The 461,373-nt window shown below is 61.1% G+C and carries 351 protein-coding genes, 2 tRNA genes, 1 other RNA gene, 5 pseudogenes, 1 riboswitch and 1 other annotated feature (2 of these 361 running past the window's edge); of the genes and pseudogenes, 171 read left to right on the top strand and 188 right to left on the bottom strand.

Features of this window, described 5'->3' with window-relative positions; translation table 11 throughout:
* Together A4R35_RS22130 and infC are read right to left on the bottom strand one after the other, a co-directional pair.
* Positions 1-391, bottom strand: the beginning of a protein-coding gene (locus A4R35_RS22130) for a S41 family peptidase (RefSeq protein ID WP_112433325.1). It extends 1,016 nt beyond the left edge of the window; only the first 391 of its 1,407 coding nucleotides appear in the window; the start codon lies at positions 389-391; the stop codon falls past the left edge of the window.
* A 577-nt stretch (positions 392-968) separates the two neighbouring features.
* The gene (infC, locus tag A4R35_RS22125; RefSeq protein ID WP_112433323.1) at positions 969-1,658 is read right to left on the bottom strand and encodes a translation initiation factor IF-3; all 690 of its coding nucleotides are present in this window, start codon (positions 1,656-1,658) and stop codon (positions 969-971) included.
* 745 nt (positions 1,659-2,403) lie between these two features.
* On the opposite strand from infC, the gene A4R35_RS22120 reads away from it, so the two are divergent.
* Positions 2,404-2,712 (top strand): hypothetical protein, encoded by a 309-nt coding sequence (locus A4R35_RS22120; RefSeq protein WP_112433321.1) that lies wholly within the window; start codon positions 2,404-2,406, stop codon positions 2,710-2,712.
* 249 nt (positions 2,713-2,961) lie between these two features.
* Here A4R35_RS22120 and A4R35_RS22115 read toward each other — a convergent pair whose 3' ends face one another.
* Positions 2,962-4,968: a bifunctional homocysteine S-methyltransferase/methylenetetrahydrofolate reductase gene (locus tag A4R35_RS22115; RefSeq protein ID WP_112433319.1), complete on the bottom strand. Its 2,007-nt coding sequence runs from the start codon at positions 4,966-4,968 to the stop codon at positions 2,962-2,964.
* A gap of 275 nt (positions 4,969-5,243) precedes the next feature.
* Here A4R35_RS22115 and A4R35_RS22110 point away from each other — a divergent pair, with 275 nt between their 5' ends.
* A complete protein-coding gene (locus A4R35_RS22110; RefSeq protein WP_112433317.1) occupies positions 5,244-6,293 on the top strand; it encodes a phosphoribulokinase in 1,050 nt (349 codons plus the stop codon).
* 231 nt (positions 6,294-6,524) lie between these two features.
* On the opposite strand, the gene A4R35_RS22105 is transcribed toward A4R35_RS22110, so the two are convergent.
* A complete protein-coding gene (locus A4R35_RS22105; RefSeq protein ID WP_151727866.1) occupies positions 6,525-6,956 on the bottom strand; it encodes an Hsp20/alpha crystallin family protein in 432 nt (143 codons plus the stop codon).
* Between the two features lie 379 nt (positions 6,957-7,335).
* Here A4R35_RS22105 and tyrS point away from each other — a divergent pair, with 379 nt between their 5' ends.
* On the top strand, positions 7,336-8,589 hold the full coding sequence (tyrS, locus tag A4R35_RS22100; protein WP_223258447.1) for a tyrosine--tRNA ligase: 1,254 nt from the start codon (positions 7,336-7,338) through the stop codon (positions 8,587-8,589).
* A gap of 101 nt (positions 8,590-8,690) precedes the next feature.
* Positions 8,691-9,563 carry an S-methyl-5'-thioadenosine phosphorylase gene (mtnP, locus tag A4R35_RS22095; protein WP_112433311.1) on the top strand — a complete coding sequence of 291 codons (873 nt, stop codon included), beginning with the start codon at positions 8,691-8,693 and terminating at the stop codon, positions 9,561-9,563.
* Positions 9,564-9,704: 141 nt separating this feature from the next.
* Here the strand turns inward: mtnP and A4R35_RS22090 are convergent, their stop codons facing one another.
* Entirely contained in the window at positions 9,705-11,171 is a 1,467-nt protein-coding gene (locus A4R35_RS22090; protein ID WP_112433309.1) for an extracellular solute-binding protein, read from the bottom strand.
* Between the two features lie 19 nt (positions 11,172-11,190).
* On the bottom strand, positions 11,191-13,524 hold the full coding sequence (locus tag A4R35_RS22085) for a TIR domain-containing protein (protein WP_189362179.1): 2,334 nt from the start codon (positions 13,522-13,524) through the stop codon (positions 11,191-11,193).
* 303 nt (positions 13,525-13,827) lie between these two features.
* On the opposite strand from A4R35_RS22085, the gene ffs reads away from it, so the two are divergent.
* The 7 genes from ffs to A4R35_RS22050 all read left to right on the top strand — a co-directional run bounded on the left by ffs (position 13,828) and on the right by A4R35_RS22050 (position 20,554).
* Positions 13,828-13,927, top strand: an RNA gene (gene ffs / locus A4R35_RS25460) — signal recognition particle sRNA small type.
* A gap of 322 nt (positions 13,928-14,249) precedes the next feature.
* Complete coding sequence (gene dnaX, locus A4R35_RS22075; protein ID WP_112433305.1) at positions 14,250-16,463, top strand: DNA polymerase III subunit gamma/tau; 2,214 nt, start codon at positions 14,250-14,252, stop codon at positions 16,461-16,463.
* Positions 16,464-16,476: 13 nt separating this feature from the next.
* On the top strand, positions 16,477-16,773 hold the full coding sequence (locus tag A4R35_RS22070; RefSeq protein WP_112433303.1) for a YbaB/EbfC family nucleoid-associated protein: 297 nt from the start codon (positions 16,477-16,479) through the stop codon (positions 16,771-16,773).
* 3 nt (positions 16,774-16,776) lie between these two features.
* Positions 16,777-17,403, top strand: a complete 627-nt coding sequence (gene recR / locus A4R35_RS22065; protein WP_112433301.1) for a recombination mediator RecR — start codon at positions 16,777-16,779, stop codon at positions 17,401-17,403.
* A gap of 345 nt (positions 17,404-17,748) precedes the next feature.
* A complete protein-coding gene (recA, locus tag A4R35_RS22060) occupies positions 17,749-18,861 on the top strand; it encodes a recombinase RecA (protein WP_228026383.1) in 1,113 nt (370 codons plus the stop codon).
* A 536-nt stretch (positions 18,862-19,397) separates the two neighbouring features.
* Positions 19,398-20,159 (top strand): glucose 1-dehydrogenase, encoded by a 762-nt coding sequence (locus A4R35_RS22055; protein WP_112433297.1) that lies wholly within the window; start codon positions 19,398-19,400, stop codon positions 20,157-20,159.
* Positions 20,156-20,554, top strand: a complete 399-nt coding sequence (locus A4R35_RS22050) for a hypothetical protein (RefSeq protein ID WP_112433295.1) — start codon at positions 20,156-20,158, stop codon at positions 20,552-20,554. The genes A4R35_RS22055 and A4R35_RS22050 overlap by 4 nt, the downstream gene beginning before the upstream one ends.
* Positions 20,555-20,739: 185 nt before the next feature.
* On the opposite strand, the gene A4R35_RS24440 is transcribed toward A4R35_RS22050, so the two are convergent.
* The 7 genes from A4R35_RS24440 to A4R35_RS22020 form a co-directional block, all read right to left on the bottom strand.
* Positions 20,740-20,913: a hypothetical protein gene (locus tag A4R35_RS24440; RefSeq protein ID WP_189362175.1), complete on the bottom strand. Its 174-nt coding sequence runs from the start codon at positions 20,911-20,913 to the stop codon at positions 20,740-20,742.
* Between the two features lie 107 nt (positions 20,914-21,020).
* The gene (locus tag A4R35_RS22045; protein ID WP_112433293.1) at positions 21,021-22,052 is read right to left on the bottom strand and encodes a zinc-binding dehydrogenase; all 1,032 of its coding nucleotides are present in this window, start codon (positions 22,050-22,052) and stop codon (positions 21,021-21,023) included.
* Between the two features lie 419 nt (positions 22,053-22,471).
* Positions 22,472-23,302 carry a sulfite exporter TauE/SafE family protein gene (locus tag A4R35_RS22040; RefSeq protein WP_112433291.1) on the bottom strand — a complete coding sequence of 277 codons (831 nt, stop codon included), beginning with the start codon at positions 23,300-23,302 and terminating at the stop codon, positions 22,472-22,474.
* A 175-nt stretch (positions 23,303-23,477) separates the two neighbouring features.
* Positions 23,478-23,918: a hypothetical protein gene (locus tag A4R35_RS22035; protein WP_112433289.1), complete on the bottom strand. Its 441-nt coding sequence runs from the start codon at positions 23,916-23,918 to the stop codon at positions 23,478-23,480.
* Between the two features lie 190 nt (positions 23,919-24,108).
* Positions 24,109-25,293 carry a sulfate adenylyltransferase gene (gene sat, locus A4R35_RS22030; RefSeq protein ID WP_112433287.1) on the bottom strand — a complete coding sequence of 395 codons (1,185 nt, stop codon included), beginning with the start codon at positions 25,291-25,293 and terminating at the stop codon, positions 24,109-24,111.
* A gap of 174 nt (positions 25,294-25,467) precedes the next feature.
* Positions 25,468-26,064 (bottom strand): adenylyl-sulfate kinase, encoded by a 597-nt coding sequence (gene cysC / locus A4R35_RS22025; protein ID WP_112433285.1) that lies wholly within the window; start codon positions 26,062-26,064, stop codon positions 25,468-25,470.
* A 129-nt stretch (positions 26,065-26,193) separates the two neighbouring features.
* On the bottom strand, positions 26,194-27,192 hold the full coding sequence (locus A4R35_RS22020; protein ID WP_112433283.1) for an aryl-sulfate sulfotransferase: 999 nt from the start codon (positions 27,190-27,192) through the stop codon (positions 26,194-26,196).
* A gap of 486 nt (positions 27,193-27,678) precedes the next feature.
* On the opposite strand from A4R35_RS22020, the gene A4R35_RS22015 reads away from it, so the two are divergent.
* Entirely contained in the window at positions 27,679-27,924 is a 246-nt protein-coding gene (locus A4R35_RS22015) for a hypothetical protein (RefSeq protein WP_112433281.1), read from the top strand.
* A gap of 609 nt (positions 27,925-28,533) precedes the next feature.
* Positions 28,534-28,755: a hypothetical protein gene (locus tag A4R35_RS22010; RefSeq protein ID WP_112433279.1), complete on the top strand. Its 222-nt coding sequence runs from the start codon at positions 28,534-28,536 to the stop codon at positions 28,753-28,755.
* 321 nt (positions 28,756-29,076) lie between these two features.
* Here A4R35_RS22010 and A4R35_RS22005 read toward each other — a convergent pair whose 3' ends face one another.
* The 4 genes from A4R35_RS22005 to nifS form a co-directional block, all read right to left on the bottom strand.
* Positions 29,077-29,922, bottom strand: a complete 846-nt coding sequence (locus A4R35_RS22005; RefSeq protein ID WP_223258446.1) for a 2-oxoacid:ferredoxin oxidoreductase subunit beta — start codon at positions 29,920-29,922, stop codon at positions 29,077-29,079.
* A 2-nt stretch (positions 29,923-29,924) separates the two neighbouring features.
* Positions 29,925-31,703, bottom strand: coding sequence for a 2-oxoacid:acceptor oxidoreductase subunit alpha (locus A4R35_RS22000; RefSeq protein ID WP_112433275.1), 1,779 nt, complete (start codon positions 31,701-31,703; stop codon positions 29,925-29,927).
* 1,576 nt (positions 31,704-33,279) lie between these two features.
* Complete coding sequence (locus A4R35_RS21995; RefSeq protein ID WP_112433273.1) at positions 33,280-34,452, bottom strand: aminotransferase class I/II-fold pyridoxal phosphate-dependent enzyme; 1,173 nt, start codon at positions 34,450-34,452, stop codon at positions 33,280-33,282.
* Positions 34,453-34,808: 356 nt separating this feature from the next.
* Positions 34,809-35,963 (bottom strand): cysteine desulfurase NifS, encoded by a 1,155-nt coding sequence (gene nifS / locus A4R35_RS21990; protein ID WP_112433271.1) that lies wholly within the window; start codon positions 35,961-35,963, stop codon positions 34,809-34,811.
* Between the two features lie 276 nt (positions 35,964-36,239).
* Here nifS and A4R35_RS21985 point away from each other — a divergent pair, with 276 nt between their 5' ends.
* Positions 36,240-36,833 carry a GNAT family N-acetyltransferase gene (locus A4R35_RS21985; RefSeq protein ID WP_112433269.1) on the top strand — a complete coding sequence of 198 codons (594 nt, stop codon included), beginning with the start codon at positions 36,240-36,242 and terminating at the stop codon, positions 36,831-36,833.
* A gap of 132 nt (positions 36,834-36,965) precedes the next feature.
* Here the strand turns inward: A4R35_RS21985 and A4R35_RS21980 are convergent, their stop codons facing one another.
* A complete protein-coding gene (locus A4R35_RS21980; RefSeq protein WP_146747302.1) occupies positions 36,966-37,742 on the bottom strand; it encodes a hypothetical protein in 777 nt (258 codons plus the stop codon).
* Positions 37,714-38,637, bottom strand: a complete 924-nt coding sequence (gene larE / locus A4R35_RS21975; protein ID WP_112433265.1) for an ATP-dependent sacrificial sulfur transferase LarE — start codon at positions 38,635-38,637, stop codon at positions 37,714-37,716. The genes A4R35_RS21980 and larE overlap by 29 nt, the downstream gene beginning before the upstream one ends.
* Positions 38,638-38,812: 175 nt before the next feature.
* On the opposite strand from larE, the gene mocA reads away from it, so the two are divergent.
* From mocA to A4R35_RS21960, 3 genes are all read left to right on the top strand, one after another.
* Complete coding sequence (gene mocA, locus A4R35_RS21970) at positions 38,813-39,526, top strand: molybdenum cofactor cytidylyltransferase (protein ID WP_112433263.1); 714 nt, start codon at positions 38,813-38,815, stop codon at positions 39,524-39,526.
* A gap of 54 nt (positions 39,527-39,580) precedes the next feature.
* Positions 39,581-40,000 carry a tetratricopeptide repeat protein gene (locus A4R35_RS21965; protein WP_112433261.1) on the top strand — a complete coding sequence of 140 codons (420 nt, stop codon included), beginning with the start codon at positions 39,581-39,583 and terminating at the stop codon, positions 39,998-40,000.
* Between the two features lie 263 nt (positions 40,001-40,263).
* Positions 40,264-41,304, top strand: a complete 1,041-nt coding sequence (locus A4R35_RS21960) for an SIS domain-containing protein (protein WP_112433259.1) — start codon at positions 40,264-40,266, stop codon at positions 41,302-41,304.
* A 104-nt stretch (positions 41,305-41,408) separates the two neighbouring features.
* Here A4R35_RS21960 and nagA read toward each other — a convergent pair whose 3' ends face one another.
* From nagA to A4R35_RS21940, 4 genes are all read right to left on the bottom strand, one after another.
* On the bottom strand, positions 41,409-42,605 hold the full coding sequence (nagA, locus tag A4R35_RS21955; RefSeq protein WP_112433257.1) for an N-acetylglucosamine-6-phosphate deacetylase: 1,197 nt from the start codon (positions 42,603-42,605) through the stop codon (positions 41,409-41,411).
* 561 nt (positions 42,606-43,166) lie between these two features.
* Positions 43,167-44,411 carry an NAD(P)/FAD-dependent oxidoreductase gene (locus A4R35_RS21950; RefSeq protein WP_112433255.1) on the bottom strand — a complete coding sequence of 415 codons (1,245 nt, stop codon included), beginning with the start codon at positions 44,409-44,411 and terminating at the stop codon, positions 43,167-43,169.
* A 382-nt stretch (positions 44,412-44,793) separates the two neighbouring features.
* On the bottom strand, positions 44,794-46,716 hold the full coding sequence (locus A4R35_RS21945) for an ABC transporter ATP-binding protein (protein WP_112433253.1): 1,923 nt from the start codon (positions 46,714-46,716) through the stop codon (positions 44,794-44,796).
* Entirely contained in the window at positions 46,713-48,641 is a 1,929-nt protein-coding gene (locus tag A4R35_RS21940; protein ID WP_112433251.1) for an ABC transporter ATP-binding protein, read from the bottom strand. The genes A4R35_RS21945 and A4R35_RS21940 overlap by 4 nt, the downstream gene beginning before the upstream one ends.
* Before the next feature lie 329 nt (positions 48,642-48,970).
* Here A4R35_RS21940 and A4R35_RS21935 point away from each other — a divergent pair, with 329 nt between their 5' ends.
* Complete coding sequence (locus A4R35_RS21935; RefSeq protein ID WP_112433249.1) at positions 48,971-49,984, top strand: helix-turn-helix transcriptional regulator; 1,014 nt, start codon at positions 48,971-48,973, stop codon at positions 49,982-49,984.
* 60 nt (positions 49,985-50,044) lie between these two features.
* On the opposite strand, the gene A4R35_RS21930 is transcribed toward A4R35_RS21935, so the two are convergent.
* Positions 50,045-50,677 (bottom strand): RNA polymerase sigma factor, encoded by a 633-nt coding sequence (locus A4R35_RS21930; RefSeq protein WP_112433247.1) that lies wholly within the window; start codon positions 50,675-50,677, stop codon positions 50,045-50,047.
* A 207-nt stretch (positions 50,678-50,884) separates the two neighbouring features.
* Positions 50,885-51,226, bottom strand: coding sequence for a hypothetical protein (locus A4R35_RS21925; RefSeq protein WP_112433245.1), 342 nt, complete (start codon positions 51,224-51,226; stop codon positions 50,885-50,887).
* A 380-nt stretch (positions 51,227-51,606) separates the two neighbouring features.
* On the opposite strand from A4R35_RS21925, the gene A4R35_RS21920 reads away from it, so the two are divergent.
* Entirely contained in the window at positions 51,607-53,367 is a 1,761-nt protein-coding gene (locus tag A4R35_RS21920) for a bifunctional lysylphosphatidylglycerol flippase/synthetase MprF (RefSeq protein ID WP_112433243.1), read from the top strand.
* Positions 53,368-53,552: 185 nt separating this feature from the next.
* Here A4R35_RS21920 and A4R35_RS21915 read toward each other — a convergent pair whose 3' ends face one another.
* Positions 53,553-54,464 (bottom strand): cytochrome c oxidase assembly protein, encoded by a 912-nt coding sequence (locus A4R35_RS21915; RefSeq protein ID WP_112433241.1) that lies wholly within the window; start codon positions 54,462-54,464, stop codon positions 53,553-53,555.
* A 214-nt stretch (positions 54,465-54,678) separates the two neighbouring features.
* Here A4R35_RS21915 and thiL point away from each other — a divergent pair, with 214 nt between their 5' ends.
* Positions 54,679-55,722 (top strand): thiamine-phosphate kinase, encoded by a 1,044-nt coding sequence (gene thiL / locus A4R35_RS21910; RefSeq protein WP_112433239.1) that lies wholly within the window; start codon positions 54,679-54,681, stop codon positions 55,720-55,722.
* Here the strand turns inward: thiL and thiE are convergent.
* From thiE to A4R35_RS21860, 11 genes are all read right to left on the bottom strand, one after another.
* A complete protein-coding gene (gene thiE, locus A4R35_RS21905; protein WP_112433237.1) occupies positions 55,719-56,417 on the bottom strand; it encodes a thiamine phosphate synthase in 699 nt (232 codons plus the stop codon). The two genes, thiL and thiE, sit on opposite strands and share 4 nt — an antisense overlap.
* Positions 56,417-57,256, bottom strand: a complete 840-nt coding sequence (thiM, locus tag A4R35_RS21900; protein ID WP_112433235.1) for a hydroxyethylthiazole kinase — start codon at positions 57,254-57,256, stop codon at positions 56,417-56,419. Before thiM ends, thiE begins: the two co-directional genes overlap by 1 nt.
* Positions 57,253-58,074: a bifunctional hydroxymethylpyrimidine kinase/phosphomethylpyrimidine kinase gene (gene thiD, locus A4R35_RS21895; protein WP_112433233.1), complete on the bottom strand. Its 822-nt coding sequence runs from the start codon at positions 58,072-58,074 to the stop codon at positions 57,253-57,255. The genes thiM and thiD overlap by 4 nt, the downstream gene beginning before the upstream one ends.
* Before the next feature lie 69 nt (positions 58,075-58,143).
* On the bottom strand, positions 58,144-58,848 hold the full coding sequence (tenA, locus tag A4R35_RS21890; RefSeq protein WP_112433231.1) for a thiaminase II: 705 nt from the start codon (positions 58,846-58,848) through the stop codon (positions 58,144-58,146).
* Between the two features lie 121 nt (positions 58,849-58,969).
* Positions 58,970-59,087: riboswitch (TPP riboswitch) on the bottom strand.
* 262 nt (positions 59,088-59,349) lie between these two features.
* Positions 59,350-59,694: a phospholipase gene (locus A4R35_RS21885; protein WP_112433229.1), complete on the bottom strand. Its 345-nt coding sequence runs from the start codon at positions 59,692-59,694 to the stop codon at positions 59,350-59,352.
* A 221-nt stretch (positions 59,695-59,915) separates the two neighbouring features.
* Positions 59,916-61,277, bottom strand: coding sequence for a DUF4331 domain-containing protein (locus A4R35_RS21880; protein ID WP_112433227.1), 1,362 nt, complete (start codon positions 61,275-61,277; stop codon positions 59,916-59,918).
* Positions 61,278-61,317: 40 nt separating this feature from the next.
* Positions 61,318-61,626, bottom strand: coding sequence for a twin-arginine translocation signal domain-containing protein (locus A4R35_RS21875; RefSeq protein ID WP_189362173.1), 309 nt, complete (start codon positions 61,624-61,626; stop codon positions 61,318-61,320).
* A gap of 361 nt (positions 61,627-61,987) precedes the next feature.
* Positions 61,988-62,143, bottom strand: a complete 156-nt coding sequence (locus A4R35_RS24435) for a hypothetical protein (protein ID WP_189362171.1) — start codon at positions 62,141-62,143, stop codon at positions 61,988-61,990.
* A 60-nt stretch (positions 62,144-62,203) separates the two neighbouring features.
* Positions 62,204-62,593 (bottom strand): TetR-like C-terminal domain-containing protein, encoded by a 390-nt coding sequence (locus tag A4R35_RS21870; RefSeq protein ID WP_189362169.1) that lies wholly within the window; start codon positions 62,591-62,593, stop codon positions 62,204-62,206.
* Positions 62,594-63,055: 462 nt separating this feature from the next.
* Positions 63,056-65,593 carry a DNA gyrase/topoisomerase IV subunit A gene (locus A4R35_RS21865; RefSeq protein ID WP_112433221.1) on the bottom strand — a complete coding sequence of 846 codons (2,538 nt, stop codon included), beginning with the start codon at positions 65,591-65,593 and terminating at the stop codon, positions 63,056-63,058.
* A gap of 57 nt (positions 65,594-65,650) precedes the next feature.
* Positions 65,651-67,705, bottom strand: coding sequence for a DNA gyrase/topoisomerase IV subunit B (locus tag A4R35_RS21860; protein ID WP_223258445.1), 2,055 nt, complete (start codon positions 67,703-67,705; stop codon positions 65,651-65,653).
* Between the two features lie 479 nt (positions 67,706-68,184).
* Here A4R35_RS21860 and A4R35_RS21855 point away from each other — a divergent pair, with 479 nt between their 5' ends.
* From A4R35_RS21855 to A4R35_RS21845, 3 genes are all read left to right on the top strand, one after another.
* Complete coding sequence (locus A4R35_RS21855; protein ID WP_112433217.1) at positions 68,185-69,555, top strand: helix-turn-helix domain-containing protein; 1,371 nt, start codon at positions 68,185-68,187, stop codon at positions 69,553-69,555.
* A gap of 368 nt (positions 69,556-69,923) precedes the next feature.
* On the top strand, positions 69,924-70,679 hold the full coding sequence (locus A4R35_RS21850) for a zinc ribbon domain-containing protein (protein WP_112433215.1): 756 nt from the start codon (positions 69,924-69,926) through the stop codon (positions 70,677-70,679).
* Positions 70,680-70,845: 166 nt separating this feature from the next.
* The gene (locus tag A4R35_RS21845) at positions 70,846-71,892 is read left to right on the top strand and encodes a YihY/virulence factor BrkB family protein (protein WP_112433213.1); all 1,047 of its coding nucleotides are present in this window, start codon (positions 70,846-70,848) and stop codon (positions 71,890-71,892) included.
* Here the strand turns inward: A4R35_RS21845 and A4R35_RS21840 are convergent.
* The 4 genes from A4R35_RS21840 to A4R35_RS21825 form a co-directional block, all read right to left on the bottom strand.
* Positions 71,858-72,172, bottom strand: coding sequence for a DUF3307 domain-containing protein (locus A4R35_RS21840; RefSeq protein ID WP_112433211.1), 315 nt, complete (start codon positions 72,170-72,172; stop codon positions 71,858-71,860). The two genes, A4R35_RS21845 and A4R35_RS21840, sit on opposite strands and share 35 nt — an antisense overlap.
* 114 nt (positions 72,173-72,286) lie before the next feature.
* The gene (locus tag A4R35_RS21835) at positions 72,287-73,954 is read right to left on the bottom strand and encodes an O-antigen ligase family protein (protein ID WP_112433209.1); all 1,668 of its coding nucleotides are present in this window, start codon (positions 73,952-73,954) and stop codon (positions 72,287-72,289) included.
* 580 nt (positions 73,955-74,534) lie between these two features.
* Positions 74,535-75,407, bottom strand: a complete 873-nt coding sequence (locus A4R35_RS21830) for an FTR1 family iron permease (protein WP_112433207.1) — start codon at positions 75,405-75,407, stop codon at positions 74,535-74,537.
* A 291-nt stretch (positions 75,408-75,698) separates the two neighbouring features.
* Positions 75,699-76,403 (bottom strand): metal-dependent transcriptional regulator, encoded by a 705-nt coding sequence (locus A4R35_RS21825; protein ID WP_189362168.1) that lies wholly within the window; start codon positions 76,401-76,403, stop codon positions 75,699-75,701.
* A 605-nt stretch (positions 76,404-77,008) separates the two neighbouring features.
* Here A4R35_RS21825 and A4R35_RS21820 point away from each other — a divergent pair.
* From A4R35_RS21820 to aroF, 10 genes are all read left to right on the top strand, one after another.
* Entirely contained in the window at positions 77,009-77,746 is a 738-nt protein-coding gene (locus tag A4R35_RS21820; protein WP_112433203.1) for a histidine phosphatase family protein, read from the top strand.
* Positions 77,747-78,353: 607 nt separating this feature from the next.
* A complete protein-coding gene (gene trpS, locus A4R35_RS21815) occupies positions 78,354-79,397 on the top strand; it encodes a tryptophan--tRNA ligase (protein ID WP_112433200.1) in 1,044 nt (347 codons plus the stop codon).
* A 77-nt stretch (positions 79,398-79,474) separates the two neighbouring features.
* A complete protein-coding gene (trpE, locus tag A4R35_RS21810) occupies positions 79,475-81,055 on the top strand; it encodes an anthranilate synthase component I (RefSeq protein ID WP_112433198.1) in 1,581 nt (526 codons plus the stop codon).
* Between the two features lie 90 nt (positions 81,056-81,145).
* On the top strand, positions 81,146-81,709 hold the full coding sequence (locus A4R35_RS21805) for an anthranilate synthase component II (RefSeq protein WP_112433197.1): 564 nt from the start codon (positions 81,146-81,148) through the stop codon (positions 81,707-81,709).
* Positions 81,710-81,868: 159 nt separating this feature from the next.
* Positions 81,869-82,924: an anthranilate phosphoribosyltransferase gene (trpD, locus tag A4R35_RS21800; RefSeq protein ID WP_112433194.1), complete on the top strand. Its 1,056-nt coding sequence runs from the start codon at positions 81,869-81,871 to the stop codon at positions 82,922-82,924.
* Between the two features lie 64 nt (positions 82,925-82,988).
* Positions 82,989-84,455 carry an indole-3-glycerol phosphate synthase TrpC gene (trpC, locus tag A4R35_RS21795; RefSeq protein ID WP_112433192.1) on the top strand — a complete coding sequence of 489 codons (1,467 nt, stop codon included), beginning with the start codon at positions 82,989-82,991 and terminating at the stop codon, positions 84,453-84,455.
* 69 nt (positions 84,456-84,524) lie between these two features.
* Entirely contained in the window at positions 84,525-85,787 is a 1,263-nt protein-coding gene (trpB, locus tag A4R35_RS21790; protein WP_112433190.1) for a tryptophan synthase subunit beta, read from the top strand.
* A 23-nt stretch (positions 85,788-85,810) separates the two neighbouring features.
* Entirely contained in the window at positions 85,811-86,689 is an 879-nt protein-coding gene (gene trpA / locus A4R35_RS21785; RefSeq protein ID WP_112433188.1) for a tryptophan synthase subunit alpha, read from the top strand.
* A gap of 143 nt (positions 86,690-86,832) precedes the next feature.
* A complete protein-coding gene (gene aroH / locus A4R35_RS21780; protein WP_112433186.1) occupies positions 86,833-87,210 on the top strand; it encodes a chorismate mutase in 378 nt (125 codons plus the stop codon).
* A gap of 564 nt (positions 87,211-87,774) precedes the next feature.
* A complete protein-coding gene (aroF, locus tag A4R35_RS21775) occupies positions 87,775-88,851 on the top strand; it encodes a 3-deoxy-7-phosphoheptulonate synthase (protein WP_112433184.1) in 1,077 nt (358 codons plus the stop codon).
* A gap of 220 nt (positions 88,852-89,071) precedes the next feature.
* Here aroF and A4R35_RS21770 read toward each other — a convergent pair whose 3' ends face one another.
* Together A4R35_RS21770 and A4R35_RS21765 are read right to left on the bottom strand one after the other, a co-directional pair.
* Complete coding sequence (locus tag A4R35_RS21770) at positions 89,072-90,970, bottom strand: alpha/beta hydrolase (RefSeq protein ID WP_112433182.1); 1,899 nt, start codon at positions 90,968-90,970, stop codon at positions 89,072-89,074.
* 114 nt (positions 90,971-91,084) lie between these two features.
* A complete protein-coding gene (locus A4R35_RS21765) occupies positions 91,085-91,606 on the bottom strand; it encodes a zinc ribbon domain-containing protein (protein ID WP_112433181.1) in 522 nt (173 codons plus the stop codon).
* 694 nt (positions 91,607-92,300) lie between these two features.
* On the opposite strand from A4R35_RS21765, the gene A4R35_RS21760 reads away from it, so the two are divergent.
* The 6 genes from A4R35_RS21760 to A4R35_RS21735 all read left to right on the top strand — a co-directional run bounded on the left by A4R35_RS21760 (position 92,301) and on the right by A4R35_RS21735 (position 99,029).
* Positions 92,301-93,164: an AAA family ATPase gene (locus A4R35_RS21760; protein WP_112433179.1), complete on the top strand. Its 864-nt coding sequence runs from the start codon at positions 92,301-92,303 to the stop codon at positions 93,162-93,164.
* 12 nt (positions 93,165-93,176) lie between these two features.
* The gene (locus A4R35_RS21755) at positions 93,177-94,625 is read left to right on the top strand and encodes a vWA domain-containing protein (RefSeq protein ID WP_223258442.1); all 1,449 of its coding nucleotides are present in this window, start codon (positions 93,177-93,179) and stop codon (positions 94,623-94,625) included.
* A gap of 108 nt (positions 94,626-94,733) precedes the next feature.
* Positions 94,734-95,051: an XdhC family protein gene (locus tag A4R35_RS21750; RefSeq protein ID WP_052889841.1), complete on the top strand. Its 318-nt coding sequence runs from the start codon at positions 94,734-94,736 to the stop codon at positions 95,049-95,051.
* 73 nt (positions 95,052-95,124) lie between these two features.
* Positions 95,125-95,892 (top strand): XdhC family protein, encoded by a 768-nt coding sequence (locus A4R35_RS21745; protein WP_112433177.1) that lies wholly within the window; start codon positions 95,125-95,127, stop codon positions 95,890-95,892.
* 139 nt (positions 95,893-96,031) lie between these two features.
* Positions 96,032-97,300, top strand: a complete 1,269-nt coding sequence (locus A4R35_RS21740) for an LCP family protein (RefSeq protein ID WP_112433175.1) — start codon at positions 96,032-96,034, stop codon at positions 97,298-97,300.
* 271 nt (positions 97,301-97,571) lie between these two features.
* Entirely contained in the window at positions 97,572-99,029 is a 1,458-nt protein-coding gene (locus tag A4R35_RS21735) for an FHA domain-containing serine/threonine-protein kinase (protein ID WP_112433173.1), read from the top strand.
* Positions 99,030-99,116: 87 nt separating this feature from the next.
* Here A4R35_RS21735 and A4R35_RS21730 read toward each other — a convergent pair whose 3' ends face one another.
* Together A4R35_RS21730 and murJ are read right to left on the bottom strand one after the other, a co-directional pair.
* Positions 99,117-100,205 (bottom strand): homoserine dehydrogenase, encoded by a 1,089-nt coding sequence (locus A4R35_RS21730; protein ID WP_112433171.1) that lies wholly within the window; start codon positions 100,203-100,205, stop codon positions 99,117-99,119.
* Between the two features lie 207 nt (positions 100,206-100,412).
* Positions 100,413-102,749: a murein biosynthesis integral membrane protein MurJ gene (gene murJ, locus A4R35_RS21725; RefSeq protein ID WP_112433169.1), complete on the bottom strand. Its 2,337-nt coding sequence runs from the start codon at positions 102,747-102,749 to the stop codon at positions 100,413-100,415.
* Between the two features lie 401 nt (positions 102,750-103,150).
* On the opposite strand from murJ, the gene A4R35_RS21720 reads away from it, so the two are divergent.
* Complete coding sequence (locus tag A4R35_RS21720; protein WP_112433167.1) at positions 103,151-104,425, top strand: mannose-1-phosphate guanylyltransferase; 1,275 nt, start codon at positions 103,151-103,153, stop codon at positions 104,423-104,425.
* Positions 104,426-104,519: 94 nt separating this feature from the next.
* On the opposite strand, the gene A4R35_RS21715 is transcribed toward A4R35_RS21720, so the two are convergent.
* Positions 104,520-104,903, bottom strand: coding sequence for a hypothetical protein (locus tag A4R35_RS21715; protein ID WP_146747301.1), 384 nt, complete (start codon positions 104,901-104,903; stop codon positions 104,520-104,522).
* 338 nt (positions 104,904-105,241) lie between these two features.
* Between A4R35_RS21715 and ggt the strand changes: the two genes are divergently transcribed.
* Together ggt and pepF are read left to right on the top strand one after the other, a co-directional pair.
* Positions 105,242-106,909, top strand: coding sequence for a gamma-glutamyltransferase (ggt, locus tag A4R35_RS21710; RefSeq protein WP_112433163.1), 1,668 nt, complete (start codon positions 105,242-105,244; stop codon positions 106,907-106,909).
* 469 nt (positions 106,910-107,378) lie between these two features.
* Positions 107,379-109,178, top strand: a complete 1,800-nt coding sequence (gene pepF / locus A4R35_RS21705; RefSeq protein WP_112433161.1) for an oligoendopeptidase F — start codon at positions 107,379-107,381, stop codon at positions 109,176-109,178.
* 121 nt (positions 109,179-109,299) lie between these two features.
* Here pepF and A4R35_RS21700 read toward each other — a convergent pair whose 3' ends face one another.
* Positions 109,300-110,364, bottom strand: coding sequence for an alpha/beta fold hydrolase (locus A4R35_RS21700; protein WP_112433159.1), 1,065 nt, complete (start codon positions 110,362-110,364; stop codon positions 109,300-109,302).
* A gap of 427 nt (positions 110,365-110,791) precedes the next feature.
* Here A4R35_RS21700 and A4R35_RS21695 point away from each other — a divergent pair, with 427 nt between their 5' ends.
* On the top strand, positions 110,792-111,571 hold the full coding sequence (locus A4R35_RS21695) for a hypothetical protein (RefSeq protein WP_112433157.1): 780 nt from the start codon (positions 110,792-110,794) through the stop codon (positions 111,569-111,571).
* Between the two features lie 136 nt (positions 111,572-111,707).
* Here the strand turns inward: A4R35_RS21695 and A4R35_RS21690 are convergent, their stop codons facing one another.
* The 3 genes from A4R35_RS21690 to A4R35_RS21680 form a co-directional block, all read right to left on the bottom strand.
* Entirely contained in the window at positions 111,708-112,532 is an 825-nt protein-coding gene (locus A4R35_RS21690) for an endonuclease III domain-containing protein (RefSeq protein WP_223258441.1), read from the bottom strand.
* A gap of 120 nt (positions 112,533-112,652) precedes the next feature.
* The gene (trxB, locus tag A4R35_RS21685; protein WP_112433155.1) at positions 112,653-113,630 is read right to left on the bottom strand and encodes a thioredoxin-disulfide reductase; all 978 of its coding nucleotides are present in this window, start codon (positions 113,628-113,630) and stop codon (positions 112,653-112,655) included.
* 167 nt (positions 113,631-113,797) lie between these two features.
* Positions 113,798-115,768 (bottom strand): glycoside hydrolase family 15 protein, encoded by a 1,971-nt coding sequence (locus A4R35_RS21680; protein WP_112433153.1) that lies wholly within the window; start codon positions 115,766-115,768, stop codon positions 113,798-113,800.
* A 588-nt stretch (positions 115,769-116,356) separates the two neighbouring features.
* Between A4R35_RS21680 and A4R35_RS21675 the strand changes: the two genes are divergently transcribed.
* Complete coding sequence (locus A4R35_RS21675; RefSeq protein WP_112433151.1) at positions 116,357-116,698, top strand: hypothetical protein; 342 nt, start codon at positions 116,357-116,359, stop codon at positions 116,696-116,698.
* 219 nt (positions 116,699-116,917) lie between these two features.
* Positions 116,918-118,105 (top strand): DUF1786 domain-containing protein, encoded by a 1,188-nt coding sequence (locus A4R35_RS21670; RefSeq protein WP_112433149.1) that lies wholly within the window; start codon positions 116,918-116,920, stop codon positions 118,103-118,105.
* 117 nt (positions 118,106-118,222) lie between these two features.
* Here the strand turns inward: A4R35_RS21670 and A4R35_RS21665 are convergent, their stop codons facing one another.
* Both A4R35_RS21665 and A4R35_RS21660 read right to left on the bottom strand, forming a co-directional pair.
* A complete protein-coding gene (locus tag A4R35_RS21665) occupies positions 118,223-118,792 on the bottom strand; it encodes a helix-turn-helix domain-containing protein (RefSeq protein ID WP_189362166.1) in 570 nt (189 codons plus the stop codon).
* A 413-nt stretch (positions 118,793-119,205) separates the two neighbouring features.
* On the bottom strand, positions 119,206-119,529 hold the full coding sequence (locus A4R35_RS21660; protein WP_112433145.1) for an SCP2 sterol-binding domain-containing protein: 324 nt from the start codon (positions 119,527-119,529) through the stop codon (positions 119,206-119,208).
* 465 nt (positions 119,530-119,994) lie between these two features.
* Between A4R35_RS21660 and A4R35_RS21655 the strand changes: the two genes are divergently transcribed.
* A complete protein-coding gene (locus A4R35_RS21655) occupies positions 119,995-120,504 on the top strand; it encodes a 6-pyruvoyl trahydropterin synthase family protein (protein ID WP_112433143.1) in 510 nt (169 codons plus the stop codon).
* 18 nt (positions 120,505-120,522) lie between these two features.
* Here A4R35_RS21655 and A4R35_RS21650 read toward each other — a convergent pair whose 3' ends face one another.
* Positions 120,523-121,623, bottom strand: a complete 1,101-nt coding sequence (locus A4R35_RS21650; protein WP_112433141.1) for a patatin-like phospholipase family protein — start codon at positions 121,621-121,623, stop codon at positions 120,523-120,525.
* A gap of 464 nt (positions 121,624-122,087) precedes the next feature.
* Here A4R35_RS21650 and A4R35_RS21645 point away from each other — a divergent pair, with 464 nt between their 5' ends.
* From A4R35_RS21645 to A4R35_RS21635, 3 genes are all read left to right on the top strand, one after another.
* Positions 122,088-122,672, top strand: coding sequence for a hypothetical protein (locus A4R35_RS21645; RefSeq protein WP_112433139.1), 585 nt, complete (start codon positions 122,088-122,090; stop codon positions 122,670-122,672).
* A 41-nt stretch (positions 122,673-122,713) separates the two neighbouring features.
* Positions 122,714-123,736, top strand: coding sequence for a hypothetical protein (locus tag A4R35_RS21640; RefSeq protein WP_112433137.1), 1,023 nt, complete (start codon positions 122,714-122,716; stop codon positions 123,734-123,736).
* Positions 123,737-123,877: 141 nt separating this feature from the next.
* The gene (locus A4R35_RS21635; protein WP_112433135.1) at positions 123,878-124,861 is read left to right on the top strand and encodes an NAD-dependent epimerase/dehydratase family protein; all 984 of its coding nucleotides are present in this window, start codon (positions 123,878-123,880) and stop codon (positions 124,859-124,861) included.
* Between the two features lie 129 nt (positions 124,862-124,990).
* On the opposite strand, the gene A4R35_RS21630 is transcribed toward A4R35_RS21635, so the two are convergent.
* Entirely contained in the window at positions 124,991-126,094 is a 1,104-nt protein-coding gene (locus tag A4R35_RS21630) for an aminopeptidase (RefSeq protein ID WP_112433133.1), read from the bottom strand.
* Positions 126,095-126,354: 260 nt separating this feature from the next.
* Here A4R35_RS21630 and A4R35_RS21625 point away from each other — a divergent pair, with 260 nt between their 5' ends.
* Positions 126,355-126,681: a hypothetical protein gene (locus A4R35_RS21625; RefSeq protein ID WP_112433131.1), complete on the top strand. Its 327-nt coding sequence runs from the start codon at positions 126,355-126,357 to the stop codon at positions 126,679-126,681.
* 136 nt (positions 126,682-126,817) lie between these two features.
* Here the strand turns inward: A4R35_RS21625 and A4R35_RS21620 are convergent, their stop codons facing one another.
* The 5 genes and pseudogenes from A4R35_RS21620 to A4R35_RS25430 all read right to left on the bottom strand — a co-directional run.
* Complete coding sequence (locus A4R35_RS21620) at positions 126,818-127,702, bottom strand: class I SAM-dependent methyltransferase (protein WP_112433129.1); 885 nt, start codon at positions 127,700-127,702, stop codon at positions 126,818-126,820.
* Between the two features lie 30 nt (positions 127,703-127,732).
* Complete coding sequence (locus tag A4R35_RS21615) at positions 127,733-128,620, bottom strand: class I SAM-dependent methyltransferase (RefSeq protein WP_189362164.1); 888 nt, start codon at positions 128,618-128,620, stop codon at positions 127,733-127,735.
* 98 nt (positions 128,621-128,718) lie between these two features.
* Positions 128,719-129,105 carry a cupin domain-containing protein gene (locus A4R35_RS21610; RefSeq protein WP_112433125.1) on the bottom strand — a complete coding sequence of 129 codons (387 nt, stop codon included), beginning with the start codon at positions 129,103-129,105 and terminating at the stop codon, positions 128,719-128,721.
* A 24-nt stretch (positions 129,106-129,129) separates the two neighbouring features.
* On the bottom strand, positions 129,130-130,005 hold the full coding sequence (locus A4R35_RS24850; protein ID WP_223258527.1) for a hypothetical protein: 876 nt from the start codon (positions 130,003-130,005) through the stop codon (positions 129,130-129,132).
* A gap of 450 nt (positions 130,006-130,455) precedes the next feature.
* A pseudogene (locus tag A4R35_RS25430) lies at positions 130,456-131,316 on the bottom strand (AfsR/SARP family transcriptional regulator); the annotation flags it as partial.
* Positions 131,317-131,909: 593 nt separating this feature from the next.
* On the opposite strand from A4R35_RS25430, the gene A4R35_RS21600 reads away from it, so the two are divergent.
* Positions 131,910-133,169 (top strand): tetratricopeptide repeat protein, encoded by a 1,260-nt coding sequence (locus tag A4R35_RS21600; protein ID WP_112433121.1) that lies wholly within the window; start codon positions 131,910-131,912, stop codon positions 133,167-133,169.
* Between the two features lie 140 nt (positions 133,170-133,309).
* Here the strand turns inward: A4R35_RS21600 and A4R35_RS21595 are convergent, their stop codons facing one another.
* From A4R35_RS21595 to A4R35_RS21585, 3 genes are all read right to left on the bottom strand, one after another.
* Positions 133,310-134,179: an FAD binding domain-containing protein gene (locus A4R35_RS21595; protein ID WP_112433119.1), complete on the bottom strand. Its 870-nt coding sequence runs from the start codon at positions 134,177-134,179 to the stop codon at positions 133,310-133,312.
* A gap of 168 nt (positions 134,180-134,347) precedes the next feature.
* A complete protein-coding gene (locus A4R35_RS21590) occupies positions 134,348-136,702 on the bottom strand; it encodes a xanthine dehydrogenase family protein molybdopterin-binding subunit (protein ID WP_112433116.1) in 2,355 nt (784 codons plus the stop codon).
* Positions 136,703-137,041: 339 nt separating this feature from the next.
* On the bottom strand, positions 137,042-137,548 hold the full coding sequence (locus A4R35_RS21585; RefSeq protein WP_112433114.1) for a (2Fe-2S)-binding protein: 507 nt from the start codon (positions 137,546-137,548) through the stop codon (positions 137,042-137,044).
* Between the two features lie 678 nt (positions 137,549-138,226).
* On the opposite strand from A4R35_RS21585, the gene A4R35_RS21580 reads away from it, so the two are divergent.
* The 9 genes from A4R35_RS21580 to A4R35_RS21540 all read left to right on the top strand — a co-directional run bounded on the left by A4R35_RS21580 (position 138,227) and on the right by A4R35_RS21540 (position 152,109).
* Entirely contained in the window at positions 138,227-139,624 is a 1,398-nt protein-coding gene (locus tag A4R35_RS21580) for a nicotinate phosphoribosyltransferase (protein ID WP_112433112.1), read from the top strand.
* Positions 139,625-139,792: 168 nt separating this feature from the next.
* Positions 139,793-140,671: a hypothetical protein gene (locus A4R35_RS21575; protein WP_112433110.1), complete on the top strand. Its 879-nt coding sequence runs from the start codon at positions 139,793-139,795 to the stop codon at positions 140,669-140,671.
* A gap of 156 nt (positions 140,672-140,827) precedes the next feature.
* Positions 140,828-142,096, top strand: a complete 1,269-nt coding sequence (locus A4R35_RS21570) for a family 16 glycoside hydrolase (RefSeq protein ID WP_112433108.1) — start codon at positions 140,828-140,830, stop codon at positions 142,094-142,096.
* A gap of 177 nt (positions 142,097-142,273) precedes the next feature.
* Complete coding sequence (locus A4R35_RS21565; protein ID WP_146747300.1) at positions 142,274-143,839, top strand: MiaB/RimO family radical SAM methylthiotransferase; 1,566 nt, start codon at positions 142,274-142,276, stop codon at positions 143,837-143,839.
* Between the two features lie 63 nt (positions 143,840-143,902).
* Positions 143,903-144,718, top strand: a complete 816-nt coding sequence (locus A4R35_RS21560; RefSeq protein ID WP_112433106.1) for a tetratricopeptide repeat protein — start codon at positions 143,903-143,905, stop codon at positions 144,716-144,718.
* Between the two features lie 362 nt (positions 144,719-145,080).
* Positions 145,081-146,784: a helix-turn-helix domain-containing protein gene (locus A4R35_RS21555; RefSeq protein ID WP_112433104.1), complete on the top strand. Its 1,704-nt coding sequence runs from the start codon at positions 145,081-145,083 to the stop codon at positions 146,782-146,784.
* A gap of 445 nt (positions 146,785-147,229) precedes the next feature.
* The gene (locus A4R35_RS21550; RefSeq protein ID WP_112433102.1) at positions 147,230-148,003 is read left to right on the top strand and encodes a metallophosphoesterase family protein; all 774 of its coding nucleotides are present in this window, start codon (positions 147,230-147,232) and stop codon (positions 148,001-148,003) included.
* A 105-nt stretch (positions 148,004-148,108) separates the two neighbouring features.
* Positions 148,109-149,728 carry a serine/threonine-protein kinase gene (locus tag A4R35_RS21545; protein WP_189362161.1) on the top strand — a complete coding sequence of 540 codons (1,620 nt, stop codon included), beginning with the start codon at positions 148,109-148,111 and terminating at the stop codon, positions 149,726-149,728.
* A gap of 530 nt (positions 149,729-150,258) precedes the next feature.
* Positions 150,259-152,109, top strand: a complete 1,851-nt coding sequence (locus tag A4R35_RS21540) for a serine/threonine-protein kinase (RefSeq protein WP_112433098.1) — start codon at positions 150,259-150,261, stop codon at positions 152,107-152,109.
* Here A4R35_RS21540 and A4R35_RS21535 read toward each other — a convergent pair.
* From A4R35_RS21535 to A4R35_RS21500, 7 genes are all read right to left on the bottom strand, one after another.
* Positions 152,063-153,202, bottom strand: a complete 1,140-nt coding sequence (locus A4R35_RS21535; protein WP_112433096.1) for an L-threonylcarbamoyladenylate synthase — start codon at positions 153,200-153,202, stop codon at positions 152,063-152,065. The genes A4R35_RS21540 and A4R35_RS21535 overlap by 47 nt on opposite strands.
* A gap of 199 nt (positions 153,203-153,401) precedes the next feature.
* Positions 153,402-153,920: an NUDIX hydrolase gene (locus A4R35_RS21530; RefSeq protein WP_112433094.1), complete on the bottom strand. Its 519-nt coding sequence runs from the start codon at positions 153,918-153,920 to the stop codon at positions 153,402-153,404.
* 328 nt (positions 153,921-154,248) lie between these two features.
* Positions 154,249-156,210, bottom strand: a complete 1,962-nt coding sequence (locus A4R35_RS21520; protein ID WP_112433090.1) for an FHA domain-containing protein — start codon at positions 156,208-156,210, stop codon at positions 154,249-154,251.
* Positions 156,167-156,664, bottom strand: coding sequence for a protein kinase (locus A4R35_RS21515; RefSeq protein ID WP_189362159.1), 498 nt, complete (start codon positions 156,662-156,664; stop codon positions 156,167-156,169). The genes A4R35_RS21520 and A4R35_RS21515 overlap by 44 nt, the downstream gene beginning before the upstream one ends.
* A 218-nt stretch (positions 156,665-156,882) precedes the next feature.
* Positions 156,883-157,779: a DedA family protein gene (locus tag A4R35_RS21510; RefSeq protein ID WP_112433086.1), complete on the bottom strand. Its 897-nt coding sequence runs from the start codon at positions 157,777-157,779 to the stop codon at positions 156,883-156,885.
* A 90-nt stretch (positions 157,780-157,869) separates the two neighbouring features.
* A complete protein-coding gene (locus A4R35_RS21505; protein ID WP_189362157.1) occupies positions 157,870-159,612 on the bottom strand; it encodes a putative hexosyltransferase in 1,743 nt (580 codons plus the stop codon).
* A 105-nt stretch (positions 159,613-159,717) separates the two neighbouring features.
* Complete coding sequence (locus tag A4R35_RS21500; RefSeq protein ID WP_112433082.1) at positions 159,718-160,893, bottom strand: mannosyltransferase family protein; 1,176 nt, start codon at positions 160,891-160,893, stop codon at positions 159,718-159,720.
* A 986-nt stretch (positions 160,894-161,879) separates the two neighbouring features.
* Between A4R35_RS21500 and A4R35_RS21495 the strand changes: the two genes are divergently transcribed.
* From A4R35_RS21495 to A4R35_RS21445, 10 genes are all read left to right on the top strand, one after another.
* Positions 161,880-163,514, top strand: a complete 1,635-nt coding sequence (locus tag A4R35_RS21495; RefSeq protein WP_112433080.1) for a Na/Pi cotransporter family protein — start codon at positions 161,880-161,882, stop codon at positions 163,512-163,514.
* A 427-nt stretch (positions 163,515-163,941) separates the two neighbouring features.
* On the top strand, positions 163,942-164,931 hold the full coding sequence (gene cmr1 / locus A4R35_RS21490; protein WP_112433078.1) for a type III-B CRISPR module RAMP protein Cmr1: 990 nt from the start codon (positions 163,942-163,944) through the stop codon (positions 164,929-164,931).
* The gene (cas10, locus tag A4R35_RS21485) at positions 164,928-167,000 is read left to right on the top strand and encodes a type III-B CRISPR-associated protein Cas10/Cmr2 (RefSeq protein WP_112433076.1); all 2,073 of its coding nucleotides are present in this window, start codon (positions 164,928-164,930) and stop codon (positions 166,998-167,000) included. Before cmr1 ends, cas10 begins: the two co-directional genes overlap by 4 nt.
* Positions 166,984-168,171: a type III-B CRISPR module-associated Cmr3 family protein gene (locus A4R35_RS21480; RefSeq protein ID WP_112433074.1), complete on the top strand. Its 1,188-nt coding sequence runs from the start codon at positions 166,984-166,986 to the stop codon at positions 168,169-168,171. The genes cas10 and A4R35_RS21480 overlap by 17 nt, the downstream gene beginning before the upstream one ends.
* 1 nt (position 168,172) lies before the next feature.
* On the top strand, positions 168,173-169,138 hold the full coding sequence (gene cmr4, locus A4R35_RS21475; RefSeq protein WP_112433071.1) for a type III-B CRISPR module RAMP protein Cmr4: 966 nt from the start codon (positions 168,173-168,175) through the stop codon (positions 169,136-169,138).
* Between the two features lie 52 nt (positions 169,139-169,190).
* The gene (gene cmr5 / locus A4R35_RS21470) at positions 169,191-169,688 is read left to right on the top strand and encodes a type III-B CRISPR module-associated protein Cmr5 (RefSeq protein ID WP_112433069.1); all 498 of its coding nucleotides are present in this window, start codon (positions 169,191-169,193) and stop codon (positions 169,686-169,688) included.
* Between the two features lie 689 nt (positions 169,689-170,377).
* Positions 170,378-171,202 (top strand): type III-B CRISPR module RAMP protein Cmr6, encoded by an 825-nt coding sequence (cmr6, locus tag A4R35_RS21460; RefSeq protein ID WP_112433065.1) that lies wholly within the window; start codon positions 170,378-170,380, stop codon positions 171,200-171,202.
* Positions 171,199-172,224: a CRISPR system precrRNA processing endoribonuclease RAMP protein Cas6 gene (gene cas6, locus A4R35_RS21455; protein ID WP_112433063.1), complete on the top strand. Its 1,026-nt coding sequence runs from the start codon at positions 171,199-171,201 to the stop codon at positions 172,222-172,224. Before cmr6 ends, cas6 begins: the two co-directional genes overlap by 4 nt.
* A gap of 359 nt (positions 172,225-172,583) precedes the next feature.
* Complete coding sequence (locus A4R35_RS21450) at positions 172,584-174,338, top strand: aldehyde dehydrogenase family protein (protein WP_112433061.1); 1,755 nt, start codon at positions 172,584-172,586, stop codon at positions 174,336-174,338.
* A 336-nt stretch (positions 174,339-174,674) separates the two neighbouring features.
* Complete coding sequence (locus A4R35_RS21445) at positions 174,675-175,124, top strand: nuclear transport factor 2 family protein (protein ID WP_112433059.1); 450 nt, start codon at positions 174,675-174,677, stop codon at positions 175,122-175,124.
* A 176-nt stretch (positions 175,125-175,300) separates the two neighbouring features.
* Here the strand turns inward: A4R35_RS21445 and A4R35_RS21440 are convergent, their stop codons facing one another.
* Entirely contained in the window at positions 175,301-176,680 is a 1,380-nt protein-coding gene (locus A4R35_RS21440; RefSeq protein WP_189362155.1) for an outer membrane protein assembly factor BamB family protein, read from the bottom strand.
* A 688-nt stretch (positions 176,681-177,368) separates the two neighbouring features.
* Here A4R35_RS21440 and acs point away from each other — a divergent pair.
* A complete protein-coding gene (acs, locus tag A4R35_RS21435; RefSeq protein ID WP_112433055.1) occupies positions 177,369-179,309 on the top strand; it encodes an acetate--CoA ligase in 1,941 nt (646 codons plus the stop codon).
* Positions 179,310-179,427: 118 nt separating this feature from the next.
* Here acs and A4R35_RS21430 read toward each other — a convergent pair whose 3' ends face one another.
* Together A4R35_RS21430 and A4R35_RS21425 are read right to left on the bottom strand one after the other, a co-directional pair.
* On the bottom strand, positions 179,428-180,369 hold the full coding sequence (locus A4R35_RS21430; RefSeq protein WP_112434379.1) for a U32 family peptidase: 942 nt from the start codon (positions 180,367-180,369) through the stop codon (positions 179,428-179,430).
* A 106-nt stretch (positions 180,370-180,475) separates the two neighbouring features.
* Positions 180,476-182,017 (bottom strand): carboxylesterase/lipase family protein, encoded by a 1,542-nt coding sequence (locus A4R35_RS21425; protein WP_112433053.1) that lies wholly within the window; start codon positions 182,015-182,017, stop codon positions 180,476-180,478.
* A 379-nt stretch (positions 182,018-182,396) separates the two neighbouring features.
* Between A4R35_RS21425 and A4R35_RS21420 the strand changes: the two genes are divergently transcribed.
* The 5 genes and pseudogenes from A4R35_RS21420 (at position 182,397) to A4R35_RS25455 (ending at position 187,483) form a co-directional block, all read left to right on the top strand.
* Entirely contained in the window at positions 182,397-183,356 is a 960-nt protein-coding gene (locus tag A4R35_RS21420) for an MBL fold metallo-hydrolase (RefSeq protein WP_112433052.1), read from the top strand.
* 239 nt (positions 183,357-183,595) lie between these two features.
* Entirely contained in the window at positions 183,596-184,381 is a 786-nt protein-coding gene (locus A4R35_RS21415; protein WP_112433050.1) for an SDR family NAD(P)-dependent oxidoreductase, read from the top strand.
* Positions 184,382-184,790: 409 nt separating this feature from the next.
* Positions 184,791-185,204 (top strand): annotated as a pseudogene (locus A4R35_RS25425) (DUF1634 domain-containing protein); the annotation flags it as partial.
* An 87-nt stretch (positions 185,205-185,291) separates the two neighbouring features.
* Entirely contained in the window at positions 185,292-186,116 is an 825-nt protein-coding gene (locus A4R35_RS25420) for a sulfite exporter TauE/SafE family protein (RefSeq protein ID WP_399358762.1), read from the top strand.
* A 287-nt stretch (positions 186,117-186,403) separates the two neighbouring features.
* The gene (locus A4R35_RS25455) at positions 186,404-187,483 is read left to right on the top strand and encodes a DMT family transporter (protein ID WP_262982349.1); all 1,080 of its coding nucleotides are present in this window, start codon (positions 186,404-186,406) and stop codon (positions 187,481-187,483) included.
* Here A4R35_RS25455 and A4R35_RS21400 read toward each other — a convergent pair.
* Both A4R35_RS21400 and A4R35_RS21395 read right to left on the bottom strand, forming a co-directional pair.
* Entirely contained in the window at positions 187,480-188,298 is an 819-nt protein-coding gene (locus A4R35_RS21400) for a coiled-coil domain-containing protein (protein WP_112433046.1), read from the bottom strand. The two genes, A4R35_RS25455 and A4R35_RS21400, sit on opposite strands and share 4 nt — an antisense overlap.
* Positions 188,299-188,564: 266 nt before the next feature.
* Positions 188,565-189,344, bottom strand: coding sequence for a DeoR/GlpR family DNA-binding transcription regulator (locus A4R35_RS21395; protein ID WP_112433044.1), 780 nt, complete (start codon positions 189,342-189,344; stop codon positions 188,565-188,567).
* Positions 189,345-189,719: 375 nt separating this feature from the next.
* Between A4R35_RS21395 and A4R35_RS21390 the strand changes: the two genes are divergently transcribed.
* A complete protein-coding gene (locus A4R35_RS21390) occupies positions 189,720-189,968 on the top strand; it encodes a hypothetical protein (protein ID WP_112433042.1) in 249 nt (82 codons plus the stop codon).
* A gap of 205 nt (positions 189,969-190,173) precedes the next feature.
* Here A4R35_RS21390 and A4R35_RS21385 read toward each other — a convergent pair whose 3' ends face one another.
* Positions 190,174-192,561, bottom strand: coding sequence for a heavy metal translocating P-type ATPase (locus tag A4R35_RS21385; protein ID WP_189362153.1), 2,388 nt, complete (start codon positions 192,559-192,561; stop codon positions 190,174-190,176).
* A gap of 199 nt (positions 192,562-192,760) precedes the next feature.
* Between A4R35_RS21385 and A4R35_RS21380 the strand changes: the two genes are divergently transcribed.
* The 7 genes from A4R35_RS21380 (at position 192,761) to A4R35_RS21350 (ending at position 199,906) form a co-directional block, all read left to right on the top strand.
* Positions 192,761-193,453 carry a hypothetical protein gene (locus A4R35_RS21380; RefSeq protein WP_112433038.1) on the top strand — a complete coding sequence of 231 codons (693 nt, stop codon included), beginning with the start codon at positions 192,761-192,763 and terminating at the stop codon, positions 193,451-193,453.
* Between the two features lie 360 nt (positions 193,454-193,813).
* A complete protein-coding gene (locus A4R35_RS21375) occupies positions 193,814-194,599 on the top strand; it encodes an electron transfer flavoprotein subunit beta/FixA family protein (RefSeq protein WP_112433036.1) in 786 nt (261 codons plus the stop codon).
* 14 nt (positions 194,600-194,613) lie between these two features.
* Positions 194,614-195,588: an electron transfer flavoprotein subunit alpha/FixB family protein gene (locus A4R35_RS21370; RefSeq protein WP_112433034.1), complete on the top strand. Its 975-nt coding sequence runs from the start codon at positions 194,614-194,616 to the stop codon at positions 195,586-195,588.
* A 145-nt stretch (positions 195,589-195,733) separates the two neighbouring features.
* Positions 195,734-197,875, top strand: a complete 2,142-nt coding sequence (locus A4R35_RS21365; protein WP_112433032.1) for a (Fe-S)-binding protein — start codon at positions 195,734-195,736, stop codon at positions 197,873-197,875.
* Positions 197,876-198,335: 460 nt separating this feature from the next.
* A complete protein-coding gene (locus tag A4R35_RS21360; protein WP_112433030.1) occupies positions 198,336-198,521 on the top strand; it encodes a hypothetical protein in 186 nt (61 codons plus the stop codon).
* Positions 198,522-198,524: 3 nt separating this feature from the next.
* Complete coding sequence (locus tag A4R35_RS21355) at positions 198,525-199,013, top strand: Hsp20/alpha crystallin family protein (RefSeq protein ID WP_112433028.1); 489 nt, start codon at positions 198,525-198,527, stop codon at positions 199,011-199,013.
* Between the two features lie 353 nt (positions 199,014-199,366).
* Positions 199,367-199,906: a DoxX family protein gene (locus A4R35_RS21350; protein ID WP_112433026.1), complete on the top strand. Its 540-nt coding sequence runs from the start codon at positions 199,367-199,369 to the stop codon at positions 199,904-199,906.
* A 224-nt stretch (positions 199,907-200,130) separates the two neighbouring features.
* Here A4R35_RS21350 and A4R35_RS21345 read toward each other — a convergent pair whose 3' ends face one another.
* The 3 genes and pseudogenes from A4R35_RS21345 to mutS all read right to left on the bottom strand — a co-directional run bounded on the left by A4R35_RS21345 (position 200,131) and on the right by mutS (position 206,298).
* Positions 200,131-201,606, bottom strand: a complete 1,476-nt coding sequence (locus A4R35_RS21345) for an MFS transporter (protein WP_112433024.1) — start codon at positions 201,604-201,606, stop codon at positions 200,131-200,133.
* A gap of 555 nt (positions 201,607-202,161) precedes the next feature.
* Positions 202,162-203,315: pseudogene (locus A4R35_RS21340) on the bottom strand (acyl-CoA dehydrogenase family protein).
* A gap of 166 nt (positions 203,316-203,481) precedes the next feature.
* Positions 203,482-206,298, bottom strand: a complete 2,817-nt coding sequence (mutS, locus tag A4R35_RS21335; RefSeq protein WP_112433022.1) for a DNA mismatch repair protein MutS — start codon at positions 206,296-206,298, stop codon at positions 203,482-203,484.
* 323 nt (positions 206,299-206,621) lie between these two features.
* On the opposite strand from mutS, the gene A4R35_RS21330 reads away from it, so the two are divergent.
* Entirely contained in the window at positions 206,622-206,999 is a 378-nt protein-coding gene (locus A4R35_RS21330; protein ID WP_112433020.1) for a lipopolysaccharide assembly protein LapA domain-containing protein, read from the top strand.
* A gap of 280 nt (positions 207,000-207,279) precedes the next feature.
* On the opposite strand, the gene A4R35_RS21325 is transcribed toward A4R35_RS21330, so the two are convergent.
* Together A4R35_RS21325 and A4R35_RS21320 are read right to left on the bottom strand one after the other, a co-directional pair.
* Entirely contained in the window at positions 207,280-208,710 is a 1,431-nt protein-coding gene (locus A4R35_RS21325; RefSeq protein WP_112433018.1) for a prolipoprotein diacylglyceryl transferase, read from the bottom strand.
* A 54-nt stretch (positions 208,711-208,764) separates the two neighbouring features.
* Positions 208,765-209,430: a hypothetical protein gene (locus A4R35_RS21320; RefSeq protein ID WP_146747299.1), complete on the bottom strand. Its 666-nt coding sequence runs from the start codon at positions 209,428-209,430 to the stop codon at positions 208,765-208,767.
* A gap of 206 nt (positions 209,431-209,636) precedes the next feature.
* Here A4R35_RS21320 and A4R35_RS21315 point away from each other — a divergent pair, with 206 nt between their 5' ends.
* On the top strand, positions 209,637-211,394 hold the full coding sequence (locus A4R35_RS21315; RefSeq protein ID WP_189362151.1) for a hypothetical protein: 1,758 nt from the start codon (positions 209,637-209,639) through the stop codon (positions 211,392-211,394).
* Positions 211,395-211,552: 158 nt separating this feature from the next.
* Here A4R35_RS21315 and A4R35_RS21310 read toward each other — a convergent pair whose 3' ends face one another.
* From A4R35_RS21310 to nusA, 10 genes are all read right to left on the bottom strand, one after another.
* Positions 211,553-212,920, bottom strand: coding sequence for an FtsW/RodA/SpoVE family cell cycle protein (locus A4R35_RS21310; RefSeq protein WP_112433011.1), 1,368 nt, complete (start codon positions 212,918-212,920; stop codon positions 211,553-211,555).
* Positions 212,921-213,122: 202 nt separating this feature from the next.
* Positions 213,123-213,569, bottom strand: coding sequence for an FHA domain-containing protein (locus tag A4R35_RS21305; RefSeq protein ID WP_112433009.1), 447 nt, complete (start codon positions 213,567-213,569; stop codon positions 213,123-213,125).
* Between the two features lie 12 nt (positions 213,570-213,581).
* Positions 213,582-214,436: an FhaA domain-containing protein gene (locus tag A4R35_RS21300; protein ID WP_112433007.1), complete on the bottom strand. Its 855-nt coding sequence runs from the start codon at positions 214,434-214,436 to the stop codon at positions 213,582-213,584.
* A 17-nt stretch (positions 214,437-214,453) separates the two neighbouring features.
* A complete protein-coding gene (locus A4R35_RS21295) occupies positions 214,454-215,392 on the bottom strand; it encodes a bifunctional riboflavin kinase/FAD synthetase (protein WP_112433005.1) in 939 nt (312 codons plus the stop codon).
* A gap of 143 nt (positions 215,393-215,535) precedes the next feature.
* A complete protein-coding gene (gene truB / locus A4R35_RS21290; protein ID WP_112433003.1) occupies positions 215,536-216,492 on the bottom strand; it encodes a tRNA pseudouridine(55) synthase TruB in 957 nt (318 codons plus the stop codon).
* Positions 216,459-217,517: a DHH family phosphoesterase gene (locus A4R35_RS21285; protein ID WP_112433001.1), complete on the bottom strand. Its 1,059-nt coding sequence runs from the start codon at positions 217,515-217,517 to the stop codon at positions 216,459-216,461. The genes truB and A4R35_RS21285 overlap by 34 nt, the downstream gene beginning before the upstream one ends.
* Positions 217,514-217,954 (bottom strand): 30S ribosome-binding factor RbfA, encoded by a 441-nt coding sequence (rbfA, locus tag A4R35_RS21280; RefSeq protein ID WP_112432999.1) that lies wholly within the window; start codon positions 217,952-217,954, stop codon positions 217,514-217,516. Before rbfA ends, A4R35_RS21285 begins: the two co-directional genes overlap by 4 nt.
* A 21-nt stretch (positions 217,955-217,975) precedes the next feature.
* A complete protein-coding gene (infB, locus tag A4R35_RS21275; RefSeq protein ID WP_112432997.1) occupies positions 217,976-220,396 on the bottom strand; it encodes a translation initiation factor IF-2 in 2,421 nt (806 codons plus the stop codon).
* Positions 220,397-220,986: 590 nt separating this feature from the next.
* The gene (rnpM, locus tag A4R35_RS21270) at positions 220,987-221,343 is read right to left on the bottom strand and encodes an RNase P modulator RnpM (RefSeq protein ID WP_112432995.1); all 357 of its coding nucleotides are present in this window, start codon (positions 221,341-221,343) and stop codon (positions 220,987-220,989) included.
* 354 nt (positions 221,344-221,697) lie between these two features.
* Positions 221,698-222,858, bottom strand: coding sequence for a transcription termination factor NusA (nusA, locus tag A4R35_RS21265; RefSeq protein ID WP_112432993.1), 1,161 nt, complete (start codon positions 222,856-222,858; stop codon positions 221,698-221,700).
* 510 nt (positions 222,859-223,368) lie between these two features.
* On the opposite strand from nusA, the gene A4R35_RS21260 reads away from it, so the two are divergent.
* Positions 223,369-224,313, top strand: coding sequence for a cysteine hydrolase family protein (locus A4R35_RS21260; protein WP_112432991.1), 945 nt, complete (start codon positions 223,369-223,371; stop codon positions 224,311-224,313).
* Between the two features lie 182 nt (positions 224,314-224,495).
* On the opposite strand, the gene A4R35_RS21255 is transcribed toward A4R35_RS21260, so the two are convergent.
* Positions 224,496-225,173 carry an MEDS domain-containing protein gene (locus tag A4R35_RS21255; RefSeq protein WP_189362149.1) on the bottom strand — a complete coding sequence of 226 codons (678 nt, stop codon included), beginning with the start codon at positions 225,171-225,173 and terminating at the stop codon, positions 224,496-224,498.
* Positions 225,174-225,614: 441 nt separating this feature from the next.
* Here A4R35_RS21255 and A4R35_RS21250 point away from each other — a divergent pair, with 441 nt between their 5' ends.
* From A4R35_RS21250 to A4R35_RS21235, 4 genes are all read left to right on the top strand, one after another.
* Positions 225,615-225,908, top strand: a complete 294-nt coding sequence (locus A4R35_RS21250) for a hypothetical protein (protein WP_112432987.1) — start codon at positions 225,615-225,617, stop codon at positions 225,906-225,908.
* A gap of 713 nt (positions 225,909-226,621) precedes the next feature.
* Positions 226,622-227,740: an alpha/beta hydrolase family protein gene (locus tag A4R35_RS21245; RefSeq protein WP_112432985.1), complete on the top strand. Its 1,119-nt coding sequence runs from the start codon at positions 226,622-226,624 to the stop codon at positions 227,738-227,740.
* A 27-nt stretch (positions 227,741-227,767) separates the two neighbouring features.
* A complete protein-coding gene (locus A4R35_RS21240) occupies positions 227,768-228,079 on the top strand; it encodes a hypothetical protein (protein ID WP_112432983.1) in 312 nt (103 codons plus the stop codon).
* A 250-nt stretch (positions 228,080-228,329) separates the two neighbouring features.
* Positions 228,330-229,028 (top strand): HAD family hydrolase, encoded by a 699-nt coding sequence (locus A4R35_RS21235; RefSeq protein ID WP_189362147.1) that lies wholly within the window; start codon positions 228,330-228,332, stop codon positions 229,026-229,028.
* A 50-nt stretch (positions 229,029-229,078) separates the two neighbouring features.
* On the opposite strand, the gene A4R35_RS21230 is transcribed toward A4R35_RS21235, so the two are convergent.
* From A4R35_RS21230 to A4R35_RS21215, 4 genes are all read right to left on the bottom strand, one after another.
* The gene (locus A4R35_RS21230; protein WP_112432978.1) at positions 229,079-230,518 is read right to left on the bottom strand and encodes a DUF2087 domain-containing protein; all 1,440 of its coding nucleotides are present in this window, start codon (positions 230,516-230,518) and stop codon (positions 229,079-229,081) included.
* Between the two features lie 167 nt (positions 230,519-230,685).
* The gene (locus tag A4R35_RS21225) at positions 230,686-231,516 is read right to left on the bottom strand and encodes a phosphosulfolactate synthase (RefSeq protein WP_112432976.1); all 831 of its coding nucleotides are present in this window, start codon (positions 231,514-231,516) and stop codon (positions 230,686-230,688) included.
* Positions 231,517-231,645: 129 nt separating this feature from the next.
* On the bottom strand, positions 231,646-233,034 hold the full coding sequence (locus A4R35_RS21220; RefSeq protein ID WP_112432974.1) for an MmgE/PrpD family protein: 1,389 nt from the start codon (positions 233,032-233,034) through the stop codon (positions 231,646-231,648).
* Between the two features lie 71 nt (positions 233,035-233,105).
* A complete protein-coding gene (locus A4R35_RS21215) occupies positions 233,106-233,984 on the bottom strand; it encodes an IclR family transcriptional regulator (RefSeq protein ID WP_189362145.1) in 879 nt (292 codons plus the stop codon).
* A 201-nt stretch (positions 233,985-234,185) separates the two neighbouring features.
* Here A4R35_RS21215 and A4R35_RS21210 point away from each other — a divergent pair, with 201 nt between their 5' ends.
* From A4R35_RS21210 to A4R35_RS21190, 4 genes are all read left to right on the top strand, one after another.
* Entirely contained in the window at positions 234,186-235,025 is an 840-nt protein-coding gene (locus tag A4R35_RS21210) for a hypothetical protein (RefSeq protein ID WP_112432970.1), read from the top strand.
* A gap of 216 nt (positions 235,026-235,241) precedes the next feature.
* Positions 235,242-235,988 carry an ABC transporter ATP-binding protein gene (locus A4R35_RS21200; RefSeq protein ID WP_112432966.1) on the top strand — a complete coding sequence of 249 codons (747 nt, stop codon included), beginning with the start codon at positions 235,242-235,244 and terminating at the stop codon, positions 235,986-235,988.
* 121 nt (positions 235,989-236,109) lie between these two features.
* Entirely contained in the window at positions 236,110-237,072 is a 963-nt protein-coding gene (locus tag A4R35_RS21195) for a ribokinase (RefSeq protein ID WP_112432964.1), read from the top strand.
* Between the two features lie 290 nt (positions 237,073-237,362).
* Positions 237,363-239,042 (top strand): glycoside hydrolase family 10 protein, encoded by a 1,680-nt coding sequence (locus tag A4R35_RS21190; protein WP_112432962.1) that lies wholly within the window; start codon positions 237,363-237,365, stop codon positions 239,040-239,042.
* A 188-nt stretch (positions 239,043-239,230) separates the two neighbouring features.
* Here A4R35_RS21190 and A4R35_RS21185 read toward each other — a convergent pair whose 3' ends face one another.
* The 7 genes from A4R35_RS21185 to A4R35_RS24825 form a co-directional block, all read right to left on the bottom strand.
* A complete protein-coding gene (locus A4R35_RS21185; RefSeq protein ID WP_112432960.1) occupies positions 239,231-241,414 on the bottom strand; it encodes an alkaline phosphatase family protein in 2,184 nt (727 codons plus the stop codon).
* A 653-nt stretch (positions 241,415-242,067) separates the two neighbouring features.
* The gene (locus A4R35_RS21180) at positions 242,068-242,541 is read right to left on the bottom strand and encodes a nuclear transport factor 2 family protein (RefSeq protein ID WP_189362143.1); all 474 of its coding nucleotides are present in this window, start codon (positions 242,539-242,541) and stop codon (positions 242,068-242,070) included.
* Between the two features lie 1,012 nt (positions 242,542-243,553).
* Positions 243,554-245,341 (bottom strand): substrate-binding and vWA domain-containing protein, encoded by a 1,788-nt coding sequence (locus tag A4R35_RS21170; protein WP_112432953.1) that lies wholly within the window; start codon positions 245,339-245,341, stop codon positions 243,554-243,556.
* 149 nt (positions 245,342-245,490) lie between these two features.
* On the bottom strand, positions 245,491-246,666 hold the full coding sequence (locus tag A4R35_RS21165) for a substrate-binding domain-containing protein (RefSeq protein ID WP_223258438.1): 1,176 nt from the start codon (positions 246,664-246,666) through the stop codon (positions 245,491-245,493).
* Positions 246,605-247,909: a serine/threonine-protein kinase gene (locus tag A4R35_RS21155; RefSeq protein WP_262982346.1), complete on the bottom strand. Its 1,305-nt coding sequence runs from the start codon at positions 247,907-247,909 to the stop codon at positions 246,605-246,607. Before A4R35_RS21155 ends, A4R35_RS21165 begins: the two co-directional genes overlap by 62 nt.
* Before the next feature lie 447 nt (positions 247,910-248,356).
* A complete protein-coding gene (locus tag A4R35_RS24830) occupies positions 248,357-248,821 on the bottom strand; it encodes a helicase-related protein (protein WP_146747297.1) in 465 nt (154 codons plus the stop codon).
* Complete coding sequence (locus A4R35_RS24825) at positions 248,802-249,476, bottom strand: DEAD/DEAH box helicase family protein (protein ID WP_112432945.1); 675 nt, start codon at positions 249,474-249,476, stop codon at positions 248,802-248,804. Before A4R35_RS24825 ends, A4R35_RS24830 begins: the two co-directional genes overlap by 20 nt.
* Before the next feature lie 545 nt (positions 249,477-250,021).
* Between A4R35_RS24825 and A4R35_RS21135 the strand changes: the two genes are divergently transcribed.
* Together A4R35_RS21135 and yedA are read left to right on the top strand one after the other, a co-directional pair.
* Entirely contained in the window at positions 250,022-251,419 is a 1,398-nt protein-coding gene (locus tag A4R35_RS21135; protein ID WP_112432943.1) for an FAD-binding oxidoreductase, read from the top strand.
* Positions 251,420-251,875: 456 nt separating this feature from the next.
* Positions 251,876-252,901 carry a drug/metabolite exporter YedA gene (yedA, locus tag A4R35_RS21130; RefSeq protein WP_223258437.1) on the top strand — a complete coding sequence of 342 codons (1,026 nt, stop codon included), beginning with the start codon at positions 251,876-251,878 and terminating at the stop codon, positions 252,899-252,901.
* A 172-nt stretch (positions 252,902-253,073) separates the two neighbouring features.
* On the opposite strand, the gene A4R35_RS21125 is transcribed toward yedA, so the two are convergent.
* From A4R35_RS21125 to A4R35_RS21105, 5 genes are all read right to left on the bottom strand, one after another.
* Complete coding sequence (locus tag A4R35_RS21125) at positions 253,074-254,042, bottom strand: aldo/keto reductase (RefSeq protein WP_112432939.1); 969 nt, start codon at positions 254,040-254,042, stop codon at positions 253,074-253,076.
* Between the two features lie 375 nt (positions 254,043-254,417).
* Entirely contained in the window at positions 254,418-255,413 is a 996-nt protein-coding gene (locus A4R35_RS21120) for a helix-turn-helix domain-containing protein (RefSeq protein WP_112432937.1), read from the bottom strand.
* Positions 255,414-255,852: 439 nt separating this feature from the next.
* The gene (locus tag A4R35_RS21115) at positions 255,853-257,682 is read right to left on the bottom strand and encodes an SHOCT-like domain-containing protein (protein WP_112432935.1); all 1,830 of its coding nucleotides are present in this window, start codon (positions 257,680-257,682) and stop codon (positions 255,853-255,855) included.
* 183 nt (positions 257,683-257,865) lie between these two features.
* Positions 257,866-258,249 (bottom strand): SHOCT-like domain-containing protein, encoded by a 384-nt coding sequence (locus A4R35_RS21110; RefSeq protein ID WP_112432933.1) that lies wholly within the window; start codon positions 258,247-258,249, stop codon positions 257,866-257,868.
* Positions 258,233-258,619 carry a DUF2089 domain-containing protein gene (locus tag A4R35_RS21105; protein WP_112432931.1) on the bottom strand — a complete coding sequence of 129 codons (387 nt, stop codon included), beginning with the start codon at positions 258,617-258,619 and terminating at the stop codon, positions 258,233-258,235. The genes A4R35_RS21110 and A4R35_RS21105 overlap by 17 nt, the downstream gene beginning before the upstream one ends.
* Positions 258,620-259,095: 476 nt before the next feature.
* Here A4R35_RS21105 and A4R35_RS21100 point away from each other — a divergent pair, with 476 nt between their 5' ends.
* The gene (locus A4R35_RS21100) at positions 259,096-260,898 is read left to right on the top strand and encodes a glycosyltransferase family 39 protein (RefSeq protein WP_112432929.1); all 1,803 of its coding nucleotides are present in this window, start codon (positions 259,096-259,098) and stop codon (positions 260,896-260,898) included.
* Positions 260,899-261,025: 127 nt separating this feature from the next.
* The gene (gene sufB / locus A4R35_RS21095) at positions 261,026-262,432 is read left to right on the top strand and encodes a Fe-S cluster assembly protein SufB (protein WP_112432927.1); all 1,407 of its coding nucleotides are present in this window, start codon (positions 261,026-261,028) and stop codon (positions 262,430-262,432) included.
* Positions 262,433-262,615: 183 nt separating this feature from the next.
* Here sufB and A4R35_RS21090 read toward each other — a convergent pair whose 3' ends face one another.
* The 3 genes from A4R35_RS21090 to A4R35_RS21080 form a co-directional block, all read right to left on the bottom strand.
* On the bottom strand, positions 262,616-263,170 hold the full coding sequence (locus tag A4R35_RS21090) for a TetR/AcrR family transcriptional regulator (protein ID WP_189362139.1): 555 nt from the start codon (positions 263,168-263,170) through the stop codon (positions 262,616-262,618).
* Between the two features lie 343 nt (positions 263,171-263,513).
* On the bottom strand, positions 263,514-263,894 hold the full coding sequence (locus A4R35_RS21085) for a hypothetical protein (protein WP_112432923.1): 381 nt from the start codon (positions 263,892-263,894) through the stop codon (positions 263,514-263,516).
* A gap of 242 nt (positions 263,895-264,136) precedes the next feature.
* Positions 264,137-264,838: a B3/B4 domain-containing protein gene (locus A4R35_RS21080; protein ID WP_112432921.1), complete on the bottom strand. Its 702-nt coding sequence runs from the start codon at positions 264,836-264,838 to the stop codon at positions 264,137-264,139.
* A gap of 257 nt (positions 264,839-265,095) precedes the next feature.
* Here A4R35_RS21080 and A4R35_RS21075 point away from each other — a divergent pair, with 257 nt between their 5' ends.
* Positions 265,096-265,362, top strand: a complete 267-nt coding sequence (locus A4R35_RS21075) for a hypothetical protein (protein ID WP_112432919.1) — start codon at positions 265,096-265,098, stop codon at positions 265,360-265,362.
* A gap of 435 nt (positions 265,363-265,797) precedes the next feature.
* Positions 265,798-267,711, top strand: coding sequence for a protein kinase domain-containing protein (locus A4R35_RS21065; protein WP_112432915.1), 1,914 nt, complete (start codon positions 265,798-265,800; stop codon positions 267,709-267,711).
* Positions 267,712-267,779: 68 nt separating this feature from the next.
* Here A4R35_RS21065 and A4R35_RS21060 read toward each other — a convergent pair whose 3' ends face one another.
* The 4 genes from A4R35_RS21060 to A4R35_RS21045 all read right to left on the bottom strand — a co-directional run bounded on the left by A4R35_RS21060 (position 267,780) and on the right by A4R35_RS21045 (position 272,153).
* On the bottom strand, positions 267,780-268,427 hold the full coding sequence (locus A4R35_RS21060; protein ID WP_112432913.1) for an NAD(P)-dependent oxidoreductase: 648 nt from the start codon (positions 268,425-268,427) through the stop codon (positions 267,780-267,782).
* 126 nt (positions 268,428-268,553) lie between these two features.
* Positions 268,554-269,045, bottom strand: a complete 492-nt coding sequence (locus A4R35_RS21055; protein ID WP_223258436.1) for an Rrf2 family transcriptional regulator — start codon at positions 269,043-269,045, stop codon at positions 268,554-268,556.
* A 223-nt stretch (positions 269,046-269,268) separates the two neighbouring features.
* Entirely contained in the window at positions 269,269-270,405 is a 1,137-nt protein-coding gene (locus A4R35_RS21050; RefSeq protein WP_112432911.1) for a citrate synthase, read from the bottom strand.
* A 341-nt stretch (positions 270,406-270,746) separates the two neighbouring features.
* Positions 270,747-272,153 (bottom strand): acyltransferase family protein, encoded by a 1,407-nt coding sequence (locus A4R35_RS21045; protein ID WP_189362137.1) that lies wholly within the window; start codon positions 272,151-272,153, stop codon positions 270,747-270,749.
* Positions 272,154-272,433: 280 nt separating this feature from the next.
* On the opposite strand from A4R35_RS21045, the gene A4R35_RS21040 reads away from it, so the two are divergent.
* On the top strand, positions 272,434-273,837 hold the full coding sequence (locus A4R35_RS21040) for a cobyrinate a,c-diamide synthase (protein WP_112432907.1): 1,404 nt from the start codon (positions 272,434-272,436) through the stop codon (positions 273,835-273,837).
* A 79-nt stretch (positions 273,838-273,916) separates the two neighbouring features.
* On the opposite strand, the gene A4R35_RS21035 is transcribed toward A4R35_RS21040, so the two are convergent.
* From A4R35_RS21035 to A4R35_RS20995, 9 genes and pseudogenes are all read right to left on the bottom strand, one after another.
* On the bottom strand, positions 273,917-274,891 hold the full coding sequence (locus A4R35_RS21035) for a D-ribose ABC transporter substrate-binding protein (protein WP_112432905.1): 975 nt from the start codon (positions 274,889-274,891) through the stop codon (positions 273,917-273,919).
* A 319-nt stretch (positions 274,892-275,210) separates the two neighbouring features.
* Positions 275,211-276,282, bottom strand: a pseudogene (locus A4R35_RS21030) (ABC transporter permease).
* A 12-nt stretch (positions 276,283-276,294) separates the two neighbouring features.
* A complete protein-coding gene (locus A4R35_RS21025) occupies positions 276,295-277,968 on the bottom strand; it encodes a sugar ABC transporter ATP-binding protein (RefSeq protein WP_112432903.1) in 1,674 nt (557 codons plus the stop codon).
* Positions 277,965-278,753, bottom strand: a complete 789-nt coding sequence (locus A4R35_RS21020) for a DUF2291 family protein (protein ID WP_146747296.1) — start codon at positions 278,751-278,753, stop codon at positions 277,965-277,967. Before A4R35_RS21020 ends, A4R35_RS21025 begins: the two co-directional genes overlap by 4 nt.
* Before the next feature lie 34 nt (positions 278,754-278,787).
* Positions 278,788-279,801 (bottom strand): sugar-binding transcriptional regulator, encoded by a 1,014-nt coding sequence (locus A4R35_RS21015; RefSeq protein WP_112432899.1) that lies wholly within the window; start codon positions 279,799-279,801, stop codon positions 278,788-278,790.
* Positions 279,802-279,816: 15 nt separating this feature from the next.
* The gene (locus tag A4R35_RS21010) at positions 279,817-281,337 is read right to left on the bottom strand and encodes an FGGY family carbohydrate kinase (RefSeq protein WP_112432897.1); all 1,521 of its coding nucleotides are present in this window, start codon (positions 281,335-281,337) and stop codon (positions 279,817-279,819) included.
* Positions 281,334-282,281 (bottom strand): transketolase family protein, encoded by a 948-nt coding sequence (locus tag A4R35_RS21005; protein WP_112432895.1) that lies wholly within the window; start codon positions 282,279-282,281, stop codon positions 281,334-281,336. The genes A4R35_RS21010 and A4R35_RS21005 overlap by 4 nt, the downstream gene beginning before the upstream one ends.
* Positions 282,278-283,120 (bottom strand): transketolase, encoded by an 843-nt coding sequence (locus A4R35_RS21000; protein WP_112432892.1) that lies wholly within the window; start codon positions 283,118-283,120, stop codon positions 282,278-282,280. Before A4R35_RS21000 ends, A4R35_RS21005 begins: the two co-directional genes overlap by 4 nt.
* A 2-nt stretch (positions 283,121-283,122) precedes the next feature.
* Positions 283,123-284,118: a sugar phosphate isomerase/epimerase family protein gene (locus A4R35_RS20995; RefSeq protein WP_112432890.1), complete on the bottom strand. Its 996-nt coding sequence runs from the start codon at positions 284,116-284,118 to the stop codon at positions 283,123-283,125.
* 283 nt (positions 284,119-284,401) lie between these two features.
* Here A4R35_RS20995 and A4R35_RS20990 point away from each other — a divergent pair, with 283 nt between their 5' ends.
* Both A4R35_RS20990 and A4R35_RS20985 read left to right on the top strand, forming a co-directional pair.
* Positions 284,402-285,028: a sigma-70 family RNA polymerase sigma factor gene (locus tag A4R35_RS20990; RefSeq protein WP_112432888.1), complete on the top strand. Its 627-nt coding sequence runs from the start codon at positions 284,402-284,404 to the stop codon at positions 285,026-285,028.
* Between the two features lie 128 nt (positions 285,029-285,156).
* Positions 285,157-285,984, top strand: a complete 828-nt coding sequence (locus A4R35_RS20985) for a zf-HC2 domain-containing protein (RefSeq protein ID WP_112432887.1) — start codon at positions 285,157-285,159, stop codon at positions 285,982-285,984.
* Between the two features lie 15 nt (positions 285,985-285,999).
* Here A4R35_RS20985 and A4R35_RS20980 read toward each other — a convergent pair whose 3' ends face one another.
* Together A4R35_RS20980 and A4R35_RS20975 are read right to left on the bottom strand one after the other, a co-directional pair.
* Positions 286,000-286,674 carry a TlpA family protein disulfide reductase gene (locus A4R35_RS20980; protein WP_189362135.1) on the bottom strand — a complete coding sequence of 225 codons (675 nt, stop codon included), beginning with the start codon at positions 286,672-286,674 and terminating at the stop codon, positions 286,000-286,002.
* 142 nt (positions 286,675-286,816) lie between these two features.
* Positions 286,817-287,032 (bottom strand): helix-turn-helix domain-containing protein, encoded by a 216-nt coding sequence (locus tag A4R35_RS20975; protein ID WP_069805420.1) that lies wholly within the window; start codon positions 287,030-287,032, stop codon positions 286,817-286,819.
* A 130-nt stretch (positions 287,033-287,162) separates the two neighbouring features.
* Between A4R35_RS20975 and A4R35_RS20970 the strand changes: the two genes are divergently transcribed.
* From A4R35_RS20970 to A4R35_RS20960, 3 genes are all read left to right on the top strand, one after another.
* Positions 287,163-287,417 carry a hypothetical protein gene (locus tag A4R35_RS20970; RefSeq protein WP_112432883.1) on the top strand — a complete coding sequence of 85 codons (255 nt, stop codon included), beginning with the start codon at positions 287,163-287,165 and terminating at the stop codon, positions 287,415-287,417.
* Positions 287,418-287,435: 18 nt separating this feature from the next.
* Positions 287,436-288,275, top strand: coding sequence for a hypothetical protein (locus A4R35_RS20965; RefSeq protein ID WP_146747295.1), 840 nt, complete (start codon positions 287,436-287,438; stop codon positions 288,273-288,275).
* Positions 288,276-288,477: 202 nt separating this feature from the next.
* A complete protein-coding gene (locus tag A4R35_RS20960) occupies positions 288,478-289,260 on the top strand; it encodes a hypothetical protein (RefSeq protein ID WP_112432879.1) in 783 nt (260 codons plus the stop codon).
* A 204-nt stretch (positions 289,261-289,464) separates the two neighbouring features.
* Here the strand turns inward: A4R35_RS20960 and A4R35_RS20955 are convergent, their stop codons facing one another.
* Entirely contained in the window at positions 289,465-290,733 is a 1,269-nt protein-coding gene (locus A4R35_RS20955) for a S1C family serine protease (protein ID WP_112432877.1), read from the bottom strand.
* 436 nt (positions 290,734-291,169) lie between these two features.
* Between A4R35_RS20955 and A4R35_RS20950 the strand changes: the two genes are divergently transcribed.
* The gene (locus A4R35_RS20950; RefSeq protein ID WP_112432875.1) at positions 291,170-292,204 is read left to right on the top strand and encodes a tetratricopeptide repeat protein; all 1,035 of its coding nucleotides are present in this window, start codon (positions 291,170-291,172) and stop codon (positions 292,202-292,204) included.
* A gap of 117 nt (positions 292,205-292,321) precedes the next feature.
* Here A4R35_RS20950 and A4R35_RS20945 read toward each other — a convergent pair whose 3' ends face one another.
* Positions 292,322-293,803 carry an HD domain-containing protein gene (locus A4R35_RS20945; RefSeq protein ID WP_112432873.1) on the bottom strand — a complete coding sequence of 494 codons (1,482 nt, stop codon included), beginning with the start codon at positions 293,801-293,803 and terminating at the stop codon, positions 292,322-292,324.
* A 371-nt stretch (positions 293,804-294,174) separates the two neighbouring features.
* On the opposite strand from A4R35_RS20945, the gene A4R35_RS20940 reads away from it, so the two are divergent.
* A complete protein-coding gene (locus A4R35_RS20940) occupies positions 294,175-295,074 on the top strand; it encodes a Cof-type HAD-IIB family hydrolase (RefSeq protein WP_189362133.1) in 900 nt (299 codons plus the stop codon).
* Here the strand turns inward: A4R35_RS20940 and A4R35_RS20935 are convergent.
* The 4 genes from A4R35_RS20935 to rpmE form a co-directional block, all read right to left on the bottom strand.
* Positions 295,011-295,742 (bottom strand): protein-tyrosine phosphatase family protein, encoded by a 732-nt coding sequence (locus tag A4R35_RS20935; protein WP_112432869.1) that lies wholly within the window; start codon positions 295,740-295,742, stop codon positions 295,011-295,013. The genes A4R35_RS20940 and A4R35_RS20935 overlap by 64 nt on opposite strands.
* A 167-nt stretch (positions 295,743-295,909) precedes the next feature.
* Positions 295,910-296,893: a DUF1385 domain-containing protein gene (locus tag A4R35_RS20930; protein WP_223258433.1), complete on the bottom strand. Its 984-nt coding sequence runs from the start codon at positions 296,891-296,893 to the stop codon at positions 295,910-295,912.
* Positions 296,890-298,224 carry an MGDG synthase family glycosyltransferase gene (locus A4R35_RS20925; protein ID WP_112432865.1) on the bottom strand — a complete coding sequence of 445 codons (1,335 nt, stop codon included), beginning with the start codon at positions 298,222-298,224 and terminating at the stop codon, positions 296,890-296,892. The genes A4R35_RS20930 and A4R35_RS20925 overlap by 4 nt, the downstream gene beginning before the upstream one ends.
* A gap of 281 nt (positions 298,225-298,505) precedes the next feature.
* A complete protein-coding gene (rpmE, locus tag A4R35_RS20920; RefSeq protein ID WP_052889984.1) occupies positions 298,506-298,727 on the bottom strand; it encodes a 50S ribosomal protein L31 in 222 nt (73 codons plus the stop codon).
* 455 nt (positions 298,728-299,182) lie between these two features.
* Here rpmE and purB point away from each other — a divergent pair, with 455 nt between their 5' ends.
* The 3 genes from purB to fni all read left to right on the top strand — a co-directional run bounded on the left by purB (position 299,183) and on the right by fni (position 303,416).
* Positions 299,183-300,496, top strand: coding sequence for an adenylosuccinate lyase (purB, locus tag A4R35_RS20915; RefSeq protein ID WP_112432863.1), 1,314 nt, complete (start codon positions 299,183-299,185; stop codon positions 300,494-300,496).
* A gap of 71 nt (positions 300,497-300,567) precedes the next feature.
* On the top strand, positions 300,568-302,223 hold the full coding sequence (locus A4R35_RS20910; protein ID WP_146747294.1) for a hypothetical protein: 1,656 nt from the start codon (positions 300,568-300,570) through the stop codon (positions 302,221-302,223).
* On the top strand, positions 302,220-303,416 hold the full coding sequence (fni, locus tag A4R35_RS20905; protein WP_112432859.1) for a type 2 isopentenyl-diphosphate Delta-isomerase: 1,197 nt from the start codon (positions 302,220-302,222) through the stop codon (positions 303,414-303,416). Before A4R35_RS20910 ends, fni begins: the two co-directional genes overlap by 4 nt.
* Positions 303,417-303,501: 85 nt before the next feature.
* On the opposite strand, the gene A4R35_RS20900 is transcribed toward fni, so the two are convergent.
* Positions 303,502-304,197 carry a molybdenum cofactor guanylyltransferase gene (locus A4R35_RS20900; protein WP_112432857.1) on the bottom strand — a complete coding sequence of 232 codons (696 nt, stop codon included), beginning with the start codon at positions 304,195-304,197 and terminating at the stop codon, positions 303,502-303,504.
* A 205-nt stretch (positions 304,198-304,402) separates the two neighbouring features.
* Positions 304,403-304,873 (bottom strand): hypothetical protein, encoded by a 471-nt coding sequence (locus A4R35_RS20895; protein ID WP_112432855.1) that lies wholly within the window; start codon positions 304,871-304,873, stop codon positions 304,403-304,405.
* 290 nt (positions 304,874-305,163) lie between these two features.
* Between A4R35_RS20895 and A4R35_RS20890 the strand changes: the two genes are divergently transcribed.
* Positions 305,164-306,234, top strand: a complete 1,071-nt coding sequence (locus A4R35_RS20890; RefSeq protein WP_112432853.1) for a DUF1611 domain-containing protein — start codon at positions 305,164-305,166, stop codon at positions 306,232-306,234.
* Positions 306,235-306,295: 61 nt separating this feature from the next.
* Here the strand turns inward: A4R35_RS20890 and A4R35_RS20885 are convergent, their stop codons facing one another.
* On the bottom strand, positions 306,296-308,755 hold the full coding sequence (locus A4R35_RS20885) for an endonuclease MutS2 (RefSeq protein ID WP_112432851.1): 2,460 nt from the start codon (positions 308,753-308,755) through the stop codon (positions 306,296-306,298).
* Positions 308,756-309,327: 572 nt separating this feature from the next.
* Between A4R35_RS20885 and A4R35_RS20880 the strand changes: the two genes are divergently transcribed.
* Both A4R35_RS20880 and A4R35_RS25115 read left to right on the top strand, forming a co-directional pair.
* Complete coding sequence (locus A4R35_RS20880) at positions 309,328-309,828, top strand: hypothetical protein (RefSeq protein WP_112432849.1); 501 nt, start codon at positions 309,328-309,330, stop codon at positions 309,826-309,828.
* 102 nt (positions 309,829-309,930) lie between these two features.
* A pseudogene (locus A4R35_RS25115) lies at positions 309,931-310,005 on the top strand (zinc ribbon domain-containing protein); the annotation flags it as partial.
* Between the two features lie 559 nt (positions 310,006-310,564).
* On the opposite strand, the gene lepB reads toward A4R35_RS25115, so the two are convergent.
* Entirely contained in the window at positions 310,565-311,416 is an 852-nt protein-coding gene (gene lepB, locus A4R35_RS25110) for a signal peptidase I (protein WP_112432847.1), read from the bottom strand.
* Between the two features lie 254 nt (positions 311,417-311,670).
* On the bottom strand, positions 311,671-312,354 hold the full coding sequence (locus A4R35_RS20870) for a hypothetical protein (protein ID WP_112432845.1): 684 nt from the start codon (positions 312,352-312,354) through the stop codon (positions 311,671-311,673).
* Between the two features lie 485 nt (positions 312,355-312,839).
* Between A4R35_RS20870 and uvrA the strand changes: the two genes are divergently transcribed.
* Positions 312,840-316,076 (top strand): excinuclease ABC subunit UvrA, encoded by a 3,237-nt coding sequence (gene uvrA, locus A4R35_RS20865; RefSeq protein WP_223258431.1) that lies wholly within the window; start codon positions 312,840-312,842, stop codon positions 316,074-316,076.
* A 129-nt stretch (positions 316,077-316,205) separates the two neighbouring features.
* On the opposite strand, the gene A4R35_RS20860 is transcribed toward uvrA, so the two are convergent.
* The 4 genes from A4R35_RS20860 to A4R35_RS20845 form a co-directional block, all read right to left on the bottom strand.
* Positions 316,206-317,183 carry an SMP-30/gluconolactonase/LRE family protein gene (locus A4R35_RS20860; RefSeq protein ID WP_112432843.1) on the bottom strand — a complete coding sequence of 326 codons (978 nt, stop codon included), beginning with the start codon at positions 317,181-317,183 and terminating at the stop codon, positions 316,206-316,208.
* 315 nt (positions 317,184-317,498) lie between these two features.
* Positions 317,499-317,801, bottom strand: coding sequence for a hypothetical protein (locus tag A4R35_RS20855; RefSeq protein ID WP_112432841.1), 303 nt, complete (start codon positions 317,799-317,801; stop codon positions 317,499-317,501).
* A 125-nt stretch (positions 317,802-317,926) separates the two neighbouring features.
* Positions 317,927-319,462, bottom strand: a complete 1,536-nt coding sequence (locus A4R35_RS20850; RefSeq protein WP_146747293.1) for a hypothetical protein — start codon at positions 319,460-319,462, stop codon at positions 317,927-317,929.
* Positions 319,443-320,210, bottom strand: a complete 768-nt coding sequence (locus A4R35_RS20845; RefSeq protein WP_112432837.1) for an ABC transporter ATP-binding protein — start codon at positions 320,208-320,210, stop codon at positions 319,443-319,445. Before A4R35_RS20845 ends, A4R35_RS20850 begins: the two co-directional genes overlap by 20 nt.
* Positions 320,211-320,664: 454 nt before the next feature.
* Here A4R35_RS20845 and A4R35_RS20840 point away from each other — a divergent pair, with 454 nt between their 5' ends.
* Positions 320,665-322,179, top strand: a complete 1,515-nt coding sequence (locus tag A4R35_RS20840) for a helix-turn-helix domain-containing protein (RefSeq protein ID WP_112432835.1) — start codon at positions 320,665-320,667, stop codon at positions 322,177-322,179.
* A 95-nt stretch (positions 322,180-322,274) separates the two neighbouring features.
* Here the strand turns inward: A4R35_RS20840 and A4R35_RS20835 are convergent, their stop codons facing one another.
* The 12 genes from A4R35_RS20835 to A4R35_RS20785 all read right to left on the bottom strand — a co-directional run bounded on the left by A4R35_RS20835 (position 322,275) and on the right by A4R35_RS20785 (position 334,072).
* Positions 322,275-322,541, bottom strand: a complete 267-nt coding sequence (locus A4R35_RS20835) for a hypothetical protein (RefSeq protein WP_112432833.1) — start codon at positions 322,539-322,541, stop codon at positions 322,275-322,277.
* 1 nt (position 322,542) lies between these two features.
* On the bottom strand, positions 322,543-322,734 hold the full coding sequence (locus A4R35_RS20830) for a hypothetical protein (RefSeq protein ID WP_112432831.1): 192 nt from the start codon (positions 322,732-322,734) through the stop codon (positions 322,543-322,545).
* Between the two features lie 839 nt (positions 322,735-323,573).
* Entirely contained in the window at positions 323,574-324,140 is a 567-nt protein-coding gene (locus A4R35_RS20825; RefSeq protein WP_189362131.1) for a peroxiredoxin family protein, read from the bottom strand.
* Between the two features lie 31 nt (positions 324,141-324,171).
* Positions 324,172-325,905 carry a hypothetical protein gene (locus A4R35_RS20820; protein ID WP_112432827.1) on the bottom strand — a complete coding sequence of 578 codons (1,734 nt, stop codon included), beginning with the start codon at positions 325,903-325,905 and terminating at the stop codon, positions 324,172-324,174.
* Positions 325,905-326,678, bottom strand: coding sequence for an ABC transporter ATP-binding protein (locus A4R35_RS20815; protein ID WP_189362128.1), 774 nt, complete (start codon positions 326,676-326,678; stop codon positions 325,905-325,907). Before A4R35_RS20815 ends, A4R35_RS20820 begins: the two co-directional genes overlap by 1 nt.
* A gap of 25 nt (positions 326,679-326,703) precedes the next feature.
* Positions 326,704-327,048 carry a hypothetical protein gene (locus tag A4R35_RS23975; protein ID WP_146747292.1) on the bottom strand — a complete coding sequence of 115 codons (345 nt, stop codon included), beginning with the start codon at positions 327,046-327,048 and terminating at the stop codon, positions 326,704-326,706.
* Positions 327,041-327,595: a MauE/DoxX family redox-associated membrane protein gene (locus A4R35_RS20810; protein WP_112432823.1), complete on the bottom strand. Its 555-nt coding sequence runs from the start codon at positions 327,593-327,595 to the stop codon at positions 327,041-327,043. Before A4R35_RS20810 ends, A4R35_RS23975 begins: the two co-directional genes overlap by 8 nt.
* Before the next feature lie 157 nt (positions 327,596-327,752).
* On the bottom strand, positions 327,753-328,559 hold the full coding sequence (locus tag A4R35_RS20805) for a hypothetical protein (protein ID WP_146747291.1): 807 nt from the start codon (positions 328,557-328,559) through the stop codon (positions 327,753-327,755).
* A gap of 419 nt (positions 328,560-328,978) precedes the next feature.
* Positions 328,979-330,406 carry a glycosyltransferase family 4 protein gene (locus tag A4R35_RS20800; RefSeq protein ID WP_189362126.1) on the bottom strand — a complete coding sequence of 476 codons (1,428 nt, stop codon included), beginning with the start codon at positions 330,404-330,406 and terminating at the stop codon, positions 328,979-328,981.
* Positions 330,407-330,714: 308 nt separating this feature from the next.
* Positions 330,715-331,584 carry a peptide chain release factor N(5)-glutamine methyltransferase gene (gene prmC, locus A4R35_RS20795; RefSeq protein ID WP_112432817.1) on the bottom strand — a complete coding sequence of 290 codons (870 nt, stop codon included), beginning with the start codon at positions 331,582-331,584 and terminating at the stop codon, positions 330,715-330,717.
* Between the two features lie 68 nt (positions 331,585-331,652).
* Complete coding sequence (locus A4R35_RS20790) at positions 331,653-332,054, bottom strand: DUF2203 domain-containing protein (protein WP_112432815.1); 402 nt, start codon at positions 332,052-332,054, stop codon at positions 331,653-331,655.
* Between the two features lie 74 nt (positions 332,055-332,128).
* Complete coding sequence (locus tag A4R35_RS20785; RefSeq protein ID WP_112432813.1) at positions 332,129-334,072, bottom strand: hypothetical protein; 1,944 nt, start codon at positions 334,070-334,072, stop codon at positions 332,129-332,131.
* Between the two features lie 460 nt (positions 334,073-334,532).
* Here A4R35_RS20785 and A4R35_RS20780 point away from each other — a divergent pair, with 460 nt between their 5' ends.
* Complete coding sequence (locus A4R35_RS20780; RefSeq protein ID WP_112432811.1) at positions 334,533-335,150, top strand: sulfite oxidase-like oxidoreductase; 618 nt, start codon at positions 334,533-334,535, stop codon at positions 335,148-335,150.
* 118 nt (positions 335,151-335,268) lie between these two features.
* On the opposite strand, the gene A4R35_RS20775 is transcribed toward A4R35_RS20780, so the two are convergent.
* The 6 genes from A4R35_RS20775 to A4R35_RS20750 form a co-directional block, all read right to left on the bottom strand.
* On the bottom strand, positions 335,269-336,078 hold the full coding sequence (locus tag A4R35_RS20775; protein ID WP_112432809.1) for a hypothetical protein: 810 nt from the start codon (positions 336,076-336,078) through the stop codon (positions 335,269-335,271).
* A gap of 252 nt (positions 336,079-336,330) precedes the next feature.
* Entirely contained in the window at positions 336,331-337,794 is a 1,464-nt protein-coding gene (locus A4R35_RS20770; protein ID WP_112432807.1) for a SpoVR family protein, read from the bottom strand.
* A gap of 25 nt (positions 337,795-337,819) precedes the next feature.
* Positions 337,820-338,968, bottom strand: a complete 1,149-nt coding sequence (gene yhbH, locus A4R35_RS20765) for a sporulation protein YhbH (RefSeq protein WP_112432805.1) — start codon at positions 338,966-338,968, stop codon at positions 337,820-337,822.
* 320 nt (positions 338,969-339,288) lie between these two features.
* Complete coding sequence (locus A4R35_RS20760) at positions 339,289-341,184, bottom strand: PrkA family serine protein kinase (RefSeq protein WP_112432803.1); 1,896 nt, start codon at positions 341,182-341,184, stop codon at positions 339,289-339,291.
* A gap of 946 nt (positions 341,185-342,130) precedes the next feature.
* The gene (locus tag A4R35_RS20755) at positions 342,131-343,549 is read right to left on the bottom strand and encodes a sensor histidine kinase (RefSeq protein ID WP_112432801.1); all 1,419 of its coding nucleotides are present in this window, start codon (positions 343,547-343,549) and stop codon (positions 342,131-342,133) included.
* Between the two features lie 245 nt (positions 343,550-343,794).
* Positions 343,795-344,667, bottom strand: coding sequence for an SAM hydrolase/SAM-dependent halogenase family protein (locus A4R35_RS20750; RefSeq protein ID WP_112432799.1), 873 nt, complete (start codon positions 344,665-344,667; stop codon positions 343,795-343,797).
* Between the two features lie 421 nt (positions 344,668-345,088).
* Between A4R35_RS20750 and A4R35_RS20745 the strand changes: the two genes are divergently transcribed.
* The 5 genes from A4R35_RS20745 to A4R35_RS20725 all read left to right on the top strand — a co-directional run bounded on the left by A4R35_RS20745 (position 345,089) and on the right by A4R35_RS20725 (position 350,857).
* Positions 345,089-347,434 (top strand): hypothetical protein, encoded by a 2,346-nt coding sequence (locus A4R35_RS20745; protein ID WP_112432797.1) that lies wholly within the window; start codon positions 345,089-345,091, stop codon positions 347,432-347,434.
* A gap of 317 nt (positions 347,435-347,751) precedes the next feature.
* On the top strand, positions 347,752-348,339 hold the full coding sequence (locus A4R35_RS20740; protein WP_112432795.1) for a hypothetical protein: 588 nt from the start codon (positions 347,752-347,754) through the stop codon (positions 348,337-348,339).
* Positions 348,340-348,602: 263 nt separating this feature from the next.
* On the top strand, positions 348,603-348,911 hold the full coding sequence (locus A4R35_RS20735; RefSeq protein ID WP_112432793.1) for an ATP-dependent Clp protease adaptor ClpS: 309 nt from the start codon (positions 348,603-348,605) through the stop codon (positions 348,909-348,911).
* A 360-nt stretch (positions 348,912-349,271) separates the two neighbouring features.
* Positions 349,272-349,823, top strand: coding sequence for a universal stress protein (locus tag A4R35_RS20730; protein WP_112432791.1), 552 nt, complete (start codon positions 349,272-349,274; stop codon positions 349,821-349,823).
* Between the two features lie 428 nt (positions 349,824-350,251).
* Positions 350,252-350,857 carry a GAF domain-containing protein gene (locus A4R35_RS20725; RefSeq protein WP_112432789.1) on the top strand — a complete coding sequence of 202 codons (606 nt, stop codon included), beginning with the start codon at positions 350,252-350,254 and terminating at the stop codon, positions 350,855-350,857.
* 124 nt (positions 350,858-350,981) lie between these two features.
* Here A4R35_RS20725 and A4R35_RS20720 read toward each other — a convergent pair whose 3' ends face one another.
* Positions 350,982-352,157: a DUF711 family protein gene (locus A4R35_RS20720; RefSeq protein WP_112432787.1), complete on the bottom strand. Its 1,176-nt coding sequence runs from the start codon at positions 352,155-352,157 to the stop codon at positions 350,982-350,984.
* 195 nt (positions 352,158-352,352) lie between these two features.
* On the opposite strand from A4R35_RS20720, the gene A4R35_RS20715 reads away from it, so the two are divergent.
* The 7 genes from A4R35_RS20715 to serS all read left to right on the top strand — a co-directional run bounded on the left by A4R35_RS20715 (position 352,353) and on the right by serS (position 364,138).
* Positions 352,353-355,490: an AAA domain-containing protein gene (locus A4R35_RS20715; RefSeq protein ID WP_112432785.1), complete on the top strand. Its 3,138-nt coding sequence runs from the start codon at positions 352,353-352,355 to the stop codon at positions 355,488-355,490.
* Between the two features lie 14 nt (positions 355,491-355,504).
* Positions 355,505-356,524: a ribokinase gene (locus A4R35_RS20710; protein WP_112432783.1), complete on the top strand. Its 1,020-nt coding sequence runs from the start codon at positions 355,505-355,507 to the stop codon at positions 356,522-356,524.
* Positions 356,525-356,658: 134 nt separating this feature from the next.
* A complete protein-coding gene (locus A4R35_RS20705; RefSeq protein WP_112432780.1) occupies positions 356,659-356,970 on the top strand; it encodes an iron-sulfur cluster assembly protein in 312 nt (103 codons plus the stop codon).
* Between the two features lie 693 nt (positions 356,971-357,663).
* The gene (locus A4R35_RS23970; RefSeq protein ID WP_146747289.1) at positions 357,664-358,800 is read left to right on the top strand and encodes a LamG domain-containing protein; all 1,137 of its coding nucleotides are present in this window, start codon (positions 357,664-357,666) and stop codon (positions 358,798-358,800) included.
* 237 nt (positions 358,801-359,037) lie between these two features.
* Entirely contained in the window at positions 359,038-360,789 is a 1,752-nt protein-coding gene (locus tag A4R35_RS20695; RefSeq protein ID WP_112432776.1) for a hypothetical protein, read from the top strand.
* A gap of 311 nt (positions 360,790-361,100) precedes the next feature.
* Positions 361,101-362,183 carry a hypothetical protein gene (locus A4R35_RS20690; RefSeq protein ID WP_146747288.1) on the top strand — a complete coding sequence of 361 codons (1,083 nt, stop codon included), beginning with the start codon at positions 361,101-361,103 and terminating at the stop codon, positions 362,181-362,183.
* A 187-nt stretch (positions 362,184-362,370) separates the two neighbouring features.
* Positions 362,371-362,635, top strand: a binding site (T-box leader).
* Positions 362,636-362,857: 222 nt separating this feature from the next.
* Positions 362,858-364,138 carry a serine--tRNA ligase gene (gene serS, locus A4R35_RS20685; RefSeq protein ID WP_112432772.1) on the top strand — a complete coding sequence of 427 codons (1,281 nt, stop codon included), beginning with the start codon at positions 362,858-362,860 and terminating at the stop codon, positions 364,136-364,138.
* A 55-nt stretch (positions 364,139-364,193) separates the two neighbouring features.
* On the opposite strand, the gene A4R35_RS20680 is transcribed toward serS, so the two are convergent.
* Positions 364,194-364,715 carry a metallophosphoesterase family protein gene (locus A4R35_RS20680; RefSeq protein WP_112432770.1) on the bottom strand — a complete coding sequence of 174 codons (522 nt, stop codon included), beginning with the start codon at positions 364,713-364,715 and terminating at the stop codon, positions 364,194-364,196.
* 201 nt (positions 364,716-364,916) lie between these two features.
* On the opposite strand from A4R35_RS20680, the gene A4R35_RS20675 reads away from it, so the two are divergent.
* Positions 364,917-365,627 (top strand): metallophosphoesterase family protein, encoded by a 711-nt coding sequence (locus A4R35_RS20675; RefSeq protein WP_112432768.1) that lies wholly within the window; start codon positions 364,917-364,919, stop codon positions 365,625-365,627.
* 132 nt (positions 365,628-365,759) lie between these two features.
* Here A4R35_RS20675 and A4R35_RS20670 read toward each other — a convergent pair whose 3' ends face one another.
* The 6 genes from A4R35_RS20670 to A4R35_RS20640 all read right to left on the bottom strand — a co-directional run bounded on the left by A4R35_RS20670 (position 365,760) and on the right by A4R35_RS20640 (position 372,126).
* Positions 365,760-365,963 (bottom strand): hypothetical protein, encoded by a 204-nt coding sequence (locus tag A4R35_RS20670; RefSeq protein ID WP_112432766.1) that lies wholly within the window; start codon positions 365,961-365,963, stop codon positions 365,760-365,762.
* Between the two features lie 691 nt (positions 365,964-366,654).
* Positions 366,655-367,917: an ABC transporter substrate-binding protein gene (locus tag A4R35_RS20660; RefSeq protein ID WP_112432762.1), complete on the bottom strand. Its 1,263-nt coding sequence runs from the start codon at positions 367,915-367,917 to the stop codon at positions 366,655-366,657.
* Positions 367,918-368,112: 195 nt separating this feature from the next.
* Complete coding sequence (locus A4R35_RS20655) at positions 368,113-369,366, bottom strand: branched-chain amino acid ABC transporter permease (RefSeq protein WP_112432760.1); 1,254 nt, start codon at positions 369,364-369,366, stop codon at positions 368,113-368,115.
* On the bottom strand, positions 369,363-370,262 hold the full coding sequence (locus tag A4R35_RS20650; protein WP_112432758.1) for a branched-chain amino acid ABC transporter permease: 900 nt from the start codon (positions 370,260-370,262) through the stop codon (positions 369,363-369,365). The genes A4R35_RS20655 and A4R35_RS20650 overlap by 4 nt, the downstream gene beginning before the upstream one ends.
* 194 nt (positions 370,263-370,456) lie before the next feature.
* The gene (locus tag A4R35_RS20645) at positions 370,457-371,329 is read right to left on the bottom strand and encodes an ABC transporter ATP-binding protein (RefSeq protein WP_112432756.1); all 873 of its coding nucleotides are present in this window, start codon (positions 371,327-371,329) and stop codon (positions 370,457-370,459) included.
* A complete protein-coding gene (locus tag A4R35_RS20640) occupies positions 371,326-372,126 on the bottom strand; it encodes an ABC transporter ATP-binding protein (RefSeq protein WP_112432754.1) in 801 nt (266 codons plus the stop codon). The genes A4R35_RS20645 and A4R35_RS20640 overlap by 4 nt, the downstream gene beginning before the upstream one ends.
* A gap of 372 nt (positions 372,127-372,498) precedes the next feature.
* On the opposite strand from A4R35_RS20640, the gene A4R35_RS20635 reads away from it, so the two are divergent.
* The 11 genes from A4R35_RS20635 (at position 372,499) to A4R35_RS20585 (ending at position 389,355) form a co-directional block, all read left to right on the top strand.
* Entirely contained in the window at positions 372,499-374,640 is a 2,142-nt protein-coding gene (locus tag A4R35_RS20635; RefSeq protein WP_112432752.1) for a PucR family transcriptional regulator, read from the top strand.
* Positions 374,641-375,062: 422 nt separating this feature from the next.
* Complete coding sequence (locus tag A4R35_RS20630) at positions 375,063-376,229, top strand: acyl-CoA dehydrogenase family protein (protein WP_112432750.1); 1,167 nt, start codon at positions 375,063-375,065, stop codon at positions 376,227-376,229.
* 200 nt (positions 376,230-376,429) lie between these two features.
* On the top strand, positions 376,430-376,678 hold the full coding sequence (locus A4R35_RS20625) for a hypothetical protein (RefSeq protein ID WP_112432748.1): 249 nt from the start codon (positions 376,430-376,432) through the stop codon (positions 376,676-376,678).
* 374 nt (positions 376,679-377,052) lie between these two features.
* Positions 377,053-378,516 (top strand): MFS transporter, encoded by a 1,464-nt coding sequence (locus A4R35_RS20620; RefSeq protein WP_112432746.1) that lies wholly within the window; start codon positions 377,053-377,055, stop codon positions 378,514-378,516.
* A 340-nt stretch (positions 378,517-378,856) separates the two neighbouring features.
* Positions 378,857-379,978, top strand: a complete 1,122-nt coding sequence (locus A4R35_RS20615) for a serine/threonine protein kinase (protein ID WP_112432744.1) — start codon at positions 378,857-378,859, stop codon at positions 379,976-379,978.
* A 197-nt stretch (positions 379,979-380,175) separates the two neighbouring features.
* On the top strand, positions 380,176-381,612 hold the full coding sequence (gene lpdA / locus A4R35_RS20610; RefSeq protein WP_112432742.1) for a dihydrolipoyl dehydrogenase: 1,437 nt from the start codon (positions 380,176-380,178) through the stop codon (positions 381,610-381,612).
* A gap of 427 nt (positions 381,613-382,039) precedes the next feature.
* Positions 382,040-383,407, top strand: coding sequence for a hypothetical protein (locus A4R35_RS20605; protein WP_146747286.1), 1,368 nt, complete (start codon positions 382,040-382,042; stop codon positions 383,405-383,407).
* A gap of 73 nt (positions 383,408-383,480) precedes the next feature.
* Positions 383,481-384,788 (top strand): gamma-glutamyl-gamma-aminobutyrate hydrolase family protein, encoded by a 1,308-nt coding sequence (locus tag A4R35_RS20600; protein WP_112432738.1) that lies wholly within the window; start codon positions 383,481-383,483, stop codon positions 384,786-384,788.
* A gap of 86 nt (positions 384,789-384,874) precedes the next feature.
* The gene (locus A4R35_RS20595) at positions 384,875-386,413 is read left to right on the top strand and encodes a hypothetical protein (RefSeq protein WP_112432736.1); all 1,539 of its coding nucleotides are present in this window, start codon (positions 384,875-384,877) and stop codon (positions 386,411-386,413) included.
* Positions 386,406-387,533: a hypothetical protein gene (locus A4R35_RS20590; RefSeq protein ID WP_112432734.1), complete on the top strand. Its 1,128-nt coding sequence runs from the start codon at positions 386,406-386,408 to the stop codon at positions 387,531-387,533. Before A4R35_RS20595 ends, A4R35_RS20590 begins: the two co-directional genes overlap by 8 nt.
* Before the next feature lie 253 nt (positions 387,534-387,786).
* Positions 387,787-389,355 carry an APC family permease gene (locus A4R35_RS20585; RefSeq protein WP_112432732.1) on the top strand — a complete coding sequence of 523 codons (1,569 nt, stop codon included), beginning with the start codon at positions 387,787-387,789 and terminating at the stop codon, positions 389,353-389,355.
* 79 nt (positions 389,356-389,434) lie between these two features.
* Here the strand turns inward: A4R35_RS20585 and A4R35_RS20580 are convergent, their stop codons facing one another.
* From A4R35_RS20580 to A4R35_RS20560, 5 genes are all read right to left on the bottom strand, one after another.
* A complete protein-coding gene (locus A4R35_RS20580) occupies positions 389,435-390,562 on the bottom strand; it encodes an ABC transporter permease (protein WP_223258430.1) in 1,128 nt (375 codons plus the stop codon).
* A gap of 20 nt (positions 390,563-390,582) precedes the next feature.
* On the bottom strand, positions 390,583-391,542 hold the full coding sequence (locus A4R35_RS20575; RefSeq protein WP_112432728.1) for an ABC transporter permease: 960 nt from the start codon (positions 391,540-391,542) through the stop codon (positions 390,583-390,585).
* A 311-nt stretch (positions 391,543-391,853) separates the two neighbouring features.
* Positions 391,854-393,557 carry a peptide ABC transporter substrate-binding protein gene (locus tag A4R35_RS20570; RefSeq protein WP_112432726.1) on the bottom strand — a complete coding sequence of 568 codons (1,704 nt, stop codon included), beginning with the start codon at positions 393,555-393,557 and terminating at the stop codon, positions 391,854-391,856.
* 667 nt (positions 393,558-394,224) lie between these two features.
* Complete coding sequence (locus A4R35_RS20565; RefSeq protein ID WP_112432724.1) at positions 394,225-395,376, bottom strand: ScyD/ScyE family protein; 1,152 nt, start codon at positions 395,374-395,376, stop codon at positions 394,225-394,227.
* 175 nt (positions 395,377-395,551) lie between these two features.
* Complete coding sequence (locus A4R35_RS20560; RefSeq protein WP_189362124.1) at positions 395,552-396,076, bottom strand: NUDIX domain-containing protein; 525 nt, start codon at positions 396,074-396,076, stop codon at positions 395,552-395,554.
* Positions 396,077-396,486: 410 nt separating this feature from the next.
* Here A4R35_RS20560 and A4R35_RS20555 point away from each other — a divergent pair, with 410 nt between their 5' ends.
* Positions 396,487-397,500, top strand: a complete 1,014-nt coding sequence (locus A4R35_RS20555) for a dipeptide epimerase (RefSeq protein WP_112432720.1) — start codon at positions 396,487-396,489, stop codon at positions 397,498-397,500.
* A gap of 307 nt (positions 397,501-397,807) precedes the next feature.
* Here the strand turns inward: A4R35_RS20555 and rpsU are convergent, their stop codons facing one another.
* Positions 397,808-397,996, bottom strand: a complete 189-nt coding sequence (gene rpsU, locus A4R35_RS20550) for a 30S ribosomal protein S21 (RefSeq protein WP_052890055.1) — start codon at positions 397,994-397,996, stop codon at positions 397,808-397,810.
* A 341-nt stretch (positions 397,997-398,337) separates the two neighbouring features.
* On the opposite strand from rpsU, the gene A4R35_RS20545 reads away from it, so the two are divergent.
* The 5 genes from A4R35_RS20545 (at position 398,338) to A4R35_RS20525 (ending at position 402,887) form a co-directional block, all read left to right on the top strand.
* Positions 398,338-398,955 (top strand): HD domain-containing protein, encoded by a 618-nt coding sequence (locus A4R35_RS20545; RefSeq protein ID WP_112432718.1) that lies wholly within the window; start codon positions 398,338-398,340, stop codon positions 398,953-398,955.
* Between the two features lie 60 nt (positions 398,956-399,015).
* A complete protein-coding gene (locus tag A4R35_RS20540) occupies positions 399,016-399,432 on the top strand; it encodes a hypothetical protein (protein WP_112432716.1) in 417 nt (138 codons plus the stop codon).
* Between the two features lie 123 nt (positions 399,433-399,555).
* On the top strand, positions 399,556-400,119 hold the full coding sequence (gene cas4, locus A4R35_RS20535) for a CRISPR-associated protein Cas4 (protein WP_112432714.1): 564 nt from the start codon (positions 399,556-399,558) through the stop codon (positions 400,117-400,119).
* A 215-nt stretch (positions 400,120-400,334) separates the two neighbouring features.
* Entirely contained in the window at positions 400,335-401,606 is a 1,272-nt protein-coding gene (locus A4R35_RS20530) for an ornithine cyclodeaminase (RefSeq protein ID WP_189362122.1), read from the top strand.
* Between the two features lie 405 nt (positions 401,607-402,011).
* Positions 402,012-402,887 (top strand): DMT family transporter, encoded by an 876-nt coding sequence (locus tag A4R35_RS20525; RefSeq protein ID WP_189362120.1) that lies wholly within the window; start codon positions 402,012-402,014, stop codon positions 402,885-402,887.
* Positions 402,888-402,956: 69 nt separating this feature from the next.
* Here A4R35_RS20525 and A4R35_RS20520 read toward each other — a convergent pair whose 3' ends face one another.
* Positions 402,957-403,985 (bottom strand): RpnC/YadD family protein, encoded by a 1,029-nt coding sequence (locus tag A4R35_RS20520; protein ID WP_112432710.1) that lies wholly within the window; start codon positions 403,983-403,985, stop codon positions 402,957-402,959.
* An 823-nt stretch (positions 403,986-404,808) separates the two neighbouring features.
* Here A4R35_RS20520 and thrS point away from each other — a divergent pair.
* The 3 genes from thrS (at position 404,809) to A4R35_RS20505 (ending at position 407,981) form a co-directional block, all read left to right on the top strand.
* On the top strand, positions 404,809-406,608 hold the full coding sequence (gene thrS / locus A4R35_RS20515) for a threonine--tRNA ligase (RefSeq protein WP_112432706.1): 1,800 nt from the start codon (positions 404,809-404,811) through the stop codon (positions 406,606-406,608).
* 147 nt (positions 406,609-406,755) lie between these two features.
* Complete coding sequence (locus A4R35_RS20510) at positions 406,756-407,433, top strand: nucleoside/nucleotide kinase family protein (protein WP_112432704.1); 678 nt, start codon at positions 406,756-406,758, stop codon at positions 407,431-407,433.
* On the top strand, positions 407,430-407,981 hold the full coding sequence (locus tag A4R35_RS20505) for a GrpB family protein (protein WP_112432702.1): 552 nt from the start codon (positions 407,430-407,432) through the stop codon (positions 407,979-407,981). The genes A4R35_RS20510 and A4R35_RS20505 overlap by 4 nt, the downstream gene beginning before the upstream one ends.
* A 90-nt stretch (positions 407,982-408,071) precedes the next feature.
* Here A4R35_RS20505 and aceB read toward each other — a convergent pair whose 3' ends face one another.
* The 3 genes from aceB to secA form a co-directional block, all read right to left on the bottom strand.
* Positions 408,072-409,670: a malate synthase A gene (gene aceB / locus A4R35_RS20500; protein WP_112432699.1), complete on the bottom strand. Its 1,599-nt coding sequence runs from the start codon at positions 409,668-409,670 to the stop codon at positions 408,072-408,074.
* A 183-nt stretch (positions 409,671-409,853) separates the two neighbouring features.
* Positions 409,854-411,167, bottom strand: a complete 1,314-nt coding sequence (gene aceA / locus A4R35_RS20495) for an isocitrate lyase (RefSeq protein ID WP_112434371.1) — start codon at positions 411,165-411,167, stop codon at positions 409,854-409,856.
* A gap of 264 nt (positions 411,168-411,431) precedes the next feature.
* On the bottom strand, positions 411,432-414,869 hold the full coding sequence (secA, locus tag A4R35_RS20490; protein WP_112432697.1) for a preprotein translocase subunit SecA: 3,438 nt from the start codon (positions 414,867-414,869) through the stop codon (positions 411,432-411,434).
* A gap of 1,087 nt (positions 414,870-415,956) precedes the next feature.
* On the opposite strand from secA, the gene A4R35_RS20480 reads away from it, so the two are divergent.
* The 3 genes from A4R35_RS20480 (at position 415,957) to A4R35_RS20470 (ending at position 419,875) form a co-directional block, all read left to right on the top strand.
* Positions 415,957-417,606 (top strand): L-lactate permease, encoded by a 1,650-nt coding sequence (locus A4R35_RS20480; RefSeq protein WP_112432692.1) that lies wholly within the window; start codon positions 415,957-415,959, stop codon positions 417,604-417,606.
* A 592-nt stretch (positions 417,607-418,198) separates the two neighbouring features.
* On the top strand, positions 418,199-419,125 hold the full coding sequence (locus A4R35_RS20475; protein ID WP_146747285.1) for a hypothetical protein: 927 nt from the start codon (positions 418,199-418,201) through the stop codon (positions 419,123-419,125).
* A gap of 123 nt (positions 419,126-419,248) precedes the next feature.
* Complete coding sequence (locus tag A4R35_RS20470) at positions 419,249-419,875, top strand: hypothetical protein (RefSeq protein WP_146747284.1); 627 nt, start codon at positions 419,249-419,251, stop codon at positions 419,873-419,875.
* A 71-nt stretch (positions 419,876-419,946) separates the two neighbouring features.
* On the opposite strand, the gene A4R35_RS20465 is transcribed toward A4R35_RS20470, so the two are convergent.
* A complete protein-coding gene (locus tag A4R35_RS20465) occupies positions 419,947-420,456 on the bottom strand; it encodes a ClbS/DfsB family four-helix bundle protein (protein WP_112432686.1) in 510 nt (169 codons plus the stop codon).
* A gap of 185 nt (positions 420,457-420,641) precedes the next feature.
* Between A4R35_RS20465 and A4R35_RS20460 the strand changes: the two genes are divergently transcribed.
* Entirely contained in the window at positions 420,642-421,616 is a 975-nt protein-coding gene (locus tag A4R35_RS20460; RefSeq protein ID WP_112432684.1) for a helix-turn-helix transcriptional regulator, read from the top strand.
* 24 nt (positions 421,617-421,640) lie between these two features.
* Here the strand turns inward: A4R35_RS20460 and A4R35_RS20455 are convergent, their stop codons facing one another.
* Positions 421,641-424,163: a sensor histidine kinase gene (locus A4R35_RS20455; protein WP_112432682.1), complete on the bottom strand. Its 2,523-nt coding sequence runs from the start codon at positions 424,161-424,163 to the stop codon at positions 421,641-421,643.
* 683 nt (positions 424,164-424,846) lie between these two features.
* Here A4R35_RS20455 and A4R35_RS20450 point away from each other — a divergent pair.
* From A4R35_RS20450 to A4R35_RS20425, 6 genes are all read left to right on the top strand, one after another.
* Entirely contained in the window at positions 424,847-425,590 is a 744-nt protein-coding gene (locus A4R35_RS20450; RefSeq protein WP_112432680.1) for a GntR family transcriptional regulator, read from the top strand.
* A 120-nt stretch (positions 425,591-425,710) separates the two neighbouring features.
* Complete coding sequence (locus A4R35_RS20445) at positions 425,711-427,741, top strand: nitrilase-related carbon-nitrogen hydrolase (RefSeq protein ID WP_112432678.1); 2,031 nt, start codon at positions 425,711-425,713, stop codon at positions 427,739-427,741.
* Positions 427,742-427,940: 199 nt separating this feature from the next.
* On the top strand, positions 427,941-428,546 hold the full coding sequence (locus tag A4R35_RS20440) for a LutC/YkgG family protein (protein ID WP_189362118.1): 606 nt from the start codon (positions 427,941-427,943) through the stop codon (positions 428,544-428,546).
* A complete protein-coding gene (locus A4R35_RS20435) occupies positions 428,536-430,860 on the top strand; it encodes an LUD domain-containing protein (RefSeq protein WP_223258428.1) in 2,325 nt (774 codons plus the stop codon). Before A4R35_RS20440 ends, A4R35_RS20435 begins: the two co-directional genes overlap by 11 nt.
* 271 nt (positions 430,861-431,131) lie before the next feature.
* Complete coding sequence (locus A4R35_RS20430) at positions 431,132-431,572, top strand: HIT family protein (protein WP_112432674.1); 441 nt, start codon at positions 431,132-431,134, stop codon at positions 431,570-431,572.
* Between the two features lie 455 nt (positions 431,573-432,027).
* On the top strand, positions 432,028-435,102 hold the full coding sequence (locus A4R35_RS20425) for a GAF domain-containing sensor histidine kinase (RefSeq protein ID WP_189362116.1): 3,075 nt from the start codon (positions 432,028-432,030) through the stop codon (positions 435,100-435,102).
* A 265-nt stretch (positions 435,103-435,367) separates the two neighbouring features.
* Here A4R35_RS20425 and A4R35_RS24425 read toward each other — a convergent pair whose 3' ends face one another.
* The 4 genes from A4R35_RS24425 to A4R35_RS20410 all read right to left on the bottom strand — a co-directional run bounded on the left by A4R35_RS24425 (position 435,368) and on the right by A4R35_RS20410 (position 444,954).
* Positions 435,368-435,538, bottom strand: coding sequence for a hypothetical protein (locus tag A4R35_RS24425; RefSeq protein WP_189362114.1), 171 nt, complete (start codon positions 435,536-435,538; stop codon positions 435,368-435,370).
* 863 nt (positions 435,539-436,401) lie between these two features.
* Positions 436,402-440,088: an AAA family ATPase gene (locus A4R35_RS20420; protein ID WP_112432670.1), complete on the bottom strand. Its 3,687-nt coding sequence runs from the start codon at positions 440,086-440,088 to the stop codon at positions 436,402-436,404.
* 313 nt (positions 440,089-440,401) lie between these two features.
* Positions 440,402-443,251 (bottom strand): DUF4012 domain-containing protein, encoded by a 2,850-nt coding sequence (locus tag A4R35_RS20415; RefSeq protein WP_112432668.1) that lies wholly within the window; start codon positions 443,249-443,251, stop codon positions 440,402-440,404.
* Positions 443,252-443,502: 251 nt separating this feature from the next.
* A complete protein-coding gene (locus tag A4R35_RS20410; RefSeq protein ID WP_112432665.1) occupies positions 443,503-444,954 on the bottom strand; it encodes a DNA polymerase Y family protein in 1,452 nt (483 codons plus the stop codon).
* Positions 444,955-445,299: 345 nt separating this feature from the next.
* Between A4R35_RS20410 and mscL the strand changes: the two genes are divergently transcribed.
* Both mscL and A4R35_RS20395 read left to right on the top strand, forming a co-directional pair.
* Complete coding sequence (mscL, locus tag A4R35_RS20400) at positions 445,300-445,776, top strand: large conductance mechanosensitive channel protein MscL (RefSeq protein ID WP_223258427.1); 477 nt, start codon at positions 445,300-445,302, stop codon at positions 445,774-445,776.
* A gap of 402 nt (positions 445,777-446,178) precedes the next feature.
* Positions 446,179-446,718 carry an adenine phosphoribosyltransferase gene (locus tag A4R35_RS20395; protein WP_052890092.1) on the top strand — a complete coding sequence of 180 codons (540 nt, stop codon included), beginning with the start codon at positions 446,179-446,181 and terminating at the stop codon, positions 446,716-446,718.
* Positions 446,719-447,013: 295 nt separating this feature from the next.
* On the opposite strand, the gene A4R35_RS20390 is transcribed toward A4R35_RS20395, so the two are convergent.
* Positions 447,014-447,325: a GlsB/YeaQ/YmgE family stress response membrane protein gene (locus tag A4R35_RS20390; protein WP_223258426.1), complete on the bottom strand. Its 312-nt coding sequence runs from the start codon at positions 447,323-447,325 to the stop codon at positions 447,014-447,016.
* Positions 447,326-447,558: 233 nt separating this feature from the next.
* Between A4R35_RS20390 and A4R35_RS20385 the strand changes: the two genes are divergently transcribed.
* The 4 genes from A4R35_RS20385 to A4R35_RS24420 all read left to right on the top strand — a co-directional run bounded on the left by A4R35_RS20385 (position 447,559) and on the right by A4R35_RS24420 (position 453,718).
* Positions 447,559-448,929, top strand: a complete 1,371-nt coding sequence (locus A4R35_RS20385; RefSeq protein ID WP_112432661.1) for an MFS transporter — start codon at positions 447,559-447,561, stop codon at positions 448,927-448,929.
* Positions 448,930-449,286: 357 nt separating this feature from the next.
* Positions 449,287-451,740, top strand: a complete 2,454-nt coding sequence (locus A4R35_RS20380; protein ID WP_112432659.1) for a DUF4129 domain-containing transglutaminase family protein — start codon at positions 449,287-449,289, stop codon at positions 451,738-451,740.
* 158 nt (positions 451,741-451,898) lie between these two features.
* Positions 451,899-452,942: a hypothetical protein gene (locus A4R35_RS20375; RefSeq protein ID WP_146747283.1), complete on the top strand. Its 1,044-nt coding sequence runs from the start codon at positions 451,899-451,901 to the stop codon at positions 452,940-452,942.
* Between the two features lie 53 nt (positions 452,943-452,995).
* The gene (locus A4R35_RS24420; RefSeq protein WP_189362110.1) at positions 452,996-453,718 is read left to right on the top strand and encodes a hypothetical protein; all 723 of its coding nucleotides are present in this window, start codon (positions 452,996-452,998) and stop codon (positions 453,716-453,718) included.
* 196 nt (positions 453,719-453,914) lie between these two features.
* Here the strand turns inward: A4R35_RS24420 and A4R35_RS20365 are convergent.
* The 3 genes from A4R35_RS20365 to A4R35_RS20355 form a co-directional block, all read right to left on the bottom strand.
* Positions 453,915-454,003: transfer RNA gene (locus A4R35_RS20365), tRNA-Ser, on the bottom strand.
* A gap of 129 nt (positions 454,004-454,132) precedes the next feature.
* Positions 454,133-454,223 (bottom strand) — tRNA-Ser (locus A4R35_RS20360).
* A 336-nt stretch (positions 454,224-454,559) separates the two neighbouring features.
* A complete protein-coding gene (locus A4R35_RS20355) occupies positions 454,560-454,877 on the bottom strand; it encodes a hypothetical protein (RefSeq protein WP_112432655.1) in 318 nt (105 codons plus the stop codon).
* 746 nt (positions 454,878-455,623) lie between these two features.
* Here A4R35_RS20355 and A4R35_RS20350 point away from each other — a divergent pair.
* Together A4R35_RS20350 and A4R35_RS20340 are read left to right on the top strand one after the other, a co-directional pair.
* Positions 455,624-456,493 carry a FliA/WhiG family RNA polymerase sigma factor gene (locus tag A4R35_RS20350; protein ID WP_112432653.1) on the top strand — a complete coding sequence of 290 codons (870 nt, stop codon included), beginning with the start codon at positions 455,624-455,626 and terminating at the stop codon, positions 456,491-456,493.
* Positions 456,494-457,154: 661 nt separating this feature from the next.
* Positions 457,155-457,379 carry a carbon storage regulator gene (locus tag A4R35_RS20340; RefSeq protein WP_112432649.1) on the top strand — a complete coding sequence of 75 codons (225 nt, stop codon included), beginning with the start codon at positions 457,155-457,157 and terminating at the stop codon, positions 457,377-457,379.
* 199 nt (positions 457,380-457,578) lie between these two features.
* On the opposite strand, the gene A4R35_RS20335 is transcribed toward A4R35_RS20340, so the two are convergent.
* On the bottom strand, positions 457,579-458,733 hold the full coding sequence (locus tag A4R35_RS20335; RefSeq protein WP_112432647.1) for an inositol-3-phosphate synthase: 1,155 nt from the start codon (positions 458,731-458,733) through the stop codon (positions 457,579-457,581).
* Between the two features lie 1,210 nt (positions 458,734-459,943).
* Entirely contained in the window at positions 459,944-460,138 is a 195-nt protein-coding gene (locus A4R35_RS24805; protein ID WP_112432644.1) for a hypothetical protein, read from the bottom strand.
* A gap of 349 nt (positions 460,139-460,487) precedes the next feature.
* Between A4R35_RS24805 and A4R35_RS20320 the strand changes: the two genes are divergently transcribed.
* Together A4R35_RS20320 and A4R35_RS20315 are read left to right on the top strand one after the other, a co-directional pair.
* Positions 460,488-461,147 (top strand): hypothetical protein, encoded by a 660-nt coding sequence (locus A4R35_RS20320; protein WP_146747282.1) that lies wholly within the window; start codon positions 460,488-460,490, stop codon positions 461,145-461,147.
* 103 nt (positions 461,148-461,250) lie between these two features.
* On the top strand, positions 461,251-461,373 hold the beginning of the coding sequence (locus tag A4R35_RS20315) for an RNA-guided endonuclease InsQ/TnpB family protein (protein WP_189362107.1). The gene runs 1,092 nt beyond the window's last position; only the first 123 of its 1,215 coding nucleotides appear in the window; the start codon lies at positions 461,251-461,253; its stop codon lies off the right edge, out of view.

Below are 461,373 nucleotides of genomic sequence, written 5' to 3'. Positions count from 1 at the left end.
CCTGAATGGCGCTGTAGGCCATCTTCTGATAGTTGATCGCCTTGCGATCAACATATTTCTGATCAACTAACGTCCAGGCCTGTTGGAACAACTGGGCATATTTTTGCGACTGGCTACTGGCGGGGAAGGAGCCAGAAGAGAAAAACTGGTGGCTGAACCAGCCGGCGATGAAAGCCAGGATGAGCAGCGCAGTCACTGTGACGGCACGGCGGACAGCAATGCGGCAACCAGGGGGCGCGGGCTGATCAGCTGGAGCACTTGGAGCGTCGAGTGGAGGTGAGGCAGCAGCTTGCGGATCGGAGCCGGAGTCGGAGATGCTCTCGGTTGAAAACGAACTCCAACTGTGCCGCTCACCGTCTTCATACCAGCGCGGGTCATAATAGTTGCTCACCAGATTCCTCCCAAGAATGCGTCTCTAGCTAGCTAGCAACCGACCGACTTCGACAGTCAGAAAGAAACAGACAGCAGGCAGAGGCAAGCACAGGGCAGGCAAGGCAAGCCAGGCCAGGCGGGGCAACTCCGGCGGGATCACCAGGTCAGTCCTTCTCGTATGGTAGTCGCCTTGCCAGGAAAAGTCAACCGCTCATGCGAATGAGGAAGAAAAAGGACGTAGTTGCTGAGAACTACGTCCTTTTGCCTGCAGTGGTAGCTATTCCAATATTCTACAACAGGAGAAGGGTATCCGCTCCTGATAGCCCAGGAAGGCGACAGTACCGCTTTCCAACACTGTCCTGTGTAGGACAGGTCCAAACCAAACGGCGGTCGGTTCGCTTCCTCCAGAGCAGTTTCGCTGTCAGAAGCTAGAAGGACCAACTCCTGACAGCCAGCATTCCCCTGTCCCTGTCCACAGGCGTGACTACCTGGGAAGCTCCTGGTGCCCGTAGCCCTCTCCTCTCTCTTTCTCTGGGCATGTTTGCTGGCAGAGGAGGTTCAGGAGGAGTTTTTACCCCACAGGGCTACGCTTGTCACTATTGCTGACGATCAGTGGCGTCCCCCACCTCTTGGCTCCCAGCAGCAGGAGCGGATGGGGAGGTTGGTGCCTGACTGCCAGCCACGGCGCCTGCCGTGGCCACCTGGCGTTTACCGGAGGGGGTAGGTGCCTGCTTCTTTGGCGGTTCCCACCCCGGCGCGCGCGAGACAATCATCGACATCACCCGGCCCTCCATTACAGGCGGGCGCTCGATGACAGCCGTCCCCTTCAGGGTCTCGGCGATGTTATCCAGCAGCCTACGGCCAATCTCTGGGTGGCGCAAGTCCGGTCCGCGGAACTGGACGCTGACCCGCACCTTATCGCCATCAGCTAAGAACTCCTGAATCTTGCGAGTTTTGACACCGATATCGTGTTCATCGGTACGAGGGCGCAGGCGAATCTCCTTCAGGGTAATCGTCTTCTGATGCTTGCGCGCCTCGCTCTCCTTCTTGGCCTGCTCGTACTTGTACCGTCCATAGTCCATCAACTTGCAGACCGGTGGTACAGCATTGGGCTGCACTTCGACTAAATCCAGATCCCTCTCACGGGCGATCTCAAGAGCGCGGGGCGTCGGCATCACGCCGATCATCTCGCCATTCTCATCAATGAGGCGTACTTCTCGTGCCCGAATGCGCTCGTTGACCCGTGTTTCGCGCGTCCGGTCATTCCCCCGAGGATCTCTGTTAATAGGCCAAACCTCCCTTTTCCTTTCCTGACTTGTGACAACCTGCTTACCTGTTTATCCCAGGACCGGTGTCTATCCCTGGATAGACGGATTAAGTGTAGCATAAGGGGTGGGAGAAGTCAATTGATTTTGCGCACGTATGCCGCCCCCGCGAGGCTTCCTGGCGCCTTCCTCTCTTCTGTGCTTCAGCGCTACCCACGACATGCCTTTAGCCCCGTCCCGTCCCCTTGCACCGCCTGTAACTTCTCACCAGCCAGCATGCTGCGACAGACTGACCCTTTTGTATGTTATACTTATTGAGGTAATGCGTTTGTTCGCCCTATCCTCTATGTGTTCAGCAGACGCAGAAGATCTCTAACTGCGTCCTTCTATGCGCATTGTCTGTGCTTCAGATGCTGCTTCCGCGTCGCTCTCCGCAACCTGCGGCAGCGGAAACTGCAAAGGAGGACCATTATGAGCGGTTGCCTGGCAGCTGTCTCCATCTTCCCCGCCCCCACTCTGGCACCTCCAGCGCTAGCGCCCAGAAGCAGCCGGCTAGCCCGGCAGCTGCGCCTGTCGCTCTCACAGGCCGCCTGCAGGCTTACCTGTAGACGCCTGGGCCAGCTTCTTCCACCGTTCTCACTCTCGGTACAGGTTCATTAGCGTCTACTGTCTACAGCGACCACCCCCGGGTGCTGCCCGCAGTGGCGCTGGCTCTCAGGGTCCCTTGTGCATGGCAGGCACACGACCCCCTAAAAGAGGCAAGCCCATGCGAACGCTCTACACTGGTCACATCACCATCGGAAGACGCACCGTCCACTCATTTATCTACGCGGAGACGCTCTACGAGGCCGAAGAGCAACTGGCCGATATCCTGCAGCGCTATATCAGAGATCGCTATCGGCTGGCGGCCTCCCTCGTCCTGCCCCGGATCAACGTGGTTTCGCGCCCTTACGGCTGGCATCTGCCTGGCGGGCAATTCCTCCCCGGAACAAGCAGCCAGTATTTCCAGCGCTACCCGGCCCAGCCACGTCCCGATGGCCTTGTCTATGAGAGTGAGGCCGCCAGCGCTCCGTGAGCACGGCGAGGCGAACGCGCGAGACCAGCGGGGCCATCCCAGGCGCCAGGCCCAATCGTCTTCCTCTTCCGATCTGCCGCGTACCCGACCGGCCCGCACCTGAGTGAGCGGCTCTCGCTGCCGCCGTGCTCTTTCCCTTGTGCAGTCGCCCTACGGCTGCGGCTGCTGCGGCGCCTGCCCCCACCTGGCTAGCGCTCTGCCATGCCATACTCTTCTGTATATGGAAGAGGTGGACAACAGAGAATAAACTCAGGCATTGGCAGGCGCTTCGCGTAGCAAGCGGGTGAGGCGTCCAACAATATCGTAGCGTCGATAGGAAGGGAGCAGATAGACTCCCTGGACGAGGTCGCGCGCTTCCATCAGCAGCTCCTGAGCCAGTCGCAAGCCCTCCTCCGTGCCCTGATCGCCCGCCGCACGCATACGCTCGCGCACCCGCTCGGGAATAGTGACGCCGGCTACCTCATTGTGGAGAAATTCGGCATGGCGCCAGCTATGGAGGGGAATGCAACCAAGAATCACGGGCACCGGCGGCTTGCCAACTCGCTTGAGGAAGCGCTCTAAGGGGGCCAGTTCATAGATCGGCTGGGTCATGATAAAGTGGGCCCCGGCCTCCAGCTTGCGATAGTATTTCTCGATCTCGCGCTCGGCCTCCTCTTCGCTGACATTGAGGTTCAGGGCGGCCCCTATATGGAAAGAGGCTTTGGCGCCAATGGAGCCACCTGCCGCATCATGACCCTCATTCATCCCGCGCAGAATACGGATGAGTCCAACCGAATCGACATCCCAGACACCGGTGGTGTTGGGATAGTCGCCAACGCGCAGGGGATCGCCTGTCAAGGCGAGAATATTGCGCAGTCCCAGGGCGTGGGCCCCCAAGAGCTCGGCCTGAAGCGCCATCAGGTTGCGGTCACGGGTTGTAAAGTGGATGATGGTCTCCATGCCCAGATGATCCTGGATCAGGCGGGCCAGAGCGATGCAGCTCATGCGCACGCGGGCCAGCGGGCTATCGGCGATGTTGATGCAGTCGACGCCATCGCGCTGGAGCTGGGCGGCCCCAGCCAGAATCTTGGAGGGGTTGAGGCCCATCGGAGGATCTAATTCAACGCTGATGACAAATTCGCCAGCCTCTAGCTTCTGCTGCAGGCGTGTCTTGCTCCCCTCTTGGGGGAGAATCACTTCTTCCTCGGGCAGCGTGCCAATCGCCGGACGGCGCCCGCCGCGCCCCGGCAGCACCGCCGAAGCTGTGCGGCTGCCTTCCTGCCCCTGGGCGGAGGCCGACAGCCCATTCTGCTGCCCGGCCTCGTCCTTCTGGCCCACGGCGCCAGTCCCACGCCCATAGTGGGCGTCGAGCGCCTTGCGCATGGCTTCGATGTGGCGCGGCGTGGTGCCACAGCAGCCGCCGATGAGGCGTACCCCGGCCTGGGCGAAGCGCAGGGCATAGTCGGCAAAGTAGTCGGGTGTCGAGACATAGAAGAAGCGGTTACCGAGGCGCGTCGGCAGACCGGCATTGGGCTGAGCCGAAAAGAGCGGGGGACGCTTTCCCTGCTGGGCGGCGGCTTGAATCTCCTCGTCGAGGGCGCCAATCATCCCTTGCAGGGCCTCCAGAGTCATGGCCGGCCCAACACAGCAGTTGGCCCCCATGACATCAACCCCCAGCTCGTACAACTCTCGCGCCACACTGGCCGCCGATTGACCGGAGAGCGTGCGCCCATCTTCGTAGAAGCTGACTTGAGCCACGATCGGTAGCCCACCGACCTCCTGAGCCGCCAGAATGGCCTGGCGCAGCTCGGCCAGGCTGGTAAAGGTCTCTAAAATCAGCAGCTCGGCCCCCCCTTCCTGCAGCGCCTCGATTTGCTCTCGAAAGGCCGCCCGCACTTCGCTGAGCCGCCCACTCTCGGGCGCCTGAAGCGGCTGGCCGCTCGGTCCGACTGCGCCCGCGATAAAGACCGGCAGACCGACAATTTCGCGGGCCTCTATCGCTCGCCGCACACCCTGAAAATTGATCTCGCGAACCCGATCCTCCAGGTTATAGGCAGCCAGACGCAGACGATTGGCGCCAAAGGTGTTCGTCTCGATAATCTGGGCTCCGGCGCTGATGTACTCGCGATGGATACCCTGAATCAATTCCGGACGCGTTACGTTGAGCAGATCGAAACATTGCTCGTAGGGAATGCCACGCGCGTAGAGCAGGGTTCCCATCGCTCCGTCACACAGCAGCGGACCCTGCCGCAATCGCTCCAACAATACGTGTTCCATAATAACAGACCACTCCACCGGCAATACTGACAATTGAGTTCGCTTCGTTGTCCTTCTATTGTACTCCCTCTCTGGCCTCTTCTTCCAGAGCGATGCGCCTGGGAAGGGCAGGCTGGCCGCGAGATAGGCGAGATATGCTATACTTTTAACCAGCGAACCCTTGGGAAAGGTTCGCTTCCGGCGAGGTGGAACGGATGGTGTTCAGAGCACGCAGATGCCAGGCAGCAGTACCCCGACTCGTCTTGCCTGCTTGTCTGCTAATCAGTGGCTAACTCATGGAGAGACAGAAGACAGCTCACAAGCCTCTCATTGTCGCGGTCTGCGGGGATAGCGGCTCAGGGAAGAGCACTCTGACCGATGGAATGGTCCAGCTCTTTGGCCAGGATTCCGTGACGCATATTTGCCTCGATGACTATCACACCCTGGATCGCGCGGCACGCATGCGCGCCGGCATCACCGCCCTTCATCCGTGCGCTAATAATTTTCCGCTGATGACAGAGCATTTGCAACGCCTGGCGCGCGGTGAGACGATCCTGAAGCCGGTCTACGATCACCGCACAGGCACCTTTGGCCCGCCCGAGGAGGTGAAGCCAGCGGAGATTATTTTCGTCCACGGCCTCCATGCGCTCTTTACGCCCGAGCTGCGCCGCCTCGCTCATGTGCGTATTTATCTCGACCCCGAGGCCGCCCTGCAGCAGCAGTGGAAGATTATGCGCGATAGCACCTCTCGCGGCTACACCGTCGAGCAGGTGCGGGAGCAGATTGCGCTGCGCCGCCGCGATAGTCGCCTCTATATCCAGCCGCAAAAGCGCTTTGCCGATATCATTGTTCGTTTCTACCGTGGAAGCCTGTACTACCGTACGCGCGATCTGGCCCATCTCGATGTGCGCCTGATCGAGGCGAAGCATGCCCCCAAGATCGATCTCTCAGATGTGCTGGAGGCTTCCCACAATGGACGTAAGCCCGCCTTGCGCCTGGTGGAGGAGGTCTACGATGGGGTGCTGCGCGATGTCCTGGAGATCGACGGCGACATCAGCCACCAGAAGGCCTGTGAGCTGGAAAATTGTATCTGGGCCCATATGCAGGAGATCAACCACCTGCGACCAGAGCGCCTGAGTATGCTCGGGCGCTTCTACGTGGGAAACGTGCTGCGCCAGAGCGACCCGCTGGCGCTGACACAGCTCATTATTCTTTATCATATTATTCATGCACGAAATCGCCTGCGGCAGAACACTGAGGAAGAGGAAGTGAGCAGGCGGGAATCCCCCGCCTCGAGGGAGCCTGTGGAAGGCCGCGGTGGCCGCGAACGCGAGCCGGAGCAATGATCATAGCTCAGGCCAGGCGGGATTGATACTCGCCAGCTGCACCTGCCCCTGCAGTCTGGAGCATATCAGGAGCGGCACGGCCAGGCCAGGGCCGATCTGGCCGGCTGGCCAGACCACAAGGCTGGCCCGCTCCTTTGAATGCTCTTATCCCCAGGTGAAACTCGCAGCATGGCCGGGGACGGAGCTAGCGGGCGAGCCAGCCTCGCAATGTCGCTGCTTCCTTCGCCCCGCTTAGCGGGTGTTGACTTTGACAGTGCGCGTGCGGGCCTGCTCGGCCTTGGGCAGGCGCAGGGTCAGGATGCCGTTCTGATAATGGGCCTCGGCTCGATCGGGATTGATCGGCGCAGGCAGCGTGAATGATTGCTGATACTGCCCCTCGCCGAAGTTGCGCCAGTGGACCGTCGCATTCTCAGGCGCTACTGGCTTTGTCTCCCACTTGACAGAGATTGTGTCTTGCTGCGCGGTGATCTCCACTTCCTCCGGCTTGACACCCGGCATGGGGATCTGCAGGATGAAGTCATCTTTTGTCTCGTAGAGGTTCGAGGCAACACCCCGGCTCAAGAGGTTGCGTGGCGAAATGAAGCTCTCCTCAAAGAGGCGATCCATCGCTTCGCGCAGCGAAATCATCTCCTGGAAGGGGTTGTAACGAGTCAGATCTGGCATAGGACTACCAACACCTCCTTCATTAACTCTTTCTTCTCGCATTAACTCTGCTGTCTTACCGGCTAACAAACAGGTCACACAAGGCTTCTGTCTCCGAGAACTTGCGGCCTCTCTCGCTCACATCATCTTCGTCCGTCGCTGCTGACAGTCCCATTCCTTCGGTCGTCAGGCTGGGCCTGTCTCTCGCCTTAGAGTATAGCGTGCCTTGTATTAGAGCAACGTTTGCAATCTATAAGAATTCTATTAGAAAAGTTGATAATGATCCTATCAAGCTCAACCTCTCGACGCCACCCGCGCTTTCTGTTACAATGCAGGCAATACGCAAGCCATCTCATCTCACCAAATCAGTCAGAAGAGGAAGGGTGCAGAAGACGTGACGGTGAAGCACTCACCAGAGCCAGCTGAGATCGAGCGGGTGCTGAAGCGCGGAGTGGTGCTGGTGGAGAAAGAGGAAGAGCTACGGCGCCTGCTGCTGGAAGGCAACCGCGGGGAGCCACTGCGGGTCAAGCTTGGCGTTGATCCCAGCCACTATGAGTTGACCATCGGTCATGCGGTGGTCTTCCGCAAGTTACGCCAGTTTCAGCGCCTGGGCCACAAGGCCGTGGTGGTGATCGGCGATTGGACAGCCCGCCTGGGCGATCCGAGCGGACGTGAGAACGCGCGTAAGCCTCTGAGCGCCGAGCAGGTCAAGGCCAATGCCGCGACCTATCTCGACCAGTTCTACCGCATCGTCGATCGTGAGCAGACCGAGGTACGCTGGCAGAGCGAATGGTTCGATCAGTTCACCCTGGCCGATGTCATGCGCCTGCTCAGCTACAAGACGGTGGCGCAGATGCTGGCCCGCGACGATTTTGCCAAGCGTTTCCACAGCGGCATCGAGATCTATCTGTCAGAATTGATGTATCCGCTCTTGCAGGGCTACGATTCAGTGGCGCTGCGCGCCGACGTGGAGATCGGCGGCACCGATCAGACCTTTAATTTGCTGGTGGGGCGTGAGCTGCAGCCAATCTTTGGCCAGCCGCCGCAGCAGATTCTGACGGTGCAACTGATCGTGGGGCTGGATGGCCAGCTGAAGATGGGCAAATCGCTGAATAACTATATTGCCCTGACGGCCCCACCCAACGATATGTACGGCAAGCTGATGTCGCTGCCCGATCACGCGATGAGGAGCTACTTTGAGACGCTGACCGACGTCCCCGATGAGGAGCTGGAAGAGATGAGCCGCAAGATGGCCGAGGGGACACTTAACCCAATGGTGGTCAAGCGCCGCATGGCTCGTGAAATCGTGAGCGAGTTCCACGGTCCCGAGGCCGCTCAGGCAGCGGAGGAAGCTTTTATTCGCCAGTTCTCCCAGCGACAGCTACCGGAGGAGATGCCTCTCTATCCGCTGACAGAGCCGGTCAATATTGTCACCCTCTTGGTGGAGGCCAGGCTCGTTCCCAGCCGCAATGAGGCCCGTCGCCTGATTCAGCAGGGAGGCGTGAGCTTCTTCCCCCACGGCGCTACCAGCGAGGTCCAAAAGATCGAGACGCCCGATTTCATGGTGCCTCCCAGTGAGGGCGCCGTACTCAAAGTCGGCAAGCTGCGCTATCTGCGCATTACTTCGCCTTCTTCTTCTTCAGTTCAGTCCTGAGAACGCTCGAAGGAGGTGGGCCTCCCAGCGCTGCCCGGGCTGCGCCGCGAGGTCCACACCCGACTTGATGATTTCTGCCAGCAAGGAGGAATGCGATCGCTATGCCACAGGCAACCATTGGGGTGATTGGCGGCAGTGGGCTGTACCGCATGGAGGGGATGACTGATCTGGAGGAGGTGGCGGTAGAGACACCCTTTGGCGCCCCCAGCGATGTGATTACTATCGGCAAGCTGGAAGGGGTGCCAGTGGCCTTCCTGCCGCGCCACGGGCGGGGTCACCGCCTCAGCCCTACCGAGATTCCGGTCCGCGCCAATATCTGGGCCTTGAAGAGCCTGGGTGTGCAATGGGTGATCTCGGTGAGCGCAGTCGGCAGCTTGCGCGAGCACATTGCCCCCCGTGATCTGGTCGTTCCCGACCAGCTCTTCGATCGCACGAAGAGCCGTGTGAACTCCTTCTTCGAGGGCGGCCTGGTGGTTCATTGCACCTTCGCTGAGCCGTTCTGTCCCACCCTGAGCCGGCTCCTGCTGGAGACAGCCCGCGAACTCGGCGATGTGCGCGTACACGAGGGCGGGACCTATGTCTGTATCGAGGGACCGCTCTTCTCAACGAAGGCGGAGTCTCTGGCTTACCGCAGCTGGGGCATGGACATTATCGGCATGACAGCCCTGCCCGAGGCGAAGCTGGCCCGCGAGGCGGAGCTGTGCTATGCGACCCTGGCCTGTGTGACCGACTACGATTGCTGGCATGAGAGTGAAGAGTCGGTCTCGGTGGAGCTGGTGGTGCAGAATTTGAACGCCAATGTGACGAATGCTCAGCGCATTTTGCGCCGCCTGGTCAGCAAGATCCCTGCCGACCGCAGCACGGTGAGCTGCGATTGCTCCCAGGCGCTGGCTTCGGCCATCATTACCGACCGCGCCGTTATTCCCGAGGCAGTCCGCGAGAAGTATCGCCTGCTGATCGAGAAGTATCTGTAGTCAGCCAGTGGCTGCGTTTGTTCGGAGCGCTCGCCTGTCTGATTGCTTTGCTCGCTGTCCGGCAGTCTGGCGCAAGCTCATGCCCTGGCAGCGCAGGCCGCGCTCCGTCTTACTCCCGACCTTCCGCTGATGCGCGAAACCCTAGCCAAGCACGGCATGAAGCTCTCTCTCTAGCAGGGTAATGGCTTCGACAGGACTGTGCTCGCCCCGCAAGGCGCTGTAGACTGCCGCTTGCACAGCTCTGGAAAATTGCGCGTACTGCGTCAGGCGCGGACGTAACTGTCCGCGCTCTTCAATCATTTCCCGCAGGCCACTGTAGAAGGGCAGGTTGGCTTGCAGCTCAGGATCGTCATAAATCGCCTTCAGGACTGGCAGGTAGTTCTGACTGCCGGCGAGGGCTTTCTGGGCGGAATCACACAGGAGCCAGCGAGCAAAGGTCAGGGCGGCTGCTCGCTCTCGTGGAGGGGCGTGAGCATTGATAGCAACCTGCCAGCCGCCGATACAGGGGCGGGTTGCTCCTGGCAGAGGATAGACAGCTACCTGGTGGGCATGAACCTGCGATCCTAGCCCACGGACATCGAGCTGGTTGTAGGCATAGGGCCAGTTGCGCATGAAGGCCGCAATCCCTTGATTGAAGTGGGCGATCGTCAACGGCTCATCCAGCCCCTGTATGTCTCCAGTACTCTCCAGGGCCTGCAGCGGGGTAATCGCACCCGGACCCTGGACCCAGGAAACCATCTCGCCTAAGGCTTGCTCCAATTGATCTCGATAGCGCTCAACGACCACCCGATAGGCTGGCCGCTTGTCTTGCTGGCCATCGTCCTCAGCGACCAGCTGAGCGCCGTAGCCTGAAAAGACTTCCAGCGCATTGCAGAGCAGCCCTTCATAGGGAGCGTTCTGCCAAAGATAACCCCAGCCTGGGAGAACAGCTGTGACAGAGTGTTTGGCTTGCGCCTCGCGTGCCATCGCGCTGAGCTGTCTCCAGGATGAGGGCGGCAGGCTCTCGCCCGCAGCATAGGGGATATCGCTGCGGCAGAAGAGGAGGCCCACATCGCTATGGAGAGGCAAGGCCCAGAGCCGCCCTTCGCTGGTAGGATAGCTGGCAGCGGTAAGAGCCGTCTGCAGGTACTGCTCGCTATCGCTCTGGCAAAGCAGCTCATCTAGAGAAACGAGCCAGTGCTGCTCTGCAAATTCGGCAGTATAGATGATATCGAGGGAGAAGACCTGTGGGGTCTCTCGACCCGCTTTGAGCTGCTGACGCAGCCACTGGTGATAGTCGTCGGTGCTGCTTCCTTGAGCCGCTAAGGTGACCTGCACGCCGAAGCCTAACGCATTGAAGGTATCTACCAGCGTTTTAAAGATCCCTTTCGGGTCCGGTTCGGCGTACCAGAAGATCTGCGTGGGTGAGGAGGAGCCGACTACGCTCGTCGGCGAGCAGAGGGCGACCTGCGAGACGCAGGTGCCCATGATTGACCGAGAAACGTTGCTGGAGATGCACGAGGAGAGCAGGGACCACGTCCCCCCGGCTAGCGCGGCCAAAAGCTGGCGCCGGCTCCAGCCTCGCTCTAGCCCGGCGCCCAGACCCGACAGCGGAGGCAATTGCCTCATAGCTTAGCTCCTGCGAGAATTAGCGATAGCTCCCACTGATGAGCATTTCCTGTTCGGTATAGGGGCCGGACTGGGCGGGAGACGGTCCAGGGACAATTTTGAGGACGAGCACCGCTTTATCGATGGGATAGCCGTCGGGACCAAAAGCGATCTGACCACTGATTCCCTGCACTGGCAACGCCGGGCTGATGCTCTTCAGCCCTTGCAGAAGCGCGCTCTCCGACCCTTCCCTCTGGAAGGCGGTGAAGACCACAGTGAGCGCATCATAGGACAGAATCACTTCGCTCTCCTCGCGACTTTTGCCATAGGTGATTGGTCCTTCGCTCTGTCCCGGCGGGCTAAATTCGTTGAGATAGTCTGCAAAGAAGGCCGGCGGCTGTTTGCCAGGTAGAAAGTAACTATATTCATCGGGGTAGGCAAAGCTTAGAAAATGTAGCCCGACCAGGGCCGCGCGATCTCTGGACGAAAGGAGATCCACATAATGATAGAGGATGTCTGTCCCCAGGACGACTAGATGAGAATAGCGCTGAGCGGCAAGGGCTTTCTGCAAAATGACAGCGCTGGGGGCCGCCCCAATAAAGACAAGAGCATCGTTCGTCGGCGTGATGAACTTTAGGCTATCTTGTATCCCCCCGGCAGAGTCGCCTGTGTAAGCCTGGGAAGGATAGACTTGCTGCCGACGATTGGTGAGACTCTGCAGATCATGAGCCAGGGCCTGGGCAGAGGGCAGATTTTCATCATAGATGACATCAGGATTACGTGCTCCAATATGCTGCATATAGGCCACGAGGGCGGCGGCTTCGCCCTGGAGCGAGGGCACAACGCTGAAAAAGTTAGGGAGCAGGCCGCTCAGATCCGTCGGGACCGAAGCAACAATGGGAACCGGCATACTCGACAGCAGCTTCAGCAGGTCGCTGCTCATACCTTCCTGCACCACATCATCCCCCGCCAGCCCGAATGGCCAGCCAATCAACGCCAGAGCATGCAGTCCTTTCACCTGGAGGCACTTCTGAGCCAGTCTGGCAGCTTCCAGAGCCGTCTCTGCGCTATAGCCACTATTCTCGATGAGAAGGACCAGCTTCATCCGTGACCCCTGACCTCTGTTATACTCCTTTTGATAGACGAACGCCCCCTGCAGAATAGCTCGACTTTGAAGCGCATCCTGCTGCGCGTAGAGACCCCCTTGATGCGAGAAATGAACTCCTACCAGGAGGGAGAGATGCGGCTGAGAGAGGTAGAGCAGGTCCTCACTATAGATACCAGCTTCGGCATCCGTGGGATCAGTTCTACGAGCCAGCAGAAAGTAGGTCCGCGCCTGGCTGATACGGCCTGCTCTGAGTAGAGCCGCCGCCTGCAGCTTGGCGCTGATTGTCAGACCATTGCCCTGGTCGAAGATCGATTGGCCGACACTGATCCCGACACAATCGCCATCCACCAGCTCGGTAGTCAGCCCTACTGCGCCAGGCATACTTGCCTGGCTGCAGACTGCCATCGCCGCAGCAGTGTTGCCCGTGCGGATCTCTGTTGCCGGACGAGAGGTAGGCAGAGCCAGATAGCCAATAGAGACGCAGAGAACGCAGAAGAAGAGAGCGAGTAGAGTCACGACCTTCCAGCTGGCGAACTGCCTCCGACGGTCCCTTCCCTCCACAGGAAGGACTGGCTGCATCTCTGTCGCCGCCCCAGATCTGCCTCCTGTGACCTTCCTCTGTTCCTGCCGCAAGACAGGCACCTGTGCCGATTTTTCTGCAAGGGCAACACCCACTGCCCCATCCTGGAGCTCCTGGCGCACTGGCCAGCGCTTGATGAGCTCCCTGATCTCCTCGCAGATCTGCGTTAACTCCCTATCAAGCTGAGACCTACCCATTTGGACCAACGCCTTCCCAGAGCGTGGCAAGAGCTGGCGACCTTTGAACAGCGGCTTGTCTTCAAGAGAAACGTTGCTGGTCCGAATGGGGATAAATGCCCAGTCGTTCGGCGGCAGGCGCTCCTCGATCAGCTGCAGTTCAAGCTGATGATGTTGTAGAAAGTCGGGACCGACCAAGACAATGACGAGGTTCGCCTCCCTGATGCGCCGCCGCAACCCGTCTTCTCGGTCTTGGCCAGGCCGCACATCTTTAGTGAGATCGCTCACGCTGACCCCGATCGCAGAGAGGTGCGTGTTCAACCGGCTGGCTAACGTGCGATCTTCCTGAGCATAGCAGAGGACAGAGCGAATTGCAAAGGCAGAGGTAGACGACCCGGAGGATAAGCTTCCCTGATCTCCCATAGTAGGACCTCCGCAGCCTCGCAGCGGCAGGCTGGCCCGGCGGTGGGTCAGCGCGGACGAGACATCCTTGATTCCAATACTTTTCATTGTACAAGAATATCGCCTTATTTTCAATAGAGTCATGGTGAATCTTACGCTGCAACATCAGCCAACTCGCGCCTGGACTGGACAGCAAGCAGGCCAACACAGCCACAGGGCAACCAGCGCGCAAAGGGAGAAGCGTCTCACGAGCGGCAAGAGTTACGCCTCCCAAGTCGTGACGTGACCCACCATCAATCTTGACAAGACACCTGGGACAGGTGTACAATAAGCCCTGGTCCGCGAAGGCAGATCCTGTCAGAGAGAACGAGCGGAACAGACCGGTTTTCTCCCCGCCCTGTCGCTCGGCGCAATTGGGTCCTGCGCGGCAGATGTCTGTGAACCCCGCCAGGTCCGTGAGGAAGCAACGGTAAATGGACCTCTCTGGGCGTCGCAGGGTTGCCTGATTGCGCTGAGCGGCAGGGCCGGGCGAAAGCCGGTTTTCTGTCTGTCTCGCGTTTCCGTCTGCCTCACACGTGCATCCGTTCTGCTCTTCGCCCGACGGCACAGCATCTACCGCGCCGCGGCCTGCTGTCCCTGTCGGTGCGACGCGGCACGGCGCGCAGGCCCACCCGGCTAGTTCTTTGCTTCGATCTGGATCAGCGCCAGCACTACCAGGCCCAAGTAGCCAGGTCAAACCCGTTCTTGATGGAATTTGTGAAAAGTATGCCCAGAGCGGCAGATTAAGCAGACAGGCGGTTGCAGAGGGGACGATCCGCGCGAGGATACTGAGTATGAGTTCACAGGCGCTTTATCGCAAGTGGCGTTCCCAGACCTTTGAGCAGATGGTTGGCCAGGAGGCCGTTGTTGAGACGCTGAAACACGCCCTCAGCAGCGGCAAGCTGGCCCACGCCTACCTGTTCACCGGGCCCCGCGGCACTGGCAAAACAACCACCGCCCGCCTGCTCGCGAAAACCATCAATTGCCAGCACCCCCGCAACGGCGAGCCCTGCAATGAGTGCCAGCAGTGCCGCGAGATTACCGCTGGAACCTCCTTCGACGTGATTGAGATCGATGCCGCCTCAAATCGCGGTATTGATAACATCCGCGAGCTGCGCGAGAAGGTCATGGTGCGCCCCACCTCCGGCAGGTACAAGGTCTATGTCCTCGATGAGGCTCATATGCTGACGACCGAGGCATTCAATGCCCTGCTGAAGACGCTGGAAGAGCCGCCAGAGCACGCGATTTTCGTCCTGGCAACCACCGATATGCATAAGATGCCGGCCACGGTAATCTCGCGCTGCCAGTGCTTCTATTTCAAGCGCTTCACGACTCGCCAAATTGTGGACCACCTGCACTACATCGCCAGCCAGGAGGGGGTAACGCTGGAGAAGGGAGCTGCTGAGCTGATCGCCCGTGCCGCCGCCGGCGGGATGCGCGATGCCCTCAGCCTGCTGGATCAGGCGATCGCTTACTCGGGAGAGCGGGTCAGTCTGGCTCAGGTTCAGGCGATGCTGGGCGTGGCCGACCCGCAGGCTATCGAGAAGCTGGTACAGGCTGTGGCGGCAGGGGAGAGCGCAACGGGCCTGCACCTGATCCATCAGCTGGCCGAGGATGGGGCCGACCTGCGCCAGGTCAATGCCCAGCTGGTAGAGTACTGGCGCGCTCTCATGCTGGCTCGCGCCGGCGCCTCCTTACCTGAGATTCTCGATCGTAGCGATGAGGAGATCCGCCAGATCCAGGAGCTGGCGCGCCATTTCTCGCTGGAGGAATTGACAGGCTTTGCCCGCATCTGCGCCCAGAATGAGCTGCTTCAGAAGGGCCTGGGAACACCTCAGCTGGCTCTGGAACTGGCTTTTCTGGAGTGCCTGGAGCTGCGCCGCCGGGCCCAGGCAGGTGAGGCCCTGCTGCCAGCCACCGGCCCCTCCTGGCAAAGTACGACCTCTTCCGCCACCTCTCCCGCTGCTCGCCCGGCCCCACCGCCTCCCGCTTCAGGACGCAGCGAGGAGGAACGCGGCGAGGCCAGCCCCTTGCGGCCTTTCCTACCGCCCCTACGCCCGGCGCCGACCAGCGGAGGACGCTCCCGCTCCGAGGCTGGCCCGTCTACTCCACCTGCTCCCGGCACTATAGGAACAGCCACCCCAGCGGGAGCGGCAACGTCCGTCTCCCCCCCAGCCTCAGCCACCACTGCCAGCCGCCCAGGCTCTGGCGCCCGTCCGCCTTCTGGTTCTTCCTCAGCCGCAGCCTCCACCAGCGGCGGAACGCTGACGCTGCAGCAGGTGCAACAGGCCTGGGAAACGATTCGGCGCCGCGTGAGTCAGAAAAATCACAAAGCCGCCTCCTGTCTCCAGGACTTCCACGTGGTGGATGTCGAGCAGCATGGGGGCCCGCCCGTGGTAGTCATCCAGGCGGAGCATCAACCGCACTTTGATTTTCTGAACCAGGGCAATCGTCATAAGCCGGTAGAGCAGGCCCTGGAGCTGCAATTTGGCATCAAATGTCTGGTGCGTCTCTTGCCTCCAGGCCAGCCCAGCGGCGCGTCCCTCTTTGGACGAGCCGCACTGCGCCGCGATCCCTCGACCTCCGCCATCGCCAGCCCTGGCCCAGGCAGCACCCTACCGGCGGAGGCCGCCGAAACTGAAACCGAGGAGCCTCTACCCCCGGCCAGCGGCCCTGAGGCTCCTGCCCCCTCCCCCCTTGCCAGAAATGGCATAGTGACAGAAAATGATAGCGGTGGCAGGCCCGAGGCTGAGGAACTGTCTGTTGAGCAGAAGGGGCCAGCGGCCCAGCAATCCGAGCCTCCTGCTTCCAGCTGGTCTTCAGCCAGTGCCGAGAACCAACCTCAGCACGCCGCCCCAGCGACCAGCAAGCCTCGGCCCCAGAGCAATGGCTCTGCGCCACCGCCAGCTGTATTGCGTGAGAAGGCAAGCAGCGATCCGCGAGTGCAGGAGGTCATCAAAACCTTCAACGCAGAGATCGTCGACATTGATCTTGAAAAAAGCGAGTGAGGAGCTTCTTCTTATGAACATGCGAGAGATCATGAAGGCTCAGCAGCGCCTTCAGAAATTGCAGGAGGAACTGGAGCAGAGTCAGTTTAGCGGGAGTGCAGGAGGCGGCGCAGTGACAATCACTATGAAGGGCAACTACGAGATTACCGCCATCAAGATCGATCCCGAGGCGGTCAATCCTGAAGACATCGGTGAGCTGGAAACGATGCTGCTGGCAGCAGCCAAGGACGCTTTCAGCAAAGTGGCCGAGGCCCAACAGAAGATGCTCACCACGATCACAGGCGGCCTCAAGATTCCAGGGTTGTTCTAGGCTATGAGCGAGCTGGCTCCCCCTGTTGCGGCCCTCATCGAAGAGTTCTCGAAGCTACCGGGCATCGGCATCAAGACCGCGCAGCGTCTGACCTTTTATGTGCTGCGCAGCCCCGCCGATCAGGCGCGCCGCCTGGCCGAGGCCATTTTGCGTGTCAAGGAGAGCATCATCTACTGCTCGCGCTGTTTCAATATCACGGAGCACGATCCATGCAGCATCTGCCAGGACCCCCAGCGCGATCGCCAGCTGGTCTGCGTGGTCGAAGAGCCACTGGATGTGCTGGCTCTGGAACGCACCGGGGCCTACAAAGGCCTCTACCATGTGCTGCATGGCGCGCTCTCTCCCCTGGAAGGTATCGGGCCTGACAATCTGCGTATCAAAGAGTTGCTCGAACGCGTCAGACACGAGGAGATTCACGAGATCGTGCTGGCCACTAACCCCAACTTCGAAGGCGAGTACACGGCTAATTACCTTGTCTCTCGCCTCAGAGAGCTGAAGCCAGAGCTGGCCCCGCGCCAATTGAAGATCACAAGCCTGGCCCGTGGCCTGCCCATCGGCGGCGACCTGGAATACGCCGATGAGGGTACCCTGCGCCGCTCAATTGAGGGACGCCTCGATCTCGGCGCCTGAAGCACATTAACACCTTCCGTTCCGCTCGCTTGTTGACTTTCTTTGACAGATGTTCTACACTCATGCTGACCTTGCTCCTCCCAGCTCGCCAGAACCTGGAACCAGCCAGAGCCAGTAGACGAAGCCAGGGACCAGTGAATGAGCACCCGAGCAACGCAGCAAGAGAGATTGCTCAGATCGCCGAGGGCAGGAAGCCGCCTCTTCCGCTTTCTGACCCTCACGAGGGAAGATATTCTGTGAGAGCGAGAACAGCAGGAGGTCATCCGATGCTGCCCGCGATTACCTCTCACATGGCAGGGGCATCGGTCCGCTGTGGTTGGATATAGCACGAAAGGTGGCACTATGATGACCAGGAAAGAGAAGATAAATATCGCTTCGGGCACGAATAGTAGCGCCCCGGCCAGTGAGCGGGAGCGCGCGCTTGAACAGGCTGTCCAGCAGATCGAGCGCCGCTTTGGGAAAGGGGCCATCATGCGCCTGGGCGAGGCGGCGAACGCTCAGGTGGAGGCGATCCCCACGGGGTCCATCGCCCTCGACCTGGCGATCGGTGTGGGCGGCGTGCCTCGCGGTCGCATTACGGAGATCTACGGCCCGGAGTCCTCGGGGAAAACGACGCTCTGTTTGCACATCATCGCCAACGCTCAGCGCGCCGGCGGCTATGCGGCTTTTATCGATGCGGAGCATTCGCTCGACCCCGCCTACGCCGCTCGCTGTGGGGTGGATATCGCTAATCTGTTGATCTCCCAGCCGGATTCGGGCGAGCAGGCCCTGGAGATTCTCGATGCCCTGGTACGCAGTGGGGCCGTAGACGTGGTGGTGGTGGATTCAGTGGCGGCTCTGACCCCCCGCGCCGAGATCGAGGGCGAGATGGGCGATTCTCATGTCGGCCTCCAGGCCCGCCTGATGAGCCAGGCCATGCGCAAGCTGACGTCGGCAATTACGAATTCAAACGCCGCGATCATCTTTACGAACCAGCTGCGCGAGAAGGTGGGGGTGATGTTCGGCAACCCAGAAACAACTTCCGGTGGCCGCGCGCTGAAATTCTATGCCTCGGTCCGCCTGGATATCCGCTCAACGGATACCATCAAGGTGGGCCAGGAGGTGGTCGGGCGCCGTACACGCGTGCGCGTGGTGAAGAATAAGGTGGCTCCTCCCTTTAAGGTGGCTGAATTCGATATTATGTATAGCGAGGGTATTTCTCGCGAGGGCGGCCTGCTCGACCTGGGCCTGGAGATGGGCCTGGTGAAAAAGAGCGGCGCCTGGTTCACTGTGGGCGATATCCGCCTCGGTCAGGGTCGCGAGAATGCGAAGGAGTTCCTTCGCCAGAATACGGATGTGGCCCAGGCTCTGGAGGAGCAGATTCGCAGTAATATGCTGTCGTTCCGCGGCGGCGAGGCCGAGCCGCTGGAGGATGGCCACGCCGATGAGCCTCCCACGGAGGCGCTGGAGGAGCTGTGAGCCTCTCCCAGCAAGGCGCAAGGCAGGCATGAGGAAGGGAAGAGAAGGAGAGGAGAGGAGAGGAGAGGAGAGGAGCAGCTTGATCGGCCAGCTGGCCTGACTCACTTGCTCTCTGCGCTGACCCAGAGCGGCGGGCGCGGGCGGCGAAAGAAGGTCGGGCCGTCCGCGCTTTGCTGTTCCTGACAGACTGCACGCCCGGCTATCGCCCGTCCTCTACTTTCTGCGTCGGTCGATAGTGTGCTTCCCTGACTGGTCCGCTCCGCTCAACTGGCCCTGCTCTCTCTGACTGAAAAGAAGGTCGGGCCGTCCGCGCTTTGCTGTTCCTGACAGACTGCACGCCCGGCTATCGCCCGTCCTCTACTTTCTGCGTCGGTCGATAGTGTGCTTCCCTGACTGGTCCGCTCCGCTCAACTGGCCCTGCTCTCTCTGACTGACTGGCTGGCTCGCTTCCTGCCGACAGCCCCCGTCTGGCTGCAACCAAGCAGATGGACAAGCCAGCAGGTCAGCACGAAGTTCTCACGACGAGGAGGCTCTCTATGGGACAGGTTCGCTTCGACTTCAGCGGTGAGGTGGCGCTGATTACCGGCGGATCTCGTGGCCTCGGCCTGGAGATCGCCGAGGCCTTTGGCCAGGCCGGCGCAACAGTGATCATAACGGCTCGCCGCGAGCAGTGGCTCGCGGAGGCAGAGCGCCACTTGAAGGAACAGGGGATCACGGTCTCCGCCCAGCTCTGCAACGTAGCTGAGGCCGAGGCAGTCGAGGCTCTGGTCCGCCAAAGTCTGGCCCTCTATGGGAAGATCGATGTGCTGGTCAACAACGCCGGCCAAACCTGGGGCGCGCCCGCCGAAGAGATGCCCCTGGAGCGCTGGCGCCAGGTGCTGGAGACTAATGTGACAGGGACGTTCCTGATGTCTCAGGCGGTTGGGCGCCATATGCTGGAGCGCCACAAAGGTTCAATCATTAATGTGGCTTCGATCGCCGGTCTGAGTGGCGAGCAGCTGCGGACAGTAGGCTATAACGCCAGCAAGGCCGCGGTGATCAATCTGACACGCTCGCTGGCGGTGGAGTGGAGCGGACGCGGAGTGCGCGTCAACGCAGTGGCCCCCGGTATGTTTCGCACACGCATGACGGAGGCGGTGCTGGAGCAAGCCGAGAGCTATATCGCGAGCACAACCCCAATGGGCCGTATTGGACGCCCGGGCGAGCTGGCTCCGGTAGTGCTCTTCCTGGCTTCCGAGGCGGCGAGTTATATCACCGGTCAGGTGCTGGCCGTGGATGGAGGGCGCAGCGCTCAGTGAGCGAGGAGCTGATTCTCCCAACGCTGCGCTGGCTGCCGGAAGCAAATCGCTGGCAGCCTTTCCGCGGCCTTCAGCCTTGCGACTGGCCACCCGAGGTGGAGCCTCAGCACCTCCCTCGCCCGACCTACACAGTCGGAACTCGCGTCTATTTCGAGTACGTCGGTCCCCGTCCCTGGGAGGGAATCATTCAACTGATCGAGCTGCCAGGCGGTCGCTACCAGCCTTGGGAGGATGTCTACGAGCTGATCGCCCGCCGCTACTATCGGCCCGAGGCAATCGTCTATCTGATCCAGGCCCGCGGCCATCTACGCCTGGTACGAGCCCCCCGCGTTGTCGGCCTTTCAACAGGGAGCGAGCTGCGTCCTTTGCTGGAACATGGCTATGAGGAGTTTTGAGCAAGACAAGAGCAGCCTGCCGCTGGCCTCAAGAGGCCTTGCTCTTCCCCCTCAGCCTGAGCCGCAGCGGGCAGTCAGTCTTTTCTTCTTCTGGCTGCCCGCTCGCTGTCTCGGCGGACAGGCATCCCTCGCAGGCTTTTGCAGGCTCTTGAGTAACCTGCGGCCTGGCCGGCGAGGAGATAGCTTCAGCTCTCGTGCTCGCCCAGTAATCGGCGCACGATGAGGAAGGTGATCAGGGCACTGATGACCGTGACCGCCAGGACCAGGATGAGGGTCAGTCGCTGGTCCTGCTGCTCCTCCTCTGGCTGATCGACGATTTCGATGGGACGGCTGCTCGTCTCACCGGTTGTCTGTGTCATGACACTGCTCCCTTCTGCTCTGCTTGCTTACCTTCTCCTGGGGCAGGTGAGAATCTCATCTACCTCCTTACTTCCCCCGCTCGCGCTGGTCGCCCTCGTGCTCCTCCTCAGTCGTTAGGCAGAATGATGAGCTTGCCAAACTGCTGGCGCTCCTCCATGAGGCGCTGGGCCTCGGCGATGGCGCTCAGGGGATAGGTCCCATGAACGACTGGTTTGAGCTGTCCTCGCGCCACCAGCTTGAGCACTTCGGCCAGGTCGTGGCGTGTGCCTCCATAGGAGCCAATGAGAGCAATCTCTTTGATGAAAAGCAACCAGACATTCGTCTCGGCCACATCGCCGCTGGTCGAGCCGCAGGTCACCAGGCGCCCTTTGCGGGCGAGGCAGGCAATAGATTGCCCCCAGGTATCCTTGCCGATGTGATCAACGACAACATCGACGCCCCGCTTATTGGTCAGGCGTCGGACCTCCTGTACCAGGTCAGTCGTCCGATAATTGATGACCTCGTCGGCTCCTAATGCGCGCGCCCGCTCTAGCTTTTCGTCAGAGCCAGCGGTGGCGATGACCCGCGCCCCGCAAAGCTTGGCGATCTGAATAGCTGCGCTGCCAACACCACTGCCAGCGGCCTGGACGAGCACATCCTGGCCCGGCAGGAGCGGGGCCCGGATGGTGAGCATATGCCAGGCGGTGATGGTTGAAAGGGCCACCGCCGCTGCCGAGACGAAGTCGAGACCCTCCGGCAAGGGAACGACGCTGGAGGCGGGCACACGCACATACTCGGCAAAGCCCCCTTGACTGGCCAGACCAATGATGTCGCCACTGAGACAGAGCACTTCCTCACCCGAGCGACAATACTCGCAGCGGCCACAGAAGAGGTACGGCGCCACTGCCACCCGCTGACCTATGCTTAGCCCACTGACGGCGTCCCCCAGGGCATCAATCTCGCCAGCGATCTCTGAACCACAAATATGCGGCATGGGGGCTACCCGGGTCCTCCCACGGCGCGAATGCAGGTCAAGATGATTTACCCCACAGGCACGAACTTTGACAATGACGTCCTGGGGACCAGGCACCGGGTAGGGTACCTCTTCGATTTGTAAGACCTCCAGGCCACCGGTTTGGTGAAAGACTGCGGCTTTCATGCTGCCTCCCGTTGGCAAGAGTGGGATATCTGCTACGTATGCAAGCTATGATGTATTGTACCTCATTCTCTTGCTTTCGCCCAGATTGTGCGCATCTGGTAATGCCCGCCTTGCCAATCTCAGCGGCAGCGCTCAGTCGCCAGCCTGGATGAAGACCCGTAGCAAGCCCGTCTGTTTGTCAGGTCCAGCCGTGGTCAGCAGGGTCGATGAGTGAGGGGGAGACTGCCCTCCAGGAGAAGACGCTCAGTCAGGAAAGACGCCGGCACAGACAGGCCAGCATCAAGGGAGGCGCTGTTGCTCCTCCGGCCTCATGACCTCGCCTAAAGCGAGGCCGGAGAGCAAGCACGCCTCCCTCCCTTCTCTGGGTCCTGTACGTTATGTCTGCGACAGGGTAGGGTCGTTGTTCGTTCTGTCCGCCTTTAGATCAGTTTCAAACCTGAGACCGCCAGAACGACGGCCAGCACTGGGTTGAGCACTTGATCGGGGATGAATTTACTGAGCTTGCTGCCAATGTAGACGCCGGGCAGCGAGCCAAGCAGGAGCAGGCCGACGATCTCCCAGTTGATGGAACCGGAGCTGAGATAGCCAACCATACCGGCTAGCAAGAGGAGAAAGGCCTGGAAGATGTCGGTGCCAACGAGCTTCTTTGGTCCCAATTCGGGATAGAGGAAGGCCAGAGTCACGATAATCAGGGTCCCGCTGCCGACAGAGGTGAGACCTACCAGGAAGCCGACAAAGGCCCCAGCCAGAATCAGCAGCAGCCGCCGGTACCAGGACGGATTCCCTTCCTTCCCTTCACCTGGATTGTCACTCTCACCCGTTTCCAGGGCCGCCTTCTTGCGCTTACTCGCCAACTTCTCAGCATAGCGCAAGAGATAGGGCCGCGCCAGCAAAAGGATGGCTACCAGCACTAGAGTGTAACCAATGGCATGGAGCAGAATGGTATTAATCAGATGACCATAGTGGGCGCGAACGTATTGTACAAGAAAGACACTTACGAGAATAGCAGGCACGCTTCCACAGGCAAGCCAGAGCGCGGCACGGAAGTTGATCTGACGCTGACGCGCATGGATGATGGTGCCAAAGCCCTTGGTGATGGCCGAGTAGGTCACGTCCGAGGTCACAGCCCATAACGGGGGAACACGGAAGAGCAGGATCATGATGGGGGCTAGTAGTGAGCCTCCTCCCATGCCGGTGAGGCCAATGAGAAAACCGACCATCAGCCCTGCAAGCGATATGCGAAAATCCATCAATATACCTCCCACACAGGTAACTCAACCAACGCTCGATACCCCGGCTACCTGAGACTATGCCGGCTGGCGACCCTGCCCTGATAGGCAGGCAGACAGGCAAGCTGCTTCCCCTCAGCAAGATCCAGCGCCTGGCGCTCCAGGGACCTCTTGTAGGGTTGTCGCTTTGTCCCCTCTACCGATCAACCTGGCGGCAGGCCGAGCGGCCCTCCAGCCTCTCCTCGCGAGAGATCAGTAAGGGCATCGCCAGAGGAAGCAGCGAGAGAAGAGCGAGCAGCAGCAACGCCTGCTGGCCTCCTGGTTGCGCCAGCGGGGCCCGGCCTCGCCGCTGGCGCTGAGCCACAATCAGGAGAGCATAGACCAGCAGCGCCAGTTCATTCAGAGCCACCCCCAGAAAAAAGCTTCCGCTGCCCAAGGCCACATCGTGGGAAAGAGTCGGACGCAGCTCCGTCGCTCGCCCGAGGAACCAGAGGCCAGCCACAGCGTAGCCGCCGCTGGCCAGCGCCAGCTCAGCCAGAATCAGGCGAGGGCCATGAATGGCGATCTCCAGCGTCAGAAAGCGCCGCAGCGATGGCAACTTGCTGGGTGCATCCGTGTCAGATCTCGCTGCTAACATCTCTTTTCTCCATCTTCTTGTACCTGAGCGCATCCCTGGGCGATCACTTCGCCCAGGTAGCGACCTGATGGCCCAGCGACCGGTCAGATAGCGATCGACGCGATGCCCGCCCCACTCTCGCCTGATCACCCCGGGTTCAGGCCGCTCCAGACCAGCGAGGCAAGCGGGAAGCACGGCGCCAACCTGCGCCCTAGCGGCTTGCACTTTCCCCGTTGCGCTCGCGCATAGCCTCGATCAGAATGCGCGCCACTTCGGGGCGCGTGAATTCGTGCGGCGGCATCTCGCCAGCGCGCAGCATCTGGCGCACTTTGGTGCCGCTGAGAATGACATGCTGGCTACTGTCATGGGGACAGGTCTTTGTCGAGGCCATGCCCTCACAGGCACGGCAATAGAAGGTATGGTCGAAGAACAGCGGCGTGATTCCGAGCAGCTTTGCATCAAATTCGGCAAAGATGTAGTGGGCGTCATAGGTTCCATAGTAATTGCCGACGCCGGCATGATCACGCCCCACAATGAAATGAGAACAGCCGTAGTTCTTGCGCAAGATTGCGTGAAAGACCGCCTCGCGTGGACCAGCGTAGCGCATGGCTGCAGGTAGCACTCCGAGAATCACACGGTCGGCAGGATAATAGTGCTCTAGCAGCACTTCATAGCAGCGCATGCGCACAGTGGCGGGAATGTCATCATCTTTGGTGACGCCGACCAGGGGGTGCAGATAGAGGCCATCGACGATTTCGAGGGCACATTTCTGAATATATTCATGGGCCCGATGGACGGGATTGCGCGTCTGGAAACCGACCACGCGTCGCCAACCACGCTCCTGGAAGAGGCGTCGCGCCTGCTGCGGAGTGTAGCGATAGGCGGCGAAGGTCTGCTCTGGCAAGGTCAGGACACGCACGCGTCCTCCAAGGAGAACGTCGCCCTGCTGGTAGAGAGCTTTGACACCGGGATGCGCCTCGTCGTCGGTGCGGTAGACGCGCCGCGCCTCGTGCTGCTTGTCATAGCGATACTTTTCTTCGAGGGTCAGGACAGCCTGCGGTACACCCCGTCCGTCAACGAGTGCCACCTGGCTCCCTTCTTTGAGTGTGGCCGCCCGTTCCTGATCAGTAGCCAGGGTAATGGGAATGGTCCAGGGGAGGCCGTTGCTGAGATGCATCTCCTCGACGACGCTCTCGTAGTCGGCCCGCGTCATGAAACCACGCAGGGGGCTGTAGGCTCCTACAGCAAGCATCTCCAGGTCTGCCAGCTCGCGTACCCCCACCGGTACCTGCGGTAACTGGCGCACGCGCTCGCTCAGCTCCTGACCCTCACGCTCGTCCACAAGGTTTACGACCAACCTGCCCCCATGAGGGGCAATCAATCCATCCTCTGACATCTGCTGTCTCTCTTCTGCTCCTTGTTCTCTAGTTGTACTTTCTTAGCCCAGATCGACGCTCTCCTCTCTACCTGCCAGCCCGGCCCGGCGTTCATCGCTCCTGACGCGCTTCCTCCAGCGGGGCAGGCCGGGCCAGTCGCGGGGCGCTGCGCTGCGCCGCTTTCTGACTGAGGGTCAGGAGGCCAGGCTCTCGCCAGAGCGCCCCGCCGGCACTGCCTCCTCGACAAACTCTGACTCCAGATAGCCCAGCTCGACCAGGCGAGCAAAGATGCGCGCCACGCTCTCCTCCAGCGTTTCGCGGTCCGTTTCGATGACTAGCTCGGGCTGCTCCGGCTCCTCATAGGGGTCGTCCACCCCGGTGAAGTTTTTGATCTTGCCCTCGTCGACGAGGCGATAGAGACCCTTGACGTCGCGCGCACGACAGACCTCCAGCGGACACTTGACATAGATTTCCACAAAGCGCCCGATCTCACGCCGCGCCCACTCGCGCGCCTCGCGATAGGGCGAAATGGCCGCTGAAATACAGATCACGCCGTTACGCGTCAACAGCTTGCAGACAAAGGCAATGCGCTTAATGTTGGTATCGCGATCCTCGCGACTGAAGCCCAGGCCCTTGCTCAGATGGGTGCGTACCTCATCGCCATCCAGGACCTCGACTTTGCGCCCTCGCGCCCGTAAGCGCTGCTCGACCGCACGGGCCAGGGTGCTCTTGCCAGCCCCAGAGAGACCGGTAAACCAGAGTGTAAAGCCGCTATCGCCGTTCCTTTCCATCAGATTCTGCTCTCTCCTTCTTTTCCTTTCTTCTTCTTCTTGCTTTCTATAAACAGATGCCTGCGTTTGCGAAGCAGGAAGACAGACTATTGCTATCACCAGAGCAGGGTGCGGCACCAGCACAGGGCCTCACGATTGGGTCCTGATTCCCGTGAGCGATGGTTGAGACTCGTGTGCGACCTCTTGCAGTATCAGGGCCTCGTAGAGGCGCCACTCAGGATCGAATTGGATCGTGGTCAGCTCGGCGGTACCGCTGCTGCCCGCACGCAGGACCACCCGCGAGGTTTTCCCATCGACCAGCACCCAGGTTTGCGAGCGCGGTTCATAGCTGCAGTCCTGCAGCCAGTCGGTGCCAGCCTCGACCACAGACTCGATGGTAGCCCTGCCACCCGGATGGGTGAGCCGAGCCAGCAGCGCCCGCCCGCCAACGGTATCGGCCACGGTGAAGTGCTCGTCATCGAGGATGCGCACAGAGTGAGGATGATCCAGCCCTTCCAGCACTGGCTGCCATTCGCCGCTCTGGCGATCGATGGCAATCACCATCCCTTGATGGAAGAGCGAGGCCAGCACGGCCCCTGTGGGATGCTCGGCAACGGCGTTGACATGGGTCGTCTGACTGAGCGTGCCGTACTTCTCCTGACGATGGTCACGCGTTTTGTCAAGCTGCCGCAGGATTCCAGTTGGGGTATGGGTGAAGCCATGATCGGTGGCCCACCATTGCCAGAGGACCTCACCCCGGCGGCTGACCTCCACCACCAGGTCAAGACCCGTGCTGGCAAGCAAATAGCCGCGCGCGCTGCGAGAGATGGAATGCAGCGCATTGAAGAGGGGCAGCGAGATCACGTCACGGCGTAGCTCGCGCAGCTGCGGATCAACCTCATGGATGCTGGTGGCGGTGGTCACCAGGATGCCCTCGTCGGAGGGAACCATGCCCGCCGCCATACTGAGCGGTAACGTGCGCTCAATGCTTCCATCGACAACCAGACAGAGGAGTCCGCCCAGGTCCTCGTTGGGCTTCTGCAAGCTGCCCCGCACTGTCAATGGACAGGTGAGCTGCTGGCCGGTATCGGCCCAATGCTTTTTGAGAGTCGAATGCTTGGTTGAGATACAGCTGACGAGAAGGTTCATCTTGATGCTTCTCCACCTTTCTGGCCCTGCTCAGCCGAGTCTCTCGCGGGCATGGACCACAGTGAATATGATGTCATGACGACCGGTCATAACAAATCTGGGTTGGGCTGTCTGCAGTCAGCGCCTCCGACGTGGGCACAGAGGGGACCGAACCAACGCCTGGCCAGGCCCGGCTCGGTCCGGTCCCCTCTGGCACCATCGCCGCACGCACGCTTTGTTCTTCCGCTTCCACCTTTTACGCTGCCCGCTTTGTTGATTTTGTCAATCAACAATGTCGAGTACATCCGTTGTTACTATACTACTGTAGAGGATCGCACCTTGTCAACCCTGGGGCCGCTAGAGCAGAGCGGGCCAGGCAAGCAAGGCCCAGCCCTTGACGCAGAGCCAGTCACGCGCTATCATCGGAGAGGCTACCAGACAGGTATGAGGAAAGTATCAACAGACCATCAAAAGATTGCAAAAGATCGGTAGGCGTAGGGACGGAATATGTTGAACAGGCTACGGGGTCGCAATCTCGCCCATCCCGGTTGCTTAGTGGGAACAACCCTCGGGCTAACGATCGGTCTGATTCTCGCGGCGGTGTTGGCGACCAGCTTTAACGTGAATATCAATCTGGATCTGGTGATCTGGTTCGGCCTGACGGTCGTCCTGGGGGGAGTGGGCTGGATTATCGGCGATCGCCTTTCTTCGCGCTTCCCAGCTCTTGAAGAAGAGCAGCCACCGCAGACCTGACCAGGTCTCTGGCAGTCCCTTAGTTGCTCATCCGTGCTCATCCGCTTGGCTCCTGCCCGCATCGCGAAGCGAGGAACTACCGCCGGTCAATCGTCATCCAGGCCCAGGCTCTGCTATGGTGGTGGGCAAGAAGACCGCAGATCAGTCGCCTACCTGCCAGCAGGCGATCGGGCTGGTGCAAGGCTAGCAAGGAGACTGGCGTCAGACGACATTTTGTGGTATAGTTGTTTCTAACTACAAGGATCCCTCGGCTCCACTGCGCACACCAGACAGTGGACCGTCTTCCTTGCCAGCAAGCTGAGCAAAGCCGCTCCAGCGCTCGGGCAATGACGCACAGTGCGTATCGTCGTTGACCGGCTCCGTATCACTGTGGTACCGATTGATCACTGTGGTATTCCTGGTACCGTGGTGGCCTCCGCGGCGGCTCCTCTGATGCCTACCCTGGCGGCTTCCCCGGCTCCATTCGCCACATGCTGTTGACCACCGATACGGGTCGTCCCTTTTGTTTCAGTTCAGCCATCTACTGCTTCTTGTCAATCTTTCCCCTTCATGCAAGGAACGATGCGTAGCAGTGACGTGTCTGCCCGACACGGTCCAGGAGGACAAGCGATGCCAAAGAATGAGTTCCATCAGCCCGTTTCTGTGGATTCTGCCCCCAGGGGCAGCCGCTGTGAATGGTGTGGTGAGCCGGCGGAGCGGCAGCTCACAGCCATTGGCGGCCTCTACCACAACGATGGCGGCCTCTTCTGCCGCCCCTGCGGCGAGAAGTTTATCCAGGCAGTGCTTAACTCGCTGCAGTTTCCCGGCCAGTTGGGTCTGGGCGCACGCTAGCGAACGAGCCGTTCAGACCATCTCAAGCGCCCCCAGCCTGCTCACCCACCAACTGCATCCCAGCCAGCAGTTCGCAGGCCGGGAAGAGGACCTCTTCACAGGGTCTTTGTTATCTTCTTGCTCCCCCTTTCCAGGAGTCCACCAACAAAGAGGACGCGCGCGGCAGGAATCGAGCCGGCGCGCGTCCTCGTGCCATCTTTATCTGCTCGTCTTCTCGCCCGTTGGGGCAGGCAGGGGCAATGTAATACCCGGGCCGCCGGTCCCCAAGAGACCTTACCTCGTCAATCCTCTCGGCGTTGGCAACGCAGCTGGAAGAGGGGACTAGGCATAGCGCTGAATGTATTCGTCGATGCGGAACTCGCGAGGCTCAACGACCTCACGGGTCACGCGCTCCATTGTTGGCCGCTCCTCGCGGTAAAAGAGGCCGATATACTGCTTCTCGCTGTCGAGAGCATACTCCAGGGCCTTGAGCCGGCTGCTCGGGTCATGATCCTCTGGCAGCGGCGTTACCGCGGCATCCCAGGCATCGAAGGTATTGTAGAAGGTTGGGCAGGGACTGAGCACATGCACAAAGGAGAAGCCCCGATGCAGAGTAGCCTGCTCGATCAGGGCCGCCAGCTCTTTGGGGCGAGCGGAGTAGCCGCGGGCCACAAAGCTCACGTTCAGCGAGAGAGCGGTCGCGACCGGATTGAATTGCGAGGCCAGCAGGCCATAGGGCGAGGACTTCGTCTTGTGGCCATGCGGCGAGGTAGGCGAGGTCTGTCCCTTGGTCAGGCCATAGGTCTCGTTATCCATGACGATGGCCGTAATATCGATATTGCGCAGAGCGGCGTGCACCAGGTGGCCCACACCGATGCTGAAGAAGTCGCCATCGCCTCCCACGGCGATCACCGTCAGGTCAGGGCGGGCCATCTTCAGGCCCTGGGCGACCGGGAGAGCGCGCCCATGCACGCTATGGAAGCCGAAAGTGCGAATAAAGTGGGGGAAGCGGCTGGAGCAGCCAATACCCGAGACAACCACCGTCTGATCGACGGGCAGCTTGAGGGCGGCCATGCTGCGCAGCGTCGCGTTGAGTACGCCAAAATCGCCGCAACCCGGACACCAGGTCGGCTTGACCTCGCTCTTGTAGTCCTTGAGCGTGAGCGTTGGAGTGGTTGACTGAACCACGGCTAACAAACCTCCTCAATGGCCCGCAGGATCTCGCCCGCGGTGAAGGGAATGCCCCCGAATTTATTGACACGAATCGGCTGCAGGCCATACCTGGCCCCGAGCAGGTTGGCCAGCTGGCCCGAGTAATTGCACTCGGGAACGATGATCGTCTTGACGGAGCTGATGAAATTGCGAAGAGCACGATCGGGCAGCGGCGAGAGAATGCGCAGGTGCAGTGAGGCTACCTTGTAGCCTTTGGCCCGTGCGCGATCAACCGCCTCTTGAATAGCTCCCTCTGTCGAACCCCAGCCGATCAGTCCGATCTCGGCGTTGCTGTCCCCATACGGCTCCGGCTGTGGCAGCTCCTGGGCCGCCGTCTCCAGCTTGCGAAAGCGCTTCTGCATCATGGCCGTGTGGTCTTCCGGCTCGTAGTCTGGATGGCCATGCTCGTTGTGCTCCAGGCCGGTGGCGGAGTAAGGAAGGGCGCCAGGTCCGGGGATAGTCATGGGAGAAATGCCACTGGCTGTATAGGCGTAGCGCGCGAAGCTGGCCGCCAGGGCTGTCGCCGCCTCGTGCTTGCTCCCGTTGCTGCTGGCCCCATTGGCGCCGTTGCTGCCCACCTTGCCATACTCAAGGCGCCCCTCAATGGTGAAGGGCTGAAAGACGCTGCGGTCGACGCTCTCAACGCGAGCCGTCAGCGACTGGTCGGTGAGAAAGATGACTGGCATCTGGTAACGGTCGGCCATGTTGAAGGCCAAACCCATCAGGCTGTAGCAGTCGGCGACATTGGCCGGCGCCACGATCAGGCGCGGCGTATCGCCGTGGCCACCATAGAGGGCAAAGCTGAGGTCAGCCTGCTCCATCTTGGTGGGCATGCCCGTGCTTGGACCAGCACGCTGGGCATCGACAATGACCGCTGGTAGCTCGGCCATCGAGGCCAGCCCGATCAGCTCGGTCATCAGGGAGAAGCCCGGGCCGGAGGTCGCCGTCATGGCCCGCACACCGCCGAAGGAGGCACCCAAAACCGCCGCCAGGGCGGCCATCTCATCTTCCGCCTGCAAGAAGGTCCCTCCTACCTGCGGCAGCTCCTTGGCCATCGCCTCCATGATGTCGCTGGCCGGCGTAATCGGATAGCCCGCGAAGAAGCCACAGCCTGCCGCCAGGGCGCCCGCTACAACCGCCTGGTTGCCATTGAGCACCACGCGATCGGCCTTTTCTACAGGGCTAAGCTGGTAGGGATCTCGCTTTTCGATCTTCTCACGTACATAGCGGTAGGCGATGTCTAGCGCCAGGCGGTTCTTCTCCATCAAGACGGGATTGGCCTTGCGGGATTTGGAGAGGCGGGACTCGACTACCTGGAGCAGGGCCTCCAGAGGTGGCCCGAAGAGGCCAGCTATGGCCCCCAGCATGACCATGTTCTTGGTCTGAAAAAGCTGCACTTCCTTGCGCGCTAGCTCGTTGAAGGGCACGGCATAGGTGATGAAGTCGTCGCTCTCGGGCGTGAAATCACCAGGATCGTAGACCAGGACCCCCCCCCGGCGCAGGTCGCGAATATTGCGGTCGTAAGCCTCTTTGTTGAGGCAGATCAGGACGTCCGCATAGTCTCCCATCGATTTCACGGGGCGATCGCTGATGCGCACCTGGAACATACAGGGACCGCCCAGGATCTCCGCCGGGAAGGTGCGGAAGGTGAAGACATGATACCCCCAGCGCGCGGAGGCGAGCGCCAGGATGTCACCACCCGAGATGGTCCCTTCGCCCGACTCGCCACCAATCCGAATCGTCACTTCATTCTCCATTGAATGCCCCCTCTAAAAATTCAACCGCGCCCTGTGCACAGAAATGGCGCGGCCCTTAAAAAGCGCTCCCGGGATTCCACAGAGTGCCCGCGACTAACAGCGGTCGCTCTCTGCTCTTGTTCCGGTCTGCGTCTGCTCGACTGCCTTGCACTCAAAACAGGGTGCTTTGCCGATGGCACGGCTCCTGTGTTCACGATGCTGCTGCTGACTGCAGAATCCGCCAATACGCTCGGCTCGTCGTTGACTGGCCTGCCCCCTCCTCTCTCCTCTCAGGAACAGGAACGGGAAGCCAGCCAGGTGCTGTGCTCTACACTTCCGATATTATAGCACAATGTGGACCGTACGATGTATCGATCTATCGCCATGCTGAACCAAATGTCGCGGGACTTCGTTGACTCTTCTGGCCTCTCCCTCTTCCCAGCGAATCGCGAGTGTGTTACAATAGTGGTCGCAAGGGCCCATAGCTCAGCGGTTAGAGCAGCCGGCTCATAAGTGCGCCGCTGTGCTCTACCTGTCTCTGCTGCGTAGTGCAGCACCACTGGGACCGTTGTGGTTAAAGCCTGGTCTGACCTGATCCCGAAAGGGTTAGGGGACAGTAGCATGACCAGAAAAGTGCGGCTCGGGGGAAACTGCTTACCCCGCTCCGTGCAGCGAGGCCGTATATGGTGAGGAGGAACTTCCGAACCCGAGATGTGCCCGCTCAACCACCCGTGCGATGGCAGGATTGCGCACGTTGCCCGATTTGACGACCGTGGTTATGAGGGTCGTCAATGGTCCCATCGGGCTGGCGGCTGGTAGCTCAGCACATCATAAGGGCACCTACGTACGGACCGAGGCAGGTAGGGAACTGCGGGATCACCTTCCAGGATACGGGTCGCCTCTCCGGTACTAACCCTGCCACCGGCATCGCCCGTGTCCTCTGGTGACGGAGTGCCCATAGTACTCAAACGATCGGGGTAATGCCCGATACACGGGGAAGGGGCACAGGGCGCTGCTTCCAGCCCTCTGGCTCGACAGCGCCTGGAGAGCCGTGTGCGTCGAAAGGCGCACGCACGGTTCGGGAAGAGATGACTTCGCTCAGCATCTGTGCCTTCCGGCAATCAGCGCTTGCTCGCCTGGTCGCTTCCAGGCTAGGCATAGGCTGGGCAGTCGTCGGCTTCACCCGGTTGGTCCCTGGTTCGAATCCAGGTGGGCCCACCTTCACCCTTGCTCGCTTACTTCCTTGGTTCGCCCGGCAGCCGGTTGCCATCCCATTGTCAGCCAGCTGCTCTCTCCCTCTACTCCTGGCTAACCCTCCCCGCTCAGATCGTGAGAAGGGCCTCGCTCTGTGATCGGCCCCCCTCCCTTGTTGCGCGCTCTCTCTCAGATCCTGACCTTTCTCTCTTCGTTCCAGCATGGAGGAGGCAGTGCACGGCCAAGAGCGGGCCAAGGTCACGAGAGGGAGGAGAGAGAGGCAACTGCAGACCACAGAAGCAGGGAGAGGGTGAGCAAGCCGGAAGGGCGGGCAGGCCCGGCCCCCGGGGCCCGATACAAAAGACAAGCAAAAAAGAGGGGAGTGGTCCGGGCGACCGCTCCCCTACTGGTGACGCTTCAGGAAGCGCTCGATACGCCGCAGGGCTTCCTCCAGTTGCTCATAAGAGGTGCAATAAGCACAGCGCACATAACCGGCACCGCAGGCACCAAACGAGCTACCGGGCACGACAGCCACGCGCTCTTCCAGCAGCAACTTTTCGGCAAACTCCTCATCGCTCATGCCAGTCTGGGTCACACAGGGGAAGGCATAGAAGGCCCCTCGCGGTTCGCAGGTCGGCAGGCCAATGCGGTTGAGCCCATCAACAAACAGCCGCCGCCGCCGCGCATACTCGGCATGCATAGCGCATACGTCTTCCTCGCCGTGCCGCAGGGCCTCCAGAGCTGCGACCTGGGCAACAGTGCCAGCGCACATAATGGCGTATTGATGCACTTTCAGCATGGCCTCTAGCAGGGTGGCCGGAGCCGCTACGTAGCCGACGCGCCAGCCCGTCATCGCATAGGCTTTGGAAAAGCCGTCAAGCAGAATGGTACGCTCGCGCATGCCCGGCAGCGCCGCCATGCAGACATGCTCAGTCTCGTAGACCAGGCGACTGTAGACTTCATCGACCACCAGGTACAGATCATGCTCCAGGGCCAGACGCGCGATCCCTTCCAGCTCGGCCCGCGGAATGACGGCCCCCGTCGGATTGTTAGGGTTGCCAAGGAGAATGACTTTGGTGCGCGGCGTGATCAGGGGCGCGATCTCCGCAGCGCGTACAGCAAAGTTGTAGCGCGCATAGGTCGGAACCGGTACAACCACGCCGCCGGCAAAGAGAATATCAGCTTCGTAGGCAACATAGCCGGGGTCCAGCGAGATCACTTCATCGCCCGGATCAACTAAGGCGCGCATCGCCAGATCGACCCCTTCGCTGACGCCGACGGTGACCAGGATCTCTTTCTGCGGATCATACAGCAGGCCATAGCGACGCTGCAGCATTGCAGCGATCTCTTCGCGCAATTCGAGGATTCCATAGTTCGACGTGTAGTGCGTCTCTCCACGTCTGAGGGCTTCGATGCCCGCCTGGCGAATATGCTCCGGCGTCACAAAATCAGGCTCGCCTACTCCAAGCGAGATGACGTCCGGCATGCTGTTGATGATGTCGAAGAATTTGCGAATGCCGGAGGGTTTGACGGCCCGCACTCGCTGTGAGAGCGCTTCGCGTTTGAGTGTGTCCATAATCAGCTGCCTATCCCTTCTTGTGCACACATGGAGGCCAGGAGCGGCAAGCAACGCCCGCGGTTGCCTGTCCTTTCCCTGCCAGGATCATCTGCCAGGCGGATGATCCCGCAGGTGTCTTCCTTAGTTAGTATCCTGTTGCCTCTGCTGTTTCCACTGTAGCACAAACGGGCCGAGGAGACAACGCCTGGCCGCAGAACCTGCCCCAGATAGTCACAGGTCAGCAGGCCTGGCATACCCCCGAGACTGGCGCGCTCATCAATGGCCAGGCTGATCCTTCCCGCTGTCCGCCCTCTGCTCTGTTCTTGTCTTGGACGAGCCACCTGAGCCAGCGGCCCGGCCCGGCCCGCCCACACTCAGCTGGCCAGACTGCGCAGCTTCTCAACGATGCCCGGCAGGACAGTGAGGACGGTGTCGACGTCTTCTTCGCTGTTGTCTTTGCCGAGGGTCAGGCGCAGACTACCGCGCGCCCACTCGGGCGGCAGGCCGAGCGCGACGAGGACATGCGAGGGTTCAACCGAGCCAGAGGTGCAGGCTGAGCCGGTCGAGGCGGCAATGTTGAGCAGATCAAGGTTGAGCAGGATCGATTCACCCTCGACCCCCTCAAAGCAGAAGCTGGCGTTGTTGGCCAGGCGTCGCGTTGGATGGCCGGTCAGACGGCTGCGCGGGACACGGCTCAGGATACCTTCGATCAGGCGATCACGCATGGTCCGCAGCCGCGGTTGAACCTGCTCCAGCTCCTCGTAGGCCAGGCGCAGGGCCGTGGCCGCTCCTACAATGCCGGCCACGTTCTCGGTTCCAGCTCGCCGACCGCGTTCCTGCGAGCCTCCTTGCAGCTGCGGCAGGAGTCGGACCCCCTGGCGCACGTAGAGAATGCCAACGCCCTTCGGCCCATAGAATTTGTGAGCCGAGAGGGAGAGCAGATCGGCGTTGAGCGCCTTGACGTCGAGTGGTAAGGCCCCACCCGCCTGGACAGCATCAATGTGGAAGGGAACCTTGCGCTGCCGACAGATGCGCCCAATCTCTTCAACTGGCTCAATGGTCCCAATCTCATTGTTGGCATACATGACGGAGACGAGGACGGTCTCAGCAGTGATGGCTCGCTCAACGGCCTCGGGGTCCACCAGCCCGTGCTCGTCCACCGGTAGATAGGTGACGTTGAAGCCGAAACGCTCCAGATAGTGACAGGTGTGCAGGACGGCATGATGCTCGATGGACGAGGTGATGATGTGCTGGCCTTTGTTGCGCGCGGCCAGAGCGACACCCTTGATGGCCAGGTTGTCGCTCTCGGAGCCACAGCCGGTAAACACGATTTCGGTGGGCCGGCAGTTGAGTATGGCGGCAATCTCTTCACGCGCCCTGTCAATGGCTTGCATGGCCCGCCGCCCCAGGGTGTAGATACTGCTGGCATTGCCATAGTCGCTGGTGAGATAGGGCAACATGGCCTCCAGCACCCGCGGATCAAGGGCAGTCGTGGCCGCATGGTCAAGATAAATGAGTCGCTCTGGCATGGCTATGCTCTTAACATCAAATTACTACTTTTCCTGGACTTCTTCCTCTACTACTGTCTAGATATTTAAAGTTAACAGTTGTTCTCCAGTCGTTCGCGCCCTGCGACGGAAGAACGCTTGTTTGACGGCTGCCTTCATTGTATCATAGAATGAGCTCCGCTTCCTGCCTCGCTGCACTTCGGGAGCCTCTCGTTTCATTTTCCATAACTATAGCATGCCAAATACGGTTCTCTTTCTTTTTATACATAGTCCAGCGTAAAAGAAAGGAATACTCCAATGGGGGAAGAACTTTTCCTTAGCCTGATGCCCGATTTTGAAGAGCTGAAGGGTCAGCGTGTCATCGTAAGATCATATCGTGAGGAGGACGCTCCTGCCCTCTTTGAGGCCATCCAGGAGTCGCGCGCCCACCTGCGCCCCTGGATGCCCTGGGCTGATCAGCATCAGCGCCTCGAGGAGACGCGCGATTGGATCAACCGCCAGCGCGCTGCCTGGCTGATGCGCGAATCTTACAGCTGTGCGGTGCTGAGCCGGGCCGATCAGCGCTTCGTAGGTGGCATCGGCCTGCATCCCCACGATTGGCAGGCGCGGGTCTTCGAGATCGGCTACTGGCTGCGCGCCACGGCTACTGGTCGAGGGTATATCACAGAAGCCACACAACTGCTGACCAGCTTTGCCTTGAGGCAGCTCGGAGCCAACCGCATTTTCATCCGCTGTGACGAGCGCAACGAACGCAGCGCCGCCATTCCACGCCGTCTCGGCTTTGTCTTTGAGGGTTGCCTGCGTAACGAGGCCCGGGCTCCCGATGGCAAGCTGCGCAATACGCTGGTCTTTGCGCTGACGCCTGCGGACCACTGGCAGGCCGATCAGTAGATCAGAAGGAGAGGGGCCAACGGCACAGCACAGCAGTGCGCGCCACCCTCGCTGCGCTGCCGGCCTCTCTCCTTCAGGGCCCCTCAGCAGAGCTGAGAAATGCCGCGCGAGATTATTGCCTGCCGCCTGCCTCTAGAGACCGCCCCAGTTGTAGACAACGTCGGGTTGCACGTGCGGACTGTTATAGGCCAGGGTGATGAGTTCATGAGCCTGTAGCTGGAGGCTGCGGAAGTCGCCTTGATAGGGCTTGCCATCGACGTAGACACTCCAGCCGCTGGTCTGGTCAAGCTGGCTGGGGAAGCCGTTGCCCAGTCCGGCAAACTGGTTTTTCCAGATATCGAAGAACTGGCCCAGGGTGAAGCGGGCGTTCTGCGGCGCCTCAATATGGATAACACCAGTCGTGTCGTGGGTATGGAGCCAGTAGATGCAGTCGCTGGCAATGCCGGTGTTGGCAGGAATCTGCACGGCTTGACCGTTGATGTAGATCGAGAGATGGGCGTGATAGTGCACTGCCACCTGCTCGCTGGCATCACAGTAGACCTGATCAACTGGCGGATAGGCCGCGTCGACGATCGGGTGGTTCTGGCTCTGAGCCTGGCTTTGCTGGCCTTGAGCCTGACCCTGAGACCCGGCACGAATCAGGAAGTAGCCCCCTCCTCCCAGCAACAGGAGAAAGAGGACGACAACGCCGCTGGATATGAGCAACGTACGGAGTCTGGCCCGCTGCTGCGCCCGTTCGCGCTGCTGCTGTGCTCGCCGTCTGCGCTCCTCTCGTGCTTGCTTGATCGATACTTCCTGCTTCCGCTCTCCCACCTGCGGCCCTCCCTGTCGGTTGCTCTGGCCAGCCCCCGCGGTCCCCGCAGTGCGCCTTACAATACCGCTAGTCTGCTGAGCCTTCCTTCTGCTCATGGTTGCTCTCCTGATGACCCTCCATCGCCGGCCTCTTCTTCCTGAAGAAGCCCTCGTTCATACTGCCGCTGCGGAAGCCGAGGAGATCGAGGGTGACATAGAGATAGCCGAGACGGCGCAGGCCCTCCGTGACCTGGCGGCTCGTCTCCTCTTCGATCAGGCGAGGCATGTCCTGCCGCTCGACCTCGATGCGAGCTACGGCCCCATGATGGCGCACACGGACCTGACGCAAACCCAGCTCACGCAGGAGCTTCTCCGCCTGATAGACCCTTTGTAATGTCTCGAGGTCGATGCGTGTCCCATAGGGGATGCGCGAAGAAAAGCAGGCTAGCGCCGGTTTATCCCAGACAGGCAGACCCAGCCAGCGCGCCAGGGTCCTGATCTCGCTTTTGTGCAGCTCCGCCTCCAACAAGGGACCTCGCACGCCAAACTCGCGGGCTGCGCGCTGCCCTGGACGGAAATCACCCTCATCGTCTTTGTTGACCCCATAGGCTACATAGCGTAGGCCATGCCGCCGGGCCAGAGCCGTCAGGTGGGTGAACAGCTCCGTTTTACAAAAATAGCAGCGATTGGGCTGATTCGCCAGATAGCGCTCATCTTCAAGCTCATGAGTCTCGACGGTCAGCACACGAATGCCCAGCTCGCGTGCCAGCTGCAGCGCGGCTTCGCCCTCCTCGGGCGCATAGGCAGGTGAGAGCGCCAACGCTCCAAGCGCCCGCTCGCCAAGTTCGTCGTGGGCCACCTTCAAGAGCAGGGTACTATCGACGCCGCCAGAGTAGGCCACTAGAACCGACTGCATCTCTCTCAGGATGGCCTGCAGGCGCCGGTACTTCTCCAGTGTCGCGGCCTCAAGCGCCGTGACACGCTCATCCTTCGCCGAGGGAGTTGTGAGCATAAAACTGCTATCTTGCCTTTCTTGATCTCCCACCCAGAGGGGAACGCCGGAGCTGGCCGTCCTCCTGTCAATTGCGACGGGGTCAGCCGCGTTCCTCGCCGAGCTGATGATGCTATACTATAGAGCAGTATTGTATTGAAGATCTCGGCTGCGCGCGGTCAAGTGCTATTATAGCATGGCCGACAAGCCTGAGACGAACGCCAGACACAGCGAGGAAGCCATCGTGAGCGAAGAGCCAGTATGCGCCGCCATTCTCCTGGCCGCGGGCACCTCTAGCCGTATGGGTGGGGGCCGACATAAGTTGCTCTTGCCCCTGGCCGGGCGCCCGCTGCTGCAGCACAGCGTGGAGGCCGTTTTGCGGTCGCAGGCCCGCCCCCTGGTGATCGTTCTGGGTCACCGCGCTGAGGAGGTGCGCGCGGCCCTGGGCGCCTACGCCGCCGATCCAGCGGTCGAGCTGGTCATCAACCCTGACTATGCTCAGGGCATGAGCACCTCGCTGCGCTGCGGCCTCCAGACCCTGCTGGCCCGCGCTGCTCGCTTAGGCCAGCCGCCACCCGCTGCTGCCCTGATCTTTCTAGGCGATCAGCCTTTCATCCCGCCTCACCTGATCGATCGGCTGATCGCCGCCTGGCGCAGCTCTGGCCGACGGATCGTGGCCCCCAGCTATGAGGGACGACGCGGGAATCCTGTGCTCTTCGCCTCAGATCTCTTCCCAGAGCTGGAGCGTGTCACCGGGGATGAGGGTGGACGCCGCGTGATTGAGCGCCACCGCGCGGAGATAGCGCTCGTCGAGGTGGAGGAAGCACTGGCTTCCCATGATGTTGACACATGGGAAGCCTATCAGACGGCCCTGCGCGCTCAGTCAGATGAGAGCGACCCTCAGCAATAAGCGATGAGGGGTCGTGGCCAGCTCACCTAGTGCCTGTGAGTGAGGAGGTAGTAGATGTCTAAGAAGCCTGAAGAGCACTCACAGTCTCAGGCTTCAGCACACGAGCAGGCAGCTTTCTGGTTGAACTATGCGCGCGAGCTGTGGGGAGCGATTCGCTATCCCGAGGCGCTCGCCGCCGTCGAGCGGGCCTTAGCCCTGGCGCCCGAAGATCCCGCTGCCTGGTATCTGCGCGGAGCCTGTCTTTGCCTGCTGGCGCGCCATGAGGAGGCTTTGGAGTCCTTTGAGGAGGCCCTGCGTCGGGATAGACAGTATGTTCCCGCCTGGGACGGCAAGGCCTGGGCTTTAGGGATACTCGGACGTCGCGCCGAGGCCCTGGCTGCCGTTGAAGAGGCGTTACGCCTCGATCCCCACTATCTGCAAGCCCATCTACGTAAGGCACGCCTGCAGGCCACTGCTGAAGTTGATGCTGACTGAGCGAACGGAGTGGGGAGAGCACCGTGCCTGGATGCGGTTGATCTCGCCCGGATGAGGGTCGGGCCGTAAGAGAGTGGGCAAGCAGCCAACAACGTGGTAGGATAGTGGCGTGGTGGCTGATGGCCGGGCTAAGCCACGCCCGCCTGCGCCCTGTGCGAGTCAGCCAAGGAGGCTGAGCCACCGCTACGCCTGCTGCTGATAGACCAGACGGCCTGACGCAGCAAGTTGGCTACCCGACCACGAGCGAACGGAGAAGTGTCTGCATGTCCTCATCATTGCTTGAGCAAGAGATCCGCAGCCAGCCCGAGGTCCTCGCTCGCCTGCTCGAACGGGAGCGCCCCCACGTAGAGGAGATTGTCACCTCCCTGCCACCGTTCACCCATGTGCTGATCGCCGCTCGGGGATCATCGGACCACGCCGCACTCTACGCGAAATACGTCTGGGCGGCCCTGGCCGGCCATACCATCGCGCTGGCCACGCCCTCGCTTTATACTCTCTATGGCCGGCCCCCCCGCCTGGATGGGGCTCTTGTCGTTGGCATTTCGCAGTCAGGTCAGTCACCCGATATTGTCGCTGTGCTCGAAGAGGGCCGCCGCCAGGGCCGTCCGACGCTGGCCATCACTAACGACGCCGGCTCTCCCTTGGCGCGGGCCGCCGACCATGTGGTCGCCCTGCACGCTGGAGCTGAGCGCAGCGTCGCCGCTACCAAGACCTATACCGCACAGCTAACAGTTCTCGCCCTCTTCGCCGCCGCCTGGAGTCCTGAGTCAGCCAGCCATCTGACGGCCTTAGAGGCCCTGCCCTCCGCCGTTGACCAGGTGCTGGCCCAATCTACAGACATTGCCCGTCTGGCCGAGCGCTATCGCTATATGGATCGCTGTGTGGTGATCGGGCGCGGCTTCAACTATGCCACGGCCTTTGAGCTGACGCTCAAGCTCAAGGAGCTGACCTACGTAATGGCCAATGCCTATTCTTCAGCGGACTTCCGTCACGGCCCCATCGCCACGGTCGACGCCGGCCTGCCAGCTATCCTGATTATGCCGCGCGATGCGACCTACGGCGATATGCGTGAGCTGGCCGAGGAGCTGCAGCGCCGCGGCGCAGAGCTACTGGTGATCTCGGAGGAGGCCGAGGCCCTGGCTCTGGCCCGCACACCTCTACCTCTGGTGAGCGGCCTCCCGGACTGGCTGAGTCCTGTGACGGCCATCCTCCCCGGCCAGATGCTGGCCCTCCATCTGGCGCTGACCCGCGGCTACAATCCTGATGTGCCGCGCGGCCTCCAGAAGGTCACGCTGACGCTCTAAGCCAGCGCTCCCCACCCTGGCATCTGTCTTTCCGTCTGCTTGCTTTAACTGATAAGACAAAGCAATGCCCCGGCGCTTGTCCGGGGCATCCTTTGTCTTGCCATTTATTCTAGCAGGCGAGCCAGTCGCTCACGCCAGGAGGCACTGACGAAGGCCAGCCGCCCCCGACAAAGGACCGCCTGCAGCGCGAGTGTCCGATCGAAGATGAGAAGGTCAGCGTCGTAGCCAGGCTGGAGCCGGCCCTTGCGCTCGCCGACGCCGGCAGCCAGGGCAGGATTGTAGGCCAGCATACGGGCAGCATCGCGCAAGGAGAAACCGAGCATCTGCACGACGTTGCGTAAGGCCTGCTCCATCGTCAACACGCTCCCCGTGATCGTGCCATCCGGCAGGCGCGCCGCGCCATCGATGACGGTAGCCCGCTGGCCCCCAAACTCAAAGGAGCGCTCCGGGCTGCCCGCGCCACAGAGGGCATCAGTAATGACCACGGTGCGCTCAGGCCCCAGGGCTTTGACCAGCGCCTTCATGGCCGCTGGATGAACATGCACCCCATCGGCGATCAACTCGCCGCGTACATGTCCCGCTTCGACCAGGGCTCCCAGCGGTCCCGGCTCCCGATGATGGAGAGGACGCATGGCGTTAAAGCAGTGCGTGACGTGGCTCACCCCCAGAGCAAAGGCCCGCCGCGCCTGCTCGTACGAAGCATCAGAATGCCCCAGGCTGACAGTGACTCCCGCCTCCAGGAAGCGGCGGATCATGGCCTCAGCGCCGGGCAGCTCGGGCGCCAGGGTCACCAGCCGGAGATGGCCGCGGGTCAGTTCCAGAATGCGCTCGGCCTCCGCCTCACTGGGCTGGCGCAGCCACTCGGGCAGGTGCGCCCCCCTGCGCGCAATATTCAGATAGGGACCCTCCAGATGGATGCCCAGCGGCTCAGCCAACGGCTCCCGACTGGCCTCACAGCGCTCAATGGCCTCTACCGCTGCCCTCAGCTGCTCTTCTGGCAAGGTATATGGGACCCCAATGACCCCAATAAGAAAGGCCGTGGTCCCGCTACCAGGCGCCCAACGGGCATAGGCACAGATCTCGCTGGCGTCCTCCGTACTGAGATTGAAACCACCTCCACCATGAGTATGCACATCAATGAAGCCCGGCAGCAGGATGGCATCCTCAGCCTCGATGACTAAGCCCGGCTGCTCTCCTCCGCTCGCCGGCTCAATACGCCCATCCGCAACAGTAATACTGCTGTCAGACAACTCGGCCAGTGCATCGACGAGATGCGCTCCTTGAAAGGTGAATCTGCCCAAATACGTACTCCTTCACTGGTTCAGTGATTTGACAGCTGGTATCTCACACTGTGGAGTATTCCCAGGAGAAGAGAACTTTTCTACCTGCGACCACAGTATTATATAAAACGCGGCCACGCCTGTAACAAAAGGCATGTATACGCGCTTGTACGCTCATGCCACCTATCGCCTCATCGCTCGACGGCAACTTGCGGCCAGGTGGCTATGTGATCTATACAACTATTCATTTGTACCTCTAGGCACAAGAGTACCAGGAGATGAGCAACTTGGCAAGCCCATTCACCTGCTCTGGCTTCTGAAGAGAGCGCAGAGCGCACGTTACGCATTACGGCGATGCGGGAGGCAAGAGATCGAGGGAAACCAGAGGCTGGCGTCTCGCGAGTAAAAGCTCATGCAGGGCAAAGAGATCAGATGGAGGCGACGGCTCAGGAAATCGGGCAGGCGAGGCGTCTGGCTCATCACTGCCATTGGAGAGACAACACGTGCCCGCCCGCCCGACGTCCTCACGTCAGTGAGGAATGCGCTCCTCTGCGGAGGCGAGAAGAGGCATACCGCGCTGCATTAGCGGCTCACCGCGGAAGCCACCTGTTCGCCGGCGCGCTCGCCCAGCACCATACCGGGGAGCATGCCCAGAGCCCCCAGCCCCTCGACAGCCAGAGCAGGAGCCACCGCCCCCACAGGATGCAACTCGGGGACCATCTGCGGTGTGACCTCGAGGTCCACGGCCCAGGTGTAGGCCGGTTCCTGCTCTGCCAGCTCGGGCAGCCAGTGATAGGTCAGCTCTTTGAGCCGGCAATGGTAATGGGCGTCATTGCGCGTGACCCCGGCGCGACCGTAGCGACCACCAGTCACCGTGAGCCGTCCCTCGCCCGCCCTGAAGTCCGCGTAAGTGTAGGGCAGGGCATCCCCAAAGACGGGGAAATCGGGTGGCAGCTCGGCGCGGAAGGCCAGCGCATACAGGCGTGCATTGGGGCGAGCGCCCGGGCCTACGGCCAGGATCAGCCCTCGCGTCAGTAGCGTGTGGCCGTTGGCCAGATGCAGGCGCCAGCCACTTGCCCCGCCAGGCAGAGGTATCTCCTCGTAGGAGATCACCGGAGCGTTGCCGCGCAGTTCAACACCCGCACGACGGGCGCGTCGCGCCAGGTGCGCCAGCAGGGTCAGCGGGTGTACGCGCGCTTCATCCGGCAGCCAGAGGGCCGCATAGACAGTGCGCACATTGAGTCGGCCTCCGGTAGCCTCTGCCACCTGGGCTGGGGTCCACAGCTCCGCGCGCAGCCCCATGCGCAGCCGCAGATGGACCTCACGTGCCAGGTTGCGCGCCCCGCTGATGGTCTCGGCCAGGCTTAGCGAGCCAGTTAGATGCAGGGAGAGCAGCGAATCGGGGAGAGCCGCCTCCCTGACCAGCGAGAAGAGAACTTCGGTGGTGGCAGGCCAGAGGGCAAGCGCTGGATGCCCTGCAGGCAGGGTCGTCAGGTCGGCATTAATGCCAACGCTTAAGATGCCGGCATTGCGCCCACTCGTACCACATCCAATGAGCGCATTGCGCTCCAACACCAGGACACGCGCCCCCGTACGGCGGGCGCTCAGAGCCGCGCTTAAGCCAGCAACGCCGGCCCCAATCACTACAACATCCAGCGGTTGGGCGGGAGGGCCTTCATCAGCGATGTCCGGAAGGTGCAATTCCGCTCGGACAACAGGATCAAGGTCATCCCACCAGGGGATAACAGATCGAGGAACAGGAGTGGTTGGCGGGACTACAGTCGTGCGTCGATCAGGATCGGCTTCAGTCTGCGTTTCAACTCGCATAAAGCTCCTTTTCACAAGGGCAGTAGCGCGGCAGGACGTGACGAGATGCGCATCACCGTCCTCCCAAGGGCGTGGCAGCCCAAGCGAGAGAACGACGGCGGCACGCTACAGCATGCCCTCTGGGGAGCAATGCGTCAGGAGCAACCAGGCTCATCCCGCAAGGGAGCCGGCTAGCGGAGGAGAAAAGCCGCGCGGCTCCTGGGCGATGGCGGTCCTGCACATCCCGGGCAGGCCACGCTACCACCTGACAACCATCCTATCTATGATTGATGATAAGAAGCTCTCCCCCGCTCTGTCAAGCCGAGATGAGCAGCACAGCTCCCGGCTCAGACCTTCTTTACTCGTTACACAGCTTTCACCCGCCTTATCTATCTATCTCGCTTTAGGAAACAACCCATTCCTGCAGCCGATCTGGCTCGTCTTGCCCGGCGGATTCGCTCGCCTCACTGCCTGTGGCCTCGCGAAAGCCCATTGCATAGAGCCTGGCATAGACCCCGTTACGGGCCAGTAATTCTTCGTGCCTGCCCTGTTCGACCACCTGGCCTTGCTGGAGCACGACGATCAGGTCAGCGTTCTTGATCGTTGAGAGGCGATGAGCGATCACAATGGCCGTACGCCCCTGCAGCAGGCGCTGGAGTCCTTGTTGCACGATCAGCTCGGTCACAGTATCGATATTGGCAGTGGCTTCGTCGAGAATCAGAATGCGCGGATCAGCCAGCAGCGCCCGCGCGAAAGAGATCAGCTGCCGCTGACCCATGCTCAGGTTGCGCCCACGCTCGCGAATCGGCGTCTCGTAGCCCTGGGGAAGACGTTCGACCAGGTCGTGCAGGCCCACGGCCCGCGCCGCCGCTATGACCTCTTCATCACTGGCCTCCAACCGACCGTAGCGGATGTTCTCCTTGACTGTCCCCGTAAAGAGAAAGGGGTCCTGCGGTACAACCCCGATCTGCTGGCGTAGCGAGCGCTGGGTGACGTCGCGCACATCATAGCCATCGATCAGGACAGCTCCCCCCTGGACATCGTAGAAGCGGGTGACCAGGCCCGCGATGGTCGTCTTGCCGGCTCCCGTCGGCCCGACAATGGCCACGGTCTGCCCAGGCTTGATGTGCAGGTTCAGCCCGCGCAGCACTGTGTAGCGGGGCGTGTAACCAAAGGTGACGTTGCGAAATTCAATCTCGCCCCGAATCGGCGGCAGTTCAGCGGCTCCCGGCCTGTCTTTGATCTCCACCGGGATGGAGAGGATCTGATAAATGCGCTCGGCAGCCACAGCAGCACGCTGGAGCTGGGTGTACTGCATACTTAGCTCCCGAATGGGATCAAAGAAACGGTTAATGTACAGGGTAAAGGCCACGAGCACGCCGACCTGCAGAGTGCCACGCGCGACCTCCATGCCGCCGTAAACCACTACCAGGGCAATGGCGATGGCCGCTACAACCTCGACCAGCGGGAGCACCAGCGAGGAAATACGGTTCGCTTCCAGGTTGGTATCGCGATTGTAGGCATTGAGCTCGTCGAATTCGCTGCGGTTGCGTCCTTCTCGTGCCAGGCTCTGAATCACGCGCATGCCTGAGATATTCTCTTGCAGCGTGGCATTGACGAGCGAGATGGCCGCTCGCGTGCGCCGGAAGGAGCGCTCGGCGTGACGCGACCAGAAGGCCGCGATGATAAACATGACCGGCAGTACGGCGAAGGAGAGCAGGGCCAGCCAGGCGTTCATGGCAATCATTGCCCCAATAATGCCTACGAGGGCCACCAGCGAGCCTAGAATGGAGAGCAGTCCCGAGCTGAGCATGCTCTCCAGCACGTCAATGTCGCTCTGCAGGCGGGACATGACGCGCCCGATCTGGGTACGGTCGTAAAAGCTCAGCGAAAGCTGCTGTAGATGGTTGAACATGTCAGAGCTGAGCAGATAGAGCACTTGCTGCCCCGCCCAGGACATGGTCCAGATCTGCCAGTATTGGGCCTGCCACATCACAACGTTGACCAGCAGGAGCAGCAGACAGATCAGGGCCAGACCCCCCAGGTCGGCACGGGTGATGAAGTTGTCAATAGCTACCCCAATTAGATAGGGATTGGCGAGATTGGTCGCGGTGTAGATGAGCATCAACAGGACGCTCAGGGCGGTCAGGCCCTTGTAGCGGGCGAGGTAGACACCAAAGAGGCGAATGGAGCGCCAGTCAAAGCGGCGCGTCTCGCTTTCATCGGCACTGGCCAGCGTATTCTCTTCCCACAAGAGGCGCCGCCGCTGCTCTAAATAAGAGCGACTGCGCTGGTGTCTCTCGGCTTTCTGCCGCTGATCCGTCATCTCTTCCCTCCTCTCTGTTGACAACAGCCTTCCTTCTCCGTCTCGACCTGAGAGTCCCTTTTCGCTTCGGCTTGATTCGCTCTCTGTTCCTGATCGATGCGCTGATGCCGGTATCGTTCCTCAAATTCTTCTTGCTCACGTAGCTGCAGGTCGTAGAGACGGCGGTAGAGGCCGTTGCGCGCCAGGAGGCTTTCGTGCGTGCCGCGTTCGACAATGCGACCGCGATCAAGGATGAGAATCTGATGGGCATGCTTGATGGTGCGCAGGCGCGAGGCCACGACGAATGTCGTGCGTCCACGCATGACCGCCTCCAGAGCCTGCTGAATCAGATATTCGGTCTCCATGTCGACGCTGGAGGTTGAGTCGTCCAGGATAAGGATGCGCGGATTGAGGAGCAGGGTGCGCGCGATGGCGATGCGTTGCTTCTGCCCTCCCGAGAGGGTCACACCGCGCTCGCCCACCCAGGTATCGTAGCCATTGGGCAAGCGGCAGATGAAGTCATGGATGCGGGCGATTTTGGCTGCGGCAATGATCTGCTCCTCGCTGACCTCCTCGACGCCATAGGCAATGTTTTCGCGCAGTGTGGCATTGAAGAGAAAGACGTCTTGTAGGACCAGCCCTACTGAGCGCCGCAGCGAGGCGAGCGCGATTTCGCGCACGTCGTGGCCATCGATAGTAATGCGCCCCGCGCTGACATCATAGAAGCGCGGAAGCAGGTGTAACAGGGTGCTCTTGCCAGCCCCAGTGGCTCCGAGGATGGCAATGACCTCTCCTGGCCTGGCTTCGATCGAAATATCGTGTAGCACCTCCTGCCCGCCCGCATAGGCAAAGGAGACATGTTCGTAACGCACATGGCCATGCACCTCTCGCAGCTCACGCGCTCCAGGAGCATCGGTAATGGCGGGAGAGGTGTCGAGAATCTCGAAGATGCGCGCTGCAGAAGAGATGCCCCGCATGAACCAGGTCACCATAAAGCCCAGGGTGCGCGTCGGCGTGCCCAGCACGAGTACATACTGCGTCACGGCGACCAGCGTGCCCAGGCTCAGCTGACGCCCGATCACGGCTACTCCCCCTACCCAGACGAGCAGTACTGTGATCAGGTTGAGAACGAGGACCATCAAGGGCTGATTCCAGGCCGAGAGGCGCATGGCCTCCAGATTCAGCTCGCGCAGCTTGCGATTCTGTCGGTCGTATTTCTCGACTTCGAAAGGCTCGCGCGCAAAGGATTTGACAACGCGCATGCCGCTCAAGCTCTCCTGCATAATGGTGCCAAGTACCCCGTTCTCTTGCTGGACCTTCTCCCAGAGCGGGCGCAGTCGCTTGCCCACCTGCACGGCAAGCAGCATCAAGAGAGGCACACTGATGAGCGTAATGAGAGCAAGAAAGATGTCGAGCTGGAGCAGGATAATGGCAACAGCGCCAAAGGTGACAATCGCGACTAGGGCGCGCAGTAACCCCAAGGGAATAAAGTTGCGCACCCCTTCAATGTCAACGGTCAGACGCGACATGAGCTGTCCCGTCTCGGCGTCGTCGTGGAAGGAGAAGTCGAGTCGCTGCAGATGATCATAGACCTGGTTGCGCAGGTCATAGGCGACATGATAGGAAACGGCTTGCGAGAGATAGCTCTGGCCATAGGAAAAGAGGCCACGCAGCGCACTGATGAGCAGGATGGCACCCGCAGCTAGCAAGAGGCTGTGAAACTGCCCCCCACGAATGCCCACGTCGATGACCCAGGCCAGTAACCAGGGGACGACGAGGGCCGCGATAGTGGCCAGGACCATCGAGATGACTGCCCCCAATGAGGCTAGCCAGTAGGGTCGCAGGAGACTGATGATCCGTTTACAGATGCGCCAGTTGCTTCTCCACCACCCAATATCGATAGAAAAGAATGTTTTAGGCATCGATTCGGCGACGATCGCAGACATGAGAAGTGTTCCTTTCCGGCAGGCATTGACAGCAACAGGCGAGGATTTCTCTCGGACAGACCCGACAAGGGGCTGCTCCGTCTATCGGGAGACTTGGGTGTTCCTCCAGGAACAGTCTAGGCACCTATAGCTGACAGCAAGGTGTCAGTCTTTCACTCAATCGGGAGGCAGGCTGCGAAATTCGCTGCGCCAGGGGAGAAGCCTGGCCATCTCAGCGCTCGCCTATAGGCCCGGAAGAAAAGAGCAGATAGTGTGTAGAGCGGCACAATTGCGCAGCGTGTTCCGTAGTATCCCTTGTCTTTTCAGTAGGATCGTTCCATACTAGAAGTATGCAGAAGATAGAGCGCTTGCTGGCGATTACTCTGCTCCTGCAAACACGCGGGAAGATGACGGCTCAACGTCTGGCGAGCATTCTGGGAGTCTCAGCACGCACCATCTATCGTGACATCGATGCCCTTTCGCTTGCTCATGTCCCCATTGCGATGGATTACGGCCCGGGCGGCGGCTACTATCTTGCAGATCACTACCACTTCGATGCGACCGTCTTTACACGCGAGGAAGCGGTCTCGCTGGTGCTCGGCGTGGATATGGCCGGCAATTATAGCCTCTTTGCCGACGACGATGGTCTGCACCGGGCACTCTTTAAGCTGGAGGCCGCACTGCCGGAGGAGTACCGCGCCGATATCCAGGCAGCGCGCGAGCATATCTTGTTCGATACCACGGCCTGGGAGGACGATGGGACAACAGGCGCGTTTTTGGAACGTATTCGTCACGCTGTGCTGACGGGGCACCGCCTCGACCTGCTTTATCCCTGGACAACCCGCCAGGCCATGCCCGCTCTGCGCTGGCTACGGGTTGATCCCTACGGCCTGGTCTATAAAGGTCTGACTTCGCGCCAGGTGCGCACCGGGGTCTGGTACCTGGTAGCCTTCTGCCATGCGAGTCAGCAGGTTGAGACTTTCCGCGTTGGCTATATTCAGGATCTGCGTGTTCGCCAGGAGCGGATTCAGCCACCACCGAATTTTGATTTGCAAATCTATTGGAAGGAGACACGGCACCATCTAGCCGAACAGGAGCAGCCGCTGACGGCGACCTTGCGCGTCAAGGCCGCGGCGCGCCATCGCTTGCGTGGCAACTATACGGTGCTGCGGGAAGAGGCAGATGGCAGTGTGCTGATACGTGTGCAACAGGAGTCGCTGCAGGAGGCTGTCGCCTATGTGCTCTCGCTTGGCAGCGAGGCCGTGGTGCTGAGTCCGGCGCGTCTGCGTGCGGCGGTGCTAACCACAGCAGAGCGTATCGCTGCGCTCTATCGTGAGGAGGTGAAGGACGCTTCGAATTTCTAGAGCGGCTGGGTGGGCTGACGTCCTGCCCTCCTGCCTGGCAGGCCGCTTCCTTCTGGCCTGTCAGGAGGGGGTCCCGGCTCGCACCTGTCCGGTGAGGGAAGCGCGCAAGAGAGGCTTGGAGCGCTGGAAATAGGTTTTGGCGGTGGCTTCGGGCATGCTGAGCGCCTGCCCGATCTCGGCAAAGCTCAACTGGGCTGTGTAACGCAGCAGCACAACAGCCCGAAAACGGGGCGGCAGGCTGTCAATGGCTTCCAGGAGCAGTCGCTGGAGATCATGGCGTTCAGCCAACTCATCGGGTAGGGGACGTCCGTCCGCAATGCTCTCAACGGCGACAGGTAGCTCTTCTCCTTCCTCTCCCCCACCCTCCAGCTCGGAGAAGGTTACTGCTCGCTTCCTTCTCAGCTCGTCAAGACAGCGGTTGCGCGCGACTTGAAAGAGCCAGGGTTTGAGAGGGACGCTCAAATGGAGGCCGGGCAGCGAGAGGTAGAGCTGGAGCAAGACTTGCTGTAAAATATCACAGGCCTGATCGTAGTCACCTAGAAAGTGGCAAATGAAGCTGAAGAGCGGACCGCTGTAGCGCTGGACAAGCGCTTCAAAGGCGCTCTCGTCTCCCTCCAGGGCACGCTGGGCAAGATGTCCATCGCTTCCACGCTTTCCTCGCCAGGGGCTTTCCTGTTGCTGATCTATTTGCATACACCGTTGCCTCGCTTTCGTTCTTCCTGCTAAACAGGGTAGCGTCTTCTGCCGGGGATGACAAGCGCAGCAGCGGCAGATAAGCTCCGCTGTAGGCTTTTCTAAGCAGAAACTAACCTTTGCCAGCTCAGCTTATCGACGCAGGCCGCGTCTGTCGGGCCAGGCCCTTCTCGCTACCCTCGATCCGATCAGCAGCTCTGGTCACGGCTAGCAACGCTCGCGCTTCTCTCTCGCCTGCCCATCACGGCGCTCCGGTGCCAGTTCGGTGAGTAGAGAGGCCAGCTCGGGTAAGCGCGGCTCGTCGAGGGCAATATCAGCCCCCGCCGGATAGGCCTTTAAGACGGCGAGCAGTACGAGGGCTAGAGCCTCATTGTCCAGACGCAACTGCTGCGCTTCGCTCGCGTCGCTGTCTCCATCGCGGTAGCGGAGATAGCCCAGCCGCTGCTCGTAGCGTTCAAGCCGATCGAGCAGATGGATCAGACTCCACTGCAGGGTCAGGCCGTCCCGCTTCGCCGCCTGAACCAGCTTGTTGAGGAGTGAGAAGTTCATATTCCCTCCTTTCTATTCACTTCTTTGGCCGCTTCCTTCATGATAATCCTTCTTTTATGCAGTATATTCTTAATCAGCATCTGATGCAAGCAATCAGCCAGCTCCACTGCAGGCCGATCCGCCCGGGAAGAGCTTTCCAGGCGGGCCGACCCTCCAGAACTCCTAGCCATCGCAACTTTTCTACCTGTTTCTACGTCTAACTCTAGCAGAAAGAGAAGAAGAACCTGAAAGGAGTGAGCCGACTCTCCTGGGAAAAGATATCTCCAGGCGCCTTTCAGGTAGCTTATCGCTGGACCGCATGGAAGCGGCCTGCATTGTTTCTTTGACAGAACAGGCAACTTGATCGCTCAGTATAGAAGGGAAGTTGAAGAAGAAATTCCATGCTAGGGGTTGTTTTTTCTCGCAGCGTTGCTGCACATCAACAGCTTCGCCGCCTGAGCCGCCTGGGGATCGTCGTGGTGATCGGTCTGGTGGGATTGGTGGATATGCTTTCTCTGTTTATGCCTGCCCTGGCAGCCTGGGATATCCTCCCCAATGCCTGGCTAGGCGCGCTGGCTGTCTCTCACCCGCACGCCCATCCTTTGACCGCGGTGGTAGGCTTCTTTCTGCTGATGCTCTCTTATGGTTTGGCGCGCGGTAAGCGCCAGGCCTGGCTGATGACCTTGCTCTTGTTAGTGCTCTCAGCCCTATTGCTCTACCATCCCAGGGCCGGTTTGCCGCTCCCTTCTCTCCTCGTTCTGACGTTGGCTGCCCTGCTGGGCTGCTGCTCTCCCCTCTTCCAGGCTCGCAGTGACCCTCCTTCGATCTTTCGCGGCTATGTGGTGCTGGCCCTGGGCCTGGGCATCGTCTTTTTCTACACGCTTGGCGGCTTCTTAACGCTCTACAGCGATTTCGAGCCATTGATCGACCGCTGGGGTCTGGAGACGGTCCTTTTGGGACTGTTGAGCCGGGCCCATCTCCATTTTCCACGTGGGACCCCGGCTTTTCTTTTTGCACGTGCGCTCCCGCTACTGTGTATGAGTGCCGTGGGTTATGGGATGTGGCAGATTTTTCGCCCGGTGGCGGCGGCTTTGCTCTCGCAGACCGAGGAACGCCAGCGCGTTGAGGAACTGGTCCGCCTCTACGGTCAGAATTCGATTTCTTATCACTTGCTGGTCGGTGAAAAGTCTTTTTTCTTCGCGGATTCGGGTCGGTCAGTGATCGGTTTTGTGCTCCAGGGGACGACGGCGGTGGTGGCCGGTGATCCCGTAGGACCAGAGGCCGAGCTGCCGGGACTGATCCGCCAGTTTCTGGCTTTCTGCGAGCTTCAGGATTGGACTCCGGTCTTCTGGCAGGTGCGTGCCGAGCTGGCTCCTTATTATCGCGCCGCTGGTCTGCATCTGCTGAAGATTGGTGAGGATGCCATCGTTGAGCTGCCTTCCTTTTCGCTCCAGGGTAGTGCAATGGCGAATCTGCGGACGAGCGCCCGTCGTGCTGAGAAGGCCGGGCTAACAGTGGTTTTCTACGAGGGGCGTGTGACCTCCTCTGAGCATGTGACGCAAATGGCTCGTATCTCCCGCGAGTGGCTCCAGCAAAAGGGCGGCACAGAAATGGGCTTCAGTATGAGCCGTTTCCATCCGTTCGAGACATCTCCTCAGCTCTATGCGCTGGCCATCGATCAAGAGCAAACAGTCCACGCCTTTGTCTCGTTTGTCCCGATCTACGGGCGCCGTGGCTGGGCCTTGGATTTGATGCGTCGCTCATCTCAAGCGGTTCCTGGTACGATGGAGCTGCTGCTGACCCGCTCACTCTTTTTCCTGAAGGAGCAGGGGGCAGAGGTGGTAAGCCTGGGGCTGGCTCCCTTAAGCAATTGCAATCAGGAGGAGGATGAGACGCTGCTGGCGGCGAGCATCAGTTTTCTGACGGGCCGCCTCTCCGGCCTGACAGGTGGCCCTTCACTCCTGGCCTTTAAGAAGAAGTTTCAGCCGCGCTGGGAAAGTCGTTATCTGGTCTATCCGGAGACGCTGAGCCTGCCCAAGGTTGGCCTGGCGCTCTACCGCGTCCACCAGCATGATGGTTCGCTGGTGCTGGCTCTTCTGCGTTCGCTACGCCCACGGCTGCGCCCGCAAGGGGTGCCAGCGCTGAAACGTGGTAGCGCCTGAGTGCCCCCTTTCACTTTCGTCCGCCTCCTTTCAGGCGACCGACTCTGGAAGAAACAGCCAAAGGGCCGCGGAGCGCTTAGCCATCTGAGGCTGGTTGAGGACAGGCTCCGATCTTCGTCAGTCAGTCTGTCTGTCGGTCTGTCTGCCCTCAACCAGTCGGTTGCCAGAGAGCATGCTTTTCGCAGTCACTCCGAGCGCGGTGAGCCGGGAGAAGGCGCTGTTTGCCGGTCTTCTGACAATGCTCGCTGTTGCTCTTCTGCCTCCAGCGCCTGCTGAAGCTGCTGATCGCGCACCCTGGCTTTCTCTTCAAGCACAGCCAGCCAGCGAAAGAAGAGAGGCGTCATGACGAGCAGGTCCACAAGGCCTGGCACAAGTAACATGGCCCCAGCGGCCTCCTGATCGCTGAGTGGAGCAATAAGCGGATGCGGCTGCTGGGCGTAGATAGGGTAGAAGAGGGTCCCCGAGAAGACAAGCAGGAAGGCAAAGATGTCAATCGGTTGCCCATCGAGAAAGGCGTAGAGCATCTGGGCCGGGTAGCTGAGGCGCAGCTTTTCATCTGTGGGGCCGAGCAATGGCCACCAGTTGAGTAAGGCCAGCGGCAGCAGGATCACCAGGGCGAGATCATAGAGGAACGCTTGCTCGCTGATCGCGAGGTAAAGCGGCGGCAGATGCCAGAGGAGGAAGAGGCCGTTGTAGAGTATGGAGGCCGGCAAGGGGCGGGTCAGCCAGCGAAGGAGTGCAGGCCCGTTGACCCTGGCCTGATCCTCGCTCACCTGGAGCCGCTTGGCCAGGGCAGTCGGCAGGGCGAGCAGGAGCAGGGGGGCGCAGATAGTGCTCAGGACAATCACCTGGAGCATGTGCATGAGAAAGAGCTGACTACGCGCCAGATGATCAATGGGGGTCACCAGGACCGCGAGCATGGCGCCAATGGCCCCGAGGAAGGCTAGCAGGCGCCAGCGTGCCTGACCGGGGCGCTCCCCCGCCTGGGGCTGCCGCAGCTCTCGCCAGAGGGGCGGCAGATAGCTCAGGCAGAGAAGCAGCGCCGCAATGATTGCAGGAATGTGGACCTGCCCGAGAAGGCTGATGATCGTTTGCATGGGCTGTTTCTCCGTGCGGTAAGACTGGAAGATAGCATACGCTGTTCTCTACCAGAGACTATAGCGCACCCTGGCTAGAGGGAGCGCCCGCGCGTTTTCTCTTCCTTGCTGCGGCCCGGCTGCCCGGCGGGCCTGCGCTGTCCTCGTTTGGAGAACAAGGAAGGAGCGACAGACAAGTGATAGACAGAGAGAAGCCTGGAGGTACTGCCAAGCGATGTCTGCAGGGACCTGGAGCGAATTTGAGTTAATTGCCCGTCTGACAGCCGGCTTGCCCTCGCGCGAGGAGGTTGTGGTTGGCATTGGAGATGACTGCGCCGTCCTCGATACTGGCGGTCCACGGCTCTTGCTGCTGACCTGTGACAGCCAGGTCGAAGGGGTGCATTTTACGCTGCACACCTCCTCGCCACAGGAGATCGGGCGGAAGGCGTTGGCCATCAACCTCAGTGATATTGCGGCGATGGGTGGTGAGCCGCGCTACGCCCTGGTCTCCCTGCATATTCCGCGTCGGTGCCCGCTGGAGGTCCTGGAAGGAATCTACAGCGGCCTGCGCCAGGAAGCGGCCGCCGCTCAGACGTTGATCATTGGCGGCAACGTCAGCGGCACTGGAGCCGCGGAGACACTGGCAATCGATATCACCTTACTTGGAGAGAGCGAGCGTGGGCGGGTGCTGACGCGTGCTGGCGCTCGCGTTGGCGATACCATTTTCGTGACCGGTTATCCAGGTGACTCGGCGGCTGGTCTACATTCACTGCTCTATCCAGACCATCCTTATCCTCCGACGGCCTGCGAGCGGCTGCGCGCCGTCCATCGCGTGCCACGACCTCGCCTGGCCGAGGGACGCCTGTTGAGCCAGCTCGGCCCGCAGATTGTGACGGCCCTCATCGATGTGAGCGATGGCCTGAGCGGCGACCTGGGCCATATCTGTGAGCGCAGCGGCGTGGGAGCTAGCATCGAGGTGGCTCGTTTGCCCCTCTCCACGGAGCTGCAAGCTCTGGCCGCGACCCTGGGGCGCGATCCGCTGGCCTGGGCGCTGCACGGTGGCGAGGATTATGAGCTGCTCTTTACGGTCGCTCCGGGCTACGAAGAGCGCGTACAAGCGCGTTTCGCCGCGGCAGGGGCGGCTCCCATCACCCCCATTGGCCAGATTACGGAGGCCGCTCGCGGCCTCCGTCTGCGCTGGCCAGATGGACGCGAGGAGCCGCTATCAGTACAGAGCTGGGATCATTTCACGACGCCCGGCCAGGCCAGGCCTACCTAGGTCGCTTCCCCGGTCAGACCAGCCGCGGCCCGCGCCACCCTGACCTGCTCGGCAATAGCTTGCGCTGCCGCGGTGATGTCCTCGGCAGCGACAACGGAGGTGATGACGGCGACACCACAGGCGCCCGCCGCAATCACCTCCGGCGTGTTGGCCGCCGTAATCCCGCCAATCGCCACCAGCGGCACTTGATAGCGGGCACTGATAGCTTGCAGGAGCGCGGGACCGGTGGCCGGGCCGGCATCGGCCTTGCCGCGCGTCGGATAGATCGGGCCGACTCCCAGGTAGTCCGCCCCGGCGGCTACCGCCTGCTCGGCCTCTGCGAGGTTACCTGCCGAAACGCCGAGGATGCGCCCGGGACCTAGCAGCTTGCGAGCCAGCGCCACGGGCATGTCGTCCTGCCCTACGTGAGCGCCGTCGGCCTCGATCGCCAGCGCCACATCAACACGGTCGTTGACAATCAGCAAGGCACCGTGATGACGGGTCAGCTCGCGCAGCGCCAGGCCCTCCTCAACCAGGGTGCGCGTTGTCGCCTGCTTATCGCGCAGTTGGATAATGGTGGCCCCGCCAGCTAAGGCCGCCGCGGCCATGGTCTGCATATCGCGCCCCCGCGACCACTCGCGGTCGGTGAGGACATGCAACGCCAGACGCGGAATCAACTCCTCGCGCTTCCAGCCACAGGGCAATAGCTCCACCATCAGGCGATCACTCTCACTTTCTGTCCACGACGAATGGTCTCCTCGTCAAGAGCGGCGATGGCATCGATCAGATGGGAGCGGAAGGTGCCGGGGCCCGCCGCCTTCTGGGCAGCCAGCTCGCCGGCCAGGCCGAGGGTAACAAGAGCAGCGATGCTGGCCTTCCAGGCATCCGGCTCCACGGCGAGGAAGGCCGCCACCAGAGTAGTAGCCATACAGCCGCTGCCGGTAATGCTGGCCAGCAAGGGATGACCGTTCTCGACGTAGGCCAGGCGCCGACCATCGCTGATGACGTCGCGCGCTCCAGTGATCGTTACACAGCAGCCGAACTGGCGCGCCGCCCGCTGGGCGACGCTTTCCCGCTCCTCGGACAACGAGATCGACTCGACGCCGCGCGTTTCGCCCTCCACACCCAGTAAGGCCCCGATCTCGGAGGCGTTGCCGCGCAGAGCCATGATGTGCAGCTCTCGCAGCAGGCGGAGAGCGCTTTCGGTGCGCAGGCGTGTGGCCCCGGCGCCGACGGGATCGAGGACAATGGGGATCTGCCGCTCATTCGCTTGTCGGCCAGCCAGGAGCATGGCCTCGATCTGCTCAGGCACAAGGGTTCCGATGTTGAGCACCAGGGCGCTGGCGAGGCGGACCATCTCTTCCACTTCTTCGCGCGCATGGGCCATGACGGGCAAGGCCCCGATGGCGAGTGTTACGTTGGCGGTGTCGTTCATCACCACCATGTTGGTGATATGATGCACCAGGGGCTTGCGGGCGCGAATGATCCCCACCAGGGATGCCAGCCCTTCTAGCTTTCCCAGGCCAGTATTGTTGTCTTCTTGCTGCTGATTCATCGTGTCTGTGCCTCTTTGCTCTGCCTCCATTGCCAGAAGTGCTCGGTGGGTCCGTGACCGTGACCGAGACCTGGGGCATGCCGGATAGCTTCGGTCACATAGCGCTTGGCCTCAGCTACTGCCTCGGCAACAGAGAGCCCGTGCGCCAGGAAGGCGGCAATGGCAGCCGAGAAGGTGCAGCCGGTGCCGTGGGTATGACGGGTCTCAATGCGCTCGGCGCGCAATTCACTGAAGCCGGTTCCATCAAAGTAGACATCGATCGGGGCATCCAGACGGTGCCCGCCTTTGACAACGACGTGGCGCGCTCCGCGATCGTGGATAGCCCGGGCCGCCTCACGCATCTCCTCCAGCGTCTCGATATGCCGTCCGGTCAGCATCTCAGCCTCCGGCAGATTGGGCGTTACCACCTCCGCCAGAGGTAGCAAGACACCGCGCAGGGCCGCAACCGCCTCGGGCCGCAGCAGCGGGTCTCCACTTTTGGCAGCCATCACTGGATCAACAACCAGTCGCAGTTTCCAGCGAGCGACGCTGCGGGCGACTGCTTCAATAATGGGGGCAGTAGCGAGCATGCCAGTCTTGGCAGCATCGGCTCCGATGTCTTCGAGCACCGCGTCGATCTGGGCCTCAACTAGCTCCGGTGGCAGTTCGAAAGCGGCCCGCACCCCCAGGGTGTTCTGGGCCGTGATGGCCGTGATGGCTGAGAGACCGTAGACCTCCAGGGCGGCGAAGGTCTTGAGATCGGCCTGAATGCCGGCCCCCGCGGACGAATCCGAGCCAGCGATGGTTAACGCCCGCGGGTGTCGCTGCTCTTCACTCATGCTCTTCCTCGCTCTTCTGTTATCTCGATGACATTACCAGTCCCTGGCAATATTCCCTGCCCTGGGCGATCAGGCCAGCCATTGCTCTTGTCGCCAGGCCATTTCCCAAAAGAGCCATTCATAGCAGGTGCTGATGCGAAAAATCTCGTAGAGACGGGCAATGGCTGCCGCCGAGAGGCGCTCAGCGTGCAGATCCAGACGTTCGCGCAGCCAGCGCCCCACGGCATCGAATTCGGGATCGGCATAGGTACGTAGCCAATCGGCATAAGGATGACCAGGGGCAGGCGGCCTGTTGCCCGTGAGATGCGTGCCTACCTCGGCGTAGATCCAGGCACAGGGCAGCATGGAGGTGATGATCTCGGGGAGAGAGCCAGTGGTAGCGATCGTCAGAAGATGGCGGGTATAGGCGTAGTTGGTGGGCGCCATCGGCGTGGCGGCCATCTGCTCAGGCGTCAAGCCAAAGCGCTCGCCGTAACGGCGGTGCAGATCCTGCTCGACCACGAGGGTGTTGAGCAGCAGACGACCAAATTGCTCGATCTCGGCATGATCCTCGCTCCGTGTCGCCGCATAGGCGAAACATTTCGCCAGCACGTCCAGAAAGAGGGCATCTTGCCGGATATAGAACTCGAAATTGGCGCGCGGCAGGGAGCCGTCGCCGAGGGCGACAACAAAGGGATGTTGCAACTGGCGCTGCCACAGGGGCAGGACGCTCTCACGCAGACGAGCGGAGAGACTGCCGCCTGCAGATGTGGCTGGCCTTTCAGCGGCAGACATAATGACCTGACCTCCACAAAGCGGATCAAGCGCGGGGAGAGCGTTCAGGCCAGGAATCGCCGATTGCAGGATGAATGAAGGGGAAGCAGAAAACTATGACAGCTGCTGACGAGGTCACAGTTTTCTCAATCACCCGCGTTCCCTTCGCTGGCATTACCCAGATCAGGTTGGTTCAGGGTCCCCCACACACTCCGGTGGTGTTCTCAGCCTGGCTGCACCAAGCTCCCCTAGCGAGTACAGCGGCGCTACACGACAGGACGATCGAGCACATCAAACGGAGCGTGGCTGTAGCGCCTGTTTCTCCTGCCTGCGCTCCACTCCTGCTAGCTGGCTGAGGCCGACCAGCTCTTTTGCCTGGGGAGACGACGGGCGGAGAGGGTAATCGCCGCAGCACCGATCGTCCTGACGCTTCCATCGCCAATTATAGCTAACGCGCAGTGAAAGCGCAATGCCGCCTCGTGGTTGCAGCGGTGGCAGAGTACCCGGCCTCTTATGCTGGCTTCAGTGGCCTGTGCTCGCCTGTCGAGGCTGCCGCCAATCGACTTCGTTGACGCAGCCCCCCTTGATGGCTACCGTGCCCGCCGCCTGGCCATCGAGGTTCCACAAGGTATAGACGCCGGCAGGCAGAGCCGCAAAAACGGCAGCGAAGAGCTGCTTGCCGTTGAAATGTCGCTCTAATACCGCCGTGTGGGTACGTCGCTGCGGCTCGTGCACGGGACTTACCTCGATCTCTTTGCCACGCAGCTCGGGGCCAGTATAGAGGACCAGGGCCCCGACTTCGCCGCCAATTTCCAGAACCACGGGTTCACTGTGAACACGCTCAAAAAAAGACTGACTTTCCTCCATCTCTTCTCTCCATCCCTCCCATCATCATTGCTGTGGTGGGCCTGTCACCAGTTACTGCGCTGGCAGTGCTGCACGGTAGACCAGCAGGACGAGCCAGGCGCCTGACTCGGCTGGGCCATGAGGGCAGCCTGGCTGCTGGCACTGGACAAGATGGGCGGCCAGCCATGCTCGGCGCCCGGCAGGCTGACCGGGGCCTCTCCCAGGCTGGACCGCCCTGGCCTTCAGCTCGCCGGAACATCAAAGCCACTCTTGGGCGTGGCTAAGTAAGGAAAGTGCTTGAGGTAGTTGGTGCGCGGAGGAACGCCTCCGGTGAGCTTGGAGACGGCGGCATCGGGCGTATAGTTATGATCGATGAGCGGATAGGTGGCCCCCGCCACAGCCCGCAGTTCAATGGTCACCACGTCGTCGAAGACGCGCCGCCCATTGGGGAAACCAGCCAGGTCGCCGCCGAGAATACCGAAGATGTTCGGCTTGCTGGAGGGCGGAATGGCTACGTTCAGCCGTAGCAGGTCAGCAGGCTTCGAGCCGGTGAAGTTCTGGAAGCCGTCAATGAGGCCGGCGGGGATTCCCGTGAGCAGAATGGCAACCAGGTCAGCGCGCGGCGCCGTCAACGCCTGCAGGTGCGGGAAGACGCCGGGGTAGAGTACAGGCAGCAGGCGCGCTACTTCTGGATGCTCGACGTACTTGACGAAGGCAGCGTCATCTTTGGGAGCCAGGCGATTCCAGAGGTTCTTCTGGCCTAGCGGGACAATGACCTCGTTGAAGAGAGGGTTGCCCAGGCGTGAGACCTGCACCCAAGGCCCCGTATGGGCAGGCTCTTGCTCATGGTCGTGCAGAGTCACCTTCTGGCGGCTGGCTGAGGCCCAAACCCCGATGACCGAGCGCGGATTTTTGTGATCGGCAGCGGCATAGCCCTCACGCGTCAGGCTGGATTTGGGCACCTGCAGGGCGATACTGTGAACGTTGAGATCTTTGGTAGCATCAACCCCCGGCTGTGGAGGTCGCGGGAAGAGATGCAGATTCTGCAACGGGCGAATGTCGAGCAGATCGAAAATAGCCCCCAGGTCCACGTAGAAACCTTCGTTGCGCTGACCAGCGAAGACCTGACCGCCGCCCGGCAGCTGATGAATAGCTGCTTTGGCCAGTTCCTCATAGTGGGGTGTTGAGAGTGGTCCAATGTTGCAAGGCGGACAGGCCAGGTGCCGCCCCAATACTTTGCTGGTACCGTCCTCTTCGAGGCGCGTCACCGTGTAGAACTGACGCCGGTTCCAGTTAGGGCTGTCGAGCGCAGTGATCGGTCCAGTATTGTAGAGAAAGGTATCGGGGTTGCGTACCTCCGTCTCAAAGCGAAATTGATAGGTAATATCGGCCAGGGCGTCGCCGTCGTTGTCGATGTGGATCTCATAGAGGACATCATCGCCAAATTCATAAAAGTTAGGGCCTCCGGCTGGCTCCTGGAGCGGAATGTAGTTGGCGATCAGGGTAACTGTCTCCGGCCTGTCTGGGCTGACAAAGGCATAGACGTCAGTGTTGTCAGCAACCGGATCTTTGGCAATCTCTGGAGCTTCGCGATGGGATGACATTGACCTTACCTCTCCTTCCCCTGCCACATGCAGGCGATGATCATGGCCGTGCAACCCTCTTGAGGAGGTGAGCAACCAGGCGTGGATCGCGATAGGTGATTTCGCGTGTGCCGGTGAGAATACTGACTTCTCCTGTGCTACGTTGACGCACATGCAGCACCAGAGGCTCGTCGTTCGCCGGGGCGGATGCCAGGTCGGCATACGTCATCCGCCCCGCTCCTGCAGTACTTGCCCCTGCTGACTGCGCTTCAACTGGCTTTGCCACAGCAAAAGCCCCCACCAGGGCGCTTCCGGCGGCCACGCCGACGGAGGTTCGCTTGAGGAAACTGCGCCTTGTCATTCGCGGCATGATTCTATCTCCTCGTTTTGCCTTGATAATCCGTTTAGTTCGACCACATGGCACCTGATCCCCATGACTCGCTATTACCATAAGGATCAGGAAAATCTCTTATAACCGCTTGGCCAGTGCAGCCGTCCGGTCTTTACCCCCAGTATAGCGAGGCGCAGAATTCATCTCCATCAAGCAAGGGCCTTTTACGAGTGCTGCAAGACTCACCGGGAAGAGCAAGCCATACCACGAGCTTCCAAACTGCCTCACACCTTCAGCAGAGCGGAGGTCAAGCGAGCCGCTGACAGGTCAGCGCAGGCCGCTTGCTTCTCGTCAGCCCAGGCGGCGCCAAAGCGTTGGCAGCGGAGCGGGTGCCCACCAGCTAGAGCGACATGCCGGCACAGAGGCGTTCGCTGAGGACTGGCAGCCAGCGCTCCAGGAGGAATAGCAGGCGCAGCGGCATAGTGAAAGCCCGCTGCCGCTGGCCGGCGGCGATCGCCCGCAGCAGCAGCTCAAAGAGGAGCGTCCAGAGCATCATCGCGACATCTCGTTAACGTTGTTAATAAAGAGAACTAAGTTCACCGTACTTCAAAAAAAATTAGGACGAGGGAGCCTGTTTCCAGGCACGCAGCAGATCGTGTACCGCCCGTTTCAGAAGTAACTGAGCGCGAGGTGGGCCACCGTAGATCAGGAAGGCAAGCGCCAGGCTTACCAGGCCATGCAGAGCGGACCAGAGGATATCGACGGCGTCATCCAGATCGCGCAAGGCCACGGCTTGGGCCTCGCTCCAGCTTGCCAGAGCCGACCGCACCAGGGCAAAGGTGGCCTTAGCCTCCTTAATATCATGCTGCCCCTGATGCAGGCTAAACATCAACTCATAGAGCGTCTGATTGCGCCAGACGAAACTCCAGTAGGCAGAGGCAATCTGGAGTAGTCGCTCCTCTGGGTCCTCCTCCTCAGCAGCGGCCTGGCGTAGCTCCTCCAACAAGCGCGCGAAGCCCTGCACCAGCAGCGTTTCGAGAATAGCCTCCTTATCTTCGAAGTATTTATAGAGCGCGGAGGGACTATATCGATGCGCTCAGCCACTCGACGCATGGTGACAGCCTGCCAGCCCTCCTGAGCGGCAATCACCAGAGCCGCCTCCAGCATTGCCTGCCGCATGGCCTCGCGTTCGCGCTCCCGCCGCTCTTTGCTGCCCACACTGCGCCTCCCCTTCCGGCTTTCTCCAAAGGGAGTAAACTAAGTTCACCAAAAAGTCATGTGTTCTGCGAAGAGAGGACCCCGCCAGGCATTGCCCCAGGAAAGCGGCTCAGCCAAGCCCGCAGAGGCAATGTCTGGCGTCAAGGCCAGCCTCCAGCTAACACTGGAAGCGCAGTCCGGTCCCCCTCTTCATGCGTTCATGCGGGGGCAAGCCCCTGGTCCTGGCCTTGCCTTCGCCAGCCTGGCAGCTTCAGCTATCGAGAGCACGCGGCAACAAGACCGCTGCCAGCAGGCGGCCCTCAACCAGGCGCTGTGCAGCTCCAGTGCGGCCCAGCAAGGGGATCTCTTGAGCGTACAGCACCAGTGTTTGCTCGCCTTTGCTCGCGCCCTCTGGGCGCCAGATGAAGAGTAGCTGATCCGTGGGCTGGACCAGGAGCGTCGTCAGCAGATGATCGCCCGGAACAAGCGCCAGAGTGCTCACGCCAGCCGTTGCCCGCCCACGCAAGGGCAGATCTTCCACAGGTACTCGCTTAGCATAGCCCTGTTCGCTCAGGACCAGCAAAGCCACGGTCGGAGCGGCCACTCTGTCAGCTTGCTCACTCTGCCGGGCGTCCTCTGCTGGCAGCCCTTGCGGCTGCCCCAGATAGCAGGCGCTCACCAGGCGAGAGCCGGCAGCCAGGGTCATGGCCATCACGCCCTGACCTGCGCGGCCCTGGGCGCGCAGACTCTCATCGGCAAAGCGCAGGGTCTGGCCGCTCTCGCTACTGACCAGATACTCGCCACCCGCCCTGACCAGCAGGGCCACTGCCACCGCGTCACCCTCCGCCAGCTTCATATCTTGCAAGCCTTCCTCATCCACTGTGCGATACTCGCTCAGCGGCGACTTCTTCACCTTCCCCTGGCGGCTGAAGGTCACCAGATAGCGATCCTCCTCGTGCGCCTCCAGAGTGAAAAGCGCTACCAGCTCCTCATCAGGATTGAGGGCCAGCAAGCGAGCCAGCGGCTCACCACGGGCCGAGCGCGTCGCCTGTGGCAGGCGAAAAGCCGGCAGTTGGAAGACGCGCCCGCTGGAGGCGACGCAGAGCACAGCATCCTGAGAGTAGCCTGCCAGGATCTGACGCAGCTGTTCGTCGCCACGTACCGGCCCATAGCGCTCCGTCGGACGCGATCCATAGGCGCCAGGTGGCAGAGCCTTAACCGTGGCCGCCCGCGTCAGCACCAGCGTCAGAGGCGTTCGCTCATACAGTGGCAACACCTCGCGCACCGGCTCATCGACACGTGCCTGGGCATCAATGACCGTGCGGCGCGCATCGCCAAAGCGGCGGATCAACTGCTGCATCTCTTTCTTGAGCAGCGCCACCAGCGCCCGTCGATCGCTCAAGAGATGCTCCAGCTCGGCCACCCGCGTCAGCAGCTCTTCGCGTTCACGGGCATACTTCTGGGCGTCCAGGCGCGTCACCTGAGAGAGCGTCATCCCAGCGATCACCTCCGACTGAGCTGCCGTCAGTTTGTAGCGCTCCTCGATGGCCCGGCGCGCCGCCGCGCGATCCTCGGCCTGTTGGAAGAGGCGCACGATCTCCTGAGCGTTGGCCGCTCCTATAATCAGGCCCTCTAAGACGTGCAAGCGCTCGCGGGCCTTGCGCAGCTGAAACTGTGCGCGACGCGTCAGCACATCCACCTGATGGGCATTCCAATAGTTGAGCAGCTCCAGCATGCCCACCTGGCGCGGCTGGCGGGCCGGCTGCATCGGCTCCCCAAAAAGAAAGACCATTTGGAAGGAGAGCGAAACTTGCAGATCGGTCTCCTGATAGAGCTGCGTCAGCACGCGCGCTGGATCAGCATCTTTCCGCAGGTCGAGGACAATGCGCGTGCCCTTCTCGGCATCGCTCTCATCGCGCACATCTGGCAGCAGCCCCTCAACGCGGCCCGCATTGATGGCCTCAGCGATGGAGACCTTCACCCGATCGCGCCCCACAGGCGGAATCTGCACGATGACCAGTGAGCGACTACGCGGCGTCTCCTCAAGTCGCACCTCAGCGCGGATCACAATGCGACCCTTGCCCGTAGTAAAGTAGTCGCGAATGCCATCGAGGCCGATTACGCGCCCACCTTGAGGAAAGTCCGGCCCCTGGATGATGCTCATCAGCTGCTCAACGCTCATCTCGGGCTGGTCGAGCAGAGCGATACAGGCCCGCAAGACCTCGGCCAGGTTATGGGGTGGAATATTGGTCGCCAGCCCGACGGCGATGCCGCTAGACGGGTTAATCACAGGCGGGAGGCGCCCCGGTAAGTAATCTGGCTCCAGGACCTTCGGGTCCTGCTTATAGGTTGGGTGCAGGGGCACTGTCTCACATTCCAGATCGGCCATCAGCGCCTCGGCCAGTGGCGAGAGACGCATCTCTGTATAGCGATAGGCGGCGGGCGCATCGCCATCCTCGCTGCCCATATTGCCCTGGCCTTCGATCAAGGGATAGCGCATAGTAAAAGGCTGAGCCAGGCGCACAGCGGCCTCATAGACCGAGGCATCGCCGTGAGGATGGTAGTTGCCCAGAATCAGCCCTACTACCTCGGCGCTCTTCACTGTGGGGCGATCGGAGCGATAGCCGGCCTCGCGCATCCCTGTCAGAATACGGCGCTGCACCGGCTTGAGGCCATCGCGGGCATCCGGCAGGGCACGATCGGTCACCACCGACAGCCCATAAGTGGCGAAGGCGCGCGCCAGTAGCACCGCAAAGTCTTCTTCGCGAATCGTTCCCTGCTCAACCGAACGATCAGACATGCGTGCCATTCGTCTTCCTATCCTTTGCTCTGTCTCCGTCATCGATCGGTCCCTGTCTTCCTACCGCTAGACATCGATTTCTCTGATCTTGCGCGCGTGCTCAGCCAGAAAGCTGCGGCGGGCCTCTGCATTGCGATCCTCCATCAGCTCGGCCACCAGCTTCGAGGCCAGGACCGCATCCTCCAGCGTCACCCTCTTGAGGGTGCGCTGAGCCGGATCGAAGGTCGTATCACGCAATTCCTGGGGATTCATCTCCCCCAACCCCTTATAGCGCTTGAACTCCAGGCCCTGAGCCTCGGGATGCGTCGCCAGAAATTGTTGACGCGCCTCGTCGTCCAGCAGCCAGACGACGCGCCCCCTATAGCGCACCGAATAGAGCGGCGGGCAGGCGATGTAGACATGGCCACGCTCGATCAGCTCGCTAAATTCCTGGTGGAAGAGGGTCAGCAGCAGACACTGAATATGGAGGCCGTCGACATCGGCATCGGTAGCAATGATGATGCGCTGGAAGCGCAGCTTGCTGATATCGAAGGCGTCGCGGGTGCCCGTGCCAAGGACATTAATGATCGTGCGAATCTCCTCGTTGCGCAGAATGCGCTCCAGATCGGCCTTGGCCACATTCAAGGGCTTCCCTTTCAGCTTGAGCACCGCCTGGTACTCCGAAAAGCGTCCCTGGCCGGCACTGCCCCCGGCAGAGTCACCTTCGACAATGAAGAGTTCTGCGCGCGCTGGATCGTTCGTATTGCACTTCAGAAACTTGCGCGAGAGCGAGGTGTCGATGAGCTCACCATTCTTCTTCTCGCCGCTGCGCGCCAGCTCCTCGACCAGCTGCGCCTCGTTACGGGCTTTCTGCATTTGCTGGATCTTTTTGATCCATTCTTTACCGGCAGCAGGATTGCGCTCAAACCACTCTTTGAGTCCCTCATCGACGATTGAGCGCACGATACCCTCAACCGGGGCATTGTTGAGGCGATCCTTGGTCTGGCCCTGAAACTGTGGGTTGCTCAGCTTGACCGAGATGGCAGCGTTAAGGCCCTGCTGAATGACCTCGGGGCGGAAGCCCTCCTTGTCACGGCTTTTGATGATTCCCCACTTGAGGGCATAGTCATGCACAACGCGCGTCAGGGCTGCCTTGAAGCCAGTCTCATGGACGCCGCCGTCACGCGTGCGCACGGCGTTGGCATAGCTGAACAGGCTCGTTTTGAAGCCAGTGGTAGGCTGCAGCGCAACCTCCACCTGGACGCCATCGCGCTCGCCGGCAATGGCGATCACCTGCTTGAAGAGCGGCTGGCCACCCGCAGCGCCACCGGCGGCCAGGTCGCGCACATAATCGGGCAGACCCTCGCGCGAATAAAAGAGATGCTGCACCTGCTGCCCGCTGGCCTCGTCCCAGAGATCGAGATGGAAAGCCACCCCCCGATTGAGATAGGCGGCGGCCTTGAGCCGGCTCTGCACCGCCTCGGGAGCATAGTAGGCATCCGCATCGAAGATGCTCCGGTCATAGAGCCAGCAGAGCTGCGTCCCATGCAAGCCTGGATCACAAGGGGTGATCTCATGCGGCAGAGCAAGGCCGCGCTGGAAGCGCTGGCGGAACTGCTGTCCGTTGCGCCAGATGGTCAATTCCAGCTCTTCGGAGAGGGCATTAATCACCGTCGCGCCGACCCCGTGCAGGCCACCAGCGGTCTTGTAGGCTCCTTCGGAGAATTTACCGCCCGAGTGCGGCACGGTCATGATGACGGTCGCCGCCGGCAGCGTCCGGCCCTGATAGGTCATGGGATCAAAAGGCATGCCGCGCCCCTCATCGCGCACCGTCACCCGGCCATCACGCTCGATACGTACCCAGATGTGGCGGCCATAGCCAGCCACGGCCTCATCGACAGCGTTATCAAGGGCCTCCCAGAGCAGATGCAGCAGTCCAGAGGTCGAGGTTGAGCCAATGTACATGCCAGGCCGATGGCGAATAGCCGTTAGCCCCTCCAGCACCTGGATATTGGCAGCCGAGTAGCCACTCGGATCGGGGGCGGTTGCGCCTTCCCTGCTCCTTCCCCTGCCCCGTCCACGGCGCTCCCCATCCTGAAACTCTTCCTCCTGCTTTTCGACCTGCTCCGCCCGCGCGCGCAACGCTGGTTGCTGCTCCTCTTTGACTTCTGCGCTAACTGTACCTACTGAAAAAAGTGAAAGTTGTCCGTCTATTCCTACAGGTTCCCCTGTAGGAACAGCGCTAGCCCGGGGGGAACGAGTCATCTGAGAAAGTTCCTCTCTTGCCTTTGCTGTTCTTGCCGAGACAGGATACAGCCTTGTTCGGGGAAAGTCAAGGGGGTTTTGGACCAAAAGTTCTAATCTCCGCTCCGGCCCACAGCCCTCTTCCCAGCATCAGGTCAGAAGAGGAGAAGAGCGAGCTGCATCAGGCAGTAGCGGGGAAAGCAACCAACACGGTTAGCAGATTGATTGAAATTTTGACCATCATTGATTATAATCGTTTTACATTTAAAAGGGTGTCGCATTATGCCTGGTGACTCCACGCCAAGCGAGCCGCCCTGGACTGAGGGCGGCAGCGCCGAGCATAGTGAGACTGACTACGGGAAGGACGGAAGGAACGTATGGCACGTCCAGCCAAGCGAGTATCTCCTGACACGCTAGGAGGGCGTATCCGCGCAGCACGGCAGAGCCTACGCCTCTCGCTGGCGGATGTCGCTGACGGTCGCTACAGCACCAGCTTGATCTCGCAGATCGAGCGCAACCGCGTCGAGCCTTCGCCGGAAAGCCTGCGCTTCCTGGCCGAGCGGCTGAACTTGCCTCTGGACGATTTGATGGTCCTGGTTCAGCAGCAGCGCGAGTCGGAGGCCGAGGCCAATCGCTACAAGGAAAATGAAGAAAAACTGAACCATGCGCTCCGCCTGCTAGAGAGCAAACATGTTAAGGCAGCGCTGGATATGGTCAAGACCATCAATATTGAGCACGCCCCCCCCTCGCTGCGCTGGAGGCTCTACGCTCTTAAAGGGCAATGCTTCTTTAGCATGCGGGAGTTCGTAGAGGCTCAGCGGCAGTTCTTCCAGGCCGCGGCTTTGCGCCCCGAGCGGTTGCCAACCGAGCAGGTATACGAGGCGACTTTGTTGCATCTGCACCTGGCCGCGACTTGCCGCGAGCTAGGCCATCTCGATCTGGCCAACGATCACTATGAGACAGTGCTGAAGTTGATGCAACCAGAAACCCCCATTCACTATGTAGCTGAGGCTCACTGGGGGATCGCTCTGGTTTCGTTCGAACGCGCCGATAGCCATCGCGATGATGAGCAGTGGGCCGTCGAGTCCGAGCAGTTGAAGTATCGTGCGCTCCGCCATGCTGAGAACGCTCGCACACTTTATCGCTCGATCGGGGATGAGATCAACGAGAGCTTGCTGAGCTGCGAAATCGCCCTGATCTACCAGGGCCTGGGCCGTTTAGACGAGGCCCGCGCCTGTTTGCGTGAGGTTTTAGAGAGGTGGCAGCCGCGAGTGGCCGCCGCGGTGCCCGCCGGGAAAAATACCCTGGAGGAGCGCCGTCAGAAGCGCGAGGCTAATGTGGTGGCGGCAGCAGCAGCTTATCTCGCCAGTCTTGAGCTGCAATGTCAGCAGTACGAGGTGGCGCTGGAGTACGTTCGTCAGGCCCACGAGGCGGCGCGCAAAAGCTATACGCTGCGCCGCGCAGAAGCCTATCTGATCGAGGGCCAGATCCTTGAGGCAATGGAGCAAGAGCGAGGGGCAGCGCCTGGTGGCCAGTCCGGGGCAGAGCGGGCTTTCCGCGCCGCTATCGAGGAGCTGAAACCTACCCATCGTATGGCGGCCCTGATCCACGCTCATGATTTGCTGGGACGCCATTTGTTGAAGCGCGGCAGGATCAAGGAGGGTGAGTACGAGCTGGATGTAGCGCGGGCGCTGGCTCAGACACGCCGTCAATGGCAGGAACCGCTGGCGATCACCGATGAGCTGTGAGCGTCGTGACCCGCCAGGATGGGACTCATCTGTGCCATCTCCGACCGGGCTAGACCAGGCCAGGCCGGCAGCGCTCCCTCGACCCGCCCTACGCCTCCCTGGCTGGCTCGCTCGGTAATGCCTGGCGCAAGGCGCAACTTCCTGCCATTGCCAGGCGTAGATTCTGTAGCAAGGCTCGCCACCGGGCGGGGCCAATGAGGAGAGCGACAGGACCTCTTCCTTTACCAGCGCTGTCAGGCGGCCCCGGCTGGCGGCCCGGATCGCGTTCTGTTACGAACATCGTTCAAGAGGAGGCCGGAGCAGACGGAGGGTCAGCAGCAAGTAGTCTGCACTCCTGACTCTGGCGTGCGTATCGAGGGGAGGATCATATGTTGAAGCCTGTGACTGGACAGTACGAATGCCAGCATCGTGCGCTGCCGGTGCCGGGGTTGGATGCCTTAACCGGGCGAGTCGACCGCTTGACGCTGCTACCGAATGGGCGCTTCGTCCTGCTCACACAGGAGCGCTCGCGCCTGGCCCAGGCCGCTCAGAGCTTATTGACCGGCACAGGTGCCGGCTCAGGGCCTGCCGTGAGCCAGCCGCCAGTGGAGACGCGGCGCGAGGGTCAGTATGTCTGCCAGGCGCGTCGGCTGCTGCTGCACTTCGATGATGGGAGCTACCTGGAGGGCCAGTTTGCCTGGAATGGTGAGGGAATACAGCTCGGACAGGATTTCTTCCAGAAGGTTTCTGACAGCACCTTTTTCCCTCCTCCCCAGCGTCTCAAGCAGGAGATGGAGGAGCTGGCAAAGGGACTAAAGGTAGCCGCCACACTCGGGAACCTGGCAGTGAAGGCCGCCCGAGCTTTACAAAGCACGCCAACGAACGGCGCCGGTCAGCTCCCTTTATCCTCGTCACCCTCTCCGACGGCAATGGGGCCGTCTGCTGCGCCTTCCGCTTCTCCAGTTCAGCCCCCCGTTGCTCCAACTCCAGCACCTCCGCCTGGTCCAGGCCCGTTTCCTCCTTCCACCACTGATTACCAGAGCCAGGCTGCAGCTGGTAGCGAGACCTTCTTTTGCGATCAGTGCGGGGCTCGTGTGCGCCCGGGCAAGCGCTATTGTGGGCAGTGCGGCGCTCTCCTGCCCTGACGCACGGTTAGTGCGTCTGCCTGCTACTGCTATACTGTCCTCTATACTGTCCTCACAATCCGGACCACGCCACTCCTGACCTGGCCCGCCCTGTGCTGCCCCCCTGAAACAGAGAGGGCTTTTCCCGCGTGAATAGAATTGGGAGCTTTTTTGCTGGAGTTTGTAGATGGCTATGACGACGGAAGAAATCTCTGAAGGGAAGCAGCAGCAGCGTACAAACAGAGGAGCCTCCAGCCGGTCCAGATTGGAGAAGGTTGTGCAGCGCGCTCAGGCTTTTTTCGTCAAGTTCAATAATGACTGGGTTATGAATCTGGCGGCAGCCCTGGCTTTTAACTTGCTGACCGCGATGGCCCCGCTGGCCGTGGCGCTGTTGGCTATTCCAGGTCTGCTGCTGGGAAAGGCAGAGGTCCGCATGTACCTCAGCCAGGTCATTCTCTCGATCTTCCCGCGGATGACGGCCTCGCCCGAGCTGATTGATGCCCTGCTGCGCCAGCTCAATCGTGTCTCCGGCCCCCTGGGCGTTGTCTCTGTCCTGATTGCCCTCTTCACAGGCTCACGCCTCTTCGTCCTGCTGGAGGGCTGTTTCGGCATTATCTACCGACGGCGTCCGCGCGCCCTGCTGCAGCAGAACCTGATGGCTCTGGGTATGCTCCTGCTCTTCGCCGTACTGACCCCGCTGATGGTCCTGGCGGCTAGCCTGCCGGCCCTGGTCATCGCCTTCCTGAAGCAGACCCCGCTTGGGCAGATACCCGGCAGCGGCTTCGCCTTCAGCCTTGGCAGTCTGCTTGCTGGCCTGGCTATCTCCTGGGTGTTCTTTTTGACGATCTACACCTTTGTACCCAATCGACGCATTCGCTGGCGCTCAACCTGGCGCGGCGCCTTGCTCGCTGCCGTGCTGACCCAGATCTATCTGTCTCTCTTCTCCCTCTACGCCGCTCACTTTCTGAATGGCCTGGGTGGCCAGATTGGCTTCGCAATCATCCTGGTGACCTTCTTCTACTACTTCGCGGTGATTCTCTTGTTGGGCGCGGAGGTTAATGCTTTCTTTGGTGAGAAGATTCGCACGGCCCCCGCCGACCTGGTGACGCTGGTAGCCACAGGCTTCAGCAATGAGACCACCGCTTCTGCGGAGCCGGCTACGGCCCCTGCTCCGCCGATGGGGCTGATCTCATCAGGGGCTAGAGACCCACAAGAACAATCAGGGCAATCGTGACCAGATGCAAGAGCTGGTCAACCCAGATGGAGGTAATCACCTGGTAGCGCGCCTTGAGAGCATCAACGATCAGGTGGGTGGTGAAGAGGATAACAATGGCCACCATTGAGGGATGGGCAAAGAGGATGAAGACCGCCGTGTAGGTGGCGCAGTGATAGAAGGTGACTTCCCAGCTCTTGCCTTTCTCCACTGCCATCCAGGTGCTCTGGAAAGCGAAGTCGCCGACAAAATGGCAGGCCAGCCAGATGAGGAGCGTCGATAACAGGCTAGTGACGGCCATCGGCCATCCCCTCCGAACTCAGCTAGAGCAACAGTGCTCGCTTTTTCGAACTAGCCTAGCGTCGGAGGGGATGACCACACTATGACCTGGCTCGCAGTCTGAGAGTGAACTGGCTTACATTACCCGCACCGAGGCGCTTTGGCTCCGCCAGGGCGTTTTTGCCAGCACGCGTATCAGGAGAAGGGCCAGTATCAGTATCCAGAAGCAGAAGGCCAGATCCTGCTCCAGCACCGAGCTATCGACCATTCCCTGGATGAGGGCAGCAACCATCGCCCCGCCAATGCTCAGTGTGCCCCAGACTAACCAGGGATCGGCCTCGGCCTGACGATAGAGGTGCGCAAGAATCCGGAAGAGTAGCCAGAAGAAGAGAATCAGCACCGCCAGGAAGGCCAGCAGGCCCACAATGCCAATGCTGACCCAGATCTGCAGGAAAATATTATGCGGATGGGAGAGATCCGGCTCGGAGCGCAAGCCGGTGGGCCGATGCGTCTGTGGGTCGGTGGTGATCCAGTAATGGTAGAGATTCGTGGTATGGCAGACATTGTTCAGGCTGTAATGACAGAGCCAGTTGTCGAGGCCGTAGCCCACAATAGGGCTGTCCTTGATCATGTGGAGAGCGCTCTCCCACAGGTAGATGCGTTTGGTCAGGGTGCCAATGCCCTGAGCATTGGCATGCCGCTCCAGCAGATAGCTGCTGATGTTGCTATGGAAACAGAGGAGTCCAAGCCCTATCAGGAGTACCAGGCCCAGCCCACAGATCAGCAAGAGCTGGCGATCAGCAATTGCGCAGGCGATGAGGAAGATCACTGCTCCAACGCAGGCGGCCCAGGCACCACCAGAGCGCGTGAGATAGAGGACAAAGATCAGCGGCAGACAGAGAGCAAGAGCCAGCAGGCGACAACGCCAGGAGGCCAGGAAGCCCCCATTGGCCATGCGCGGCATAAGGATCAGCGCTAACCCCAGCGGCAGGGTGTAGTCGAAAAGCAGCCCTACGCTGTTGGCACTGCCATAGACAGTGTTGATGCGCGGTAGATCGCTGAGGCTGGCGCCGTGGGCCAGCATATCAAAGTATTGCCCAATGCCGAGGAGGGCAATCAGGAAGCCGGTAGCGAAGAGTGCCAGTAGCAGCCTCACCAGGTCCTGGCGCGTGCGCAGGCAGGCGAGGGCCAGCAGAAGATAGACTAGAGGATCAAGGACTTCTTCGCGGAAAGCCCGGAGGGCTACTGTACGGCTATAGGCGATGACGACGGAAAAGGCCGAGGCCCCCAGAAAGAGCAGGATCGGCCACAGCAAGGGGCCCAGACGCGCCCGCAACTCGGACCAGCTCAGCCAGTAGGGCCAGCGTTGCCGCCGCACCAGCGCCTGTATCAAGACTACCGCCACACAACTCCAGAGGCTAATCTCTGCCGCACTAAAGCTATAATGGCTTACCACTGTCTTTTGCAGTAAATAGAAGGGCAGGCTCAGCGGCAGGAGCGCAACGGCTATAGCTGGACGATACCAGCAGAGGATCATAAAGATCAATAGGAAAGGCAACGTCGAGAGCGGGGGGAGATGGAAGAATGGCCCTGATCCCAGATGAGTATTGCCCGCACAATAGTAGAGGGCCATTGAGAGCACCAGACCAGCCTCTAGAAGACGATCAAGCCAGAAAGGCGATGGAGTATGGCGACCGGGAGCGCTGGAAGTGGAAGAGCTTGCACCAGGCCCCCCTGGTCCAGTAAGCCTTTCTCGCTGGGCTCCGATCTCCGGCCCGTTGGAAGGAAGTACTTTTTCGTTCATTTTTAGACAAAACCTTCTCTATGTTTCGGGTTTTGCTTGCTCCCCATAGCTATACATCGATAAAAGGGGCACATTCGTCGCACTTTGACCAATTGCACTGGTCGGGAGCACAAGAGTAAGGTAGCAAAGAGGTACTCCCACTGCTCGTCTGCTCGCTTCTGGCTGACAGGACGGGAACAGGGCAGCGGGTCCAACGTTTCCCATTGTAGCATATGCCTGCCGAAAAGCAGCCGCCCACGCTAAGAATAGCCGACTCGGGTAAGCACGATCTCAGTCAGTGAAGTGAAAAGGGAAGGAGAGGAGGCGCGCCAAGGGGGTGGCTACAGACACAGCGAGAACCCGGCCAGCCTGAGCGATCGGCAAGAAGACCAGGGCCTCCGCCCGCCCACCCTCCCCCCTTCCCTCTCGTTTACCAATATTGGTGGGTGGCAGCCAGGATCAAGGACGGAGGCGCCCACCTTCAACAAACGTTAAGCGGACGACTGCTGTCTCTTACCCCCTTACACAAGGGTCTCTCCCTCGGGGCCTTAGAGAGCAGTCCCGGCGCCTTCGCACTGCAGGTGGGCTGCTCCATTATTGCTCAATGCGAGGCGCCCTTCGTCGCAGCTTCGGCAGGCAGAGTCTGCGACGACTGAGCTGGGGGCAGCGGTACAGGTTTGCGCGTCAGACGCCAGAAGAGCGTCCCAAAGATGAGCAAGAAGGCCACATAGACGCAGGCCCGCAACAGTGTTGGCGCATCGCTGTAACCAAGCAAGCCGTGCAGCAGGCTACCCACCGTGCTCTCTTCGCTCAGCCAGCCGCTGCTATTCCAGAGCACTGTCGTCCCAAACGGTAACCAATGCAGCTCCTCTTGCATGGTCTGGACGGCATTGCCCAGCAGACCAGCGGCGAAAAAGAGCAAGAGCAAGCCCATGACGCGGAAAAAGCGACGGTAGTCGAGGCGGTAGCCCAGACGATAGATCAGGAAGCAGAGAGCCACCGCGAGGGCCAGGCCAATCAGCGCCCCCAGCATCAATAGCGGGGCCTCATGCGTTTGAAGAGCGAAGGCCAGGGTAAAGAAAGCCGTCTCCAATCCCTCACGGCCAACCGAGGTGAAAGCCAGCAGCCCCAAAGCCAACCCCGAGCTGGCCATGCTGGCTTTGGTCATCATCTCACGTTTCAAGGTACGGCTATGCTGCTGCATCCAGAAGGTCATCGAGGTGAGCAGCACCACCGCCACCAGGTAGGTCACGGTCTCAAAGACCGCCTCAAACCAGGTGCCATCGTAGATACGGACCGTGACATATAAGGCCAGTGCGGCGAGAAAAGAGCACAAGACGGCCAGCGCAACTCCGATCCAGACCGCGCGCGCCTGGCGCATCAGCTGCAACTGGCGCAGAGCCGCCAGGAGGATGCTCACAATCAGGCTGGCCTCCAGCCCCTCGCGTAGATAGAGAATTGCAGTCGCCAGCATCGAACAGTACTTTCTCCACTTTCCGCTGACAGCACAGCGGCCTAGTACAGGCTCTTCTTTTCCCTTCCACTACGCTGCCAAATCCGAGCGTTGCACTCAGATATGAACCTACTCAGATGATAGCACCCGCTGCAAGCGACGGTCAAGGGATGAGTCTGCTCGCTGCTCTCGTTCGCTTCTGATCAGGCCACCGGGCAAGGCGCCCGCCACTCGCCGCTCCGCCCTCCCCCAACCCTGAGCAGGGCTGGGGGCCACCTGGCAGGCTTGTCGGCAGAGGAACCGGGGCCACGCTTAGCGCGTGACCCAGATCTTGGGCGCGACCGATTTCATGATAGTCACCTCACGCCCATCGACCATGAGCACAACGCTCTCCTCGCTATCGTCGGGATTGAGCTTGCGCCCCTGGGAAACCACGGTCAGACGCGTGCCCGGCGTCAGCCCGCGCTGATGGAGATAGAGGATCAGGGCCGATTCATCCTCGACCACTTCCGAAATGAGGAGAATGGTCGCCGTCTCGCCCGGCGCCAGGGTGGAGAGCCGCACGGCTCCGCAGTCGCTGAGATAGGTCCGCGCGTTGGGCACAAGACCAGGGATGGGATTGCCATGCGGACAGGTGGTTGGTTGCTTGAGGTTGAGAATAACCTGCTCTTCAAATTTGCCCGAGATGACGTGCTCCAGGCGGCAGGCTTCTTCATGGACCTGATGCCATTCCATACCTAGCAGATCGACAAGGAAACGCTCAGCAAGCCGATGACGTCGCAACACGGACTCGGCGATCTGATAACCGGCTTCGGTGAGACGTACCTGCCGCTTGCTATCCATCTCTACATATCCATCGCGGACGAGCCGCTTAAGTGTCTCAGTGACAGTTGGAGGGGCAACACCAAATTTTTGGGCCAATCGTGCCCCAATGACTATCTCTCCCTCCATGCTCATGTTATAGATTGTTTCCAGGTATTCCTCGACAGTCTGACTTACTGATTCTGCGGTCTTCATGATCCTTCTGTTCCCTTTGCTGCTGGCCAAAACTCGTGCAAATGGCGATACTACCCCAGAGCAGTATAGCATATCAAGCAGGCGCTGCCAAATCAGCGCCTGCTTTCCTGCCGGGAGACGGCCCGGGCCGTCTCCCTGTCCAGAACCGCCAATCGCTCTACCGAGCGTGCGCTAGTTGTCCTGACCTTTCTACATTTTCTACCGTTCACCCTGTCATTTTACTTTTTACGATATTTTCTACATAATTTCCAGGGAAGATCTCCAGAAATTTTTCTGTCTAGCAGAACTGTTCTGAATGCTGCATAGATCAGCTCACCACACACGTGATCCTGGCCCAGACGAGGACAGAACCTTAGCGGCTCAGCTACCCACTATCTACCAGGATAGAATGGCAGACGAGCCAACGCTCTTGCTCGTTGCGCTGCATGGCCTGAAGGTCCTGCGGCAGTCTCAATTGCTGACTTTTGGACAGCAGCCTCTCTCATGTGGTACGATGAAGGTGAGAGTGGCCTCCGCTGCGCGGTCCTCCTACGGTGACCGACGCGGCGGACAGACTCATCCGCGGTTTTTGTACCTTTTGATGAGATTTTTACTAAAAGGAGCGAATGAGTAGTAGTACAGTCTTAACTAATACGATCTATCTTGTACGTCACGGAGAGAATCCAGCCAATCTGACCAAGGAATTTTCCTATCGCCTCGTCGATTATCCCCTGAACGCCAAAGGTCTGCTTCAAGCCCGGCAGACCGCCGATTTTTTTCGAGGCCAGCCCATCGACGCGATCTACGCCTCACCGCTGAGGCGTGCGCGCCAGACCGCCGAGATCATTGCCGAGGCCTTGGCCCTGCCCGTAACCCTGCTAGAAGAATTCCGCGAGATCAACGTCGGCGATCTTGAGCGCCACCCCCCAACTGTCGAGCACTGGAAGCTCCACGACCAGATCATTGCCGATTGGTACAGTGGCAACTATCTGACGCGCTTTCCCGAGGGGGAGAACTTCCTGGAGCTACTGCAGCGCATCCGTCAGGGCTTGCGCCAGGTTATTGCCGGCCAAAGTGGACGCCGCATCATTATCGCCGGGCACGGCGGCATCTTCACGGTGCTGGTCAAGTCCCTCTGCTATAATGCGGATCGCGCGCCGATCTACCACGGGGCGATGGATAACTGTGCGATCACGGAAATTGAGCTGCACGCCTTTGAGGAGGTGCTCGTCGGCAATCTGCGCCTCTGGGCCAGCACCGCTCACCTCTCCGGCCAGGCCGCCGAGCTGGTACCCGGACAGCTCCAGTACGCCGAGAAACCTTTCGTATCGCCCGTCGCCGACGGCCTTTCCGCCGCCCCTTGACAGAGTCTTACCCGGTCATCTATACTCTTAGCTAGATACTAAGGCGACAACAACGACACACCATCAGCGACGAGCAGGAAGAGTATACGGCTGCACTGCGCGCCAGAGAGTCGGGAACGGTGGAAACCGATGCTGCAGCAGTCGTAGAATGGGCCTGTGAGCTGGAGCGCGAACCTCTCCAACGCTGAGCAAACAGAGAAAAGAGAGTAGTAGCTGGCTCCCGGAGCGTCCCCCGTTATCGAGGACAGGGTATCAGAGCGTACCCGGCAAATGAGGGACCTTGTCTGCCGCGGACCGGCCTTCCTGTACACGACAGGTTGTCCACCGGCAAGGCGACAACGGCGACCGCTTGCGCGCTTTCCAGACTCCTGGAGAGAGGCCCATACATGGCGGAAGCCAGGGTCCGAAAAAGGGTGGCACCACGAAAGCTTCACGCTTCTCGTCCCTGCGACGAGAAGCGTTTTTTATTGATTCGCTCCCGTTTCACTCAGCATGCTCTGAGCCAGGTCACGGGCCTCTTTCCTGCCTCTGTAAGACACCACAGGGGCGGGCAGTTGTGCTAGTCAGGAGATGTTGCGGGCCCCAGGCCCCGCTGGAGGTCTTTCCTATGACGACGATTGGCCACGATCAACAGCTACAGACGAGTAGCAGTAGCGCACCGCCGCTGAAGAAGCGCACGTTCTCCGGTATCCAACCAAGCGGTGATATCCATCTGGGCAACTACCTGGGGGCGATCCGCAATTGGGTGCGCACACAGACAGAATACGATAATATTTACTGCATTGTCGATCTCCACGCGATTACGTTGCCGATCGATCCACAGGAGCTGCGCCAGAATATTCGCAGGCTGGCCGCCATTTATCTGGCCTGTGGCCTCGACACGCGCTACTGCAAGCTTTTTGTGCAGTCGCACGTGCGCCAGCACGCCGAGGCAAGCTGGATTCTGGGCTGCTTCACGCCGATGGGATGGCTGAATCGCATGACCCAGTTCAAGGCCAAGGCCGGCGAGAATCAGGAGACGGTCGGAGCGGGTATCTATATGTACCCGGTCCTGATGGCCTGCGATATTCTGCTCTATCAGACGCATCTGGTGCCTGTCGGCGAGGACCAGCGCCAGCATCTGGAGCTAACGCGCGATCTGGCTCAGCGTTTCAACCATCTCTACAAGCAAGAGGTGTTTACGATCCCGGAGCCGCTCATCCGTGAGGTTGGGGCGCGCATTATGTCGCTCACCGATCCAACCCAGAAGATGAGCAAGACCAACCCTAACCCCAACTCGCGGATTAATCTGCTCGATGACCCCAAGACGATTAAGCAGAAGATCGCCCGGGCGACGACGGATTCGCTGCGCTTGATCCGCTTCGATCCCGAACGGCCTGGGATCAATAATCTGCTGACGATTTACGAGGCGCTGACGGAGCGATCGCGCGAGGAGATCGAGGCCGAGTTTGAGGGCAAAGGCTATGGCGAGCTGAAGGCGCGCCTGACAGAGGTTGTGGTGGCTACGCTGGAGCCAATTCAGCGCCGCTACCAGGAGTATATGCGTGATCCGGCAGAGCTGGAGGCGATCCTGCGCGCAGGGGCCGACGCGGTACGTCCGATTGCCGAGGCAACTTTGCAGCGCATGAAGGATGTGATCGGCCTCGGCTAGCCCCGGCTCAGGTTCCAGGCCAAGATTGGAAGCGCCGCCGAGGCGTGCCGAGGAAGAAAGAGAAGAAGAGGCTGTCTATGTTTTCGCCATCTCTGGATGAAGTGCGTTCCTTGCGCCAGGAGCTGGAGGCCGAGGGGCAGACAGCCAGCGGGAGGATTCCGCTGGTCCCCCTCTATCGCGATGTGCTGGCCGATACCGAGACGCCGGTTTCGGCTTACTGCAAGACGGCTCGCGGCCCCTATACGTTTTTGCTGGAGAGCGTGGAGGGCGGCGAGCGTATCGCTCGCTACTCGTTCATCGGTATCGATCCCTACCTGGTCCTGATTCAGGATGAGCATGAGGCGACGCTGCGCTATCTGAGCTATGAGGATGGGACGCAGCGCTGCCACTCGCTGGTCCGTCTGCCGTCCTATGATCCGCTGCATCTGATCGAGCAGCAGCTGGGACGCTACCGCCTGCTGAGGCCGCGGCAAGGAGGCGATGACGCCCTACCGCGCTTCTATGGCGGCGCCGTGGGCTACCTGGCTTATGAGGTAGCTTCCCGCTTCGAGCGGCTACCGGTGCCCGCCGCCGATGAGCTGGGCCTGCCGCTGGCCATTTTCAGCTTTACAGAGACGGTGCTGGCCTTCGATCATTTGAAGCATCGCCTGCGCGTGATTACTCACCTCCACCTGGATGCCCCCGACCTGGAGGCCGAGTATCGCCGCTGCCTGCAGACGATCGAGGGGGTGGTCGCTCGCCTGCAGGAGGAGCTACGCCTGCCCACTGAGCCGGAGCCGGTCTATACAGGGACCCCAACGGTGACCTCTAGCTTTACGCGCGAGGAGTATGAGGCGATGGTGCGTCGCGCCAAGGAGTATATCGCGGCGGGCGATATTTTCCAGGTGGTACCTTCCCAGCGCCTGCGCCGCCCGGTTAATGCGGCCCCCTTCACGGTCTACCGCGCGCTGCGGACCATCAACCCCTCTCCCTATATGTTCTACCTCGATCTGGAGGATTTTGTGGTGCTCGGCGCCTCTCCTGAGCTGCTGGTGCGCGTCGACGAGGGCGAGGTGACGATCCATCCGATTGCCGGGACACGCCCCCGCGGTAGCGATCCTGAGAGCGATCGCCGGCTAGAGGAGGAGCTGCGCCACGATCCCAAGGAGCGGGCTGAGCATGTGATGCTGGTGGATCTGGGTCGCAATGATGTGGGCCGGGTTAGCCTGCCAGGCAGCGTCTCGGTAAGCCAGTTTATGGAGATCGAGCGCTATTCCCATGTGATGCATCTGGTCTCTAATGTGGTCGGACGGCTGCGCCCCGAGCTGACACCGTTCGATGCGCTGCGCGCTGGCTTTCCTGCCGGAACGGTGACCGGGGCGCCAAAGATTCGGGCAATGGAGATTATCAGTGAATTGGAGGGGATGCGCCGCGGAGTCTACGCCGGCGCCGTCGGCTACTTCAGCCACTCGGGCAATCTGGACACGGCTATCGCCCTGCGCACAATGGTTATGAAGAACGGACATGCGTATATCCAGGCAGGTGGTGGCGTGGTGGCGGACTCCGATCCAGCCGCCGAGTACCAGGAGAGCATGAATAAAGCCCGCGCGCTGCTGCGCGCTGTGGAGATGGCTGAGGAGATGGCCCGCGCGCAGCGCCCTCGCTATGCTCACACCTGATCTGGCGTGCCGCCTGCCGGGCCGGCGATTCCTTGACCTGCGCTCGCTGTCCCTGCCTGCCAGTCTTTCTCAGGAAGAGAGGCGCTAGCAATGATCTTACTGATCGATAACTACGATAGCTTTACCTACAATCTTTATCAGTATCTGTCTGAGCTGGGGGCTGAGGTCCTGGTTCGGCGCAATGATCAGATTACGCTGGATGAGATCGCGCAGCTGCAGCCGGAGCGTATCGTGATCTCGCCCGGACCCTGTACGCCCAATGAGGCCGGTTTCTCCTGCGAGATCATTGCAACGTTCGGGCCACAGATGCCGATTCTGGGCGTCTGCCTGGGCCATCAGGCTATCGGCCAGGTCTACGGTGGCCGCGTCATTCGCGCGCCAGAGCCGGTGCACGGGAAGACGAGCCTGATCTATCATCGCGGCCAGGGCTGCCTCCGTGATCTTCCTAACCCCTTTGAAGCCAATCGCTATCATAGCCTCATCGTTGAGCGTGCCTCTCTCCCGGCTGAGCTGGAGATTACCGCCGAGACGGCGGATGGCTTGATTATGGGTCTGCGCCACCGTCGCTATCCTGTCGAAGGGGTGCAGTTCCATCCTGAGTCGATCATGACCCCGGTGGGAAAGGATCTGCTGCGCAACTTTCTCACTCGTTAAGCTCAGATAATCTCAGGATCTCAGGAAAGGCGCTCAGGCGTTCCGAGAGCGGCAGCGGACGAGCCGGGGCGTCTGGGCAGAGCTGCTGAGCTATGCGCTCAGTCAGGTAGAAGACCAGCGATATGACAGGCTGGTTAGCACAGAAAAGAGGTGCTCCCGATGATTCGCGAAGCCATCGCGCAAGTTGTTGCCGGCGCCACGCTCAGCGAGGAGGAAGCGGCGGCGGTGATGGAGGAGATTATGTCGGGCGTGGCAACCCCCTCCCAGATGGGAGCTTTCTTGACCGCTCTACGTATGCGTCCCGGAGGCGAGGCGCCCCAGGAAATCGCCGGCCTGGCTCGTGTGATGCGCGAGAAGGCACTGCGCGTCCATCTCCGCGAGGAGGTGGCCGCCCGCGCGCTGGATACCTGCGGTACAGGCGGCGACGGAGCCGGCACTTTCAATTTTTCGACGGCGGCAGGCATCCTGGCCGCCGCCGCCGGGGCCCACGTGGCGAAGCATGGCAACCGCTCGGCGACGAGCCGCTGCGGCAGCGCCGATGTGCTGGAGGCGCTGGGTGTGCGCATCGATTTGGGGCCGGAGGCCGTGGCGCGCAGCGTTCAGGAGACGGGCTTCGGCTTTATGTTCGCGCAGACCTATCACCCGGCCATGAAGCATGTCGGTCCGACGCGTCGCGAGATCGGTATTCGTACGGTCTTCAATATTCTTGGCCCACTGACGAATCCGGCTGGTACCCGCTACCAGGTGCTGGGCGTGGCCGATGGCTCGCTGCTGCGCAAGATGGGAGAGGTCTTGCTCCTGCTCGGCTGCCGTCATGCCCTGATTATCCACGGCGAGGATGGGGTTGATGAGTGCTCGCTGGCAGCTCCGACGCGCGTCTGCGAGGTACGCGAGGGGGAGGAGCTGCGCGAGTACGTGATTACACCCGAGGAGGCCGGCCTGACGCGCTGCAGCGATCGCCGCCTCTTCCAGGGGGGCGATCCTCAAGAGAACGCGGAAATGCTGCGCCGCCTGCTCAGCGGCGAGATCGACGGTCCGCTGGCCGATATGCTCTATTTGAACACGGCGGCGGCTCTGCTGGCCAATGAGTGCGTCTCTTCGCTGGCAGAGGGGGTCAGGCTAGCTCGCAGCACGGTGCGCGAAGGCCGGGCCCGGCGCAAGCTGGAGGAGGTCGTGGACTGCTCACAGTCACTGGCCGCAAGCAGTGGCTTGTAAGGCGGCCCCAGTGGCGACGATCAGCCAGATAAGCGGAAGGCCGAGAGAGACGAGGAGATGAGCGATGTTTCTTGAGCAGATTCTGGCTCGCACGCGCCTCGACCTGGAGGAGCGTCAGCGTCTGCTACCTTTGGAGAGGCTCCAAGAGCGTGCTGCAGCTCAGCCGCCCGCTCGCGATTTCGCCGCCGCGCTGCAGCCGAATCCGGGCGACCACGGGCTGCGGCTGATTGCAGAGATTAAGCGCGCCTCGCCCTCGAAGGGGCCGCTGGCGCCCGACCTTGATCCGGTTGCCCTGGCCCGCACCTACGAGGCCGCTGGGGCGGCGGCGATCTCAGTCCTGACGGAGCCGCATTTCTTCCTGGGCGCCCCCGAGCACCTGACAGCAGTCAAGGAGGCGGTAAGCCTGCCTGTCCTGCGCAAAGATTTCATTGTGGATGAGTATCAGGTCTATGAGGCGCGCGCCTGGGGCGCCGATGCCCTGCTGCTGATCTGCGCCGCTTTGACCGCGCAGGAGCTGGAGCGGCTGCTGACACTCACGCGCCAGCTGGGGATGGAGGCCCTGGTCGAGGTCCATAGCCCAGCGGAGGCACGCATGGCCGTGACAGCAGGGGCGCGCGTGATCGGGGTCAATAGCCGCGATCTGGTGACCTTCAGCATGAACCCGTTCTTGATCCGCGAGCTGCGCCGGCTGATTCCTGCCGATTGCATCGTGGTAGCCGAGAGCGGCATTCATACAGAGGCCGATGCGCGCCGGCTGCGCCGCTACGATGTGCAGGCCATGCTGGTGGGCGAGTCGTTGGTCAAGGCTGGCGACGTACGCGGGCAGATCAAGCGCCTGCTGCACGGGTCCAATCACGGTATCCAGGTGAAGATCTGCGGCCTGCGCCGCCCGGAGGCCCTGCAGGCGGCCCTGGAGAGCGGCGCCGATCTGCTGGGCCTGATGTTCTATCCTCAGAGCAAGCGGTACCTGGCGCCATCGCAGGTCAGACAGCTGCTGAGCGAGGCCGGCTATCTGGCTTTGGCCGAGCAGGGCCAGGCGGTGCCCGACCTGGTCGGGGTCTTTGTGAATGAGGAAAGCCAGCGCATTAATGAGCTGGCGGAGGAGCTGGGCCTGCACTTTGTGCAGTTGCATGGGACCGAGTCACCGGAATTCTGCGCCAGCTTGGAGCGCCCGGTGATAAAGGCGCTGCCGGTGCGCGGTCCCAGGGCCCTGGAGGAGGCACACCGCTATGCCGCGGTCGCCTGGCGACTGCTGCTCGATACCCCCAGCGCGAGCTACGGGGGCAGCGGTCTGACCCACGACTGGGAGCTGGCGCGGACGATCGCCGCAGAGCTACCGGTCTTGCTGGCCGGCGGTCTGACCCCAGCCAACGTTGCTGAGGCTATCGCCACCGTTCGGCCCTGGGGCGTCGATGTGAGCAGCGGCGTCGAGAGCAACGGCGAGAAAGACCCCGGCAAGATCCGCGCCTTTATCGAGGCCGTGCGCCAGAGTAGCCAGCAGTTGCCAGCTCTAGAGGCCATCTGGCAGTGAAGAAAAAATCATGCTCTCACTGCAGAGCAATCTCATGTTCTATCGGTTCACCTAACGAGGCAGAAAGAGATGCAGCAACATCTAGAACAGCAGAAGCGCGAGTCATCAGGGGCCGGGCAGTATGAGCACGGCGCCTATCCCGATGCTCGCGGACGCTTCGGTCCCTACGGGGGCAAATTCGTGCCAGAGAGCTTGATGCCCCTCCTGAGCGAGCTAGAGGAAGCTTATCGCCAGGCCCGCCTTGACCCGGCCTTTGAAGAGGAGCTACAGGAGCTACTGCGCTCGTTCGTGGGGCGCCCGACGCCGCTCTATTATGTGCCGCGCTTCTCGCAGTTGGTGGCCCCGGGCGTGCGCGTCTATCTGAAGCGCGAGGACCTGGCCCACACGGGAGCGCACAAAATCAATAATGCGCTGGGGCAGGGCCTGCTGGCAAAGCGCATGGGCAAGCGGCGCATCATCGCCGAGACGGGGGCCGGTCAGCATGGCGTGGCCACAGCCACGGTCTGCGCCATGCTGGGACTGGATTGCATCATCTACATGGGCGCCGAGGATATCGAGCGCCAGTCGCTCAATGTCTTCCGCATGCGCCTGCTCGGCGCCGAGGTCCGCTCGGTCGACAGTGGTAGCCGCACCCTCAAGGATGCCATCAACGAGGCTATCCGCGACTGGGTGACGAACGTCGAGACGACCTTTTATTTGATCGGCTCGGTCGTGGGGCCGCATCCCTATCCGCTGATGGTGCGCGACTTCCAGTCGATCATCGGGCGAGAGGCGCGTGAGCAGATTCTGCAGCTGGAAGGACGCCTTCCCGACCTGGTGATAGCCTGTGTCGGTGGCGGGAGCAATGCAATGGGGATCTTCTACCCCTTTGCCGATGCACCCGAGGTGCGCCTGCTCGGCGTAGAGGCGGGCGGCCAGGGCCTGGCTTCAGGTCAGCACGCCGCTACGCTGGTGGCGGGCCGCCCGGGCGTGCTCCACGGCGCCTTTAGCTACCTGCTCCAGAACGAGGATGGTCAGGTGCAGGGAACACACAGTATCTCCGCTGGCCTCGACTATCCAGGCGTCGGCCCCGAGCACAGCTATATGAAAGATACGGGGCGAGCCAGCTATGTCGCCGCCGATGATGCGCTGGCCCTGCGCGGCCTGCAAGCGCTGAGTCAGAGCGAGGGCATCATTCCTGCTCTGGAGCCAGCCCATGCCCTCGGCTACCTGCTGGAAATGGGTGCTCTGGGTGAGCTGGCGCCGGGCAGTCTGGTCATTGTCAATCTCTCGGGACGCGGCGATAAGGATATGCTGACAGTGGCCCGAGAGTTACAGGTCACGATCTCATAATTTTTCTTGTGTAGAGCAAAACGATGCAGCAACACAAGCAATCCAAGACCATCGAGCACCACGAGGCAGCGCCGGCGCAGCGCATTGGGCATGCTTTTGCCCAGGCCAGCCGCGAGGGACGCTGTGTGCTGATCCCTTACCTGATGTGCGGCTTCCCCTCTGTGGAGCAGAGTCTGGCGGCGATACTGGCGGCCATCGAGGGCGGGGCCGACCTGATCGAGCTGGGTCTGCCCTTCAGCGATCCCCTGGCCGATGGGGCAACTATCCAACACGCCAGCCATCAGGCGCTAGAGCACGGCATCAATATCACCGCCTGCCTGTCTATTGCGCGTCAGGTAGCGGCCCACAGCAGTGTCCCGCTGATCCTCATGGGCTATTATAACCCTGTGTTGGCCTATGGCGTGCAGCGCTTCTGCCGTGAGGCAGCTGCTGCGGGGGCCTGTGGGCTAATCATTCCTGATCTGCCACCAGAGGAGGCCGGGCCGCTCTTGGAGGCCGCTCACGAGCAGGGGCTGGCGCTGATTTTCCTCGTGCCGCCGACGACGCCGGACGAGCGCATCGCCTCCATCGTGCGCGTAGCCGCCCAGGAGCCGCGGGGTTTCATTTACTGCGTCTCCCTCAGCGGGGTGACCGGTGCGCGCGATAGGCTGCCGCCGCACCTGCAGAGCTTTATCGCCCGCGTGCGGAGGCAGAGCGCCCCTTATGACCTGCCCTTAGCGGTCGGTTTTGGCGTCTCGCGCCCGGAGCACGTGGCGGAAATCGCTCGCTATGCCGACGGGGCGGTCGTTGGCAGCGCCCTGGTGCATCTCCTGGAGCGCCATGCCGCCGATGGAGAAGCACAGAGGGCGGCGGTCCGCGACTATATTCGCAGCCTGCGTGCATGCACTGTTCGTCAGCCCTGACGACTGAGGGCGTCCATCGCCCGCAGCGGAGCGCTTCACAGTGCTTGCGGCTACCCTTTACAATAGAAGGCGTGCCTGCTCGCCCCTCAGCGCAGAGCGCGAGAGTAGTAGCAGGTCGTCGCCATTCTTGCCACGAAAGGGTGATGGGCGTGTACTGTCGAGGCATCCGGGGCGCGACGACGGTCGAACGCAATGATCGTCGGGAGATTCTGGCCGCCACCGCCGAGCTGCTCCAATTAATGGTGGAGCTGAATCAGATCCAGAGTGAGGATGTCGCCAGCGTTATTTTCAGCGTGACCGATGATCTGGATGCCGCCTACCCGGCTCAGGCCGCACGTGAACTCGGTTGGACCGAGGTGGCTCTCCTGTGCGTGCGGGAGATTCCGGTGCCGGGCAGCCTGCGCAAGTGCATTCGCATCCTGCTGCATGTCAATACCGAGCGTAGTCCCGCAGAGCTGCGCCATGTTTATCTACGCGGTGCGGTGCAGCTGCGCCCAGAGTTCAGCGTCGAGCGCTCCTGAGCAGGCATCGTTAGCAGGGCAGCGCCAGCCAGGGCTGGGCTTCGCTGCTCTCTCTAGTGCCTGTTGTGCGCAGGCGAGGAGAGACAGCCGGCCCTATCTGTCCCGCGCGCTGGTTCGTTCGTCCTTCCCATTTCTGCCTTGCGCTCTTTCCTCACCGGTTTCGATCATGACGACGAAGGCGTCGCGATGGAGGAAGGGGATCGCTGCGTGGCCAGGGCAGTTCCTCTTGCTGGGAGGCTGCGCGCCCTAGCAACCAGCCACCAGCCAATCCAGCCGACCAACTCAACCAACTCACGAGCTAGCTAGTCGGTGGAGCAGGCCAGGCTTCAATAGAGCAGAGTAAACACACTGAGTTGACCGCTGATTGAGCATGAGAAAGCGCGGCCCAGCCAGTGACCAGGGTTAGCCCGGTTCGCGGCCAGGATAAGCCAGGCCAAACGGTCAATGCATGGGTGCGGAGCGTTACTTTTCTTCTCCGCCAGACCGCAAGTGGGTGGGCACGCGCTTCAAGCCAGATTTCGAAGCCTGCATACGTCTGCCGAAAGAATGAAGGAGCCACGAGTCATGATCGTTGTAATGAAGCCTAACTGTAGTGAAGCAGCTATTGAGCACGTCCTGCGCTTCCTGGAGCAGGAGGGGTTCACCGGCCATCTCTCGCGCGGAGTGGAACGCACAGTGATCGGCGTGATCGGCTCGGTCAATGTGCAGAACCCTCCCGGCAAGGGAATGATCACCCCGGCCCTGGGCGAGGCCCTGGAGGCCTTCCCCGAGGTAGAAGGGGTTTTCCGCGTCTCGAAGCCCTATAAGCTGGCGAGCCGCGAATTCCATCCTGATGATACGGTGGTCGAGGTGCCGGTCGCCTGTGTAGCAGGTGGCACGGTGCATATCGGTGGCCCCGCCGTGGTAATGATGGCCGGCCCCTGCACAGTAGAGAATGAGAAGCAGCTAATGACGACCGCTGAGGCTGTGCGCAAGGCTGGCGCGGTGATCTTGCGTGGCGGGGCCTTTAAACCCTCGACTTCCCCCTATGGCTTCCGCGGCCTGGGCGAGGAGGGCCTCAAACTTCTGGCCAAGGCCTCGCGCGAGTTTGGCATGGCGGTGGTGACCGAGGTCATGACCCCCGCCGACGTGCCGCTGGTCTGCGAGTATGCCGATATTCTGCAGATCGGCACGCGCAATATGCAGAACTATATGCTCCTCGATGAGGTCGGACGCGTTCAGAAGCCGGTGCTCCTGAAGCGGGGCATGGCGGCGACCATTGAGGAATGGCTCCTGGCAGCTGAATATATTCTTTCTCAGGGCAACCGTGCGGTGATTCTCTGCGAGCGAGGTATCCGCACTTTTGAGAAGAGTACACGCAATACGATGGATCTGAGCGCTATTCCCCTGGTGAAACAGCTCTCGCATTTACCGATCGTGGCCGATCCAAGCCAGGGGACAGGCCGGCGCGACCTGGTAGCGCCGATGACGCTGGCGGCGGTGGCCGCCGGCTGCGATGGCCTCTTGATCGAAGTTCACCCCAATCCCGAGGTCGCACTCAAGGATGGCGCACAGTCGCTGACGACCGAGCAGTTTGCCGAACTGATGCCGCGTGCAGAGGCAGTGGCTCAGGCCATCGGACGCTCGTTTGTGACGGCTTGAGATGCCCACCCAGGCCGCGGCCTGCTCGCTGAGTACGATCCCAGCCGCCCACCTGCCTGAGCGGAGCCGGCTGCGGCCCCGCCTGGGACCATGAGCAGTCAGAAGGCCCTCTCGGCTAGCCACAGGGGAGACGTGGGGCGCGCGCTGGCTCTTTCAAGGCTGCTGACGCGTGCCTCGCGCCTCCTTCGGATCTGAGATGATGGGTTCGCTCCATCGATCTTCAGGTAAAGTTTGGTTCGCCCATGCTGGAGATGCAGGAACTGGCCGGCTGAATCTGCGGGTTGTCGAGAAATTCCCCCATGATCAGGTTGGCGCAAGAGCTGGTCAGGAAGACGCCGTGACCCGTGCCCGGAAAGACAAAGAGGTAGCTATGGCTCAAGGTTTTTTGGGCCATCATGGCATTGCTGGTTGGTGTGATTGGATCATATTCGCCCGAGAGAATCAGCGTCGGCAGATCGCTCTTGACCGGCTGCTTTTGCTCGGGCGGCACTGGCGGAACATTCCAGAGCTGGCAGACGCGATAGTCGGACTCCAGACTATCCTGCATACCGGCCCGCAGCTCAGGTCGCAGGACCAGGATGGTCTTGTCCAGCGCCTGAAGTGAGGTGTAGCGCATGTCCTCGCCGCATTCGACAGAGTAGTACATGCCATAGCTAACGTCATTGGCCAGCAGCAGCTGCCCATAGGTCTCGGAGATCAGAGTATACTGCCCATGATCAATCTCACTGATGGCCCGCGGCAGGTCGGGGATAAAACTGGTCACATAGAGAGAGGTGAAGACCCACTGGACCAGGCCATCACCCGTCAGCAGCACAGGACCGTACTGGAGATCGTTGAAGGTCACCGGGTGGGCGTTGAGGCGATCAACCAGACGATAAAAGGTGGCCTCCAGGTTGGGATAGCTCTCGTTGCAGAGGGCATCTGTCCGACAGCCATTGAAGAGGGTGTCAAAAGCATGCTGCATCGCAGCCGGAAAAGAGGTGAAAAGGTTGCTCTGAGTGGGAACGGTTGAATCAAGGATGACGCTGCGCAGGTCCTGAGGGAAGAGACGCATGACAGTGAGAGCCAGCCGCGTGCCATAGGAGACGCCGTAGAGATCGACCTGCCGATAGCCGAGGGCATGGATTAAATCGTGGACGTCCTGGGCGTCGGCGATGGTGGTGTAGGCGCTCAGGTGAATGCCTTCGGCAGTGAGCCGATCGTGGCAGGAGCGCATGGCTTGCAGATACTGAGCATCATTGGCCTGACGGCTAAGGTTCTCATCCTTGGTGGCCTGGGTGAAGCGGTCGATTTCTCCGCAATAGAGCGAGGGCGTGGAGTAGCCCGTGCCCCGCTGGTCAAAGAGGATGAAGGTGTGTCCTAGCGTCACAGCTTGAAGGTTGGCCTGGCTGATGTAGGGACCTAGCTCGCTGAGGGTGGCCCCGCCCGGTCCACCAGAGAGATAGAGGAAGGGAGCGGCATCAGTCTGAGCAGTGCCGGCTTTGAAGATCGCTACCGCCAGGTGAACGGTGTTGCCCTGCGGCTGACTGCGGTCTTCAGGCACAGTCAAGACTCCACAGGTCAGATCGCGCCCCTGAACGATGCCCCTGCCCGGTTGAAAAGGACAGGGTCCCGTGTGGAAGCTGCTGGTTGCGGCGCCTGGGGTGACGACGACGCTCGCTTTCGCCGTTGGCTGTGAGCTAGTCGAGCTGCTGCCCCCACGAGCAGCAAGGGCGAGATAGGTCGCTATCCCACCAGCAAAGAGGATAAGGCCAATCAGGAGGATAGCAATGATGAAGCGCCAGGGACCAGGTGTGCGCGGCGCCGTCGGCGGAAGAATCGGCGATTGACCCGGTATGACGGGCGGCCCCTCTAGCCCAGGACCCAAGGACGGCAGCCTGGGCAGTGCCCTGCTCTCAGTCATGAGAGACTCGTTCGACCCGTTGGCTCCTCCAGGTCCCGCAGGCGGCGCAGCAGGAGCAGCCAGCCTTTCCGAGGGGAGCGGATAGATAATGTCGTTGCGCTCCTGATAACGCAGACCGGGAGGCGAGTACTCATAGTAGGGGGTATCACCATAGCCCGGCTGGAGCCCGTCTATCTCACGCGGTTCTTTCTCAAAAGGTGAGGTCTGCTCTGTCATCAACACACCTTTCTAGCGCAGCTCGGCAAGGCCAGCAGGCTCGTGTCTGAGCCGAAACGGAAGGAAAGAATGGCTCTGCCTTCCGGCTACCTTCAGCGGCTTCTCAGCGGCTTCTCACTGGAAGCTGCTTCCACTTTCTTCTTCCCTCTCCCACCTGTCGGCCTGACTGGCCCGCCAGGCAGCCTGCTCCTGCTGCAATTGGAGCAGCTCACGCTCAAGCTCAAAGATCTTCTGCTGAAGGATCTGTTTTTGCTGCTGCGGCTGCATTAAACGGAAATCTTCGATAGCCTTATATCCCCAGCGTAGCAGACCCCGAGGCACAAAGGCAGCGCTCATGTAGTACTGTGTGCGCACATTGGCAAGGTAGGCGCTCAACTGCCTCAGATCAAGCTTCAGCGCATGCAGCTGGAGACGCAGCTGCTGAATGCGCTCGCGATAGGGATCTTGCCATCGGCTTCCCCGGCGCGGCTGCGGCCTACGGCCTTTCACCCGCCGTTCAGCTAGCGCCGGGCCTGGAGCTGGCGGCGTCCTCTCTATCTCCAGTATCTCGGCGCTGGCCTGTTCCAGCGGCGCACCGCACCAGGTGCAGAAACGGGTCCCAGCTGCAGCAGCTGTGCCACATTGAGAGCAGAACATCCTATCATCTCCTCCGTGGGTGCTTTTGCCCGGGGAACGCCGGGAATCGACGAATTTTTCGCCTTCGATCAGCCCCATTATAGCAGATGTGGCTGAGAGGAGGAACCAAAAGCCGCTGGAGGACACCCGGAGGAACGATACTGCTCTTCCCACTTCTTCCTCACTTACCACAACGATCTTCGACAGCCTGTATCAGCGCACCGACTCGCTGGCTTTGCTGGTCTACAATGGGACACCTGACTCAAAGCATGAGGTCAGCGCCACGCTTGCGGACTTCAGCTATACTCCTTTGGCATCGCCCTCCTAACTCTTGCGACGAAGCAAGGGTCTTGCCACGCTTCTCAGCAAGCTGGCTTTGGCTGACCAGCTTGCTGCCAAGGCTCTTCCTTGACGCTGCCTCCCCTCGCAACGTACAATAAAATGTACCGCAACAGCGACCCGGCGCCTGCCTGTTCACTGGCATACCGTTCGCTATGTACTGTTCGCCATGCTGCGTTAGCCTATGCCAGGCCGGTGAACAGCGGTGCCCTCTGATCAGTTGCCCGCCCGTCGGTCACGCCGCGCGCCTGCCTGTCTGCACGGCTCCATAGGCGGCATCAGAGGCTGATCGTTTGCTTATGGGAGGCTCTCGTTGAACCAGGAACAGCAGTCACTGGCTCTTCCCTTTTCGTCGATCGAGGATGTGCAACGGGCAATGTTTGCCCGACGCTATGTTGCTGATCGCAGTCTGGCGACAGCGGTGTTCCTGGCCCTCAAACGCCGCAAGCCGCTGCTGCTCGAAGGCGAGCCGGGCGTCGGCAAAACCGAGGTGGCCAAAGTCCTGGCCGATCTGCTGGAGACGCGCCTGATCCGCCTGCAGTGCTATGAAGGGATCGATATCAGCACAGCGGTCTATGAGTGGAACTATACGCGCCAGATGCTCTACATCCGCCTGATGGAGGCCAGTGGGACCACACGCCAGGAGGAGCTGAAGGAGATCTTCGGCCCCGACTTCTTGATTAAGCGCCCCCTGCTCCAGGCGATCGATCCCGCCAACGCCAAGGCCCCGGTCCTCCTCATCGACGAGCTGGACCGCAGCGATGAGGAGTTTGAAGCCTACTTGTTGGAGCTGCTCTCGGATTTCCAGATCACTATTCCGGAGATCGGTACGATCGCGGCCAAAGAGCCGCCGATTGTGGTGATCACTTCGAACCGCACGCGTGAGATTCACGACGCGCTGCGGCGGCGGTGTCTCTACTATTGGATCGACTATCCAACGCTGGAGAAGGAATATTCGATTGTGCTAACGCGCATGCCGGAGGCACCCGAGCGCCTGGCAAAGCAGGTCTGCGCCTTCGTGCGCGAACTGCGCGCGCTCGATCTGTTTAAGGCCCCCGGCGTCGCTGAAACGCTAGATTGGATCGCTTCGTTGCTGGCGCTCAATCAGCTGGAACTGCTCGAGGGAACGGTGCGTGATACGCTCGGCGCTCTGCTGAAGTATCAGGACGATGTGCTCAAGGTGGGTGGGAGCAATAACCTCGGCAAGCTGATTGAGAAGGCGCGCAGCGTCAGCTCGTGATCGCAGGTGCCTATGGATGCCCACAACTTCGAGCGCCTTGACGATCCCTTGCCCTTCGCCTGGGAAAGGATGGGTCAGTCTCCCTTCTCGATCGAACCTGGGCAGGACGGCCTCCGCCAGCCCGTAGCTGCCTCCAGCGCTGCGGCTGCCCTGACGTCCCCACTCTCCCCCCGCGAGCTGGAACGCGGCGAGCGCTTGCTCTACCGCCTGACCGAGTTCGGCCACCTACTCTGGGAGTCGGGGATCGAGGTCGGCCCGCAGCAACTACTCGATCTGGCTGAGACGCTCGATGAAATCGATATTACGAATCCAGGCGATTTCTACTATACTCTGAAATGCTCGCTCCTGAATCGGCGCGAGCAGGAGCTGCTCTTCGATCAGCTATTCAATTACTACTGGCTGACCCGCGATCGCCAGAATCGCCCGCCCGACCCCGGTTCGACCCGGCGCGATGACCGCCAGATCCGCCTGCCGCCCTCGGAGCGGAAGCGGCTGGCCGAGCATCTGAACGCCGACAATCAGCAGCGCGAGCTGCGCGTAGGCGAGCGGGAGAGCGAGCGGAGGCGCCTGTCGGACGAGGAGGCCGGCGAGCATGAGGATGAGCAGGCCCCTCCCCAGGGTACGGCCTACAGCGCCCTGGAGCTGCTGCGTAAGAAGGATTTCGAATCGTTCACCTGGGAGGAGGTTCAGGAGGCCAAGCGCCTGATGGCCGAGATGCGCTGGAACCTGGGCCTGCGCCCGACGCGTCGCAAGCGCCCAGTGCGCAAGGGCGATTATCCCGATATGCGCCGCATTGTGCGACGCAATCTGAAGTACGGGGCGGAGCTGCTGGAGCTGACCTGGCGCGAGAACAAGCAGAAGCCGCGCCCTCTGGTGATTATCTGCGACGTCAGTGGCTCAATGAGCCTCTACTCACGCTTGCTGCTGCACTTCATCCACACGATCTCAAATGGGCTGCTGAACGTCGAAGCCTTCGTCTTCGGCACGCGCCTGACGCGCATCACACGTCAGCTGAAGCGGCGTGACGTCGATGACGCCGTACGCGAGGTCTCGCGTACGGTCCAGGACTGGTCGGGCGGTACACGCATCGGCGAGGCACTGCATACTTTCAACCAGCAGTGGGCCAGGCGTGTTCTGGGTCGCGGCGCGGTGGTGCTGATCATTAGCGACGGCTGGGACCGCGGCGATGCTAACTTGCTGCGCGCCGAGATGGACCGCCTGCAGCACAGCTGCCATCGCCTGATCTGGCTCAATCCTTTGCTCGGCTCGCCTGACTATCGCCCGCTGACGATCGGCATGAAGACGGCTCTACCCTATATCGACGACTTCCTGCCAGCCCATAACCTCGATAGCCTGATCAAGCTGGGCAAGCTGCTTGAGCGGATTGATGATCGGCGCCCGCTGCGCACGCCCACGGCCCGCCGCGAGGCGGTCAAAGCCTGGAACCGCCTCACTTCCTGAGCAGAACGCACTCCCCTCAGCAGCAGTTCGCTCGCTCGGAGAAGCGCGGCACGAGCAGCGCGGGCGCCATATTGGATGCTGTCGAGCCTTTTTGCGGAGGTATTCCCTATGCGCGATATTCTGCCGGACGTTGAGCGCTGGCGGGCACGCGGCGAGCGCGTGGCCGTGGCCACGGTTGTCTCGGTGGCCGGTTCGGCTCCCCGCCGGCCTGGGGCCAAGCTGGCCGTCAGCGAGAAGGGGGAGATCAGCGGCTCCGTCAGCGGTGGCTGCGTGGAGCCGGCAGTGATTGAAACAGCCCTGCAGGTGATCAAGGACGGCAAGCCCCAAATGCTGGAGTTTGGCATCAGCGAGGAGGAGAACTTCGAACAGATCGGCCTCGCCTGCGGCGGGACGATCCATGTCTTTGTCGAGCGCCTCGACTGGTAGTGGGCAGCTTAGCGAGCGGGAGTGAGGCGAAAGAAGGCCTCTCCCGCTCCGCCAGCGCAGGAGATGGTCTCTGATGAGTGCTCTCTACGAGGAACTAAAACAGCAACTGGCGCAGGAGCGCGGTGTGGCCCTGGCAACCCTGGTACGCTCCTCTTCCGGCCAGGGGATCGGTGCAAAGCTCCTGGTCTTTCCCGATAAGAGCTTTCATGGCTCCTTCGGCCTGCCGGAGTTGGAGGCGCGCGTCGTCGAAGATGCCGAGCAGGCGATCTGGATCGGCGAGCCAGGCACGCGGCTCTATACCTTGGGTGAACAGACCTTCGAGGTCTTTATCGAAGGCTTTCCTCCTCCCCCGCGCTTGATTATTGTCGGCGCTGGCCATATCGCTATCCCTTTGACAACCTTCGCGCGAACGCTCGGTTACCGCGTGGTGGTGATCGATGCTCGCGCCGCCTTTGCGACACGCGAGCGTTTCCCCCACGCCGACGAGCTGATCGTGGCCTGGCCCGACGAGGTTTTGGCCAGGATGGATCTCAATCCTTCAACGGCGGTCGCCATTTTGACCCATGACCCCAAGTTCGATGAGCCATCCCTTAAGGTGGTTCTCTCGCGCCAGGTCGGCTACGTCGGAGCCATCGGTAGCCGCAAGACCAGCCAGGAGCGCCATGAGCGCCTCAAGCAGCAAGGGCTGACCGACGAGCAGCTGAGCCGTATCCATGCCCCAATCGGGCTGAACATCGGGGCCAAAACTCCCGAAGAGATGGCATTGGCGATTATGGCCGAGATCGTCGCCAGCCGCTATGGGAAAGATCGTACAGCCATTCTGGACTGGACCCGCAAATAGGATTTGCAACTTCCCGGCGATCGCTACGTTTCTATCAGAGAAAGGAGGTTTGCCTGCTTCTCTGTAGGTAGGCAGTGCTGGGAGGAGGAAGGTGGCAGTGCTGTAACTACAGAAGCGCTAGTCTTGAGAAGGAAAGAATATGCCGGACTATCCCTATGATCCGCACGAAGATCTGACAGAGCCAGTACCCCCATCAGGCCCGTCTCCAGCCAGCGGCGGGCAGGGGAAGTTGATCATAGGTAGCTTTCATAACTCAGCTGGAAACCAGACGCAAGGTAGGCGTCAGCCACCGCCGGGCTATCAGGGCTATCAAGCCTATCGCGGGGGAGTCTCTACTCCGCCGCGCCGGCCAGGAGCCGAGCCTTACCCGGGGAGTTACCCAGCGACCGCAACTCCTACTCTGCGCCCGCGCCGCTCGTTCCTGCGCCGGCGCGGCTGCGCCATCGGCTGCGTCTCTCTGCTGCTGGTCGTTCTCCTGCTCGCGGGCTTCTCTGTCTACGTGCTCCAGCGCGTGCTGGCCTTTGGCTCGGCCATTTCAACCCAGGCCCCGCTGAGCACCCAAACAGGCTTTATGAGCACGTCAGATCGCCTCAATCTGCTGGTCCTGGGTTTCGGCGGCGGTGACCATCCCGGCGCTTACCTGACGGACTCGATGGTGCTCATGAGCCTCATTCCCTCGACTCAACATACGACGCTCATCTCAATCCCGCGCGATCTCTGGGTCCAGGTTCCTTCCGGCTCTGGCCACTACGGCAAGATCAATAGCGTCTACGAAGTGGCCTCGAACAACGGTAAGGACCCCGTGGCCGGTGGCAACGCCGCAGCTCAGAAGGTCTCGTTGATCACTGGCCTCGATGTCAAGTACTGGATGACGATCGACTTCGATGGCTTCCGTGAGCTGATCAACGCTATCGGCGGCATCGATGTCTACGTCCCCGATTCGTTTACCGCCCTCTATCCGAAGAACGATGACCCCAATATCGATGCGAGCTGGATCAAGGTGCATTTCTCGAAGGGAATGCAGCATATGGATGGCGAGACGGCGATCCGCTACGCCCGTGCCCGCGAGTCGCTGGACAATCCCGCTGAGGGCACCGATTTCGCTCGCTCCGCCCGCCAGATGATTATCATTAAAGCGGTGATCAGCAAGGTGAAGCAATGGTCAACCTGGCCTCACCTCTTCGACGCGATGGACGCCCTGAAGCAGACCATCTATACGAATATGTCCCTGACCGACCTCGGCCTCTTCTCCTTGAAGATGGATCTCAATCAGGCCCATCGTATTGGCCTGAGCAACCAGAATGTGCTGGTCGACTCACAGTCAGCGGACGGACAGTACATTCTGCTGCCGGCAAACAATAACTGGCAGCTCATTATTGACTACATTCGCAAAAATCTCTATAACTAGAGAGAGCACCATTTGCTGAGGCATGAGGAGCAGCCACAGGGAAACATGCTGTGAGCTGCTCCTCCCAAGGCAGGTTCAGGCAAGCCAGGCCACAACAGGCAGATCAGCGGATAAGAGCGTTTCCTCAATGGCCACTCCTCTCCGCCGCTGCCGGCGCTAACTGAGCAGAAAAGGCTAGACAGATCAATTTCCCATCCCAGTTAGCCCGGCCGGCATGGCATGAGGAGAGGAGCTACTGCGGCGAAGAGCCAAGCAGAAGGGACACAAGGGGATGACACAGCAGTTTTCTCGCCTGGTCGCCGGCGTCTATCGCATTGGGCAAGTCTTTACCCGGGCAGGTTCCACCGTTACCAGCTGTACAGCCTATAATCGAAACACGAACGACGTCGTGGGCCTGCACCTGATCGCCCTACCGCCGCCGACCGCAGCCTCCGCTGCTCAACAGGTGCAGAATCTCTCTGCGCTGCTGGAGCGACGTCGCCAGGTGCAGTCACCGGCAGTGCTGCATCTGCATACCTGGGGCATCGACGGGTCGTGGCTCTATTTAGTGACCGATCCTCCGCGTGGCGTGAGCCTGCGCTACCTGATGGACCATGAGCACATCGATCTACAGCGCGCGCTGCAGATCGTACGCCAGATCCTGAAGGGAGCCGAAGCCCTAGAAGCTCAGGGCTTTGTGGGGTTGGATCTCCGTCCCTCTTTGATTACGGTGCAGGTCATTGAGTTCCGCGACTATGTACAGATCGATGATCTCGGCCTGCGCCTGCTGGTCAACGCTCTTGGTCTGGGGAGCAGCCAGCAGCCCGACGACATGGCCTTCTTTGATCCGCGCTATCTAGCGCCCGAGGAGATTCAGGGACTGCCTCCAGGCCCCTGGAGCGACGTCTACCACGCCGGCCTGCTGCTCTTCGAGCTGGTGACCGGTCGCCCGCCTTTCGTAGGGCGCACTATTGCAGAAACCGCCTTTCTGCAGACGAGCACGCCGCTCCCGAGCCTGGAGCTGTACCACCACAATACGCCAAATGTGGTGCAGGCACTCCTGGAGCATGCTCTGGCCAAGCAGCCGGCTCAACGCTTTGCCTCAGTGCAGGCTTTCCTGAATGCGCTCAACGGCATTCAGATGCCACCTCCACCCGAGCGTGTACCAGCCTTCGGAGAGGTCACTCTGCTGGCATCGGCTGAGCAGCCGCCCTCTTCGACTACTACTCGCGAGATCGCGGCGATAGGGACGACCAGCGACCTCACCCTGGCCCAAACCTTGATTCAAGCTCCCCAGAGAGAGGCCGCCAGTACCCCAGCCTCGCCCGAGGCCGGTCCTGGTAGCGAGCACGGCGAGGAGAGCGTGCTAGCCTATCTCTGTTTTGAAGGGGGCGAACGTCCGCTGCGCCTGCCGATCAAGGGGCGCAATGTTGTGGTCGGGCGGGCTGATCCGCGCCGCCAGCTCTATCCAGATATCGATCTGACCCCCCTTGACCCCAATATGGTGATCTCGCGCCAACACGCTCGTATCCACTTTGAAGAGACCTTCTTCTATATTGAGGATCTGAAGAGCCATAACGGAACCTGGCTGGGCGGGCTGCGGCTGAAGCCGCTCAAGGCCGAGCTCCTACAACACGGCGACCGACTGCGCTTCGGTTCGCTCGAATGCATCTTCCGGGTGCCCGGTCAGCCCGACCCGCCGCAGCCCGGTGCCGGGCCCGAGCCACAAGCCAAGTCCTCACCTCACTAAACCGCACCGGCCAGGCAGCCAGCGAGCGAAGACGGGGTCCCTCACGGCAGACGATGCTCAGGTCAGGTGGCCTGGCCCGCCAGGTCACTACGTTCGAGTGCGTGCGATGGCCAGCAGATCAGCAAGCAGACCCTGGGCTGTCTGGCGGCGGCCTGCCCCGGGGCCAATCACTGTGACAGAGTCAAGGGTGTCGCACTCAACAGTGAGGGCATTCATGACGCCATCAACGCGCGCCAGGGGGTGCTCCAGCGGCAGAGCCACCGGTTCCACTCGCGCCTCGACAGGCAGCGCTGGCCCCTGACCAGAGGGAGAGGTAGCGCTGACCTCCACTCCCTCGCGCAGGCGCAAAGAGGCCACCAGCTTGATGCGACGTCTCTGGGCCTGCGCGGCGCGGACCTCCTCCTGCGTCACTCCGGCGATACCGCGTCGCTGCACCTGTTCGGCCCGTAGTGGCAGTCCGAAGACCAGAGCTGCCAGAATCAAAGTCTTGGCCAGGGCATCATAGCCTTCCACGTCCGCGCTGGGATCAGCCTCCGCATAGCCGAGGCGCTGCGCCTCAAGCAGCGCCTCACTGTAGTCGCGTCCCTGGCTCATGGCCGTCAAGATATAGTTGGTGGTCCCATTGAGGATGCCCGAGAGAGCGCGAATACGGGCACCGGCCAGACCTTCAAGGAGCGTGCTCAGCACTGGGGTACCAGCCATGACTGTGGCCTCCATGCGCAGCTGGACCCCCTTGCGCGCGGCTAAAGCCAGCAACTCGTGGGCAGCCAGGGCCACCGGCCCCTTATTGGCAGTAATCACATGTATGCCCTGCTCCAGCGCCTGGCGGATATGGCTCAAGCCCGGCTCCCCATCGCGCAGGTTCGTCCCCGTCACCTCAACCAGCACATCGGCCCCGGTGGCCACCAACCCCTCGCGTACCGTCGGCCAGCGCTTCACTCCTGCCGCTGCATAGGCTGTCAGCGGCTGACCGCTGGCCGCGATCCTCAGCAGCTCCGCCTCATCCAGGCCCTCAGCGCGGGCCAGGAAGCCAGAGCGAGCCGTGGCCACCGCCACCAGACGGGCATCCAGACCATAGGCGGCTCGCAGCCAGTCTCGCTTCTCCATCAGCAGCTCGGCCAGCCCCTGGCCAACTGTGCCGAAGCCAATCAGGGCAAGGCGCAATTCCTTTACCATTGCAGTAATACCCTGTCAATCGTTATCGAAACGAGTTGAGTTGAGCTCCCCGGCCCGTTATCGTCGTTTGCACCAAGTTGATCAGCTCACACGCCTCCCGCTCCTGGTTATGCGCCCCACCTCAACGAGACTGGTGAGCGAGCGCACCAGCACCAGTCTGGGCGCAGGCTGCCAGCGGAGTAAACTGGAAGCAAACTGGCAGATCAACTAGATCCAGGACAGCTTGAAGCGCGCCAGCAAGCGTCGAACAGGGCCAAGCAGCTCGATCTGCCCATCGATCTTCAGTAGACGCGCCGCCCGCAGGTAGACCACGATGCCGACCGCCATTTCGATAAGCAGTTTCACCAGAGCCACCAGGACCTGAAGCAAGCCCCCATGCGTAATCATTGGGCGCGTTGGATCAGTTGTATTCAGCAAGAAATCCAGCAGCAGACGGACCAGGAAGACCGCCAGGCCCATCGCGCCCGTCGCCACCAGCACCCGACTCAAGAAAGTTCCCAGATCGCGGGTAATCAGTCCGCCGATGCGCTGATGGATCAGGCAGAGGAGAACCGTGGCCTCCAGCAGACCGGCTACCGAGGTTGAGAGAGCCAGGGCCCCCATGCCCCAGGCTGCGCCCCACAGGCGGGCGAAAGCGTTGATCAACAAGAGACCCAGGGCGATCTTAAAGATAAACTGACCGACACTGACAATGACCGGCGTCGTACTATCGCGCAGAGCATAGAACGAGCGCGTCAGAATCTCGACAGCAGCCTGGCCGGCCAGACCAATGGCGAACATCGACAAAGGGATAGCCGTAATCTCGGCGCTCTCCAGGCCAAAAGCGCCGTGCTGATAGAGCGTCTGAATAATGGGCAGTGCCAGCACAATCAAGCCCAGGCTGGAAGGAATTGACAGAAAGAGGATGCCGCGCAAGGTCTCCATCACGATGCTGCGCGCCCGCTCCAGACGTCCGCGCGCCACATACTCGGCGATCGTTGGGAAGGCCGCCGTGGAAATAGCCATGCCGAAGATGCCCAGCGGCAGCAGCATCAGCGAAAACCCGTAGTAGTAAGCGGTGATAAAGCCAAGGAGCGTCTGCTGCCCAAGCGAGCCAACGGTGACCAGTGTTCCCAGCAGCAGGATCAGGGCGCGGTCGACAAAGGTCGTCGTTGAGAGCATCGCGGCATTGATAATGCGCGGGATCATCTGGCGCCCGATTTGACGAACGCCGGGATGGCGCCAGTCAAAGGAGGGGCGGAAGTGCATGCCTACGCGCGGCAGCCCTGGAATCTGGATACCGACCTGGAGCAAGGCTCCCAGCACAACCCCGGCACTGGCACAGTAGACGGCCACCATCGAATTGCGCTGACCGATCAGCGCCAGAAACATCCCCGGCAGCAGGCCCGCGATCAGCCCGACGTTATAGAGCACAGTCCCCAAGGCGTAGAGGGTGAAGTGCTGCTGCGCGTTCAGCACGGCACTGACAATGACGCCACTGCCGAGAACCACCGCCTGGAAGAGCATGATGCGCGTCAGCGCGATGATCAGACTCAGCTCGCTCGGGCTGACATTGGGATTATACAGCGGCACAATCTGATTGGCAAAAATGAAGCCGATCAGAGCAATAATTAACATAATGGTCGTGGCCAGCGTCAGAGCTGTATTGGCGACATGCCAGGCCGTTTTCTCGTCATGATCGCTGACCATGTAGCGCGTAAAGACGGGAATGAAGGCCGAGCTGAGGGCGCCGCCGGCCACAATATTAAAGATCGTATCAGGCAAGAGAAAAGCCTGATAGAAGGCGCCAGAGGTCGGATCAGTCCCAAAGACCGCGGCAAACATCGAGGAGCGCAGCAGCCCCAGGACACGACTGGCCACGAAGGCCCCAGTGAGAATGAAGGCCGCGTTGCGCACCTGCACTCGCCGGATCATCGCGGTATCCTGAGCCGGCTCCGAAGCAGGTTGCAAGGCGGGGGTCGAAGGCGCAGCGGCAGCAGACGCCACTGAGGTTGAGGCCGCTGGCCTGGCCACCGGCACCGGCTGCTCCTGCATCTGGAGCTGAGCCTGAGTCTGAGCCTGTCCCTGACCCAGACCACCACCAACCTCACCAGCCTGACCACTCAGCGCCGAAGGGGAGAGAGGAGCCAGATCACCCATGCGGCGCCTGAAAACCTTGCGCTGAATCAAATCGCTCAGATCCGGCTGCTGCACACGACGCTGCTGCCGACGCAGACGCTCCTCGCGCAACTGCTGTAAACGCGCCTGGCGCAAAGCCGGCAACGGCTGCGATGGCTGCGGCACATTGGCATAGAGATACTCCATCCCCTGCCCATAGCCCAGCGAGCCGCCCATATCTGGTAGATGCTGCTCCTGATACAAGCGCCCCGACTGGGACCCTACCCTGCCACCAGAAGGCACCTGGGGAGGATAGACTGGCTGCTGCGGCGGGAGCGAGACAGGTGGCAGATTCGCGCCTGACTTCCCTGCGGCCCCTGCACCCAGTTGCTCCTGATCATACTGCCAGCCATAATAAGGACTTTGCTTGTTACTTTCTTCTGCCATCCAGGTGCTATTCCTCTTTTTCGTGGATCACATACTGTTTCTTCCTGACAGTCCTGCCGTCGTTCTCATGCGGCTTCTTTTAGAGAATAACAGGTTGGGCAGACAAGTCAAGCCCTTGAACTGAGCAGTAGCGGGGACTTCCCCCAAATGGGGGAAGCTGCTTCTCTCTCCAACCCCGCAGGCTCTCGTGGTAGAATTGTCCCCGGTGAGTCGTGTCTTTCTTGAGAGCGTACTCGTTCTGTTGCTATGATAGGACATCTCCCTGAGCGAGCAAGCAGATGGCGGCGGTTAGAGGTGGCTTGGTGGTAAGCAAGCTAGCTCTCTCGCCTCTTGCCTTTTTGTCGCTTGCATTGGCAAAACCATTGTGCATGGGCACCATTCTGACCAATCGAGGTAGATAGATGGAAGACTTACACGCTGTTATCCTGGCGGGCGGCAGCGGGACACGACTCTGGCCGCTGAGTACCCCCGAGTTCCCCAAGCAGTTCCTGCCTCTCCCGGGAGGCCGCAGCATGATTCAAGAGACGCTGGCACGGGTGACTACCCTGGTGCCACCAGAACGGATCTGGGTGGTGACTGGACGAGCTTTCAGCGAGCTGGTGCGCCAGCACCTGCCAGAGGTGCTTCCCAGGCAGATCCTGGAGGAGCCTGTCGGGCGCAATACGGCTCCCGCTATTACCTGGGCAGCCTCCCTGCTGGCCCGTCGCTCCCCTCGGGCCGTGATGGCGGTCTTTCCCGCTGATCATGTGATCACGAAGCTGGAGCCATTCCAGCGGGCGATCCGCTTCGGCTATCAGCTTGCTCAACGCGGCTACCTGGTAACGTGGGGCATCCGACCCACCGAACCAGCCACCGGCTACGGGTATATCCGCTTCGCTTCCCCAGTGGCCGACGGCTACGGTCACCAGGCGTTCAGCGTGGAGCAGTTCGTCGAAAAGCCTGATCTGGCAACTGCCCAGCGCTATCTCCAGGATGGACATTATGTCTGGAATAGTGGCATGTTTATCTGGCAGGCTGCCACGATCCTGGCAGAGGTCCGCACCCATCTGCCGGCCCTGGCGGAGCAGATGACCCGCATCGTGGAGGCAACGGGCACCCCCACCGAGCGGATGCTGTTAGAGGAACTCTGGCCTTCGTTGATCTCTATTTCCATCGACTACGGCGTGCTGGAGAAAACCGATCGGCTGGTGGTCATCCCGGTCGATATTGGCTGGAGCGATGTGGGGAACTGGGAGCAGTACGGAGCGCTCTACGATGCCGATGGCAATGGTCTGCGCGGCGTCGGCCACCACTTCGCTCTCGGCAGCCAGAATGTCTTTGTCTACAATACAACGCAGCGGGAAATCTATACGGTCGGCCTGGAGGATGTGATCGTGGTGGCCCTGGAGGATAAGACTCTGATCTGCCATAAGAATCATGTGCAGCGTGTGCGCGAGCTGGCCGAGGCTCAGCTTCTTCAACGGTCGAGCACTACCGCTGCTCGCAACGGTCACCAGTCGGGACCAACGCCCGCCTCTGCGCCCTCGCCCATGCCATCCTCGGCAGGCCAGAGCGCTTCCGCGCTCAGCTTCAACCTGGCGGCTGGTGATCCCCCAGCAATGACCCCCGAGGGACCAGCGTCAGGAAGAGACCCGGAGCCGGGTGGCTCCGCCGAACAGAGCCAACCGACTATCTGATCCGGCAGCTTCCCCCGCGATCTTCTCATCTCGCTCAGCCGCTCCTATCTCAGGGCGGGGCTTCAGGTAGGCCTGCCTGAACTACCCCGCCCCCTCAGTCGCGTCGCTCGCCATACTCACGGTAGCGATAGCCACGATAATAGCGATGGCGATGACGCCAATGACGGTAGGTCGCGAGATGCCAGATGGTGAGCAGAACCGCCCCGCCGATGATGGCCTGGGTGAGGGCTATCGGCTCGCCGAAAATGGTCACGTCGCTGCCAACGTGAAAAGGCAGAAGAACGGCGAGGAGGATGCCAATAAAGGCACAGAGGACGGCCCCGAGAATGCCATAGGGGAGACGCCAGCCGATGATCGTTTCAGCTACAATTCCAAGAAGCACAGCGATGATGAAATAAATTAAGTGGGCCAGAGTTACGGTGAAGAGTGGCTGGGCGGCAAGGGCGGCAAGGGCGGCAAGCACTGCTGTGGATAACACGGTAGCCTCCTGGATTAAGATGGCGCTCTTCAGCAGGCTCATGATAACGAGATAGGGCCGCTCCGTCAAGTCGCCGTCCTTTCTTTTCCCTTCTTCCGCTCTCAGCGAGGGCCTGCCTCCTCCTCGCTCGCGCCTATGCTATAATGGGTAGCGGACAAGGCGCTGACCAGGGTTCCTGGATCAGTCGCCTGGGGCCTTGTCCGGCTCGCGCTCGTGCGTTCGTTCGTTCCTGAAGTGAGGGTAAGCTCGCCTCGCCAACCACGCTGGCTGATCGATCGGCCAGCCCAGAGATTCTGCCGGTTGACGAAGGCGCCCGGTGCGAAAGGCGATCTCCTGTCATGCTCTCCGACCAACCCATCTTCGGCTCACAGGCAATGGTCTCCTGCGCTCATTACCTGGCTACTCGGGCTGGTTTGCAGGTGCTGGAGCGCGGAGGGAATGCCGTTGATGCTGCAGTTGCAGCTAATGCAGCGATGACAGTCGTCTACCCGCCAACCTGCTCAGCGGGTGGAGATGTCTTTATGTTGATCTGGGAGGCGCGCAGCCGCCGGCTGCATGCGCTGAACGGCAGCGGGCGGGCGCCGCGTGCTCTGACGCCCGAGTATTTCGCCGCTCACTCGCTGCGCGAGATTCCAGCGATCGGCCCGCTCTCGATTACGGTTCCGGGGGCAGTCGATGGCTGGTTCGAGGCCCTGGAGCGCTTTGGCCGACTGCCGGTTGAGGAGGTCTTTGCCCCGGCAATCGCTTACGCCGAGGAAGGCTTCCCGGTCTCGCCCAAGCTGGCCGGCTGGCTGGAGCGCGCCGCTGAGACGGTGCTGCAGCGCTGGGAAGCGACAGCCCGCGTCTTTCTACCTGGGGGCCGTCCTCCAGGTTGCGGTGAGATCTTGCGCCAGCCCGACCTGGCCCGTACGTACCGTCTGCTCGCACGCGAGGGTCGCGAGGCTTTCTATCGTGGGCCTCTGGCGCGTACGCTCGTTGACTATGTGCAGCGTTGCGGCGGGGTGCTGAGCCTGGAGGATCTCCAGGCCCATCATTCGGACTGGGTAACGCCGCTGTCAACGACCTATCGCGGCTACGAGGTCTTCGAGTTTCCTCCCAATTCGCAGGGCCTGACGGTCCTGGAGATGCTCAATATTCTGGAGGGTTATGATCTGAAGGCGCTCGGCTATCAAAGCCCTGAGACGCTGCATCTGATGATCGAGGCCAAGAAACTGGCCTTTGCCGATCGCGATCGCTATATCTCTGATCCGACCTTTGTGGAGATTCCGGTGGAGCGCCTGCTCAGCAAGGCGTACGCGGAGCAGCTGCGGGCGCGCATCAATCCAGAGCGTGCCTCCTTCCATGTCGAGGCCGAGAGCGAACCCGAGCGCGACGGCGATACGATGTATCTGTGCGTGGTTGATCGTGAGGGCAATGCAGTCTCGCTGATCCAGAGCCTTTTCTATAGCTGGGGCAGCGGGATCGTAGCCGGCGAGAGCGGCGTGCTGCTGCACAATCGCGGCTCCTATTTCTCTCTCAACCCGCGCCATGTGAATTATCTGCAGCCAGGCAAGCGGACGATGCATACGCTGACGCCAGCGCTGGTGCTGCGTGACGGCGAGCCGTTCCTGGTGCTGGGCACGATGGGAGCGGATGCCCAGCCACAAATCCACGTGCAGCTGCTGACGGCGGTGATCGACTTTGGTCTGAATATTCAGCAGGCGATCAATGCGCCGCGCTGGCGCAGCGGCCTCCTGCTGCAGCAGGGCGGGCGCCGGCAGCTGCTGCAGGGGCAGCAGGGCGCTCATCCGCTGGGAGAGCGCGAGGCGAGCGAGGTGGTGGCCCTGGAGCAGCGCTTTCCCAATGCGGTGGCGCTGGGGCTGGAGATGCTGGGCCACCAGGTGGCAGTCTGGGGACCGTGGGAAGACGATATGGGCCATGCTCAGGCTATTCTGATCACACCCGATAACCATGTGCTCCAGGGCGCCGCAGATCCACGCTGCGATGGCTTAGCCCTCGGCTGGTAGCTTCTCTTTCCCTGGCTGGCGCTGTGCTGGCCGGCTCTGCTTCGCTCTGTCCCACCCGGTTCGCCAGCAGGGCGAGCGCAGCAGAGCCGTTGCCCGCCTCGCTGGCGAACCGTATGCTCCTGGGACTGGCGCGAGCAGGCCGACCGTCAGCTTCTTCGGCAGTCGGCACGCCTGGGTCTGGAGGACAGGAGCAGAGCGCACTGCCTGCTTTCTTTGCTATTCCGCCCTCGTGTCGGCCTCCTGGGTCCCGCCCCGGAGCGCCAGGGTGGGTGCCATCTCCTTTCTCTCTGCCAGATGCCTGGCTCAATCTTCCATGCACTATCAAGATCTGGCTCGCCTTTGCTACCCTGGCGCTTTGGCCCGGTCCAGTTCTGTTCTGCCCTCACGCTCGCCACTACGCGCGTGTGCCAATTTTCTGTTACAATGAGAACACTTTCTTGAGTTTATGGTTGCTTTTTGAGGAGGCGAGATGCTGCAAACCTGGAAGAAACGAAGCGATATTCCAAAAGAGTATACGTGGGATTTGGAGAGCATCTTTGCAACTGATGAGGCCTGGGAACGCGAGTATCAGGAGCTACAGGGACTGCTGCCGGGCCTGGAAGCTCTCAAGGGGACGCTGGCTCAGAGTGGCGAGGCTCTGCTGACCGTGCTGCGCCGACGCGATGAGTTCTTCGAACGGCTGGAGACGCTGCTGGTCTACGCCTCGATGCGCAAGGATGAGGATACCAGCAACAGCCACTACCAGGGAATGTACGATCGCGCCCTTCAGCTCTACGTGCGCGCGTCCACAGCGATCTCCTTTATTGAGCCGGAGATTCTGGCGGTACCCCAGGAGAAGCTGGAGCGATATCTGCGGGAAACTCCCGGTCTATCGCTCTATGAGCACCAACTGCACGACCTCAATCGCCAGCGCCCGCATATTCGTTCCGCCGAGGTAGAGGCAGTGCTGGCCGCCGCCGGCGAGATGGCCGAGACGCCCGACGCCATCTTCACGATGATCGATAATGCCGATCTGCACCTGCCGACGATCCGCAATGAGCAGGGCGAGGAGGTGGAACTGACCAAGGGGAACTACCTGGTCTTTATCCGCAGCACGGATCGGCGCGTGCGTAAGGAGGCGTTTGAGGCGCTGCACGGGACCTTCCTTAAGCAGCGCAATACGATCGCCGCCACCCTGGCCGGCCATATCAAGACGGATATGTTCTATACGCGGCAGCGCGGCTATCGCTCGGGCCGCGAGCGGGCCCTGGCTCGCTACAACATTCCTGAGAGCGTCTACGATATGCTTATCGAGACAGTCAATGAGGAGCTGCCGCTGCTGCATCGCTATCTGCGCTTGCGCAAGCGCATGCTCCAGCTCGATGAGCTGCATATGTACGATCTCTATGTGCCGATCGTCAAGGAGACGCTGCAGGAGATCTCCTACGAGCAGGCCCGCGATACGATTACTACCGCCCTCGCTCCTCTAGGAGAAGAGTACGTCAGCGTGCTCAAGCAAGCCTTTAGTGAGCGCTGGATCGACGTCTTCGAGACGCCCGGCAAGCGCGGCGGAGCCTACAGCGGCGGGGCCTATCGGACACGCCCCTTCATCCTGCTCAACTTCCAGGGCAACCGCGATAGCCTGTATACCCTGGCGCACGAGCTAGGGCACTCACTGCACTCGTACTACACGCGCCGCCACCAGCCTTTCGTCTACGGGGACTACACGATCTTCGTGGCTGAGGTGGCTTCGACGTTGAATGAGACACTGCTCACCGAGTACTTGCTTAAGACGACGGAGAGCCGTGAGGAGCGATTGGCGATTCTTAATCATTCGCTGGAGGACTTCCGTGGGACGCTCTACCGCCAGACGATGTTTGCCGAGTTCGAGCATCAGATTCACCAGCTGGCCGAACAGGGCGAGCCACTGACCGCGGATACGCTGAGCCGGCTCTACCACCGCCTCAATGAGAAGTACTACGGGGCCGAGGTAGTCATCGATGACTTGATCGATATCGAGTGGGCCCGTATTCCTCACTTTTATTACAACTTCTACGTGTATCAGTATGCAACCGGCATCTCGGCAGCCTGCGCGCTGGCTCAGCAGATTCTGGAACAGGGGGCACCGGCGGTTGAGCGCTACCTGCAGTTCTTGCGCTCCGGTTCCTCAGACTATAGCATCGAGCTGCTGCGACGGGCCGGGGTCGATATGACAACGCCGCAGCCGGTGCGCCAGGCGCTGCGCCTGTTCGAGACGCACCTCACGCAGATGGAGGAGCTGATCGGCTAGGAGGGAGGACCAGGGATCTGGCTGGCTCGCGTCGCTGCGCTGTGCCTGGGCAGCGCCAGGCCGCCCAGCACGGAGCCGCCAGACGGCGCACCGCTCCCTCCCTCATTCCCTCCGGCCCTGGTTAGACGTGGGCAGCGATGAAGTCGCGCATGGCCTCCAGGACCTGCTGCGGCTGCTCGATGTGCGGGGAGTGACCACAGTTGGCTAGCTGGAGTTCGTGATAGACCCCTCCTTGCTGGCGATAGCGCTCCAGGAGCCAGCGGATCTGGGTCTTCATGGGCTGGGGTGGATACTGCTCGACCCCCGGCCAACCGGGGACGATTCCAAGCTGCCCAAGATAGCCTAAGTCGAAGAAGGAGGTGTCCGAGACGATCTGGTCGTCGGCGCCATGAATCCAGAGAATGGGCGGCTTGGGACTGAGATCAACGAGAGCCGCTTGATTGAGATAGGCAGGAGAGAGGGCATTGTTGACTCCCTGGCGGCCCGGGGCGACATAGGGCCAGTTCGGCGAAGGAACAGAGTCGCCCGGATAGTTGCCAGGCCCGGTGCGCGTGGAGAGAATGCCGCTGACGTAGATCTCTTCACGCTCGGGGGCCACGCGGAACGGCGGCTTGAAGTAGAAGTTGTTCATGACGGCCCGCGGAGAGCCTTGCTCAGCGCTGCGATCACCGGCGGCAAGACGCTGCACGAACTCAGTGTTGGCAGTTCCTCCTCCGCTGCCAGCGAAGTCTGGCCAGACCGGGCGTCCGTTAGCGTCGCGCGTTCCTCCAAAGCCAAAGGGCGAGCCGGTGGCCTCTAGAATGAGGCCGCGCAGCCGGCCAGGGTAGTCAATGGCATACTGCATGGCTACATTGCCACCGAGCGACCAGCCAAGCAGATAGAAGCTATCCAGCCCCAGGGCTTCCGCAAAACTGGCCAGGTCGTCAGAGAGATCGCTCACGCCGCGCGTGGCGTCGATCGGCAAGACCTGGCTGTCACCATAGCCCCGCATGTCGGGCGCGTAGACATGATAGCCCAGGGCCGCCAGGGCCAGCATGAGGTCCTGGAAGAAGAGCGATGAGGAGCAGTTACCATGCACAAGAATGAGCGCCGGCCCTTCGTTCCCCGCTTCCAGATAGGCGATCTCCAGACGCGCTGTGTTGCAGCGCCTCTGACTGATGCCAGGTAAGAGGACTGAGGTGGGCATGTCTTGGTGGCCTCCTTCATGACCAAATATGAAAGGTGAATCACCTATCAGTAAGCTTACCTTAGCCAGCTCCCAAAATCAAGGAAGCCGGCTGGGGGCGAGGCCCTTTCGCCCGGCCCGGGTGTGGCTGCGTATGCCCACTCGTCCGCTTCTTCTTCTGTGCCGGAAGCTGGAGCCTGCTTATCTGCTCGCCCGCCAGTCCGGTAGGCTATCCATCCCTGGCCAGATATGCTATACTTAAGGGCGAGCGACGGGCTTCGCGCTTGCGCTGATGTGCTATGGTATTTGGTAAGGGGAGTTTCTTCTTTCTTTCTTTCTTTCTATCCAGGCTATTCAAGAAGCAAGCTTCGCTCACTGACGGCAACGCGGGGCACCGCGCTTCTCGCTGGTCGGTGAGTACGATCTGAAGCTAAGGAACAGGAGCTGTATGGACAGGTCTCCTCAGACTGCCGGCTCGATTGCCGACGAAATTCACGCGACCTTGCTCGACGTTGAGGGCGAGGAAGGGGAAGAGCACATCCATACGCCCGGGCCGAGCTACTGGCCGCTATTGCTGTCTGTGGCGGTGGCTGCGGTCTTCTTCATGCTGCTCTTATTGAACAGCGCCCCCCTGCTCTCGCTCGGGCTGGCGCTGGTGGCAGGCGTTTTTGCGATTGCCTTTATGATCGGCTGGGGACTGGAAGACCCCTTCAAGTCCCTACCGCCCATCTATGTGCCCGCGCCCGCTGAGGCGCGTGATCGCTCGCCTTTCAAGCTGGGTTTGGACGTGGTCGATGCCCGTGGCAGCTGGCTCGGAACCATTCAGGCCCGCTTCCCGACCTATCTGCTGGTTGAGCGTGGGCACCTCTTCCCCAAGGTCTACTATGTGCCGCGTCAGGCGGTGAAATCCCTGAGCGACGATGGTGTGGTGCAGCTCAATTTGAGCGAGGCGGATCTGCAGCGCATGGGTTACAACCGGGTGCCCGAGGATCTCTATCTCGAGCCACCCGAGCCGGATGTGCCGCGGGTGCGCGGTATCCCGCAGTTCGGCAAGCTGCCACTCTCGCCGGCTCAGACTGGTCACTATCTCTACGGCGCTCGCTGGCCTGGTATCAATACAGATGCCAAGAACTCGTACCATCTGGACGAGATCCAACCCGATCCCAGCGAGTATGTGAGCGAGGGCTACCCCGTCTTGAACCATGCTCCCGCGCGGAGCGGCAGCTAGCTGGCTACTCGCGACTCTCATGTGACATGTGAGCAACCCTAAACCCCAGGCCGGGCGACCGCTCTGGTCGCCCGGCTTTGCGTGGGGAAATGACGCTCGCCTCTCTCCACTTACGAGCAGACCATTCTTCTACCGCTTACCCTTTGCCTTCTTCGCCCTCGCATGTCGTTCCCTGCCTCTGCTGCGCTGCGGCATAATAGGCACAGAGATCACGGAGAAAACAGCGCGCACAGCGCGGTCGCTGAAAGTAGCAGCAGCGCTGGCCGTGCCAGACGAGACCTTTGTGGAAGTTGTAGATGGCGCGGGCGTCGGTCGGGAGCAGCGCCTGTAGCACGGGCTGGGCCTGCTCGGGAGTGAGCCGAGGCGAGATGAGGCCCAGGCGGATGGCGATACGATGGACATGGGTGTCGACGGGAAGGACAGGCAGACGGCAGCTAAAGAGGAGGACACAGGCGGCAGTCTTGGGGCCGACGCCTTCGAAGCGACTGAGCCAGGCCAGACCTTCGGCAACCGGCAGGGTGCAGAGGAAATCAAGATTGAGGGCGCCGCGCTCAGCCGTGATCTGACGCAGGATGGTTTGCAGGCGCGGCGCCTTGATTTCTGGCCAGTTGACGACTGCAATGGCCTCTTCTACGGCTGCTGTCGGGGCATCGCGTACAGCCTCCCAGCTCCCAAAGCGTTGGCGCAGACGCGCATAGGCGGCGGCGGTTTGCTCGTCGCGCGTGCGATGCGAGAGCAGCACATCAATGAGCTGGCTGAGTGGGTCCTTACTGGACCACTCCGGCTCACCATAGTGCTCGACCAGCCGCCGGGTGATCTCCAGAACCCGCAGGCGCTGAGCAGTCTGGTCCGCAGTCTTCTCTACCGCACTTCTCTCCCCGGCCTCCGTGCCGCGGACGGTCTCGAAGAGCGCCTGGCTGTAGAGCGCGGACTGCTGGCTGCGACGCCGCTTCTGCTTCACAGGAATCTCTCCTTTCTCGCTCGCTTACCCCACAGATCTGAAGCCGGCGGAGTCACTGACGCAGCGCCAGGCCCGGGAGAGCAGCCGTCAGCTCTTTAGACGGGCATACCGCCTGCCTGATCACTGATCTGAATGCTCGCCGGAGGTCAGGGCTTCCTGCCGGAGCGCCTCCTCGTGAGCCTGGCTCTCCAGCCAGCGCTCCAGATCGATAGCCGCTCTGCAGCCGTCGCCGGCAGCGGTGACCGCCTGGCGATAGCGGTGATCGGTCACATCGCCGGCGGCAAAGACGCCTGGTATATTGGTCATGGTATGCTCGACGGGAATAATGTAGCCCGCTTCGTCCATCTGTAGCAGGCCGCGGAAGAGGCTCGTGTTCGGCTGGTGGCCGATGGCGAGAAACAGCCCCTCGACGGCCAGCGTCTGCTCTTCGCCCGTCTTGACATTGCGCAGCCGCAGGCCGGTCACTGCATCCTCGCCGAGGACTTCGATAACTTCGCTATTCCAGATAAAGCTAATCTTGGGATTTTTAAAGGCGCGCTCCTGCATGATCTTGCTGGCGCGCAGGGTGTCGCGACGGTGGATGATGGTCACATGGCTGGCGTAGCGCGTGAGGAAGAGGGCCTCCTCCATCGCGGTGTCGCCTCCGCCGACTACGGCCACCTCTTTGCCCCTAAAGAAGAAGCCATCGCAGGTGGCACAGGCGCTGACACCGCGTCCCTGCAGGCGCTGCTCGCTGGGCAGTCCCAGCCACCTGGCGCTGGCACCGGTGGCGATGATGATGGCCCGGGCCAGGTAGCTGCCCGAGTCGCTGGTGATCACAAAGGGGCGGCGACTGAAGTCGACCGCGGTCACGTCTTCAGGCAGCATCTCAGCTCCGAAGCGCCTGGCCTGCTGCTCCATCTTCTCCATCAGGGTCGGCCCCAGAATACCTTCTTCAAAGCCGGGGTAGTTCTCGACCTCGCTGGTGAGCATTAATTGCCCACCGACCTGATAGCCTTGAAAGACCAGGACCGAGAGATTGGCGCGAGCCGCGTAAATGGCCGCTGTGTAACCCGCCGGCCCCGAGCCGATGATAATTGCGTCGTAGACCTTCGCCATAGACGATATGTACTCCGCTTCTGACAAACTTACCCCCCTGACCGTAGGAAGGAACGCGACAAGTTCACTTGTGAAAACACGAGAGGGAGGGTCTTTTATGCCCCTCTTCTCTCCAGCCCCGGCTCACCCGGCCAGACAAGCCCCAGAGCAACTCGCATCGCCTGGCTTCAGGCCAGACTCCAGGGACGCTCGGGCGGCAGCGACAGCCGCTCAGTGTTGAGCCTCCCCTGGGCCCGATTGAGGGCGGCGTCGATGTTGGTGCAGGCCGTGATGAGTGAGAGATGGGTGAAAGCCTGGGGGAAGTTCCCCAGGGCTTCGCCACACAGCCCGACTTCTTCGGCATAGAGGCCAACATGGTTGCTGTAGGTGAGCATCTTCTCCAAGAGCAGGCGCGCCTCGTCGAGTCGCCCGCAGCGCGCCAGGACTTCGGCCAGCCAGAAGCTGCAGGGACTGAAGGTGCCTTCCTGACTGCCCAGGCCATCGTCGGCAGCCCGCCCGGGATCATAGCGGTGCACCAGAGAGTCACTGGCCAGCTCGCGCTGAATGCGCTCGATGGTCTTGAGCATGCGCGGCTCGTTCGGCCCTGTGAACTTGACGATGGCCATGAGCAGGGCGCTGGCATCGACCGCCTCGCTGCCGTAATACTGGACAAAGCTCTGTTTGCGCTCGCTCCATCCTTTGTGCATAATCTGCTCATAAATGCGGGCACTGGTCTCCATCCACTCGACCATCGGCGCTGGCCAGCCACGGTGACGCGCCAGGCGCAAGGCTCGATCAAAGGCGACCCAGCTCATGACGCGCGAATGAACAAAGTGCTGGGGGCCACCACGTACCTCCCAGATGCCTTCATCAGGGTCGTCCCAGTGATGTTGCAGCCACTCCAGCAGGCGGCGGAGATTCTCCCAGAGATCGTACGAGATCGTGCTATAGCGATTGAAAATGTAGATGGCATCCATCAGCTCTCCATAGACATCGAGCTGCTGCTGCTTGTAGGCGGCGTTGCCGATGCGAACGGGGCGGCTCTGGCGATAGCCCTCCAGGTGATCCAGGGTGTACTCAATCAGCTCCTGCTCGCCGTTGACGCCATACATGGGCTGGAGCGAGCCGTTCTCTTTCAGCTCGTGGCAGCGTGCGTCAAGCCACTGCATGAAAGCCTCGGCTTCCTGGGTGAAGCCCAGGGTCAGCAGGCTATAGAGGGTGAAGGCGGCGTCGCGCAGCCAGGTATAGCGATAGTCCCAGTTGCGGGCCCCCCCGATCGTCTCGGGGAGGCTGGTGGTTGGAGCGGCTACAATCGCCCCTGTGGGGGCATAGGTGAGCAGCTTGAGGACGAGGGCCGAGCGCTGGACCATCTCGCGCCAGCGTCCCTGGTACTGGCACTGAGAGAGCCAGCGCCGCCAGAAGCTGAGTGTGCGCTGAAAGGCTTCGTGATAACGGCGGGAGGAAACATGCTGAGGGCCAAGGTCGCCGCGCCTGGCGCTCTCTAGCAGGAAGTAGGCCGATTGGCCCGCATGCAGGGTAAACTCAGCGCGTACGCCGCCCTCTCCATCTTCGCTCAGCGGTACCGTGCTGGCCAGCCCCAGGGACAGCCCATCGCTGTGGAAAACTGCTCCCTCGGGCGACAGGTGGACGACATGCCCGTCGCGCGCATAGTTGAAGGCGGGACGACAGACCAGACTGAATTTGAGGGAGCCACGCACCACCGTCACAGCCCGATAAAGATGATGCTGATGTTCAGCACTGCCGGGCAGCTTCACCGGCATGAAGTCGGTGACCTCCCCTACACCATCGATCGTGAGGAAGCGCGTCAGCAGAATATTGGTCTCGGGAATATAGAGCTGCTTCTGTCCCATCGGGACGTGATCGTCTGGAGGCGGGGCAATGCGAAAGAAACCGCCTTTACGCGCATCAAGTAGGGCGCCAAAGACGCTGGGCGAATCAAAGCGAGGGATACAGCACCAGTCGATCGAGCCGTTTTTACCGACCAGGGCCACCGTATGGAGATCGCCGATGACCGCATAGTCTTCGATTGGCAGATAGGTTGCCGGGCGCTCACCCGCGGTTCTTACCTGCTCAAGGCGGCCTTCTGGCCGCGCGGGCGGCGTTGTCCCTCCTCCATCGTGCGGCTTTGCCTGTTCCATGCTAGAGTCCTTTCGCGCCATCATTGCTTTCTAGCAACAGGGTATGGTATACAGAGAAAGCTATGACGTGCGCGGCGCCCAGCTGCCAGGCAGCGAGCCAGCACTCCTGTGGCCTGGCTGGCTGGTCAGAGCCTGCCTCGCCCTCGGTGCGTCGCGCTCCCCTGTTGCTATCTGCTGGTATGCATTGTACCACAGGTGGAGTTGTAGATCTGCCCAGGCTCTGCCCTGGCCAGTAAGCACATTTCTGAGGCAGGCTGGCGCCGAGCCGAAAGGCTGGGAGGCGGGGCGCGAGGTGAAACCATGCTTTGATTGCGGCGCTCGCGCCCGTTCCCATTTTGGGAGAGGAGGGGCTTTCTTCGTTCGGGAGAGCAGCACAGCACAGCACAGCACAGCACAGCAGCATACGACATGCTCACAAATAGCTGAGCCGGTCGAGCGGCTTTTTTCATCTCACCACAAAGCAATTGGACGGACGGAGCGCGCTGCCCAACGCTGGTAGGTAGAGCTGAGCAGCCGCAGCCTCGGCCTGGTCGAGCGAGAGAGGGCCAACAGCAAGTAAACAAGGAAGGAAGGAAGGAGACGAGGAGCATGGCAGATCTGGCGTCCGTACCTGACTTTGAGATGGTAGCTACCTGTATCGCAGAGCGCTTTGAGGGCATGCGTCCCTTGATGAGCCAGTGGGCGGATCTGGCCCGCCTGGCTGTCCAGGGGCTGCCACACGATCGGGCGCGCCTGGCCGAGCTGGAGCGCCGTCTTAATCAGCTGCGCGCGGAACTGCGGACGTTTGTGCTGGTGGCGTCCGAGCATTTTTCCGATGGGCAGCTGACAGCTCTGCGCAAACGGGCCCGCATGAGTAAGTCGGCCTGGCGCTCGCTGAAGAAGGTGCGCCCGATCACAACGCGCTCCGGCTTCACGCTGATCAGTTTCTAGCTGGTCCGGCAAGGACGCCAGCAGCAGAGCAGGCCGCCCCCAGGACCGACGCCGACATGCTATACTGAACTGAGGCCTGAATGGGAGGCGTCAAGAGCAGAGTCTGCCGGCCCCCTGGCGCTGATCAGGAGTCAGGGACGGAGGACAGCACGGAAGAAGGTTGCTCTGGCCCATCCCGGCCTTGTCAGGAAGAGGGCAGAAAGGGGGCTCAGGTTTCGTATGGCAACTGCAACATCGGTGCGCGTGCTGGCGATCGATATCGGCACGGGCACACAGGATATCCTGCTCTTCGAAAGCGGCAGGACGATGGAGAACAATGTCAAGCTGGTGATGCCTTCGCCGACGGTGATCGTGGCCGAGCGCATTCGCCGGGCGACGGCGGCAGGCCGGCCTCTGCTGCTGACCGGGGTGACAATGGGCGGCGGCCCATCGCACTGGGCGGCGCGCGATCATGCGCTGGCCGGCTATCCAGTGGCGGTGACACCCGAGGCGGCGCGCACTTTCGACGATGACCTGACCGCGGTGGCCCAGATGGGCTTTGAGATCATTAGTGAGGAGGAGGCCGCCCGGCAGGCCCAGCACCCCGATGTGGTCCATATCGAGCTGCAGGATCTGGACGCGCGGGCGATCGTCCAGGCTCTGCGCACTTTCGATCTTGATCCGCGGGTGGATGCGCTGGCCATCGCCGCTTTTGATCACGGGGCCGCGCCGCCGGGCTATAGCGATCGACGCTTCCGCTTCGAGTTTCTGGAGCGCATGATCCGTCGCTCGCCCACGCCGGCGACTTTCGCTTACCTGGCGGAGGAGATTCCACCGGCGCTGACTCGCCTGCAGGCTATTAAAAGCAGTGTTGCCCGCTATGTGGAATACAGTGGTTCGGCACCAGAGCTGCCTGTGCTCTTGATGGATACAGGGGCCGCGGCTGCGCTGGGAGCCCTGGAGGACCCGCGCGTGCGTCGGCAGAGAGACTGCCTGCTTTGCAATATCGGCAATTTCCATACGCTGGCCTTCCACCTGGTGGAGGGGCGCATTGTGGGCCTCTTTGAGCACCATACCGGCGAGATCAGTCGGGCAAGGCTGGAGGAGCTGCTGCGGAAGCTGGCCGCCGGCACGTTGACTAACGATGAGGTCTTTTACGATAGCGGACATGGCGCGCTGGTGTTGGAGCCTGAGCGGGAGCGGGCGCGCGTGCCGCCAGCTGCCACCTCGGAGCTACCCTTTCTGGCGGTCACCGGGCCCCGCCGCGAACTGCTGCGTGGCTCAACCCTGCCACACTACGAGGCTGTGCCGCATGGCGACATGATGCTTGCAGGTTGCTTCGGTCTCTTGCGCGCCCTGGCTGAGCGCATACCGGCTCTTGGCCCGGCGATCCGGCCCGCGCTTCTAGGCGAGGCGAAGGCGGCTTAACGCGCGGAACAGCGGGGCGCGCAGGCGCGCAGAGCGGAGGGACGGTGAGCAAGGGAACAGGCTGGATAGCGAAGGGCCAGGAGAGAGGAGGAGAAGGGGCTGTAGACACGGGGAGCTTCATGAAGGGGTCGCACCACTCTCAGGGGTCTCGGCGCTGGGAGAGCGAGCGGAAGCCTCCGACTCAGGGGCCGCAGTGGGTAAAGGAATCGGCCCTTTGCTGCTCTGCCGGCGACGGCCCTTGCGACGGGAAGAGGGCTGCTCGCCGTCGGCGTCGGCCTCACTGCGTTGATCGAGGATGCGGGCCACCTTCTCGCGGATCAGGGTAATCTGGGAGTAAACGGCCTGACGTGACTGCTGAAGCTTGCGGGCAATAGCGGAGGGGCGTTCACTGTTGGCCAGATAGCGACAGATGGTGGCTTGTTTCTCGGTCAGATCAACGTCGGGGTGAGAGAGGGCGGTACGGGCCAGATCGACCAGTTCACCGTAGCGCCGGCGCTTATACTCATCGAGGTCCGCCGGAGAGAAGAGCCAGCGATCGACGACTCGTACGCCGGGGATGCGTCCGGCCTCTACGAGATGCATAAAGTGCCAGTAACTCAGATCGAGCTGCTTGGCGGCCTCGTGGGTAGTCAACATGCCATTCAGATGCTGCAGGTTATAGTGCAGTTCATCACTCCGTAGGGCCATCTTGGACGCCTTTCTCCACCTGGGATGCTGGTTGTCTCGCTTGTTTGTCTTCGTCTCGTTGCAGGACGCCAGTAGTCGGCGCAAGCAAGCAGCAGACGAGATACAATTGTTCATGGTGAGTATACCATACCTGGGGAGGGTTAGCAAGGCATAAGAGAGGAAAGCCGCCTCGGGAGAGCCACCCAAGGGGCGTGCGAGGAAACGAGGGTGGGAGCCGATAGCAGGCAGCGCAGGAGCGAATAAAGAGAAGAACACCTCGGGTCCATGAGAAGCCTCTCATGGGACCAAGGTGTCTCAGCCGGGAGACGCCGCGTGAGCGCCTCTGCTCGTTGCGTTGCGTTGCTCTGTTTTTTGGCTGTGCGCGGCTGTGAAAGTGGCTTCGCTCAGCCGGAAATAGGAGTCGAAGCCTGCGCTTAGCGAGGCCGATTAAAGAGATTCTGGAGACGCATCGCCAGCATCATATCGCCGCTGATCTTGATCTTACCGGTCATGAAGGCCGTGGTAGGATCAAGCTTGCCTTCGACAATGGAAGCCCAGTCTTTATCACTGACTGTGAGGGTGAGATCGGGCTTCTCTACGCCGCCTTTGATCAGTTCGGCCTGACCGTTCTCCAATTTGATGGCATAGACGCCAGGATCATCTCCGGTGATGTTCCACTGGAATGTCTTGTTCAGCCCACTCGCGGCTGACGGGTTGACATTCTGAACCATTGCATCGAAGATCTCAGCAGTTGTCATCGGTATACTCCTTTTTGGCTCTTTCGCAGGGAGTTACCCTAACTGGCACTGGTTACAGTATAGCAATGGCCCGCAAAGAATTCCAGGCAACTGGCTAACAAAAACGCCCACTTGCCCCGGCTCACAGCTAACTCAAGTGCCGCTGTCCCAGCTTTGAGCCTCTCTCTTGTGCGCCGCAAGGCAGGCCAGCCGAGACAGGCTCTTGTCAGGGGCGGTGCTTAATGGTATCGTGTCCCTGGCTGGTCAACATCCAGGGGGCGGCGCAGAGCGCCGGTAGCGTAGCGGCGCTGGCGCCTGGCTGACCGGGGAAGTCAGCGCGGCTGCCTGCCTCCCTGGCTCAATCTGAGACGTGCAGGGCCAGCCTGGCAGTCTGTCCCCTGTTGATGGACGCCAGACTCGCGACGGGCGGGCCTGGCCTGGGCGGGCCTGCCGGCAGGGAGGGAGGGACAATAGAAGAGATCCGCTATGGCTAGTGTAAGTAGCTTTAAGGTCAAGGTGGAGGGCGGCTATCTCCAGTTCAGCGCCGCTCACTTCATTACCTACGGCGGCAAGTGTGAGCGCCTCCACGGCCACAACTATGGCGTCACCGTGGAGGCGGAGGGAACCCTCAGCGAGGATCAGCTGGTCTTCGATTTCACCATCCTGAAGCGCCTGACGCGCGAGATCTGCCAGCAGCTGAACCATCGCTTCTTGCTGCCGATGAAGAATCCCCATATCGAGCTGATTGCCTCCGCCGACGAGTGGGAGATCCGCTTTGGCGAGAAGCGCTATGTCCTGCCGCGGGCCGAGGTGGTCGAGTTGCCGATCGATAACTCGACAGCGGAACGGCTGGCCGAGTATATCGCGCAGGAGCTGCTGGAGGCGCTTACACCCTATAATACGCTGAATATCCATACGCTGACGGTGGGCGTGTCGGAGGCGCCGACGCAGATCGCCTACTGCCATCTGGATCTGCGGCGACGCCTGCCAGGCTGAGACCAGGCGCGCGCTCGCTCAGGGCATGGCCGCTGAACCCGCCTGCCCTGGGTCCGGCCCGGCAAAGAAGCGCTCTGCAGCGGTACGACCCTGTTGATAGAGGGCCTCGATCTCGTCGCGACTCAGGTCAAAGCGTGTGGCGCCGATGCTCCCGACGGGGATGCTGATGGTACGGATGGCCTCGGCCCCCCGAGTGCGCTGCTCCAGGACCAGGCGATCGTGGGCCGAGAGCATGGTCGCCAGGAGGGCCTGACTAAAGGCGATGAGGTTGCCGGGCGGCAGCAGGGCTGGTGCCCGTGATAGGTCCTGGCCATCTTCACCGTGGCCTCCGTCCTGGTCTTCTGCACCATCGTTCTCGCAGAGGCGAAAGCCCAGCAGAGGCCGGGCCTGTTGGCCGTCTACAGGGGCCAGCGCGAAGAGGGGAAAGTCGCTCACAAGGCCCCCATCGACGATGTAGCTGAGGCCACCGTCGGGTCGCTGCAGGATGACTGGCACATAGAAGAAGGGGATACTGGCGCTCATGCGTACGGCGCGGGCAATGTCGAGCTGGTCAGGGTCGAGACCGTAGCCGGCCCGCTCGCTGTGCAGGTCCTGGGGGAGGCACAGCAGGCGCCGACGGCTGATGTCGGCGGCGATCACGGTCAGGCGATAGGCGGGGGGATCGCTGGCCGCCACTGTTTCGAAGGGCAGGCGCAGGTCGCCGAAGGTACGCAGACCGCGCGCCAGCAGCAGCTCACGCACGAAATGCTCCAGGTAGGTGCCTGCATGCAGGCCGAGCTTGAAGAGCAGCCGACTGACCTGATGGAGGTGCAGATGGTCGTCGGTGGCCTCATCGGCAAAGCGACGGTAGTCGATGGCTCCCATGATGGCATGTAGCTCGGCAGCGCTATAGCCGGCGGCGACCAGGGCGGCGATCATGGCCCCGGCTGAGGTGCCGGCCAGGCGATACCAGCGATAGCCACGCTCTTCGGCAACGGCCAAGGCCCCGATGTGGGCCAAAGCGCGCATGCCACCGCCTTCGAAGACGGCGTCGGCGATCAGCGTGGGCGGCTGCAGCGTCCAGGAGGTGGGGTCTGGTTGGGAGTGAGGAGCAAGAGGCAGGTCTGGAGTACTGGACATGTGGTGAAGAACCTCCAGAGGATGAGGTTGTTGATCGCGCGCCAGGGAGCGATGGGAGGGAAAGAGGAATGGTTTGCTCCAGAGAGCAGTTGCGCCCTCAGATGGACGCTCTCTATAATAACTATACACTGATTTCAACAGAAAAGAAAAGTCTCTGGACGGGCACAAGTGCAGCGATGCTCTAGCCTTTCCATCCCGAGTATTACCAGAGTGCTATCTTAATGGTTTTTTTCTATGCAAGACCCCCCAGGCCGTGATAGAATGGCAAACGCAGAATCGCGAGATCGCGCCCACTGCAGCCAGGGGAGTGTTTCACCCTCGATGAGCAGGCTCTGAAGCCAGCGTCTCTCTCGCAGGCTGATGCTCACTGTGCTGCTGTCGCGCCGCAGCTGCTGGTTGTAAGCGGAGTGAGACTATGGGATGGGCTTCGAGAGCGTTCTCCCCGTGCGACGACGAAGACGACGATGGATAAGGTCTATTACCTTGATTTACAGACCCTTCTGGACTACCTGCAGGGGCAATCGGCGATTCTCTCAACGACGGTGAGCGTACCTTCTGTGCGCGGCACCTGCCAGGGCCTGGTCTTTGTGAAGGAGGGAACGGTGCTCGAAAGCCTCATCCAGGGACCAAACGGCACGCTGCTGGCGAGTGGGGCCCGAGCCTATGCGCTGTTGAGCAGTCGGGATCAGTGGCAGGTGCGTATTCAGCCCGATGTCGAGCAGGTCCTGCGCTCCCTGGTACGTCCCGCTCTGCCCGAGCCTGAGCCACGGCCAGGACCGGGGGCGAGGCCGGCTCAGGCCGCGCTTCCTCCTGCCTCTCCCGCCTCGCCCCCTTCCCTCTCGCTGACGCCGGTCCCCCGACCGCTACGCCCGCTCGATGCCCAGCTGCTGGCGGGCTTCAGCATGCGCCAGCGCTTTGTTCTGCGCCTGGTCTTCACGATGGTGAACGGCGAGCGCTCGGTCGAGCAGATCAAGGCTCAGTTGAATCTCTCGCCCGCAGTGGTTGAGGAAGCGCTGACGACCTTGCGCAGCCTGGGTGTGATCAGCTAGCTCAAGCTCAACGCTGCAGCTTCGCTACGATGGAGGATGGTATGAAATCCCTGTTGGCCTGGTGGTTCCGCCTGACGCTCCCCAGGCATCTCCCGGAAACAACGCCGGCTGAGCGTGAACGCGCTCGCTACGCACGCCTGACCAGTACCTTCGCCCTGGTGATCGCGCCGCTCGGCCTGCTGGCTTTTATCTATGGAGCGCTGACTTCGCTGAATCCAATCGCTCCCTGGATCGAGGGCGTGGCCTGCTTCTGCGCTTTGGCCTCCCCTCTGCTGAACCGCTGGGGCTTCACTATTACCGCCGCCTCCTTGCTGGTGCTGAATTCGATGATCAACTCGGTGGGGAACCTGATTACGAACCCCCTCGATCCGGTCTACGTGGGGATCTTCAGCGCCCTGGTCATCCCGGTGGTGCTGGCCGGCGCTCTGCTTCCCCCGGTGGCCGCTCTGCTGACCAGCTTCTTGAACAGCGCCGTCATCGTCGGTCTGACGCTCTTCCAGCAACATACGCCCGAGTACGATCGCTGGCTGCGCCTGGGCTACGGCTCAATTATGATCGCTCTGCCGATTGCTCTGCAATTGATCGTGGGAATCATCACCTATGTGATTATGCGCTATCTGATCGCGACCATTCGCCGTGCCGATCGGGCGGAAGAGATTATCGCGCTGCAAAAGGAGATCGCCGAGTATCAGCGCCAGCGCGCTCAGGAGCAGCGCCAGCTTGAGGAGGGCATCGCCCAGATTGCTCAGGTCCATGCGGCGGTGGCCAATGGCAATCTCGATGCCCGCGTGCCTACGGGACAGGAGGGGGTGCTCTGGCAGATCGCGGTGCCGCTCAATAATTTGTTGAACCATGCCCAGCAGTGGAAGCGCAATTCCGATTTGCTGGAGCAGACGTATACGCTGGCGCATCAGTTGGTGCGTTATTTGCAGCGCTGCCGCCTGCAGCAGACGCCAGCGGTCTTTACGCAGCCAACGGGTACCCCCCTCGATCCTATTTTGCCAGAAATTCAGTACCTGAGTGAGAAGGCCAGCCGGACGGGCCGTACGTCGTCTCTGCAGTGAGCCAACGGCGCTGGCTCGCCCTGCTTCGCTCTCTCATTATTCTGCGCGCCTGCGCCTGGCCGCTGTCGGCCCGCCGCGGCGCGTTGCGATTCCTGGAACCTGCTATTTGGAGCTTGCTATCTGGAAGGAGCGTTTACCTGTATGCGAGTCCTCGTGACGGGCGCTTTTGGCAATATCGGCTTTAGTACGGTGCAGGAGCTGCTGCGCCAGGGCCATACGGTCCGTTGTCTCGACCTGCGAACGAAGCCTAATGAGCAAAAGGCGTCGCAGATTAGCCGTGAGGCGGGTGAGCGGGTGACGGTGCAATGGGGCGATATTCGCCAGCGCGAGGTGCTGGCCGAGGCGGTGCGCGATCAGGAGGTGGTGGTTCATCTGGCTGCCATTCTGCCGCCAGACATCTATGAGAAGCTAGAGCTGGCTTATGAGGTGAATGTGGAGGGGACGCGCAATGCGATTGAGGTGGCACGGCAGCAGCCCCGACCTCCACGTTTCCTCTTCGGTTCAAGTCTGGATGTGTTCGGCTACACGCAGGATCAGCCGCCGCCGCGCAAGGTGACCGATCCGGTCCAGGCTACCGACGATTATACGCGCCATAAGCTGGAAGGGGAGGCGATGCTGAAACAGTCCGGCCTGACCTGGACGATCTTCCGCTTCGCTGATGTCCCTCCCCTGGGGCCGAGGCCGATCCATCCGATTATGTTCCGCATTCCACTGGAGACGCGCCTGGAGATGCTGCATACATTCGACGCCGGGCTGGCGGTGGCCAATGCGGTGAGCAGTGACGAGGTCTGGGGGAAGATCTGGCTGATCGGCGGTGGACCATCCTGCCAGGTGCGCTATCGCGATTATTTGAACCGCATGCTGGAGGTGATGGGGATCGGTTCGCTGCCGGAGGAGGCCTTCGGCCACGAGCCGTACTGCACAGACTGGCTGGATACCAGCGAGAGTCAGCGGGTGCTGCGCTATCAGCGCCATTCCTTCGAGGAGATTATTCAGGATGTGGCGAAGTATGCGGCTCCGCCGGCTCCGGTGCGGGCGCTGATGCCGCTGCTGCGCCCGGTGGTGCGCCGCCAGATGCTGAAGCTTTCTCCCTATTGGCAGAAGGCTCAGGCTCGCTCGGCCTGAGTCTCGCGCAGAAAAAGCCCCTGGAGCTGCTTGAGGCGCGTTGGCCTGACTGCCCTTCTCAATAAGAGCAAGAGCAATCAGCCGACGCGCCTTTTGCTGTTGGTGGGTCTGCAATGAGCTGCTCCGGCTTTAGATGAGGATGCGCCCATCTTTGAGGAAGAGGGTGTCGTCTACCCAGACTTCGCCGCCCTTGCGCAGGTCGCAAATCATGTCCCAGTGCAGGGCCGAGCGGTTCTGTCCCCCCGCTTCGGGATAGCTGGCCCCCAGGGCAAGGTGGATGGTGCCACCGATTTTTTCGTCGAAGAGGATGTTGCGCGTGCTGCGCTGAATGTTCCAGTTGTTGCCAAAGGCAAATTCTCCGGCGATGCGGGCGCCACTGTCGATGTCGAGCATGCGCAGCAGGTAGTCCTGGCCCTGGCGGGCACTGGCCTCGACCACTTTGCCGCCGGCGAAGGCCAGGCGAACGCCGTCTACGAGGCGCCCGTCGACGGCACTGGGCAGGTCGAAGGTGATGGTGCCTTCGAGGCTCTCTTCGACGGGACTGGTGAAGATTTCGCCGCTGGGAAAGTTGCGCCGCCCGTCGCTATTGATGAAGCGCCGCCCAACAATAGAGAGGGTGAGGTCGGTGCCTTCGCTGAGGACGCGAATGCGCTGCTTCCCTTCAAGCCAGGCGACGAGACGCTGCTGCCGCTGAGAGAGGTCCCGCCAGCGGGCGGCAGGATCAGGATCGTTGAGAAAGCAGGCTTCGAAGACAAATTCTTCGAATTCGCTCAGGGAGAGGCCGGCATCCTGGGCATAGGCGACGGTCGGATAGAGGGTCAGACACCAGCGATAGCTGCCCTCCTGCTCGCGCTGCTGCAGGCGGTTTCTGATGGCTCCCTGGGCTTTGCGCCGCCTGGCCAGGCGGGCCGGGTCGAGGGTGGTAAGCGCGCTGGTGTTGCTTTCGGCTTCGATCCCCAGACGGGCCGCGATGCGTTCGGCGAAGCCTTCGAGGAGCAAGGGGGTGTGTTGCAGCTGGTCGTCGTTGCCCTCCCTCAGAAGCAGTTCTTCCAGGCTATCCAGGTTGAGCAGGGGCAGAGGATAGGCCCCGGTACGCAGGAGTTCGCGATAGACGTTCTCGATCAGGGGCGCGGCCAGGGGCGTGGATTGGATGGCGACAAGCTGGCCTGGCCGAACCTGGAGGCAGTAGTCGACCAGGGTGCGCGCCCAGCGGGCCAGTCGAATGTCATACATGTGACTTTCCTCTTTTCTTTTCTCCGCACCAGCAAGTCTGGTTTCTGACAGATGATGATAGCATAGGGGGAGAAGGTCGGCTACTCCAGTCAGGCCTTCCGGGCCACAGGTCGCGATCCGCCCCCGCTTCGGTACTGCTCTTGGGAACTCTTGGAACTTTTGAAGGACGATGCGTTTCTTAGAAAGTGAGCGGTATTGTTTTGCTACGGATGGCAGTAGTGTGACTGTTGCTCTGCGAGCGGAAAGGAGCGGCGAAACAGATGATTGTCCTGGTGATTCTTGTGCTCGTCGCGCTCTACCTGGGGTTGAGCCTGTGGATAAGTGTGCAGATCTGGCGCCAGCGGAGACAACAGCCGGCAACTGAGGCGACTGCCGCAGGCGCAGACGGCAGCGATTTTGATGCGGATGCGACCGACGGAGCGAATGGTCAGCCGGTCAGTGGCAGTGTGCATAGCCACCATCGCCATGCGCCGCATCCAGAGACATCGCTGCCATCACATTCGTCGGGTTCTCACCATAGCAGCCACACCGGCAGCCACTTCGGTGGAGGTGCCGGTGGTCACTTCGGTGGCCATACCAGCTTCTGAGTCCGTGCCAGCAAGGAGGAAAGCACCCGCAGCGCTTTTCCTCCTTGCTCATACGGCTCGCTTTTGAGATGACTGACTTTTTGAGAGAAAGGTGGCCAGCTTCCACGGGCGAGTCTGGCGCTGACCTGGATGTTCCCTACTGAGGCTTGTATCCCCAGACCGTCAGCAGCGAGTACAGGGCACAGAACTTGTCTTGCTGCATCTCTGCAAGCGCCTGCTGCACAAGCCTCTTCAGCTCCTCCTGAGTGGCCATCCCCATCTTGAGCAAAAATGGCTGGCTCAGCTCCAGGAGCATCAGGTAATCCTTGAAGACAGCATAGTAAGCATCGGTACCCATCGACCACTCGACTGCGCTGGCCCGCAGCCTCACCTCCTCAAAGCCCGCCTGCCTCACCAATTCAGGCAAGACCGGCGTGATCCCGACATGGCGCCCGTCCGCTGAGAAGCTCTGGCCCGCCTTCTTGAGCGCCTCGGCAAAGAGGGCATGCAAGCGCTCCAGGGCCGGGCTGGTGGTCAGCGGTAGCTCTGCCTCCGTCAGTCTGATCACCCCACCCGGCTTGAGCAGGCGTCGGCACTCGGCCAGCAGCTTCGGCCAGGCCTGCGGCAACATGAAGCCCAACAGCAGCCGCCCATTGATCAAATCGAAGGAGGCATCGGGAAAGTCCAGCGGCTGCATGACGTTCATCACCTGAAAGTGGACGTTCTCCAGCCCGCGCGACCAGGCTTGCGCGTTGGCGTATTCGATGATACTCTGGCTGATGTCCACGCCAAAGACGTGGACCCTGGGATAGGCAAAAGCGAGTTCTAAGGCCCAGCCTCCCGGGCCGCAGGCCAGGTCGAGGACGCGCCCCCCTTCTGGGAGAGGTGGCCCTGCGGGAAACTCGGGGAGGAGGCCCCCCATATGCCGATTAAGCATCTGGTCCTGATGCATCAATCGCGCTAATTCTGCTTCGTCCTCGGAATTGAGCACATAGGTATTCTGACTGCGCGCTCTCTCTTGACCATCCCCTGCAGGGTCCATCTCTTCTCTCTCCTCCTTTGTTGCTTCGCTCTACTGAGGCTTGTATCCCCAGACCGTCAGCAGCGAGTACAGCCCGCAGAACTCCTCTTGCTGCATCTCCGCCACTGCCTGCTGCTCCAGGCGCTCTAACTCGCTCTTATCGAGGCCCTCCATCTTCATCACAAAGGGCCTCATAAGTTCTAAGCCCATCAGCCAGTCCTTGAAGACCGGATAATGGGCTTCGGTACCCATCGACCACTCGACGGCACTGGCACGCAGGCGCACGTTGGCAAAGCCCGCCTGCCTCACCAATTTAGGCAGCACCGGCGTGAGACCAACATGACGCCCATCTGCCGAGAAGCTCTGGCCGGCTTTCTTGAGTGCATCGCAGAGCAAGGCCTGATAGCGCTCTAAGGCCGGACTGGTCGTCAGCGTCAGTTCAGTTTCCGTCAGCCTGATCACCCCGCCCGGCTTGAGCAGGCGCTGGCACTCGGCCAGCAGCTTCGGCCAGGTCCCTGGCAGCATGAAGCCAAAGAGCAGCCGCCCATTGATCAAATCGAAGGAGGCATCGGGAAAGTCCAGCGGCTGCATGACGTTCATCACCTGAAAGTGGACGTTCTCCAGCCCGCGCGACCAGGCTTGCGCGTTGGCGTATTCGATCACTGCCTGGCTGATGTCGACGCCGATCACGTTCACTTTGGGATAGGCGAAGGCCACTTCCAACGCCCAGCCTCCCGGGCCGCAGGCCAGGTCGAGGACGCGCCCCCCTTCGGGCAGTGGCGCCCCTTCAGGAAACTCGGGAAAGAGGCCGCCCATGCCTGCGGTGAGGATGCGATCCTGCAGCATCAGGCGCGCTAATTCGCCGGCATTCTCAGAGTCAATCAAATAGGTGCTGCGGCTATTCTCCAGCTCTTTACGATACCTCTCTTCAAGCGCCATCTCCGTTCTCCTCTGTTTACCCCCTTCTAGGCAGCAGGAAACTATTCTGTTAGAATTTGCCTGACAACGATAGTGACGAGCTAGATCGCGACATTGCATTACGGCTGATCTACTGCGATGCCAAAGCAGAGAAAGCGTAGTGGAAGCGAGCCAGCATTCGTAATCTCATGAGGCAGCAGAGGAGGGACAAGTAGACAGTCTCCCTCTCTCACCGTGAGTGACTGCTCACCAAGCGTCATCAGGCCTTCCCCTTCCAGTAGATAAAACACCTCTTGCATCGTTTCATGGGCGTGGCTGTGGATCGACTCGCCGGGAGCAACCTCTACCTCATTGACAAAACACAAGGTCGAGAGCGCCTCCTCACGATGAAGAAGGACTCGTTTGAGAGCCCCATGACGTGTTGGCTCCAGAGGGACTGTCTCCCTCGCCCGTATGAGAGGCTGCAGGAGCTTTGGAGCAGACGAGGAATGGTTCTGATCGGCCATGATTGCTCTCCTCTCACAACGCTCTCAGAGCAACTGATAGCCTGCTGAGTAGGCGATCGTTTTCCCCTCTTGCAAGAGAGTGAGGAAGCCAGCATCGCCCATCTGCAGGCGCTGCTCAGCTAGCCAGATGAGACGCGATAGCTTTCCCAAGAGGGTTGGATAGTGATCCTGAACCACAAGAATCAGGCGCTGGGCCTCCTCGATCGCTGCTGCAGGATCAAGCAGAATGAGACATTGAGCACGAGAAACTTGCATAACCAGGGACTCAAAGCCAGGCAGTTCGATGGTCAGGCCGTTCCACTCTTGGAAAAGCTGGTATGCGAGACGTGCAGCTTGCTCTCGGCGAGCCAACGCCAGAGGTTTTCGCAGATGAAAAGCAAGGCGCTTGTAGCCTTCTCCCTGCATATAGGTGATCTGATTGAGCGCTTTGGCGCGTTCACTGCCAGGAAGCGCAAGCACACTGCTACGTGCGGCGTCTAGCCGCTGCAGCCACAAGTTCTCATCCCCACGGGTAGCAGCGAGATGAGCATACTCACACAGGAAATGAGTCCAGAGGGGAGACAGCTCCTGCCCCTGAAGCAACTGGAGGCCTTCTTGACACGCCTGCTCAGCTTCGTCAAAATGCCAGAGCACACGCTGATGCCTCCCACGGCGAGCAAGCAACTGCGCTGCATGAAGACGCTCCTTGTCCTTCTTGAGATTGCCAACACGTAGAAAACGTCCCTCGAGTTCATCATAGAAGTCAATGAGCCGTTGAGCGCGTTGGTACCAAGAAAGTACATACTCCAGAGCACACGCCATGAGTAACCCAAGGCGTAACTCCCAAGAGGCCATTTCCGTGTCATCGCGCAGGTCGGGAGCAGCTAGCCAACGCTCATAGAGACTTTGCGTTACAGTCAATACATACTGATGCTCTCCCTGCTGCAAAAGCTTTTCTAGAGAGTTTAAGAGCAGAGATAAGAGGTCCAAATCAAGAGAAGCTTTTGAGAGGGCAACAGGCTGTCTTAGCTCCTTACTAGCCTGAAGAAGCTCGCTAGTCCCAACCGCTCCGGCCCCAAGGGCTACCGCCATGCGATGCAAGGCACGAAGTAATTCCCGTCGGGCATAGTCGAATGAAGGCATGTCCTGGCTCTCCTCTTTCACCCCTCGGAGTTGCTGAGATTCAACGCTAGCGGGCACAGCTGAACAGGAGGATCGCCACGTGGATGGCTCACTGGGAATGCCCACGGAGCAACCAGTCCGCAATTCGCCTGATCTCTGATGTGCCTGGCTGGTCTGCAGCCGAAGATGAGGCACTGCCAACCACCGCACTAGAGGACGCGCGCATAGGTAAGCCACAAGCTCTTCGGTCTGAGGCTCTGGACGGCGACCCACTCGCCCTAGCGCTTCCTGCAGACGGCCAAAACTTATTTCAATTTCTTGATATGCTCCTCTCTCTCCTAATAATTCCACGAGTAATCTAAAAGCATCTTCATTTTCTGGCTGCCTTTCCAGGAGGAGGCGAAGATAGAGTTCAGCTTGAGCAATTCCCCCCTGATGCAGATAGCAGCGCACGAGTGCCTGAACGCACTGGCTAAGGAGGCCTTCGAGCAGTTCACGTCTTGCTTCCAGCCAGGGAGCATAGCAGCCGGTCAGGAAGGCACCCCGTCGCCCGAGCTGAAAGGCCCGTTCCCAACAGACTAAGGCTAAACCCTGCTCTCCAAAGCGTTCAAAACGACTGGCCTGCTCCATATACCATAAAAAGGCATCGACATCCAACCAGACAGTTGGATAGGGAGCTATACGATAGGCCCTGCTTACACCAGCCTGCTCTAACCAAAACAATCTATCAGGTTCGACTTCTGGCGCTACAGACCTTAATAGACAGCGCAGGCGAGATGCCGTATCATCGAGCCGAGCCGCAGCCTTGCGAGGAGGATAGTCTCCAAAGAGCCATTCCTGCAGGTCTTCACGTGTGGCTAGCCGCTCCGGCTGGCACAACAAGGCAGCCAACAGCGCAAAAATATGCTGATAGCTGCTTAAGCTCTTTCTACGAATCCCCCTCTGCTCTCCCTGAGAGAGGACACGACTGGACCATACCCGCCTAGGGGCCTGCTCTGGCCCTTGCACCGTCAACCAACCGAAGGTGCGTAGCACAAGCCAGGACTCCCTCCGCTTCTGTCTGACGGAGTCTCCCCTGGGATCGATCTCGATGACGTCCTTCTCTTCCATTCTGCGAGAGCCTCCTCTAGGAGCCTGACAGTAGAACTGAACCTAGCCAGGTGTGATGTTCCTCTTCTGAGAAACCTTTTATACAAGAGTATATAAATGCTTTTTCTAAAGTATACCATCCATTCGCTTACGGCGCCAGATGCCTCACAGGCTCAAGAGACAGTCCAGAGAAAGTCACAGCTAGCCACGAGATGTTACCAGAAAAGCTAGAGATGAGTATAAAGAGCAGACAGCAGCTCACAAGAAGCTTACACGCCCAGGCTCTAGGCAGTGATGGCTTTTTCCTCTGGCGCTCTCAGCTCCGTCATCCTGGGCTACTTGATCCGTGGTTAGGATGAACAATGCGAGACAATCTATAAACTTCGCTCCGCCGATCATCCTGAATACAGGCATATCATGATAACTACGGTAGCAAAAGCCATTCTCCTAGCGTGCCAGTGAACTGAGCATATACTAGAATTTCATTGATCAGAAAATTCCTATAAAGGGAATTAAAACTACAGGAGGAACCGAGGCAAGAGACCCTGGAGCCGAGCTATCTTTGGCCGAAGGACAGCTTCAGAAGGCAGGAATACAGAAAGGAGAGCGGATCTATGCTTATAGCGAATCCTTGCCAGCCGCCAGATCACCAGCCGCCCCATCTGGTCGGCCTGAGAGACCAGACCCACATGAGCAACACTAGTCCCCAGTTCCGTGCAGCTTCATTGGCAGAAGAGAGCGACTATGCATCACAGTCCCGCCGCATCGATTCTCTGACCAAGCTTGGCAGGCAGGCATTCCAACAGGGCCAGTTAGCAGAGGCATTGCGCATCTTCGAAGAAGCTTGGAAGCTAGCAGTATCTGCCCAGTTGCCGGCTGAGGCAGCAAGGCTACAGGGATGGTGTGGCTTGATCTACCGCCGCTTCGGTCGCTCGCAACTGGCATTGAAAGCCTACCAGAGCGCCTTATCTTTCTACAGAAGAGACCCTGATTCTAGCTGGTCTGCCTTCCTGACAAGCGAGATCGGTCAGGCGCTGCGTCTACAAGGGCGCCTCTCAGAAGCTTTCCTTTACTGCCTGGCCGGCTTACGCCTTCATCTCCAGCTTGCAGAACAGGGCCGGGGCAACACTCTCGCGATAGGGATGAGTCACGCTGCGCTTGGTCTGGTCTGGCTCTCCTTTCGAGAACTTGCCCATGCCGAAAAACATTTTCAAGCAGCCCTTACGTACTACCAGCAAGCTGCTTACCAACCAGGAATCGCCACCCTCTTCTATTATCAGGGGCTGATCGCTCTGGCTAAGACTCAGCTTAAACGAGCAGCAGAGCTATTCCAGCAGGTGAACATGCTGGCAAGGGATTGCAAGGGCGATGAAGAAATTGCCCTACTCAGCGAGTATGGCTTAGGCCGTCTTGCTGCCTGTAAAAAAAGCTGGCCAGAAGCAATAAGCCGTCTCCGCAACGTCTGTGAAGGCGCTCAACGCCTCCAGAATCGCTATCTCCAGGGAAACAGTTTCTTGGAGATGGCCAGAGTGCTGCAGCACTCCGGCCAATATGCAGCGGCCAACCACTGTTGTCTTCAGGCCCAAGCACTTGCCAGGCAAGAGGACTATCGCCTGTTGTTGGCTCACAGTGAAATTCTATTAGGCGACCTTTTCATCACCCAGGGCCAAGTCGCTCAAGCCTTCGCTCACTACCGCGAAGGGTGCTCTTTGTCGGCCCTAACCGAGGCCCAGACGCATCTACAGGCCAAGCAGCGACTAATTGAAGGGCTGTCGTCTGTATTGCAGGGGTTTGGAAAGGGATCAGAAAAATTTTGCCAAAGGCAGATAACTGGCTCCTCTTTGCTGGAGGGCCAAGCTGACGAAGGTCTCTGACAGAGATCAAGCCCTTACAATAAGAGGACCCTGAGCGGAGCCTTCTCGGGCTGGCCCGCCCAGGGTCCTCAAGTCCCGCGCCCTGCCAGCCGTGGACCAGTGGCGGGGGGGACGAGGAGTCGCCGCTTAGAGGTCGATCCTCAGCCGCGCGCGCGCTCGGCAGCCTTCAAAATGGCACGGCGCGCCATCACCGCGGCCATCTGCGCCCGATACTGCTTCGAGCCATGAATATCCTCCATCAGCTCCAGGCCCTCAGCAGCATGGCTGGCCGCCTCGGCCACCGTCGCCTCATCCAGCTGCTTGCCCATCAGGGCCGCCTCCACCGCCGAGGCCCGCGTCGGCATCGTCCCCGCCCCAGTAATCACCACGCTGGCCGCCGTGCAAGCGCCATCGGCCCCCAAGGTCACCACCGCCGCGCAGCCCGCCACCGCGTAGTGCGACGCCTTATTAGCCAGCTTGGTATAGGCGCTGCCCGTGCGCGCCGGCGGCAGTGGAAAACGAATCTCCGTCACCATCTCGCCCGGCTCCAGGGCCGTCGTGAAGGTCCCCAGGAAGAAATCATCCGCCGCGACCGTTCGCTCCCCATTGGGGCCGCGCACACGAATCTCCGCCTTCAAGGCCCGCACCGCCCCCGGCATGTCTGCCGACGGATCAGCATGCGAAATACTGCCGCCGATCGTCCCCCGATTGCGCACCTGCGGATCACCGATCACCGAAGCGCACTCGGGCAAGACGGCAAAGTAGCGACGCAAGACCTCCGAGCGCTCAATCGTCGCATAGGTCGTCAAGGCACCCACCGCTACCACATTCCCCTCTTCTCGAATATAAGAAAGGCCAGGAATGCGGCCAATATCGATCAGGTGAGCTGGCTGAGCCAGACGCAGCTTCATCGTTGGGATCAGACTATGGCCGCCGGCCAGCAACTTGGCATCATCACCGTACTGCGAGAGCAGGGCAATGGCCTCATCCACCGAGGACGCAGGATGATACTCAAACGTGGCAGGAATCATCAGACATCTCCTCCTCGCATCGTACGTCAGTCAGTCAGCCAGGGCGAGGGAGTGTGGACCAGCCAGAGAGAGCCGATTGACGGCCTGCTCACCTGCCGGACCGCCTTCTCATCCCTGGCCCTGGCCTTCATCAGCGACGTTCGTCAGGGCAACAGCTCACAGGCAACTTCACGCCTGCGGCTGGGCCTGCTGCTGCTGGATAATCCGCCAGATGCGTTCGGGCGTAAACGGGATATCGACATGCGGTAGACCAAGCGCATCGGCCACCGCTCCGGCCACCGCTGGCGTAGCGGCGATCGTCCCGGCCTCGCCCACGCCCTTGACCCCGAGCGGATTATACGGCGTTGGCGTCACCGTATGATCCAGCTCAAAAGGAGGCAGCTCCGAAGCCAGCGGCATCGCATAGTCCATGAACGTCGACGTCAGCAACTGGCCATTCTCATCGTAGACCACGCCCTCAAAGAGAGCCTGCCCGACCCCCTGGACAATGCCACCGTGGATCTGGCCCGCCACCAGGAGCGGATTCAGCTGGCGCCCGCAATCATCGACGGCCACATAGCGCCTCAGATGCACCTCGCCCGTATCCTTATCGATCTCCACGACGCAGATATGCGTCCCGAACGGGAAGGTACAGGCCTCCGGCTCAAAGAAGACCGTCGTCTCCAGTCCCGGCTCAATCCCCGGCGGCAGCGTATTCGAGAAATTGGCCGCCGCCGCCACCTCGGCGAAGGTTACCGCCTTCTGCGGCGCCCCAGCCACCGAGAACTTGCCATCCTCCAGCGTCACATCTGCCGGGCTGGCCTCCAGCATATGGGCGGCGATCTGCTTCATCTTCTCCTTCAGCTTCTGCACCGCATTATAGACCGCCGTACCGCCCACCGCCGTCGTACGGCTGCCGTAGGTGCCGCGTCCCTCGGGCGTCGAATCGGTATCGCCGTGGAGCACCAGCACGCGCTCGATCGGAATGCCAAACTCATCGGCGGCGATCTGCGCAAAGGTCGTCTCCTCGCCCTGTCCATGCGGCGAAGCCCCCGTATAGATCAAGACATCGCCGCTCTGATCGACGCGTACCCGCGCGCTCTCATAGAGGCCGAACGGCGTCAGTCCCTTGGGGCCGATGCCGCAAATCTCCACATAGGAAGAGATGCCGATCCCCATCAGCTTCCCCTGGGCTCGCTTCTGAGCCTGCTCGGCGCGCAGCTGCTGATAGCCGATCAACTGCATGGCCTTCTCGAGGGCCAGCTGATAGTTGCCGCTATCGTAGACCGTACCGGTGGCCATCTTATGCGGGAACTGCTCCGGCTTCACAAAATTGATCATGCGCACCTCGGCAGGATCTTTGCCCAGGGCATGAGCCACCAGATCAACGGCCCGCTCCGCGATATAAGCAGCCTCGGGCCGGCCCGCCCCGCGATAGGCATCGGTCGGGGCCTTATTGGTAAAGACAATATCGCAACTGCCATAGGCCACCGGGATATCGTAGCAGCCACAGATCATCGGCAGCGTAAAGGCAATCGCGATCACATCCGTAAAGAACTGCAGGTAGGCGCCCAGATCCGAGACCACATGGACCTTGAGGCCGGTGATCTTTCCATCGCGCGTCGCCGCCACCTCCACATAATTGATCTGATCGCGTCCGTGGATGGTCACCGCCAGGTTCTCGCTGCGGTCCTCGATCCACTTGACCGGGTGGCCCGTCTTCATGGCCGCAAAGGCCGCCAGGGCCTCTTCGGGGTAAATATTGAGCTTGCAGCCGAAGCCACCACCGACCTCGGGCACAATCACCCGTACCTGATGCTGCGGCAGACCGAGCTGCTCGGCCAGGTAGTTACGCAACAGATGAGGAATCTGCGAAGAGCTCCAGATGGTCAGCGTGCGATCCGCCTTGCGGAACTCCGCCACCACGCCGCGCGTCTCCATCGGCGAAGGGGCCAGGCGCTGATTGACCATGCGCTGCCTGACCACAATGCCCCCGTTGGCCTGCGTCTCAGCAAAGACGCGGTCGATCTCATCGGTTGGAGGGCGCACCGAAGCGGCCACGTTGGTCCCGAACTCCTCATAGAGCAAGGGCGCATCGGGCTGAGCCGCCTTCTCAGGATCAACCACCGCCGGCAGCGGCTCGTAGTCGACCTCGATTAGATCGAGGGCATCACGCGCCCCGTAGCGGCTCTCGGCGATCACCACCGCCACCGGGTCGCCGTAGAAGCGGACCTTCCCCTCAGCCAGCGGCCCGCGCCGGCCCATGCCATTCGTGATGTGCGGAGGCAACGGGGCCGCCACCGGGATATTACCAACTACCCCCTTGAGGTCCTGAGCCGTATAGACCGCTACCACGCCCGGCGCCTGTTTGGCCGCCTCCGTATTGATGCTGCGAATACGGGCGTGGCCGTAGGGACTGCGCAAGACGGCCATATAGAGCATGCCGGGGAGCTTGAGATCGTCGACATAGGTCGCCTGACCAGTGATCAGACGGGGATCTTCGCGCCGCTTAATCGGCGTACCAACCAGTGCAGCAATACCCATAAGCAACCGTTCCTTTCTCCTCGTAACAGGCAACAGAGACGTCTAGAGGAGACCTGGCCAGTTCAAGCCAGCCAACACAGCAGCCCGCCTCCCCCCGTCCGGCCTCGAATGGAACGGAACGGAAAGGCGGACGGCCTGCAGACAGCGCTGTCTGAACCAGGTAAGCACTCTTCCTGCTGGATGACTATACGAACGCCAGTAACGACAGCTGGGCGCAGCCGGGCCTCGCCGGCGCGGACCGGCGCGGCTGGCATTGCCGGGTCAACGGGGTTGGAGGCCGGGCCGGCCTGATGCCGGCTCAGCGCAACAGGAGACAGGCCAGAGAGGGAGGGCCTGACGCTACTCGCTGGCACCCACAGGTTGCGAGGCGCCCGCCTGCAGCTTTTCAGCCGCATATTGGACAGCCCGCACAATATTCTGGTAGCCCGTGCAGCGGCAAATATTGCCCTCCAGCCCTTTGCGGATCTCATCCTCGCTCGGGTTGGGGTTGGTCTTGAGCAACTGGTAGGCCGCCATGATCATACCTGGCGTACAAAAGCCACACTGCAGCCCATGCTTCTCCCAAAAGCCTTCCTGCAGCGGATGAAGCTGTCCCTCTGGAGCCAGGCCCTCGATGGTCGTCACCTCACAGCCGTCCGCCTGCACGGCCAGCACGGTGCAGGACTTGACCGCCTCGCCATTGAGCAGCACGGTGCAGGCCCCACACTGCGAGGTGTCGCAGCCGATGTGCGTACCTGTCAGATCCAGCACATCGCGTAAATAATGCACCAGCAACATGCGCGGTTCGACCTCTGAACGGTATTGCTGACCATTCACAGTCACCGTGATTTCGCGCTTCGTCGTCATTGGTGATACCCTCCATGTGGTCGGTTTGATCAGGCCCGTGAGTGAATTTCTGCCCTCAGTTCAGTATACAGGGGCCTGGAACGAACGGCATAGGACCATAAGGGAACAGCTCGTCTACATTGGGCTGCAGCCAGGGAAGCGGATGGCCTGAGCGCGCTGGCCATCGGCCCAGGGCCGCAGGCGCTTAGATGCCCCTACTCGCAGACAACTTGCTCTGGATGCTTCGTAGACGGGGAAAGGATCAACAGGGCAGGCTCGCCAGATCGCTGCCCCCCTGCCTCTTCATCGCTGTGGCTTCTCCTTCCTTTCTCGCTCCATACACACGCCCAGAGAGAACGACCTTTTGAGCACCATGCGCACCGGGTCACGCCGGGTCACGCCGAGTCGCTCACCGGCCTCCCTCCTCCCAGGCTACCCCTGCGCCCGCTAAGGCTGGCCACCGCAACAGCGCGAGAGAGCCGCGGCAGCTCTCTGCGGAGGCGGCACGCTTCAGGTAAGCGTGCCAGACCGGCAAGAACTCGCGTCAGCTAACAGATAGAGAGTAGCACACGAAAGGGCTGAGTGTCAATCGACACCAGGCCCGCAAAGCCGATTCCTTGCCCCTCCCCCGCTCGCTTGTGGTACAATATCCCTGATTTTTAATAGGGTATAAAGTACACTAACTGAGGAGGGCTTCCGATGCATCGCCGCGCCCCCAGTGTGCACCCGGGATTAATGACCGACATGTACCATCCAGACGCAGCCTACGTGAGCTGGCGCACCGGTCGCAACGGCCTGGCTACCTTTGACCTTTACGCGCGCACGGCCCCTTTCGGCGGCGCTTACCTGCTCGTCGCCGGTCTGGAGGCCGCGCTCGAATTCGTGCAGTCGTTCCGCTACACCGAAGAAGAGCTGACCTTTCTGGCGCGCATCCGTGACTACGACGCCGCCTTTCTGGACGAACTGGCCAATCTGCGCTTCACTGGCGAGATCCTCGCTATGCCGGAAGGATCAATTGCCTTCCCCAACGAGCCGATTCTGCGTGTGACGGCCCCGTTCCGCGAGGCGCTCCTGCTAGAGGCTGGCATCCTGCAAGCCATCAACCTGGCGACGCTGATCGCCACCAAGGCCTCGCGTATTGTCTACGCCGCCCAGCAGGGCCAGCCACGTCGCGTGGCCGAGTTCGCCTTCCGTCGCGCCCAGGAGCCGATGACGGTCGCGCGCGCGGCCTACATCGGCGGCTGCGCCAGCACCTCGCTGCTGAACGCCGCCTATGAGTTCCGTCTACCGGCGACCGGCACCGTCCCCCATGCCCTGATCGAGCTGTTCGACAGCGAGGAGGAGGCCTTCGAAGCCGTCGCCCAGGCGTACAACCGCTATACGCTGCTGCTGGATACCTACGATCCGCGCCGCGCCATTCACACGGCCATCGAGGTAGCCTTGCGCGCTCAGGAGACCCTGGGCCATACCCTGGCCGCCGTACGCATCGACAGCGGCGACCTGGTGGCCGACAGTCTCTACATTCGCGAGCAGCTTGACAAAGCGGGTCTGCAGCATGTGCGCATCCTGGCCAGTGGCGACCTGGACGAGTGGAAGATTCTAGAGCTGCTGCAGGCCGGCGCAGCCATCGATGCCTTCGGCGTCGGTACCGCCCTGGGGAGCGGCGCCGGCTCGGTTGAGCGCGGGATCGCCGGCGGTTCGCTCGGAGCGGTCTACAAAGAGGTCTGGTACGTCGACGAGAACGGCACCGAGTACCCCAAGGTGAAGCTGGCCCACGAGAAATCAACCTGGCCGGGCAAAAAAGAGATCTATCGTCATCCTCAGTGGGAGGAGGACGTGGTGCAACTGGCCCATGAACCAGCCCCAGCCGGCTATCACCGCCTGCTGAAGCCGGTGATGCGCAACGGCGAGATGGTACCGGGCAGTCTGCCGCCGCTCTCGGAGATCCGCGAGCTAGCCCAGCAAAATCTGGCCGCCCTGCCCGAGAAGTACCGGGCGTTGACAGTGCAGGAGCCATATCCCGTGCACTTCAGCGAAGGGCTGCAGGTGTTGCGTCGTCAGGCGGCGCGCATCGTTGGGGTGGAGCTGGCTGAGTAGAGCAGGCCGGCGAGCCGAGAGGCAGGCAGCCCGCCCCGTCTAGGACTTGGCGGCAAGCGCTACTGCTCTCCACCTCTGGTGGAGTATAATGCAGGGGAGTTGATCCGCGCGAGGAGGCTGAGGGGGAGAAGCATAAGGCTTATTCTGAGAAGAAAAGAGGGAGAGAGCATGGCCGAGAGCGCCATCGAGCCGCCGGAGCGGGCCGCGGCTCAGTATGAGCGCCCCACCCTGCCAGAGCAGGCAACCTGCCCAGAGACGGCACCGGCCCCCTCCAGCCTGACGCCGGCTGAGGGGCCAGCAACAGAAGAAAGAGATCGGAGAAGCGAGCCAGCCGAGACGGTGCTGTGGACGCCAGGCTTCATCGTGGTTTTTGCTCTGACCCTTGGTCTGGGCCTGAGCGCTGAATGTCTCCTGACCAACGGCTGGCTGGCCCACCTCTACGGCGGCAACTGGCCCCAGCTCGCTCATCTGGCGGCCTTACTGCTGCTCTGGCTCGGACTGCTGGTTCGAGGGCGCACAGCCTGGGTGAGACTGGGAGCTATCTTCGGCTGCCTGTGGGCCTGCTTTGTGGGCCTCAATCTGCTCCTCAATCTGCGCGCCAGCTCCCAGCCGGCGGCGGTCGCCTATTTGAATGCCTCGGGGAACCTCTCCTTGCTGGGCATGTATCTCTGCTTCGCCACAGAACGGGCGCGTGCCCCCCGCTGGGACACCTGGTTCTTTGCCCTGACTCTGCTGGGAGGGTGCGGCGCCGTCCTGGCCGACTATCTGTTGACCGCCCCCGATCAGCGCTCCTTGATGACGGTCGCCGACGCCATCGCCGCCCTGGCCCTCTGGCTGGCGCTGCTGGTCTGGTGGCTGCGCCCCGCCTGCTGGCGCCTCCATCCGGGGCCGACCTTCCTTTTCGGGCTGTTTCCGCTCATCATCCTTCTCCTCTCTATTCCTGGGATCACAAACAGTTTCAACAACCTGTTCTTCCTACAAGTAGCGGACCTCTGTCTGCTCCTCGGTGGCTTGCGGATTCTGCAGGCCCAGCGCGTTCTCTCCTGAGAGGACCTGCAAGCCAGGGTCCCAATGGCGGCCCGCTCAGCCGTTTTAGAAGAAGGAAGAGGGAGCCGCGCGCGGCCATAAGCCTACAACCTTTCTGACCACGCCTGCCCGGCGGCGTGTACTCAGCAGGAGGTAATCAGGAGGTCACAGTCAACAATGCCCTCACCGTCCGAACCACAGCGCGCCAACGATCTGTACGCCACCCTGGCCATCAGCTCCGAGGAGGCCAGAACCGGCACCAGCCGCATTCTCACCCTACCCGATGGGCGCCAGCTGCCGATTACGCTGCCGGCGGGTGTTCAATCGGGCCAGCAACTGAGCTTTACTGGCCAGGGGCGGCGCCGAGACGATGGCACCTATGGTTCGCTCCAGCTTACCATCACCGTCCTGCCCGGACCACCCCCAGGTGGAGCACCCGGCCTCTCCTCCGAGGAAGCAGTCCCTACGCTACTCAGCGGCGATCGGCTCCAGTTGGCAGCACCCGCCGCGCTCGCCTCCTCTCTCCCAACGGCAGGGCAGGCGGCGCTCTCATCTTCTCAAACACCGGCTTCACTTCCGCAGACCCCCCCCTCTCCGTCACCATCCTGGCCCCGGTCAGCACCGGCTCAGCGGAAGAGCGCCAGCTCAAGGCGTCCCCTCTGGCTGGTGACGACCGCTGTGCTTCTTCTGGTAGTGATCAGCAGCGCGGCCCTGCTGGAGCAGCACCTGCAGCAGGCCCAGGGGCAGGCCAGCGCTACCGCCACCAGCGCCGCCGCTACTGCCTTCGTCGCCACCAGGCAGGCAGATGGGCAGGCCAGCGTCGTGGCTCAGGCCACAGCTGCCGCTCAGGCAACCGCGTCGGTGATCGCCGCCAATCCCAATCCCTACCCACCGGGCGGGGGCAAGCTGGTACTCTACACCCCCCTGAGCGACGCGCAGAACAGCATCGGCTGGGAAACCAGCATTCATTGTACCTTCCGCTCTGGCGCCTATCACGTCGTGAGCCAGGACCCACGCTACTTCGACCACTGCAGCAACGGCATCAGTTACAGCGACTTCACCCTCGAAGTCGAGATGACAATCGTAGCAGGGGATCAGGGCGGGCTGCTCTTCCGGGGAGCGGATATCGGTAACAACAGATATTACCTCTTCCAGATCAGCACGACCGGCATCTATACGCTGTTTGCCTACACCGGCGGCAACCAGGCCGAGGAGCTGACGCGGGGCGTCGCCCTGAACTACCAACGCGGCCTCGGCCAGACCAATCTGCTGGCGCTCGTGGCCCGCGGCCACCACCTGACGCTCTACCTCAATCACCAACAGGTGGTGGCGATCACCGATGGGCACTATCGGTCCGGACAGCTGGCTCTCCTCTCAGTGCCACTCGCCGATGGCGGGCAACCAACAGAGGTGGCCTATCGCAACCTCAAAGTCTGGGCTTTCTAAATCCCGAGTAGATGGTGTATAATACCCAGCCAGGAAAAGAGAGGGTTCCACGAAAGAGGGCTATCTGCCAGCCAGCGCAGGGTAGGCAGGTACAGGAGAGAGAAGCCGACAGAGTACGCGCTGAACAGAAGGAAGCATGCATGTAAAGCCTTGAGGCTCGGAGAGGGACGATCCATCATGACCACAACTGCCACCATTCCCAAGGGGAAGTATCACATCTGGACGGTCGGCTGTCAGATGAATCAGGCCGACTCGCAGCGCATTCAGAGCATGCTTGATGAGTTGGGGTGGGAAGAGGCAAGCCTGGAGCAGGCCAATCTGGTGGTGCTCAATACCTGCAGCGTGCGCCAGGCGCCCGAGGAGAAGGCCCACAATCTGCTGGTGCGCCTCAAGCAGATGAAGGAGCGGCGCAGCGACCTGCTGATTGCTCTGATGGGCTGCATGATCGGCAATCAGAAGACGATCGACGAGCTGACGCGGCGCTATCCCCATATCGATCTGCTCTTCAAGGTAGAGCAGGCAGATATCCTGCCGCGCTTCCTCGAAGAGCGCTGGACGCCTATCTCCGGAGCGGGCTGCCTGGATATTGAGTATCAGGACGAGAGCGGCCAGCTGCATCAGCTCCAGCCCCTGCCGTTGGAGGCAGAGGGGCACCCACAGCAGAGCCAGCCGGCGCCCACGATCGCCACCTCGCTCAACCGGAGCGGGCAGCGCACGGTCTTGCCGATGGCCATCACCCCTCGCCCAGGCGAGCGCGTAGCCCACTATCCGACCCGGATCGAGGCGCGCTACGTGGCTCCTACCGCCTGGCTACCGGTGATCCTGGGCTGCAACAAGGTGTGCACCTACTGCATTGTCCCCTACCGCCGGGGCCGCGAGCGCAGCCGCCCGCTGGAGGAGGTCTACGCCGAAGCGCAGTCCCTGGTGGCCAAGGGGGCCCGCGAGCTGACGCTTCTCGGCCAGACCATCGAGGCCTATGGTCTCGATCTGCCCGGCCAGCCCGACCTGGCCGACCTGATGGAGAAGCTGAGCGAGATCGAGGGCCTCACGCGCATCCGCTTTATGACCTCCTACCCGCGTCACATGACGGATCGCATGATCCAGCGCATGGCGGCCCTGCCCAAGGTCTGCGAGCATGTCAATATTCCTGTGCAGTCGGGCGACGACGCCGTGCTGCGTCGCATGAAGCGTGGCTATACGATCTCCGAGTACCGCGAGCTGATTGCCAAGTTGCGCGCCTGGTGGCCTGGCGTGACGCTCTCGACGGATGTCATCGTTGGCTTCTGCGGCGAGACCGAGGAGGAGTTTCAGCATACGCTCGACCTGCTGGAAGAGATCCGCTTCGACGTCGTTCACGTGGCCGCCTACTCACCTCGCCCGGGCACGGTGGCAGCCCGCTGGGCCGACGATGTGCCGCTGGCCGAGAAGAAACGCCGGCTGCATGCCGTTGAGGAACTGCAGGCCCGCATTGCGCTGGAACTGAATCAGCACTATGTGGGACGGGTGGAGGAAGTGCTGATCGAGGAGAGCAATACGCTGCATGGCCGCCGTCAGTGGAAGGGCCGCAATCGCGGCAATAAGCTGGTCTACTTCCCTCCCGCTGATGACGAAGGACATCTGTCCTTCCACGATGGACGCGAGGCGGGCGTCGATCTGGAGGCGCTGCGCCCCGGCGACCTGGTGCAGGTGCGCATCGAGCGCGCTACCGCCTGGTCCTTGCAGGGTTGCGCCGTTGCGGTATAATAGGCGGGCCAGGCCCTGGCCCGCGGCATTTCGCAGTTCGTTCGTAGATGGAGGTGGCTTCTGATGACGCAAGCGCTATCGGCGGAGGAGAAGGCCCGGCTGAAGAAACAGTGGACGGAGCTGGCCATTCAGCAAGCCCTGACCAGCCAGTGGCAGGAAGCAGTGGTCACAAACAAGAATATCTTGAGCCTCTTCCCAACTGAGGCCGAGGCCTACAATCGCCTGGGCAAGGCCTACCGCGAGCTGGGTATGTACGCCGAGGCCCGCGAGGCTTACTCACAGACGCTCAAGCTCAATCCTAATAACACGATCGCACGCAAAAATTTGGAACAGCTCGCTCTTATCCAGGAGGATCAGGCCCGTATCAACGCTGCCACAGTCGCCATCGATCCGGTGATCTTCAACGAGGAGCCAGGCAAGCGGACGACTACCGACCTGATCAACCTGGCCGAACCCCAGGTGCTGGCCCGGGTCAGCACCGGCGAGAAGGTCCAGCTGGAGCGCGATGGCCATGCGATCTACGTGCGCTCCGCTACGGGTGAGCGGATCGGCCAGATTGAGCCGCGGCTGGCCAACCGCCTGATCACCCTGATGGAGCACGGCAATCGCTACGAGGCCGCCATCTCAACGCTGGATAACAACCACGTCCGCGTGGTGATCAGCGAATCCTATCAGCATCCCAGCATGGTGGGCACGGTGAGCTTCCCGGCCCAGGCTGGTGGTGAACTCGTCAGGCCGTACACGAAGGATAGCATGCTGCGCTACGACCGCGACGAGGAGGATGAGCTGCTCAGCGAGGATGAGTACTACGAGGGCGCTGACGATAGCGATGAGTACAGCGACCTCGATTTCGAGTCGGGTAGCGATGTCGAGGAGTAGCCAGAAGAGCAGGCCGGCACCAGCCCGCCAGGGAGGGACGGCCTGGCTGCTTCTCCCAGCGCAGCGCCCGCTCTTCTCGTCTCGACCTGGCAGCCGCGCCAGGCGCCAGGATGCTTGCCGGTCAATGGCCGCTGCTGCTGCTATCTCTGATTTGCATCTCTTCTCTTATCTATTGAGCTACTCTCATCTGGAAAGAGGTTGTGCTTGCTATGAATAAGCGGAAACGAGTCGCTCTGCGCAAACATCGCATTAAGGAGAAGAAACACAGGGAGAAGCGCAAGGCTCAGCGAGCCAGCGCGAGTGCGGCTTCGAATACGGCGCGGCGGTAACGCCGCGCTTCCCTGTTGTATGGAGGCGCTGCGATGACTAGCCCGTCCCCCGCTTCAGCGGCGACGGTGCGCAACGTATTAACTCTGCTCGCTTCCCGCGATGCCCAGCTGGTAGCCGGCGCCGAGGGACTGGAGCGCCGCGTGACCTGGGCTTTACGGATGCGCGCCCGCCTGCCAGCTTTTGAGAGCATCCGAGGCGGCGAGCTGGCGCTGCTCAGCCTGACGCAGCTGCGTCGCCTCGATGAAACATTGCCACACTTGCTGCAGACGCTGCATCGGGAAGGGATCGCCGCGGTGGCGGTCGCTGCCCCTTCGATCGAGTCCCTGGGGTCGGAGGCTGAGGCCGTGGCCAACCGGCTGCACCTGCCGCTGATCTACCTGCCAGCCTCGGCCCCGCTGGAGGAGATCGTGCGCGAGGTCATTACCTTTGTGGCCAGCTTCCGCAGCGAGATCGAGCGCCGTGCTACTGAGGTGGCCCACCAGTTGATGCAGCTCAGTGTCCAGGGCGTCGGCATCCAGGGCCTCTGCGAGCATCTGGCGCGCGTGACTGGCAAATGGGTCGTGGTGCAAGAGGCGGACTACTCGCCCCGCTGGCAGGTGGCTCCTCCTTCTGTCTTGCCGGAGGGCATGCTGCCCCCCAGTCTGCCCCCTTTGCAGGACGAGGACGCTTTGCGTCAAGAGGGCCTGGCGCGTGTGGTGGTCCCGATTCTGATCCGCCACGAGATCGTCGGCTACCTCTCTTTAGTGGGCCGGGAGCAGACTTTCGATTATCAGGAGCGCCTGCTACTTGGCCAGGTCTCTCCCATTCTGGCGCTGGAGTTTGTGCGCGAGCGCGAGCGCAGCGAGGTGGAGAGCCGCTATCAGCTGGAGGCCTTCCTCGATGTGGTTCAGGGCAACTACCAGCAGCCGGAGGAGATGCAGACCCGCGCCCGCCTGTTAGGCCACGATCTGACTCCTCCCCAGGTGGTGGTGGTCTTTGAGCTGTCCCCTCAGCAGGGGACTCCGCTGGCCGGGACGATCGCCGCGGGCTGGAGCCGGCGTGTGCGCGAGGAGCTCCTGCGCTCCTGGCCTTCGGCCTGGGTGGTTACGGAGCAGCAGCGAGTGACGGCCTTGCTGCCGCTCGGCGACCTGCGCACCGGTGGCAGCGATGCGCACTCCGACCATGAGCTAGAGCAGACGCTTTTGTCACGCCTGGAACGAGTACATAGTCGTATCCTGCAGAGCACCAATTTTTTGAAGGGGGAAAGCGCCTCCGCTGGCGGCTCGCGCTCGCCGGCACGTAACGAGAGCGAGCCGCTCTACTCGGTGGGCGTCGGACGCATCGCTCAGCAGATCCAGGGCATCGGGCAGTCGATGCGGGAGGCCCAGCAGGCTCTGGAGATTGGGCGCCGCCTCTTCGGCGAGGGCCGCCTCCATTCGTTCGCTCGCCTCGGAATTTATCGCCTCCTCTTCCACCTCTATGGCCATGAGGAGCTGACGGCCTTCTACCGCGAGACGCTCGGTCCGCTACTGGAACACGATAGCCGCGGCGGCGAGTTGATCGAGACGCTGGAGTGCTTCTTCCGCTGCAATGGAAACCTGAGCGAGGCCGCGCGCGCTATGCATATGCACCGCAATTCGCTGCTCTATCGCCTGGAGCGCATCGAGGAATTGCTCGGCCAGTCCCTTGAGGATTCAGAGCTGCGCCTCTCCTTACAGATCGCCCTGAAAATCCGCTATATGCTTCAGGAACGCTGAGCTGTACCTCTCATAGATTTTCCCCACCCTGCTCTGCTTATTCTCCTGCTCGCGCTCTTCCGCGTCAGGAGCCTCTCTTCACCCCGGCAGGAATCTCAGCCATAGCCCGATAGTCTGTAATAGCTACCAGACGGCTACCGATGTGCTATCCTTTACAGAGATGTACCATTGTGAACCGCCTGACTGAGGCGCGACAGAGCAGGACCGCTGCGCCGCTGGGTTCCCAGGGTTTTTCGGAGGTACTGGTCAGACCTCCCCCAAGGTGGTGAGGAGAGAGGCAGCCCAGAACTACCCTCCTCTCGTACGTGATCGCTGTTGAGTCGAAGCTGGCACGCTGATGCGTTCTTTGGCTCTATCGGTTCTGCTTTCCGGTAAAAGAGGCGTTTTCTCTGTAAGATACTTGAGTTGACTGCAACTGAGCTACAGCGAAGAGAGGACTTCTGGCATGCGCATTGCGATTTTGTCGGATATTCATGGCAACCCGATCGCGCTGGATGCAGTGCTGGCCGATGTCCAGAGACAGGGACCCATCGATGAGTACTGGATTCTGGGCGATCTGGTCGCCATTGGCTATGATCCTGTCACCGTGCTGGAGCGGGTGACAAAACTGCCACGGGTGCGTTTTACACGTGGGAATACTGACCGCTATGTGGTGAGCGATGAGCTGCCCATCTCGATCGAGCAGATTCAGGCCCAGAGCCGCCTTGAGCTGCTGCCACAGCTGCTGAGTACGGTGAAGAGCTTTGCCTGGACAAAGGGCTATTTGACGGCCACTGGCTGGCTGGATTGGTTAGGCCGCCTGCCCCTGGAACAGCGGCTGACTTTGCCGGATGGGACGCGCTTGCTCGGGGTGCACGCCGCTCCCGGTACCGATGATGGCCCGGGCATCCATCCCCGTCTGAGCGAGGCTGAGCTGGAGGCCCTGGTGAAGGATTGTAACGCCGATCTGATCTGTGTTGGCCATACCCATATCCCGCTTGATCGTACGGTGTCAGGGATTCGGGTGGTGAACCTGGGCAGCGTGAGCAATCCGGTGACGCCGGAGCTGGTGGCCAGCTATGCAATTGTCAAGGCTAACAACAGCGGTTACCAGCTTCAGCTGCGACGCGTTCCTTATGATCGAGAGGCGGTGATGGAGGCGATCCGGCGCGCGCGCCATCCAGCAAGCGATTATTTGCAGGGTTTTATGCGCGGGGAGTTCGTGGCCAGGCAGGGCTGAGGCGGGCCAGGGTGCCTGCGACGAGCCCAGGGGAGCAAGCAGGTTGGGCGCGGAGGGGAGGCTTCTGAGTAGCTGATCACACTGTGCATGCAAGGGATAGGAGCAATGAGGGACTACAGCGGTCTGCAGTTCGGCCACTATCGCCTGGAGCACTTACTTGGGGCGGGCAGTTTTGCCCAGGTCTATCTGGCGACCCATGTGTATCTGCAGACCCAGGTCGCGGTCAAGGTGCTGCATGCGGCGCTCGGCCCCGAGGCGATCGAGCAATTCCGCCGCGAGGCGCGAACGATTGCCTCCCTGGTACACCCGCATATTGTGCGCGTGCTGGATTTCGGGCTACATGAGGGGCACCTCCCCTATCTGGTGCTGGATTATCAACCAGGCGGCTCGCTGCGCCAGCGCTATCCGCGCGGCAGCCGCCTGCCTCTGGAGTTGGCCCTGAGCTATGTGCGCCAGGCGGCGGAGGCACTGCAGTATGCTCACGAGCGGCGCATCGTCCATCGCGACGTGAAGCCGGAGAATATGCTGCTCGGTGAGGATGGTCTGTTGCGCCTGGCCGATTTCGGCATTGCGACTATCCTGGAGACAACAGGATCGCTGAGCCACGCTGTGGACGGCACGGCTGGCAGCCAGGATTTAGCTGGGACGGTGCTCTATATGGCGCCGGAGCAGATTCAGGCCCACCCACGCCCGGAGAGCGATCAGTATGCACTGGCGGTGGTGCTCTACGAGTGGCTCTGTGGAGCACCGCCTTTTACGGGCAACTTTGCTGAGGTGGCAGTGCGCCATTGCACGGTGATGCCCCCACCGCTGCGCGCTCGGGCCCCGGAGGTGCCCGCAGCAGTGGAGGAGGTCATTCTGCGGGCCTTGGCCAAGGATTGGCGCGCCCGCTTCCCTTCGGTGCGCGCTTTCGCGGAGGCGTTGGAGCAGGTCAGCGGGGTGGCGGTGCTCATGGCCGGCGCCCCACTGCCTTTGTCGGCGTCTGGGAGAGGCCCCCTCTCGGCTGGAACCGCCGCGGCCCTGCCAACAGAGCAGGCTCCCGCTGCTTTTTCGTATTATGCTGAGACGGGGACTCCTCCGCCGCGCCTGCCTCCACCTCCAATGGCCCTGAATTATTTGCCACTGGTGCGTGACGGCCTCTTTTCTCGATGGCTTTTCTGGCTGCTCGCCTATGTAAGCACGCTCATCGTTCCCTTTCTTCCGCTGCTTTTGCTGCCAGCTCCCTGGCAGACGTTGGGCCTGCCGCTCTGGCTCTATACGGCGATCGGTGGCTCGCTGGTGGGCAGCGGCACATTGCTGGCTGGAGCACTATGGGGAAGCTGGCGCGGAGCACTGGTGAATGGGGTCTATGCGCTTTTTCTGGCAACGATTAGTCTGGCAGGGCATTGGCTGTCATTTTCTCCATTTTTGCTCATGCCTCCTATAGCAGCATTGCTGACTGGCTGGATCTATGAGCACCGTACGCTGCGCGGTGTGGGACGGGCGCTCTTAGCTTTGCTGCCAGGCGCTTTGCTGCTGGTGCTGGGGCCGCTGCTGGGCAATCTGATGGGGAAGGCCGGCATGGCCGAGGTCACGCTCGCACTGCTGGTGACACTGGCAACGTTGATCCCTGGCCTGACGAATGGGCTGTTGTGGAGTGTGTTGGCGTCCCTGCTGGTGATGCTCCTGGTCGGCACAACGGTTGAGATGGCACTCCAGCGCTGGCTAGAGCGCCGACAGGGCTGAGGGAGTCGCAGTTTCTCCTTTGAGCCGGCAAAAGTTATTGCCAGCGCTGCTGACCTGTAACGCTGGCGCGCTGCTCTAAGCCTTTGATCCTGGTTCTCCTGACAGGAACCAGGACGAGAATGACCTTGTGCTCAAAAGAGCAGTCTTTACGCCTCTAATCCTCCTACTCTGACGCTTTCTATCGTCTTATTAATATTACCAAATCCATATAGTTTTCTATCGCATAGAAACAGATACGACGATAGATGATATAATCTAGCGCGGGCCACTCTCTCACAGGTCATTCCCAGGAGCCTGATCATCAGGCAGTGAGGCAGTGAGGGGCGTGATTGCTAAAGACTGGTTGTTCTTCTGGCGAGCAGGGATAGATGGTCAGGGAGCGCGGGTCAGATAGTGGCTGCCTGAAGTCTACTGAGGCTGCTATCTCGTGGTATTTCACTGAGAAACAAGCAGCTTGACAGTAAAGATGAGAAATTGTTACACTCTCCCAGAGGGAAGGATGAGGGGACTTCAACGGGAGGAAGGAGATAATGGCCGACTATAGCGGGCAGCAGCTGGAGCACTATCGTCTGGAGCGCCTCCTTGGCCAGGGTGCCTTCGCCCAGGTCTACCTGGCAACCCATCTTCATCTGGACACCAAGGTGGCGGTCAAGATTCTTCACCAGGTCACCGACCAGAGCGCCATCGAGCAATTCCGCCGCGAGGCGCGCACCATCGCTGCTTTGTTGCACCCCCATATTGTGCGTGTCCTCGACTTCGGCCTGCACGAAGGACGTATTCCCTACCTGGTCATGGACTATCTTCCCGGCGGCACGCTGCGTCAACGCCACCCTCCCGGCAGCCGTCTGCCGCTGGCCGTGGCTTTTGACTACACGCGCCAGATCGGCGAAGCGCTGCAGTATGCGCACGAGGCCCGTATCGTTCACCGCGACGTCAAACCCGAGAATATGCTGATCGGGCGCGACAACAGCGTGCTGCTCGCAGACTTTGGCGTTGCCACGATCGCGGCCAGCACTCGCCTGTCAACCGCTGAGGATCTGGCCGGTACGGTCACCTATATGGCACCCGAGCAGATCCAGGGCCATCCCCGCCCGGAGAGCGATCAGTACGCACTGGCGGTGGTGCTCTACGAGTGGCTTTGTGGAAGACCCCCTTTTAGAGGCAGCTTTGCTGAGGTGGCCGCCCAGCACTGCACCGCCGCCCCGCCCCCGCTCGGCCAGCAGGTGCCCGACCTTCACCCGGACATCGAACAGGCAATTCTACGGGCCCTGGCGAAGGATTGGCGCGCTCGCTTTCCCTCCATACGGGATTTCGCCAGTGCGCTTGTGGAGGCCACAGCTGAGACCATCAGGGTCTCCTCTGGCCCGCAGTCTGGCCCGCCCCCTTCTGCCGGGCCTCCCGGGCCTCCGTCCCCTTTGGGAAGCACGCCTATCTCCACTTCTTCTCTTAGCTCTAGCGTTCTCGATTTGACAGCCAGCGAGCCTGGCGTTCTGCCTGAGCACCACAGGTCCCAGTATGCCGTCTCCTGGGACGCAGATACCACGAGCCAGGCGCAGGAGCGGCCTCCAGCCTCTCCCAAGCGTAGCAGGACAGCAACCAGACGTCCATATTCTTCCCGAGCAGCCCAGAGGAGAAGCACCGCCAGCCGGTCTCCTTTCGCAGTCTACTCTGGCGGTTACTCCAGTCCCCAGACCACATGGCCCCCACCACCTCCCTTTCCACTAAACTACCTGCCGCTAGCACGTGGTCAACTTACAGTAAGCCAGGCCATCGCCATGCTGCTCTACCTGCTGCTGGCCCTTGGTCCTACCCTGCCACTCTTTCTGCTGGCTTATCTGATGCCTCCTACAACCAAGACCCTGCCGAGCTGGGCCATCATGAACCAGCTAGCCGTGTTACTGCTCTTGCCAGCCGTCCCGACTCTGGCCGGGAAGATCTTTGGAAGCTGGCGCGGAGCCCTGGTCAGCTGCATGACCATCCTGGTCCTCTGGAGCCTTAATGCTTCACTGTCAGGGCATGGCTTGTTCCCAACCACCTGGCAGAGCGCCGTCGCCCTGGCTGGCTGGCCCCTGGCCTCCGCACTCACTGGCTGGCGAGTCCGGCGTAATCCTTTTCGCTCCTTTAGACGCGCCTGGCGGCTTCACCTCGCTGGCCTGTTGATCATGCTGGCCACTCTCACGATCGGTCTTATCTACAGCACTCCCTTGAGCCAGCTGTCGCAGCCGTCGAACCAACAGTTCGAGGAGTACGCTAGCCTGTACTGTTGTCTCTTCCCCACCTGGCTGATACTCAGTTCAATCTGCGGGACGCTGGTCGAAATGCTGATTCAGAAGCTCACCGAACTTCTTCAGCCGCGGTTGCGGAAGGGTCAACTCGAATGACCCATCCACCAGCTGCGCGCCGCAGGCGGTCCTGCACTGCCAGTCCCAGGCCCACGGGTCTGAAGCTGCGACAGAGGATCACATCGACCGCCGCCGCCTCTAGCTCCCGCAGCGTGGCGAAGAGAGCCGCCGCCACCTGCTCGGGTTCCTCCAGCGAGGCCGGCGCCCGCACCAGCGCCCCGCTCTCTTCGCATGGGCGCAGGGCCTCCACATCCTCGCTGGCTGCCAGAATACCCACGCGCTCGCCGCGCTTCAGATGCCGCAGGGCTTCTGCTACAATCGCTGTCCGCTGAGCCTGATCCTCGCCCTCGAAGAGGCACAGGGGCACCGTCGGCGAATAGTGCACCAGCAATTGACCGGGTGCGCGCTGAGCCTCTCCTTCTTCGCGCTCAGACTGGCCAGGCTCGCTGGCCCGCGGAGGCTGCGGTGCTTCAATCTCTGGCAGCACCTGACGCAGGGCCTCCAGACTCGTTCCGCCGGGACGCAGGATACGCGGCACCTCTGCACAGAGATCAACAACCGTCGACTCAACGCCGACTGGCGTCGGGCCGCCATCCAGGATCAGCGGCACACGCCCGTTCAGGTCGGCCAGGGCATGCTGGGCCGTTGTCGGACTGACATGCTTGAAGCGGTTGGCACTGGGCGCCGCGATGGGCCTAGCGGCAGCGCGAATCAGGGCCTGCGCCACCGGATGGCTCGGCATGCGCACCGCCACGGTCTCCAGGCCCGCTGTGACCAGCCGCGGCACCTGCTCGCCACGCGGTAGAATCAGCGTCAACGGCCCCGGCCAGAACGCTTCGGCCAGCCTCCGTGCACGCTCCGGAACAGCGGCAGCCACCCGCTCTAGCTCTTCTACCTGTGCTATATGAACAATCAGCGGATCAGTCAACGGTCGACCCTTCGCCGCAAAGATCCGGCGGGCCGCCTCTTCCCGCAAAGCGTCGCCTCCCAGACCGTAAACGGTCTCTGTTGGGAAGACCACCAGTTCGCCTGCGCGCAGCAGCGCCGCCGCTCGCTCAATGACTGCGGCCTCGGGCCGCTGCGAATCAACAGGGACCACCTCAGTAGAGACTGCCTTGATATCGTCTGCCATGAGTACCTGAGCAACCACCTTCTTGATTAGGAGTCAGCGCTGGTCTGGCCTCATTGCAAAAAGAGGAGAGAGGACCAGCCAGACAGCCAGCCAGCACAAAGCAACGGACTCGCCAGTTGGGAAGAGCGCTCAGCCACCGACGGGAGTCTCTCCAGCGGCAGCACGCGGCCAGGACCAGAGCGATCAGGGATCAGGCAGGTTAGCATCCCTGTCCCGAAGGCAGCTCCCGCTCTGACTCTGGTCCCTGCCCATCGCTTGCTTGCCTGGCAAGAAAGCGTTCATAGTCAGCGAAGATGGACTGAGTTGCTTCGCCCAGGCGGCGCAGGGCCTCCTCACGCTCTAGCCAGAGCGGCTCACCTTCCATACTCGCCCGCAGCCGGCCACCGATCACCTCGCCACAGACGACCGCCGTCAGCGAACTCATCTGCGTCACGGAAGCACTTACCAACCAATAGCAGCCGATAATGCTCTGCGCCCGAATGCGCAGGCCGGTCTCCTCCTCACACTCGCGCACCGCCGCCTCGAAGGGCGTCTCGCGCCAGCGCATAAAACCGCCTGGAAAGCTCCAGGTGCCGCGAGCCGTGCGCACGACCAGAAAGCGCCCTTCGTTCTCAACGACCACATTGACCGCGCCAAGTGGCGGCAAATTGCCTACCAGCAGAAGATTGAGCAGATTGAAACAGACGCTCACAATGGCCTTGAGCAGGCTATAAACCACAGGTTGCCTCTCCTCTCCTCACATCAGCCAATGGGCTATGGTTCTCATTGTACTGCATGTGGGAAGAGGAGGCCCTCCCCTTCTTACTCAATCTCACCCTCAGCCCAGGGGCCACAGAGCACCACACAAGAGAATGCATGAGCGCGCTCCACAAGAACAGGAACAAGAAGAAAAAGCCCGACTGGGAAGCTTACCAGCCGGGGAAGGGACAGTTTCGCCTCCCCGCCAGCCAATCTGATCACCGATGGCAAGAGGGGCAGACGAGCAATGTAGCGCCAGCCAGGCCAGTTGGAAGGAGCGGAGTACCACCGCTGGCCGACGCTCTAGTCTAGAGTGTCGGAGAGGAGGATGAGGAGGCCGTGGAATCGGAAGCTTCCTGAGTGTCGGCCTGGTCAGTGGAGACGGTGCGCTCTTGCTGGAGCTGGCGAGCCTCTTCCCGGCTCCGGCACACAATCAGCTCGTGGTCACCAATGCGAAGCTGATCACCAGAGCGGAGCACCCGGCTTCCCCCTTGCTCCAGGCGCTGGCCGTTGACAAAAACTCCCTCGGTGTTATCCCCGTCTTGAATGAGCAACTCAGTTCCTGCCCATCGCAAAAAGGCATGGCGACGCGAGACACGGCGATCTCCCTCAAGCAGAATACCGCTATCACCAGCGCGTCCGATGCTGACCTCGGGAGCGGAAAGCTCTACAATAGTAGCTTGACGTCCAGACATTGTCGGCGGCAAGACCAGGATATAGGCCGGAGCTGCTTCAACGTGCGCTTCCTCAGCCGGAGCAGGTGCTGGTACCAGCTCAATCCGCGCTTTCACCGACTCTCCTTCCGTCCACCCACGCTCGCCCTCCTGGCTGGCCTCTCCTCGGCCATCCGTCACGGCGCTCGCCTCCTCATGAGTTGCTTCAGGCTGAGCGCCGTTAGCGCCGCGCAGTACCTGCGCAGCCTCCGCGATAGGGACTACTTCTGTTTGCGGCGTCCTCTGGGTTGCAGATACAGGGGAAGTAGATGGGCGCGTATGCAGGCCCGAAAGCACTTCGAGCAGGGAAACCTCAGCGGGCGATGTCGGCGGCAGTTCTACAGTTACAGTCTGCTGGGCCACTGCTTCGCTTTCAGAGGGGTCAGCCTGCTCCTGCCCTGCGACGATAGTCGCTGCAACCTCTGGCGCGCAAGCCGCCGGCTCACTCACTGCTGAAGAAGCTGCCTCGCTCGGGCTCTCAGGGGCCGGTACATTGGGGGGACGGGTCGCCTGGAGTAGAGCTTCAAAATAAGTCAGGGCGGAGCCAGATAGGGCGTGACCGTCTGTTTGTTTGATGGTGGCCTCTATGGCCGTCGATTCTGGATTCAGTCCTGGCTCAGGCAGGGCCGCCTCACCGCTCGCCGTCAGCAACTCCGCCGCTGGCTCGCTCTCTTCCGGGGCTGTCACCTGGTTCTGGTCACTCGCCGCTGCTTGCTGCGGCTCCGGCGCGAGTGGGGCAGAGCTTCCAGCACCGCCTGTTGCCAGCTGCTCATCGCACGCGCCCCCATCCGCCACCTGGATCTCGGCTTCAGCCGCAAGGACTGTCTCGTTGGACTGTGATCCGGCCAGCCCGGTCACAACCTCCGCATCTGCATGGATAGCTTCCTGCACTGGAGAGGCCATCAGCGCCTCTGCACTCGCTGCAGACACTTCCTCTGCTGACGGCTCAGCCTCAGCTGGCTCGTCAGGAGCAGTCTGTACAGTAGCCTGCACCTCCCCGCCTGCCACCATCACAGCCTCCGACTGCTCAGCTGCGGTTTGCTCCAGCTGGCCGCCGTCAGATGCAGGCTCCCTCTCCTCGCCGTCTGCCGGCAGAGAGATCGGACCTCCCTGGAGCGGCTCTCCCTGCGGACCGGGGAAAGCCTGCCCGGCAACGGTCACCAGGCGGGGGGCCGCTTGCTGTAGCGCCTCGGCGAAGGCAAGCACCGAAGGATAGCGATCCTCGGGATAGACCGAGAGAGCGCGGCGAATCACCCCTTCAACCTCCACAGGTATCTGTGGATTCAGCGACAGGAGGGACGGGAACGACTCACTCAGCTTCGCCTGAGCGATCTCCTCGGGTAACCCTAAATAGGGAGGGCGTCCAGTGATCCACGTATAGACAATCACCGCCAGCGCGAACTGATCGCTGGCCTGCGTCGCTCGTCCGCCGAGCTGCTCTGGAGCTGCCGTCACCGGCAAGATGGGACGCTGCAGCCGCCCGAAGCGACGCACAAAGTGAGCCAGTCCCACATCAGCCAGCATGAAGGGGGCGATAGTCCGACGCGCCTTCCACATTTGGCCCGCGCAGCACCATAATATTCGTCAGGCTCAGCCCTCCATGCAGATAGCCGGCATGATGCACATGTTGCAGCGCCTGCGCCAACTGCTGAGCGTAGCTCACCACCGCTGGCAGCTCCAGCGGTGGACTAAACCATAAGCGCCCGTCGCTGTTAAGCAGCGAGCCACTACTGAACAACCGCCGCGCAACGTACAGAGCGCCGTGCAGCTCCCCATAATCGAGCACTGGCGCCAGGTAGCGGTGAGTGAGCTGACTGATCCCCTGCATCTCGCGGAAAAACTGCCGCCGCGCTGCATCCGAGAGCGGTGCCCAGGGATGCAACAGCTTGAGTACCACCTTCCGTAGCAGCAGCGTATCCTCAGCCTCGTAGCTCTCACCGGCTACTCCGCTGCCAAGGAGTCTGATCACGCGATAGCGTTCGAACCGCTGGCCTTCTCGCAATGCCGGCATAGGCGACCTCGCTTTTTCCCCAGATAGCATCTGTCGCTATTGTAGCATGTTTCTGCTGGCAGACAGCAAAGCAGTAGTACTAAATCGGGGAACCTGCCAGGTAGCAGGAAAACCGCAGGACGATCCTCAAGCTCCTCCAAGATGGGGAGACACAAGAGAGCAGCAGCCCGCCAGCGAACTCACCAGTCCTCGCGATCGACCGCTGCCTCCCCTTCCCTTCACTGCTGAGACGTCTTCCCTTCTTCGCTTGAAGGAGGGGCATCAGGTTCGGTCCTGGCGGAGTCCGCCGAGGAGGACGAGGCGCTCTCAGCACGCTGGACAGCCGCGAGCGCTCTCTCCTGCTGCTCAACAGAAGCAGTAGCGCCGCTCTCGTGACTGTCCTCATCCTGACGACGCTGAGCAAGCGCTGGCTGCCGCTGCCTGGCCAGACGAGTACGGCGCAGGCGGTAAAGGAGCAGAGCCCCCAATCCCACTATGACCACTAGCAGCGCCCCAGTCCAACTAATGGTGCGCGCCAGGTGCTCAACAGCTGCAAAATTATCGTGAAAGACGCGTCCGGCGAAGTAGCCAAGCGATCCGAAAACGGTCGCCCAGATGATGCCACCCGCCGCATTGTAGACCAGAAATGTCCGCCAGCGCATCCGGTTCACACCAGCCAGAAAGGCCGCCCAGGCCCGTAGCACGGCTATGAAACGTCCGAAGAAAACCGTTTTGTCTCCGTGACGGGCAAAGAAGCGCTCGGCGCGCTCCAGATGCTCAGGCTTGAGGAAGATATAACGTCCGAAGCGTTCCACCAGCGGCCTGCCGCCGTGACGCCCAAGCAGATACCCCAGATTATCGCCCACAATGGCCCCCAGCGCAGCGCAGGCAATGACGAGAGGAATTTGCAACTGGTGATCGACCCCTGCCAGAAACGAGGCCAGCAAGAGCATGGTCTCCCCAGGAAAGGGAATGCCCGAGCTTTCAATCATAATAAAGAGCGCCACCGCGGGATAGCCCCAGACATGCAGCGCATCCTGCAGCGTCTGCAGCGAGATCAACGCTGCGATCACCCCAAAAAACGGAACTGACCGGCTGGCAACGCTCACCAGCACCAGGCGCGACCACCAGAACATGCACCCTCCTTCGCTTCCGCGGGTCCTCACAAATCAAGCAAGCAATCTTTTACCGGGCCAGTATACGCCCTGGCCCGGCCAAAGACAACCTCAAGAGCCAGACACAGGTAGCTGGAAACCGCCGTCGGTACGCCGCCGTCTGGTCTGCCACCAGCTTGCCAGCCAGGTCAGACCAAAAGCCAGAAGCGGAGGCCCTACGGTACTGAAACCCATCCAGCCGATCCAGCCACCCCCTGCCGGCAGGTAGCCACGTGAGAAATAAATGGCAAAGGCCGAGAGCGAGAAGACCAGCACAAAGATCTCCAAGGCATACTCCAATGCCGCCGGCTGCTGATACCGCGGCCAGGCGAGCGGAGCCAGCGCGACGAGCCAGGCCAGGTACCAGGGGAAAAACCAGGGCGTCACCAGGAAGATCGCCCCCATCGTCAGCAGCGCCCCAACCGCCCAACGTTCTAGCCGCGGTTGCTCCCAGAGCAACCACAGGGCCATGCCTAGAGTTACCAGCAGCGCCAGTCCCTGAATGAGATTCCAGGTACTGCGCCGCCCCAGGAGGGCGAGCAGCTGCCCCATCCAATCTTCCAGCGGCTGTGGATGATAGTGTCGCCACTCCTGAATAGCGCGCAGAATCGAAAACTGCCCCAGCTCGCGACTCGTCGAGGGCGGAGCCGACAGGCTGACAACGACCTGATGAGGACTGTGGCCGAGCCAGAAAGGGAGATAGGCCAGCCCCGCTACAACGATTGCGCAGCCAAGCGCCAGGAGTAGCTGCGCTAACGCCGGTCGCCAGTGCAGACGCAGCGCCAGTAGCAGGCGCTGTTGGCCGTCACCCTGAAGGGTACGGAAGAGCAGGAGACAGAGGAAGAGCGCCAGCCCAAGCAGGGCCGTAAACTTGATCAAGACAGCCAGCAGCATGAAGACCAGAGCCGGCAACCAGCAACGCACACGCTCTAAGCCTCCATCGCCAGCTTCAGCATAGCACCAGCAACCCAGCAGCATGCAGGTCATCATCAAGACATCATTATGGGCTCCCAGGGCACTTTCGAAGAGCATCAGCGGATTGAGAGCGTAGAGCATGGCCCCCAGCGTGATCACGCGCTCCGAGCGCCCCAGTACCCGGAGCAGGCGAGCGATCAGGACCATATTGAGCAGGTGAGCCATCAAGGCCAGGAGGCGAAAAGCCAGCACATAGGCTGGCGCATTGGCCCCCAGGAGCCAGCTGAGGACGGCACAGATCAGCAGCCAGACCGGACCATAGGCCGCCACCGCCGTCCTCCAGTCATCCAGCGGGGCAAGAGGATCACCCGGGAAAGCAGAGAGCGGCACAAAGTACGGATTGGCCCCATGCGCTACCATGACACGGCCATAGCCAGCGTAGACAAAGATATCGTGCGAGAGCATCCCGGGCGCCACCACGAGTATACTCCCACAGATGAGAAGTACAGCACCCGCGAGCCACAGCACCCCCCGGCGACGACCCGCCGTGGTGGCCAATCTCCAGCTCAGCCAGAGCAGGCACAGATAGAGCAGAAAAAGAAGAAAAACCATCAGGTGAAAGGAGAGATCTGCTCTATTTAAAAAAGGCAAAAATTGCCTGAAGAAGAGTACCAGTCTGGCTGGCACCCAGAAGCCAAAAGGCCCGAGAGCCTTTCCTGGGAGTTGGCTGGCGACAGGATGCCCGGCTAACTGCCCGAGCGGAGCAATGGCCGCCACGATAATGGCCAGATAACCAGCAAGCAGCAGAGCGACGCACAAGAACCCAAGACCAGCCCGCGGTGGTTTTGCACGTACTGTCTGCTTCTTGATCTGATTGTCTATGAACAGCGTTTCGGTCATAGCCTGTATCGCGTCCATCCAAATTGTAGATAGAAGGGGCGAGCATTGGCCGCCCGGGGAGAGCGCAGCGCCAGAGCGCTACGCCCCCCGGCTAGCCAATCATCCTCAGACCATCCAAAGCCCCATGATAAAAATAATGGTCAGGGTAGCCAGCAGCGGCGGGAAGATCAAAGTGATCGCTTGATGGAGGCGCCGATGCTCGCAGGCCAGCGCCGCCAGGGTCATGAAACCTGGGAACATCTCCAGGACGAAGCGCTGGTTGGAGATCAGGGAGTCGGGCTGATTGATACTCGGTTCCACTAAATAGAGCAGCAGCAGGGCCGCCATCCAGAGCGTATAGCTGAAGCGCAGACGGCGCCAACCCAGCACAGCCAGCACGATAAAGCCCAGGGTGGCGCTGAGATCGAGCACCAGATGGACCGAGAAGAGCGAGCCGACGGGCTGCAGCCAGAAGAGTTCCACCAGCGCCTTCCAGATGCCTTCCCAGGGCCAGACGGTGCGATGGGACCAGCGATACTGCACCGCCGCGAAGCTGAAAGGCGAGTGGAAGAGATGCCAGCAATAGAGACTATAGAGAGCAGTGCCTACCGGAATCAGCACTACCGGCAGCGCTCGCCAGAGAAAGGCGCGCCAGTGACTGCGTTCTGCTGGCTCGGCCAGCAGGCCCAGGTTATCGCGGGCTATCCATGCTTCCCAGAGGAAGGGTAGCACGAGTAAGATGCCCGGTGAGCGGGTCAGGGAGGCCAGCATGCCCAGCAGCCCGGCCAGCCACCAGCGTCGTCGGCGTAAGGCCAGGAAGCAGCCAGTTACCAACAGCAAAAAGAGCGATTCATTATAGGCGGCAAAGAAGAAAAAGGCCGTTGGGAAAATACAGAGGTAGAGCAGCGTGCGACGGCTGACTTGATCGCCCAGCGCCTCGCTGGCAAGCTGATAGAGCGTGAATAAAGCGCCGAGCAGAGCAAGATTGCTAATGAGCATGCCAAAGAGGAGATAACCATGATTCCCCACGAGATGGGCACAAATACTGATCAAGAGGGGAAAGAGAGGAAAGAATGCGCTATCAAAAGGGCTGCGATAGCCAAATTGAGCAATCTCTACATAGTGTATAGCATCCCAGCGCTTCCACGACATGGCCGTCGCCAGCAAGCTTACCGGTGGCGCTATATACTGCGGTGGTCGCGGTCCGTGGAGTAGCGTATACGCAAAGTAGGTCACTACAATGAGCGCGATGCGGGTTAGGATAAAGAGCCAGAGAATGTCGGCGGTTGGCGCACGTTTCATAGAAAGTGCTCTTCTCTCCTTTTGTATAGCAGATTACAGGATGAATCTTCTCCTGCTGTCTTTCTCCGCTTCCTTGCTGAGGTTCACTGGTATAACGAATGACCCATGCAGATAGTCAAACAGGAAGCCTTTCTTCCCCTGTAGGCTATGCTCAAAACCTCCCATAAGAGAGGCACTCTTGATTAAAAGAATAATGTTTCAATAGTATTGATCCTATATCGAGATGAAAATCCTTTTGCTTGCAGATTGTAAAGATCTCCTTTCTCAAATGCTTCTGCCCCACCGAGTCGCCAGAACATCGGCCTGCTCTACGCCATTAGCCGAATTTATCCTTTATCGTCCTTGTTCCTTGAGATGGACTGACAGGCAGGCAGACAGACTGGCTGACTGATCAGGTTGAGTAGAGCTAGCGAGGGAAGGGCCTGAACCCCTGCCTCTAAACGATCTCAGTCCCGCTAACTGGCAGAGAGCGGAGAAACAGTCTGGCCCGCCAACGCCAATCTACTTATAACCTGCGCCGGCTGAGCGCTAGAAACTTACGCTTCCCCCTCAGCTTTGCCGCTTCCTCTTGCGATCGTCGTCGCCGCATGCTATAGTGTATTTAACATTCCCTTAACATAAGGTTAATATAAGCTTAACACTTCCCCAGCCACAGCACAGTCGGGCAGTGCCGCCCGCGTGGGCACAGCGAGCCAGGCTATCAGACGGGCCTCAGAGCTACTGGCACCAGGCAGAGCATGCCTTCAGTGCAGAGCAGCCGGAGACAGCGACGAGCACAAGGGTCGGTCATCGCGCGCCCGTGCCGCTCCAGACAGCATCAAGTGCAGAAGGTGAGTCCACAGCCCACCTTTCGATCTGCCAGTTTATCTGCTTATCCACGCTTGCACCACCAGAGCGGCGCCTGCAAGTGTGAGCAATTGCCTGCTTCCAGGCTATGCGAGCTATCTCACTAAACTCAAGCAATGGGAGGGGAGAGAGAGCAAGCAATGGCAACGACAAGCAATCCGACAATGGTTGTGGGCCTGTTACTGGGCGGGGCCCTGTTACTGCTCTACGGCCTGCGCCTCCTGTCGGAGGCTATGCAGCGCGCAGCCGGTCCGCGCCTGCAGAAGGCCACAATGGCGCTGGCCCAGCGCCCTTTCATGGCTTTCGGCGTCGGCGTCGTCGTGACGGCCTTGACACAGAGTTCGAGCGCGACCTCCTCGCTGCTGGTGGAGCTGGTGAACGCTGAACTGGTTCCCCTGACGACGGCCTTCGTCATGATTTTGGGCACCAACGTCGGCTCCACGCTGGTCGTGCAGTTGCTTGCTTTCCATGTGACCGACTACGCCATTCCCATCGCCGGAGCGGGGGCCGCCCTGGGCCTGTTGACACAGCATAAGCCGCAGCGCAACCTCGGTCAAGCGGCTTTCGGCTTTGGGGTGATCTTGCTTGGACTGGCGGCGCTCCAGGTTGGTAGCGCCCCGATCGCAGCCAGTCCTGTTACCGCCGAGGTACTGCGCGCTTTGATGGGGGCGCCACTGGTGCTGGCGCTGCTGGGCCTGCTCCTGGCTCTGGCCTTTGCTTCGAGCGCGGCGGCCATCGGCCTGGTGCTGGTCTTGACGGCCAGTGGCGCGCTCTCGGTTTTTGCAGCTCTGGCCTTGCTCTTTGGGGCCAATATCGGCTCAACGCTGACGGCTCTGCTGACAGCCATCAGTCGCCCCTCGATCACAGGCCGCCGCCTGGCCCTGCTCCATACTGGCACTAAGTCCCTGGGGGCTGCCATTGCGCTGGCTCTACTGCCGCTCCTGACCAGCCTGCTGGCCCGGCTCGGCCTGGAACCTGTCTGGCAGGTGGCCCTGACTCACTTGACTTTTAATCTGGCCTTGGCCGCGGTCTTTGTTCCGCTGGCTGCCCCCGTTACACACCTGGTGACCTTACTCCTGCCAGAGCAGGAGAATCAGTATGAGCAGCCGCTGGGACCACGCTATCTTGATCCCGAGGCCCTGGCCTCGCCGGCGGTCGCCCTGGGTCAGGCGACGCGCGAGGTGCTGCGCATGGCCGATATTGTGACGGAGATGCTGCGCCTGTCAATGCTGGCTTTCGAGAAGCCCGATGCCCGTGTGCCGGAGCGCATCAATGAGCTGGATGACGAGCTTGATCAGCTTAATGCGGCCATTAAGCGCTATCTGACGCAGCTCGATGAGAGCCGCCTGACCCGCGAGCAGGTCCAGCGCGAGCTGGCGCTTCTCTATATTATTACCGATCTCGAGGCGATCGGCGATATCATCGATCGACAGATGATGCGCCTGGCCCGCCGCAAGCAACGCCGCCAGGTGGCTTTCTCTGAAGAGGGCTGGCAGGACCTGCTCAATTTTCACGATGAGGTGACGGAGGCCCTGGAGCAGGCTCTGGCCGCGCTGGCTTCACAGGATACCTCGCTGGCCAACGACTTCTTTGTGCGTAAGGCGGAGCTGAGTAAGATGAAGCGCCAGCTCCATCTACGCCACGTGCGCCGCTTGCAGAGCGGCCTCTCTCCTAGCTGGGAGTCGAGCGCGATCCATCTCGATCTCTTGAACGCTCTGAGTCGCGTGCTCTCCCATGCATCGAACATCGCACATGCAGTGCGCGGCGATCTCTAAAGCAGCGATCTCCTTTTTCCTTCTCTCTGGCGGGGCGGCCAGGACTCTTCTGCACGGTACAGAGCTGGCCCTGGCCGCTCCGTTGTCTCTTCCTCCGTCGCTCTGAGCCTTCTTCAGCGGCTGCGCGGTCCGCCCCAGCTCTCTTTTTCATATTCGGTTTTATAGTGTAAAACCAACCCGGGGAGCTTTACACAAGAAAGCCGCAAGGTACAAGCACACAGCCACTTTCGGCTAGCCGTTAGCAATCCGTCTATCAAAGGGGTAGACTCCCGATAGAGGGAGACGTCTTCGCATTCCACATTCATCAGAGGTTGTGAAGAAGTTCATAGCTTCTGAGGTGGCAAGGCTGTAGTGTAGGGCTTATCATCAGGGGAAGAGAGCGCAGACCCTCCTTTAAGATCCTTTGTCATAAAGTGAGTTTTAGACAATGTTAAAAGTCAAGTTTGATATCGAGGTTACGACTCCACTCTTTCTGGCAGGGGCCAACCAGGAAGAGGTAGAGCTGCGTCCCCCCTCGTTGCGGGGACCTCTGCGCTACTGGTACCGTGCGCTGATTGGAGGCATTGTCGGAGGTAACCTGGCGGAGGTGCGCCGGCGCGAGACCGAGGTGTTCGGGAGCGCTGAATATGGCTCGCCGATAAGTATCCGCATCTCTGAGGTAACGCTGCCAGAGCAAGGGTTATCTGCTTTCACGCAAGCCGATAACCAGCCTGGCAGAAACTATCTCTTCTGGTCTATGGACAAGACCAAAGATCGATCCTCCCGCCAATACTATCCGCCCGGGACGCACTTCAGGCTTATCCTCGCTGCCCACGAGAAAAATCGACAAGCCTTAAAAGAGGCCATCATCGCCCTCTGGCTGCTGACTAACCTCGGCGGACTGGGCGCACGTTCTCGCCGCTGCGCAGGCAGCCTGACGATTTGCTCATCTACGTTGCCCTCGGCCCTAGAGTTCAATCTCCCAAGGCTATCGCCAGAAGATGCCAGCAGCCTCGATGAGCTGGCTAACACTCTCACTCTGGGGCTGCAGGAGATTCAGCGCTTTTACAAGGCTGAAAAGCGATCTGAACTCCAAAATAGATCTTTTGATATCCTATCTCCGGCAACCTGTTCTATATGGGTTCTCTCCCCGAGCAATCCCTGGAAAAAAGTAAAAGAGGCATTAGAGTTCGTCGGCAGGACGTACAAGGAATACCGCCAATCTCTTTCGGACGAGCAGCGCAAGGCCCTCGGCTTGCCCTTCGGAGGGCACAAGGGCCGCCTGGCTTCGCCCCTGCACCTGCATATCACAGCTATAAAAGCCGGCTACATCTGTGTAGCCACTCTCTTCAGAAAGAATGCTCTGCTGCCTGATCGCCTAGATATCAACTCCAAATTTATAGTCAGATTTGAAAGCAATAGAGAGCTAAAGTTATGACTCCATCTTACATGCTCATCTTCACCCTGGGGCCGGTACAGTCCTTCATCGCCCAGGCACGCAAGGCGCGCGATCTCTGGCTGGGTAGCTTCCTGCTTTCGCGCCTGATGGAGGCGGCCCTTAAGGACGTGCCGAGTAAGACTCTGGTGTTCCCAACCAATCCCAGCATCGACCGTCAGCGCTGGATACCCGACCTGCCCAACCGCTACGTTGCGATTTTCTCCACGACCCAGGAGATGCCCAACCCGCAGACAAAGGCTCTCCAGACGGCAGAGCAGAGCCAGAAGGCCATCCATCAAGCCTGGGAGGAGATTTGCAGAGAAGTGTACCAGCAGCTCTTTGGCAGCAATGGCGCTGACTGGGCAAGCAACGAGGTCCTGCGTGCCATCTGGGAGCGCCAGATCAAACCTGAAAACCTCTTCGAAATCTACTGGGTCATCGTCGCCAACACCAATGGTCAGGGCGCCCCGCTGGGGTACGGGTCCTGGTTTAAACGCGCCGCGCAGGCACTCGATGCTCGCAAGAGCTTGCGCGATTTCAAGGCTCAGGATGAGCCTGGCGAGAAGAGCACCCTCTCCGGCGAGCGCGAGGCTCTGCACACCCAGGGCGCGAGCCGCCAGGAGGTCAGAGCGTTTTGGACACAGGTAGCGAACAAACCGGGGATTTCGGCCAAGGACCTTGCCCCGGATGGCTCCGAGCGCCTGGACGCCATCGACACGGTGAAGCGCTTCGCTCTGCTCTCAAAGAGCTTCCTCTCAGGTCCCGGGGACGGATCTGAGGCGCCGAAACAGGGCCTGGATTTCCCTTCAACCAGCACGATGGCCGCCGCAACCTTCATTGAGCAGCTGTTACTCCCCCAGCAATCTCGATCAGCAGCCAGCAGAGAAATTCAGGAGGCCGCGAAGCGTTGGCAAGAGATTACTGCGCCTCTGAAGAGGGAAAAGCCTCACCTGGCTCTTCCTTATCTGGAGCAGAAAGCTCAGCAGGCAAACTACTCCTGGCTCAAGGATGTTGACGGAGAGTGTGCTTTTGTCGAGACTTTTACCGCCCAGCGGCTGCGCACGAATTACCGCGCTCTGGTCGAACCGCGGCTGCAGCGCTTTCCCTGGGAATGGGTCATCGAGGAGCCAACCTATCTCGATAGGGCCCATCAGGTACTGAGAGAGCTTCACCGGCTCCTCGGCGAGCCAACCCCTTACTATGCCTTGCTGCAGATGGACGGCGATCAGATGGGCACCATTATCGGCGAGGTCCAGAGCCAGGACGATCACCGTACCATCAGTAGAGCGCTCTCGGAATTCGCCCGTACGCATGTTCCCGGCATCGTCGAGGACAAGCGTCCCGGCAAACTGATCTACGCTGGTGGCGATGATGTACTGGCCTTCGCACCGCTGGCGCATATGTTCGCTATGGCTTCAGCTCTGCAGCAGACCTATCGCAAGATCGTAGGGTCAAGCGTACAAACGGTCTCCAAGGGGACGAGAACAGCCACGGTCAGCATGGGCATCGCCGTCGCTCACCACCTAATGCCGCTGACGCTGGTACGTCGGATGGCGCGCGAGGCCGAGGAGCAGGCCAAGCAGCGCTATGGGCGCAATGCCCTGGTGGTGACGATCCTCTGGCGCTCTGGCAATACGCTCTCCGCCGGTTGCCGCTGGAACTACCCTCCCCAGGATCATGAACAGCAGGCCGGGGAAGCAACGACTGAGCCTTTTGAGATTTTCAAAGGTGTCGTGCAGCTCTTTGCGAGAGGCACGCTTTCGCCACGCTGCCTGGAGATACTGAAAAGAGAGCTGCCAGGACTGGAGGGCCTGCCACCGAAGGCCCGTAGCAGCGAGATCGGGCGCATATTAGCCCGGCAGTGGAACGTCAGTACCGCCCATCAGCCCCCCGAGACAGGACCGGAAGCTCTGGCAGACGCCCTGGTCCGTCTCGCAGCTCTCATGGAAAAGAGCCACCCTGGCGCCTTCTCCGGCCCCGACAGCTCCGGCCTGAAGGAGGTCCTGAACTGGCTGCAGATTCTGGCTTTTCTCGTGAGGGAGGCAGGAAACAATGTATCTTTTTATTGAACCACATGAGACGCTCCTCTTTCGCAGCGGGCGCCCCTTCGACGCGGGCGAGGTGGGCTTTGCTGAATCGCTCTTTCCACCTACCCCCGAAACTCTGCAGGGGTCGCTGCGGGCCTTGATCGCGAGCAACTGGGACCAGCGCAAGAGCCTGCCAGAACTCTTCCGCGATCGGGAGCTGACCGCCCTCATCGGCGACCAACAGAGCTACGGTCGCCTGCGCATCAGGCTGACCGCGCTCGCACGCCGTCAGAAGGCGCAGAACGGCACTCAGCGCTTTGAGCTGCTCTATCCTATGCCCACCCACTTGCTGTGCGGACCCGGGTCACAAGGCCAGCAAACCCGCCTACTGCGCTTGAAACCGGCCTCTCCCACCGGGATCTTGACGAACCTCCCCCAGGAGTTGCAGCTGCTCTACCCCGAAGGCCAGGAGCAAGAGCAACCGCTCGGCAAAAGCAGCCGGTTACGAGGCTGGCTGACGGCGCAGGGCCTGGAGACGGCGCTGCGCCCCGATGGTCAGCTGACCGACGCCATGTTTGTCCCCGCTAGCGAGATCTACGAGGAAGAGCCGCGCACGGGAATCGCTCGCCAGGAGCGCACACATACGACGGAGGAGGGCATGCTCTATACCATCTACGCTGTGCGCCTGCGGCCCGGCTATGGCTTTCTTGTCGATTTGCGCCTGGCTCAGACAGCCGATCCTCTCAGCGATCAGTTGCTACCTGACGAGCAAACAGCTTCGCTCTTGCGCCTACCCGCGCCCCCTGCACACTTCCCCCATACCCTGGGCGGCGAGAGGCGTCCTGTGACCGTCTGGCTGATTGATCCCAACGATACGCCGGTGCGAGCCGCCGCACCTCAGACGCCAGATCACCTAAGCGGGCAGCGGCTCCTGCTTTATCTGGCCACCCCAGCGATCTTCAGAAAGGGCTGGCAACCCGAGCACCGGCCCGCAGGTCTCAGCGCGCCCATCGCTGCGGCTATCAGCGGCTACCAGTGGATTGGCGGCTGGCAGATGAACCCCAGCCATCACGGCGGCCAGAGCAAACCAGCGCGGCGCTGCGTGCCCGCAGGCAGCATCTACTTCTTCGATAGCTCAGATACTGATCTTCAGCAAATAACAGACATCGGCCAAGAAATAGGATACGGTATGACTATTAAAGGAGCTTGGTGAAATGATTACAGCAACAAGCATGATGTACATCTATACAGAAACGCCCTTGCATGCCGGCGTGGGTAGTGGCCTGAGCAGTGTCGAGCTACCAATCCAGCGCGAGCGCCATACACAGTATCCCATGATCCAGGGCAGCAGCATCAAAGGGAAACTGCGCGCCCTGATCAGCCATCAGTATGGCAGCAACTCCGACGGACTGGTCAAGGCGCTCTTTGGTCACGAGCACGCAACTCAAGAGACAGACCAGCTTCACGCCGGGGCCTTGATTGTCAGCGATGCCCGCATCCTGCTCTTTCCGGTGCGCTCTCTCCAGGGAGTTTTCGCCTACACCACGTCTCTCGACATCCTGGAACGTTTCAGAAAGGATCTCATCCACGTCCACCAGGAGAAGGAGTTTCCGCAGCTGCCGTCGACTCGACTGAAGAATGGCGAGGCACTTGTAACTGAGCAATCAGAGGTCACCATCTCCCAAAACAGCCACGGCCACGGCTTGCTGCTGGAGGAGTTTAGCTTCGAGGTGAGGCAGGACCAAAAGGTGACCAGCGTAGCACGCTGGCTGGCAGAGCACGCCCTCCCCTTTGATGGCTATTGGGCAGAGAAGCTACAGTCTTCGCTGGTCGTCCTCGCCGACGACGATTTCCGCGACTTCGTGCTCTATTCAACTGAGGTGATTACCCGTATTGCCATCGATCAGGAGAAGAAAACGGTCAAAGAGGGCGCCCTCTGGACAGAGGAGCACCTACCAGCAGACACCTTGCTCTACGCTCCTATCTACGCTACCAACGAACGACGCCCCACTGAGAAGAGCCAAGAGCCACGCCAGGGCTTAGCACTGCTCCGAGATCTTAGCCAGAAAGCTGGCCCTTACCTGCAGCTCGGCGGCGACGAGACAGTAGGGCGAGGCTTCGTTAAGGTGCGCTGGAGCCCCCCGGCCTCGCTCACTGACTCTGCTACAGGCAGACCCTAAGCTATCGTCCTTCTTCTTAGAAGAAAGATAACAAATATAATAGGTGAATCCTATGAGCGAAGAGAAACAAACCGTACGACGTCTGCTAGAACAAGAGCGTGGTCAGTTTGCCTGGAAATGTATTAAAAAGGTAAAGAATTGTTCAGCAGAGATGCAAGCCGAATATCGCACACGGGCCTTGACCTTTAACCAGATGGTGCAGATCAACGGCCTGGGGGCCACTCTGGGCTTTCTGAATGCCAAAGCAGAAAAGGAACAGAAAGAGAAACATAAAGAGAAACAGGAGGAGCAGGCACTCAACGCCTACGGCCAACTACTGCAGCATCTGACCGAATGGATGCATCGGCGTGGTTTTGTCACTAACAAAGTCGAGGAATTTGATGCCCTGTTGTCCTGGGTACTGGAGCAGGCCAGTCGGGAAGACTACCGCCGGGCGACCACCGAATGCCTGGCCTTCGGCGACTGGCTGCGCCGTTTCGCCGAAGCCGAGCTCTCCAAAGAGGGTAGCCAACCGGCTGCCGAGCCAGGACAGCAAGAAGGGAGAGGGTAAGGCCATGAGTCAACGACCCCTGGCTCAAGCCAGGGGCTTGCCCGCAGCCTCATCGGCCCGGGCTTCAGGGCTGGTTGACGGCAGCCCACTGCCCCGTAGGACAGTACAGCAGTGTCGCTGGGTTGACCCTCCCCTCCCCGCCAGGTGAGGCGAAGCCGTTGCTGACTCACAGGCCAGTGCCTTGAGACCTCACCGAGTACAGGATAACAGGGAAGAGGCCGCCATGTCAACCCCCGGCAGAGAGCCAGAGGGAGCCGCCTTCCTCCCCTGGATGAATCCAGGGGTCCCCGGCGGCATGCCTTTGTGGAAAGGAGCATCGTCGCCCAGGGCAAGGGTCCCCCAGAAGGTCACAGCCCTCCAGCGGAAACCAGAGGCCTCCTGCAAAGAGCCACCCATCACCCTATCCTCTGCCCCAGGAGGCTGCCAGGCTGGTCCAGCAGACACTTGGCACATCTAACGTCTGTCCCAACCTGGGGCTGCAGCTTCACCGCTACATTCCCAGCGAGGTTCTTCAGCTCTCGCCAGACCCGGATAGCAAAGCGTCCCCGGCGGCGCGCCAGCAATGGCTACGAGATCTGGCCCAAGGCTACCAACCCAACCAGACCCTCGCCACAGAGGCATACCAGCGCTGGCAGAAGCTCACCCAGGCCCTGAAGGCCCTTCATTTCGAGGCCGAGATCGACTGGCGCATGGTGGTTGGCCTGGGCGGTAACTCCGTGTTGGAGACCGATCTGACCCTGCACCGCAACTATAGTCTGCCCATCATTCCCGGCAGCGCCCTCAAAGGCCTGACGCGCAGCTATGCCGAGCAAGAGAGGAAGATCTCGCGTTCCAACGAGCCGGAGAATTCCAAAGAGCTATATATAACAGAAGATGATTTGAAACGCATATTCGGCACCCTTGATCAGGCCGGCAGCGTCATCTTTTTCGACGCCATGCCACTCAACGGAGAGGCCCGGCTGGAGCTGGACGTTATGACCCCCCACTATCCCGACTATTACCAGAAGAAGAAGAGGCCGCCCAGCAACGATCAGCAGCCCGTGCCAATCGCCTTTCTCACCGTGGCCAAGACCACCTTTACCTTCGCCATTGCTCCACGCTCTTCCTCGTCCAGCGATCAGGCCGATGCGCAAAAGGCCAGAGATCTCCTAGAGCTAGCCCTGGCTGACTATGGCATCGGTGGCAAGACCAGCGCTGGCTACGGCTACTTCCGCCAGGCAGCCAAGTCTCCTGCCGCCAACAGCGCCCCCTTCCAAGAAGAGAAAGGCGAGGGCCTGGAGGAAGCGCGAGCCAAAGCCAGGGAACTGGCAGCCCTCACCCCCGAACAGCTCAAGCGTAAAGATCGCCAGGAGCTACTCAAAGAGCTAGGCTCTCTTCCATCGCTAGCCGCCAAGCGCCTGCTGGCCCGAGAGATCGAGAAGATCCACCGCCAGAAAGGGGTCGATCTACAGAGAAAAGCCCCACTTTTCCGATACATCCAAGAACTGCTACAACAGGAGAATACTAACCGATGAGCGCCACTATGACCAAGAGCCAGCTCGCTATCTACCCCTTACGCTTCACGGTTGAGGTACAAACGCCGCTCAAGCTCACCAGGCCATATGGCGCTCAGCTGCGCGGCGCCCTATACGAGGCTCTTTTGAGAAGCAGTTGTACCACTCAGCAGGCCCGCAGTAGTGGAATCTCTTCCTTCCATAAGGACTGCCTTTGCCCTGTCCATGCCCTGATGACTCCCTTGCGTGACGAAACCTTGACTAGGGGCGTCAAAGGCGGACGCGACCAGCCACGTCCCTACGTCATCCGCCCACCACAGGAGGTGCCACCCGTCTATTACCCAGGCCAGCACTTCACCTTTGAGCTGCTCCTCTTCGGTCAAAGTATCGACCTACTCCCCTACCTCATTCAAGCAATTCCTCAACTAGAGCAAGCGGGCCTTGGCGCGAGTCCAGGAGAACATCAGAACAAACGTGGCCGATTCCGCATCAGGCGCCTCGAGAGCTACCATCCCTTTACCGGCGCCCACGCCGTTCTCTACACCGAGAATAGGATCAACTGGAACGCCCAGCTAAAGGCCGTGACCAGCACGGATATCAGCCAGCGCGCCGCTCAGCTTCCCAGCGACCGGATCACCATCCATTTTCTCAGTCCTTTGCGCCTCATCGCCGACGGCCAGCTGGTTCACGAGCACCAGCTGAGTTTTGCTGTGCTGGTCCACCGCCTCTTCAAGCGCTTACGCGATCTGGAAGAAGCCTACAGCTCAGGAGCGCAGCCCGCCTTTCTGCCAGAGCATCACCCCTACCTCAAGCAGGCCGAGCAGATTGCTTGCCAGCACATTCATACTGGATGGTACGACGATTTCAGCTACTCGCGTCGGCGCGGCGCCTCCAGCCCGATCGGCGGCATCATCGGCTACGCTACCTTCACCGGAGAGCTTCAGCCCTTCCGCGAGCTGCTAACCTGGGGAGAACTTTGCCATGTGGGCCGCAGCTGTGTCAAAGGCAACGGTCATTATCGCCTGATGCCACCCCCAGATTGAGCCTCTCCAAGCGCCACAGAGCCGCTTTCCCCAGCAACGCTTCAACTGCGAACACGTCAGCCACGCCCCTGGCCGAAGCCCGGCAAGCCCACCAGGAGCGTGGCTCGAGTTTTCGAGCTAACTGGCGGAGAATCCCCCTGACTTTACAAGAAGAGGAACTACACTCAGACGGAAAAGCTGCAAGCAGCCGTGAAAAGAAAGCAAGAAAACCGTATACACATCTTGCAAACAGATTAGCTTTCTTATTTACTCACTCCCTCATTACCCCCCTCTTCCCCTTGTCCTGGCCTGTCACATACTGTAGAATGGCTCTTGTTAGTGGGTAGAGTGAGCCATGCTTTCAAATGGAGGTATAGTTTATGAGCACCAGCAGCACCCGACACGGCTCTCCTCACTTCCCCACAGTGAGTGGCAGTATAGCCCCATCCACGCAGCAGGACATGGATGAGGCCGTGCAGGCGCTGCAGGCCCACAAAGACCACTGGGTCGCAGTGCCGGTGCGCGAGCGCATTGCCATCTTAGAGCAGCTCCTCAGCAACTTCGTCGCCATCGCCCCGCGCTGGGTTGAGGCCAGCCTCAAAGCCAAAGGTCTCGCCGCTGACGAGCCTGCGGCCAGCGAAGAGTGGGGAGCGGGCGTCTTACCAGTCATCAACAACCTGCGCCAGCTTCGGCAGTCGTTGCTCGACATCGAGCGCTACGGCCATCCACGGATTCCAGGCCCGGTGCTGACCATGCCCAACGGCCAGGTGGCCGCGCGCGTCTTTCCGCAGAGTGTCTACGACCGCCTCTTTTTTATGGGCCTCACCGCAGAGATCTGGATGGAACCGGGGGTGAGCATCAGCGAGCTGCCGCGCACTCAGGCTCTCATCTACCAGGACCGCCAACACAGCGGCAAAGTGGCGCTCGTACTGGGCGCCGGCAATGTCGCCAGCATTGGGCCGATGGATATCCTCTACAAACTCTTTGTCGAAGATCAGGTTGTCCTGTTTAAAGCCAATCCGGTAAACGCCTACCTCGGTCCCTTGCTGAGCGAGGCTTTTCAACCGCTGATCGATAGAGGCTTCTTGCGTCTGGCCTATGGAGGCGCCGAAGAAGGGGCCTACCTTTGCCAGCACCCAGGCATCGAGGAGATTCACATCACTGGCTCTGACAAAACCTACGAGGCCATCGTCTTCGGCCCCGGTCCCGAGGGGGCTCGACGCAAAGCGGCCCACCAACCCCTGATCAACAAGCGCATCACTGGCGAGCTTGGCAATGTCAGCCCGCTGATCATCGTTCCCGGCCCCTGGACAGCGCGCGATCTTGCCTATCAGGCTGCCCACATTGTCAGCTCTCTCACCAACAACGCTGGCTTCAACTGCAACGCCACGCGCGTACTGATTCAGCATGCAGGCTGGGAGCAGCGGCCTGAGCTGCTCAACGCCATCCGGCGTGTCTTACAGACCGTTCCTCCACGCTTAGCCTACTACCCCGGCGCCAGCGAGCGCCAGCGCGCCTTCGTCGCCGAACATCCCGAGGCCGAGCTGTATGGACAGGGCAGCGATGGGCGGCTCCCCTGGACCCTCATCACCGGACTCGACCCCGAGCGCGAGGGCGATATCTGCTATACCACCGAGGCTTTCTGCGGCCTCTTCGCCGAGACCGCTCTCGCAGCCGAGAGCATTGCCGAGTATATCGATCGCGCCGTGGCTTTCGCTAATGAACGGCTCTGGGGCACGCTTAACGCCACCCTGATCGTCCATCCCGAGTCGCTGAAGATTCCCGCCATCGCCCACGCCGTCGAGCGCGCCGTCGCTAACCTGCGCTACGGAACTATCGGCGTCAACTACTGGGCCGGCATCGGCTTCGCCCTGGCCGCCACTACCTGGGGCGCTTTCCCCGGCCACGACAGCTACGATATCCAGTCCGGCATCGGCGTGGTCCACAACACGTTGATGTTTTCCCGCGCGCAGAAATCTGTGCTGCGCGGCCCCTTCCGTAGCACACCTACCCCGCTTTGGTTCGTGACCGAGGGACGCAAGGCACTGAAGACCTTTCCGAAATTGATCGAGTTTCTGGCCGCACCTTCACCGACGAAGCTCCCGGCCATCATGCTCGCAGCCACCGTCGGCTGAGTCACCAGAAGGCGACGGCTCCTCACCGCGCTCGCTGTGCTCGGCCAGATCAGGTCAGGCTCAGCGAGCACGTCGGGCGTGAGCTGTCGCTCTCAGCAGCGTTGCCCTTCATACTCGACAAGCTGGTTTGTCTTCTATCTACCACACTTACTGTCAGTGTTCAGAGGAGGTTAATGCCTGTTTTCTGACCAGCAATGTCACCTTTTCCTTCAGCATGACGTATCAGGAAGAGAGTGACCGTTTCATCCCGGTCCATCAAGCAGGCTCTCAGGGAAGAGAGATCTTACTGTCTGAGATGTGCCAATAACAAAAAATTCATGAAGAGGAGGTCTTTGCATGAGTAAGGCAGCAACGCTAGTGGCGCTCGCCTCGGCTCTGGAAGAAAAGGACTACCAGCAAGCCGCCGCCTATCTTGCTGACCACTTCGTGTATTACGGGACTGGCACGCAGCATCTCAGTAAGCCTCAATTTCTGGAGCTACTGCAGACGCTTCAGAGCGCTCTTCCCACCCTACGCTTCCACCTGCAACATTTGTGTGAGACGGAGAACCGCGTGACCGCCCACCTTCAGCTCGCGAGCCTGCCCGCTCGGCCTTTCTCTACCGAAGGCGGCCTGAGCCTCATAGCCGGGGCAGGCCGCAGTAAAGCGCATGATCCGCTGGAGGCCGGACTGGAGTGCACCTTTGAGGGGACTTTCATCACCAGTCTTCGAGTCAAAGCCCCACCTCAGCAGAGAGCTGAGGAGGATACGCTGCGCGCGCTAGGAGCGGCGCTTCGCCAGAGCTAAGGGGGTGCGTTGCAGGACGGTGCTGGCAACGAGAGCCACACCAGGCCACGCCAGCGGAGGAAACTGGGGCCACTGCAGTGCCGGAGCTTCCTCCGCCCCATCTAGGCCAGCCTGGCCTCGCTGCCCTGTATGTTGCTTCCCCTTCGGTTGCCCTCGCCTTTTTTCTCCGCTGGGACTCAGGCGATCCCTGCCGCCACGACCCCGCTCATCGTGCCAATGAGCAGAGTATGCCCCACCAGTGTGGGTGTGGCAAAACGCGAGGTTGGCTCAATGGAGAGACGAGCACGGACCGCCCCCGTCTGGCGATTGAGAGCGTAGAGCGCCCCCGTGCGATCGACAACGTAGACGGTATTCCCACCCACGATAGGTGAGCCGTTGATGTTCGCTGGCGCCTGCCAGCCGCGGATCAGGCGCGGACCACTGGCGACGGTCACCTGGAGCACGCCAAGTGAGCAAGGGATATACATGACATTGTCGACGCGCGCCGCTCCACCATAGGCATCACAGAGCTGCTGCTCCTGAAGCTGCCCCCCTACACCACCCAGAGCATTGGCCCGCAGTAGATAGGCAATCCCCGATTTGCCGGCGATGAAGAGCAAGCCGTTGGGCAGCAGAACCGGCCCCAAGGAGCTGAGGTCAAGATCGGCGGCGTTATCGCTGGCCCACTGCGTAGGAGCAAAGCCATCCTCAAGCTGGAGGGTGGGGGAGAGACGCAGCACCGAGTCGCTATGATCCCAGGCGCCCGAGGTAACAGCGCCATTGCCTACCGAGACATAGAGATTACCGGCGCCATCGACCGCCGGTCCAGCGGGGGCCCAGATCCCTCCTTCGCGGGGCGTGGACACGGTAAAGGTCAGCATGGGTGCCCGCGGGTTGGTGGTAGGCACTGCGACCACACGCCCACGATAATCGCCACAGTCGCCATAAAGCCCCCCATAGGCGACATAGATGCGCCCATTGGCCAGGGCCAGAGCAGCCCGCTGCTGGTGGACACGCGGATCAGCGCCCGGCGGATCAATGCCGCGACTGAATTTGAGAGCTCCGCTGTCGGCATCCACTCCGACGAGCAGATGGCGCGGCCCGCTTACCTCAGCTACGGCAAAGATCAGGTTGGTGGCTGGATCATAGACCGGCGTGCCAGTGATGCCCAGAGGATCAATGTTTCCACAAGGAAGGGTCGAGAGCGGTACGGGCGTTCCAACGCTGGTACGCCAGATCACGCTGCCTTTGTTCAGGTCAAGAGCGTAGAGAGAGTCGCCTTCGGTTGCCACGATGACCCGCCCATGCACAACGAGAGGCTCGGCATAGACCGCTCCGTCTAGATGGGCGGTCCAGAGCGAGATCAGGCGCGTCGGATCAGGCACGCTGGCTATGTAGCCGCTACGGGTGTTGTCTCGATGGTAGGTGGTCCAGTCTGTGCCTCCCCCGGTTGCCGCCGGCACTGTGGCTGTGACACCAGTGGTCGGCGTGGAAAGGGAAAGAGGCGAGGCAGTCGGCGTAGCTACACCACTCGCTGGATTCCCTCCACAGGCGACAAGCAGACCAAGGAGCAACACGCATAGCGCCAATCCCCTAGGCATCCACGGCCAGCGCCAGTGCGCCCTGACTCCGCTGCACCAGATCCTTTCTCTCATGAGTTGACAAGAATCTCTTCTTGTCACGCCAGCTCCTCTTTCCCGATCTGCGTGTGTTGTTGTGGACATAAGCCTTTCTCCTCAGTGAGAGAGTTTTTTCATGGAGCATTTCATCTTTCAAACTGTCGAAGATGTATTAATCCTTTGATTTAGAGTAGCAAACTATCTTTTGCGAAGTCCGAAATAGCAGTATATTCCAATCCATCTACCAGGCAGAGCTGGTACTTTCGAGCAGGTAGGTAGAAGCTACTCTTGACGCAGGCAAGCAAATATGCTACCATGCATAACGTATCGCAGTGCGATAGGTTGCGCGATACAGTATCACACGGCGGAATACCTGGAGTGACAGGACCTCGTCGTTCCTCTCCATCTGTATCACGCGCGGGAGTTGGCCCTTTAACGGTGCCTGGCATGGCCCCGGGCCAGGGTGCGCAACCTGGCTCGCCAGGCAATAGACCGGTAGAGGGTCGTTTTTTAACCGCTCGCGCGTGGCGCGTCGCGACACTGGCCCTTCTCAATCAGCTTGCAGCACGTCGTTTCTTCTTCAACCCCACTCCATCGCCGTCGGTGGCGATGGCAGCAAGCGTCAGACAGAAAGGACAAAGCAGTCATGAGCAACCTCGGCTTTGAGAACACCGACACCATCCTGATGGAGGAGCGGCTCTTTCCCCCATCCCCCGAAGTCGTTGAGCGGGCCAACATCATGGCCTACATGAAGTCCAAGGGCTTTGACAACTACGAGGACTTCTATCGCTGGTCGCTGGAGCATCGCGAGGAATTCTGGAACGACATGGCGCGCGAACTGCACTGGTTCCAGCCCTGGCATACCACTTTCCAGTGGACCGAGAAGCCCTTCTTCCAGTGGTTCGTTGGCGGCAAGTTCAATATCGTCTACAACTGCCTCGACCGCCACATGCAAACCGCTACGCGCCAGAAGGTGGCCTACTACTGGGAGGCCGACGATGGCTCCAGCCGCACGCTGACGTATGAGGATCTGTACGTGCTGACCAATCGCCTGGCCAAGGCCCTCCAGAACCTCGGTGTCAAGAAGGGCGATCGCGTTGCTATTTACATGCCTGTCACTCCCGAGCTGGTCGCCGCTATGCTGGCCACTACCCGCCTGGGCGCTATTCATACGGTGGTCTTCGGCGGGTTCGCCGCGAGTGCTCTGGAGGAACGCATCAACGATGCTCGTGCTAAGGTGCTCATCACCGTCGACACGGCCCATCGTGGGGGAAAGCTGATTGAGTACAAGAAGATCTGTGATGAGGCGCTTGCCAATACTCCCACGATCGAGAAGGTGATCGTCTTCAAGCGCGAGGGCACCGAGGTCCCGATGCAGGCCGGACGCGATCTCTTCGCCGATGAGCTGCTCCAGGATATCCCCAACGATACGGTGGTGCCGTGCGAGGAGATGGATAGCGAGGATCCCCTCTACATCCTCTATACGAGCGGCAGCACTGGTAAGCCCAAAGGCGTGGTCCACGTCCACGGTGGCTACGCGGTCGGCGTCTACACTACGACAAAGTTCGTCTTTGATCTTAAGCCCGACGACGTCTACTGGTGTACCGCCGACATCGGCTGGGTCACTGGCCACAGCTATATCGTCTATGGTCCCCTGCTGAATGGCGCTACCGGCGTCCTCTTCGAGAGCACCCCGCAGTATCCCGCCCCCGATCGCTACTGGAGCGTGGTCGAGAAGTATAAGGTGACCATCATCTACACTTCGCCCACAGCGATCCGTGGCCTGATGCGTTTCGGCGAGGAGTGGCCCGCCAAGCATGACCTGTCCAGTCTGCGTATCCTGGGCACAGTCGGCGAGCCGATCAATCCCGAAGCCTGGATGTGGTACCGCCACAACATCGGGCATGATGCCTTGCCTGTCATGGACACCTGGTGGCAGACAGAGACGGGCATGATCCTGATCAGCCCGACAGTGATTCTGCCGCTGAAGCCGGGCAGCGCCACCCGTCCGCTGCCGACCATCGATGCGGCGGTGGTCGATAAGGACGGCAATCCCATCGAGACGGGCAAGGGTGGTTTCCTGATCATCCGCCATCCCTGGCCATCGATGATGCGCACGATCTACGGCGATCCGGCCCGCTATCGCACCTACTGGGAGACAATCCCCGATGTCTACTTCGCGGGCGATGCGGCCACGATCGATGAGATCGGCTACTTCCGCATCCAGGGCCGCGTTGACGATGTGATCAAGGTGGCTGGCCATCGCCTGGGTTCGATGGAGATCGAGTCAAGCCTGGTAAGCCATCCGGCTGTGGCCGAGGCCGCCGCGATCGGCAAGCCCGATCCAGTCAAGGGCGAGCATATCAAGGTTTTTGTGATCTTGAAGGCCGGCAATGAGCCGTCGGAGGCGATGGTTCAGGAACTGAAGCAGCACGTCCGCACGAACGTCGGCCCCATCGCCACACCAGATGAGATCGAGTTTGTGACCGCGCTGCCGAAGACCCGCTCCGGCAAGATTATGCGCCGCGTCCTGCGCGCCCGCGAGCTGGGCCAGCCGCTGGGCGACGTGACAACGCTGGAGGCCTAGCCTCCCCACTCCGCCTGTACATCTGCTGGCAACCCATGCAGCAAAGTAAGAGCGGCCGGGTAGAGTCATTCCCCTGCCCGGTCGTTCCTTCTGTTCCTGTCTGCAATGGTGAGCCTGCTTAATCTGCACCAGGGAGTTCGGGGACGCCCAGCCCCGGCGCTCTCAGCTCAGAGGTAGTGGCTTCGGGATAGTAACGCTGCAGGAGTTCCAGGCCGATACTGGCCCGCCGCACACGCTCGCGTGAGAGGGCGACGACGGTGGCTTCCAGATGACTGCCGCTGGGGTAGACATCGGGGGCGTTGCGCAGGCCAAATTTGAGGTAGACCGGGGCGGCAACCCGCACCAGCTCAGCGATTTCATAGTGACGCACGAAGCCGCCGAAGTCGTCGGGAGCTTCGACGTAGACATCAAGCGGCATGTCGGTCGCTTGCCTGATGGCCGCCAGCTGCGCCAGCGAGAGATCGGTGGGGGTATTCAGGGTGCTGCCCCCAAGCTGCTCCATGACACGCGCTGCCGCCGGGTTGGCCGTGCCGACCTGGACGGAGAGCTTGAAGACGAAGTTCGACGGTAGCTCGCCGGCTTTCTTCATTTCGCTGGCAACCCACAGAAGTCCCTCGTCGGCCACCAGTACCGAGCGAATGCCCAATTCAGCGGCGCGACGGATATCCTCCAGGGCATAGAGAAGCTGATCCATGCCGCGCTGCCTGGCTCCCAGGTTGCGCCCTGAGCGGCTCCAGAACTGGGCGCCTGTATCCCAGCCGGCGCGCGGACCGACAAAGAGGCTGACTTCAATACCCATCTCGTGCCCCAGACGAGCCATCGCTTGAATTTCATCGCGGCGCAGCAACATGATGCCGCTGCCTTGAGAGACGCGATGGAGACGTACACCATATTCACGCGCCGCTTCACGCACGGCTTCCAGGGCTGCCGGCCCCTCCACACTGGGAATCTCGACGCGATACTGGGCTCCATCGGGGAAACGCTTGGGAGAGGTGGGCAGATCGTGCGCGTCCCCCGTCGGCAAACCCAGCCGCTGCAGGAAGGCACGCGTCTCCTGCATCAGCTCAGCCATTGTTTTGCGCTCCTGTCCTCATTACTCGGGCTGTATCACATGAGATCGCTTTTTTTATTTATTTGCTTGCTATACGCGGCCCTACTGTCTCAGCCTATTCGGACATGCCGCGTAGGGGGAGACCCTCCCAGGCACGGCGCAGCTCGCCACCAGGATCATCTTCGACACGACAATGCAGATCGAAGATCATGGTGGCCCGCCTCTCGCGTGTATAGGGTGGCCAGTCCGGCAGGTCAGGAGCCGCCGGCACACCGCGGCGAGCGAAGGCCAGCCAGGCGCCGCTCATCCTGGCGGCCAGCTCCTGTAGCTCCGGCGTGAGACCAGCAGTTGCCCCCAGAAAGCGCCGCGCCGGCTCCAGGTTGTCGAAGACAAAGGGGATCTCCAGGGCATGACAGGATTTGAGCTTGCCATCGAGGATCGGCGTCTCCCAGGTGAAGAGGTACATGTAAACGGGCGCTGCCCCCTGGGCAGCTTTGCGCTCGGCCAGGCGAATGGAGTTGATGCGCATCATGGCATCGCTCACAAGGGCCGCATAGCGCTCCGCCGGCGTCCGGTCGGGATAGGTACGTGCATAAGCCGTCAGCAAGCGCTCAGCAGCATCGCTCTCTCTGAGCAGGGCCTGGGTCCGCTTACGTAGACCCTCCTCGTCAAGCGTGCTGAGCTGCGGATCGCTCAGCAGGAAGAGGGTGGCTTCATCTTTGTTGGTGCCAATGATAAGCGGGACCTGCGCGGAGATGGCCGGCGCCTGGGGATCAAAGGGATGCTGCGGAAGAATCTGGCCATCGACGACCGGCCCCCAGGGGCCAAGAGCATTGGGGTTGACAGCGTCGTTGACTTCGATGATGCGCTGCGTTGGGATCTCGTGCAACTGCCCTCTATTGGCGTGGGAGATGCCCAGGGCTTGAAGCAGGCGTTCGGCGCGCTCGCTGGCCTTTTCGCGCGTGGCCACGCGCAGGGCAGGCCCGCTTTGGACAATGACGCGCCGAAAGAGACCAGCGGCGGAGGGCATAGCCATCAAGACGCTGACCTTGGCACCGCCGCCCGACTCACCGAAGATGGTGACGTTCTGTGGATCTCCACCAAAGGCTTCGATGTTGTCACGCACCCACTCTAGAGCTGCGACGAGATCGAGCATGCCTACGTTGCCGGACTCGGCATAGTCGTCGCCGAAGAGGTCGGCCAGGTGCAGGTAGCCAAACGGCCCTAGACGGTGATTGACAGTGACGACAACGACGTCGCCACGCCGCGCAAGGTTGGTGCCGCGATAGAAGGCTGCCGAGCCAGAACCCATGCTGAAGCCCCCACCGTGACACCAGAAGAGGACGGGACGCTTGCGTCCATCGGCGATCGCCGGTGTCCAGACGTTGAGGAAGAGGCAGTCCTCGCTTTCTTCTTCGCGCCCTGCCTCGCCAATGATGGCCCGGAGACGCTTCATTCCTTCGGGCGGCTGCGGACAGGCCGGACCATACTTGAGGGCATCGCGGACCCCAGCCCAGGGTTCCGGCTTCGTCGGCGGGCGGAAGCGGTTGCGCCCCCCCGTCGGTCCACCATAGGGAATGCCCTTGAAGGTGGCGATATCGTGGATGGTGGTCCCTCTGACTTTGCCAGCAGAGGTTTCGACGATGAGATCAGCCATCGCTTAATTGCTTCCTTTCGTTCGACATCGTGCTCTACCGATCTGCCTCTTTTCTCCCTTCCTTATGTTCCGAGAGGAATCAGACTGGCTCTCCTCATTCTTCTTTCCACCGACGGGCCGACCATGCCGCTAGTGGCCCCAGAGCAGGGCGGGAGCCGGGCCGCAAGCGATCGAGGCCGTGTGCTCGTTTGAGGGGGCTGATTGGGTAAGAGGTAGTGGGGACGAATGCATTGAGTAGCGGCACTTGTCTGATGTACCATTAGAACATGCCGACCTCTCATCTTCTGGCACCTGTCAGGTCAGGCGGTGGCCCTGCCACAGCAACTATACGTTACGTGGCCATTGAACGTCAAGCCGCGTCAAGAAATGGAGGAAGGTCATGGAGATTGTACCTGGCATTTATCGCCAGGAAGCCTACATCGGCAAGAAGCTGATGGCCCATCACTTGATTGTTGGCGAGCGCTCGCTGCTGGTCGATGCGGGCACGCCCGAGCTGGCGCGCGAGGTGCTGATCCCCTGGCTTGCGGAACAGTTGGGCGACCCCGCCCACCTGGATATGATCCTGGTGACGCATGGCGATGTCGACCACTTCGGCGGCCTGGAGACGCTGCGCGCCGCCTGCCCGCGCGCGTTGACGCTGGTGCCGGCTCTTGATCGGCGCTGGATCGAGGACGCAGAGGCGATCTTCCGCGAGCGTTACGATGCCTATCATGCCGATCATGGCCTGACCTATGTCCCGGAGATGACCCAGATGCTGCGCTCCTGGCAAGGGAATCCGATCCCGACAGCGCTCGGCCTGACCGGCGGCGAGGATATCCGTTGCGGGCCGGAGCTGGTGCTCCAGGTGCTCCACGTGCCCGGCCATACGCCAGGCCACCTGATGCTGTGGGAACCCCGCCAGCGCGTAGCGATTATCGGCGATGCTCTCAACGGCGCTACCCAGATCGATCGCGATGGCGCTCCAACGGCTCCTCCTCCCTATACCGACCGCGATATCTATCTCACCTCGATCCAGACGATCGCTTCGCTGCAGCCAGCAATCCTGCTCACCGGCCATTTCCCCATCATGCGCGATCAGGAGGTGACCACCTTCCTACAGGCCAGCCGCGATTTCGTCTTGCGCACCGATGCCGTGCTGGCCCGCCTGCTGGCCGAGGCCACAGAGCCGTTGACGCTCGCTCGTTTGATTGAGCTGACCGATCCTTTGCTCGGCCCCTTTGGCTTTCCACCCGATCTGGAGTATGCCCTGGAGGCGCATATGCGCTGGCTGGAGCGCTACGGGCGCGTGCGCCGCCTTCAGCGCGAAGGGATTGTAGCCTGGGAGGCCGTCCGAGGCTGAGCTTCAGGCTTTAGCCTTGTTTTTCGTCGGCTCTACTTCCCCCTGCCGCTTGACAGAGAGGCCAGAGAGAGCGAGGCAATCACCCCGCTGGAGACTCATCAGCGAGGGCAAAGGCGAGCCTGGGCCAGGCTCGCCAGGTGAGTCCACCAGTCGGCCTGTGTTATTGACTCGCAGGCAGCCAAGGACAACGAGGTCGCAGTCCAAACTCCCCGCCAGGGGAAAGGAAGAGGAGCGAAGCTATGGGAATGCTTTCCGGTCGCCTGGCGTTAGTCACCGGTGCCGGCATGGGCATCGGCCAGGGTATTGCCGTTGAGCTGGCGCGCCAGGGCGCTAGCGTTGGTATTCACTACGCGCACAGCGAAGAGGGTGCCCGCGAAACGCTGGCACGCATTGAAGCTCTGGGTGGCAAAGCGGTCGCTGTCAAGGGCAATCTGGCCCACGTGGCCGAGTGCCGTCGCGTCGTCGACGAGGTTGCTGAGGCCCTGGGCGGTCTGGATATCCTGGTCAATAACGCTGGGGTCACCCGCGCCGATGATTTTCTCAAAATCAGCGAAGAGACCTATAACGAAGTCTTCGACCTCAATATGCGCGGCTATTTCTTCTGCGCTCAGCAAGCGGTACCCTACATGCTGAAGCGCGGCGGCGGCTCGATCATCAATATTACCTCGATTCATGGCTACGCCGGCTTTCCGCGCCACTCGGCCTATGCTGCCACCAAGGGGGCCATCATAGCTTTCACACGCGAGCTGGCCATCGAGCTGGCCCCGCAGCGCATCCGCGTAAACGCCGTCGGCCCCGGCATTATCGAGGTACCGCGCTATTTCGCCATTCCAGGCTACACCCGCGAGCTGGGCAATACCCTCGTGCCCTGGGGACGCGTCGGCCACCCTGAAGATATTGGGCCGGCGGTCGCTTTTCTCGTTTCAGATGCCGCCGAGTTTATTACGGGCCAGGTGCTCTTTGTCGATGGCGGCACCACCGCCCGCATGGGTCTGTGGTGGGATCAGGGAGATACCCCTCAGTAGCTGGGCGTTCAGCGCTGACACCTCGGGCCGCGTTGCACCAGGTGCCAGCGCTGAAGGATAGCAAGCAAGGAGTCGGGATATCTCTTCTGCTCCACTCATCTCTTCCCGATCAGCCTCTTTGCCTTGTCCGCCTCTGGTCCCGCTGGTCACCCCCTGGTCATCAGCAATGTGATAAAGCAAGCCCGCCACGCTCTTCGAGGGCAAGCAGACCCATGCTCCTGCTTTTGAACGCAAGATTGATGGGATGGCATTTTTACAAAAAGTGACCTATAGTTCATAGATAGGGGGAGAAAGAGAGCCAGCGCACCTTGCTGACCCGTTCAGTGTAACAGTAGTCTGGCACTTCTACCCCAGCGTGACCGTGACCTACCTACTGATCATCACAGGATAGCAGGAGAGACAGGAGAGCATGACCCGTAACAACACAGGGCCGCTGCCAGCCCCCCAGCTGGAGCAGCGGCAGGCTGCGACTGAGATGTCAGCAACCGCAGCACGCTCCGTTGATGCTCAAGCTGCAACCATTATTGGCTGGATTCTACAGGGCGGCGTCCTGGTGAGCGCCGCCATTATTTTGATCGGTGTCGCTTGGCTCTTTCTGCAGCCTGGCGGCCCAGGGACGACGAGTGTAGCCCGGTTTCCTCACTCGCTTCCCGATCTGCTGGCTGGTTTGCTCCAATGGCAAGCCCCAGCGCTCATTGTGCTCGGCCTGGTGGTGCTGATCGCTACTCCAGTGCTGCGCGTCGCTACCTCGATCGTCGCTTTCGCTTTAGAGCGCGACGTCCGCTATGTACTGATTACGCTGGCCGTCCTCCTGATTTTGCTCTATAGCCTCTTCTTCGGCGACCGGGGCACCAGCAGCGCCCATCTCAGTGGCCTGGCCCACTTCCAGTTTTCCGCCCTCGTCTTCGCTCTGATTTTCTGCGGCTCGGTGGTTGCCGGTCTTCTCGGCTCCCTGATCGGCCTGGGCGGCGGCGTCTTGATCGTGCCTCTGCTGACACTGGCTTTCGGGCTGCCAATCAGCTTCGCTATCGGTGCCAGCATCATCTCGGTGATCGCCACCTCCAGCGGCGCGGCTGCAGCTTACGTGCGCGACCGCATCACGAATATGCGTGTCGGCATGTTCTTGGAGTTGGCCACCACCACAGGAGCCATCAGCGGCGCTTTCCTGGCCGGGCTGCTCGCTCCAGGTGTCCTGGGAATCATCTTCGGCATCATTCTGTTGCTATCGGCCTTGCCCACGCTCTTCAAAATAGGTGAAGAGCTGCCCTCTGGCGTGCAGAACGATTGGCTGGCAGCCCACTTGAATCTGGCAAGTAGCTATCCCGATGAGCATCTCGGGCGTGAGGTAAGCTATCAGGTGACGCGCACTCCCCTGGGCCTGCTCCTCATGTTCCTGGCTGGGGTCATCTCGGGCCTGCTGGGCATTGGTAGCGGCGCTTTCAAGGTGCTGGCGATGGATGTGGCAATGCGCCTGCCCCTGAAGGTCTCGACGACAACGAGCAACTTTATGATCGGCGTGACAGCTGCGGCCAGCGCCGGCATCTACTTCGCCCGCGGCGATATTCCCCCCCTGGTGGCCGCTCCGGTCGCGCTGGGGATTCTCCTCGGAGCCTTGATCGGCTCTCGCTTGCTCTCGCGCTTGAGCAACCGCGTTATCCGCCTGGTCTTTTTACCGGTGATTGTGGCGACTGCGGTGGAGATGATTCTCCACGGTCTGGGAATCGGAGGCATCTAGCCACAATCGCACAGGTTCACCACCGCACAGGGGCAACAGTCAGGATCTCAGCCCAGCCCAGCCCAGGCCGAGCGCCTTGCCTGAGCTGGGCCTTTGATTCTCAGCCAGGTCCACTGATGCGCTGATTGGGGATTAGCAGGGTCGCCATTAACTGTAGACCATGCTGGCAAGGCGCTCTCCGCCTGCAGATTTGCTGAGCTTCCACTGCTGGTAGCGCAAGTAATGGTCTTGCGTCTCCCTATGTTGTATGCTGTTTTACAAGCAATGAGGACTGAGGAAAGGTCACTGTGCAGGTTTCTTCCAGATCTTCGACAAGCCAGCGCCGCAGCAGACAGAGCCTGGCGGGCCTGGCCCCACTTGGAGCCTCGTGCCTCTGGGGAGGCATGTACGTTGTGAGTCGTGCCAGCTTTGGCGCTATTCCTCCCGTCACGTTAGGGCTGTTGCGCCTTCTGTTGGGAGGAGCTGCTCTCTGGCTGGTACTGCGTCTCAGCGGCCCTCGGGAGCCTCTCCCTCGTGAGGAACGCTGGCGCCTTCCCTTGCTTGGCTTATGCATCGCCGCTACTATCACGACGCAGTTCATTGGGACCGATCTGGCCAGCGCCCATGATGGAGCGCTGCTGACCACGATCACGCCGCTTTTCATCGTACCTCTGGCCTGGCTCCTGCTCGGCGAGCGCCCACGCTGGCGCGTTGTCGCCGGTACCCTGCTGGCGTTAGCTGGCGTGGTGATCATTGTCGGTAGTGAGCAGGGGAGCGGCTTGAGTGCGCAGGCCCGCTCGCTGCTCATTGGTGATGGGCTGCTGATTATCTCGGCCTTCTTCTGGGCCTTGTTCACTGTGCTCGGGACGCCGCTGGCACGCAAGCACTCAGCCCTGGTGGTCACGACCTATGGGACACTCTGGAGCCTGGTCTTTTTTTGCTCCCCTGGCCCTCTGGGAGCTGGCTCAGCGCCCTGCTCTTTCTCTCTCCCCCACCTCGCTGGCGAGCGTGCTTTACCTGGGACTGGGCGCGACAGCCCTCGCCTGGTTTCTCTGGTACCGCGGCGTGGAGCGGCTGCCCGCCGGGGTGGCTGCAATTTTCTTCTTCGCGCAACCACTGGTCGGCGGCTTGCTGAGCGCACTCTTGCTGCAGGAAGGCCTGGGACCAGGCTTCTGGCTCGGGGGCCTGGTGCTGGCATTGGGGATCATACTGGCTTCGCTCTGAGTGAGGAGGCCTGGGAGCCTCCTCGCGCTAGGGGCCTTTGCCCACTCACAACTGCTCGAAAGGGAGGAGCGCCTGCTATGGTCACCAGCAGGAAGCTCCTCCTCAATGTACGCCAGCTCAGGGATATATCACCATATATAGAAATAAAGAGTAGGCAGAACTAATCGGCCTGCCCTGCCTGCCGCGCATTGAGTAAAGTGGTGATTTGGGCTAAAGCATCCATAATGCGTGTCTCCAATGCTGCTATCTCTCCCCTGATGCGCTTCTCCATCGTCTCCATCTCTCCCCTGATGCGCTTCTCCATCGTCTCCATCTCTCCCCTGATGCGCTTCTCCATCGTCTCCATCTCTCCCTTGAGACGCGCCTCCAATGCAGCCATCTCTTCTTTGGTGACCATCTTCTCTTCAAGAGAGGCGATGCGCCCCTCTAAAGCTTCCAGGCGTTCCTCTACCTTCTCCATGCGTGTCTCTAGACGGCCCACGCGCATCTCCAGGCGCTCCACGCGCATCTCCAGACGCTCCACACGCCCTTCTAGCGCCTCCAGCCTCCCCTCTAAAGCCTCCAGCCGCTCTTCCATCCTCTCCATGCGCCCTTCCAGACGCTCTACACGCCCTTCTAGCGCCTCCAGCCTCTCCTCCAGCGCTTCCAGCCTCCCCTCCACCTTCCCCATGCGCCCTTCCAGCCCTCCCATCCGCCCTTCGAGGCTGACCATGCGGCTCTCCAGGCCGCCAGTGCGCATCTCTAGCAGAGCCGTTCGCTCCCGCACAACACGTACTTCATCATAGGTCGCCGCCACCAGCGCCTCCAGACGCTGCAAACGGCCCTCGACCTGACGCTCGCTGCGTAACTGATATTCTGCCAGCTGCCGAAAACTCATCTGCATGTCGGCAGCTAGCCCTTTGACTTCTGCACCGAGCACGGCAATGGCATGCTCCTGGGCACTGACGCGATTGGCCAGCCAGGACAGCTCTAGCGACATCCTCTGTCTAACTCCCTTCTCTCAAAGTAGATGGCCTGGTAACTGCGCCAGTCCTGGTCAGCACCACAACAATACCGACCAGGGCCACGAGAAGAGCATAACAGAGCCGAACACCAAAAGCAAGTTCTCCAAAAGGATATATTCATGCCTCTTTCTCATGTACAAGAAAGAGCGATAAGAACTCAAACATAGCCTGCTTGCTTTCATGAGAAGCGGTCGGTGTAACTGAATTCTTTCCGCATTAGAGGAGCAGCCAGCAGTCAAGGCTAAGCCAGAACGACCTCGATCCCCAGCTCGCGCAGACGAGTCAGCGTCTCGCTATCCAGCCCACTATCCGTGATAATGGTATCGATAGCATTCAGAGGCGCCACCGTCGTCAGCATCACCTTACCGAACTTGCTATGATCGGCCACCACAATGCGCCTCCGCGCCCGCTCAATCATTGCCTGCTTCGTGCCGGCCTCCTCAAAATTGAACTCAGTCAGCCCATGTTCGATCGTAATCCCACCGACTGCGATAAAAGCCTTATCCACCTGAAAACTGCGCAGCGTTCGCTCAGCCAGATGGCCCACCAGCGACAGCTCGCTCGGGCGTAGCTTTCCCCCCACTACGATCACCTGAATCGCAGACTGATTCGCCAGTTCCAAAGCGGCCCGCAGATTTGTCACCAGCACCGTCAGATTGCGCTTTCCTTTGAGTGCCCGCGCGATCTCCAACGTTGTCGTCCCCACATCAAGGATCAGACTCTCCCCATCGTTGACCAGCTCCACCGCCCGCGCTGCGATGCGCCGCTTCTCCTCAGCATGCTCGGCCTCACGCGCACTAAATGGCGGTTCATAGCTGGCCCCTCGCAAGCTGATGGCCCCCCCATGTACTCGCCTGATCAAGCCCTGCTCTTCCAGCTCCTGTAAATCTCTGACCACCGTAATGCTAGAGACGGTAAAGCGCTGCGCCAGATCGCGCACCGAGACAACCCCACTGGACTCAATAATTTCAAATATCTTCCTTCTGCGTTCTTGAGCAATAATCTTGTTTTCCTTCTTCATTCAGTACACACTCCCTGAGTTTGCTCACCACCGCCCCGCACGCCCACTGGGCAGGCTGACAGGCCAGGCCAGGCCTCACCCCCACTCCCTGTCTACGCCTGATCTCCTTCACATGCCCTATCGAGCATTGTATCATGTCCTGCGTCGACACCAGACACTGTCATGCCAGGGCCCCCCTGAACGATGACCATCAACGTGCCCATCCTTCTTCTAGCAAGAGCAGCATCAAGAGGAAAAACGGCCAGAGCGCTACCCTTACCTAGAGTCACGCCTCGCAACGTCTTTAGAGCAGAGTACCAATCGCCGGCTGTCAAGAGAGATCCGGCGAAGTGCGTACTACTCCGCTAAACTGCTGAGTTGAGACGAGGAGAAGCTATGGCTAAAGTTGATATTCATGAGACGACAAAAGCTGCTCGTGATATGCAAGAGCAGTATTTTCGGACCACCGATCGTCTACCTGGCGAGATGTGGTACTGGGCTGCTCTGGTCTCGATCATTACCTCTGCAATGCTTTTCCTAAGCGGTAAGCGCGATTGGGGACTGTTCGTCGGCCAGTGGCCGCCGGCGTTCCTGCTCTTCGGCATTTTCCACAAGCTGTTGCGCCCTGGGCGCAGCCAGTTCTAAGCCCAAGCGGTCAGTCTACCTGTAATACTCCATCGCCCTCACCCCATCGGTAGCGGGCGGAAGAAGGAGAGAGCACCTGCGACCATCGCGGTCGGCAGCCAGCTCCTCTGGAGCTGGCCACGGCCCCCCCACTGGTTGCGCTGCTCTTCCTTCTTCCATCCCCTGTTACGATGCATCAGGCACTTGCTCAGCCCCAGCCCAGCGACTAGCGCAAGACCCGCCGCCCAAAGCGGCGCAGGCGCAGGGCATTCCCAACCACAGAGACAGAGGAGAGGGCCATCGCCGCCGCCGCAAAGATCGGCGCTTGCTCCTTGAGGAAAGGAATCATTGGCGAGAGAATCGCTGTCGGAATGAGCACAACGTTATAAGCAAAGGCCCAGAACAGGTTTTGTTTGATAGTACGCAGTGTCGCCCGAGACAAGGCCAGAGCGGTGGCCAGGCTACGGAGATTCCCCTTCACCAGGACAATATCAGCCGTCTCCAGGGCAATATCGCTGCCGTTACCCATCGCAATCCCAACATCGGCCTGGGCCAGCGCTGGCGCATCATTGATGCCATCGCCTGCGAAAGCTACAGTCAGCCCCTGCTGCTGAAGGCGGCGCACTTGCTCGGCCTTCTCTGCTGGCAAGAGGCCGGCGAGCACGTGCTCGCTGGGAATATCGACCTGGGCCGCGATCGCCTGGGCCGTGCGTGGATGATCGCCGCTGACAAGCCAGAGCTGCAACCCCTGGGCCTGCAGTTGGCGCACCGCCTCAGCCGAGCCTGGTTTCAAGGTATCAGCCAGCGCCAGCAGACCTGCCAGCCGCCCGGCAACGGCCACCAGCATCACGGTGTTCCCCTGCTGCTCCAGACGCTCCAGCTCGACACGCACCTCCTCCAGTCCCAAGCCACGCTCCTCCAGCAGGCGTGGCCCACCGATCAGCACCTCTTGCCCCGCCAGTACAGCCTCCAGGCCGCGACCGGGCAAAGCCGTCAGTCGCTCCGGCCTGCGTTCCAAAGACAGGCCACGCTGATGCGCCGCCTCCACCACTGCGCGCGCGAGCGGATGCTCTGAGCCTTGCTCAACCTCGGCGGCCAGACGCAACAAGCCGGTTTCGTCCCACGGAGCCAGCGCCACCAGTCCAGTGAGCTGGGGCCTGCCACGCGTTAAGGTCCCCGTCTTATCAAAGAGCACCGCCTGCACTGCCTGAATACGTTCCAGGCTCTCGCCTCCCTTGATCAGAATACCCTGCTCGGCCCCCATACCGGTGCCCACAATGATCGCCGTAGGCGTTGCCAGTCCCAAGGCACAGGGACAGGCCACCACCAGGACGGCCACCGCCGCAATTAAGGCTCTGATCCAGCCAGCAGCCCCCATGCCACTCATGGCTCCCATCAGCCCCCAACCGAGGAAAGTCAGAAGGGCAATCACCAGCACCACCGGTACGAACACGCCCGCCACCTGATCCGCCAGGCGCTGCACCGGCGCCTTGCTACCCTGGGCCTGCTCAACGAGACGAATGATATTGGCCAGCAGGGTGTCGGCTCCGACGCGCGTGGCCCGCATGGTCAGTAGCCCATCCTGATTCAGGGTAGCCCCAATCAGCGGCTCCCCTTCCCCTTTCTCTACGGGCAGGCTCTCCCCGGTGACCATTGACTCATCGACCGTCGAGTGACCGGCCACTACGAGGCCATCAACGGGTATCTGCTCGCCGGGACGCACGATGAGCAGGTCGCCCGGCTTGACCTCGGCAATCGGAACCTCGCGTTCCTGACCCTCGCGCAGCACATGAGCACTGCGCGGCTGCAAACCGATCAGGCGCCTGATGGCCTGCCCGGCCTCACCCTTGGCTCGCGCCTCCAGGTAGCGCCCCAGGTAGATAAGCGTGATGATCAGGGCCGCGGTGTCGTAGAAAGTCGGCTCGTCAGCCAGCTGCGGCAAGATCGTAGCCAGCAAGCTCAGCAGATACGCCGCCGTCGAGCCAGCCGAGATGAGCGTATCCATCGTGGCCGCCCCGTGCCGCAGATTCTTGAGGGCGTTGCGGTGAAATTCCCAACCAACTACTGCCCAGATCGGCGTGGTCAGCAGCAGCAGCAGGTAGTTCTCCCCAGGGAAACGGTCCATGAAGAAGATGCTGAGCACAACGACGGGCAGCGAGAGCGCGATCGCCATCAGCAGGAGCCACAGTCGGCGCCGAGCCGCCCGCCGCTGAGCTTCAGCCAGGCCCGAGACCGCCGCTAGCTCCTGGCCTCCCTCACCCTGAACCAGGGAACTCGCTGCTCCAGGACGAGCCTCCAGCCGCTCTGCAGCCTCAGCCCCCCTTGCCACCTGCGTCAGGAGCGGCAGCGCCTCATAGCCTAGCTGCTCCACCTTCTCAACCATCAGCGCCGGGTTCACCAGCGCGGGATCATACACAACGGTGGCCTGTTCGGTGGCAAAGTTGACACTGGCCTCCTTGATGCCCGGCAGGCGCTGCAAACCACGCTCAATACGCCTGGCACAGGAGGCGCAGCTCATGCCCTCCAGCGCAAGCGTGATCGCAGTCAGCGCTTCAGGCTCAGGTTGATCTATAGTGCGCTGCTGCCCATCAGGACCAGACAGATGCGTTGTCATGTTACCTCCCTCCTCTTGCCTGGCACTAACTAACCCATACCCCCCCGGTGGGGGTCTAATAGAAAGGATAACGCAAGAAGCAACGCTTGTCAAATGGGCCGTACCCGCCCCCCATCCGCCAGGTCCGCTCAGCCAGCTCTGTGCTATAATGAGAGAGCGATAAGCAAGCCAAGCGTATCCAAGCAAGAGAGAGAGGAGCATGACCGCCCCCTCCCCTACACCCAGCCAGGCCAGGGCAGGGCGTCGGATTCTTCGACGCTTCCGTGGCCTGCAGGCCCATCTACAACCGGACGAAGAGCTACTAGGGAGTCGGCCTGTCATCTGGAGCAGTCAGCAGCATGGCAGGGTCGCCTGTGATGTCATCCTCACCAACAGGCGTCTGCTCGGCTATTATCAGGTCCGGTTCCCACGCCCGCGCCTTTTCCTGGAGGCTATTCCTCTTACGGAGATCACCGCTATCACCCTGCGCACGCCCCAGGGCAGGGCCCTTCTACACGAACTGCTGATCAGCTTTGGGGAAGGAAGTGTCTTGCTGCGTGCTCCGCAGCGCACGATCGATTATCTCTATGAGACCCTGCACCATCTAAGCGAGGGGAGCCGTCAGGAGCCAGGCCCAATGGTGGCAGAGCAGGAGCCGTCGCCAAGTCGTGGCGCCAGCAGCCAGGAAGAGCCTGGCCGTGGACAATCTCCACACTTTGCCCGGCGGCAGCTTGCCGGCACCGCCGAGCGTTCGCCCACGGCCATTGCGGCGATCTTCGCCTGCGGCCTCATCCTTGAAATCTTCGCTGTCTACCTCTGGCTCACCACCGGTAGTCTGGCCACCAGCCTGCCGCCCTTTGGTGCTGGCCTGCTGGCGGTGCTTACGGCCATCCTCGTCTATCGTCAGCGTTAAGGCAGGTCAGCGCGGGAGCACTTCCTGCCTTTGCTCCCTTTGTTAGCTGGGAGAGCTTTGGCCGTTAGCTAGCAACGTTGACACGTTCTTTTTGCGACAGGTACAATACAAAGGGCCTGGTAAATACAGCGATTGGCCTGCTCGTTCTATCCAAAGCGAGAGAATCTGTGCAGACGTAAGGCGCCCGGGGCAGTCCTCTCTTCTGACGAACGCAGACAGCACACGGCCCTTTTCCGACGGAGAATGGCAAAGAAGGCGCTGCCGTTCTTCTTTGCTGAGAAGGAGCCATTTTACGCAGGTGTAGGCTGTCTTGTGTCTTGCGCCTTTGCTCGCACATAGGTAAGATGAGGCAACAACGCAATGAAGATCTTCGTCTGTGTAAAGCAGATTCCAGACCCCAACACCGTCGAAAGCAAGCTTGACCCTGCTACCAAACGACTGGTGCGCACCGGGGTCTCGCTGGTGCTTGACCCGGGAGACGAGACAACGATTGCAGCAGCAATCAAGCTGCGCGATAGTCTCGGCAACAGCGAGCTGACGGCGATCAGCATGGGTCCAGCCAGCGCCCAGGAGGCCCTGCGGCGCGCCCTGGCGATGGGCGTTGATCGCGCGATCCTCATCAGCGATCCGGCCCTGGCTGGCTCGGATGTGCTGGGCACGGCACGGACGCTGGCCGCCGCTCTTAAGCGCGAGAATCCCGATCTCATCTTCTGTTCGACCGAGAGCACCGATGGCTACACCGGCATGGTACCCGGGGCGATTGCCGAGTTTCTGGGCCTGCCCCAGCTCACCTTCGCACGCGAGATCAACGTCGAGGGGACCAAGGCCGTCATCAAGCGCGTCACGCAGACCGGCTACGAGGTGGTGGAGAGTCCCTTGCCGGCAGTGGTGACCATCGCCAGCGGCTCTTTCGAGGCGATCTATCCGACGATGAAGGGCATCATGAGCGCACGTAAGAAGCCCTTCAGCCAGCTGAGCCTGAGCGACCTCGGGCTGGACCCATCGCAGGTCGGAGAGGCCGGCGCACGCGAGCAGGTCCTCTCGATTGGCAAGGCAGAGGCCCGCGCCGCCGGGCAGATCATTAAGGACGAGGGCAACGCTGCCGAGATCATTGCCGACTTCTTGCAGCGTCACCAGTTGCTCTAGGAGGAGTGCAGGTTATGGCAAAAACGATCTGGGTCCTGGTCGAAATTGAGGATGGCCGGCCAGCTCGCTCGTCTCTAGAGGTGCTGAGTAAGGCCGCCCATCTGGGTCGCGCCGAGGCCATTGTGCTCGGCTCCGCCGCCGCAACGGTGGCCCCCTCTCTGGGTGAGTTCGGCGCCGAAAAGGTCTATGTCCACGCCGATCCCACCTACGATACCTACCTGACGCTCCCCGCCGTCGATACCCTAAGTGACCTGCTGCAGCGGCAGCAGCCCGACCTTCTACTCTTCCCCACCACCTACGATGTCCGCGATATCGCCGCCCGCTTGAGCGCCCGCCATAATCTGGGCCTGATCACCGATGCCACCGACCTCCGTTACGACGAGAGCGAGCGCCTGGAGGTGACGGTTCCTTGGGGCGGTGAGAACGTCGTGGTCGCAACGCATCCTTACCAGGGAACGGGGATCGTGCTGGCCCGACCGAAAGCTTTCTCGGTGGAGCGCTTCGAGGGCCGTCAGGCTGAGATTGAGCAGCTTTCGGTGACACTGCGGCCCGAGTCGCAGCAGATGAAGATTCTTGACCGCGTCGAGGTCCAGAGCGAAGGTCCGGCCCTGGAGGATGCCAGTATCATTGTGAGCGGTGGCCGCGGTCTGGGGAAACCCGAGAATTATCGCCTGGTCGAAGAGCTGGCGACAGTGCTCGGTGGAGCGCCGGGCGCCACACGCGCCATCGTCGATGCTGGCTGGCTCCCCTACAGCTACCAGATCGGCCAGACCGGCAAGACGGTCAAGCCAACCCTCTATATTGCTTGCGGCATCAGCGGCGCAATCCAGCATCTGGCTGGCATGAAAGGCTCGAAATATATCGTCGCCATCAATAAAGATGAGCATGCGCCGATCTTTTCGGTAGCCGATTTGGGCATCGTCGGCGATGTGTTGACGGTCCTGCCCCAGCTGATCGAGGAAGTGAAGCGACGCAAAGCCCAGCTCTAGCTGGCTCACGCTCGCTCGTTCTCGCTGACGCATAAGCAGGCAAGAAGCAGCATACTACTGCGGTGGGGCACGGCTGCCGCTGCGAAGTAGCAAGCAGGCAGATAGGCAGGGCGACGGGGCCCCGCCGCCTTTAAGGGAGGTTGTCATGGCACCCCCTGCCATTTCTCCAACCGGTGGGTGGATCGGGACGACCATCTTCGTGGTCATTTTCCTGGCGGCGCTGACAGTCTTCGGCCTGCGCGTCGGACAGCTGGTGACGCTGCTGGCCAAGGCTCGCCGCGAGGATCGCACCGACCATCTGGAGGAGCGCATCGGCGATTTCCTGCTGGTGGTGCTCGGTCAGAGCGGCGTCCTGCGCGATCCGATCCCCGGCCTGGCACACTTTTTTACGTTCTGGGGCTTCATCATTATTCAGTTCGGGCTGCTGAATCTGATCCTGGGAGCCTTCAACGGCTCGCTTCTGCTGATCGGCCACGATCATACGTTCGCAGCCCTGCTCGACCTCTTTGTCCTTTTCGTGCTGGTCTCGCTGATTGTCTTCGCGGTCCGGCGCGGCATCGTGCGCCCCCGGCAGCTATCGAGCCGCCTGCATGGCCCGTGGGACGGCTTCATTATCTTGGGCCTCATTTTCCTGGTTCTGCTGACTCTGGCCCTGGTTGAGACCTTCGGCTTCGCCGCCAGCCACGGCGAAGAGTGGTCGCTGCTCGGTTCCTGGTTCGGCCCCTCTTTCTACGGTCTGGGCACGGCAACCAATGTGGCCCTCTACCGCGTCTTCTGGTGGGCCCATATTCTGACGGTGCTGAGCTTCCTGGTCTATCTACCAGGCTCGAAGCATCTGCACCTGATGGCTACCCCCTTCAATGTCTTCTTCCGCAACTACGGCCCCCGCGGCGCGCTGCCGCTGCTGGAGAATCTGGAGGAGCGCGAGGACTACGGCGTTTCCAAGGCGGAGCAGTTTACCTGGAAGCAGCTGCTGGACGGCTACGCTTGCACGGAGTGCGGACGCTGCAATACGGTCTGCCCGGCGACAAATACCGGTAAGCCACTGCTGCCCAAGGAGATTATCCTCGGCGTCAAGGAGTCGCTACTGGACCGCCGCCATGAGATTGTGGGCGAACCAAACCTCTTCCAGAAGCTGCCGCTGGCCGATGTGCGCGGCAATGGCCATGAGGAGATTCAGCCGCTCGTGGGCGGGGTGATCAGCAAAGAGGCTCTCTGGGCCTGTACAACCTGCGGCGCCTGCATGGAAATCTGCCCGGTCTCCATTGAACATGTGCCCAAGATTGTGGATATGCGACGCTCCCTGGTCATGGAGGAGAGCGATTTTCCACCCGAGGTAACGTCGCTGTTCAACAATATTGAGCGCAATGGGAATCCGTGGGAGATCAGTAACGATCGCCGCGCGGAGTGGGCCGCCGGCCTGGGTGTGCCGCTGATGGCGGAGAACCCCGAGGCCGAGGTGCTCTATTGGGTCGGCTGCATGGGTTCTTTCGATCAGCGTAACCGCAAGGTGGCCACAGCGCTGGTGAAGATCTTGAAGGCCGCCGGGGTCAATTTCGCCATCCTCGGCCCCGAGGAGTCCTGTACGGGCGACCCGGCTCGCCGCATCGGCAATGAGTACCTCTGGCAGATGATGGCTCAGCAGAATATCGAGGTGCTCAATAGCTACGGCTTTAATACGGCCCAGGCAGAGACGGCAACTGCCCAGCATGGCCACGGTCACAACGGCCAGACCAGCCGCGCGCGTACGATCATTACGGCCTGCCCACACTGCTTCAATACGATTAAAAATGAGTATCCGCAGCTCGGCGGCCACTATGAGGTGATCCACCATAGCGTTTTCATCGACCGCTTGATCAGCGAGGGCCGCCTGCAGCTCCCCTCCGGCTTCGACCACCGCAAGCTGACTTACCACGACCCTTGCTACGTTGGCCGCTATAATGGGGTCTACGACGAGCCACGTCGAGTGTTGGCGGTGCTCAATAGCAATGGGGTGACGGAGATGCGTCGCAACCGTAACAGGAGTTTCTGTTGCGGCGGCGGCGGCGGTCGCGCCTGGATGGAGGAGCGCATCGGCAAGCGGGTCAATCAGACACGCGTGAATGAGGCCCTGGAGACCGAGGCCGAGGTGCTGGCCGCCGCCTGCCCGTTCTGCATCATGATGTTTGAGGACGGCGTGAAGGGCGTGGAGGCAGAGGAACGCCTCCAGGTCGAGGATATCGCCGAGATCGTGGCCCGCGCCCTGGAGGAGGCCGCTACCCCGAGCGCCACCCGCGCCGGTCAGTAGTTCTCGTCTCGACCCTGTTCGATCTCTCTCCTCCATTTGGATGTGCCGCCTTCCTCCGCTGGCTTTATCCAGGAGAGGAAGGCGGCACCCTCTTGCTCTCTCCTGGCATCCTTTGCCTGTAGTGTAGAGCTAAAGGCACTGACCTGTTGCTCAGCGACGGCTTCGCCCTATCTCATGCAGGGGAGGGAGAACGAACGGGTCAATCCCACTGTGCTGTCCTGCGGGACAACGGGCAGCCGTCAACCAGGCCCAAAGCCCGGCTCGATGAGGCTGCAGGCAAGCCCCTGGCCCAAGCCACAAGCCAGGGGTCGTTGACTGTCTCTCTCCCAAAGCGCCCCGGTTGATTGGACCGGGGCGCTGCCTTTTCTCTTCCTAGATGGAGACGACTGTTAGAGTTGTGTTAGAAGATTGTCAGAAAACCGTTATATGACTTGACATTTTTTGTGAGATGAGCTATACTATGGCTGGACGAACGAAAGAGCGGGTGCCGGCGGACGCTGGAGGTGGTTGCCGGGCGGTGAACGGGCTGAGCTGGCGCGCCGGCGCCGTCTGGCAGGTGACGGTCGGTGGGATGGTCGCGGTCTGGGAAGTTGCAGGTCTCTTTTTCAGCATGAGGAAGCGGACGCGGATCAGTACGGAGGTGTAAGCGATGGCAACGCTGCTGCCGTTTGATCCTTTCCGGGAGGCACTGAGCCTGCGGAAGGCAATTGACCAGCTCTTTGAGCAGAGTTTTGTCCGTACGGGTTGGTCACTGGCTGGTCGCCAGAGTCCAAGCGCACTGTTGGATGCTTACGAGACGGAGCAGGGTTATCGGGTACGCTTTCTGGTGCCTGGTGTGAAGCCAGAGGATCTGGATGTGAGCATTCAGCAGAATACGCTGACAGTCAAAGGCCAGCTGCCGGCCTTCGTTGGTTCCGATGAGCAGGTGCGCTGGCTGGCTCAGGAGATTACTCCTGGCCACTTTGAGCGCAGCATCATCTTCCCCAAGCCCATCGATGCCGATCAGGTGGAATGCACCTATGAGCACGGTGTGCTGACGCTCTGGTTGCCAATTAGAGAGGAGAGTCGTCCGAAGCACATCAGTGTACGCAGCGGCTCCGGTCAGCCGCTGACGGTCGAGTCAAGCCTCGCCCGCTGATCGCTCGTTCACTCACTGGCAGTGCTGAGTGCAGGGGCTACCTCCGAACGTTGAGCACCGCCCCTGCACCCCGCTGCCCGGCTTCAGATGCTACGGTTTCAATAGGGACAGCCCTTGCCCAACGTGACGGCTTTGGTCAGGCTGCTTGCCTGTCCATCGTCTCTCATTGGCCTTTGCTCTCCAGCAGACTGGCCAGCTGGCGGAGTGCGGTCACTCCTTGCGCTCCGGCCTGCAGGCGGTACCGCTCCGGGTCGGCTAAGCGGGAAGCAAACTGGCCAAACTGGCTTTCGCCAGACAGTCTGCCTGGTCTGATTTGACGTAAACTGGACGTCTAAGGAAAGGAGGAGAGGACCATGAACGCACTTCTTGCCACCGGTCTCTTGCTGTTGCGTCTGACGCTTGGTCTCATCATTATGGCTCACGGTGCTCAGAAGCTGTTCGGTCTGTTTGGCGGTCATGGGCTGCGTGGCACACAGGAGATGATGAACAGGCTGGGTCTGCAGCCGGCTCCCTTCTGGGCCTGGGTTGTGGCCCTGGGCGAGTTTGGTGGCGGCTTGCTGGTGGCGTTGGGTCTGCTGACGCCTCTGGCGGTCTTGCTCCCGATGGGTTCGATGCTGGTGGCGATCGCCAGGGTGCACTGGGCTAAGGGCTTCTGGAATAGCCAGGGCGGCTTTGAGTTCAATCTGGCCCTGCTGATGATGGGCGTGGTGCTCGGACTGACGGGCGCTGGTAGCTTCTCGCTCGACCAGGTGCTCAACTTCGCTCCGCCTCAGCCGCTGACCTTCCTGATTGGACTGGTTGTTCTGATCGTGCTGCTGCTGATCCTGATCCCACTGGGCAATATGCTGGCCCGACGTTCGCAGGAGCCGGCACAGGGCACAGCCCACTCCTGATCAGGACGGATCGGCAAGCCGCGAGCCTCTGAGAGTCTGCCGGGCAGACGATGATAGCCAGCTGTCCTGTCTGCCCGGCATCTTCTTCTTTGTGCCGAGAAACAGGAGGCCTCACCGGGTCAGCTCTAGGGGTCAGCCCTAGCCGGTGAGGCACCTTTTGTTTTTGATCGACAGCCCGAATCGCAGCAGCGATGCTGCTCGCCCCCGCCTGTCTATCTGTCTGCCTACTCCTGGCGTTCGGAGGCTGTGGGCTGTAGCGGTGTGCTGGCAAGACCCGTCAGCTGTGGCCCTTTGCCAGCCCGTACCAGTGAGCAGGCCATAGCCAGCAGACAGATCAGGGCTGAGGCGAGGAAGGCGTGATCCATCGCGGCAGTGAAGGCCTGGGCAATGGAGGGCGCCAGATGCCCGACGGTACCCAGAAAGACGCTGGCAACGAGGGCCGGTGGCAGAGAGACCGCGGCCACGTCCAGAGCGACGGCAAAGCTGAAGATCATGCCTACGTTGCGCAAGGTGTTCAGGGTAGCTGAGGCAACGCTCAGGTGGCTGCGCGGGGCGGCGCTCATGGTGGTGCTGGTGTTAGGCGACCAGAAGAAGGAGCCGCCGATGCCCATCAAGGCCAGGATAAGGGCCAGTTGCCAGTAGGGCGTGGTCGGCGTCAGCAGCCCAAGTAGCAGCAGGGCGAGAGCTTGAAGAGCCAGACCGACGGTGGCCGGGATGGTCCCGCCAACGCGATCAGCCCAGCGCCCTCCCAGCGGTCCTACGAGCGAGATAAAGAGAGGTAGCGGGAGAATGAGCAGGGCCGCAACTAGCGGCGAGTAGCCACGCACACCTTGTAAATAGAAGATGACCAGGAAGTTGACGGCGAAGACGGCCAGCGATTGAAGCATGGCCGCCAGAACCGAGAAAGCGTAGACACGGTTGCTGAACAGATGCAGGTTTAGCATGGGATAGGCATAGTGGCGCTCACGCCAGAGGAAGGCCAGCAGGGCGACAAGGCCAATGAGGAGCAGAGCCACAATAAGGGGCGAGCGCCAACCAACGCTGATACCTTCCAGAAGACCAAAGAGGAGACCCACCAGACCGACGCAGAAGAGGAGGGCGCCGAGGATGTCGAAACGCTCCCGCTGCTGACGCGGGGCGATTTCGTGCAGGAGAAAATAGGCGGCAAGCATCCCAACCAGACCGACGGGCAGGTTGACAAGGAAGATCCAGCGCCAGCTGGTCAGCGAGAGAATGAGGCCGCCAAGAACGGGGCCAAGGACGCTACCGGCCCCCCAGGTGATGGAGTTAAAGCCCATCGCCGTGCCGCGCTCGCCCGGGGGAAAGACTTCGGTGATGATAGCCATCGCGTTGGCATTAAGCATGGCTCCTCCAGCCCCCTGCAGGACACGGGCCGCAATCAGAAAGAGATCGTTGGGAGCCAGGCCGCAGAGCACAGAGCCAATGGTGAAGACCAGAAAGCCCAGGTTATAGAGGCGAACGCGGCCAAACATGTCGGCCATTCTGCCAAAGGAGAGCAGCAGAACAGTGCTGATCAGCAAATAGCTGGTGATCACCCAGGTCATACGCACCAGGTCAGAATGGAGGTCCTGCAACATAGCCGGCAGGGCAAGGATGACGATGGTCGAGTCAATGGCGACCATCAATGAGCCGAGGGTGACAACCGACAGCGCGATCCATTTGTATTCCAGCTTCTTCATGATGCGGTGCCCATCTCCAATCAGGTCTGCCAATCAGGCACAGGCGGGCCACTGGGACAATCCCGCCGCAGGCAGCCGTGTCCTTGCTTCTGGCTGCTTGCTTCATGAGCCTAGCTTTCTGGCGATCGGCTACTTTGCTCGCAGGTGATAGCTGCTGGCGGTATGCCCACTTTGCTGCTCGCCCGATGCCAGGTGCGGCGGAGAGCATCAGTTTGGCATCGGTGGCCAGCTCCCCTCGCATCTCCTTTCATGATAGCACAAAGCGATCGAAGATCGCCGATACTTGGGCTCGTGTTGGGGGATTTGCATGAGGTACTGTTTGCCAGAAGATTGGGGGATTTTCTCTAGTTATACAGCTCTGTTATTCCCAAGCCATTACAGAGACGCTGCAGTAAGAGAGTTCTGTCCCTGGCCCCTTCGCCGGGAGAGGCGCAACCCTAGGTTAGGCCAGGCTGCCACAATCCTGTGGCACTGTGGCAGCTGCGCCTCTCGCCAGCCAAAAGCAGGCGGGCGACGATCGCCCGCTTATTCACGGCTCCAGCCTCACGGTCTTACTCAGGCCGAAGCTCGCGCCAGCAACTCGCGCGCAATTACCAGACGCTGAATTTGATTGGTTCCTTCATAGATCTGGGTAATCTTGGCATCGCGGAGCATTCGCTCTGCCGGATACTCCTTCATGTACCCATAGCCGCCCAGGATCTGGATAGCGTCGCTGGTCACCTGCATCGCGATATCCGAGGCGAACATCTTGGCCATCGATGAGTACATTGTAAAGCGCTCCTCGCCACGATCGATCATCTCCGCCACATTATAGACCAGCAGGCGCGCCGCCTCGACCTTGGTGGCCATGTCGGCCAGCATAAACTGAATGCCCTGGTTTTCAGCGATCGGACGCCCGAACTGTACCCGCTGCTTGGAATAGGAGACAGCCAGATCCAGCGCTCCCTGAGCGATGCCCACGGCCTGGGCCCCGATGCCGGGCCGCGTGCGATCCAGGGTGCGCATGGCAATGCGGAAGCCATCGCCCTCGCGCCCGATCAGGTTCTCCACTGGCACCTCACAATCATTAAAGATCAGCTCCGCCGTCTGCGATCCTTTGATCCCCATTTTATCCTCAATACGCCCCACGGCGAAGCCAGGAAAATCTCGCTCCACGATGAAGGCGCTGATACCATGTGTCCCCGCCTGCGGATCGGTCAGAGCAAAGACCGTATTGACCTGAGCCAGACCCCCATTGGTAATGAAGCGCTTCGAGCCGTTGAGAATGTAGCGATCCCCTTTGCGCACCGCCACTGTACGCATGGCCGCCGCATCCGAACCAGAACCGGCCTCGGTCAGGCCGAAGGCTGCCAGCCACTCGCCACGCGCCAGCGGTGGTAAATACTTGCGCTTCTGCTCTTCGCTGCCAGCCAGCAAGATCGGCATAGCCCCCAGCTGCTGCACTGCCAGCAGCAGGCCCGTCGTCGCACAGCAGCGCGACAACTCCTCAATAGCACGGACCACCGCCAGCTTCGTTGAGCCGAGACCCCCATACTCCACGGGGAAGGGCATGGCATAGATATCCTGCTGCGCCAGCAGCTCTTTCATATCCCAGGGGAATTCCCTGTGCGATCTATCTCCGCCGCGCGCGGCGCCACACGCCCGGTTGCAATTTCGCGAATAGCCGCAATCAGCTCCTCTTCTTCGGGAGAGAGATGAGAAACCGCCATAGACGACGCTCCTTTGCTGGATATCGATCAGAAACAAAGCACAGGACACAACCATTGTGTTTTGGAATATACCACAGAGAGGCCGCCCTCGTGCCAGGTAGACAAACTCCCTCTCCCGCCGAAGGAAGAGGAGGGCCGCAGCGGGAGATCCGGCGCAGCGCGCGGCTCAGCTCTCACGGCGCGCCCGCTGCTGTAGCTCGTAGAGCTTGCTGATGGCCTCGATCGGGGTCAGACTCTCGATATCCAGGGTCTTCAGCTCCTCAAGGATTGGATGCGGCTCCGCGGCGAAGAGCGTCATCTGCCAGCCCAAGGGCATAGTCATATCTTTCATAGCCTTACGTCGTGCCTGAGCCTCGCCCTTGCGCTCCAATTCCGCCAGAATCTCCTGTGCCCGATGGATGACCGGGCGTGGAATGCCGGCCAGCTCGGCCACGTGCACCCCATAGCTGCGATCGGCCCCGCCCGGGACGATCTTGCGTAGAAAGAGGATACGGCCCTCCTCCTCACTGACCGCTACATTAAAGCAGCGGATGCGCGGCAGGACGCGCGCTACCTCTACCAATTCGTGATAATGGGTAGCGAAGAGCGTCCGTGCTCCACAGCGCTTATTGTTATGCAGATACTCGACCACCGCCCGGGCGATCGCCAGGCCATCGTAGGTGCTGGTGCCGCGTCCAATCTCATCGAGGATGACCAGACTGCGCGGGGTAGCATGGTGCAGAATATTGGCCGTCTCTACCATTTCGACCATAAAGGTGCTCTGGCCCGTCGCCAGGTCGTCCTGGGCTCCAATGCGTGTAAAGATGCGGTCCACAATGCCAATGGTGGCCGCCTGGGCCGGCACATAGCTGCCGATCTGGGCCATCAGGGTGATCAGCGCCACCTGGCGCAGATAGGTCGACTTCCCCGCCATATTCGGCCCGGTAATAATGAGAATCTGCGCCTCGTGATTCGACAGCTCTGTATCGTTAGGAACGAAAGGCACCTCGGGCTGAGCCTGCTCCACAACCGGATGGCGCCCGGCAATGATGCGAATGGTATCCCCGTCGTTCAGCTCAGGGCGACAATAGTTATTGCGCGCCGCTACCTCGGCCAGGCTCAGATAGACGTCGATCTCGGCCAGAGCGTGGGCTGTAGCTAGCACTCGCTCAGCGCCTTGCGCGGCGATCTCCGTCCGAATCTGGGCAAACAGCTCGCTCTCCAGCTTGTTGATGCGCTCGCGCGCATTGAGAATGGTCGCCTCGTACTCCTTCAACTCTGGCGTCACAAAGCGCTCGCTGTTGGTCAGAGTCTGACGCCGCTGATAGTCGGCAGGCACACGCTGCTTGTGAGCATTGGAGACCTCAATGAAATAGCCGGTGTTTTTGTTGTAGCCTACCTTGAGGGAGCTGATGCCAGTTCGGGCCCGCTCGCGCTGCTCCAGACGCTCTAACCAGCGCTGCCCATCCTGCGAGAGCGCGCGCAACTGATCAAGTTCTTCGTTGAAACCGGGCCGGATGATCCCCCCCTCGGAGGTGCTTGCCGGCGGCTCCGGTACAATGGCGCGCTCAATCAGCGTAACGACGTCTTCGGTATCAGCCAACCGTTGCAGCAAGGTCGCCAGTGAGGGCATCGTGCGCAGCGCTGCCGCCCCTTCCTTATCAGCCGCCAGATCGGCACGGATCTCCGCAGCTCCGCGCAGGCTGCTGGCCAGGGCGATGAGATCGCGCGGACCGGCGATGCGCTGGCGCACGCGATTGATCAGGCGCTCGACATCACCAATTTTTTTGAGGATCTCGCCCAGCCGCGCCCGCACCAGCGGGTCGGCTAACAGTTCGGCAATCACCTCCTGGCGCTGACGCAGGGCCGTAATATCCAGGAGCGGCTGACCAAGCCAGCGGCGCAACAAGCGTCCACCCATTGGAGTGCGCGTACGATCGAGCACCCAAAGCAGCGAACCTTTGAGGGTACCACTGCGTCCACTCTCGAAGAGCTCCAGATTGCGCCGAGTATGGGGGTCAAGGGTCATAAAGCTAGCGGTCGAGTAGGTCTCCAGAGCGGCGAGCTGGGGCACAATCTCCTTCTGCGTCTCTTGCACATAGGCCAGAACAGCTCCGGCGGCGCGGATGGCGAGCGGTAGCTTTTCGCAGCCAAAGCCCTCCAGAGAGACGACGCCAAAGTGAGTCTGCAGGCGATGGCGTGCATCCGCCTCGCTGAAGAAGCGGGCATCGTAGGGGGTCACATGGCCGGCCAGCCCTTTAAAGAGGCGCGCCAGCGGAGCGTAATCCTCATCATCGTCCTCCTCCAGCTCGCTCTCTTCCCCCAAGAAGGCCGCCGCCCCTTCAGGGTCGCCATTGCTTCCGAGGCGGGGAAGCGGCTTCTCGCTCATCAGCGCTGCCAGCCAGCGCCGCTTGCGATTGCTTGACTGCCCATAGTGGGCCTCCACCAGAACCTCCGCTGGGGCAATGCGCGCTATCTCCTGCTGTAAAGTCAGTTCCGGCTCGCCCGTTGTAATCTGCGTCGTGGCAAATTCGCCCGTTGTAATGTCCACATAGGCCACGCCGACGGCGTTGCGTCCCATCACCGCCGCCGCCAGAAAGTTATTGCGCTTGGCAGCCAGCATGGCCGGCTCAACTACCGTTCCCGGCGTCACAATGCGCGTCACCTCGCGCTCTACCAGCCCCCGCGAGAGGGCCGGATCGCTGACCTGCTCGCAGACGGCCACGCGGTAGCCCTTACTTACCAGGCGAGCAATGTAGCTTTCAGCAGCCTGATGCGGCACCCCGGCCATTGGAGCCTTCTCTCCGCGCCCAAAATCGCGCCGCGTCAGGGCGATCTCCAGCTCCCGCGCCACGATCTCGGCGTCTTCGTCAAACATCTCATAGAAGTCGCCCATACGGAAAAAGAGAATGGTGTCGGGATAGCGCTCCTTGATGGCAAGATACTGAGACCGGATCGGACTATGGTTGCTCTGCTGACCTCTCTCGTACTCCTCAAATAGCACGGTTCACCTCTCCCAGAGACTCTTGGCGTGATGCTTAGTTTACCCCGAATCCACCGCTTTGTAAAAGCGTTCTAGCCATCCTGCCGCTCGTCAGCACCGCTAGCTGTTCAGTCCTACTCGGTTGCCAGTACGATTAGCTTTTGCATATACTTTGAACATCCCCGTGTGGGCTGGAGGAACCACGTCGCGAGGCCCGGCTCTTCCTGGCGCGGTCTCTTCCTCCTATCTCGCTCGTAAGGTAAGCTCACGCATGAGCGTCGAGACGCCGGCACTACATGTAGCAATAAGCACGCATCGATAGATCTGCTGTTGAACGGTGCACCATGATGACTGCAAACGGGTCTCCATTGAGCGACGTTGAGCTGTCACTCTTCTCCTGGCACCTCCATATTCCTCTTCCGGTAGGGGTGCTGCTTTTGCTTTCGTTCCTCTTGGGCGCACTGGTTTTCTATGTGATCGCGGTTCTGGCCTCGCTCAGGGACCGGCGAGAGCTGGAACGACTGCGCCAGCGTGTGGAAGAACTTGAGCGGGAGAAGGCGGCAGCCCTGCAGGCTGCGCAGGTGGCACGCATTCCTTCCGGCCCGCTTCCGCAGATGCCGCCGGTTGTCCCCATGCCCGGTATCCCGGGCATGCCCGGTCCCAGCACCCCCCCAGGCCATCATCCCGGCCCTCCCACCGGTTATCCGCCTGGAGGCTATTAAGGCGAGAGCAGTTCCGCCTCGCCTCCTCTCTGCTCCGAGGCAGATCATGCTCTCTCCTCTTCGGTGAAACTGGGCGGGCCGCCGGATGCTTGGTCCGAGTCGATCAGTGAAGTGAGCAGTTACGGCTCAGCCAGCTCCATGAGCGCATGAACAGCTGACATAAGAAAAGGACGGGTTGGCGCTTCCCGTCCCAAGGGTGGCTTTTCCTCACAGCCTCCTTCTTTCCTTTGCTTGTCCGCTTGAGGAGGAAGGGTAGTGGGTCACCCCATACGTCAGCCAGTCAATCGAGTTCGACGCCATGCCGGCCAAAAATGCGCTGCCAGAAACGCAGCTCTGCCGCCGTATCCTCATCATCTTCCCGCACGCGAATCGCCTCGCCAGCGATGGTCGTCGTTTCGCTGGAATCGCTGGTTTCCTCACTCCTGGCTGGCTCTTGCGCAGACTGCTCTTCCTCTTCCTGCGGCTGCTCGGCCAGCTCAGCGAGAGCCGCGGTCTCCGCTTCAGCCGGGGCGTCGCTCTGGACCTGAGCCGCAGCAGCGAGCTGAGAGACATCTGCCGTGTCTCCACCGTTTTCATCACCTTCCAGCTCGGCGCTGGCAGCATCCTCCTCTGCCGAGAAGAGCAGGTTCTCCTCTTCGGGCCAGATCACTTCCGCCGCTGTCGAGACGACTTCGGGGGAGCCAGCAGGGCTAAACTCGTAGAAAGCCCCTCCAGGAGAGGACGCCATCTTCTCCTGCTCTCCCGAGGGAAGGTGTCTCTCGGCCTTATCTGCGCTCTCTAGCCCCTGGTTTGCTTCTGACTCAGGGACCAGCCTTGCCTCAGGCGTGGCGCCGCTGGCATACTCAGGCATGGCCGGCTCTACCAGGGAGGAGAAAGGTTGCTCAAGTCCAGCTTCGGAGGCCAGCGTCTCAGCAGCATCACCGGACTGCGGTCCCTCGCCAGTCCTCTCCAGTGTCTCCGCCTCTGTCGCTCCATCGCTCTGGTCACCGGGCGCCTCTGCTATCGCAGCCTCGCTCGCCAGCTCGGCCTCGGTCGCCCGGAGCACCTCTTCCTCAGACAGCGGAACTACCTCAGCGGGAGCGGCTTGCTCGGGTGTCGCAGGAGACGCCACGCCTACAGGCTCAGAGCCGTCGACCAGTACCACCTCCGCTGGTGCAATGGCGGGCAGGCTGCCAGCAGTGGCCTCTTCACGCAGCAAGCGGCGCAAGAACTCATCTTCTGTTAGCTCGTCTTCAGCCGCATCTTCTTCGCACGCCGCAAGCGCAGCGCTCTCAGCCGGGGCCAGCATCTCAGCAGCCGGGGCTGTGCCCTCCTCGATCGAATCGAGCCAGTCATAGGCTCCCTCCAGAGCGTGCTCACACCAGCGCGTATAATCGCCATCAAAGAGGCCCAGCTGACGACAGGTATCGAGCCGGTGAAACATCGCCTGTAACCATTCTTCACCTCGCTCGCAGAGGCGATCGAGCAAGACGACATCGCTGACACCCCACTCGCGTAGAGCAGCCAGCAGGTTCACCACTCCCTCGGGCGGTTGAAGCTGACGCAGACGCTCCGCGTTCTGCTCAATCTGCTGACGCAGAGCCTGGATCTCCGCCTGCAACACAGCCAGGCGCTGCTCGGCTAACCAGAGCTGATAGCCAGCATAGAACTCCTCTATGTCGCGCCGGCTCAGGCGGCTGTAGAGACGCTGCAACTGCTCGCTGTTGTTCATCTCAGTATCCTCAAGCAGAGCATAGGGCCAGTCAGTCGGCAGGAGCCTTCACTCCTACTCCTGGGTTGGGCCCTCTCCCAAGGCGGGGGATTGGGGCGAAGATGGCGAGGGGGAAATGCGCCCCCAGCGCTCCAACCAGCGCTGTACCAGGCGATTGGTGCGTATCCGCTCTTCATCGATGGGACCGGGGCGCCGATCTTTACCCGAGGAGATGGTCAGACGATGGAGCCACTCAGGTAGCTCAAGCTCCTGCAACTTCACCGGCCATCCCAGCTGAGCCAGGCTCTCCTGGTGAGGAGCAGGAAGACTACTAGCGCGCTGCTCAGCCCCTATGGCGGGCAATGGTGTCCGCGCAGGAGCGGGGCCAAAGCTCCCAGTAGCCTCGCTCGTTTGGCGCCTTGGTAAGGCTCCAGAACCACTGGAGGAGGACGGCGAGAGATTCACACGCGCCTGCTGCTGACCCTGCTGCTGCCCTTCCCCCTCCAATACGCTCAGCAGAAGACGCACCAGCTGATTCTCTGGCCGCGGCTGCGCTCTCTCTAGCTGGCTGAGCTGCTCTAACAAGGAGGCTTGCTCAGCTTCCAGCGCCTCCAGTTTCCGTCTCAGGCTCTGATCAGTCTCCTGACAGAGTAGCCATTGCTGGTACTGGCCCATTGTACTTGCTCTGCCCAAAGCAGTCGCTTGAATGGCACGCGGCTCCCTTCTGCCAAAGTATACCATGCCTGGCCCCCACGAACAAGCGGCACTTTACACGAGACCGTATACTATGTTTAGGTATTTATGCCTATCTCTAGGCATAAATACCGGTGCTGGTCCCATTCCAACAGGACCAGGGCGTGGATAGTACTCAGATCACGGCGGGGGTACCTTTTCAGATGACATACCCAGCAAGTCCTCTAGCTCAAGGCTATACAAAAGAATCGCGGATGACGGAGCCTGCATCAGGATCATTACCCGTCTTCTTCGTGCTGCTGCTAGGGATGGCCCTGATAGTCCTTGGCCTCATCCTTCCCCTGCGCGCACTCTACTTTTACCAGGCATTTCCCGGCTCGTGGGTGGAGCACTGGCTACTCCTGCCAACGCACCTTCTCTTTCCCCACCAGCCACTCGTCTCATCGCGGCATCCCCTTGACAACCAGGCCCTGCACAATGTTCCGCTGAACTGGCACGACCTGCTCCTGCTCGGCGGCGGGCTGGCTCTGGTCTGTCTGCTCTATCTGCTAGCCCTGCGCGCCTTGCCTCCTCTGATCTCCTACCGCTTTATCCTCTTATCAACCGCTTTCCTCGGTTTCATTTTAGTATTATATCCTGCTCTGACTTCACAAGACGTTTTTTCTTACATTACCTACGCTCGCATAGGCGTAATTTACCATCTCAATCCCCTGACCACTCTGCCCATTGCTATCTCTCATGATCCCATCTACCAATACATCTTTTGGACAACTCAGCCCTCGGCCTATGGCCCAACCTGGATTGCCTGCACCAGCCTGCTCCAGTGGCTGGCTCTGCAGCTTCACCACAGCAGTGTCTGGAGCATGGTCCTTCTCCTGCGTCTTTTCGGTCTGACCATGCACCTCGGCGCCACCATCCTTCTCTGGAGCAGCAGCGGCCTGGCCCTTACGCCGCAGGAGGCCCCGTCCCCGCGCCTCCGTCTGGTTCGCCTCACCGCCACCCTGGCTCTGGCCTGGAATCCCTTGCTCCTCCTGGAGGCCTGCGTCAATGCCCACAACGACGCCACTATTCTCTTCCTCATCCTGTTGGCCTGCTGGCTCCTCTTCCACTGGCAGCGTCGTCAGCAGCTGCCCTGGCTGCTGGCTGCCACGCTGGTTCTGGCCCTGGCTGCCTGTCTCAAAATTACCTTTATTGTCATCTTCCCCGGTCTGTTGCTCTTCCTCCTGGCTTGTGAGGAGCGGCGTCCCTTCTGGCAGCGTCTGCGCCTACCAGCTGCCATGCTGCTCGCTTACACTGGCTGTATTGTGCTGCTCTACTGGCCATTCTGGCAGCACGGGGCAGTCCTGCGCCTGTTCCGGGTCAACCCCAGTGCCTCGATGGCTCGCAACACCCCATATGAATTTCTCGTACATCTTTATGCGACGATTGCCCAGATTCGCTTGATTCAGATTGATCCAAATACGGGTTCCTATCCTGAGATTGTCGCCCACGCTATCGCCAGCCTGCTCTTCGTTCTCGCTTACGGTGGCCTCTGCCTCTACACCTGGCGACGGCCTGCCTCTATCCGTTCGCTTCCGGCCCTCTTTGGCTGGATGGCCCTGGCCTGGCTTCTCTTCTGCTTCGTCGGCTCAACCTGGTTCTGGCCGTGGTATCTGGTGAGCTGGGTTGGCTTAAGCCTGCTCATGCTGGCAAGCGACAAGAGCTGGCAGTCCTTGCTCCGCTCGCGAGCCTTTGCCGTTACTACGGCCTTCACCGCCTTCTGTATGCTCTCAATTTACGCCGGCTATGTCTGGGGAATGGAGCGCACAGGGCTTCCCTTCTTCCCAGGCCTGCAGATCAGCTGGTTGCGCGGCCTGTGGGGCTGGTCCTTCCTGCTCCTGCTCATCCCGCTCGTACTGGCCCAGCGCCGGCGTCAGCGAACCTGGTCAACGCTAGCAGCGCAACCGCTGCCGCTGGCGAGCCGCGGACAGGGACGCGACCCACAACGGCAGGGGCGCCTGCCAGTCTCCTGAGCGAGTGTCGTGGCAGAGGCAATCAATGGGCGAGACAGGCAACTTCCTCCACGGAAGCAAGCCAGAGTCCCGGCGCGTCACCTGTGCCCTGATCAGACGGCGCGCCGGCTTTGGCTCAGTTTATGTGCCTGGAGCCACCGAGGGCAGAGTAGTGGCAGCTAAGCCAGCCCTTCACGCTCCAGGGCAGTATTATGAGAGATGCGCAGGAGGAGACCGATAATGATATAGTTAGCGATCACCGAGCTACCACCATAGCTCAGGAAGGGCAGGGGAATACCAGTGAGGGGAAGCAGCTTGATATTGCCAGCGGCAATAATGAGGGTCTGCAGCGCAAAGATGGAGGTCAGGCCCGCCGCCAGCAGCTGATTAAAGGGATCACGGGCCTCCATAGCAATGCGATAGCCGCGGTAGATCAGCAGCAGGTAGAGGCCGATGAGGGCCAATAAGCCCGCCAGCCCTAACTCTTCGCCGAAGGCCGTCAGGACCATATCCGACTCCACTACCGGAACGATCGTCGGATGCCCCAGACCAAGGCCGGCCCCAAGAATGCCACCGCTAGAGAGCGTAATCAGCCCTTGGACGATCTGGAAGCCCTGATTCTCGGCAAAGTTGGTCTGGGCGGCGGTCCAGTGCTGCCAGTTGACCACATCAAAGCCAACTACCGCGAAGCGGTTGCGCACATAGCTGAAGAGTGAGTAGCCAATGAGGGCCAGCAGGGCAAAGAGCAGCAACCCAAAGAAGACATACGACTTCTTCTGCGAGCTGAGGTAGATCATGCAGAGAAAGAGGCCGTAGATCAACAGGGCCAGCCCTAACTCGCGGACCACCAGGAAGAGCAGCAAGGCAATGCCCAGCATCATAAAGACAGGGCCGAGCTGGCGCAATGGTGGCAGACGGAAGGGACCAAAGCGCGGGCCTTTGCCAGCCAGAATATCGCGATTCTCGCTCAGGTAGGCCGCAAAGAAAATGACAATGCAGATCTTGAGCAACTCCGAGGGCTGGAAGGCAAAAGGACCCAGCTTGAGCTGGTCATGTGTCGGGCTGTCCAGATTCTTCACATGGAGAGTATTGACCAGGGTGACACAGACCAGAAAGAGGCCCAGCACGGCCCAGGTGTATTTGTAGCGCTCCAGCCACTGCATACGACGCAGGCCGAAGAGTGTGACCATGCACATGATAATGCCCAGGATCACCCAGATCAGCTGCTGCGTCCCCAGCGTAGGGCGATTGATATCGGGACCGATGCGCATCGCCATCAGGACCCCCAGGCCGCTGAGTAATCCCACCAGCGGCAGGAGCATCTGATCAGCTCGCGAGAAAAAGAAGCTCAGCACGATGTTGACCGTCACAAACAGGGCGATCAGCCCCAGGATAGGGATGAGGCCCTGGATCGGCGGCAAATTGCGCGTGCTCAGCGAGGAGGTCTGATCACGATTAGCCAGCAAAAGCTGGGACATGCCCAGCAGCAGAATCAGGAATGGGATAATGAACAATCCCAGTTCTTTCCAGCGATAGCGAAACGTCATTGCAGCCAGACCTTTCACTGTCAGCGAGTCTTGGCAAACCGGGGCGCGCCGAGCCATACCCCCAAACCCTAGCGAGCGCCTGAAGAGAGACCGAACCGAACCCAAGCAGCCACGCCGCAGCCTACCAGCGCGCCCCTCAACCGACCAAACGAGCCAGTGAGCGAGTCAGAGAGATCGGGAAGGGAAGAGCAGGCTCTGCGAGCTAGGGCGTGAGCTTAAAAGAGACCGGCCCGATCTGGATCAGATCACCGGGCCGGGCGGGTAATGGCTCACGAGCCGGTTTGCTATTCAGGAAGGTACCATTGACGCTACCGGCATCCTGGACATACCAGACACCATTGCGATACCAGAGCCGCGTATGCTCGGCGGAAATAAAAGGGTAGGGCAACTGGATCGTGTTGGTAGGACCACGCCCAATCGTTGTTTGTGGCATCAGGTCAAAGCGCGTCCCCGGCAGCAGATTGCTGGGACCACTATCGACCACTACCAGATGCCCGACCACCGGCGGCGTGCGCACATTCATCTCGCTTCCCAGCGCCGCCGTCCTGCGCAGATCGCGGGAGATCGTCAGCACAACTTGCATCAAAAAGAGGTAGAGAAGGATGAGCAGCAAGATCCTTAATATCAATAAAAAGACATCCAAAGGCATGAGTCAGTGTCCCTACCTTCGCTCAAAGTAGAAATCGTAGCTTCCAATGGTGAAACGATCGCCGCTGCGCAGGGTATGCTGCCGTACCCCGGGCATCCCATTCACTGTGATTCCGTTCGTGCTACCGAGATCGAAGAGCATAAACTGGCCATTAGGCTGATATTTGATTTGAGCATGGTAGCGCGAGACACGCTTATCTTCGACAATAATATCGTTATTGAGCTGTCTCCCGATATTGACGACCGGCTTCTCGATACGATAGATCTGTTGACCCTGTGGCACGCGAATGGTCAGCCAGGCTTGCGGCATAGGGGGAGCGGGGCGGACGGTAGCCAGGCCACTCATCGAGGAGCCGGCGGGCACATCGATGCCGGGCAAGAGCTGGCCAGACTGCAACTGGGCCCGCAGCTGCGCGAGCTGCTCGGCGCTCAGGGCCTGGGTCTCCATCACCTCGCCATCGACGCTGGGATCGCCGGTGCGATGCTGCCGGTCAACCAGTTCGGCCTCGATGCGAACCAGGCCAGGACGCAAGCTGCTGTCGGCGTGCAGGCGCAGCACCGGATTGGAGCGCAGGGTATAGTGTCGTTGGCGGGCCAGATTCACGAGATCTTCCTGCCACTCTCGGACCAGAATCGCCTGGCTGGGGGAGAAACGCTGATGGTCCTTGATGCTCAAATAAATATCGTAGACGTTTGGTGCCAGCAGGCGATCCACCCCCTGGAAAACGTTATCTTCCATCGCCCGCTCCAGCTTGCGGGCCACCTCCACCGGCTCCAGTCTCGAAGGAAAGAGAAACGCAAACGGCCCCTCGATCAGCCGCTGCATAAAGGCTTCAAACCGTGAGAGTGGATTCTGGCGCGTTTTCACCCTGACTCACGCTCCCTTTACAGAATCTGCCGAACCTGCTCCACATCGGCGGCCATCTGCTCCTTCAAGGCATCTATACTGTCAAAACGCTGCTCATCGCGTAATCGTGCGATGAATTCTACCAGAATGCGCTTGCCGTAGAGATCAAGCTCGACATCCAGCAGGTACGCCTCCACCAGTGGGCGCTTGCTGGGAAAATTAGGACGAATCCCGACGTTTACCGCACTCTTATAGACGTGAGGAGAAGAAAACACGTCACTCATTCCCGCCTCCTCCACCGCCACCCGCGCCGCGTAGATGCCGTTGGCCGGCAGTAGGCGAAACGGCTCTGGCACAATATTGGCTGTTGGGAAACCCAACAGCCTGCCACGATGATCGCCGTGAACGACGATGCCGCTCAAGAGCAAGGGATGTCCGAGCAGATCGGCAGCCTCGGCGATTCGGCCTGCACTGACGAGCGCGCGAATCTCTGTACTACTCACGCGTACTCCGCGAATCTCCTCCAGTGGGAGCGCGCGGACCACCAGCCCATGCTCTGCGCCATAGCCTTGCAGGAAGGCGATGTTGCCCTCGCGATTATGCCCCAGGCTGAAGTTCTCGCCTACCACAAGCCCTTTCAGGTCAAAAGCCGCCCGCAGCTCATCCAGAAACTGGCGAGCCGACATGGCCGCGACCTGTGGCGTAAACTGTATGACGATATAGTCCTCGACCCCGCCATAGCGCCGCGCCAGCGCCAGTTTCTCCTCCAACGAGGTCAGGCACTGCAGTGGCACATGGGGCCGTACGACCGCCAGCGTATGCGGCTCAAAGGTCAGCAGCACTGGTTTACAGCCCAGGGTCACCGCCAATGCTCGCAGCTCATGGAGCAGGCGCTGGTGCCCTCTATGAATGCCATCGAAGTTCCCGATGGTGATGACAATTGGTTCCTGCGCGGTTACGGTGGTTTGATAGTTCATAATGAATAGTGGTGGCCCTTTACGTTCTGCTCAGTGTCGCACCCGCAGCGGGCGTTTTAATAGTATCACAGCTCTAGTGGTCAGGCAACAATCGCGCCTTTTCTTAACCAGCCTGGGGGAATTGCTCGCCGTTGCCGTCCCGCTCAGGAGCCTCTTTCAGGTCCAAAGACTCGCATCGGCTGCCAGAGGCGCTGCTCTGGCTTCCAGACAGCTAAGGCCCAGGTCCGGCCCTGCTCGTCGCAGACGCGCGCCAGCTGGGGCTGTTCTCCCGGGTGGGGGCCGTCCTTTCCCCTGCCGGGAGCTGGGGCGAAGGTCAGGCTCTCTGACTCCGGGCCGGGAGCGCGGAAGCTGTTCCCATGCAGGACCCGCTGCAGAGTTTTAGCATCGACGACAAGCGCCGGGTAATGCTGGAGAGCAATATCCAGCGGCAGCAGATAACGCTCAAGGTTGCCGCTTGCCAGCGCCTCGTCCAACTGCTCCAGCGTGATGCTCTCCTGCAGCGTCAATGGCCCGCTGCGTGTACGCAGCAAAGCGCTCAGATAAGCTCCACAACCGAGGCGCTGGCCCAGGTCATGGGCCAGCGAGCGAATGTAGGTTCCCTTACTGCACTCGATCTCTAGCTGTAGCCGCGGCTTCTCCCAGGCGAGGAGGACCAGGCGCTCAATCACGACCGGGCGGGCCTCCAGCTTGAGGCTCTCACCGGCCCGGGCGCGACGATAGGCCGGCTCCCCCTGCAGCTTGATCGCTGAGTAGGGCGGAGGCACCTGCAGCTGTGGCCCGATAAAGGTGCGCAGGAGGCTCTCAATTTGCTCACGGCTAACATCTGGGACCGGCTGCGTGTTCAGAACCTGCCCCTCGCGGTCATAGGTGTCGGTCTCTACCCCCAGGACAATCTCGGCCTGATAGGCTTTGCCACTCTCGCTCAGATAGTCGGCAACGCGCGTGGCGAGACCGACGCAGACGGGCAGAACGCCGCTGGCGAGCGGGTCCAGCGTCCCAGCGTGGCCCACACGCTGCTGACGCAGCAGACGGCGCACACGCGCGACGACATCGTGCGAGGTGAGACCTACGGGTTTGTTGATGTTGAGGATGCCGTCCATTGCTCCTCTCCCCGCCGTAGCTCAGCCTCCAGCCTGGCTACTACAAAAGGAATCGCCTGCTCCAACGGTAGATCAAGCGTGGCCCCCGCGGCGCGGGCATGGCCGCCGCCGCGCCCCAGGCGCTGGCAGATCTCGGCGGCGTTATAGGGAGCCGCACAGCGCAGGCTCAGACGCGTCGTGCCGGGTGTACCATAGCTCTTGAAGAAGGCCGCAATCTTCACTCCTTCGATATCACGGAGCAGGCCGGACAGATTATCATCCATCTCCGGCAAGGCTCCAGTCTCGGCCAGCGTGGCATCATTGGCCCACGACCAGATCAGTTGCCCATCGCAGGCCGTCTGCGCCTGTAGCAGGACCCTGGCCCGCAGGCGCTCCTGGGCCAGCGGGCGCGTACGAAAGACGGCCTGGGCGATTGGCTCGGGCGAGGCTCCGGCCTGCAGCAGCAGAGCGGCTGCCTCCAGCGTGCGAGCGGTCGTGCTGGGAAACTGGAACGAGCCAGTATCGGTCATCAAGCCTGTCAGCAAGCAGAGGGCCGCCTCTGGCGTCAGCGGCAGCCGGGCCTGCTGTTGGAAGAGGACCAGCAGCTCCGCTGTAGCCGCTGCTGTTGGATCAATGATCGTCACCTGCCCACAGCCTGCACTGCTGATATGGTGATCAATATTGAGCAACGGCACCTGCTCCAGGAAGGAGCGGTGACCCTCATAGAGGCGGCCAAAGCGCGGCAGCTCTCCTGCATCGAGCGCAACCACCAGATCGAAATCCTCATCTCCCAGATCCTGCTGAAAGCGCTCCTGCGCTGGAAGAAAGGAATAAGCACGCGGCGGCGGGTCGGCACAACAGGGCACCGCTACCTTGCCCAAGGCCCAGAGCATATGCGCCAAGCCCAGGGCGGAGCCAAGACAGTCTCCATCGGGATGCTCATGGGCCAGCAGGGCCACGCGCCGGGCCGGACCTAGCAAGGCCAGGGCACGCTCCACCTGGTCCACTGGTAGCTGAGCCGCCAGGGCAGTCGCAGATGCGTTCATTCCGCCTCCGTTGAATCAGTGGTCTGACCTCGCTCTTCCTCCGCGCCCGGCTGAGCAGGCAGGCCAGCCTGAGATTCCTGCTGCTGAGCATGTTCTTGCTCGATCTGCTTGATCAGCTCCATGACCTGGGCCCCTTTCTCTAGCGAGAGGTCCAGCTTGAAGACCAGCTCAGGCACATGTCGCAGCACCAGACGGCCCGCCAACTCATGGCGTAGAAAGCCAGTAGCCCGTTTGAGGGCCGCCATCGTATTGCGGCGCTCCTCATCGCTGCCCAGTACACTGACATAGACCTTGGCGTGGGCCAGATCACCGCTGACCTCTACCCGCGTAATGCTGACAAAGCCAATGCGCGGGTCTTTCATGCGCGTGCGTAGCAGATCGCTAAGCTCCTCGGCAATCAACTCACCCAGCTTTTCCTGGCGATACAGGTTTGGCATGATCCATCCCCTTCCTGGGCCTCAATCCTTTTCCTGCCTGAAGGCTTCAATTATATCGCCAACCTGCACGTTACTGAAGCCTTCAATGATCATACCACATTCATAACCGGCGGCCACTTCACGCACATCATCTTTGCCTCGCCGCAATGAGGCCACACGACTCTCGTGCACCTTCGTTCCGTTACGCAGCACACGCACCTGCGAAGTGCGGGTAATCTTGCCATCCGTGACCCGGCAGCCGGCGATCACGGTGTTCTTGCCGCTGCGGAAGAGCTGCAGCACCTCGGCATGGCCCTCGACCACCTCGTGATAGGTCGGCTCCAGGAGGCCCTTGAGGGCGGCCTCGATGTCCTCGATCAGCTGATAGATCACATCATAATAGCGGATTTCGACGCCCTCTTTCTGAGCCTGACGCAGAGCTGCGTTATCGGCCTTAACGTTGAAGCCGATAATGATGGCTCCGGAAGCGGCGGCCAGATGGACATCGGTCTCGGTGATGTTGCCAACGCCCTCGTGAATGAGATGCAGCTTGATCTTCTCCTCGCCCAGCTTGAGCAAGGCATTCTTGATGGCCTCGACCGTTCCCTGAACATCGCCCTTGAGGACGATATTCAACTCTTTGGTCTTTCCTTCCTGCATCTGCATGTAGAGGGTATCGAGACTGACATGACCCGGCAAGCTGCTCTCGGCACGGCGCTGCTCGGCAATCTCTGCAGCGCGCTGCTTGGCAGTGCGCTCATCAGGCACTACTTCGAGGCGATCGCCAGGCTGAGGTACCTCAGGCAGACCAAGGATGCTCACCGGCGTGCTGGGAGGCGCCTTTTGGATGCGCTTGCCCCGGTCGTTGAACATAGCGCGCACCTTGCCCGCCAATGGCCCGACGACAATGTGGTCGCCCATCTTGAGGGTTCCTTCCTGGACCAGGATGGTGGCCATCGGGCCGGTGTTCTTCTCCAGCTTGGCTTCGATGACCACGCCGACAGCTGGACGATTCGGGTTGGCCCGCAGATCCTGCATCTCGGCGACCAGCAGGATCATCTCCAGCAGCTCGTCGATGCCAGCCCCGGTGCGGGCCGAGATGGGTACACAGACCGTGTCTCCGCCGTAGTCCTCGACGATCACACCGATCTCGGCCAGCTGCTGTTTGACCAGCTCAGGATTGGCCGTCGGCTTGTCGATCTTGTTGATGGCGATGATGATCGGCACATTGGCAGCGCGAGCGTGATCAATAGCCTCGCGCGTCTGCGGCATCACCCCGTCATCGGCGGCCACTACGATGACAGCAATGTGTGTGACCTGCGCTCCACGCGCACGCATGGCGGTGAAAGCCTCATGGCCAGGCGTATCGAGGAAGGTGATCTTCTTCCCCTTGACCTCCACCTGGTAGGCTCCGATGTGCTGAGTGATTCCTCCAGCCTCTTCAGCGGCCACACGGGTCTTACGGATCATGTCGAGCAAGGTGGTCTTACCGTGATCGACATGGCCCATAATGGTGACCACCGGCGGAATAGGCACGGTATCTTTGTCGTCGCGCGCCGCCTCCAACACAGCGCTGGTCGGCAACGCCCCCCGCTGCAGGCTGGCGCTGGTCGGCGAGAAAACCTGCGGCGTCGGCTCAAAGCCAAGATCGCGCGCTACCAGGGCCGCCTGCTCGTAATCGACCACCTGGTTAATGCTGGCAAAGATGTGATGTTTGATCAGATGACGAATGATCTCCGTAGGCGTCGCGTGCAGTAGCTCGGCCAGGTCCCTGACGACAATCTGCGGCGGAATAGCCACGGGACCGGTCGGGGGTTTCTCCCTGACCAGGCTGCTATGCCGCTCATGGCTGCGCTGAGACGAGGAGCCAGGTCGTCCTCCCCCAGGACGGGGACGAGCCGCAGGCCGCGAGGACGCTGAGGTCGGCACCGGGGCATGGGCACTGGCACCACCTCCCCCCGAGGGACCCGTCCCACCGTGTCCACCGCTACGAGTGACGGTGGCGCTCCCAGAGGTTCCACCGCTGAAAGGCCCGCCTCCCGCTGTCGATCTGCTCGCTCCCCCACCAGCGGGCGAGGCAGAGCGCTGGGACTGAGGCCCTCCTCCGGGCCGCTGACCCCGCTGACCGCTCCCCGGTCCCGGACGCTGGGATTGAACGGAGGTTACACCCGCTCCACTCTGCTGCGACGGCTGGCCAGCTCCGCCGCCATGCTGATGTGGTTGATACTGCTGGTGCTGCTGGTGCTGCTGGTGCTGCTGGTGCTGCGGCTGACTGCGCGCCGGAGGCGCACCCGCCGGCGGCGCACTGCGGCGCTGTGCACCTTGAGCGCCTGGCTTGGTCGAACGTTCCTGACCGCCCTGTGTGGCGTTCTCAGTTTTCGGGCGAGTGCCGGTACGGCTGCGCGTCGTCGCTGCCTTCGCCTGCTCGTTGGTGTTCGTGGTTGATTCAGATGTATTTCTCATGAAGAAGACTCCCTTCTATCGAGAATGATGCGCCACAATTGGCGGTGGAGACCTCTCTTCACAGCCACAACAAAGGACTGTCACCTTCCCTTCCAACAAAGGCAGGCGCCATTCAGGTGAAGGGAGGAGACAGCCCTCGCTAATGCAGGCCAGGCATGTTTGTCTCAGTCTGCGCACTCTGGCGTAGTCGCTGCTATGGTTATCCTAGCATAGCCCTTGCTCCGCAAACATTGGCGCACCACGTCTGCCCTGTAGACGAGGGGCTGTGTCTCTGTAAAGAAGAGTCAAGATCGCGTGACACATACGACAATAACAACAAGGAAAGCGCCCACTCGCTTCCTATTCCTCGGCCCTGGACAGGGTAACAAAGGATTCAGGAAGCTGCGAACTTTTCTCCAGTATAGCCTACTCGCTGGACCCTTGCAACCCGCTATAGTTGAGCCTGTAGCCAATTTTCTCCCCGGTCCCACCGCTCTGCGCCACCACGGCTCAGATTGGGAAGGACATGGAGAGCGGGAGAGCCACGAGCATCGGTCTACCCTCTGGCAGCCGCATGCAAGAGCGCTCCGCTCGCCCAGGTTAGCACGCGCCTAGGTGGTCACGGGCCTGGCCAGGCCCGTGGGAGGCTGCTCCTCTCGCGGCAAGGTGGCCAGGTATTCCTCCAGCGCTGCACGGTCCTCGGCGGAGAGCGACAGCTCAAACTCGTGCTCTAACAGACAGCGATCACCTGCCTTTTTGACCTTGAGCGCCTTTTGCCAGCAGGAATAGCGAGCGCAGAGATAAGCTCCGCGCCCGGACTTCTTGCTGGTTGGGTCGAGTAGAACCCGTCCCTCGGGCGTGCGCACAATGCGCAGCAGCTCGCGCTTTGGCCTGGTTTCGCGGCAGGCAATACAGGTACGCAGCGGAACGTGTTTCTGGCGCCCTCCCTTAGCGGCTTTGGCCATCATGAGGTACTCCTGCCCTTTCTTCTCGATATGCTTCTGGACGGGTGCCAGTCAGTCCCAGCCATAGCCAAGCCTCTTGCTGGTCACGTGGCCCGGGACTGGCTCGCCGCAGTTCGTCCCCGCCTCCTGACCCACCCCTATAGCCACCCGGTGAAAGGCAACACCTGCTGCCTGCCGGGAACTGGAGGAGAGAAGGCCGAGAGCCACACGATCTACTCGTGCCACGCCACTGGCCCGCCTAGCGGGCGCGGGCCAGGAAGCAGAGGTGAATCAGCGACTTCCTGGGCCAGCAGGCAGCGAGCAAACTTGCAGAGGCCGACAGACAGGCGAAGGTGCTGCGGATAAACGAGCAGTCCTTTAGCGATATTTCCCGCTGCGTGACGAGGTGGAGCGCCTGCCACCATCATGACGCCCACGCTCACGGCGAGCGCTCACCGACGAGATGGCCTCCTCTACAGGTTCCTCATAGACCTCGCCCTCGGCAGGCTTGACCACATCGACCCGCCAGCCGGTGAGCTTTGCAGCCAGGCGCGCGTTCTGTCCATCCTTACCAATGGCGAGCGAGAGCTGCTTCTCGGCGACCACCACCTGGGCAGTACGCTCGGCCTCCCGCAGCTCGACACGCAGAGGCTTAACGGGGCTGAGAGCATTCGCCACAAATGTCGCCGGGTCGGGGCTCCACAAGATGATATCGATCTTCTCATCGTTCAGCTCGCGCACAATATTATTGATGCGCGATCCCCGCACCCCAACACAGGAGCCGATGGGGTCAAGGCCCTCCTGGTGAGCAACCACCGCCACCTTGGTCCGGCTACCCGGCTCACGAGCAATAGCCTTGATCTCGACCGTGCCCTCGTAGATCTCGGGCACCTCGGCTTCAAAGAGCCGCCGCACCAGGTCGCGATGGGAACGCGAGGCCACAATCTGCAACAGCCGCCCCTGGACACGACGCACATCGACAATATAGACACGCAATCGCTGGCCGACCCGATAGTGCTCGCTAGGCACCTCTTCGCTGAAAGGTATCAGCCCCTCGACCTTGTCGACACGCTCAAGGTCAAAGTCGAGCAGCCACCCGCGCGCCGGATCACGGCGCGTGATCGTGCCCAGCCGGATCTCCCCCACCCACTCTTTGAGCTGCTCGTAGAGATGCTCATGCTCGGCCTCACGAATGCGCTGCAGAATCACCTGCTTGGCCGTCTGGGTAGGAATGCGCTCGAAGATATGCGATGAATCCACTTCAATCGTTTGCCCCAGGGCGGCCTTCGGCATGAGACGCTGTGCCTCCGCCAGCGAGATTTCCTCGTTGGGATCTTTGACCTGGGCAACCACTCGCTTGGTGGTCCAGACGTGGACCTCGCCGTTCTTGTCCACCTCGATGCGCACGTTGTCCCCGCCCCCGAAGCTCTTGCGGTAGGCAGATAAGAGGGCATTGGCCACGGTCTCCATCACCACTTCGCGGGGCAATCCTTTTTCGGCAATCAACTGCGCAATAGCAGCCTGAAATTCACTTCTCATGATGCCTTCTCCCTCCCGCTCGCTGGTCGCCCAGTAAACACTTACTGCAAGTTGTTCGAGTGCAAAGAAAAAGTCCCTGGCAAGCAGAAAAGTGGGGGGGCCCCACTTTTCTCAAGGTTCCTCTATGTTCTAAGGTATTATATCATGTCATCTTTTTCAACGCAAGGCAGGGCGAAGAGCTTGCGATTCGTTTTCCCTCCCCTTGATTTTTCTCTCAGGACAGGCTATACTCTAAATGACCATTTAGTGTAGATTTAACACTTTCTGTATAGCCAGGCGAGCGCCCGGCTGGCCAATGGGAGGGGCGGCCTCTTTCCTCCCTTCACCCTACGGGCAGGACTCGCCCCGCGCTCGCTGCGTCGCCGTTCTCGACGCGCGCGGGCAGGCAGGCCCAGAGAGAGCAGGAGCTGGCCAGGCTTAGGCTACCTCTTTCCTGGCCACGGCTCCCGAGTCCGCGCTCTTCTGCGTGGCTTCTGCCCCGCGGCGTTGGTCTGGATGAGGGAGTCTACTATGAGTGCACGATCTCTGGCTCCAGCAAGTTTTGATCCGCAGGATGCCTTCAGAGGCCCTTACGCCGCCCGTATCGCAGAGTTCAGTGAGGCCGGGCGTCAGGCGGGCCTCGCTCCCGCCAGCACGGACCGCGAGCGCATCGCGCTGGTGCTGGTCGACTATCAGCATGATTTTGTCGATCCCAGCGGCACGCTCTCTGTCCCAGGCGCCCAAGAGGATGTTGGGCGCTTGCTGACCTGGTTCTATGCCCACGCCGATCGGATTACGGCGATCTACGCCTCGCTCGACACGCATTTGCCTTTCCAGATCTTCTATCCTACCTGGTGGCAGAACCCTCAAACGGGCGAGCACCCGGCTCCGTTTACAACGATCACCGTCGAAGATGTCCAGGAAGGTCGCTGGCTCCCCCTCCGGGAGCCAGAGTGGTCACGCCACTATGTGCAGGCGCTGCGTCAGCAGGCCCGCAAGGAGCTGATGATCTGGCCTTATCATACGATGCAGGGCACGCTGGGCCATATGCTGGTGGCCCCCATCAGCGAGGCCCTGGCCTGGCACAGCGCGGCTCGCCAGACGCAGCCTCACTATATTGTGAAGGGCCTGACTCCACGGACGGAGTTCTACGGCATCTTCGGCGCCGAGGTGCCCGATCCTTCAGATCCTGCTAGCCAGCTCAATACAGCCTTGCTTGAGACGATTATGCAGCACGATCGCGTCTTCCTGGCGGGCGAGGCAAAGTCTCACTGCGTGCTGGAGAGCGGTCGCCAGCTTGTTCAGTACTTCAGTCAACGACCCGCTGTGCTTCAACGCCTCTATGTACTACGCGATTGCATCAGCTCTGTCCAGCACCCAACGATCAACTTCGATGCCCTGGCTGAGGAGGAGCTGGCGCGTTGGGAACGCCTGGGTGTCCACCTGGTGCGCAGTAGCGACGGGTTACCTGCGTGAGAAAAGAGGGAGCCGAGTAAGGAGGCAAAGACCAGATCGATGGTCGAGCTTAGCTGCTGTTGCCAACAGACGAGCTGAGACGCAGGCCCTCCTTCCTGGCTCGCTCACGCACCTCTTGGCACTCCGGTGTGGCTAGGCATGACCAGGCCTGACCAGGCACGGCTCACCACTGCTGGTCTCCGCTAGTCTCGCCCGCCCCCACGCTCTGGCGGCCCTGGCTCTTTTCTCTCTTTCTCCCGATGCATCCTCAGAATCTTGATCATGTACTGCTCGGAGTTCAAATAGTAGGGATTGCGCCGGATGAATTTGCCTACGACGGAGATAGGATGAAGCTTGAGCATCTCCACCACAAGGCTGGGCAGCAATTTCCCGTAATCGTAATGCATCAGGGCAATGATGGGCCGGTTCTGAAAGGTAAAGACCGCATCACAGAGGGCCTCGTATTTTAAGAGCTGCTCGGGCGTGGCTAGCTCTCCGGCCAACCAGGTCATATCGATCGAGATCCTCACTGCTTTCCAGCCATCACGCAGCGCCTGCGTAATAAAGGTCTGATGCGTGGACAATAAAAAATAAGGATCAAACCGCTTCCCGTTGGAGAGAAACGGCTCCCGCTCGCTGGAGAGAATGAGCTGCCCTTTGGCAATTAAGGCGTCTACATCAAGCTGCAGCTTCACCAGTTCTTCCCGCAACTCCTGCACCTGCGCTGGCGCCGCCGCGAACAGGCACTTCTCCGATGCGACAATCCCCGCACGCAATAGCCGGGCCGTGACCCCGGCAATCTCTGTCACTTTGCTGTACAGCTGACAGATGTGCGAGCTGTATGGAATACGCTCTGACTTGCCATCAACACTCAGGTCCATGCCTATCTCCACACAATGCCGATTCTTAACCAGCTTGCCACCATTAAGCATATCACACCGGAGCGGGATTAGCACATATAGAAGCGTCCACTATTCAGCCAAGAGTAGGAAAGCTCTCCCCAACCCCTCCTGTCCTCTTCTTCTCTGCTTGCTTGCTACTCCCGCCCGATGCCCTTGGCCTTTCTCCTGAAATATTGTACGCAGACCTGCGACCAGTTGCAGCAGTGGAGCGCTTTCGTCCCGGGCCTGTCGCCGTTGGAGCAGGGCAGCCTTTCCTGACCGCCTGCTCCGGCTCCCTCATTGATTTCATACTTTATACTATTGGGTGAATGCTTGCCCCGCTCCTCTGCCTGGTCAGAGACGCGAGGTATAGCGTCTGTTCTCGCCTTCTCTTCTCTCGCTTCTATTTTCGCTGGACCTGGTGAAAGGAAGACGACTACCATGCAAGGCACGATTCGTAAGTACCGTATCGATAGCGGCAAGGTGATTACCGTGACCCGGCGCATTCAGGAGGATCTGATCCCTCTGGTGCGCCGCTTGCCCGGTTTCATGGGCTTCTATGTCTTGAACCGCGAGGATCAGCTGGTGACGATCAATCTCTCTGCTGACCCGCGCCAGCTCCGCGAGGCCGATGAGGTGGCCACTACCTGGATGGGGACGTTGGGCAGCTCCGTGGTGCTCGTCTCGCAAGAGGTGATTAGCGGCCCCGTGGTGGTTGAGGCTGCCGCTGACTGAGTAGTTGATGAAGGCGGAGCGCGGAGTGCGACGCGTGGGCTTCCCCTGAGCGAGTAAGACGGCTCCGCGAGAGGATGGGCAGCCCGCCATCCGGCTGCCGCCGGGCCAGGCAGCGCTTTGGCTGGCATGTGTGGCTGCCCCTCTGTTTTCGCTTCGGCAGGTCCTGGCTCAACTCAATCCAGCTCAATCCAGCCCTGGTCCCGGAACTCTACCATGCTCTGCATGGGGACCTGTGTGCGCTGTTGCCTGTGGGCTGCCTCTTTCGTTTGAGACTATGACTTGTGCTGTCGTTCCTGCTTTTGCTTCAGAGGGAGGCGGCCATGTATATGAGGCCCCCGCTACTCTCGCAGCCGCTAAGCTGCCACCCATTGGCCCGGTCCCCAAGCTGGCTCTCAGGTCGCTTCAGCCCGCTTCTTTCTTTTCGCCATGCAGAGCCGCCGCCATGGCTGGCCCGCGCCTGGCAAACAGGCCAGTTCCGTTCTGCACAAGCGCAGTCGAGAGCGCTAAGGTTGGCAGGCGGGATGGCTTGCTCGCAGTCGGAGGCATCTTCTGCTCCTGCCCCCCGTCCTCTCGACGGCCCGCCAGTGCCTACCGCTACGGCCTCTGCCGGCGACCGCGGGCAGACAGGTCCACCGCCAGTCTCCTCTCTAAGAGGGACCTACCGGAGGCGCAGGCCACCCTTTGGACACCGGGCAGCTCAGGCTCTGCTGACTGTGTTGACGCTGCTTGGCCTCCTGCTCTCGCTCACACCCTGGGGTCGGGCCAGCCTGCGCACAGGGCTACTGCTCCCGGCTCTGCTGAGCGTTTCTCAAGGACCCGCTTTCAGGCTCTTCGGCGAGCCGATCCACTTTACTCGTACGACGCTCTCCTCTGCTGCCACTGGTCTGGTATATCTAGACCTTTATGCCCCCACTGACTCCGCCCCTCTGGTTCCAGGGCGCCGTCAGGCCGTGGTGGTCATTGCCGGCCTGGGTGATAACCGCGCCGATGTTCAGCTGGTGAACTTTGCGCGCTCGCTGGCGAGCGATGGGATGGTGGTGGCCATCGTCGGGACACCAGCGCTCTTTGATTTCGTGCTGCGTCGGACGGATAGTGCCGCGGTGGTGCAGGTCTTTGAGCTGCTGGCCCGGCGTCCCGATGTCGACCCTTCACGGATTGGCCTGGTGGGCTTCAGCGCTGGCAATGCTCTCGCCTGCTTTGCCGCTGCCGATCCGCGCATCCGCCATCAGGTGGCGTTCGTACTCTCTTTCGGTGGCTTTTTTGAGGCTACAACGCTGTTACAGGCCATCGCTACTCATCAGTTACAGGTTGACGGGCACACCCAGACCTGGATTCCTTACTATGTGCCACTCCAGGCGCTGGCTCACACGCTGGGTACTATCCTCCCTTCCCACGAGGCGGCTCTTTTGCGCGCCGCTTTCGCCCAGAACGGCAGGCCGTTGACGAGGGCGGAGTTGAACCTCCTTTCTCCCAGTACACGCGCGGCTTACCATCTGCTGGCCGGCGACCAGCCCGGGCAGGTGGCAGCTAATCTGGCAGCTCTGTCTCCTCAGATGCGCGCGTTGCTGGCGCAACTCTCGCCAGCGAGCGTGGTGACCGAGATCGAGGCCCCCATCTTCTTGCTACATGACCGCAGTGACGCCTATGTTCCGTTTACGGAGACCCTGGCGTTTGCGGCGGCCCTCCAGCGCCTGCACCATCCTTACGATCTGGCCGAGTTTGGCATTTTTCAACACGTTGAGGTACGGAGCGGACTCAGTCCGCTGCAAGTGCTCGGCGATAGCAGCCGCCTGGCGGCTATTGTCTGGAAGATTATGCTCGTTGGCTCTTGAGGGGCTGACAAGCAAGGGAGGTCTGCAATGACGCTTTCGCTGGCCCTGGCTTTGACTGGCCTCTGGCTCCTGATCGGCCTGTTCTGCGGCCTCCTGGGCGGCGCGGCTCACCCGCGTTGGCGCCAGGCTGGCTGGCGCGCCTGGCTTCTGCTTCTGGGGTTGGCAATGGCGGGAGCAGTGCTTTCGGCCTGGCCAGCGGTCTGGCTGCTGGGAAAGCTGGCGGCTGGCGCGCTGGCCCTCGGCTGTGCGGCTCTGGTAACGCTGGTGGTGCCGCCTTGCTTGGCAACTCGCTTGACGGTCGCCGCTCCTCCCCAACAAGGAGATGGGCCGGCTGGTTAGAGATGGAGGGAGCGGGCGACGAGAAGCCCTGTCCGGCGCTCCTCTCCTGCCAGGTCGCCCGCTCAGCTCGTCTTCTCTTTCTTCTGCGCGCTCCCTAAAACGGTCATATGGCGCCTATCCTTCTCCTCCCCGCTCTCAGCGCAGTTACAAGACGCTGCCGCCGGCGGGCGGCCACCAGGCTCAGCTTCTCCACCCACCGAATGGATGCGCTATAATAGGCTGCAGCGATAGAGAAGGAGTGATCAGGAGCGTGACTGAAACTGCAGAGAGCAAGGCCGCCCGGCCTTTCCAGGCTGTGCTTTTTGATTGGGATGGGACCATTGCCGATTCAACCCGCGGTATGATGGCGGCTATGCAGTTTGCCTATAAGCAACATACAGGGCGCATCTTTCCGCGGAACATGGAGGAATTCCGCCAGCTTTCGCCGCTGCGTCTGGCTGAAAGTACGGCGCGCTACGCTGGTCCCCATGCTGAAGAGGTGGCTGCCTCTTACCTCTGGTACTACACCCACGAAGGCTATCGCTCGACCTGCCTCTACCCCGGGGTGCGCGCTCTGCTGGAGGAATTGCGCCGCCGTGGCTATCCGTTAGCGGTGGTAACTAATACCGGGCCAGAGCGCCTCTCGACTGATCTGCGCCATCTGGAGCTGAGCGCGCTGCTGACGGTCACCGTGACCTCCCAGGATACCGCGGAGCGTAAGCCCCATCCCGCTCCGCTCTGGAAGGCGCGCGAGAAGCTGATTGCGGCTGGCCTGATCGCGGCTGAGACCCCAGCGGAGACGCTGGCCTATGTGGGCGACCATCCCGGAGACATGGCCGCCGCTCACGCCGCAGGGATGGTGGCCGTCGCCGCTTTCTGGGGAGGTATCTTCTCCCCAGAAAGTCTGCTCGCCGAGCGACCTGAGCATTGGGCACACCAACCAGCGGAGCTGCTGACGCTCTTCCCATGAGCTGGCCCTCACGCTGGCGTGACGCGCCCAATGCCAACGGTCGCCTCGCTTCAGCTTTGGGCCTCTATTGCCACCAGCCAGTAGCAGGTACCGTCGCGCGTCCGCTCTAAGAAGCGATATTCACACAGCGCGCGACGCAGGGCTGCGCTATCGTTGATCACGCTATGCTGGTCCAGAATGGCATTTACCTCTTGCTCGCTGTAGCGCCGTCCCGCTTCAAAGAAGGAGGCCAGATAGCTGAGAACGAGCTGCTTATCGCCCAGCTTGGCCGGCGGCCAGAGGCAGAGCCGCCCCTGCCGATCGAGGAAGCGACGCACATCGGGAGCATGCGATCCGCCACGATGCGCCTCTTCGTCAGCACTGCGCTGCCCCACTGGCAGGCTGATCAACTCTTTCAGGGCGCGAGCGGTCCGCACGAAGTAGGGCGCGCTGAGGCGATAGGCTTTCGCAGCTCCACTGGCGCGACTTTCGTAGAGATAACCAAGCGAGACCAGCTGCTTGAGGTGGCGCGAGACATTCGACTGACTCAGGCCCAGAGCCGTAATCAGCTCCTGAGCAGTCAGTTCATCACGCTCAGCCAGTAGCTCGATCAGGCGCAGGCGCGTCTCATCCGCCAGCGCCGCCAGACGCGCGCGCAGCTCAGCCTGCCCCACGGGAGCGGTGAGCAAAGCCACATCGTAGTTGGGCGGCTCGCTGAAAAAGAGATAGAGCGCTTCCTCATGCTCCCAGCAGCTAACATGACGCCCCATATGCCAGGACGGCACCAGAACCAGCCGCTCCACTCCGATAGTACGCTCCTCGATAGCCGTGGGCAGCTCACGCCCAGTGAGGGCCAGAAACAGATCAGCTGCTACCTCTTCCTCTGCTGATTCTTGATAGTGACTGAATTGCTCAACCTGCCAGCGTAGGATGGGCTGTACTCGCCGCCACTCGGCCTCAAGGAGCTTCTGCCAGAGTGTACGGAGATGCTGCACGACCAGCTCTTGCATGGCTGTCGGCTGATTGAGCCAGCGATGCGCTTCACGCAGCAAGGCTGGTTCAGCCACCGCGGTAGCATCGTCGGCATAGGCAGCACAGGCAAGGTAGGTCTCTGGTTCGGCGAGTAGGCGCGCGGGCGACGGCACTGGTGCGGGTCCTTCAGCATCTGTGGCGGAGAGACGACGCTCGCAACGCGCGCGCAGATGCTGGAGCGCCCGATCGCGTAAATCCTCTGGATCAATACCAGCCAGCTCTTCCAGGTAGGTGGCAAAATCAGCGAATGAAGCAGCGGCTACCCCAGCCACGAGTACATCGCGTAACCCGCTAAAGATAAGTTTGTGCGTCTGCCGCTGCTCAGCAGTCAGGCGCTGGGCACTACGCTCCACCCAGGCGTTGAGACCGCGTAGCCGTCCGGCTTCGCAGAGAAGCGCCAGGCTGTTGAGGACATTGTAGACAGGCGCTAGAGCAATCTCTAGCCGCCCATCTGACCCCACTACTGGCTTGTGATCCACAGGTAAGTTGCTCCTTTCAATTCTATGCAATTATGTGCATAATTCTCTTTAGAGAATAGCATTACAGAGACGAGAAAGCAAGCTTTCCTGCAGTGCAGCTGAATGTGAACAAAAAGCGGGGAGAATGAGAAGTTCGTTCTCCCCGCTGGCTAGAGGCAGGCGCTGGATCAGGATTGCTCGCCTTTGTAGGTGAGGATGCGGCCCCAGACGCTCTTCGTGCCCCAGATACCTGAGCGCAGGCACTCCAGCTGTACGATCTGGCTGTGATCGACGAAGAGATTGACCTCGGGACCGTAGTTCTTGATGTACCAGGTAAAGACCTCGGGGTCGGCGGCCTCGAACATCACTTTTTCCAGGCCAAGCTCGGCGATGATCCTGGCCACCGCATCGGTACGCCAGGTCTTGACGTTCTCCGTGATTCCTTCGGACTCGATCATGATCATGTAGGCGCCGGCCTCCAGGAAGCGCCTGGCCTGAGCAATGGCCCAACCTACATCGCGCGTCCCCTCGGCCTCCAACTCCTCAACGCTGGTCGCGCCACCAGCACCGAACTGAATACCGACTTCAGGCTTGGCTTTCAGACCCTCCTTCTGCACCTTCTCCACCAGGCGCAGCCAGTCATCGATAGGGATCGTGATAAAGCCGCTAGAGATCTCGATAATGTCGAAGCCCAGATCGCGACACTCCTTAACATAGCGATCAACGGCCTGCGCACCTTGAGTGAGGACATACTCGATGAAACCGCCAGTCGAGACCAGCACATTGTAGCGGTGGGCGGTCTCGTTCAGCTCGCGTACGGCTTTGGGCGGCATCAGCGTGAAAGAGCCGCCAGCGTACTTGAGCGAGTCAACGTATTCGCCCATCGTCTCGAGCACGTCCTCCAGGTAGCGCTTTCCCATCGCCGTGTAGTAGGGGCCGCGAATCTCGGTAATACCGCGTGTTCGCGGCTTGCTCTGCCGCTCATTCATGCGTAGGAAGGTAAAGCCACGCTCTGCCATTGTCTCCCTCCTTGTCTGATCGCCCGTTTACTATCTCCCGCCAGGTCCACTATCCGAACTGGCAGGCCGCAGGACCCACGCGCCGCTCTGCCGCTCGGGGGGCTGCGACCTGCCCACCCCCCTCTTGCTCTAGAGGGCAGGCCCGCCAGCGGCTGGCAGGCGCACCTGGGCCAGCAAGGCCGTGAGCTGGCGCACCGGCACCTCATCCAGATGCTGCACTGTCTCGGCGATGGCGCGCCGCAGCTCGCCGTCAGTGTAGGGAGCCGTCAGACTCTCGAACTTCTCTAGTGCCTGCTCCCAGCTCAGCGGGCGGCTATAGAAGCCCGGATAGTCGGCAATCTCCAGATCATAGCGCCGCCCATCGGTCAGCAGGACCCGGATGCGACAGGGCATCTCGACAGGGAAGCGGGCACTGAGATCGTCGGCGGGCCGCACCTCGACCTTGCGGAGCAAGGCCTGCACATCGCTGGCCACGATGCGCTCGGGCCGATATTGTTCGGGGGTCACCTTGCCATCGAGCAGGGCCACCGCCACCATGTAGTGGAGACTATGATCGGCCTCCTCCTTGGTGCGCACAATGCGCTTGTCTCCCTCTTCTCCTCCACCGATAATATGATAGGCGACATCGAAGGTATCGATCTCAATACGCTCAATCTGATCGGCACGTAGCTGGTGCTGCTCGCGCAGCTGCAGAATGCCCTCCAGAGTCGGCTGAGAGTGGAACTCAGCGTTGTACTTTTTGATGCTGGTGCGCCGAACAATCTCCAGATTCTCGCGCGACCAGTCGATGGTAAAGCGTCCGGCGATGCTCTCCATGAAGCCCTTATTGCCCTCGAAGACTTCGATCGGCCCGGTCATGCCACGCATGGCCAGGAAGGTGGCATGAGTACCAGCGTGGGCCACCGCCGGGTAGGCCATCCCTTTCCAGTGGGAGATGCTGCCGGTGCGGGTGACGCGCAGGGCGTTATAGGCGGTACCGCTGATGGCGATGGCGTTAGCTGTGCGCTGGGCATCCAGGCCCAGAGCGCGCGAGACGCCAGCCGCCACAGCGTACGTGCCCTCAACGGTATGGTCAAAGCCCCTGGCCCGTACCGGGGCCACCTCCGATAGCCGGCACTGCACCTGATAGGCCACGGCCAGGGCAGTCAGGAGATCCTTGCCGTTGCGATCAGCATACTCGCTGGCTGCCAGGACAGCGCCCAGATTATCGCTGGGATGGCAGCTTTCCCCTTTAGCAATGAAGGTATCGTTATAGTCGAGATAGCGCACCAGGGCAGAGTTGTAGAAAGCCGCACGGTCTGGCGCCGTTTGACCTCCAGCAATCAAGGTCGACAGCGGATTGCCCCCAAAGTCTTTGATCTGCTCACGCAAAATAGCCAGAGGTCGCCCCTCTAAGGCTCCAATGGCACACCCCAGCGAATCGAGCACGCGAATCTTTAACTCACGGCGCGCCTCTGCCGAGAGATCCTCATAGCTGCTGCGTACCACAAAGTTTGCTAGCTCTTCAACGAGCGTCATGATTGCTGACCTCCTTCCCAATGCCAGTACTCCCGAGAGGAGTAGCTGGTTTCACATGCGCCTTCATTTGCTCAAGGCATGGGCGGCTCAGCGCCGACACCGTCGTGGCGCTGATGGCGCTGCTCTTGCCGCTCTGAGCCTGCCGCGCCAGCAAGGCTGGCGGCACTGGCGGTATGACCCATGTCGTAGGAGGCACGGCGCGCGGCCTGACAGACGAGGGGGATAGCGCGCGCCCGTTGCTCCGGCCCAAGACGAGCAGCGGGCGCGACGAGCGTGAGAGCTGCCGCTACCTGGCCCCTGCTATCAAAGATAGGCGCGGCCAGCCCTGCCACTCCAGCAACCCGCTCGCCTTCACTGTAGGCCCATCCCTGACGCCGCACCCTCTCCAGCTCGGCCAAAAAGCTCCCTTCATCCCAATTCCGTTCTCCAGCCACCTGCTCACTGTCAAAGCGCTCACGGCTGGCCCGGGCCAGAGCCAGGCGCTCTTCGCCAGCGAGCCAGGCCAGTAAGACCTTGCCAGCAGCGCCTCGATGCAGCGGCAGCGGGGCCCCGATCTCGGCAAAGGGACGCAAATTGTGGGGGCTGCGCACGACCTCGATGACAACCCTGGTCTCGTGCTGGCGAATGTGTAGCTCGGCGTTTTCTCCCGTCTGGCCGTTGAGCCAGGTGAGATGAGGCAGAGCCTGCCTGCGTACGTCAATGCTCTCGGCTACCAGCAAACCAAGACGCAGGAGGGTCAGCCCTAAACGAAAGCGCGAGCCTTCTTTCATCAGCAGCCCATGCTCGGCAAGAGCCTGAGCCAGCCGATAGACTGTCGGGAGCGGTAGCCCGGTCCTCTCGGCAATTTCCTGGGGCAGAAGAGCACTCTCCCCCCGCGGGAAGGCCTCTAGAATGGCCATCGCCTTGTCCAGGACCCCCACCCGCGTCGCACGCGCCTCCTCCGAGGGCATTACTTCAGCGCCTCCTTTCCACATAGTGGAATATCATCCACATAATGGACACCTTAGTATAGCACAGGAGAGCTGGCCTGTCAAATGGGCCGCTGCACCGACCCTGTCTCGACGCCAGCGTCGCCCCTTTGCTATAATGAGGGCCGGTGAGGGCAGAGCTGAGAGGTACTATCGCCCGCGAGCAGCAGAAGGAGCGTATTGATGAGTATTTTAGAAAGCATCCAGCATGGCCTGGAAAAGGCAGCCCAGCAGGCGGCTCGTCTGGCCCGTATGCAGCACCTGCAGATCGTGCTGAATGACCTGAGCTACAAGGCCAGTCTGGAGCACCGGACACTCTCCAACAAAGTCATGGAGTTGTATTGCAATGGGAGACTCAGCCAGAGCGAGCTGCTGCCACTCTGTCAGAATCTCGCCACCCTTGAGCAGCATATCAAAGAAATCCAGCAGGAGCTGGAGCGTCTGCATGGCGAAGGACAGGAGCAGGCCAGTGCCCCGCCAGCAGCGGCGTCAGGTCCCTTGCCTGCTCAGCCATCGGTCAGTGGTGCGGCTGCTCCTCCTGCGGCCTATCCAGCTTATCCCCCTTCGTTTCCCTCTGTAGCAGCCTATCCCGCTGGCGGCCCGATCGCCTACCCACCGCCATTTGCCATGCCAATGCCACCAGGGCCTGCTCTCAGCCCAGGCTACGCCCCTCCGGGCTATGTTCCCCCACCGGCGGGCTCCCCTGCCGTCACAGTCACACCCACCAGCGACGGGACCACCGTCGTCGCACCGCCGCCAGCTCCTGAGAGCACCCCTACAGCGGCCTCTGGCCCAGATCCCGCTACCGCTACAGCTCCCGCTGGCGTGCAGCAGGAGGCTGTTTCCACTGCAGCCGGCACCGGAGAGCCTCCCACGCCTCCGGCAGACGTCCCACCGTTGGGAGCCTTGCCAGAAAGCGCCCTGGACGCAGCCGCACCAGGGCAGTCCTGGTCCACCCTGGCCGCTAACCCAGAGGAGGCCAGCAGGCGTAGCGCTCCCCGGGGAGAACCGGGTCAGCCGTAGTCGGTGCTCCAGGTGACCAGCTGATCCGACGAGACAGCGTCGGCGCCGGCCTCGCGCCCCTGGCCAGTCAGAGACCAACCCTGGTCCTCATGTCGCCTGCCCTTGCGCGTGAGGCCGGCCCGCGCTACACTCTCAGAGTGAGAATGTCCTGCTCTCTCCCAGCAGCGAGAGCAGGCAGGACGGCGAGCAGCCTTCAAGTGAGCAAGGAACAGGAGCATGTCCAGCGCAGCGATCCCCAGCTTACCAGCACAAGAGGAGCTGATTGTCGAGGCCATTGACCTGCACAAGGACTACGGCGCCGGGACGCTCAAGGTCCAGGCGCTACGCGGCGTCAGCCTCCAAATCCGGCGCGGCGAGGTTGTAGCGATCATGGGACCAAGCGGCTGCGGTAAGACTACGTTGCTGAACTGCCTCAGCGGTCTGGACCGGGCGACGTCGGGGACAATTCGCATTGCAGGCCAGGATATTCAGGAACTAACCGATAACGAGCTAACAACCTTCCGCGCTCGTTCAATGGGTTTCATCTTCCAAAACTACAATCTATTGCCAGTGTTGACGGCTCTGGAAAATATCGAACTGCCGCTACTGGTGAGTGGCGTGCCACCTCGCGAAGCGCGCGAGCGAGCCCTTGCCAGCATCGAGCAGGTCGGATTGAGCCGTTGGGCTCGCCACCGCCCAGCAGAGATGAGCGGCGGACAGTGCCAACGAGTGGCTATTGCCCGCGCCCTGGCTACTCGCCCTGCTATCGTCTGGGCCGATGAGCCAACCGGGGCTCTGGATAGCGAGGCCAGCCAGGAGATCCTCGACCTGATGCTGGCACTCAATCGCGAGCAGGGACTGACCTTTGTCTGGGTCTCGCACGCCCTGGAGGTCGCACGCCGGGCACAGCGTTTGATCACTATGCGCGATGGACGCATCGAGGACGATCGCTCTCTCGTCGCTTCCCCTGCAGACGGAGCCTAGCGTTGCAATCAACCCGGCAGGCACAGCATTTACATCTCGCGCTTCTGTACCCTATAATAGAGATATCTTTCAACACGCAGGCAGGCCGGCAAGCGGCCACAGGGATTGAGGGGGTCCTTCTATGGGTAGAGTCATTGTTCTTGGCAGCCTGATGACCGACCTGGTAGCCCGCGCACCTCGCTTCCCTTTCCCCGGGGAGTCCTTGATCGGCGAAGAGTTTGCGATGTTCATCGGCGGCAAAGGCTTCAATCAGGCGGTGACTGCCGCCCGCCTCGGCGCCCAGACGAGTCTGATCGGCAATGTCGGTCAAGACACCTTTGGCGATGCCTTCTTCCCTGCGCTGGCCGCCGAGGGCGTCGATTGTACCTACGTTAGCCGCGATGCCACGGCTGGTACGGGCGTAGGCTGCGTGACGATAGCAACTGAGATCGGGCAAAATGCCATTGTTGCTCTGCCACGCGCGAATCTGACCTTGTCGGCAGAGACGGTACGCCGGGCAATGGAGGAGCTGCTCGGCTCGCAACAGAGACCCGCTATGACCCCACCCGGCGTTTTTCTGACCCAGTGCGAGACAGGTATCGAGACTATCGCCACCGCCCTGCACCAGGCACGCCAGGCCGGTTTCCTGACGATTCTCAACGCTGCCCCGATCCCCCAGGAGACGCTCCCTGCCGAGCTTTTCAGGCTGGTGGATATCCTGGTGGTGAATGAGATTGAGGCGAGTTTCCTGGCCGGCCTGACCATTGATACGGCCATGACGGCCAAAACCGCCGCCGAGCGGTTGCTGGAGCGCGGCCCCCAGCATGTGATTATTACGCTGGGAGCGCTGGGCGCGACGTGGTGCACTCATGGCGAGAACGGCGCTCCGCCTTTCCATCGCTGGCAGCGCGCTTTCAATGTGCAGCAGGTCGATCCAACCGGCGCCGGCGACGCTTTCTGCGGCGCTTTGGCCGCTCGCCTTTCAATGGGTGCCCCCCTTGAGGAGGCGCTCCGCTGGGCCAACGCCGCAGGAGCCATCACCGTTACGCGCAAGGGCGCTTTGCCTTCTCTACCTACACGCACTGAGGTGGAAGCCCTGCTCTAGCTTTGACCCTCCAATCCTTTCCCCTTAGCCTTGCGGCCAGCCTGCGAGCCTGATGACTCGCTCCACCCCTGGCCAGGCCCGGACTCATATTCGCTTTACTTTCCCTTTTCTCTCCTCCTTCCCCATTCTTCTCTCATCTTTTCTCTTCTATCCAATTTCATCGATATTTGATAGCGACCTTCTCATATCGAAAAAGTTGATTTCACAATCACAAAGGAGTGCGGTACAATACCCCTACACATCGCAACTATTGTCTACATCAATCTCAGCGTAGCGGGGAGAAGAAGCAGATGGGCAAAGGTGGTAGTGGCTATGGAGGTTATGGATACCTGCGTTGGGTGGCAGTGGCTCTGATCTGGCTGCTGAGTGTGCTGCCGTCGGCCCCGGTTGTGGGATCGGCCAGCCCCCTTTCGCTGTCAGCCCAGGCACAGAGCTGGCAGCGCGGAGAGGGCAGAGCGTGGTCGTGTTCCCCTTCACCAGCAACCGGGGCGCCGCTACGACAGCTACGTGGGGTCTGGATCGCCACGGTGGCCAATCTGGACTGGCCCTCACGCCCGGGCCTGCCCGCCGCCGTGCAGCAGGAAGAAGGGCGGCGCTTGCTCGACCAGGTGAGGGCCTTGGGCTTCAATGCAGTCTTTGTACAGGTACGCCCGTTGGGGGATGCCTTCTATCCGTCGCACTACGCTCCCTGGTCGGCCTACCTGAGCGGCGTCCAGGGGCGCAGTCCAGGTTATGACCCGCTGGCGTTCCTGCTGAACGAGGCTCACCGGCGCAACCTGGAGTTTCATGCCTGGTTGAACCCCTTTCGCATTAGCTTCCACGACAATCTCGCCGCCCTGGCGCCGACGAATCCCGCGCGGCAGCATCCCGCGTGGGTAGTGCACTATGGCGGGGCCCTCTACCTGAATCCGGGCCTGCCCGCCGTACGCCGGCTCCTGGCGGCCACAGTTGAGGAGCTGCTGCGTCGCTACGATGTCGATGGAATTCACCTGGATGATTACTTCTACCCCTATCCAGTGGGAAAGCTGCCGTTTCCAGATAGCGAGACCTATCGCCAGTACGGCGCCAGCCACTATCGCTCGATCGCCGATTGGCGACGGGCGAACGTGAATGAGCTGATAGCGACCCTGGCTCAGACGATCCACCGCCTGCGCCCAACCGTCAAGTTCGGTGTGAGTCCCTTCGGGGTCTGGCGCAACCGCCGCAGCGATCCCTCAGGCTCGGCCACCGCGGCAGCGGTGACAAGCTACGATTCGCTCTATGCAGATACACGCACCTGGATCAGACACCACTGGCTGGATTATATCGCCCCGCAACTGTATTGGCCCATCGGCTTCAGGCCCGCCGATTATACGACGCTCGTGCACTGGTGGGTCCATGAGGTGCAGGGCTGGCCGATCCATCTCTACATTGGACAGGCAGCCTATAAGATCGGGAGCGGCGGACCCTGGAATGACGCCGAGGAGATGCCACGCCATCTGCGTTTGGATCTGCGCTTTGCGGCGATAAAGGGCGAAGTCTTCTTCCGCTTGAAGTCCTTACTGGCCGATCCCCTCGGCTTTGCCCGGCGTTTGCGCACGGCTCTCTATCGCCATCCTGCGCTGATTCCAGTGATGCCCTGGTTGGGTGGGGGCTCGCCGCCGACACCCAGGGCCTTGCAGGCCCAATTGCAGCCCCAGGCAACGCACAGCTGGACGGTGACGCTGCGCTGGCAGGATGGCGCTGGTGGGCAGGCTCAGACAGCCGCTTATGCTCTCTACCGCCTGGACGGCTCCGCTCCCCCTGACCTGTGCGCGCTGAAGACTTCTACCGCCCTGCTGGCGACCCAGCGACACTTTGGAGCAGGCTGGCAGGTTTTCGTCGACCAGCTCGCACCCCAGGGCGCACTCTATACGTACTATGTGACCGCGCTGGACCGTCTATACCATGAAAGCTCCCCCAGCTCAGCCCTGGTTGTGCATCTTCCATGAGTAGCAGCAGGCTGGTCGCGCTGATTTGCCTCTCTGCCTCGCCCCAATGAGAGGCGCGAGGCGGACACGGCCCCGACATACAAGGCTGTGCCGCCCCACGCTCAGAGACGGCCCCTCTCCGGTAAGAGCCGGCCTGCAAGCCGCTGACAGTGACAAGCCAGCACCGGCACAAAGGCAGATCGCGAGCGCTAATGAGAACGCCGGGTCATCAAGCTGTGAGCGCGTTGGAGCAGATTGTTGCCTTTTGCTACAAGGGTAGCCGTGCGAGCCGGGGTGAGCTTCGCCGCGGCTTGCTGTCCGCTGCCACCGAACTCGGCTCCCTCCAGGATGGTCAGAAGCTCGTCGGCCAGGGCGTTGCGCTGCGCGGTCAGCAGCTGAAGCTGGGAAGCCATCCGGGTATAGGTGCTATCGTTGTCGGGGCTACCGCTCTCCAGCGCCAGGGTGGAGATGCGCAGGGTGCTCAGGGCAAGGTCACCTACGGGCGCATCGATACGCTTGAGGAGTTGACCAAGCTGGAGGAGCAAGCCGCGACTGCGCCTCACCGTGGGCGGAAGCGCGCTGTCGTCCAGCGCTTCGATTAGAACCCGTCCGTCATGACGGTAGTCGTCTTTGAGGCCGAGTAGCTCCATCATCGTGGGACGAATGTCGGCGTGATCGGCCCAGATGCTGTCGTTGCGACCAAGATGGCGCACGCCAGGCCCAACCAGCCCCAGCCAGGTGCGGTTGATGTCGGGGGCAATATCGCCGTGGTTCCAGGCATAGGTAGGCACAACCTGGACACAGGGTGCGTTGCAGTTGGCCGGCCCGGCATAGATGTAGTAGTCGGGATTGGCAAACCAGACAAAGGTAGGTGTACGAGCCGGATCGGCGGTGACCATGTGCAGCAGCTTCATTTCGACGGGATCGGCCATGTATTGGGTGAGCTGCTCTGTCTTGCCGGTGATGGGGTTGACGGCAGTGAGCTTGCCGGTGGCTCGCTCAAACGCTCGCGTTACTGGATCGGTGCGCCCCGGATTGCCGGTGATGTAGATCGCCGGGGCCGAGTCGGCATGCAACTGGAAAGGGGTAGTAACGCCTTGCTGAGTGGCAAGCAAGCCCGTCAGGTTGACGTTGATTTCGCCAATCACGCTGTAGCTACAAGGCACATTGACGCCATCGCAGTCCACCGGAGTCGGGGGCCCGCCGACAAAATGGTCCCCTTCGTCAGCGGTGATGACAAAGAGCGTGTTGGCTGGCGTGATGCCATCTTGCTCCAGCCGTTGGAAGAAACGAGCGAAGGCCTGATCATAGGCACGGAGGGCAGCAACGTAGCCCTCCTGACCAGGCCCAAAGGCCGGCCCGCCCGGGTGTTTGTCATGGGCATCGGAGATGTAGGCGTATGTGACAGGGACACCGTGCTCTTGCATGGCGGCCACATAGGCCAGGCTGACACTGGCTTCCATGCCATCAAAGCCGGGGAAGCCGATGTGTCCCTGGGAATCCTGGATGATGTGCCCGTCGAGGTCAGTAAGCGGCCCGTCGGGACTGATCTGGGGGACAACGTATTTGTGACCGAAGAGGGCCTGGTAGCCTTCATAGCCCCCAGGTTCGTCGGGCAGAAGATCAGGTTTGCCGTTATGCTCAGAGGAGCAGAGCGGGTTGTTGAGGGCACAATGAATGCTGATGCCGACGAAATCGGCATAAGCCTGGCCAGGATTGGCTTTGACTTCACGGGCTTCCGGCGAGTCGGCCCCGAAGACCGTGGGAATGTCAGTCCCGGTGTTCTCCAGGACCATGTTGGCAGCACCAACACCTCCAACGTTACAGCCAGCCCGGGTATAGGGCACCCACGGCGCCGGGGCGTTGACCCCCAGCTCGTTGAGCATGTTGTAGGTGGTATCAGTCGGCGTCGAATTGGTGGGGTCGTAGATGGGATCGGTCCAGTAGGCAAAGGCTGAGGCTGGGCTACTGGTCCCGTCTGGATTGAAATAGCGATAGCTGTTGCTGACCGCTACTCCGTGACGATCCGGGTAAACACCAGTAAGTGAGGTGAGGATGTTGGTCCCGGTGTGGGCAATTAGCGGCGTGTGGTTGTTGGAGAGCATGACGCCATTGCCTTCAATGAAGTCGAGGAGATGGGGCATCTGCTCTAGATCAGAGGGGACGTTGGGGTTGTCCCTCATCAGATGCACATTGTCAAACTGAATGTAGATGACGTGCTTGATGCCATTTTTGAGATGGCAGGTTGCGCTGCCCTCGCTCATTGCAGCAGCACCACCAGGCTTCACCGCCGGCAGCAGAATACCAATGATGAGAAACAGCAGGCAGCTCGTCCCGATGAGATGGAAGCGCCCCCCCACGGGGTCGCGTTGGGACCAGGGGCGATGACGCATAGGTTCCTCCTTTATCGCTGCAGGTCCACTGGTTGGGTTGATCGACTGGTGCACAAGGAACAGCATGGTCACGGCTCGCTCGCACTGCCCAGAGCCTTGCAGGCAACTACTGCTCCCGAACAGGGGGCTTTCCCCCTGCTCTGCCGCGGAAAAACTGCGCGCATGCGTGAGGTCCTCTTCCTGCGGACAGCGCCTGTAACCCGGAAGTTGACTCCCCTCAGCGCGTTCCGCCCTGCTCTGCCCTTGCGCGCCGATCTTGCTAGCCTGTCAGCTGGCACTCCTGACAGGGAGGCCTCCCTGAGTCGCGTCCCTCTCGACTCTCCAGGGAGATGCAATTAGAGTATAGCATTGTATTGAATAGATATCAATGATCTAAAGGGCAAAGTGTTAAGAATATGTAAAATAGAGATGTTAATGCAAACGCCTGGGAGGGGAAGGGAAGCTACGGCCTGGCAAGCCCGAGCCGACGAATAGCTCCCTCAGGCTCGGATCGTACTCATTTTGCTGGTCACGACGCCTGACCAGCCAGGGTCAGGGCCGCAGGGCCGAGAGTTTACGCCGAGACTGCACAAGCTGCTTCTGCGAGAGCTGAGGCGCACCAGCGAGGAAGCTGGCCCCTCTTTGCTCAGGCTCGCTCTGATTCTGGTCGGGGCTTAGAGCCTGAAGGGGAGCCAGCGCAGAGGGGGAAAGACCTGTTCGACGATCGAAAAATGATCGTAGTAGTCGCTCTGACGCAGAATCAGGCCATTTCTGACCAGGAAGATGCTGACACCATCGACTTGAAACGGTCGAGAAAGCCAGGACTGTCTCAGGAGACGCGGCGTTTCGCCGGAGGCAATCCAGCAGACTGCCGCCTGCTCATCCCCAAAGAAGCGGCGCGTCGGCGTATACTGGATGGTCGGCATACTGGTGAAGCGCTGACTAAACCAGCGCGCGATCTCTTGACGGCCTCGACGCGCGTGACGCATGCCCGTGTCAAAGAGTTCGGCACTGGCGTGATAGAGGGCCACTAGCTCGTCAACGTTGTGAGCGTTAAAAGCGACAATCCAGCGATTGATGAGAATGGGCAGCTCCATGCCTGCAGGAGCGGAGCCACTTTGCTCAAAGCTGTCTCGGTTGGTTCGCACGCCACTTTCTCCTCTGCTTCTGCTGCTCTCCAATAGGGGCATCCTCGTGCTCTGTATTGTAGCGCAGGAGTGCAGCAAGCACAAATGCTATGGTCGGTTGAGCCACCTTGCTCCAGGAGATTGGCCTTTTTTACCCGGACCACGGTTACCAGTTTACACAGGCAATAACGTCCTCCTCATGAGGAACGTTTCTGGCGGGCCTCGGAAGCGGAGACCGCGGCCTCCAGGAAAAACGTTCCTCTCTTTGACTTACCTTGGGATTGGCCCTTGTCGACTGCGCCGGGGCGCCGGGCAGAAGCATCAAGCAGCCAGGAGAAAGAGTATGAGTGCGCTTCTTCGACAGACTGGGAGATAACCGGAAGCCCCAGATAGAAGGGGGAACAACATCTGTGATCTTGCACACTGGCATCCCTGCCTCAGTAATGAGACACGTAGCCCTGATTCCGCTGGGGCCTTCCTTCAGGGCCATGCAGAAGAAGTGCGCGGTAGCGAGCCGGTGGAGAAGCAAGACCAGGGCAGGGATGCGCTCCGTCGCCTGCGCAGGTCAATACACCCTTTGGAGGAGCGGCTCTGATGAGAGTCTGGAGCCAGGCGTGGTCACCTTTGACCACGAGTCATCAGCAGCAGTCGTTCGCGTACCAGGGGGAGAAAACTCTACTCCAGTCCAGCGCCGCTTCTCCCAAGAGCAGACGAGTCGCTCCACCTGAGTTGGGAGACGCAACACCGGCTGCCAAGATCCTGGAGAGAATCGCGACGGATCTGGTACTGATAGCGGCAAGAGCTGTAGCGTAGCAGTGACAGCGATCTGCGAGGGACCAGGCCAGGCAGAGGACCCGCCGCCCGCTAGTTAACGGTCCTCTCTTATTTGCCGGTCCTCCACCTTGCTGCATACAATGCCTGTCAAGGGGAGAGTCTCAATCACTGGTAGGCACAGCCGTCTGACCTCCCCTCCAGCCGTGAGCCAGAGCGCTCCACAGCAAGCCGACTGGTTCTTTCTTCCGCAGCGTCTTCATCAGAAGAAGAGGCTGATCTGATTGTAGACAGTGCGAATGTTCTGCGGCGTACCGGCATATTCCTGGGCCCCCGTTGTTGAAGCGATAGATTTGAGAGCCTTGACATCGGCATCATCGCCATAGGCAATGGTGAAGACCTTGATGCCCCGGCCAGCGTCTTCCCCGCGCGGCACAATCCGCGAGAGCAGGTCAGTCAGTGAAAGCTGGCTGGCATTATCCTGTCCATCTGTCAGAACGACGACAGCCTTGATATCAGTGGTAACAAAGCTGTTAAGCGCCTGGACCTGCTCGGCAATAGTATCGAAGAGGCGAGTGCTGCCGCTGGCTGTAATGTTCCCGATCTGCTGGAGAACCTGTCGACGTTTAGGTCCGACCAGCGAAAGTGGACTGATAACCCTGGCTTGATCGCTGAAGATAGTTAGCCCAAGTACGTCATCGTCGCTCATGAGCCGCACAAAGTCGCTGAGGCCCTGCCGCGCAGCGTCGATCTTGCTCATCCCGTTGAAGTCATCGTTCATGCTCCCCGAGGTGTCCAGAATGAGCATGGCGGCCACCCGGCGTTTCTGGGCCTGCCAGGTGCTCTCAATGGCATTGATGACGTCCACCGAGGGAACTTGGAGGATGGTCCGCGGCTGCTCAGGGTCGACACCGTGGGCACTGTCAATGGGAGCGCCAACCGTTACTGAGGGTACGGCGGGGCGGAAGCCGTAGCGCAGGGCCTTGGCTTGCTGTTGGGGCGCCAGGAGGAAGGCGCGGAGGACCTCAGCAGCGCTCTCTTTGGCCGGAGTCAGCCAGCTGCCGTGGAGAATGGCATAGGGGTGATCGCTGTAGAAGGTGCCCTCTTTGGGGTAGATGGCTACCACGGGAAAGGGAAGATGGGGATAGCTGTGGCCGTCATTGGCTTCGACGACCAGGTTTTCGTACATGACTGCCGCGCTGAGAAAGCTGGGTCCTTTGTTGAACATTTCGTCGGCAAAGAAGCCGGTGCTGTCTCCGTAGTGAATGACCGCTTCTTCAATGTCGCCGATGAAGCTGCGGACGCGAGGATCGCTGATATCTGCTGCGGTAAGCCCGCGCTGTTTGCCCAGAGCGGCGTAGCTCATGGCAATGATGGCATCGAGTCCGGAGTTGGAGTATGCTGGATGGGTGTGACCGAATTTGAAGCTGCCTGCCTCGGGATGCCCATAGGCGGCCCACCCCTGCGGATTGCTGCTTAGGCGCGCGATGTCGCTCCAGCCAATGGCACGCTGCGGCCAGCCAAGCGCTTCAGCTAGCGGTTTCCACATGGCAATGACGACAGGACTGCTGACCAGCGAGGGGGTGGCGCTGGCTCCCATGTCAATGAGATTCTGCCCGGTCTTCTGATGCCAGCGGGCATTGAGGAGGCTGAGCCAGACGCTGCCCGCCGGACTCCAGACGTCGGGCCTGATATTGCCATTGAGGATCTGCTGCAGAGAGTCGCCGGAGCCAATGGGAATGGCGTTGACAGTGATGAGGCCATCGCAGGCTGCGTAATGGTGGTTGTTGAAGTCCGCAATGACGTCGCTCATCCAGGCTTCTTTCTCGGAGCCGTAGTAGAGGGTCAGCGTCACCGGGTCGCTCGAGTGGTGTTGACAGTTCACTGGATAGGGGGCCGGCGTGGGCGTCGGGGAAGCGGTGGCGCTCCAGGGCGTCTCACAGCTTACCAGAAATGTGAAGAGCATCAATAAAGCAGAAAAAGAGCAGAAGAGGCCGATCCAGGGCGCTCTTCCTCTTCGCCAGCTGAGGATCTCATTTGCTCTCAGCATTGTCTTCGCCTATCCTTTCCTGTCGAAAGCATGAGCATCGTGGTCGTGGCAGCATCAAGGATCAAGGGGATTTGGAGGCCACCCCTCTCGGAGGTGGGTGGTGCCTCCGCTTCTGTTCTTTCTGGCTTATCTTCCTCCCATCGGGCCGGCTAACTGGTGGCGGTGGCGCTATTGCCGTAGGCGCTAAGCCACGCTTGAAGCAGGGCATCGGTCACAGGGCCGGCTGGTGGCTGTGCCTCGGGGCCAAGCTGCGCTGGTATCTTGAGGCTACTCGCCAGGCTGGGAAAAGGGTTGCCCGCAAGGCGGTCATAGATGGTGACTGCGGCGTTGGTGGGTCGGAAGCCGCTTTTGAGGGCTTCGCGCTGCTGCTCCTCGCCAAGGAGGAAGTCGCGAAAGAGGCGCGCCGCTTCTTGCTGCTCACTGGTGACCCATTCGGCGTCAAGGATGGCAAAGGGGTGATCGCTCAGCAGATTGAGGCTCGGATAGAAGGGGAGCAGGGCCATGCCCTGGCGTTGGTGCGCCTCCGCCTGATAGGTCAGCACGAGGTTTTCGTAGGTAAAGGCCAGATCATAGGAAGAAGGCCCTTTGAGAATGACTTCACGCTCTAGATAGGTGCCACTGCTGCGCCCGAATTGAGTGACGGCTCCCTCAATATCGTTGAGGTAGTGCAGAAAACCCTTGTCACGTACCTGGTCGCTGGTAAGGCCTCGCTGTTGATGGAAGTAGGCATAGGCCAGCAGGGTAATGCTCAGTAGGCCACTATTCGACTGATCGGGGCGAGTCTGGGCCAGCTTGATCTGACCCCAGTCGCCAGGCCCTCCCAGGTCCTGCCAGCCATTTTTGAGGAGAACGGCGCTGTGAATGGCCTCCCAGTCGATGACGCGGTAATGCTGAAGCAGGAGGCGCGCGCGCTCTTCCCAGACAGCAAAGACCAGGGGGCTGAAGACGAGCGAGCGTGGTGATAGGTCTGCTGAGGAGGCCACGATCTCTTTGCCCCCGTGTGCGGCCTTCCAGGCATCATTAAGCTGGTTGAGTTCCAGTGTGCTGGCCGGACTCCAGATGATGGGCCGCAGTTGGCCATTGAGAATGCGGTCACGGGCATCGAGCGAGCCACGCTCTTCGGCTTGCGGCAGGGAGATGCGTTTGCCGCCCAGGGTCAGGCCGCGCTGGTTGAAGGCTGCGACGGCGGCGCTGATCCAGCTTTCTTTTTCGGTGCTGTAGACAAAGCTGAGGGTGATCTGCCCGGCCACTCCCGTTCCTCCGCTACGCTGGCGTGAGAAGAAGAAAGGGAGGCTGAGCAGGCCAGCGCCCGCGACAAGGCTCACTGCACCTGCGGTCAGCAGCAGGCGACGCGAGATGCGCCTCCCTCCTTGAACGGCAAGCTGCGCCTGGGGTCCCTGGCCCGGCGTTACGGGTAAGGGTGTTACCGGCGTCGGTGGACTGCCAGCAGGCAGCGGGGTCACGGGCAGAGCGTTCACCGGTGGCGAGGTTACCGGCGAGGCTGGGCGGCCAGCCGCGGCGGCATTGGGCAGGCCTGGAAGGGTGCCTCTCGCGGCGCCCGGGGAGCTGAAGCCGGCAGCCAGGATTGCCATGTACATGGCAGCGGCAGTTTGATAGCGCTGCGCTGGATCTTCGGCCATCGCTGTCAGGATGATCTCCTCGCTGGCGGCAGAGATGTGCGGGTTCAAGGCGCGCGGGGCCTGAAAGAGACCAGGATTGAGGCGTCTGGTCGGGGCGTCGAAGGGGTAGCTCGCCGGTGAGGAGCTCGTAGAGCGTGGCCCCCAGGGCGTAGATGTCCGAGCGCGCATCACTTTGACTGCGCCCGTACTGCTCTAGCGGGGCATAGCCCTGAGAGCCAAGGAGGGTGGTGTCGCGTGTGACCTGGCTCTTAAAGATGCGGGCAATGCCGAAATCGATGAGCTTGAGCTGGCCATCTGGGGTGAGCATGACGTTGGCCGGCTTCATGTCACGGAAGATGATCGCCTGGGAACGCGTGTGCAGGTAGTGCAGGACAGCACATAGCTCCAGACCCCAGCCCATGACGGTCGCTTCGTCGAGCGGTCCGCCGTGTTCTTCGAGGATCTTCGCCAGCGTTTTGCCTTCGATGAATTCCATGACAAGGTAGGCTTTGCCCGCTTCTTCGAAGAAGTCGCTGACATTGGGTAGGTTGGGATGCTGGAGCTGAACCAGGAGATCTGCCTCTTGGCGAAAGTCGGCCAGGGCACGCGCTTTCTCGCTGGGGGTGAGCAGGGCGTCGCCCATCTCTTTGATGGCGACCTGCCGGCGAGCCGAGAAGCGCAAGTCCAGGGCTTTGTAGACAGCTCCAAAGCCTCCTTTGCCGACAAGGGCGACAATGCGGTAGCGTCCGCTGAGTAGGACGCCAGGACTAAGGGCCCCAGTAAGCCGTCGACCTCCTCCGGTGACCGCTGGCGAGGAGGCTACGGCAGCATATACACCGGTTGGCGGTCCGGCCAGGGTGTAACCACAGTTGATACAGAATTGTTCACCGGGCGCGTTCGGGGTGCCACAGTGGCCACAGGTGAGGAATCCTCCAGTATGACTCTGCAAGGTTTGTCACTTCCTCGTGAATAGGACGTACAAGCACGTATGGCTCTCGGCCTTTGATCGGTCGTGATGAGTCGCGCACTCGTGATGCTCATGTTCTGCTTATCCATTTGCCACGCTGGGAGTATGTCGCCAGAGCTTTATCTCTGCTTTACGGCTCTGTTATGGGAATGTAAAGGATCAATTAAGAAATAGGGAGACTGCCGCCCAGGCCGATGCTGCTCTGTCATGGGAACAAAGAGGGTGAGCACGGCCAACGCTATCGGAGCGGCAGCCCTGGGACCGCAGTTCGCGGGGTGTGTGCTTCAGGCTATTTTGAAGGATATGCTATCTCTTATCGCCTGGTGAAGCTGTGGGAGGTGGCAGCAGAGGATCTGCTGCGTCTCGATCTGCCAGGCATCTGGTCACTGGCCCTCTTTTACTTGCACCTTATCCGCTTGCTCTTCTTTTCTACCCGTCCGCCAGTATCGTGATCTCGCTCTCTTCAGCATTGAGGCCCTCCGGTCGCATAAAAATCAAGACCTCCAGCGGCTTAATATCCGTACCGGTGGCAATTATATCGACCGTCACCACAATCCGCGGCGTCAGCCGGTTGCGGAAGGCCGTGATCAGATCTTCAGGTCTCGCCCCTGTCGTCCGACAGGTAATCTTTCGCACGTAATCATTAGCGCTGCAGCCCTCACGCAGAATCTCCGGCATGAACTCCTCGCGCGCAATCTCCACAATCGTATCGGCATGACTATCATCCTTGGCAAAGATCAGCGTCTTGGGCACCTTCGTGCGCTCCGGGAAGAGCTGGCGGTAGCTATCGCGATAGGCACGAATAATGGTACGGATCGGGTCCAGTGAGACCACCTCGCGATCAAGTTGCTCTGGATAGTAAACCAGCTCATCTTCAAGTTGCTCCCAGCGCACGGCGCGCGTCCGCCGATCGCGCAGGCCCACCACTAAGGATCGAGTAGAGGCGCTGGATGGTGGTAATACAGACGCTGGCCGCCCGATCGATAGCGTTATGCGTGAGCAGCTGCACATTGTACAGCTCACCAAACCTGCGCTTGCTGTCAGGAGTCACATACTGCAAAAACTCATTGAGGGCCTGACGCCCCAGATTCGCGCGATCAACCAGAAAGAGGACACGCCGCGCCCCACCGAACTTGAGCAGACGGTAAATGCTCGCGACGGCGGTGTAGGTCTTGCCACTGCCAGTCGCCATCTGGATCAGCGCCCGCGGACGGTTATCGGCAAAGGAGCGCTCCAGGTTAGTGATAGCCTCATACTGGCAATTGCGCAGGCCAGTGCGGGCTAAAGGCGGGAGGCGCCGCAGCCGCGCGCGCAGCGTCTCGTTCTCCTGCTCCGGCTCCCCCTCGGGGGCCTGTTCCAACCAGTCTGCCAGCGTCTCGGGCCGATGAAAAGCAAAGACTTGCCGACTGCTGGCCACAGGCTCCAGATAGTTGGTAAAGCGCGTCTCGACCCCGGTAGACTCGTAGACGAAAGGAAGGGGCTGGCGCGCTGCCGGCAGATCAGAAGGAGCCCAACAGGAGCAGGCCCGACTGAAGGTGGTGCCTGCCATCAAACTGCTGTGGGTGGTAGATCAGGCGAAGAGAAAGCCGGGTCGGGCATGGAGCAAACAGAGAGGCAAGGCTGCCCAAACAAGATCTTGCATCGCCCGCCGTCGAGCACGGCCAGCTTGCGCCCCAGGATCTCCACCGCTTGACAGCCTGACGATAACATAGCAGCACAGGTAAGATAATGCAGCATAGCACAGAACTGGCACAACAGTCAACGGGCAGCGAGTTACTAGCAGCCCCAGGAGGTTTCCCCGGGTGAGGGGTCCCCACAATGAGGTGGGTCCCCCTCATTTACACAGCTCCCCCTCGACACAGTACGCCCGGTCTCAGAGACGTCCGCGAGGCCGGCAAGCGCGATCAACGGCCCTCGCTCCTGTGAGGGTTCCCCTCCCAGGCCACAATGCAAACGAGGTAGGTAGCCTTGCGCTTGTCCTCTTGACACAGCGATGGGTAGAATTACTTATGGCGAAATCGCGCCACGTCTGCAGGAAAGCGGAGTGTTTTTTTTAGTGCATCGACCTCAACAGAGATAAGGAGCCAAAGAAGTATGGCAATAGAGGAGAGGTCTTCAGCGATCAACGCGAGCGCCCTGCAGGCGAATCTGCGCGGGCAAGTGATCCAGCCAGGCGAGGCCGCCTATGAGGCCACGCGCCGCGTCTACAACGCCATGATCGATAAGCGGCCAGCCCTCATCGTACGCTGCGCCGACGTGGCCGACGTGATCACTGCCGTCAACTTCGCCCGCGATCATGGGCTGCCGCTGTCGATCCGCAGCGGCGGCCACAACGCCAGCGGATTGGGAATCTGCGACGATGGATTGGTGATCGATCTATCCCTTCTGCGCTACACCCACGTCGATCCCGACCGACACACAGCGCGCGTTGGCGCTGGCTGCACCTGGGGCGACGTCGATCACGCCACTCATGCCTTCGGCCTGGCCGTGCCAGCGGGGATCATCTCGACCACCGGCGTCGGGGGCCTGACGCTCGGCGGCGGCCTGGGCCACCTGACACGCTCCTATGGCCTGACGATCGACAATTTGCTTGAAGCCACAGTTGTGCTGGCAGACGGCAGCGTGGTGGTGACCAGCGAGCAGCAGCAGCCTGATCTCTTCTGGGCCTTGCGTGGCGGCGGCGGCAATTTCGGCGTTGTCACTTCGTTCCTGTTTCGCACCCAGCCAGTCGACACGGTTTACGCCGGCCCCATGCTCTGGGAGTTAGAGAAGGCGCCCGAGATTCTCCGCTGGTACCAGAACCTGATTACGACCGCCCCCGAGGATCTCAACGGCTTCTTCGCCTTCCTGACTGTGCCGCCAGGCCCACCGTTCCCAGAGCATTTGCACAATAAGAAGCTCTGCGGCGTGGTCTGGTGCTACACAGGTCCACTGGACAGGGCAGAACAGACCTTCCAGCCGATCCGCCAGTTCCGTCAGCCAGCACTGGATCTTGTAGGGCCACTCCCCTTCCCCGCGCTGCAAAGCATGTTCGACGCGCTCTATCCACCTGGCCTGCAGTGGTATTGGAAAGCGGACTTTGTGAAAGAGCTGAGCGACGAAGCGATTGGCCTGCACACGCAGCATGGCTCTCAGCTCCCAACACTGCAGTCGACGATGCATCTCTACCCGGTGAATGGGGCCGCCAGCCACGTGAGCAATAACGCCACTTCCTGGAGCTACCGCGATGCCACCTGGGCCGAGGTGATTGTGGGAGTCAGCCCCGACCCTGGCCAGAAGGAGACGATTACTAGTTGGGCACGCGCCTACTGGACAGCTCTGCATCCCTACGCCGAGAGCGGAGCCTATGTCAATTTCATGATGGAGGGAGAGGGCAATGAGCGTGTCCGCGCCGCCTATCGCGAGAACTACGAGCGACTCAGCCAGGTGAAGCGGCACTACGATCCGGCTAACTTGTTCCGCATCAATCAGAATATCCAGCCTGCTGTCTAGGCCAATCTTCCTGCAGACCTGGGACCTGAGATCAGCATCAGTCAAAAGCGGCGCGCAGGCCAGGCGAGTAGCATTCTCGGACTGCACGTCGCTTGTCATTGACTTTTCCCCCCTACTTCTCCGCTTAGCGAGCGTGAAACCTGCAGATCAGATCAGACTGGCGCCCCACTCACAGCAAGAGCCAATCCCCCCCGTCTGCCCCCCATTGGCTGTAGCCAATCGACCCCCGGGCAGATAAAATTTCCACAGGCACTCTTGCCAGCGATCCCGATCGGACTCGGTCACCCGCTCTTCACCTCCGATCCAGCCAGATAGACCAGCAGCAACTACGCCACGGAGCGACCTATCCCGCCCTGTGACGCCAGACAATTTAATTCACTGTTGTATCGTCTTGTTCACCTTTTACTTTATCAGCATATTTAAAGAGCTATGCAGAGAAAACAGGCAAACACTTTTGTGAGTGAAGATCATCTCGCTATCGCCAGTGACTCTGGCGGGTCAGGCCCAGCAGCAGCCCGGCAGCGCCCGGGCAGCCTGCGCCCTGTCGATCGGCTGGGCATCATCCTGGCCCTGCTCGCCCTCTACATTATCTGGGGGTCCACCTACCTGGGCATGCGCCAGGCGCTGACCAGCTTCCCGCCCTTCCTCATGGGTGGTCTGCGCTTCGTCTGCGCCGGCACCCTGCTCTATCTTTTCCTGCGCCTGCGCGGCGAGCCGCGGCCCAGCCCGCGCCAGTGGCTGGCTGGAGCCGGCATCGGCGTGCTCATGCTGGTCGGCAGCAACGGTATGGTTGCCTTTGCTGAACAGTGGGTCGCCAGTGGCCTGGCCGCCATTGCCCTGGCAGCCGTCCCTCTGTGGACAGCGCTCTTCGCCGGTCTTAGCGGGCGCTGGCCGCGACGCCTCGAATGGCTCGGCCTGCTCATCGGATTCGCCGGCGTCATCCTGCTCAACCTGCAGAGCGGCCTGCGAGCCAATCCCCAGGGGGCCATCGCCCTCCTGATCGCCCCCATCTGCTGGTCCCTCGGCTCCGTCTGGAGCGCACGCCTGCCACTGGCCTCCGGCCTGATGGCCAGCGCCACCCAGATGCTGGCTGGCGGCCTGGCCCAGCTCACCATCGGCCTGCTGCTGGGCGAACGCCCCAGCCTGCCACCCGCTCCCGGAGCGCTGCTGGCGCTCATCTATCTTGTCGGCGCCGGCTCTCTACTCGGCTATTGCGCGTACGGCTACCTGCTGCGGCGCGTCCGGCCCGCTCTCGCCACCAGCTACGCCTATGTCAATCCTCTGGTGGCCGTTTTCCTGGGCACCCTGTTCGGAGGCGAACAGGTCTCGCCCCTCGAACTGCTGGCTATGCTCATCATCCTCGGCAGCGTAGCCCTCATCTCTCTACAGCCGCGCCCGGCTCCTGCCACCGGCCACAACAGCGCCACCATCGCCAGCCAGGACGAGCCACGGCAGCTCAGTTCCCTGCGGACCGATGGCTAGCAGAGAGCCAAGAGCCAGAACCATACATAAGAGAGGAGAGAGGAGGAGGCCAGGGAAATAAGACGGGGATCAAACGGGGATCAAACGAAGATAGCTCTGAATGAGGGCCAACGGCGAGCGAGGCCGGCCTGGCCTCGCTGCCGGGAGAGGCCTCTCCTCAGCAAGGGGTCAGTCAGGGATTGGCGCGCAGGAAATTCTCGATCTCCTCCAGGTCGTTCGGCGAGAGACGGAACTCCGCCGCGCCGATTAGCTCGCTGATCTGCTCAGGTCGGCGCGCCCCCACAATCGCTCCGGTCACCGCCGGATGGCGCAGTGTCCAGGCAACAGCCACCTCACCCGCCGTGCGCCCATAGCGATAGCCGATGTCGCCCAGGAGCTTGGCCAGAGCGAGATTGCGCGACAGACGTGGCTCCTGGAAATCGGGATGGTGCTTACGCCAGTCGTTGTCGGGCAGAGCCGCTACCCGCTCCCTGGTCATGCGCCCCGTCAGCAGACCGGAGGCCATTGGTGAATAGACAATCACCCCAATATTATGCTGCTGGCAATAGGGTAGAATCTCCGCCTCAATCTCGCGATGAATCAACGAGTAGGGCGGCTGCAGCGAGCTGATCGGGGCAATGGCCCGCGCCCGTTCCATCTGAGCCACGTTGAAGTTCGAGACTCCAATGTAGCGCACCTTGCCGGCGCGCTGCAGATCAGCGAGCGTACTCCAGCCCTCCTCGATATCCTCATCGGGCACCGGCCAGTGAATCTGGTAGAGATCGATCACCTCGACCCCCAGGCGGCGCAGGCTGGCCTCGGCTTCACGGCGAATCGAATCGGCCTTGAGCACATTGCGCACCTGCCCATTGCTGGTCTCATCCCAGACAAGCGAACACTTGGTAAAAATGTACGGGCGCTCGTTGGGAGCACGCTCGCGCACGGCGCGCCCGACAATCTCTTCCGAGTGTCCCAGACCATAGGCGGCTGCTGTATCGATCCAGTTGATTCCCAGGTCCAGAGCCTTATGAATCGCCGCCAACGAGTCCGCATCATCCTGTGGACCCCAGCCAAAGCTCCAGTTGCCGCCCCCAATCGCCCACGTCCCCAGCCCCAGCGGCGTGATTTCCATATCAGTGTTCCCTAAGCGTCGCTTCTGCATAGACACTCCTTCCGCAACCTGTTCACCATCTCAACTGCTTTGTGGTCGGTGCTCAGGAGGCCCTCACAGCCCCTGGCCTTCTCATCTTATGCCAAAGGAAGCCCAAAACGCAAACTCAGGCAAAGAGCCTGTTTGTAGGGAATGGAATACGCCGGGAACACGGCCAGCCGTGGGCCAGCGAGCGAGAGCCTGGCCCTATCAGGAGGGCAACAACCCAGCCCAGCAGCCGTTTGCTTGAAAGGCAGAAAGCGGAGTCGGCGCGTACTCAGGCGAATGAATGAGCACATGGGTAGTAAGCGAGGGGGCGAGGGAACGAGTGAGCGTGGCAGGAGGAAGCAGGAGCACGACCTCGGCTGCACTCCTCCTGGCCTGGCCTCACTCCTGCAAGTCCGGTAATGGCAGCCCCAGCAGCTCCTCCTCTAGCTGCTGCCAGACCAGCAGCTCCGCCTGCGTTACTTTCAGTGGGCGGTCGTTCAACGCCGCCTCACGCATCAGGGCCGCCACCCGTCGCTGGAAATGCTTGAAATGTTCCTCTTGAACATGCTCAGGAGGCATGGTCTGCAGGTCAATCAGCTGCAGCTCATAGAACTCATGCGGCTCAAAGGCCAGCGCCAGGAGATCTGCATACTCCTGGACCAGCCGACTGCGCCCAGGCGAGAAGAAGTCAGGTCGCGTGCTGGAGACCAGCAGGCCCCCAGCCACACAGCTGGAGCGCAGAATAGGGGCAATAGCACAGCCCACCTCTCCCTCGATCGGGCGCGCCGGATAGTAGCCCTGATCGCGCATCAGGTCCTGAATCACGATCAGCCTCCCCTGGGCCACTGTATAGCCGGCGAGCGACTCCGCTCCCAAAAAGCCCGCTTTCTGCTCGACACTGCTCTGCCAGGGACCAGTGCCTATGCCCACCCTCTTGCGCAGGCTGCGCACCTTGCCAGCTGGACCAGAGGGCGGCATGCATTGCACCACCGTAATCGCAATGCCAACCTGATGGGGATCAAGCTGCCCAATCGCCTGCTGGAGAATCAGGCTGGCGATGGACCAGAAGCGCAGCATGGCCAGCGCCGTGGCATGCGTATTGAGGACACGAGCATAGAAGGCCGAGGGGATCTCTTCCTCTTCCAGCTCCAGCATCGGCTCCCCCAGATTGGCAAGGCCAAACTCTTCACCGAACGCTTGCTGTAGCTCCGCCCGATACTGTGGGAGAGCTTCAGCCAACAACCTCAGATTCTGAGGACGGGGCTGCGACTCTCCTTCAGCCCAGCGTGTCAAGGTCAGCGGTGTGACTCCCAACTTGTTGGCCAGCGTCTGTTTCTGCCGCGGGTCACTAATGAGGCTTGCCAGCAGTTCCCGCCAGTTTCGGCTCTGTTGCATCTAACTACCTTGATCCTTTGAAATAGTGGGTGGATACTGATTGCGCTCTTGCCTGATAGCAAAAACTGAGATCCTTCGGATAAGGTGCCAGTGGTAAAACAATCCCCTCTCGCAGCGGCTCCGCGTGGTCAGAAATATTGACAGCGGTTGTAATTATACCACAATTCGCCCAGGGGAGAACGATAGTTGTGAAGACTCAAGGTCTGAAAAGCGGCATTTAGGCTATCTAAACAGCGAGAAGAGGCTGGGAGAACCGCTGCCCAGCGGAGAGGAAGCGAGCAAGCAAACGGGCCAGCAGGCTCAGCCATCCCCAAAACCAGGGACCTTTGCGCTGCTGGACAGGGACCCAACCACGCTACGCCGACATGCCTTGCTGATCCGGGTGGATCGCTCGCCAGCCTCCGCGCTATCGACGCAATGGGCCAGGTCCCTGGCCAGCTCACTCAGGCCCCAGGGCTTCCAGTAACATATCGCCTTCTTCAGGAGAGAGCCGCCCCTCAGCGATCATGCGCAAAATCGCCTCACGCTCTCGTTCAGGCTCGGCGGCAGTTGCAGCGGGATCAGACGAGGACTCGACGGCTGGCTGGGACTGCGCTGCTGGATGCAAACCGGACTGCTCTGGCGGCTGCTCAGCAGAAGCAGTCGGTTGCTGCGGCGCTGTTTCGGAAGCAGGCTCCGCAGACTGAGTGGCAGACATTTCCTCCTTTGACGCAGTTGCGGGCCTCCGTGAGGCGCGCCAGCGCTCTTCAGTTGATGAGGCCAGGCCCAGGTTGCGCAGAGCGCGCTCGACAGCCTCCATCGCCCCCGCCACCCCTTCCGCCGCCGCCCTCTGGGCCTGATCGAGCATGCGATAAAGACGCTCGGGGTCCATTTGCCACTCACGTTCCTGGAAACGCAGACGTACTCGCGGCCCGCCATCCTGGGGCCAGAAGCGGGCAAAGCGGCGCTCCCAGGCTGCGGCCCGCTCCTGCGCACGCCGCGTTTGCTCTTCCAACATGCGCAACACCTCTTCAGACCAGCGCACGCTAGACTCCCCTCCAGCCTCAGCCAGCTCGCGGGCCAGGTCCTGAGCCAGGCGCGTCATCTCGCGGGCCAATTCCTGACCCAGGGTTGTCATGGTTCGACCGAATGCTTTCATCTCTTGCTCGAAGTCCTCCCAGGACCAGACGCGGGAGTCAAAAGCTCCCTCACTCGTGCGGGGATGATCTCCCCCCTGGAGACGCAGGTCTTGAGCGACCCGCAGGTCCACCAGCGCGTCGCCCGAGCCATAAACCAGCGAGAGCAGGCGCGTCTCACCCAGTTCCTGGCCGAGACCGGCGCCACTGACGCTGCCGCCGACCACAGCTCGCAGCGTGAGATTGGCCTGTGCCGGCAGCGAAAGCACTGCATCGCCATTCACATTCAAACGCGTTGCTGAGCCTGGTGGGAAATCCGCCTGCAACGAAAGATCTCCCTCCACGGTCCCAATCTCTAGAGAAGCATGGACCCTTTTTAGGACGGCATCAGCCAGCACGTGACTCACCCTCAGCTGGCCTGCCACCTCGCGACAATCGAGATCGCCACCGACACGCCCGAGTTCTACCCCACCGTTGATATCGCGTAGCACCGCGTCTCCCTCAACGCTGCCTACGTAGACCTGAGCAGCGCCGAGCAGCTCCAGGTCGCCCTTGATCTGGCCAAGTACCACCCCGGTATCGCCGCCTCCCTGCACCAGGGCATCACCTCCGACCCGTCCACAACGTAACGAAGCAGCAACAGCAGGCAAACGCAGATCACCGCCGACGGAGCCAAGCAAGACCGTGCCCCCCCCTTCCACAACAAGGTCGCCAACCACCGCGGAGGCCTCCAGCCGCTCGACATCTCTGACCCGCCCCTCGCCCCTGATCTCACCGCGGACTTGCACCAAGGGCACCGCCCGCACTCTCAGATCACCAGCCAGACGACCAAGTATCAGGGCTTCAGTCAGACGCTCTACTACCAGATCCTGGAGCGCCTCCTCCAGCTCACAGCGGCGAATGCCCTGAACGTTTCCGTCACCAGCAAGCCGGCTCACCGAGAGGACAGCGTCTGCCGGCAACCAGAGCTTCAGATCGCCGCGACAATCGCCTATCACCAGACTTTCCTCGTCTTCATGCGCCAGCCTTGTCTCCAGGGCGTTGTCGCTCTCGATAAGTACACGCTGAAACGTATCAGGACGCACAACCAGATCGCCGCTGATGCGGCCCACCCTGATCCGTGGCTGGGGGCCAACATTCACTGTTTGTCGCATAAGGCAGCCTCCTTAAGGCGAACAAAACCCTCCCTCATGAGCGGAGCAGCAGCCCATCAGCCAGCAAGAGGACCGAGTCTCCGCTCATTGCATTCAGATCATCCTGCGTCTAGCCAGCTGGTACCCAGGGCCTGATCAGCTCAGCCAGGCGCTGCCTTGCCTGGCTGCACGGCGCACACCCCTTTAGCGTTCCTCCAGGAAAATCTCTACACGCTCATTCTCCTCTAGATCCTGGAAGTCGAGCAGACGCCCAGTGGAGGCCTGAGCGATGGCATGCAGGAGTTGCTCCAGCGCACTGCCGCTAATCTGAGGAGCCAGGCGGGTTGCCAAGCGCAGGCCCACCTCGATAAGCTCCACCGGGATCGTCACACTCGTCCGGGGACGGTTCAGGAGCAGATCGGTCACGCGAATATGTACCAGGCGTTGACGCGCCCTGGCCCGAAGGGGAGGCGCGGTCTCCGCCGGCGAAGCCAGGGCATCAAGCAGGCGCGCAGCTTCAGCGGCGCTGACCTGACCAGCCTCAACCAGACGTAGAATACGATCACGCTCCTCAGCGGGAACTGGCATCTGACTGACCTCGCAGCAGGCGCATTGCTTCCTCAACGGTGATCTCACGCGCGGCCAGGCGATCGAGAATCGCGCGCCGATCGATACTGGGACGCGGTTCACTCTCAGGCGGTCCACCAAGAGCAGTCACAATCTCATCCAGGCGGTTACGCGCCGTATTGTAGGCAATATCCAGCTCACTGGCCAGCTTCTGAATATTGCCGCGATTCTTGACCAGGCGCTCTACAAAATCAAGCTGCTCGGGAGTCAGGCGCCCGATCCAGCCAAGGCTAAAGCGTCCCTCGATCACCACACCGCTCTCGGGGCACTCCAGTCGCGTCACAATCAGCTCTCCGCCGCTCACAGGGTCTCTGGTTATCAGCCTGTGCATGCTTCTCTCTTCTTCACCGGGGCGATCATCTCCCCCCGGGCCTCCTAATCCAATTTCCCACGTGGACAACGTGGACCAGGAACAGACCACCGGTCCACCCCACAGGCCGGCTTGCCCACCTCCGCTTATGCATCGCGTCGATCGACCGGCCCGCTGTGGGAATGGCTGTGCGTTTCTGACAGTGATTTTAGCACAATCGCTCAATTTCGTCAATGTCTATGGCAAAAATACTCCTAACACTGGAGATATATACCATTATTGATGCCATCTCTACCAGGCTCGCCCTCTAAGATGAGCAGAGAAGTGATAATTACGCATTTATACTGATGCCACGAGCGTTACTGCCTCCCGCTCAGCCCGTCACAATTCAGCGAAGCCGCCCGGCAGAGTCGGGTGAAAGCGGCCCCGCCTATTCTCCGGTGTAACCTTCTCCCCCGTCCAACCAGGCGACTAGCTCTCTCATCAGGAGCACCGTTATGGAAGACACCTGTTTTTCTCATCCTAAATCCTTCTCAAGGACTTCTACTACTGAAAGTATTTCTATCGCGAATCCATCCGATAAGCGAACCGGCTATTCGCTTATCGAGAGTCTCTCTCTCTACCGGCCTCTGTTGAGAGGTGAGGGGGCCAGGGTCACGTTGCTGGCCCTGGTGGCTCTGGCCCTGGGTCTGTACCATCTTGGTACGCCCAGCCTCTGGTTCGACGAACTGCTCTCGGTTTCACGGGCCTCGCAGCCGCTGCCAACGCTCTGGCACATCATTACCACCAGCCAGCCCAATATGATGCTCTACTATCTGCTGCTGCATGTCTGGCTCCGGCTGACAGCCTTGATGGGTTTCCTCCCAACGGAAGCCATTGTGCGCCTCCCCTCGGCCTGGTGTGCCGCCGTGGCTGTCGCGCTCGTTTATCTGTTGGCCCGGCGTTTCTTCAGCCCTTTCCTGGCCTGCTGCGCTGCTCTACTCTATCTCGTCAGCAACCTCCAACTCTTCTACGCCCAGGACGCCCGCGCCTATGGCCTTCAGCTGCTTCTTCTGACGCTCGGCTGGTACGCGCTGCTCACGACGCTGCAGCGACCAGAGCGCTGGCGGCGCTGGCTGCTCTGCTATGTTGTGGCGATGACCCTGGCCGTTTATACCCATTTCTTCAGTTTGTTAATTTTGTGTGCTCAAGGGATCGCGCTGCTTGGTTTGCTCGTACTGCCAACGCCCTGGCGCACGCCAACACGCCACCTGCTGGGTCCACTGGCACTAAGCCTGGCTACTATTACGCTGTTAGTGACACCGATGCTGATCCTGAGCCGGGTGGGAGCGCAGACGGAGTGGATTCCCATTCCGGGGCCACGCGACCTGCTGCACCTCTTCCAGACTTTCGCTGATCATGGCCGCGTCTATCTGGCCTTGTTGATAACGCTGAGCCTGTTGGGCCTGGGAATCGGGGTCACCAGTCTCTCGGGCCGCGGGCAGGCTTTACTGCTGAGACTGGCATTACTGTTTCGCTCCAGCTCCGGGCAGAGGGCTGCGCAGGCCAGACAGCAAGTGCAAGACGATCAGCAGTTGGCCGCCTTTGGCTTTGTTTTGCTATGCTGGCTGCTTATCCCCACAGTGCTGAGCTACGCGATCACCCAGGTCTCTATTCATCTCTTTCTCGATCGCTATCTGGTCTCGGTGCTGGCGGCCTTCTTCCTGCTGGCAGTGGCGGGCCTGAGCATGCTCCCCTGGCGACTGCTGCGCACAGCCCTGGCCCTGCTGTTGCTGGCGCTCGCGCTCTATCATATGCCTTACTATTATGCCCACGCCGAGCAGGAGAGCTGGCGCCCTGCCGCTTTGTGGGTAGCCGCCCACTATCAGGAGGGCGACGGACTGGTCTGCTATGATAACGGCCAGGGCTGCGCTCTGGCTTTCGAGTACTATTTCTCGCTGACGCCAACGCTGGCCCACTTCGATAGCGATTCGCCCGGCGCCTTTCACTGGGTGGATTACGATCTTTTGCCCTACAACGTCGCTCGCGTGACCCTGGGGACCGATAAGGCCAGCCAAGCGACCGATCCTTCCGCGCTGGCGGCTTACGCCAGGCACCATGCACGCCTCTTTTATGTCGCCGCACGCTTACCAGACGCGGCAGCCGTTCAGCGCGCCCAGGCCAGCGTCGCCTGGCTCTCCACCCACTACCACCTGCTGGCCTCTTTTGCCACCAGCACCGCTCATGTCTACCTCTTTGAGACGGCAAGCCAGGGCGCAAGATGCGTGACGACCCGCCAGCTCACGTCAAACTGGCCTTGACAGGCCGTCACAACGGGCCGTATAATTAGAGGAGCAAATCCGAGTGTTAGAGTAAGGATTAATCGAGGTGGCGCTGTTTCCTCATGTGTGAGGCAGGGGTCTCGACGCCACACTGAGGTGATGTGACATGAGCACGCAAGAAATCTTCGGTACAGCCGAGCCGAGCTACACCGCTGGCTTCCATGTACCTGAAAATTACGCCTTCAAGTCGAAGAAGGGGCTGAGCCGCGAGGTCGTTGAGCAGATCTCGGAGATGAAGGGTGAGCCTGAGTGGATGCGCCGCTTCCGTCTCAAGAGCCTCGACCTCTTTCTGAAGCGGCCTCTGCCTACCTGGGGTGCAGACCTCTCGGGGATCAACTTCGACGATATCTACTACTACATTAAGCCCGTCAGGGAACAGGGCCGCTCGTGGGACGAGGTACCGCCCGAGATTAAGGAGACCTTCGATCGCCTGGGCATTCCAGAGGCGGAGCGCAAGTATCTGGCCGGCGTGACGGCCCAGTACGAGAGCGAGGCGGTCTATCATAAGGTCCGCGAGGATCTGGAGAAGATGGGCGTGATCTTTATGGATATGGATAGCGCCCTGCGCCTCTACCCAGACCTGGTGAAGGAGTACTTCGGCACCATCGTTCCGCCCTCCGATAATAAGTTCGCTTCGCTCAATAGCGCGGTCTGGAGCGGCGGCAGCTTTGTCTATGTGCCGGAGAATGTGCGCGTGGAGATTCCTCTCCAGGCCTACTTCCGCATCAATGCCCAGAATATGGGCCAGTTCGAACGCACGCTGATTATCGCGGAACCCGGCTCGTATGTCCACTACGTGGAGGGCTGCACGGCTCCGGTCTATTCGACGGATAGCCTGCATAGCGCTGTGGTGGAGATCATCGTGAAGCGCGGCGCTCGCGTGCGCTATACGACGATCCAGAACTGGTCGAAGAACGTCTACAATCTGGTGACGAAGCGCGCCGCCGCCTACGCCGACGCGACGATGGAGTGGGTCGACGGCAACCTGGGTTCGAAGGTCACGATGAAGTACCCCGCCGTCCTGCTGATGGAGCCGGGCGCACGCGGCGATATTCTGTCAGTGGCCTTCGCCGGCGACGGGCAGCATCAGGACGCTGGCGCGAAGGTGACCCACCTGGCCCCCTACACAACTTCGCAGATCCTCTCGAAGTCGGTCTCGAAGGGCACAGGCCGCGCCTCCTACCGCGGGCTGGTGCGCGTGAACCCGGAGGCCCACCATACGAAGTGCAGCGTGCGCTGCGACGCCCTGCTGCTGGACGAGCGGGCACGCACCGATACCTATCCGACGATGCGTATCGAGAATAATGAGACGGAGATCGGCCACGAGGCTACCGTCTCGAAGGTCGGTGAGGATCAGCTCTTCTACTTGATGAGCCGCGGTCTGGACGAGTCGGAGGCTTATTCGCTGATCGTGAACGGCTTCATCGAGCCGATCACGAAGGAGCTGCCGATGGAGTACGCGGTGGAGCTGAACCGCCTGATCCAGCTGGAGATGTCGGGCAGCGTCGGTTGATACCATCTGCTCAGCTCACCTCGCGCCCGGCGCGTGGCAGAAGCTGTCGGTCGAGGGCCATCGCCCACCCGCGGCGATGGCCTTTTTCTCTGGTTCGTTCCCCTCTACAGGGCCAGACTCTCCTGAGCAGGCGGCGAACGAAGCGCAGGCCAGGCGCCAGAAGCAAGCAAGCAAGGTCGCGATCTAGGGGGCGATGCCCTCAAAGACAGCATCGATGAGCCGCTCGATGATTTCCTCGTTGAGGGGTTGCGGCTGCGACGGCGCCAGAGGACCAAGCATGAGGTGGTAGAAGAGGGGACCGGCCACCAGATCGATGACGAGCCAGGGGTCAAGGTCGCGACGCACTTCGCCGCGCTCCTGGGCCTGCTTGATCAGTTCGATAAACTGCTGCAGGCGCGGCACAAAGAGACGCTCAACAAAGGCACAATAGATCTCGGGGTTGATGTGGACCTCGCCAAGGGCCCGGAAGAGCAGCCGTTGCAGAAACGGATTCTGTTGGATAGCCCGATAGGCCAGGGTGTAGATGGCAATGAAGTCGCGCCGCAGATGACCGGTGTTGATGACCGGAATGTCGGTGCAGATGCGATGGGCGGCTTCCATGACCAGCTCTTCCTTCGAGGACCAGCGGCGGTAGATGGTGGCTTTGCTGACGCCAGCGCGGGCCGCGACGCCTTCGATGGTCATGCCCTGATAGCCCTCTTCGGCTAGCTCTTCTAGAGTGGCCTGGAGGATTGCCATGTGTGCCTGGGCGCTCCGTGGCCGCCCAGGCCGCCGTTGTACAGACTCGGACTCAGATTCGGGTACGATCATGAGACGGCTGCCCCTCCCTCGCTTCCATTGTATTAGGTGACTCGCAGAGCGTCAAGCCTGCCCCTGGTACTGACTCTCCAGATCCCGACACGCCACACCGCCGCGCTGCTGATCCAGCAGCAAGCCATTCACCTTGTCCAGGCGTTGACCCTCGCTTTCAATTTAGATACGAAATAGCATCGTTTCGTTATTAGCCTCGCACAGTGGAGGGCAACAGGCAATAGTTCCATATCCCTGGCGAGGAAAGTGGATGGCCAGCCTTCTCTGTCTCTCAGCTGCGACTGATCTCTGCTATTCGCTCAACCGACTTTAGAAAGCGCTTGCGGCCCATACTATTGCTGAGCGTCATGCCGGGTAGCAGCGCGTGTGAGACAAAGGCGCGTGGCCTGCCGGCGGCATCCACTTTATAGACGCCTGTGTAGCGACTCCAGCAGAATGGGGCGATGTTTCCCAGGATTATTTCGAACACCAGCGGCGGAACAGCCAGATCTAGCTGATGCGCCAGCAGGAAGATCAGAGCGAGTACTCCCACTACTGTTTGCACCAGCATACCCAGCAGCAGATACAGGTGAACAGCACAACCAAGCAGCTCACCATCGCGCACCCAGTAGCGATAGACAACGAGCCGACGATCGTTTACCGGTTGCAGCATAGCTTTTCCTGCCCTCCTGCTCTTTCTATGCCCAGAGGGAGCGCCCACGCTGGCATCAGCCTTTGAGTGATCAGCCTGGGCACTCCCTGGCTCCTCCTGGTAGGTAATAAACGCGCTGGGAGTCACCGGCTCCAATTCTCCTCTCGCGCCGACAACGACGAGCAAGCAGTGCACCGTTGACTGAGAGCAGGGCGCTTACCAGAGAAAGGAGGCAGAGCACAATGCTGGGGCCGACAGCCCTGCTACCATTCCGCCAGCGGCCTCGCCTCCGAGAGGAGGAAAGGATGGACCTCAGCCCCAAAGTAGCGACGGAGGCCATTTGTCATCTCCTCCAGTACCGCCTGCGCTATTTGTGGGCCGACCTCGCCCAGGGACTCGGAAACGAGGAAGACACGGCGCGTCTCAGGGGTGATGAGCGCAGTGCGCGACTGGCGCCAGACAAAGTGACGGGTGAGAATGGTCTGGCCATCGGTATAGGCTACTTCACCGACCTGCACCGGTTGCGGCTCCTCTTCGCCCAGGGCGATGAACTGATCCCCTTCGCGCGTCAGACGCAGCTCCAGCGGTCCGCGCACCTCTTTCAGGTCGAAGCCGCCGACAGGGAGAACGTAGCGCAAGGAGATGGCGTTATAGAAGTCAACCAGGCCGTTGATGCTAAACGGCTCTCCGCCCTTGAGGGCACGCCGCAGCAGGGCCTCAATTGAGCTGGGGAACTTACTGGAGACGCCGATTGCCCGCAGACGCTCGCGCCAGGGCTGTACATGAGGATGCGACTGGGCGTTGCCATAGGCGGCAGCCTCCTGGCCAGCTCTGATCCAGGCAAGCCGCCATTCCTCACTGACCGCTGGCGGTATGCGGCTGTTATCCAGGCCATCGGCGACAACGACAGCCAGGGAGAGGCCGGGGAAATGGGCAAAGATGTCGCTGTGAATCCTGAATTGCAAGAGTCAACACCTCGTCTAGTCAAGAAAATCCTGGGGCAAAGATTATAGACCTCTCTGGCCAAGAGGGCAAGCACCGGGCCATGCCCAAGGAGAGGAGCAAGCTGACAGGCAGAATTATCCTTGGAGGGGCAGGAATCAGCGACGTCTATCATGATGGGAGGCTCTCTGCGAGCCAGCAGGAGCACAGATCAGAAAGCTGTCTCAATAGAGCAGCGGAAGGCTGTTTTCCCAGCTTAACGAGAGAGAAGGGAGAAGACATGACATTCTGGATCAACATTGTCCTCGCCCTTGTGGGCATACTGATAGCGCTCATCTCCCTGCTCCTTGGACGGCATGCTGCTCCAGTGCGCACCCCCGAGGAGTGCGCGCTCATACGCGAGCAGCTGATCGCCTCCGGCATCTCACCCCGCGTGGCCGAATACGTCGCCCAAGGGAAGCGTCTTGAAGCTATCAAGGCTTATCGCGAGGAGACGGGCCAGGGCCTGAAGGAAGCCGTTCGCTATATCGACCAGCTCTTCAAGTAAGTAAGAGGGCAGGCTGAGCTGGCGACTGGGGAGCCAGCCCCGCAGCACCCCATACCGACGCTAGCCAGGAAGCCAGACTATCGATCATCTCATCTGACTTTGGCGATAGGGCAGCAGCCTGCCATTGTCCTGACAGGCCAGGCGGTCTGTCTGTAAAGTTGAGATGCCCTGGCTGACCTTGCCATTCGGCAGAGAGGACAGTCCAGTCAGGCCAGCACCAGTGCTGAATGAGGCCGGATCAGTACTTGTCTCTCCTCGATAGGAGAGCAGGCAAGGCAACTTGCAGAGAACGTCGGCGTAGATATATAGTGAAGAGCAAACAGCCCAGCACAGAGCACAGCGCAGACGACAATCGTGCTTCAGGAAGTGGCTCACTGAGCGATCTGCGCAGTGTCTTTCATCGGCTCAGTCAGCTCGGCCCGGGCGAAAGGAAGCATGGTGGCTCGTTGTCTCAATCCACGTGGAGGACACGACAATCCCGAGAGCGCCGTCTCCTGCCGTCGCTGCGAGTTTCTTATCGAGGGAGCGCGCGTCGGCAACTACCAGATTACGGCCTTCATTGGTTCGGGCAGCTACGGTCATGTCTACCAGGTGCGCGAATCGGAGCCGCTCAGCCGCACGCTGGCCCTCAAGGTCCTGCGCTTTGACCAGCTCAACGACAAGGCCCTCGGTAGCTTCTTTGACGAGGCGCGGCGCATCGCTACCCTGCAGCATCCCAACATTCTCCCCGTCTACAGCTTCGGCCAGCTAGAGGACGAGCGCCCCTATCTGGTAATGGAGTACGCGCCGCAGACCATCTACGATCTCTTCCGCAAGGCCGACGGCAGCCGGCGCCCTGCCTTCGCCGAGGAGCTGCTCCCTTATGTAGAGCAGGCAGCCCAGGCCCTTTACTACGTGCACCAGAATGGACTGATTCACCAGGACGTCAAGCCAGGCAACCTGCTCATCGGACGCAATGGGCAACTCTTGCTCTCAGATTTCGGTACCACTTTCTACCTGGGCATGCAAACCCACGCCTCGCTCGGCGAGGTGACCGGTACCGCCGCCTACATGGCCCCCGAGCAGTGGCAGGGCAACCCGCGCCGCGAGAGCGACCAGTACGCCCTGGCCATCTGCTGCTACGAGTTGCTCACGGGGCGTCTGCCCTTTGCCTTTAGCCGTCTGGAAGAGATGTGGCGCGCCCACCTGCACGAGCCGCCGCCGCCGCCACAGCAGTGGAATCCGCGCCTGCCCGCCGAGGTCGCCGCCGTTCTCCTGCGGGCCCTGTCCAAGGATTATCATCAACGCTACCATGACACGCAGCAATTCGCCAGCGCCTACGCCGAGGCCGTCGCGACCGCCTTGCAGCGCTATGTCTGCGAGCGCTGCGGGTTCCAGAACCGCAGCGGTGCTCAGCGCTGTAGCAACTGCGGCGCCGACTACGACGACCGCACCTGTCCCTACTGCCATGCCCCGGTGCGCTTCGGCCAGCGCTGCTGCTCGGCCTGCGGGCGCCTGACCATTCCACCGACGCTCGTCCGCCACAGTCCTTTACTCGGCATCAGTATCCGCCAGGGACGCTACGACATCAAGCGCGTCCTCAAAAGCCGCGAGGAGACGCGCGTCACCACAATGGTCGCCACCGATAACCAGGCCAATGGTGCAGAGGTAGTGCTCAAGCGCTGGGAATGCACCGACTTCCCGCTGGCCCGGCGCGCCCAGGAGCTGGCCTACTACGACCGCGCCAGCGAGGCCCTGGCCCGTCTGCGCCACCCGCTCGTACCCCAGGTGCGCGAGCGCTTCGCCGAGGGCCGCCACTACTATCTGGTCCTGACCTACATCGACGGCGAGAGCCTGGAGGAGCGCCTGCAGAAGTTGCTGCGTCCCCTGCCCGAGCGCGAAGCGGTGACCTGGCTCTATAGCGTGCTCAATATTCTGGCCGCTCTGGAGCAGCAGCAGCCACCACTCTATCACTTCGATATCTCGCCCGCGAACATCATCATCGAGCGCCAACGCAGGCGCACCATGCTCACCGGCTTCCAGATCCCACCTCCACCGCTCGACAGCCCACCCGGTAGCCGCAGTCAGCATCGCACGACGCGCAAGCTGGCGCTCTCACCCTACCTGCCGATCAAGGATCGGCGCTACGACCGGCGTACCTGCATCTACATGCTGGCGGCCAGCATCCACCACGTTCTTACCAACCAGGGGCCGCCGCACTATCCGGCCTACCCACCGGTGCGCCAGCTCAATCCCGCGGTCTCGCCAGAGCTGGAGGCGATTCTGGCGCGAGCCTTACAGGAGGAGCCTGCTGCTCGCTACCAGACCTATCAAGAGATGCAGCGCGCGCTGAAGCCTCTGCTGCCCTAGAGCGAGAGCAGCATCGGCACCCAGCCCACGCGCTGCCCTGAGACTGCCCTGCGGCCTCACCTGCGCCGCTAGTAGGCCACGGTGAAGCGCTGGCGCACAAAGCGAGGCTGCTCCACTTCGTCGAGCAGCGCCACCGCGTAATCCTCCATTGAGATGCGGCTCTCGCCCTTCTCATTAGTTACCAGCTGCTCGGTTCCCACGCGATAGCGTCCCGTGCGCTGGCCCGGCTCGATAAAGGCCGCCGGACTGAAGTAGGTCCAGTCGAGATCAGCCCCCTGCTGGCGATAGATCTCCAGAGCCTCGGCAGCGGCGGAAGCAATGGGACGCCAGCCCGGTGGGAAGTCAGGCGTGTCCATCAGGCGCACACCGGGCGCCACCTCCAGGCTGCCAGCACCACCCACTACCACTAAGCGCTTGACACCCGCTCGCTTCAGCCCCTCGATGAGAGCCTGAGCCGCCTGCACGACCATACGCGGGTCTTCCTCTCGATCACGTGCCGGTCCCACCGCACTGATCACCACGTCGTGGCCGCGGACCAGCCGCGCCACATCGGCAGGGTCAAGAACGTTGCCCGCCTCAAAGCTGAGGCGTGGATGACTTAGAGCGAAACGCTCGGGGCGACGCGCCACCCCTTTGACTTCGTGACCTCGGTTGAGGGCCTCCTGGACGATACGCTGACCAATGTTACCAGTTGCCCCAAAGACAACGATCTTCATGAAAAGGTCGCTCCTTTCAGTGGCTGAAGAACCCTGCGCCACTCCCGTGGAGCTGCAGGGTTGCGCTCTGGCTTGCTCAATCTGTAACTGTGATAGTTCTCAATGCAAGCATAAAAAAGGACTCCACTAGGCCGGCGACGACAGCTCCCCTTCCTGAGCGGTCTCCAGCACCTGGGCGATAGTCTGGCGCGCCAGCACGTCCTTGAAAGCAGCCTCCGCCTCGCCGAAGTAGTTCAGCAGAGTGCGCTGAATATTGCGACCGATGAGGCAGTCGGGATTCGGCATGCGATGATGCAAAGCCAGCAGAGGACCAGCTCCAACGGCCTCATAGACATCCAGCAAGCTGATGCTGGCGGCATCGCGTCGCAGGCGCCAGCCACCACCGACTCCCGGCTGCGAGGCCACCAATCCGGCCCGGCTGAGCAGACCCAGAATGCGGCGAATAAAGACCGGGTTCGTATTGACACTGCCGGCAATGCGCTCGGACGTCAGCGGATCTGCCTCGCTTTGCTGAGCGAGCAAGGTCAGAATATGGACAGCAACGGCCAGACGTGTATCTCGCGTAGTCGCCCTTCCTCCTAGTGACAGCCTATCCGTAACTAGTATAGTTGCGGACAAGTGCCCCTGTCAAGGCCAGGCCCGGCTTCTCCGATCTGGCCTGGCAGAACGGCCCGGAAAGGGGAGAAAGGCCAGTGTCACCCGCCTGACCGGCGCTCCCCAAACAAAAGAAAAGGGAGCAATCTGCCTGCTAGCGACTGCTCCCACTGGGACAGTAGTGCGTGCGGACCCTGCTTGCGACGCGCCGAAGATTGGCGAGCACCCAGGTGTCCGCCTGGCTCGCTTAGCTTACTTGAGCCTGCTCGCGCTGCTCGATTGGTACATAGGGGACATCTTTGGGACCGACGTACTCACCGCGTGGGCGGATCAGGCGGTTGTTGGCGTACTGCTCCATGACGTGGGCCGTCCAGCCAACGACGCGGCTGCAGGCGAAGACGGGTGTATCCAGATCGACGGGAATACCCAGCAAGTAGTAGACCGTGGCCGAGTAGAAATCGACGTTGGCGTGCAGGCCCTTCTGCTCTTTGACATAGGATTCGATGACGCGCGACATCTCCACCCAGCGTGTGTCACCCTTGCGCCGGCTCAGCTCCACGGCGAAGGCATCCATATGCTTGCCGCGCGGGTCCTCGGTGCGATAGACGCGGTGGCCAAAGCCCATGATGCGCTCCTTGCGCTCCAACATGCCACGGATATACTCCTGAGCGCGGCTCACATCACCGATGCGCTGGAACATGCGCATCACCTGCTCGTTGGCGCCACCATGCAGCGGACCGGAGAGCGTGCCTATCGCCGCCGTGATTGCCGCGTACATATCGGCGAGCGTGCTCGCTGCCACGCGGGCGGAAAAGGTCGAGGCGTTCAGCTCATGGTCGGCATGCAGGATCAACGCCACATCCAGCACATGGGCATCATATGAATCGGGCCGCTCCCCCTTGAGCATATAGAGGAAGTTCTCCGCCAGGCTCCCATCCTCCAGCGGCGCTACCGGCTCTCTCCCATTGCGAATATGATCCCAGCTGGCAACGATCGAGGGCAGAAGCGCTGTCAGGCGCACCGCTCGCCGTAGATTGGCTTCCTGGGAGCGATCACTCAGATCGGGGTCGGTGGTGGAGAGCGCGGAAACGACGGTTCGGAGGACATCCATCGGGGGCGTCGAGGGAGGCAGTAAGCGCATCAGATCGATCAGCCGTCCTGGCAAGGTGCGGTTCGCACGCAGTTCCGCACTGAGCGCCTCCAGTTGTGCGCGGGTCGGCAGCGCTCCATGCCAGAGTAGATATGCTGTTTCTTCGAACGAGGAATGAGCGGCCAGGTCGTGAACGTCGACACCGTAATATGTCAGTTTGCCGCGCTGACCATCCAGATTACAGATACGGGTATGTGCGGCAACGACATCTTCGAGACCTTCGGTGGTAGGCATAGAAGCTCCTTTTGGGGACGTATGCTTCGCTTGAGCAGTAGGCGGAGCTCAACGTCCGACGTGTCGGGCAACCGCTGCTTCCACAGCGAAGCAGACTACTTCGCCACAACAAATCATATGGGTTGTGTAAAGTATTATAATCTTGCCTTCCCATCAGTGTCAACGTAAATCGAGCTAGCAGGCGCTGGCTCGTCTTGCTGTCCACCAGGCAAGCTGGCCTGACCGTAGAGCTGAAGCCGGTCCAGTCGGGGGCTGGCGGCCTTAGCCAGCTCAGTGAACGGGGGGCGAGCTATGCCGATAAGCGGGAAGAGCAGCCAGATGGCTGGCTGCTCTTCCTGGCACTAACGCCTGTGCGAGCTGGTTAGCTCCTGCCCTTGCCTGGGAGCCAGCATCTGGACACCCCCACCGCCTCCTCTCAACCGGCGCTGAGCGAGCTTGAGAAAAGGACGCTCGACGAGCAGGTACGAGAGGAAGGCCAGCGGCAGCACCGTCACCAACACCCATAGCCAGTAGCAGCCGTAGATCAACCAGTGATTGAGTCCGGTGAGCCACGGCTGGATATGGACGCTAAAGTAGGTGATCAGTGGCAGATGCCAGATGTAGAGACTATAGGATACCAGGCCGAGCCAGCGCAGGTAGCGCCAGGAGAAGATGGAGCGCAGCAAGGACGGCCCGAAGAGCAGACCAGTCAGACATGAGCCGTAGGCCAGGGCAAAGCCAAGCTCGCTCAGGGTATCGTAGAGGGGTAGGAGGCTATCCAGCCAGGGGAAGGCCCCTACATCATGGTTGAGATGCCAGATGGCCATACCCATCAGCAGGATCAGCCCCAAAGCCCAGAGCGCCAGACTCCAGCGCCGCAAGCCCCTCATCAAGAGACCAGCGGGCTGGATCATGCACCCATAGGTGTAGCAAGTGGCAATCAGCATCCCGATGGCAAAGTCCTCCAGGAACTTGCCGCTCATGCCGTAGACAAAGAAGAGAACCACGTTGAGGACCGTGCGCGGCACCAGCGGCAGGCTGGCCTTGGGATGATGGACGTAATAGCCACCCCAGTGTCGCACCAGCAGGGCGTAGACGATGACCAGAGCCAGCGTGAGGCAGATCAATGGAAAGCGCCGATGCTGCGGCAGGCGCCTGAGCAGGAGCGAGGCCCCCAGCGCCAGCAAGGGCAGCAGCAAATAAAACTGCCATTCGATGGCCAGCGTCCAGTAGGGACCATTGATCTGGCGAAAGGTCTCCGGAGTCGAGTCCATGAAGAAGGTTATGAACAGCAGCAACTCGCGCCAGTGAGTCGGCTGCCAGTATTGTGGGTGCCAGAGCGTGATCAAGATAAAGAGCGACACATAGTAGGCCGGCCAGATACGCAAAGCCCGCCGCAGATAGAAGCGGCGCCCCGAGGGCCACGGTCGCTCTTCACTCAACAACGCTCCAACATAGGGCAGGAACAGCAGAAAGCCCGACAGAATAAAGAAGAGAGTCACCCCTGTGCTGCCGACCAGCAATAAGGAACCCACCAGCGGATAGCGCAGCGGCTGCCAGAGATGCTGATGATAGGTCGTCCAGTTGACATGAAAGACGAGCACTGCCAGGCAGGCCAGCGCCCGCACACCGTCGAGCACTGGAATGGTATTGCCGCGGAGATCACTCTCTAGTAGCACCGGCAGGTTGTGAAGAAGACGCAGCAGCCAGCCAGCAGCAGCCCGTAACCAGCGCCAGGGAGGAGACTGACCGATCACTTCCAACACCATAGATAAAGCCCCCATTGTTCTCACGTAATAGGACAACGGAGCCAGGGCACTGATGGTGACAGGTATCAGTACATTTTCCTATTCCTACATTGTGAGGTAGGTTGAGCTCTTGACAAGAGCCAGTGAGCAAGGGCAACCGGATCACGCTTGACTGACTGCAAGAGCGGGTGATTAGCTGTCGTCGGCGACGCTGAACCAGGGCGCAGGCTGAGATCCTGACGGAGCTGAGCCCATCGACGAGCGATCTCCGGCCAGTGCGCACTGCCAAGGAGGTTTGACGATGTCTCTCAATCTGCCACGTTTACTGATCGCCGGTACCGCCAGCGGCGTCGGCAAGACCTTGATCAGCTACCTGCTGATCGCCGAGTTGCGAGCGCGGGGCTGGCGCGTGCAGCCATTTAAGGTCGGCCCTGACTATTTGGACGCTTCACATCTCGCCCAGGCCGCCGGACGGCCCTGCTACAATCTCGACACCTGGTTGATGCCGCCTGCCCGCCTGGAGGCCATTGTTGCCTCGGCCTGCCGCGATGCCGATCTGGCCATTATCGAGGGCATGATGGGCCTCTACGACGGGCGTGAGGCCCACAGCGATGCAGGCAGCGCCGCGGAGATAGCCCGCCTGCTGCAGACGCCGGTCATCCTGGTGCTGGACGCCTGGGCCCAGGCGCGCAGCGCTGCAGCGGTCGTGCTGGGCTTCCAGCAGTTCGCTCCGCAGCTGGCGTTCGTTGGGGTGATCGCCAATCGCGTGGCGGGTCCGGGACATGCGCGCCTGCTGCGTGAGGCCCTGGCCTCCTCCTCCGGCTTGCCCTTGCTGGCGGCCTTCCCCGCGCTGAGCGAGGCCCCCTGGTCCGAGCGCCACCTTGGCTTGCTGCCAGCCAGCGAGCAGGCGCTCAGCGGAGAACGCCTCAACTCCCTGCTGTCACTCTGGCGCCAGTCTTGCGAGCTGGAACAGGTCTTGGCCCTGGCAAGACAGGCGCCTCCTCTGGCGACGAGCGAGGCCCAGGCCGAGCTGATCACTACCCCAAACGAGAAGCGGGTACGTCTGGCCCTGGCCTATGATGAAGCTTTCAGCTTCTATTATCCTGACACACTCGATCTGCTACGCCAGGCTGGGGCCGAGCTGGTGCCCTTCAGTCCGCTGCGCGATCACCAGCTACCAGCGGGTTGCTCCGGTCTCTATCTGGGTGGCGGCTTTCCCGAGGAGCACGCCGCGCCCCTGGCCGCCAACGAAAGGCTGCGCCGCCAGCTCGGAGAGCTGTTGGCGGCAGGCTTACCCTGCTATGCCGAATGTGGAGGGCTGATGTACCTCTGTCGTCACATTCGCACAGCCAGCGGCGAAAGCTACCCCATGCTGGGAGTTATCGAGCGCGAGAGCATCCTTGCCGGCAACAGCACGGATCTGCGGATCGGCTATCGTCTGGCCCAGGCGCAGCGTGAGAGCCTGCTGCTGCCGCGCGGGGTCCAGGTACGCGGGCATGAGTTTCATTACTCTCGTCTGGATGCAGACCCGACGCCCGAGGAGGCCGCCTATATGCTCAGCTCGCCCGACGGTCAGCATCAGCAGCTTGAAGGGTTCGCCCGCGACAACCTGCTGGCCAGCTATCTGCACCTCTCCTTTAGCGGCTACCCCGAGGCGGCCCAGCGCTTCGTAGCTGCCGCTCGTCGCTGGCGGCAGGCCACTTAGCCTCGTCAGCAAGAGAGGGCCGACAGGCCACTGCCCACAGGCAGTAGCTGCCGGCCCTCCCCTTCAGACACTCACTCGCTCACTTCGGACCGAAAACCCCGAACTGATCGGCGTTCTGGGCCGTCACCAGGATACAATCGATCGACTGCTTCTCCGGTTGTCCTGTAGAACCAGTCTTGAGGTACTTATCGGCCTCATCCACGGCAAGTTGCGCAATATGAACCGCAGGCTGCAACACCGTCGCTTTGATGCCTCCCTGCTTGATGGAGGCGATCACATCGGGGCTGCCATCGAAGCCTACCACGATGACATTCGTCTTATGGGCCGCCTGCAGCGCCGCCCAGGCACCCAGCGCCATCGTATCGTTGCCCGAAATCACGCCCTTAATGTCGGGGTGCGCCTGCAGAATGGTCTGCATCTTCTGGAAGGCCTCCGTCTGATCCCAGTCGGCGCTCTGCTGGGCGACCATCTTCATGCGCGGATACTGATCGATGACATCGTGATAGCCGCGCGAGCGGATGGCCGCGTTCGTATCTGACTGCTTGCCGAGCAGCTCCACATAGTTGCCCTCTTCGCCCATCAGCTTCACGAACTCCTGAGCCCCCAGGGTCGCCCCCTGGTAGTTATTGGAGACGATTTGAGCTACGGCCACGCCCGTGGCATTCATCTCGCGATCAATGAGGAAGACAGGCACGCCAGCATTCTTAGCCTTGCGCACCGCGGCCACGGTGGCATCCGCGCCCGCGTTGTCCAGAATGATGGCCGCCGCATGACGGGCGATGGCGGTGTCGATCAGCTGATTCTGCTTGTTGACATCATCATCGTGCGTGGCAGCCACCGTATCGTAGCCGAGCGCCTTGGCGCGGGCCACAGCGGCATCGGCCTCCGCTTTGAAGAAAATATTGTCGTAGGCCGGGGTAATAACGAAGATCAGTTTTTTCCCCCCGGAGCTGCCAGAAGTTGTCGACGATGACTGGCCCGAACTGCCACAGGCAGCCAGGCTGAAGCTGACCAGCATCAGCACTGTCAGCAGATAAAGCATTCGTCGAAGCATAGTCGTTTCCCTTCCTTTCGGCACTCTTCTTTGAGAGATCCAGTCAGCTGCTCCCGTTAGGCCTCGTTTCCAGGCGAGTGGGGCGGGAGCAACCCCTTCCTGGCCGGGTGAGCCACACAGCGCGTCATCATGCGGGACAAAGGAGAGGGCGCCCGCTGCCTTGCCTTCTGGTCAGGCAGCTTCCTTTGCCCCCGGCTGCAGAGGCCGCACGGCCTGACGTTATCTCTGGCTGATCCCCTGCGGTGTGGGAACCTGCCCTGCTCTCCCTCCTTCCCAGGGCCTTCTTTCGCACCAGCCTACCGCTGCACTGACCGTTGCTTCAGGCCAGGGCGGCACGCTTCTGCCATCGCTGTTGAAGCTGGTCGATGATGACCGCCAGCACAATCACGGCCCCCTTGATGACCATCTGCCAGAACTCAGAGACGCCGATCAGCACCAGGCCATCGCTGAGGACGCCGATCACAAACGCGCCGATGATGCTGCCTAGGATCCGTCCCCCGCCCTCCGAAGAGCGAGGTGCCTCCCAACACTACCGCCGCGATGGCATTCAATTCATAGCTCTCGCCCGTCGCCGGCTGGGCCGCCTGCAGCTGGGAGGCAATGACCAGGCCCGTCATGGCGGCGCAGAAGCCGGAGATCACATAGACCAGCAGCTTGACGCGGTTGACCCGAATACCCGAGAGCTGGGCCGCACGCTCGTTGCCCCCGATGGCGTAGACCTGACGTCCGAACGGTGTGCGACTGGCCACAAAGGAGGCGACCACGCCGAACAGGATCATCAACCAGATCGGCATCGGCACCCCCAGGATGTTCCCCGTTCCCAGGAAGGGAAAGCCCGTGTTGCCCAGCGAGGGATCGCCTCCCAGGTCGGGGAAGGTCGCCCCATTGGAGGTCAGCAAGGCCAGGCCACGGGCCGCATAGAGCATCCCCAGCGTGGCAATAAAGGGGGCCACGCTCAGGCGCGTGATGACCAGCCCATTGACCAGGCCCAGGACGATCCCTACCAGCAAGCTGATCAGGATCACCACCCAGACGTTGAAGTAGACCACCACGCCAAACATGGGCAGCGGCAGCCCCTGACTGATCAAATAGCCGGCTACCATCGCCGTGAGTCCCACGATCGAGCCAACCGAGAGGTCGATCCCCGCTGTCAGGATGACGAACGACTGCCCAATGGCCAGAAGCGCATTGATCGAGACATGCTCAGCCACGATGGTCAGGTCGTTGAGCGTCAGGAAGTCGGGCGAGAGAATCGAGAAAATGATCACCAGGATGATGAGCGCCACAAAGGCGCGCAACTGAAAGAGTAAGGTCTGAATCTGCCGCCGCTGCAGGGTGAAGCTGCGGCGGGCCGCCAGCTCACGGCTGGCCACAGATGACGGATTGCGCATGGTCTCCCTCTTCTAGGCTTGTGGGCGCGGCTGATCGCGCCGTTCTTTCGAGGCCGAGGCAGCGGGCGTGGCGATCTGGCTGCCACCAGCGGCCCCCGTCTGCAGCGTGCCACTGGCTGACCACTCGCCGGTTTCTTCTTTCTCAGAGGCTGGCCCCTGACCTAACGAGGCAGCGGCCACCAGCGCCTCTTCGCTGGCTTCCTCACGGCGGAACTCGCCAGTCAGGCGTCCGCGGGCCAGGACCAGGATACGGTCAGCGACGCTCATGACTTCCCGTAGCTCGGAGGAGACGAAGAGAACGCCCAGCCCCTCGCTGGCCAGACGATTCATGAGGCGGAAGAGATCGGCCTTGGCCCCGATATCAATGCCCCGCGTTGGCTCATCGAGGAGGAGGACCCGCGGCTCCGTCAACAGCCCCCGGGCCACGACGACCTTCTGCTGATTGCCCCCACTGAGAGCCTCGATCAGCGTCTGCGGCGAGGGGGCCTTAATGCCCAGGTCACTAATCAGGCGACGGACCGCCGTTAGCTCCTTCTTGCGCGAGAGAGCCAGGCCACTCAGATAGCGACGCAGGCTCGCCAGGACCATGTTGTGGGCCACCGAGAGCGTAGGCACCAGGCCCTCGCGCTGGCGATCCTCGGGCACCAGTACCAGCCCTTCGGCGATGCGCTCACCAACCGTGCGCCCGCGCACCGGCTGGCCGGCGACCCACAGCGCGCCACTGGCTTCAGGGTGGAGGCCTATCAGGCACTCCAGCAGCTCGCTACGACCCGCCCCCAGCAAGCCGTAGAGCGCCACAATTTCACCAGCACGCACCTGGAACGAGACATCGTCCAGCAGCAGCCCCCCACCAGGCCGCGGCAGGCTCAGATGCTCGACCCGCAGCAGCTCCCGACCAGGCGTGCGCTCCTGATGGACATAGGTTTCGCTGACGCTGCGCCCAATCATCTGCTCTACAATCCAATTGACATCGATGGCACTGACGGGCGCCTCAGCCACGCGATGACTATCGCGCAGGATCGTCACATAGTCGCCAATGCGCAGCAGCTCCTCTAGCTTGTGCGAGATGTAGATGATCGAGACGCCCTGTTCCTTCAGCTCACGGATAACCCGAAAGAGGATCTCCACCTCAGCGGTGGTAAGGGCCGAGGTCGGTTCATCCATGATCAGAATGCGCACGTCGCGCGCCAGCGCCTTGGCAATCTCGACAATCTGCTGCTGCCCTAAACGCAGATTCCCCACCAACGCCTGGGGATCAATGGGTTGCTCCAGCCGCTCCAGCAGGCGCCTGGCCGCTTCCTGTTGGCGGCGTCGATCGACCAGGAAGCCACGGCGACGCATGGCCTCATGATCGAGAAAGATATTTTCGGCCACGCTCAGGTTGGGAAAGAGGTTCAGCTCCTGATAGATCATGCCAATGCCAGCGCGGGCGGCCTCGCGCGGTGACTTGAAATGGACTGGCTGTCCTTCCAGGAGCAGGCGACCACGGGTGGCAGTCTCGGCCCCCGCGATGATCTTCATTAAGGTCGACTTGCCCGCCCCGTTTTCGCCGATCAGGACGTTGACCTTGCCGCGATAGACGGTGAAGTCGACGTTGTCAAGGGCCACCGTGCCACCGTAGACCTTGGTGATGCCCTCGGCCCGCAGCACCACATCGGGGGCCATCTCACGATCAGCTGCACTCATGAGCCGGAACCCTCCACCTGGAGTTTGACCGGAGCCACCAGAATGAATTGCGGATCAGTCAGGGCAAAGATGCCATAGAACTGGATGAGCTTCCCCTTGAGCTGGGTGGGGTGGATGCTCTGCGCCACCTGGACAGCCCGGGCGTTGAGGGCATCGGCCACCTGGGCATACTGGATCTGGTTGACGAACTGGCTGAAGTGGATAAAACCGACGCCGTCGCGGATGGCTGTGCCCAGAATGACCGGCCCGATCTGCAGCGAGAGGTCGGCCTTGCCATCGTAGGGAGGCAGATCCAGGTCAAGCGTGCCGTTGCGCGAGGAGGTATTGATGCTGACGACGCGCCCGACGCCTTTGACCATGAAGGTATATGGGCCGTCACCTTCCTGATGGCCATAGCGCTGCTGGGCCACCTGCTGGTTCGCCTTGAGAGCGGCCAGCACTTCGCTGGCATCGTGAGCCCGCTGCACGACGGTCGGCACGATCCGACTGTCCCAGATCTGGTTGACATAGCTAGTGGGGTCAAAGGTCTGCGGGCCGCCGCTACCGGCGTTGTCGCCGGAGGCGTTCAGCGGGCGCACCGTGTAGAGGCTGCAGGCCGACAGGAGCAGACAGACCAGGAAGGTCAGCCCACCCCACAGCAACAGCAGCCCGCCACGGCTGCACCCTCTGGCGGCCATCCGTGGCCAGTTGTCCTGCTTCGTGCGGCTCACTCTCTGAGCATGGTCGTACATAGAGTCCTCCCAACCGGGCAATGGTCGGTCGTTGTTGGGTTCGCGTTCCTGCACGCATGGCAGGTCGCCTGCCCTCGCTCTGGTCTATTTAGGGCGCGGCAGCACTGGCTCCTCCGCTGCTCTCAGAGGCAGCTGTCCGCTCTTGTCTCTGCTCCACCAGCCAGCGCGCCGTCAGATGATCGGTGATCAGCACATTGATCCAGCGTCCTTCGAGGGCCCCTCGAATGGCCGCATGCTTCCGCTCGCCGCCAGCGACCCCAACCGCATACTTGACGCGCTGCAGTTGCTCCAGGCGCATCCCTATCACTCGCTCGTCAAGCGGTGTTACAACCGGACGCCCCTGGGCGTCGAAGAAGCGCAGCACGATGTCGCCAACGGCTCCGTGCTCACGGAGTATGTGTAGCTCTTCAAGCGAAAAGATGTTGCCGCTGCTGGCCAGCAGGGCCGAAGGTTCGACAGCGCCGATTCCAACCAGCGCCACCGTGACGCTGTCGAAGAGCTGATAGGCCTCGCGCACAAATGGATCTTCAAAGAAGATCTGGCGGGCCTCCGGCGAGCTGACGACGCCCGGCGCTGGCAGAAAGACGGCCTCTCCGTGCAGGAGTTCCGCCAGACGACGCGTCAGCTGGGTGGCATGGACTTCCGCCGCCGGGTTGCCAATGCCGCCCAGGATCTGAACAACTTTGGCCCGCGAGGGCTGCGCCAGCGGATGCATGGCGTCTACCATCGCCAGCAGCGAGGCGCTCCAGGAGGAGATCCCGACGACCTCTCCCGGCGTGATTTTGGACTCCAGCCAGAAGGCCGCCGCTCCTCCAATAGCCTGAAGTATTTGTTCGTTGCTGGCATCTTCCGGGCAATCTACAACAATAGCCTCTTTGATACCATAGAGCGCCTCAAGCTGGTTTTCAAGGTCAGTATAGACCCCTCGCGGCATGCTCACCGTAATACGCACAATCTGCTCTTGCTGGGCCCGCTTGAGCAGGCGTGAGACGTTGGACTGCGAGAGCTGCAGCCGCTCGGCAATTTCTACTTGCGAGAGGCCACGCTCATAGTAGAGACTGGCAACCTTGGCCATCAAGCGCAGATCGTCAATGCGAGCCATAACGTGCGTTACTCCCTACGCCGGATAAGATCCTTCCTCCCGGCGCCCCGCGGATCGGTGCAGCGTGGCGCGCGCGACCGCCTCCTGCCAGCCACTGTAGTGGGCCTCGCGCTCCTCTGCCGACAGGGTCGGCGTGAAGCGCTGACGGGGACGCGGCAGGGCCGCGATCTCCTCCTCGCTCGCCCAGAGGCCCACCGCCAGGCCGGCCAGATAGGCGGCTCCCAGCGCGGAAACATCAGCCGATTCACAGCGCAGCACCGGTTTGCCAATGATGTCGGCCTGAAATTGCATGAGCAGGTCGTTACGAGTGGCACCACCATCGGCAAGCAATACCTGGAGTTCAACGCCCGCTTCGGCCTGCATGGCGTCAAAGACGGCACGCACCTGATAGGCAATGGCCTCGACGGTGGCCCGTGCCAGCTGCGGCAGGGTACTGGCCTGGGTCAGACCACAGATGAGGCCGCGCGCCTCTTTGTCCCAGTAGGGCGCTCCCAAGCCGCTAAGGGCAGGGACGAAGTAGAGGCCACCGCTGTCGGGCACGCGGTCGGCCAGGGCCGCTAACTCGACGACGGGATCGCTGAGGCCAAGGAAGCGCCCTAGCCACTCGACAGCAGCTCCGGTGACGTAAATATTGCCTTCGAGGGCATAGGTGACACGCTCTCCAATGGCCCAGGCGATCGTGGCTGAGAGGCCGCTCTGCGAGAGGCGCAGCTCTGGAATTGGCGTCATGAGCGATGAACCAGTACCATAGGTGGCTTTGACGGCGCCCGGCAGGAAGCCGGCCTGGCCAAAGAGGGCAGCGTGGGAGTCGCCGATCAGGGAGGCTAGCGGGAGACCCGCCGGGATGGCTCCACAGGCCACAGTGCGAGCGTGAATGGCCGCCGACGGCTCAACCACAGGCAGAATGGCCGCCGGTACACCCAGCAGCTGCAGCAGATCCTCGTCCCAGTCACGCCGCTGCAGATTGAAGAGCTGCGTACGCGAGGCGTTGGTCATGTCGCAGACATGAGCCGCCCCCCCGCTGAGCTGCCAGCAGAGCCAGCTATCGATAGTGCCCGCGCACAGCTCGCCAGCCTCAGCCCGCGCCAGGAGGCCCTGCTCTTCCAACAGCCAGCGGATCTTTGTCCCGGAGAACATGGGATCAATGGTGAGGCCGCTGCGCTCGCGAATGAATGGCTCCAACCCCCGATCCTGCAGGGACTGGCAGAGCTGACGCGAGCGCTGACATTGCCAGCTCACACATGGCCCCAGGGGCCGACCGTTGGCCCGCTCCCAGAGCAAGACCGACTCGCGCTGGTTGCTGATGGCCACGGCCACCAGCTCTACGTCGGAACCGCCCTGCTCCAGACAGGCCGCACTGGCCTCCAGCACACTCTGCCAGAGTTCCAGCGGGTCCTGCTCGACCCAGGCTGGACGCGGGTAGCGCCGTTGTACAGGACGGCTGGCCCGCGCGAGCACGTTGCCCGCTGCACCGACGAGCAAAGCTTTGGTATTGGTAGTTCCCTGATCAATGGCCAGGATTGCCGTCTGCTTCATTGCTCTGCTCTCGCCTTGAGAAGCTCTAACGCTGCGGCCCGAATGCCAGCAGGCGTCAGGCCGAAATGTTCTAAGAGGTACTCAGGCGAGCCGGTGGGCGCGAAGACGCCGGGCACGCCCAGGATACGCATGGGAACGGGATGGGTGGTTACCACAACCTCGGCGACCGCTCCCCCCAGCCCGCCGTAGACGGTATGCTCTTCCACGGTGACGATGGCGCCGCTGCGCCGCGCGGCCTCGATCACCGCCTCGCGGTCCAGTGGACGAATGGTCGCCATGTTGATCACTGCCGCTTCAATGCCGTCGTTGGTCAGCAGCGTGGCAGCCTCCAGGGCACGAGCTACCATTACCCCAGTGGCGATAATCGCGACATCACTCCCTTGCCGCAGCCAGCTCGCTTTGCCGAGGCGGAAGCGATAGTCCGCCGGATGAACCTGCGGCACCGGCATGCGGCTGATGCGCAGGAAGAAGGGGCCGGAGAGGCGAGCCACTTCGTGTACAGCCTGAGCGGTCTCCCGCGGATCGGCAGGCACGATGACGGAGAGGTTGGCGATGGCACGCGTCCAGGCCAGGTCTTCGATCGAGTGATGGGTCGGTCCCAGTTCGCCATAGGCCAGGCCGCTGCTCATGCCGCAGAGCTTGACGTTGGCCTGAGAGTAGGCAAGATCGACTTTGATCTGTTCGAGGGCGCGCGCGGTCAGAAAGGGCGAGGCCCCGCTGACAAAGGGGATCTTGCCGCCGTTGGCGAGGCCAGCCGCTACCCCGACCATGTTCTGCTCGGCAATGCCTACGTTGACCAGCCGCTGCGGGAAGGCCGCCTTGAAGCCTTTCAGCTTGCTGGAGCCGAGGGAATCATTGATGACGACGACAATACGCGGGTCATTGCGCGCCGCCTCTTCGAGCGCCTGGGCAAAGGCATCACGACAGTCGTAGAGCTGGCTCATCCGTGCACCGCCTCCCGTAGCTCCTGTAAAGCCCGCTCGGCCTCTTCGGGCGTCGGTACGCGATGGTGCCAGTCAACATTGTCGCACATAAAGGAAACCCCTTGACCTTTGTGTGTGTAGGCAATCAGGCAGCGCGGACGCCCAGGCTCCCAGCTCTCGCTCTGTAGCATCTCCAGCAGTGCCGCGTAGTCGTGCCCGTCAACCTCACGCACCGCCCAACCGAAGGCACGCCATTTGTCGGCCAGCGGCTCCAGCCGGATAGTGTCCTCGGTTGGCGCTCCTTGCTGCAGTCGGTTACGATCGATGATGACGGTGAGATTGTCCAGTCCGTAGTGAGCCGCGGCCATCGCCGCCTCCCAGTTGCTGCCCTCCTGCAGCTCTCCGTCCCCGGTGAGCACATAGGTACGCCAGGCGGCCCCGTCAAGCCTGGCCGCCAGGGCTGCCCCCACCCCAATAGGGAGGCCATGACCTAGTGGGCCAGTGCTGGCCTCAACCCCCGGCACCTTGGTGCGATCCGGGTGACCGTTGAGACGCGAGAGGGGCTTCATGAAGGTCTCTAGCTCGCTCGTTGGGAAGAAGCCCACTTCGGCAATGGTGTTGTAGAGGGCCCCAGCACAATGCCCTTTGCTCAGGATGAAGCGATCACGATCAGGAGCATCGGGATGCTGCGGGTCCACGCGCAGAACGACAAAGTAGAGTGTGACCAGGATGTCGAGCGCGGAGAAGTCGCCGCCGATGTGCCCCATGCCAGCGCGCTGGATCATCACAAGGTCTCGCTGCCGTAAAAGATTGGCTTTCCTGCGCAAGGCCGCAAGCTGGTCCTCACGATCCTGAGCCATGCTTACTCTTCGCCTCCGTCCAGTCCTAGCAGGGCCGCAAAGATGAGCTGCTGCGCCTGCAAGGCGTCTTGCTTCTCTTGAGCCTCCTTGAGGGCCGCCTGGTCGAGCCGCTGGCGCAGGCGCTCAAGAGCCTGGATGCGCTTGATGCTGACACGAGCCGCCTCGACAGGATCCTCGCGGAAGGGGAACTGATCCAGCAGGATAGGACGCTGCCAGCCAATACGCTCGACTGCTTGTAAAAATTCAATTGTTTCGATGAGGTGAATGGAGGCAACGGCCAGGTCGTCGTCCCATTCGCGCCAGTTGTCATTGACTTCGATGCTTGTCAGTTTGCCATGACGTGCGATCAACTGGAGCGCTTCCGCCGGCGTCTCCTTGGCGAAGAGGGAATGGCCAAGGTCCATGACGATGCCGACATTATTGACCCCCATCTCTTGAATAGCCAGCAGGGTACGGGCCGAGGAGCTGAGGACAAGATGGACCCGCGGCTCTTTGGCTTTGTATTCGATGGCATATTGCATGTCGGGGTTGGCCTCGGCAACCGCTCGAATGCCGTTGACGGTGAAGTCCCAGAGCTGCAGATGATCAGCCTGGAAGGGATAGTCGTAGCCGTCCTGCCCAGGCCAGAATTTGACATAATCGGCGCCAAGGGCACGCGCGACGTCGGTGGCTTGCTTGCCCAGCTCAATAGCCTGCTGCCGCACTGCGGGATCAGGGTGGGTAAAGCTGCCGCGCGCGAAACGCTGGTCATAGATGACTGGGGTCACGGCAATCGCGCGCAGACCGTTGCGCTCCAGCGCCTCTTTGACCTGTTCCAGGCTCAGGTCCTCTTCGGGAAAGGGATAGTTGATGTCTAGTCCGACCAGCCCCCCAACACGTCCGGCCCGCTCGATGGCCTCAAGGGTGCCAACCGGTGGCCCGTAAGCGTTGGTGGCATAACGGTCGATAAACTGGCCGAAGAGCCAGATGCCTGCGCCAAACTGGAGGCCGCTGCTCATGGTCGCTATCTCCTCGTCTCTGAATAATTATTCATCACTGAAAAAATATTCATCACGCTGATAAGTGTACCGGGACAGAGCCATTCTGTCAAGGGGCTGGCGCCAGCAATTTCTGATCGGTTGCAGAGCGAGCGATCCATTCGGCTATGGCCGGCCCCGGCTCCGCTGGCGCGGCCCGGCGATGTAGGGAAAGGCAGCGCGCTGTCTGGCAGAAGGAGATGTAGCCGCTGTTGCCTTTTTATGCTACACTAGAGGAGATCTGACCAGGAAGAGAGGCTGCTCGATGCACGCACGGCCAGACACAGATGAGGCGGCGCTGCTCGCCCGGAGTCAGAGCGGCGATGTGAACGCCTTTAACGAGTTGGTCCTGCGCTATCAGTCCAGCGTCTATAATGTGGCTCTGCGCATGCTGGGCGATGCGGACCTTGCCGCCGATATCACGCAGGACACCTTTCTTTCGGCTTTCCGCCATCTGGCGACTTTCCGCGGCGGGACGGCTTTTCGCTCCTGGCTGTTGCGTATCACCACCAACCTGGTCTACGATCACTGGCGCCGCCAACGCCGTCACCCCGATGAGTCGTTGGAGGCGGCCCGTGACGAGGATGATCTGCAGTCACCGGCCACCCTGGCTCAGCTGGCATCACCGACTCTGGAGGCCAACCCCGAGCTGTACTTGCTCCATCAGGAGCTACAGGAGCTAATCCAGCGCGGCCTGGCCGAGCTTCCCCCCGAGCAACGCCTGGCGGTGATCCTCTGCGATATCGAGGGACTCCCCTACGAGGAGATCGCGGCGGTAACGCATACGACGCTCGGGACGGTACGCTCGCGTATCGCGCGAGGGCGCGCCCGTCTGCGGACCTATCTGGCTCGCTATCAGGAACTTTTGCCGCGCCAGTTTCGTTCACCCTAAGAGGTGCTGTCTCTAGATGACGTCCCGGCAGGTGTGCTGGTTGCTGAGGAGAAGAGGAAGGGACAGCGCCACTGCGAGGCAGGCTTGTCCGCAGAGGGGCATTCTTCTGGCACTGGAGTGAGAGAGTCGTGGCACAGGATTATCAGGAGCATCCGACACTTGAGCAGCTTTCGGCCTATCTAGACGGGGCCCTCTCTGCCGAGGAAGAGGCGTTCTGCGCTGCTCACCTGCCCCACTGTGCGTCATGCCGCTCAGAGTTGGCAAGCCTGCGCCTGACGCGCGATCTACTGCGAGCGCTGCCGCGCGCCACGCCACCGCGCGCTTTTACTTTGACTCCTGAGCTGTTGCGCACCTCCTCCAGGCCCGAAGGACCGGAGAGCGTCGCTGCTGATGCTGGTGCGTCAGCAGAGGAGCCTGTCGCGCTCTTAGCTCCCTCACCCTCAGCGCTCTCGCCTCAGACACATCAGGTACGGCCCACAGGCGGAGCTGGCGCGAGACGCCAGCATCTGCGCCGTTTTGTACAGGTCCTCAGCGCTCTGGCGGCGGTGATCGCGCTGGTGCTGCTGCTCTCTGGAGCACTGACCTGGTTGAGGGAAGGCCCTTCGAGCACTATGAGCACAGCAGTCCAGAGGGCGGCGGAGGCCTCCGTTACGCCACCTTTCGCTCAGCAAGAAGGCCCCGTTCGTACGCCTGCCGCTGCGACGGAGGAGTCGCGCGGGGTGCGACCAGGCTTGACGGCGACACCCGCATCCGCCAGCTCCACTGCCGAGAAGCAGCCGGATCGCCACCTCTCCGCTCTCCTGGGAGCGGCACTGAGCGCACCTGTGGAGCGCCTGCTGCTGGGAGGCCTGCTGTTGATCGTCGCTCTGGTCGGCCTGCTGATGACGCGTAAGGCCCGCTCGCCCTCCTGGCCCGGCCACGACCAAGATGAGGCCAACAGACAGGCAGCTCATTAGAGAGAGACTCGGGCTTCAGGGAAGCTGAACCCCGATGTCGGCCAGGCCCTGGCGCAGACTCTGCTCGGTGAGTTCGGTAATGGCTACGGCCCGGACGATGCCCTGGCGATCAATAAAGTAGGTAGTTGGGATGGCTGTGATATGGTAGGCGGCGTTAACGTTGCCGCCGGCGTCGAAGAGCAAGGGATAGGTGACCTTGAAGGCTCTCCCAAAGCTGGCAATGTCTTCTTTGGGATCAGCCTGGTTGATGCCTAACAGGACAAAGGCGCCGTGCGCTCCATATTGTTCATAGGTGCGCTGGAGTAGCGGCACTTCGCGCCGACAGGGATCGCAGGATTCCGACCAGAAGTTGATGACGACTGGATGGCCACGCAGGGCTTTGAGACTGACGGTCGGGCCACCGCTCCCACCATAGACGGGCAGGGTGAAGTCCGGCGCCGGCTGCCCAACGGCAATGCCCGGAGTCGGCGTCTGGGCCGGGGCAGGCAGGAGAGTCAGGACAATGTAGCCTCCAGCCAGCAGGACCACCAGGATCAGCACACCCATAAAAATCAGACGCCGCCGGTCGCGTGGCCTCCCCACCTGTCGCTCATAGTGAGCGGCTAGCTCGGCTTCAAATTCCCGTCGCTGCTCGCGCACCAGCTGTCTCTCTGTCTGCTCTTTGCTAAGAACTCCTCGTTTCTGTGCCATGCCTTTGCTCGTGAGGGGATGGAATGCACTCCGCGCAGGCGGATCTGCCTCCTCGATCTCTCCCATACTATAGGCCGGGCTCCCCCTCTCGTGCAAGTCCTGACCTCAGCATCAGGCTCTTCCTACCCCCCTCGCCATCCGCTCACTCCTGCGGCGGGTCCGGCACTTCTTCGTAGAGATCGGAAACGCGCACTCCCAGCGCTTTGGCAATTTGTTCCAGTGTATGCAGGGTTGGTGTGCTTGTCGGGTCGTTACAAATCCGATTAATGGTGCTAAAGGAAATATCCGACATCCGCGAGAGCTTGCTCATGCTGATGCCACGCTGCGCCAGGATCTCTTTGACTTTCAGACGAACCATAGGGCCTTTCTCTTGCGCTAATCTGCCTTGATTATACAGACCAACCCCCTTGACTGCCTTTGTTAAAAATGTTATAGTTATTTCACGATACTAAATATAGTAGTTCTTTTTTAAGAGAGGGAGACCACCAATGCCCAGGAGCGAAGCCGAGGGCCTGGCGGAGCGCATCCGGCAGGACCAGGCGGCCAACGTTCGCGTCCACAGCATCGAAGAGGAGCCATATCAACCGGGGAACTACTATCTGGTTTGCTGCTATGAGAACGGCCTGCCCTTTGTTGTCCGTCATGAAGCCATGTGGCAAGAGCGGCGCCTCTACGGAGTCATGCGGCACCCGCTGGCCACGACGCCTCTGGGGACGGAGCAAGCGCGTTTGCAGATTCTCTAGCAGAGCAGAGAGCCTCTGATGGCGAAGGTCGCGGGAGGGCGCCCGAGCGGGGCCAGGCCATTGGAGCCTCTCTTACTGATCGATCATTGTCGTCGTGCCTTGATGCAGGCTTTCTCGCAAGAAAGGAGCGCCTTGATGCTCAGAAGAACCATGCTCGTGGCTTCGCCCTTCCTGGCCTCAGCGCTGACGGCTCCTGGGACCAGCGAGGACCCCACGCTGATCCTGGCCAGCAGCGATGTCGAAAGCTCGGCCCGTCTCCTGATCCGGGCAGCGACCCTGGCCCAGAGGGCTGGTCGTCTTAACGAAGCGTTGCGCCTGGCGCATGCTGCACGGGAGCTGGCTCGTGGTTTCCCCTACGAAGAAATCGCCTGCGCCTATCTGGCGGTGCTCTGGGGCGAACGCGCCCTGTTGCGCCAGGACCGCGGCGCCCTGGAGGAGGCCCAAGAGCTGGCGCGCCATCTGCGCGGGCGCCTGCTGCGCGATGGAGATCTGCAGCAGCTCCGCCTCCAGCTCGCTCTCTTCACCACCCCTGGCGCCTCCAGTCGGCTCAGTCAATTGACTCTGGAGGTCTGGCAGCGCCCCGAGCTGATTCTCCTCGACGGGAGCTGGCACTGGGCCCGGAGCGGCTTCATTGTCAAGAGCCTGGAGGCTCTCATCCTCACGACCTACCTTGCCCAGGCCAGAGAACTCTTTCGCGCCTTCGAGCGCGAAGTCGCCAGCTTCCAGCTCTACGAGGCCCTGCGCTGGGAGTGGAACGCCATCCGCCTCAGACTCTTCGCTCCCCTGGAAGAGCGGCGCACCTTTCGCCGGCTGGCCTGCGCCCGCGGCTATCTCCGCCAGGCCATCATTGCCCTCTGAGGAGGGCAGCCAGGCAGTGCGTGAGGAGCGCACGCCAGCATCACAGCCAGCTCACAGGCGGTTGACGGGGAGACCAGCCAGCGAGGAGAGAGGGCGGCAGGCAGTGCAAGTTTGCATAGGTTTTTGTATAATCTACACGATCCGATCAAGCTTTTGCAGGGTTCACCGCTCTCAATGGGGCACTGCCTGCGGGAGGCCATCTATGGAGACAGTTCTTCTAGTAAGCTTTGCCATCGTTAATGTCATCGTCACCGCCGCCTTTGCTGGCGTCGTCCTTGCCCAATATCTGCAACGTCATCGGCCCCATCAGCTCTACTGGTCCCTGGCGCTGGCGATGGCCTTCGTAGCCACGCTGGCCTACGTCCTCATGATTCCCGCGCAGCCGACGAGCGTACTGGGGATCATCCTCTTCCGTATCTACTACATTCTCGGCGCCGCCCTTACCTCAGCCTGGCTTGGCCTGGGCAGCATCGCCCTGGTCGGTGGACGGCGCGTGACCCTGGCCAGCCTGATCGCGCTGGCCCTCGTCAGCGTGCTGGCCATTATCTCGATCGCCACGGCGAGCGTTGACCAGCAAGCCCTCAGCCATGTGGTTGGCAGCTCTGGGCGCGGCGTTCTCCAGCTCGGGGTGGGCGTCGCTACCATTATCATCCTGAACACCGCTGGCGTCGTGGCTGTCGTCGGCGTGCTGCTTTACTCGCTCTGGAAGCTGCTACGGCGCCAGCCTTCGATCCGCGGCCTGCAGACCAGCAACATCTTTTGGGGCAACATCCTGATACTGGTCGGGGAGCTGTTCAACGCCGCCGCTGGCAGCTTCGCGCGCTTCATGGGGCTGGAAAGCACTTTCTGGCTCTTTATGGCCCTGGGCTGGATCATCTTCTTCTGCGGCGTCCTGCTCACCGGGCGCCGACCCCGTCAGCCAGCGCCGGCCAGCACTGCCCCACCTGAAGTCCCGGTCTCCAGTCAGCAGCCAGTCTCATCTTAGCGTAGCGCCTCGGCCAACTCGTCACCGATTTGTCTGCTCTTGATGAGCAACCAAAACACCGCGAGGGAGCAAGCGAGAGAGAGGCTCTCAACCTCTCGCCTGCTCCCTACCGTCTGCACTCACTCCACAGGATGGCTGCCGAGCCGGGGAGGAGCATTAGCCCGGCCCGGGAACCAGATGGGGCCGCAGCTCAGCCAGCTCAGCCTAGCTGCCGGCCTGCAGCTCGCCCAGGGTCACGGTGACAGTGAGCTGCTGGGTGCCGCGGTAGACCGTTACCTTGGCGGTCTGGCCAGGACTCTTGTTGACCAGGATATCGCTGAGCGTTTGGTTATCGGTGACTTTCTGGCCATCGATAGCGACGATGATATCGCCCGCCCGCAGGCCTGCGCGGGCCGCCGGCCCATTGGCCGTGACTGAGACGATCAAGGAGCCATAGTCAACGGGCAGATTATCCTGAGCGGCCAACTGGGGTGTGACTGAGGCCACCCGCACGCCCAGGGCCGCCCGCCCCGTATGCGTCACCTGCCCTGTTGCAATAATCTGCTGCACAATGAAACGCACCCGATTCGAGGGAATAGCAAACCCCACGCCGTTGGCCGGTGTGTTGAACTCGGGATCAATAGCCGCCACCGTTGGGATACCAATGACATTGCCCGAGAGATCGACCAGCGCTCCGCCGCTATTGCCCGGGTTGATCGGGGCATCGGTCTGAATAGCGTTGGCGATCACTGCTGTTCCCTGGCCCTCCTCAGAGACTGTGCGACCCAGCGCGCTGATGATGCCGTGGGTCACCGTCTGCGTCTCGCCGAGAGGGTTCCCGATAGCAAGCACTTCCTGCCCCACCTGCAACTTCGAAGAGTCGCCCAGGGTGGCAACGGTGATGTTGCTTGGCGGATTGATCTTGACTACCGCCAGATCGTCGGCGGGATCAGTGCCGGCCACCTGGGCTGTCAGGTGGGTGCCATCGGCCATCACGACCTCAATCTGCTGGGCGCTCTCCACCACATGGTAGTTGGTCACGATATAGCCGCGCTTGTCAATGATGACACCGGAGCCGATACCCGAGGCGCCCGAGGCCGTCGAGACGTTGATCTGCACCACAGCAGGCTGGACCTTGGCAATGGCGGCCTCTCGTGCCTGCTCGTCGGTCGTCACCACCTTGGTGGTCGTAGCGCTGTTACTGTTGCCCGTCTGCAACGTCGCCGAGGCAACACCGTTGGCATTGCCAAACTGCCAGCCGGCGGCGAAGAGCAGTCCACCGAAAACCACGGCCAGGACCAGGGTGATCAGCACGGCGCGGAACGAGGAACCGCGCCGAGGCGGCGACGCCGGTGGCACGAGCGGTCCGCCTCCTCCATAATACGGGCTGCCCGTTCCCGCTGCGCTCTCACTCGGATGATATTGAGCAGCCACTAGCTGCTGATTGTAGGGATCGGTCATCCCTGCTTCGTCTTCTGCGTGCGGATTATACATGAGCCTGCAACCTCCGTCGATACTCTCTCCCGACACTGCTTTCTATAATACTACTAAAGAGAAGGTCCCCGGCGAGACAGTGGGCAGGCACAACAGGGCACGAAGCTTGCTCGTTCCTCGCTTCGTGCGCACCAGGCCGTCTATCAGGCGGTCCCCGGCCACGCTGCCTCTGCTATGTACTCTAAAGAGGATGATATCGAACACAACCGGGTTCACACCTTTGTGTTTCTGCCTGTACTATAGCGGGAGATCGTCAGAGATTCCTCAGAGATGTGTAAAGGATTTGTAAGCCGGCAGCAGGATTAGAGCGCAAGCAGCGACGGAGACCCCTCTTGCCCGGACGCTCCTTCTCATGAGATAATGGCACCTACAGATAGCGAGGCTGCGCACTCTGCTTGCAGGACAGAGAAGAGGCAGCCTCCAAGGCAGAAAAGGAATGGCAGAGAAGCAAACACCCCAAGAGGGACAAAGGCATTCAACAGTCGAGGACCTCTGCTATGAGGCCAGAGAACAGCTCCAGCGCCGTAACTGGCAGGCCGCCGCTGCCAGCTATCAGCAACTGCTGGCGCTCAACCCAGAAGATGAGGAGGCCTTAGCCGGGCTGGCCCTCGCCCTCGATGGCAGCGGAGCCTATGAGCAGATGCTGGCCGTCAGCGAGCAGGCCCTGGAGCTACAGCCTCATTCCGCCCTGGCCCTGGCATGCAAGGCGCGTGCTCTGCAAAAGCTGGAGCGCCTCTCCGAGGCCACGATCGCCAATGATCAGGCCCTGCTGCTCAATCATCACCTGGCGCTTGCCTGGCTCAACCGCAGCGGCCTGCAAATCCTCCAGCAGCGCTTTCCCGAGGCCCTGCGCAGCGCCGAGCGCGCGCTGGAGCTTGATCCCAATGACGCCCGCGCCTGGGCCAACAAGGGCACGGCCCTGCTCAATCTCAATCGGCTCTCCGAGGCCCTCGAAGCCTTCAACCAGAGCCTGGCCCGCGACCCCGACTATCTCTTCGTTCTTCAGATGAAAGGCGAGCTGCTACGGCGCCTGGGCCGCCCCCAGGAAGTGCGCGAACTGATGCACCGCGCTCTGCAGCTCGCTCCGAATGATCCTCTCTCGTTGTCGTTGCTGGCTCAGGCCCTGCGCGCCCTCGGCGAGATGGAAGAGCTGTTCGCGGTCACCAGCCAGTTGACACACCTGACCCCCGGCAGTCTGCTGGCCTGGGAGATGCACATGCGGGCCTTGCGTAGCCTGGGACGTTTCGAGGAAGCCATTGAGGCCATCGAGCGTGTGCTGGAGCTTGATCCGCACAATGTGCGCTTCTGGACCATCAAGGCCGATAATCTTTATCGCCTGGGACGCTACCGCGAGGCGGCGCGCGTCGCCAGCTACGCCTTGCAGCTGGCCCCCGATTATCGCCCGGCCCAGCGCATTCATGAAAAAGCCGTCCGCCTGATGTACCAGCACAAGGAGCGTCGCCTGCGCTGAGGACGCGCGTCCTCCCGGCTCCGGCCACGCCAGGCCCGATCGGGCAGGCAGGTCGCGGCTGTTTCCGGCTCTCAGTGCAGGCCAGGCGCCCCCGCTGCTCAGGCCGCTCCTCCTCGACTACATCGCCAGCAGTCGCTGCAGCAGGGGGAGCAGCAAATCCTGGCGATGAGCGCGCAGCGGCGCTCGCAGACGCTCGGGTACCAGCACCCGAATGCGCCGCTGATGTAGCTCGTAGCGCGCCAGGTCATCTGGCTGCAGGCCCGTCGCCTCAACCCAGGTCGCCAGGGCCTCCATTCCCACCGGCGGATTGGCGAACCAGACCCAGACATCCATTTCCCAATTGACCGGGCGCGGGATATCGATCAGCACCTCATAGTCGGCGATGTCTGTCTCCAAAGCTCGCGCTAACTCTGCTGCCAGAGCCTGCTCAACGCGCCGCCGGCGCTGAGCATCCCAGTAGAGGGCGTCCAGACGCTGGAAGAGCTGGCCCGCCGGGCGGCTGATCTCCAGCGCATCTTTATAGGGTCGACGCAGTTCGAGAGCTTCCGTCAGTGCCCGCGAGGCTGGCGGCATCTGTGGCTCAGCCAGCAGAGTCAGCAGGGAGGCGTCGTCTAGCCCGGTCAACCGCTCGGCGCTCAGTGCCCCCGCCAGGAGCGCCTCCTGCACGGCCCGCATCAGCATGACCTGAAAGGCGCGATTGGTATGATGCCAATAGATATTGTCAAACATCTCCTGACGGGCGTGCAGCAACGAATGCAGTGGACTAATCCCCTTATGCGTCACCACGATGCGCCGCTGTCCCTGAACATTGGGATGGACACGCAGCGCCCCCTGCAGCCGCGCCACATCGACGCCTCCATAGGGCACGTTGCAGGCCCGCGCATCTCGTGGCAGATAGTCCAGCTTGTCGACATCCAGGGCCCCGCTCAGCAGACTGCGTAGCAGCTCGTCATCCTCGGGCAAGCGCCTGCCCGGTGGCGGATCAATAAAGTCCGCCACACGCTCGGGAGAGAGCTGGTACTCTTCTTCCAGGATCGCGGCGATCTCGCTATTCTCAATAATCGAGCGCCCGACGCGCTCATGGGCAATGATCGGATGACCCAGCTCCTCAATGACGTGCGAAAACGGATAGTGTCCGATATCGTGAAGCAGGGCCGCCACAATGAGCGTCTGCACACTCTTGAGGGAGACGCCGTAGAGACCACCGTTGCTGCCGCGCTGAAGCAGTGCCCGCACGGCGCGCACGGCCAGATGGTAGCAACCCAGGCTGTGCTCATAGCGTGTATGCGTCGCCCCCGGCCAGATGCGATAGACAAAGCCCAACTGCTTGACCTTCTGTAGACGCAAGAAGGGCGCGCTGCCAATCAGCTTGATTTCGCGCGGACCGAGAGGGATCAGATCATAGAGGCTATCGCGCACGGTGCTGACGGGTTCTTCGTCGGGTAGGAGCGGTAGGCCACGGCGATCGCGCCAGGGCTGCCACATGCCCGGCTGCGCCACCGCCGGCCCCTCCAGCGGCTTCGCCGCTTCCTCCGCCTCCGCCAGCGCTCCTTGACGCTCACGTGCGAGCGAATCTGTTGCTTGCTCCTTCGTGCTCATGCTTCGATTCTACCAGCTTCCTGGCCAGGAGAGCCAGCCTCACCTTACCCTGGCATAGTCTGCCTCGCTCCAGCTGGCTGGCTATGCGCCTGGCAGGATCGGTAAAGGACCAGCCAGCCCGGCCAGCAGCGAGGGCGCGGCGACTCCGCCAGACGGGCCAGTACTCTTGCCCTAGCAATGGCCCCCTGCGCTTGCATTCCCCCAGAGCGGCGCCTATAATAGGTCTGTCTTTCAGGGAAGCCAGACAGCGTGCTGTGCAAGCGACGGGCGCTTTATTCCCGTCGCTTTCTCATTTGTGTTGCGCTTTCCTGCCCACACCCATTTTTTCTATCTGTCTCTGGAATATGTGGAAAGAGGGAGAACAAGCATTGATGACCACGCCACCAGCTCAACCGACCTGCAAGCTGCTGGTGATCGATATCGACGGCACGCTGCTGACGCCCGGGGGCGAGATTACGGAGGGGACGCGCGCCGCCATTGCCGAGGCCCGGGCTGCCGGCGTCATTGTAACCCTGGCCACTGCCCGGCGCTATGGCAACACCGCCAGCATTGCGCACGAGCTGGCCTTAGCTGCGCCACTGATCCTCTACGACGGCGCCCTGATCGTTGAGCATCCCAGCGGGCGCGTCCTCTATAGCAACCCGCTACCGGACCAGGTCGCCCAACAGGGCATCGCGCTCCTCCTGGCTGAAGGTTTGCAGCCGGTGATCCAGCCACTCGGCGACCCTCTGCACGAGGAAGTATGGACCGGCCCCGTCGAGCTGGATTCCCCCTGGCAACAGATTTACTTTACGGTCCACGCCGCCGAGTTGCGCCGGCTGCCGCGTGAGCAGCTGCTGAAGCCAGACAAAGCAGTGCTGCGCCTGGTGGCCCTGGAGGCCCCGGAGCGGCTCCGCCTGCTGGCGCCAGCCGTGGCCGCACTTGACTGCTCCTGGCTTCTCCTGGAGCGCGGCAACTACCAGTGCGGCGAGCTGACCCTGTTGCGCGCCGGCTGCTCTAAGGCCACTGCGGTGGCCGCCCTGGCCGACTTGCTGCACATCCCGCTGACCGAGGTCATGGCCATCGGCGACAACGAGAACGATATCGGCATGCTCTCGCGGGTCGGCCTTGGGATAGCGATGGGTCAGGCCAGCGCCGCAGTCAAACAGGCCGCACGCGCAACAACCACCAGCAACAGCGAGGATGGTGTGGCCCGCGCCATCGAGCGCTACTTGCTCCGCGCGGCCCGCACCAGCGATTCGAATTCGCGCAGCCGCTCGACCTGCTTGTGATTCGGGGCCGCCTGCCAGCGCCGCTGCTGCACCAGCGCCAGGGCATCGCGCGCATGCATGCCACCATCGACGAGAACGGCGCAGGCCAGCAGGGCGCTGCGGCCTACCCCATGCTCACAATGGATGAGCACACGCCCGCCGCGCTGGATGCGCTCGTTGACCCAGCGGGCCCCCTCTAGCAGCTGCTCTAGCGAGAGCGGCTGCGTATCGGGCGTGGGCAAATGGAGCAGTTCAATGCCAGCCCTGGCAAGGGCCTGGCGATCATCGACATACTCAGCACGTGTATCGACGACATGGGTGACGCCCAGACGCGCCAGCGCCTTGATGTCCTGGGGATGGATACGCCCCCCGACTGCCAGCTGATCCGTGATCCAACTCAGGTTAAGCTGATCAGGGAGCGGAATATGCAGGGCACGCGCCAGCCGCTCGCTCGGCGAGTTCTCCGGGAAGAGACGAGCCGCAATGCGCGTCCAGCGACGATAGAGGACGCGGACAACCCCGGTCAAGGCCCAACGCCAGCGCGAGAACTGGAGATGTGGGGCCTCACCGGTCGCCGGGGTCGTGGTCACCGTCGGCGCCGGCGGATCAGCGTAGACAGGATTCCCCACGAGCGGCTGCTGCGGTCTATTGCCTTCTTTTAGCTGTTCGCTCGTCTGCTTGTGCTCCATGCTCTCTATAAAAAATGCCCCCTCATCTTCATTTTCGTCCGTATCGCCTCACCCCGTCTCCTCCCACCGCAGCCCTCCTGCACGACGCCCCGGTCACCAGCGGCAGTCAGAGCCTCCACGGTACCTGACCTGGACCTGGACCAATCAGGCCAGAGGCACCGCCTGGACTAGAGCGAGGCCACTAACGGTGGCAGGTCAGCGGCCTGTCTTCGCTCTTCGGCAGCGTCGCGCTGCATAACGCGCTCTAGCGCCACGATTGCACACTCTATCATGCTATCATCAGGCTCGCGCGTCGTCAAACCCTGAAGCGCCAGGCTAGGAGTTAACAGAAAGCGTACTGGTGCCAGATGGTACCAGGCCGCCCCCAGACGCAGCAGTTCGTAGGCGACCGCCGCGATGACAGGCACAAGCAGCACGCGCGAGAGAAGCCGCAACCAGAGGGAGGGAAAGCCAAGCAGGGCAAAGACTACGATTGAGACAACGACGACCAGGAGCAGGAAACCGGTGCCGCAGCGCGTGTGTACTCGTGACGCGCTGCGTACGTGGGGCACATCGAGCGGCTCTCCCTGCTCCATCGCATTGATGGCCTTATGCTCAGCCCCGTGGTAGCCGAAAACGCGCTGAATCTCAGCCAGGCGCCCGATCAGGAGCAAATAGCCGATGAGAAGCCCCAGGCGGATCAGCCCTTCCAGCAAGAGATTAAGCCAGCTGCTCCCAGGAGGCAGCGGTACCAGACCGGCAAGAAAGACCGGTAGCAAGAAGAAAAGCGCGATGGCGAAGCCGAGCGAGATCACCAGCGTACCGGCCAGAGTCACCCCCCCAGCTCGCGCTGGCTCTTGCTCCCCAGCAGCCTCGCCATTCCCCGCCGCCCCCTCCACTCCCAGCGCTATGTTGGTCGAGAGCGCCATCATGCGCGTCCCCAGCACCAGCGTCTCCCACAGGAGCAAGAGGCCTCGCAGAAACGGAAGACGAAACAGGGGATTGCGATAGAGCCGCGGCTGCAGCGGCTCCTCGTAGAGGTAGATACTGCCGTCAGGGCGGCGCACAGCCATCGCGACCGAAGTGCGTCCGCGCATCATGACGCCCTCCATGACGGCCTGTCCACCGTAGTAAAATTTGGAGAAACTCGCTTTGAAGCGCTTGGCCATCATCTTCCCTTCACTTTGGCAGTAGCAACCTGGGTCATAGCCTGCCGCTCTTCCCAGGGACCAGGCTGGCCTGGAGGCGGCAGGTAGCTGAGAATGAGGCGGGCGATGTCAAAGGCCGCCTGCGGACGGCTCAGGCGCCGCGCGCTCTCGATTCGCTGCTGCAGAAGCGTCGATCCCGGTTCCAGCAACTCTTGCAGGGCCCGCACCAGCTGGCGCGGCTCCCGCGCCAGGACTCCAACGCCGTTGCGCTCAACGAAAGTGACGTTGCCCTCCTCTTGACCAGGAACGTAGCCGCTGAGGATGATGGGCAGGTTACAGGACAGAGCCTCGCAAATGGTGCCCGGGCCAGCCTTGGTGACAATGACATCAGAAGCATGCATCAGTTCAGGCATATTGGTGACAAAGCCCATGATTTTGGCGGGCACCTGCCACTTTCTCTGCTCTTTCTGCAGCTGCGTATAGAGACGCCGATTGCGCCCTGTGACAACCAGCAGCTGCACCGGTAGCCGCGCCTGAGAGATGGCTTCAACCGCGGTGCGCAGGCCGCCGCTGCCCTCGCCTCCGCCGACCAGCAGCACGACCGGACGTTCCGGCTCCAGTCCAAGCTGCGCCCGCAGCTCTTCACGGCTGGCCACGGGCAGGGTAAAGCGCGGGTGAATTGGCATGCCCAGGAGATGGACGCGCTCCGGGTCCAGCCCACGCGCCAGGTAGAGCTGCCTGGTCTCTTCAGTGGGGACGACGTAGGCTGTGGCACCTTCAGTAAACCAGGAATGATGAGCAGAGATGAGATCGGTGACAACGACAAGGAAGGGCACCGGGCGCGCCAGATGCCGCAGCGCGGCCACAGTGACATAGTTGAGCAAAGGATGAACTGAGACAATGACGTCAGGTCGCAGCTCGCTGAGGCGCCGCTCCAGTCCCTTGAGCATGAGAGGGCTGAGAAAGTGCTGCACTTCGTTGATGCGCCCGGGATGGTTGGAAAGATGGAAGATCAGCCCATAGAGGCCAGGCGTGTAACGACTGGCCGGGCCATACAGCCTGGCAAACTGGCGCAGGGGGAAAGCTCCACATTCCTCAAAGGCTTCAACTATCTCAAGCTTGAGCCGTGGACCAGCCTCTCCTGCGCCTGACGCGGCCCCGGCATCAGCTCCATTGCCCTGGCCTGGCCGGGCATCCGCCGTTGCTTTCGCCTCGCTTCGCTCTACTCGCCCGCTGTCTCCATTGCTCGCTGCGCGCTCCTGCAGCAGCTGAATGGCGCTGCTGATGGCCAGGGCCGCACTACGATGGCCTCCTCCCGTATCGGAGATCAGAAACACAATACAGCGTTGACTCACTGGGGCACGCTCCCCCTTCCGTTCACTGCCCGGCTCCCTGGCAGGAACCGGTAGGCCGAGTATAGCATAGCCCGGAGCAGAGAAGCAAGCAGCACTCGCTCCCGCCGCTTCTGCACGATATAACACGTGTGCACGGATAGGGCAGCAGATAGCAAAGCCGATCGCCTACCCAGGAACCGCGCGGCCCTGCTCCGTTCAGCTCAGTCTAGCTGAGCCAAATGAGACCGGAGCGCGCAACGGTAGCAGGTAAGCGATCGGCCCGTTCCATCTGCCAACTGTCCTCACTTCATGGCTGCTTCTTCTTCCTGCAGGTTAAAGCGCTTGCGGAAGCGCTCCACACGGCCAGCCGTATCGAGGATGCGCTGCTGACCCGTGAAGAACGGATGGCACTTTGAGCAGATGTCGACCTTGAGCACCGGCTTGACACTCATGGTCTGGAAGGTATTGCCACAGGAACAGACGACTGTGGCCTCGACATAGGTTGGATGAATCCCCTTCTTCATGACACAGACTCCCTAGTCGTATTGACACGTAGGATTACTGGCGAGCACACTGGTATCGCGTACGCTTGTAGCGACACGATTGTAGCGAGAGGGATGGAGTACGTCAAGGCGCGGCGGCCCCGCTCGCTCGATCTGATGGGGCCTCTCCTGCGCTAGCGAGACCGCGGCCAGCCCTTGCCAGCCCGCCCCCGCAGATGGGGAGCTTTCCCTTTCTCTCTCCTTCCCCCGGACAGGATGGGTTACCCTGTCTTGCGCCGTGGGGATGGATGCCCGGGACTATTTTATCACAGTAACACAAATCTGGCGGGATTTATGCCCGATTCTCTCGCCAGCCTCCGTCACGGCTAGCCCGTTGCTGCCAGCCCGCACTGGCTCGCTCATGTGGTACACTGCACTTGGACAAGGTGATCTATTTTCCGCCCATGAGAGCGGTTAGAAGAGGAGGCACTTGCCCAATGATCGAACGCTACACCCTGCCGGAGATGGCCGCGATCTGGTCGGACCGGCATAAAACAGATACGTGGTTACGTGTGGAGCTGCTGGTTTGCGAGGGCTGGGCGCGTGAAGGTGTGATTCCTGCCGAGGCACTGGAGAAGATCCGCCAGGCCAGTTATAATGCCGAGCGCATGCGCGAGATCGAGCGCGAGACGCACCACGACGTGATCTCCTTTCTGCGCTCGATTCAGGAGCAGCTGGGACCAGAGGGGCGCTTTATCCATCTGGGCCTGACGTCTTCGGATATCCTGGATACGACGCTGGCCGTGCAGATCAAGGAGGGCGGCGCCTTGCTGCTGGTCAGCCTCGATCGCTTGCTGGCTACGGTCGAGCAGCAGGCTCTGACCCATAAGTATACGTTGATGGTCGGGCGCACGCACGGTATCCATGCCGAGCCGCTAACCTTTGGGTTGAAGCTGGCGCTATGGGTCGATGAGCTGCGCCGCGCCCGCCAGCGCCTGGAGGCCGCGCTGGCCGAGGCCGCAGTTGGCAAGATTTCTGGTGCAGTGGGCACGCATGCAACGGTTCCTCCGCAGATCGAGGAGTTCGTGTGCGCCGAGCTGGGCATCGGGGTAGCACCAGTCTCCAGCCAGATTGTGACACGCGACCGCCATGCTCAGTTGATGACGGCAATGGCACTGGTCGGCGCTTGCCTGGAACAGATGGCCCAGGAGATCCGTCATCTGCAGCGAACCGAGGTCGGCGAGGTCTTTGAGCCATTTGCCTCGGGTCAGCAGGGATCGTCGGCGATGCCGCATAAGCGCAATCCTGAGCTATGCGAGCGCCTCTGTGGCCTGGCCCGTGTCTTGCGCGGCTTCGCGGTGACAGCGCTGGAGAATGTGGCTCTCTGGCACGAGCGCGATATCAGTCATTCTTCGACGGAGCGTATCATTCTACCAGATGCTTTTACGCTGCTGCATTATATGCTTCATATTTTCACCCAGGTGATGGCCGGCCTGGAGGTGGATACGCGCCGCATGCAGGCCAATCTCCAGATGACCGGCGGCCTGATCTTCTCGCAGCGGGTGCTGCTGGCGCTGATCGATAAGGGGGTTGGACGCCAGGAGGCCTACAAGATGGTCCAGCGCAACGCTCAGCAGGTCTGGCGCCTGGCCAGTGACGGCCCGATCCACGGCCCGGCTCTCCTGGAGGCGCTGAGCAGCGACCCCGAGGTGACACGCTACCTCTCGCCCGAGGAGCTGCAACAGGTGATGCAGATCGATTACTATCTTCCCTATATTGACACGGCCTTCCAACGTCTGGGATTATCTTAGGCAGGGAGGCACCGGGCACTTTGCTGTGTCGCGCATCGCCATCGATTTCTGCCCGGTGAAGGATCTGGCGCGTGACTAGAACATTGCTTGCCTCAACGGTCGAGCAGCCACAGGCCATCTCTCGGCGCCACTGGCCTGTGCTGCTCGGCCTCGCCCTTGTGAGTGAGGGGCTGTATGTGCTCCTCTTGCTGGCGCTGCGTCCAATTGCGGGCCTGGGACTGGTCCCGACGCCGCTGCTGGCCCTGCAATCCTGGAACAACCTGGCCCTTCCCTCTTCGCGGGTCGACGCCATAAGCCTGCTGCTGACCCTCTTGCTGGCACTGACAGCCTGCTATGCTCTGGCCGGTTGGCGGGCCCTGGCCGGCGATCGCCCGGACAGCACAGGTTCGATGCTGGGCCTGGTGCTGGGACCTTCCTTACTCTTCGGTCTCACGCTGTTGTGCTTGCCGACGCTCTTTAGCGACACGGCCTTCGCCTCTTTATTCAGTGGGCGCCTGATCGCCCTCTACGGTCTTGCCCCCTGGCAAACGACCCCGCCCGCGCTCGTCTCCGATCCATACTGGTCCTGGCTCACACCGCTCACCCGGCATAGTCCCCTGGTCTATGCCCCCCTCTGGGAATGGCTCTGTGCCCTGCTCGCCCTCCTGCCTGGGACCTCTTCGCCAGCCCTGGGCCTGCTCTTGCTCAAGGGCTTGCTGCTGCTGGCTCACTTGCTCAATACCCTCTTGATCTGGTCTCTGCTGGGACGGCTGGGAGCCTCACCGCGAGCGCGCTTTACCGGCAGCCTGCTTTACGCCTGGAATCCGCTGGCTCTCCTGGCTCTGGCTGGCGATGGACACAGCGAGGGCTTGCTGTTGACACTGCTGCTGGTCACCCTTTGGGGGCTGCTGTCCAGAGAGCAGGAAGGGCGCTCTCGGGCCGTCGCTCTGCTCGCCGAGGGAGGGGCCCTGGTGACGCTCGGTCTGGCGGTCGCCCTTAGTCCGCTGGCTCTCCCTCTGTGGCCGCTGCTGGCTGGTTTCTCGCTGTGGCAGAGAGCTGCAGCAGGCTTCAGGTGGAGCAGGTTCTGGGCCTGGACCTGGCGCTTGCTGTTACCAGCCGTCGTGGCGCTGCTGCTGGCGCTGCCTTTGTGGCACGGGGCCGACAGCTATCGCGCAGTCATGGCTGCCTCGGGCTGGTTCTCCTTTGCTCGCTCGCCGCTGGCGCTGCTGGTTCCTCTTCTTCGCCGGCTTTATACGCCTCTAGCCGTGCTGCTGGACTCGCCGCGTCACCGTCAGCCAGCTCAACCTGCCGAGCTGACGGTCAAAGGTGGGGCCCTCTTCTGCTTCGCTCTGCTCTTCATCTGGCTTCTGGCCAGTGTGTCCGCTCGGCTCCGCTCAGGCCGCGATTGCCCGCCATCGACCGCCGCACAGGCTCTATCCTCGCTTATCACCGCATGTTTGTTAGCGCTCGGAGCCTGGTTGCTGCTACTCAGCTTCAATTTCTGGCCCTGGTATGCCCTGCCCCTCCTGGGACTGGCATCCCTGCGCCGCAGGGATGCTCTGAACGGGAGCGCGCTCCTCTTCTCGCTTACTGCGCTGCTCAGCCTCGCCTTGCTGGGGATCAGCAGTGCTCTCGGGCAGGCTCTGGAGGGATTACTCATCTTTCTGCCTCCTCTCGTCTATCTGACAGGAGCTTTTTTCTGGAGAGGAAGACGAGCTATTTTCAAGGAGGCGCAAAGCAGCACATGACAGACGAGATCAAACAGCGCAAGCTCGAACATATCACCGTGGCTTTGGAGGAGGGGATTGGTGTCAGCCAGCGGGCCGGTTGGGGTGATATTCACCTGGTTCACCAGGCGCTGCCCGAGATTGACCTGCAGGAGGTCGACACAACCGCTACGTTTCTGGGGCGACGTCTGGCCTGCCCGGTGGTCATTTCCGCTCTTACCGGCGGCCATCCCGAGGCCGTGACCATCAACCGCAACCTGGCGCGGGCGGCGGAGCGCTACGGGCTGGCACTCGGGGTAGGCAGCCAGCGGGCTGCGCTGGTCAATCCTGACCTGGTCCCAACCTACGCCGTTGTCCGCGAGGAGGCACCCCAGGCCTTTGTCATCGCTAACATCGGCGCGCCGCAGCTGATCGACCAGGAACGCCACCCCGCCTTTACGCTCTCTCAGGTTGAGCAGGCCATTGCCATGATCGAGGCCGATGCCCTGGCAGTTCATATGAACGCACTCCAGGAGGCGACTCAGGTCGAAGGCGACCGGCGCATGCGCGGCGTGGCCACGGCCCTGCGGCGATTGACCGCGGAGGTCGCGGTGCCAGTGATCGCTAAGGAGACAGGAGCCGGCGTTTGCCGTGAGCAGGCCCTGCTGCTGCGCTCCTGCGGGGTGGCCGCCATCGATGTCGGCGGGGCTGGCGGTAGCAGTATGTCGGCACTGGAGGCCGCGCGGGCCCGCACCCACGGAGAGACGCAAGCCCAACAGATCGGACAGCTCTACCGCGACTGGGGGATTCCGACGCCTATTGCTCTGGTGGAAGCCGGGATAGCCGGCCTGCCGTTGATCGCTACTGGCGGCGTGCGCAGCGGCTTGGATGTGGCACGTGCCATAGCGCTGGGTGCGACGCTGGTCGGGATGGGTTTCCCGTTTCTGAAGGCGGCCAGCGAGAGCTACGAGCGCGTCTGCGAGCTGCTGGAGCAGACGCTGACGGAGCTGAAAATCGCTATGCAGCTGAGTGGAGCAGCCAATCTGGCGTCCCTGCGCCAGGTGGATGTGATCGTCACTGGCGAGACGCGCGCCTGGCTCAGCTTGCGTGGCTTTGAGGAGGAGCTGCGGGCTTTGGCCAATCGCCGCGCCAGGGCTGCCACCTACAGTCTTCCAGCGGTGGAGACAGCGTCGGAAGAGCGTCAGCGACCCTCGCCGGTCGATGGCCACAGCTGAGCGAGCCACTTTTGCGCACATCGAGACGGGATCCATCTGCCTGCGCTCTCCCCCACCTCACTGACTCACTGGCCGCGGCCCTCGCTCAGCCCAGCCGCTCTTCGAGCATCTGCCAGTCCTGGATGGTGTTAACGTTGAGGAACGAGCACAGCTCGGGGTCGAGGGGCCGCAGCTCTTCCTCGCTAAGCCAGCGCACAGGGGCGACAGTGAGCAGGCTGCGGGGATTGCGCTGGCCCCGAGCCAGCAGGGCGGCGATGGTGCTCACCAGGGAGCGAGGATAGCGGGCCAGCAAGACCTGCGGACGCTGTCCAACCAGGGGAATAGCCAGCCGCTCGTCATGAGCAGGCAGGCCGAGCAACCAGGCCAGCAACTGAGGATGAAGCAGTGGCTGGTCGACGGCCAGCGCCACAGCCTGCGGAGCCTGGATAGCAAGCAAGCCGCTATAGAGGCCCATCAAGGGACCTTGATCAGGGACAAGATCGACAACCAGACGCGCCGCCGCTGGGAGCTGGTCAGCATAGGACGCGGCACTGCTTTGATCACGTACCACGACAAGCACTTCCGGCGTTTGCGCCAGAGCCAGACGGGCCAGGCGCCCGAGAAACGTCTGGCCTTTCTCCGCAGCCGCTGGCAGCGGAAGCAGGGCTTTGTCATATCCCATGCGCTGACTGCGCCCGCCGGCCAGAATCAGGCAGGCCGAGGCTGGATGGACGGGCGCAGAGACCCGTTGAGGCGCGGCAGGACGCAGCTTTTTCATCATCAGCAGGTGGGCATAGGTCATGGCGGGTTGCTCCAGATCGGCCCGGACTCAACAGCTTTCCAGCAAAAAAGCCTCCCCTCAAGCCCACGCCCAGTCGTGGCGAGAGCACGAGGGCAGGCCCGATGCGGTGGCTTTCTATTACGCTGGCGAGCAAACTAACTTGCAAGCGAGCGAGCAAGCGAAGAAAAAAGGCGCTGGCGTTGGCCATCGCCTGGCGCAGCACCCCTCAGCGAGAGGCCGCACGCGCCTTGGCCTTGCGGCGGCTGCTCTTCGGAATGTACTGCTGGCGTTGTCGATAGGCCACAAAACTCGCCTGCTCCTGGGGGAACTTGCGCACCAGATAGACCACCCACCAGATCGCCCAGCCTACCAGCCACAGCAGCCAGAGATAGCGCCAGACACGCCAGGCAAAGAAGTACTGATCCAGGTAAGCGCGGGCAAAGATCAGTGGATAGCCAACCAGGCAGATGGCCGCAAACCAGCTCAAATAGCGGTCCAGCATATACTTGATCACGGCCTGGTTCTTAAAGAAGCGCTTGCGCCCCTCGACTGCGTAGTAGAAGCAAATCAGCAGCCCAGCGGTACAGAAAATGAGCCAGGGCACATAGAAATGGAAGGCTTCGGGGCCTCCCAGGCCAGCGTTCTGTCCCGCCGTCCAGGGATCAGTGAAGAGCCAGCTAATCAGATTGAAATTCATCGTGCTCCCTTCTGCTCCGAGCGAAGAATAAGTTCGCTGCGCTGCGTAGATATCAGGAGATATCGGGGGATATGATACCATGCTCAGACAAAGGAGTCTAGAGGTTGTCGCCGGCATTCTCCTGCCCTCTGGTCGGCTGGCTCCTTCTACAGCCCAGGCTGGCAGACAGAGAGCGCGAGAGCGCCCAGGGCGACCAGCAGCGATCTCCTCTGATATAATGGAGAGCAAGCGGTCTCAGCCCGCGCTTCTACCTACGCTAGCCTATCCTAACAACGGCAAGGAGTCCCCTTATGTCCCCGACGCGACGCATTGTGATCATGGCCGAGGGCCATTTCGAGTGGCACTATGGCAAGACAGCCACGGGCATCATCCGCTACAGCCAGGACCCGGTGGTGGCGGTGATTGACAGCACACACGCCGGAGAAGATGCCGCTCAGGCCCTGGGTGGAGACCTCGGGCGCGGCATTCCTGTGGTGCAAGACATTCGCGAAGCCTTGCGCTACCAGCCCACCACGCTCATCATCGGCGTAGCCCCAATCGGGGGTGATCTGCCGCGGGCCTGGCGCGCCCAGTTGCTCACCGCCATCGAGGCTGGCCTGGAGATCATCAGCGGCCTCCATTATTTCATCGCCGACGACCCCGAGCTGCGAGCCGCCGCCGGGCGGCGCGGCGTGACCATCTGGGATGTGCGCCGCCCGCCTGATAAGAAAGTTGTGGCTGCTTACAAGCCGCATCGCCCCGGCAGCCACACGGTGCTCACCGTTGGCTCCGACTGCGCCACTGGCAAGATGACTGTCGCTATTGAACTCGATCGCGCCGCCCGCGCCCGCGGGCTAAACAGCGCCTTCTTTGCCACCGGACAAACCGGGATCATGATCGCCGGACGCGGCCTGCCTGTCGACCGCATCATCAGCGATTTTATCGCTGGCATGGTCGAGGAAATGACGCTGGAACTGGCGGCCCAACACGATTGGGTCTTTGTGGAGGGCCAGGGATCGATCAACCACCCCGGCTACTCGCCGGTGACGCTGGGCCTGCTGCACGGCTCGCTCCCCGATGCAATGATCTTTTGTCACCAGGCCGGGGCCACCACGATCGAGGGTTATCCACATTGCCCGCTACCGCCGCTGCCGCGCCTGATTCAAATGAACGAAGAGGTAGTCAACTGGCTGCACCGTCAGCATAACAGCAAAGTGGTGGGTATCTCCCTGATTACGCGCGGCCTCTCCTTGCAGCAGGCTGAGGAGGCCATTCGCCGTACCGAAGATGAAACGGGCCTGCCAACTACCGATGTGCTGCGCTTCGGCCCGGAGAAGCTGCTCACAGCCCTGCTGCAGTACTTCGGTGCCGCAACCAGCTAAGCACGGAGCGGCACTGCCTGCCGTCTCCCTGATGCCAGCTGGCGCCGGGCAGGCCGCTGACTCAGGCGCTCAGGCTGACGATCGTCACGCCATCTCCGCCTTCGCGCGCCGGCGCCGGCTGATAGGACTTGACGAGCGGGTGCTTGGCCAGGTGCTCACGCACCGCTGAGCGCAGGGCGCCAGTCCCTTTGCCGTGGACAATACGCACCGCCACCAGGCCAGCCAGGGCAGCATCGTTGAGGTAGCTTTCCAGCTGCTCCAGTGCCTCCTCGACGCGCCAGCCACGGATGTCAAGCTGCATGGAGACCTCGGGACGATCCTCGGCGCGCGGCAGTACGATTGCCGGAGCCTGACGACGGCTCTGATGCTCAGTCGCCTGCCGTCCGCCGAGACGCCGCAGGTTCTCCAGCGGCACGCGGAAGCGCAAGGCTCCCATCTGCACTTCAGCCTCGCCTCGCTCGGGCGCCAGGCTCACCAGCTCGGCATTCTGACCGAAATTGAGCACCCGCACCAGATCGCCAACCTGCAACGGCTCCTCGCTTAGCTCCTCCCGCTCCTCTCGCGGCTGGCTCTGAGCTGGCTCGGGAAGCAGCTCCAGCTTCTCGTCCAGCTGACGCACCTGGCGCCGCGCCTGATCGAGACGCTCGCGCGTCAAATTGACGCGGTGCACATCCAGCTTGATACGCGCTAGCTGAGCCTGCACCTCCTCGACCTCACGTCGTGCGCGCGCCCGCGCCTCATTGAGGATGCGCACGCGCTCGCGCTCCAGGCGATGGCGCTCCTCTTCAAGCTGACGGCGCTGATGCTCGGCCTCAGCGCGCTCCATACTCAGACGGAAGCGCTCATCAGCCACGGCCTTGCGCTCGTGCTGCAGGCCCTCTAGCAGCGTCTCCATGCGCACGCCGGCGCTGCCCAGGAATTCCCGCGCTCGCTCGATGATCTCCTCATCGAGGCCCAGGCGACTGGCAATGGCCAGGGCATTGCTGCGGCCCGGCAGACCAATACTGAGATGGTAGGTCGGCGACAGTGTCTCGACGTCAAATTCGACCGAGGCGTTCACAGCCCCGGGCTGTTCGTGGGCGAAGGCTTTCAGCTCGGTGTAGTGCGTCGTGGCTACCGTGGTAATGCGTCGCTCCAAAAGGAAACTGAGGATGGCCCGGGCCAGGGCCGAGCCTTCACTGGGATCGGTGCCGGCCCCCACCTCGTCGAGCAGGACCAGAATGGGCGGCACCTGCTCGCTACCTCTGACGCTGCTGGCAACCAGCTCTTGCGCGCCTTTGCCGCCGATAGCAGGCCGGCTGCGCTCGTGCCAGTCCTCGATCTGGCGGACGATTTCGATGATCCGGCTCAGGTGCGAGGAGAAGGTGCTCAGGTTCTGCTCGATGCTCTGCTCGTCGCCAATGTCGGCAAAGACCTCCTCAAAAACGGCAATTTCGGAGCCGTCTTCGGCAGGGATATGCAGCCCGGCCTGAGCCATCAGCGTCAGCAGACCCACCGTTTTGAGGGCAACGGTCTTGCCGCCGGTATTCGGCCCGGTGATGACGACCATGAAGAAGTCGCGCCCGATGTGGAAGTCGATCGGGACAACACGCCCGCTGAGCAAGGGGTGACGGGCCCCACGTAGCTCGATGCGCCCCTCGTTGTTGAGGCGCGGCTCGCTACAGCGCAGCAGGCGACTGTAGCGGGCTTTGGCCAGGTGCAGGTCGAATTCGGCCAGGCGCTCGACCATCTCCGTCAAAGCCTCAGCCTCACGCCCAATCTCGTGAGAGAGCGTGCGCAAGATACGCTCGATCTCCTGCCGCTCTTCGATCTGCAACTGGCGCAGATGGTTGTTCATTTCGACGATGACCAGCGGCTCGACGAAGAGCGTGGCGCCACTGCTCGATTGGTCATGAACAATGCCCCGCACGAGGCTACGGTTTTCGACTTTGACCGGGACGACGTAGCGCTCGTTGCGAATGGTAACGATCGGCTCCTGGAGAGCGGGCGCCAGTTCGTTGACGATGGTGCGCAGCCGCTCCTGCAGGCGCTGGGTGGCGCTGCGAATGTCGAAGCGCAGGCGCCTCAGCAGAGGGCTGGCACTATCGAGGATCTCGCCGTCTTCGTTGACGGTTTCTTCGATGCGCCGGACGAGGTGAGGCCGCTCAGGAATGGCCTCCCCCAGGCTGCGCAGGAGCGGGAACTCGTCGGGATCAAGCTTCTCCAGAAGGCGCGCCACCTGGGCCGCGCTGCGCAGGGTGTTGAGCACCTCCACCAGCTCAGTGGGCGTCAGCACCCCCTCGCGGGCAGCGCGCGCAATCAGTGCCCGGATGTCACGCGCCGGCCCCACACTGGCATTGGCCTGGACGTCGAGCAGACGCACCGCTTCGCTGGTGTAGGCCTGCCGTTCCCGCACCTCTTCGAGACTGGTCGCTGGCTGCAGGGCCAGCACCAGCTCTTTGCTGGCAGAGAAACTGGCCTCCCGGGCTACTCGCTCCAGGATTTTGGGATATTCAAGCGTCTGAATACTTTTTTCGTGCATAGATGCCTGCGGTTACCAGTCAATACTCGCTGGTAATGAGTTCTCTCGATGTCGGCTCCCAGTGCACTGCTTCCCTGTTCTCCCCACCTCTGTACTGGCAGGTCAGGGTAATCAGTATTGAACCGGGGCGTCAAAAAAATAAGATGGCTTTAGCATACCATACCATACAAACACGAGGGAACGGCGAAACTATGCCCGGTACCGCAGTACCCGGCTGCCCGGCGGATTCCTCCAACGATCTTGAGCGTCTCCAGCCCAAGCCTGGAGCAGCTCACGCTCCAGCCTCTACTATAGCTCCAAGAGCGGCGGCGATAACGACTGAGCCTGGCACCTGGGCTTTATCGCCCTCCCACCCGGAGTCAGGATGCAGGGAGGGAGGGAGGGAGGTGCCTGCCCCCCTCCCGTTTGCACTGGAAAGAGGTGACCTTCTGACGTTTATAACCCTTAGAGGCTTAGCGTTTCGTCTCTCTAGCTACAGCCGGGAGAATGTAGAGAGAAGAGAGAGCGTTGCGCCATTACCGGTAGTGACAGTGCTCTGACGACAGAGCACACCGCGGAGAGGAGTATCTGTTATGATTCTTCATCTGGGCGAGGCGGTTTATTGGGGGAGCGTCGAGGTGATTTTTCTAGCCGGGACGATTACTGCTCTGGACGAGGAGCGTCAGATCGTGACGGTGCGGATTGAACGAGCAACGCCTAACGCGGCCCATCTGATCGGTCAGGAGGCCGAATTTTTTGCCGATGGCCTGGAGCCGTTGACGGCCCTGGGCGAGCTTCCCCCAGGTCTGACCGACCATCCAGTGGCCGAGCGGCAGCCATTGCCAGTCATGGATGAGGCGGAGAAGCTGCGCCGCGCCGCTGCTGCCGCCGTGCACCAGCTCTACGGCTATCACCGCCTGCCCGAAGAACAGGAGCAGGCGCTCATCGCCGAGGTGCGGGTCATGCTGGAAGCCGACCCGGCCCTGCGCGCGCGGACGCTGGCGACGATGGACGAGATTCTACGCCTGGACTTTTTGGGCAGCCGATCGACTTCTCCCCACTCTGACCAGAAGGGGGGAGAGGCCTCCTCCTAGCCCTCGTCGGTACAAACTCAATATGATATGCTCTATGCGAGAGGAGTGATGGCCAGCAGAGGAGGCGACTCGATGCGCCGTCACGCCGAATAGCGAGACGAGGTGAACACCGTGCAATGCCCGCATTGTTCCGCTCCCATCGCCCCAGCAGCGCAGTTCTGTCCCATCTGCGGCGCCGCTCTGGCCACTCCAGCCAGCCCTAAACCCGCCTTCCCTGTCCCTGGCAGCGAACCGGCTCCTGTTCGAGCGCCGCAGCAGCTGGCCAGCCGTGGCGCCGTCGCCAGTCCCGCACGCCGTCGGCATCGTGGCAGACGCTGGCTCCTCGGCTGTCTCGGCACGCTTGCTATCCTGCTCATTCTGCTCCTGGCTGCCTGGGCCTTCCTCATTCGTCCCACCTTGAACCGGCTGGCCAGGGAGCAGATCAATGCTGCCCTCGATAGCGCCGTTCAAGAGATCGACCCTACGCGTACCACCCAGCTGCCTGGCGGCCCTGTCCGTCTTAGCGAGACCTTCCTCAACAACCTGCTCACGCTGGCTCACTCGCCCAGCAGCCCTATGCAGGACGCGCACTTTACTGTTACTCCCAGCACCATCACCCTCACCTTCACACTCTATGGGCAGGCCAATAGCATTAGCGCCGTGCCCCAGGCCAGCGCTGGCCAGCTGCACGTCAGCGACCTCCACATCCAGGGTCCTATCAGCTGGATTCTCTCCGACGACGATCTCACTACGATCGTCAACCAGCACCTGGCCACAGCTCAACAGCGTCTCCGTCATCCAGTGCTGGCTGTCGTGCTCCAAAATCACGCTGTCGAGCTGCTCCTTGGTCCCCCCTCCAACGCCAATGGTTCGTCTGCCTCCATCCTCCTCGCCGCTGCCCAGGTCCGAGCATAGGCGCGGGAAAGAGCAACAGCGACAGCAGCAACTGATCTGGCTGTAGTGGCAGAGGATGCGAGGAGGCAGAGGGCCGCGTCAGCACTGCCGGTGGCAGCCGGCTGGCGCTCTGGCGCTGGTGGACCTCGGCAAAGACCGAGGAGACATCGGGCAGGAAACCATTGTTATCCTGTCCCAGGGGCCAGTAGACCAGGGCCGCGCGTCCGATGATATTCTTACGAGGTACGAACCCCCAGTCGCGCGAGTCCGAGCTGCCTGCTCGATTATCCCCTAATACAAAGTAGCTATCGGGCGGCACAACACGATTGGAAAAGGAAGGATAGGGGTTGCCCTGCCGACGCGGATCAACGTAGGTCTCATGGAGGGTCACACCGTCGACGATGACCGTTGTTCCCTGAATCGTGATCACATCGCCCGGTATGCCGATGATACGCTTTACATAATCCTGACTGGGATTGGGAGGGGCAACGAAGACGATCACATCACCGCGCGCTGGCGCATGGAAGAGGTACGACCACTTATCGACGAGGATCAGCTCTTTGTCATGGAGGTTCGGCTCCATGCTCATGCCTTCAACGTAGAAATTCTGGATGGCAAAGCGAATGATGAAGAACATCAGCCCCGTGAGGACGAGGGTCTCGATCACTTCACGGACCAGACGCCAGCGCTTCTCAAAATCAAGCTCCGGATTCATGCGAACTCCCGGCGCTAGACACGCCAGTGTGCTCAGGGTATTTCAGCCAGTACTATTATAAGGCACCGTGGTGACAAACTCTACAGCTCAGGAGCCCCTTCCCGCAAGGTAAGAGGCCGTGACAGGCCCCTGCCCGACTCTGCTCCTGCTCATCTTCCCTCCTCCTTTCGGGCTATGCCCCTGGCTGGATAGGGGGAGATCACCTCCGTGCCCGGCAGGTTGCAGACCAGAGCGGCCCGTCGTTGGTTCGTCCTTTAGCCGAGGAAGCGAAAAGATTGGAGCATTGGGACAAAGGCGCTCCCAGAGAGTTGCTGATAGCGCACCTCCGGCACGACAATGTAGATGCTGAAGAGCCTGGTTTGCGCCGAATGAGCAGGATGGTTAGTCGCCAGCAAAACGATCTCCATGCGGACCTGCTGCCCCAGGATCTGGACATCGCCCGTGGCTCCCTGCTGCTGCCAGATCTGGCCTCCTACAGTAACGGTGGGCGCCAGGCTCACTCTCTTGAAGTTCTTGTAGAGGCCGCTTTTCTCAAAGGTGTCCAGGCTCACGCTGACGGTCTCCTCCGGCGAGGTGGCTGCGTTGGGATTGGGCACAACCTGGACTGAAAGCGTCGCGCTGTCGGCCTCGTGGCTGAATTCAACGCTGCTGCCAGCGGGGCTGACCTGCCAGTCTGGCAGGTAGCCAATGCTGAAGCCGTCGCCCCGGTAGAGCCTGAGCTGCACCCCCCCAGGCACCGTGATCAGAGCAGCGGTCGGGCTGACACTGGCTCGCGCCCCTGCGCCCGGTGTGGCGGCATCGGAGCTGTTGCCCCCTCCCCCACAGGCGACTCCCATCACAGCGAGGGTTGCGAGGAGTATGAGAAGAGAGAGAGGCATAGCGCTGGCATGGCCGCGAATGAGTCGCCGTCGACAGGCAGCGCAGGCGAATCGAGACATAGCACACCCCCATTCCTCATAGAAATCACCGCCGCTTCTCTGCGTCTTCAGCGCACCAAAGCGCTGCATCTCGAAGAAGCTGGCTTGTGCGACAGGTTGCGCAACGGGCGTTATTATAGCATATCCTGCCAACCTGCAGAAGAGAATTTCTGGCTACCACCCTCGGCCCCACGTCATGCCATCAATGGCTGGGCAAGAAGAGAACTGTACCGTGAGCCAGACCGCTTCCAGGCCGCCCCTGACGAAAAACGACCAGGTCCTTCCGACTTGACGCAGCAGGTCCTGTGTTGTACCCTGATAACAATATGGAACGTTTGTCTTAGTCCAATGGCTCGTAGCCCCCGCCTGCCTGCCCAGGACCAGGACCTTATCCCCCAGGACAGGACTTCTTGAGCCAACCGCAGCACTCTCAATCTGTTGAAGATACAGTCCGGCAACTTGACATCAAAAGAGACAAGACCAAGAAAAGAAAAGAAAAGAGAAGCTTGGGGATCGCAACAGTGGATAAGATCGTTATCCGTGGCGCACGAGAACATAATCTGAAGAATATCGATCTCACGATCCCGCGCGACAAGCTGGTGGTCATCACCGGGTTGTCAGGCTCCGGCAAGAGCAGCCTGGCTTTCGATACCATCTTTGCCGAGGGCCAGCGCCGCTACGTCGAGTCGCTCTCGGCCTACGCTCGCCAGTTCCTCGATAAGATGGATAAGCCCGATGTCGACCACATCGATGGGCTGTCACCCGCGATCTCGATTGATCAGAAGGGGGCAACACACAACCCACGTTCGACGGTCGGCACGGTGACGGAGATCTATGACTATCTGCGCCTCCTCTACGCCCGCGTCGGCCATCCTCATTGCCCTCGCTGCGGGCGCGAGGTGAGCCGTCAGACCGTCCAGCAGATTGTCGACGCGATCTTACAGCTGCCCGACGGGTCGCGCATCATGTTGCTGGCTCCGTTGGTACAGGGACGCAAGGGCGAGTATAAGCATATCTTCGAAGAGATGCGCCGCTCGGGCTACGTGCGCGTCCGCGTCGATGGCACGATCTATGATCTAAGCGAGAATATCGAGCTGGATAAGCAGAAGAAACACACGATCGAGGTGGTAGTCGATCGCCTGGTTATTCGCAAGACGGGACGACGCCCCGCCTTGAGCCTGCTGACCTCCAGTCAGACAGACAGCCACCCGGATGTGCTCCCGGCTCCTTCACCAAGCGAGCGGCAGGCCCTGCGCCGCGTGGCCGAGGAAGCGGTCCCTTATGCTTTGCCTTCGCGCTCCCCTGCAGACCAGGATGGCCAGGAGGGCGAGCCAGGCCGCTTACGGGCGGCTCCTGCCGAAGAGACGGCAGCGACCCTGGCCGAGCAGGATGAGGTGGATGCGTCTTTCCGCCAGCGCCTGACCGATTCGTTAGAGACCACGCTCAAGCTGGGCAACGGCGTGGCCCTGGTCTCCATCGTCGGCGGTGAGGAGGTGCTTTTCTCGGAGCGCTTCGCCTGCGTCTACTGCGGTATCAGCTTGCCAGAGATCGAGCCGCGCACATTCAGCTTCAACAGCCCGCACGGCGCCTGTCCAGCCTGTACGGGCCTCGGCACCCAGCGCGAGCTGGACGCCGAGCTGTTGGTGACAAACCCCGACCTGACAATCCGTGAGGGCGCCATCGCCCTCTGGAGCAAGATGATCAATGGCAGCCAGTGGGAGTCGGCCAAGCTGGAGGCACTGGCAAAGCGCTTTCAGATCGATCTCGATCGTCCCTGGCGCGAGCTATCGCCCGAGCAGCAGCAACTGATTCTCTACGGCACCCAGGAGCCGCTGACGATTCGCTATACGCCCCAGCACGGCCAGACGCGCTCGTACACGGTGACCTTTGAGGGAGTGATCCCCACCTTGGAGCGCCGCTATCGTCAGACGGAGAGCGAGCTGATCCGCGAGGAGATCGAATCGTATATGTCGACACGGCTCTGCCCCGAGTGCCGGGGAGCGCGTCTGAAGCCGGAGGCGCTGGCGGTGACGGTCGGTGGACGCAATATCGTGCAGGTGACGCGCCTCTCGGTGAAGCAGGCTCAGCGCTTCTTCCTGGAGCTGGATGCCGGTCCGGCCCCTTCCCTGGGGGTGCAGCCGTTGACTGGCGGCCACAGCGAGGACGGCGAGCCGCGCGCTCCCGATCCGCTGGCCCCGATCCCTCCCAACGAGCCGCTGGTCAAGGTGCGCTTGAGCGAGCGCGAACGGTTGATTGCCCGTCAGATCCTCAAGGAGATCCGCGCCCGCCTGCAGTTCCTGGTCGACGTGGGCCTGGACTACTTGACGCTGGACCGCACAGCGATGAGCCTCTCAGGCGGCGAGGCCCAGCGTATCCGCCTGGCGACTCAGATCGGCTCTGGGCTGATGGGCGTGCTCTATATTCTGGATGAGCCAAGCATCGGCCTCCACCAGCGCGATAACCATCGTCTGATTCAGACGCTTTTGCGCCTGCGCGATCTGGGCAATACGGTACTGGTCATTGAGCACGACGAGGATACGATGCGCGCCGCCGACTACATTATCGATATCGGCCCAGGCGCAGGCGAGCACGGTGGCCAGGTTGTGGCAGCAGGCACCTTCGACGAGGTGGCCGCTCATCCGCAATCGTTGACGGGCGCTTACCTCTCGGGCCGGCGACGCATCGCCACTCCTACCCAGCGCCGGCCCGGCAATGGTCACTTTCTGACCATTGTGGGCGCTCGCGAAAATAACCTGAAGAATATTACGGTGCGCATCCCGCTGGGCAAGCTGGTAGCCATTACCGGCGTCTCCGGCTCCGGCAAAAGCTCGCTGATGATCGATATCCTTTATCGTAAGCTGGCGCAGGCGCTCAACCGTGCCCACGAGAAGCCGGGAGCCCACGACCGTATCGAGGGCATCGAATACCTGGACAAGGTGATCGACATCGATCAGTCGCCGATCGGACGCACACCGCGCTCGAATCCGGCAACCTATACGAATGCTTTCACGGGCATCCGCGACCTGTTCGCCCAGGTGCCCGAGGCACGTCTGCGTGGCTACCAGCCGGGCCGCTTCTCCTTCAACGTCAAGGGGGGGCGCTGCGAGGCCTGCAAGGGCGAGGGTATTGTGCGCATCGAGATGAACTTTCTGCCCGATGTCTATGTGCCCTGCGAGGTCTGTAAGGGAAAGCGCTATAATCGCGAGGCGCTGGAGATCCGCTATAAAGGCAAGAACATCGCCGAGGTGCTGGATATGACCGTTGAGGATGCCATGCACTTCTTTGAGCACGTGCCGACGGTCTACAGTAAGCTGAAGACGCTCTACGATGTTGGTCTGGGCTATATCCGCCTGGGGCAGCCGGCGACGACCCTCTCCGGCGGCGAGGCTCAGCGCGTGAAGCTGGCAACGGAGCTGTCGCGCCGCGCTACGGGCCGCACGCTCTACCTGCTGGATGAACCCACTACCGGTCTGCATTTCGCCGATATCGAGCGTCTGCTGAATGTCCTTCAGCGCCTGGTTGATGCCGGCAATACGGTGCTGGTGATCGAGCACAACCTGGATGTGATTAAGTGCGCGGACTGGATCATTGATCTGGGACCAGAGGGTGGCGATGCGGGCGGAGAGGTGATCGCTGAGGGTACGCCCGAGGAGGTGGCCTTGCAGGAGCGCTCTTACACCGGCCAGTTCCTCAAAGAAATCTTTGCTCGCGAGGGCCGGGAGGCCAGGGAGGCCAGGGTCTAAGCACCGAATTACCTGCTCCCCTCCCGGCTCTCACGCTACGCTTCCTCTGTTTCGCTCAGCGCTGGCTCCAGGCAGCAGATTCGCCGGAGTAGTCGATCCATTGCCTTGCCAGCTCGCTAGTGGTTACCGCTAGCTGGCCCAATGGCGCATCGGTAGTCCAGGCACGGGCGAGCGGAAGGTGGGCAGGCGCGACATCACTAGCGAGCCGATGTAGACGGTCCGCAGGTCAGGCCCTCCAAAGGTAATGCTGGTCAGGGACTGCAGCGTCTGCCCGGCGCAGGCGGCCATGTCGGCAGGGGTGGCTGTACCGCTGGCAATCTTCTCCTCGAAAGTAGCCAGGACCTCCTCATTGGCCTCTTCGAAGACGACATGATAGTCACCGTCGGTGGTGATAATGCCGAGGCCGTTGCGCAGCGGGGTCGTCACCCAGACATTGCCTTCGGCATCAAAGGCAAAGCCATCGACGACGGCCCCCACGCCGAGGCCATCGGGTCCAAAGACCTCTTTATCGGTCAGACTACCATCGGGCTGGACGCGGAAGCGCAGGATGCGGTTCTTCATGGTTTCGGCCACATAGAGAAACTCCTCTTTGGCATCCAGACGGATCTCGTTGGTGAAATAGATGCCATCGTAGACGATGCGGGGTCCCTTCTCGTCGAGCAGCACAATGTAGCCATCGGGACGTGGCTGTGCCGCAGCGGGCCACCACTGCTGTTCCCGCGTCGAGAAAGCCAGCCAGAGGCGATCTTTGCTATCGATGAAGACATAGTTAGCGCAGGTGGTGGGGACGCCATCGATCTCGGTCAGGACATCCTCGCTGTGGCCATCAGGGAAGAGACGTTGGATACGTCCATTGCCGATGTTGGCGATGTAGAGTGAGCCATCGCGCGCCAGCGCCAGGCCGTTTGGTTCGCCTCCCAGGCCACCGAAGAACTGCTGGCTCCCATCGGGGGCAATGCGCATAACGCCGCCGCGACCGTCTGAGGTCCAGAGGGTGCCGTCCGGCTGCGCGATGATCGACTCGGGGCGGACAAGGTCATGGCCAGTGTAGGTGAGATCGCTCAGCTCAAGGCGAAATTCCTTGATAGGGGGATGGCTCTCGCTCATGGTGCTTCCTCCCTTTCTTCTTTGAAGAGGGTCCTGCTACCTGGACCAGTTGATCGCCATAGATGACAGCCTTCGTGATGGCGCCGCTACTGGCCTCAGAGGCCGACAGAGGCACACAGCGGTCGCTGCCTCATTCTGTGACAGATTGTATACTACCGCGTCAGGATGATGCAATGGCATGGTGCAGGAGTGAGAGCCAGCCGGGTTTCGCCTGCGCCTGCTGGAGTTCAGCACGCGGAGAGCAGCGGGCCGCAGCACAGGTTGACTGTACCGCAGCGCAGGGCAGGACAGTGCGCCACCGCGAGGGAGGCGCTGCTAGATGCTTGAGCTGGTGCCTCTGCTCGTGCCGCTCCTTCCCAGACCCAGAAACCAGGCCGGGACGGTACAGAGCAGGGCTAGAATGACTCCAATGAGCGCCATGTTCTTGAGATCCAGCGCTATGCTAAAGGCTGGGCTGCCCTCTAGCTCGGCGAGTGGCAGCGAGAAAAGCGCCAGATGCAGCGACTGCCCCGTCAGCATCCCATAGGCCACCAATCCCGCCACTCCCAGGAGCAGCAGAAGTAGAGCCGCGAAGATCCCAAACATCAGACATTCAAACAGGCGCCTGACCAGTGTCATACAGATCACTCCTCTCCTTCTCCCTTGTGCCGGTGAGCGAATCAATCTGCTCCCCCATTAACAAGCTATAAGAAATTTCCCTGTGCTTCTCTTCCAGAGCTCGTCTGCTCCGATGGCTTGCTTCTTCAATCACGCTCGTGTTCCAGGCGAGTGGCTCCCAGCCAGAGGCTGCCTCTGTAGAGCGCCAGCACCAGCACCAGAGCAATAGCGACTTCGATCAGCATCTGCACCCAGCTGCCGCCAGGCAAGGCCGGCAGCACTCTCTGTATGGAGACGTAGAGGATCGAGAGAGGCAGATCAACGAGAAAAAGCGCTAAGCCCAGCGTCAGCATACTCAGCGGATCATCGGGGGAGTAAGGCAGCAGAATGCCCATGAGGAAGCAGAGTGGCGTCAACATGAGAGCAGGCGGCAGCCAGAACAGCAGCAGTGCAGGCAGGCCGGCCACCAGCAGTAACACCAGGGTCGCCAGTGACCAGAGCAGCAGCGTCAGCCCCAGACAGGTCCAGAACTTGGCGGAGATCAAGAGACGCAGCTCAAGCGGAGTCGCCGCCAGCAGGCGGTAGGCCCGGCGGTCGCGCCCCCATGAGGATTGGCCGAAGCCAGCCAGCAGCGGTAAGAACAAGGGCGGGACTAGCTGCGCTAGCGTCAGGTGGAAGAGGGGATTGGCCATACGTGTCAGGAGCAGGCCCACCAGTGCGGCCAGCCACATCCCAAAGATCATCACTCCGTCGATAACCAGGTAGGGAGAGCGACAGAGGCTCTTCAGCTCGTAGAGGCAGGCCGTCCACCAGAGTGGTGGTGCGAAGGGAAGCCGACGCAGGGGTGCCCACTGACCGCGTGTGCCACTGGCCAGGCGTTCGCAGCCTTCCAGAAGCAGGGCATAGAGTAGCCCAGCCAGCAATGTCGCAGCCAGTAGGAGCGCGACACCACTGAGGATGGCCCCCAGATCTGGCTCCAGAACGAGCGCCATCCAGCGGGCCGGCAAGAGCAGCGTCCAGAGCGGCAGGGCAGTCGACAGCCCCGGCAGCAGCGTGAAGAAGGGCGCTTCCAGTAGGACCAGCCCCAGGGCCAGGCTCAGGCCCAGCACGCTGAAGCGTACTCCTTGATGCTCTCCGCCGAAGAGGCGCAGCGCTCCGTAGAGCATCGCCTGATGAAAAGCCAACGTCAAGAGATTGTAGCAGAGAAGAGCCAGTACAAGCGCCAGCACCAGTTGGAAGGGGGTAATCAGGCCCAGGGTCATCAATGCGAACAAGGCTGGCCCCCAGAGCAAGCCCTGGACAACCAACAGTGTCAGTAAGCCCGGCAGCAGTAAGCCAATTCGCAGCTGCAGCGCCGAAAGCGGAAGTGGCAGCATCATGCGTCTTAGCCGCGTATCATCGGGCGAGAGCATGATAATCATAGTAAGAATGATAAACGAGAAGATGAGGAAGAAATTGCAGAGGCTCAGCGTTAACAGTGGCCGTAGCAGCTCTTCCAGGGCACCTTTTGTCAGCAAGCTCTCGCCAAGCTCGCGGAAGAAACCATACATCAGGAGGCCAGTCAGAGGCAGCACTAGTAGCAAGAGTGGGAGAAGCATCCACAGCCCGGGGAGGCGGCGCAGTAGCTGAGCCAGGCGATGGCGCCAGGTTGTGATCACCAGTCTAGAAACGTGCCAGAACACGATCAAGCTCCTTCTCCTGCTGGGCCAGCCCGAGAGCCTGCAGGAAGGCCTCTTCCAGGTTGGCAACCCCATAGTGCTCTAGTAAGGCTTGCTGGGCACCCTGGGCCACCACCTGGCCTTGATGGAGCAGGATCACCTCATCGCAAAGGTCCTGAGCCATGAGCAGGTCATGCGTGGAGATCAGCACGCCTACCCCACGCTCCCGTAGCCGGCGCAATAGACGCTTGACCAGAATGGTCATCTCGGGATCAAGGCCCGAGAGCGGCTCATCGAGCAGCAGCAGGCGCGGCTGATGAAGCAGGGCCGCAATGACCTGCAGCTTCTTGCGCTGACCGTGCGAATAGGTCTCCAGGAGATGGTGAGCCTTCTCTTCAAGCCGCAGGAGAGCCAGATAGTCCCCGACCAGATTCCACTGTTCTTCAGAGAGGCGATAAATGTGACGGAGAAACTGGAGATACTCGAGGCCGGTGAGGTGATCGACGACATCCTGGGAGTCAGGAACAAAGCCAAAGAAGGCTTTCTTGCGCGAGGGCACGCGCTGAAGCTCTTCGCCATTGAGAAGAATGGAGCCGCTCGTCGGTGGTAGCAAACCGACGAGCATTGAGAGCAGGGTGGTTTTACCTGCTCCATTGGGGCCAAGGAGGCCCACAATCTGACCTGCCGTTACCGTGAATGAGACGCGATCGACGGCTGTGAACGTACCGAAGCGCTGGCTGAGCTGGCGCACTTCGAGCAGCGATGCTTGCATCCTGCCTGTTTCCCTCCTTTATGGGAGTGAGATAAAGCTTGGTCCAGATCTGATTGGTAGCAAGGGTAGGGGAAACGCTTCCTTACGTCTGTTACGTCGCTGCCGCCTCTGGCAGGCCCAGCTCTTTAGGCAAAGTCTGCTCTCTTGAGCTTGCTCCCTACCGAGTTGTCCTGGCTCCCCCTTAGACATTTCACTCTTTTGTTTAAACGTCCCTCCTTCGCTTTTTCCAAATGCCAGTACCGGCATCCCGAAGCAGAGATCGCCAGAGCAGCCTTCTCTAAGACGATAAAATTCACTCTTTGGAAACAGCGCTTCCTCGATAATGGAATGTCCATAGAGAGGACAAAGTTGAACTATATAAGTTTATGCTTTATAATTCCCTGCAGGGTAACTGCTCTCTCTACTATGTAATTTCCGCTGCCAGACTGAGACAAGGAGGTCGTGGACGATTACTATGGACCGCGAAGGGGGCCAGCGCTGGACAGCGAACAGCGCTTTGAGAAAGGCGCGCGAAGAGCGTGGCTGGAGTCGAGAATATCTGGCCAGCATGCTTGGCACTAACGCCTTCACGATCTACCGCTGGGAAAGTGGTAGGGCCTATCCAGGCCCCTATTTCCGTCAGAAGCTCTGTGCTGTCTTCGGATACGAACCCGCTGCTCTTGGCCTCACCGGCAGAAAGCGGCATGCCACTCCTCCCTCGGGGGAGCCGGCGACCCCGCATCCGCAGCCGCCTCCTTCTTCCACGCCGCCTGCGCCTACATTTTGGCCGCATCTGCCCTTGCAGGGACGCACAGCTCTACTGAATCAGCTGCGGCACTTGCTGTGTCAGGAGGAGCCTCCGACAGAGATCGCCCTTTATGGTCTGCCGGGGGTCGGCAAAACTGCCCTCGCCTGTGCACTGAGCCGGAGCCGAGAGATTCGCCAGCACTTCAGTGCCGGCATTCTGTGGGTTTCGCTGGGCGAAACCCCGGATAGCGCGAGTCTGCTCCCCGCCTGGAGAAGCTTGCTGGAAGCTCCTCCCTCTCCCTCGCCAGTCTTTGAGCATGCAGCACTTCCAGGCCGCTCTTCAGATCATGCACAAGACTCGCATCCCTCAAGACGACGTTTTCTGCTGATCATCGATGATGTCTGGGACCTGGAGCCAGCTCTGGGCTTCCGCCTCGCCCCGCCAGGGAGTGTCTATCTTTTTACCACACGTTCACCACGCCTGGCTGCCCGTCTTGCTCCCCATCGCATTGTGCCGGTGCCGCCGCTAGAGCCGGCAGCGGCTCTGGAATTGCTACGGATGCTCGCTCCTCAAGCTGTGAACCAGGAGCCAGCTCTGGCTATGCGCTTAATTGAAGCCGTTGGTGCACTGCCTCTGGCCCTGCTGCTCCTGGGTAGCCACCTCTACGAGGAGTCGCTGCACGAGCAACCGCGCCGTATCGTGGCCGCTTTTCGCCATCTTCTCGAGCGGCCAGCCAGCTGGTTCTCGCTCTGCTTACCAGCGAGTGGCAGCCATACCGGTCTGCTCAAGGAGAGCCTGCAGCGCAGTCTTGCTCGTTTGCCTTCAGCGGTACTGGCGCTTCTCAATTCCCTAGCGGTTTTCTCTCCCCAGCCTAACAGCTTTAGCGAGGAGGCTGCCGCTGCGGTTTGTCAGTGTGAGGCGATGACCTTTACCCCTACGGCGCTCGATCTCCTCTGCGACAGCGGCCTGCTGGAATGTCGGGCCGCCCGTTATAGCTTGCATCCGGTGGTCAGGGCCTATCTTCGGCTTGATCAGGCCGAGCTTAGCGCTGCCGAGCGCCATCTGGTTGACCACTATGCCGCCCTGGCCCGGCAGCAGCTTGCCGCGGGCAGGCAGATCCCGCCCGTCGAGCGCGAGAATCTTCAGACCGCTCTGCAGCTGGCAAAGCAGTACGCGCTATGCGCAGAGCAAGATCTCCTGCAGGCGGCTCTCGAGGCCCTGGGTAACAGCGTTTCTTTCTGAGCGGCCAGGCCCGTTGAACCTTCAAGAGCAGCAGAGGGAGCAGTCTCTGCAGGCTGTCCCTCCTGCTGCTCTGGCCGCTCAGTGCAATGTCCTGCTCAGACCGTCAGGATCTGCGGCTCGTCGAGGCCAGTCCAACACTCGGTAGCTCCGCTGCTACAGCTCTCGGTCTCCAGCAGCCCGGCAGCTGCCGCTTGCAGCACCTCCAGCGCCTCCTGCAGCGCCTGGTGTCGTTGACGGCGCGCTCTCCAGGCCGCTCTACTGAGCCAGATTTCGTTAACCAGGGCTCCCAGGGTCACCAGCAGCCCTACGCTGAGCAAGGGAATTGCCACTTCCATGATCACAATTTCTTCAGGACAGAGCATCTCAGGACCCTCCTTTGAGCGTCAAGAACACCAGCAAGCTAGCAGCTAACAGAGCAATGAGTCCTCCTACGGCTCCAATCAGTTGCCCGCCGCGCTCCTGCCCGGAAGGCAGACGCCACACCCGTAACCAGAGGACCACATCACTGACGAAAAGCACCAGAAAGCAAACAAGGGCAAAAATTGTGCGAAGCACGGCTTACTTTTCCTCTACAAGGGCAGATGTAGCTCTCCCAAGCTTGTAGCCAGCAAGTTGTTGTAGGAATTTCTTCCTACAACAACCGCAAGTGACTATCAAGGCTTAACAAGCTGTACTCACCCATACTATATCACCGACCAGGTCGGTTTCATTCAAATAGGCTCCAGCACCATTACCGGCATCGTGTTCACAACGACTCCAGAAGTCGCCATGTTCGTTGAGGGCTTGCTGGCAGCTTGCGCATGAGCTAATCCAGTCGGTACCAGCGCCAGCCCTAGAACAAAGACCATGGTGAAAGCACTCATCAAGGAGGGACGGCATCGTTTTATCATTTTGCCTAAATAATTTCATAATGCCTGTTTTATTCTCTTTGCATCTATCGAGACGTATCTGAGTCAAGGATGCCTGATGCTCACCGAGAGTGCCAGCACCATCGCTAGTCTTTTTGATAGTCCTCTTCTCGAATCCTCTCCTCACTTTATGCAAGGCCGCCAGCTTCCTTCACCCTCACCGGGAAGACCCGCCACAGCTCTGTCTGGTGAAGGATAGCCAGGGGCAGATAGAAAGGGGAGCTTCCTCGCTTGCTCGTCGACCTGCCCGAATAGTTCATTACTAATTATTTTATGATTTTTCTTTCTTCAATATATCCCCAGCAGCTAAAGGCTCACCTGTTCGGCCCGCTCGCCATGCTTACCGGATCTCTCCAGCGAGGATTACGAGAGCCAGCGGCGGCCCAATGCTCAGCGTCGAGATCAACATCTCTTTTATGATCACCAGTTGTTCGAGACAGAGCCTTCCAGGCACCTCCTCTGAGCGTCAAGCTCACAAAAGCGACTTTAACGTAGTGGCTCGTTTAGCTCGGCGGCTTTTATAAGCGCATCCAGTTGCTCCGAAGTGCCCAGAGGGCCTGCCGCTGTCACCAGACCAGAAGGGGCGATGGCAAAGCCCCACGGTGTTGAGGAGACCTTGAAAAGCTGGGTCAGCTCCCATTCCTCTTGAGCCAGGATGGGAAAGTCGGCTTCCATCTTGCGTGCTAACTTCAGCATTTCACTGGGGTCGCCATTGCTTACCCCTATAATCACTCCACCCTGCTCTCGCCAACGATAGGCAAGCTCAGCGAGCTGACTCATGACACGATGACAGTGAGGGCAGGCCGGAGAAAGGAAGACAAGCAGGGCAGGACGGTGGCGTAAAAACTCCTCTGTCAAGCGTTGCTGGCCGTCAATCGTGAGAGCAGAAAAAGCCGGGACCGGATTGCCTACTATTTTTTCAAAGCGCCCATGAAACTCTGCCTTCAGATCACGTAACGCTTGCTGCAGCGAGAGGAAGCCCCTTCCGAGCACAATCGTGTAGAGAGCAAGGCTGATCATCAGTATCCAGAGACCAATGAGTGCGACCGACATAAGCAGTGCCTTCCTTTCGTCCTCTGATACCTCATTCAGAATATCGGCCCGCATTACGTCCTTCCTGCCCCAGGAGGCGGGCCAACCGCCGGCGTCCCAGCCAGCAAGCCAGTGCAGTAATACCAGCGATCAGACAAGTGGCAAGCGTGCCAGTCAATATACACACCTGGGACGAGAGAGAGGAGAGACCTACATCCCGCTGAAGCTGCGCTGGCAAGGTTGGGATGAAGAGCAAGGCGGTAATCAGGGTCACGCTGAGCAACAAGAGCACCCCGAGGATGGCCGTCGGCAGGAGAACAGGGAACGCTGATCGCTCCCCATCAGCCATCTCCACAATTCCGTCCATCAACGATAGAGCTGCAGCAGCCGCCAGGCCCAGGCCCAGCATCAGCAGGCAGATGACAATTGCCAGGGGAGAAGCTCCCAGCAGCCACCCGCCGATGAGGGAGAGGCCAAGCCAGAGCACGAGCGACGGCAGCAGGATGGCCAGCCACAAAGCCCCAAAGAGGCTACCTGCCTTGATAGACAGACTACGCCATAGCCACCGGGGCAGCAGCAGCCGCTTTATCAATCCTCTGCTTAGCACCAGCAACATGGGCAGGCTCCCCATGAGCAGGTTGAGCACCCCCAAAACAGGCCAGAAATCACGATAGAGCTGCAGCCCCCCCGGTGAGAAGAGGGTGCTGGCCATGATCCCTACCGAGATAGTCACATCGACCACAATCGTCGGCAGATCTGTCCAGCTCCACATTCCCTCACGCCAGCAGTAGCCAAGTAAGGCAGCCCAGGAAGGTGGAAGGCCCGGCAAACGCCAGGCCAGTTCCCAGAGAAGATGCCTTTCTACGGCTGCCCCCGACTGCCGGCTCCGCCTCTCACGCTGCGTCTGCAAGCCCTCCCAGATATCCTGATAGAGCCAGCTTCCCAGCCAGAGATAGCCAGTTCCCAGGGCCAGCAACAGCAACAGCCCCCCCAGCAAGACGAGGCCATCAGCCCCTGTCAGCCGTCCGGCAGGCAGGGTTAAAAGATCTCCTTCTGCCCTGAGCAGCAGCGCTGCTGGCACCTGCACCATGTCACTCCAGGCCCCCAACCAGCCCTTTCCTCCTTGAGCCGTTGCCGCCAGCCAAAGTCCGATAACCAGCAGCGCGGGAAGGCAGAGCAGCAGCGCTGCCGAGGCCACAGCGCTCCTCGCCCGCCTGACCCCCAGACACCAGGCCAGAAGCAGCAAGCCTGTAGGAGCCAGAAACGAGCACAATAGCAGCAGATAAGCGCCCGTCAGCCAGAGCTGCCCGATCAGGACTCCCGAGCCATGCGTCAGCCAGACCGCCAGTGATGGCAGCAGCAGCAGGACGATCATCGCCGCCACCATATCCCTCAGTAGCCGATAGATCGAGCGGAGCAGCAGCAAGGAACGAGGCACAGGCGCCAGTAGACACCAGATCAGCACATCGCCCTCCCAGAGCACCCCTGGCGCACGCAGCACCTGGAAGATCACGAGCAGGCAACCGGTCATCGTTATCGCTGCTGGCAGATACTCAGCGATCAGGGCCGGTGCCAGTAGCAGGACCGCGCTCAGCACAGAAGCACTCGGCCATAGCAGCAGCAACAGGCCCAGCAGGGACCCCACTCGACGCCACCAGGGAGCTTCCAGCCAGCTCTCACGCAGAAGCCAGCCTTCCAGGCGGATCAGTGCAGCCAGCTGGTTCTTCCAATGATCGCGTAAGAGCCTGGTCCTCCATCGACCTCCTGTCTGACTCTCCTCGCCCATTATTGCCGTTCTTCCTCCTTCTCCACTTCAGCCAAGGCGACCTGAGCCAGCCTGGCGAAAATCTGCTCCAGGGTCGCCTCTCCGGTCCGGGCACGCAGCTCATCGAGGCTCCCATCGGCCACGATGCGACCCTGCGCCAGAATGATCGCCCTCCCGCAGAGACGCTCAGCCACATCCAGCAGATGCGTTGCGATCAGCAGGGCATGCCCCCGCGCGCTTAAGGCGGCCAGCTCACGCTTTACCAGTATGACCCCCGAAGGGTCGATCCCATTCAACGGCTCGTCGAGCAAGAGCAGGGGTGGCTGATGCAGGAGCGTCGCACAGAGCACGAGTCGGCGTTTCATCCCCTGCGAGTAGCCGCGAATGCGCCGCTGGGTCACCTCTTCCAGGCCAAAGCGTACGAGTAGCTCGCTGGCACGTTGGCGACAGATGGCACGAGGGAAGCCACGCAGCCCACCCACAAATTCAAGAAACTCCTGGCCGGTCAATCCCGGGTAGAGAGCGGGCATCTCAGGCATATAGCCTACGAGCCTCTTCAGCTCACCTGCAGTCAGGCGCTGCCCGTGCAGGCAGATTTTTCCCCCATCCGGGGTCAGCATGCCAGCCAGCATCTGCAACGTTGTCGTCTTGCCCGCCCCATTCTCGCCAAGCAGAGCCACCAGTTCCCCAGGCCAGAGCCGAAAACTGATCTGATCCACCGCCTGGAGATATCCATAGGCTTTACTGAGTCTTTCAACCTCCAACAGGGGCCGCTCACCTGCGCTCTGCACCATCCTGCAGCTCTCTTCCCGCCTAGTGCTAGTGCAACCAGAACAGCCTGAGACCAAATAGCACCAGTGCCGCAACAAGCATGCCCCAGCCCAGGATGAGAAAATGGCTGGGGGGACTCGTACTGATACCGCTACCATCTTTCTCCGATGGCTGCCCTCCCCCACTCAGCTGCCCCCTCCCTCTCAGCCTGTGGCGGCGAACATAGCCATAGCTCAGCGCCAGCCCACCGGTGACCCCGAACAAACACGCTAATATAATCAGCGCCAGAGCCAATGAGAAGCTTGCCAGCAGGGCCAGAGCAAAAACAGCGATACCATCGAGGACCACCGCCCCAAAGAGAAGTACCGCAAGAAACTGCTCAGCTTTACTCATAAGGTCTTCCCTGCCATGCTTTCATTTCCTCAATTATCTTCCATAAAACCTTTGTGATGTAATATATTTCAATGGCGCTTCCTGCCAGGAGGAAAGCCACTATATCTTGAGCGGTTGGAAGGTGTAGTAATGGGGAAGGAGGCTGCAGAGCAGCGAAGAAGCCGCTGAGGAGAACCAGGATCGCCAGCAAACTGTTACGCAGCAAGGCCTCCTTATAGGTTACAGGTTGCCCTCGCCAGCCAAAACAGCCACATGTGAGGACGTTGCGCCGCCGTGAGACAGATCTGAGCGCTATGGAGAAGCAGCTCAGCATAGCCAGAGCCACCACAGAAGCGAAAGGCACCATCACCCCCAACAGCAAGAGCAGGCCTGTTATTAGCTCAAGCTCAGGCAGCACACAGGCCAATATCCTGGCGGCATAAGGAGGTAGCAGATCAAATTCGAGGACTATCCGAGTAAAGCTCTTTAGGCTACCGAGCTTACTTCCTCCAGCCCACAAAAAAACAAGGCCCCCAATGAGCCGAGCGGCTGTCACCAGTATCGCCATAGAAGCCTCCGATCATCTCGCGGGTTAAGGGCAGCATGCGGCCAAGAGGGCTTACCCTCTCTAAAAAAGAGGATCACCTGAGAGAGCGATCTCGCAGGCGCCATCAGGTGACCCTCAGTTGGCCCAGTTTGAAGAAGGAAGTGGCCTCCCCCTCTGATCAGCAAACGTGGAAAGCGTCGACACAGACGAGCTGGACGCAATCAAAAGTGCCGGCAATACTGCAGACAAGGCGGTAGGCCACGGCGCATAGTGAGAAGCAAAGCGGATTCTCCCCCAGAGGTAAACAGATTTCACCACAGGTAAAGACCGCCCCCAGGATAGAGCATCCTGTCCCCACAACCCCACTACAAACGGCTCGACAGAGGTTACACTGAATACTTGAGGCAGGATCAACAGCAGGTGATAGGAGGCCCTGCTCGTATTGCTGAGCTACTTGCAAAATCTGCTTGTTCCCCTGAGCATGCAGGCGGGCCGCCAGCTCAATCTGGCCGTTACTGCTAACAACGTAGCCCTCTCCTACGTGCTGTTGCCGATCAGCCAGCACAATGTCTAGACTGTATTGCTGATCCTTACGACTGTAGGTGACTGTTACGTCTTGCTGCGATCCCGATGGTTGTATATAGCTGAGTGATAGAATAGTTTCCTGCTCCCAGTGCTGCCCCGTCTGGCGATAGAGATAATAGCCTTCCAGCAAAGGATCAGAAAGCACCAATCCTCTTTGCTTCAAAAATTCCTCTACTTGAGTAAAACCTGGCGTTGATCGTAAGCGCTGCTCTTCTAGCTTAAGCAGCTTTCCTGTCAGAGCAAGCACCTTTACGCCTGGCTGATTCATCCCTAAAGAAGCAGCACTCACGCCCGGCACCTGCCCTAGTAACGGCGTTGCCGCTAAGACGCCAGCTAGCGCCCCTTTCATGGCGCGGCGACGGCTTAGCAACTTAGCAGCTGCGAGCTTCTGAAGAGCCATCGGTTCCCTCCTATTATTGGCGGAAATTTTCTGCTCTTGGGCAGGAGCGGAGACCCTTACTCTGCCGCTGCAGGTTCAAGCCTCCATCCTCTCCTGTCCCCAATCCGAGGATAACCTCCTCTGCCTTCTTAGACCAGCACAGGCTTGAGTCTTTTGGCTAGTCCTTTTTCTTGTTGTGAGGTCCACAGGGGAATCAGCCAGAGGGTGTCTGTGCATCCCTTGCACTACCTCATGGGGCATATATCAGCCTCTCCCATCTACCCCTGCAATCCGCGCGCTCAGAGTCTGCTTTATCGCAGGACCTGGTGATGATGGAGCCGAGGAAAGAACAAAGACGTCGATAAGATCGACCAAGTCTCACCAAAAACGTATCAACGTACAGGCGATGGCCTTGAGCCAGCCTGGCTGGCTCAAGGCCACTAATGCAGCTGATCTATTCCGGTCTGCAGTCGCCATTCACCTGGCTCCAGGCGAGTGGCATCCTCGCTGTTTGAGGCTGGCTGTGTCCAGCTATTGCCGCCGGTCTGATTCCTCGTTGAGGCAGGGGCTGAGGTCGAGGTCGAGGGCAGGTGTTCTGCGGGCAGTGTTGTCTCTTGCTTCTGAGTCGTCTCCGAGACAGCAGCGCCATCGGAATGGCCAGAAGGAGAAGGGTCGCCGAGCTGGAGGCGTCCCCCGCGCTGACGCTGGCGATAATCGATCCAGACGATCAGGGCCACCATAATCACCACCACCAGCAGGATACTGATAAACTTGAAGAGATGGGCATTCTGTCGATTGGCGATATCGAGCGACAAAATTGAGAGGCTAGCCGCCAGCACTCCGAAGGCAAATGTTACCCCATAAAACAGATAACAGATCTGCTTCACCGTCAACCCGGCAGCCATCAATCGATGATGCAGATGCGTCTTGTCATAGTGCCAGGGGCGCTGACCGTGGCGAACGCGATTGATCGCCACCACCGCCACATCGAGGATCGGCACCCCGAGCAGCATCAAGGCCAGGGCCAGCTTGGCCCCGCCAATCGTCGACATCACCGCCAGCCCCAGGCCCAGGAACATTGATCCTGTATCGCCCATAAAGATGCGCGCCGGATTCCAGTTATGGGGCAGAAAGCCCAGCACCGCGCCCGTGAAGATCGCCGCCAGTACCGCGATACTCTCCTGATGGAAAACCCAGCTAATCAAAGCGGTAAACAGGCCGGTGATCCCTACCACTCCTGCGGCCAACCCATCGACCCCATCGATCAGATTGACCGTATTCATCATGCCCACCATCCAGAACCAGGTAAAGCAGAGAGCGGGGATCGCCGCTAGCGTGATCGCATTATCATGCACTCCCAGATAGACTAAGCCAGGGGCAAAAGGATTATTGAAGGAGAAGAGAAAGATCCCATGAAAGCGTCCTTCCCAGGGTGCCAGGAGAATCGCCGCCGCTACCGTTTGCGCCAGCAACTTAATCAGAGGTTTCAAACCAATCAGATCATCGATGAGGTGGACCGTCACCAGGAGCAGTGAAGCCAGCAGGAAGAGCCAGTAAACCGTGCTTTCCACATACAGAGAAGTAGGAATATTGCGCGCTGGTGTATAGAAGAGGAGCGAAGCCACTACAAACGAGAGGAAAATAGCCACGCCCCCCAAACGAGGAACAGGGACCGTATGCACACGGCGCTCAGAAGGATAGTCGAGCCAACCCATGCGGAGACAGAGCGCCCGCACAGCAAAGGTCAGCAGATAGGTCAGAACAAAAGCAGCAACGCCTCCGAGCAACGGCAGCGCCAGTGGAGGAAGCCAGGAAGCCACAGGCAGAAGCGCTGCCATAGTCAACTGCAAGTCACCGGCCTGGACCATGTACCGTCTCCTGTGAGGAGCCTGTCGCTGCTCCCCACCGTGTTCTTCGTCTGCCTCTCCGTCGCTCTGGCCGGCCATCTTGCCACTTCCATCGTGGTAGGGGACCACCCAGAAGCACGACGGTAGTCCGATTATACGGACTCCTTCAAAAGGAACGCAATGAGTTCGCCGATTTATACTAGTCCAGAATGGGGGGGGGAACAAAGGGAAGAGAGGATAGGCAACATGCTCTCCCCTCCCTCACTGTTAGAGCAATCGTCTTCCCCCGCCAGCTCCCGGTTCGGCCAGTCTGCAGTAGAGAAGACACTTCAGAAGGTCAGAATGAGGAGACGCTCCTGACCCGCATAATCTCGCTGACAAGTGAGCTGCAGCGCAGGCCAGAGCTGACGCGCGAGCGCCTCTAGCGCCTCACGCTGCTGATAGCCGATCTCTAGAAAGACCTTCGCCCGATCTTTAAGCACGGGACGCTCGTGAAGCTGTCGTAGGAGACGCTCCAGGAGCGTTAAGCCACGGGGACCGGCGAAGAGAGCCTCCGCTGGCTCGAAGTCGCGCACGTCCGGGGCCAGTAGCTCTCGTTCTTCGGTGCCCACATAAGGAAGGTTGGCCACCAGTAGATCAACCGGCTCGGGCAACGGCTCCGCCAGATCGCCCTGCAGCAGACGCACGCGCTGGCTGACTCCATGCCGCTGACAGTTGAGCCGCGCCACCTCCAGCGCCGCCGCTGAGCTGTCGCAGGCATACAGATAAGGCAGATGCGGCTCGCTCACCGCCAGAGCCACGGCTATAGCCCCAGAGCCAGTGCCAATATCGGCAACGATCGGTACCTCTCCCCGGCTCAGGCGGTTCCGGGCCTCAGCAAGGACTGCCTCTACAAGGAGTTCCGTCTCCGGGCGCGGAATGAGCACGCGCCGGTCGACGAGCAGGTCCAGTCCAAAAAACTCCTTGTGACCAAGCAAATAGGCAACTGGCTCACCGCGCTGACGCCGCTCCAGCAAGGCCGTCAAGCGCTGCAGCTCCGCCTCTGTCAGCTCTCGTTCAGGATGGGCATAGAGAGCCGAGCGCTCCACACCCAGGACATGGCCAAGCAACACCTGCACATCGCGTCCAGCCTCCCGAGCGGAGCGCCCCGTCGTCTGGAGCAGACGCCGCCCCCACTCCAGAGCCTCTTTGACAGTCATGAACCTTCCTCCCCGAGTCGTTCCGTCCCGTCCCGACTCAAGAGCCTGCTTCAGGCTCCGCTCTTCCTCTACTCCTCATCCAGCGGGCGACGCCCCTGAAAGCCTGTATCGAGTGGGTGCCAATACTTGATACGCTCTTCCCCTAAATGCCAGCACAGATAGACTTCCCGCCCCTCACGCAGGCTCAAAAAGTCAACGAGACCCATATCGGGATCTTTCAACTCACAGCCCAACTCGTTTAGCTCCTCCAGCGCCTCCTGTAGCCGTCGCAGATAGAGAACCTGCTCACGCTGAATCTCCATCATAGTCTCATTAGCATTGTGACCGTTCTTCATGATACGCAGACGAATCGCATGAGCACGTTCCTCTCCCTCCCTGAGCCTGCGTCGCTGCTCCTGAATATGGCGCAGGATCGGCGAGATAACAGGTAGCAGGGCCTCGGCCTCCTCGCGCGTAAAATAATGAGGCATCCCAACCCTCCTTCTTTATAGTGCTACTGCCACTCCGGCTGTCTGTCCTGCCGCACTCTCACCCAACGTCGCGGCTAGTGACCAGCGGAGGGGGTGCTCGTGCTCACCGGGGGCGATGTCGAAGTCACCGGCGGGGAAGCCGTCGGAGACGGGGTCTCCGTTGGGCCAGCAAGATGAACGCTCAAATCGTCGAAGGTCTTAAAGACCATCACCTGCCCACCGCTATCATAATAGTCGCCTTTGACTACGTCCCCAGGCTGCACCAGCGGCAATTTCGGCGAAAGCGAGAGATTGGCCGTGAATATGTACGGCTGATCGGCAAGCTGCAGATAAAAGACCGTATTCGACCCTTCCTGCACCGAGGCGACGCGCACCACCCTACCCACCACGGCCTTGACGGTGCCGCTGGTCGGGCGCTTAGTGGCAGAAGCCTGCTGCGTCAGCCATTGCTGATAATCCTGCAGGGCACCGCTCAGCGTCGTATCGTATTGGACATTACTGCCATTGAGATTGCGTGCATCCACAATGCCCACAGCCTGAAAGATACTGCCGCTGCTGACATGTTGGACAAAGATAGCGACCCAGGTCGGTTCTCCATAGAGCTGATAGAGCTGCACACTATCAACATCGTAGCTGCGCAGGTTAGCACGCGTCGACTGAATGGTATTCTCGACATTGCTCCCGATACCAATCCCAGTCAGCGGGTAGAAGGTGCCTCGATTGGCATGGGTATCAAAGAGGACGATGCCCGTGCTGGAATTATCATTGAGAGAGGAGGAGGTCATTGGCACCAACCAGACTGGCTGATCGACGCTGTTATAGAGCAGCTGGGGTTCGCTGGCCGGCACCTGCTGATTGGCGCCCGAAGGATTGAACCAGGGGGCGGCATGGTAGAGACCCCACCACTGCAGGTACTGCGTGACGGTCGCCGCCGGCATCACACGATCCACCCAGCTCGGAACATCCTGGGGACGATAGCGCGTGATCTGGCCAGTATGGGCATCAACCAGCAGAACTTCGCTGAGCACGTCGCCGGTATAGCCACGCGAAGGCTGCATCAGGGAGATGGTCCAGTAGGGATGATACTGGTCATCCAGCTCTAACGTTGGATCAACGAGACGCCCATAGGTGTAGCCGCTCAGATAAACGTGACGCAGCAGGTCCTGATTGAGCAAGGCCCCCGGTAGATAGGCCAGAGTCTTATCTCCCCCAGTCATCAGCCGTGGCGTCGCCTCGGGATTTTCAGCATCGACAACCACGAAGCCAGGGGTATGAGCGTTGGAGAGATTGACAAAGATATTGTTGTAGGTGAGCGGTGCCACGTAGTAGAGGTGATGGTTAATGGACTGCAGCGTGTAGCTGTTAGGGTCAAGATTGTAGGTTGATCCCAGATTCTGGCCAGTGGCTCCCAGCACTTGCTGCCCCTCGTAAGCCGCCACCCCCGGACTGACAAGCACAATATGGTTGGGGTCGGTAGGCGGCAGCGTCGGCGAGTTGGCCGCTTTAATCTGGGGGATGGCTGCCAGGGCCTTGGCATTGCTGTCAAACCAGGTCGTAAAGACAACGATCAGTCCCGAAACCACCAGACCCACAATCCCTACGACCACCAGCCCGAAGAGACCAGCCGCCACGTTTCCTCGCGAGATGGCTTGGCTCTGTCCGGCGGTCTCCTCCTGCCTGGCCCCTGACCTGCCCGCCGCACTCCGTCTCCCAGCGCCTGCCACGATCTCCTCTCTAGCCCCGAAAATCGGACGCACCAGCGAAAAGAGATTCGCCAGGCTGCTGATGGCCAGCGGCCAGAGCACCCATTGCCAGCCTCCCAGTGGTCCGGTCAGAGCTGGAAGATTAAAGTAGACCAGCAGAAAGCAAAAGAGGAGATTGAAGAAGAAATATCCGCCAAACCAGCGCAGAAAGCGCCGAGTCTCAAACGGCTCCCGCCGGCCAAATCCCAGGCGCCCCGCCGTCAGTATCGCCATGACAATCAGTGTCCCGTCGACTGCCAGAAGTACCGTAATCATCGCTCGCTCCCTCCTGCCTCACCGCCAGCAGGCAACCCCTATGGTTATCTTCTACTCATCTGTGAAGCGACAAAGCTGATCAGGCCTCGACTCTGCACTGGCCGTCTCTCTCCCGACCCGCCACACTCCTTTTCCAGGCTCCCGCGGCCTGGCTCTCTCAGTCAGCTCCCTCGCTTGCACAGCCGCCCCTCTATTGTAGTGCCTGGTCGGCTAAAGCACAACACCCGCCCAGCCGCGCTCCTCCTGAGCCGCTCTCTGGCAGCGCAGGGAATTTTCCCCTGGGCGAGACTGTTATGAGTGTTGTAACATAACCAAAGGGGAAAGGAAGGCATAAGCAATTAACCGGGTAAGCCCGGGAGCCGAGACGAAGAACGTTGACCAGCTCCCAGCGCCTTGTCTGCCTGACCTTTGCCAGCTATTGCTCACCTGGAAAATCACCAGGTATAAGGAGTCCAGCAGCATGAGTCTGTTTAAACGACAGGCACCTGAAAGAGCGACCAATCCCAACGCTAAAGAGGGCCCGGGACCGGACCGGCTGCCACCCGGCCAGTACCTGACCAGGAAATGGCCAGTGCTCAGCTACGAGCGCACGCCGAGCTTCCCGCCCGACTGGCGACTCAAGATCAGCGGTGAGGTCGAACAGCCTTTTGAACTGACCTGGGAAGAGTTCCTCGCGCTGCCACGGGTGACCATTACCACCGATATCCATTGCGTCACCACCTGGAGCCGTTTTGATAATACCTGGGAGGGCGTCCACATCCGCGAGATTCTTAAGCGCGCCCGCCCGCTGCCGAGCGCCAGATACGTCATGGCCCATTCCTGGACCGGTTACACGACCAATATGCCGCTCTCCAGCCTGGACGACGATGACGTGCTGATCGCCATCAAGCACGATGGCAAGGACCTGGAGCCGGACCACGGGGGTCCGGTGCGCCTGGTCGTTCCCAAGCTCTACTTCTACAAGAGCGCGAAGTGGCTCGACGGGCTGGAGTTCATGGCCGAGGACCGCCCGGGCTTCTGGGAGATGCGCGGCTACCACAACCGTGGCGACCCGTGGGCGGAAGAGCGCTACTGGTAGCTGTCTCCTCGCTAGCAGGCAACAGAGCACAGGCCGCGCCGGTCGCCCCGTCCCGCCATTGCCAGAGCTTCACCTCAGCACGGCTGGCCGGAGCACCGGCGCGTTGGCTCAGAGAGAGCTAGGAGCGGTTCCGGCGCAGCAGGTCAATCACTACCGCGATCAAACTATAGAGCGAGTCTCCATCCCCGTAAAGACAGCGCTTCCTGGCCTTACCGCGTGGGTTCATCTTTCCTCCCCTGCCACTCTCTGGCATGAGGCTTCCCTCAAATGCCAGCGGATAAGCCTCATCCGGCTCATCGTCGCTCCAGTACAGCTCAGGAAAGGTGCGCACCGCCACCTCAGCCGTATAGTCGCCGCAGGCGATCAGCGTCGCCGGAGCGAAAACCCGAAAGCGCCATTCCGGCTCTACCTCCTCCATCAGGAGCAGCTCATCCAGCTTCTTCACGCTCTCAAAGGAGCCATCCAGATCGAGGCCGAGCGCAGTACGCGCAACCTCTATGAGGACGTTCATATTGTGCACTGCGACGGTGGTGTGCTCATCGTGAGGAAGGCGGGGATCGCGACGATCGACCCGCCGCTCCAGCTCCTCCTGCAGTATCCGATAGCCCTGATCCAACTCCCAGCTGACAGGGAAGCGGAGCAGCCAGCCCTGGGCACCCGGGCTGAAGCCCTCTGCTCGCAGCAGCTCCTCATGAGCAGCGGTTAAGGCCTCTTCCCCCAGCAGCACAACACGCAGCGAGATCCCTCTGGGCAACCCTTGTCTGTAGGGAGGCTCAGCGGTCACCGCGTACCACCGGGCATCGTAGATTACCTGACCCAGCGCGTTCGCAAAAGCCTCCTGATCGTCGTGCTGCGGTTCATAGTAGACGCGGTTCAGAATGCACTGTCCTCCCTCAGAAGAAACCATCAGATGAGGGCCAAATGGCATGGAATCCTCCTTTGCACAAAATCACCGCTCCATGCCAGGAGAGAAAGAGGAGGATCTATCAATAATGCACGCGACCCCTCAAGTGCCTGGAGGAAGTGTAAGAAAGAACACTACTGTAGGCAGCTGTATTATAGACGAGGTCTCCCCAAAAGACAAGAGCGCGGCAGCGAAATGAGCTGAGCCCCAGCCCCAGCACTTTCAACTGCCGCGCCAGCTCCTGCGCCACCGCCTGGGAAGAGGGCCGGGATGGGCCTAGCGCTCAAGCGTCGTCTTGCTATTGCGCTCACCATCGTAGGAGAGCAGAATACGCTTGCCATCGTAGACTGTCTCCAGATGGACCGGTCGACCCCAGAGCTGATGGACATACTGCAGCGTCTTCTCAGCATAGACCATATCGAGGTCCTGGCCCTCATGCAGATGGCGCAGATACAGCTCTCGGTTGCCGCGATAGTCACCATCGTCGACCACGATGTAGGGGAAGCCGAAGTTCGTCATGCTGGCTACGATGCCGTCGCGCACCTTCTCCCAGTTCTTTTCCACAATCACCCACTCATCGCCTTCCTTTTTATACAGGTAGAGATCCAGCTCCTCGACCAGCTCCTTTGTCAGATAGTTGCGCAAGAAAGACACATCGTTATCCAGCTCACGGACCTCAAAGATCTTCTGGCGGCCCATGCCTGGCTTGCGCCCGAGGCGCTCCTGCTCCTCCCTGGTTGGGTTATCCCAACGGCGCTCAATATCCTCGAAAATCTTATAACCCAGGTAGTAGGGATTGAGCGATGTGCGCGAAGGCGAGAGCACGCTCGCGTGCATGCGCGCGAACTCGACCGCCTCGGCATCAGAGAGCATGCCGCGATCGGCCATCTCACGCATGATGCGCGAATGCCAGATAGAGGCCCAACCCTCATTCATGACCTTTGTCTGCATCTGCGGCACAAAGTACAGGAACTCCTGACGCACAATCTCAATCACATCGCGCTGCCATGGCTCCAGAATAGGAGAATGACGGATCAAAAAGAGCAAGAGATCCTTCTGAGGCTTCTCAGGGAACTTTGGAGGACGACCACGGCGACGCTCGCGCTCCTCCTCGGCGCGACGCTCCTTCTCCTCGCGATCCAGCTCCCAGAGATCGTCGTACTCCGTTGAGGGCCGTGTGCGTGACACCTCGCCGCGCCTGAGCTGCTCCTCTTCCTCCGCCTCATCCTCGCCCTTCAAGAAGAGATGGTAGTCAACATGCTCCTGGATCGAGAGCACGGCGTCGAGAAAGTGCTCCACCTCCAGCTTGCCATGATCGAACTCATACCTGGCGATGCGCTCCGCATTAAGGCTGGCGCGCTCGATCATGCGACGCGACGTATGCTGGAAGTAGACATTATTCTTAAAGAAATCGGTATGCCCGAAGACATGCGCCGCCACAAAGGTATTCTGGAGCAGATCGTTCATCTCCATCAGAAAGGCGTAGCTCGGATTCGTATTGACCACCATCTCATAGATCTTGCTCAGCCCCAGATCATAGAGCATCTTCTGACGGTAATAAGCCTTTCCATGAGTCCAGTGGCTGAAGCGGCCCGGCAGGCTGTAGGAAGCAAACTCATACATAATGGTGGCCGGGACCAGCTCGAAATGAGTCGGGAAGGGGTCCAGCCCGAACTCATGGGCAATCTCCCAGGCATAGCCGATGCGATCACGCAGGCGCTCCAGATCGCTATCCGCCATAGGCATCTCTCCCTTGCAGTTGCACTTATCTGCCAGCAGGCACAGCATCGCCGCGGCGCGCGAAGAACTTGCGCAGCGCCGGATAGACTTCCTTCTTATCCGAGATCGTCACCGCCACAAACTTCTTGTCCGTGATGCGGCTATAGGCCGACATCAGCGTACTGGGAGAGCGATAGTGGCCCTCGCGGATCTCGCCGTAGCCGAAGATATTGCACAGCTCGATGAGCTGCTGCACCAGCTGCACGCAGCGATCATTATCCCAGGGAAGGTTGTCGCCATCCGAGAAATGGAAGGGGTAGATATTCCAGTCGTGGGGATTAAAGCGCTCCTTAATGATTTGCAGCGCCAGCTCATAAGCCGACGAAACCTGGGTGCCGCCGCTCTCGCCCTTGTGGAAAAACTCCTCCTCCGTCACCTCCTTGGCCTCGGTGTGGTGACTGATAAAGACGATGTGTACGTTATTATACTTTGTGCGCAGAAAGCGTACCATCCAGAAGTAGAAGCTCCTGGCGATATACTTCTCGAATTCACCCATCGAGCCGGAGACATCCATCATGGCGATCACGACGGCGTTCGACTCGTAACGAATGGTTGGCTCCCAGACCTTGAAGCGCAGATCCTCGTTCTTGATGTCCTTAAAACGCGGCTCGCCCTTGGTGGCGTTGCGCTTCATATTCTCCAGGATGGTGCGCTTCTTATCGAGATTGGTCAGCGGGCCATGCTTGCGGATATCAGTAAAGCGGACCGCGTCGGTCTGTAGCTCCTGCTGGCGTTTCTGCTCCAGATTAGGCAGCTCCAGGTCCTCGAAGATCAGCTCCGACAGCTCCTCCATGCTGATCTCGGCCTCGTAGTAGTCGTAGCCGGGATCTTTCCCAGCCTCGCCCTTCTTGCCGCGACCCGCACGTGGCTCCTGAGCGATCACATCGCCGACGCGGCTCTTCCCATCGCCCTGGCCAGCATGAGTCTGGCGACCAGGATCATAGCGGAAGCGGTACTCCTCCAGCGAACGGATCGGCACGCGCACCGTCTTCTTGCCATCGGAGAGAATGATGCTCTCTTCGCTGACAATCTCCTGCAGATTCTTTTTAATAGCCTCGCGAATCTTCTCCTTGTGGCGCTCCTGGTCAATCTGCCCCTTCCGGTGCAGCGACCAATCGTGTTGTGAGACGGACATAGCGCACACTCCTTCCTGGCTGGAAGCGGAAGCGAAAAGAGAACAGGGGATGAACCACTGGCCGGGCAGGCCGCCCGGTCCTGCCTTACCTGCCGGCCCGGCCTGGCCCGCCTCCCCATCACACGCCCTGGCTCAGATTGACCTCTGCTCTCGTCGTACCTGGTCTGGTCAGCCTGGCAGGAGCAGGCGACCGGCCAACAAGAGGCGGGCAGAAGAGCGGCGCGGCGCGATCAGCTGCTCGGCGCTGCGGCAGGCTACGACCACGCCAGGGCCTGCGTAGTTCGGCGGCTCGGCTGGTTCACCCCCTGGAAGACCGTTTCTTAGCGATTCAACAGGCTCCCGACGTAGCGCAAGATCTCATTGGCGCAGACATAGCAGTAGCCATGCTCCGTTACCAAACGCTCGACTACCTCATTGATCTTGCGCCGCTGCTCCTTATCGGGCGTGCGTGTCGAGGTTGTGATCTTGACGACATCGCGCAGATCGGCGAAGAGCTTCTTCTCGATGGCCTCCTTCAGGCGCTCGTGGCTGGTATAGTCAAAGGTCAGCCCTTTGCGCGCCAGCGACGAGATGCGGATCAGGATCTCCTCACGGAAGGCCCGCTTGGCGTTCTCCGTGATGCCGATCTGCTCCTCGATCGAGCGCATCAGCTGTTCATCGGGATCGATCTCCTCATCGGTGATAGGATCGCGCAGCTTCGTCTTGTTGCAATAGGCCTCGACGTTGTCAAGGTAGTTGTTGAGCAGCGTGCGCGCCGCCTCCTCATAAGAGTAGACAAAGGCGCGCTGCACCTCCTTCTTGGCCAGCTCGTCGTACTCCTTACGCGCCTCACTGATGAAGTTGAGGTAACGCTCGCGCTCCTCCCGGGTAATGCTCGTATGCTGATCGAGACCATCGCGCAGAGCGCGCAGTGCATCAATCGGATTGATGCAGGTCACATTCTGGCGCACCAGAGCATTTGAGAGGCGATTAATGACATAGCGCGGCGAAATGCCATCCATGCCCTCGCGCTGGGCCTCCTCTTGCAGCTCGCGAACATCCTTCTGCTTGAAATCCTCGATGTCCTCGCCATCGTAGAGGCGCAGCTTCTTCATCAGGCTCATACCGGCCTTTTTCGACGGCTCCAGGCGCGTCAGTACGGCGAAGATGCTGGCAATGCGCAGCGTGTACGGGGCAATATGGACGTTGTGCAGGGCACTCTGCTTGAGAAGCTTCTCGTAGATCTTGATCTCGTCGGAGACGCGCAGGTTGTAAGGCACCCTGACCAGAATGATGCGGTCCTGCAGCGCCTCAGACTTCTTGTTGCCGACGAAAGCCTGGTACTCATGCTCGTTGGTATGGCTGACTACCACCTCGTCAGCATAGATCATGCTGAAGCGGCCCGTCTTGATGTTCTGCTCCTGGCTGAGGGTGAGCAGCACATACAGGAACTTCTCATCAACTTTGAGCATCTCGATGAATTCCATCAGGCCGCGGTTGGCAACGTTCAACTCGCCGTCGAAGCGGTAGGCGCGGGGATCGCTCTCGACACCGACCTCACCGATGGTCGAGAGGTCGATGCCACCAACCAGCTCGCTGATGTCCTGGCTCTTGGGGTCCGACGGGGTAAAGGTGCCAATGCCGATGCGATACTTCTCGCTGAAGGCGATGCGCTGGACGGGGACATCTTCGATGCGCCCGTGATACTCGTTGTCGAGCATGTAACGGCAGCGCGGGCACAGATCGCCCTCGATGTAGAGGCCGAACTCCTTCTCGATATCGGGGCGCAGCTCCTGGGGAATGAGATGCAAAGGCTCCTCATGCATCGGGCAACCTTTGATCGCGTAGACGGCGCCGGCCTCGGTGCGCGTGTAGGCTTCCAGGCCCCGCTTGAGCAACTGCACAATGGTCGACTTGCCGCCTCCAACCGGCCCCATCAGCAACAGGATGCGCTTGCGCACCTCCAGGCGCTGGGCTGCCGAATGGAAGTAGTCGACGATCTGCTGCAGCGCCTTCTCGATGCCGAAAATCTCCTGGCTGAAGAAGTTGTATCGCAGTTCGCCGTTGCGCGTAGTCTCGACCCCCGCCTCCATGATCATGTCGTAAATGCGCTCATGCGAGAGGCGGGCGACTTTCGGCCTCTTACACGCGATCTCAAAGTATTGGGCGAACGTCCCCTCCCACGCAAGTGCTCGCTCTCGGTCCCGATATTCCTCTAACCGCTTCACCAGGTCCATAGGTTACCCTTTCTTCTTCTGTCTGCTAGGCTGCCGGCTGATTCTGCAGGCGGGACGCTTCGCCTCAGACCAGCGCCGGCGGGACGGGAAGAACGCTTACTGACTGTTACACCGGGTGTACGCCTTTGCCGAGGTTCCTTTCCTTCTATGCCTGCTATGACTACAATGACTGCTGCTCCTTCCGGCGCGAAAAACAGGTAAACTATGATATCAAAGGGCTGGTTTTCTGCTCGATCTGCATGCCAAGCTAGAGAACCAGCCCTTTCTACGTTGCAACATGCGATATAACTGTATCGGCTGCCTGCATCTTCTGCTCGCTCTCCTTCCGCATCTCCTCTCGCCCTCAATACCCTCTCGCGGCTTGCCAAGCTGCAGAGAAGATGGGCCGCTGTGCGTCTGGCCCTCGGGCCGCGCGGAGCAAGTGCTTTCCCTGCTTCCTGTTCTCTCCCCTCCTTCTCCTCGCCCCTGCGCCCCTCCCGAGAGGTTCCACCTGTTCCCCTCGCAGGGGATACCTTGCCTGGTCGAATGGCATATGCTGCTCGATTCGGACGTGTTCTAGAGTAAACAGTAACGGTAATCGTAGCATACAGTACAGACCGGCCCCTGTCAAGTGGCGAGCACCGCTTTTCAACATCCCCCATCTGGGTCATTATCTGGTCGCCAGCCCGACCCTCTGCGGACCAGCCCTCCCCCCTCTGAGCTGGTCCGCGTAGATCCTTTCTTTTTGTCGAAGGAGAAAGTGGTAAGGCCTCCTGGTCGGAGAGATAGAAGGAAGCACGGCGCTGGCTAGCCACAGTGGCCTGCGCGCGGCACAGGGCGAGGCAATAGAGACAGGTTGCACGCTCTCCGCCGTCCCAGAGGCCAGCCCAGGTCACTCCCAGCACCACCGGAGCACGCTGCCGTCGGGAGGTCAGGCTGGTTACTTACCTGGACGCCCGTTCTCCTCTCAGGAGGGATCGCGCATGACATCGCGTGGGGCTTCGATGAGAGGGATACTGAGGTCAAGCTGACAGCCTCCGCCGGCGGGCCGACAGAGACGAAGCTCGCCTCCTAGCTCGCGCACGCGCTCGCGCATGCCGATCAGACCGTAATGGCCCGGCCCCGAACCGGCGTCCGCGCGCGGCGCGAAAAGGCCGCCGCTGGCAACGGGTGCCTCGTCCCGGCTGCTGGCCGCGAGCTGGGCCTGCACCTCCAGCGGCAGGCCAACGCCGTTGTCGGCAATGGTGAGCTGGAGCCGGCCAGCTTCTGTGCCCAATCGCAGCAAGACCTGCGTGGCCTGGGCATGCTTCTCGATGTTGGTGAGGGCCTCTTGAATGATTTTGAGCAGGGCCTCAATGATTTTGAACAGGTTCTCTTGCCGGTCACCGGGCAGATGCTCCAACTCGGGGGGAAGGTCTAGCTCCAGCCTCCAGCCGCAGCGAACGGCCAGGCGCTGGGCAATGGAGGTAATCGCTTGCCGCAGGGAGCCTTGCAGCAGCACAGGCGAGCGCAGATTTGCAATGGAGGCCCGCAGCCCGCTCATGGCCTCGCGCGTGACCTGCAGCGTCTCGACAATCTCCCGCTCACAGCGCTCCGGGTCCCGACCGACAAGGCGACGCAGTACCTCTAGCTTGACGCTGACCAGGGTGAGGGCATGACCGAGAGTATCATGCATTTCGCGCGCCAGGCGCGTGCGCTCGCGCAGAACGGCCAGCTCCTGTTCCTGAGCCGCCGAGAGCGCCAGACGCCGATGGGCCTCCTCCAGCTCACTATGGGCCTGGGCCAATTCCTGTAAAAGGCGCGCATTGCGTTCCTGTTCGCTGAAGAGGCGGGCAATAGTAAAGGCCGAGATAATCGCCGAGCTGAGCGTGAGCAGCAGTCCTCCCAGCACACCCAGATCATTCAGCTCCAGCGGCCAGTGGAGAATCCCGCTGAGCAGCAGGAAGGTCAGGAGTGAGCAGAGCAGCGGCCAGGTGAGGAAAGGCAGCTCAAAGATGGCGAAGCAGAGACCAAAGACGAGCCAGTAGTTCCAGGCCAGGCCGCGGTTGATGCAGGCCAGCACCAGACAGATGAGATAGCAGCAGGCCCAGAGGATCAGAGCATAGGGACGCGCCGGGGGCCAGCGCCGCTCCCGCAGGAGCCACATACGCCCGAAATGGAAACCCTGTATGAGGAGCAAGAGCAACGAGAGCAGGATGATGGTTATGGCCCGCCAGTCATGAAAGTAACTGGGAGAAGCGTTCAGCACCACATAGTCAGCAATCACCAGGGAGGCGATGTAAAAGAGGAACCATTGCAGACCAAACAGGCGCAAGCGACGGTAGAATCGCTGCTGAGCTTCACTGGCAGCCACCATGTGGCGCGCGTTCTTGCTCGTGGTGGTCATAGTGTCCGGCTGCCCTCCCCTCCAGAGCCTTCTGAGCGAGGGTCACACGAGGCAACGGCGGCTGTCGACTCATCGCACCGGCTCGCTGGACAGAAGGGAGGTCGACCCATCCTGATGGTGCAGCCAGGATGACAAACCGCCCGTCGATGGGATGGGCCGCCTCGTGTTCTCTGGTCGTACTTTCGGTCTCTGTCTACATCGACCAGTATAGCCGCTGGCTCCGACAGGCGCCAGTGCCGAAAGAACTAGGCTTCCTCTATGACTAAAGTCACGGCCTCCCCGACGGCGATGCCCAGCGTGGCGGCAGCGCTGCCATTGCGAATGGCTACCCCAACATAGCCGGCGCTGTCGCTGTAGACAAAGGGTTCGCCCTCGCCGGCTTCACCGGCAAAGAAGGGCTGCCGACGCTCAATGGTCAAGTGACGCCCGGGTATGAGCAGGCGCACACTGGGGGCTGTGAAGAGATCGGGCACCAGGGCCAGGGGAATGCTCGTCACCAGGTTGCCAAAGTGGTCAATATAGATGACTCTGGCCTCGATGCGCCCTCCCTCACGCCGCGGCAGGCTGAGATCGAGGCGCTGCAACGAGTCAGGATCGAGCGTGGGGCCGAAGTCAGACAGCGGAACCCCACGCGCCAGATGGGCCGCCGCCGGTGCAAAGATGTCCCGCCCGTGGAAGGTCGTGCTAACTGCTGGCAGACGATAGGCCGGATTTTCCAGGGCCACAACCTGGCGCAGCGGCTGCTCGGCCAGCACATAGCTGAAGAGACCATTGTCCGGTCCGACAAAGAACCAGTCGCCGGCCTCCAGCGCAATGGCCCGCCGCTGGCTGCCAACCCCTGGATCGACGACACAGAGAAAAACGCTGCCCGCCGGGAAATAGCGATAGGCCGTTGACAGTAACCAGGCTCCAGCAGCGACGTTCTGGGCCGCGATCTCATGGCTGATGTCAATCAGCTGGGCCTGTGGCACGATGCCGGCGATGACCCCCTTCATGATGCCCACAAAGCCATCGCGCAGGCCAAAGTCGGTCATGAGGGCAATCACCGGAATAGATGGACGAACGGCAGCCTGACCACTGGCGCTGGCCGCTCGAGGCTGTTCTTCTTTTTGCACCATAATAGCTTCTCTCTTCACTTCGCTCGGCTTTGCAGTGAAGGCCGGGCGTTTTCTCCTTTCTGTGTAGTCATTCACCGGTGCGCTGTCAAGAGGGCAGGGCCGCAGAATCGCTCAATGGTACTGGCGGCTACCCTTCCTTAGCCATTGTATGCTATACTAGCCACGATATAGAGCGGTCCTGACGAGAATACAGGTAGAATAGAAGAATAGTCCAGGCAATTTCAGCTTTTCTTGAGCCTGTTCTCTCTGCGCTACGAGCGGGTGGTCTGGGTATTCCCGGCCAAAACGCAGCTTTGCAGTGAAACATTCCCTATTTGATTCATTCGCACACGATCACTACAGACAGTCGAAACTCGATGGAAAAGGAGGCGGCGCTTCTTCCCCACCTCTGCAGTCAGGGGGATGCGCTCTGCATGAGCCGATGAACGTCAGTACCGGTGGCTCGCATATCCTTATTTTTGAACGCGATCAGCAACTTGCCGCCTTGCTCAGTAGCGAGCTGCAGCTGGCAGGCTATGAGTGCCATATAGCTCGCACGGCAGTGGAAGTCTTTGACGCGATTGCACGCCATCAGGTGCGGCTGGTCTTGGTCAACCTGGCCCAGGCGGCGGCAGGGCGCCGTGAGTTCTGGGTGGCACTAGACGCTCAGCGTCGTGGGCGCGGTGTGCTGGTGCTGACCTATCGCTGCACCAACCTGGCCGGCTACGGCCCGTATGATCCCGAGGAGCATCGGCAGACTGTCGATGTGGAGGTCGATGGTATGCTCGGCATCATGCGCCTGGTCGAGGCTGTCCGGGCTCAGGTGCCGTTGCCAACCACGGCCTCGCATCCCCAGGTGCGTCTGGCCGATGTGCCAACGCAGGCGTCGCCCTCTCCTACCCTGACAAGTCTGCAGCAGACGCTGCCTCACCCGGCAGTCTTTTCACCGGGCCAGAGCCAGATCAGCGAGCTTCAGCGGCAGTCATCGCCGGCGCCGTCGGCCTATACGGCCAGTGTGCAGTCTGCCCCTTCCGCTCCCCCGGCGCCGACCTTCACCGACAAGATCCGCGCGGTAATCTACCCGGGCAGTCGCAGCTTCTCGCCGGCCCCTGCTGCCGGGCCGGCCCCTGCATCTGCGCAGGAAGCTGCCTGGGGGGCAGCCTTCGGAGCAGGCAGCTTTCAGAGTCCCGAGGGGTTCGTGACCTCCGCCTCCCCCTCCTCAGCTCATATACCTGCTGTCTCGCCGGTAGCCAATGCAGGCAGCCGCCAGCCGCCGCTGAACCAGGCTGGCCAGTTCTCGCCTGCCTCACACGCCGCGCCTTCGCCCAACCAGGCATACTATACTGCGGCAGCCCAGTCGGCGCCGCTGGAGTTCTACGCCCAGCAGCGATCTCAGCCGCTGGAGCCATTCATCCAGGGACCGGTGGAGGCTTTCTATCAGGTGCCGCGCGCGCAGACTTCGGGGCCGTTGCCTCAACCGCAGGCGGGGCTTACTCCCCAGGAGGGGCCGTCGCAGATGCCACCAATGTCCGCTATGACTCAGGCCAGTCCCTCGCCTTTTGCCTCGGCGCCACAGGCTTCACAGCCCATGCCAGCTTATCAGCCTCAGCCACTCTTGCAGGAGAGTCCCTATCAACCCAGCCAGGCCTATACGCAGTACGCGCCGCCCGAGGAGAAAGGCGAGTCGAGCCTGGCTCAGCTGACGCGCCTGCTGCGCGAGCGCACCGCGGCTTCTGCGCCCGGGGAGCGCGGGCCAGAGCCAGGCGAGGCACCAGTCTCTCCTGGTGGAGCGACGGCTCCGGCGTCAGCAGCTTCGGCCCCTCCTTCGCCGCTGAGCACAGCCTCGCTGCGAGTGGCCCCCATCCAGGGACTGCAATCGGACCAGGAGCCTGATTATCGTCCCTCGCGCACGGAGTCGCATGCCACGGCTCGCAGCCATTTGCAGGCCCTGGCGAGCGCGAGTCCGACCATCGGCGAGCTGTCGTCGCTGCGCATGGCCGCTCCCTCCTCAGCTCCTGCCCCGGCCCCAGCCCCGGCCACGAGCCAGCCGGCAACTCCTACTGCCCAGCCGCGAGCTTACACCGCTGAGCAGCCAGCGGTCGAACGGCGTCCGGTCTACAACGGCGCCAACGCAGATCGAGCTGAGCACCTCCCTGCTGGCCAGATGAGCAGCACTGGCGCCGTGGAGCGAGTCGAACGGGAGGTGCACACGGCCTCCGGCCAGCCCCTGCCCGGCGACGACCTGGCTGCCACGGCTGATGAGGAGACGAAGAAGGAGATGATCCATGCTGAGGCGGCTCCGGTCGAGCCAGCGCGCCGTCCCGCGCTTGAGCGCGAGTCGATCACGTCCGATACGACCTTGCTTGATATTGTGCAAAGCCTGCCGCCAATGGAGCCACCACCGCAGCGGCAACAGCAGCAGTCGCCGCCGGTTCTCAATGGGCGGGCCACGCGCTCGCTCGGCAGCGTCCTACTGGAAGGCCATCTGGTACCACCCGAGCGCCTGGAGGTAGCGCAGAACGTTCAACGCATGCTCCGAGGGGTCGATCTCAATTATCAGTTGGGGGAGATTTTACTCATGTTCAAGTTGCTGACCCCCGATCAGCTGCTAGCGGCTAGCCTGGTGAGCTATGGCCTGCTCAATACGGCACAGATCCGCTCGCTAGGCCGCATCCGCCAGGAGCTGCATTCGATGGGTCTGGAATACGATCTTGAGAATTTACTCATCCTGTTCCGCATCCTGACTCCAGAGCAGCTGCGCGAGGTGCGCGCCAGCTGGTCGTCCTGAGCTTCTCCCTGCTCCTGGCCGGTTCCATCCAGGAGGCGTGAGGCTGATCTGCTCAACCAACAAGTGCCCAAAACAAAACAGGAAGAGGTCTGGCCCGCCACCGCGGGCCTTCCTTATTATTTATATCTGCCCGTCCGTCTGAGCTGATCCCTCCTGACCCTTCTGCCTGGTCCTGGTCGCGCGCGCTCTCTCCACAGCGGGTAAGCAGAGAAGAGATGGAGAGGCGGTCGCTCGCCTTGCTACCTCCCGGCACGCAGATTGGCTATAATGTCTGGTGCTAAGAGAGCGCATTTTCACCCTTAGCAGGAGCCATTCTCATGCCACAACAACAGCAACAACAGCAACAGTTTGCCGACTACGATCTCCTCGCTGTGTTTAGCGATGAGGAGAAAGCAAGTGCGGCAGAGGGGAAGCTACGCCGTGAGGGTTTCAAGGATGAGGAGATCTATCGTCTGAGCGCCGGGGCAGTCAAAGGAGGGGAGTTCCGCGATCACGGCCCACGCCAGGATCGCAGCACTTTCTTCTTGCAGACGACACGCAGCGGCCCCTCGCCGGCCCTGCTGCTGGTGCTGGCACTGGTGGCGGGCCTGGTGGTGGGCTTGCTGGCCTTTGCGCTGGGCTTCGCTTTTCCCGCTTCTGAGCACGGGCCGATTACGCTGATCGGGGTGGTAGTGGGCCTGGTCTGCGGCGTGGTGGTAGCCTTTGTCCGTGGAAGCCGGGTGCGCGGCGCTATCGGGCAGGATCTGTCGCGCCTCCCTCAAGCATCAGCTCCTACACGCGAGGCTCGGACGGTGATTGCTCTGCGTTTGCTCGATCCAGAGAACATCAGCCGCAAGTCCCGTGCGCGGGCGATCTTGCTCAATAACGGAGGCCGCATCGATCGGAGTGTGGGCCGCCGGGAGTGAGAAGCGGCGAGCCGGGCGCAATGGAGCGCTCTGCTCCCGCTTTTTTTCGCTTGCTAGCAATGGCGCAGCGCTCGCTGTAGTCTGCTTATCGAACAACGTCATAGCAATAATGAGGCAGGTGAGGGTCTTACCACTCTGCTGGGCAAACACTGGTAATATCTTGGTTTCTCGATTAGAATTAGAATAGATTTACAGCAAAGTATCGGCAAGCGCCGGCGGCCCTGGCAGAAGCCCAGAGGTCGCTCAGGCGGGAGAAAGAGCGTATGAAGGGGAACACTGTGCCACCAGCGAGACTGCAGGTTGATCTGGAGAAGCTCGCGCGCCTGCGCGACGCGCTCTTTCCACCGTATAAGGTCATTCTCTTCAACGATGATGAGAATACGATGGATTATGTGGTCGCTGCCCTGCTGCACGCTGTCAATAGCCTGACGCTGCCGGAGGCCGAGCGCATCATGCTGACAGCCCATGTGACAGGGAGTGCCGTGGTTGTAGTCTGTCCCAAGGAGATGGCCGAGTATTACCAGGAGCGCCTGCTCAGCTACGGTCTGACGGCGACGATCGAACCGGATTAGCCTCTGGCTGGGTCCCAGGCCCCCATAGCGGGAAGCTTCCTGACCCAACTCGCTTGCTTACTGGCTGACCGGGCTGGCCGACTGGTGGTTTGTTCGTTTGTTCGTTCGTTCGTTCGTTGGCTGATCATGATCGCTGTTGAATACCACAGAGCAAGGACTGGCAGCAGGCTTTCTGGGCAGCGCTCACTACCATTGACGCTGCCAGTCTCTTCCACTTAGAATCTGTAGAAGGGTCTGCAGGGATGCAAAGAGCAGGCTCTTTCATGCGTATGCAGAGGTGCAAGGCGCAGAGCCTGCATGAGATCCGAACGAAGATGATGCTGTTTTGTCAGATTCGAGATCGAGAAGAGGGGAGACACTATGGTTCACCTATGGCGCTCAAGAACGAAGGAGGAGGCCGAGACCACCAAGGCGCCCGGGGTCGGAGCCACCGGCGATATCGCGGTTATTGTCGAGGGGAAGAAACTGGATACGGAACTGGTCAGGCTGGCTTGCCTGATGGCCAAGCGCGCCAAACGCAAGGTTCACCTGGTCCACATTATTGAAGTTCCTCGTACCCTCCCCCTCAAGGCTGTCCTCACAGAGAAGTCAAATGCCGCCAATAAGCTGCTCTCCGAGGCCATTGCCATTGCCGAAGAGGCCGGCTGCGACGCTGTCGCCGAGATCGTCCAGGCCCGCGATGCCGGCCCGGCGATTGTGGACGAGGCCCGCGATCACGGCTGCGCTCTGATTATGCTAGGATTGGTGCGTAGCCACCGCTCCCAGAATAATCTGGGTAAGACGATCCCATACGTGCTGCTCAATGCCCCCTGCCGGGTCTGGGTAATCCAGGACCCCAATGGCACGGCTGCCGCCAGTACGCCCGCGACCGCCACAACAAGCAATAGCGATGTCAGCGTCTCAAAGGCATAACGATAGATTCGTATCTATACTGCATGCATTACGCTAGCCGCCTATGACTGCTTCAAAATACGCCGAATACGGGTGAGGCGCACGCTACACGCTGCACGCTACACGCCAGGCTCTGCTCAGTCTGGTCGAGCCGTGAGAGGCCTTCGTCCCGGCGCGTGAGACCTGCGCCGCCGCCGGGGGCTTTGCTTCTCCCGCCACTGCGTTGCGCCGCCCGGCCCTGTGGGTGCCTTCGTCCTTCACACATGGTGAGCGCTTGCGGTCGGTGCAGGTTGTTTTTTCTCTTTTCCTGCCTGCTCGCTTGCCTGCAGTGGCCGGCCTTTTGCTCATCACAGTCAGCATGCTGATATGCTATAATTAGGGTGAGCAGGATTCTTCTTTTTATTGACTCAACCGGCTATCACTAGCTCAATCCTGGGAGGAGTCTCGCCATGACGACCAGTCCACAGAATGCAGGGCCACCGCCACGCTCCCATAAGGACTACTATACCGCCCTTCATCAGGCCGCGCTGACCTTCTCTTCCAGCCTTGAGTTGGATGAGGTGCTCCACAGCGTGGCCAAAAGCATCGCCGAGGCGATGCAGGTGAAAGCCTGTGTGCTGCGTCTGTTTAACAAGCGCACAGGCCAGCTTGAGATCAGCGCCTCCTATGGGCTGAGCAGCGACTATCTCGGCAAAGGCCCGGTCGATGTCTCTCACAGCCCTATCGATCATGAAGTGCTGCAAAGTGGCCAGCCGGTCTTCATCCCCGATGTGCGCGTCGACTCCCGTTTTCAGTATCAGGAGGCCGCGCGACGCGAGGGCCTGGTCTCGCTGCTCTGTGTACCGCTGGAGGTGCGCGGCGAGGTCATCGGCGTCTTGCGTGTCTATACTGCCGAACCGACAACCTTCCACGAGGATGATGTGCAGTTCCTGACCGTTCTCGCCAGTCTGGCCGCCCTCGCCATTGAGAACGCCAGACTGTACGAGAATCTGAAGAGTTCTTACGATGGCGTGATGGATGCTCTCTGGGGGAGCAGCCTCAGTCGCCAGGCGTAAGCCGGCACGGTGGCACCCACCTCTGCCCCATTCTCAACTTTGCGCCTGCTCGTCTCTTGCTTCTCGCTTACCTCTACTCTATCCTGGCTTGACCTGGCTTTTGTCAGGCTGACTTTCCTTCGCTTCACCGAATGAGCGTGTTGGTGAGATAGGGTGAGGTGAAGGTTGTGCGTTCTCCTGCTCGTCTGCCAGGTACAGGGAAGAGCCGCGCCGCCAGTGGCTTGCGCAGACGCATGGCCAGGGCGGCCACGTCGAGGAGGAGGCCCGCAATGGTCTGCTCGGAGCTGTCACCCGGCAGAGGAATGGTGTCCAGTCCTGTGCCGCAGACGGCGGAGTAGAGCAGCAGCTGATGGACGTGCAGGCGCCCCTCTTCCCAACGTCTCCCCAAGAGGGCGTCCTCTAAGACGGGCAGCATGAGGCCACAGTAGCCGCAGGTGGGCAGCGTAGTGCTTTGGAGGCCGCGGGTAATGGCGGCAGCGACGGTCAGGGTGCCCGGATCACCGATGAGGCCATAGCCACAGGCTTCGAGGGCGGGTACGATGCTCTCTTCCCCGAGGGGGGCAGGCGAGAGGTCGAGGCCGTGGTAGTGAAGCTGGTGCTCGTCGCTGAGGGCACGCGCCAGGTCAGCCAGCGGCCCCAGTTGCTCTTCGAGCGTGCGACGAACGATGGCGCTGATGGCTTCCGGGGCCAGAGGACGGCCCCCCTCTGCCGCAGCAGCGCTGAGGGCCTGGCCGAGGAGAGACACACTCTGGAGACCGAGGCCGAGGCTGGCCGGACCACGATGGTAGGCGGCAGGAAAGAAGGGACAGCCCGGCTCGACACAGGCAAGCATGGCAAAGCGAAAGTTGCCATCGCCTTCAGGGGTCTCTCGGGCTAGACGGAGCATGAGGCGGGCTATGGCAGGGGCCGCTTCCTGGCGCAAACCCTGCGCGCTGCTGGCCAGCAGGGCACTGGCACTGAGTGCCGGACCCGCGATGAGCAGATCGGCGAGCAGGGCCAGACGCTCAAGCGGAAAGGTTGGCTGGGCGACGAGAGCTGGACCAAGCGAGCAGAAGGCAATTTCGACTTCGGTCAGCATCTCCTGTAGCTCGCGCCCGTAGCGCTCGATCTCCCGGGCCGGCCAGGTGGCCAGGTCGCTGAGCAGAGGACGGGTGGCAAGACGCAGTGTCTGCACTTCATAGCCTACCTCTTGCAGACGGACGGCAATGGCCCGCAGCTGCTGGGCCAGGCGCCGGACAATCGCAGCTGTCAGCGGATGCGGCTCGGCTACGCCCAGGGTGATGGTGCGAATGGGGACCATTGTTGCTGACTCCTTTCCTCCCTCGTTGCTATCCGTATACAATATCTCCAGGATACGCTATTTGGATGCAGGCCGCCAGCACGTCAGCCCGCGTCAGGCCATGAGCTAGCAGAGGGAGGGCCACCGGGCCGCGTACAAGGGGCCACGTCGCCTCCGACGGCAAGCTTCCAGGGAGAGAGGTAACAGCCAGGCGCTATGTCTACGACTTCAGAGACCGCGCAGCAGGCTGGCTCCTGCTTTTTGTGCTCGCTTGCTTCATCGACTCGTCCCTGCGCTGTTCCTCGCCTTGAGGGCTTCCTCCTCGCCGCCTGGGAACAAGCAGTCGGCTCCGCGGCAGGCGAGCGCTCCGGTGAACGTCTTCCCGGTCTGCTCTTAAAAAGTGCTGAGGGACTTGTCTCCCTCCTGTTGACCCGCGACTATCGGCGCCTGGTGCAGGAGCTGCGGGCCCGCGGGCGCAGCGTGCGCGGGTTGCGGCTGCGCGTCTATCACCTGCCTAAGCCGGCCCAGCGCATCGAGCAGCATGGGCGCCCTCTGCTCTCCTACCGCGCTGATCCCTGGACGCTGGTTGTGATCGAGCCAGACACACTGCTCAATATTACGGACCTGCTTTATGCCGAATACTGTCCTCGCCAGTATCTGCTTCAGCGCCTGCTCCCCAGCGAGGCAACACTGGAAACGCTGCGCGGGACACTGGTCCATGCTTGCTTTAAGGAGCTGTTGAAGGCCCATGACCGCGGCGCGCTGACGGAGGAACGAGGTCAGGCTCTGGCGCTGCTACGTCAGCAATTGCGCCAGGCTTTGGAGCGCAACCGCCTTGAGCTGGCGCTCTTGAATATCGGGGCAGAGCAGTTGGAGGCAGAGGTGGCACCCCATTTGGAGAGCCTGGCGAACTGGTTCGAGCAGCAGCGCAGTACGCTTTGGGATGTCCCTTTGCCGACGGAGGGCACCGCGGGCAGCAAGGAGGGCAGCGATCATTTGGTGCGCGCCGAAACGTTTTTGCTGGCGCCAGAGCTTGGCCTGAAGGGACGTTTAGATCTGCTCTGGCAGCAGGGAGAGCGGCGGCGCTTGCTGGAACTGAAGACGGGCGGCGCCTCGGGGCCGCTGCCGCGCCGCAATCATCGCTGGCAGGTGCACGGCTATCACGCGCTCTTGACTGTCCGCCGCCAGGCTCGCACGCAGAAGGCGCTGGCGACCCTGCTCTATAGCGGCACCCCCGGCGAGGCCCAGGCTTTTGGAATTCCCTTCTCAGTCCGCGAGCTGCAGCAGGTGAATGAGCAGCGCAATCTGCTGGCGCTCAGCCACGTCACTGGGGAGCCATGCGCTCCACCAGGGCCGGCGCGCTGCAGAAAGTGTGCGCTGTTGGAGGAGTGCCGCCTCGTCTCCTGGCTGCTGGCCTGGGAGCCGCCTGCGCTCGCTGCCACGGAAGGGTCAACGACTGACTCAGGCACGCCTGAGCCGCCACCGCTGGCCACCTCGCTCATGGAGAGCGATCGAGCTTTCTTTGCCCGCTACTATCACTTGCTCCAGGTCGAGGGACGGACCAGTGAGCAGGAACAGGCCCTGCTCTGGCAGGCACCGGTCGCTGAGCACGTGGCGCGCGGGATGGCCATCGCCGGGCTGACCCCTCTGGAGCCACCACAGCCCACTGAGCAAGGCGAGTGGGTGCAGCGCTTCCGCTGCGAGAACCGCTCGGAGCTGCGCAGCGGCGATGAGATCCTGCTCTGTGACGGCCATCCCCTGGATGGTGAGGTGGTCACAGGGACCATCCTGGAGATCGGCGCACGCGAGGTGACTGTCTGGACTCCTGAGCTGATCGCCCATCCGACCTTGATCGAGCGCCACGCCACGGATGTGGTCCATCTGCGCACGCTGCAGAATCTCTGGCGCTGGCTGCACGTGGAGCCGCGCCTGCGCGAGCTGGTCTACGGCCTGCGCCGTCCGCGCTTCAGTCGCGAGCCGGTGGTTCCACGAGGGGACTTCAATCGCGAGCAGAATCTGGCGGTAGAGCGCGCGCTCCAGATGCAGGATTATCTGCTGATCCACGGTCCACCAGGCACAGGAAAGACGGCGGTCATTGCGGAGATTGTCAAACGCCTTTGCCAGCGCGGCGAGCGGGTCTTGCTGGCGGCCTTTACGAACCAGGCGGTCGATAATATGTTGCTGCGCCTGGAGGCGGAGGGTTTCCACGATTACTTGCGCCTGGGCCATGAGCGTAGCGTGGCCGAGGGCGTTCAAGAGCATCTCCTCAAGCACCTGGCACCGCTCTCGTCGAAGTCAGCAGAGTCGCTATCAGCTCAGGAGGACGCAGGGGAAGCGATACCCGGCCTGGCGACCGCCGAGCTGCGGGCCGCCCTCCGGACGCTGCCCGTGGTGGCCTCAACCACAGCTACCTGGTCGTCTGAGCGCTATGTGCCCGAGGGAGCGCAGGAGGATGGGGCTGGCTCGCTGCTACGCTTCGATGTGGCCCTGATCGATGAGGCCGGCCAGTTGACGGTTCCAGCTCTGCTCGGAGCCTTGCGCTTTGCGCGACGCTTTATTCTGGTGGGCGATGAAAAGCAGTTGCCGCCGCTGGTGCTCAGTCGTGAGGCGGCGGAGGGAGGACTGCGCGAGTCGCTGTTTAGCCTGCTGAAGCGCCGCGATGAGGAATATCGGGCTGCGCACCCGGGAAGCGAGAGCGCCTGCGTGGCCCTGACAACTCAGTATCGGATGCATGAGCAGATCGCCGCCTTCCCTTCGCGCTCTTTCTATGGGGGAGAGCTGCGCGCCCATCCGACGGTGGCGCGGCGTCAGCTCAGCTTACGTGGTCCAGCGGCGCCGCGCCTGGGCGAGCGCCCGGCTGTTCTGCGTGCGCTGCACCCTGGCCAGCCTGTCGTCTTCCTCAACGTGACCACGCCCGAGAGCGAGGCCCGCGTGAGTCAGGCCGAGGCCCGCCTGGTACGTGAGCTGGTGACGGCTTTGCTTGGGCGCGGGGTTGGTCCATCACAGATTGGAATCATCGCGCCCTATCGCGCTCAGGTGGCGAATCTCCGCCGTCATCTCGTCTGGAAACAGTACGGCGCTCCTCATCCGGCGCTGACAATCGATACGGTCGATCGCTTCCAGGGCGGCGAGCGCGCGGTGATTATTATCTCGTTCGCTACAACGCAGCCCCCCCCACCGGGCAGCCTGCTCTACGAGTTTCTGACCGATGCCCACCGCCTCAACGTGGCTCTGACCCGCGCCCAGCGCAAACTCATCCTGGTCGGGCACGCCGCCGCGCTGGAGGGGCTGCCGATCCTGGGCGATCTTCTGAACTACTGCCGCGAGCTGGAGGCCTTTATTTCAACGGAATAGGAGCGAGCGAAACGATGGAGGAGCAGAAGCGCATTTTAGTGGTTGGCAGCCTGAATATGGACCAGGTGGTGCAGGTACCGCGCCTGCCGGTGCTCGGCGAGACGCTGCTGGGGGCCGGCTCGTTGAAGCTGGTGCCTGGGGGAAAAGGCGCCAACCAGGCGGTGGCAATGGCCCGTTTAGGGGGAGCCGTGACGATGGCTGGTCGAGTAGGCCGCGATCCCTTTGGGCAGCAACTACTGGTCGCTCTGCAGGCGGCGGGCGTCTCTACAGAACTGGTGGCCATTGATGAGGAGGAGGCCAGCGGCACGGCCTTTATTTTCCTGGTAGAGCAGGATAATGCCATCATTGTGGCAGCGGGCGCCAATGGCAGTCTCGGGCGCGACGCCGGCCACCTGACACGCATCGAAGAGGCCCTGGCCCAGGCCTCTGCCTTGGTCTTACAGCTGGAGATCCCGCTGGCAACGGTCGAGCACCTCATCACGGCAGCCCGGGCGGCGGCTGTACCGGTAGTGCTGAACGCCGCTCCGGCACAGCACTTACGTCCAGATCTGCTGCGCCAGGTCGAGCTGCTGATCGTGAACGAGCACGAGGCCCAGGCGCTGGTAACAGCCCTGGGAATGCTGTCCGCTTCTACCGTGACCAGCGCTGAGACCAGGGAGCCAGCAGCGAAGGATGTTCTGACTCAGGCGCGCGCGCTGGCTCTGCGCCTGCATGAGCATGGGGTGGCGACGGTAGTGGTCACTCTGGGAGCGGCAGGAGCGCTGTTGGTCACTCGCGGGGACCAGCCAGGAGCAGGCCCGCTCTCCCTCTACGAGCCGGCTCCGCGCGTCCAGGTGACCGATACGACGGCTGCCGGCGATTGCTTCGTGGGCGCTTTGACGGTTGCGCTGCTGGAGGGTCAGACCCCCGCCCAGGCACTGCGCTTTGCGGTCTATGCCAGCGCCCTGAAGGTGACGCGCTTCGGCGCTCAATCTGGGCTGCCGAGTCGGGCTGAGGTGATGGCCTTCCTGGCTGGAGACTCATCTCAGGCTTAGCTTCCAGGCCGGGGCCTGCCCTGGCTCGTCGGCCTTTTTTGACAAGGCTGGCGCCTTGCGCTATATTTATGTGGAGTAATCCCTACTATGATGCTTGGAATATTGGGCTATCAGCAGGGAAGGAGCAGCAGACTATGCCCCAGATCAATGAGGCCGAAGTGATCGAGGCCCTGCGGGAATGCTACGATCCAGAGATTCCTGTCAATATCTACGATCTCGGCCTGGTCTATGGGATTGATATCAATCAGGAAACAGGCCATGTGCATATTAAGATGACGCTGACATCGCTGGGCTGCCCATTGGTTGGCGACGTGATGTCCGAGGTCGAGATGCGCGTCAGCCAGGTCGAGAATGTCAAGTCATGCGATGTGGAGATGACCTTTGATCCCCCCTGGACACCCGACCGCATGAGCGAAGATGCGAAGTGGGAGCTGGGTTTGATCTAGCCTGGCCAGCGCGGAGTCGCTCCTGGCGGTCGCGGGACCAGTCTGCCTGTTGTAACCACGCCCGCTTGCCGCTGACGACCCGCGTCCCTATCCCTACCGCAGGGCTTGTCCTGACACGTGACTGTCCCCCGGTGGCGCTTCACCGCCTCTGTCCGCTTTCTGCCGCGACATTGGCCCGCTGCTCGCCGGCTGCGGTCTGTCACGTGTTATTTTTTTCCCTTTTTACTCTTCCCTTCGCCAAAGCAGTGTGTTATACTGAGTGCCGTCGATCAATACATTTATCTCCATATTATGAAAGGATGAGGAGCACCAACTTCCACTCTGGAAGAGATATCTCAAGCGTCTTCTTCCACTCCCCACGCTGCATCGCCAGCCCTGGCCTGGAAGGAGGGCAAAGGCGTCGCAGTCCGAGCCTGATGAGCTGGCGCGGCGCTCACCGACAGGACCTGAGAGCTAAGGTGCGAGGCTGAGTAGAGCACTTCAGTCTTGATCTTCCGCAAACGGCTTGCTTGAAGCGAAAGAATCCGTCGAGGGAACGGAGAGCGCTACCCAGTGCGCGCGAGCAGAGAAGCTAGAGCCTCTCCCAATGCAGATCAGGAGCCTTCCGCGCGAGCTGAGGGCGTGGTTGCAGAGGGCACAACCCGCCGCACGAGGATGCTGAAAATTGAGAGAGCAGGAGGTTTGAGAGATCTCATGGTCAGGCACTGTGAGTTTTGCTACGCAGCGGTGCCCGCGGATTATACCACGTGCCCTGTCTGCGGAGCAGCGCTACGGGTGGGCCAGGATCAGTCTGGGGCGAGTGAGCAAGCTGGTGGTCTGCCATCCTTTTCTTCGGAGACCGCGCCAGCCGCGCCCAGAGCCAGCGGAGGTAGCTGGGACGAGCCAGGTGCCGCCGTTTTGCCTGGCTCGCTGGCCGCGACGCCGACGCCACAGGGACCGCAGCGTCCCTCGCATTTTCAGGGCAGCGAGTTCTCGACAAAGGGCCGCTCTGTTCTGTCGCGCTCGCTGCGGCTCGGCTTCATCTTGATGCTCTTGCTGTTTCTGACGGGGCTTAGCCTGCTCATCTACGGTGGCATTTATCATCCGGCCCAGTTGCACGCAGAGGCCACGGCTACGGTTAGCGCCGCTTTGACGGCCCTGACCCAGAGTACCGCTCAGGCCCAGGCCCATGCTACAGCGACCGCCATCGCCCAGGCCCACGCCACAGCTACCGCTGCTGCCCAGGCGACCGCCGTCGCTGCGGCCACCGCCACTGCCGAGCAGGCTACCTATACAGCGGCTACCCAGGGGACACCCACCCTGGTCGATCCCTTGACCGGACAGAACGGCAACCAGTGGACACTGGACAGCACCCTGCGCGAGGGCTGTTCCTTCTCCGGGTCTAGCCTGCATTCGATCGTTGCCAGCGACCATGTTTTCATCCCCTGCCTGGCTCTGGCCACGAACTTCGCCAACTTCACGCTGCAGGTCCACATGCGACTGGCACGAGGCGATGGCGGCGGCCTGGTCTTCCGCGCGAATGCCGATAGCGGCACCGGCTACCTCTTTTTCGTCGGCAGTGACGGAAACTATAGCCTCATGCTCTCCGATGGTACACAGGCCAATGCCCTGGTCGGCGGCCCAACGCCAGCCATCCATACAGCAACTGGCCAGGACAACTTGCTGACAGTGATCGCCCGTGGATCATCGATACTTCTCTATATAAATAGGCAATACGTGGGAAGCGCTCAGGATACGAACTTTAGCGCCGGGCAGATTGGTGTCTTCGCCATTGATCTTGGGCATGCGACCGACGCCGCCTTTTCTCAGCTCCAGGTCTGGTCGCGCTAATCGCCTCTGCCTACCCTGCTGCAGGACCAGGAGCAGGGCAGGCCACAGGGCAGCCCCAGACCAGCGCCAGAGATAGCAGCCTGGGGCCGGGTTCGGCTTTCGTCCTCTACGCTGCCGCTCTCGGCTCGCTTCTGACAAGCAATGATGAGATCTCTTGGCATAGATTGAAAAGCATGTTATGCTGAAGATGCTTTAGGGAGTCACTACGTCCAGCCCTTGAGGAGGATCTTCTTACCTATGCAATGCCAGATTTGCAAGGCCGAGTTGCCCGCTGGGGCACGGATCTGTCCCTCCTGCGGCGCTCCTACTCCTTACAATGTGCTGGAGCCAGAGAAGGAGCAGACCCCGCCACCGAGTACGTTCGGCAGCCCGGACGATACGCTGATTCAGTCCCGCCCCGAGAGCAGGGAAGCGACCGGCGTTGAGGACAGTGAGCGCACGTTGCGCGCGCCCTATAGCGAGCCTACGCTGCGTGCGCCTTCACGCTGGCAGCAACTGCAGACACCGCCAGCCAGCTCCGAGGGGGGAGCAGCTGCTCAGCCGAGAGAGGCTCAGACGCCTGGCATGGAGAGCGAGCGCCCTCGGGCCAGTGCCGAAGCGGGCGCGCCCCCGGCGGATGGGCCTTCCAGTGGACCGGCGTCAGCTCCGACGTCCTCGCCAGCTCCCAGCCCCAGCAATTTAACGCCAGTGCTGCCTCCGCAGGAGGCGGCCACTAGCTACGGTTGGATGCCGCCTACTGGAGCCGGAGCCAGCACTCCTTCCTACCCCGGCCTGAGCACTGCCCTTCCAGCCTCGCCCGCGCCTGCGCAGCCACCAGCTCAGTTTCCGATTTCGGGGACGCTGCCCGCGCAGCCACCAGCCGCAGGTTCGCCGCCTCAGCCCCCCGGTCAGATCAGCCAGAGCGGCCTCTCAACGCCACCGGGCTATCCACCCGCGGTAGCTCCGCAACCAGGATCTTCCAGCCCCGCTGGCCCCGTCCAGCCTGGCTATCCTTTTGCATCCTTCTCGCCTGGCCTGACGCCAGGGGTGGGCACTACCAGAGAGGGTGGCGTTGCCTTCCCCCAACAGGGGCAAGCCGGCTGGCCGCCGTATCCACAGCCAGTAGCCCCAGGGGCGCCAGGACCAGGCCCGATCTTCCCTTCTGCTCCCTCCGCCCCAGGCCAGACCAGAGGAGGGAGATCTACGCTGCTGCTCATTCTGGCCATTCTATTGATCTGTGTCATGATCTTGCTGGGAAGCGTCGTCTACCTCGGAGTCATCCGCCCAGGTCAGGAGCACGCCGCCGCCACGGCCACAGCCCAGAGCGCGACAGCCCTGGCCCTCAGCCAGCAGACGGCCACTGCCGTCGCCCGAGCTCATGCCACAGCAACGGTGACTGCGCTGCAGAGCAATCCCTTGGCCTTCTATAGCTATATCACGGCGCAGACACCCCAGGTGAATGACTCGCTGGCCAGTCAGAGTGCCAGCAACTGGGACGATACACGCAATAACGACGGCAGTGGCTGCCAGTTCAGCAATGGCGCCCTGCACATTCTGACTACAACCAGTACCCCAGCCTGGGCCTGTGCGGCTAACGCCCTGACGTACCATAATCTGGCCTTCCAGGTCGATATGACGATGGTCAAGGGCGACAAGAGCGGTCTCCAGACAATGGGGGGCCTCGTCTTCCGGCTCAATGAGGGCGCGCGTAGTTTCTATAGCTTCACGATCAGCCCCAGCGGCGCCTACCTGCTGAGTAAGGTCAGCAACGGAAATGTGAGCTATCTCTCCGAGGGTGTCAGCCCTGCCATTAACGCCAGTCTCGGCGAGAGCAATACATTGACCGTCATCGCCCAGGAAGATACACTCATGCTGTTCGTGAATCAGCACTACCTCTCTACGGTCCACGATAACACGCTGACGAGCGGCATGGTCGCCCTCATTGCCCTGAACTCTGGCAACATTTCCGCCGATGCGGCCTTTCAGAACGCAAGAATCTGGCAACTGTAGGAAGCCCTCAAGGCGGGAAGAAGCAGACCAGCTGCTGAGAACAGATCAGGGCCGCAGATCCAAGTGCAGGGACGCTGGCCAACACGGGGATGGGAGACACTCTGTCCTGCCGTCTCCGAGACTGCCAGCTCTCCCGCTCTCTTCTCTCCCGCCTGGTCGTCTCCTTTTGAGGTGCGACAGAGCTTCAACCCCAACCTATCGCCGTCTTGCCAGGTTCAACCACTGGCTAGTCTTGCAAGCAGCGTCCATGCTATAGTAGCAGAGAGGAGCACAAGGAGAGGAGCTTACCGTCAAGCGAGGGAGCGCTATCTATGCCCGGAAAGCAGCAATCGAGCCACCCGCAGTTAAGCGTCAACGGTCCAGAGCCGGAGCAGCTGCCGGTTCACAGGAGGGAGCCAATGACGATGGAGGGCAGCGAGGAGTCCGCAGAAAGACCGGCAGAGGTGAAAGAGCAGGCTGAGACAACGGCGCTCGTGAAAGTGCCTGCTGCAGAGCCAGTCTCTTTCCAGCAGCGGCCTGCTGGACTCTCACGCGGCCAGTGGTGGCTCTATGGCTCGCTCGCCGCCCTGCTGCTACTGGCGAGCACGGTTCTGTTGGTGATGCTGACCACAGGGCAGGCCACGGCTGTGCTCCAAGCCCAGGCCACAGCACGCGCCCAGGCCACAGGCTATGTCCTGGCCAGCGCCAGCGCCCAGGCCGCCGGCACGGCCCAGAGTCTGGCAACCCAGCAGGCAGCTATTTATGCGACTGCCACGGCCCAGAGTCTGGCAACGGCTCAGACCAGCCAGCTCACGGCAACGGCTACCACCTACGACGAGCGCCTCAGCCAGATTACCCAGGGCCACCCAGATTTTAGCGACGATCTGAGCACTCCTGACGAGTCTCACAGCTGGGACCAGGGTTTCAGCGATGCCGGGACCGGCTGCTTCTTCAACAACGGCGCCTACGAGGCGAGGGCCGGCCATGCGGGGTTGTTACAGCCCTGCCTGGCCCACAGCACCAAGTTCAGCCAGTTTGTCTACGAGGTCCAGCTGACGATCACCAGTGGCCAGGAGGCTGGCCTGCTCTTCCGCGCCAGCGCCGATGGTCAGAGCTACTATCTGTTCCGCGTGAGTATCAATGGCTCGTTCGCCCTCGATCTCTACCAGGGCCAAACGGCCCAAACTCTGCTGACCGGCTTCAGTCCAGCGATCAGCAGCGGCCTGACGCAGACGAATATTCTGAGTGTACTGGCCAGCCAGGATACCATCGTGCTCTATGTCAATGAGCAGGCGGTGGGGAGCGTTCATGACCATACGCTCTCAGCGGGGGCGATCGGCGTGGCCGCCATCGATGATCAGCTGCCCTGTGTTGCTCAGTTCAGCAATGCCCAGGTCTGGGTCCTTCACGAGTGAGCCGCCAGCGTTATGGTCTGGGATCAGTCAGACAGGCTGTGGCCACCAGGCCGGAGCCGGAGCGCTTTGCCTGTCCACCTCGTCAACCCGACTCCCCCAGTCCCGGCATGGTTGACAGAGCTCCTGCGCCTCTGCTATCCTATCGTACCAGAAGCGGAGCAGCAACGAGCAATAACACAACCATTGAGTAAAGGCGAAGAACAGGACAAGTACCTCATGCCCGCGAGCGCGAGAGAGCTGCGGGTTGGTGCAACGCAGCGCCGGGGATGAGGGAATCCACCTGGGAGCCCACGCGATGAGCGTTTGCGGTGGCCTCCGTTAACAGGCCAAATGAGGGATGGCTCTACGCAGCCAGTCTCTGGGGTCTTTTGCCCTCTGGCTGGCCAGCAACAGAGCATCCGAACAAAGGTGGCACCACGATCGACGCAGCAACCAGCGTTGTCGTCCTTGCACAGTGGACGATAACGCTTTTTTTATTGCTGCAGGACCGTTATAGGCGGTCAGTTGCCAGGCCCGTGGCCCCTCTGGCCGGTTCTGGTCGCTCCTCACGCGTTGCAGCCAGGACGGAGCACAATGACCTGACCCGCCCGGCCAGCGAGCTGGCACGCGACCTGCTCTAGACCAAGGCCCAGGACCCAAGTTTGAGAACGAGAAGAGCAGAAGGAGGGATTTTCGTGCTGGATCTCGGCTTTATTCGCAATCATCCCGAGCTTGTCAAGGAGGCTGTACGCCTCAAGCAGAGCGATTTTGATGTCGACCAGTTTCTGGCCCTTGATCGCCAGGTCTTAGAGCTGCAACATCAGGTCGAGACGCTGCGAGCCGAACAGAACCAGCTCTCGAAACGGATCGGACAGGCAGGCAAAGATAAGGAGCTGCGCGAGTCGCTCATCGCCGAGGGCAAACAGCTGGCGGCTCGCCTCAAGGAGCTAGAGCCGCAGCTGGAGGCTCTTACCGAGCAGCGTCAGCAGCTGCTCTATCTGGTACCCCAGATTCCTGATCCCTCGGCCCCAGTCGGCACAAGTGAGGAGGATAATGTCCCGGTGCGCTATTGGGGAGAGAAGCCGCAGTTCGATTTTCCACTGCTGGACCACTACACGCTGATGCAGAAGCTGGACCTGGTCGACATGGAGCGTGCGGCCAAAATCGCTGGCTCGCGCAGCTATGTGCTCAAGGGCGACGCCGCACGCCTTGAAATGGCCCTCCTGCACTTCGCTTTCGATCGCATTGCCGCTAAGGGCTTCACGCCCCTGATCGTGCCAGCGATGGCGCGCGAGTTCTGCTTTATCGGCAACGGCCAGTTTCCGCGCGGACGGGACCAGGTCTATGCCCTGGAGGGCGAGGATACTTTCCTTGTGGGGACCGCTGAGGTCTCGATTACAGGCATGTTCAAGGACGAGATTCTCAGCTACGAGGAGCTGCCTCTGACCTTTGTTGGCTTCTGCCCCTGCTTCCGTAAGGAGGCCGGCACCTATGGCAAGGATACGCGCGGCGTCTTCCGCGTCCATCAGTTCAACAAGGTTGAACAGTATGTGATCTGCGAAGCCTCACACGAGGAGTCGGTGCGCTGGCACGAGCAGCTGATCCGCAACGCCGAGGAGCTGGTTCAGGCTCTGGAGATCCCCTATCGCGTGGTTAACGTCTGCACCGGCGACATGGGCGATGGCAAGGTCGGCATGTACGATCTGGAATGCTGGGTTCCCAGCGAGGGCCGCTATCGGGAAACACATTCTTGCTCGTACTTCCACGACTGGCAGGCGCGGCGCGTCAATATCCGCTATCGTGATCGCGATGGCAAGGTGAAGTTTGTGCACACGCTCAATAACACGGCCCTCGCCTCGCCACGCATTCTGATTCCGTTGCTAGAGAACCACCAGCAGCCCGATGGCTCGGTACGCATTCCAGCAGCCCTGCGCCCCTATCTGGGAGGACAGGAGGCGCTGCGAGCACACCGCTGATCGTCGCCACTCGGCGTGCGCCAGTTCCGCCTTTGGCGCCAGGCTGGAAGGCCGGCTAGGTGAGAGGGATGATTTCCCCGCGCGGGCTGCCGCTGGCGTCTTCAATGTAGAGGCGGCCAAGCGTACAGGCTGGCTGACTGCGCCGATCGGTAGCGCTGCCGGGATTGAAGAGCAGCAGCCCATCTTGTTGACGCAGATAGGGAACGTGGGTGTGGCCGAAGATGACGCAGCGCGCCTGCGGAAACTCGCGGCGAGCCGCTTCCAGGCGCGCCTCCTCCTCACTGCGCCGCCGGCGCGCGCTGTCTGGGCTGAGGATATGGACGACACCAATGCGACAGCCGCCGATCACCAGCTCGCGTTTGAGGGGCAGCGCCCTCCGCACTTCGTCACTCTCGACGTTGCCCTGCACGGCTACGACGGGCGCGATGGTCTCCAGCTCGTTGATAACGGAGAGCACCGAGAGGTCGCCCGCATGAATGATCAGCTCAACATCGGCAAAATGACGCCAGATGGCCTCGGGCAGGGCCTTGAAGCGCGGAATATGGGTATCCGCCAGGACACCGATGATGTGTTCCATCGGCTCTTACCTCCGTTGCAGCAGACAGGCCGGTCGGTCCATGACGAGCGGGAGCCGGGCCAGGCCAGAGACAGACAGGTCCACCTCAGGCAAGAAGCCAGCAGGTGGCAGCCAACCTGGAACCTGGCAGCTGCCTGACCCGGCAGGCAACGAATCGCCCGCTCTTGTTGCTCGCTCTAAGGAGAGGATAGCAGATTCACTATGCGCATCGCCATTATCTCCGATATTCATGGGAATCAGGCGGCCCTGGAGGCCGTGCTGGAAGACCTGCATCGCCAACCGGCGATCGATCAGCTGGTCATCGCCGGCGACCTCTGCTTGAATGGTCCCCGCCCGCGCGAGGTGCTCACCATTGTCCAGCAACTCGGCTGCCCGGTCATCAAAGGCAACGTCGATGAGGAGGTGGTGAGCGCCGCCCCCGAGAAAGGGCGCAAAAAACAGAGTACCGTCGCCTGGACGCGCGAGCAGATCGGACCGGAGGGCATCGCCTATCTACGCAACCTGCCTTTCTCATATCGCCTGGTTAATCCCAACGGCAGCGACGCCCTGGTCGTTCATGCCAACCCGCGCAATCTGGAGGACGCCATCGCCCCTAACGCCACCGATCAGGAGCTGGAGCACTTGCTCGGTGACCTGGATGAAGAGATCGGCGCCCTGGCCTTCGGCCATCTGCATATCGCTTATCAGCGACGCTGGCGGCGGCTGTTGCTCTTGGATGTAGCCAGCTGCGGCCTGCCACGCGATGGAGATCGGCGCGCCGCTTACGGTATTCTCAGCTGGCAAGGCAGCGACTGGGAGGGTGAGATTCGTCGCGTGCCCTACGACCTGGAGGCCGTCGTCACCCAAATCCGTAACAGCGGTATGCCCCATCCCGAGCGGCGCATCAAGATCCTGCTGGAAGCCCACTACTGAGGTTCTGCAGCAGCCAGCCTGGAGCAGAGACCGTCGAACATAGAGCAACGGGGCGCCGGTGGTGGTGGGGAGTCGCCACAGCCGGTGCCCCGTTGTCAAGGTGAAGCGCTGAAGCGGAGCAGCTATTTTGCTCTATAAGACATGCAATAATTGACAGAAGATACAGGTACAGGTCGCCGGATGACCAGGAGCATGCTCAAGCAGCGACTGCGGTTGCTCGTTGTGGGGCAGCTCCTGCAGCGGCATCGCCTCCTCACCGAGGTAACTGGCGGCATCGCCGATATCGACCAGCTCAAGCTCACGCATAATTTCTTTCAGCTCACTTGTAGTCGCCATGCTCAATGAACCCTCTTCTCTCGCAGAACACTCAGCCCCGGGACGCAGAGAGTCCGCACGTGTGGCGCACTCCTGCTGCAACAGAGGGTATATCTCCCATTGCATCAGGAAATGCTCAACAGAAGACCCAGATTCGATAAATTTCAATAATTAAGCGATAAAACCAGACTCTGATTGACCTCACTCCGCTCACTGAAGCGTCGAGACCGCTGCCAGCAAGGGACAAGCCAGTCAGGGTCTTTTTTCGCCGCTCGGCCAGAGAGTCGGCGTCGGTCACCGAGCAGGAAGCTTGATAGCTTCCACTTAATATATACGTGTCCGGGTTGACATTCATCGCTGCAAGTGCAAGCGAATAGACCGGTTGGGTCAGGCAAGCGAGCAAGAAGCAGGCCAGGTGAGCCGGGGACTGCTGGTCTGGAGCGCAGCGAGCACGCCTGTGTCACCAGTGGCCAGGTTGGACACAGCCGTCACGCAGTCAGCGGGCAGAAACAGGAAGAAGAAAGAGCCGGGGAGTACGGAGAGAACGGCAGAGGAGCAGCCTGTACCGGCCCAATTCAGGAGCATTGTTCAGCCGGGTTGCTCACCGGCTGCCCCTTATCCTGCGGGGCCACAGGCAGAAGGCAGCCGGTCGTCATGAGCAACCACGCACCAGGGCAGACAGGGAAGAAAAGGAGCGAGCTAGTACGCCTGGCTAGAAATGAGACTGTTGGGCGGCCACCCCGGTGAAATCCGACGAGATCGGCTTAACGCCGGCAGGCTGCGTAGCATCAACCTGATAGATCACAGAATCGCGCGTTGGCACACGCTGATCAGGCGTCGAGCCATAGTGTGCGGGCGGCAGCAGACCTCCCATATCCACTGACTGCAGCGACTCGAAGGCCCGGAAGAGGCCATCGCGCGTCAGGTCACCGTTGTCCATCGCCTTCTTCAGAATGGCGTAGGTCACATAGGACTCGGCATAGCCAAACTCGAAGTAGCCATCGGGCTGCTGCTTCGGGAAATACTTGGCCTGGTCCTGCAACATCTGCGCCATCCCCGGCACACTCGTATCGCCCCAGGCCGCTCCCTGGGACACGACCCAGGCCCGGCTGATCAGAGGCTTGAGCGCCGGCACCGCCAGGAGCTGAATCGAGAAGGCCGGGCTTTGCAGAATCCACTGCGGATTGTAGCCCAGCTTGTAGGCGGTGGCGATAATGGTCGCTGTCGCCGTCGGCAGCGTTGTCATAAAGACGTACTTTGCCCCGGAAGCCTTCAGCTGCGCCACCTGGGCCGTAAAATCGGTATCATTGACCGCAAAGGAGACCTGGGCCACGTCATGCAGGTGGTAGACACTGACCGCCTCGCGGTAGCCCGTCAGCCCATCCTGGCCGTAGTCATCGTTCTGGTAGATGATGGCCGTAGCGGGATTCTTGACCCCGAGCTTATTGACAACGTAGTCAAAAGCATTCTCCACCTGCAGACGGTAAGGTGTGCCAACGAGGATCAGATACTTTTCCCGCGCCAGCGCCGATGAGAGCGTCGCCGCCGACACCAGCATGTGATCGGCAGCCGCCAGATCCTTAATGGCAAAGGTAGGCTGCGTCCCGAGGCTGTCGGCGATCATCAGCACCTGGTTGCGAATCTGGTTATACTTCTGCACCTCCAGCTGCGGGCTGTACTGCGTATCCTGTTCAATGAACTGGACTTTGAAGCCGTTAATGCCACCGTGGTCATTGACGTGATAGAAGAAGGCTTTGACGCCATTGGCGATCGGGATGCCGACCGGCCCGGCTACCGGCCCCGAGTAGGGCGAGAGGATGCCCAGCGTGATCGTCTTCTTATTGAGATCGACGCCAGGCCCCGCCTTGAGTCCACCTGAGCTACTACTCGTGCTGCTGCCCGCACAGCCCGCAAGGATCGGTAGACCGGCCAGGAGGATGAGTATACAGGCAAACAAGAAGCGCTTTGTCACCATAAACAATTACCCCCTTATCGAGCCAAAGGCACAAGATACTGCATAAAACCCGGCTGGTTCGCTTTTACTGGCTTCCTGACTGCAGACCTGAAGGGAAGCGCAGGTGGACCACCACAGGCTGGCCGCCTGGCCAAGTGGCAGGCAAGAAGAGGGAAGCAGATGCGACGAGGCCCGTCCAGATCTCGTCAGGCGCACTCAGGAGGCGCCCGTTCCGCTACTCCCCCGCTCCTCGCCGGGGCCAGGGAGGTGCTGCTGAAGATCAACTACCTCGATGCTCTCACCCCCTTCTTTGACCGTCGCTGCGCCCGCGCTCGCCCCCGTTCCCAACCTTTGAGGGCGAGGCCCGCCCGGGCGCAGACGGCGCACCAGACCAATGACTCCGCCTGGCTCAAACAGCAGGAAGACAATGATCAGCAAGCCATAGAGGAGCGCGTTCAGATCGCCGCTGCTAAGGCCCCCACCACCAGTGCTGGGCGGCAGCAGCGAGAAATAGTCGATGACCTGGGGGAGGGCGAAGACAAAAGCCGCTCCCAGGATCGACCCCCAGACATCGGCAATGCCACCAATGATGATGGCCGCCACAAACTGGATCGACAGGCTCAGGCTCCAGTAGTCGGGGATCACATAGCGCGCATAGGAGACATAGAGCGCGCCGGCCACGCCCGCCAGGAACGAGGAGAGCACGAAGGCCCCCATCTTGACCTCGAAAAGGTTCACCCCCATGATGGCAGCGCCCACTTCGTGATCCCGCACGGCCCGCATAGCGCGACCGACGCGTGAACGACTGAGATTGTAGACGAAGAGTGCCGAGAGCAGGAGGACCACCAGGATGAGCAGGAAATATTGCTGACCCGAGGTCAGGGCGACGCCCAGGATGCTGTTCTGCTGGTCGAGCGAGAAGCCACCAAAGGCCGGCACCGGGAAATTGCGCCCCTGCGGCCCCCCGGTGATGAAATTCAGGTTGCGGAACAGATAATTGCCGATGAAGACCAGAGCGAGGGTCACAATTCCCAGATAGAAGCCACGCAGGCGTAGGGCACTCGGCCCAATGAGCGCCCCAACCAGAGCCGCCACCAGGCCCGCCGCCGGCAGCCAGATGAAAACGGGCAGGCCCAGACCCCAGGGATCAAGCGGTCCCGCGGGCGGATTGCCCCCCAGGAGCGCCGCCGTATAGCCTCCCAGGCCCATGAAGAAGGCCAGGCCCAGCGAGATCTGACCGGTATAGCCCGAGAGGAGGTTGAGCGCCAAGGTGGCAATGGCCGCAATCAGGCAGTAGTTGACAATGGTAAACCAGTCGTCGCTGGCCAGCGAGAAGAAGAGCAGCAAGGCCAGCACTCCAACCCCCAGCCAGAGCCAGCGCGCCAGGCTTCCCAGCAAGTGAGGCGGCTCGGCCTCTCGTGGCAACTCCTGACGAAGACGGCTACGGCCAGGCTCCTTCGTAGCGATCATACGCGCTCTACCTTTCTTGAGCCAAAGAGACCATAGGGACGGATCATGAGGATAAGAATCATGATCAGATAGGGCGTTACCTCGTGCAGGCCGGTGCCAACCACCGCCGGCAGGCGGCTCTCGTAGCCAGCCGTCAGGACGCTGGTCAGACCGATAATGACGCCGCCGACAACTGCGCCGCTGACCGAGTCGAGACCGCCCAAAATGATGGCCGGAAAAGCCACCAGGGCAGCATTGCCAAAGTTGGGATCAATGGCCAGACTATCGATCGCCAGCAGGACGCCACCGAGCGTCGTGATGGCCGCCGCCAGTCCCCAGGCCAGGGCATAGACATTGCGCACATCGATCCCCATAGCCAGGGCCGCCTCTTGATCCAGCGCTGTGGCCCGCATGGCCAGCCCGTAGCGCGTGTGGCGAAAGAAATAGTAGAGGGCAGCGCAGAGTACCACAGTCACGCCAAGGGTCCAGAGATCGCTACTGCCCAGATGCACGCCGGCCACATTGAAGCCGCTGGTAATGGCGAAAGGCGTGGCTGCCGGAATGGTGCGCGAACCCCAGCCCACAATGACCAGCGTACGCAGAATGATGTCCAAACCAATGGTAATCATGAGAACAGTGAAGGGAGGACGACCAATCATCCTGCGCAGTACCAGGCGTTCAAAGAGGAGGCCGATGACAATCGTGACCAGTAGTCCCAGCGGCAGCGCCAGCAAAAAGGGCAGATGCCAGTTCAGGACGGCGCTGGCCACGACATAGGTGCCGACCAGCAGCAGCTCGCCCTGGGCAAAATTGATGACCTGGCTCGCCTTGAAGATGATGCTAAAGCCCAGCCCGATCAGGGCGTAGATACACCCCTGGGCTGCGCCCGCAAAGACTAGCTGAAGGAAGTAGGCCATAGCACATAGCTCCTCCTGCACAAGCAAGCCGCAAATAGCGCGATCGAGCGATGGGTAACACCATCGGCGCCCCGGTAGGCCCAGGGCCAGAGAACACTTCTGGCATCTCAACACGAGCAAACGAGCCAGCGCACAAGCAAGTAAGCGGAGCTGTAAGCCGACCTGTCTGTCTGCCTGCCAGTCCGAGGCGGAGTTTAGTTCTCGGAGACGGCGGGCAGGTCATCGGCGGGCGCCGGCAGCTGCTCCGATTCTTCGCCCAGGTAGGCTTTGATGACCGCCGGATTGGCCTGGACCTCCGCCGGCCTGCCCTCGGCAATGACGCGGCCAAAGTCCAGCACCAGCACACGGTCAGCCAGGCCCATGACCAGCGCCATATCGTGCTCAACGAGGATCTGGGTGATGCCGAGCTGCTCCTTGATCTCCAGAATGATGGCGGCGATCTCCTCGGTCTCTTCCAGGCTCATGCCAGCCACCGGCTCATCAAGCAGCAGCAGCCGCGGCTCCATCGCCAGAGCGCGCGCCAGATCAGCTCGCTTTTGCAGGCCATAGGGCAGGCTGCCCAAAGGCCGATCGCGCACCTCTTTCAAGTTTAGCAAGTCGAGAATATGGAGACAGTAAGCGCGGTTCTCCCACTCCTCCCGGCGGGTCGGGCCGATAAACAGTCCGGCGCGCAGGATGCCACTGTGCATGCGCGTATGGCGGCCCAGCAGCAGGTAGTCCAGGACGGTCATCGTGGGGAACTGGCCCATGTTCTGGAAGGTGCGTGCGATCCCAGCCCTGGCCACCTGGTGGGGCTTCAGGCGCAGCAGGTCCTGACCGGCAAAGGTGACCCGCCCCGCCTCGGGCTGGTAGACACGCGAGAGCACATTAAACAGGGAGGTTTTGCCAGCGCCGTTGGGGCCGATGACGGCAAAGAGTTCGCCCGGCCAGACGACGAAAGAGACCTCGCTAAGCGCGCGCACCCCCGCAAAGCGAACCGAGAGCTGTTCAACACGCAGCAGCGGCTCCCTGGGGTCGATCTGGTGGTTGTCGCTGGCCCGCTTGCTGGGGTCAGGCCTCTCACTCATGACAGCCACCTCCTCTCCGCCGCGCTTGCCCGCCGCTGGCGCAGGCGCCCAAGCGCGAGCTGGCGCTCTCCCTCACGCAGGCCAAGGTAGAACTGACGGATGTTCTCTTCTTGCAAGAGGCGCGCTGCTGGAGCGGCCAGAACGACGCGTCCCGTTTCCAGCACGTAGCCGTAGTGGGCCACCGAGAGCGCCATTTGCGCGTTTTGTTCGACGAGCAGTACGGCGGTGCCTTCAGCGTTGATCTCGGCAATGATGTTGCGAATGCGCTGCACCATGAAGGGGGCCAGGCCCAGAGATGGCTCGTCGAGGAGCAGCAGGCGCGGCGAGGCCATCAGGGCGCGCCCGATGGCCAGCATCTGCTGTTCTCCGCCCGAGAGATAACCCGCACGGCTGCTGCGCCGCTCGGCAAGGACCGGGAAGAGGCTCATGACGCGATCATAGGCGCGACGGATAGCGGCGGGATTGCGCACGGTGATGGCCCCAGCCTGGAGGTTTTCATCAACGGTCAGGTCGTCAAAGATGCGGCGCCCTTCCAGGACCTGGGTGATGCCCAGCTGCACGATGCGCGTGGGGGAAAGACGATCGATGCGCTCGCCTGCCCAGAGGATGCGACCACCAACCAGGGCGCCACGATGTAATGGGAGCAGGCCGGAGACGGCCCGCAGGAGGGTGGTCTTGCCGGCTCCGTTGGTGCCCAGCAGGGCGACGACCACCTTTTCAGGGATCTCAAGCGAGACACCCCGCAATGCGGGGATGACGTTCTGATAGGTGACGGCAACGTCCTGCAGCTCTAGCATAGGCGCTTCCTCCGTCGGCAGCGATGCTGACTCTCTCTGGCCCAACTCGCTTCCCTGCTCAGGCCCGCTCGCGGATACATACTTGGTCGGCGCTACAGCCCGCTTCAGCCAGGCTCATCTCTACCCACCTGCCCTGGCCGGCCAGTACGGGCAGCCTACCTTGACTAGCCTATTCAGGCCAGTCCCTCGCCTGCCCTCCCCACCTGCCTGCACCGCTGCAGGTTCCTCTCCTGGCCGCTGGCACCGACCCTGGCGGCCACTGGCGTTTCATGCAAGCCTATTGTAAACAGGCAGCGCGATGGTATACAATGTCTCTATCTACAAATTGGCAGATGGCTATTTGTTGGCTTCCACAATGGCGAGGGCGCCACTATGCAAGAGCATTGTCCAGATCCCTGGACCCCCGTGACACATGCCCTAAAGAGCGCAGCCCTCTGCCCAGAGCAGCGCGAGGACGCGATTGCGCGCGCTCTCCAGGAGCTGTTGATACGCGTGCCTGCTGTGGCCACGGCCTTAATCTGGCCCTGCCCGCAGCGCAAGGGGCCGTGGAAGGTCCACTATGCCGGCATCCGGCGCAACGCCATGCACCGCTGGCTCGCAGCACGTCTCGATCCATCCCCCGAAATGGTGGCCAGCGTACTCGAACGCGATCTGCGCACTGGCCTCAACGATATGCCGCCAGCCCTCCTCTTGAAGCTCGCTTCCCCCGAGAGCGGTCGACATGCCTTCTGGATTCTCTGGCCCACTCCTGGCGAGGGCGGCGCTTTCACTCTGCCACCGAACGAGGGGCTGCTGCGCGTCCGTCAGACCCTGGAGGCCCTGCTGGAGGTGGAGGAGAAGGAGGAACAATATTTTGCGCCTAGCTCACCCGTGCACGATCGGTCCCTCATCGAGGCCCTGGCCCACGGCGACGCCCAGGCCCTGGCCGCTATTTTGAGCCTGGCGCGCATCGTGACTCGTGCCGATTTTACCTTCTGGGGCCGCGCCTATAACGATGTGGTGGAGATCGCCGGCCACCTGGGCGCCCGCCACAGCAATTTCGGCTTCGCCCTGGGCCTGGGTCGCGGGATCGGCGGGCGCGTCGCTGCCTACGGAACGCCGATGGGACGTGGCGATTATCGCAACTCTCCCTACCGCGACCCAAGCGTCTCAGATATTGTCGACCGCGAACAGGTGCGCTCAGGCATGGCCCTCCCAGTGCGTTCGCAGACCGTGCCCGATGGTAACGCTCACGTGGCCGCTGTCCTCTACACGACGAGACGCACTGTCGCCCCCTTCTCGCTGGCGGAATTTCTCCTCGGCCAGCGTCTCACCCGCTTGCTGGAACCACTGCCACCCGCCGAGCGCCCTACTGTGATTCACTGGCCCGGCCTGGCGCGTACTCCCGACGCCAAAACGGCCTGGTATGAGCTACTGCTGCACGCCAATCGCGTAGAGGCCGTCGAGAACTGGGCCAGCCAATTGATCAAGGGGCCGGTGATCGTGACCGATGGCAGCGGCAAGCCCTATGTCCTGGCACGCAGCGAGGAGCTGGAACAGTTGCGTGCCGAGCGCGCCCGCCGGCCAGAGAAGGTACAGGTGGTCCCGCTGGCGCTCGCCGGCCTCGATCGTGCTGGCGCGGTCTACCTCTGCCCTGCCGTGCCGTTACCGCCTCCGCACTGGCCAGACTTCCTCTACGATCTGGTGGTGGCCTGCAACCTGGTCATCACTCGCCTGGAGCAGGTGCAAGACCAGCTTGATCGCCGCCGCGAGCAGTGGCTTCGCTCGCTGCTCAAGGGCCATTCGCTGCAATACGTGGAGCAAGATGGCTACCGACTCGGCCTGCCCGTGGAGCGCGGCCAGTTCTGGGTGTTGGCCTGGCCCCAGGACAGCCTGCAGGCTATGAAATCGGCCCGCAAGCGCATGATCGTCGAGAGCGTGGTGCTGGAGTGCCTGAAGAGTCCTCTGATCTTTGTCGACGACGATACAGCCATCGTCTTGCTGGAAGGCCAGGCTCCTCAGCCGCCATCGAAGGTGCGCGATGCCTTGCTGCAACACTGCGGCGTGCAGCCACTATGGATCGTCTACGGCGGACGTTACCACTCGCTGGAAGACCTGAAGATGGGCCTGACCCACACCGTCGCCCTGGCCCAGAAGGCCCGCCGCGAGGGCTATGGCGAGTATCTGCTCGATGTCTACACCTTCGGTCTGGATAGCCTGCTAGAGAACCCGCGCCTGATCAAGGACCTGGAAGCTTTCGCCACCAAGCTGCTCAAGCCCTTGCTCGACTACGATCGCGCCACCGGCTCCCACCTGACCGAGACCTTCGTCCTGGCTCAGACGCTTGGCTCAGCTCAGGCCGTGGCCGAACGCCTCGGCGTCCATGTCAATACAATCCGTTATCGCCTCCACCGCGCCCAGGATCTGTTGGGCAGCGATGAGCATACCCCCAAGGAACAAACGGCGATGGCCCTGGCGGCCTTCATCTGGCAGCGCAGCCATGCGGGCGAGGGCCTCAGCCCCGCAGACTCCTAATCCTCACTCGCAGAGGGAGGGAGGGAGGCCCCATTCCCCCCGCCCTGACGCCGCCCCGGCCAGCTCTCCCCTCACTGAGAGCCGCCCCCGGACGGCGTAGCTTCCTGTCTCTTGCCACAAAGAAGCGGCCTCGAATTTGTCGGTCAAAACATTGCCTTCCCCTGTTGCTCTCCTCATACAATAGCACTGTACCCGGACCAGGCGTCCTGATCAGTCAGTCCTGCCTGCCGCTCGCTGACCGGCTCGCTGACCGGCTCGCTGACCGGCTCGCTACCGGCTGTTCCTCCGCCTGGAGGTGCCCAGGCCCACCCTTTGCCGGCAAGTCTGCCGTTGCTCACACGCAGAGCGGGCACGTGTCGGTCAGGCATCGCCCTGCAGGCAGGCAAAGAAGCAGCAGCCTGCAACCAACGAGGAGGAGAACTTTGGATTTCCGCCTGACAGAAGAACAGAAGATGATCCAGGAGACGGTGCGCGCCTTCGTCAAGAGGGAGCTGATGCCACTGGAAGGCGAGGTCTTGCGCAACGAACGAGAGGGACGCCCCGGCTTAGACCGCGCCAGGCTCCGCGAGCTTCAGCTGAAGGCCCGAGAACTAGGCTTCTGGGGCATCAACACGCCCGAGGAGTATGGCGGGGCCAACCTTGGCCCGATTATGACAGCGGTCATCACCATTGAACTCTACCGCACCTTCGTGCCCTTCACCTTCGGCGGCTCCGCCGATAACATTCTCTATAGCTGCAATGAGGAGCAGAAGCAGCGCTATCTGCTCCCAACCATTAACGGCGAACGACGCTCTTGCTTTGCCCTGACCGAGCCGGGGGCTGGTTCCGACGTCTCCAATCTCAAGATGCGGGCTGTCAAGGACGGCCACGAGTGGGTTCTCAACGGCGAAAAGATCTTCATTACCAACGGCAACGAGGCCGATTTTGCCATGGTCTTCGCCCTCACCGACCCCGAGAAGGGCGTCCACGAGGGTCTGACCTGCTTCCTGGTAGACCGCGAGATGGGCTGGCGCTCCAGCTATATTCCGACGATGGGTTCCTGGGGGCCGGCTGCCCTCTATTTCGAGAACGTGCGCGTCCCTGAGGAGAATATCCTGGGCGAGTTGAATAAGGGCTATCAGCTCGCGATGAAATGGATCGGGGCCGGTCGCTGGCACATCGCTGCCCGCGCCGTCGGCGCCGCCGAGCGCCTGCTAGAGATGGCCATCGAGTACGCCCGAACACGCGTGACCTTTGGTAAACCCATCGCCGAACGCCAGGCCATCCAGTGGATGATCGCCGACTCCTACGTAGAGATCGAGGCCGCCCGCTGGCTGACGCTCTTCGCCGCCTGGCAGGCAGAGCAGCAGATGGATAATCGCCAGTCCGCCTCGGTGGCCAAGCTCTACGGCGCCAATATGGCCAATCGCGTCGTGGACCGCGTCCTGCAGATTCATGGCGGCATGGGTTACACCAAAGAGCTACCAATCGAACGCTGGTATCGCGAGATGCGCGTCTGGCGCATCTTCGAGGGCACCGATGAGATTCAGCGCTTTATCATTGCCCGCAACCTGCTCCGCGGCCACGTCAAGGTCGGCGAGACATTCTAAGCCGCCCCGACTCCCAGGCCGGTCATCGTCCATCCGCTGACCCCACAGGGATGAGCAAGCCAGAGAAAGAAAGAAAGAAAGAAAGATGGGCTTTCGCTGGCAGGCAAGGACAGCCAGATCTCGCCTAGGGATGGGTGGGAGAGCAGAGAGGTGTCAGTTGCTGTGAAGTGTAGTAGGAAGAGAGAAAGAAGGAGCTGGCTATGTCCGCATCCGAAGAGCAGCCCAGTCGAGACGGGTCCGAGGTGGCCCGCCTGCTGGCCCAAATCCAGGCCGAGTATGAGGCAGCAGAGCGAGGCTTGCAAGGTCTGGCCCTGGGAGTAAGTCGCCATTGCTTTATCACGCGACGCATGGAGCGCATGGGAGAGATTCATGCCCAGTTGCGGGCCCTGGTCGGCGAACAGGCCATGATCTTGATCGCCCGCCACCTCGATGGCCCTCAGCAGAGATAAGCTCATTTCCCTCTCCATCCACATGCTCAGCCCGCACGAGCCAGCAGTTGGCCCCGCTTCAGCTGCAGCCCCCTGTCGGGAGCGCAGAGACGGCGGGGCCAGCTGGCCGCCTGTTTATTGTTGCTGAGTACAATTTCTCTCCGCCAATTTGTCCTTCTAAACATTGCCTGCCAGCCACTTTTTCTCTACAATGGCTCTGCATATGTTGCTCTCTCGCCATGCGGCCTGAGTGGATAACACAGGCACAGAGACGAGCATCCTAATGTTTTCTCTTTTTCCTTACAAGGGAGGCTGCCAGGGCATCAGAGAAAGGATTTTCTCTTTCTAATGGAAAACAGCTGATTTCCCAGACGTAGAAGCAATAGGAGTGCAGCATGTCAGCTCACACGAGCAGGGTCGTCTTACCTGGCCAGAAGAAATCGCGCATCGCGGCGGCGATCATCGCCCGGCAGGACCGCATTCCGGTCTGGGCCTTACCTCGAACAGTGCTGTTGGTGATTGGTCTGGGGCTGCTCTTCACGTTCTACGATATTGGTGACATCAACGTCTCCTTCATTCAAACCTGCACGCAAATTGTGGTTGGCTGCCTTCCGCTGACGGCCAGCCAGTATCTGGGCTTCCCTGTCCTGATGAATCTCCTGGGTTACGTCCTGGGGGCATTGGTCTTTAGCCCTCTGGCGGACCGCTACGGGCGCCGTGACATGATGGTGGTGACAATGGCCATCACCGGCCTCGGCTCCCTCTACACGGCCTTTGTGGCCGACTACACGCATTTTGTGCTGGCGCGGACCATGACCGGCATCGGGATTGGGGCCGATCTGGCGTTGGTGAATACCTATGTTAATGAGCTGGCGCCCCGGGGGGCGCGCGCTCGCTACACCGCCCTCACCTTTATCCTGTCCTCGATCGGCGGTTCGCTCGGGGTCTGGCTCGGCTTCTATCTGACGACGCCGCCGGAACCCTTCCCCTATGGACTGCCCATTGCCCTGGCCGGTCCTCAGTTTACCTTCGGCTGGCGCGTCGTCTACGCCATCGGTGCCTCTCTGGCCTTTATCGGCCTGCTCCTGCGCTTCCAGCTGCCAGAATCACCACGCTGGCTGATTACCAAGGGCCGCATCTACGAGGCCGAGCGCGTGGTCGAGCGCATGGAAGACCACGCCCGCCAGCGCCTGGCTGGTGAGCTGCCACCACCAGAGCCGGAGCTACAGGTGCCGATCTACGATCGGCGCACTGGCTACAAGGAGATCTTCAGTAATACGCTCTATTTCAAGCGCACTATTCTGCTGCTGGTCATCTGGCTGCTGGCCTATATCACGGTCTATTCCAATATTTCAGGCATGACTACCCTGCTAGTGGCCCTGCACTATCCAGTGGCCGAGGCCGGCCTGATCACCTCGTTCGGCATCATCGGCAGCACGATCTGCGCCCTCTCGGCCTACCTGCTTGGCGAATATGTGGAGCGCAAGGTCTGGCTACTGATCGCAGCCCTGCTGACGATGCTGGGAGAGGTCACCGTCGCTTTGAGCGGCAATAGCTTTGGGCTGGCGGCTCTCGGCACCATCGTGCTGGGAATGGGCTGCTATATCTGGCTGCCGATGGTCTACGCCTGGTCAACGGAGAGTTACCCAACGCGGGCCCGCGCCAGCGGCTTCGCCCTGGTTGACGGGATCGGCCATGTGGGTGGGGGGATCGGCGTCAGCTACGTCACTTCGTTGGTGACACGCCTGGGGCCCGGCGGTACCTTTGTGCTCATCGGTAGCTTTCTCTTGCTGGCCGCCCTGCTGGCACAGTTTGGTCCGTCCACCCGGCAGAAGCGCCTGGATGAGGTCTCGCCCTAGGGAGGGAATTCTCTTTCGGATGCGCTGACAGAGCCACTTCCCTGCCACCGTCGGCTCCCGCTCTCCTTCCTTAGTAGCGGAGCTTTACTCATAGCTGCCTGTCGCACGCGGTCCGCTTGCTCAAAGATGAGCCGCCTGTCTTCTCTGCCTGACTGACAATAGCGACGCTGAGACGCGCCTGTTGGGCGCCCTACTTACTCATTGCGCAGCTTAGCTTGCTTGTAAGACACCACGCACCATCGTTTCTCACTCAGTGAACCAGGGTATATGAGACGAGAAGGAAAAAACGAAGTTGTTAGCTGTTCATCTGGCTCGGAGGCCAGAAAAGGAGAGGTAGCGTATGCGGTGTCCACGTTGCGCATACGAGGGAATGTTCTTTGATGGTCGTTGTCCGCGCTGTGGCTACCAGGCGGCGATGGCGCCGCCCAGCACGGGAGCGCTGCTGGGATTACCCCAACCTCAGCAATATCTGCTGATGCGCGGTGACAGCCTGGCCAAGGGTCGATACCGCATCCTGGGTCCTGTACCGCTGCCGGAGACTCAACGTCGTCAGGGTCGGGCCTGGTCGGCTATTGACCAGGAGATGGGGCGTCGTCAGGTTCTGATACGCGAGGTTCTCATGCCCCCAGAGCTGCTCCAGCGCACCAGCGCCAATCAGGTGATCGCTCAGGTGATGGAGCGACAGCAGCGTCTGGGTCAGCATCAGGGTTTTCCGCAGGTGGTGGAGGGTTTCAGCGAGCGTGGCAGCTATTTCCTGGTTCTGACTCACCCGGAAGGTGAGACGCTGGGCACGCTCCTCAAGCGCCAGGGGGGAGCCCTGCCCGAATCTCAAGTGGTGCACTATGGTTACCAATTGTGTGGCCTGCTGACGATTCTAGCCGAGCAGCAGCCACCGATCGTGCACGGCTCAATCAATCCGGAGACCATCGTGATCAACGCGGCCCAGCAGACAGTCTGGCTGATCCATATTCCCCTTTTTCCACCCGATCCCCCCGTCGAGAAAGGAGACGCGGTAGCGGCTGGCTACTACGCCCCAGAGGAGGTGCGTGGCGAGCTTGATCCTTCTGCCGACCTTTACAGTCTAGCGGCCACGCTACATCACGCCGTCACCGGCTATGATCCCAACGAGCGTCTGGTTTTCTTTCACCCACCGGCGCGCCGTCTCAATCCTGCCGTCAGTCCGCAGATGGAGATGATTCTTGTGCGCCAGCTCAGTCTGTCGCGTGCCCAGCGCTATCCGCATCCCAGCGCCATGCAACGGGACCTGGAAGCCCTGTTGGAGCGCTACCTTGAGCGACAAGATGACGAGATGGCGGGCAGCCCATTAGCCAGCCCGCTGCAGCTACCGTCGGAGCAGTTTCGCGAGCAGGCGCGCAGCAACATGCTGCTCAACGCTGGCGTCTTTGCCGCCATCGGGGTGCTGTTGCTTCTGGGCGTGCTGCTGGTCCTGCTACGTCCTTAAGTTGCAGCGAGGCCGCCCGCTCCGCCGGAGAGGGAGCAACCTTTGTTGTTTGCTGTCGCGCTCCCCACCCACCCATTGCTGAGCCAGTGGGGCGGACAGGCGGAAAGGAAGAGAGCAGGCTGCTGGTCGCGCTCTCCAGAACGTGCTATACTGACTGAGGTACCCACAACGCAAATGGGTTGCAGGAGAGAAGTTCCATGACCAGTAGCCACTATGATGTAGTTGTGATTGGCGCCGGCCCGGGCGGGTACGTGGCAGCTATTCGGGCGGCCCAGCTCGGCGCCCGTGTTGCCATTGTCGAGAAGCAGTATCTTGGCGGGACCTGCCTCAACGTTGGCTGCATCCCCTCCAAGGCTATGCTGCACGTTGCAGAGAGCCTCCACCGCCTCGAATCGCTGGCGGAGCTGGGCATCACTCTGCCGCAGCCGCCCACCTTTGACATGCGGCGCGCCATGACCTTTAAGGATAAGGTAGTCAAACGCATGACAAACGGCGTGGGGACGCTGCTGAAGGGCAACAATGTGACGATCTACGAGGGACTGGGCAGCGTTGAGGCCAATCGCACGGTGACGGTGACAAAGAGCGACGGCAGCCGCGAGCAGTTCAGCGCTGAGAAGGTGATTCTGGCCAACGGCTCGGTGCCACTGATGCCGCCGTTTCCTGGCATCGATGGGCGCAATGTCATCAATAGTGATACCTGCTGGAACCTGACTGAGGTGCCCGAGAGCGTGGTCTGCGTGGGCGGCGGCGTGATCGGCGTCGAGCTGGCTTGCATGTTCCAGGCCCTCGGCTCACGCGTGACCATCGTCGAGATGCTGCCCGATATTTTGGCGCCCGTTGATGAAGAGGTGCGCCGCCTGCTAGTGCGCATCCTGAGCCGCCGCGGCATTACCATCGCCACCGGGGCCAGGGTTGAGGCCATCGAGGACGACGGCGAGCAGAAGAAGGTCATCGCCCGCGGCGAGCAGGGTGAGCAGATCTTCCACGGCGCCTATGTGCTGGTGGCGGTCAGCCGTCGCCCCAATACGAGCGGCCTGGAGCAGTTGTTTGAGCAGGGCCTGGACCATGACCGCGGCAGGGTGCGCGTCAATGAGCAGATGGAGACGAACCTGCCCGGCATCTACGCCATCGGCGATCTGGTACACGGGGCCGGGCTGGCGCATGTGGCCTCGATGGAGGGCGAGGTGGCCGCCGAAAATGCTCTCGGCCATGCATCCAGGATGGACTATAGTGTGGTGCCTAACCCAATCTACACCTTCCCCGAGGTGGCCTTCGTCGGCCTGACTGAGGCCCAGGCCCGCGAGCAGCACGGCCAGGAGGTGCGCGTGGAGCGCTTCCCCTGGAGCGCCATCGGCAAGGCGGTGGCCATCGGCGAGACCGACGGCTTCACCAAGGTTATTCTGGGCAAGTATAACGAGATTCTCGGCGCCCATATCATCGGCCCCGATGCGACAAACCTGATCAGCGAGTATTCGGTGGCAATGCGCGGTGAGTTGACCGGCGACGAAATCATCGAGACCATCCATCCGCATCCGTCCCTGAGCGAGGGACTGCGCGAGGCCATCCTGGCAGCCGAGGGGCGTCCGCTGCACATCCCACCCAAGACCCCCAAGGCGGCTGCCCGCAGTCGCTAGGCTACCTGCCTTTGCTCACGCTCCCATCGCTGGCCTGCCGGCTTCGGCCTGGCAGGCTATTTTTCTCCCCCAGCCCAGATTTCCTTTCCACGGCTGCACCCGGCTCTGCCCGACTTCTCTCCCACCTGTCTCCCGGTTCTACTTCGAGTCGAGCAAGGCCCCCGAGGGGCGTAACAGCGATTAATGGATGCTGCGATTGCTGCGGTACGCCAGTGAGGGACTCTGTCCAAAATTTTCGGGGAACCTGTCCTGTAAAGCCTTCTCAAAAAAAGCCCCTCCTTCCTTAGCTGGCGCATACACTTGCAGCAGAGGCCAGCGAGCCAGACTGAAGGTCCCCCTCTCAGCAGTGAAGCGAAGGCGGATGGATGGCGCTCGCTGCCTGTTCCTGTTGATTGACTGCGGCCAGAGAGAGACAGGAGGGTCTGCCTTGAAACCTTTTCGCTTTGAGCAACCAACGCGCCCCGGTCCAGCGACCGGTAGCAACAGCAGTTACACTAGCGGCAGCAACAGCAGCGGGGGCCTGCAGCCGCTCAGCCCTTTACCCACAACCCGCCCGCTTGGCCAATTCGGTAGCGGGGGACCACGACGCCGGCCCTGGCTCCCGACCATCATCGTTGGCCTGGCCCTGGTGGCCTCGCTGGTGGTCCTGCTGGTCAGCGGGGGCCTGAATCTGCTGCCCTTTGCCCACAGCAGCGGTACGAAGTCCCAGCCGGCAGGGGCTGGCGCCACAAGCGACATCATTGGTCATGTCTTCTTCTTGAGCAGTGGTCAGGTCAATGTAAGTACCAGTCAGGGTATCGCTGATCAGGTGCAAGTTGACCTGAGCAAGGTTCCACCGCCAGCGCCCGGCAAAGCTTACTATGCCTGGCTCCAGAGCGACAACTCTGTCGAAAGTCAGTCGATTCTCTTGGGTAAGCTTACCCTGAGCCAGGGCACCGCTCACCTCTTCTACAAGGGCGACCCACAGCACACCAATCTGCTGGCCATCGCCAGCCGTTTTCTGGTTACTGAGGAGGATGCTGCAACGACGCCAACAGTGCCCTCGCTCGATCGCAGCACCTGGCGCTATCTGGCAGTTATTCCGAATACACCCGATCCCCAGGACAGCGAGCATCACTACAGCCTGCTGGATCACCTGCGCCATCTGTTAGCGCTTGACCCCACCCTGCAGAAGCTGGGCCTGCCCGGCGGTCTGGATATCTGGCTCTTCCGCAACGGGCAAAAGATCCTTGAGTGGGCTGGGGCGGCACGCGATGACTGGAACCACGGCAGCACCGACCTGATGCATCGCCAGTTTATTCGTATCCTCGACTATCTCGATGGCATCGAGTTTCTGGGCACTGACGTTCCTGCCGGCTCGCCAGTGCTGGTGGACCCCCATATCGGGCGCGTGGGACTCTTGCAGTTCGACGCTAACCAGCAGCCGCCCGGCTACCTCCACCATATTGGCATCCATCTGGAGGGCGTGGTGCAGTCGCCTGGCTCGACCCGCGAGCAGCAGGAGCTGGCCCAGCAGATCACCGAGGCCCTCAACAAAGTCCAGAGCCTCTACCAGCAGATCCGCCAGGATGCTATTCAGCTTGTCCACATGAGCAGCAGCCAGCTGCGTCAGCCGGCGGCCCTGGCTCTGTTGGACACATTGGTCAAGCAGGCCCAGGATGCCTTCGTGGGTCAATTCGATCCGCAGACGGGCGAGCTGCAGGATGGCGTGACCCAGATCCACTATGCCATTGAGCGACTGGCCACGCTGGACGTGACCCCGCTCAACAATTCATCATCAGCAACTCAACAATGAAGTCCTTGCGCTGAGGCCAGGCTATGGGAAGGAAAGCAGCACTAAAAGTTGAAGAGAGGAGTAGAAAACAGCTATGGCGCGCGATCCTGACTACTATGTCCATATGATTACAAGAGGAGTGCGCGAGGCACGCACCGCGACCCAGGGACAGAGTCACAGTCCGGAAGCCAACCAGGGCAGCGCGCTTAGTCAGCGCCGCACCGATGAGCTGAGCGGCCCGCTGAACGCTGGCGCGTCGCTGGCCGAACGTATTGCCCGTTTTGTCAACAGCCAGCAGCGGGCGCCGCTCCCTTCCTACTATCGGCCCCGCATCGGTGTGCTTTCTTCCAGCGGCTGCCTGCGCGACGGCGGCTGGCCCGTGTACGCTGGCGATGCCGCCACGATCAACGCCATCTTCGAGAGCGGTGGGGAGCCGCTGGTCTTGCCGACGCTGCCCATGCTGCAGAGTTGCGATCCCTTCGACATCCTGGGCAGCGAGGATCTTTTCGAGGAGGTCTTCCGCATTATCTGGCCGGTGGTGCGCAACGTCGACGGGTTGGTCTTTGCCGGCGGTGGCGATTTCTATTCCTGCCTCTACGGTGATGTGCTGCACCCTCAGACCCAGAGCCCAGAGCTGTGGCGCGACATTTGGGAGCGCTACTGTGCCCTGCTGGCCTGGCTGCTCTGCATTCCAACGCTGGGTATTTGCCGCGGCATGCAGGTCATGAACGTGGTACGCGGCGGTGGCCTCTATCAAGATCTCCGCTCGCAGTGGCCGCGGAATATGCCGCCGCTGGTGCCCCATCGCGCCCGGGGCCGCATCACCGCCGACAACTGGGTCGAGCATCCAATCGCCGTCAATCCGCGCAGCCGCCTGGCTCGCATCCTGCGCGGACCGGAGGCGCGCGGCCCACAACGTAACTATATCGACGCTGTCCTCTCCATGCATCACCAGATGGTGGGCTACGTGACCCCCGAAGGCGAGCTGATTGGTTATCTGGCCCCGGGCCAAACTGTGGCAGCGACCGCTCCCGACGGTGTCATCGAGGCCATCGAGGATAGCGATCCACGCCGCTTCTGGCTGGCTGTGCAGTTCCATCCAGAATGGGTGGTCTACCTGGGTTGGGCCCATAGTCTCTTTTCCGCTCACGTGGACGCCTGCTACCGCTACGCCTCGCTGCCTCTGGAGGAACTGGACCGCTTCCTGCCTGAGATCCGCGCCTGGCTGCGGGAGTGCGATCAGGCCCTGCTCTACCGCCAGGAACCGCCACTGCTGGTCACAACAGTCACCAGCGAGGAGCCGGAGATGGTCCCGCCCGAAAGTCTGAACAGGCGCTTGCGCACCCGCCTGCAGCCGGTGCAGGAGTCAGAGCCTTTTCCCTCACCTTCGCCGGCTCTGTGATACCCACTCAGGCCCAAGGCCGACCGCTGGTCGATTGTCTTCACCACACACAATATGCATGCAAAGAGACTTGCACTTGATGAACAATGATATCTGGTCAGAGAAAAGCAACAAAAGCTGTTCTGTTCGCTGAGCGACGCCTGGACGCGGTGATCGGCGGGCGCCTCTTAAATGCCGGCTGGCTCAGTGGCAGCCTGGGATTGAGTGTCCTGCAGATGCGTCTCCTGGCCCAGAGCTGGTCACAAGGCAGGGAGGCACTGGCGACAGCCCTGGTGGCGGCAGTCTGGCTGGCCAGCTCGCTGCTGGCCGCCACATTGCTCACCGGACGCCGGCGCAGCGCGGCCCGCTACTGGGGAACTGGCCTGCTCCTCTGTATACTGCCGCAATTGGCTCTTCCTGTGCTGCGACCACTGCCCGTCTCGCTCTGGCCAGCTACGCTCGAACTAGGGCTGCTCAGCGCTTTTTCCTCTCTTCTCGGCAATGCCTGGCTGCTCCAGCGCCGCCCCTGGCCAGCGGTCGACGAGCGCATTGCCCTGATGCGGGCCGCCCTCGGGACAATGTTCGGGTTGAGCCTGGTCTGGCTGCTGCCCGCCTGGTCGGGCCTGCTCGCTATTCTCTGCCTGCTTCCACTACTTGCCCTTGACTACTGGCCCGAGGCTCGCGCCCCTCTGCCGACGCCCGGGCGCATGGTCGACAACTGGTTTGACCTGACAGAGGGGGCACGCCGCTGGCGCCTGCAGCTGACCCTCGACTGGCTGCTGCAAGGAGGCTGGTGGCGCTATCTGACACGCCGTCGACAGCTGGGGCTGGTTCTGCTAGCCAGCGGCCTGGCCATCGTGCTCGGCAGCATCTGGAACGCTGTGCCCACTCCCTTTGCGGCTATCCTGCAGGAGCAGGGGACGCTGCCCACCTTGCTCTGGCTGCTCCTGGCACAGGCCCTGGCCCTGGGACTGGCCTTCGCCCTCCAGCTGCCCCTCCGCGGCCTGCTTGGTCCGTCCGACCGCCTGATTCCCGAGCGCTGGCGGCCCTGGTGCCAGGCGGTGGCGCTCTGTCAGCCCTTCGTGATGGCCATCAGCCTGCTGGCCCTCGGCCTGCCTGGCTTGCAAGCACCAGTCTGGCTGGCCATCAGCCTTGGCCTCTATACCCTCGCCGCCACCGCCTGGGGCATCTTGCTCCCACGGCTGAGGCCCAGCCTGAGTACAGTGATCTTCTCTCAGCGCCATCTGCTGCCACCCGGCCTCTCCCTCGACCAGGGACAGCTGGCCTACGAGCGCGCACAGGAGGAGCACGTCAATCGCTTTCTCTTCGTCGCTGAGGGACTGCTCACGCTGCTCTTGACTCCGGTGGCCGGCTGGCTCACTGGACGCTGGACCGTCGACGGGCTGCTCATCTTTACCGGGCGCACGCTCCTGATCGCGCTGGTACTCCTGGTTAGCCTGGTTGGATTATGGCAACTGATCGGGTATAGAGCAGAAGAGAGCCAGTCTGCTCTCTTCCGGCCTACACCCTGGGAGCAGCCAGGGTTCCAGAGGGGCCAGGCTTCCCCACCAGGAGCCGTCGCCCAGGAGCCAACTTCACTCATAGATGAAATAGAACATTTCTTGCAAAAGAGGCACCATGAATAGTGGCGAACGCAAGCAGTGGTTTGCTCCAGGCTCAGCCCCTGGTGACGACCGCCAGGAGGTCACCACCATTAGCGGCACGATTACCGAGCCGCAGCCGCTCCGCCTGGGTCGTCAGAGGCAGCCGGAGGACAGGGCGAGGCGCCCGCCCGAGGAAGCGGCAGGGGGCAGAGCGGCTGCGGCCCCCAAGGAGCGCGAAGTGTCACGTCCTGCTCCTGCGCTCAGAGAGAGCGACAGCGCAGCCGAGAAAGCTGAGGCGGAGGCGACAGCCAGGCCATCGAGCGAGGGGGGCGTTCTGCTCTTAGCGGGGCTGCTCGTGCTCACGGTGCTCTTTTCCTTGATCTTGCTCCCCCCGATCGAAGCGGCGCTTCAGCTCCCTCCGTCCACCGCTCAGTCAAGGCCATCTACCAACCAGGCCGGTCCAGCCAACCAGGCGGTTACACCCTCGGCCTCAAGCGGGTCGCCGGTGCCGGCCTCTCCCACAGCGCTGCCCGCAGGCATGAGTTTGCTGGCGGCAGATACCTTTCAGCGTCCCGATCAACGCAGCTGGGGGACAGCCTCCGACGGCCATCCCTGGCAAGGCGATGCACGCCTGAGCGCCATTTTCGCGATCAGCCATCGACAGGGCCAGCTTAGCAACGGCCAGGGGGCCTACAACGCCATCTTAGGGCCACCCTTCAGCGATGGCGAGATCTTCTTCACAGGGGCCATCAACCGCTTTCAGCAGGCCAACCTCGGCGCGGTTCTGCGCTGGATGGACACCAATAACTGGTATAAAGCCTACATTGACGGCAGCCAGCTCGTGCTCCTCAAAAGCAGCGGCGGTATGCAGACGCGCCTGGCCTCCGTTCCTTTTTCTGCCCAGGCTCAGCGCTTCTACTGCCTGCGCTTCCGCATCCAGGGAGACAGGCTGCAGGCACGAGCCTGGCTGGCGGGCACACCCGAGCCGAGCCAGTGGCAGGTGAGCGCGCGCGACGATACCTTCCAGAGCGGCTTTGGCGGCCTGCGTCTGGTGCTGGCTCCAGGAAGCGTGATCACCCTCAGCGCCTTCCAGGAGCTGGCCCTGACCGCCTCATCCTCCGCTGCCAGGCCCTCTCAGCGGCCTGCGACACAGGTCACATGAACAGTACTTTTTAGCTACGCATGCTGCCCCTTCCTTCGGCGCATCACAGTGCTCAAGCCCACTCAGCCGGCACACAGCTCGCCAGCTTTTCTGAGGCACTGAGTAATATCATGGGCGGAAGGAGCCAGTGTCGAGGCAATCCATGCTCACTGCGCGTCCCGAGTTTGCCGAACATCCCTTCTCTCGTGGTCAGCAAGCATAAGCAGCTTTGCTGACGACAGTTGTAGAGAAGGGGAGAAGGAGGAGAAGGGCTATGCGTATGCAACAGGAGCGAGGCGGATTCGAAGCCAGCGACACCGGGGGCAGCCGTCAGAGCACCCCCTCCCTGGTCGAGAGTGAGGCAGAGCAGGCGGAAGGGGAGCGGGAAGCCTGGAAGGCGGTCTTGCCATCGGAAAGCTACGTTCCGCGCGTCATGCCCCGTTTGCTGAGTACGGGAGACATGATTGCCACCTTTCTGATGATCGTCTTTTTCATCACCAACGCCACCACTGCCGTTGCAGGCGGGGCTGCCGCCTTCACCTACTGGGCGATTGGCGCTCTGGCCTTCTTCATTCCGGGGGTCATTGCCACCGCTCAGCTTGGCGTGATCTTTCCGCACGAAGGCTCACTATACAACTGGACCCACAAAGCTTTCGGCGGCTACTGGAGCTTCTTCGCGGCTTTCTGTGCCTGGTTTCCCGGCGTTCTGGTCATCATCAGCGCAGGCGACGTCATCGTCTCTTATTTGCAGGGGCTTAACCCTGGCTGGCTGACCGAGCCGTGGCAGCAGGGTCTCTTTATCATCGCCCTCATCGGCCTGACCAGCGCTCTGGCCATCCAGCGCTACAGTGCTGTCCAGAAGCTCGTCAACCTGGTTGTCGGGCTGACCATGCTGGCGGTGGCGCTGCTTGGCCTCTCCGGGCTGATCTGGCTCCTGGGCGGTCATCCTGCGGCCACCAGCTTCAGCCATCTCTCTGACTGGAGCATTCGCTTTGACAAGAACAACGGCAATCTCTACCTTTTCGGCCTGATCACTCTGGCCTACCTGGGAACAGAGGTACCGCTCAACATGGGCGGCGAGGTTACCCGGCTGCGAGTAATCACCCGTCATCTTTTCTGGGGGGCCTTGCTGGTCATCGCCGGCTATGGTATCGCCACCTTCGCCTTGCTGGTCATCGCCGGTCCCCAGGATGGCGCTGCGCCCTTCGCCCTGGTGCACGTGGTCGATCTGGCTTTGGGCAAATTCATGGGCAACGTTGCCGCCTTCTGCCTGATGAGCTTCTTCGTCATGGCAATGGTCGTCTACAACTATGCCTATGCCCGCCTGCTGATGGTTGCTGGCATCGACCAGCGCCTGCCAGTGAAGGTGGCCCGCCTCAATCGTCAGCGCGTGCCGGCCAACGCCATCTTCTTCCAGGCGGCAGTGGCCATTGTGGTGACGGCCTTCGTCTTCCTGCTGGCCCCCTACACAGTCAAGGTGACAACGCCGGCCAATCTCTCGACCGAGGTCTATAATGTGATGCTGGCCTCCTCGACGCTCGTCTGGGCCTTCTCGGCGGGCTTCCTCTTCTTCAACCTGATCCGGCTCCACGGCATGCGCCATCCTCTGCTGCGGGAGCGGCGCATTGTACCGGCCCCGATCCTGTGGGGCTGCGTCTTCTGCGGTTCGGTCGCTTGCTTCCTGGCCATCATCGGCACGCTCTTCTACTCGTGGACCAGTCTGATCAGCAATACGCAGTGGTTCATCATCATCAGCGTGCTGACCTTTGCCTATCTGGTGATCGCCGCCATCGGCAGCATGTTCGCTAACAGCGAAGCCAACTGGGAGAGCGCCCGGCTCTAGTCTGGCTACAGAGCTGGGCCGGTTGGGGAAGCGCGTTCTCGCCCCAGGTGATTGAGGGGCCACGGGGGAAGCGTGGCCCTCAATCTTTGGAGCGTGGGTCAAAGGCATCGCGCAGACCATCTCCGAGGAAGGAAAAGGCCAGCACGATCAGAGCGAGGACAGTTGTCGGGACCAGGATTTCCCAGGGATGCGTATTGATGTAGGGCGTGGCATCGGAGATCATCAGGCCCAGACTGGAGCCGGGCGCCTGGACCCCCAGGCCAAGGAGGCTGATGCCGGCCTCGCCAATGATGGTGTTCGAAATGTTGAGCGTCGAGGCCACCACCACGATACTCATCAGGTTGGGGATGATGTGGCGAAAGATGATACGCAGATCACTGCTGCCAGAAGTACGCGCCGCTTCGATAAATTGCTGCTCCTTGAGCTGCAGCGTTTGCCCGCGCACGTAGCGCGCCATGAGCGGCCAGACGGTGATTGCCAGCGCCAGCGAGACCAGGAGCAGACGCCCGTTACCGTTGGGGCCGATGATCGGTAGCTTGGCCAGAGCATCGGAGGCCCCTGGACCAATGATGCCGGTCAGCATGATGGCAAAGAGCAGCCCCGGGAAGGCAAACATCAGATCGGTGAAGCGCGCCAGCAACTGATCGATCCAGCCCCCGAAGTAGCCGGCCAGCACGCCCACTATCAGGCCCAGCACAATGTCAACGACCTCAACAAGGGTGGCGACAATGATAGAAACCAGCATCCCCTGCATGAGCCGCGCCAGAATGTCGCGCCCCAGGTCGTCAGTTCCCAGCCAGTACTGGGCCGAAGGCCCTTCATCCTGGCGGATTAGCTCCTCATGATAGTAACTGTGATAGACGCTGGCGGGCACTGGTCCATTTTGAGGACTCTGGTAAATGCTACCGATGTGCTGGTAGATAGGGGGACCGAAGAAGGCAACCAGTACAAAGAAGATGATCAATCCCAGGCTGACCATCGCTCGCCTGTCACGGCGTAAGCGACGCAATGACTCCCGCAAGGGAGAAGGCGCGCGCCGCTCTTGCAGTACCTCCTCTTCGCCGAGAGGCGCGGCACGTGGAGGCGTTTCACTCACCCCGGCAGCTAATTCCAGCAGCTCAGCCGGCGGAGGCTGCAGGCCCGCATCGGGCTTCACAAAGCTCTCACCGGCGGCCTCAGATGGTCTCTGGTGTGCGTCCATAGACATACTGCTTCTCTCCTCTCCCCCTACTCAAGCCGAATGCGCGGATCGACGATCGTGTAGAGAATGTCGGAAATCAGGTTACCAACCACAACGCCGACCGCCAGCAGGACAACAGTGGCCTGGATGACGGGGTAGTCAAGGTCGATGACGGACTGCAGGGAGATACGCCCGATGCCCGGGATGTTGAAAATCTGCTCGATAAAGAAGGTGCCGGCCACCAGCAGGCCAATGGCCACCCCAAGGACAGTCACCAGCGGGATGAGGGCGTTGCGCAGGGCGTGCCAGTAGATGACGACCCGCTCGCGCAGACCTTTGGCTCGGGCCGTGCGCACGTAGTCCTGACGCAGCACCTCCAGCATGGTTGTCCGTGCTAAACGGGCAAAATAGGCGTAGCCGGCAGCTCCATAGACGAGGATGGGAACGATCTTCGGCTGCAGGTCAGCCCAGTCATATTGCCAGGGAGCTCCCCAGGATGAAGAAGGCCAGCTGGCCCCGGTCTTGCTGTCGATCCAGACGATGATCACCTGGGCCAGGATGGCGATAACAAAAGGCGGCAGGGCATAAATAATCAGGGCCACCCCCATATTGAGGGTATCGATCCAGCTGTTGGCGCGGATAGCCGAGAGAATGCCGACAGGAATGCCCAGCAGCAGCTCGACGATGAGGCCCCAGAAGGCCAGCTCTAGCGAGACCGGCACGCCATCCTTGAGGATGTCCCAGACCGGTCGGTTCTGGTACTTGAAGGAGATGCCAAAGTCAAGATGGGCAAGATGCACTAAGTAGTTGTAGTACTGTTGATACCATGGCAGATCCAGCCCATAGGCATGACGCAGCATCAGCCAGGTGTGATAGTCAAAATGGTCTCCCATCTGGGCCCGAATAGGATCACCCGGGGCCAGATAGCCCATGATGAAGGTGATGAAGGTGATGCCCACAATCACAAAAATAAGCCCGATCAGGCGCTTCACCAGGAATTGGAGCATCGATAGACTCCCACTCTCCGTTGCTTGCGCGCCCCAGGTCCAGCGCCACCGCCACTGGCTGGCGGCGGGTACGGGACTCTCAGAGCGCTGGCTGCCAGAACCATATCCATGACAAGAGTATGCCCGACCAGGCAGGAAACAGACAGGCCTGGTAACAGGCAAAACCTGGCATTCTGAACCCGCCGACCCACACCCGCCCAGAGGGCCTGCAGTGCGGGCCGAGAGTGCAGAATGCCAGGCTTACTCAGCAGCGCCTCAAGTGCGCTGCCGGCCTGCTCAGCGCTTCGCCAGCAGCCGGCCAGCGCGCAGTCTCAGACGGTGAAGTAGATGTTGGCCCAGTCGTCGGGTGGAATGATCGACAGGCCATTGTAGACAATGCCGTGCAGCTTCGTGCTCTGCATGAGCTGGATCTTGTTCTGATAGATGGGAATCCAGCCCACATCATCGACGATCTGCTGCTCAGCCTGATTGTACTGCTGCATGCGCTGCGTCTGATTCAGATTGACATCGGCCTCTTCGAGAAGCTTTTGAACCTGCTGCTGCTGCGCAGCATCGCTCGAGTTGTTCTGACCGTAGTTCATCTGGTTGTAACCAGAGCCTTTGTCGAAGAAGACCGACAGGAAGTCCTGCGGATCAGGATAGTCTGCCAACCAGCCAGAGATCCAGACCTGCAGGCCATTGGGGTTGTTAACGGTGGCGTTCTCCAGGGTGATAAGCTTTTCGTAGGTGGTGCCGACCAGCTTGACGTTAGCCCCGAGGACAGTCTGCCACATCTGAGCAATGGCCTGGGAGGCGTCAACGATGGCCTTGACGTCGGTGTAATAGTTGAAAGTGATGGTCGGCAGCGAGGTCATGTGCTCTTCCTGCAGGCCCTGCTGCAAGAGCTGCTTGGCCTTGGCTTTATCGCCAGACAGGCTGCTGACGCCCGCCGGGCCGACCAGGTTGGGGTTGTAGCCCGGCATGCCCTTGGGAACAATGTGGTTGGTGGCCTCCACGGTGTTCCTAAAGACGGTCTGCTGTAGCAGCACTTTGTCAATGGCCAGGGCGAAAGCCTGGCGAATGTGGATGTTGTCAAAGGGCTTCACCAGGTAGTTCATGGTGATGTACCTGATGCGGAAGTTCACGTATTCGTGAAACTCCGGCGAGCTGCGTACAGCGTCGATCTGAGCCGGTGGGACGCCCACAACACCGGTATAGTCGAACTGATGCGACTGGTAGGCGCGGAAGGTGGTGTCCTGGTCGCCAGAGATCAGGTACTCCAGCTTCTGGATCTTGGGCTGGGGTCCGTAATAGTTGGGATTGGGCACCAGGACAATGCCCTTGGTGTGGTCGTAGCTCTGGACCTTAAACGGCCCGTCACCACCACCTTCGGTCAGGTGGTCGGTCCATTTGCTGCCGTACTTATCGATCAGCTTCTTCTCGACCACGTAGGAACAGGGATAGGTCAGGGCCTGCAGGAAATAGGCCGCAGGTTTGCTGATCTTGATGACAACCGTGTTGGGATCGGGCGCCAGCAGGCTATCGCCGATCAGGGTCGGGATCTTACCGCTGGTGATCTTGTCGTAGTCCTTGATCAGATTGAGATAGTAGGCAACCTGCGACTTGGTGGCCGGTTGCAGGGTGCGATCGATGCTATAAATAACGTCCTGCGAGGTGAGCGGCGTGCCGTCACTGAATTTGAGGTTGGACCGCAGATGGAAGGTATAGGTGAGGCCATCAGATGAGACCTCATGAGACTGAGCTAGCTGGTCACGAAGCTGAATGTTATGGTCCCACTCGACCAGGCCAGTCCAGATAGCCTGAATGGTGTCGGCGTCGACAGCAAGCTGTACCAGGGCCGGGTCCAGCGTGCCAAAATCGGTTGCGCCGATGGGGATGCGCAGCACCTGCTTGTCAGGCGGCGCAATCTGTGTACTGCTGGTGCTGCTCTGACCACCACCACAGGCCACGAGCAGCGCAATAAGGCAGAGCAAGGCCGGAATCAAGGCCAAAGGGAATGGTCTGCTCTTACGCACGGGTAACCTCTCTTCTGGCTTCTGTCCTGTCAGGACGGAGAAAATGGTAATGAGTGGCTTTTTACCAGCCGGCACCGACTGGTAACATAGAGAAGATGCTTCCTGCTACGCGTGCCCCCGAGGATGGTGACGTTTCTTCTTGTGCATCATTGCCTCCTTTCGATCGCTGAAACGTCCGCCTGGCCGCCTTCCTTAGTAGCAGGCTGAGCTGTATAGATATTACGTCCATTCTGAGAGAAATCTCTCAACAATATAAGCCTGCTTACTTTCCCTCGTGCACTTTCACTGCTCCCCGCTTACAGCTATCTGCCGCCTTCCATCACCTGCATCGCATTCGAGCCTTGACCGCCTTTGCTGTATCCACACAGATCTCTCGCCCTTTTCCTGTCATGACCACCTGCCACTAAAATTGAACTTTAACTTTTAATATCTTTTTACTTAAATGGCACTTCTGTCACTATCCAGCCGCTCGCCTCCTCTCTCCCGGCCAAGCAAGACTATAAGACAGGCATAACAGAACACCCAAAACGCCAGAGGCACGAGCCTGCTGACGCAGCGCGGGCTGTCTGTCAAACGATCAGGCTCATGCCCTCCTGGGGAAAGCTGATCGGCTCCGCCGGATCAAAACAGGGTTTTGAGCAAGCCGGCGAGGCGAGGAAGATAAGGGCTAATGTTCAGGGAGATGGATACGCAGAATCTCTCCCTGCCCAGGGGCGTAGCCGTAGCCCTTGTTCGAAACATAGAGATCGCCATCCGGCCCGAAGGTCATAGCGGTTGGGAAACTGAGGCCCGAGGCCACCAGTACCTGACGTCCGCGCTCGCTGATGCGCACAATCATACCAGTACCGGGCACCGGGCCAGCATTGTTAGCAGTAGTTGTCTCCAGAACATAGAGTCGCCCGCGCCAATCAAAGGCCAGGCCAACCACCGCCGTCAACCCGCTCATCAGGACACGCACATGGCCACGCGGCGTGATCGCCAGCAGTTTCTCTGTTCCCACATGGACCGGAAAGGTGCCCAGGTTGGCCACATAGAAGAGGCCGCGATGGAAGGCCACCGCCGTCGGCACAATGTGGCCCTGGCTGGCCGAGATATCGGCCACGCGCTGGATCTCACTCCCTGTATGCCGGTCATGCTGCCAAGGCGGGGTGATCCGATCCAGCTCACCGTGATTCGGCTCCAGCGCATAGAGGCTCCCATCGACCGCCACCATACTATACCAGGTTCCATCAGGCTCAAAGTCTTCCGGCTCAGGATTCTTGACCGGATGAGTCTGCAGGAAATGGCTGAGGTCGGCAATGTAGACGACGCGATGACGCTCCGGCTCAAAGCGGAAAATAGCGTTGGGCACCTGGGGTACGCCGTGCGAGCAGCCAGCGCCGGCAAGCAGGCCGTAGAGCGTGTGGCCAATAAAGCTGAGATCAGAGACGCCGCTGATCTCGCTTCCACTGGCCGGACTGGTCTGGCTGGAAGGCAGATGATCGATCAAGGTGACACGCTTGCCGTGACGGTCAATGCGCGAGATGCGCGCGCTGAAGCCGCCCGTGTACGGTCCAATCGGCGACGGCACCTGCTGACAGCGACCCACCGTAGATTGCTTGCCGCCAAGGCCACCTTCAGCAACATAGAGCTGCCCGTCAGGACCGAAGTGCAGGCCACGCGGGTTGTTTAGCCCAGTCGCAAAGACGCTGATCTTGCCGATCGGCCCGGCCTGGGGCAGAGCACGCGCCCGCGGCGGAGCTACCACCAGCGATGCTGGCACGATCAGCCCGATGGCCACGGCCCACACGAGGAGTCTTCGGAGGCGCGTTATATTCATTTTCTCCTCTCTGCTATCATTACTATGTTATTCCAAAACCGGATATATAATCTTCGATGGTTATATATCCGTATGTTCTGCTACTACTATAGAGAGGAGACTGAAACACAAGCAGGCGTGCGTGGGAGAGACAGCCAGCCAGCAGCGACCGTCTCTTCCCATTTCGACCAGCATCTCAGCGCATCAGGGGAACCAGGGTTTTGACGTGACTCAGCTCGTCGCGCCGGCGTTGACAATAGCCCAGGTAGTCATCGAGAACACGAAGCGACTGGCGATCCATGCGTTGTCGCAGCTCCTCCTCTGTGAGCCAGCACGGGCGGCCCTCCATTCCCGGACGCAGAAGCCCACCGCGCACATGCGCGTGATAGACAAAACTGATCGTACTCATAGCCCGCCAGTCGGTCGTCACCAGTGAGTAAAAATTGATTAGATCATCGGCTTCCAGCAGTAACCCCGTTTCTTCGCGTCCCTCACGCTCCGCCGCCTCGCGCGGGTGCTCTCGCCAGGTCATAAAGCCGCCAGGGAAGACCGCCCGCCCGCTGGGAAGGAGCAGCACCAGGTAGCGCCCCTGCTCCTCGACGACCACCGCTGCGCTCCCGAAGGGCGGCAGCTTCCCACCAAGCAGGAGATTCAGTAGATTAAAGCAGTAACTGACGCAGCGCTTCAAACACGTATAGAGTGCTGTCTTTATCGCATTCATAGGCATGCTCTGTTTCCTCTTTTCCAGATTCTGGCCTGAGAACCTGGCCCCCGAGAGAGCCGACAGGCTGTTTGCCTATCTGCCTGCAGGAGCGAGGGCCTCGGTACAGGAGAGAGTATAGTCAGTCGCTGTTGCAAGGAAGGCAGAGTCCTGTCTCAAGCCTGTCGCAACCTCATCATCGACCTTTCTCCAGCCCAACCAGGAGCAGACAGCCATTGGCCTCCTATGCTATGCTCTGAAGCAGATACGGCCCTCCGGCTTTGGCGTTGCGTTGGATCTCATACGCTGAGTGAGCAGCTCTGGAGTCAACCAGGCAGGTCCCAAGAGAGCGAAGGAGGAGGCGCGACGAGAGCCTGGAGAAGCCAGCCCGCAGCAATCAAGACCCCAAGGAGAGCAAGGAGCAGCCAATCATGCAGCTAGAGACTCGCCCATTGCAGCTCAGACTCAGTACGCCCTTCCGCATCTCGCGTGGCGTCGAAGAGGTCGCCGACAATCTGCTTGTCACCATCACTCACGATGGTCTCAGCGGCTACGGCGAAGCCGCCCCCTCTGCCTACTATGGCGACACCTTTGCCACTACTCGCGCCTGCCTGGAGCGCTTTGCTGAGGAGCTTGGAGATGACCCGTTCCTCATCGAGGACATTCTTGCGCGCCTCGACCAGGCCATCGGGCGCAGTCCCGCCGCTAAAGCCGCTATTGACATGGCCCTCTACGACCTCGTTGGGAAGCGGCTCAACCTGCCGCTCTATCGTCTGCTCGGCCTCAATCCTGAGCGCAGCGCCCTCACCTCCTTCACCATCGGCCTCGATACGCCTGAGCGCATGGCCGAGAAGGCAGCTCGCGCCCGCGATTATCCCATTCTCAAGATCAAAGTAGGCACCAGGCAGGACGTTGAGAACGTGCGGGCCATCCGCGCTGTCTCGCAGGCCACTCTGCGCGTTGACGCCAATGCCGGCTGGACCGTCAAGGAAGCCATTCGCACCATCAACGCCCTGGCCGAGTACGGCATCGAGTTTGTTGAGCAGCCCATCGCCCCCGGCGACCTGGAGGGCCTGCGCCTCCTTCGTCAGCAGGTCCCCGTCCCAATCATCGTTGATGAAAGCTGCGTCTCCCTGGAAGACATTCCACGCCTTGTCGGCTGTGTCGACGGCATCAACATTAAACTGATGAAATGTGGTGGCATCAATCGGGCCCTGAAGCTGATCCACGCAGCCCGCGCCCACCACCTCCAGGTCATGCTGGGCTGCATGATCGAAAGCTCGCTGGCGATTACCGCTGCCGCCCACCTGACGCCGCTTGTAGACTACGCCGATCTCGACGGCAACCTGCTCGTTGGCAACGACCCCTGCAGCGGCGTACGAGTCGTCCAGGGCAAGCTGGTCCTGCCCGAGGCTCCCGGCCTGGGAGTGACGCTGCGCGCCTAGTCCACGGGCGAGCCCGAGTCAGCTGCCGGAGATTCAGGCGTCGGGGCCAGATCTCAACAAGAGGAGAAAGACAAGTAAGAGAGGTATTTCTTCAACCAGGAGAAGAGAGGGGAGCTTCTATAGAAAAAAGGGGAGATGGGAAGATGTCACCGCCGGAAGGGAGATACCCCAGCGGCGAGGAGGGAGCGCCAGACGGGTTCCACTCCTCAATGAGTCACTCCCCTCTCCCATACCCATAGAGGAACAGCTTGAACGGCAATCACCGGTAGGCGGCAGCCAGCACCCTGTTGTGGGTCTGGCGCCATCCTCAACCACGGCGCGAACGACGAAGTTTACGACGCAGGTTGGCCGCCTTGCGTTTGCGGCGGTCCTGCGGACTCTCATAGCGCGCGCGACGGCGGGCCTCAGAGAGAATGCCATCCTGCTGCACGCGGCGGTTAAACTTTTTCAGGGCGACGTCAAACGGCTCGCCCGGATTAACCTTAATCTCGCTCATCGAGAAAACCAGCCCCTATCTAGATCTGCCGCTACCCGCAGCGGCCCACATGCAGCCCGCCGTCGGTAACAGGCATACAATAGAAGGATGAGACATGCTGTAATGATCTTTACTCCCGAGGAGCGCGGGGCCAATGCTGCTCTGCAACGAGCTGAGCGCGCCGCGCCCATCTCGATTGCTCCCAGTATAGCATACTTTGCGCGTGGGGCGCTATCCTTTCCCTGCTTTTCTCACAGGCCGATGGCAGCAGGCCATACGCCGTGACGGGAGACCTGTGCTATAATGGAAACTCCCAGGACACTCGCCTGAGAGAAACGAGAGCAACTGGAGAAAACGTGCATATGCCAACTCGTGATGATGCTTATCGTCTGATGACCGAGCACGTGAAAAATCTGAATCTGCAGCGTCATATGTTAGCTGTCGAGGCCGCCATGCGCTTCTATGCGCGCAAATACGGCGAGGACGAAGAGCTGTGGGGCATTACTGGTCTGCTGCACGACTGCGACTACGAGGAGTATCCTGACCTGCAGCAGCACACCCGCGTGCTGGCCGGCTGGCTGCGCGAGGCCGGCTACGACGAGCGCATTATCTATGCCATTCTGGCCCATAACGACCTCAATGCAGAGACCCATCCACGGAGCGATCTGCTCTCCAAAGCACTCTATGCCTGTGATGAGATCACTGGCCTCATTACTGCGACTGCGCTCGTGCGACCCAACAAGAGTATTCTTGGACTGGAGGTCTCGTCGGTACGCAAGAAGATGAAAACGAAAGGCTTCGCCGCCGGTGTCAACCGCGATGATATCGTCCGCGGAGCCGCTGAGCTGGGCGTTGACCTTGACGAGCACATTGCCAATGTCATCACGGCCATGTCGGGCATCGCCGCTGAGCTAGGGCTGGCCGGTACCAGTCCCAGCTCCGAGACCAGCGAGGCGAAGCAGCCCGCCCGCAGCGAATAAGACCAGCGCCGGTTACGGCGGGCAGGAAGGCCGTCAGGTCGCCGCTGTGGAGGAGCCTCCATGCAGCCAGAGCAACGCCAGCCGCGAGGGAAAGAAAAGTCCAAACGCTATTTTACCGCCAGCGAAGTGGCAGCCTTCGAATACTGTCCGCTCGCCTGGTGGCACGAGCAATACGAGCCAGCCGCCCAGGCAGATACAGAAGAGCTATTCGCACGAATGGTCGAGCTGGAGCACGAGCATGGCCCCCAGGCCACGGCGCTCCCGGAGTATCAGCTGCACGAGCGTCTCTTGTTGCGGCGGGGCGCCTTCGATACCGGGCAGGAGCAACATCGAGAACATGCGGAGGCGCTGGAAGACGTCTACGATGAAGCGCGCGCTCTGCCCTTCTCCGGCTGCAGCCGTCGGCTCACCCTGGTCGCCATTGTGCTCTTGATCGGCGCCATCGTGCTCATCGCCGCCGCCGTCTTCCTGCACTGACTGGCCGGCTGAGGGCGTGCGCTCGCTCCGCTCGCTCAGCGCAGCCAATGTCCCGCCGGGCCGAGCGTGAGTGAGCGGCGCACGCCGTGAGCAACAGAGAGCGGCTGCACGAAGAAATGAACCATGCTCAATAGCATCTTGCTTTCGCTTGGCCTTGCCGTTCTGCTCATTGCCATCGCGCTCTTGCTCCTGCTTCGCAATGAGCGCGCTGCTCAGCGTGCCCGTCTGTTGGCAGAGCGCCAGCGTGCTCTGGGTCTGCCCGAGGGCACCCTTGTCTACGAGGACGCCGACGGCCAGGGGGAGCCGCTGATATCGAGCAGCTATCCGCTGGTCGGTAAGCCTGATTATGTCGTCGAGCTGCCAGATGGGCGCCCTGTACCTGTCGAGCTGAAGCTGCAGGTACAGAATGCTACTGTGCCTTATAGCAACCATGTAGTCCAGATCGGCGCCTACTGCCTGATCCTGGAGGACTACTTTGCTGTTCCCCCAACGCACGGCATCCTGCGCTACGCAGACAACGAGTTTACCATCGAATACACGCCGGCGCTGCGACGCAAGGTGATTCGTCTGCTCGAAGAGATGCAGCGCTGCAGCGCCGAGCAGCCGCCCATACTCGCCCGGCAGAAAGCGGCCAAATGCCGGGCCTGTCCCTTCCAAACTATCTGCCCTATTGGACGACGCTGGTAGCCATCACTGCGGCGGCCCTGGCCAGCGCCAGGAGTTGACAGCCATGCCTGGGCGCACTAAACTGGACCCAGAACAGCGCGCGGGGCCACAGGTGGGCAACGGAGTCGCCTCTTTTCCTCTCTGTTCCGTCCTTGCCCTGTTACTTACACAACGCCCAAGCAGCAGGCAGTGCTTGAGCGTTCCATCTTGTTTGGTCTGGGGGAAGCGTCATTCTCATGGCGAGCGAAATTATCGAACTCAGTGGACATATCATTGACTCCTGGACATTGCCGCGCGCCTGGGACATCATCATGGATCGCGGCGGTGACTTCCTGATTCAGGAGATTCAGGTCGGTAAGCATAAGAGCGAGCCGAGCTATGTGCGCATGGAGATCAAAGCCGATGACGAGCAGACGCTCGATCTGATCCTCTCGGAGCTGCAGCAGCTCGGGGCCATGCTCGTCAATGGTCACGATGTGCGTACAGCACGTGTGGAACAGCGGGGAGTGCTCCCCGAGGGCTTCTATTCGACGACGAACCTGCCGACACAGGTCCGGCTCGGGGGCCAGTGGGTCGATGTGGAGCAGATTGAGATGGATGTGGCCATCGTCATTGATCGTGAGCACCGCCGTGCCTACTGCAAGCCGATGCATGAGGTCGAGGTCGGCGACGAGGTGGTGGTTGGCCACGAAGGTATCCGGGTACAGTCCTTTGAGCGCGCCCGCGAGCGCGAGATCTTTGCCTTTATGCAGAGCGATGTCTCTTCTGAGAAAGCGAAGATCTTGATGATCCAGCATATCGCGCGCCAGATGCAGGAGACCCGGGCCCGCGGTGGAAAGATTCTCTTTGTGCTCGGCCCGGCAGTGATCCACACGGGGGCGGGCCGCTATGTGGCGGAGCTGATCCGGCGCGGCTACGTGCAGGTCATTTTCGGAGGGAACGCCATTGTGACCCACGATGTGGAGGCGGCCCTCTTCGGTACCTCGCTCGGGGTCGATCTGCGCACGGGTGAACAGGTAGAAGGCGGCCATCGCAATCACTTGCGGGCGATCAATGCGATTCGGGCGGTTGGTTCGCTAGAGAAGGCGGTCGAGGTCGGTCTGCTCCGCGAAGGGTTGATCTATGAGGCAATCAAGCACCAGGTGCCGCTGGTGTTGGCCGGCTCGATCCGCGACGATGGCCCCATGCCGGGCGTGATTACCGATATGCAGGAGGCGCAGCGCCAGATGCGCCGCGCTTTGCAAGGGGTGGAGATGGCGATTATGGTGGCTTCGATGCTGCACGCCATTGCCACCGGCAACCTGCTGCCGGCCACAGTGCGCACGGTGGTGGTGGATATCAACCCAGCAGTGGTGACGAAGCTGGCCGATCGCGGCAGTTTCCAGGCGGCTGGCCTGGTCACCGATGCCGAGCTATTCCTGCGCGAGCTGGTCGAGGCTTTGCGGCGAGAGGCCGCTCTTCCCAACGCGGCAAGCTTGCAGACCGAAGCCGGCCACACTCAGAGGTAGAGGAAGGAGCCGAGTCTCTTTCTTCTGCACCGCTTCTCGCCTATCCCCGCCTCTCCGCCCACTGTGGGCTGACGAGGCGGGGCTTTTTGTGTTAGACTGATGGCTGGCTGACTGGCTGCCGGTCATCCCGGCTCTACCAGGTCAGCCCTGCCGAGCTGACTTCGTCTACCCCTGCGCCGTTGTGCTGCTTGCTTGGGCAGCTGGGGAGAGGAGAGGGGCAGCAACAACCTTGTTTGATGGACAATGGGAACCATAGGCATAGGCTCGCGGTCCCCCTGGAAAGGTACCTGTCTCACGACCATGACTCCACAAGAGAAGCTCACTACTGCAGCGGAACAGCCCAGGCTGGTTTCTTCTACCTCTGCTTCTGAAGGAGCATCCCCGGCGAGAGGACTCTGGTGGCGTTTGCGCATCGATGGGTTGCTTCTGGTAGTGACGATGATCTGGGGCAGTACGTTCCTGGTGACGAAGTATGCTATCCACTTTGTCGGTCTCTTTACTTACTTAGGGTATAACTTTGGCATCGGAGCGCTGACGTTGGCGCTGCTCTTTCGCCGCCACTTACGCCGGTTGACAGGAGCGGAGCTGCGCAGAGGGATGATCCTCGGTGTCTTGCTCTTTAGTGGTTATGCGCTGCAGACGTTGGGCTTGCAGTACACGATCACGAGCAAGGCGGGCTTTATTACGGGCCTGTATATCCCGCTGGTGCCGTTCTTTGCTGTGTTGTTGCTTCGCCAGCGCCCTTCGTTGGAGGCAGGTCTCGGATTTGTCTTCTCTCTGCTGGGCCTGACGCTGCTCTCGGTCAATAAGAATTTCAACCTGAGCTTTGGCCTGGGCGAAGCCCTGATTCTGGGCTGTGCGGTTGCTTTCGCCTTGCATATCGTCTGCATCAGTAAGTTTGTGGCGGGGGCCGATGCCCTCAACCTGGCGATTGTCCAGCTAGCTACGACTTCACTGCTGAGTTTCGCGACGGCATTGTCGACGCACCAGGAGCTGCTGCTACCGGGCAATGGGACCATTTGGGGAGCTGTGCTTTTTATGGGAGTGGTGGATATCGGCTTTTGCCTGGGGGCCATGAACTGGGCGCAGCAGTATATCAGTAGCACGCATGCGGCGCTGATCTATGCCTGTGAGCCGGTGTGGGCTGGCATCTTTGGGACGCTGGCAGGCCAGACCTTGAGCGGCCTGGCCTGGGTGGGCGGCGCCTGTATCTGTTTGGGTATGATCATGAGTGAGGTGCGCCTGGGAACGCTGCTGAAGGGCCGGCGACGCTCGGATTAGGAAGAGAGCGGCCCCGTCTTCACCCTTCAGCAGCACGAAAGGTCATCAATTAGCACAGCTAACAGCTGCCTACTGCCCCAATTGATCGACTTTGCTGTTAGATGGACGACGATGCCCGCTGGCCTGCTCCAGTAGCCGCTGGCGCAGCTGCTCGCCTTCCTGCACCAGGCCAACGCTCACCACCAGCTCGGTCAAGGCCGCTGGCTCGCTGATGCCGGCAGCAACTTCCCTGGCCAGCTCACCAAGCTCAGGAAAGCGGGCAGATACCATGGCTACCAGCATGCGCCGCAATTCGCTCAGGCGCTCGGCCCGTTCTTGCTGACGTCCTTCTTTCAGTCCTTCCTTGAGGCCTTTCTCTCGTCCTTCCTTCAGTCCTTTCTCTCGCCCCTCCTTCAGTCCTTCCTCCAGAATCATCTGATAGATGTCTGTCTGTTTCAGCTCCTGAATAAAATCGGCCAACATGGTAAACTGCTCCTTTAGCCACTGACGCTCACTGGCGGGCGCCCCAGCCCAGGCCAGGGCAGCGATTAAGAAGCCGATAGCCAGCAGGTCATAGCGCCTGGCCTGCTCCAGACGCCGCTTCATCTCCACAATTAGCTCACGACGTTGCCCCTCGCGTGTCAACGGCAGTAGCGGCAACATGCCCCAGCGTGCTGACTGCAGCAGATCCGCTGCCGGCATGTCCCAGAGTTTGAGCACCAGGAAATGAAACTCATGTACTTTCTTCTTGTTAGGTAACTCACGCTGGTAGGGCGTAAGTGGCGCAGCGCAACGGCGGAGATAAACCACACACGACCAGACTGGACACCGATAGCGTTGGTCCGCAAGAACATTATACAACAGCAGACGCTCCGCCATCCGTGCATCAGGACCACTTTGAAACTCAAAATGCACCATTACTGGCTGGCCTGTCAATTCACAGGCACTGATCACATCGGCTCGCAGCGCCCCTAGCTCTTTGAAGAGCGGAATATCGGCGAGCACAAACTCGCCAGAGACATCGCGCTGATAACGCGCCTCGGGCAAAACAAGCTCCACAAAATCCTGAGCTGCCAGCTCAAAGAGCCGCTTCAGCGCCAGATCCCAGGATGACCCCATCGCCCTCTTTGCCTGTCACTCCTCCCACATAAGATTGATGAATTGATTATAACAGATATCATTTCTAATGGCAACTGTTTTATATCTATTTTTATTACACAAGAATCTCTTTATAAACAAGCAAGCATTATTAAAAGCAAGATCGACGGTCGGTCGGCATAGACGCGGTCAGCTGCCGCTATCTTACACCCTTCCTCCGGGGTCGCCCTTTACATTCGGAGACAGGTATGCTACACTTAGAGCCATTGAGATTACCAATTCTGGCGTCACGGCGCGAGACAACAGCGAAACTCAGCGTCTTCAAGGACAAAAGAACTTCAGTCACAGCGGCGATCACGCGAGACATGTCCCCTCCGCAGGGCACTCAGAGAGGCAACGCCAGCGGCTGCAAGCGTGCCTGCCCGAGGGAGATCCGCCTCCGAGCCAGCCTGGTCATTCTGCTGGCCCTCTACCAGTGTGCGAGAATGAGCGCCAGCAAGCCGGTTTGCTCGGGAAAGCAGCGCGGAAGTGGGATACCCCTCGCCAGCCTGTACCGAGCCAGTAAGGTACACGCCTCGACCCCGTTAGCGGTCGCGCGAGCGCAGGTCTTGGCTCGCCTGCCAGTGCCATCGTATTGGCCCTGGTTGGGGTTGCGTTTCCTTACTGGGAGATGCATACCCCGCTCAGGATGAGCGCCTGCGGAAGATGGGTGGAACCACGGAAGCGTATTCAGCCTTTCGTCCCTCGTGGGATGAAAGGCTTTTTTGTTGTTGATCCTGTTGTCGGACGACACCACGAACGAGCGTGTCCATGAATAGGCCAGACAGGGAGGTATTAGGAAAGTATGTCAGCCGAATCTGTCGAAGCTGAACTTCAAGAAACGGTCAATTATACGCCGCTCCAGCGCATGCGCCATTCCGCGGCCCACGTCATGGCTGAGGCCATCCAGGAGATGTTTCCCGAGGCCCGCTTCGCCATCGGGCCAGCCATCGAAGATGGCTTCTACTATGATTTCGAGCTGCCGCGCCCGCTCACGCCCGAGGACTTCCCCGAGATCGAGCGTCGCATGCGGCGCATTATTGAGGCCAGGTATCCTTTTCTTCACGAGCGCTGGCCGCGCGAAAAGGCCCTGGAGTACTTCCGCAATAAGGGCCAGGTCTATAAAGTCGAGATTATTGAGAACCTGCCCGATAAAGAGGTCGGCATCTATAAGCAGGGGAACTTTCTCGACCTCTGCCGCGGCCCCCACGTGGAGCACACGGGGCAGATTGGTCCCTTCAAGCTGATGCGGGTCGCCGGTGCCTACTGGCGCGGCGATGAGCACCGGCCTATGCTGCAGCGCCTCTATGGAACGGCCTGGTTCACGCAGGAAGAGCTTGACCACTATCTCTGGCGCCTTGAAGAGGCGCAGAAGCGCGACCATCGCAAGCTGGGCCGCGAGCTGAAACTCTTCCTGATGAGCGAAGATGTCCCCGCCGGAGTGCCGCTTTTCCTGCCTCATGGCGAGATGCTGCGCCATCTGATGGAGTCCTATGTGCGCGAGACGCAGGAGCGCTACGGCTATCAGCATGTCTGGACGGGCCATCTCGGTAAAGTGCGGCTCTATAAGACATCCAAGCACTGGTACACGTATCGCGAAAATATGTTCCCGGTCATGCAGAGTGAGGAGGAGCTATCGGAGGACGACGCCTACGTCCTGAAGCCGATGAACTGCCCTCATCATATCTTGCTCTACAAGTCACAGCTGCACAGCTACCGGGAGCTGCCGATCCGCTACGCCGAGTTTGCAACGCTCTATCGCTATGAAAAGCCCGGTGTACTGACGGGCCTGGCACGCGTGCGCAGCGTGACGCAGGACGATGCCCACGTCTTCCTGCGCCCCGACCAGATTCAAGAGGAGTTCGATCGCGCCGTCAATCTGACGCTGGAGGTCTTCAATACGTACGGCCTCAACGATTACTGGATTCGCCTCTCGCTGCGCGATCCAAATAAGAAGGAGGACTACGTCGGCAGCGACGAGGTCTGGGAGCTAGCCGAAAGTTCACTGCGGGCCGCCCTGGAGCACCGCGGCCTCGAGTACCGCGAGGGCATCGGCGAGGCGGCTTTCTATGGTCCGAAGATGGACTTTATGGTCCGCGATGCTCTGGGGCGTGAGTGGCAGTGCGCGACGATCCAGCTCGATTTCGTGCAGCCAGAAAACTTTGAGCTGGAGTATATCGGCGAGGATGGTCAGCCCCACCGCCCGGTGATGATCCATCGCGCGGTGACAGGCTCGACGGAGCGCTTTATGGCCATGCTCATCGAGCATTTCGCCGGCGCTTTCCCGGTCTGGCTGGCACCGGTCCAGGCTGTGGTGATTCCGATCGCCGACCGCCATCTGGAGTACGCTCAGAAGGTGCTGGCTGCTCTCAAGGACGCCGGCGTGCGCGCCGAGCTGGATGCACGCAACGAGCGCATGAATGCCAAGATTCGCGACGCTCAGTTGCAGAAGATCCCGTATATGCTGGTGGTAGGCGATAAGGAGGCGGCCAGCGAGAGCGTGGCGGTGCGCCTGCGAACGAATGAGAACCGTGGCGCGATGCCGCTGGCGGAGTTTGTGGCCCATATCACGGAGGTTATCCGCACGCGCAGCCGTGATCTCTAGCAATGGTCCGACGGATAGTCAGGCCCAGGCCGTCCAGGGGAAAGCCTTCCAGCTCCTTGCCCCTGGCCTGGGCCTTGGACTAGCCCGCCCGCCTTGCCCGCAGCCACAGGGGAAGGTAAGAGCTAAAGGAAAGGAGCCTGTTGTTTGATGCTAGTAGCCTTGGAAGGGATCGATGGGGCTGGCAAGACGACGCAGCTGCGCCTGCTGGAGGAGCGGGCGCGTCGCCAGGGGCTGCGCGTGGCCAGTCTCTCGTTCCCTCGCTACACTGAGACCGTTTTCGGGCGCTGTGTGGCCGCCTACTTGCGTGGCGACTTTGGCCCTCTGACCGAGGTGCCGCCGCGCTCAGCCGCCCTGCTCTTCGCCGGCGACCGCCTGGAAAGTTTGGAGCTGCTTTCTCGCCTGGCGACGGAAAGCGATCTCCTGCTGCTGGATCGCTACGTGGCCTCTAACCTGGCCCACCAAGGGGCACGCCTCACTGGCGCAGAGCGGGAGGCTTTCCTGACCTGGTTGGCGCACCTGGAGTATGACGTCTTCGGTCTACCGCGCCCCACGCTCACGCTCTATCTGCGCCTGCCGGTGGCAGTGGCCACCAGGCTGCTGGCTACACGCGCCCAGCAGCAGAACCAAAGGGGTACACGCGATATCCACGAGGAGGACGCTGTCTATCTGGCACGCTGCGCCGAGGTCTATGAGCAGCTCGCCAGCACCCGCGCCGATGGTCCTTGGGAGACCATTGCTTGCGCCGATGAGCAGGAAAGATTGCGCCCACCGGCGGAGATCGCGGCGCAGATCTGGTCGTTGCTGGAAAGGTATGGTGCCATATGAGCCGCCGCGTCGTGCTGGTCGATTACGATCCCCAGTGGCCGCTGGAGTACGCCGCCGAGCGCCAGCGGCTGCTTGCGGCCATCGGCCCCTGGCTGGTGGCTATCGAGCATATCGGCAGTACCTCTGTGCCTGGCCTGGCCGCCAAGCCCATTATCGATATTATGGCAGCAGTAGCCCAGCTCTCGCATGCTACCTCCTGCATCGAGCCGCTGCGCGCCCTCGGCTATGAGTACCTGCCAGAGGTTGAGCGCTTTATCCCTGAGCGACGCTACTTTCGCAAGCTCCACGGCGAGGAACATACCCACCATCTGCACATGGTGGAGTACAACAGTCCTTTCTGGCAGCGCCATCTGCTCTTTCGCGATTACCTGCGCGCCCATCCGGCTACAGCCCAGGAGTACGCTCGCCTGAAGCGGGCGCTGGCGGTACGTTTCCCCAACGACGTCGCTGCTTATACCGATGCCAAAACCGCTTTCATCAGGGGTATCGAAGCCCAGGCCGCTCACTGGTCAGCTCAGGGGCGACCAGCGCCAGTCGATGACGCGTAAGCGCGTGTGACAAGGGCGCTGCGCTGCTGCCCCCAAAACAAAGCGAGAGAAGGGATCTTCTCCCTTCCCCCGCATCTATCGGCAGGCCCATCAATCGATGAGCTCGTACGCCGGCAGTGTCAGAAACTCGGTAAACTCGCGGTTGGCGATAATGCCATCGAGGAGATTGTAGGCTTGCTCGTAGCGGCGCGACTGATAGGTCTGCTCACCGACGGCGGCCTTGATCTTCTCCAGCTCCTCGCGCGCCAGCTGGCGCACCAGCTCCAGTGTCACTTTGCGCCCATCGTCCAGAATGCCGCGCGGATGATGCACCCACTGCCAGATCTGGGAGCGTGAGATCTCGACCGTGGCGGCATCCTCCATCAGGTTATTGATCGGGACACAGCCCAGGCCGCCAAGCCAGGCCTCCAGATACTGCGTCCCTACGCTGATGTTCGTTCGCAGGCCGCCCTCGGTGATGGTCCCCTCGGGCACGCGCAGCAAGTCGGCGGCGCTCACCTGCACATCCTCGCGCTTGCGCTCGATCTGGTTCGGCTGCGGCATGACGCGATCGAATTCCTCCTGAGCCACCTGCACCAGCCCGGGATGAGCCACCCAGGTGCCGTCATGGCCGTCGGTCGCCTCGCGCCGCTTATCGGCGCGCACGCGCTCCATCGCCTCCTCGTTGGCCGCCGGATTATTCTTGATGGGGATCTGGGCCGCCATGCCGCCGATGGCGTGGGCATTGCGCCGATGGCAGGTTTTAATGGTCAGCAGCGTATAGGCCCGCATAAAGGGCGTGGTCATCGTCACCTGGGCCCGATCGGGATAGAGGAATTGCTCGTGATTGCGGAATTTCTTAATGGCGCTGAAAATGTAATCCCAGCGTCCGCAGTTGAGGCCCGACGAGTGCTCGCGCAGCTCGTAGAGGATCTCATCCATTTCGAAGGCGGCCAGGATCGTTTCGATCAGCACCGTGGCCTTGATCGTCCCGCGCGGGATGCCGAGCTGCTCCTGGGCCAGCAGGAAGACATCGTTCCACAGGCGCGCCTCCAGATGGCTCTCCATCTTCGGCAGGTAGAAGTAGGGGCCAGTGCCGCGCTCAAGCAGGGCGCGCGCGTTGTGGAAGAAATACAGCCCAAAGTCGAAGAGGCTGCCGGAAATGGGTTTGCCATCGAGCAGAACATGCTTCTCTGGCAGGTGCCAGCCACGGGGACGGACCACCAGCGTGGCGATCTGTTCGTTGAGGCGGTAGTGCTTGCCCTCGGGGCTGACATAGCTGATGGTGCGCCGGACGGCGTCGCGCAGGTTGATCTGCCCCTGCACAAGGTTGGCCCAGGTTGGGCTGAGGGCATCCTCAAAGTCGGCCATGTAAACCTTGGCCCCTGAGTTGAGTGCGTTGATGATCATCTTGCGCTCAGCGGGACCAGTGATCTCCACGCGCCGATCTTGCAGGTCGGCAGGGACGGGGTTGATCGTCCAGTCTGCTTCACGAATATGGGCCGTCTCTGGCAGGAAGTCGGGGAGCTTGCCGGCATCGATCTCGGCCTGCCGCTCGACACGCTTGCGCAGCAGCTCCTCGCGACGCCCCCCGAATTCGCGCACCAGCGTCACCACAAAGTGCAATGCCTCTGGCGTCAGTATCTCTGCGTATTCGGGCGGAACCGGTGCTTTGATCTCAAGCCCGTCTGGATAGCTCTGCTTCGTCATCTGCTTCGCTTCGCCTTTCTGCCTGACACAATGGGGGCACGCCTGATACGCCTGACGCGCCTGAACGCGCCCACCAGCCTTTGTCGTTTTCCCCCCATTGTACGACATCGGAGCAGGCACGCTCAAGCGCGTCGGCGTTCGCCGCTACCCGTCAGGAGTGACCAGAAGATGGATGGAAGGATATCAATGGAATTGTTCTGCTTCGGTCGAACCAGCCAGGGCCACAGTCGAGGCCTGGCCGCCAGAGATAACCATCGCTACCTCGTCGAAGTAGCCGGTGCCAACCTCACGCTGATGGCGCGTGGCCGTGTAGCCCTCGCGCTCCAGAGCAAACTCTTCTTCTTGCAGGTCGGCGTAGGCCGCCATGCCGCGCTGACGATAGCCCAGCGCCAGCTTGAACATGCTCTGATTGAGGGCGTGGAAGCCGGCCAGGGTCACAAACTGGAACTTGTAGCCCATCTTGCCCAGCTCGTCCTGGAAGGTGGCAATGGTGTGAGCGTCGAGCTTCTTCTTCCAGTTGAACGAAGGCGAGCAGTTGTAGGCCAGCAGCTTGCCAGGATACTTCTCGTGGATGGCCTCGGCAAAGCGCCGCGCCTCGTCCAGATTCGGCTCAGAGGTCTCGCACCAGATGAGATCGGCATAGGGAGCATAAGCCAGCCCTCGGGCAATGGCCGCCTCCAGCCCGTGGCGCGTGCGGAAGTACCCCTCGGGGGTGCGCTCACCGGTGAGGAAGGGATGATCAGCCGGGTCGACATCGCTGGTGATAAGGGTGGCCGCGTTGGCATCGGTGCGCGCAATGAGAATGGTCGGCACCCCCATGACGTCCGCCGCCAACCGGGCAGCAATCAGGTTGCGAATGGCCAGGCGCGTGGGAATCAGGACCTTGCCACCCAGATGGCCACACTTCTTCTCTGAGGCGAGCTGATCTTCAAAGTGCACGCCCGCCGCGCCAGCCTCGATCATGGCTTTGGTCAGTTCATAGACGTTGAGCGGTCCGCCAAAGCCCGCCTCTCCATCGGCCACAATCGGGGCAAACCAGTAGATGTCTCCTTTTCCTTCGGCCTGCTGAATCTGGTCAGCCCGCTGCAGTGCCTGGTTGATGCGCTTGACGACGTGCGGCACGCTGTTGGAGGGGTAGAGACTTTGGTCAGGATACATCTGCCCCGCCAGATTGGCATCGGCAGCCACCTGCCAGCCGCTTAGATAGATAGCCTTGAGACCAGCTTTGACTTGTTGAACAGCCTGGTTACCCGTGAGCGCGCCGAGCGCCGCCACATATGGCTCTCTGTGCAGCAGCTCCCAGAGCCGCTCAGCTCCCAGACGCGCTAAGGTGTATTCTATCTGAATGGAGCCGCGCAGACGCACGACGTCCTGTCCGCTATAGGGCCGCTTGATGCCCTGCCAGCGCGGATCTTCGCGCCAGGAACGCTCCAGCTCTTCGGCGCTGGGGCCACTATAGGGCGTCTGCCGCTTTCCATGTGCGCCATTGCCATTCATAGTATATTGACTGCTCATTATGATCTCTGCTCCTCTCTCCAGAAGCGCTTTGATAAGCTTTGACCTATAGATCTGCGGGGCCTGCTCGCTCCATAACAAGGATAACACACGAACAGGCGAAGTTGCTATGAAATAAGTTAAAAGCTGGTAAGCTTTACGATAACTAAATGCTTATAGGTTGCCAACGCAAAGATGGGGAGCCAGTTCGTTTCTGCTGAGGTGAACTGGCTCCCCACCTTCAATGATGACTGATCCAGGCCTGGCCTAGGCACCGTGACACTTCTTGTACTTTTTGCCGCTGCCGCAGTAGCAGAGGTCGTTGCGCCCGATCTTGCGCGGGGGGGCTGCTGGCTGCGTCACGGAGGGGCTGGCGACTGCTGTGCCGCCGCGGGCCGCGCGCCGTCCGCCGCTGCTACGCGGGCGGGCGCCGTTGCCGTCGCTCTTGGCCTGACCGCTCAGACGCGCAATCTCGTCGACGTTGGTGCGCAGGTTGCGCGGCAGTTGACGCGGCTTCGGCTGCGGGCGTTGGACGGTCACGGTGATCTCGCCGCGCAGCATCTTGAGCAGTTCATCGACGATGTAATGCTGGATGGCGCGCTTCAGCTCCTCAAACATGCGATAGGCTTCGTTCTTGAATTCGGTCAGCGGATCACGCTGGCCGACGGCCCGGAACTGGATGCCGGAGCGCATTACATCGAGGGCATCGATGTGATCCATCCAGAGACGGTCGACGACTTGCAGCGTGATGGAGTGCTCCAGGTCGCCCAGAGTGGGTACACCCTGACCCAGGTGCTCCTCGGCCAGCTCAGCAAGGCGGCGCCCCTGGGCTTCGTAATGCTCGATGACCAGCTCGCTCAGGCGCTCCTTCAGCTCGTCTTTGCGCAGAGCATGCAGGTTCTCCGGCAGGAAGTCCTCGGGGACATGGACCCAGCGCTCGATTTGGGTGAAGAGCAGCTCTAGCTCGCCCTCATCGTTGATGGCCTGCCCGGGAATGCAGCGATCAACGAGAGCCGCAATCTCGTTGCGGATCATCTCCAGGACACGCTCGTGCATGTCGGCTCGTTCGAGGACGGCTCGCCGATCGGCATAGATAACCTCGCGCTGCCTGGCGATGACGTCGTCGTATTCGACAACATGCTTGCGGATGTCGAAGTTGTAGCCTTCGACGCGAGCCTGGGTCTGCTCGATAAAGCGTGAGACGAGGCTGCTCTCCAGCGGAGTGTCATCGTCCATGCCCGCCATCTTCATAAAATTCGAGGCCCGATCAGCCCCAAAGCGGCGCATGAGGTCGTCCTCGAGCGAGAGGTAGAAGCGCGAGGAGCCGGGATCACCCTGGCGCCCGGCGCGGCCACGTAGCTGGTTGTCGATGCGCCGCGACTCATGACGCTCGGTACCGATGACGTGCAGGCCGCCTAGCTCTACAACCCGCTGGTGATCCTCCTCACACTGGCGAATCAGGTCCTGGAGGATCTCGTTCTTCTCCTCCTCAGTCATGCCCTCGATATACTGTCGGATAGCCTCTTCTTTCTCTTCACGCTCCTCCGGCGTATTCTCAGGCATTTCGCGAATGTAGTCGACGTGCTCGGCATGCTTGCGCAACACGAGGTCAAAGTAGCTGGCAGGGTTGCCGCCCAGGAGGATGTCGGTACCACGTCCAGCCATGTTGGTGGCGATCGTCACCGCTCCGCTGCGTCCGGCCTGAGCGATGATCTGGGCCTCGCGCTCGTGGTGCTTGGCATTGAGCACGTTGTGAGGAATGCCCTCTAGCGAGAGCAGGTGCGAGAGATGCTCAGATTTCTCAACCGAGGTCGTGCCAACCAGCACCGGCTGCCCGCGCTCGTGGCGCTCTTTGATCTCTCGGACCACGGCACGCCACTTGGCCTCTTCGGTCCGATAGATGAGGTCTGGCAGGTCCTGGCGGATCATCGGCTTGTTGGGCGGGATGACGATCACATCCAGCTTGTAGATCTTATGGAACTCTTCCGCCTCGGTAATGGCCGTGCCAGTCATACCTGCCAGCTTGCGGTAGAGGCGAAAGTAGTTCTGAAAGGTGATCGTGGCATAGGTATGGTTCTCGCGCTGAACCTGCACCCCCTCCTTGGCCTCGATCGCCTGGTGCAATCCCTCGCTATAGCGCCGGCCCGGCAGTAAACGCCCGGTGAACTCGTCGACGATGATCACCTGGCCATCTTTGACAAGGTAGTCCCGATCACGCTTAAAGAGGACGTGCGCCTTGAGGGCATTCTCCATATAGCGCGCCAGATCAAGGTGTTCCTCGGCATAGAGGTTCTGGGTGCCGAGCATGCGCTCCATCTTTTCGATGCCCTCGTCAGTCAGCATGACCGTGCGCGACTTCTCGTCGACGGTATAGTCAATCTCAGGCTTGAGTCGCGGGACCAGGCGCGCAAACTTGACGTAGAGGTCTGTCGATTCAGGGCCAGGACCAGAAATGATGAGCGGCGTGCGCGCTTCGTCGATCAGGATGTTGTCGACCTCATCAACGATGGCGTAGTTCAGCTCACGCTGGACCATCTGGCTGAGGTCGGTGACCATGTTGTCGCGGAGATAGTCGAAGCCGAATTCGTTATTGGTGCCGTAGGTGATGTCGGCAGCATAGGCGGCGCGTCGCTCGGGACTTTGCGGCTCGACGGCGTTGACGATGACGCCTACGCTCATGCCCAGGAAGCGGTAGATCTTCCCCATCCACTCGGCATCACGGCGCGCCAGGTAATCATTGACGGTCACGACATGGACGCCCTTGCCGGTGAGGGCGTTGAGATAGACGGGCAAGGTGGCCACCAGGGTTTTTCCTTCACCGGTCTTCATCTCGGCGATCTTGCCCTGATGGAGCACGACACCGCCGATGAGCTGGACATCGAAATGGCGCATGTTGAGCACGCGCCGCGCCACTTCGCGCACGACCGCAAAGGCCTCGGGCAGAAGATCGTCAAGGGTCTTGCCTTTCTGGCGATAGCGCCGCGCCATGTCCTCGCTCAGCGACTGCATAGCCTCGGCTTTGTAGGCGACCAGCTCCGGCTGCAGATGGGTGAGAATGCGGCTCAGGAGCCGCTCTAAACGCTCGTCAGCCCCCTCATCGGGATTACGGGCCTGGCGGCGTTCCTCTTCGAAGATGGCCCAGGCTTTGGCGAAAGCGCGCCGACGCTCCTCCTCTGGCAGCTGCGCCAGGTCAGGTTCTACCTCCTGGAGCAAGCCCATGATGGCCTCTTCAGGGTTGGGCTCCTCCTCCGGCCACAGCTGCCGCTCTTCTACCAGGTCCATGACGGCTTCGACGCGCAAGGCGTTGAAGGTGGGATTGAGCCGCTCGTAGCCAGCGGCAAAGAGCTCGTCTAAAACATCGGCCAGCTGATTGCGCAGGACCTCCTCCTCGTCGCGTCGCCGGTCAAGCTTCTGACAGTAGCCGGTAATGGCGGCCCGAAGCTGCTCATCGCTGCAGCGCTCGGCCAGAGGCTCAACGCTGGTGATCGCCTCACGGAAGAGCTTGAGCAGCTCGTCCTCCAGGACACGCCCCCCCTTGAGATACAGGGCGAGCTGCGCGCGGAATTCTGCTGTTTTGCCCGCCAGTTCTTCGTCGCTCAGCTTCTGAATTTCAGGTTCTAAGGCATTGATCCGATCAATGATCGGCTGGATGCGTTTCAGTTCGCGCTGATTGGGATCTCCCAGAATCTTCGTTAGCAGTTGCATGTCGCTCTCTTCTCCTGCAGCCCGGCTGGCATGGTCGCCCGCATCCCTGGCTGGCGCTGGTCGGTGGGTGCCCTCTTATGGTGATGACGCCAGTTGACCGGCCCATGTTCTCATTCATTATATCACACCTCGTCTCCACCGGGCGCGCAGGCCAATCACGCACGGTGCATCTTGACAGGTGACAGCCGGTAATGCCACACTCTATAGTAATAAGGCTTTATGACAGGGAGGGAAGGAACGGCCAGAGTAAGCCGCTCATTGCTCTCTTGAAAAGCTCAGCCGCTTCGCGCCTCTTCTCAAGACGAAGCGGTGCCAGCAGCCCCAAGAGGAGAACAGGGTGGGTCACCGACAGGCAACCCCATCAGACGGGCCACTGATGGCTTGCCGCCTCCTGGTTGGCTAAGTAAGGCCATCTCGCCATAGGCACAGGGCCTGCTCCTGTAGTTCCTCTCCCCTCGTTGTCGGCTATGCCTACCCCAAACGACGTCTCCAGCGCAGCGCCTGGCGCGTTGCAGCGCTGTCGCCTTGTCGCTTTCGGGCGAGCTACCTACCGCAAGGCGACGGCGGCGACGGCCCCAATGAAAGGAGGCGATGGCCCGGTCCGGTCGCTACTCGCACCCGTTCATATCCGTCCACCCTTATACACTCATCAGCGCTCTAGCCAAGCCACGAGCGAGGTGGCTATTCTTTCTGCTTACCTCAGCAACGTGAGGCGCGCTCTCTTTGTCTCTGGCACAGGCCACTGGCAGCGAGCCAGCCAGCTCAGTTCAGCTCGTCAAGCAGGTCAGGCAGGGCAGAGCAGGACAGGACAGGACAGGCAGGGAGCGCAGCGGGGCAGGCCGAATAGTCCGGTCCCTTGTTCTCCTCTGCCAGGCGCTCGCCCCTGGGTTCAGCGGGCAGTTTCTGCTTTGCTCTGCTCTGCGCGGCGATGATGCCCAGGCAGATGCATCTGATCTGGTCCGGTACCGCTGACAGCCGCCCGCCGGCCTGTCCCTTGAGCATGGCGTTCGCGCTGAGGCGGACGCGGTTACAGGCACGGAGAGCGCAACCAGGATACCGTAGTCTGGACGCAAGGAGCCAAACAGCGATGTTTCACCAGTTACTGACTCCCGTTGCTAATAACCTCTTTCTCTCCTTCCTTGTAGGGATTATTCCCATCGCCGTCGTCCTGATCCTGCTGGGAGTGATCCGTCTGCCGGCCTGGCTCTCAGCCCTGATCGGGCTGATCGTCGGCTTGTTGATCGCCGTTTTCGTCTGGCAAATGCCCTTTCAGCTGGCGGCCAGCTCGACGCTCAACGGCATGGTCTTCGCCCTCTGGCCGGTGATGTGGATCGTCTGGAACGCGATGTGGCTCTACAACGTGGCGGTGCGCACGGGGAAATTCGAGCTATTTCGCCGCTGGATGGTCCATAATGTGCCGGCGGACCGCCGCATTCTGCTGCTCATCATCGGTTTCAGCTTCGGGGCGCTGATGGAAGGGATCTCGGGCTTCGGAACACCGGTGGCAATCTGCAGCGCGCTCCTGATGGGCCTTGGCTTTGAGCCGCTGGATGCCATTGTGATGACCCTGATTTTCAATACCACGCCGGTGGCCTTTGGGGCGCTCGGTGTGCCGATTACGACCTTGCACGGCGTGACCAACCTGCCAACAGGGGCCCTGTCAGCAATGGTTGGGCGCCAGCTTCCTATCTTTAGTCTCTTGCTGCCGTTCTATGCCCTGGTGGTCTATGCTGGCGTGCGCAGCCTGCGCACCTGCTGGCCGGCAGCGCTGGTGGCAGGTCTCTCGTTCGCCTTGACCCAGTTCGCGGTCTCTAATTTCATCGGTCCGGAATTGCCCGACGTCCTGGCCTCGCTGGTGTCGCTGCTGTGCGTGATCCTCTTTGTACAGATCTGGCAGCCACGCGATACGGCGGAGTATATGGCAGCTTTTGCGAATGCCAGCTCCAGCGCCCGTGGCGCGGGCGGAACGAGCCAGTCGACCACCGAGCGCCCGACCCTGGGGGAGACGCTCCTGGCCTGGTTGCCCTGGCTGCTGGTGAGCGCAGTGGTGATTATCTGGACCTTCGCCGGCGTGGCGAAGATCGGCCAGATCAACGTGCCCTGGCCCAACCTGCATAACGCGATTTATCTGACCCTTTACAAGAAGCCCTATGCCGCGATCTATAGCTTCCAGCCCCTGGGCACAGGGACGGCTATTCTGCTGGCCATGTTGCTGACGGCAGCAGTGATGATCGCCGCCGGGGCACGCCCGGTTATTCTCTGGCAGGCGCTGACCGACACCTGGCGCCAGTTGCGCTACGCCATTCTCACTGTGATGTTCATCGTGGGTCTGGCCTATCTCTTTAACTACTCAGGCATCTCCTATACCATCGGCCTGGCCATATCCTCGCTGGGCGTGGTCTTCCCCTTCTTCTCCGTCTTCCTGGGCTGGATCGCCTGCTTCCTGAGCGGCAGCGATACGTCGTCGAACGCCCTCTTCGGCAATCTGCAGGTGGTGGCGGCCCAGCAGTTGAAGCTGAGTCCGATCTTGATGGCGGCCACCAATTCCAGCGGGGCAGTGATGTCAAAGATGATCTCGCCGCAGAATCTGACAACGGGCGCCTCGACCATTGGTTTGACCGGCAAGGAGGGCCTGGTGGTACGCCGCACATTCTGGCACAGTATCATCCTGGCCTGCATTCTGGGAGTGATTGTCATGGTCCAGCAGTACCTGGTACCTGGCATTATTCCCCAGTAAGCTACGCCGCTCTACTCTCCGTCGAGGAAGGTCTGCCAAGACAGGGGCGTGAGCACGTCTGCTTGCTGAAGCTGCGTACGCTACGCCCCTCACAAGGGCAGGAGCAGTCTGGCCCCTCTTTCTGCTCAGCCAGCTCTCCTGCTCTGCTCTCCGTCGTCCGCGCTGCTGGAGAGGAGGCGCCCCTGTGTCCCCAGCTCACAGTTGAATGATAACCAATTATTGACCAGAATGTGTCGATCTCTCAACTTGACTTTAATACAATTTTCATTGACACTATGTGTAGTGCCTGCTATGGTAATATTGTGACCTTGGGCCTTGTGCGAGTATGCGAGTATGCAAGTATAGGGGTCCCGCCATCTTCACCGCCCAAGGGCTGGCAGCCGCCATCTTCGCTGAAGAGAGTTGGTCCAAAAGAGAAAATTTTCCCCTTTCCTGGCGTTCTGAAGAAGAGGCGGAAGGAGCTAGCTGTGACCGCCGGAGCTGGTTAACTAGGTTAGATCGTCACCTGAACGCAGAGGTTTTTTTGCTCATGAGCAGCCAGTACCCTCAAGGCAGAGCCGGTTCACCTGACGCACGACGGCAACAGTTTGTAATGATGAATCTCCTCCTGCGCGCTGTTGCCGCTATGTATACGATCGATGAACTTTTTCAGTGGCTCTGTTATGCTTTTATCGAGCACTTCCAGATCGAGTTGATCGAGTTTTGGACACCGCTCCTCACACCAGCCCGTACCTCCGTGCTCCATCTGCGCACGATGCTTCCCCGCGACCCCAACCTGCCGGAGCAGATCACCTACAATGAGCAGATGCTGCTCATTGCCCAGCGCTTTGCCTTTGAGCAACGTCCGGTCCAGACCTTCTCCATTGAGATGCTCTTTCCTCCGCAGCAGGTGGGCCTGTTGCACCAGTACGCTTGCCACTACTGTCTTGGCGGCTTCATGAGCAGTCCCGTGCTGCTCCCCGCCCCGCCTGCCACGCCGGGTCCCCAGGAGCCGCTCCCTTTTGCACTGACCTACCTGTTCTTCGTAGGTTACCAGCCCCAAACTGATCTTCAGCAGGCAATTACGATGCTGCTGCGTCAGGCAATCGGTCTGGCAACTCAGCGTGGCCTGCTCCTCCCGCTACCGGCACCAGGTTCCCCCCTCTCCAGGCCCGGGTCGACGACAGTGGCCGCTGGCCCACCAGGGACCTCAACCAGGACCCCAGGCCCAGGCCCAGGCCCAGGCCGCCAATCGCAGCCAGTTCCTTTGACCGCCCTGATCCCACGACGCAAGGAGGATGCAGAACTGCTGACTTCAGAAAATCCTTTTGCACGCTCCGCCGCCATCGCCGATAAACGCGCCCGCCGCCTTCATGGCGCTATCGATGGCGAGCAGAGCATCGCGGAGCTGGTCCAGAGCACAGGCATGGAGCTGGCCGATGTCCTGGCCGCTCTGCAGATCCTGGTGAAGATGCGGCGCGTGGAATTAGTTGATCCCGACGGGCACCCCGTCAGCGCTGAACGGCTCTTTGAGTCGTGAGTCAGCCAGGAAGGGATCTGTCAAGGCGCCCTGGATCGCTGTGCTCCTTTTCTTTCATTTATTCTTTCTTTAGCTATTTTCCAGATTTTCTGCTAGCTCTGGCTCGCTAGGAAGGAGACCGACGTGGGTTTCAGTTGGATGCCCATCGTGCTCGCGATTATTCTGATTGCGATTACGCTCTTTGTGACCTTACGCGTGGCGGTTGCCTATCCCCAGGTGCGCAGCACACGCCTGCTGACGCTGGGAATCTCGATGGGGATGATCGCCCTCACTGGCCTGGCCGATCTGCTGTCGATGCTGGTGACGAGCGTCACCCTCCACACGGACTGGTTTCTTTATCTGGGTCAAGCCTGCGCCTGTCTGTTTATCCTGCTCAGCCTGCTCAATAATTCTGATCAGTATTTGAACGTCTTGCTCCGCTTGCAGATCATCTGCTCGCTGGTGGCCCTCTGTGTCGGGCTGCTATCCCCTATTCTGCCGGACCTGCCCAACGTGGGCCTCCGCGCTACCTTGAGCGGTTCTCGCGCCCTCCTTTGCCTGGGCATTTTCTATCTGTATACCACGGCCCTGCTGAAGAAGCCCACGCGCTTCGCTTTCCTGATGGGCACAGCCTTCCTCTTCCTTGGCCTGGGCTATCTGATGATCTTCCAGAAGTATTTCTTTGTGAACTCTCTGCTGGTTGACAATATCGGCGATGGCTTGCGCATCATCGGCCTGCTGGCAATGCTGGTGGCGGTGCTGGGCAGCTGAGCCAGGGTCGCCAGGCCAGGCTTCGGCCAGTAAGAGAGAAGGAAGCTGGCTTCAACCTGGCCTGGCCTGGCTCAGGCTTCGGTGGCACTCCCACGCCGGGCGCTCAACCAGGCTCGCAGAGCGTTGGTATGATCTACCAGGTGCTCACAAGCCTCGCCATAGATCAGCTCTCCAAGGGGCCTGGCCTGCCAATTCACCACCAGCCGGGCTGTCTCCTGCAGGAGTCTGTCATCGAGCGCCTTAGCCTCATCGTAGAGACGACGCCAGGTCGTGTGAAAGTTCGTCAGCACCTCAACCAGCGTTTGTCCCTGACGCTCGCGGTGGAAACGCTGGTTGAGTTCCTCCAGTTCTTCCTCGCTCATGGTGTCAAAGCATAGCAGCGGCTCCCGCCCCTCACGGGCAGCGGAGATATCACTGAAGGCCAGCTCCAGCCAGGCAGTAAGATGGGCGATCACATCTTTCACAGACCAAGCGCCCGCCACCCCTGGCAGAAACAGCTCTTCCGAGGTCAAAGTGGCCAGCAGGCTATTCCATTCCTGATAGCAACGCTGCATCTCACTGAGCAGTCGGGCTTTTTCCACAGATGACTTCTCCTTTTCTTCTCTGATCCGCGGCTCCCTCGGCAGAAGCCAATTTCTCTACGAGCACTGTACCTCTATCAGTGTTACACACTCTCTTGAGCATAGCAGCGAAAGCGGTTATACTTCGTCCTAATTCGTTGATGCTGATCTGATCATCGGGCGCAGATGGAGAAAGCGAGGTCGCTATGTACTTTCCCACGACGCGCGTGCTCACGGTGCTGGAGCTGCTCCAGGCCCGTGGGCGGATGAGTGGGGCCGAGCTGGCGGCGCGCCTGGAGGTAAGTCCGCGGACGGTGCGTCGCTATATCACCATGTTGCAGGACCTTGGTATCCCGGTGGAGGCGGAGCATGGCCGCTACGGAGCCTACTTTCTGCGCCCGGGCTTTCGCCTACCGCCTCTGATCTTTAGCGACGAGGAGGCCCTGGCTCTGACTCTGGGTCTGCTGCTGACACGACGTCTGAATCTCATTGGCGATCAGAGCGCTGTCGAGGGGGCTTTGGCCAAGATTGAGCGTGTGCTCCCCGGACCGCTGCGCGAGCGCCTGCAGGCGGTGCAGGAGACTCTGCTCTTCGACCTGCCACAGGCCAGTCAGCGACCTGCCGCCGGAGTGCTGCTGACCGTCAGCCGCTGCACGCAGCAGAGCCAGCGTCTCTGGCTGCGCTATCGCTCCTGGGGTGGAGCCGAGAGCGAGCGCGAGGTTGATCCTTATGGGCTGGCCTATTGCTTCGGCAGCTGGTATCTGGCGGGCTACTGCCACCTGCGTCAGGCACTGCGCGTCTTCCGGCTCGATCGCATCCTGCTGGCCGAGGAACTTCCCGCTACGTTTGCGCGACCAGTCGATTTTGACTGTCTGGGAGCGATTCAACGCGCCATCGCGCTCACACCGGCCCCCTGGCAGATCGAGGTGGTCCTGGAGTTGCCACTCTCCGAGGTGCAACAGCGACTACCACCTGCCCTGGCGGTATTAGAGCCACTGCCTGAGAATGAGCAGACGACCCTACTGCGCTGCTCAACGCATAATCTGGACTGGGCCGCCCATGTGCTGGTCGGACTGGACTGCCGCCTGCGGGTGCGCCATCCTCCCGAGCTGTCCACGGCCCTTCAGGCCCTGGCGCGGCGCATCAGTGAGCAGGTGGCCTGGCCTGAGAGAGACCCTTGATCCCCCCCACCGCAGCAGAGTCAGTCAACCATCTGGCTTCTCCGAGACCTGAGCCAGGGGTAGCGCGAACCAGAAGGTGGCTCCCTGGCCAGGCTGACTCTCCAGGCCCACCTCACCGCCGTGAAGCTGGATAATGGTGCGACAGATATGCAGGCCCAGCCCCAGGCCAACCGGCGAGCCTTCCTGCACGGGGATGCCCGGCGCGCGATAGAAGCGCTCCCAGATGCGCTGTTGCAGCTCAGGCGGTACTCCCGGTCCCTCGTCGCGCACCAGCACCCGCGCCCGCTGCCCTTCGACGCGGAGACGGACCTCGATAGGACGGTCGGGCGGCGCATAGCGAATGGCGTTGAGCAGATAATTGGTCAGCACCTGACTGATACGTGCGGCGTCAACCTCAACCGGCACCTCGCCAGCACTCTCGACGCTGAGGCGAATGTCGCGCCCCGGGTGGACCTGCTGCTGACTCTGCACCACGTCACGCACGATAGCGACCAGGTCCAGACGTCGACGGACTAGCTGCAAGGTCTCTGATTGGATACGCGAGAAGTCAAGCAGGTCCCCGACGAGACGGTCCAGTAAGTCAACCTGAGCAATCGAGCGATCAAGGAGCTCGGGAATAGTGGCCAGGCGTTGGAGGACAGGCTGGGCCTGGAGCGTGGACTGAGCGGCGCTGCCTCCGCTGGAGCCGCCGCGACCGAGATCGCGACCGAGGGCGCTGGCCTTTTGCAGGAGCCGCTTGATGAGCTGGGCATTGGCCTTGAGAACGGTCAGGGGGGCCCGCAGCTCATGGCTGGCAAAGCTGATGAACTCGTCCATGCGACGATTGGCTTCGCGCAGCGCCAGGACGCTGGCCCGCGCCTCAGCCCGCTCTTCTAGCAGATGCTCGCGTTCCAGGACGAGGGTGGCCATGCGCGCCACCGCCGCCGCGAGCGCTAACTCATCGGGACTGTAGCTGTGCTCTTCGGGGCCATAGTCAACGGTGAAGATGCCAATAAGCCGCTCGCGCAGGCACATGGGAATCACAAGCAAGGCCCGCACTGAGTAGCTGCGGACCTGACGGCGCAGGTGACCGAACTCGGGCGCCTCCAGGTCGATGAGCAGGCTTTCGCCAGCACGCAGCCGCTCCAGCAGGGCCGCACTAAGGAAGGCGCTCAGGGGAGCCCCGAGGACGATTTCCTGCCAGCGACGCTCTTGCTGAGGAGTGACGCCCGTGACCGCTACATGCTGAACGCGCTCGGTTTCGCGCTCCAGTCCAAGCATGGCAACGCGCCGACAGCCAAGTACCTGGCGCGTCAGCTCGCCGAGCCGCAACATGATCAGACGCGTCTGCCCTTCACTCTGGGACTCCTGCAGAGGAAGCGGCTCATCGTCGACCTGGACGAGCGCTTCGGCCATCGCCAGCAGGGCGCTGAGCGCGGTATGAGCACGCTGCTCCAGCCGCCGCCGTGCAGTGACTTCGCGCCCGATGATGATGGCCCCAATGATCTGCCCGCGGCTGCTGCGTACGGGCGCGCCGCTGAAGCTGAAGATGGCTTCCTCTCCTCCAGCCAGCTTGATGCTGATATCAACCGCCTGCTCGCCAGCAATGGCATATCCCTGCTGGAGAATACGCTGCAGCGGCGCAGCGGTGGGGGTATCGGCGAGCAGTAGCGCCTCCGCCGTCTCTCCAGTCTCTACCGCTCCACCCTGGTCGTTCACGCCCGCACTGGCCAGGGCCGCCCGACGGGCATGATCCGGTAGCAAGAGGGGGAGAAGCCGACGGGCCACAGCGTTTACATAGACCAGGCGCCCGCGATGATCATACAGCAGAACGCTATCGCCAATGGCCTCTAATACGGCCCGCAGCCGGCGACGGTACAGCTCAAGCTCGTGCCTGAAGACAGCTTCGTCCGTGCAGGAGCCGAGCCGCTCTAGCAGCGAACGCAGATGCTCCTGCTCCTCGGACTCACAACCTTGCAGGAGCCGTAGCAAGTACTGCCGCGCCTGCTCGTCGGCAACGTGCGCCCGCTCTGGATAGGCAATGATCCAGAGATGACAGGCCTGGACAAAGGCCAGAAAGGCCTGAAGCGATGCATAGGTGCTCGACGGCAACAGGCGCCGCAGCTCCAGGCGAGCCTGCTCCGTCTGCTCGCCCGGTAAGAGCAGCGCCACAGCAGCCCAGAGCAGAGCCTGCTCCAGCGCTGAGGCTGGCTCGGGCCAGCTCCGAAGGGGCTCTGTCTGAGCCGCCAATAGCTCAAGCTGGATGGTTCGCTCCTCGTCGTTCGCCGGCTCCTGGAGGAGAGCGGCGATGGCCGCGGCCCTTTGACCCTGGCTGAGGAGCCGGGCGAGTAAGTAATGAAGACAGTAGGGCACATGCCGCTGGTAGGTAAGAAGGGTAAAGAGCCGAACGCGGAAGGGCGCCGGTAGCAGACTGGTATCGCTAATGATCTGCTCCTGCTGGCGCAACTGCTCGAAGTGCAATGGCTCAGCGCCGGCAGCGGCCAGATAGGGAGGTAGTAGCTTAAACGAGTCTGCACTAGGATTAGTAAACGATTCGCTGCTCTGCATGGATCACCAACGTAGCGGATGGCGCAGATGTGACATGAAGAAGGCCGGGCCGTCAGCCTTCTCGCTCGCTCCTTCTCACTATAGTAGAGGGATACAAGTCGAGGAACAAAGGCGGGAAGCATCACCATCTCGTCAGCTTCCCCGCACGCTATGCCAGGCGCGCGGTCTACCTCAGCCCTGACCCTGGCGAGCAGGGAGAGATCGGCTCGCAGTGGCCTCTGCCTTGCAGCAGGTTCCTCTCGGCCTCACCTTCTATCCATCAGTTTGCCTGCACTCTCATCAGTCATGGTTCGCTGACCCCCGAGCTTCCTCCGGCAATCCTGCCGCCTGTGGAACTAACTAACGTTCAACCGGGCAGCTGCCCAAAAGACCGCCACAAACAGCCAGACAAGAGAACCACTGGCCACAGTGATACAGCGGCTGGCCACCGGGCGCGCGTTGATTCACCATGTATAGCACAAACCCCCTGCTGGGATATCCTTCCCTCGCTTGCGACGGTCGCATCAATTCTAAAGGCAACTGCCTTTTATACAGCAGGAACCTTCAATCATACGAACCACTTGACATCTCTGCATCACAAGTGTAAACTCAACCTCAAACACTCGTGACTGCCTCTCGGCCATATCTCTAGTCTACCTGCTCTACCCACAACAATCAAGCAGAAGCAGGAAGGGGGTCGAACGGTGCTCAGAGGAAGGAGAGCACTGGCCAGCCAGGTGCGCCAGCGGCTGCGCATCCTGATCAGCACGGGCCTTTATCCCCCCGGTTCCCGCCTCCCGAACGAGGAAGAGCTTTCTGAGACGTTAGGAGTCAGTCGCACAACGCTACGCGAGGCGCTTCAGGCATTGGCCGAGGAAGGGCTGATTCTGCGCCGGCATGGTCACGGGACCTTTGTGAACCAGCATCCGCAGCAAGTGCAGGGCAGCCTTGACCGCAACCTTGACATCAGCGAGCTGATTCGGGCCTCTGGGCACCTGCCCGGCACGCGTGACGTCGTCATTCAGACGATGCCAGCCGGGTCCGAGGTGGCCATCCGGCTCTCGCTGGCTCCCACGGACGAGGTGATGGTGATCGAGCGTGTGCGCCTGGCCGATCAGCGTCCTGTGGTCTTCTCGATCGATTTTTTGCCGACGGCCCTGCTGAAGGCAGCCAGTTACGAACTGACCGACCTTTACAGGAACTCGCTCTCCGAGTTTCTTGTCCAGCGTCTTGGCCTCACCATCCACCACGCCCTTGCCCGGCTCCGGCCCGTACTGGCCGAAGTCTGGCTGGCGCAGAAGCTCGGCCTCTCCCCTGGCGCGCCTGTGCTCTATATCGAGCAAGTTGACTATACGCTGGAGCAGCGGCCTGTGCTCTTCTCACAGGGATATCACGTTCCTGACGCGTTCGAGTTCGTTCTTTATCGTCGCGGCCCCGGCGAGAGCTGACCCGGGTGAGCGATCCGATCTTCTCACTCACTCGCTTCCTCGTCACGATGGTATATAATAGGGGTTGTGGGCGCGGCGCGACCAGCGCCGCCTGCTCAATCACGCCTGGAGCTTGCAAGCATGAGTACATCCGCGTCCTCCTTTACCAGGTACCGGGTCGCCGCTATCCAGTACGAACCCACGCCGGGCCAAAAGGAGCAGAACATCGGCGACCTGTTGCGTCTCGTCGAGGAGGCCGCCCGTCACGGCGCGCGACTGATCGTCTTACCAGAGCTGGCCACGACCGGCTACTGCTGGGAGTCGCGCGAGGAGATCGCCCCCTACGTCGAGCCTGTCCCCGGCCCTACCTGCCTGCGCTTCGCCGAGCTGGCCGCCGCCTACGGCTGCTATATCGCGCTGAGCCTGGCCGAGGTCGACCCCGAAAGCGATGTCTATTACAATACGACGGCTCTGCTCGGCCCCCAGGGCCTGCTCGGCAAGTATCGTAAGCTGCACTCATACATTGCTGAACCACGTTGGGCCCGCGATGGCGATCTGGGCCTGCCGGTCTGGGATACGCCGCTGGGACGCCTGGCGATCCTGGTATGCATGGACGCGATGTATTTCGAGGCCGCACGCCTGGCCGCTGTTCGCGGGGCCGAGATCTTGCTCTTCCCCTGTGGCTGGCTAGACGAAAAGTGCCCCAGCAGCTGGTGGATGCTGCGCGCCTTCGAAAACGGCGTCTACCTGATCGCCGCCAACCGCTACGGGCGCGAGCGCGGGGTGCAGTTCAGCGGCGGGAGCTGCATTCTGAATCCCGACGGCTCGATCCAGGCTTACCGCGACGATGGCGAGGGTATTGTCTACGGCGAGGTCGATCTGGAGCGCTGCCGCGACAAGCAGTGGGGACCTGCCGGCGAAGAGCCGCTGGGCGATCGCCTGGCGGATCGTCGCCCCCGTGACTATGTCTCGCTGGTGCACAATACCTATCTGTGGGAGCCGCTGCGCTTCCATGGCCTCTATCAATCCCACGAGCTGCCGCCCGGCCAGCTCTCCTGCGCCGCTTTTGTTCAGCTTGAGCTACGTGAGATGCTCGCCGCGCCCGAAGAGGAGCAAACAGCAACTACTGCTACTGTCTCGAACGAGGAGCGCCTGGAACGTCTCCGGTCTCTGGTGCGTTCGCTACTGCGCGTCCATGAACCTGCCTATCCAGATGTGCTGGTATTGCCCGAGCTGGCGCTGCCAGGACCATCCGACCCCTCCCATCCCGATTTCGCGGCCCGGATACGCGCCGGCGCTATCCGCGTGCCCGGCCCCGAGATCGAGGCCCTGGTAGCTCTGGCCACAGAGTTCCAGCTCAGCATTGTGCTGGGGGTCGCTGAATGCGCATATGCTGATGGAAAGGCTGAGCCAGTCTACTATAATACGGTGCTGTTGCTCGACCCCGAGGGAGTTCACGGGATCTATCGCAAGCTGCATCTCACGCGCGCCGACCGGCGCTGGGCCAGTCCAGGCAACCTGGGCCTGCCCACCTTCGATAGCCCCGTAGGACGTATCGGCCTGGCCACAGGCTACGACGTGCTTTTCCCGGAGACGCTGCGTGTGTTGGCAGGCAAGGGCTGCGATCTCGTCTGCGCCCCGACCTTGCTCAATTTTCCCAACCCCAGCGGACTGGGGCCGACGGCGATCCCTTTCGGCCCGCACGTGGCCCCCGAGGGCTACGATCCCTTGCATTACTTACCCTGGCGCATTCGCGCTGCTGAGCATCATGTCTACCTGACCATTGCCAACTGGAGCGGCGAGGCCAGGGGCGTTCGCGCCAATGGCTTAAGTGGCATTTACTCGCCTTCTTGCTCCAGCTACCCCTGGCGTGAGGTAATCGCCGAGGAGGGCGAGTCAACGCTGATGCTGATGACAATCGATACGCGTGAGCAGCGCACTGGTCGACGCTCGACGACGCTTTCACCAACCTATATGCCCGGTGATGTGGCCGGCTCCTTGACCGGCGAGCTGGCCTACGATATCCGTGAGACCATCCCCGGCAACGTGGTCCGCTCCAAGCCACTCCTGCGCAAGCGCCAGCCGCTGTGGTATCTGGACCTGGTGCGTGCGGCTGCCGGTGTGGCCTTTTCCGCTCCGGCAGAATCGCCCGCCACGCCAGCCGCACGCTGACTGGTGAGGGCCGGAGCAGCACCTGCCTGGGTGTATCATTGCCTTCGGCCTACTACCCTACGGCGCATCCAGCAGCGCGGTCGCTGGCGACGAGCCAGGTCTCACTGCTGGCGCGCCGTTTTTCTTGTTGCAGGCACCAGCCTGAGTGATCGCTGCTATCTGCTGAAATTCTCTGGTTACACGAATGAAGAGTTCAGCTTTGTTCGCTCAGTTTCAGAGCCGTCTGAGCGCTGCCGGCGGCGTAGCCCACTGGGCCGAGGACCTGGCTCAGGCCGCTGAGATCATCGCTACCCATCCCGCGCTCGCTGAACAGCGGTTGATTGTCCCACCTGCTTTTGCGGCTTGCCAACCCTGGGGGGCACTCCTGCCGCTTTTGAGCGCGCGCGGCATTCGTCTGGAGGAGGCCATGACCCCCGAGCACGTCGCCGATGCCCCGGCTGGCCTCTCTTGCGCCTCCCTGGCCATCGCCGAGACTGGCTCGGTCTTCCTGGCTGACAATGCCCTGGCGGCGCGCATCGTGGGCATGCTGACACTGACCCACTTTGTTCTCGTCTCCGCTGGACAGCTGGTTCCACTCCTCGATGAGGCAGCTACCTTGCTTCAGACCTTGACTCGCCCGGGTCCCCAGCAACAGCACTATATTTCTCTGGTCACCGGTCCCAGCCGCACCGCCGACATCGAACGTACGCTGACGATCGGCGTGCAGGGACCACGCGCGCTCTGCGTGATTGTCGTCGCTACTCCTGCGAGTGACCCATCTCTCTTCTCTAGCGAGGAAGCAAAGGACAGGGACAATGAGCAATAAGGAGCATGCACAGGCAAACGAGGCGCAGACCCTGATCTCCCGCCCAGGCATTGCCGGGCCAATCCCGGCTGTTCACGATATGCCCCCGTTTGCGGAGCGCCTGCAGCGAGGCCTGGAGGATGAGAACATGCACCGCGCCCTGGAGCGCTTCGCGCCCAGCTGGCGTCAGTCGCGCCAGGCCCTCTTCGAGGCCACAGCGGCAGAATATGGTTCCGACTATAGCTTCGTCGCCCTGCGCCAGCGCCTGCGCGCCGCCAAGGACGAGGCCATTGCCCACCAGCAGGAGTTGGTGGCTCGCTTCAAGGAGCAGGCCACAGCCGCCGGCGCCGTGGTCTATGAGGCCCGCAGCGCCGAGGACGCCAACCGCTATATTTACGAACTCTGCCGCCGCAAGGGCATCACGCTGGTCGTCAAGTCCAAGACGATGGTCAGCGAAGAGATCGAGCTGAACCACTATCTGGAGGAACGAGGGATCAAGGCCGTCGAGACCGACCTGGGCGAGTGGGTAGCGCAGCTTGACCATGAACGCCCTTCGCATATGGTGATGCCCATTATTCACAAGACCCGCCAGCAAGTGGGCGAGGTCCTCAGCCGCGCCACCGGACGCGAGATTTCGCGCGAGAATGTGGCCGAGCAGGTGGCGGTTATCCGCCGCGAGCACCGCCAGGCGTTCCTGACCGCCGGCATGGGCATCAGCGGCGCCAACGCCCTCATTGCCGAGAGCGGCACAGTGATGCTCAATACCAACGAGGGCAATGGGCGCATGGTCACCTCGCTACCGCCAGTGCATGTGGTGCTGGCCGGCTACGATAAGCTGCTGCCCACCTTCGCCGATGCCATGACGCAGATCCGCTTGCTGGCCCGCAGCGCTACCGGCCAGCCCATGACCAGCTATACGACCTTTATTACGGGACCGGACCGGCCCGGTAAGGAGGTGCACATTGTCCTGCTGGACAATGGACGCAGCGCCATGCGCGCCGACCCACGCTTCAAGGAGGCCCTGCGCTGCATTCGCTGCGCCGCCTGCGCCAACATCTGCCCGCCCTATCAGCAGGTCGGCGGCCACGCTTTCGGTTATATCTACAGTGGAGCCATCGGTCTGGTCGTGACGCCCTTCCATCATGGCCTGGAGGCCGCCGCCGGTCCCCAGAGCCTCTGCGTGAGCTGCAACGCCTGTGAGACCGTCTGTCCGGTGGAAATCCCTCTGCCTTCCCTGATCCTGGATGTGCGCAGCCGCGTAGTGGCCAGCGAGGGCCTGCCGTGGCTCAAACGCCTCATTTTCGGGGTTTTGGCCCGTCCACGCCTCTTCGATCTCTTCACACGCCTGGCCGCTCTCGGCCAGTGGCCGGCCACCAGGGGTACGCCCTATGTGCGCTATCGCTACCTGCGCCTCTTCGAGGGCCTGCCAGGCCTGCGCCCGCTGGCCCGGTTGACACGCTGGCGCAGCCTGCCAGCGTTTGCGCGCCGCCCCCTGCGCGATCGCATTGGGGCCCGCGCCAATCTGGCCGCCGCTCGCCAGGAGGGACGCCGCCCCGATGAGATGACGGTCTGCTATTTTGCCGGCTGTATGACCGACCGCCTCTATCCCGAGATGGGCGAGGCCGTCATCCAGATCCTGGAGCGCTGCGGCCTGCGCGTGGTCTTCCCGCGCGCCCAGCACTGCTGCGGCCTGCCAGCTCTCAATTCAGGCGACCGCCAGCATGGCCTGGCAATGGCCAGGCAGACGGTGCGCATGCTGGAGCGTGCCCTCGACGAGAGCGGGGCAGACTACATTGTCTGCGCCTCCACCAGCTGTGTTGTTACCCTCATCCAGGATTACCTGCGCCTCTTTGAAGACCTCCAGCTGCAGAGCTGGCTCAACCGCACCCGCGCCCTGGCCGGGCGCATCATGGATTTCACCAGCTTCCTGCTGCGGGTCCTGGTAGCCCAGCAGCGACTGCCAGCGCTGCGCCGTCTCAGGCCCGGCGAGACGGCGCCTGTCGTGACTTATCACGATTCCTGTCAGTCGTGCAACTGCCTGGGCCTGCGCACAGAAGCACGCCAGGTCATTCGCGACGTGCTTGGCCTGGAGCTGCGCGAGATGAGAGACTCCGACGTCTGCTGCGGCTTCGGCGGCTCTACCTCGATCGAGCACCCAGAGATTGCCGAGCGCCTGCTGGAGAGAAAGCTGAGGCACGCCGAAGAGACCGGGGCCACGCTGCTGGTCTCCGACAATCCCGGCTGCCTGATGCACTTGCGCGGCGGCGTTGACGCCAATGGCCGCCCTCTGCGTGTGCTGCACCTGGCGCAACTGGTGGCGGAGTACCTCGCCTAGCCGCTTCAAGCGGGAGAAGAAGAAGAAGAAGAGCACTCAGGCCCTCCCCCTGGCCGGCAAGCGCTTGCCAGCGGGGACGGCCTTGATAGTCTTGTGCCTCGCGCCCAATTGCATTACAACGAGCTGCAGAGTATACTGTTAATGCATCGGGGCGAGGGCCGTCACTCCTCTGCTCAAGCCGGCTCTCTCCTCATCAGAACAGCAACTATTTTTCAGCGAAATTGGAACGCAACGCCTGACCAGACTGGCGTTGTGGGAAAGGCGGTCAGCCGTGAGCTGCATCTTCTGTGAGATGATCAGCGGAAAAGTGGAGGCCAACTTTGTCTATCAGAGCGATGAGGTGGTGGCCTTTTTGAGCGAAGAGCAGCCCAATCCCTACAAAGTGGTGGTCGCTCCGCGCAAGCATATTGAGACCATCTACGATCTGGATGATCAGCTTGCCGCGTGTATCTTCCAGGCTACCGTTCACGTGGCTCGCGCCATCCGTCGTGCCAGCAACTGCCCTGGGCTAAGCCTGGTTCAGGCGAATGGCCACGCTGCTCAGCAGCGCGTGCGCCATTTCCATCTCCACCTGCTGCCTCGCTTCCCTCACGATACCGCCCTGGGCCGCGTCTTCCTGCGCTGGGAGGGCTGCCCGGCGGAGCGCAGCGAGCTGGAACGGCTGGCAGCAGATCTTCATGCCCAGCTCTCTCATCAGAGCCATTCCTGCTAACCAGGCTCACTGAGCGACGTGATTGCGCCCCTGCCCGGCATCCATGCCGTTGGAGCTGGGCAGGCCGAATCAAGCTCACGTTCGCACTCTACCGTTTCTTCTCTGGCAAGACTGCTTTTTCAAGCAGAGCGATCAACCATCGCTTTCCTCTCTCCTTGCTATCTTTTTCCCACAATAGATCGTTATTGGCCAGGAGACTGGCAGAACCGTAAATAACCCGATCAGTTGTTCCTCTGTTGGCGCAATATTCCCTCATCCTTTTCGAAAAAATGCTCCACTTAAATTGATCTATGATATACTATGTTCATCCCTACTCTCTACCCCGGCCTGCCACGCGCAAGCAGAAGCCTTTCGCGCTCAGCCTCCTGGTCGGCAGGGCCGGCCAGCCCACAGGAGAGCACGTCGGCTGGCAAGATCGGACGAGAACTAGCAAGCCAGGATGGTGGGGACAAGCGATGAGAACGGTTGTCACGAAGCGCCTGACGCCTAGCTATCTTCAACGGCTCTATCGCGAAAGCAGCCTGGAAGCCGGAGCAGCGGCCCTCACTGTCTTCCTGAGCCTCCTCTGGATGGCCCTGCGCCTGGGAGGCAGCCAGGCTACCGCCCTTTTTGCTGATGTCATGTACTGCCTCTGCGCCCTGGGCGCCGCCGCTCAGGCCGCCCTTACCGTCTGGCGCAGCCGCTATGGCCCTTTGCGCCTGACTGTTCGCTATCAGGCTGCCTGGTCGCTCGTCAGCATCGCTCTGCTGCTCGACGCCCTCGGCGGTTCGCTCTACTTCTATCGCGATTGGATAGGACAGGCCAACGCTCTTCCTTCCCTGGCCGACCTCGCCTTCCTGCTCAACTATCCGCTGATAATCAGCAGCCAGCTACTCATCTTGAGCGATTTCAAACTGAACCGCACTGTTCTCCTGATCTTGCTGGACTCGCTGATCACAACACTCTGCCTGCTGGGAGCAATCTGGTTCTTTCTCGTCGGCCCCTCCTATGCTTCTCTGCGCCAGAGCGGTATCGATCCGGCCACGTTGGGGATCAGCCTCAGCTATCCCTTCCTCGATCTGCAGGTCGTGCTCGCCAGCGCCATGCTTCTGACACTAGTCCGTGTGGAGCGACCTCTGCGCCCCTCGCTGCTGCTCCTCATCGTCGGCGCCTGCTCTCTGCTCTGGTCCGATAGCTGGTATTGCTACCTGGTGCTACACCAGGCTTACGTTTCAGGAACGCCCTATGTCGATACTGGCTGGTTGCTCTTCTTTACTGCGCTGGGGCTGACCGCCTCCTGGCAATACGCTACGCTCGCCCGGCATGCCTACCGCCAGCAGGTCCCGCTCCGTGAGCTTAGCCAGGTCCTAGAAACGGCCAGTCGCGCCAGGGGCGACGAGGAGTCGCCGGCGAACGAGTATCCTTCCGATCATGTGCTGCTCTTCCAGAGCCTGCTGATCTATCTACCGTTCGCTATCGAGATCGTGCTGACGCTCTATTCCAGCCTCATCCACGATGGTGTCCGGGCCGCCTTCCTCGATACGTTGACGGCAGCGGTGGCCATCTGCCTCTTTCTCCGCTATCTGCTGACCGATCGTCAGAACAGTGCACTGCTGCGCGAGCGTGAAGAGCGCCGTCAGGAGGCCGAGCGTCTGCGCCTGCTAACGGCCCAGCTCAGCGAGATTTTGGAGCTGAATCCTCTACTGGAGCGCATCGTGAGCCTGGCCCCCACAGCTCTGGGTTGTGAGGCAGCGCTGCTTTTCATCCAGGAGAAAGCTCCCTTTCCAGAGATGCCGGCCAGCGTGAAGGTCTATGTGGCTGCTCCACCCGCCGGGCCAGTGATTCTCTGGCGCTTTGAGGGACAGCACCTCGACGTCTGCACGATTCTACAGCCACGCGAGCTGGAGGTGCGCTGGCCTGTAATGACGCCCGAGCATCTCCCCGCGGAGCTTGTGGCCTGGTATACCCACATGGATATCCGTACGAGCCTGGTCATCCCCCTGCTGTATCAAGAGAAACACCTGGCCAATTTGATCTTCTGTAGCCGCTCAGACCGCCCGTTCTCGCCAACGCAGAAGACGATGGCGCGCACTTTCGCCGAGCAGGCCGCCACCGCGCTCGAACATGCCTTTCTGTACCAGGAGGCCCGCGAGCAGGAGGCTTTCGCCCAGGCCCTGGCCAATATCGCCACCCGTCTCAATTCAGCCATTGTCGAGCCGACGGAGATCCATCAGATCATCTGTCGCGAGGGAGCCAATGCGCTCGATGCTGACTATGTTCTGCTCTATACTCCCGACCAGCATGGCTGCCTCCTCCCCCAGGCCATTGTGGCCAGCGCCGGCGAGCCATCCAGCGAGCTGAGCGAGTGGCCGGTGATCTACGAGCACGAGTACGAGGCCCAGGCCCTGGCCTCGCCCCAACCTACGCTGATCCCCTTGACTCACTTCTACCAGCTTGACCCGCCGCAGCCACCAGCGCCGGTAACGCTGCAGGCCCAGGCCCGGGCTGTCGCCGTGGGGGCGACGGTCTGGTCACCGCATCCGCCACGGCGGCAACGCATGCATCGCGCCCTTTCGCTGCGCGAGCTGCTCGCCAGACGCTACGTACCGACAGCCATCCTGGCCCCTCTTTTCTCACACAATGTCGCCGTCGGCTTGCTGGTCCTGGCCCGCTCGCTGCGTCCAGGCACCCAGGAGCGCCAGCCGCTGGGCCTGCCCGATCTGCCACGCGCTCAGGGCTTCGCCGAGCAGGCCGCCGTCGCCTATACCAATGCCACGCTCTATCAGCAGCTCCGTACAGCTCATCAGCAGCTGCAGGAACTGGACCAGCTCAAGGACCAGTTCATGATCACAGCCTCCCATGAGCTGCGCACCCCCCTGACCGCTGTTCAGGGCTATCTGGAGCTGCTGGCCCAGTACGATGAGATCCTCTCCCCCGAGCAGCGCCACGAGTTCTTGCATAAGACGCGCCTGGCCTGCGACGAGTTGGTGCTCCTGCTCAATAACGTCATGGACGCCAGCCGCCTGGAGGTCGATGCTGGCATTCGCCCGGCCCATATTGAGACGGTGGCCGTGGAGGACATCGTGCAGAGCGTCGTCGATATGATGGAGCCGCAGCTCACCCAGGAGGAACGGATCGTCTATCTGGACATCCCCCCCGATCTGGCAGTGCAGGCCGATCCGGTGCGCTTGCGCCAGATCCTGCGCAATCTGGCCATGAATGCGCTCAAGTACTCACCGCCAGGGACGCCGATCACCTTCCGCGCCCGCGCTTCGCTAGATAGCACTTCACTACGGCCCTGCGCCTTGATCAGTGTCAGCGACCGTGGCAAGGGTATCCGTCCCGAAGACCAACCGAAGCTGTTCCAGCGCTTTGTGCGCCTGGAGAGCGATGTCAACAGTCCCGTCCGTGGCTCTGGCCTGGGTCTCTACATCTCGCGCCGCCTGGTAGAGGCGATGAGGGGGAAAATCTGGGTGGAGAGTAGCGGCGTACCGGGGGAAGGAGCGACTTTCACTATTGAGCTACCCCTGATGGGCAACGGCCTCAGCTAGCCAGCGGAGGAGCCTGGAGCAGCCGCGAGGTTCCATCAGTACTTCTTCTATCGGCGCAACCTCAGCGCCCATCACTCGATCTGATACTGGCAGGCCAGGGCCAGGGAGGCATGGGCAGGCAGCGGAGAGTAGAGAGGGCAGCGGGGAGGGGGAGAGACAATCACCTCTCTTTCTGCCCTTCCGCCTTTCACCTGATCATCCGATCCACTTATCTGGCCGCTTGCCCCACTCGCCCGCCCGCACCACACCAGCCTCAGGCACTCGCTTACTTTTTCTGCTCTTCCCTGGCGGCAGTGGCTTCTGCTTGCCTTTTCACCAGAGGGGGCACATGCTGCTCACAGAAGCGGAAGGTCCGCCCGCCGGAGAGCAGCTGAGCATAGGCTGCCGGCTCGCCGCAGGTATCGCAGCGGCCCACATGTGTTTTCACTGCTTTCATGAGAAAAAAAGAGAACCTCCTTACCGCGGTCTATAGGCAGGTACCGACGCCACTCGCTGCGCAATCTCAGCGTGAGCGAGGAGGGCCAACGTGTACCGATCTTCAGAGAGGATTCGCCATCCTATATGATACCACACCAGCGCACCCTCCGCTTCTCTAGAAGGAAGCTCAGCCAGAATCTTGTCTTATGTAAGAGCGCCCTAATCTTCTCTAGTCGGACCAGGTCGCGGGCGGCTGCAAGGCAAGGAGCAGAGAGAGACAAAGCGAGCAAGTTGAGCAGCAGCGCGCAGCAAAAAGTGTGAGAACCTGGTCCAAGAACGAACTTCCGAGCAGGCTGGGGCGCTAGTGAGAGGAAAGTGAGCATGAAGTGGGCGGGAGTAAACTAGAGATAGTGGTGTCGGGTCACCTGTGGTGATCGTCTGGGTGCCAGCGTGCTCGTTGAGCCGGGCGCCTTCAGGCCAGCATGCCCGTGTGCTCCGAACCGGAGGCCGTTGAGCCGCGCCGCGCCGCGGCGCCCGGGGAGTCCAGGACAGGCTCCGGTTGCGCTCTGTTGCGTGCCACAGCAGAGGGTCCGTTGAGCCTGACCCTGCGCGAGGCTGCAGCGCAGAGTTCCGACCCTGGCTCGTTGAGCCGGGCGCAGCCCTGCAGGCCAAGCTGACTGGCTCCGAGCCGTTAGACGATCACCACACCACGCCCACCCTGGCCGAGCCGTGACCACCCACCTGCGCCGGCCAGCGCGTCCGAGACGCTCGTCGCCTGCCATCGTTGGATCTCCTGTGCCAGTACCCTCTTCTCTCTTCTTTCTTTTTCTCTGATCGTTCCCCACGGCTCGCGCCAGCCATCAGGGCGGCCTGGAGAGAGGATCAAGAGTCGGGGTAAGCGGTGGCATCGGCCTCGAGCGCCATCTCTTCTGAGGTCGAGGCGGCGGGCGTCGGTGTCGGGGCCAGTAACGGCTCCTCACCCGGTTCGCGCACACTGATCTCCAGGCGGCCCTCAATCGCCGTCACATGCACCACGCCCGGCTTAGGAATGTTCCCCATCAAAATGCGCAAACTGAGCGGCACGGTCAGCAAGCGCTCGATGGCCCGACGCAGAGGACGGGCCCCCTGGGTGCGGCTAAAACCCTCTTTACAGAGCAGATCGATAGCGCTCTCATCGGCTTGCAAGGTCAATCCCTGCTCCAGCAAGCGCGAGGCCAGCTCATTCATCTGCAGACGAGTAATTGCCCGCGCATGCTCCTGGGTCAAGGGGTGGAAGATGACCACCTCATCGATACGGCTGAGAAACTCGGGGCGGAAGGTCTGACGCAGGCGCTCCATCAGCTGCTCACGCTGCATCTCTTCCAGCGAGGTCTTGCTGGCGGCGCGGAAGCCGCTGGGTAGGGAGCGTCCCAGCATTTCGGTACCTACGTTGGAGGTCATGATCCAGATGGCATGCTGAGCGTCGACCGTATGTCCCTGAGCATCGGTCAGGCGCCCGGCATCGAAGACCTGCAGGAAGAGATCGAAGACCTCGGGATGAGCCTTCTCCACTTCGTCCAACAAGACCACGCAGTGGGGACGGCGGCGCAGCTTGCCGGTAAGCTGTCCCTCCTGGTCGTAACCGATGTAGCCCGGCGGCGCGCCGACCATACGCGAGACGGCATGTTTCTCCATGTACTCCGACATATCCACACGGATTAGATATTCATCGGAGCCAAAGACCTCGGCAGCCAAAGCCCGCGCCAGCTCGGTCTTGCCCACGCCCGTCGGCCCCAAGAAGAGAAAGACCCCCGCGGGGCGATTGCGCGGCTTCAAGCCGGCCCGCGCCACTTGAATCGCCTGGGTCACGCGCCGAATGGCCTCGTCCTGGCCGATGACGCGCGCCTTCAGCCGGCTCTCCAGATTGAGCAGACGATCGCGCTCCTCGCGGCCCGGCGCATTGACCGGGATACCGGTGCGCGCCGAGATCACTTCGGCCACGGTGGCCGCTGTGATCACCGGCTCCTCGCCTAATTCATCGCGATTGTCTTGCTCGACCGATTCATCCTCCACCCAGAAGACCCGGGCCTGCGAGCAGGCTTCATCGAGGACACTGCAGGCTTTGTCAGGCAGGCGCAAATTGGGCAGATACTGGACCGAGAGATGGACCGCGGCCTGGAGGGCTTCCTCGGTAATGCTGACATGGTGATGCTGCTCGTAGAGTGCCCGCATCCCCCGCAGAACCTGCAGCGCCTCCTCCGGCGATGGCTCTTCGATGATGATCGGGCGCAGGCGACGCTCCATCGCCGCGTCTTTCTCGATCATGCGGTACTCTTGCGGGGTGGTAGCCCCGATACAGCGCAGACGGCCCCCGGCCAGCGCTGGCTTGAGAATGCCGGCGGCGTCGATACTCCCATCGGCAGCTCGCCCAGTGCCGATCAGCAGGTGCATCTCATCGATAAAGAGAATGATATTGCCGCTGTTCTCGGCCTCTTCCAGCACCTTGAGCAGCCGCTCCTCGAATTCACCGCGGTACTTTGTGCCGGCCACCAGCGAGCTGGCCGACAGCTCGATGAGGCGCTTGCCGCGCAGCTCTGGCGGTACCCGGCCCTCGACAATGCGCTGGGCCAGGCCCCCGACGATAGTCGTCTTCCCCACGCCCGAGTCGCCGATCAGAATCGGATTGTTGCGATCCTTGAGCATCATCGTTTGCATGAGCAGACGCAGCTCTTTCTCGCGTCCGATGAGCGGGGGTAGCTGCTTCAGACTGGCCTGGCGCGTCAGATCGCGGCCCAGACGCTCCAGAAGCGAGTTACCGGCCCGCGGCGCCGGCTCGGCCAGGCTGAAGCCCGCGGGCATCTCCACCGCTGGCGGCTGATGCGGCTCCGCGGAAGGGGCCAGTTCCAGCAAGGCATGGGCCTCACTGGCCATGATTAACTCGATCAGTTGCTCGGGATTGATGCCGATCTGCGTCAGCAGGTTGTGGGTCACCCCATCGCCCTCGCTGAGTACGGCGCGCGCAATGGCACGCTCGTCGATCATGCTGGCCCCGGCACTGATGGCATTGCGCTCGGCGGTCAGCAGAATCTCCTTGCAGCGCCGCGTCGGCAGGATCGGTGTGTCACTGGTGGCCTTGCCGCTGCCCAGGGCGCTGCGAATGACATCGCGCACCTGCTTGGGCGAGAAATTGAGACTCCGCAGAGCATCCTGGGTACAGCCTCCATCAAGCTTGGTCAGGGCGATGAAGAGATGGGGCGTTCCCAGATAATCCTTGCGCATGCGCCGCGCCTCCGCCAGAGCGATGCTGAGCACCTCCTCCAGAAAGCGCCGGTCGAGAGCGTGCGACGAAGATGGCAGCGAGGGGATCAGTGGCTCTTCCTCCTCTTCAAAGATATCGACATAGTCGGCGGGATTGCGCTCGGGCAGCCCAAAGCTCAAACGCAGCAGCGGGTCACCGTAAAGCTGGAAGGAAATCCAGGCCGCCTGCTCAGGCCGACGTTGGGCCAGCACGGCGCGACTACGCCTGACCGCCTCGCCAATGGCGACCCCATCGCTTAACTCCTGATAGAGCAGGACGGCGAACTCGCGAACGCGCGCGGTCGACAAAGGCCAACGCAGGACCACGACTGCCCCCGCGCCGGCCTCGATCAGGCGTCGGGCCAGGCGCTGCAGCAGCTCCTCTCGCTCCGGCTGGCTGGCCGTCCCCGCTCCCATCATCGGCGCGGGCAGTCCGCTGCCGCCGCGTCCTCCTGAGCGCTCGCTTTCGTAGTGACTGACAAAGACCAGGGGACGCCGCGGTAAGAGCTGAAAGAGCTGGGCCGCCGCCTCGCCATCGAGGCGCGAGCTGCCCGCCAGGGCCAGCGCCGGCTCGCCTGCCACTAGCAACGGCCCCGCCCCGGCATAGTGAATGATCTGCGGCGGCTCGCTGCTGATGCGCATGCGCATGTCCAGCTGATTGGCCTGCTGACGATAGAGGATCGTGCGCCCAATCGCTTCGGGCAGGGCAGTGCAGAGCGCAGCCACCTCTTCTTCTGCTGCGCTGCGCTCACCTGTCGGATTGACAAGGAAGAGGACCGAGAGACCCACCTGATCGCGCCTTCCCATTTTGCGCTGCATCCGCTCCGTCAGCGGCGCCAGGCGCTCTTGCCGCGCCTCGCCCGCTAAGCGGCTCACGCTCAGCCGCTGACAGAGAAAGGAGCTTGGGCGGATGCTCCCATCAAAGCAAAGCTCCCAGGGGATTTCAGGAGTGTTGGTGTCAAGCACGAGGGGGAGATCAAGATGCCGCAGCGCCTCCTGCAGCGGCAACGGCAACAGCTGCTCAAAGAGAAAGCGCCCCAGAGCCTGTACCGAATCGTTAACCGCGCCCAGCTTCATTGTCTGGCGCTTGCTCTCGGCCAGAGCCTGCGTCTGCATGTATTGAGTCACGGCCTGCAAACTGCGCCTGAGCCGCTCTTTGAGCTCAGGGGTGATCTCCGTGACATAGTCGCGCCCTTCCTTGCTACCTTCCCTGGCAGAATACTCAGGCAGGTCAAGCCGGAAACGATAGACGCTTTCAGTGCGTATGATACTCAAGAGCGCCGGCAGTTCCATGAGTTCTTCTCTTCTACTATCTTCCCAGATTAGCTAGCCCTGAGAATACAACCTACTGCAAGAGCAGTATATCCCAAGCATGAGTCGCTGGCAACAGTAGCTTTCTTCGCCCTCTCACCACATAAATACAGGCACTCTGCTACATCTGTAGAACGAGCATACTACAAGCTGCATGATTGGTCAAGCATTTCAGCGTTTTAGAGACGTTACGGTGATCAAGGCTTACTCATCGGCAGGTCGACCTCAGCCGTGGTCAGGACAGCGTTCGCCATGCCGGTGAGCAAGCCTCTAGAGTGGGCCGGGCAACGAGCGGCTAAACGCCGACGCGGGGGTAGCAGCTGCTCTGCGTGCTCGCAGCCTGTCCCTGGCCCTGGCTGCCACCAGTGGACAGGCTACGTGGCGTGATGAGCAGGTCGCTGCTCAGGAGGGTATCCACATGGGTCCCGGCGAGATTGAGCTGGCTGCAGGGGTCAGGCGGCAGAATGGTGACATCCAGCTCCGGGTAGGTGCCCGCCTGGCGCTGGACCAGCAGGGCATAGTGTCCCTTGTTGAGGGGAGGCACATACCAGGAGAGAGTGACGGTAATGGTGCAGTTCTTGGGCACCACTACCCAGCCGCCGAACATGGCCCGCCCCGCCACATCGCTGACGGTATTGGTCGGTGGCCCAACGCTGTCCAGCGGATGCCAGTCACCCGGGTTCTCATCGCTCAGGGTCGGCGAGGCCGCCCCCGGCTGATACTGCCCCGGCGGACACATCAGTTCGTCGTGCGGATAGACTACGGTCGCATTGCAGGCAGGTAGTGGCCCCCCACAGAGAGGGGTCCCGCTGTCAAAGCCGTCGCCACTCAAGAACTTGCTGTTCGGTGGGACATAGATGCGTACGTAGTCGCGATAGGTATCGTAGCCGTAAACCGGCCCGGTATCGGTATAGGCCAGGCGGAGCTGCAGATAGTGGGTGGCTCCGCCGTTGGCGTCCAGCGTGACGACATCGTGAATGAGCGTCCGCACATACTGCGAGGCCTTGGTCGCGTTGAGGTTGGCCTGCACAACATAGAGGCCATCGTGGCTGGTCGAGCGGTCCATCTGGGCACCATAGCCGTATTGGATGAGCAGCTGCTCGACACGTGGATCGGTGACATAGATTTCGATGTCTTTGGTTTTAAGGTCGTAAAGGGCCTCATGAGCAATGGCCAGGATCTCGTCAGGAGGAGCATGACGCACACGATCCAGCAGGGTCTGGGCCAGGCGCGAGGTGAAGAGTTTGCGGGCCTGACTGGAATCGTCAACATGCTGGACGATCTGCTGCTTGCGCACTCCCTCGCTGTCGAGCTGGTAGAAGTGGAGGCGATCTTCGAGATTGAGGGCCGTGATGGTCTCATTGTAGCCCGGCACGGTAATCGGGCCAATGATCTGCAAAACGTGTTCGATGAAGAAGGGGGTTAAGGCGATGACGCCATCGACGTGGCGCCCCGTCTCATGCTGGTAGGCCTGGATGGCCAGCTGCCCGGTGGTGGGAAAGTCCGCCGAGAGGTTGGAGTCGCGCAACCCCCAGTTGGCGAAGGGCCACCAGGAGCGATAAGGCTCGGGAGCAAGCTGGCCCAGCGTTGGGCTGCTGGCGGTGTATTCGACAAAAGAGATGTCTTTGAGCGAGAAGGGCGCGATGCGGCCCGCGTTGATGGTCAGCTCGCCATACTGACCAGTGAAGCCGCCAGCTGGTCGCAGCTCAGAGCGGTCCATCGTCTGCACCAGATAGGTGCGCGGTTTGTCTACTCCCAACAACCAGCCTGCAGCGTCCAGGAGCTGGCGCGCCTGGCTCAGGCTCTGCTGGAGCACCGGGAGCATCTGCAGCACCTGCTGCACCTGCTGCCGCTGGCTACTGCTGAGGGGCAGGGCTGCCAGCGAGAGATTCTGACTCTGCGTCTCGATGTCCCGCAATGAGGGCATGATATTGTCGATAGTCGTTCCCAGCAGGTTGAGCATGTCCTGAGTGACCAGCGGCTTGCTCGAATTGCTGAGAAGGGGTCCCTGGAAGTGTGGGGCCAGGCTCCTGGCCGCCGGGATCAGCTTGAGGCCGATGACACTGACGTCAACGCCGATCTGGGTCGCAGCCCGCGCCGAGCTGACCTGCAGCCGATATTGCGGAAGGAGAGCAATAACGGTATGGATGAGAGCGGAGTGGTCAATGATGTCTCGCGCCTCGGCGAAGGATTGTTGAGCCTGCTGCAGCTCCTGGGCGGCCTGGTTCAGCTTGTCTGCTTCGAAGAGACTGGAGGGATGGGCTTTGGCGCCGTTGAAAATAGTCTTGAGGGCGAGCAGGTGCTCAACGCCGGCGGAGGCCTGCCCGCGAAGGGTGCTATAGGTCAGATAGGCCTGCAATCCTACGGCCAGCCCGCTGACGATGGGCAGACCGATGCCCAGCAAGAGGATAGCGAGGAGCACCAGCGCCTTGAGACGTTGCCGCCCTGTGCCATAACGCGCCTGCTTCCAAAGGCGTCCTGGCCACTGAGGAGGACGGAGACGACGGGCGGAGCGACGCCGTGTACTCGCACTCTGCCGGGCCGCGCTCTTCTGTTGGTGATCCGCCGTCTGCTCACGGTGGGCAGCAGGCGCTTGGGCCACCAGCTGCGGGGCCTGCTGCTCACCTTGCCCGATAGCCACACCTGGAGTAGCCAGGGGCAACGTTTCGGCTTCGGCCAGGGGAGAGGTGGAGGTCGCAGCGGTCAGTGTGGCGGGGGCACTGGCCAAAGGCAGGGTCTCGGCTTCGCTGAAGGCGGCCTTGCGCCCCTCTTCGACAGGCTCTTCGGGTTTGCTCTCGGGGGCCGTCGGCTCTGGCCCCGGCTGGTCGGCAGAGGCTGGGACCGCTGTGGGGAAGGTTACCGGCGCCGGTCCAGCACGCAGCAGAGAGGACCAGGCCGCTGCCGCGCGTTCGATGGCGGCCCGGGCCTCATCGCTGGCACGCTGCTCCACAGCTCTGGCCGCGGCCATGCTTTGAAGCTTGATCGTGTCTTCGTCCGCCAGGCTGCTCGCCTCCGCCTCTACTGGCGCGCCTTCTCCTTTCGCTGCTTCCTCGGACGAAACGCGGCTGGTCAGGGCTGGCTCCTCTTGCGGGTTACCTTGACCCGCTGCTTCCTCACGCTTTGGATGGTTGCTATTTATAAGCATATCAGACATGGATTACCTCAGAAGAACCCCGGGCAGCTTGATCTCAATATATACAAAATCTATTATCATGTACCGGTGATGGTTTTTTGGGACAGCCTGATCAGAAAGGTAAGAGAGCCTCCTCTCTCCCTGAGTATAACGTATGGTGAACAGGCATTGTTGCTTTTTCAATCAGGGGTCCTGTTCGGCCAGGGGAACTGCCCAGGACACTGGAGCTGAGTCGCCTCACTCTGACGGAGTGAAACCTCTGGTCACACCTGACGCTCGCCATTGAGTCTACGGGTGCTCAGATCCAGACGCCGCGTTGGTCTGCCGCGCGCCCGGGCCGCGGGCGGGTAGTAAGGAGTGGCAGCAGCGATGATGTCGCCGATACGCGCCAGTACCTGCAGGTAGCATGTGCCAGAGCGATGATAATGGGCGAAGAGCATCAGCAAATGATGGATCAGAATATCGGCCTCATCGGTATGACGCTCCAGGGTGATCTGTCCGCCGATGGCCTCCTCGCCCTCGCGCAGCATGGCCTCCTCACCTTGTTCGTCCAACAGCAGGCGGCGGGTATCGCGGCGCGGGCGGGCTGGCCAGAGAAGCAAGGCAACTACCCGCCCCTTGAGGCGCTGCTCTCGCAGGCGTCCGGCTAGATAGCTGCCCAGCTTGTGGATCGCCGCACAGGTTTCGTCAGCGTCGGCAGCATGCTGGAAGCGAATGCGCGCATTCTGGCTCAGCGGCGGTGCATCGGGGATCACCAGGCTGTAGTCCTCACCCTGAGCCAGCTGATGGAGCCAGCGCCCGAGGCGGCCCAGACGCCGCTCTAATCCCTCGGGAGCCAGGGGGGCCACCTGCGCAAAGGTCGTGATGCCGAAGTCGCGCAGGTGAGCAACCAGCTCGGCCAGTTCTTCAAGATCAAAGCGCTCCGCCCGGCCCTCCAGCTCGGCAGCCCCCGAACGCAGGCCGGTTCCTTCGCTCTCACCCTCGCGCCCCCCCAGGGCGCCAGGTTCGCTGCCATGCAGCTGTAACAGCAGTGAGAGGGGCAGCGACTGGACGAAGGAGGCCTCGCGACCCGGCGGGATATAGAGGATGCCCTGGCGCCCATCTTTGCGACTCATGAGCGCGGCTAGCTCGGCGATGGTTTTGCCGTTGGCGATACCGATCAGGGCGGTTAGACCAAGGGCGGCGATGTCGCTGCTGAGCTGCTGCGCCAGGAGGATCGGTGAGGTAACGGGCTGCGGGCTGCCGCTCAGATCGATAAAGGCATCGGCCAGGGGCACCGACTCGACGATGTGCGAACAGACGCGATAGCGCTCACGCAAGCGCTGCAGAATCGGTTGATAGCGATCGTAGGAGGCTGGCAGGAAGAGCGTGCGCGGGGCAAGACGGTAGGCTCGACGCAAGGGCATGCCAGGGACGATGCCCAGGCGCACCGCGGCAGGGGAGGCGTCAATGACTCGACCTGGCTCGTTCGGGCGCCCCGTACCGGTCCCTACGACAAACGGCAGGCCATGTAACGAGGGATTGGCCATTTCCTCCAGCGTACAGTAGAAGTGTCGAATGCGGACATGCATGATCCCCTGACGCAGGAGCGCCTGCTCTGAGGCCGCTCCCCGCTCTGCCGACACCGGCCTCCCCACAGGTGCACGTGGAGAACGCAGCGCTGCTGGCTCCCCAAGGATTGACGGATTCAACGTCCCTGACTGATCTTGCTCCATAGTAGCCTTCTGCTCAAACTAACCTCTCCCAGTTTAGATTATACGCTACAAACGGGCTATTTCCAGCCCATCTCTCCAGCCGGGTTGATCTGCACAGGCTCCCTGACAGGCCTCGGCCTTGACAAGCTCTTCTTCGGAACCACCGAAGCGAGCAGCTGGTGCGCTTCAAGAGTCGCCGCCTCACCCCGTTCAGCTCCGCCAGAAAATATGGTAAGCTGTTCGTGGGGCGGATTCGCCCAGACCAGGCAGCCCACCTGTCTCCTGCCTCACCAGCAGCGAGCGCTGGCGCTGACAGTTTCACAGACGCGGTAGAGCGCGCACGCTCAGATTGGAGGGTAAGACACGATGTCCATGCTTCAGAACGAGACGTTCAGCAAAGTGGGAAGAGAGGCGAGAGCGACCTTGGGCGGTTTCAAAGCTTTTATCTTGCGCGGTAATGTGGTTGATCTGGCCGTTGGTATCGTCATCGGCGCTGCTTTCACCAACCTGGTCAACGCCATCGTTAGCGGACTGATTACTCCCCTGATCGGCCTCTTCGGCGGCTTCGATTTTTCGCGCCTGAATGCAGGCCGCTTTGCCTTCGGTACGGTCATCAATAGCGCTGTCAGCTTCCTTATTGTGGCGGCAGTGCTCTATTTCCTGATTGTTTTGCCAGTCAGCAAGCTGATGGCTCACCATAAGAAGGGCGTGCCGGAGGAGAGCGCCACGCGCGAGTGCCCCTATTGTCTGAGCAGCATTCCAGCGGGGGCCAGCCGCTGCGCTTACTGCACCTCGGACCTGGGCCAAGGCGAGCCTTCTTCGGCTCCGGCGGCTGGCGCTTGAGGCCCTTTTCCTGCCCGCCTGTCCAACGAGCCAGCGTCTGAGCTGGATCTTCCTTTGCCCTGGTTGAGAGGGGAGTATTTTCTGTCTCCTTCCTCGCCTGGCAGGAGATTCGTGCTATACTAATCTACGGAATCTGAGGGCAATGCAAAGCGGGTGATCAGGTGAACGCCGGGTCAGAGACAGGGCAGAGCCAGAGCCGCACACCTGAGCCAGTGGTAGCTCAGCCACGGCCTGGCCGAGAGCAGCCTGATCTGCTCTGCTCTCTTTCTGCACCGCGTACGGAGGACCGGCGTGGCCTGGTCACTTCTGTGCTAGGCCGGTCATGGATTCGCCAGACCCACAAGCCCCTGGAGAGGCGGCCTGACTTAGTTCTTTGTTGAGGAAGGAAACGGAGCGCTTAGGATGTCATCGTCATCTGCGTCGGGGCCACTACGGCTGGAAGACTGGATTAGAGATATTCCCGATTTCCCCCAGAAGGGCGTTCTCTTCCGCGATATCACGCCCCTTCTGCAAAATCCCGAGGCTTTCCGCGCCGCCATTGATCGCCTGGCAGCCCATTACTCCGGTGCGGGCATTCAGACTGTCGTTGGCGTCGAATCCCGAGGCTTTATTTTCGCTGCCCCCCTGGCCTACTTGCTCGGCTGTGGCTTCGTCCCAGTGCGCAAGTTCGGTAAACTGCCAGCGAAGACGGTCAGCGTGGAGTACGCTCTGGAATACGGTACCAATATTGTAGAGATGCATACCGACGCCATCAAACCAGGCGAGCGGGTGCTGATCGTCGACGACTTGCTGGCCACCGGTGGTACGGTCTCGGCGGCGATGGAGCTGGTCGAGAAGCTGGGTGGCCATATCGCTGGCATTGCTTTCCTGGTCGAGCTGACCTATCTGAAGGGCCGTGAGCGCCTCAAGGGCTACGATGTCTTCGCTCTGATTAAGTATTAAGGCGGCGAGCCAGCCGGGCTGGAGCGGAGAGGAGTAGACAAGACCGGCAGACAAGCAGGCCAGGGGCGGCAGGTTCGTCTTCTCTCCCTCCGCCATGCTTCAAGGCCGCCGGACGCGGGGGAAACCAGGGCGCTTGCCGGTGGTCCCTCTCTGCTCCCGCATCGCAGTGAAGCGACCTCTCTCCTCACAGATCTTGCCTCTATCTAGCTGCCTGCTTGTCTGGCTGTATGGCTGGTTTGGCATCCTCCACCGCCAACGGCTGCGCTCACCGCGTTTCACTGGTGGCTATTATCAGTTAGATGGAGCGCCTCCCTCCGGCAATGAGTTCAACGAGGAGCAAGAGGAGCGAGGCCCCAAGAAAGGCGACCAGCGTCGTTCCGAGAAAGTGAAATGTCTCGTTGATGCCCAGCAAGCTCATCAGAAAGCCCCCGATGACGGCCCCTACCAGCCCAACGCAGATGTCGAGCAGACACCCCAATCCTTGCCCACGTACCAGCTTTGCCGCTAGAAAGCCCGCTATCAGTCCGACCAATAGCCAGGCAAGTAGCTCGCCTGGATAGAGGTGGACGTGACCCAGGCCCGGGTGAAAGCTAATTCCATCCATCATGAAAGGCCCTTTCTCTCCTTCTGCTGATGTCTTGCGCTGCCAGGTGCCGGAGGCAGTACGGGAGCACAGCCGGGAGAAGGCACGGCCTGCCCTCCCCGCCAGCTGGTGCGACCCACCGGCCCAGGCAACGGTTGCCACGCCTCTGGCGGATATGATACCCTACGAAGGCATGGCTCTTTCCTTCGCTTTTCTCCACTTCGCTCTACGTATGAGGACGACAGGAGTCGCAGACGATGTCTTCCAGGCCCGCTCTCTCTCAGGACGCTGCTCGCTCTGCCAGTAGGCCGGGAGACGGGCCGCCGGGAAACCCGCAGGGGGACCGTGGCAGCAGACAGAAGCTCTTGAGCTGGTTGCAGCTTCCTCGCGATGTCTATCTGCTGCTGTTCTATACCCTCGGTAAGGGTTTCCAGCTGACAATTGGGACGCTTGATATCAATTACTATGCCCATAGTCTGGGCTATCAGCCGGACTTTATCGGGCTGCTGAGCGCGCTGCCGGCCCTCGGCTCGCTGATCAGCGCGGTGCCTAGCGGCATGCTGGCTGATCGATTAGGCTATAAGCCGGTGCTGCTGGCTTCGGCTTTATCAATGCCTTTCTTTCTGGCAATGATTGGCCTGACCTCGGCGGCACCGCTGATGCTGCTGGCAGCCTTTTTCCAGGGGGTAGCTTCGGCGGCTTACTGGGTGACAAACGTTCCTCTGCTGATTGAGAAGACCAGTGAGGAGCGGCGAGTGGGCGTGCTGGCTCTCAATAGCTTTGTGCTGCTGGGCGTAGGCTCTTTGGGCAATCTGCTCGGCGGGGCTATCCCCGAGCTGGTGGCCCGCCTGTTGCAGGTGAGCGCTAATAGCGTTCTGGCTCTGCGCTGGGGTGTGCTGAGCGCTTCGCTGGTGAGTCTGCTCTTCGGGCTGCCTCTCTGGTGGCTGCGATCTGCGCCTCCACGGGCTTCCCACGCCGGAACGGCCCAGGTGGCTAAGGCCCCTCCACCTCCCGAGAGCGCCGGCTCTTCATCTTCAGCAACCAGAGGGCGCTTTCCTCTGGCCGTGTTCGTCAAGCTGCTGGTGCCCGATCTGATTTTCAATATGGGTGAGGGGGCAGTCATTGCCCTGATCCAGCTGTTTTTTGTCTTACGCTTCTCTCTGCTGCCGGGGCCGCTCGGGTTGATTTTCACGATCTCTGGCCTGGCCGGCGGCCTCTTTTCTCTCACGGCCCCCCTCTTCGTGCACCGCTGGCGTAAGATCAAGATCATCACGACGGTGATGTATGCCAGCGCGCCGTTGATGTTGCTGATCGGCTATTCGCCAATCCTGTTAGTCGCTGTGCTCGGCGAGTACACGCGCTCCTTCCTGCGCCTGCTGATTGAACCGGTCTATACGGCCTTCGCAATGGAGCAGGTTTCTGAGCGCTATCGCGGGCGGCTGAGCGGCTTCTACTCGGTGACCTGGAGCGTTGGCTATAGCCTGGGACCAACGGTGGCCGGCTGGCTCCAGACCTATGTGAATCTCTCTGCCGCCTTTCTCTTCGCCGCCATTTGCCTGGTGATCTCCGCTAGCCTGCTACTGGCGGCCTTCGGTCGCCGGCCTGTGAGCGCATCTGAGTCGCGATGAGCTGCGATGAGTAGTGAAGGCCACCCAGACGGACGGGGAAGAGACCGGCGTAGAGGGAGACCAGGCGCGGCCAGAGAGAGTTTCTTCCTGCTGCGCTGCGGCTAACGGTGACAGGAACGCCAATTTTGGGGTATCATTAGGAGAGGTTAATCGAAGGACTGGAACCTGCAGTATGCAGGTACCTTTCTCATTCCTTGCTGCTTGCATGAGCAATGCTCTCTCTTTCCTCTGGCCCGGATAGAGGGTAGCAGAGAGGTATGGAGTCTTCTGGGGGAAGAAGGCTTATGCCATCGGCAGCCATCGAGGCCTTGGCTGATCGAGCCGGGATAGCGTTCGTTGGGACAGGAGCCACTTCTGATGAAACCAGGTCAGGCCACTTCTTCTCCAGCTGTAGAGGCTGCTCACCAGAGTGAGCATCGGGGAACGAGGACAGAGGCGAGGAGGGAGGCCGAGGTCAATGGCTCCCGTCCAGCGGTGGCAGAGACAGCCACGGTCGCCGGGCAGGTTGCCCTTCTTACGCCATTGCCAGCTCGCTCCTCCAGGCTCGCCCTGGTGCCGGCGGAGGGCTGGCTGCCATTAGGACTGGTGGCGATCGCTCTCTCAGCTCTGGTGGTGGCGATCATCTCGGCCAATTGGGTAACCGGGACCTGGATTCTACTCTGGAGCGCTCCTCTGGGCCTGCTGGCCGGCTTTTTCGTGGCGAAGAGCCGCTCTCTGTCTCAGCCACTGCTCCATCTTGCGGCCTTTTTCTTCGGCTATTGGGTAGCTTTTGCGCTGACGGCGGGCGCTGCCCTGCACATCTCCTGGACAACGCTGCTCTCTGATCTGCAGGCAATGGCGAGCAGCGGCGCTGGCCCTGGCCTGGCGGTGGTCTCCAGCGAGCATATTTTTCTGCTTTACCTCTGCTTCCTCAGCTTCTTTCTAGGCTACCTGGGAAGCTGGTTAACGTATCGCGCACGCCTGCCCTGGCTGGTGGCATTGACCTATTGCTCGATTATGCTGGTCAATCTCCAGTACAGCCGCCAGGCTTCGCCCCTGCTGCTGCCAGTCATGCTCGGCGCGCTCCTGCTGCTGATTGGCCGCCTGCATCTGGCGACGCTGCTCGACGACTGGCATAGCCTGGGCCTCTCCGCCGATCGTTCCTGGTTGCGTTCTCTGCTTGGGCGCAATCTGGCATTGACCTCCCTGCTCATGCTGTTCTCCCTGCTGCCTGCGCTGCTTCTTCCTCCGCTGATGCAACCAGGCTGGGGAAGTCGTTTCTGGGAGGATCTGAATACGTTCGCCAGCACCCTGCTGCATCAACGCCTGACTGGCTCAGCTCCGTCGGCGCAGGCACCCTCGCTGGACAGCACGGTTTTCTTCGGCGATCGGCTGACGGTCAGCGGTTCGGTCTCTCTACCAGTGGGGAGCGTGCTGGAATATAGCGGAAGTGCGGCTCCGGCCTATCTGGAAGCTGTGACCTATAACCAGTTCGATGGCCATAGCTGGACGTCGACAACGCAGACCACGGTCACTCGCTTTGCGGCGGGGCAGCCGCTTCCCCCTGATACGGTCTCCGGCCACTATCGAGAGGTCAGCGCGCAGATCCACCTGCTCCAGGTTCCCCAAAGCAAGCACAACTATTTGTTCGCGCCTCCTCAGCCGGCCCGCTTCAGCGTCCCGGCCATGACCTACGGCGATGGCCTGATCAGCGCCTGGGCTCAGCAGACGCCGCTGCATTCCGGTGAGCGCTATACGGTGCTGGCGCGAGTGCCAACGATCGATGCAGCCGCGCTGGCTCGCATCCCTTTGCTCTCAGCGAACCCACGCTTCTGGCAAAGCGATCCGGCCCTGCCTGTTCTGGAACGCGACTATCTGCAGTTGCCGGCCAGCCTGCCCCACAAATTGATGCAGACGGCGCTGGAGTGGACACGGGGGGCAAGCAATGCCTTTGAGGCTATGCAGCTGCTGGTGAGTCATCTGAGCGATCCGCGCCAGTTTAGCTATTCGATCAACAATCCGTCGATCCCCGCGGACACCGATGTGGTGAGCTGGCTGCTGCAGACGCACACTGGCTATTGTACCTACTATGCAAGCGCAATGGTGGTGATGGCCCGCTTGTTGGGGATGCCAGCACGCATTGTAGTGGGCTTTAGCCAGGGCCACTTCGATGCTGGACGCCAGGTGTGGGTGGTCAATGGCAGCGATGCCCACAGCTGGGTTCAGATCTATTTTGCTGGCCAGGGCTGGATCGATTTTGATCCAACTCCCGGCTTCACTCTCGGGCCGGCCTTTTCGGGAACGCCAGCCCCTTCATCTTCACCCTCGGTCTCCCATAGCTCCACTGCCACAGCGGGCAGCCAGCCCGGCCAGGACGGCTCTTTCACCCCTCCAGCGCCCGATCAGCGCGCTGAGACTCCTCGCGGCCCGCTCCAGCGGGTCCTGTCATCCCCCTGGCTGCTGCTGACGCTGCTGGCCTCAACGGGCCTGGGTCTGTTGCTGGTGCTGGCCATCGGGGCGAGCCTCAGAAGACGTCAGCTTGATCGCCAGTTGAGTCCAGTGGCACGGCTCTTCTGGCGCTTGTGCCGCCTGGCGAGCCTGGCCGGTTTCCGACCACGCTCCTGGCAGACGCCATACGAGTATAGCGCACGGCTGAGCCGCGCCATGCCGGAGGCCTCCCTGCCGCTGCGTCGATTGACCGAGCTATTTGTGCGCGAGCGCTGGGCCCCTCCCTATGAGCTAGCCAGCAGCGCCGACAGGTCCGAGCTGGAACGCCTCTGGCCGCCGCTGCGCCGCAGTCTCTGGCGCCTCTGGCTGCGCCGCTTCAGCTGAGACCAGCCTTCTTTCCTTTCCTGCCTGTAAACTCAGCGATCGATAGATGTAAAGTTATCGCCACGTGTTACCAAAGATCTCTTGAAACGTTCTCTCAGATAGAAAGTGCTTTGAAAGCAACAGCAACGAGAACGGTGGGTGAGGAAGAGGACGTGGAAGTGGAGAAGAGGTCTGAGCGAGGCAGAAATCAGATCGACGCCGCCGAGTGGGCGGAGCATCCTCTGTCTTTGCCAATTGTGGAAGGAACGTGTGGTTGGGGCCGACTCTTCCAGCTCTACCCCGATCACCTGCGGGTTCACGGGGCCGTTTATGAGCTGCGCCACCTGACCCAGATTCGCCCGATCTATCGCTCCCTGCTGGGCCTACCTTCGGCCCGTCTGGAGTTGACCTTTGGTCAGCAGCGCGTGATTCTGCGTGGAATTGCCGCGGTGGAGGATGTGCGCAAGATGGTTGACTATCTGCTGCGCACCTGCCCGCAGGCACGCTTGCTGGCGGTCCCTGGCCATGAACCGGCGCCCACCGACTCCGAGAGAACCAGCGCTGACCCGGCAGAGACGGCTGCCCCGCCGACCGAAAGAGAAACGCCGACAGCCCTGATGCGCGCGCTGGCGCCGACAGGCTGGCAGATGGCTCGCCGGGAGCTGCTGCAGCGTCGCCAGGCCCGCCTTCAGGAGGAGCGTGAGCGTCGCCAGGAGATTACGCTCTCTCGACAACGTGGACGGCGCTCCCCATTGAAGGACCCGCTACCACCTGTCCAGGTCCCCGTTCGCCTGGCCTTCGGCGAGCGCGCTTACTATTGCTGCCAGGCAACACTCTGCAATGAGCAGCTCCGACCCTTCGCCCCCCCAGAGGAGGCCGTGCGCGACCACGGTCTACTCATTCTGACCGATCGCCGTCTGATCTATCTGGGGCGCCGCTGTCAGATCCTGCTTGGCTACGACCATGTACTGCAGGTGATCCGCCAGCGCAACGGGGTGGCCTTCCTGGCCGATCACTGGCGGCGCCGCGAGCTGTTCACGATGCGCCGTCCTCTGGAATGCGTACTTTGCCTGGAGAAGCTGCTGTGGCGCTTTCAGCAAGAGCGCCAGCTCTCAACGTTGATGAGCGTTGAGTTGGAGGAGCATGGTGAGGGAGAGGCCGGCCCCAGTCATGAGGCCAGCCAGCGAGAGCGCCGCGTCGGCAGCGAGCCGGTGACACGCTAGCCTGGCGGGCGGTGAGCGGTGGAGAAGAGGCGAGGAGAGGAGCAGGCATCAGCATGCTGGATACGGTGATGGCGCTGTGGAACCGCGGCTGTGCTTTGCGCTTTCTGCTGCTCACCCTGTTGGCGCTAGCAGCCCTCCTGAGCTTCGGCCTGCCGATCTGGCTGGGCAGCCAGTCGAGTCGGCCTGTCTCCTCCCAATCAGAGGGAGCACTGGCGGCCCAGACGCAGGAGCGCATTGCCGAAAGCACCATGACGGTTCCCCTACCGCCTAGTCTGACGCCGCCGAGCCAGGGTGGTCCCTCTCAGTCAGGAAGCAGCCTGAGCTTTCCACCCTTCCCGCCCTGCGGGAGTCCTCTGACCATGCCGCAGCCGGGACCAACGGCCCTGCCTGTGGTCACGCCGACGGTACGTCCTCAGCCGCATCCCACGCCACGGCCCCAGCCCTCCCCGTCGCCCTCACCTCAACCTCAGCCCTCCCCGACACCGGCCCCCACGCTGACCCCCACACCAACACCTACGCCTGCCCCTTCTCCTACACCCTTACCGACGCCGACCCCAACACCAGCACCTTCTCCCACCCCCACCCCAACACCAACCCCTGCACCGTCACCTACACCCGTTCCCTCCCCCTCACCTCCTGCCCCCACAGCCACGCCTCTAGCCACGCCTACCCCCCCACCAGACCCTGATCCGACCGAGGCCCCTTTCCTGCCTCCCCGCCCCCTCAGCCCGCACCACTCCAGCCACCCCACCAAAGCGCGCCTCGCTCACAGATGAGGAAGAGATAGATCGGCAGCGGCAGGCCGACAGGAACTTATCAGACCAGGCCCCGAAGCATCACCCGAGCAACCTGCCCCGCAGGGTCCAGTGACCTTCCAAAAAAACGCGGGACGAATGGGAGCACCATTCATCCCGCAACTCTGAGCTTTCTCTTTTGATCGCGGCAGGGATCATCTCCCTCACCGGTTCAAGATGGCGGAGGAGGTGGGATTCGAACCCACGGGGGCTGTTAACCCCACACGATTTCCAGTCGTGCTCACTAGGCCACTATGAGACTCCTCCGTATAGTACAACCACCATGTTAATCACCGGCTGCCACTGCTCTCTCTCACGCACACAGCGGCATGACCAGGAAGACTAACATGGGAGTGACCCGCTGCGCCGAGATGAGCGTTAGCGAGTCACTATTTCTGGCGGAGAGAGTGGGATTCGAACCCACGAGGGTCTTTCGGACCCTACCGCTTTTCGAGAGCGGCTCAATCAACCACTCTGACATCTCTCCGGCGCATAGTATATCACATTCCCCGGGCGGCTGACAAGGGGGTGTAAAACAGCCCTCACAAACATTGGCAGCAGTGAGTGCGTTTGCACGAACCTCCAGCCATCCGGCCAATAGTCTCCTCAGTCAGGTTGCCCGGCGCAAAGCAGAGAACAAGACAGGAAGAGGTTATCAGGTACCGGGGAGGGCTTGCCAGAAAGAAAGACACCAGTGACCAGGGGCAGCTTTCCAGCAGGAGCACGCTCCTCCCCTGCCGAGGAAGCTGCCCGCGATGCGTCCTGCTCTATCCTGGCCGAAGCAGGAACCAATCACTGCCGGGCGTTGTCTCCGCTCGCAGGGTCAGGAGGCTTCCTCTTGCGATTCAGAAAATTCGCCGATAGCTCCATGCTCATAGAGCCAGCGAGCGAACTGCAGATGCGGGTCGCCGCTGAGATAGGGCGGGATCTCACCGCTCTTCTGTACGCGGCGGCGCAGCTGTAGCAGGCGTTGAATCTCCTCTGGGAGAAAACCAGCTTCGCGCAAGGAGTCGAGGGCTTCCGCCTCTGGCAGCGTCTGCTCGTTGGCCTCCAGAGGCAGGTGTAGCTGCTCCATCGGAGAGCGCTCCTCGTCGCAGGCAGGTTCCTGCTCATGTTGATTCTCATACTCTCGTCTATCCATAGGACGCTGTCTCCTCTCAATGCAAAGCTGCCATCAGCTCAGCTTGTCTATCTCCATCTGTATGCTTGCTCTGTTACTTGACCTGCTCATTCACTGGGGAAGCTACTGACTATCCCCAGCCGATCCGCTCACCGGCACCGCGCATCAGCCCGCCCAAAAAGCAGCTGCGTCCGGCTGCTGAGTCAGAGCCGGGCGCGAACACTCTCGCTCTGGCAAGCGGAGGGGGATTCCCCATCTCCCTTATCTTTCTCTATAGAACATCCCTATCGGCAAAAAAATGCCGGCGATTAGACCCCTCCCTTTTCTCAGCCAAAGAATTGCAGGGCAGAAAGAATTTCAGGACCTTTGGCATAGCAAGGAAGCGACCTCCGTCAGTAGCTCAACAGCAAGCACTCTCGTACACTCTAGCTAGACAAGGGAGCAGATAAACTCAACCAGCCCAGCTGGCAAAGTTAGCCAGCGACGGGCCACCGGACCAGCGCCATGAAGCGCCCCAGGCAACTGCCAGCCCAGACATCAGCATCCTCCCAGCCTGTCAGCCGATCAAGCAGCCAGTCACCCAGGCCAACCAGGCACACCCTGTCAGGGAGAGTCAGCCCAGCCAGCAATACATCACAAGCCAGAGGGGAGTGGGCTGGATAGAGAGGGCAGGCAGTCCAGCCGATGAGCCGTGAGGGCCAGAAATACGAGGAGAGGAGAGCAAGTCAGCAGGGCGAGACCTCAGTCCGGCAAGGAGATGTCTATCGATGACCAGTTCCGCGCACCTGGAAGAGATCTGGGCCGAGTTCATGCGCACCCACAGTCAGGCACAGCGCCGCCTGTTGATCGAGGCCTATGTACCGCTGGTGAAAGTCACCGTCGATCGGTTAGGCATTCCGACACGCAGCCTGCTGGAAGTCGATGATCTGATCGGTTACGGCATGCTTGGCCTCATCAACGCCATCGATCGCTACGATCCTACGCGCGGGATCAGCTTCGAAGCCTTTGCCAGCCCGCGCATCCGGGGAGCGGTAATCGATCAGCTGCGCGCCCTCAACTGGTTCTCGCGCTCGGCCCTGCAGCGCATCAAGCAGGTCGAGCAGACGATGGCCGAGTTAGAGCGACGGCTGGGGCGACCAGCGCGCGACGAGGAGATGGCCACGGCGCTCGGAGTCTCACTGCGCCGCTATCGCCGTATGCTCCAGGAGGTGGGTACGGTCATTCTCTCGCTGGATAGCCCCCTTCACGCGCCTGAGAGCGATGGCGACCATTACTCCCTCGGCGATGCTCTGGAAGACCATGCCACCCCCGAGCCGGCCAGTGCCGTCGAGCGCCGTGAGCTGCTGCAAGCCCTCAGCCAGGCCATCGAGCACCTCCCTCGCCGCGAGCGCCTCTTACTCGCTCTCTACTATGTTGAGGGCCTCAGCATGAGCGAGATCGGCAAGATACTCGGCATCTCGCAGTCACGCGTGAGCCAGCTGCACACTCAGACGCTGCTTCACTTGCGTATCAGCCTCGGGCTACACGAACCACAGCACAAGCGTGGTAGTTACACAAGTACTCGTTCTACATCAACACACGAACACGCCCGGCAAATCGATTCGCTCGCCCATCAGCAAGTCCCCACTGTACCATAGCCTGGATCGTATAGTATCATAAACAGAGTATTATTACGATCCCTGGTTTCCCTGTTGATCGTGAGCGACCTGTTGACGACGATAAGGGAGCAGGCTTCCTCGGCAGGAAAGCCAGCCCCGGTGTCACACCTTTCAGGGGAGGGTACCCAGGTGCAGATCAGGGCTCCGCATCACTCTCAACGACCACGGCGGCTTCGGCCACAGCAGCAGGGCCGCTCAGCGCTGAGACGATGGCCAAGGCGCTGCGGCCCGTCAACAGGGATAGACCCCCACTGCGCGCAACGCCCGGGGAAACAGTGGTTGCTGAAGCACGGTGTACAATCTACAGAGAGGGTAGTTTTATCGCCAGCGCGAGTGCGCACGCAGGTCTGCGAGATCGAACCTCGCTTGCTTGTGCGGAAAATCCTGGCGCTGAATCGTCTTTTTGACAAAGAGCGCACATTGAATCTGCACAAGGCGCTCACAGACCAGCGGTTTGTTGTGCTCCGTGCCAGTGACCGGAAACGGCCTACCCGTTTCCGTCACCAGCAACGTCCAGTGTGAGCAGGAAGCCCACTCGCTGCTCGGCATCTCGTCTGTGTTCGGCTTGAAGAGACGCCTGTAAGGTGTCATCTGCAGCGCAGGGACGTCTCGGAAATGCTTCTGGGGAAGGGAGCCTTACATGCTTGTTTTGAGACGCAAAGTTGGTGAAAGCATCATTCTCGGTGGGGTCATTAGCATCTCGGTCCTCGCGGTCGAGGGGGAGCGCGTCAAAATCGGGATCAGCGCTCCGCCAGAGGTGACCATTGTACGCGAGGAGCTGTTACGCTCGGGGCAGGACCAGCACCAGCAAGCAGCAGCTAATGCTTCGACCGTGACGAATGCTCCAAGCGTACAGCGCTCGTAGCGGTTCATCTATCATCCAGCACATCTCTCGTCCAAAGAAAGGCCAGGTTCCCGGGCAGGCAGTGCCAGCGCCTGTCTGGGAACCTGGCTTGCTCTCTTGACGATGAGCAGGAGGCGCGAGGCTAGCATCAGGCTTGACCGCTCGTTGTCAGCACCAGCACCTCTCTCCTCGTGTGAGCTCTTCGCATCTGCTGACGTGGTTATTCGCTGGGAGCCTCGACTTTGTAGCCGTTACTCGGCTCCACAGCCTCCGTACGCGCAGAGGCGGCCTCTGGCTCCTCGCCCCGGATAAAGGCCTCGGTCATGGCGCGCGCGACATCATCAGGATACTGCACTGGCGGCGACTTCATGAGGTAGGCGCTCGGTCCAATCAGGGTACCGCTCAGGCCACGGTCCAACGCGAGCTTGGCCATGCGCACCGCGTCAATGACGACGCCGGCAGAGTTGGGCGAGTCCCAAACCTCTAGCTTCAGCTCCAGGTTGAGCGGCACATCACCGAAGGTACGCCCCTCCAGACGGATGTAGGCCCACTTGCGATCTTGCAGCCAGGCTACGTAGTCCGATGGCCCAATGTGGACATTCTCCGGTGACAGCTCGTAGTCCAGCTGGCTGGTGACGGCATTGGTCTTGCTGATCTTCTTGGACTCCAGTCGCTCGCGCTCTAGCATGTTGTAGAAGTCGGTGTTGCCGCCAACGTTGAGCTGCATGGTGCGCTCCAGGCGCACACCACGGTCACGGAAGAGCTTGGCAAGCACACGGTGAACAATGGTGGCGCCGACCTGGCTCTTGATGTCGTCTCCAATCATCGGCAGCCCGGCCTCTTTAAAGCGCTCCTGCCAGTATTGCTCACGCGCGATGAAGACTGGGATGCAGTTGACGAAGGCAACACCAGCCTGTAGCACCTGCTCGACATACCACTTGGTGGCCGTTTCAGAACCAACTGGCAGGTAGTTGACCAGGACGTCGGTCCCGGTGTCCTTGAGAATGCGCACGACATCGTCGGTCTTGCCCGGCGCTTTGGTGATGACTTGCGAGAGGTATTTGCCCAGCCCGTCGTGGGTCATGCCTCGATAGACTTTGACTCCCAGCGGCGGAACGTCGGCAAAGCGGTAGGTGTTGTTGGGGGCAGCATAGATGGCCTCAGCAAGATCCTTGCCAACTTTGTTCTGGTCAATATCGAAAGCTGCTGAAAATTCAATGTCGCTGATATGATAGCCCCCCAGGGTGACGTGCATCAGCCCCGGCACGAAGTCGTCCGGCCTGGCGTTGCGATAATAGTAGACACCTTGCACAAGCGAACTGGCACAGTTGCCAACGCCCACAATGGCTACGCGAACTTTCTTCGATCCTGGCATGATCGTTCCCTTCCTCCTACTAAATTAGCTAGCTAATCAATATAGTGGCATTCGCCGCGTGACTACTGCGCTGCGTAAAACACGCAAAATATCCCTTTCACCCTTCAAACAACCCACGCTACGCTGGAGTTGATCCAATTCGTCTGCTCGCTGAATGCAACCCTGGCTCTGGCAGTCGACGACGCTGTTGCCGCCAGAAAAAAAGATGGTGCGGAGAAGAGTGCGAGGATTCCTTTCTCTGGAGGTAGGACTGCTTCCGATTCCCTCTCTGCCAGATGCATGCACCTCCTCACAAATTAGCAGGCTGTCAATATTATACTATTATCTCTGGGCAGGAGAGCAAGCAGCTAGCTCTGCCTCGCGGATCGCTCTCACTGTCGCTGGTCAGCCGCCGCATCAGCCTACGGCTCTCGCTCGCGCTCTCCTCCGTCGCCCTTCCCCCTCACCACATCCCCACGCGCTGGCTTCTGCATCATCACACTTCGCCTCACCTCGCTGCGCCTCACCCAGCACAGCGCCACCCGCGGCAGACGCTTCCCCTCGACCGCGCTCTGCACGACGCGCCGATCTGAGGGAATCCTCTCTGAGGTTTCTGGTGTAAACGGGCTTTCCCATGTTTTTAAACAGTGCAGGCAGGCTGTCTATTCCCGTAGATTCCATAAAAACGTGCCGCCGGGGACCCCTGGATTCATCCAGGGGAGGAAGGCGGCTCTGCTGGTGTTGGTCTGTGTTGGCAGCCGGGGTTGTTTGTCTTGGTGCCCTGAGCTGGCCAGCAGGTTTGATCTTCATGACCGTTGGCCTGAGTGCGTGTCAGCTCAGTTCTGAGGCGGCTTCGTTGCCCGTATCGGAAACTTATGCGAGTGCGGAGTGATGGCAGTTCAGAGCTGTTTCCACCTTCCTTGGAGAGGCTCGCGTAGTCTTGGTCAGATCTCGCAAAGAACGCTGAGGTAGACCTCCAAACCATCGGACGAATGGAAAGGAAAGAGCCTGTTTGTTGTCATTGAGCTACTCAGGTCGCTAAGGCTTTGAGCCAGGCTTGAGGAGAAAGTATTACTGTTGAGCGGCTTTGGCGTGAGGGGGTGAAAATGGTCAGACTACCTACTCCACTGATATACTGGTAGAACTGGCGAGATTGTTCTTTCACCCCTTTCACAAGGAGCCTGCCCCCGCCGCTTGGCAGTGAGCCAGTGCAGCTAGAAACTCTGGAGTGCTAACGGCTGGCCTTCATGAACTCCCGAATCCGCTCCAGATCGGGCTTAAGGATATACGTTCTTCGGTCGAAGGGGAATTTGTGTCTCTGAATCCCTAAGAAATTCAGGTAGTTGTACAAGGTAGTCCGACTGATCTTGAGATCCAAGGCAGCATCGTCTACCGTGACGCATTCTTCTTTGTGGATTCTGTCCATTGAGACCTCTGCTTCTCCAGACATGCCCAGCATAGTTATGCAGGGAGCTATTTAATTTTTAACACTCTTGCGGATCTTTGTCAACTGACCCTTGACAGTCTGTGGGTTGTCATGTTATATTATTTACAGTTAAAAGTCAAGTGTTCATTAACTGTAAAGATAGTTTTCGGTTTACCCTCTGATTCACCTGATTGGGCAAGCCGTGTTGCACGAGACATGGCCAAGATGCTGGTTTCTGTGTACTTGTCGGCTTGACTGCCAGGATTGTGAGTCCCGTCCCGACCTCATATGCCTCAGCAGGCCCGGACAGTTCCCATCTTGGGGAAAAACGAAAAGGAGGAAGACCATCATGGCCGAGCTGTCTTGTCCTACGGGGTCCCCTGATCCCCAACAGTCTCTAGAGGCCGTCCTGTTTGCCGACCGCGCGGGGTTCCCACCTGCGCCGTCTGGTGAGCGTGCTGCTGTCACTACCTCGCCCGCTGAGTCCGTCCCCATATCGTCGTTCCCAGCGCCGGAGCCAGCCCCTGCGGCGGCTTCCCCTGCGATGACCCCCGTGCCGTCGCCTCGCTGCGCCATGCACCTGCCCGTGAACCGGCGGGCGCCCTTCGAGGTGATCCATACCCCCTTCATCGAAGTGCAGGACCCGGCCTTCGTCGACGGCTACCAGGCCGGGACAGACGCTTTCTTCCAACAGCTCTGGGATGAGCAGCAGCATCGCCTGGGCCGGCTGCTCACGGACCAGGACCTCATCGCTGAGCTGGAGCACACCCTGCTTGAGGCTCAGTGGAAGGCTGAGGAGCAGGCCCCTGCCGCCGAGCGGGCCCAGTGGCTGGCCTGGACCGCCGGGTATCTGACCGGGCTGATCTCGGCGCGCATCCCCTCGTCGCTGCCCCTCTACGGCAATTGCGGCAGGTGTCATCAGCCCGTGCGGGCCTGTGGCCATTGCCCCCGCTGTGAAACCTGCACCTGTCTGCCTCCTCTGACCAGCGATCCCACCGTCACCCATTAGGGTGTGCTGCTGCCAGGGTCCTTTCTGCCGGCCAGCCCGAGAGGACCCTTGGCAGCAACCTGCGATCAGCAAGGGCATGAACGAACAGCGGAAGGAGGAAGGCATGGCCCAGGTGCAGCGCACGATCCCGCTGCTGCTGCCAGCCGATGAGGACCTGCGTCAGACGCTGGCGGTCTTCCAGGCAGTGCAGCAGCAGCTCTCAGCCCCCTGCTTCAACGGGGGCCAG

Origin of the sequence: Thermogemmatispora tikiterensis, assembly GCF_003268475.1 — a bacterium.
GTDB classification, from domain to species: Bacteria; Chloroflexota; Ktedonobacteria; order Ktedonobacterales; family Ktedonobacteraceae; genus Thermogemmatispora; species Thermogemmatispora tikiterensis.
The sequence above is the reverse complement of the archived record's forward strand: the minus strand, read 5'-3'. Positions and strand labels throughout refer to the sequence as shown.

Bases quoted from the DNA above. Each gene is read 5' to 3' on its own strand.
- A4R35_RS22120 (WP_112433321.1), top strand. From the start codon at position 2,404: ATGCGAACGCTCTACACTGGTCACATCACCATCGGAAGACGCACCGTC.
- A4R35_RS22115 (WP_112433319.1), bottom strand. From the start codon at position 4,968: ATGGAACACGTATTGTTGGAGCGATTGCGGCAGGGTCCGCTGCTGTGT.
- A4R35_RS22110 (WP_112433317.1), top strand. From the start codon at position 5,244: ATGGAGAGACAGAAGACAGCTCACAAGCCTCTCATTGTCGCGGTCTGC.
- A4R35_RS22105 (WP_151727866.1), bottom strand. From the start codon at position 6,956: ATGCCAGATCTGACTCGTTACAACCCCTTCCAGGAGATGATTTCGCTG.
- mtnP (WP_112433311.1), top strand. From the start codon at position 8,691: ATGCCACAGGCAACCATTGGGGTGATTGGCGGCAGTGGGCTGTACCGC.
- A4R35_RS22090 (WP_112433309.1), bottom strand. From the start codon at position 11,171: ATGAGGCAATTGCCTCCGCTGTCGGGTCTGGGCGCCGGGCTAGAGCGA.
- A4R35_RS22085 (WP_189362179.1), bottom strand. From the start codon at position 13,524: ATGAAAAGTATTGGAATCAAGGATGTCTCGTCCGCGCTGACCCACCGC.
- dnaX (WP_112433305.1), top strand. From the start codon at position 14,250: ATGAGTTCACAGGCGCTTTATCGCAAGTGGCGTTCCCAGACCTTTGAG.
- A4R35_RS22070 (WP_112433303.1), top strand. From the start codon at position 16,477: ATGAACATGCGAGAGATCATGAAGGCTCAGCAGCGCCTTCAGAAATTG.
- recR (WP_112433301.1), top strand. From the start codon at position 16,777: ATGAGCGAGCTGGCTCCCCCTGTTGCGGCCCTCATCGAAGAGTTCTCG.
- recA (WP_228026383.1), top strand. From the start codon at position 17,749: ATGACCAGGAAAGAGAAGATAAATATCGCTTCGGGCACGAATAGTAGC.
- A4R35_RS22055 (WP_112433297.1), top strand. From the start codon at position 19,398: ATGGGACAGGTTCGCTTCGACTTCAGCGGTGAGGTGGCGCTGATTACC.
- A4R35_RS24440 (WP_189362175.1), bottom strand. From the start codon at position 20,913: ATGACACAGACAACCGGTGAGACGAGCAGCCGTCCCATCGAAATCGTC.
- A4R35_RS22045 (WP_112433293.1), bottom strand. From the start codon at position 22,052: ATGAAAGCCGCAGTCTTTCACCAAACCGGTGGCCTGGAGGTCTTACAA.
- A4R35_RS22040 (WP_112433291.1), bottom strand. From the start codon at position 23,302: ATGGATTTTCGCATATCGCTTGCAGGGCTGATGGTCGGTTTTCTCATT.
- A4R35_RS22035 (WP_112433289.1), bottom strand. From the start codon at position 23,918: ATGTTAGCAGCGAGATCTGACACGGATGCACCCAGCAAGTTGCCATCG.
- sat (WP_112433287.1), bottom strand. From the start codon at position 25,293: ATGTCAGAGGATGGATTGATTGCCCCTCATGGGGGCAGGTTGGTCGTA.
- cysC (WP_112433285.1), bottom strand. From the start codon at position 26,064: ATGGAAAGGAACGGCGATAGCGGCTTTACACTCTGGTTTACCGGTCTC.
- A4R35_RS22020 (WP_112433283.1), bottom strand. From the start codon at position 27,192: ATGAACCTTCTCGTCAGCTGTATCTCAACCAAGCATTCGACTCTCAAA.
- A4R35_RS22015 (WP_112433281.1), top strand. From the start codon at position 27,679: ATGTTGAACAGGCTACGGGGTCGCAATCTCGCCCATCCCGGTTGCTTA.
- A4R35_RS22010 (WP_112433279.1), top strand. From the start codon at position 28,534: ATGCCAAAGAATGAGTTCCATCAGCCCGTTTCTGTGGATTCTGCCCCC.
- A4R35_RS22000 (WP_112433275.1), bottom strand. From the start codon at position 31,703: ATGGAGAATGAAGTGACGATTCGGATTGGTGGCGAGTCGGGCGAAGGG.
- A4R35_RS21995 (WP_112433273.1), bottom strand. From the start codon at position 34,452: ATGGACACACTCAAACGCGAAGCGCTCTCACAGCGAGTGCGGGCCGTC.
- nifS (WP_112433271.1), bottom strand. From the start codon at position 35,963: ATGCCAGAGCGACTCATTTATCTTGACCATGCGGCCACGACTGCCCTT.
- A4R35_RS21985 (WP_112433269.1), top strand. From the start codon at position 36,240: ATGGGGGAAGAACTTTTCCTTAGCCTGATGCCCGATTTTGAAGAGCTG.
- A4R35_RS21980 (WP_146747302.1), bottom strand. From the start codon at position 37,742: ATGAGCAGAAGGAAGGCTCAGCAGACTAGCGGTATTGTAAGGCGCACT.
- larE (WP_112433265.1), bottom strand. From the start codon at position 38,637: ATGCTCACAACTCCCTCGGCGAAGGATGAGCGTGTCACGGCGCTTGAG.
- mocA (WP_112433263.1), top strand. From the start codon at position 38,813: ATGGCCGACAAGCCTGAGACGAACGCCAGACACAGCGAGGAAGCCATC.
- A4R35_RS21965 (WP_112433261.1), top strand. From the start codon at position 39,581: ATGTCTAAGAAGCCTGAAGAGCACTCACAGTCTCAGGCTTCAGCACAC.
- A4R35_RS21960 (WP_112433259.1), top strand. From the start codon at position 40,264: ATGTCCTCATCATTGCTTGAGCAAGAGATCCGCAGCCAGCCCGAGGTC.
- A4R35_RS21950 (WP_112433255.1), bottom strand. From the start codon at position 44,411: ATGCGAGTTGAAACGCAGACTGAAGCCGATCCTGATCGACGCACGACT.
- A4R35_RS21945 (WP_112433253.1), bottom strand. From the start codon at position 46,716: ATGACGGATCAGCGGCAGAAAGCCGAGAGACACCAGCGCAGTCGCTCT.
- A4R35_RS21940 (WP_112433251.1), bottom strand. From the start codon at position 48,641: ATGTCTGCGATCGTCGCCGAATCGATGCCTAAAACATTCTTTTCTATC.
- A4R35_RS21935 (WP_112433249.1), top strand. From the start codon at position 48,971: ATGCAGAAGATAGAGCGCTTGCTGGCGATTACTCTGCTCCTGCAAACA.
- A4R35_RS21930 (WP_112433247.1), bottom strand. From the start codon at position 50,677: ATGCAAATAGATCAGCAACAGGAAAGCCCCTGGCGAGGAAAGCGTGGA.
- A4R35_RS21925 (WP_112433245.1), bottom strand. From the start codon at position 51,226: ATGAACTTCTCACTCCTCAACAAGCTGGTTCAGGCGGCGAAGCGGGAC.
- A4R35_RS21920 (WP_112433243.1), top strand. From the start codon at position 51,607: ATGCTAGGGGTTGTTTTTTCTCGCAGCGTTGCTGCACATCAACAGCTT.
- A4R35_RS21915 (WP_112433241.1), bottom strand. From the start codon at position 54,464: ATGCAAACGATCATCAGCCTTCTCGGGCAGGTCCACATTCCTGCAATC.
- thiL (WP_112433239.1), top strand. From the start codon at position 54,679: ATGTCTGCAGGGACCTGGAGCGAATTTGAGTTAATTGCCCGTCTGACA.
- thiE (WP_112433237.1), bottom strand. From the start codon at position 56,417: ATGGTGGAGCTATTGCCCTGTGGCTGGAAGCGCGAGGAGTTGATTCCG.
- thiM (WP_112433235.1), bottom strand. From the start codon at position 57,256: ATGAATCAGCAGCAAGAAGACAACAATACTGGCCTGGGAAAGCTAGAA.
- thiD (WP_112433233.1), bottom strand. From the start codon at position 58,074: ATGAGTGAAGAGCAGCGACACCCGCGGGCGTTAACCATCGCTGGCTCG.
- tenA (WP_112433231.1), bottom strand. From the start codon at position 58,848: ATGTCTGCCGCTGAAAGGCCAGCCACATCTGCAGGCGGCAGTCTCTCC.
- A4R35_RS21885 (WP_112433229.1), bottom strand. From the start codon at position 59,694: ATGGAGGAAAGTCAGTCTTTTTTTGAGCGTGTTCACAGTGAACCCGTG.
- A4R35_RS21880 (WP_112433227.1), bottom strand. From the start codon at position 61,277: ATGTCATCCCATCGCGAAGCTCCAGAGATTGCCAAAGATCCGGTTGCT.
- A4R35_RS21875 (WP_189362173.1), bottom strand. From the start codon at position 61,626: ATGCCGCGAATGACAAGGCGCAGTTTCCTCAAGCGAACCTCCGTCGGC.
- A4R35_RS24435 (WP_189362171.1), bottom strand. From the start codon at position 62,143: ATGATGCTCTGGACGCTCCTCTTTGAGCTGCTGCTGCGGGCGATCGCC.
- A4R35_RS21865 (WP_112433221.1), bottom strand. From the start codon at position 65,593: ATGGCACGCATGTCTGATCGTTCGGTTGAGCAGGGAACGATTCGCGAA.
- A4R35_RS21855 (WP_112433217.1), top strand. From the start codon at position 68,185: ATGGCACGTCCAGCCAAGCGAGTATCTCCTGACACGCTAGGAGGGCGT.
- A4R35_RS21850 (WP_112433215.1), top strand. From the start codon at position 69,924: ATGTTGAAGCCTGTGACTGGACAGTACGAATGCCAGCATCGTGCGCTG.
- A4R35_RS21845 (WP_112433213.1), top strand. From the start codon at position 70,846: ATGGCTATGACGACGGAAGAAATCTCTGAAGGGAAGCAGCAGCAGCGT.
- A4R35_RS21840 (WP_112433211.1), bottom strand. From the start codon at position 72,172: ATGGCCGTCACTAGCCTGTTATCGACGCTCCTCATCTGGCTGGCCTGC.
- A4R35_RS21835 (WP_112433209.1), bottom strand. From the start codon at position 73,954: ATGAACGAAAAAGTACTTCCTTCCAACGGGCCGGAGATCGGAGCCCAG.
- A4R35_RS21830 (WP_112433207.1), bottom strand. From the start codon at position 75,407: ATGCTGGCGACTGCAATTCTCTATCTACGCGAGGGGCTGGAGGCCAGC.
- A4R35_RS21825 (WP_189362168.1), bottom strand. From the start codon at position 76,403: ATGAAGACCGCAGAATCAGTAAGTCAGACTGTCGAGGAATACCTGGAA.
- A4R35_RS21820 (WP_112433203.1), top strand. From the start codon at position 77,009: ATGAGTAGTAGTACAGTCTTAACTAATACGATCTATCTTGTACGTCAC.
- trpS (WP_112433200.1), top strand. From the start codon at position 78,354: ATGACGACGATTGGCCACGATCAACAGCTACAGACGAGTAGCAGTAGC.
- trpE (WP_112433198.1), top strand. From the start codon at position 79,475: ATGTTTTCGCCATCTCTGGATGAAGTGCGTTCCTTGCGCCAGGAGCTG.
- A4R35_RS21805 (WP_112433197.1), top strand. From the start codon at position 81,146: ATGATCTTACTGATCGATAACTACGATAGCTTTACCTACAATCTTTAT.
- trpD (WP_112433194.1), top strand. From the start codon at position 81,869: ATGATTCGCGAAGCCATCGCGCAAGTTGTTGCCGGCGCCACGCTCAGC.
- trpC (WP_112433192.1), top strand. From the start codon at position 82,989: ATGTTTCTTGAGCAGATTCTGGCTCGCACGCGCCTCGACCTGGAGGAG.
- trpB (WP_112433190.1), top strand. From the start codon at position 84,525: ATGCAGCAACATCTAGAACAGCAGAAGCGCGAGTCATCAGGGGCCGGG.
- trpA (WP_112433188.1), top strand. From the start codon at position 85,811: ATGCAGCAACACAAGCAATCCAAGACCATCGAGCACCACGAGGCAGCG.
- aroH (WP_112433186.1), top strand. From the start codon at position 86,833: ATGGGCGTGTACTGTCGAGGCATCCGGGGCGCGACGACGGTCGAACGC.
- aroF (WP_112433184.1), top strand. From the start codon at position 87,775: ATGATCGTTGTAATGAAGCCTAACTGTAGTGAAGCAGCTATTGAGCAC.
- A4R35_RS21770 (WP_112433182.1), bottom strand. From the start codon at position 90,970: ATGACAGAGCAGACCTCACCTTTTGAGAAAGAACCGCGTGAGATAGAC.
- A4R35_RS21765 (WP_112433181.1), bottom strand. From the start codon at position 91,606: ATGTTCTGCTCTCAATGTGGCACAGCTGCTGCAGCTGGGACCCGTTTC.
- A4R35_RS21760 (WP_112433179.1), top strand. From the start codon at position 92,301: ATGTTTGCCCGACGCTATGTTGCTGATCGCAGTCTGGCGACAGCGGTG.
- A4R35_RS21755 (WP_223258442.1), top strand. From the start codon at position 93,177: ATGGATGCCCACAACTTCGAGCGCCTTGACGATCCCTTGCCCTTCGCC.
- A4R35_RS21750 (WP_052889841.1), top strand. From the start codon at position 94,734: ATGCGCGATATTCTGCCGGACGTTGAGCGCTGGCGGGCACGCGGCGAG.
- A4R35_RS21745 (WP_112433177.1), top strand. From the start codon at position 95,125: ATGAGTGCTCTCTACGAGGAACTAAAACAGCAACTGGCGCAGGAGCGC.
- A4R35_RS21740 (WP_112433175.1), top strand. From the start codon at position 96,032: ATGCCGGACTATCCCTATGATCCGCACGAAGATCTGACAGAGCCAGTA.
- A4R35_RS21735 (WP_112433173.1), top strand. From the start codon at position 97,572: ATGACACAGCAGTTTTCTCGCCTGGTCGCCGGCGTCTATCGCATTGGG.
- A4R35_RS21730 (WP_112433171.1), bottom strand. From the start codon at position 100,205: ATGGTAAAGGAATTGCGCCTTGCCCTGATTGGCTTCGGCACAGTTGGC.
- murJ (WP_112433169.1), bottom strand. From the start codon at position 102,749: ATGGCAGAAGAAAGTAACAAGCAAAGTCCTTATTATGGCTGGCAGTAT.
- A4R35_RS21720 (WP_112433167.1), top strand. From the start codon at position 103,151: ATGGAAGACTTACACGCTGTTATCCTGGCGGGCGGCAGCGGGACACGA.
- ggt (WP_112433163.1), top strand. From the start codon at position 105,242: ATGCTCTCCGACCAACCCATCTTCGGCTCACAGGCAATGGTCTCCTGC.
- pepF (WP_112433161.1), top strand. From the start codon at position 107,379: ATGCTGCAAACCTGGAAGAAACGAAGCGATATTCCAAAAGAGTATACG.
- A4R35_RS21700 (WP_112433159.1), bottom strand. From the start codon at position 110,364: ATGCCCACCTCAGTCCTCTTACCTGGCATCAGTCAGAGGCGCTGCAAC.
- A4R35_RS21695 (WP_112433157.1), top strand. From the start codon at position 110,792: ATGGACAGGTCTCCTCAGACTGCCGGCTCGATTGCCGACGAAATTCAC.
- trxB (WP_112433155.1), bottom strand. From the start codon at position 113,630: ATGGCGAAGGTCTACGACGCAATTATCATCGGCTCGGGGCCGGCGGGT.
- A4R35_RS21680 (WP_112433153.1), bottom strand. From the start codon at position 115,768: ATGGAACAGGCAAAGCCGCACGATGGAGGAGGGACAACGCCGCCCGCG.
- A4R35_RS21675 (WP_112433151.1), top strand. From the start codon at position 116,357: ATGGCAGATCTGGCGTCCGTACCTGACTTTGAGATGGTAGCTACCTGT.
- A4R35_RS21670 (WP_112433149.1), top strand. From the start codon at position 116,918: ATGGCAACTGCAACATCGGTGCGCGTGCTGGCGATCGATATCGGCACG.
- A4R35_RS21665 (WP_189362166.1), bottom strand. From the start codon at position 118,792: ATGGCCCTACGGAGTGATGAACTGCACTATAACCTGCAGCATCTGAAT.
- A4R35_RS21660 (WP_112433145.1), bottom strand. From the start codon at position 119,529: ATGACAACTGCTGAGATCTTCGATGCAATGGTTCAGAATGTCAACCCG.
- A4R35_RS21655 (WP_112433143.1), top strand. From the start codon at position 119,995: ATGGCTAGTGTAAGTAGCTTTAAGGTCAAGGTGGAGGGCGGCTATCTC.
- A4R35_RS21650 (WP_112433141.1), bottom strand. From the start codon at position 121,623: ATGTCCAGTACTCCAGACCTGCCTCTTGCTCCTCACTCCCAACCAGAC.
- A4R35_RS21645 (WP_112433139.1), top strand. From the start codon at position 122,088: ATGGATAAGGTCTATTACCTTGATTTACAGACCCTTCTGGACTACCTG.
- A4R35_RS21640 (WP_112433137.1), top strand. From the start codon at position 122,714: ATGAAATCCCTGTTGGCCTGGTGGTTCCGCCTGACGCTCCCCAGGCAT.
- A4R35_RS21635 (WP_112433135.1), top strand. From the start codon at position 123,878: ATGCGAGTCCTCGTGACGGGCGCTTTTGGCAATATCGGCTTTAGTACG.
- A4R35_RS21630 (WP_112433133.1), bottom strand. From the start codon at position 126,094: ATGTATGACATTCGACTGGCCCGCTGGGCGCGCACCCTGGTCGACTAC.
- A4R35_RS21625 (WP_112433131.1), top strand. From the start codon at position 126,355: ATGATTGTCCTGGTGATTCTTGTGCTCGTCGCGCTCTACCTGGGGTTG.
- A4R35_RS21620 (WP_112433129.1), bottom strand. From the start codon at position 127,702: ATGGACCCTGCAGGGGATGGTCAAGAGAGAGCGCGCAGTCAGAATACC.
- A4R35_RS21615 (WP_189362164.1), bottom strand. From the start codon at position 128,620: ATGGCGCTTGAAGAGAGGTATCGTAAAGAGCTGGAGAATAGCCGCAGC.
- A4R35_RS21610 (WP_112433125.1), bottom strand. From the start codon at position 129,105: ATGGCCGATCAGAACCATTCCTCGTCTGCTCCAAAGCTCCTGCAGCCT.
- A4R35_RS21600 (WP_112433121.1), top strand. From the start codon at position 131,910: ATGCTTATAGCGAATCCTTGCCAGCCGCCAGATCACCAGCCGCCCCAT.
- A4R35_RS21595 (WP_112433119.1), bottom strand. From the start codon at position 134,179: ATGATTCCTGCCACGTTTGAGTATCATCCTGCGTCCTCGGTGGATGAG.
- A4R35_RS21590 (WP_112433116.1), bottom strand. From the start codon at position 136,702: ATGGGTATTGCTGCACTGGTTGGTACGCCGATTAAGCGGCGCGAAGAT.
- A4R35_RS21585 (WP_112433114.1), bottom strand. From the start codon at position 137,548: ATGACGACGAAGCGCGAAATCACGGTGACTGTGAATGGTCAGCAATAC.
- A4R35_RS21580 (WP_112433112.1), top strand. From the start codon at position 138,227: ATGCATCGCCGCGCCCCCAGTGTGCACCCGGGATTAATGACCGACATG.
- A4R35_RS21575 (WP_112433110.1), top strand. From the start codon at position 139,793: ATGGCCGAGAGCGCCATCGAGCCGCCGGAGCGGGCCGCGGCTCAGTAT.
- A4R35_RS21570 (WP_112433108.1), top strand. From the start codon at position 140,828: ATGCCCTCACCGTCCGAACCACAGCGCGCCAACGATCTGTACGCCACC.
- A4R35_RS21565 (WP_146747300.1), top strand. From the start codon at position 142,274: ATGACCACAACTGCCACCATTCCCAAGGGGAAGTATCACATCTGGACG.
- A4R35_RS21560 (WP_112433106.1), top strand. From the start codon at position 143,903: ATGACGCAAGCGCTATCGGCGGAGGAGAAGGCCCGGCTGAAGAAACAG.
- A4R35_RS21555 (WP_112433104.1), top strand. From the start codon at position 145,081: ATGACTAGCCCGTCCCCCGCTTCAGCGGCGACGGTGCGCAACGTATTA.
- A4R35_RS21550 (WP_112433102.1), top strand. From the start codon at position 147,230: ATGCGCATTGCGATTTTGTCGGATATTCATGGCAACCCGATCGCGCTG.
- A4R35_RS21545 (WP_189362161.1), top strand. From the start codon at position 148,109: ATGAGGGACTACAGCGGTCTGCAGTTCGGCCACTATCGCCTGGAGCAC.
- A4R35_RS21540 (WP_112433098.1), top strand. From the start codon at position 150,259: ATGGCCGACTATAGCGGGCAGCAGCTGGAGCACTATCGTCTGGAGCGC.
- A4R35_RS21535 (WP_112433096.1), bottom strand. From the start codon at position 153,202: ATGGCAGACGATATCAAGGCAGTCTCTACTGAGGTGGTCCCTGTTGAT.
- A4R35_RS21520 (WP_112433090.1), bottom strand. From the start codon at position 156,210: ATGTGGAAGGCGCGTCGGACTATCGCCCCCTTCATGCTGGCTGATGTG.
- A4R35_RS21515 (WP_189362159.1), bottom strand. From the start codon at position 156,664: ATGCCGGCATTGCGAGAAGGCCAGCGGTTCGAACGCTATCGCGTGATC.
- A4R35_RS21510 (WP_112433086.1), bottom strand. From the start codon at position 157,779: ATGTTCTGGTGGTCGCGCCTGGTGCTGGTGAGCGTTGCCAGCCGGTCA.
- A4R35_RS21505 (WP_189362157.1), bottom strand. From the start codon at position 159,612: ATGACCGAAACGCTGTTCATAGACAATCAGATCAAGAAGCAGACAGTA.
- A4R35_RS21500 (WP_112433082.1), bottom strand. From the start codon at position 160,893: ATGAAACGTGCGCCAACCGCCGACATTCTCTGGCTCTTTATCCTAACC.
- A4R35_RS21495 (WP_112433080.1), top strand. From the start codon at position 161,880: ATGGCAACGACAAGCAATCCGACAATGGTTGTGGGCCTGTTACTGGGC.
- cmr1 (WP_112433078.1), top strand. From the start codon at position 163,942: ATGTTAAAAGTCAAGTTTGATATCGAGGTTACGACTCCACTCTTTCTG.
- cas10 (WP_112433076.1), top strand. From the start codon at position 164,928: ATGACTCCATCTTACATGCTCATCTTCACCCTGGGGCCGGTACAGTCC.
- A4R35_RS21480 (WP_112433074.1), top strand. From the start codon at position 166,984: ATGTATCTTTTTATTGAACCACATGAGACGCTCCTCTTTCGCAGCGGG.
- cmr4 (WP_112433071.1), top strand. From the start codon at position 168,173: ATGATTACAGCAACAAGCATGATGTACATCTATACAGAAACGCCCTTG.
- cmr5 (WP_112433069.1), top strand. From the start codon at position 169,191: ATGAGCGAAGAGAAACAAACCGTACGACGTCTGCTAGAACAAGAGCGT.
- cmr6 (WP_112433065.1), top strand. From the start codon at position 170,378: ATGGTGGTTGGCCTGGGCGGTAACTCCGTGTTGGAGACCGATCTGACC.
- cas6 (WP_112433063.1), top strand. From the start codon at position 171,199: ATGAGCGCCACTATGACCAAGAGCCAGCTCGCTATCTACCCCTTACGC.
- A4R35_RS21450 (WP_112433061.1), top strand. From the start codon at position 172,584: ATGAGCACCAGCAGCACCCGACACGGCTCTCCTCACTTCCCCACAGTG.
- A4R35_RS21445 (WP_112433059.1), top strand. From the start codon at position 174,675: ATGAGTAAGGCAGCAACGCTAGTGGCGCTCGCCTCGGCTCTGGAAGAA.
- acs (WP_112433055.1), top strand. From the start codon at position 177,369: ATGAGCAACCTCGGCTTTGAGAACACCGACACCATCCTGATGGAGGAG.
- A4R35_RS21430 (WP_112434379.1), bottom strand. From the start codon at position 180,369: ATGCAGGAGACGCGTGCCTTCCTGCAGCGGCTGGGTTTGCCGACGGGG.
- A4R35_RS21425 (WP_112433053.1), bottom strand. From the start codon at position 182,017: ATGGCTGATCTCATCGTCGAAACCTCTGCTGGCAAAGTCAGAGGGACC.
- A4R35_RS21420 (WP_112433052.1), top strand. From the start codon at position 182,397: ATGGAGATTGTACCTGGCATTTATCGCCAGGAAGCCTACATCGGCAAG.
- A4R35_RS21415 (WP_112433050.1), top strand. From the start codon at position 183,596: ATGGGAATGCTTTCCGGTCGCCTGGCGTTAGTCACCGGTGCCGGCATG.
- A4R35_RS21400 (WP_112433046.1), bottom strand. From the start codon at position 188,298: ATGTCGCTAGAGCTGTCCTGGCTGGCCAATCGCGTCAGTGCCCAGGAG.
- A4R35_RS21395 (WP_112433044.1), bottom strand. From the start codon at position 189,344: ATGAAGAAGGAAAACAAGATTATTGCTCAAGAACGCAGAAGGAAGATA.
- A4R35_RS21390 (WP_112433042.1), top strand. From the start codon at position 189,720: ATGGCTAAAGTTGATATTCATGAGACGACAAAAGCTGCTCGTGATATG.
- A4R35_RS21385 (WP_189362153.1), bottom strand. From the start codon at position 192,561: ATGACAACGCATCTGTCTGGTCCTGATGGGCAGCAGCGCACTATAGAT.
- A4R35_RS21380 (WP_112433038.1), top strand. From the start codon at position 192,761: ATGACCGCCCCCTCCCCTACACCCAGCCAGGCCAGGGCAGGGCGTCGG.
- A4R35_RS21375 (WP_112433036.1), top strand. From the start codon at position 193,814: ATGAAGATCTTCGTCTGTGTAAAGCAGATTCCAGACCCCAACACCGTC.
- A4R35_RS21370 (WP_112433034.1), top strand. From the start codon at position 194,614: ATGGCAAAAACGATCTGGGTCCTGGTCGAAATTGAGGATGGCCGGCCA.
- A4R35_RS21365 (WP_112433032.1), top strand. From the start codon at position 195,734: ATGGCACCCCCTGCCATTTCTCCAACCGGTGGGTGGATCGGGACGACC.
- A4R35_RS21360 (WP_112433030.1), top strand. From the start codon at position 198,336: ATGGCTGGACGAACGAAAGAGCGGGTGCCGGCGGACGCTGGAGGTGGT.
- A4R35_RS21355 (WP_112433028.1), top strand. From the start codon at position 198,525: ATGGCAACGCTGCTGCCGTTTGATCCTTTCCGGGAGGCACTGAGCCTG.
- A4R35_RS21350 (WP_112433026.1), top strand. From the start codon at position 199,367: ATGAACGCACTTCTTGCCACCGGTCTCTTGCTGTTGCGTCTGACGCTT.
- A4R35_RS21345 (WP_112433024.1), bottom strand. From the start codon at position 201,606: ATGAAGAAGCTGGAATACAAATGGATCGCGCTGTCGGTTGTCACCCTC.
- A4R35_RS21330 (WP_112433020.1), top strand. From the start codon at position 206,622: ATGATGACTGCAAACGGGTCTCCATTGAGCGACGTTGAGCTGTCACTC.
- A4R35_RS21325 (WP_112433018.1), bottom strand. From the start codon at position 208,710: ATGAACAACAGCGAGCAGTTGCAGCGTCTCTACAGCCGCCTGAGCCGG.
- A4R35_RS21320 (WP_146747299.1), bottom strand. From the start codon at position 209,430: ATGGTATACTTTGGCAGAAGGGAGCCGCGTGCCATTCAAGCGACTGCT.
- A4R35_RS21315 (WP_189362151.1), top strand. From the start codon at position 209,637: ATGACGGAGCCTGCATCAGGATCATTACCCGTCTTCTTCGTGCTGCTG.
- A4R35_RS21310 (WP_112433011.1), bottom strand. From the start codon at position 212,920: ATGACGTTTCGCTATCGCTGGAAAGAACTGGGATTGTTCATTATCCCA.
- A4R35_RS21305 (WP_112433009.1), bottom strand. From the start codon at position 213,569: ATGCCTTTGGATGTCTTTTTATTGATATTAAGGATCTTGCTGCTCATC.
- A4R35_RS21295 (WP_112433005.1), bottom strand. From the start codon at position 215,392: ATGAACTATCAAACCACCGTAACCGCGCAGGAACCAATTGTCATCACC.
- truB (WP_112433003.1), bottom strand. From the start codon at position 216,492: ATGGACGGCATCCTCAACATCAACAAACCCGTAGGTCTCACCTCGCAC.
- A4R35_RS21285 (WP_112433001.1), bottom strand. From the start codon at position 217,517: ATGAACGCATCTGCGACTGCCCTGGCGGCTCAGCTACCAGTGGACCAG.
- rbfA (WP_112432999.1), bottom strand. From the start codon at position 217,954: ATGCCAAACCTGTATCGCCAGGAAAAGCTGGGTGAGTTGATTGCCGAG.
- infB (WP_112432997.1), bottom strand. From the start codon at position 220,396: ATGAGAAATACATCTGAATCAACCACGAACACCAACGAGCAGGCGAAG.
- rnpM (WP_112432995.1), bottom strand. From the start codon at position 221,343: ATGATGGCCAAAGCCGCTAAGGGAGGGCGCCAGAAACACGTTCCGCTG.
- nusA (WP_112432993.1), bottom strand. From the start codon at position 222,858: ATGAGAAGTGAATTTCAGGCTGCTATTGCGCAGTTGATTGCCGAAAAA.
- A4R35_RS21260 (WP_112432991.1), top strand. From the start codon at position 223,369: ATGAGTGCACGATCTCTGGCTCCAGCAAGTTTTGATCCGCAGGATGCC.
- A4R35_RS21255 (WP_189362149.1), bottom strand. From the start codon at position 225,173: ATGGACCTGAGTGTTGATGGCAAGTCAGAGCGTATTCCATACAGCTCG.
- A4R35_RS21250 (WP_112432987.1), top strand. From the start codon at position 225,615: ATGCAAGGCACGATTCGTAAGTACCGTATCGATAGCGGCAAGGTGATT.
- A4R35_RS21240 (WP_112432983.1), top strand. From the start codon at position 227,768: ATGACGCTTTCGCTGGCCCTGGCTTTGACTGGCCTCTGGCTCCTGATC.
- A4R35_RS21225 (WP_112432976.1), bottom strand. From the start codon at position 231,516: ATGGCAGAGCGTGGCTTTACCTTCCTACGCATGAATGAGCGGCAGAGC.
- A4R35_RS21220 (WP_112432974.1), bottom strand. From the start codon at position 233,034: ATGACGCTCGTTGAAGAGCTAGCAAACTTTGTGGTACGCAGCAGCTAT.
- A4R35_RS21215 (WP_189362145.1), bottom strand. From the start codon at position 233,984: ATGCCCTCGGAGGAGGCGCGTGCGACGCGGGTGGGGGTCCTGGACAAG.
- A4R35_RS21210 (WP_112432970.1), top strand. From the start codon at position 234,186: ATGAGTATTTTAGAAAGCATCCAGCATGGCCTGGAAAAGGCAGCCCAG.
- A4R35_RS21200 (WP_112432966.1), top strand. From the start codon at position 235,242: ATGTCCAGCGCAGCGATCCCCAGCTTACCAGCACAAGAGGAGCTGATT.
- A4R35_RS21195 (WP_112432964.1), top strand. From the start codon at position 236,110: ATGGGTAGAGTCATTGTTCTTGGCAGCCTGATGACCGACCTGGTAGCC.
- A4R35_RS21190 (WP_112432962.1), top strand. From the start codon at position 237,363: ATGGGCAAAGGTGGTAGTGGCTATGGAGGTTATGGATACCTGCGTTGG.
- A4R35_RS21185 (WP_112432960.1), bottom strand. From the start codon at position 241,414: ATGCGTCATCGCCCCTGGTCCCAACGCGACCCCGTGGGGGGGCGCTTC.
- A4R35_RS21170 (WP_112432953.1), bottom strand. From the start codon at position 245,341: ATGCTGAGAGCAAATGAGATCCTCAGCTGGCGAAGAGGAAGAGCGCCC.
- A4R35_RS24825 (WP_112432945.1), bottom strand. From the start codon at position 249,476: ATGGCAGGCACCACCTTCAGTCGGGCCTGCTCCTGTTGGGCTCCTTCT.
- A4R35_RS21135 (WP_112432943.1), top strand. From the start codon at position 250,022: ATGGCAATAGAGGAGAGGTCTTCAGCGATCAACGCGAGCGCCCTGCAG.
- A4R35_RS21125 (WP_112432939.1), bottom strand. From the start codon at position 254,042: ATGCAGAAGCGACGCTTAGGGAACACTGATATGGAAATCACGCCGCTG.
- A4R35_RS21120 (WP_112432937.1), bottom strand. From the start codon at position 255,413: ATGCAACAGAGCCGAAACTGGCGGGAACTGCTGGCAAGCCTCATTAGT.
- A4R35_RS21115 (WP_112432935.1), bottom strand. From the start codon at position 257,682: ATGCGACAAACAGTGAATGTTGGCCCCCAGCCACGGATCAGGGTGGGC.
- A4R35_RS21110 (WP_112432933.1), bottom strand. From the start codon at position 258,249: ATGCCAGTTCCCGCTGAGGAGCGTGATCGTATTCTACGTCTGGTTGAG.
- A4R35_RS21105 (WP_112432931.1), bottom strand. From the start codon at position 258,619: ATGCACAGGCTGATAACCAGAGACCCTGTGAGCGGCGGAGAGCTGATT.
- A4R35_RS21100 (WP_112432929.1), top strand. From the start codon at position 259,096: ATGGAAGACACCTGTTTTTCTCATCCTAAATCCTTCTCAAGGACTTCT.
- sufB (WP_112432927.1), top strand. From the start codon at position 261,026: ATGAGCACGCAAGAAATCTTCGGTACAGCCGAGCCGAGCTACACCGCT.
- A4R35_RS21090 (WP_189362139.1), bottom strand. From the start codon at position 263,170: ATGGCAATCCTCCAGGCCACTCTAGAAGAGCTAGCCGAAGAGGGCTAT.
- A4R35_RS21085 (WP_112432923.1), bottom strand. From the start codon at position 263,894: ATGCTGCAACCGGTAAACGATCGTCGGCTCGTTGTCTATCGCTACTGG.
- A4R35_RS21075 (WP_112432919.1), top strand. From the start codon at position 265,096: ATGACATTCTGGATCAACATTGTCCTCGCCCTTGTGGGCATACTGATA.
- A4R35_RS21065 (WP_112432915.1), top strand. From the start codon at position 265,798: ATGGTGGCTCGTTGTCTCAATCCACGTGGAGGACACGACAATCCCGAG.
- A4R35_RS21060 (WP_112432913.1), bottom strand. From the start codon at position 268,427: ATGAAGATCGTTGTCTTTGGGGCAACTGGTAACATTGGTCAGCGTATC.
- A4R35_RS21050 (WP_112432911.1), bottom strand. From the start codon at position 270,405: ATGCCTACCACCGAAGGTCTCGAAGATGTCGTTGCCGCACATACCCGT.
- A4R35_RS21045 (WP_189362137.1), bottom strand. From the start codon at position 272,153: ATGGTGTTGGAAGTGATCGGTCAGTCTCCTCCCTGGCGCTGGTTACGG.
- A4R35_RS21040 (WP_112432907.1), top strand. From the start codon at position 272,434: ATGTCTCTCAATCTGCCACGTTTACTGATCGCCGGTACCGCCAGCGGC.
- A4R35_RS21035 (WP_112432905.1), bottom strand. From the start codon at position 274,891: ATGCTTCGACGAATGCTTTATCTGCTGACAGTGCTGATGCTGGTCAGC.
- A4R35_RS21025 (WP_112432903.1), bottom strand. From the start codon at position 277,968: ATGAGTGCAGCTGATCGTGAGATGGCCCCCGATGTGGTGCTGCGGGCC.
- A4R35_RS21015 (WP_112432899.1), bottom strand. From the start codon at position 279,801: ATGGCTCGCATTGACGATCTGCGCTTGATGGCCAAGGTTGCCAGTCTC.
- A4R35_RS21010 (WP_112432897.1), bottom strand. From the start codon at position 281,337: ATGAAGCAGACGGCAATCCTGGCCATTGATCAGGGAACTACCAATACC.
- A4R35_RS21005 (WP_112432895.1), bottom strand. From the start codon at position 282,281: ATGAGCCAGCTCTACGACTGTCGTGATGCCTTTGCCCAGGCGCTCGAA.
- A4R35_RS21000 (WP_112432892.1), bottom strand. From the start codon at position 283,120: ATGGCTCAGGATCGTGAGGACCAGCTTGCGGCCTTGCGCAGGAAAGCC.
- A4R35_RS20995 (WP_112432890.1), bottom strand. From the start codon at position 284,118: ATGAGCAGCGGCCTCCAGTTTGGCGCAGGCATCTGGCTCTTCGGCCAG.
- A4R35_RS20990 (WP_112432888.1), top strand. From the start codon at position 284,402: ATGCACGCACGGCCAGACACAGATGAGGCGGCGCTGCTCGCCCGGAGT.
- A4R35_RS20980 (WP_189362135.1), bottom strand. From the start codon at position 286,674: ATGGCACAGAAACGAGGAGTTCTTAGCAAAGAGCAGACAGAGAGACAG.
- A4R35_RS20975 (WP_069805420.1), bottom strand. From the start codon at position 287,032: ATGGTTCGTCTGAAAGTCAAAGAGATCCTGGCGCAGCGTGGCATCAGC.
- A4R35_RS20970 (WP_112432883.1), top strand. From the start codon at position 287,163: ATGCCCAGGAGCGAAGCCGAGGGCCTGGCGGAGCGCATCCGGCAGGAC.
- A4R35_RS20965 (WP_146747295.1), top strand. From the start codon at position 287,436: ATGGCGAAGGTCGCGGGAGGGCGCCCGAGCGGGGCCAGGCCATTGGAG.
- A4R35_RS20960 (WP_112432879.1), top strand. From the start codon at position 288,478: ATGGAGACAGTTCTTCTAGTAAGCTTTGCCATCGTTAATGTCATCGTC.
- A4R35_RS20955 (WP_112432877.1), bottom strand. From the start codon at position 290,733: ATGTATAATCCGCACGCAGAAGACGAAGCAGGGATGACCGATCCCTAC.
- A4R35_RS20950 (WP_112432875.1), top strand. From the start codon at position 291,170: ATGGCAGAGAAGCAAACACCCCAAGAGGGACAAAGGCATTCAACAGTC.
- A4R35_RS20945 (WP_112432873.1), bottom strand. From the start codon at position 293,803: ATGAGCACGAAGGAGCAAGCAACAGATTCGCTCGCACGTGAGCGTCAA.
- A4R35_RS20940 (WP_189362133.1), top strand. From the start codon at position 294,175: ATGACCACGCCACCAGCTCAACCGACCTGCAAGCTGCTGGTGATCGAT.
- A4R35_RS20935 (WP_112432869.1), bottom strand. From the start codon at position 295,742: ATGGAGCACAAGCAGACGAGCGAACAGCTAAAAGAAGGCAATAGACCG.
- A4R35_RS20930 (WP_223258433.1), bottom strand. From the start codon at position 296,893: ATGATGGCCAAGCGCTTCAAAGCGAGTTTCTCCAAATTTTACTACGGT.
- rpmE (WP_052889984.1), bottom strand. From the start codon at position 298,727: ATGAAGAAGGGGATTCATCCAACCTATGTCGAGGCCACAGTCGTCTGT.
- purB (WP_112432863.1), top strand. From the start codon at position 299,183: ATGATCGAACGCTACACCCTGCCGGAGATGGCCGCGATCTGGTCGGAC.
- fni (WP_112432859.1), top strand. From the start codon at position 302,220: ATGACAGACGAGATCAAACAGCGCAAGCTCGAACATATCACCGTGGCT.
- A4R35_RS20900 (WP_112432857.1), bottom strand. From the start codon at position 304,197: ATGACCTATGCCCACCTGCTGATGATGAAAAAGCTGCGTCCTGCCGCG.
- A4R35_RS20895 (WP_112432855.1), bottom strand. From the start codon at position 304,873: ATGAATTTCAATCTGATTAGCTGGCTCTTCACTGATCCCTGGACGGCG.
- A4R35_RS20890 (WP_112432853.1), top strand. From the start codon at position 305,164: ATGTCCCCGACGCGACGCATTGTGATCATGGCCGAGGGCCATTTCGAG.
- A4R35_RS20885 (WP_112432851.1), bottom strand. From the start codon at position 308,755: ATGCACGAAAAAAGTATTCAGACGCTTGAATATCCCAAAATCCTGGAG.
- A4R35_RS20880 (WP_112432849.1), top strand. From the start codon at position 309,328: ATGATTCTTCATCTGGGCGAGGCGGTTTATTGGGGGAGCGTCGAGGTG.
- lepB (WP_112432847.1), bottom strand. From the start codon at position 311,416: ATGAATCCGGAGCTTGATTTTGAGAAGCGCTGGCGTCTGGTCCGTGAA.
- A4R35_RS20870 (WP_112432845.1), bottom strand. From the start codon at position 312,354: ATGTCTCGATTCGCCTGCGCTGCCTGTCGACGGCGACTCATTCGCGGC.
- A4R35_RS20860 (WP_112432843.1), bottom strand. From the start codon at position 317,183: ATGAGCGAGAGCCATCCCCCTATCAAGGAATTTCGCCTTGAGCTGAGC.
- A4R35_RS20855 (WP_112432841.1), bottom strand. From the start codon at position 317,801: ATGACACTGGTCAGGCGCCTGTTTGAATGTCTGATGTTTGGGATCTTC.
- A4R35_RS20845 (WP_112432837.1), bottom strand. From the start codon at position 320,210: ATGCAAGCATCGCTGCTCGAAGTGCGCCAGCTCAGCCAGCGCTTCGGT.
- A4R35_RS20840 (WP_112432835.1), top strand. From the start codon at position 320,665: ATGGACCGCGAAGGGGGCCAGCGCTGGACAGCGAACAGCGCTTTGAGA.
- A4R35_RS20835 (WP_112432833.1), bottom strand. From the start codon at position 322,541: ATGCTCTGTCCTGAAGAAATTGTGATCATGGAAGTGGCAATTCCCTTG.
- A4R35_RS20825 (WP_189362131.1), bottom strand. From the start codon at position 324,140: ATGTCGGTCGCACTCATTGGTCTCTGGATACTGATGATCAGCCTTGCT.
- A4R35_RS20820 (WP_112432827.1), bottom strand. From the start codon at position 325,905: ATGGGCGAGGAGAGTCAGACAGGAGGTCGATGGAGGACCAGGCTCTTA.
- A4R35_RS20815 (WP_189362128.1), bottom strand. From the start codon at position 326,678: ATGGTGCAGAGCGCAGGTGAGCGGCCCCTGTTGGAGGTTGAAAGACTC.
- A4R35_RS23975 (WP_146747292.1), bottom strand. From the start codon at position 327,048: ATGAGTAAAGCTGAGCAGTTTCTTGCGGTACTTCTCTTTGGGGCGGTG.
- A4R35_RS20810 (WP_112432823.1), bottom strand. From the start codon at position 327,595: ATGGCGATACTGGTGACAGCCGCTCGGCTCATTGGGGGCCTTGTTTTT.
- A4R35_RS20805 (WP_146747291.1), bottom strand. From the start codon at position 328,559: ATGGCTCTTCAGAAGCTCGCAGCTGCTAAGTTGCTAAGCCGTCGCCGC.
- A4R35_RS20800 (WP_189362126.1), bottom strand. From the start codon at position 330,406: ATGGTCCAGGCCGGTGACTTGCAGTTGACTATGGCAGCGCTTCTGCCT.
- prmC (WP_112432817.1), bottom strand. From the start codon at position 331,584: ATGACTGTCAAAGAGGCTCTGGAGTGGGGGCGGCGTCTGCTCCAGACG.
- A4R35_RS20790 (WP_112432815.1), bottom strand. From the start codon at position 332,054: ATGCCTCATTATTTTACGCGCGAGGAGGCCGAGGCCCTGCTACCTGTT.
- A4R35_RS20785 (WP_112432813.1), bottom strand. From the start codon at position 334,072: ATGATTACGGTACTTCTGGCAGTCGACGGGACACTGATTGTCATGGCG.
- A4R35_RS20780 (WP_112432811.1), top strand. From the start codon at position 334,533: ATGAGTCTGTTTAAACGACAGGCACCTGAAAGAGCGACCAATCCCAAC.
- A4R35_RS20775 (WP_112432809.1), bottom strand. From the start codon at position 336,078: ATGCCATTTGGCCCTCATCTGATGGTTTCTTCTGAGGGAGGACAGTGC.
- A4R35_RS20770 (WP_112432807.1), bottom strand. From the start codon at position 337,794: ATGGCGGATAGCGATCTGGAGCGCCTGCGTGATCGCATCGGCTATGCC.
- yhbH (WP_112432805.1), bottom strand. From the start codon at position 338,968: ATGTCCGTCTCACAACACGATTGGTCGCTGCACCGGAAGGGGCAGATT.
- A4R35_RS20760 (WP_112432803.1), bottom strand. From the start codon at position 341,184: ATGGACCTGGTGAAGCGGTTAGAGGAATATCGGGACCGAGAGCGAGCA.
- A4R35_RS20755 (WP_112432801.1), bottom strand. From the start codon at position 343,549: ATGACCACCACGAGCAAGAACGCGCGCCACATGGTGGCTGCCAGTGAA.
- A4R35_RS20750 (WP_112432799.1), bottom strand. From the start codon at position 344,667: ATGGTGCAAAAAGAAGAACAGCCTCGAGCGGCCAGCGCCAGTGGTCAG.
- A4R35_RS20745 (WP_112432797.1), top strand. From the start codon at position 345,089: ATGAACGTCAGTACCGGTGGCTCGCATATCCTTATTTTTGAACGCGAT.
- A4R35_RS20740 (WP_112432795.1), top strand. From the start codon at position 347,752: ATGCCACAACAACAGCAACAACAGCAACAGTTTGCCGACTACGATCTC.
- A4R35_RS20735 (WP_112432793.1), top strand. From the start codon at position 348,603: ATGAAGGGGAACACTGTGCCACCAGCGAGACTGCAGGTTGATCTGGAG.
- A4R35_RS20730 (WP_112432791.1), top strand. From the start codon at position 349,272: ATGGTTCACCTATGGCGCTCAAGAACGAAGGAGGAGGCCGAGACCACC.
- A4R35_RS20725 (WP_112432789.1), top strand. From the start codon at position 350,252: ATGACGACCAGTCCACAGAATGCAGGGCCACCGCCACGCTCCCATAAG.
- A4R35_RS20720 (WP_112432787.1), bottom strand. From the start codon at position 352,157: ATGGTCCCCATTCGCACCATCACCCTGGGCGTAGCCGAGCCGCATCCG.
- A4R35_RS20715 (WP_112432785.1), top strand. From the start codon at position 352,353: ATGTCTACGACTTCAGAGACCGCGCAGCAGGCTGGCTCCTGCTTTTTG.
- A4R35_RS20710 (WP_112432783.1), top strand. From the start codon at position 355,505: ATGGAGGAGCAGAAGCGCATTTTAGTGGTTGGCAGCCTGAATATGGAC.
- A4R35_RS20705 (WP_112432780.1), top strand. From the start codon at position 356,659: ATGCCCCAGATCAATGAGGCCGAAGTGATCGAGGCCCTGCGGGAATGC.
- A4R35_RS23970 (WP_146747289.1), top strand. From the start codon at position 357,664: ATGGTCAGGCACTGTGAGTTTTGCTACGCAGCGGTGCCCGCGGATTAT.
- A4R35_RS20695 (WP_112432776.1), top strand. From the start codon at position 359,038: ATGCAATGCCAGATTTGCAAGGCCGAGTTGCCCGCTGGGGCACGGATC.
- A4R35_RS20690 (WP_146747288.1), top strand. From the start codon at position 361,101: ATGCCCGGAAAGCAGCAATCGAGCCACCCGCAGTTAAGCGTCAACGGT.
- A4R35_RS20680 (WP_112432770.1), bottom strand. From the start codon at position 364,715: ATGGAACACATCATCGGTGTCCTGGCGGATACCCATATTCCGCGCTTC.
- A4R35_RS20675 (WP_112432768.1), top strand. From the start codon at position 364,917: ATGCGCATCGCCATTATCTCCGATATTCATGGGAATCAGGCGGCCCTG.
- A4R35_RS20670 (WP_112432766.1), bottom strand. From the start codon at position 365,963: ATGGCGACTACAAGTGAGCTGAAAGAAATTATGCGTGAGCTTGAGCTG.
- A4R35_RS20660 (WP_112432762.1), bottom strand. From the start codon at position 367,917: ATGGTGACAAAGCGCTTCTTGTTTGCCTGTATACTCATCCTCCTGGCC.
- A4R35_RS20655 (WP_112432760.1), bottom strand. From the start codon at position 369,366: ATGATCGCTACGAAGGAGCCTGGCCGTAGCCGTCTTCGTCAGGAGTTG.
- A4R35_RS20650 (WP_112432758.1), bottom strand. From the start codon at position 370,262: ATGGCCTACTTCCTTCAGCTAGTCTTTGCGGGCGCAGCCCAGGGGTGT.
- A4R35_RS20645 (WP_112432756.1), bottom strand. From the start codon at position 371,329: ATGAGTGAGAGGCCTGACCCCAGCAAGCGGGCCAGCGACAACCACCAG.
- A4R35_RS20640 (WP_112432754.1), bottom strand. From the start codon at position 372,126: ATGCTAGAGCTGCAGGACGTTGCCGTCACCTATCAGAACGTCATCCCC.
- A4R35_RS20635 (WP_112432752.1), top strand. From the start codon at position 372,499: ATGCAAGAGCATTGTCCAGATCCCTGGACCCCCGTGACACATGCCCTA.
- A4R35_RS20625 (WP_112432748.1), top strand. From the start codon at position 376,430: ATGTCCGCATCCGAAGAGCAGCCCAGTCGAGACGGGTCCGAGGTGGCC.
- A4R35_RS20620 (WP_112432746.1), top strand. From the start codon at position 377,053: ATGTCAGCTCACACGAGCAGGGTCGTCTTACCTGGCCAGAAGAAATCG.
- A4R35_RS20615 (WP_112432744.1), top strand. From the start codon at position 378,857: ATGCGGTGTCCACGTTGCGCATACGAGGGAATGTTCTTTGATGGTCGT.
- lpdA (WP_112432742.1), top strand. From the start codon at position 380,176: ATGACCAGTAGCCACTATGATGTAGTTGTGATTGGCGCCGGCCCGGGC.
- A4R35_RS20600 (WP_112432738.1), top strand. From the start codon at position 383,481: ATGGCGCGCGATCCTGACTACTATGTCCATATGATTACAAGAGGAGTG.
- A4R35_RS20595 (WP_112432736.1), top strand. From the start codon at position 384,875: ATGATATCTGGTCAGAGAAAAGCAACAAAAGCTGTTCTGTTCGCTGAG.
- A4R35_RS20590 (WP_112432734.1), top strand. From the start codon at position 386,406: ATGAATAGTGGCGAACGCAAGCAGTGGTTTGCTCCAGGCTCAGCCCCT.
- A4R35_RS20585 (WP_112432732.1), top strand. From the start codon at position 387,787: ATGCGTATGCAACAGGAGCGAGGCGGATTCGAAGCCAGCGACACCGGG.
- A4R35_RS20580 (WP_223258430.1), bottom strand. From the start codon at position 390,562: ATGTCTATGGACGCACACCAGAGACCATCTGAGGCCGCCGGTGAGAGC.
- A4R35_RS20575 (WP_112432728.1), bottom strand. From the start codon at position 391,542: ATGCTCCAATTCCTGGTGAAGCGCCTGATCGGGCTTATTTTTGTGATT.
- A4R35_RS20565 (WP_112432724.1), bottom strand. From the start codon at position 395,376: ATGAATATAACGCGCCTCCGAAGACTCCTCGTGTGGGCCGTGGCCATC.
- A4R35_RS20560 (WP_189362124.1), bottom strand. From the start codon at position 396,076: ATGAATGCGATAAAGACAGCACTCTATACGTGTTTGAAGCGCTGCGTC.
- A4R35_RS20555 (WP_112432720.1), top strand. From the start codon at position 396,487: ATGCAGCTAGAGACTCGCCCATTGCAGCTCAGACTCAGTACGCCCTTC.
- rpsU (WP_052890055.1), bottom strand. From the start codon at position 397,996: ATGAGCGAGATTAAGGTTAATCCGGGCGAGCCGTTTGACGTCGCCCTG.
- A4R35_RS20545 (WP_112432718.1), top strand. From the start codon at position 398,338: ATGCCAACTCGTGATGATGCTTATCGTCTGATGACCGAGCACGTGAAA.
- A4R35_RS20540 (WP_112432716.1), top strand. From the start codon at position 399,016: ATGCAGCCAGAGCAACGCCAGCCGCGAGGGAAAGAAAAGTCCAAACGC.
- cas4 (WP_112432714.1), top strand. From the start codon at position 399,556: ATGCTCAATAGCATCTTGCTTTCGCTTGGCCTTGCCGTTCTGCTCATT.
- A4R35_RS20530 (WP_189362122.1), top strand. From the start codon at position 400,335: ATGGCGAGCGAAATTATCGAACTCAGTGGACATATCATTGACTCCTGG.
- A4R35_RS20520 (WP_112432710.1), bottom strand. From the start codon at position 403,985: ATGGGGTCATCCTGGGATCTGGCGCTGAAGCGGCTCTTTGAGCTGGCA.
- thrS (WP_112432706.1), top strand. From the start codon at position 404,809: ATGTCAGCCGAATCTGTCGAAGCTGAACTTCAAGAAACGGTCAATTAT.
- A4R35_RS20510 (WP_112432704.1), top strand. From the start codon at position 406,756: ATGCTAGTAGCCTTGGAAGGGATCGATGGGGCTGGCAAGACGACGCAG.
- A4R35_RS20505 (WP_112432702.1), top strand. From the start codon at position 407,430: ATGAGCCGCCGCGTCGTGCTGGTCGATTACGATCCCCAGTGGCCGCTG.
- aceB (WP_112432699.1), bottom strand. From the start codon at position 409,670: ATGACGAAGCAGAGCTATCCAGACGGGCTTGAGATCAAAGCACCGGTT.
- aceA (WP_112434371.1), bottom strand. From the start codon at position 411,167: ATGAATGGCAATGGCGCACATGGAAAGCGGCAGACGCCCTATAGTGGC.
- secA (WP_112432697.1), bottom strand. From the start codon at position 414,869: ATGCAACTGCTAACGAAGATTCTGGGAGATCCCAATCAGCGCGAACTG.
- A4R35_RS20480 (WP_112432692.1), top strand. From the start codon at position 415,957: ATGTTTCACCAGTTACTGACTCCCGTTGCTAATAACCTCTTTCTCTCC.
- A4R35_RS20475 (WP_146747285.1), top strand. From the start codon at position 418,199: ATGATGAATCTCCTCCTGCGCGCTGTTGCCGCTATGTATACGATCGAT.
- A4R35_RS20460 (WP_112432684.1), top strand. From the start codon at position 420,642: ATGTACTTTCCCACGACGCGCGTGCTCACGGTGCTGGAGCTGCTCCAG.
- A4R35_RS20455 (WP_112432682.1), bottom strand. From the start codon at position 424,163: ATGCAGAGCAGCGAATCGTTTACTAATCCTAGTGCAGACTCGTTTAAG.
- A4R35_RS20445 (WP_112432678.1), top strand. From the start codon at position 425,711: ATGAGTACATCCGCGTCCTCCTTTACCAGGTACCGGGTCGCCGCTATC.
- A4R35_RS20435 (WP_223258428.1), top strand. From the start codon at position 428,536: ATGAGCAATAAGGAGCATGCACAGGCAAACGAGGCGCAGACCCTGATC.
- A4R35_RS20425 (WP_189362116.1), top strand. From the start codon at position 432,028: ATGAGAACGGTTGTCACGAAGCGCCTGACGCCTAGCTATCTTCAACGG.
- A4R35_RS24425 (WP_189362114.1), bottom strand. From the start codon at position 435,538: ATGAAAGCAGTGAAAACACATGTGGGCCGCTGCGATACCTGCGGCGAG.
- A4R35_RS20420 (WP_112432670.1), bottom strand. From the start codon at position 440,088: ATGGAACTGCCGGCGCTCTTGAGTATCATACGCACTGAAAGCGTCTAT.
- A4R35_RS20415 (WP_112432668.1), bottom strand. From the start codon at position 443,251: ATGCTTATAAATAGCAACCATCCAAAGCGTGAGGAAGCAGCGGGTCAA.
- A4R35_RS20410 (WP_112432665.1), bottom strand. From the start codon at position 444,954: ATGGAGCAAGATCAGTCAGGGACGTTGAATCCGTCAATCCTTGGGGAG.
- mscL (WP_223258427.1), top strand. From the start codon at position 445,300: ATGTCCATGCTTCAGAACGAGACGTTCAGCAAAGTGGGAAGAGAGGCG.
- A4R35_RS20395 (WP_052890092.1), top strand. From the start codon at position 446,179: ATGTCATCGTCATCTGCGTCGGGGCCACTACGGCTGGAAGACTGGATT.
- A4R35_RS20390 (WP_223258426.1), bottom strand. From the start codon at position 447,325: ATGATGGATGGAATTAGCTTTCACCCGGGCCTGGGTCACGTCCACCTC.
- A4R35_RS20385 (WP_112432661.1), top strand. From the start codon at position 447,559: ATGTCTTCCAGGCCCGCTCTCTCTCAGGACGCTGCTCGCTCTGCCAGT.
- A4R35_RS20380 (WP_112432659.1), top strand. From the start codon at position 449,287: ATGAAACCAGGTCAGGCCACTTCTTCTCCAGCTGTAGAGGCTGCTCAC.
- A4R35_RS24420 (WP_189362110.1), top strand. From the start codon at position 452,996: ATGCTGGATACGGTGATGGCGCTGTGGAACCGCGGCTGTGCTTTGCGC.
- A4R35_RS20355 (WP_112432655.1), bottom strand. From the start codon at position 454,877: ATGGATAGACGAGAGTATGAGAATCAACATGAGCAGGAACCTGCCTGC.
- A4R35_RS20350 (WP_112432653.1), top strand. From the start codon at position 455,624: ATGACCAGTTCCGCGCACCTGGAAGAGATCTGGGCCGAGTTCATGCGC.
- A4R35_RS20340 (WP_112432649.1), top strand. From the start codon at position 457,155: ATGCTTGTTTTGAGACGCAAAGTTGGTGAAAGCATCATTCTCGGTGGG.
- A4R35_RS20335 (WP_112432647.1), bottom strand. From the start codon at position 458,733: ATGCCAGGATCGAAGAAAGTTCGCGTAGCCATTGTGGGCGTTGGCAAC.
- A4R35_RS24805 (WP_112432644.1), bottom strand. From the start codon at position 460,138: ATGGACAGAATCCACAAAGAAGAATGCGTCACGGTAGACGATGCTGCC.
- A4R35_RS20320 (WP_146747282.1), top strand. From the start codon at position 460,488: ATGGCCGAGCTGTCTTGTCCTACGGGGTCCCCTGATCCCCAACAGTCT.